Source organism: Flavobacterium endoglycinae (assembly GCF_017352115.1).
Lineage (GTDB): Bacteria > Bacteroidota > Bacteroidia > Flavobacteriales > Flavobacteriaceae > Flavobacterium > Flavobacterium endoglycinae.
Window position 1 is genome coordinate 2,190,072 of sequence record NZ_CP071448.1, and the last position, 461,373, is coordinate 2,651,444.

Below are 461,373 nucleotides of genomic sequence, written 5' to 3' on the forward strand. Positions count from 1 at the left end.
GAACGTTTTGGAAGAAAACGTAAATACGCTCTCGGAAAAACTTCTGGAAAAGCCAATATTGAAAAGAATCTTCAAGAATTAGGTTTAAAATTAAACAACGAAGATTTGAAATTGGTTACCCAAAGAATTATTGAATTGGGCGACAAAAAAGAAACCGTAACGAAGGAAGATCTTCCATATATTATTTCTGATGTTTTGGACAGTCATACTTACGAAGAAAAAATCAAAATCGAATCTTATATATTAGTCCACTCAAAAGGAATGCGCCCTTCGACTACTTTATCTTTAAATCTTAACGGAGAAATAATCGAGGAAAATGCGCAAGGAGACGGTCAGTTCGATGCTTTTATGAATGCTTTATCTAAAATTTACAAAAGCAAAAAACTAACACTTCCAAAATTGATTGACTATGCCGTGAGAATTCCGCCTGGAAGTAGTTCTGATGCCTTGTGCGAAACCATTATTACATGGGTCAACAACGGTAAAGAATTCAAAACCCGCGGATTAGATTCAGATCAAACCGTTGCAGCGATTATTGCAACGCAGAAAATGTTGAATATTATTACTTAAGGTACTAAGAGGCTAAGGTTCTGAGGCTCTAAGATTTTTCTTTGACCTCAGAACCTTAGCATAAAAAACTTAGAACCTTAGCAACTCAGAACCTTTGAACCTTTTAAAAAAATATAGAATGAAATTAAACATAGCCCTTTTAGCCGGAGACGGAATCGGACCAGAAGTAATCGATCAAGCTGTAAAAGTATCAGATGCTGTTGCGCAAAAATTTGGACATGAAATCACTTGGAAACCAGCTTTAACAGGTGCTGCCGCAATTGATGCAGTAGGTGAACCTTATCCAGATGCAACACACGAAATCTGCAAAAATGCTGACGCCGTTCTTTTTGGAGCAATTGGCCACCCTAAATACGATAATGATCCTTCTGCACCAGTACGTCCTGAACAAGGTTTGTTAAAGATGCGTAAAGCTTTAGGTTTGTTTGCAAACGTAAGACCAACTTTTACATTTCCATCTTTATTAGACAAATCGCCGCTAAAAAGAGAAAGAATCGAAGGAACTGATTTAGTTTTCTTAAGAGAATTAACTGGCGGAATTTACTTTGGTGAAAAAGGAAGAAAAGACAACGGAGATACTGCTTATGACAACTGTGTTTACACAAGGGAAGAAGTACAGCGTTTGGCTAAAAAAGGCTTCGAATTAGCAATGACTCGTTCTAAAAAATTATGCTGCGTTGATAAAGCAAACGTTTTGGAAACTTCACGTTTATGGAGAGAAACCGTTCAGGCAATGGAAAAAGATTATCCAGAAGTTGAAGTTTCATACGAATTTGTTGACGCCGTTGCTATGCGTTTGGTTCAATGGCCAAACTCTTATGACGTATTAATTACTGAAAACTTATTTGGAGACATTTTAACAGATGAGGCTTCTGTAATTTCTGGTTCAATGGGATTAATGCCTTCTGCCTCTATGGGAGCTGAAGTATCTTTATTTGAACCTATTCACGGTTCATATCCACAAGCTACAGGATTAAACATTGCGAACCCAATGGCGACTGTTTTATCTGCTGCTATGATGTTCGAAAACTTCGGATTAATGGAAGAAGGAAAAGCAATGAGAGATGCGGTAAACAAAGCCCTAGAAGCTGGAGTAGTTACTGAGGATTTAGCCAACGGAGGCAAAGCTTACGGTACTAAAGAAGTTGGTGACTGGTTAGCTGCGAATGTATAAAAGTTAATTTTGTTTCAAGTTTCAAGTTCCAACAACCTGAAACTTGAAACCTGAAACAAAAAAAGGGATCAGCTTTTCGTTGATCCCTTTTTTATTGAATTGGAACTTTATAGAAAACACCTTCAGTAAAATTAATGCTTGGTTTTTCTGTATTGGTTTGATCTTCATTAACTGCAGTAAATCGGAATGTTCCTGAAATAGTGTTGTTGGCTGTATTTAGTTCTGTTATTATAATTTGCCCGCTGCCCGAATTTGTTCCTGTTGAGAATGAAACTGCTGCTGACGGAAGTGTATTAGTATAAATTCCTTTTGACACATCATTGTTACCTAAAACATATGTTCCTTCTTCTGAAGAAGCAGTTTTTAAAATAACATTTTCATAACCTAGGGAGCCTTCTATTACAACAGTTCCATTTGTTTCTAAATGAGCTTTATACGTTTGTGCTCTCCAAAAGTCTTTGTCTTTTAAAGTTTGAAAGGCCGGATTATTAAATTTAACATCTTCTGTGCAAGAAGTAAAAAAACCTATCAGGCACAATAAAAAGATCCATTTTTTCATTTGTTGTGGTATTATCGAGAAAATTTTAGCAAAAGTATTGTTTTCTAAAGAAATAAGTAAAATAGAAACTCAGGCGAGTTGATTTTTTAACAAAAATCTAACTAAATACAATTATTATACATTTCAACGTATTATTGATAAAAAAATTATATCTTTGCGCCCTTAATTAACAGAGGTCGAGTACCTCAAAATTTAATCATAAGATTATGTCAGTAAAAATTAGATTACAAAGACACGGTAAAAAAGGAAAACCTTTTTACTGGGTAGTAGCTGCAGATGCACGCTCAAAAAGAGATGGTAAATACTTAGAGAAAATTGGTACTTACAATCCAAACACTAACCCAGCAACTGTTGAGTTAAACCTTGACAGCGCAGTTAAATGGTTACACAATGGTGCACAACCAACTGATACTGCAAGAGCTATCCTTTCTTACAAAGGTGCTTTATTGAAACACCACCTTGATGGAGGAGTTCGTAAAGGAGCTTTAACTCAAGAACAAGCTGATGCTAAATTAACTGCTTGGTTAGAAGCAAAAGCTGGAAAAGTTGACGCTAAAAAAGATGGTTTATCAAAAGCACAAGCTGATGCTAAAGCTAAAGCTTTAAAAGCTGAAAAAGAAGTAAACGCTAAACGTATCGCTGCTGCTGCTCAAGCTGAGGCTGATGCTATTGCTGCTGCTTCTGCAACAGAAGAGGCTACTGAAGAAGTTGCTGAAGCAACTGAAGAAGCTCCTGCTGCTGAAGAGAATAACGAAACAACTGAAGCATAATTTTACTTAGCGATAATGCGTAAAGAAGAATGTTTTTATTTAGGTAAAATCGCTAAAAAATTTAGTTTCAAGGGCGAAGTCTTAATCTACTTAGACACAGATGAGCCTGAGTTATACGAAAATCTGGAATCAGTGTTTGTTGAACACAACAAACACTTGGTTCCTTTTTTTATTGAATCAAGTTCTTTACACAAAAACGACTTTCTAAGGGTTCGTTTTGAAGATGTAAACACCGAAGAAGATGCTGATGCTCTTGTTGGAAACGCCATCTACCTTCCGTTAACTATGTTACCAAAACTTACAGGCAACAAATTCTATTTCCACGAAGTTATAGGTTTTGAAATCGAAGACCAGCGTTTAGGCGTTTTCGGTAAAATAACCTCAATCAATGATTCTTCTGCACAACCCCTTTTTGAAGTTTTAAATGGCGAAGTCGAAATCTTAGTGCCAATGATCGACAATTTCCTTGTAAAAATCGATCGTGAGAACAAAAAGGTAATCATGAATCTTCCCGAAGGTCTTGTGGAGATGTACCTTTAAGAAGTATTCAGTCACAGTTTTAAGTGTTCAGTTTTCCAACTGAACTTAAAAAATTTTCATCATGTTTAAATTTAAGCAATTCTCTATCAATCAAGATCGTTGCGCTATGAAAGTGGGCACAGATGGTGTTTTACTTGGTGCTTGGGCTCCTATTCATCATAATCCGTTTAGTATTTTAGATATTGGTGCAGGAACTGGAATTGTTGCTTTAATGCTGGCACAAAGAACTCATGCCGAACAAATTGACGCTTTAGAAATTGATGAAGACGCTTACGAACAAGCTGTTGAAAATTTTGAAGCTTCGCCGTGGGGAGATCGACTATTTTGTTTTCACGCTGGTTTAGATGAGTTTATCGAAGAACCAGAAGATGAATATGATTTAATTGTTTCCAATCCTCCTTTTTATGCTGAAGATTATAAAACTGAAAACGAACAACGTGATTTAGCAAGATTTCAAGATGCAATGCCTTTTGAAGAATTGGTTGAAGCCGCTGATTTACTTTTATCTGAAAATGGTATTTTCGCCCTCATAATCCCTTATAAAGAAGAAGAAAAATTTATTGCTTTAGCAAAAGAAGCAGCATTATATCCCATAAAAATTACACGAGTTAAAGGACATGCGACCTCACCTCTTAAACGTAGTCTGTTAGCTTTCAGCCGACATGAAAATACTGAAATCGAAATCGATGAATTAACAATCGAGATCGAAAGACATGTTTATACGCCAGAATATATTGAGCTTACAAAAGATTTTTACCTAAAATTTTAAACCTGTTCAAAAATACTTTTGAATTGGTATAAAACCCTTTCCAGCAGACGAAGGTCTTCGGTGACAATTTCAGCGCTTCCTTTCATTTCCTGCTGAAAAACGATTTGTTTATGGTACGAAGTCACCAGTCCGTTTGGAAGAGCGACATCCAGAAGCAGATTTCCGTCTTTATCCGGAACAAGCGAAATGTTTTTAATTTTTCCTTTTAAAACACCAAATTCTCTGTCTGGGAAATTAGCCAGACGGATATTAACTCTCTGCCCTACTTTTATTTTACCCGAATTCAATGCCGGCGCTTTTACTTTTCCGATAAAACTGTTTTTCGCATCCGGAATAATCGAAAAAACATTATCTCCTGCGTTTATAGTCTGGTTTTCTGTCCAGACCTGCAGAAAAGTAACCTTTCCGCTTATCGAAGATTTTAAGGCATATGCCAGTTCCCAGTCTCTTATAACTTTTTTTAGCTGGTAAAAGGACTGCGACACGCTGCGTCCGAGATTAACTTCTTCTTTAGTGCTGTTTATCTGCGAATTCTGGCTTGATTTTGTATTATCAATCAAAGAAGACTTTAACTGCGAAATGGAAGAAAGAAGACCTCGATAACTTTTCTGCGCCTGAAGAAAACTTAATTTTTTAGCTTCCATTTCCTGAGCTGAAATAATTCCTTTATTGAATAAGGTTTCAAAACGGGCAATTTCATTTTTCTGAAGCTCCAGCTCGCCTTCATTTATTATCTTCTGCTGCTGCAGAATTTCAAGCCTTTCCTTAATCTGGATTTTTTCCGACTGCTGTGCTCTGCTTTCCACTTCAAAAGGATGAAGGTCCTTGTTTAATTCCTGGGCCTGGTAATCTTTCTGGAAAACAGCATAAGCGCTTTCTATTTCCCCAAGCTGTTTGTTTTTAAGCAGAGTAAAAGGAAATTCTTTTCCCGGATCGTTAATATTATATCCTTCCACAATGCTTTTCAAAAGAAAAACATCTCTGTAATCGGCGGTATTTTCTATTATGGCAAGCGTACTGTTTTTAGAAACCGTGCCTTTATTTTTTACCAGAATTGCTTCAATTCGTCCTGATGATTTAGCTACAATTTTTTCGGGCGGAATATTAGTTGTAATTACAATTTCGGTATTGACAACATCGGGATATTTTACAAACCAGGAAATAAAAAACAGCATGACAATGATGACAAAAATCAAAACCGTTCCCCAGCGGATCATCCAATGCGGTACTTTGGTGAGGATGTCCTGCACTTCTTCACTTCTTAATTCAAATGTAGTAGTATCTTCTGCCATATTAATTTCCCAGCTGTAATTGGTTTTTTACCAGTTCAAAATAGTTTCCTTTCTGCTCTACAAGTGAAGTATGAGAACCTATTTCTATTATTTTTCCTTTGTCCAGAACTACTATCTGGTCTGCGTTCATGACTGTGCTTAAACGGTGCGCGATTACAATAACGGTTTTGTTTTTAAAGAAAACATCCAGTTTCTGCATAATTTCTTTTTCGTTATTGGCATCCAGAGCGGATGTTGCTTCATCAAAGAACAAGATTTCAGGATTCTTATATACTGCTCTCGCAATAAGCAGCCTTTGTTTCTGTCCGGTGCTCATTCCGGTTCCTTCGGCACCTATTTTTGTATTATATCCTAAAGGAAGTTCGCTTATATATTCTTTAATATTGGCCACATCGGCAGCATAAACCAGTCTTTCCTTATCGATTATATCAACTCCTATAGCAATATTATTGGCAATCGTATCGCTGAAGATAAATCCTTCCTGCATAACTGCTCCAATGTTTGCCCGCCATGCTCTCTGTGAAATATTTTTAAACTGTGAATTTCCAATTGTAATTTCTCCTTTTTCAGGTTCATAAAATTTTAAAAGCAGTTTCATCAAGGTTGTTTTCCCGCTTCCGCTTACCCCTACAACCGCCGTTACTTTATTAGCCGGAATAGTCAGACTTAAATTATCGAGAACAGGAATATCACTTCCCAGATAGCGGTACGATAAATCTTTGATCTCAATATCAGAATTATACGGAACATCACTGCTCTGATGGCTTTCCTGCTGGGTTTCATCTTCTTTCTCATGAATTTCTGATAATCTTGCCAGCGATATTTTAGCATCCTGAAGTTCTCTTACAAACTCAATTAACTGCGTAATCGGCCCGTTTAAACTCCCCACAATCGAGCTGATGGCAAGCATCATTCCCAGTGTAATAGAACCATCTATTACCAGTTTTGCCGATAGAAATATGATAAATATATTCTTTAATTCATTAATTACCGAAGAGCCTATAGTTTGTGTCTGTTCTAAAACCAGACCTTTTATTGAAACCCTGAAGAGTCTGGCCTGTACGTATTCCCAGCTCCAGCGTTTCTGCTTTTCGGCGTTATGAAGCTTGATTTCCTGCATTCCGTTAATAAGCTCCATCACTTTGCTCTGCTCCTGTGAAACTTCCGAAAATCGTTTGTAGTCTAATGCTTCCCTTCGTTTTAAAAACAAAACAATCCATCCGAAATAAAGAAGGCTTCCGGCAAAAAATACTAAGAATATTTTCAGATTGAAATAAGCAAGCACACCTCCTAAAACAAACATATTAATTACAGAAAACAATACATTGAGCGATGATGTCGTAAGGATTTTTTCGATTCTGCGGTGGTCATTAATACGCTGCATAATATCACCTGTCATTCTTACATCAAAAAATGAAATAGGCAGATTCATCAATTTAATGAAGAAATCCGATATCAATGAAATGTTTATACGGGTGGAAAGATGCAGCAGGATCCAACTTCTGATAAGTTCCAAACCTGTTCTTCCGGCAAAAAGGAACAGCTGCGCAAAAAGAATGAGATAAATAAAATGGATATTCTGGTTCTGGATTCCTATATCAACAATACTCTGTGTTAGAAAAGGAAAAATAAGCTGCAGTAAACTGCTGGCCAGCAGTCCAATGCTTAACTGGACCAGAAATGATTTATAACGGAGTACATACTGAGATAAAAGTCCAAAACCAAGCGCCTTTCCATCTTCTTTATCAAAATCCGACTGAAAGAATTTTGGAGTAGGCTCCATGAGCAGTGCAACACCTTCCTGAGTCTGGTCGTCGGCATTATTGCCAATCCAGAACTTCAAAAAATCTTCTTTATTATATTCGATCAAACCAAAAGCAGGATCAGAAATATAATACGTTCCTTTTTTGATTTTGTAAAGTACGACATAATGATTTTTATTCCAATGCAGAATACCCGGCAGAGGCGCTTCTTCCAGTCTTTCTAAACTCAGCTTGACACCTAAAGTCCTAAAACCGATTTTTTCAGCCGCATCGCTCAAAAAAAGCAGATTACTTCCTTCACGAGTCGTTTCACTGCTGTCTCGTAATTCCTGGATTCTGATTGTTTTGCCATAGTGTTTTGCTATAATCTTTAAACACGTTGGCCCGCAATCTTTAAAATCTGCCTGTTTATAATGCGTGAATTTTTTCAATTCTCAATTATTTCCTACCTCGAATGGTAAATTTTGGTTTTGCTAATGTAATATTTATCGGGCACTTTGAGAACTTTTTTATTTACATTATAAATCTTTTTAAACCAAAATAAATGATACATTATTCCCTCAAATTGGTTTTTGTAATAAATTCTACCATTATCAAATGTTATTCTCCCAGTTAATCCTTCAAGAAGAATAAAATCAAAATGAACTTTAATTTCATTTTTCAATTCTGCTTTTTTAATTATATGAGTAAAACTTTCAATTTCTGTATCCAGATCAAATATTGATTTCCCTGATGTCAACTCATCCCAAGCAAAGTTACATTCGTCAAAACAATAATGTTTGGAATTAGAAAGAACTTTCATATAGTCTTTACTTTTCATAAAAAAAGTATTCATTATTGGGTTGTTTTTATATAATGCAAAACATCCTGTTGTATAATCATGTCTAACACTAATGAAATCATATTTATCTAACATATCTATAGTAATAAAATCACGTATATTACCATAAATAATATCTAAATCACTTTGTCCCCAAAAATCATATTCCTCTATAATTTCTGGAAATAAAAAACCATAGGCTGGCTTAAAATCGCAGAGTTTATAAGGATAATCAATATTTACTTGAAAGCCAAGTTTTTCCGACGCATCTAATTTTAATTCTTCTAAAGTTTTAAGCACAATAATTACATTATCAGGTTTTCTCAATATAGTCTCTAAATTGTCTGTGATAATGTAAAAATCAATACTGGGATTAAATGCACAAGAATGTATAAAATAAGGGAAATACCATGGATATTCACCATACCAACAGGTTATAACTGCTATTGATTTCATTTACGAGCTAAAAATCATCTTCTATTAAATCATTTATAAAAACTCGAGGTTATCTCTACTGTATGTTTTTGGATATTCAAAACCATTGACAAAAATGGTGGGTGTGAAATTATAATCATTTTCTTCGCACCATTTGTATTGAGAGCTAAACATTTCATCAAATTCGATAGTTGCGTCTATGGGAAACAAACTAAACCATTCTCTTAAATTTTTGATCTCAAACCAATCATTTAATGCTTTGATAAAATCAGATTCGCCATTTTGTTGGTATATTTTTATCAAATTTCTAAATAGCTTTTTTCTCTCTTCGTTTTCTGTTTCAAAATTTGTTTTTAATATTATTTGTATTTGTAAATCATTATAATGTTTTTTTAAAATTGTCTCTATCAATTTGTGCGCACCTTTACAATGACTACAAAATGGACTCGAAATAACTGTAATTATAGTTTTACTTTCTTTATTGCCAACTAATAATAGGCTTTGTGGCAATCGAACTTTATTTTTTGAAAATAACGAGCTTTTGAAAATATCATAATTTCGCTCAAATCGAATAGCCTTTAATTGATATTCTTTCAATTCTTTTTGTTTGGTAAGCAATTTTTTCAAATTAGACCAAATTAGAGTTATTGACAAAAAAATAAATCCAAAAATAATTACTGCTTTGGTTAAAATTGTAAAAGTTATATTTTGAAGAAGAGCCAAATAACCCAACTCTAAAAGGATAATAGAAATAATAGACATACAAATGGGGCACCATTTTTTCTCGACAAATTTTTGATAATATACCGATAAAAATAAAATGGGAATGGATATTAAAAGCAGTATTTTTTGAATTGTAAAATAGTCTCTCACATTGTTAGAAAATAAGAACACCAGTAAGCCTAAAAATTGAGAAACAAAGAATACAATACTCAAATCACTAAAATTTACAACTTCAAAAATTTTCCATTTAGTAGAATCCACTACATTAGCACAACTAGTGGATGACGTCATATTACAAAAACTGTTGAGCAAGGTACTTTTTGTACCAAACAAATCCTTCAGGGCGGCAATAGAGAAAAAAAATACCAATAATTGGAAAAACAAGAAAAAGTTTAGTTAAAAAGTCTGTCTCGAATTGAGAAAGCAATAATGCAAACAACAATAAAGCGAAGATTTGTAAAACCTTTGATAAAGAACTTTTAGTTTGTTTTAGTGTTTCTTCATTTTCTAATTTCTCTATTAAAAGTACAATACCATTCCATCTTGATTCTAGTTCTGATTCAGTAATTGTTAACGTTTTTTTACCTTTATTCCAAAGAAAGATATTGTCTTTTCTTTCAACAAAGTAGAGTTGTGGGCTATTAGTTTCTTCATTTAAAAAAGTAACGTAATGATCTGGCAACAACTTAATATCAGAGACTTTTACTCGCATTACTCCATTCTCAATATTAAAAAAACTTAATGTGTCTGTAATTGATAGTAAAGAAGGATAATCGGGATGTGACTGATTTTGGAATAAGAATTCTTCTTTGTCGATGCCAATGTTTTCTTTGTCAAGGTATTGAAATAGGTAATTTAATTCATTTTTCATTTTTTCGAGTAAAATTTAATTGAGGCATTCATATAAGCTATTGCATTCCCATAATTTTAATTGATTCTTTTCCTAAAAGAAAAATTGTGTAAGAATCAATAGAAGGTTTTTGTTATTGATTATTTGGAAAATGACATTATAGATTAGTCCTGAAATACTTTACTAATCATGCTTTCTATTTCTGCTTTGATTTCTAGACTGCTACCTATCCACCTGCCAATGATATTGCCATCTTTATCTATTAATATTTTTACTGGAATTCCTGTTACCGCATATATATCTTCAATTGCACTTTTGTTTTCCTTAATTGAAAAATGTTTCCATTTTTCAACACTTTCTGTTTTTATTGTATTTCTCCATAAATCAAGTTTTTCGTCCCTTGAAACACTTATAATTTCTAAACCTTTGTCTTTATATTTAAAATATATTTCTTTTAAAAAAGGAAAATCTTCTCTGCACGGACCACACCAACTTGCCCAAAAATCAAGAAGCACACACTTATTATTTCTAAATGAACTTAGTTGTAATAAGTTATCATTTACATCTCTTCCTTTAAAATCAGGGGCTAGGCTTCCAATTCTACTATTCTTAGAGTATATTAATTTTTCAGCCAACTGTTTTCCCCCATAAGATTTTTTAACTTCTGGCGATAATTTATTGTATAAATTTTTAATTGTATCATATGAAATTTGTTCATCTTCCTGCATTAATATGTGATACAATAAATCAGGTGCTATAAATGAATTTGGATTCTTTTTTATAAATTCAAATTCCGATTGTTTATTTATTTTAATATTTTGATCGACCAATTGATCTAACTGTAGATCAAGCGAATCTAAACTCTTTTGGATTTGATTTTTTAAAGAATTATCACTTCTTGTAATCATTTTATCAGAATAAGATCTACTTAATTCTCTAATAGAATCAATTTTTTTATGATTTTTTTTCTTCTCCATTGTATTTTGTAAGGAATCAAACTCATCGTTAGATTTTGAATTATGTATAACTATAGTATTGAAATCATTAAAATCGAGTTTAACATCCATTTTACATGGCTCCAAATAAAATATTTTTGAATTTAAATTTGTCATGTAAAATTTAGGGTGAGTACAAATAATTGCTTGGGTTGGGAAATCAATTTCTCCTGTAAATACAAATTTATTGTTATGAATCCTTGAAGATTTGGTGATGCTTTTGCCATTAATCTTATATCTCAAATAAATGCTTTTTGTGTTAGCATTTTTTGAGCAGATGCCATTTAACATAAAGTTGTGCTGCGCTACCATTATAAATGAGAGAAAGAAAAGGGAAATTGAAAGTTTTAATTTCATATAATCAAGTTTAATCAAAAGCAAGAAATCTTAATTAAATTAAGATTCCCTGCTTTTAAGAATAATTTACTAACAAGTACTAATTATTTAAATGTAAAACAAGAACGTCCATCGCACGCATTACAACCTGATCCACAATCATACGCACTAGAACACGCACCACACCCTTTTTTATTTTCATCATATACTCCACTTCCAGCCATAATAGTCTTCATTTCTTTTCTTGATAATTTTCCTTGTGCTGTTGCAAGAGACATTTTCTGAATTTTCATAGTTTTAAAATTTTAATATTATACATTCTAAATCAAAAATAAAAATTGTCGCGATCAAGTTTTTTTAAGATTTACGCTACAAAAATGATTAAAACAAAAATTACTCAATCGTTTTATGTAGGAATTTTTTAGGCTTTTTTTGGAAAATTGAAATGTAATTGCATTTGAAATACAAATTCGGTTTAGTCAATTCTTATATTAATCTTTTTTAAACACCGAAATAGGAACTTGAGGCTGTCTGACATAATCATCAAAATATGTTTTAATTTTATAAGAATTTATTAATAACTTCTCGAGTTCTTCGGGTGCAATATTTTTTTGAATAACTTCACCTTTATTATTAAGCAGGTAATTAGTGGGAAATGAAAATATTTTTTCTTTAAAGGCAAAAACACCATTCTCATCTAAATAATTTTTCCACGGTATTTTTTTTTCAATTACTCTTTTCTGCCAATATGTCTTTACATTTTCTGTTTTATCTGTAGAAATACTGATTATATTCAGACCATTTGAATTATATCTTTCGTATAAGGCAATCCATTTTGGCATTTCTTCTAAACACGGCCGACAGCGACTAAACCAAAAATCTATTAAAGTATATTCTGTTTCGGGTATTTGTAATGTTTCAAATTTTAAATTAATGTCTTTCAAAACTATTTCAGGAAACTCGAAACCTTCTCTAATTTCTATATCTAAGAACTCTTCATTTATCTTTTTCCAAAGAATGTCATTTTTAATTTTTTGTGAAAAAGATTGCAGACTTTTATTATATAATTCTGTATACCCTTCTTTATTGAATCTTCCAATTAAAAACCAAAGTGCAACATATGAATCTGGATTCTCTTTAATATAATTGAATAATCTCTCGTCTAAACTTTCATCAAAATTGTAAAAATGAAAATTTCTTTTTTATCTTTAAAAATATAAGGGATGAATCTATTTAAAAATTCTTTATTGGTATTCCCGTTTGATTTTTTTATTCTGAAATTTGAATCCAAAGATATTAAGGTCGTCGTATTATCAATAAAACAACAATCAAATCTAAGCTTACCACTATTTTTTTCACTATTTAAACCAACTACATACATTTGAGGATAATTGATACTGAGATTCAAATGAAATTCATTTTTAATGATAGGAATACTTAAGAATTGATTTTCATAATATTTATCATCTAAAAATAGTCCTGGAATAAAAGAAATAGTATCGTTAATGTTTTCTTTTGCCTCTATGTTTCCATGTACTGTAATTTTAACCTGACTATAAATCAAGCCAGAAATAAATAAAGTAAAAATTGTAATCGTTTTATTTATCATCTTTAGTTATTTAGGAATAAGTTTCACAACAAAATGTAGTGAAACTTAAAAATGGGAAATATGATGTCTTAAAAATTAGGCATAACAACAATAACTGCAAACACCTGTTTCTCCATTATTTGTTACTGCACATCCAGAATCACAAGCACGTGTAGATACGCAAACACCTCCAGTACCGATATCGCTCCCAGCCATAATAGTCTTCATTTCTTTTCTTGATAATTTTCCTTGCGCTGTTGCAAGAGACATTTTTTGAATTTTCATAGTTTTAAAATTTTTAATTATTATGCATTCTAAATCAAAAAATAAAAATTTGCCGCGATCAAGTTTTTTTAAGATTTAAGATGCAAAAATGGTTGAAACAAAAATTACTCAATCGTTTTTTGTAGGAAATTTTTAGGTTATTTTTAGGAAATTCAAAAAAATATTTAAAATTTATTAAGAAATAACTGTATATTGGTTTTTTATTTTTGATGATAATGGAACATGAAAATTTGGTAAAAGCCAGAAAAGAAAAAGGTTTAACCCAAAAGGAAATGGCAGAAATGCTAGCTATGGAGCAGACTACTTATTCTAAAAAAGAGAGAGGTATATCTCGAATACGTGAAAACGAATGGGCTCGTTTTGCTAAAATATTAGATAAAAATATCGATGACCTTAAAAAGAATTTTTCACAAGCTAACGAAATTGATAATCATAAAATGTATTTACAGATTATTGAAATGATTATTAAATACAGCCAGAAATTAGAAGAAGAAAATTCAGTTTTGAAGCAGCTTTTAAAAAAGTGATTTAGGTATAAAAAAAATAGAGAGGAAACATTTTTCCTCTCTATATAAAAACAATCTAAATATGATATATTATTTGTAATATACATTTTCTCTAGGAGATGTCACTTGATCAGCCCTAACCAAATAAAACCAATCTAAGTGACCAATTTTCCTGAGAATCCCGACACCAATCATCAATGTTGGGATAAATTGCTCAATGTTCCACGATCGAGCGCCTACGAATTAAAAAAAACATGACTAAATTTTAAAAAGGCTTTATTGTACATTACTTATTAAATAATTTTAAAAACTAACTTACTTCTGAATAGTATAATTCAGGGTAATAATCTGCACAGTCTTCAAAAGATATAATTGAATTCCATGTTTCACATTTTGATGCCTCGACATTAGTAGTGCCTACTATTGTTTTTTGTTCGCTTGCACTTATTTCTTGTGAACCTTCTAGATTTAAAATATACTTCAACATAACACTAAATTTTATTCATTCTTTATTCAAATCTTAAGCCAAAAAACTTAAGCTATTCTTTCGAGAATTGTTTCTTTTTCGTCTACGAAATCATTTAAGAAATATTTCAATTCACTTAATTCATATTCGTTAGGAAACAATTTTTCGTTTACAATCTTCACTGGTGTATAATTAAAATCATTTTTAGAACACCACTCATATTGTTTATTGATCTCTTGGTTAATCATCATGCTGACATTTTCAATCTGCCATTTTTTTAACCATCTTTTCAGACTCATTTTTTTAATATGCCAATCTGAAATTGCCTCTACCGTTTTTCCTGGAGTTAATCTATTAATTGTTAGAAGTCTTTCGACAACTGCTTTATATGGATTATCTACATTCTCAGGATTAATATTAAATAATACTGTCAAATATATTTTATCAGGAAATTTTAAAACTAAATCAAACGCTTCTTGAAATGTTTTATGACAGTGTACACAACTTGGACTTATTACTATCGTTAATCTTACTACTGCGTTTCGGTTTCCAAAATTCAAACCTCTTAAATCTTCAAATCCGTTTGTGTGTGTGACTTTTTTAGATAAGAAGTTTAACAGACTGTAATTTCTTTTGAACTTTTTTAATTCCTTTAATGAATTCTCATTGTCAAGAACATTCTTTGCTGCTGATTTTACTACAAACCAAATTGGTATTAAAAGAGCCAAAGAGAATACATATGGGAAAATGGCACTAAAACTAAAACTTAATGTAAATAAGTCTGACGAAAACCATATAAGGCTTTGAGTAAAAATCAAAAACGAAACCATTAAACACATGACGCACCATTTTTGAAGTTCGAATTTTTGAATCCATATTGACGACACTATAACAGGGATAGCCAATAAGCTCAAGAAACCAACAAAAATAGATGAACTCAGTGGCTGTACTAAAATTGCAATAAAACTTGCGCCGAAGAACAACAATGGCAAGTCTGAAAAACTTATCCATTTATTCTCATAATTTTCGTTAAATCCAAGTACAGAATTACAAGATGAATTGGTACTTAGATTACAGAAATTTGAGATAACACTATTTTTAAAACCAAGTTTTTCCTGAACAATTAATGTACTCACGATCAATCCTAATGATGATGTCAATAAAAATATGATACTAAAAACATTGTATGTATTGTAAAAAAATGATAATCCGCCTAGAAGTAAAAAAGGAACGAAGTATTTTAACCAGCTCAATTCTACTCTTAAATTTTCTCTTGCCACCACATTATTTGGCTCAATTGCCACAATAACACCATTCCAGTCCAAAAGGAATTTATCATAAGATATTTTCTGCGATCCTTTTTTCATGGTATTGATTCGGACAAAATTCTTTGCCTTCTCAACCAAAATCAATTCATCTTTAAAATAGGCCAAAAAATTTGAAGGCAGATCTACGATTTGTTCTTTTGGAACACGCACCGCTGCATTCTCAATTGATAACAAATCGAACGAATCAGTTATCGCAAACAAGCTTGGATAATTCGGATGCGAAAGGAACAAATCTTTAAATTCGCTTTTCACTTCGGAATATCGGTTTATTTGAAGAAATTTTTGAATGAGTTTCAACATGTTCTTGGACTGTTTTAAATCGTAATTGCAGTACAAAGATTGGTGTTTTTCTTCAAAAAATAATTCCGAAAGCACACAATTTATTAATTATACTACATACAATTTATAAATTATAGCATCCTTTATATTAATTCAATTATCTGATTATCAACAAATTAAATGAAAAATTAAGATTTAAAAACACTAAAAACCCAATTCTCGATCAAGAGCATGTCATTTTCTTTAGTTTTGACATATCAGTAACCTTAATACAATTAAAGATGGCAACTATGAATTTTAAACTTGAAGATTTTGAAGTAGAAAAATTGACTAAAAATCAACAAAAAAAAGTAAGAGGGGGAGATGAAGTAACAACATCATCAGCACCAGTAGATCCTGGTAAAAAAGACACCAACGGAAACGTATAATTTCCGAATCAATTTAAGCTCCAAAAAAATATTTTTATAGCTACTAAATATTATTCGCAAACTGAGCTGGAGATACTCCAGTTCTTTTGCGAAATGATTTTGCAAAAGATACTGCATTTTTAAATCCTACACTTTCGGCGATTGCCTGCGTAGAATATTTTCTATACATATGGTTTGTAATCATCTCATTGATTACGTAATTAATTTTAAGTTCGTTCGAATACTCTCCAAAAGATTTACCAAATCGTTTATTTACCACATAAGACAAATACGTTGTATTTGTTTTGATTTTTTTTGCTACATACGGCAAGGTAAAATCAGCATTCAAATACTCTAATTTGTTTTCAAGAGCAAGAAGCTTTTCGACAATTTTGTTCTCCTTCGCTTCATCAATACTCAAATTGATATTCTCTTTTTTAAGATGAATTTCTTCCGTTTCAAAAACTTCTTCATCATGTACTTCCACAAGCGCTAACTCTGGATTATTTTTCTTCTCAATGTTTGCTTTAAATTCTTCTATTAAAGCGTTCATTTTTTTATGTGCTTTATTTTTATCCCTAATATTTTTTATAAGAAGGAATACAATTCCAACTACTAATAAAACATAAAATACTTTTAAAGCTTTGTTCAAGAAAACATCGTACCGATATTTTTCTTGAATCACAACCATTTCTTCCGTTAAATCATTTACTCCTAATTTATAATTTACTTCTAAAGCTTCATGATTTAACTTCGTTTGAAACTGCTCATAATTATCCAGATAAATTTTAGAATGTTTATAAGCAAGTTCCGGCTCTTTCATCAAATTATAAATCTTTGCCTGATAGTAATTTGACTTTAGAAAATCTATATTATTTGATTTTGTTATTTCAGCCAGTGAATCACATTTTTTAAAGAAAACAATTGCTTTATCATACTTTTTTGTAGTAAAATAAATATCTCCCAAGTTGTAATTTGCAACGCATGTAAGATCTGGCTGATTATTTTGTCTCGAATACAATAAAATATCATAGTAAGTCTTTTCGGCTGCTTTATAATCTCCTTTCCAGTTATATATATTGCCTAAGCTTAATTTTGCTGTGATTTTATTGTCTGCGAAATTTTGCGAATAATTAATGGCTCTTTTATAAAAATATTCGGCAGAATCAAGCAAGATTTTTTTATCTAAATTCTTAATAAAATAATTTTCATATGAACTTCCAAGACTTACATTAATGTTACTCTTTCTATTTAAAAAATCTTCTTTAGAAAAAAGTCCTTCATTTTGATCGACAAAATCATTTAACTGCCTTAAATTTTTGATTGCTAATTGATAATTCCCGACAGCTTCGTTTATCAAAGCTATATTTCCTTTAAATTTGACAATTTGAATTATATCACCAATTTCCAGCGAAAGTTTCATCCCTTGCTGGTATTTTTCAAGTGCAGCACTAAAGTTACCCCTTTTCCAGTCGGCTAAACCACCATAATTGTAGATGTAGGATTTAAGCTGAGTTTTATCTCGTGAGTCAGGCACTTTTTCAAGATATTTAAGTGCCAGTGTGTACTTTTCTTTAGAGAGTTTGGTATTTCCCTTAATCTGAAACAATTGTGTCATTGCACCATTTGCAAAAGCCAAGTGCTTAAAATTGTTTGATTTTGCCATCTGATTAGCGTATACAAGGGCACTATCGACATTAGCATTATAATTTAGTCGAATTTTTTCTTGCAATATCAAATACTCTTCTTCAGTCAATGCACTTTTATGTTGGGCAAATGCAGTATTAAGAACAAAAAAAAGTAGAAAAGAGATGATCAGCCTCATTCAATTTATTATTTTTTGGAATCTCAAAATTAGTCTATAAATTATCAATAAACTAAAATTAATTTATCTTATTTGTGATTATTTTTTAACTATATAATATAAATATAACAATTTTCCTTTGTTTTGTTATATTTTTATTCCTTAAATTTGTTTTGAAAAAAACTAATCAAATGAAACCAGACTTATTTCAAGCTCCAGATTATTACAACCTTGACGATTTATTAACAGAAGAACATAAATTAGTCCGCGAATCTGCTCGTGCATGGGTTAAAAGAGAAGTTTCTCCAATCATTGAAGAATATGCTCAAAAGGCAGAATTTCCTAAGCAAATTATAAAAGGACTTGGTGAAATTGGCGGATTTGGACCTTATATCCCTGTAGAATATGGTGGTGCTGGTCTGGACCAGATTTCATATGGGCTGATAATGCAGGAAATTGAAAGAGGTGATTCTGGTGTAAGATCCACTTCATCGGTGCAATCTTCACTGGTTATGTACCCGATCTGGAAATACGGAAACGAAGAACAACGAATGAAATATCTCCCAAAATTAGCAACGGGAGAATATATAGGATGTTTTGGATTAACTGAACCTGATCATGGTTCTGATCCAGGAAGCATGATTACCAATTTTAAAGATATGGGTGATCATTATTTGCTAAATGGTGCCAAAATGTGGATTTCAAATGCTCCTTTTGCAGATATTGCTGTTGTTTGGGCAAAAAATGAAGAAGGCAGAATTCACGGTTTGATTGTTGAAAGAGGAATGGAAGGTTTTACAACTCCTGAAACTCACAACAAATGGTCACTGCGTGCATCTGCAACTGGAGAATTAATATTTGATAATGTAAAAGTTCCCAAAGAAAATCTTCTACCTAATAAATCAGGATTAGGAGCACCACTTGGCTGTTTAGATTCAGCGAGATATGGAATTGCCTGGGGAGCTATTGGCGCTGCAATGGACTGCTACGATACCGCTTTACGTTATGCTAAAGAAAGAATCCAGTTTGGAAAACCAATTGGCGGAACACAACTTCAGCAAAAAAAATTAGCAGAGATGATTACCGAAATCACAAAAGCGCAATTATTAACATGGCGTCTAGGTGTTTTAAGAAATGAAGGAAAAGCAACCTCTGCGCAGATTTCAATGGCAAAACGCAACAATGTTGATATGGCCATACACATTGCCCGTGAAGCTAGACAAATGTTAGGCGGAATGGGAATCACGGGTGAATATTCTATTATGAGACACATGATGAACCTTGAAAGTGTCATTACTTACGAAGGAACTCATGATATTCATTTACTCATAACCGGAATGGATGTGACTGGAATTCCAGCATTTAAATCATAAACAACTATTAAATTATATACAAAAACAATATAAAAAGCTTCTTCTAACCGAGAAGCTTTTTATATTTGCACAAAATTTTATATAAATGAATATTGAAACTATACACAATAGCATTCAACCTCAAAAAGATCAGCTTTTAAACCATTCTTTATACAAAAAAATTCAAAGTATCGACGACTTGCATAGTTTTGTAGAAAATCATGTTTTTGCAGTTTGGGATTTTATGTCTTTATTAAAAGCTTTACAAGCTAAACTTACCTGCACTACAACACCTTGGTTTGCTACCAAAAATCCAGAAACCAGATATTTAATTAATGAAATTGTCTTAGCAGAAGAAACAGATATTAGTATCGACGGCAGAAGACAAAGCCACTACGAAATGTACATTGAAGCTATGGAAGCTTGCGGTGCAGATATAGAAGGTATTAATACATTTTTATCTCAAGTTCACTCTCTTCACAATATTTTTGTTGCAATCAAACAAAGTTCATTACATCCTGATGTAAAATCATTTTTAGATTTTACCTTCAGAGTTATCGAAGAAGGAAAACCACACGAAATCGCTGCGGCATTTACCTTTGGAAGAGAAGATTTAATTCCGAGTATGTTTACTGAAATCCTTAAAAACTTTCAAAAGAACCTTCCGGAAGTCGATTTAGCGAAATTGCTTTACTACTTCGAAAGACATATTGAATTGGATGCCGATGAACATGGACCAATGGCCATGCAGATGATTACTGATTTATGCGAAGAAGATGCCCAGAAATGGAAAGAAGTTGAAGAAGTTTCTATTTTAGCTCTTGAAAAACGTATCGGACTTTGGAATGCCATTGAAGAAGAAATCGTGCTAAAAGCCGAGATGGTGTAAAACCGAAACCGCATATTTAACGTAACTATTTGTTTAATGAGCCTAAACTAATTTTAAACAAATTATGAAACCGCAATTCAAACAAATAGTTACCGTTATACTTTCTGTATTTTTACTGAGCTGTAATACCGAAGATTCTCCCTCAGAAACTCCTGTTTCACCAGCTCCAGTAATTCCTCCTACCACACAAGTTCCCACTACACCTATCTCTAAGTCTATAAATTATCTGGCATTAGGAGACAGTTATACAATTGGTCAGAGCGTCTGCGAAACCTGCAGATATCCTGAACAGCTTAAAGCAAGTTTAAAAGCACTTTATCCCGAAACCAGTTTTTCACTAAAAGTCATCGCTACTACTGGATGGACGACTAATAATTTACTAACAGCCATAAAAGAACAAAATCCAGAATCAAATTATGATCTGGTTACGTTGCTGATTGGTGTAAATAACCAATATCAGGGCAGAGATTTTTCGGTGTATGAAAAAGAATTTCCTGAGCTGGTCAACAAAGCTGTAATGCTGGCTAAAGGTGATAAAAAAAATGTAATTGTACTTTCAATTCCAGATTATGCGTATACACCTTTTGGAAAAATGTTTGGTGCCGACGCACAAATGAAAATAACAACCGAACTCAACAATTACAATTCCTTCGCCGAAAATTATTGTATGCAGCAAGGCATTACTTTTGTATCTATAACCGATATTACACGTCAAGGATTAAACAATACAAGTTTGGTGGCATCAGATGGTCTTCATCCTTCTGAAAATGCTTATAAAATGTTTGTGGAACGAATGCTGCCAAAAGTAAAAATAGCACTTCAAGATTAATTTTATTGATTTCAGGAGCAGAAAAATCTGTTTTCAAAACAACATTTAGTCCCGCTATCCGCTGTATCTTTTATGCTAAACGCCAGCATAAAAGGATGCCGCTTCTATCGGGGCTAAAAAAGAAACCTTTCGTTTTCAGAAACCATCAAATGGTCTTTTTAGTTTTCCAAATAAAGCCATCCAATAGATAATGAGTAAACTGTGGAACGCTTAAAAGAGGCACTACTAAAAACTGCCAACCTGAAAAATCAAAACTGCTCACAGAAATATTTTCATTCCACACAAAAAATTCCCAAAAGAATTCTTCGGTAAATGCGATCAGTACTAAAATGGCGACATATATAAAAACTGCTTTATAGCCCTTTAGAAGACTTAAAATACCAGAACGGTAATTAGTTCTGTTTTTTATTTCTTTAAAGTAAATAAGAGCCATATAAGGCATTCCATGCGATATTACATTCAATAAAGTAAAAATCAAATCATCATTAAAATAAACAATGCCAAAATACCATGAAAGAGCCGTTCCTACAATAATGCCGTTTTGAGGAACATTAAAAAATTGATTCTTAACCGAAAGGATTACTGTTCGAACAGCATATAGAATCAAAATCGCAATATAAATCCAGAAAAGGATTTCCAAAACACCTTGGTTTTCAAAATGAAAAAACTCATTCTCGACGAACCAGTTAAATTTTCTATTAGACGAAAAAAACCAAAACAACATAGGATAAACTGTTACAGAATAAATGGTGAGATTATCCAGAAAAACTAAAATTCTTGTTTTTTCCTCAGTACGAGCGTACAATCTCATAAAACCATATTGCTGTCGTATAAAATGAAAAACAGCGATATAAGCGAGAAAAGACCAAAAAACCAAACTTCCAAAAGAAAACAGAATCAGACTTATTGCGAAACAAATAATGGGCAGCAGAATTAACAGCTTTTTCTTTTTCTGAAATTCATCTTTTACAAAATACGTTTTAAACAAAGTCGCATAAACGTGCGCCACATCTATAAAAACGATCAAAAAAAGCCAAGTATAAAAGGAATATTCGTTTTCGATTTTGGTTATATAATCCTGAAAAAGAAAAACAAGAGCCAATACAAAAAATGAAGGCCCAATAATAAACAACCAGTCCGTTTTGGCTTTATGTATCCAAGGTTGTTTCATGCAAAATCTGGTTTACGACATTAATTCCCTGATGAAAAGCTTCCTCAAAAATTGAAATTCCCGATAAATCGGTATGGGCGAAATAAATTTTACTTCCGATGTTTTGTGATGCTTGTTTTTTAGCGTTCCCAAATATAAAATCGGGTACAGGCGAAATCATTCCGTGTCCTAACAAAAAGACTTCCATTTCTTCTGTATATTCTTCAATATCGGGGTGTGCAATTTTTAAGTCATTAAAAACAAGCTGTTTCCAATACTCTTTGTCTTTTTTATAAATTTCTCTTCGGGTTTTCTTTAAATCTCCCGATGAAAAACTGTAATAATATGTAATAATTTTTTTCTCTTGAACCTGATTCAGCGTCTGATGTTGGGCGTATACATAACCCAATCCTTTTGCGTCATAAATAACATTATCCCACGAAAGTGGAAAACTGGAATTATCAGACAAATCGTCGACCGTTAAAGTTGCCAAAAGCCATGGCGTGTAATGAAAAGATTTGGTAAAAACTTTTCGATCCTTTATTAAATGCTGGTTTACAAACTGCGGAGTTGCCATAACCACTTTGTTGGCTATAATTTCTAACGAAATTTTTTTAACATCATCAAATGCTTTAACAAACGCTTTATTATTTTCGGTTTTTACTTCATACACCAAATGATTTTTTAAAGTTTTCTGGTCTGCATATTTTTGTAAATGATGCGCCAATCTTGCATTTCCTTCGGGCCAAGTTAAAACGCTGTCGTTTTTTTCTAAAACAGAATCTTGTTTTCGTCCTGCAAAATAATGGATTCCAGCCCAAGCAGAAACGAATTCAATTCCTAAACCAAAATCATCTTTACAGCAATAATCAATATAATTGAATAAGGGAATTGAACGAAAACCATTTTCTTCAAACCAGTTTTTCATGGTTATTGTATCCAGTTTTCGGGTATTTTCATCTTTAGAAGAAAGATAAAGCGGAATATTAAATAAGTATTTTTGGTCTGTTCCTTTCGCAGCTCTGAATCCATCCATGAGCTTAAAAAAACGCTGAAATTCTTTATCATCTTCCGTTGAATTTCCTTCTTTAGGAACTACTCCTTCCTGCCAATTGTTTTTATAAAACAAACGTTCATCTGGAGCGAAAGTCAATTGAAGTTCGTCAAAAATTGGAAGTCCGTTGGCATGATAACCTGTTATGATTTTTTCTTCTTCTAAAAAATTAAGCAGCTCTTTGTCTTCAAAATTAGGAAGCGGCAAATAATGCGCACCTAAAGGATATTTGGAATATTTATTTTGACCGTTTGAAGAATTTCCTCCCAAATGATCTGCCATTTCAATCAGCAGAAAATCTGAAATACCTTTTTTATGAAACTGTCGCGCCGCACTTAATCCGGAAATACCACCGCCAATTATGAGATACGGAATATGAATTTGTTCAACCGGTTTTGGAAAATCTTTAATCCATAAACGATGTCCCAAAATATGATTTGTTCCTGTTAAACGCATTACAAGAACCGCTATTTTATTGGTACAAAATTGTAAAAGCGGAATTAAAAGCAAAGAAGCCGCGATTCCTTTTACGAAATTTCGTCTTCCTCTATTGCAATCTTCCCCACTCTTCATCAAAATAGCGTACTAAAATCTGATTGTCTAAACGATTAATTTCTATTTGGTTAGAAATCATATCGTTTGTAAAATAATTAAATCGGTCAAACTGATAATTGTAAAACCTCAACCCTTGAGCTTTTCTTTTTACTTCGTTAAAAGTAGTTCCAAAACCATTTATTGCTATCGTATATCCCCATTCACCAAACGAAGGAACATAGGCATGATAGGCATCGACTTGTGGAAAAACTTCCATTACCGTTTTATTGATACACCAAAAGGATTTTGGTGCAAAATAAGGAGAAGTGGTTTGTATAACTACTGCTGCATCTGGTTTTAAAATCTGTTTTATGGTTTGATAAAAGTTTAAAGAATACAATTTCCCTAAGCTGTAATTAGACGGATCGGGAAAATCGATTATCGCCACATCAAACTTTTCTTTGCTGTTTTTCGCCCAGATATAGGCGTCGGTATTGATTACAGTTACTTTTGGATTGTTTAAAGAATTCTTGTTGAAATCCTTTAATACTTTATTGGTTTTAAAAAGTTTTGTCATTCCTTCGTCAAGATCGACAAGGGTTATTTTTTGAACGTCTTTGTATTTCAATATTTCACGTACTGCCAAACCATCGCCGCCGCCTAAAACCAACACATTTTTTACTTCTTTGGAAATCGACATTACCGGATGCACCAAAGCTTCGTGATAACGGTATTCATCGGCAGAACTGAACTGAAGATTGTTGTTGAGATACAATCGGTAATCACTTTTATTGTGCGTTAAAACAATACGCTGATAAGGCGTTGAATTGGTATAAATGATGTTTTCTCCGTAAAGTTTTCCTTCTGAATAAGCCAGAATATCATTCGAAAAAACAAATACTGCGAACAATAATACAAATGAAAAAATAGCTTTTGTTTTTAGTAAATAAGCGTTTTTCAATTCTCTTTTTAATAAAAAACACAAAGCAATAGCAATACTTACATTGATCATTCCGAAGAAAAGTGAAGTTCCCATTATACCTAATTTCGGAACTAGAACTAATGGAAATAAGATGGATGCCAGTAAAGCTCCAATGTAGTCAAATGTAAACACATTCGAAACTAAATCTTTAAATTCGACTCTGTCTTTTAATATATTCATTAAAAGCGGAATCTCTAATCCGACTAAAAATCCGGTTACAAAAACGAATAAATATAAGATAAGCTGAAACGAGCCAACATTTTCAAATAAAAGAAATAAAACCACCGAACTTAATCCTCCGATAAGTCCCACTAGTATTTCGATTTCGACAAAAGTATTCAGTAAGTTTTTATGAAAAAACTTTGAAAAAAAGGAGCCAATACCCATTGAAAACAGGTACACGCCAATAATAAATGAAAATTGTTTTACTGAATCGCCTAATAAATAACTGGCCAGAGTTCCTGCAACAAGCTCATAAATAAGTCCGCAGGTAGCAATTATAAATACGGCAAACAGTAAAAGAAATTCAAACCTTAGAAATTTTTTACCCATGAATTGCGGCACTAATAATCATCGAGATTCCAATGATAAATCCTGCCAAAACAATGGCAACAGCAACATTATTTTTTTCTACAACTTCTTTCCAAGTATTTTCTGGAGTAAGTTTTTCAATAATAAAATAACCAACTAGTAAAATAACGATTCCTAGAAGAGAATAAATAATTGAATTAGCGATTGGCTGAAAGTGAATAAATTTCATATGGTTGAGTATTATTTGTGGTAAAAACGATTATATGATGTACGGCTTCCCGATGATTTGTAATTTTCGGTGGTTTCGCAATCGCAGATTCTATTTCCTGCCATTGCAAAATAGAGGTAAATACCAATACTGGCAAATCCTATTAAAAGGGCTATTTTGTTATTAAATACAAAATCAGTGATTTTCTTCATAGTGATTAGTTATCGTATTGAGAATATGAACTGTCTGACCAACGTTCTTTTTCAAAGTTATAGTTAAAAAATCGGATGATTAAGTAAACGACAATCAAACCAATAATCACCAGCCAGACGTTTCGGCTTGAAGGTTCATTCCAAACCACATTAACTCGCATTTCGGCATTTGTGTGATCTTCTGGAGCTTTCATTGGTGTTATGAGCAAATGGTATTTTCCTTCTTTCACGCCGCAGATATTAAATTCTTCCGAATTATTTCCTTCACTCCAAGATTCACCATCTGAATAACCATGATAATATTCTATGTCTTTATTGGCATAAATCTCATCGTTTGTTTCTTCGTTTATTAAAGCCACATTAAGGTTTGCCCAAGAATTATCGACATCTGTTGATACTTTAATCGTCAGAGGCGCCGAGCCTCCTTTAAGCACAAAAGCATCACTTGTGATTTCTTTGTTGTCAAATTCATTAAACGACAGTGTTTTCGAAAAAACAAACTGTTCAAACTGATCTTTGTAAATATACCAGTTCGCTGTGATAATAAGCAAAGCCGCAAAACAGAAAATAATAGCCGTATCTTTTACATTAAATCGATAAGGCTGAATCATATTTACGCCAAATTGAAAAGGAAGCAGAATGTTTGGAAATGCTTTCTTTATCGCCGCTTTTTCAATGTATTCGCCATGAAAAGCAGTTTCAACCTTATTCATTCTTTCAACAGAAATTATAAAAGGCGGTTTTATATATTCAACAAGATATATAATTTGATTTACGGGAAGTTCAAAGTCAAAAAATCCTTGAGCGTTTATAATTTCTGCATTTGAAAATTCAAAAATATCATAATCTTCATCATTGTATTCAAGAGTCAAAGGATGCGATTTTACGTTGAATGTTTCTTCCATTTCGGTAAGGATCATCCAATGTCCATTTGAAAGCGACAAATAAATGAATTCATTCTCTTTATTTTGAAGTATAAACTCTGTCCATCTGTAACTTTGCTGAACATTTTTAACTAAAATCCCGGTGACTTTGTATTCGCTTCCTTTTAAAAATCCAATATCTCCAATTGCCAAAGGAAAGTCATTGTGAGTGGTTTTATATTGTGATTTTCTGCGAAATTTTCCCTCTTTATCGCGAGCATATAAACTTTGACAATTAGGACAAACGAAATTTATTACTTCAAAACCAACCTCTAATTCGGTTTCTGTATTACAATCGTAACAAGGAATTTTCATGCTTTATCGGTTAATTTCAAAATCTTTAATAATCTTTGCTTCAAAATAGCTGATATAATCTGCCGTGACACTGCGTACTTTGTGTGAGTTATCCTGAAGATAATTACACAAATAAACATCTAATGTAAGCTGATTGTATTCTGGCCAGGTATGTATACAAATATGGGATTCTTTAAGACAGAATGAAATTGTAAAGCTTTTGTTTTCAAAATCATGTACTACTACTCCAACTTTTTCTAAGCCATATTTTTCTAAAATAGAATTTGTAACAGTAACAAAATCATTACTATTCGTAAGCAGTTCCGTTTTATCGACTTGTAAAGTAACCAGTTTATGAAGTCCCGGCGAATAAGGAGGTAAATCCATTCAAATATTTATATAACAGCTGCCAAATATATAATAATTTCTCTAATAATATAATGCAGAAAAGAGAATGGTTTTGCATTCACGAACTGCAGCTATATCTTTAAGAAAAATAATGTTATTTACTGGCAAAGCAAACATTCCTGTGTTTGTTCGTACGATTTACACCAATTTGATTTCTTTACAATATAAGAACTTCTATTGATCTGTTTTCGAACAGTTTGCAGCTGATTCAAGGCTTCGGAATTTGAATTATATCCCATCAAGACGGTTCTGTAAATATTATTCTTTTTAACTATAGCCGAATTAGGATTTATTCGCACCGCTTTACTTAATTCTGTATTGGCTTCTGTAATTAAATTATCGCCTCCTGCAATTATATAATATTCAACAGGAGATTCTGTACTCGATAAAGGCGTTTCAAATAATTCTATTTTCTTTTGGCTTTCTTCAATCTGTTTTATTTGAGATTTAGAAGGATTCGTTACCGTATCAGTTTTTATGCTCTGTTGTGCTTTTAGGTAATCGTCGTATTCCTTTTTAATTTCAGTATAATAATTCGTCCAAGATTTCTTCATTTCACCGCTTGGCGCCACTATCGATAAATATCTCACGAGCTGAAGTCTTACAAGTGAATTTTTTTCATCTTTAACATCATTTACATATCGGTCAAAATATTCGAGTTCTTTAATATCCTGATCTCTTTCTTTAAACAAATCACTCACTACTAAAGTAACGGTGCTTATGGCAAGTGTTACGATAACCCATTTGAAGTAATCGATAAATTTATCGAGATTTTCTGGCGCTATTTCGGCTTTTTTTATCAACCTGTATAAAATAACAAGAGACAATAATCCGATGAAAACAAAAAATAAATAAAGCCAAAACGAAACAATTCCTGTATTTGAAAGCATGGGGCGAGGTTTTAAATGTTTTACAATGATTTTTTGCAGACAGAAACCAAGTGTTTTTTCAGAAAACAAAACAAACACAAGTCACTGAAAAGCAATGCAATATAACAACATAATCTTACAAAAAAAATGAGTAGTTATACTTTATTTTTAGTTCTAAATAAACAAAAAGCAGCGTTGGGTTTTCTATTTATACTTCTCAAAATCAACCTCAACTTTTTCAAAAAGTGCTGATTTTTCTAGAATTGAATTTATCTCGATTATACTGTTCTGACTGTCTTCTGCCATAATAAAAGCAAAACCCCAAATGTCTTTTGAAAGTGTGAATTTTCCAATTTCAGAATCGTAGGTTATTAAAACTTCATCATTCATCCATAAATCGAGAGCATCAATCAATTGTGGATTTATCTTTTCGATTGATGAAAGAAAATCAGAAACAAATGTTTCGTTTTCGACACCGTAAAAAACTTCAATTAGAAGATTTTGAGATTGATAACCAGGACGGAGATAGTATTTATACATTATTCGATTCGTTTATAATGATATCCTAAATTATAACTTGATCCTGCCCAGAATAAAAACAAAATCGCTCCGGAATTATCATAAGCGTAATTCACCAAAAGTCCGTTGTTTTTAGAAAGTCCAATTCTGGTTTTATGATTATTATAACCTCCTGCAAAGTATGGAATTCCGTTTCGTTTGAGGTATTTATTATCCAAATAAAAAAGTCCGTTTTTTAATTCTACACCAAGTTCAGTGCTGTCAATTTTAATGTTATTTTTTTGAGTGATGAATTTTATGCGGTTTTGGCTTAAAAGCTTGATTTCGACAAAATATGAATTATCGTAATCGTATGTTGATTTTTCAGATTTCACGAAATAATTCAAATTATTTCTTGTTTTATAATCCTGAGAATCTATAATTTCAGGATTTCCTTTTTCATCATATTTCAAATCTGGAAACAACTCGTATTTTCCTTCCAACTTCGAAAAATCATTTTCTGATAATGCTGTTTTGTTTTCCCGAATCATTTTATCTGAAAATGAAGCGCAGGAACACATGAGCAGAATTACGAAAAGATAAATTAGTAATCTCATAAAATTATCTGTTTACTTCATTAAAGATACTAAATACTCATTCAAAAAGCTGTACTTTTGTTTCAATATTGAAAAGCGTATCCTACAAAAACCTCCTGTATTTTACCAAACGCAATATTATTTTTAAGAATTTTAAATATCTTTGATTTATGAGCACAGCAACAAAACCATATCATATAGGGCGAAAAATAAGCCGTATTCGTGAATTGAAAGACATGAAACAAGAAGCATTGGCGCAAGCTTTGGGAACAAACCAGCAGGCAATTTCGGCTATGGAAAACAGCGAAAACATAGACGAAGAAAAACTTAAAGAAGTGGCAAAAGCGCTTGGTGTTACTGTTGAAGCAATTAAAAATTTTTCTGAAGAAAATGTGATTAATTATTTCGCAAACTTTTATGATAATAGCACTAACTCTGGAAACGTACAACCAAATCAATGCACGTTCAATCCATTAGATAAATTGGTTGAAGTTTATGAAGAAAACAAAAAACTTTACGAAAGATTACTTCAATCTGAAAAAGATAAAAATGAGTATTTAGAGACGTTATTGAAAGGAAAATAAATTCCTGTAATAAAAAAAACCTCGGAATGAAGATTCCGAGGTTTTTTGTTTTAAATTAATTCGCAGAAAGGAAGGGATTCGAACCCTCGATATAGTTACCCATATACTAGCTTTCCAGGCTAGCTCCTTCAACCACTCGGACACCTTTCTATTTTAGGACTGCAAAGAACACAAAAAAATATGACTTTACAAAAGCAATTTTGATAATCCTTAAATACTCTTTTTAAATTCTTCCATAAATATTTTTACTGCTTTTTTCTGATATCCGCCAATGGTCAGCATAAAAGCTTCACGTTTTGTTGCTACTCCTGTAATTTGTATCGCACAAAGCTGATCCCAGCCTTTCAGGGCTTTTTCGGCAACAATGGTGGACCAATCACTGTTTTCTACCATTTGCAATAAAGCATGAATGGAATGCAGTTCGATTGAAATTTTAGGTTTCATGTTAAACTTCTGAAATAATTCTTCGACAAATTCCCTTGAATTAGAACCTTTTCCGGGCAGAATCAGCGGGATCTCTTCTATTTTCTTAAAAGCAATTTTATCCAAATTTGCCAAAGCATGATTTTTAGAAACCGCCATCACCATATTCGAAGTAAACAAAGGCACTTTCTGAATAGGACGCTCAATGGCATGAGATGGAATTACCAAAACCACATCGACAGCATTATTAATGAGTTTTTGTTCCAATGATTCTGTTGTGCCGTATTCGACAATAATTTTTAGGTTTTGATATCTTTTGGCAAATGTGTTAACGATGGGCAGAATCAATAATCCAAAAATGTAGGTTACACCAATTCGCAATTCACCACCAATCATTTGGTTTAAATCTTCAATGGCTTGTTTTCCATTCTGCACATTTTCGAGAACTTTTTTGGCATGAATCAAGAAAACAGAACCGGCTTCGGTAAGCTGTACTTTTTTCCCAATTCTAACAAACAAAGGCATTTCGAGTTCTTCTTCGACTTTTTTTATTTGCTGCGAAAGTCCAGATTGTGTTACAAAACAAAGTTCTGCTGCTTTTGTAAAATGCAATACTTCAGCCGTTTTGACGAAATATTCAAGTTGATAAATTTCCATATTGATAAGTTTAAGTACTTATTATCAGTAAAATTATTAATTTTTCTAATGAAATCATAATCACGAACTTTGTATCAAATAATTAAGATTATGTTTAAAGCCTTAAAATCTAAAAATTTCAAATTGTTCTTTTACGGACAATCTGTTTCGGTGATTGGTACCTGGATGCAGAAAACCGCAGTAAGCTGGATGGTTTACAGCATAACAGGTTCTGTGTTTTTATTGGGATTAGCAACGTTTTTAAGCATGATTCCATCTTTGTTTCTGGCGCCTTTAGCCGGAAGTATTATTGGTCGTTACGATCGTCACCGCGCTATGATGGTCTTACAGTCATTGGCAATGCTTCAGGCGGGAACTTTAGCGTTACTGATTTATTTCAAAATTTACAATATCAATTTTATTCTGGCGCTGAGCCTTATTCAGGGAATCATCAATGCTTTTGATATGACCTGCCGACAAACGATGATGATTGATATTGTCGATAATAAAGAAGATTTGTCAAATGCTGTTGCACTAAACTCAACTCTAAATAATTCTGCCCGAATTGCTGGTCCAGCACTTGCCGGAATTATTTTGCATCAATATGGAGAAGATATTTGTTTTATTGGGAATTTTGTGAGTTATGTTCCGGTTTTAATTTCATTAATGATGATGAAAATTACGCCTCACATTAAAGCCGAAAACAAATTAAATATGTTAGACGATCTTATTGAAGGTCTAGATTATGTAAAAAAAGAAACCGAAATGGCCAGAATGCTTATGATGTTAACTTGCAGCAGCCTGTTTGTTATTTCTTTTAATACTTTAATGCCCGTTTTTGCCAAAGATATTTTTAGAGGAAATGCCGAAACCTTCAGCTGGTTCGAAAGTGCTGCCGGAATTGGTTCTGTTTTGTCTGCAATTTATTTAGCAAATCTAAAATCTTCAGAAAATATGAGCAAATTGATGATTGCAGCGAGTTTACTTTTGGGTTTCAGTGTGATTATTTTAGCGGTTTCAAGCAGTATTACAATTGCTTTGATTTGTATGACATTAAGCGGAATCGGGATGATGGGACAAACTTCTTCTATCAACATTTACATTCAAACGCATAGCACTGTAAATATGCGTTCTAGAAGTATTAGTTATTATATGATGGCGTATCAGGGAATGATTCCTGTGGGAAGTTTAATTATTGGTTACGTTTCTCATTCTCTTGGCGTAAGAACCACAGTTGCGATTCAGGGAATCATTTGTATTATTTCGGTACTTGTTTATTTGTATTACAAAAAACACAAAGCAATTGAGGATTTAGAGACTTGTCCGGTAACGTATACAAATTCCAAAAATTAAATTCCAATTCTAAGAAAATTCAAAAACAAGAAATCCAAATACCAATATTGGAGTGGAAATGATAAACTGAACTTTTTCAACTTTGACAAAGTTTAAAACCTTGACAAAGTTCTTACGGTAAAAATCCTTTGATTTCGCTCAGGATGATAATGGAGCAAAAAAAATCCAAATTCCAAAAGTGTTGGTATTTGGATTTTTTAATATTTGGAATTTCAATTTAAGATATTTCCCCGCGTAAAGCCGTTTCAAAAATATCTTTAAACTCATTTTGAGGAATATTGTGTCCCAGCAGATACATTAGTTTTGTAATGGCGGCTTCGGTAGTAATGTCTTTTCCAGAGATAACACCTAAAGATTTTAAGGCAGTACTGGTTTCGTATTGTCCCATATTCACACTTCCGCCAGAACATTGGGTTACGTTTACGATATGCATTCCTGATTTTATGGCTTTTTCAATTAAATGTAAAAACCAATCTTCGGTTGGTGCATTTCCTGAACCGTATGTTTCCAGAACAATTCCGCGCAAACCTTGAGTTGCCAAGATTGAAGCCAAAACAATTTCGCTCATTCCTGGAAACATTTTAATAATCGCAACGTGATTGTCCAAGTTTTTGTGAACAATCAGTTTTGCATCTTTATTTATGGGAAGAAATAAATGTTTATTTAATTTTAAATGAACGCCAGATTCTACTAATTCCGGATAATTTGGTGCTGTAAATGCTCTAAAATGTTCCGCATTTACTTTTGAAGTTCGGTTTCCGCGGTATAATTTGTATTCAAAATACAGACAAACTTCTGTAATAACCGGTTTTCCATCTTCTAAAAGTGATGCAATTTGAATCGCTGTAATTAGGTTTTCTTTAGCATCCGTACGCAAATCTCCAATTGGCAATTGCGAACCTGTAAACACAACTGGTTTGGCTAAATTTTCGAGCATAAAACTCAATGCTGAAGCCGAATACGACATCGTATCTGATCCGTGAAGAACCACAAACCCGTCATAAGAAGCGTAATTTTCCTCGATAATTGTGGCAATTTTTGTCCACATTTGAGGATTCATATTTGAAGAATCAATTGGATGTTCAAATGAAATCGATTCAATTTCACAATCCAATTGTTTGATTTCGGGTATTTTCTGAATTAATTTACCAAAATTGAAGGCTTTAAGTGCGCCAGTTTCAAAGTCTTTGCTCATACCGATGGTTCCTCCGGTATAAATCAATAGTATTTTTGCTTTAGATGACATCTTGGTATTTTAATTTATTGACAACAGGATTTGCATACATGGCCAAAAACCCTTGTCTGGTAACAGGATTATCACTTCCGATTCTCATTTCTAAACGACGCTCAAAAAGTTGTTTTTCACTTTCTTTGTATTTATCTGCAAATCGGTCAGTTTCGTTTAAAATATCATAAGCAATAAAGTTTGTCGGCCATAATTGATAGTTTTTCAAGATCACATCATCAATAGTTTGTGCCAAAGCTTGAATTTGCTTGTTTGCATTGTCATTTTCAGCTGCAATCTGGTCGATTTCGGTATCTAAAACATCGCCTACAGAAATGTGTATTCTTTTTTTAGTTCCCATGATACCGCTGATGATATTCATGAAATCTTCGTTTTTATCTTTTATATAAACTTCGTTGTTGGCTTCTGCCATTAACTGCGGCATTTTCAATACGTCTGTTGGATCGTATTCGTATGAAATAGAAACTGGAACTACTTTTAATTTCTTAAAATAACTCATCAAATCTTCATCAGAAGCCATTCCAATCATTTTTAAAACTCCCGGATTGGTTTCGTCATTTCCGTCTTTGGTTCTTCCTTCTTTTTGTGCAATCCAAACCGAACGGTTTTCGCGAAGCAATAATTTTCCCATATATTCAGAAAGCAGTTTAGAACTTTGCAGCATTTCACGAGGCGATAATCCTCTTAAAACCAAAAAGTTTCGGTTTAATTTGGCTAAAGTTGATAAGAAAGCTTTCTTCACTAAATTATCTCCAATTGCAGATGCCGTCATGACCAAACCATGTTCGAACAAGCAAACATTCAGTAAAGTGGTGTCTAGAAGAATATCTCTATGATTTGAAATAAACAAGTAAGAAGTGTTAGGTTCTAGTTTTTCAAACCCCGAAGTCGTTAAGCCTTCAGAGCTTTTTTCCAGTACTTTTTGAATGGTATTGTAAATAAAGTTACATTGAAAATCACGAATAGAATGTGTTTTCTTTAGTTGATCCTTCCAAACCTCATCATCTACCTCCGGAAAAGTAAAGTTCATCATGGTTTTCATCATAGGATGATTAACCACAGCATGAAGTGCTTCATTTATTTCGGAATCATAAAACGGTCGAATGGCATCAAATTTCTGCATTATTTATAATTGTTTAAAGTGGGCAAAAGAACAAAAAAAAAATTAAAGTTTTGTAAGGCATGCGTTAAATACCAAAAACCTCTTTTGAATTTTGCGTTGTTATTGCTGCTATTTCCTCTTCAGAAACTTTATATATATCTGCAAGTTTTGAAATTACGTTGATTAGATAACTGCTTTCATTTCGTTTTCCTCTATACGGAATTGGTGCTAAATAAGGTGAATCTGTTTCTAAAACAATGTGTTTTAAATCAATTTGATCTAAAAACTGATCGATTTTTCCGTTTTTAAAAGTCACCACTCCGCCAATTCCAAGTTTCATTTTATAAGAAATCGCACGCTTCGCTTGTTCTAAAGTTCCGGAAAAACAATGAAAAATCCCAAACAAATCTTCAGATTTTTCTTCTTCTAAAATTTCAAAAATTTCATCAAATGCTTCACGGCAATGAATTACGATAGGAAGTTTGTGTTGTTTTGCGAGCTGAATTTGTTTTTTAAAAGCGATCTGCTGTTCTTTTAAATGTGTTTTATCCCAATACAAATCGATTCCTATTTCACCCACTGCATAGAATTTTCGCTTAGACAATTCCGTTTCTACATGAGCCAGCTCGTCTAGATAATTGTCTTTTACGTACGTGGGATGCAGACCCATCATTAAGAAAACATTCTCAGGATAATTTTTCTCTAAATCGTACATTGACTGAGTGGCTGCTGCATCGATTGCTGGAATAAAAAAACGGGTAATTCCGGCATCAATAGCACGCTGAATCATCTCGTCGCGATCTTGATCAAATTCTTCAGAATATAAATGCGTATGCGTATCGGTAATAATAGGTGTTGAATTCAAAGCTGTAATTTTAAAGTCATCAAAATTACGACAATATTAAAAGAATAGCAATTTCATGTGCATGAGACACGGATTTTTTAAATTATCACTTAAAAAGCGAAACCTTTGTCAAAGTTTTGAATTTTGACAAAGGTTTAAAACGTTAATTGGTATTTGGATTTTTATTTATTGAAATTCAATTCCTGCTAATCCAGCTGATGCAAAAGTTCTTCAACTTGATCGTAATCTTCGTAATCTTCAGATATAGATTCTAAGATTTTTTTACATTCTTCGTAATCTTTTTGTTTTAGTTTAGACAAAGCCAAATACCACAGCGCTTTTTCTTTATACACCGAAGTTCCATTTTTCAGTGCGTTAAAAACGTCTTCCGCTTTTTTATAATGACTTTCTTCTAAAAGTGAAACTCCGTAAAAAAACTGGATTTCGGCTGTTTTTTGTTTCTGCAAAATGGTTTCGAAAAGCGGAATCGCTGTATTGTATCTCTTTTTATTATAAGCGGTCTCGGCTTGTTTTAAAGTCTCATCAGCTGTTGATCTTTCGGTAAATGAAGCATGTTCGGGATTATTGTAATCCGCAAAAGATGGATTTTGATTGTAATTGAAAAAGAACAATCCGAATAAAACCGCAACCGAAGCCGCAACGGCCAGATACCAAGGTTTTAACCCAATTACTTTGGTGTCTTTATCGAAATGTTGTTTAGATATTTGAGTTAGATTTTCTTTAAAAGCTTGTCTTTCCTGTTCAATTCCAAATTTGGTGTTCAGCTGTGTGTGAACGTTTTTAAAAGTCTCAAACTGCGACGCAAATTCAGGATCTTGAGTAAGTTGGTTTTCAAAATCAGTTTTTGCCCCAGGCGTTAATTCGTCTTGAAGATATTCATCAAATAATATATAGCGTTCTTCGTTCATGACTAATTGTTTTTTAAAGAGTTAAAGTTTTTTGCTTCCTGAATCCACTGCGTTAACTGACCTATGCATAACGACTTTTTCTTGCGGACATAGCCATACGTTACGTTTAGTTTTTCTGCGACTTCTTCCATCGATTTAATTTCAAAACTCAGCTTTAAAACTTCTTTGCATTTGTCTCCCAGTTTCTGGAACATGGCATCAAAAAGCTGTTGTTTTTCATCAAATTCTTCGGTATGTCCAATCAGTTCATGTGCTGATTCATTGATAGATAAAACATCTTCCAGAATTGTTACCCCTTTATTAGAAGTCTTTTTCAATTCATTAAGCCATTTTCTTTTACACAATAAAAAAAAGTAAGCATCAAACGGACAGGTTAATTGCAAAGAACCTTCTTTGGCTTGATTGAATAGCAAAATCAAAATTTCCTGTACCACATCCTGAGCATGATCTTTATCGCCAGAATTGTTCATGATAAACATTACTACTTTAGGAACAAACTTTTTATAAATAGACTTAATTATTACCGAATCGTTAGCAGCAAGTCCATCAATATATTTTTGATCAGGATGTATTTTATTTCGCCCCATAAAAAACTTTTTATCAGCTAAAGTTAAAAAAGAATATTAAATAAATTTCAAATTATAGGGTAACAATTCATTATGTGAGTGGATATAAGAGAACAAAAATCTTTTAAAACAGTTAAAATTAAGAGAAAATGGAAACGTATCAATTTACAAATGAAAAGGCACTGGACAAATTTTACGAAATGATTTCGGCTAAAAAACGAAACGGTTTTGTTGTCGTAGAACATAACGAGAAACTCCCTTATGTTGTTTTATCGAAAGAAAAAAAAGTCATCAAACACACATTACATTTATTGCTTACTTGTCTCACTTTCGGACTTTGGTCAGTTGTATGGCTGTATTTAATTGTTACGCTTTCGCGAAAGAGAAGCATTCTTGTGGCTGTAGACGAAGACGGAAATCTGTTTGAAGACAAATGCCTTTCGATTTAAATAAAAAACTTTCAAAAAGAGGGGTAACAAATTCTAAACCCCGAACATCTATCAATATAATAATCATTAAAACCAGAAATTATGAACACAAAATTTAAAACAATCGGACTTTTATTCCTTCTACTAATCTCTGTTGTAAGCTGTGATAACAGCGACGGAGACGATATCAAAATTTCTCCTCCATCTGCAGCCGCTTTCAAAAGCATCAGCGAAAAAGGAGTAAAAAGAAATACACAAAACTTTACATTAACTGCCGGAAACGGTGTTGTGACTTTAACTTCTGCAAAAGGAGTAAAATTATACATCAACGGTGATTGTTTAACCAAAAACGGAAATCCTGTAACTGGAGAAGTTAATATCGAATATATCGAACTTTTTGACAAAGGAAATATGCTGGTAACCAACAAACCAACCATGGGAATCATGCCTGACGGAAACAGAAATCTTTTAATTTCGGGAGGAGAATTCTTCATCAAAGCAACTCAGGGAGGAGTCGAATTACAAACGTCATGCAATATGAACATGATTGTACCAACGAGTTTAACTGATGGTTTTGATAACTTAATGACTTTATGGACTGGAGTTATTGATGAGGATGGTGATTTGGCTTGGAAAGATGCCAGAGGTGCTGACGGAAAAGGTGGTGTACAAGGTGAAGGAAACAATTATTATGTGACTTTTGGAAACTTCGGATGGACAAACGTTGACCGTTTTTACAGCGATCCAAGACCAAAAACAACTATTTTGGTGGATGTTCCAGAAGGATACGATAATACAAACAGCGCAGTTTATCTTTCTTATGATGGTGAAGGTACAAACGCTCTTGCTAAACTAGATACTTATACAGCCCAAGGATTGTTTAGCGAACACTACGGACAAATCCCAATTGGTCTTGCGTGCCACATTATTTTCGCAACAGAAGACAACGGAAACTGGCGATATGCCATTAAAGGAGTAACTACAACTGCAAATGCTGTGTATACTTTTAATCTTTCCGAAACAACAGTCGGTACCGAAGCGCAATTGGTGGCAGCAATCAATGCTATTCAGTAACTTACAAATGCTTTTTTAAGAAAAAGTGGTGATTTGCTCATCACTTTTTTTTACATTTAATCCCGTTTTAAAATTGATTCTGATGATTTTAAGGCTAAAAACTGTCTAGCTATGAAACCACAACTGTCTATTTTCTTGTTGCTATTCTCTATTTTCTGCATAGGTCAAACCAAAGTAAAAGACACCATAACCCGAAGAGCCAATATTGGTTTTATCCAAAACGGAAATGCCGTTTCTTATAAACCCGAAACGCCGCCTTTGATTCCGATTGCGGGTGCGCCAAAACCGAGTTATTCGTATTTATGGGAATTAGGCGACGGACATTACAGCAAAGAAGCAGAACCAAAACATGTTTACAAAAAGAAGGGTACTTATACCGCCAGACTTGCTGTAACCAATAATTACGACAACGGAAAACCTCCTGCGACTCGACCAAAAAAAGTGGCTGTAAACGACATTACAGACAATAATTATAAAGACATCGCTTCTATTGCAGACCAGAATGGTTTTGCGATTATTAAAAACTGCGATCCTATTCCAGAACAGGAAATGGTAGTCGTAGTAAGTTATCAAAATCTGGAGAATTATGTTTCAAGCGGAAAACTGTATCTTTTTTATAATGAAAAGCAATTCAAAAATAACAATTTCGAATTAAGCGATTTCAGAACCTACGCTGGCGAACGTGAGGTAAAAGAAAACCTTGTGGCTTCTGTAAATGATCTTGACGATTCGAATAATTTTGTGGCTTCTGCTGAAGGAAATTTCAAAACCAAAAAATACCGAAATACTACTACCGAAGAAGATTTAGATGCGTCACTTTTAGACGCCAATAAAATCTATCACAATGTATCGGTTTTAGAATTTGATGATGCCAATCCGGGAGAAACCCGAAATGTTTTCTATACTTTTAAAACCACTCCCGAAATGATTAAAGATACCAGCGCAACAGTTACGATGCGTGGTATTTTTGTTCCGAATCGAAGTTATAAAAACCATAAAATTAAAAACCTCGAAATGGAAATTGTGACTTCTCACGATCCTAACAAAATGGGATCTAACGGAAGTTTTATGAATTACAGATTGGTGCGTTTTAAAAGAGTAAATTTTAAAACCCGTTTTCAGAATAATGGTGAAGGTCCGGCGCGAAAAATCCGCCTAGAAACCGATGTCCCTGATATGTTTGATAAAAAGACTTTTCAGATCGAAAGCATGTACCCAGAATGTCCGATTTGCCCAAAAGGCGAAGAACCAACGGTAAGCTGTCTCGATACGATCATCAAACAAAAGCAAATCATTTTTACTTTTAAGAATATTTATCTGCCAGGAAGCGAACAGAAAAATGTGCATGAAAAAGATTCTACAAAAGGTTTTGTCAAGTATTCGATGAAGTTTGGCGAAGATTTTCATAAAGTAAAAACCAAAAGCCGAACGGCTATTATTTTCGATAAAAACGAACCTATTATTACCAATTACGCCACTACCCGATTTCTTCCAGGAATTTCAATTGGTGTAAAAGCAGGTTATAATTTCTATCCTGATTTAGACAAATCGACCAGTTATTTTGTGGGTGCAACTCTTTCGCCTTTTAAATCCTATCGTTTTTATTGGCAGGTCGAATGGGAAAATGCTTTAAATAAATACAATAGCGATGTTACCGTTGTCGATCAGTCAATAACCAATGCCAATGGAGTAAGGCAATTGCAGCGTACCACTACAGCCACCGAAAACAAAAATATCAATTGGGAAATTCCTATTCTGATTCGCTATAACATCAATAATTACATCGGAATTGGCGCTGGAATTCAGGCGAATGTCAATGTTGCATCAGAACAAAACCAGAACATACAAACTGATCTTTATGAAGGCGATAAAGAAAGCTTTTTAATTAGTTCTACTACAACTTCAAACCAAATCAAAAACACTTTTACCGATATCAAAACGGGACTTTTATTTGATTTAACGGCTGGTTTCGCCAGAATCGGTCCGAGTTTAGGAGCGCGTTATGTGATGAATTTTGAACAGAATTTCAATTATTTCCAAGTGTATGGAATATGGAAGTTTTAAAAAATAATGTTATCCTGAGCAGAGTCGAAGGCTTTATAACAAAAATGGTCTTCGACTCCGCTCAGACTGACACCTAAATACAATCGACTTTTTATATATGCACTTACATCGCTTATCTGGTTTTATTTTTCTTTTTTTGAGTCTGGCTGTTTTTGGACAGAGTCAGGAAGATAAAATATACCATGCCGTTGATGTTTTTACAGCTCATCCTTCCGCGAAAGCGCTACAAAATTTATCAAATGCTGAAGCTGATTTCTGGAAAAGTCAAAAACCAAAAACCAAAGACGAATTACTGGCCATTGTGGTTTTAAACTGCAATAAAGGCTATTATGAAAATCAGTTTGGACAGGTGCAAAATGCGGTTTCGAGTTATGAAAAAGCCTGGCAGATTTATCAGAAAAACAAACTCGGCGATTATGATATCATTGAATACTGTCTTAAACCTTTGGGCAATTTGTATACGGTTTTAGGTGATTACGATAGTGCCGAAAACACTATAAAACAGTACTATTTTATAATCAACACTTCCAAAAATTATCCAGATACCGCTGCGCAAAAATTTGCTGTGATCTTGAATTTATCAAATGTTTATCAAAGTTCAGGAAAGATCGCGTCCGCCATTGAAATATTAGAAAACACTTTAAAAACAGAGAAATTAAGCAATATTCAAAAAGGTGTTTTATTGAATAACCTGGGCAATAATTACTGGCTGGGATCACAAAAGTTTTTAATGCTTAAAAATGCTTCCGACAACGCTGAAAAAGCATTTAAATCCTCTATCAAATATCTGGAAAAAGAAAAAAATCAATCAGAAACGTTATCAAATTCTTATCGGAATCTGGCTTCCATGAACCGTCAATGGCAACGATTTGACACTGCAGATTCGTATATGGAAAAGGCTGAAAAATTGTTTCTAGAAACTCCCAATCAGCAACCTCGAAAAATTGCCAAATTGCACTATGAAAAGGCCTTACTCCTTTTTGATGAAAAAAAATACGACGAAAGCACACAGGAGATTTCGGTTGTTTTTAAAACATTAATTCCGAATTACAATTCAAAAAACATCCTTCCAAATCAAGACCAATTATATGCCGAAAGTGTTTTGGTGGATGCACTCGATTTACAAGCTGAAATTCTAAAGATAAACGAACCCAAAAAAGCACTCAAAGCTTTTGAACTTTCTTTTTATATAGAAGAAGTTTTGATGAATGCTTTGGTATATGAAAATTCGAAAATCCTAATGCAGTTACGATCACGTAACCGAACCGAAAAATGCATTTCTATTTACGATCAATTGTTTAAAAAGGAAGGCAAAAACCAATATGTGGAAGACGCTTTTCAATTATCTGAAAGAACAAAAGCAGGAATCTTAAAAAGCTATAGATCGAATATTAAAAACGCTTCCGCAGAAGAAAAACAGCTTTTACAGCAACTTCAGAATTTAAATAACCACATTTTAAAAGAACAGCAAAAAGGTGATTTAGCGAATATTTCGAAGATCAATCAGTTTATAAAAAAACAGCACGAACAGATGATTTCGCTGAAAAAAATTCAGTCTCAAAATTCGGATTATATCCCTGAAAAATGCGATATCAAAGCTTTATTTTCAAAATTAGAAAACGACAAAGCGATGATGGTATATTATTTTATGGGTTCAGAAAAACTGTATTATTTTGTTTTACAGCATAATAGAATTGCTTTAAATTACATCAACATAACGCATCTTGGCATTCCGAGAATTGCTCAATTTATTGATTATTTCAATAGTCCTGATGCCATTACAAATGATATTACGGGTTACAATCATTATGGAAAAGATGTTTATGATTTATTAAAACTTCCCTTAATTAATGATTATTCAAATCTCATTATTGTTCCAGACGGTATTTTGAATTTCCTCCCTTTTGAAGCTTTAATTACAAAAGAATCCAAAACGACAAATTTTGCCAAAATGCATTATTTTCTAAATAATTTTAAGATTGCTTATAATACTTCGGCCAATATTTATCTGAATTCAAAACCTAATTCTAAATCTGAAAAAACCGTTTTGGGCGTTTTTCCGGTTTTTGAGAAAACAGCTTATGAACTGACTTATTCCAAGAAAGAATTAGAATCTATTCGAAACAATTTTAAAGGAAAATATTTAGAAAATGCTGATGCACGTTTTGATAATTTCAAAAACAATGCTTCTCAATATTCAATTCTACATTTAAGTACACATGCTTCTTCGGGCGATATTGAAACTCCGGCGAGCATTAAATTTTACGATCAGGAAGTATTGTATTCTGAATTGTATAATCTGCATATCAATCCAGATTTAGTGGTTTTGAGCGCCTGCGAAACGGGAATTGGCAAATTATACAAGGCTGAAGGCGCTATGAGTATTGCAAGAGGTTTTCAGTTTGCGGGAGCGCAGAATTTATTGTTTTCATTATGGAAAGTAAACGACTTTACGACCTCGGTTTTTATGTCGGATTTTTATAAAAACATCAAAAACGATGCTTCTTATTTTGAAGCCAATACCAATGCAAAACGTGATTATTTGAACAACAAATCAATTCCAAACGCTAAGAAATCTCCTTATTACTGGAGTTCGTTTGTGTATTATGGTTCTATTTCTACAGAAGATAAATCAACAAATTATATCTATTACGTGATTAGTATATTGACGGTAATTGCCTTATTTTTGGTTTTCAATCATTATACAAAATGGAAAATCTTCACGAGATTCTCAAAAAGGAGAAATATAAAAAAATAAAATTCAAGGTTACCAAAACCCAGCATCTTTTAATAAAAGCCAAAATTAATGGAGTATCGGGAAATTTCATTTTAGATACCGGCGCATCAAACACTTGTATTGGTTTTGAAAGTATTGTGTATTTTGAACTAAATGCCAAAAAATCAAAAACCAAAGCTTCTGGAGCTGGAGCAACAGGAATGAAAACTCAGATTTCATCACAAAACAAATTGCAATTAGGCAGCTGGCAGAACAAAGATTTCAGCATTGTTATCTTCGATCTTTCGCATGTAAACGAAGCTTTAGAATCGTACAAAGCAAAACCAGTTCACGGTATTATTGGCGCTGACGTTTTATTGGAAGGAAAAGCAATTATTGATTATTTTAATCATTATCTGTATCTTAAGTAAGAGAAAAATTTCAATATCTAAAAATAAAAAATCCCAAACTCCTTTCGGAATCTGGGATTTTTCGTCTAAAATTAAATCAATTAATGGGTATGTTTAGGATTAAAACCGTCTTCGCTTAATTCTGTTGGTGTATAATCAGCAACCATTTCAGCTTCGTAATCGATTTTTTCTCCTTTAGAGAATTTATGAATAATTTTCTCCATGATATTATAAATTACAGGCACTACAATCAAGGTTAGGAATAATGATGAAATCAAACCTCCAATGATTACCCATGCTAATCCGTTTTTCCATTCTGCTCCTGCCCCAGATGCTAATGCAATTGGGAACATACCAAATACCATGGCAATTGTGGTCATCAAGATCGGACGTAAACGTGCGTGGTTAGCTTGAATCAAGGCTGTTCTGATAGATTCTCCAGCCGCTCTTCGCTGGTTGGTATAATCGACAAGCATGATCGCATTTTTACACACCAGACCAATCAACATAATAATACCTAAGATGGTAAAGATATTTAATGAGTTGTTTGTTAATGCCAGTGCAAGCATTGCTCCAATGAACGAAAGCGGGATAGCAAATAATACTACGAATGGGTGCACAAAACTGTCATACAAACTCACCATTACAAGGTAAACCAAAATAATAGCGGCTAATAAAGCGATTCCTAAAGTACCAAATCCTTCAGATTGGTTTTCTTGGTCACCACCCCAAATGTAGTTTACTCCGGCTGGTTTTTTCAATTTATCTAATTTTGCCTGCCATTGCTGAACGATTGTTCCTGAAGGAACCCCAACGTTTTGTCCTTTTACTGTTACAGATGCAGATTTATCTCTACGCTCTAACTGGCTAGGCCCAGAACCTTCTGTAATATCAGCAAACTGAGATAATTTAATCTGCTGTCCAGCTGAGTTAACAAAAATCAGATTACTAACGTCAGTGATACTTTTTCTGTCAAAAGCATTATATCTTATATTGATATCATACTCATATTCACCAGCTCTGAATTTACCGTCTGTATTTCCACTAAAAGCAGTCTGCATGGTTAAACCAACTGTTTGAAGTGTTAATCCTAAAGCAGCCATTTTATCACGGTCTACTTTTACGTTGATTTCTGGATTTCCGTCTTCAACTGTTAATTTGATCTCTGTTGTTCCAGGAATAGTACGTAATTCTGCTTCGGCTTGTTTTGCAAAAGCCATTGCCGCTTCTGTTGAAGGACCAGTTACAATTAATCCTAAAGTTGCATCTTCTGCAGTACCTAAGATACCTACTGGAACCGTTTTAACTTTTGCTCCAACTAATACTTTTTCTAACTTACGTTTGATTTTTGCAGCATACACATTCGCATCATCTGTACGATCTTTTTGTTCGATCATTTTTACGTCGATCTCTGCTTTGTAAGCTGTAGCTTGTGATGCTCCAAAACCTTCAGAAGTTTGTCCAACTGTTGTAATCTGACTGTGAACGTATTCTTGTTGTTTTAAGAATGCTTCAGCTTTTTGAGTCATGAAGTTAGTTTGTTCTAACGATGCGTCTTTTGGCATTTCGATTTGAACTAAGAACTCACCACTATCAGATGATGCAAAAAACTCACCTCCAATGAATCCTCCACCCATTAATCCTATTGTAGAAGCAAAGAACAAGATAACTACAACGACAATTGTTTTAATATAATGATCTAAACACCAAGTCAATAAATGAGAAACCCAGTTTGTGAAACGTGTTAGATAATCTTCGAAACCAAGAATTATTCTTCCAAATAAATTTTTTCCTTCAATGTGCTCTAATTTCCCGAAACGAGAAGACAACCAAGGAATAATAGTAAACGAAGCCAACAATGATAACATCGTAGAGATAATTACCGTAACACAGAATTGTGTAATAATGTTCGATACTAATCCAGAACTCATCGCGATAGGCAAGAACACCACCACAATTACTAAAGTAATCGAAGTTACGGTTCCACCAATTTCAGCTGTTCCGTCATATGATGCACGAATTCGGCTTTTACCCATCTCCATGTGCCTGTAAATATTTTCCAATACCACGATCGCATCATCGACCAGAATACCAACCACAAGAGATAATCCTAATAAACTCATTAAGTTTAATGTATATCCCATTAAATAAATTCCGATGAAAGTTGCAATCAACGACGCTGGAATAGAAACCATTACAATTAATGAGTTTCTAATACTGTGAAGGAAGAACAACATTACAAATGCTACCAGAATTACGGCAATCAATAAATCGTGAACTACAGAATCTGCAGCCTCAAGTGTAAAGATGGTACTATCTTTTGCTACTTCAAGTTTTAATTGATTTACTTTATAATCTTTTTCAAGCTGAGCAACCGTTTTTAATAACTGCTCACTTACCGCTACGGCATTTGCATCAGATTGTTTTACGATTTGTAAAACGATGGCACTTTTTTGATCTACACGAGATATTTTCTCGGCAATTTTTTGTGAATCCTGAACATCAGCAATTTCACCTAAACGAATTTGAATTCCGTTTTGAGAAGAAACTACTAAGTTTCTTAATTCTTCAACATTTTTATATTTACCTGCTAAACGAATTAATATTTTTTGATTACGAGTCTGGATATTTCCAGTAGGGAAATCTAAGTTTGAAGACAAAATGGTCTGTTGTACCTGAGGAACAGAAAGTCCGTAACCTTGCATTTTTACGGCATCAAGGTTTACCTGAATTTCACGCTCAGAACCACCAATAATATTTACCTGAGCAACACCTTGTACACGAGATAAAATAGGCGCGATTTTCTTGTCAATTAAGTCATAAAACGCCGCTTCATCCATTTTACCATTGGCACCAAGTGTCATAATTGGTAAATCACTCAGCGAGAATTTAGTTAATGCCGGTGTTTTAACATCATCTGGTAAATCACTAATAATGGCGTTAATTTTACGCTGCGCATCATTTAAAGAGAAATCGACTTTAGCGTTTGAGGTCAATGTAATGGAAACAATAGACAAACTTTCGTATGATTTCGAATCAATTTTCTTGACATTTTCTAAAGATGCAATCGCATCTTCTATTTTCTTGGTCACTGTATTTTCTACCTCACTTGGAGAAGCTCCAGGATAAATAGTAGAAATTGTAATAACGTTTTGTTCAAATTTTGGGATCAGCTCATAACCTAACTGGCTGTAGCTGAACAATCCACCAAGTGTTAGAATTGTATATAACACAATTACCAACGACGGACGTTTTATGGATATTTCGGCTAATTTCATATATTTTGTTTTAGGCTGTAGGCTGTAAGCAGTCGGCTTTAGGCTTTTATTAAAATGCTTAAAGCTTATTACTTACGGCTTAAAGCGGTACAATTACTTAATAATTTCTACTGTATTTCCGTCTTGTAAGTTAATCTGACCTGTAACAATTACTTTTTCTCCATCAGATAATCCTTTGATAACTTCTACTTTATCACCCAAAATTCTTCCAGCAACTACTTTTCTTAATTTTGCAACACCGTTCTCTGCAACAAAGATTTCATTACTACTCACGCTTCCTACGAATGCATTTCTAGGAACAACCATCAAGTTTTGTTTTTGTTGGTTTGATGCAAAGTTTGCCGTTCCGTACATACCTGCTTTTAGGTCATTGTTTGCATTATTTGTAATTTCAATTTCTACTGGGAAGTTTAATGATTCATCTGCTTTTGAAGCGATGAAAGTAATTTTTCCAGAGAAATTTTTATCAGGATACACACTAGCTGTTACATTAATATGGTTTCCTACTTTTAAGCTTGCCACTTGATTTTCGTTTACCGTAACTACTAATTTTAATTTAGAAACGTTTACAATATCAAATAACGCTGTAGCCGGCATTCCTGCTAAAATAGATCCTGGCTCAACATATTTTTTATTGATAAATCCGTTGATTGGAGCTTTTACTTTAGTATCTCCAACATTGATGTTAGCTTGTTTTAAGTTAGATTCTGCATTTGTTAAAGCTAATTTTGCCTGATCTAATTGTTGTTTTGTAACCCCTCCAGTTTTAAATGCATTTTCATATCTGCTGTAATCTGATTTTGCATTTTGATATACTGCTTGAGCTTGTTGCGCATTCACATTAATAACATCTCCTCTTACGGTTAATAATGTCTGTCCAACTCGTACATAGTCACCTTCTTTAGCTAAAACGCTGATCACTTTTCCAGATTTTTCTGCAGAGAAAGTTAATTCCTGAATTGGCTGAAAGTTTCCGTTTGCAACGAAATCTAATGAAACTTCTTCTGTTTTTACTGGAGATACTTTAACTGAAATCGCTGCATTTTTCTCAGCTACGATATCTGTTTTCTCCTTGTTCTTTTTCTTATTATTATTTAAGACATATCCAATTACACCCAGAGATGCAATTATGATTACGATTGTTATAATAGTTTTCTTCATTGTAATTAGTTATTTAATAAGAGATTTAAGTTCGCCTTTTGATTTGATTAGAGATATTTCGGCAATTTTATAATTTAAAACTGCTCTTGTATAATTATTTTGCGCTTCAAGAGATGCATTTTCTGCGTCCAGCAAATCGGTTAAAGAAGCTAAACCTTGAAGGTAATTGTTTTTGGTATTACTTAGAATTTCTGTTGCCAAACGCATATTTTCTCTTTGATTTTCAATGGTTACCAAGTTATTTTCGATTTGAGCCATGGCATTTCTGTAATCCAAGTCAAGAGAAAGTTTGGTGTCTTTAATATCTTCTTGAAGCGATCTAATTTCAACATCAGCCTGTCTTACTTTAGCACGAGTTCCAAAACCTGTAAAAATAGGCACGTGTAAGTTTAATCCAATGGCAGAGAAATCAGACCAGTAAACACCTTTTTCTGGTTTTGCAAACCAAGGAAATTCTGGTCCCTGACCAATATAATTGTAACCAGCGGTTAAAGAAAGTGTTGGGTAATATCCAGCTTGAACTGCTTTTTTATTGTAAACTAAAAGCTCTTCTTGTTTTTTCAAAAGCAGGTATTCGGTTCTGTTTTCAATATTTGGCTCTTGTGTTAATGCTGCAGGAACCACTTCAAATTCTTCTTTTGGCAATACGATTTGAGTTTCAATAGGCATCCCCATGTAAAACTTCAAAGCATTTTCTTGTAAAGTAATTTGATTTTTAATCTGCTGGCGTTCCGTATCGATATTTGACATTTTTACCACAATACGATCCAAGTCAATCTTTTTTGCTAAACCATTGTCAAATTGTCCTTTTACAATGTCACGTACTTTAGTAGTGTTCACATAACTGCTGTCTAACAGCAATAATCTTTCCTGTTGCACATACACTGAGTAATAGTTATTGGCAACTCTTTCAATAACTTGCTCTTCTGTTAACTGATCGTTTATTTGATAAAATTCACGAGTAGATTTTGCCGCTTTTAATCCTGTAAAAACTGACTGGTCAAAAATTGCCTGAGTTAAAGAAACCCCAGCAGTTGAAGTCCATTTTTGTCCAAACGCTGCCTGAATGGTTGTTCCCGGTGCACCAAATGCTGCTCCATCAATAACAGTAGTTTGAATAATTGGGTTGTAAGTTAAATTTCCGTTTGCAGAAATTTGCGGCAATGCTCTTGAACGTACTTCCTGAATTTTATATTCACTATTTTCAACCTGAAGTTTCGCTTTTTTAGCATCGGCTTTATTTTGAAGTGCGTAGTTAACTGCCTCTTTTAAGGTTAAAGTGGTTACCTGCGCGCTGGCCGACAGACCTATTGTGCATAAAAATATAAGAACTATTCGTTTCATATGTAGTTATTATTATTGGTTTTTATTGATGATTAAAAAATCATCTTATTTATAAAGATTGATGATTATACTTTAACTTTTTGAAGCTGTTTTTCTAATTCTGTAATACCAGTTGGAGTAGCCATTGCTCTTGTGTGGTATTCCAATGCTTCTAACTCTATTCTTTGGGCTTCACTTTCAGAAACTGTATTTTCGTTAATGTGAAAAATCAATGTGTAATAAAACTTAACATATACCTCTACGTTTAAATCACTTCTGTAAAGTCCTTCACGAATTCCTTTTTCGATATTATCTCTAAAACATTGTGTACACTGATCGATTTCATGCGACAAGATGTTTTGATAAATCTCTGGATAATGTTTTTTAAGCTGATAAATTGGAGAAGTATCAATATTGTTCTTAAACATATCACGAAACATTTCTCTGATTTCAAAATTCTCATGAATCGCATTGTAGTTTTTGGCTACAATTGTGTCCATAATTTCATGAACTTGTCTATGAACCATCGAAGTACTTTCTTCAATTAAGACTTCTTTATTACAGAAATATTTGTAGATCGTTTTTTTTGAAATACACATTTCTCCTGCAATATCATCCATCGTAACACTCTTAAAACCAAGTCTTAAAAAAAGTTCACTTGCTTTCGATATAATTTTCTCTTTCATTTTGGTGATCCCCTATTGCATCACAAATATACTTAGGAAACTAAAATTTAAAAAATAGTTTCCGCACTATTTGTAATAATTTTACATTAAATTATTCTTGATGTAAGATTTATATACTAAATTCCAAGTTGGCAATCAGTTTAATATCTTTTCCAAGTGCTTCTCCATTCTGGTGATTGAAAGAATTATAATCTAGTCCGAAATCCTGGCGTTTAATATCGCCCTTAATCTCAAAAGCTACTTTTTTCTCTCCGTTATAGTTATTCACACCAATAAATTCTGCATCGAGTTCTACTACTCTAGTTACATCTTTTATGGTTAAATCGCCTTTGAAGAAGTTAATGTTGTTGTTCACTTTTTGAAATGAAGTTGATTTAAAGCTGATGATTGGATGCTCATCTTCTTGAAAAAAATCTTGAAGCTGTAAATGAGAATCTATCTGCTGGAAACTTTCGTTTTTATTATTTATATCTAATGAAAACTCTACCGATGCATCTTCAATTTCATTATCTTCAATATTCACATAACCACCAAACTTATTTGTATTTCCTCCTAAGTAAGCAATTCTAGAATGTCTCATTTTAATTAAAACATCCGATTGGGTAGAATCTAAAGTCCATTTTGTTTTCATAAATATCTGATTTTATTGATATTATACTTTTCTTAAGTCTACAATGGAAACTTTTTGAGTGTTCCGAGTTTCCATTTGTTGCCGCAAATATAAACAGGAAACTCTGAATACCAAAAAAGTTTCCAAGTTTTTTGAAAAAAATTTTAACATATTTAAAATGAGAAGAAATTTGAAAACGTTTTAGTTCATTAATTTGCTTTTAATGATATTGCTCATAAATTATTCATATTTGAATTGTATCTTTGAGGCTCGCAAATCAGAATTTCATTATGCACGATATTAGTCAGTACCAAGATTTTTTTATTGATTATTTAAAAAAACAAGACATACACAAAGAACCCACAAATCTTTACGAACCTATTGAATACATTTTAGGACTTGGCGGAAAACGTATGCGTCCGGTTTTAACTTTAATGGCTGCAGAAGTTTTTGATACTGATTATACGGTAGCACTTCCGGCCGCCATGGCGGTTGAAGTTTTTCATAATTTTTCACTCGTACATGATGATATAATGGATGATGCGCCTTTGCGAAGAGGACAGGTGACCGTTCATGAAAAATGGAATTTAAACACCGGCATTCTTTCTGGAGACACGATGTTAATTTTGGCATATCAGTATTTTGAGCAATACGAACCCGAGATTTTTAGAGATTTAGCAAAGCTTTTCAGCAAAACCGCTCTTGAAGTGTGCGAAGGACAGCAATGGGACGTTGATTTTGAAACCAGAAAAGATGTTACAGTTCCTGAGTACTTAAAAATGATTGAATACAAAACAGCAGTTTTAGTAGCTGCTGCGATGAAAATGGGAGCAATTGTAGCCAAAACTTCAGAAAAAGAAGGTGATTTGATATACGATTTCGGATTGAATTTAGGATTGGCTTTCCAATTACAAGATGATTATCTGGATGCTTTTGGTGATCCAGAAACGTTTGGAAAACAAGTTGGAGGTGATATTATTGAAAACAAAAAAACGTATTTGTATTTAAAAGCATTAGAGTTTTCAAATCCAGAAAAAGCAAGTGAATTACAACAATTATTCAGTTTACAGCTAGAAGATAATTCTCAAAAAATAGAAACTGCCAAAGCCATTTTTAATGAATCTGGTGCTTCAAAAGCGACTCAGGAAGCTATTGAAATGTATACTTTTAAAGCTTTTGAAACTTTGGATAAAATGGATATCAGTACTGAGAAAAAAGATATTCTTAAAACATTTGGTGAAAACTTAATGGGAAGAAAAGTATAGCAAAAGGGCTTCGACTTCGCTCAGCCTGACAAACATCATTATAGAATGAGTGTTATCCTGAGAAAAGTCGAGGGGTTATGAAAAAGTAAACCCGACATGTTTTTAAAACTTGTCGGGTTTGTTTTTTTTAAACTTAAAAGAGCTTCGACTCAGCCCAGCTTGACAAACGTGATCATAGAACTGAGTGTGATCTTGAGCGAAGTCGAAGGCTTGTTTATTTGAAAAGTTCATCTGGATCAACCAAATCTGATAATTTTTGTTTTAAATCGCCTTTTAGAATTGTCAAACCAAACTGATAAGAAGCATTCATCCACCCAAAACCTTCTTCGGTTATGTAATTGAATTCGGTTCCTACATTCCCGTATTCTGCAAAAATTTTATGGGAACTGATGGATAAATCGAATTTCTCCGGAATGGTTCCGTTGTAATCGACCGCATTTCTGGTAATGAGCCAAAGCCAGCGATACACCATTTCCTGAACCTCATCGTTAAAACCGTAATTTAAAAGTCCTTCCCATAAAAGCATTTGGTGCGGCGCCCATCCAAACGGATAATCCCATTGTCTTATTGGTGAATTTTTATCGACATCTTCAATAGATTCTTTTGTACTTCCTGCAATTCCTCCTTTCATTTTAAATTTTGGCAATGTATTTTTTACCAGAATTTCGGCTTGTTCCTGCGTGCTTATTTTCGCCCAAAGCGGATAAAAAGTAGTCGCGGCTTCAAAAACGTGCTGTTTTTCATTTACAAAATCATAATCGTAGTAAATGCCGTTTTCTTGATTCCATAAAATATTGTTGATACGCTCTTTTCTAATCGCTGCTTTTTCTCTCCAATAATCACCAGAATAGGATTTGTCTTCAAAATATTGAAATTCATTTTTAAAATACTTTTCGATCAAAAAGGCAATATCAATTTCATATTTATACAGCAGACTGTTGATGGCAACGGTGTTTAAATTGGCACAAACTCCCACTAAACGGTGTGTTGTGTCGTGTCCGCTTTCGCGCATGCTTCGGTCGTGGGTAAAATATTTATCTAGTTCAGGATTAACAATTTCTCTTTCAAGATATTTTTTTTCGAACTCTCGTGTAGAGAGATTGTATTTTGGTGCGTACTGTTCGAGAATATCATCAAAATGTCCTTCTTCCACTTCAAACGGAAGCCCGATTCCTTCTGCTTTATATCGGTTTAAACCATTGGCTGTAAGTCGTTTTCCTTCTTCCATCCAAACGGTTTTATATTCTTTTATAGCCGTTTTTAAATGTCTTTCAATCCAAAAAATATCAGGATCAGACTTTTCTGAAACATCCATAATCAGCGAAGTATAAAGTGGCGGCTGTGTTCGCGTCAAGTAATAGCTTCGGTTGGCATTTAGAATTTTTCCATAATGATCGATTTGGTATTTAAAGTTTTCTGCAATGCCCAAAGCGAGATCAATTTCATCGTCTATTAAAAGTCCTTTGGCAATAAAATAACTGTCCCAACCGTACATTTCATTAAATCTTCCGCCTGGAACTACAAAAGGAACTCCAGAGATTTCATTGTTTTTTATCTGAAGTGCCAATGCCAAAATTCCTGGTTTTTTGTTGAGTGACAAAACATATTCTGGCGCGATGTTTTTTGGTAGCTGTACTACTTTTAACTTCGGAGTTACCGCTTCGAGTTTTTGGAAATAATCAAGCACTATTTCGTCGCCAAACGGAACATACAAATACGAGATTTCATTTTCAATTTTATCGTCTTCCAGTATTTTTTTTACGCCGACGGCATCAATTGTTCTGGTAAGCCCTTTCCAATATAAATCTTTTATTTTTCGAGAAATTCTTTTTACAGGATCTTCGGTAATAATGTCGAGTGTTATTTCGGCAAATTCAGCTTCCTCTTTTTTAGCTAAAGCCAATTCCTGCAATAAGTTCGAAAGCTGATAAGTTCCTTCAATTCTTGCTGAATTTCCGTTTTCATCTATCAGCAGAAATTGTTTCGGACCGTTATCGTCAATCGTTATTTTTTTATCGCCATCAGTATCTTCCTGAGCCAATAATTTTTCAATGGTTTGGGTTATATGTAATTTAAATTTCATCTTCTGCAGTTATTTTTTTAAGAATAAAAAAGGATATCAATAACAAGGACATCGGAATCAGGGTAAAATAAAATGCGTTTTCAGGTCCTTGATGTTTAAAAAGCCATCCTGTTATTCTGGAACCCAAAGTACCGCCAAGAGCCGAAAAAATCACAATTAATCCCGTCATAGAACTTTGCAGGTTTTTGGGCAAGGCGCTTAATACAATCGAATTTAACAACGGATAAATTGGCGCAATAAAAAGTCCGATTAAGGGAAATGCGAATCCAATTAAAGGAATATCCGAAAGTGTGTGAATTTCTTTAACTTCTAATCCTACGGTTTTGGGAAGTACAAAAATAACGAGCAGCATTGCCGATATTATACAGACACTTAACACCCAAATCCAGTTTACTTTTTTGGTTACAATTCCAGCAATAAATCTTCCTACTGCCAGTGAAACAGCCAGAATACTGGCCATCATAATACTGATGTTTTCCGGCAGACGAAGGACTTTTGTATTGAATGTAGGCAGCCAAGACAGAATTCCTTGCTCGATCATCACGAATAAAAAAACGCTGATGACAAAAATAATCGTCAGCAGTTTTATGATTAATTTGAACATCTGACTGAAATCATCTTTTAAGTTCGCTCCTGCTGCTTGGGTTTCTTCGAATTTTACAAAGAATAAAAACAAGAAGGATAAAAAGGATAATCCTGCCAATAGCCAATAGACATTCAGCCATGAATTGGGATCGTTTTCATTGTTAAAGGCTGGAAATAAAAAGTAAGCCAGCGCAATTCCTATCATGAAAAAGCTTTCGATACTGCTCATTAAGGCATTGTGTTCTTTTTTGGTGTCTGTAACGGTTCCTATCAAGGAATAAACGGAAACTTTAATCAGGGCAAATGAAACTCCAACGGCTGCAAATAGAATTTTAGCATTGTCAAAAGAGTTTCCAAAATACATAGAAATACACGCCAGAGTGACCAATCCTAATCCGGTAAGCATGGCTTTTCTATAGCCGATTCTGGGTAAAAAAGAGGCTATAAAAAAGGATACTATGGCTATAGGCATGTCTTTAAAAGCTTCTAAAATGCTGGCCTGCACTTCGTCGACTCCGTAGTTTTTCTGCGATTTTAAAATCACAATCCCAACGCTGTTTAATAAAATAGCGAAGACAAAATAATTGAGATAGAGTGAGATTTTAATTCCTATGTTTTTCATTTTTTTTGTTCTATGCTTTTGTGGTTGCGCAGTGTAGACGCACTGGTGTGCGCTTCTACAGCATCTATACTCTATATTTAATTTTTAACACATAGAAACATAGCTTTAGCTTAGAATTCAAAAGGCATTTCATTTGCATTAATTCACATAGCTTTATGTAGAAACTAGTTTCTTTTTTGCTCTTGTTTAATGATGAAATCTATGTTTCTATGTGTTTAATATTTTTAAAAATTACGCCACTAATCTATATAAAATTAGAAATTAATGGCAACTGAGAATCTAAACGCGCGTCCTAAAATAGGTCTTGCCATAAACACATCGCTCGCTGCTGATGTGGTTTGTCTTGGATCACCTTCTGTTAAACCAATTTCGTTGAACAAGTTCGAAGCATCAACCGCAAAACGAAGATTGTTGTAGGTATAATTTAAACCTGCTCCTACTTCTTTGTAAGCTGGTAAAACTTGTTTGTTGTCTTGATTGGTGTATTTTTTATCGTAATATGAAAACTGTACGTAAGCGGTAAAGTCTTTTGTAATATCTACTTCTGGTCTTAAGTTACAGAAAAATTTAGGAATTCTTCGTGCTGTATTTCCATTAAAATCAAACGTAGAACCATCTGCATTTGTTCCTGTAAAGTTGTCGTATTCTGGTTTTTGAACGGTAAACGTGAAGTTTAATTTAGCGAATTTGTATCTCGCATTGGTTTCGACTTCTAAACCAATATTGTTTACATCGGCAAATTTATTTTCGGATGAACCATCAGATAAAATATCAGTAAAAGCAACATTTTTCAGGTTCATGTGAAATAAGTTGGCGTTTACAGAGAAGAATGAATTCGAGTATTTGTATCCTAATTCGAATTGATTTACTTCTGTGTTTTCAAGTTTGCTTAAATTGGCTGCGTTATCATAAAATGATTCTTCGATTGGTGATCTAAATCCGTGGCTGTAACGAACGTAAGATGCCATGTTATCATTAAACTTGTAATTTCCCGCTGCTGTATATGACCATTCGCTTACATCATATCTCCAATAGGTGTATGGATTTCCTTTTACGGTTGTTACGGCATCATCGGCAGTATTGTTGTCTAAAATTCCTAAGTCTTCAGCAAAAAATCTTGCATTGTCTCGATAACCTGAATATTTGTCTTTGTTGTAACGTAATCCGGCATTAAAAGTCAATTTATCGGTTGCTTTGATTTCCGCGTCAGCGTAAACATCATTTAAAAGTCCTTTGGTTTGTGCATCTCTTTCTAACCAAGTGATTCGTTCGATACCGTTCCAAGTATGGTCTACTCCAGTTGTATTGTCTTTTACGTTTAATAATCTTGGATTGTCTGAAACGCTTACTAAATACGAATTCCAGTTCCAGTATTGGTTTGATTTCCAATTAGAATAGTAGTAACCAGCTGTTAATTTAACTGGATCTAAGTCGAAAGAGAAAGAGAAATTATTCGCAAAATTGTCCATTTTCTTTTGAATGTGCCAAAGATCAGCGCGCATGATTAATGCATTTGGGTCTAATGTTTGTCCGTTATCTACATAACTGTACGTCAAGTTAGAAGCTGTAGTATTTTGAACTCCTGTTGCGTATGCATCTTGTGTCCACGGTCCTCCGTTAGGAAAAATAGCATTGTAATTTAAATCGATCGCTGTCTTTTTGAAAGCGTTTTTGAACGTAACTTTATCTGAAATTTTCTTTTTAAACTCAGCTCCAATTGAGTTGATAATTGGGTGCGAACCATCTTCTAAATCAGCACTGAAAGTACCGCCTCCATATTGAGGAACATTTAAATGACTAAAATTTACTGAAGTCAACGTTCCGTAATTTGGATTGAAACCTGGAATTCCTTCTATTTTTCCATTGTTGCTTTTTAAAGGAATTGGCAGATAAAATGTGTTTCTGTCATCCAGATGTTTAAAGTTTACTCTTAAATAATCGTCGTCATCAAATTTATAGGTAAGGTTTCCTTTGATTTGTCCGCCTTTGTTGGCTGTAAATCCTGTGTTTCTTACTCCATTATCGGTTCTGTAAAATCCACCAACGTTAAAGAATAATTTATCCTGAACTAATGCACCAGATAAATTTAAGTCAGTTCTGAACATTCCGTAATCAGAAGTGGTGAATTTGGCTCTTCCTTGAAAATCGTTTTGTCCCGTTTTCGAAATAAAGTTGATAATTCCTCCCGGCGCATTATTAGCAAAAATTGACGCAGAACCTCCTCGTACAGCTTCCATTTTGCTTACGGTTTCGTCGAGTCTATAAAAAGTATCGGCATTAGCAAACTGAAGTGCTCCATCTTCAAAAACCGGCAGTCCATCTTCTTGAATTTGTACATATTCATACGCCCCGGCTGATGGAATACCTCTTGCAAAAAGGTTATTTCCAATTTCTCCTCCTGATGCTTCAACCACAAATCCCGGAATAGTCTGCAATAAGGCTGCAGTACTCGACGGCGCTCTGTCTTCAATAGCTTTTGCCCCCATGGTTGTAATGGCAACGCTCGATTCTAATTTGGATCTTGGCGAAGATGAACCTGTTACGACTACTTCTTTTAAACTTTGAGATTCAGTTTCCAACAGTAAATCTACGGTTACCGATTGTCCTTCTTTTACTGAAATTTCTTTTTTATAGGTTTTGTAACCCACGTTTGTGGCTTCTACATAATAGTTTCCTGCAATAACATCGGTAAAAATAAAGTTTCCGTTTTCGTCTGTTATTACATTTTTTCCTGTGTCTTTTAAAGATACATTTGCTCCCGGAATGGTTTGTCCATTCTCATCTAAAACTTTTCCCGAAACAGTATTTTTTGCCTGAGCGAATAAACTGTTTGGAACAGAAATTATACAAAATATCAAAAATAATATCTGTAAATAATAATGCTGTTTTTTCATTTTGGTTTGGTTTCGTTAGTAAAATTTTCATTTCATCTATGTAAACTTAAATACTAATTAATTTGAATTTAAGAATTAAAAATCGAAAACGTTTTCGAAATCACCTAAAACGTTTTCGAAAATTAATTTTTAGATTATGAAATTGATTTTTTAGTACATTTATTTTATGAATGATACTAAATTAATAGATATAGCTTCGGCGTTAGGAATATCGGTTACAACGGTTTCTAAAGCTCTCAAAGGATATACAGATATAAGCAAATCAACTCGTGCCAAGGTTCTCGAAATGGCCGAGACGATGAATTATATTCCAAATTCTGTTGCGGTTAACCTTCGAACGAACGAAACCAAAACTATTGGTGTCATTATTCCGGCTACGGTTCATCACTTTTTTTCGAGTGTGCTGAACGGGATTTTAGAAGAGGCTGAAAAGAGAGGTTATCTGGTTATTATTCTGCAGTCGAACGAAAAATATGAGCTGGAGAAAAAACAGCTTGCATTGTTAATTCAGAAAAGGGTTGATGGTGTTTTGATGTCGCTTTCGAATGAAACGGATGATTTCTCTCATATTAATGATGCGATCCGAAAAAATACGCCAGTAGTTTTATTTGATAAAATTGCCAAAAGAGTGAATTGTTCCAAAGTGGTAATTAATGATGCCAAAGCAGCTTTTGATGCGGTTTCATATCTTATTAATAAAGGCTACAAAAAAATTGCCCATTTTAGAGGTTCATATGTTCCTCAAAATTCTATTGATCGTTTTTTAGGCTATAAAAGGGCACTTGAAGCACACGGAATTGAATATGATTCGAAACTGGTTTATGTTTGCGACAATAATACTGATTTTGAAGATGGTTACGAAAATGCTCAGAAAATAATGAGTGAACATCCTGATGTGGACGCCATTTTTGCGATTACCGATTTAGTAGCGATCGGGATTATTAAATATTTTAATGAGGCTAGAATAAAAACGCCGGATCAGGTGGCTGTTTTTGGATTCAGCAATTGGTTTATGAGTACAGTTATTTCGCCAAAATTAACCACAATTGACCAGCCTGGATTTGAAATGGGACATACAGCGGTTTCGATTTTAATTGATGAAATAGCTGATATTAAAGAACATCGTGAGGTTACCCATCAAATTATTGAACTTCCTACAAGAATCATAGAAAGAGAATCTACCATTAAATGATTTTTAATTCTAACTTTGCATCAATTCTTAACGATTCGTAATGTTTCCGATTCCTGAAAATACTGATTTTTTATTGGCTGATGCCGAAAAAGAAAATTTATATCTAAACTTAATCGGACAGATTAATAAGGATTTTAATCTGGCTAATGAGGGAATTGATTTCCCGATGAGTATTACGCCTGAAGAATTGAAAATCCAGCTTCACGAAAAAGTCTACCGAATGATTCAGTACAAATTTGCTGAATACCTGAATCTGCTTTATATTATTGATGTTCCCGAAAATGAAATAAAAAAACTTGACGGCTCAGATTTGGTAATCCTTGCCGAACAAGTTTCTTTTTTAATTTTAAAAAGGGAATGGCAGAAGGTTTGGTTTAGAAAAAACTATTAAATTCTAACCTCTCCTGAATTCCCCTTTTTGTTACGCTATAGATTCTTCAACTTCTTTGGTTTCTTTCTTTTTTCCTGTATGAAGTTGTTTGCTGTAATATTTGTATAAGTAATCGTAAACTACCATTTCATGAATTCTGTGTTTGGTCAAGAAAATTCGGTTACAGATCATGTGTACATAACTCAACATGATATTGTCAAGATAGGTTGGCAAACGGTGTTCTTTACCCAGTTCTTTTATCTCTGCTACTATTGGCGCATTTTTTTGAGAACGTTCTTTAAGGATTTCAATTAATGGTTCGTAAATTTCATCCATCAAGTTTGGATCTAAGAAGGATTCAATCTCAGATTCGTGCTGTACAAACATTTCGTTAATTTGTTTGTTTAGTCTTCCAGAACGGTTGAATTCTTTTCCAAAACTAGTTTTAGCCGCATTGAACAATTTCACTTTTCCTTCGAGCTTAACATCAAAATCGTTTAAGAAATGGTCGATCGATAATAATGAGAACATCCATCTAATTTTTTCTCCTGTATCTCCTTCGATCATATCGGCAAATTTCAAAGTGCATTCGCTGTCGTTAAAAAACAATGATTCTGTTGCTTCTATTGCTTCATATCCGTATCGTTGTAATTCGCGCAGGTAATTGTCTGTTTGTGTTTTCCAGATAATTCTTGTCTGCTCAAATGGTTCAACGTGTTGTTTTATAATGTTGATGCAGTCTGTAAACAAATTGCTGTTTTTTAATAAAACACGGAATCTAATATGATGTCCTTGAACGTCATAATAACGAATAAAGAACCATTTGTCGATTAAACCTTTTGCTTGTAATTCTTCTACAATTGGTGTAATGCCTTTTTTAAGAAGCTCTTCTCCTGCTCTTTCTCCGCAGTAAAATTTATAATACAGCCATTTTTCTCCTATTGAAAATGAAGTTTGAACATTGTTTTTGTTTTCTTGAGAAACGAATTGATTTACCTCAGCAACTTCAACCTTTTTCTCTATGTTTTTATGTGCCGTGAAGATAATTTCATTGCAATAATCTGGTGTGATGGTATTTTCTGTAAATAAAAATTCTTTCAGCTTAATCACATTTTCTCCTTTCAGCATGTAGTAAAAAACATTTCGGCTTAATTCGTTATTGAAGTTGATTAGGACTTCATTATCTCCTTGAGAAATATATACGACATCTGGAATGTTTCTTTTTTCTTTGAAATCAGTAATAAAATCAAGATTTTTTGCTTCGGCAGCGGCAACAAGATTTTCAATTTCTGTTTTATTAAGAGTCCATGTAGCTCTGCTGAACACGGTGTCTTTGTAATTAACCCTTGGCAGGAAATCAAATTCATTCTGAAGTCCGCCCCAGTTGAATCCAAATCCAAATGAATTTTGATTCTGCAGGTCGCATAAAAAGTGATAGATTGGCAATGCATTTGAGGCAAAATTGTGTGCGTTGCTTAATCTTGGAATGATTTCTTTATTTAATCGTTTTGAGCGCAGCACTACTTTTCCTGATTTTACAGAAACGTACAAATCATCAATCATAATTTGGTGATCTCTGTCTACAGAAGCATTTCCTAAATACGGAATTTCATATTCTCTCTGGAAGTTTCTGTATAGAATATTTCCGGTTCTTGCCTGCGGTAAATGCACTACTTCGGCAATGATTTTATCTGGATTCAGCTGGTTTTCTACTGAAGCTACTTCGTTGCAAAGATCCAGAATTTTAGTATCAAGATGCCCGAATCGTCCAATTAAACCATTTGCAGATGGTCCGCTGGCTGTTTTAATATTGATTTTTTCAGTTCCGTTTTCGTGAAATACATTTACAAATGCAGAGAATGTATCAGGATACAAAGCTTCATTTTCTTCGAATTGGTTGATTTCTTCATCAGTTAATTCGATTGATTGTAAATTATTTTTAGCCGCATGAAGCAGTTTTTTAAACAGAAATGATTTTTTGGCATCCATCGCGATCTGATTTACCTGCGCTTGGTTTCCACTAATTAGCAAATCATCAACTAACGGCGATTTTGCACCTGCTGTTTTTGCATACCCAATTCCAACATCTGGATCTAAAACATTTACCAAAGGCTGTTCGTATTCTTCATATCGCTCTAGGAATTTCTTTTTGAATTCTTTTAAGTTTGCATTTTCTGAACCTGATTGCAATTTGTTTAAAGCGGTTAACGCCGGGCGCAGGTTTTTTAAGGTTTTAAAGCTAATCGAGCCATTTTCAATTTTTCTAAAACTATCTACTTGAAATAGTTTTGAAATGTCTACGTGATCTAATTCTTCGTTTATTAACTCATGAATTTGAGTATATAAAGCAGGATCGTTAATAGTATTTGTATCAAGATTATTGATTTTGGTTTTTAAATTGGTAATTAATTCTCTGATGACTTCGGCTTCATAAAAATCAAATCTTTTTTCAGAGAATGTTTTTCGAAGTTTTTCGAAGTAATCTTCGCCTGTTATTGTAAATTCTAATTCAGATACAATAAACTGACTTTTGATTAAAGTGTCGATAAATTCGTTGGCATCTTTTAGTGTAATTTCATCAGAAACAAGCAATTCTGCCAGTTCGCTTAATAAAACACCGTCTTTTGCTTTTTCGAAAATAAGTTCCAAATAATCGCTTATTTCAACTTCTGAAATTTTGTGAAAACGCACGTTGTCTTTGAAGTAATATTCGACATAACGGTATTTATCAAAAACGGTATAAATTGAATTGTTGCTGTAATATTTCAATACGTTTTTGATGGCGTCATTTTTCACAATCACCGGCAGAAAACTTCCTAAAAAGTACATGTCGAATTTTGTGAATCTTCCTAAAGTGCTTTCGGCAATATTAAGATTGGTTTCCGAATTTAATTCCACTGCAGCTACTGTGGCAAACATTCCAAAAGGCGTGCTTCGGTTTGCTAAACGTGAAGCATATTTGTATAATGATCCTTTTAAGTTTTTTAGTTCTTCTTCTGTTTGAAAACCTTCTCCAGTTTCCCACATAACAAGTGCTTTATAAATGTTTGGAGAACCAATAAACAATGCTTCTCTGTTTTCTTTTTTAGAAAAAATTTCCACGATTTTTTCCCAAGTAAGATCCATTTGTTTTTCTTCAATTGGAGTTCTCACAATAGCCGTTTTTGCAAAAGAGTAATTTTTCATTTTTGTTAAATTTCCTTATTAAACAATTATATTATTCCACATTCTATAATAGTATTCTTCTTTATTCATAAGCTCTTGGTGTGAGCCAGATTCGACGATTTCTCCTTTTTTGAAGGCATAAATAACGTCAGCATTTTTAATTGACTGTAGTTTGTGTGCAATTACAATGATCGTTTTTCCTTGTGCATGCAGTTCGTCAATTAGTTTTTTGATCACCATTTCTGATTCAGAATCCAGTGCCGATGTTGCTTCATCTAAAATCAATACTTCAGGATCTTTGTATAGCGCTCTGGCAAAAGCAATTCGCTGTTTTTCTCCTCCTGATAAATTGGCTCCAAATTCTCCTAAATAGGTATTGAATCCGTTTGGCAGAGATTCGATAAAATCATAAGCGCCAACTTTTTTACTGACTTCAATTATCTTTTCCATATCTGGATTTGATTCTCCAATAGAAATGTTGAAGGCAATTGTTCCGTCAAAAAGCTCAACGTTTTGAGGCACAGTGGTAATAAGAGCGTTTATACTGTCTTTTGAAATGTAATTTAAGTCGTATTCTCCAATTAATATTTTACCTTCTTTTGGACTGTAAATGTTTTGAATTAATGAGGCAATGGTACTTTTTCCGCTTCCACTTTCTCCAACAAAAGCGGTGAAAGCTCCTTTTTTGATCGTAATATTTAAATCTTTAAAAATGTAACGTCCTAATTCGTATGAGAAATCAATGTTTTTGAATTTAATATCATCAAAGTTGTTTCTGGTTAGATTTACTTTTGATTCCATTTCTTCTCTGTCCAAATCCATGATTCCAAATAAACGGTCTGAAGCAATCATGGCATTCTGAATCGCCTGATTTGTTCCAATTAACTGTGATGCCGGTCCTGTAAAGTATCCTATAATAGAGTAAAATGAAAACAGTTCACCCGGCGTAATATCTCCATCAATAGCATAATAGGTTCCTACCCATAAAAGAATGATGGTAAACAATCTGGAAATAAAATCAGTAGCGGTTCTTGAAAAGATTCCGTTCATTCCTGATTTGTAAATGCTTTTCAACAGATCGACAAATTTTAGTTCTGTTCTGGTTTTAGAGAAATCTTCTAAAGACAGTCTTTTTACAGTTCCAATGTTTTTTATGGATTCTACCAGCTGTGATTCGAGCATGGCATTTTTTTCCATTATAGAACGTTCTGCTGTTTTGTTCAATTTGTTTGTTATCAAATAAATAATAACATAAAACGGAATGATCAGCGAAATAATCAGTGCCAGTTTCCAATAGAATGAAAACATAAAAATAAAGGAAAAAAACACAATAAGCACGTTTACTGAAATACTTAAAGCAGTTTCATTTATCAAGGCACGAATTTTTACTGCATCGCCTATTCTAGACATGATTTCACCAATTCTCATGGTGTCAAAAAACTTTTGAGGCATGGTAAAAAGATGTTTGTAATAGCCCAGAATTAATCGTGAATCGATCTGCTGGCTTGTTTTTAGGATGAAAACATCTTTTAAAACGCTATATACAATCTGCAACAGCAAACATCCAATAACAATAACACTCATAAGGTTTAGTAAGCTTTTGTTACCGCTTACGAGTACAAAATCTGTAATCTTACCTACGTAAATCGATACCGAAAAACCTAGTAAAGTGTATAAAACGGCTCCGATTATGGCTTGTAATAAAATGTATTTATGAGGCTTTAATAAAAATAGTATTCTTTTAAAATTTGATATTTTCTCGTTTTTTTCCTTGAAAATATCATCATCCGGAACTAATATTAAGGCATAACCTGTAAACATTCCTTCAAATTCGGCTAGTGGCTTTTTTTCCAGTTTCCCGTTTGAAGGATCCATGATCTGGATGTATTTACTAGTTATTTTGTAAGCAACAACATAATGAGGAAATTCGTGTCCTTCATGTTTTATTACAACATGTAAAAGAGCCGGAATTGGCAGGTCTTTTAATCCTTCAAAATCTACTTTTACTCCTTTAGCCAGGAAACCTAATTTAACTGCTGCTTCTCGTAATCCAAGTAATGTTGTTCCTTTTTGAGTAGTATTGGCATACTGGCGGATTCTTGAAATTGGCAGGCTTAAATTATAATGTTCCGAAATTGAAGCTAAACAAGCAGCACCGCAATCTGAAAAATCATGTTGTTTTATTTCTATTTTACTCATTTTTGCTATTGTAAGGATTAAACCAATCTTCTACTTTGTCAAATATTAACTGAAATGCAGTTCGCTTAGTCAGGAAAAAACGGCTGGTTAAACTCATTCCTTTTTTGAGATTTCCTTTGGCTCCGTTTTTTAGTGTTAAACTGTCATTATGCAGATTGCTTTTTATTTTATAATAAGGAGCATTGTTTACGATTAAAACATCTTTGCTTATTTCGAAGATTCTTCCTTTTGCAAATCCCCATTGATTGGAATTGAAAGCGTCTATTTGATAAATGGCATCTCCGCCTTCTTTTAAATATCCTATTTCTGATGGATTTACATACGTTTCAACGATTATGTTTTTATCTGGAGAAATTTCTACTATCGGATTTCCGGCGGCGACTCCGCTTCCTTTATGAAAACCTTGCATATTGACCAGTTCTCCATCAATTGGGGCAATTATGATGTAATTGTTTTCCTCTTCTTTAAGCTGTTTCTGATTTGAATAAATGTTTTTATTCGACTGGCTCAGCTGTGTGTATTCTTTCTGCCAGGACAATTCTGTTTGTTTGATCAGATTGATTCGGTCGTTCTTGATTTTGTTGAGTTCCAGTTCTGCCTTTTCGAATTCTGATTTTGAAATAACTTCTTTTCGATACAGCTGTTCTTTTCGGTCAAAATCGGCTTGAGTATTTTTAACCACTATATCAAGATTGTATAATTCCTGCTGGTGTTTTAAAAGTTCTCTTTTATATTGATCTGACTGAACCTGACTGTAATTATGATTTATAAGATTCTTTAGATCGCTTAAGTAGAGAGCATTTTCTGAACTCTGAATCGTGTTTAAATTTTCTCTTTCTTTTAATATGTTGTGATCTATTATAAGTAAGGTGTCGCCCTTTTTGATTTTCTTATTTTCTTCAACATTAAAAAAAGATATTTTACCGCTTATAGGAGAATAAAGTGTTAGTTTCTTTTCCTGTGGAATGATAGTTCCTCTACTAGTTGTGTAAACATCTATATATATAAAAGGAAGCGAAATAAAAGCTATTAATAAAGCTAAAAATGTAATCACAAATAAACGGGATGTTTTTTTATTGTGTTTAATAATATGACTTTCAACAGTGTTGTTTAAAATCTCTTCTGGAAAAATTTCTTTATCGTTCATAATTATCTGTATTAATTTTCTATGGCAAATGAACCTATTATTTAAGGAAGAAAAAAATGAAAAACCCCCATTTTTATAAAAAATCGTATTCATTTTAAGCAAATAAAACACTGATAATCAATGATTTATTTTTAATTTTAGATAATTAGGCGCAAAACTTCCAGAGATCTGGTTTTTACGATTTTAGAGCATAAAAAAAGCATTATCAAATCAAATTGATAATGCTTTTTTAGAATATGCATGTTACAAAAGTTAATTCAAATGTGCTTTTTTATGAGAAGAGCATCCACCATCTTCGTCATTCATTTGAAAATTATTCAACATTGTAAACTCTTTATATAGAGACATGCTTGTTGTCTACGTTTTTGTTTTTGAGAAAAACCGGGGACTAGTTATCTGAAGCGATTGTGATAGTAAGACCGATGATTACTCCAATACATAATGGGCTTGTTCCACCGTCTACATCATGCATTTGTTTGTCGTTTAATTCTGCTACTGCTGCTTTATTGAAAGCTAATTTGTTTGGGTTCTGATTTTTCATCTTATTTATAATTTAAAGGTTAATGGATTATTTTGCTGCAATTGTAACTGTAAGACCGATGATCACTCCGATACATAACGGGCTTGTTCCGCCGTCTACGTCGTGCATTTGTTTGTCGTTTAATTCTGCTACTGCCGCTTTGTTGAAAGCTAATCTGTTTGGGTTTTGATTTTTCATCTTATTTATAATTTAAAGGGTTAGTTAATTAATTATCTGAAGCGATTGTGATGGTAAGACCGATGATTACTCCGATGCATAAAGGGCTTGTTCCGCCGTCTACGTCGTGCATTTGTTTATCGTTTAATTCTGCTACTGCTGCTTTGTTGAAAGCTAATTTGTTTGGGTTTTGATTTTTCATCTTATTTATAATTTAAAGGGTTAGTTAATTAATTATCTGAAGCGATTGTGATGGTAAGACCGATGATTACTCCGATACATAACGGGCTTGTTCCACCGTCTACGTCGTGCATTTGTTTATCGTTTAATTCTGCTACTGCTGCTTTATTGAAAGCTAATTTGTTTGGATTCTGATTTTTCATCTTATTTATAATTTAAAGGGTTAATGGATTAGTCTGCGTAGATTGTGATAGTAAGACCGATGATTACTCCGATACATAACGGGCTTGTTCCGCCGTCTACGTCGTGCATTTGTTTGTCGTTTAATTCTGCTACTGCTGCTTTGTTGAAAGCTAATTTGTTTGGGTTCTGATTTTTCATCTTATTTATAATTTAAAGGGTTAGTTAATTGATTAGTCTGCGTAGATTGTGATAGTAAGACCGATGATCACTCCGATGCATAAAGGGCTTGTTCCGCCGTCTACGTCGTGCATTTGTTTGTCGTTTAATTCTGCTACTGCTGCTTTGTTGAAAGCTAATTTGTTTGGGTTCTGATTTTTCATCTTATTTATAATTTAAAGGTTAATGGATTAGTCTGCGTAGATTGTGATGGTAAGACCGATGATCACTCCGATGCATAAAGGGCTTGTTCCGCCGTCTACGTCGTGCATTTGTTTGTCGTTTAATTCTGCTACTGCTGCTTTGTTGAAAGCTAATTTGTTTGGGTTTTGATTTTTCATCTTATTTATAATTTAAAGGGTTAGTTAATTAATTATCTGAAGCGATTGTGATGGTAAGACCGATGATTACTCCGATACATAACGGGCTTGTTCCGCCGTCTACGTCGTGCATTTGTTTGTCGTTTAATTCTGCTACTGCTGCTTTGTTGAAAGCTAATTTGTTTGGGTTCTGATTTTTCATCTTATTTATAATTTAAAAGGTTAATGGATTAGTCTGCGTAGATTGTGATAGTAAGACCGATGATTACTCCGATGCATAAAGGGCTTGTTCCGCCGTCTACGTCGTGCATCTGTTTGTCGTTTAATTCTGCTACTGCTGCTTTGTTGAAAGCTAATTTGTTTGGGTTCTGATTTTTCATCTTATTTATAATTTAAAGGGTTAATGGATTAGTCTGCGTAGATTGTGATAGTAAGACCGATGATTACTCCGATGCATAAAGGGCTTGTTCCGCCGTCTACGTCGTGCATCTGTTTATCATTTAATTCTGCTACTGCCGCTTTGTTGAAAGCTAATTTGTTTGGGTTCTGATTTTTCATCTTATTTATAATTTAAAGGTTAATTAATTAGTCTGCGTAGATTGTGATGGTAAGACCGATGATCACTCCGATACATAAAGGGCTTGTTCCGCCGTCTACGTCGTGCATTTGTTTATCGTTTAATTCTGCTACTGCCGCTTTGTTGAAAGCTAATCTGTTTGGGTTTTGATTTTTCATCTTATTTATAATTTAGGATTAGTTAATTAATTAGTCTGCGTAGATTGTGATGGTAAGACCGATGATCACTCCGATGCACAACGGGCTTGTTCCGCCGTCTACGTCGTGCATCTGTTTATCGTTTAATTCTGCTACTGCCGCTTTATTGAAAGCTAATTTGTTTGGGTTCTGATTTTTCATCTTTTTTATAATTTAAAGGGGTTAATAATTATTCTGCTGCCAGAAATATTGTTGTGAAAACTACGATACAAAGAGAGGTTGTGCCACCGTCTACATCATGCATTTGTTTATCATTAAGCTCTGTAACAGCCACTTTATTGAAAGCAAGTTTGTTTGGGTTTTGATTTTTCATACTATTTTAAATTTTTAAGGATATAGATTATTCGACAACAACAACGACAGTAATAAATATGATGGTACAAAGAAGTGTAGTTCCTCCATCGACATCCTGCATTTGTTTGTCATTCAGTTCGGTAACAGCCACTTTGTTGAAAGCAAGCTTGTTGTTTAGGTTTTGTTTTTTCATAATGATTTAAATTTTAAGATGTTATTTATTCGGCAGTAAGCACAACAGATATTGTAACTAAGCTTGTAGTACTTATAGTTGTTGTTGAAGTTCCACCATTTACAGTTTCTAATTGATTACTGTTTAGTTCTGTAACAGCTGCTTTATTAAAAGAAAGCTTGTTCATTGGGATTTGTTTTTTCATATTATTCAGATTGAAGAGTTAGGATGGTTACGATGACAAGACTTGTAGTTCCTGCTGTTGTAGATGTAGACGTTCCACCTTTAACATTTTCTAATTGATTACTGTTTAGTTCTGTAACAGCTGCTTTATTAAAAGCCAGTTTGTTCTTTGGATTTTGATTTTTCATATTATTCAGCTTGAAGAGTTATAACAGTTACGATGATAAGACTTGTGGTTGTCACCGTTATTGTTCCGCCATTTACAGTTTCTAATTGATTACTGTTTAATTCTGTAACCGCTGCTTTATTAAAAGCCAGTTTGTTCTTTGGGTTTTGATTTTTCATATTTAAATGATTTTTAGGTTATTATTTTACATTAAATCGAATGTCACTTTTAAGCAGCAGCATCCTGTACAGGTCTCGTCACCTCCAATAATTGAAGTTCCTCCGTTGATTGTGGCTAATAAATTGTCGTTTAGTTCTGTAACATCTGCTTTCTTGAAATACAGTTTGTTGTTTAGGCTTAAGTCTTTCATATTTTATAATTGATTAGGTTTAATTACAGTTATTTTCGTTAAAATTGGATCACATATTCATCCAGAATTAGGATTCGTATCGATATCATATCCAGATATTCCTCCGTTTACATTTCTTAATTGTAGAACATTTAGTTCTGTTACAGCAGATTTGCTGAAAATCAGTTTGTTTTGATTTTGTTTTTTCATCTTGTTTAATTTTTTAGTTATTGAATAGCTTGTGCAAATAATTATGTATTGAGAATCAATGATTCAAAATAGAGCATGTTGAGTTGGCTAAAAAATGATTTAGCTGGATGAAATGCATAACAATTTCAAATAGATACTAGATCTAAGTTTTGGCAATGCTTAAATAAAAAGCACAGAAATTAGTTCCGGAAAAAATCCGGACAAAGTCCTATTTGAAAAGTTTTGAAATGCGTTTTTTGAGTTTGTAAAACAACGACTTAGGCTGTTTTACAGCATCATTGTCTTCAATCTTAAAAATTGAATTTTTGCTGAGGCGTTTTGGGCCAGACTGATTACTATTAGTCATAAAATTTTCTTTTTGCCTAACAAGTAATGCCCTATAGAAGTGTACTTTTAGAAATAGTAAAAAAAAGTTTTATTAAACACATTTTTTTTTACTTTTGTAGAAGTAATTTCTGGCAACTTGTTAGTAATTACGTTTTTGTTAAATCAACTTATAAAACAGAGTCTCCACACTCTGTTTTATTTTTTTACTCTGGTTTTGTTTTTGAAGTGGCTACTCACTTTCGCTTTCGCCACCCTTCAAAACCAAAGTCGAAACTAATCTTGTTTTTCCGATTAATTTCTGAGACAAAGTAAAAAGCTTTTTTCCTGAAAAAAAAACGAAAAACCCCCATATTTATAAAATAAGGGGGTCTATTTTAAGGTTTAAAACATTTATTTCCAACAAGTTACAACAAAACTACTTGTTTTCGTTTTCCTTCATCTGATTTATCTTTTTTATATAAATTGAGGGGCTGATTCCGGTTGCAATCTTAAAATATTTGGTAAAAGATTCGGGACTTTTATACCCAATTTCTTCTGCAATTGCATTAATTGAATACGATCTTAGCTTCACATTATTCTTTAATTCGATAATAATAAAGTTAATTCTAAGCTCATTTACGTAGGAACTGAAGTTTTTATCCAGCTCACTATTCACGATTTTAGACAAATAAGCCGTATTCGTTTTTAATCGTTTGGCAACATTGTGAAGCGTAAAGTCTTGTCGTAAGAACAGTTTTTTCTCTTCCAGCTTAATTAGTTTGTCCAAAATCTCTGTTCTAGTTTCATCTTTTATAATGAAATTACTATTAGCAGTTTCTTCAATATCAATGTTTTCGCTTTCGATATCGGCATCAATATGATCTTCTTCTGTGCTTGATCCGTCAGAAGGACTATTGATTGTTACTATACTATTAGATATAAGTTCAGTCTCAAACTCTTCGTCTTTTTTATCAATAAAAGTGTCTACAGCCTCCGCATTATGGGCTGTAACTGCCGTTTCTTCGGAAGATTTCTGGTTCTCAAAATTTTGGATTTTAAGCAGCAGTTCCTCAAATTTAACTTGGTTTTGAATAGATTCTTTTCTTCTTTTAATGAAAAACCCAATAAATAAAAGAATCAGAAAACCTGTTATGCCCAGCAATATCCATTTTTGGTTCTTCTGTTCTGTTTCTCTTTCTTTACTTTCATTAATATCAATTTTGTGCAGGTGATCTATGGCTTCAATTCGCTTTTCACCTATTTTCTTGGATTTATCTATAAACTGACTGTAGTAATAATTTGATTCTGAATAATTTTCGATCGATTTATAGTTCTCTGCCAGTAAATAATAGATTTCAGAAAGCTTCTCGACCGGTATATTTGACGGCGCTTCGTTCTTAATAATCGATTTTAAAAGGTCGATAGCTTGATTATATTCTTTCTGAAGCGAATAAAGTTTAGAAATCCTGATATTAATTTCGGTAATTAGATTATTACTGTCAATTTCTTCAGCAATTTTAAGGGCATTTTCGAAGGTTATTTTTGCATTTGAAAAGTCCTTTTTATCGATATAAATTAAGCCCAATTGTTCCAAAAAATGGATTTCGTGCTCTTTTAGATGGTTTTTTCGGGATTCTTCAATACCACTTTTTATAAAAACATAGGCTGAGTCCTGTTTATTTAAATTAATATAAGTTTTAACTAAGCCTAATTTTATGTCCAGCTTGCTTACATTATTAAAACCTTTTTTAGACAGATTTTCTTTGTAAATTTTGAGTGCTTCCTGATAACGTTCTAATTCGTAAGCAATACTTCCTTTTTTTATCGAGATATAGTTGTAAGCATCGGTATCATTGAGTTTTTTGGATAAAGTGACACACTCTTCGTACAATGTAAGAGCTTCCTGGAAATCAAATTCATTGAATAAATAATTCGCTTTATTGATTTTAAAAACCATTTCTAGTTTTTGATTGTCAATTGCATCTGCTTTCTGAATGGCTTTGTCAAAATAGTAAAAAGCACTGTCTTTTTGGGTTAAAGCGCCGCTTAAATCAGCTAAAAAGCAATATGATTTTGCTTCTTCAACGACCAAATCATTGGCTTTAGCGTATTTAAGAACCTTATGACAATAATATTTCGCTTTCGTGGGATTATTGTACAATAAGCTTTTAACAGAATCCTTATAAGTTTCAATTTTATTTTGAGAAAAAGTAAAATTGATCGTAAATAATACAACCAGGGTATAAATCTTACTTATTACATTCATATTTGTTTATTTTTAAAAATAAAACATTAACAATCAGGTAGTTACTTGGATTCTAAAACAGACTATTTTTATAAATCTGGGGATTTATGACTTTTTTTTGAGGCTTTTTTGAGATAATTTCACCATATGATTTTCACAACACATTCAAAACCAATTAAAAAACCATTCAAAACCCAAAGATTATGAAAAAAAATAACTTAAAAAAATTAGTGTTAAAAAAAACTAACATTATTGAGCTTAATTCAGAAGAAGCTAAAAAAATTATAGGAGGTACTAGTACAGTTGTGGCAGCTCCAGAGCACACAGATCCTCGCAGTATGTATTCGATGTTTTGTGTATTGTAAATAAAACCTTGAAAACAAAATAAAAGCGGTCCAATTGGACCGCTTTTTTATTTGTTTTAGTTTAGAGATGCAGAAATTCAAATAACAAGGTTTTCTCTCTATTGTAACCTCTTCAACTTTACGCCTTAGTTTTACATCTTTGCATCTTTAAAAATAAACCCTCACAAAAGGCATAAATCCAGAACCGTAAAGACTTTTATTAGGATCATATAAGACGTCGTATCTAGCACCAATAGTAACATTTCCAGTTCGATAACCAGCGCCTAGATATAGGGCCGTATTCCAATAACTATCTGAAAAAGCCGGTCTGTTAACATTAGATTCATATCTCGTATCGACTCTTACCTGCTCTAACTCGGCAGATAACTGAACTTCGGGAATTGGGTTTACAAGAGTAATTAAACTTCCCCCATAAACATAGGATTCGTAATAATTTTTTGAAGACAAATAACCAAACTGTACACCAACTCCAACTGCGACAATTTCATTTACATTATAAATTGCACTTGGCATTACAGAAATGTCAGTATAACCCGACCCAATTCCTAATCCAAGCCCTCCTCCAAATTGAACTTTATCCCAAAAATCATTTTTGTTATCAATAACATAAGTTTGCTGTGCAATAGTATAACTTGAAAATAAGACTGTCAAAATCACAAAAAAAGATTTGCAATCGATTGAAAATTGAATTTTATTCATAGTTAACGTTTATTTTAACAAATTTTTACGTAAAAGTACGTAAAAAAAAGATTGAAATAGAGGCGATTGTTGTACTTTTGCCATTCTATTTAACAAAAAGTATATTCAATAAAATATTATGGATAGGTTTTCATTTTTAAATGCAGCGCATACCGAGTTTTTTGCACAATTATACGATCAATATCTAGTAAACCCAGACAGCGTTGAGCCTAGCTGGAGAAGTTTTTTTCAAGGTTTTGACTTTGGAATGACTACTTACAATGACGAAAATCCAGTGCAGACGATAGTTGAGTATGTGACTAGCCCAAACACAGATTACAGTCAGGTTTCAGAAAAATTACAGAAAGAGTTTAACGTTCTAAAATTAATCGATGGTTACCGTACACGCGGACACTTGTTTACCAAAACAAATCCAGTTCGTGACCGCAGACAATCGTCGCCAACTTTAGATATCGAAAACTTCGGATTATCTTCAGCTGATCTTTCAACTGTTTTTGATGCTGCGCAGACAATCGGAATGACTCCTTCTTCATTAGAAGCTATCGTAAATCGTCTTAAAGCAATTTACTGCCAGCATATTGGTATTGAATATATGTACATTAGAAATCCTGGCGTTGTAAAATGGATTCAGGATAAATTAGCTGTAAATACAAATCAGCCTAATTTCTCTACAGAAGAAAAGAAAACTATCTTAAATAAATTAAACGAAGCCGTATCTTTTGAAAACTTCCTTCACACTAAATATGTTGGGCAAAAACGTTTCTCATTAGAAGGTGGAGAATCGATTATTCCAGCTCTTGATGCTTTAATCGAGCAGGCTGCTGAAAAAGGTGTTGAACAATTCGTAATGGGAATGGCTCACCGTGGTCGTTTGAACGTTTTGGCAAACATCTTCGGAAAATCAACTCAAGATATTTTTGGTGAGTTTGATGGTAAAGATTACGATCAAGAATATTTTGATGGTGACGTAAAATACCACTTAGGTCTTACTGCCGACAAAAAAACAAGATCTGGTAAAAACATCAATATCAACTTAGCGCCAAACCCTTCTCACTTAGAAACTGTTGGAGCTGTTATTGAAGGTATTACAAGAGCCAAACAAGATAAATATTATGCTGACGATTTCTCTAAAGTACTGCCAATTGCGGTACACGGAGATGCTGCAATCGCAGGTCAGGGTATTTTATATGAAATTATCCAGATGGCTCAGCTTGATGGTTACAAAACTGGAGGAACAATCCATATTGTAATCAACAACCAAGTTGGATTTACAACGAACTACTTAGACGCTCGTTCTTCTACATATTGTACAGACGTTGCTAAAGTAACTCTTTCACCGGTATTACACGTAAATGCTGATGATGCTGAAGCTGTTGTACACGCTGTATCTTTTGCATTAGACTACAGAATGCAGTTTGGACGTGATGTATTTATCGATTTATTAGGATATAGAAAATACGGTCATAACGAAGGTGATGAACCTCGTTTTACGCAGCCTGTTTTATATAAAATCATTGCTAAACACAAAAACCCAAGAGACATTTATGCTGACAAATTACTATCTGAAGGCGTAATCGATGCTTCTTATGTAAATGGTTTAGAAAAAGAATATAAATCTGCTTTAGAAGAAAACTTAGAAGCTTCCCGTAAAAAAGATTTAACAATCATTACTCCATTCATGAAAAACGAATGGGACGGATTTGTTCAGGTAACAGATACACAAATGCTTCAAAAAGTAGATACTACTTTCCCTAAAGAAGGTTTAGATTCTATCATCAATACAATTTCAACATTACCAGAAGACAAAAAATTCATCAGTAAAATAACTAAAATTGTTACAGACAGAAAATCTGGATATGACAATAATACTGTTGACTGGGGAACAGCAGAAGCTTTAGCTTACGGTTCACTTTTAACAGAAGGATTTGATGTTCGTATTTCAGGTCAAGATGTTGAAAGAGGAACTTTCTCTCACCGTCATGCCGTAGTTAAAGTTGAAGATTCTGAAGAAGAAGTAATTTTATTAAACGGAATCGAAAACAAAAAAGGAAAATTTGGCGTATTCAATTCACTTTTATCGGAATACGGAGTTTTAGGTTTTGATTACGGATATGCATTAGCAAATCCAAAAGCCTTAACAATCTGGGAAGCACAATTTGGAGATTTCTCTAACGGAGCTCAAATTATGATTGACCAATACATTTCTTGTGGTGAAGACAAATGGAACAACCAAAATGGTATTGTGATGTTATTGCCACACGGATATGAAGGGCAAGGTGCAGAACACTCTTCTGCAAGAATGGAGCGTTACTTACAACTTTGTGCAAGACAAAATATGTATGTTGCAGATTGTACAACTCCAGCAAACTTCTTCCACTTGCTAAGAAGACAGATGAAAACGAATTTCCGTAAACCTTTAGTTGTTTTCTCTCCAAAAAGTTTATTACGTGATCCAAGATGCGTATCAACAGTTGAAGAATTAGCAAACGGAAGTTTCCAAGAAACAATTGATGACAATGCTGTAGATAAAAAGAAAGTAAAAACTTTAGTTTTCTGTACAGGTAAATTCTACTATGATATTGTTGCCGAAAGAGAAAATAATGGAAGAAATGACGTTGCAGTTGTTCGTATTGAGCAATTATTCCCTTTCCCTGTTGAGCAAATCAAAGAAATCATAGCAAAATATCCAAATGCAGATGATTATGTTTGGGCACAAGAAGAGCCTAAAAACATGGGTGCTTACAGCTTTATGTTAATGAACTTTGATCTTGTAAAATGGAGATTAGCTTCATTAAAAGCATACGCTGCTCCAGCATCAGGAAGTTACACACGTGCTAAACGTCGTCACGCAGATGCAATTAGAATGGTATTCGATAAAAATTTATTTAGATAATTAAAATATGTTTCAAGTTCAAGTTTTAAGTTTCAAGTTTAACAACCTGAAACTTGAAACTTGAAACCTTAAAAACCTTAAACAAAAACAAAGATGATTTTAGAAATGAAAGTCCCATCACCAGGGGAGTCAATAAAAGAAGTTGAAATTGCAACTTGGTTAGTAAAAGACGGAGATTATGTAGAAAAAGATCAGGCCATTGCTGAAGTTGATTCAGATAAAGCTACTCTTGAGTTACCTGCTGAAATGAGCGGTGTAATTACATTAAAAGCTGAAGAAGGTGATACAGTAGCAGTAGGTGCTGTGGTTTGTTTAATTGATACAGATGCAGCGAAACCTGCAGGAAGCGGATCTACAGCTCCGGCAGCAGAAGCACCAAAAGCTGAGGCTCCAAAGGCTGAAGTAAAAGCTGAAGCTCCAAAAGCAGAACCTGTTCAAGCTCCAGCAGCAACAAGTTATGCAGCAGGAACTCCATCTCCAGCAGCAAGAAAAATATTAGACGAAAAAAATATTGCTCCGGCAGCAGTTACAGGAACTGGAAAAGGTGGCAGAATTACTAAAGATGATGCAGTAAATGCAACAGCTGTAGCTTCAATGGGAACTCCAACTGGAGGAAACCGTGGAACTGAACGTACAAAATTATCGATGTTACGTCGTAAAGTAGCAGAAAGACTTGTTTCGGCTAAAAACGAAACAGCTATGCTTACTACTTTCAACGAAGTAAACATGACGCCAATTAACAATATCCGTAATGAATATAAAGATGCTTTCAAAGCAAAACACGGTGGTCTTGGTTTAGGCTTCATGTCATTCTTTACAAAAGCAGTTACAAGAGCACTTCAATTATATCCAGATGTAAACTCTATGATCGATGGAGATTACAAAGTAGGATACGATTTCTGTGATATCTCTATCGCAGTTTCTGGACCAAAAGGATTAATGGTTCCTGTTGTTCGTAATGCTGAAAACTTAACTTTCCGCGGAATTGAAGCTGAAATCAAAAGATTAGCTTTAAGAGCTCGTGATGGTCAAATTACAGTTGACGATATGACTGGAGGAACTTTCACAATTACAAATGGTGGAGTTTTTGGCAGTATGTTATCTACTCCAATCATCAACCCTCCTCAATCAGGAATCTTAGGAATGCACAACATTATCGAGCGTCCGATTGCTGTAAATGGAAAAGTTGAAATTCACCCAATGATGTATGTAGCACTTTCTTACGACCACAGAATCATCGACGGACGTGAGTCAGTTGGTTTCTTGGTTGCTGTAAAAGAAGCTCTAGAAAACCCATTAGAATTATTAATGAATGGCGATGCTAAACGAGCTTTAGAATTATAATTAGAAGATAATTTCTAAAATATATATAAAAAACCTGTTCAGTTTCTGAGCAGGTTTTTTGCTTTTAAGCCTTCTAGAAATAGAGTCTTTCTTGTTAAAAACGTAATTTTTACATTTTTTTAAATATTTTATTTAGAATAAATTAAAACAACTTGTTTTGTTGCAATTCAAAACATACATTTGCACTATCAAAATTAATTCTAAATAAAAATGAGATTAAAAAATACAATTTTGCTCTTAACTTTTTGTTTTGCTCTTTTTACTGGACCAGCAGTTTGGGCACAAGAAAGAGCATCTATCAAAGGTCAGATCAGCTTAACCAATAATGATGCTGTAGATAACGTTTCTGTAGTATTAAAAGGAACAAAAATAGGAACCACAACAGATGCGAATGGTTTTTATGAAATCAAAAACATTAAACCAGGAAATTATGTGATTCGAGTTTCTGGAATTGGTTATTCTTCTAAAGAAAAAAGTGTTTCTCTAAATAGTGGAGACGCTATTATAGAAGATTTCAAAATCAATGCTAATTCTGAACAGTTAGATGAAATTGTAGTAAACGGAAATGGGAAAAGAAATCCATTAGCACGTAAAGAAACTCAACAAGTATCAAGATTACCACTTAAAAATCTTGAAAACCCACAAGTATATACCACTATTACTGCCGAACTTTTAAAAGAACAAGTAGTTACAAACATTGATGATGCACTTAAAAATGCGCCAGGATTAACACCACTTTGGGCTTCTACAGGTCGTGGAGGTGATGGAGCAGGATATTTCTCTTTGAGAGGATTTGCTGTTCAGCCCACTATGATTAATGGATTACCGGGATTATCTAACGGAGGTTTAGATCCTGCAAATATTGACAAAATTGAAGTAATCAAAGGACCTTCAGGAACTCTATTCGGAAGTAGCTTAATTTCTTATGGAGGTTTAATTAACTTGACTACTAAAAAACCTTACGATCACTTTGGCGGAGAAGTTAGTTATACAGCTGGAAGCAATGGCTTAAACAGAGTTACTGCTGATATTAATACGCCTGTAGATGAGGAACACAGAATTAACTTCCGTGTAAACACAGCTTACCATACAGAAAATAGTTTTCAAGATGCTGGATTCAAAAAATCATTCTTTTTTGCTCCATCATTATCTTACCAAGTTAGTGACAAACTTTCGTTTTTCATTAATACAGAATTTATGAATAACAAACAGACGAATCCTACAATGTTGTTTTTAGACAGAGGCGCTCCGTTAAGAGTTCATAATATTGATGAATTAGGTTACGATAACAAACGTTCTTACACTAGCAATGAATTAGCAATCGAAACTCCATCATACAATTTACAAGGTCAAATGATGTATAAATTCAATGATCAATGGACTTCACAAACTGTAGTTTCAAGAGGTTCATCTTCATCTGAAGGATACTACTCTTATATTTATGAAGGTACACAATACGCTCCAGCTGCAATAAATCAAGGAATTGTTTTGGGACGTTTTATGAACTATCAAAATTCAACAACACTTACAACTGATATCCAACAAAACTTTATTGGAGATTTCAAAATTGGAAACATGAGAAACAGAATTGTTGCCGGTTTGGATTACTTCAATAGAGGTGTGATCGACAATAGTTCTAATTATGTATCAAATGGAAATATCTATATTGGTAATCTAGATTTAAAAACTGTAAACGAAAATCTTTACGGAATTACTGATCCTGCTAAATATATTACAAATGGAGATAATGGAAATTTAACTAAAGCAGGAACTGATGCACTTATCGCTTCTGCAGGTATGAGCAACAACAAAACAAAACAAGAAGTGTACAGCGCTTACGTTTCTGACGTATTTAACTTCACTCCTGCTTTGTCTGCAATGGCTAGTTTACGTGTAGACCGTTTCATTACTGCTGGTAATGTAACTACAAAATCTGATGATTTTAATCAAACTGCTTTTTCACCAAAATTTGGTTTAGTATACCAGCCAATTCTTGATAAAGTTTCGATTTTTGCGAACTACATGGACGGATTTGCTAATTCTGCTCCTGTTACAGAAATTTTGGCAGATGGAAGTACTCGTCCGAGAACTTTTAAACCAGAACACGCTAATCAATTTGAAGTTGGAACAAAATTAAATCTATTTAAAGATAAACTTTACGCTACATTCAGCTACTACGATATTCAAGTAAAAGATCAGGTTTACATCGTTTATGGAGCAACAACTCAAATCGCTCATCAAGATGGAGCACAAAGAAACAAAGGTTTTGAAGCAGAATTTGTGGCAAACCCAATTAATGGTTTAAACATTGTTGCAGGTTATAGCTATGTTGACGCTATCTTAAATGCTGGAGACCCTTCATTTGTAGGTCACAGACCTGAAAGCTCTGGACCAAGAAACCTGGCAAATCTTTGGGCAAGTTATAAATTCCAAGAAGGAGATTTACAAGGATTCGGTTTAGGTTTTGGAGGAAACTATGCCGATAAAAACCTAATTATGAACAGAAATGTTGTAGGTCAGTTTGCACTACCTTCTTACACTGTTTTAAATTCATCTATTTTCTACGGAACAGAAAAATACACATTGACACTAAAATTAGACAATATTGCCAATGTTGACACCTATGATGGATGGTCAACTATTCATCCAAGAAACATGAGAACTGTTGCGGCGAATTTCTCTTATAGATTCTAAAAAAAGTTAAACAAAAACACCTTTCTTTAATTGGAAAGGTGTTTTTTAAATTAAAAATTATGATAACAATAGCAAGTCTTATCGTCTTTTTAGCTTTTTACACATTGTATTACACTTCAAAAAGAGCCGCATTATCATATGATTTAGGTTTTGAAAAATGGATGCAGAAAAATCCAAAACAAACAAAAATTACAGGATTAATTCTGCTTTTAACTGCTTATATCATGTGGCTTTTTACACAATCACTTGGCTGTGGTACTTTGATGTTTTTTATTCAGCTTATGACAATTGGAAGCTTAATTATCATTCTTACTCCATTAAAAAAAGTAAATAGCAAAGTTCTTTTAGCAATTTTGATTATCGCGGCTTTATTAGAATTTTATTATAATTAAAACCATACCCAACAATGCCTGCAAATCCAAAATACTTAACACCTGCTTTTTGGCCTCGTTTTTCTAAAATTACAGCGGCTATCCTTGGTGGATACTTTGTTTCTGTAACTTTTCATCTCGCTTTGGCTTCATGGTTTAGTCGTGCAGATGTTCTAATTACAATGGCATTTAGCGGTTTTATTTTATGGGTCGTGTTGATGATTATCGCTTTTCTTGCTAAAAGCGGATGGAAAATCTGGGGTATTTACATTCTGCTTTCTTTGCTTTTTTCCTTACTTATCTATCTTGGTCAAACTTATAATCCTGCGGCATAATCTATGAATAATCGTCATTACAATATCTATTTTCATACGCATACCGTAAGCGGCATTGTTATCAGCGTAGTGCTTTTTGTAATTTTCTTTGCAGGGTCCTTTTCTTTTTTTAGAGATGAAATCATCAATTGGGAAAGAAGTGAATCTACTGCTGTAACCAGAGAAATTAAGTTAGATTACAATAGCGCTTTAGAAAATCTTGATAAAAAACACGTTTTACACGGAAGAAATATCACCATTTCTAAACCATCAATACAAAATAGAGTTGCGGTTTACATGGAAGGCACCAAAGATACTTTGGCACCAGCCAAACAAAAAGAAGGATCTTTCTTTTACCTTGATAATAAAACCTTCAAGCCTTATACATACGAAGAATCTTATTCGTTAGGAGAATTATTATATCGTTTGCATTTCCTGGCACAAATTCCTTATCCAACTGGATATTATCTTGCCGGATTTACAGCTTTGTTTTTTCTATTTGCCATCATTACTGGAGTATTACTACACTGGAAAAAAATCGTTTCTAACTTTTATGTTTTTCGTCCAAAGGAAAAATTAAAAACGTTGTGGACAGATGCCCATACAGCTTTAGGAATGATCGGACTTCCGTTTCAATTTGTTTATGCCGTAACCGGAGCTTTTTTCATGATTAAACTTTTAATTGTAGCGCCCGCAGTAATGGCTTTATATAAAGGAGATCAAGACAAACTTTATAAAGAACTAGAATACACAGATGCCGATTATAAATTTGAAAACAAAAAATTAGCCAATCCTTTTAATGTTAATGAGCTTGTTTCAAAAGCAAAAAGCAATTGGACTGATTTTGAAATTACACGTGTTATAATTCAAAATTATGGCGATATCAATATGCATCTTTTAATTGAAGGTGAATTGCCGAGCCAGAAGAAATTTACCGGAATTGGAAAAGTAATCTATCGGGTTTCTGACGGAAAAGAAATTGCCAAAAAAGATCCCATTACTCAAAATGGTTATCTTGACGTTGTAAAAAATGTATTGTATAGAATACACTTTGGTGATTATGGCGGATATGCTTTAAGAATCGTGAGTTTCATTTTGGGAATTATTTCTTGTTTTGTCATCATTTCAGGAGTAATGATCTGGCTCGTTGCCCGACAAAAAAATAACATACCTGAAAAGAAAAGACGTTTTAACGCCGCAGTGGTTAGAATTTATCTTGCCATCTGTTTAAGTATGTATCCAATTACCGCTTTAGCTTTTATAGGAAGTAAACTCTTTTATCCTCTAAGCCAATCTAATTTATACATCCTTTATTTTGGCGGATGGTTATTGCTCACAATCTTTTTTATCATTAAAAAGAATGATGCCTTTACGAATAAATTCTGTTTGATTTCAGGAAGCATATTAGGTTTCTTCATTCCAATTACTAACGGAATCGTAACTGGAAATTGGTTTTGGAATTCTTTTATGCAGCACAAAATCCAGATTTTCTTTATTGATGTTTTTTGGATTTTTCTTGCAGCAACTTCATTATATGTTGTCTATCATTTAAAACCTAAAAAGGCGGTTTCAGAAAAATTAGCTTAAAATAATTTGTGCCCTATTGATTTTGCGTATACTTTTACGCTTTTAATCAAAAATGAGCTTCAAAACAAAAATACGTTTTCTACATAAATGGCTCGGATTAATCTCCGGGCTTATTGTTTTTATAGTCTGTATTACCGGATGTATATTTTGTTTTCACGATGAGATAAAAGACATTACCCGAAAAGAATGGCGTTTTGTAGAGCCTCAGAACAAACCTTTCTTATTACCCTCTCAATTACAGAAAAAAGCTCAAGAAGCTTTTCCCGAAAATAAAGCCAGCATGGTGGCCTATTATGGTAAAAATAGATCAGCAATTGTCTATACATTTTCAGATACTGGAAATCGGTATCTCTATTTCAATCCGTATACTGGAAAATATCTTAAATCTGAAAATCCAGATACTGATTTCTTTATAATTGTAGAATACATTCATCTCTATCTGCTTCTTCCGGATTATATTGGAAAACATATCATTGGCGGAGCAACTATAATTTTTATTCTATTATTAATTTCAGGAATTATTCAATGGTGGCCCAAACGAAAAAGCGATATCAAAAGAAGTTTCAGTATAAAATGGTCTGCAAAATGGCGTCGCGTAAATTATGACTGGCATAATACTACAGGTTTTTACATTTCTCTAATCGCATTACTTTTAGCCATAACAGGACTTACTTTTACATACGAATGGGTTGGTGAAGGAATTTACAAATCCATCAATTTAGGAGGAGATAAAGCAGCTGAAACAAAAACGCCCGTAATCGACACAACGACATTCAAAACCAATTCAATTACTGCCATTGATAATGCTTTTGTGCAGACAATGAAATTACAGCCAAAAGCTGAAATGTTTTTTGTGATGATTCCGCAGCAAAAAGGCGATATTGTAAGCACAGGCGCTTATCCGCATACTTTGCGATATGATCAGCAGAGCAATTATTATTTTCATCCGTCAAGCGGAAAATTAATTCAGACCCAGACTTTCGATAAAAAATCTTTAGGCCTACAGGTTGTCGAAATGAATTATGGAATTCACACTGGACAAGTTTTAGATCTCCTTGGAAAAATCATAGCTTTTACAGTTAGTTTAACTGCTTCTGCACTGCCTGTGAGCGGATTTATAATTTGGTTTGGAAGAAGCCGAAAATCTAAAAAAAGTAAAAGCATAAAAAAACCGTCCCGTTAAAAACGGGACGGTTTTTTATAATTAGTTTGGTGAAATTACATTAATTTCTATTTGCTAAAGCATTTTTTTGTAAACTCTTAACCGAACTTACTTTATTATCTACATAAGCAACTTCGTTTAAATTGTTTTCATTAAAATAAATCCATTTTCCGGTTTTAACACCGTCTGTGTATTCTCCAACGGCTTTTTTGTTCCCTTTTTCATCATAAGATACCCAGACACCGTCTAATTTACCATCTTTAAAAAAGCCTTCTTGCTGTACTTTACCATTATCATAATAATAAGTGGCTTTTACCTTGTTTCCAACAGCTTCTAATTCAGGCTTTCCTTCTTGTGCAACTACAATTCCTGAGAACAATATTGCAGCTAAAATTACACTCTTTTTCATATCTTTAGGTATTTAATGTTAAGAAATCTTTACCAAATATAATTAATTGTTTACATTAAAAAAACTTTTGCTTAACAATTTGGTAACATTGAATAAAAACTTAACATTGGAAATTTACCAAAAACAAAAAAACCAATGCTCAAGCATTGGTTTTACTGGTATTTTATCAAAAAAGAAAATTACGATAACGTTTTCAATTTCGTAAATAAATTAGTTCAATAAGCCGTTTAACTGCTCTTGAAGCTTTGGATCAGATGGTCTTGCAGCATCAGAACTTACCACATTACCTTTTGGATCAATGATAATAAATCTTGGAATTCCAGTTACACCATATTTCATTACGAAGTCTGATTCCCAATCTTTATCGGCAAATAATTGCACTCCCCCTAAATTCTTATCATTTACAAACTTTTTCCATTTTTCATGATCTTTTGCCTTATCTATAGAAATACTCACAAACTCGATGTTTTTACCGTGGTACATCTCTTCTACTTTTTGCAAATAAGGAATTTCAGCTCGGCATGGCGCGCACCAAGTAGCCCAAAGATCTATATATACGTATTTCCCTTTTAAATCAGCAAGTTTGGTTTTCCCGCCTTTATAATTTTCATAGTCAAATTCAGGCGAAGCTTTTCCAGTCATTTTAGCAGCTTTCGATGCTCTTTCATATTCTTGAAATGCGTATTGATTAAAACTTTCAAAACTCATTTTCAAGGCCGTTTTAAACTCAGGATCAAAATCTCCTTTTTCAAGACTTTCAGAATCTGTTTTTTTCTTGGTTTCCAAAAGAGAGGTAAATTCGGCTTCTGGTTTAGAAAAAGCTTCATTTTGGAATTTCTCATCTTTTAAAGATTGTTGCGCCAAAAAGTTACTTTCGTTTACTCCTTTACCTTTATATACAATTGTTTCGTCAAACTCTTTGGCATCCATTGTCAGATTAATTTCAGAGTCTGGTTTTAAATAGATGTTTGAAGATTCTTTACCATCAGAGAAAACATAAAACCCTTTTGGAGCTTCAAAATTCGCAGCAAAAATCTCCTTATTATTAATTGGGATAACTTGTTTAAAATTATTTCTTCCTTTAATTACCAAAGTATCGCTGTTTCTGTTAGCAATTTTAGCGGTAAATTTTATTTCATTTTTGGCTTGACCAATAGCATTCAAAGTACTAAAAATCAGCAGACCTGCAGCAAAAAGATTTTTCATATAGAATATAGTTTGTTTTTAGTGATTCAAATCTAAAGAAATAACCGCTTTGAAATTTCAGAATTAACAAAATATTTAAAATTATAAGCATCAAGTTTACCACTTTACTATATTATCTTGAATTTTGTATTTACTTTTGCAGTCTAAAATTTTGATTATGTATAGAAGTCATAATTGCGGCGAATTAAATGCCTCAAATATTAATACCGAAGTTACTCTTGCAGGCTGGGTACAAAAATCACGTGATAAAGGATTTATGAATTGGGTAGATCTTCGAGATCGTTACGGAATTACGCAGCTTATTTTTGATGAAAGCCGTACTGAAAAAAACGTTTTTGAATTGGCTAAAACTCTTGGACGTGAATTTGTAATTCAAGTAAAAGGAACTGTTATTGAGCGTGAAGCTAAAAACAAAAATATTCCAACGGGAGAAATCGAAATTTTAGTTTCTGAATTAACGATTCTAAATACTGCTTTAACTCCTCCATTTACAATTGAAGATGAAACGGACGGCGGGGAAGATATCAGAATGAAATACCGTTACTTGGATATTCGTAGAAATCCGGTAAAAAACAGTTTATTATTCCGTCATAAAGTGGCAATGGAAGTTCGTAAATATTTATCTGATTTGGATTTCTGCGAAGTTGAAACGCCTTACTTAATCAAATCGACTCCAGAAGGAGCAAGAGATTTCGTGGTGCCAAGCCGTATGAATGAAGGTCAGTTTTATGCACTGCCACAATCTCCACAAACTTTCAAACAATTATTGATGGTTGGGGGAATGGATAAATACTTCCAAATCGTGAAATGTTTCCGTGACGAAGATTTACGCGCAGACCGTCAGCCAGAATTTACTCAAATTGACTGCGAAATGGCGTTTGTAGAGCAAGAAGACATTTTAAATGTCTTTGAAGGCCTAACAAGACATTTATTAAAAGAAATTAAAGGTATTGAAGTAGAAAAATTTCCAAGGATTACCTACGACTATGCCATGAAAACATATGGAAACGACAAACCGGACATTCGTTTCGGAATGAAGTTTGGCGAATTAAACGAATTTACACAGCACAAAGAATTCCCTGTCTTCAATGCAGCTGAATTAGTTGTTGGAATCGCGGTTCCTGGAGCAGGAAATTATACTCGTAAAGAAATCGACGGATTAATTGACTGGGTGAAACGTCCGCAAGTGGGTGCATCTGGAATGGTTTATGTAAAATGCAACGAAGACGGAACTTACAAATCATCTGTAGATAAATTCTATGACAATGATGATTTGGCAAACTGGGCAAAAGCAACAGAAGCAAATCCTGGCGATATGATTTTTGTACTTTCTGGTCCTGCAAACAAAACACGTGCTCAGCTTTCTGCATTACGTATGGAGTTAGCAACTCGTTTAGGATTACGTAACCCAGAAGAATTTGCACCTCTTTGGGTTGTAGATTTCCCACTATTAGAACTAGACGAAGAAAGTGGCCGTTATCACGCCATGCACCACCCGTTTACGTCTCCAAAACCAGAAGACATGGCTTTACTGGAAACAGAACCAGGAAAAGTTCGTGCAAACGCATACGATATGGTTTTAAACGGAAACGAAATTGGTGGAGGATCAATCCGTATTCACGATAAAGCGACGCAGCAATTAATGTTCAAATATTTAGGATTTACTGAGGAAGAGGCTAAAGCACAATTCGGGTTCTTAATGGACGCTTTCCAATTTGGAGCACCGCCTCACGGAGGATTAGCTTTTGGTTTGGATAGACTGGTGGCTATTTTAGGCGGACAAGAAACGATTAGAGATTTTATCGCATTCCCTAAAAACAATTCAGGGCGTGATGTTATGATCGATGCTCCTGCGGCCATTGATGATGCACAATTGAAAGAACTTCACATTAAAATTGATACGATATAATTGTAAAAATTTAATTACAAGCTTAAAAAGACGCTGAAATTTCAGCGTCTTTTTGTTTTTATCAAAATATTAAGAAAAATCCCAAGACATTCATTTTTCGAATTATCAAATTCTTACAATTCACTCATTTTTATATTCTTACAATTAATGATTCTCAAATAATGGTATTTTATAAATAAATTGATGCAATAAACTACGCAAAAACACTGTAAATCAATAATTTTTACAAAAAATTAACAGCTTGATGTCTTTTGTATGAATTTATATGTTACATTTGCTTTATTATAAATTATTATTACAATTACAATGCGTACAGGTACAGTAAAATTTTTCAATGAGTCTAAAGGTTATGGATTCATTACAGACGAAGAAACAGGAAAGGACATCTTCGTTCACGCTTCAGGAATTAACGCGGAAGAATTACGCGAAGGTGACCGTGTAAGCTACGAAGAAGAAGAAGGAAGAAAAGGGAAAGTTGCTGCTAAAGTGGCAGTAATCTAAGAAAAATATAGCAATTTATTTTTTTTGCCTCTGAATGGTTAAAACGTTCCGATTAATTTCGGAACGTTTTTTTTTGCCCATTTCTTAAAAAAATATTAAAAAAAGACAATGTTATTTATAATGAATAAAAATTACATGTAAACGCGCTTTTATAGTCTACTTATCTCCCCGTTTAGCTTGTGTGTTACAACGTTGAAAGCTATCTTTGTGGCTTATTCTTAAAGTAAAAAAACTAAGTTTATGCAATCCGATCAATACAGTTACATTCCTATCTTAATGCAGTTCGTTCTGGCTGTTGGTTTTGTGGTAGGAACAATCATTATTTCAGGAAAATTAGGCCCAAAAAGGAACTCGGAAGTTAAAGATAAAAACTTTGAGTGCGGTATCGAATCTGTTGGTAATGCCCGTATTCCATTTTCAGTAAAATACTTCTTGGTTGCCATTTTGTTTGTATTGTTTGACGTAGAGGTAATTTTCCTTTACCCATGGGCAATAAACTTTAAAGATCTTGGTGTTGAAGGAATGTTGAAAATGATTGTTTTCATGGCTTTACTTTTAGTGGGATTCTTCTACATCATCAAAAAGAAAGCATTAGAGTGGGAATAAAGAATTTTAGATTTCAGATTCTAGATTGTTTTTTGATTTAGAAATTTGAAAAATGAAATTCCTCAAAATATATAATATCGATTTTTAAAATATTGATTTCAGTTTAAGATTGATAAAATCTAAAATCAGAAATCTAAAATCTAAAATAAAATGAGCGATTCAAAAGTAAATATGGTGTCTCCTCCTGAAGGTCTTGCCGGTGAAGGTTTCTTCGCTACAAAACTAAATGATGTCGTAGGTTTGGCACGTGCGAATTCTCTTTGGCCTTTACCATTTGCAACTTCTTGCTGCGGAATTGAGTTTATGGCAACAATGGCTGCACATTACGATTTAGCCCGATTTGGTTCAGAACGTGTAAGTTTCTCTCCTCGTCAAGCCGATATGCTGCTTGTAATGGGAACTATCTCTAAAAAAATGGCGCCAATTTTAAGACAAGTTTACGAACAAATGTCTGAACCCCGCTGGGTAATCGCCGTAGGAGCCTGTGCTTCTTCAGGTGGTGTTTTCGACACATATTCAGTACTTCAGGGAATTGACAAAGTAATTCCAGTAGACGTTTACGTTCCAGGATGCCCTCCTAGACCAGAACAAATTGTCGATGGAGTAATGAGATTACAAGAATTGGTAAAAAGCGAATCTGTTAGACGCAGAAGCTCTCCAGAATACCAAGAATTATTAGCATCATATAATATCTCATAAGATGGCTTTAGAAAACACCCAAATTCAAAACAAACTTACAGAAACATTTAATAATGATGTTTTCAACTTTCACGAAGAAAGAGATATTTATACTTTAGAAGCTTCTGCAGATAAAATTACAGCATTGATTCTATTCTTAAAAAATGATCCTGAACTACAATTTCACTTTTTAACGGATTTATGCGGGATTCACTATCCTGATAATGAATTAGAACGTCAGTTTGCAGTTGTATACCACTTACACAACTGGTTCGAAAACAAACGTATTAGAATCAAAGTTTACCTAAACGGAGAAAAACCTGAGATCAAAACTATTTCAAATATATTCTTGAGTTCAAACTGGATGGAAAGAGAAACATACGATTTCTACGGAATTGACTTTATTGGTCACCCGCAATTGAAACGTATTTTAAATATGGATGAAATGGTGTCTTTCCCAATGAGAAAAGAATTTCCATTAGAAGACAGCGGAAGAACTGACAAAGACGACAGATTCTTCGGAAGAACAGTATCAAATTGCTAAATAATTCAACATTATAAAATGTCAGAACTATTACTACCACCAGAGCATCGTTATGCTAAAATAATTAAGGAGCGACACAATGAAGACGGAAGCGAGCTTTCGGTTCTTAACTTAGGTCCAACTCACCCTGCGACTCACGGTATTTTCCAAAATATCTTATTGATGGATGGTGAAAGAATTTTAGAAGCTGAACCTACTATTGGTTACATTCACAGAGCTTTTGAAAAAATCGCCGAAAATCGTCCTTTTTATCAAATTACACCTCTTACAGACCGTATGAACTATTGTTCATCTCCTATTAATAATATGGGATGGTGGATGACATTAGAAAAACTATTAGGTATTGAAGTTCCTAAAAGAGCACAATATTTAAGAGTTATCGTTATGGAGCTGGCTCGTATTACAGACCACATTATCTGTAACTCAATCTTAGGGGTAGATACTGGTGCGTATACAGGTTTCTTATACGTTTTTCAATTTAGAGAAAAAATTTACGAAATCTACGAAGAAATTTGTGGAGCTCGTTTGACTACAAATATGGGAAGAATTGGTGGTTTTGAAAGAGACTGGTCTCCAGAAGCTTTCAGAAAACTAGATAAATTCCTTGAAGAATTCCCTCCAGCTTGGAAAGAATTCGAAAACTTATTCGAAAGAAACAGAATTTTCCTTGACAGAACCGTAAACGTAGGTGGAATCACTGCCGAAAAGGCCATGGCTTACGGATTTACAGGTCCAAACTTACGTGCTGCTGGAGTTGATTATGACGTTCGTGTGGCACATCCTTATTCATCTTACGAAGATTTCGATTTTATTGTTCCTGTTGGAAAATCAGGTGATACTTATGATCGTTTCTGTGTTCGTAATGCTGAAGTTTGGGAAAGTTTAAGCATTATCCGTCAGGCTTTAGAAAAAATGCCTGCAGGAAACGAATACCACGCAGAAGTTCCGGATTATTACCTTCCTCCAAAAGAAGACGTATATAATTCAATGGAATCCTTAATCTATCACTTTAAAATTGTTATGGGTGAAGTTCCAGTTCCAGTTGCAGAGATTTACCATGCTGTAGAAGGAGGAAATGGAGAATTAGGTTTTTATTTATCAACTGACGGAAGTAGAACTCCATATAGATTACATTTTAGAAGACCTTGTTTTATTTATTATCAAGCATTCCCTGAAATGATTAAAGGTGCATTACTTTCTGATGCCATTATCATTTTATCGAGTTTAAATGTAATTGCAGGAGAATTGGATGCCTAACAAATTGCAGGTTTTTAGATTGTAGATTTTAAATTCTGATGGAGGATGCAGAATTTAAAATGTAGATTTAAAAATTATAATTAGGAATTGAAAAATTCAGATTGAAGAATCTAAAACTTAAATAATGATGGAAGAATCATAGATTATAGAACAAGATTAAAAAAATCTAAAATCTAAAATCTAAAATCTAAAATTAAAAATGGAACGTAAACATTACAAACAAGAAATAAACATGACTGAGGCATTGATGAACCGCATCAATGAATTGATCAGCCATTATCCGGAAGGCAAACAAAAATCGGCTTTACTGCCTGTTTTGCACGAAGTACAGGATGCGCATAACAACTGGCTTAGCATTGAACTGCAAGATAAAGTTGCCGAAATTCTTCAGATCAAACCAATTGAGGTTTATGAAGTGGTAACTTTTTATACAATGTTCAACCAGAAGCCAATTGGTAAGTACATGTTTGAGTTCTGCCAGACGTCTTGTTGTTGTTTAAGAGGTGCCGAGGATTTAATGGATTACACTTCTGAAAAATTAGGCATTAAAATGGGCGAAACAACTCCAGATGGAATGTTTACTATTGCTGGTGTAGAATGTTTAGGCGCTTGCGGATACGCTCCGATGATGCAGTTAGGGGATTTCTACAAAGAGAAATTGACAGAAGAAAAAATCGATCAGATCATTGCTGATTGTAGAGATGATAAAATAATATTACACGATAAATAAGATGTCACAAAAAATATTATTAGATAAAATCAATATTCCTGGAATTAAAACCTACGAAGTGTATCGCCAAAACGGTGGTTATGCATCTGTAGAAAAAGCTTTAAAAACATTAACTCCAGACGAAGTTACTGAAGAAGTAAAAAAATCAGGTCTTCGCGGACGTGGTGGTGCAGGTTTCCCTGCTGGAATGAAATGGAGCTTTATTGATAAAAAATCAGGAAGACCAAGACACTTAGTGTGTAATGCCGATGAGTCTGAGCCGGGAACATTCAAAGACCGTTATTTGATGGAATTTATTCCTCACCTATTGATCGAAGGAATGATTACATCAAGCTACGCATTAGGCGCTAACCTATCGTATATCTACATTCGAGGAGAATATATGTGGGTTTTCAAAATTTTAGAAAGAGCAATCAACGAAGCAAGAGCTGCTGGTTGGTTAGGAAAAAACATATTAGGTTCGGGTTACGATCTTGAACTTCACGTTCACTGTGGTGCTGGAGCTTATATCTGTGGAGAAGAAACTGCTCTTATTGAGTCTTTAGAAGGGAAAAGAGGAAATCCTCGTATTAAACCACCTTTCCCAGCGGTTTCTGGTCTTTGGGCAAATCCAACAGTAGTAAACAATGTTGAAACAATTGCGACTGTGCCTTGGATTGTAAACAATTCTGGTGATGATTACGCAAAAATTGGTATTGGACGTTCTACAGGTACTAAATTAATTTCTGCTTCAGGACATATTAAGAACCCTGGTGTTTACGAAATTGAATTGGGATTAAGTGTAGACGAATTTATGAATTCTGATGAATATTTAGGAGGAATGTCTTCAGATCGTCCATTAAAAGCATTTGTGCCAGGAGGTTCTTCTGTGCCAATTTTACCAGCTGATTTAATTTTCAAAACAGCAAATGGTGAAGACCGATTAATGACTTACGAATCTTTAAGTGATGGTGGTTTTGCTACCGGATCGATGTTAGGTTCTGGTGGATTTATCGTTTACAACGACACTGCTTGTATCGTAAGAAACACTTGGAACTTTGCTCGTTTCTACCACCACGAATCTTGCGGACAATGTACGCCTTGCCGTGAAGGAACTGGATGGTTAGAAAAAGTATTACACCGAATCGAAAACGGTCATGGCCGTGAAGAAGATATCGAATTATTGTGGAGCATTCAAAGTAAAATTGAAGGAAACACCATCTGTCCTCTTGGAGACGCTGCATCTTGGCCAGTAGCTGCTGCAATTCGTCACTTTAGAGATGAATTTGAATATCATGTTCGTTTCCCAGAAAAAATCAAAAATAGAGATCACTTTGTTGCCGAGCCTTTCTCACAAGTTAAGCATTTAGTAGGCAAACAAACAGTTTAAAATATAGTTTCAAGTTTCATGTTTTTTTGGTTTCAAGTTCAATAACCTGAAACTTTAAACCTGAAACTAAAAAAACAAAACAAAGAGATGAAAGTAACGATAGACGGTCAAAGTATAGACGTAGAGCCAGGAACAACAATCCTGCAGGCTGCACGTATGATTGGTGGAGATTTAGTGCCGCCAGCCATGTGCTATTACTCAAAATTAAAAGGCAGCGGTGGAAAATGTCGTTGTTGTTTAGTTGAAGTTTCGAAAGGAAGCGAAGCTGACCCAAGACCAATGCCAAAATTAATGGCATCTTGTGTAACAGGATGTATGGACGGAATGGAAGTAAACAGTAAATCTTCTGCCAGAGTTATGGATGCCCGTAAATCTGTAACAGAATTTTTATTGATCAACCACCCATTAGACTGCCCTATTTGTGATCAAGCTGGTGAATGTGATCTTCAAAATTTAAGTTTTGAGCACGGAAACCCAAAATCACGTTATATTGAAGAAAAAAGAACATTTGAACCAGAAGATATTGGTCCAAATATTCAACTACATATGAACCGTTGTATTTTATGCCAAAGATGTGTACAAGTTGCAGATCAATTAACAGACAACAGAGTTCACGGAGTATTAGATCGTGGTGACCACGCTAATATTTCTACTGGAATTTCTAAAGCAATCGACAATGAGTTCTCTGGAAACATGATTGACGTTTGTCCGGTTGGAGCTTTAACAGACAAAACTTTCCGTTTTAAATCAAGAGTTTGGTTTAACAAACCTTACAACGCACATAGAGAATGTACAACTCCAGGATGCTGCGGTAAAACTACCGTTTGGATGTTTGGTGGAGAAATTCAGCGTGTAACGGGTCGTAAAGACGAATACCATGAAGTCGAAGAGTTTATTTGCAACAGCTGTCGTTTTGACCATAAAGATGTTAATGACTGGGTGATTGAAGGTCCAAGAGAATTTGAAAAAGATTCTGTAATCAACCAAAATAATTATACTCAAAAATTAGAGAAAGTTCAAATCGATACTGAAAAGAACATTCTTTTAGGCCGTGATGTTGACCGTAAAAAAATTAGTATGGCAGCAATTCCATTAACTAATAAAGATAAAAAATAGTAAGAAATGGAAAGTGCATTTATTATAGAAAAAAGTGTTGTTATTGTTGTCGTTTTTGCGGTAACAATGATTATGGCAATGTATTCTACATGGGCAGAACGTAAAGTTGCTGCTTTCCTTCAGGATCGTGTTGGTCCAAACCGTGCCGGATGGGGAGGTTTATTACAACCACTTGCTGATGGTATGAAATTATTCTCAAAAGAGGAATTTTTCCCAAATACACCAAACCGATTTTTATTCATCGTAGGTCCGGCAATAGCCATGAGTACCGCTTTAATGACAAGTGCTGTAATTCCGTGGGGAGACAAACTTCACCTTTTTGGAAAAGATATTATTCTTCAGGCAACTGATGTTAATATCGCTTTACTATACATTTTTGGAGTACTTTCTGTTGGAGTTTACGGTATCATGATTGGTGGATGGGCTTCTAATAATAAATTCTCATTAATGGGAGCTGTTCGTGCGGCTTCTCAAATGGTTTCTTACGAAATCGCAATGGGATTATCGATGATTGCTTTATTGATGATGACTGGAACAATGAGCTTAAAAGAAATTTCATTACAACAGCCAGGAATGCACTGGAATGTTTTCTATCAGCCATTATCCTTCTTAATCTTTTTAATTTGTTCATTTGCAGAAACTAACAGAACTCCTTTCGACTTAGCAGAATGTGAAAACGAATTAATTGGAGGTTATCATACCGAATATTCATCTATGAAAATGGGATTCTATTTATTTGCTGAATATGCAAGTATGTTCATCTCTGCTACTATTATTTCTGTATTATTCTTTGGAGGTTATAACTATCCAGGAATGCAGTGGATGGTAGATAATGTTGGCGTAAATTCAGCAAACTTATTAGGAATTGCAGTATTGTTTGTAAAAATATGTTTCTTCATATTCTTTTACATGTGGGTACGTTGGACGATTCCAAGATTTAGATATGACCAGTTAATGAACTTAGGCTGGAGAATTTTAATTCCGCTTTCGATTATTAACATCATGATTACAGGTGCTGTTATATTAAGACACGATATCGCAGCAGCGTTAGGATTCTAAGAACCGTAATCAGTATCAAATAAAAACAAAATAGATTTGAATTTGATTCATCAAATTTTGAATCATAAATTATACTAATAAAATGTCAATAGAAACTATATCATTATCGGGTAGAAAAAAAGTGGTGTCAAATAAAGACATGACTTTTATTGAGCGATTGTATCTTGTGGCGATTGTAAAAGGTTTGTTTATTACATTAAAACACCTTTTTAGAAAAAAAATTACCATTCACTATCCTGAGCAGGTTCGTGAAATGAGCCCTGTGTACCGTGGACAACATATGTTGAAACGCGATGAGCAAGGTCGTGAAAACTGTACTGCATGTGGATTATGTGCTTTATCATGTCCTGCAGAAGCAATCACTATGAAAGCTGCTGAACGCAAACCAGATGAAAAACACTTATACAGAGAAGAAAAATATGCTGAAATCTATGAGATCAACATGCTTCGTTGTATTTTCTGCGGATTGTGTGAAGAAGCTTGCCCGAAAGATGCCATCTATTTGACAAAATCTAAAGTATTAGTTCCTGCTAATTATGACAGAGAAGATTTCATTTTTGGAAAAGATAAATTAGTGATGCCTTTAGAAATGGCAATTAAAAATACTCAACTTAATAACGCTAACTAAATGATACACATTCCAGATCTTGCAAACGCAACTCCTGTTGGAGTGATATTCTGTATCTTAGCGTTTATTACAGTAATCACTGCTTTCTTGACTATTTTCAGCAGAAATCCTATTCACTCAGCTATTTACTTAGTGATTTGTTTCTTCTCAATTGCTGGTCATTATTTATTATTGAATTCTCAATTTTTAGCTGTTGTACATATTATAGTTTACTCTGGAGCAATCATGATTTTGTTCCTGTTTACGATTATGTTGATGAACCTTAACGAACAAAAAGACGTTCACAGACCTAGAATTACGCGTTTGGGTGCAATTGTCTCTTTCTGTTTAATTGTTATTGTTTTAATTGCAATCTTCATCAACTCTAAACCAATTGTTGGAGAATACGACTCAACAGGAGAAGATTTCCAGTCTATTGAAGTACTAGGTAAAATATTATTAAACGAATATATGGTACCATTTGAATTTGCTTCAATCCTACTTTTAGTGGCAATGATTGGAACTGTATTATTGTCTAAAAAAGAAAAATTAAATAAGTAATGGGTAATATATTAAATCAAATAGGTATTGAAAATTACATCTTTTTAAGTGTTGTACTTTTTTGTATTGGTGTTTTTGGTGTGTTATACAGACGAAATTCTATCATCGTTTTTATGTCAATCGAAATCATGCTTAATGCAGTAAACCTTTTATTTGTGGCTTTTTCAACTTATCATCAGGATGCACAAGGACAAGTATTTGTGTTCTTTTCGATGGCCGTTGCAGCTGCCGAAGTTGCAGTTGGGTTAGCAATTCTGGTTTCTATTTTCAGAAACATTGGCTCAATTAGTATCGATAACTTAAAAAATTTAAAAGGATAAAAAGAAATGGATATTAATTTAGCTTTACTTTTAGTATTAACTCCTTTTTTAGGATTTTTAATCAATGTTTTCTTTGGAAAAAACTTAGGCAAAACAGTTTCAGGAGCAATCGGAACTGTTGCTGTAGTAATTCCTTTTATTGTTACTCTTGTACTTTTTAATCAAATTACTTCAACTGGAAAAACAATTGAAGTTACTTTGTTTGATTGGATTCAGATAAGCAACTTAAAAATTAATCTTGGATTTTTATTAGATCAATTGTCTGTTCTTTGGTTGCTTTTCGTAACCGGAATCGGATCTTTGATTCACCTATACTCTATCAGTTACATGCACGATGATGAGAATATGCACAAATTTTTTGCCTATTTAAATCTTTTCGTATTCTTTATGATTACACTTGTAACAGGAAGCAACTTATTAGTACTATTTATTGGATGGGAAGGTGTTGGACTTTGCTCTTACCTATTGATTGGATTCTGGCATAAAAACCAAGATTACAATGATGCAGCAAAGAAAGCTTTTATCATGAACAGAATTGGGGATTTAGGCCTTTTAATTGGTATGTTCATCATTGGTTCAATGTTCTCTACTTTAGATTACGCAACTTTAAAAACGGCAATTACTGGAGCTTCAAACTTAAATTTACCTTTACTTTCTTTAGCTGCTTTATGTTTGTTTATTGGAGCTTGTGGTAAATCGGCTCAAATTCCGTTATATACTTGGTTACCTGATGCGATGGCTGGACCAACTCCAGTTTCTGCATTGATACACGCAGCAACAATGGTTACTGCAGGTATCTTTATGGTAACTAGATTAAATTTTGTTTTTGATTTAGCAGTTGACGTTCAAACCGTAATTGCGATTATTGGAGCTATTACTTCATTAGTTGCTGCAACAATTGGATTAGTTCAAAACGACATCAAAAAAGTATTGGCTTACTCTACCGTTTCACAATTAGGATTAATGTTTTTAGCATTAGGATTTGGAGCTTATGAAGTAGCTGTTTTCCACGTAATCACACACGCTTTCTTCAAAGCTTGTTTATTCTTAGGTTCGGGTTCTGTTATTCACGGATTACATGGTGAGCAAGACATGCGTAATATGGGAGGTTTGCGTAAAGCGATGCCAATTACGTTCTGGACTATGATGATTTCTTCATTAGCCATTTCTGGAGTTCCTTTTTTCTCTGGATTCTTCTCTAAAGACGAAATCTTATTGACAGCTTTTCACCACAGTATTCCATTATACGTTGTTGGATCTGTTGCTTCGATTATGACAGCTTTCTATATGTTTAGATTAATGTTCTTGACTTTCTTCAAAGAGTTTAGAGGAACAGAAGAGCAGAAACATCATTTACACGAAAGTGGTTCATTAATTACTATTCCACTTATCATCTTAGCAATTTTAGCCACTTTTGGAGGATTAATCAGCTTGCCAGGAAATAGCTGGCTGAATGAGTACTTAGCACCTCTTTTCACAAAAGCAGCCGGAGAAGAACATCATTTAGGCGCAACTGAATATACTTTAATGGGAGTTGCTGTATTAGGCGGATTATTGGGTATTTTAATTGCATATGTGAAATACTTCAAACAAGATAATGTTCCTGAAAGTGATGAAAATATTACTGGTATTGCAAAAGTGTTATACAACAAATATTATGTTGATGAATTTTACGATGCAGTATTTGTGCGTTCTGTAAACGGATTGTCAAGATTCTTTAGAGATTATATCGAGACTGGTTTATCAGCACTTGTTTTCGGATTAGGAAAAGTAACGAATGAATTAGCATTTCAAGGAAAAAAATTACAAAGCGGAAGTATCGGATTATATCTTTTTGTTTTTGTTTTGGGTCTTTGTGCCATCATTTCCTATATATTTTTAGCTCAATAATTTTATAACTATGAACGTTTCTCTTATATTAATTATTCTTTTAGTTGGTGCATTTATCACCTATTTTGTTGGTGACAAACTCGCTTCAAAAGTAGCTTTGTTCTTTAGTTTGGCAGCTCTTGGCTGTTCGGTTGTATTGTTAAACCATTTTAATGCTGGAGAAAATATCAGCTTTATGAATGCATGGATCAATCAGCCTAAAATTTCATTTGCTTTAAATGCCGATGGTTTAGCAATTGCGATGCTTTTACTAACAACTGCTTTAACTCCAATTATTATATTCTCTTCTTTCGGAAATGACTATAAAAATGCTAAAGCTTTTTATGCACTAATCTTATTTATGGCGTTTGCAATGACAGGAACTTTCCTTGCTGCAGATGGTCTTTTATACTATATTTTCTGGGAATTAGCTCTTATTCCTATATATTTTATTGCTCTTATCTGGGGTAACGGAGATGCTGATGAACGTAGAAAAGCAGTAGTTAAATTCTTTATTTACACACTTGCAGGTTCGTTATTCATGTTAACAGCTTTCATTTATTTATACCAAAAAGCAGGAAGCTTCTTAATTGAGGATTTGTATAAAGTAAACTTATCAGCATTTGAACAGCTTTGGGTTTTCTTAGCTTTCTTCCTTGCTTATGCAATCAAAATTCCAATTATTCCTTTTCACACATGGCAGGCAAATGTGTACCAAAAAGCACCAACCGTTGGAACCATGCTTCTATCTGGTATTATGCTTAAAATGGGATTATACAGCGTTATCCGTTGGCAGTTACCGCTTGCACCGCTTGCTGCAAAAGAATACATGAACATTTTTATTGTATTAGGAATTGCAGGAGTTATCTACGGATCGATTGTCGCTTTAAGACAAAAAGATTTAAAGAAATTATTAGCATATTCATCTTTAGCTCACGTTGGATTAATTGCAGCCGGATCTTACACTCTAACTCTTGATGGTTTAAGAGGATCTGTTCTACAAATGATTGCTCACGGTTTTGTTGTGGTAGGTTTATTCTTTGCTGCAGAAATTATCTTTAGAAGATATGAAACGAGACAAATTGATGAGCTAGGCGGAATCCGTACGCAATCTCCAAAATTTACTTCAATGTTTTTGATTTTGGTTTTAGCATCTGTTGCGTTACCAAGTACTTTTAACTTTGTTGGAGAGTTTACCGTATTATATAGTCTTTCTCAAGTGAATATCTGGTTTGCTGTTTTAGGCGGAACAACAATTATCTTAGGAGCTTATTATATGCTTAAAATGTTTCAAAATGTAATGCTGGGAGAAACAAATTCAAAAACTTTTGCAGATGTTTCGGTTAACGAAGGAATTTCAATGGCTGTAATTATTGGAGTTTTATTGTTCTTCGGATTCTATCCAAAACCAATTACAGATTTGATTACACCAAGTTTAGAAACTATTTTAAACGTTATCAACAAAAATTAATATTTTAAATAAAAATAAAAATTAGGGCGTCATTAGTTTTAGATTTCCTAAATCAAAAAAACAAAAATGAATACATTAATAGCTATAACAGGATTGGGTATTTTCTGCCTATTGTTTGAAATTCTAAATTTTAGAAAAGGCATTGTTCCGTTTACCATTTTAGGTTTATTGGGCGTTTTAGCACTTAACTATTACGAATTTGGATCGACAGCAAGTTATTACAATAATATGATTGCAGTAAGCAAATTTTCGACTGCGTTTTCATCATTATTTATAATTCTAACTATTTTCCTGGTAGCGTTAAGCCATAATTTTTACGAAAACCATCAGACCAAAATCTCTGATTACGTAGCGATAAAAGTATTTTTATTAGCAGGTGGGGTTGCTATGGTTTCTTTTGGAAACTTAGCGATGTTTTTCCTTGGAATTGAAATCTTATCTATTGCATTGTATGTTTTGGCAGCAAGTGATCGTTTGAATATTAAGAGTAACGAAGCGGGAATGAAATATTTCTTAATGGGATCTTTCGCATCTGGAATTATCTTATTCGGAATTTGTTTGATTTACGGAGCAATGGGAACTTTTGATATTACAGAAATTCACGATAGCGCATTATCTGCCGAATTACCAATCTGGTTTCCAATTGGAATGATTTTAATGGTTATTGGAATGTTCTTTAAAATTGCTGCAGTTCCGTTTCACTTTTGGGCACCAGACGTTTACGAAGGTTCTCCTGCTTTAACAACTGCTTTAATGAGCACTTTGGCAAAAGTAATTGCCATTGCTACATTATACAAATTAGCATCTGGATTAAATTTAATCCCTTCATTAGAAAATCAAGATCTTTCGTATACCTTTATCAATGTTGTAATTACTATTTCTATTGCTTCAATGACTGTTGGAAATATTATGGCATTGCGTCAAGTAAATGTAAAACGTATGCTGGCTTTTTCAGGAATCTCACACGCAGGTTTTATGTTAATGACTTTCTTAAGTATAAGTATTTCTGCTGGTGTACTTTTATATTACACTGCGGCTTATGCCTTAGCGGGTATTGCTGCTTTTAGTGTTATTCTTTATGTATGTAAAAATCAAGATAATGAAGATGTTACCAATTTCCATGGTTTAGGAAAAACAAATCCTTTATTAGCTGCAATCCTGACAGGTTCATTATTATCTATGGCGGGTATTCCTATTTTCTCTGGATTCTTCGCAAAATTATTTTTATTCGATCAAGCAATTCAAGCTGGATATGTAATTTTAGTAATCGTAGCAGTAATCAACTCCATTATAAGTGTTGGATATTACTTCAAACTTATTTTAGCCATGTATTCTAAAGAACCAAACGAAGAGCGCACGGGAAAACCATTCCTTATTTATGCTGTTGCAGTTATTTCAATAGGATTAAATATCGCTTTAGGTTTATTTCCTTCTTTAGTATTAGATCTTTTGAAATAAATAAAATTTCATCTCATATAATTAAAGTCCGTTAAGAATTTCTCTGACGGACTTTTTATTTACAATTGATTTTTTAAAAGAAAATATCATGTTAAAAAAACGGCCAAAACAATCTAACTTCAAAAAAACTCCATATATTTGGGCTAAATCAAAGCATCAAAAACATGAACTTTAATTCAAAAAATCCATTTTTAAACAGCAAGCGTTTTTCAAATGCTGCTTCAAAAGCCGAAGAAGTACATCAAGCTCAGATTATTGATTACAATCAGGAAATGACTATTTCTGGTACCATTAATAAGACGGCTATTTTATTTTTAATACTATGCGGATCTGCAATGGTTACATGGTGGATGGCATTTAATGGTATGAACATTATGCTGCCAGCTATTGGTGGTGCAATTGTTGGATTTGTTTTAGTTTTAATTTCAGCTTTTAAACCACAAGCTTCTCCGTATTTAGCACCGGGATATGCTTTGTTTGAAGGTTTATTTATAGGAGGAATATCTGCGATATTTGAAGCTAAATTTCCAGGAATTGTAATCAATGCCGTAGGCGCAACATTAGTAACATTCTTGGTTTGTTTAGGTTTATACAAATTTAAAGTTGTAAAAGTTAACGAACAATTTAAATCAATTGTAATTGCTGCAACACTTGCCATTGCTACTTATTATTTAATTTCTTGGATTGCATCGCTTATTTTCAATTTCACTCCAGTACATTATGGAAACTCCTTAATGAGTATTGGAATTAGTGTTTTTGTCATTATCGTAGCTGCTTTAAATCTATTTTTAGACTTTGACTTAATTGAAAAAGGAGCTCAAGAAAAAATGCCAAAATTCATGGAATGGTATGGAGCAATGGGATTAATGATTACTCTTGTATGGTTATATATTGAGTTTTTAAGATTACTTGCTAAAATTTCAAGTAAAGACTAAATTTAAGTCTACAAACATATTACAAAGCCTTCTTGAAATCAAGAAGGCTTTTTTATTTTAAGTGTATATACAGAATATAGATCATAATTTATCGATAGCCATCATATTCCCAATTAAAATGATATCGTAATTTTTCAACACAATCACTCCAACTATCTGCCTCGCAAGAAAGGACAATCTTATTCAAATAAGTCCATAGTTCATTAAAATCATATTTCTCTACAATAATTAAAGGACGTGCTGCCAGTATTCCATCTTCTGCCTTCAAAAGCTTTAACCCTTCAGGAGTCGCAATTCTTATAGAAAAAAGATCCGCTCCTTTTTTATTTTTCTCTCCTATATCCATAAGTATAGACTCTATAAAAACCAAATCGTCCTCAGGTTTCCATGAAAACAAATTTTGTCCACTTCCAGAATAAATCGCATAAATTACCAATTTCACTTGAGCACTTTTTAATTAAATCTTTTAAAATATTCATTTTTAACTACGATACAAATTTAATAATTTCAAACAAAAAATAAGAAAAAACTTACTAACTAAAAAATTTAACAAAAATTGGTAAAATCCATTAAAAAATTTAAAATATAAGGTAAAAGATTTCTTAAACCGCATCAATACTAATGTGTAATTTATTACAATTTATGCAATAAATTACATTATAATCATTTAAAAGATAATTTTTTAATATATAACTATTTTACTACTAAAATTAATGAGAATATCAAAATTTTACATAATTTAGTGTAATCGATTACAATAAATCGTAGAACCACAATCACAAAAAACCACAAAAACTATTATTAATGTTTAACTTAAACTATTATGAAAAAAAACTTACTTTTTCTAGCGGTCTTTCTTTTTGTGTCACAAACTTGGGCACAGCAAATTACTGAAGCCAGCGGATGGCTTGAATCTGTTTTTGTAAAATGGCAGCCTGTTTCGAATGCTCAATCGTATAACGTTTATTTTTCCGGAGAAGGAATAGTTGACCGAAAAATTGACACACAGCTTATTAGAAGTTACGGCAGTTATTTTCGTGCAGATATTCCGGGATTAAAAGCTGGGGCTTATACTGTAAAAATTAAACCCGTAATTTCAGGAACTGAAGGAACAGGAACAACAAGCAGCTCTTTAATTGTTAAAGCACACGATCGTTCAGGATTTGCTTTTGCTAATTCACGCATTCCTGGCGCTTATAATGCCGATGGAACTCCTAAAAGCAATGCAGTGATTTTGTATATCACTGAACAAACTAAAAACACTGTTTCGTTAACCGTAACAGGAGCTACAACCAATCCTTGCGTGGGTTTACAAACAATTTTAGACGGTTATAAAAAGGGTAAAGATGCGAGACCGTTAATAATCCGAATGATTGGACAAATAACGGATTTGTCATACATGCTAAATGGTGATATTGTAATCGAAAACAATAATTATGCTTCAAGTTATATCACATTAGAAGGAATTGGAAACGATGCAGTAGCTGACGGCTGGGGAATACGAATTAAAAATGCGTCAAATGTTGAAGTCAGAAATATAGGAACAATGAATTGTGACAGCGGTGAAGGTGACAACATTGGTTTACAGCAAGACAACGATTATATTTGGGTACATAATTGCGATTTCTTTTATGGAAATGCAGGAAGCGATGCCGATCAGGTAAAAGGTGATGGTGCTTTGGACTGTAAAAAATCTACTTATATTACTTTTTCATACAATCACTTTTGGGATTCTGGAAAATCAAATCTTTTAGGTCTAAGTGAAGGAACAACGGCAGGTTTGTATATCACATATCATCATAACTGGTACGATCATTCAGATTCTCGTCATCCCCGAGTTAGGTATTATTCAGCTCATGTCTACAACAATTATTATGATGGAAATTCAAAATATGGTGTTGGCTCTACTATGGGGTCCTCAGTTTTTGTGGAAGCCAACTATTTTAGAAACTGTAAATATCCAATGCTGACTTCTATGCAAGGAACTGATGTGTATAATGGAGCAACAGGAACTTTTTCGAGCGAAGATGGAGGAACCATAAAAGCATTCAATAATACTATGAGCGGTCAGACACGTTTTGTGGCTTACAATCCTTCCACTTATCCTGTAGAATTTGACGCTTATGTTGCGACTTCAAGAAATGAAACTATCAGCAGCGGTATTACTTCTAAAAAAGGAGCTAAAACTTATAACAACTTCGACACGAATTCAAGTATTATGTATTCTTACACGCCTGATAGTCCTGAAACAGCGAGAACAAACGTAATGCAATACGCTGGACGTATTTCGGGAGGAGATTTACAATGGACATTCAATAATGCTGTTGATGATAGTGCAGACGCTGTAAATACAGGATTAAAAGCAGCATTAACAGGATACCAAACAAATCTTGTCTTTGTACAAAGTGAATCTGCAACAGGAAATCAAACATTGACTTCAACCACCAATACCAATCAAACGGTAACCAGTGGAACTGCAATTGCTTCAATCGTTTTTACTTGGGGAGGCGACGCAACAGATGCGACTGTAACAGGATTACCCGCTTCTGGATTGACATTTGTAAAAAATACTTCTGCAAAAACCATTACAATTTCAGGATCTCCAACCGCTACAGTAAATTATTCAATAGCTACGACTGGAAATTTGGGTACTTCTGCAACAGGATCAGGAACCATTACAGTTACGGCGGCGGGTGCACAAACCTTAACTTCCACAAACAATAACAGTCAAACTGTAGCCAGCGGAATTGCCATTAATTCTATTGTATTTACATGGGGCGGAACTGCAACGGATGCAACATTAACAGGACTTCCAGCTTCTGGAATTAGTTTTGTAAAAAATACATCCGCAAAAACTATTACTATTACAGGAACTCCAACAGCCAATGTTTCTTATACCGTTACTACTACCGGAACTGGAACCACAGCAATTGCATCAGGAACGATAACAGTAACAACGAGCAGTTCTGGTAATGAAATCCATAATTTTACAGCATCTGGAAAAACCAGTTCTTTCTACAATATAACTGGAAATCTTTCCACAACAAAAGGGACAGTAACTTACAATGGTTTGACATTGACGCAATGCCTGAAAATAGAATCTTCTACAAGCATTACTTTTACTACATCACAAACAAGTACTTTAACTCTTGTATTTGTAGAATCTGCAGCGACTATTAAAGTGGATGGAGTTGACAAAACAGCTTCTGGAGGAATTGTAACAGTTTCGCTTGCTGCAGGAAATCATACAATTACTAAAAAAGACACATCCAATCTGTTCTATATGAGTACTGTTTACAACACTGGTACTTTACGAATTGCAGATTCTGAAACTCTTGTTCAACCTGAAGAAAAAGTTTTATTATATCCAAATCCAGTTAATAGCACTTTGCATTTAATTGATAATGCTCAGAAAGTTGAAACTATTGAAATTTATAACCTCCTTGGTGCTTTGGTAAAAACGGTTCAAAAAAATACTGAAAGCATTGATATCAGTAATTTATCTTCCGGAACATATATTGCTAAAATTCAAACCAATACTGGTCTGATCAACCAAAAGATTATTAAAAAATAAATCCAAAAGAGAAAAGGCTTCCATTGATTGGAAGCCTTTGTTATAAATATTTACCAGTCTGTAGCAGGAAGTTTTTTAAGAACTCTTTCTGGGCTGTCATACACAAAAAACTGTTTTTCCAACTTGAATTTTTTGGTTTCATGAGTACTTGGCATACTGTCAACCATCGTATTGACTAATTCCATTTCCGCAGTTCCTGAAATCAAATCGTAATCGACAGCAATCTGCGATCCGGCTCCCATATTAAAAACATGTATTTTAGTGAAAACTAATTCATTATTAACATATTTATAGGTTGTTTCCTGAGTTCCTACTGGGCCAATTCCGTTTAGAGTAACAGTAAGCGTTTTGTCTTTTCCAATAGTAATATCTTCGTAATCATATATTTTATTTCCTTCATAAGAATATTCAGGATTTAAAGCCTGCCACGAAGTTTCTTGTAAACGATATCCACCGGAACTTTGTTTTATAAGAACCAATGTAGGTCTTACATCTGTATTATCATTTTTATTCTGCAACACCAATACAATGTCTTCCAACTCATCATCATTTAAAAACCCTTCTGCTTCATACTGCACTTTATAAGGTTCCAACAAAAAATCCTCAATCTTTTTTCCTGCTTTAGGAAAAACGGGCAGCTGACTGTTTTCTACTACCTCACCATCAGTTTGATCTTGTATTGTATCAGACAAAACCTTACTATCTTCTGTTACTAAAGCTTTTTCAGTTTCTTTTTTACAACTTACAGCTAAAATCAAAAATAATACAGTGAGTATTTTACATTTCATGGTTTTGGTTTTAATGTAAAAATAAAAAATTTAGTGTAGATGGCATTAAAAAACCGCTTTTCTCAAAGGTGAAAAAAGCGGTTTAATTTATTGTGTTTGACAATTTACAAATCAAACTTAATACCTTGTGCCAAAGGAAGATTGGTAGTATAATTGATTGTATTTGTTTGACGTCTCATATAAATTTTCCAAGCATCAGATCCAGATTCGCGTCCGCCGCCGGTTTCTTTTTCACCACCAAAAGCGCCTCCAATTTCTGCACCAGAAGTTCCAATGTTTACATTTGCAATTCCACAGTCAGAACCTGTAACCGATAAGAATCTTTCGGCTTCACGCAAATTATTTGTCATAATTGCAGATGACAATCCTTGCGCTACACCATTTTGAATCTCAATTGCATTATCAACATCACCAGAATATTTAATCAAATATAAAACTGGAGCAAACGTTTCGTGCTGTACAATTTCAAAAGAATTTTCAGCTTCTGCAATTGCTGGTTTTACATAACAACCACTTTCATAACCTTCTCCTGAAAGTACTCCGCCTTCCACTAAAATTTTTCCTCCTTCTGCTACCACTTTATTCAGTGATACTGCATACATTTCAACTGCGTGAGTATCGATTAGCGGTCCAACATGATTGTTTTCATCAAGAGGATTTCCAATTCGTAATTGTTTATACGCTGCTACTAAAGCATCTTTAACTTTATCATAAATACTTTCATGAATAATCAATCTTCGTGTAGAAGTACAACGTTGTCCAGCTGTTCCAACAGCTCCAAAAACAGCTCCAATAACAGTCATTTTTATATCAGCATCTGGAGTTACAATAATTGCGTTGTTTCCTCCTAACTCTAACAATGATTTTCCTAACCTTGCTGCAACAGCCTGAGCCACAATTTTACCCATTCTGGTAGAACCCGTTGCCGAAATTAACGGAATACGAGTGTCTTTTGTCAACAACTCACCTATTTGATAATCACCATTTACCAAACACGAAATCCCTTCTGGAAGATTATTTTCTTTAATAACCTGAGCAATTATATTTTGGCAGGCAATTCCGCAAAGAGGTGTTTTTTCAGAAGGTTTCCATACACACACATCACCCGAAATCCAAGCCAAAGCTGTATTCCATGACCAAACCGCAACTGGAAAGTTAAACGCCGAAATAATCCCCACAATTCCTAACGGATGATATTGCTCATACATACGGTGTCCAGGTCTTTCAGAATGCATGGTCAAACCGTGCAACTGACGTGATAATCCAACCGCAAAATCACAGATATCAATCATTTCCTGTACTTCTCCGTACCCTTCCTGCAATGATTTTCCCATTTCATAAGAAACCAATTTACCAAGAGCTTCTTTATTCTGACGTAATTTTTCTCCAAACTGACGCACAATTTCACCACGCTGCGGCGCAGGAATTAATCTAAAAGTTTTAAAAGCTTCAGTTGCTGAACGCATTACTTTTTCATAATCTTCAAGTGTTGAAGTTTTTACCGAAGCAATAAGTTTTCCGTCTACAGGAGAAAAACTGTCTAGAATCTCACCCGATGAAAAGTTTTCTACTCCTGTTGAAGTTCCTTCATTTACTAGTTTTATTCCTAGTTTTTCAAGTGCTTCATTCATGCCAAATTGTGATGCTATTGTTGTCATTGTAACTTTTTTAGTTAAAATTGTTATATTTTTTATGTAAAGATATTGTTTTAGAATTAATTTCAAATTGAAATGAATTCATAAATCAAAGTAAATTTAAGGTTATTTGATAGTATTAACAGAAATGAAGAGGCATTTATTGATTTATTTAATGAAATTTGCAAGACTTAATATAAAAAATATGTCCACTTTCTCTCGCTTCTTGCTTTGTGTGCTTTTAATTTCAACAACTGTTTTCTCGCAAAAAGATAAATATTCATTTCAAGTTGTACCATTAGGAATAAAAGGTGGTATTGATGAAAAAAATCTTTCGGCTTATTTATTGGCACCATCTAATACAACCGATTTTATCTGTCTTGATGCCGGAACCATAAATGCGGGAATCGAAAGAGCAATTGATAATAAAGTTTTTAAAATATCAACCAGTGATGTTTTACGAAAATATATAAAAGGATATTTCATTTCGCATGCACATTTGGATCATGTTTCGGGTTTAATAATTAATTCTCCAGCAGATTCTTCCAAAACAGTTTATGCTACAGAAAAATGCATGGAAATGATGGAGAACCATTATTTTAACGATCAAACTTGGGCTAATTTTGGCGATAAAGGTCCTGGATTTCCATTAAAAAAATATCATTTCCAAACCTTAAATGTAGCAGAAGAAACTCCTGTTTCAAATACAAAAATGACCTTGAAAGCTTTTCCATTAAGTCATGTAAACCCATTTGAAAGTACCGCATTTTTGGTTAAAAACGAAGACTCTTATGCGTTGTATTTAGGAGACACTGGTCCAGATTCGGTAGAAAAAAGCGATAAATTAAAAGCCTTGTGGACAGCTGTTGCTCCTTTAGTACAGAATAAACAATTGAAAGGTATTTTTATTGAAGTTTCATTCCCAAATGAACAGCCAGATCAGTTTTTATTCGGTCATTTAACTCCAAACTATTTAATGAAAGAACTTCATGTGCTGGAAGATTTAGCTGGAAAAGGTTCTCTAAAAAATTTCAAAATTATTATCACACATTTAAAACCGCCCGCAAAGAACATTATTAAAATCAAAGAACAGCTAAAAGCTCAAAATGATTTAGGCATACAGATTATTTATCCTGAGCAAGGGAAGAAATTTGAGTTATAACTACATTTTTTGTAAGTTATTTTTTATATTTTAGCCAAATAATGAAATTGTAAATGAAAATTATTTGGTCTAAAAAAGCAGAATACAGCTTTGAAACTATTGAGAATTATCTTAAACATTTTTGGTCACCTGCCATAGCTCAAAAGTTTATTAATGATGTTTTACACATAATAACTCTGCTTGAAAATAATCCTTCACTTGGAAAATACAACCCAAAATTACAATGCCGAAGTATAGTCATTTCAAAAAACGTTACATTATATTATGAAGTAACAGATGAATATATCGGATTGATTACTTTCTACAACAATCGACAAAAACCAATAGATATCTTTATATAAGATTTCTTTTCTTGAGTTTAGCTAACATTTCTTCATGCGTGATAAAATTTCCATTCTTTATATCCAGCTTTCCTTGTTCAATATCAGCCTTCAATTCTAACAAATAGTTTTCTTCTGGTGATAATATCTTTGCTATTAAGAGCATTTCATCTGGAGTAAAAGTCTGTGTTTTTAATTTACGATAAAATGTTGGACTTGGGATTCCGACTTGTTCAATAATATAATTTTTTTTAAAAGGTGATTTATTCATTAAATCCTCCATATTATCTACAATATTCTTATAGGCAATAATTTCTTGTATCATAATCAATTCTTTTTTATATCATATATGATACAAATATAAATCAAAATAGATAGATAAAGATTTTTTATTAAAAAATGATCATAAATAATCCCTACAGATTTTAAATTTATCGGGTCTATATTTAAGATTGAATCAATATTATTTCTTAGCCGTAAATCTCGGATCACTTTCCATTATAGTTCCGCATTTATCGCAGGTTCTTAACTCTTCTGAATTATAAAAATGCTCGAAATGAGGCAGGAAATCTTTTTCGATATTATGAAGTTCAAAATACACCTCATAAAGCTTATGATTGCAGTTATCACAATGCCAAAGCAATCCATCAGTATAACCAAGTCCGGCGCGTTTTCTCTCAATTACTAAACCAATTGAACCTTCTGAGCGAACTGGTGAATGTGGCACTTTAGCAGGATGCAGATACATATCTCCCGCATTTAATACCATTTCTTTTCGCTCTCCATCTTCTTGAATGACAACTTTTATATTTCCTTCTAATTGATAAAACAGTTCTTCTGTTTCATTATAATGATAATCTTTTCGGGCATTTGGTCCCGCTACAATCATCACAATATAATCGCCGGAATCAACATACAGATTTTTATTTCCAACAGGTGGTTTTAGTAATTGTCGGTTTTCTTCAATCCATTGAGTAAGATTGAAAGGTTTTGCTATAGCCATTTTTTTGGATTCTAAATTTATGAATAGCTAAGTTAATGAAAAGTATTCAGTCAATGGTTATTAGTTTTCAGTCGCAGTCGCAGTTTTCAGATTTGCTGAAACTGAGACCGAAAACTGCAACTGCGACTAAAAACCGAAACTAAAACTCTTTCACTAAATAAATATAAACAGGAAAATGATCACTGAATCCCGCTTCTGTTAACGTATTCCGCAATGGATATCCTTTATATTTTCCAGAAGTTTGAATGAGATAAGGTCTATTGAAAATCCCAGCTTTCCAAAATTTATAACTGGAAAAATCGGGCTGAATAAAAGACTGTGTCATGATAATCTGATCAAAAATATCCCAGGAATCTCTAAATGCTAAAGTTCCCATACCTTTCTCAGCCATTTCTTCAAAGGGATTAAAGGTTTCAAATTCTAAAGTTTCCGATTTTTTGGCTTTTGCTCCTAAAGCTATTTTTATACTTTTATTAAAAGGGCCGTCATTTAAATCGCCCATTGTAATGACTTTTGCCTGCGGATTTATTTGCTGAAGCGAATCAATAATCCTTCGATTTAGTTTTCCTGCTGCCTCTCGATACGGACTGCTGGCTTTTTCTCCACCAGATCTCGAAGGCCAATGATTGATAATGATATGAATTTCTTCATTTTCTAGAAAACCACTTACCAAAAGTTGATCTCTAGTAAAAATTCGGTTGTTATCAATTTTGATTTCAACATCTCCTAAATCTTCGTTTTGAACTTCTTCAGCAACAGGTTTATTTTTATAAATCAATAAAGGAATATTGGAGAAACTTGTTGGCCGAAAATATTTTTTCTGATATAGAAGTGCCACATCAATTCCACGCTGATCGGGCGAATCAAAATGAATGATTCCATAATCATAACCTGATAGTTTTTCCTGTTTAATTAAATCCTCAATTACACCTCTGTTTTCTACTTCAGAACAACCAATTAAAGTTGGTGCATTAGAGTTTTCAGGAGTTCCAATTTCAGAAATTACTCTTGAAAGATTTTTCAGTTTTTGTTCGTATTTTTCTTTTGTCCAATGTTGTCTTCCGGCTGGCGTCCATTCGTCATCATTTGTACTGGGATCATTAATGGTATCAAAAAGGTTTTCAAAGTTGTAAAAAGCGATCGTATGAAAGTTGTATTTTTTCGGCTGAGCAAATAATGATGCAACGGATAAAAAACTAAATAAATAAAGCTTGAAAATGGTACGCATAATTCTTCGGCATTTAAAAAGGCACAATTTAAGAAAATAAATATTTGTAAGAAATTTATATTAATTTATTTTCTGTTTTATATTTTTGTTTCTCAGAAAATGTCATGTAACTTGCTTAAAAAATCTGAAGCTTTTATCAATGAAAAAAATCCTTGTTTTTATCTTTTTTCTTAATTGTGTTCCTACTTTTTATGCACAAAAAAATAATGCATTTGCAGAGAAAGTCAGGGAACAATACAAAATTCCCGAACTGGCTTATGCAGTTGTTTCTTCAGATTCTATATTTGAAATGGAAGTTTTGGGATATCAGCGAAATAATTCATCTTCTAAAGCTAAAATTGATGACCGATTTCGTTTAGGATCAATGACAAAAACTATTACGAGTTATATTGCAACACTTTTGGTAAAAGAAGGAAAGATAAAATGGAACACTAAATTCTTTGATTTATATCCTGAATTAAAAACCAAAAGCAATCCAAACACTTATAATTTTACCTTGCAAGATTTTTTGACTTTTCGAGCAAAACTCCCAATCTGGTCATACGGAAATCAAACACCGACAAAAAAGGAAATTACTGGAAACGACCAACAACAACGATATGAATTTATAGCTTGGTTTTTCAGACAGAATTTTAATGTAGAGAAACAAGATATTTACTGGTCAAATCCTAGTTATGTGGCTGCAGGATTAATGCTTGAAAAAGCAACTGGAAAAACATACGAAACTCTAGTGAAAGAATTAGGAAAATCTTTAAATATCGATTTTGATTTTGGACAACCTAATATTAAAGATAAAAATCAACCGTGGGGTCATGATGAAAACTTAAAACCCGAAAAACCTGCTCTAAATTATGAACTAAACTGGCTTTCATCTGCAGGAAATATCAACTGTAGTTTACCTGATTATTGTAAATTTTCGCAAATGCAACTTCAAGGCTTATTAGGAAAATCGAAACTTTTGACTGCAGAAGAATTCAATAATATGCATTGCGGCTTTCCTGAATATTCGTTTGGATGGCAATCTGAAATCAAAGAAAACGGACTTAAATATTCGTTTCATAACGGAAGTCCGGGAACTTTTTTAACCAAAGTGTATCTTTGCCCTTCAATTAACAAAGCTTTCATTTTATTTGCCAATGTACAATCAGAAGAAGCAGATCAAGGCTTAATGATTCTTTTAAATAAATTGCAGGAACAATATGAAGGCCGATTTTAGCAGGATTTTAAAAAAATAATGTATAATTTTAAGCAAAAGAACGCTTATGAACTTAAATATTGGGCACATCAAGAAACGTTTTACCTTTTGTAAAATCGCATTTCTTATTTTTGCTTTACAATCATTCAACTGTCAATCTCAACAAATCATGATAACACCGCCTTATTTACAAAAAGGAGATACTGTAGCGCTTGTCGCAACTGCAAGAAAAAACATCGATGACAATTTAAAACCAACCATTGATTTACTTAAAAGCTGGGGCTTAGAAGCAGTCGTAGGAAGTTCAATTGGTCTCGATTATCACCAGCTGGCAGGAACAGACGAACAGCGTGCTGCCGATTTTCAAAAACAATTAGACAATCCAAATATCAAAGCAATCTGGTGTGTAAGAGGCGGATACGGAACTGTAAGAATGCTGGATTTATTGGATTTTACCAAATTCAAGCAACACCCAAAATGGGTTATTGGTTTTAGCGATGTAACCGTTTTGCACAATCATTTAAATACGATGGGTTACAAATCTATTCATGGTGTTATGCCTGTTACGATTCCACGTGCTACTCCTGCTGCTATCAGTTCAATGAAATCAAGTTTATTTGGCGAGCCACTTTCCTACTCTATTCCTCCTCATGCCATGAATCGTTTCGGACAGGGAACTGGAGAAATTGTTGGAGGAAACCTTTCGATATTATACAGCTTATTAGGATCACCATCTGCAATTGACTGTAAAGACAAGATTTTATTTATTGAAGATTTAGATGAGTACTTGTATCATATTGACCGTATGATGATGAATTTACGTCGAAACGGCTGTATCGAAAGTTTAAAAGGAATTATAGTTGGCGGCATGACTAAAATGAAAGACAACAAAGTGCCGTGGGGGAAAAATGCTCTGGAAATTATTGATGAAGTAACTAAGAAATACAATATTCCAGTAATTTTTAACTTTCCTGCCGGACATATTCAGGATAATAGAGCTTTGATTATGGGAAGCACTATTTCAATTGATGTAAACGCATCTGGAAGTACTGTTACGTTTCAGAAATAAAACTATACGAATCCTTTTTAAGGAAATTCAAAAATACCACCTATTACATATCGCAAAAACGCGAAGTTGCAAAGTTCAATTATACTTTGTGATTTCGCGTTTTTGCTTGCCTATAGAAAATCTCGCAATTCGACCGAAACTAAAACTGAAAACCGAGACTCAAACTAAAAAACTTTTAAAAAATGGCCGAACATAATGATTTAGGAAAATTAGGAGAAGACCTGGCAACAGAACATCTCGAAAAACAAGGGTATACCATACTAGATCGAAACTGGATTTCTCCACAAAAAGCCGAAATAGATATTATTGCCCAAAAAGATGCTGTTTTAGCCATCGTTGAAGTAAAAACAAGATCGAATTTAGATTTTGGTTCCCCGCAGGATTTTGTCAAACAGAAAAAAATTCAGCTGCTCATAAAAGCAGTAAATGCCTACATAAACGATAGGGAAAAGGATTTTAAAGATGATTTAGAAATCCGTTTTGACATAATTGCGATCCATAAAAATGAGGAATCATTTGCAATTGAGCACCTTACTGATGCTTTTTATCATTTTTAACATAATTTTTTAATGTTATAATTGTAACAATTTGTTTTTTTATTTATATTTGCAAAGATTTATAACATCAAATTAACTAAACCAACCAATTTAAGTTACAAAAAAAAAGAAAAAAAATTATGAAAACCGTTTCATCCATCGTCGAAAATTACATCAAAACAAAACCATTTCTTTTAAACGCGTTATCACTGGGAATTATCAATTTGACTTCTCTATCTCGGAACATTATGACTGAGCTGGAAAATGAATTTGGCAAAGAGGTAAAACAAGGTGCTGTAGTGATGTCTCTGAAACGATTGACTGAAGAATTAGATTTTAAATTAAACCACAAAATCAACAAAGTAATCAAGAATATTGGTGAAATTACAGTAAGATCAGAATTGACGGATTACACATTCGCAGCTTCAGAAACTGTATTGAATAAACAAGCTGATTTAATTTCTGATATAAATGCATTATCTGATATTTTCTATACCTCATCACGTGGCGTAAACGAAACGAATATTGTAGTGAGCAGCAGTGTGAATCATTTAGTTGAAAAACACTTTATGAGAGAAAAACTAATTCAGAAATTAGATAATCTTGCTTCCATTACAGTAAAATTACCAAAAGAAAATATCGTTGTTCCTGGTATCTATTACTTCATTTTCCAACGTTTGGCTTGGGAAGGAATCATCATCAATGAAGTAATTTCTACTTCAAACGAATTCACTATTTTAGTAGGTGAAGATCAGGTTGATGTTGCTTTTAAAGTAATCAAAGACCTTAAGAACTAATTTGATAAAAATTTAATTTTATATCTTAAATAGATTCAATTTTCAATTTAATCCTTTTGTCTTTCTAAGATAAAAGGATTTTTTTTATGAATATGCATTCTTAATTCTTCATTTAATTATCATCAGAATAAGAATATTCTCAAAATTAAAACCGCAAAATAGTTAATTTTTATTTTTTAAGCCAAAAATTTATCAACTTAATAATAGGCAATTTACAGCGTATTTATTGAGATTACGATAGTTTTACTGCAAAAAACCACAAATAAGTTGATTTTAGGATTTTTTTATGAGAATAATATTTTTATATATTTGCTAATCTCTCAAGGGATTAGAATGTCGATTTTTGATAGTATCGTAATATAATTAGATTAAAATACAAACTAATTAATTTAATGTTGGAAGCCAAAGACCATAGTGACAAATTGTTGGTGAGCGAACTCAAAAATGGCAGCGAAAAAGCGTTTCGTGCTCTTTTTGATTTGTATTATCAAGATATATATGGCTACAGCATTAGTCTTTTAAAATCGAAAGAAGCCGCAGAGGAGAATGTTCAGGATGTTTTTATGAAAGTCTGGCAGCATCGCGAGAACTTAAACACAGAACAATCTTTTAAAGCTTATATTTTTACAATTGCCCGAAATCAGGCTTTTAATTTATTAAACAAAGCAGCAAATGATTTAGAACTTAAGGAAGCTGTTTTTTATGAAAGCCAGAAATCACATGAATACGGAGATTACACGATTCGTGAAGAAGACTGCAAAAAACTCCGAAAGCAGGCCATGAAACAATTACCGCCAAAGCGGAAACAAATATTTAAAATGTCACGAAAGAAAGGCATGAGTTACGAAGAAATAAGTCAGGAACTCGGCATATCTATAAATACTGTCAGGAATCAAATGAGCAAAGCATTAGAATCGATGCGGGTCTTTTTTCAGGTTCATGATGAAATTATCTAACCAAAACCACATTTTAACCAATTGAATCACTCTTTGCCAAGAGTGATTTTTTTTTGCCGCATCTAAGGTCTCAATCTCGAAAAATAGGTTATTATCATTCTTTCCGTTCCCAAATTGAAACCTTAGGTTCTGTGTACCATTTATTCCTTTTTAAATCTGCCTGCAGCAAATTAATCAGCTGGAAAAAAAATATATATATCGCATTTTTAACAAAAAATCATTATCGTGCAAATGTTTAAAAATCAAATAATTAAAACACAACAATCGTTTTTAAATGTTAAAATTTAAAAATTTACAACGTTTGAGTAGTACTCAAATGCTTTTCAACTGTATACTATTAAAACCCCCAACAAAATAATTCGTAATGAATTCAAATCCTGAAATAAAAACTCTTTTACAAAAGTTTGTTTTAAACCAATGTACACCCGAAGAAACGAACGAGGTAATTGCTTATTATAAAAAAAATCAGCTTACCGATGATTTCCCAACTGTGGAAGATATCCAAAATCTGTTAGCAGAAATGCCGAAAATGGAAAAGCAGAAAGCCGATGATATTTTTGCGAATATCTTAAAGACTTCAAAAGAAGAAGAAACAGTAATCGAGCTTCCGTCAAGAAAATCAAATTACAGAAAGTATATTTCGATTGCTGCCTCTGTAATTGTTTTATTGGGCATTGGCTTTTTTTACAAACAAAATATGTCAAACAAAGCTGTTGAACCAAAATTCGATTTTAAAAGCTCTGATATTGTTTTACAACTTGAAAACGGTGAAGTTCAGGTCATTTCTGAACACAATTCGGCTCAAGTAAAAGATGCTAAAGGAAATATTGTTGGAAATCAAAACGGAGACAAATTAGTATACGAAAGTAATTCTGATTCTGAGAAATTAATTTACAACACAATTAAAATTCCGTATGGAAAAAAATTCCGTCTGCAATTATCTGATGGAACATTTGTTCACTTGAATTCAGGAACAACGCTGAAATATCCGGTGAAATTTATTTCTGGCGAAAACAGACAAGTATTTTTAGATGGTGAAGCTTTCTTTGATGTTGCTAAAGATAAAAAACATCCATTTATCGTAAATGCTGACGAATTGAATGTTCGTGTTTTAGGAACGCATTTCAACGTATCTAATTATCCTGAAGATGCACTGACAGATGTTGTTTTAGTAGAAGGTTCAGTTGGAATGTACGAATCAAGTCAAGAATTTGATGCTGCAAAAAACACTATTTTAAAACCTGGATTTAAAGGAAGTTTTAATAAAGAAAATGCTAAAATCTCAACCAAAGCGGTTATCACAGATATTTATACTTCTTGGATTGATGGAGGTTTAACGTTTAGAAATATGACTTTCAAAAATATTATTACGAAGCTTGAAAGACGTTATAATGTTGCAATTGTAAACAAAAACGAGAAACTCGCCAGCGAGAAATTCAATGCCAGCTTTAAAGAGGAATCTATAGAAAATGTGATGAGTTATTTTAACGAAATCCATGGCATTAACTACACGATAAAAAACAATCAGATACTAATTAAATAACCACTAAAACCAAATACAAATATGACGAAATAACATTACGGGAATAAAAAAATCGGAAAGAGCTGCGAACAATTTCCGATTAACTAAGTGATTGAATATAACGAATTAACTACAATCAATTAACAAAATTATGAAAAAAAAATCAAAGAATACTGGGTTTTTATACCGAGTGTTCCAAAATGACCTAAAATTGAAACTAACTACCCTACTTCTTTTGGTCGCCATGTTTAATATTAGAGGAAATACTTATGCCCAAAAAACAAAAGTCACCCTAGAATTAAACAATTCAACAATCGAAAAGGTTATTGAGACCATTGAGCAAAAAACAGACTTCAGGTTTATTTACAAATTGAATGATATCGACTTAGATCGAACAGTTTCAATTTCTGTAAAAGATCAGTCTATATATGTGGTTTTAGACAAGCTTTTTAAAGGAACTCCAACCGAATTTAAAATTCGCGATACGCAGATTATCCTGAAAAAACCAGAACTCAAAACCCAAATTATCGAATTTCAAAAACAAACTGTTTCGGGTGTAATTACAGATGAAAACGGCATGCCTTTACCGGGAGCTTCTGTTATTGAAGAAGGAACAAAAAACGGAATGGTTACAGATTTCGATGGTAAATACAAACTTACTGTCGAAAGCAGCCAGTCTGTAATTATCGTATCTTTTGTAGGATACAAGGAAAAAAGAGTAACTGCGAATCAAAATACAATCAACATTCAATTGTTTCCAGACGCAACTGATTTACAGGAAATTGTAGTAGTAGGTTATGGTCTCGCTACAAAAAGAGATGTAACAGGAGCAGTTTCTTCAATCGCTGCAAAAGACATGAATCAGGGCGCTATTGTAAATCCGCTGCAATTAATTTCTGGAAAAGCTGCGGGTGTAAATATCACGCAGGTAGGTAGCGAACCAGGTACTGGACCAAGCGTTCGTATTCGTGGAATTTCTTCTTTAATTGGAGGAAGTGACCCTTTAGTAGTAGTAGATGGAATTCAGGGCAATATGGATTTATTAAACCAAATTCCGCCCAGTGAAATCGAAAGTATCGATATCTTAAAAGATGCTTCTGCCACTGCCGTTTACGGTTCTCGTGGTGCACCTGGAGTTATTATCGTTTCTACCAAAAAGAACAAAGCCGGAAAAACTACTATGGAATATATTGGTTCTACTGCTTTAGATTTTATTCCGAAGAAATTAAACATGTTAAATGCTGATGAATGGTGGTCGGCAGCGCAAAGTGTTGGTGTTCCGGCATCGGCAAATCATGGCTCAAATACAGACTGGTACGGACTTTTAACACGAACTGGGATTACACAAACACATACTTTATCTTTTGGAGGCGGAACAGATAAATTCAATTACAGAGCTTCTTTAACGGCTATTCTTCAAGACGGAGTTGTTATCAATTCGAGTAATCAAAAATACATCGGACGCATTCAGGCAACTCAACAAGCTTTTGATGATAAACTGAAGTTGACATTTAACTTAAATACTGGTGTAAACAATACTACAAACAGTATTCAAAGCATTGGTACAGCAGCTTTTACATCAAATTTAATTACAAATGCCTATTTGATGCGTCCAACAGACCCTGTGTATAATACAGATGGAACTTACTTTACAGATCCAAACGTATTTCAATACTTAAATCCTTATGCGGCGGCACAAACTACTACTAACGAAGCGCAAAACGATAATTTATTCGGAAGTTTAAAAGCTGATTTGGATTTAGCAAAAGGTTTAACCGCAAACTGGTTTGGGAGCTGGAGAAAAACTAATGTTACCTATGGTTACTTTCAACCTGTAGAATCAACAGCTGCTTTTGCTATTGATCAAAAAGGGTTTGCGAACATCAATAATCAAAGACAAAATGAAAAGCTGACTAACTTCAGCCTTAATTATAAAAGAACATTTGGCATACACAATATAAACGTATTAGGTTTATACGAATGGCAAAGTCAGACTTATCAAGGAAATTATGCACAAGCAAGAGGTTTTATGAATGATAAAACAACTTACAATGCGCTTCAATTTGGTGACATGTCAAGCGTTCGTCCCGGAGATATGACTTCCTATAAAAATGACAGAAGTTTAGTTTCATTTTTAGGAAGAGTAAATTATTCTTTATTAGACCGTTATTTATTGACAGCGAGTATTCGTCGTGACGGCTCATCTGTTTTTGGAGCTAATAATAAATGGGGAGATTTCCCTTCTGCATCTGTAGCATGGCAGATTAACAAAGAACCATTTATGAACAACCAGACCTTAATTGATGAATTAAAACTTCGTGCAGGATATGGTGTAACAGGTAATCAGCAAGGACTTTATCCGCAGCAGTCAATTGCGTTAGTTGATCGTTCGGGTACTGTAAATTTTGGAGGACAGCTTATTACAAATTATGCTGTTGTTCAAAATTCAAATGCGGATCTCAAATGGGAAACTAAAAAACAGACAAACTTAGGTCTTGATTTTGCACTTTTAAACAATAGATTACGAGGAACTGTTGATGTATATACCTCTAAAACAGAAAACTTATTATTTAATTATGTAGTACCTCAGCCGCCATTTCCACACGATCGAATCATGGCAAATGTGGGAAGTATTTCAAACAAAGGTCTTGAAGTATCTCTTGCTTACGACGTAATTAAAACAGACAATAGTACGCTTACACTTGCAGGAAACCTTTCTTTCATGAAAAATGAAGTACTTAACCTAAGCGGCAGCATCAACGGAGTTCCTTTGAATACTGACTATGTAGGCTGGGGAGCTGAAAACTCTTATTTAGTAAAAGGAAAACCAGTTGGAGCATTTTACATCCTTCAGCATACTGGTAAAAATGAAAACAATGTTGAAACCGTTTTGGATCGTGACGGAAATGGGGTAATTGATCAGGGAACCAGAAGTCCAGACCGTTATTATGCAGGTTCGGCTCTTCCAACTTATACTTTTTCATTTAACCCTTCTTACCGTTATAAAAACTTCGACGCTTCGATGTTAGTAAGAGGTTCTGGAGGAAATAAAATTTACAACGGCTTACGTTCTAATTTAAGCCGAATGGAAAATATTGGTAAATCGAACGTTCTGGCGAGTGCTGTAGATCAAGGAATTTATACTTCTCCTTACGGTTCTGATTTATGGTTAGAAGACGGTTCATTTATCCGTTTAGAAAATCTTACAGCGGGATATAGTTTCCGTTTTTCAGATAAATATATTGATACTATTAGACTTTCGCTTACAGGAAACAACTTATTCCTGATTACAGATTACACAGGTATGGATCCTGAATTAAACGTAAGCGGCAGCGGAGATAACTTCGGAGGCGATAAAGGAATTTATCCTCGTACCAGAAGTGTTGCGTTTGGTTTGACTGTAAAATTTAAATAGTAAAAAAGATGAAAATTAAAAATATACTAATAGCAGGAAGCGCGTGTTTCCTGACACTTTTTAGCTGTACAGATATCAATGAAAATGTCTATGACAGATATCCTGCAGATGAATTTTACGGAACTCCTGAAGGAGCTAATATCGCACTTGCCAATGTATACGCACAAATTCCGGGTGAATTTGCAAGAGAAGGTGCTTCTGGAGTAGGATATGCCGGTGCCGATAACGGCTGGTACGATATGAACTGTATGTCATCTGACGAGCAGGTTATCCCTCACAGAAATACAGGTGACTGGCAGCAGGATTTTGCCCGTTTACACAAACACGAATGGCTGCCTACCGATTTCATTATCAACAATACTTGGAACTGGTTATACAAAGCTGTTTTCAATGCTAATTTAGCCGTAAGTTTATTAGAAAAATCAAATGCCGAAACTTCTAAAATTGCCGAAGCAAAAGTATTAAGAGCTTTCTTCTACTATTTATTGATTGATGATTTTGGTGATGTTCCTTTTTTTACGGATAATAACATCACAGTTGATAAAATCCCACAATCAAGCCGTAAAGAAGTGTATGATTTTATTGTGAAAGAATTAACCGAAAACGTTGATTTATTATCTGGTACAAAAGGCGGCAATTATTACGGAAGATTCAATAAATGGGCTGGTTATACTTTATTAGCAAAAGTATATCTAAATGCCCAAGTATATACAGGAACTTCTAAATGGAACGAATGTTTAGCCGCTTGTAACAAAGTTGCCGAAGGTGGTTTTTCACTTCATTCAGGTGCGGCAGATGCAGCAAATCCGCTTGGAAATAAATATTACGAACTATTTGGAGATGTACTTCCTGAAGATGAAACAATCCTATCTATTTATGCAACTTTAGACATTGTTTCTCGTAATGTGTACGCAGTCCGCAGTTTATACGGACCTCATGCTCAGGCATTATTTGGGTACAGCGGATGGAACGGTACTATTGTTCCAAAAGAATTTTTCTTGAAATATGATGAAAATGATATCCGCAGAAAACAATTTTTATTTGGAGAACAACCGGGAGGTTTCAATTACACACTTGATGTGGCTTCATTAGACAATCCGGGAGCAGCTCCTCAAGCGGGAGTTCGTAACGTAAAATTTTATCCTGCAACACCAAGAACCGGAGGCGGTGCTTCTAACGATTTCCCAATTTTCAGATATGCTGATATCATTTTAATGATCGCAGAATGCAATACTCGATTAGGAAATGCCGGAGCAGCAAAACCTTTTATTGATCAGATCAGACAACGTGCCGGATTAAATGCTTTAGACCACAATCCTACTCTTGATGACATTTACAACGAAAGAGGATTTGAGTTAAACTGGGAAGGACACAGAAGACAAGATATGATTCGTTTTGACAAATTTTTATTGGCAAACGAATTCAGACCAGCATCTCCTGCTTACAGAAAGTTATTTCCAATTCCAACTTCTGCATTAAATGCCAATTTAGGACTAAAACAAAATCCGGGTTACTAAAAACAAAACGATCATGAAAAAATATATCAATAAATTACTCTTATTAGGCAGTCTGCTCATTCTGGGTTCTTCCTGTGACAGCGGTGCCGAACTAACGACCCTGAAATCCGTTAGTTTTCCATCTGAAATTACCGTTTCATCAAGTACATTAGTTCTTACAGAAGACACAGCCGATGATCCTGTTTTACTAATTTCATGGCCTTCAGTTTCTTTTCCTATTGAAGCTCCTGTAACCTACGCTGTTCAGTTTGATTTAATTGGAGACACAAGCGGAAGCACGGCTTGGCAGAAAGCCAAACGCATCGAAGTAGGAACCGATGTTTTAAGCAAATCTTTAACTGGTCAGGAACTTAACAAAATTGCAGTCGATTTAGGACTTCCTATAGATATCCCTGGAAAATTAGTAGTTCGTGTCGAAGCTGCAATGGATCGAAAAATCTATTCAAATCCTATCACCCTTACGATAACTCCTTATGAAAAAAGTGTAGTTTTTGGTGAAATTTATATGCCGGGAAGCTATCAAGGCTGGGCAGTCGAAACCGCAGCCGCTTTAACAGCAATTCAAAAAGGAGTGTATCAAGGGTACATGACGGTTGCTGAAGGAGCAGGACCTGGATTTAAATTAAATACCGAAAGAAACTGGGCGCAATTCTATGGGGCTGGTGCTACAAATAATGATTTGAAAAACATGAGCGATACTGATTTTGTCCTTCCGGGAGCAGGATCTTATCAAATCAAAGTGAATTTAAACACCCTAAAATGGTCACAAGCGCCGTATGCATGGGGAATCATAGGAACAGCAACTTCAGGTGGCTGGGACAAAAGCACCCCAATGAGTTATGATCATCAGACAAAAACTTGGAAAGTTACTGCCGATTTAGCTGCGGGAGCTTTAAAGTTCAGACTAAACGATGCATGGACCATCAACTACGGGCCGGCAGATCCGGGTACAAACACCATTAATCTGGATAACGGAGGTGCTTACACTATTGGCGAAGCAGGAACCTATGAAGTAACCTTTACAATAAACGAAGTAGATCCTGCAACCACAGGTTATCCTGCAACTGCAACTTGTACTATCGTTAAAAAATAATCTAACATTATAATAAAGCTAGATTAGTTTGAGTGATACCTGCCTTTTTTGAGCGAAAGGCAGGCTATCTTAAACTTGTCGAATTTATTAACTAAATTGACAAACTATGAAATTTAATATAAAAATCGTTTACGGATTATTGCTTGCATTAGCCTTTATGTCATGCAGTTCTTCTGATGACGACAACAAAACTCCTGAATCTCCGTATACGCAATATGGAGCACCTTTTGAAAAAATGCCAAAGAAAGAAGATGCCATAATTTATCAGGTAAACATTCGTGCTTTTAGTCAGGCGGGAACCCTAAAAGCGGTTCAGGACAGATTAACACAAATTCAGGAATTAGGAGCAAATGTCATTTACTTAATGCCAATTTATCCAGTTGGAAAAGAAAGAGCTTCAGGAGAATTAGGATCGCCTTATGCTGTGAAAGATTATAAAGCCGTAAATCCTGATTTTGGAACTTTACAAGACCTTCAAACTTTAGTTGAAGAAGCACACAAAAAAAACATGGCTGTTATCCTCGATTGGGTTGCCAATCACACTGCTTGGGACAATGCTTGGATTACACAGCATAAAAATTGGTATCAGCAGGATGCAAATGGTAATATCATCATTCCGCCTGGAACAAATTATAACGATGTGGCACAATTAAATTTCAATAACACAGAAATGAAAGATGCGATGATTGATGCAATGTCTTACTGGGTTTACAATGCTAACATTGATGGTTTCAGATGTGATTATGCTGATTTTGTTCCGAATAATTTCTGGGCAGATGCCATAACAAAACTGAGAAAAATTAAAAAAAATCAAAACATTTTGATGTTAGCTGAAGGATCAAAATACAATCACTTTGCATCAGGTTTCGATTATACTTTTGGATTTAATTTTTTCTATACTTTAGAGCAGCTTTTCAAAAACAATAAACCTGCAACTACACTTCAGGATTCGAATGCTACAGAATATGCCAACAATTATAATCCTGAAAACAGAGTCGTAAGATACACCAGTAATCATGACGTAAACCTTTCTGAAGGAACACCTTTGGAACTTTTTGGAGGTAAAAAAGGCTCTATCGCTACATTTGTTGTCGCTACGTATTTAAAATCAGTTCCAATGATTTACAACGGACAGGAAATTGGTTATGCACAAAGGCTAAACTATTTCTCAAGAACACCAATCGATTGGTCGACAGCAGATAATGAAATGCTGGCCGAATACAAAAAAATCATTGCTTTTAGAAATACCAGTAATGCTATAAAAAAAGGAACATTTACAGGTTACAGCAGCGATGCCGTAAGCGCTTTCACTATGGTAAACGATACCGAAAAAGTATTTGTTCTTTCTAACTTAACCAATTCAGCTGTAAAACATCTTATTCCAAATACCTTAAAAGGAAACTGGAAAGATGCCTTTACTGGAGCAGCCGTAACAGTGGGTTCAGATATCACACTTCAGCCTTATCAATATATAGTGCTGAAAAATTAATACCTAAAGCAACTTTAAAACCTAAATTTGCACAAAACTAAATAACATGAATTTTCAATCCCAAAAATCATTGCTTCAAATGCGTTTGAGCAAAAAAACAGCGTTTTTATTTTTTATCCTTGCCACATTCTGGCTTCAGGCACAAGAAATAACTTCGCCAGACAAAAACCTTTCCTTAAAATTTGAATTAAAAGAAGGCGGCATTCCGTCTTACCAATTATCATACAAACAAAAACCAGTTATTAAACCCAGTTCATTAGGTTTAGAACTGCAAAACAGGGCTTCGTTTATGGATGGTTTTGCCATTACCAACACCGCTCAATCTACTTTTGATGAAAATTGGAATCCAGTTTTAGGAGAAGAAAAAACCATTCGCAATCATTACAACGAATTGGTTGTCACCTTAGCTCAGGCAAAAAATAACAATAGATTTATCCGTATTCGTTTTCGCTTATTCAACGACGGATTGGGATTTAGATATGAATTTCCAAAACAAAATGACCTGAATTATTTTGTAATTAAAGAAGAGCGCACCGAATTTCAATTGGCAGGAAATCATAAAATTTTCTGGATTCCGGGAGATTACGATACCAACGAATATGCTTATACGACTTCGAAGATTTCAGAAATTCCGTCTTTGATGAAAAAAGCAACCATTGAAATTAATGCACAGCAGCCCATCAAAGAACTTTCTGTACAAACGCCATCTATGATGAAATCTGATGATGGATTATACATCAACATTCACGAAGCAGGATTAATCAATTATCCGGCAATGTATCTTGAAGTTGATGCTAAAACCAACAAAATGACCAGTCATTTGGCACCAGATGTTCTTGGAGCAAAAGGATATATGCAGACTGATGCCCAAACACCTTGGAGAACCATTGTGGTAAGCGATAAAGCAACCGATATTTTAGCTTCAAAATTGATTTTAAACCTTAACGAACCAACGAGTTATAAAGATGTTTCATGGATTAAACCTGTAAAGTACATCGGAATTTGGTGGGAATATTTTGTTGCCGGAAGAAGTACTTGGGCTTTTGGAAAAGAAAACAACGTAAAAATGACGGATGATTTCACCAAACTGACTCCAAACGGAAAACACGGAGCTACAACAGAACGTGCAAAAGAATACATTGATTTTGCTTCTAAAAATGGTTTCGATGCAATCCTTATTGAAGGTTGGAATATTGGCTGGGAAGACTGGATTGGCAACTGGAAAGAAGACGTTTTTGATTTTGTAACCGCATATCCAGATTTTGATGTAAAAGCGGTTCACGCTTATGCCGCTTCAAAAGGTGTAAAGATCATCATGCACCACGAAACTTCTGGATCGGCAACCAATTACGAAAGACGTTTGGATCGTGCTTTTCAATTTATGAATGATAATGGTTATGATGCTGTAAAAACAGGTTACGTAGGACAGATTATCCCTCGCGGCGAACATCACGACGGACAATGGATGGTAAACCATTACATTAATGTTGCCAAACGTGCTGCAGATTATAAAATTATGATTAACAGCCACGAAGCCGTTCGACCAACAGGATTAAACAGAACTTTTCCAAACTGGATTGCTCAGGAATCAGCGCGCGGTACTGAGTTCGAATCTATGGGAGGTTTAGCTCCAGATCACACTACAATTTTACCTTTTACCCGTTTAATGGGAGGTCCAATGGATTATACGCCTGGAATTTTCCAGACTGATCTTTCGTATTACGGAACAGGAAGTTCACAACGAGTAAATACGACTTTAGTAAAACAATTGGCTTATTATGTAACCATGTACAGTCCGCTGCAAATGGCTGCTGACATTCCGGGGAACTATGAGCGTTTTCAAGATGCATTTCAGTTTATTAAAGATGTGGCTGTAGATTGGGATAACAGTTATATTCTAGAAGCTGAACCTGGAGATTATATTACAATTGCACGTAAAGCAAAAGGCAAAAACGAATGGTTTATTGGCGGAATTACAGATGAAAATGCAAGAACAGCAAACCTTTCATTTGATTATTTACCTGCAGGAAAAAATTTCGTCGCCACTATTTATGCCGATGCTAAAGAGGCAAATTGGAATCAGAATCCGCAGAAATATACTATTACTAAAGTGATCGTAAACTCAAAAAGCAAATTGAAGCAGTATTTAGCTCCCGGCGGTGGTACAGCCATCAGCATCAAAGAAGGAACTGCTTCTGATTTAAAAGGATTGAAAAAATTATAGATTACTAAGTTTTTTCCGCCACGACCCGAGCGATAGCGAATAGGCGAAGCAATTCACGAATTTTTCAAATTAAGATTTTTACATAAACACTAATTCGTGAATTCGTGGCGGAAAAACTATGCTCATTTAAGAGCAAAAAATTAAAAACTTACAACTTGAAAACTATTAACCACAAAATGTTTGTCGAATTTAAAAACCGATGCGAGTGAGAATGAATTTTAGTTAAAAAATGCCGACAAGCATGCAAAAACTACTATTATGAAAATCAACATTACCACGAGATTATTTCATATTACGAAAACACTATTTTGTTTTCTGTTATTATTAGCAAGTTCTGTTTATGCACAAGATCCTGCGCAGTACGGAACGCCATTCGCAGGAGTACCGGATACGAGAGATATCAACATGTATCAAGTGCATATTCGTCCGTTTAGTGCCAACGGAAATTTAGCCGGAGTAACTGCCCGATTAGACAATATAAAAGCACTCGGTACCAATGTTATTTATTTAATGCCGATTTTTCCCCACGGAACCGATTCCCGAAGTTCGGCTTCGCCCTATTGTATCAAAGATTTCAAAGCTGTTGGTTCTGAATATGGTTCTTTGGCTGATTTAAGAACTTTGGTTGACGGCGCTCACAGTCGTGGAATGGCAGTTATTTTAGATATTGCCATCAACGGAACTTCTTGGGATCATGGCTGGACCGTTTCTCATCCTGAATATTACAAACGAACCGGCACAACTATTCAGCAATTAGGAAATTTTGGAGATATTGCAGCTCTTGATCTTAACAATTCAGCTACACGAGCAGCAATCAAAGATGCCATGCGTTACTGGATTTTCGCTGCCAATATTGATGGTTACCGATGTGATTATGCCAATAATCCTCCTTTAGATTTTTGGTCCGAAGTAAATTCAAATCTTCGAAGCATAACGTCTCACAACTTATTAATGTTAGCCGAAGGTGACAGACAAGAAAACTTTCAGGTTGGTTTTGACATGAATTACGGCGACAGATGGTTTCATAGCGGTTTGTACGATATTGCGAATGGAGGACCCGTTTCGCAAAGACTTCAAGACCAGACTACCTATGAATATGCCAAAGCAACCGGAAATCAACAGATCGTTAGATATACGGGTAATCATGACACCTACACCAATGATGATGGCGTAAGAAGACCATTCGTTGCATTCAAAAACCATAACGGAATTGTAGCTAACTTTTTGGTTTCAGCTTACATGAGAGGAGTTCCTTTCCTAATGAGCGGACAAGAAATTGACTACGAACCCAAAACTGACTGGCCTTGGCAGAACTTCAAATTCAATTGGTCGCAAAACCCAACTGCCGCTGCCGATTTTGCTAAAATTCTAAATTTTAGAACCGCAAGCGCTGCAATTCGTCGTGGAGATTTAACTACTTATGCAAATGATGATATCAGCATTTTCACCAAAACATTAGGTTCAGAAAAAGTAATCGTAATGTCGAATTTGAGAAATGCTTCAAAATCATACGTTATTCCAGCAGCTCTAGCAGGAACATATGTTAATCCGTACAATAATAATGCTTCGGTAACTTTAACGGCAGGATCTACGCGTAATTTTGCGGCTTTCGAATATTTAGTTTTAACCAATACGAATGCTCCGGTTGTGGCGGTTACAGCCGTTTCAGTTAGTCCAACAACAGCAACTGTTGGTTTAGGAACAACGCAGCAATTAAATGCGACAATTACTCCTGCAAATGCAACCAATCAAAACGTAACTTGGTCATCAAGTAATACTTCAGTAGCAACTGTAAATAATTCGGGATTAGTTACAGCTATTTCTGCAGGAACTGCAACTATAACCGTTACTACTGCTGATGGAAATAAAACAGCATCTTCTGCCATAACAGTGGCTGCAATCCCAGTTTCATCTGTAGCAGTTTCTCCAACTTCTGCTAGTTTGTATGCCGGAAATACGCAGCAACTTACAGCAACGATTTCACCAGCAAATGCAACTAATAAAAATGTTATCTGGTCATCTAGCAATACTTCGGTCGCAACAGTAAACAGCTCTGGTTTCGTAACAGCGGTTTCGGCAGGAACAGCAACGATTACAGCTACAACGCAGGACGGAAATAAAACTTCTTCGGCAACAATTACAGTAAATCCAAATACGAATTTCACGATTTATTTTTACAAACCGTCAAATTGGGGAACTGGAATCAAAATTTATTATTGGAGCGCTTTACCATCAGGAGTTTTAGCTGATGCATCTTGGCCAGGTGTAAACATGACCAACACAGGAAACGGCTGGTACAGCTATACGTTTACAAATGTAACCTCAACGAATTTAATCTTTAACGACGGAACCAATCAAACTGCTGATTTAAGCCGAAACAAAACCGGCTGGTACATGAACAACGTTTGGTACGATTCAAACCCGGGGACTGGTGTTGCGGTTACAACTGTGAGTTTAAGTCCAACCACGGCATCGTTAAACGTTGGCGGAACGCAGCAGCTTACTCCAACAGTTCTTCCTTCGAATGCAACAAATAAATCGGTTACGTATAGTTCAAACAATACATCTGTTGCAACTGTTAATACTTCTGGTTTAATTACCGCTGTTGCGAATGGAACGGCGACCATCACCGTGACAACTGTTGACGGAAGCAAAACAAGTACTTGCACGGTTACCGTTAGTACAGCTCCATCTGGAGGTTCTTATTACACGATCAAAAACAGATGGACGGGTGCCTATTTATCTGATACAGGAACAAATACTGGTTATGGAACAACAGTTTCTGGTAACAATTACAAATGGCAGAAAATTGCAATTGATGCTACTTATTTCGTACTGAAAAATGTTGCTACAGGAGAATTAATGAATATCGAAGGACAAACTGGAAGTGTTCAATGTAATATTACTGATACTACGTTCTGGAGTGCCCAGTGGTCAAGCGATTACATAGACGGAACTTGGACTCGTTTAAGAAACAGATGGCAGACCGGAAATATTATTCATATCGAAAATCAAACAGGTTCTGCTCAATACGGAAATTCACAAGATGGCTGGTACAGCGCACAATGGCAATTAGAACCCACAACCGTTGGAACATCAAAATCAGCATTGAATATTGGAGAAGCTTCCACTGAACCCGTAATTGGTATTTATCCAAATCCTGCAACAAATAATGAATTTCATATTTTGATGCCTGAATTAACAAATGGAAATGCTGAAATTTCAGTTGCTGATATGAACGGAAGAACGGTTTTAACTGAAAGACTTTCTTCATCAGGACAGATTAACCACCATTTATCTTCAGGAATTTATATTGTAAATATTGTTTCTAAAGATTTTAACGTAACTAAAAAATTGATTGTTAAATAAGTCGATTTAATGTAAAATAGAAAAGCGCATGAAATTCATGCGCTTTTTATTTAGAAGCTTTATTTATCAATTTAAATATAAAATCATTCGTGAATTCGTGGCTATCTTTTTCTTAAAAAATAATAATTCATAATAAAACCAATTGATTCATAAACCAAAGGAAGTTTCCAATATTTTTTATTTTACATCTGCCCTAAACCAAGCAAAGCAATACATACAAATCTTACTTTGACGAATTAATATCATTATAAATGACTGTTATTTCTTTAGCATATTTTTTAGCATTTGGAATACGGACTGCTCGAACATAATTTTCAATTTCTTTGGGATTTTCTTTTAATATCCAATATTCTGCTAAGTAAATGATAAGAAAGTTTTTGTAAAATGGTAGGTTTACAATTTCATCATTTTCTTCTTCAGGTTCATATCCTTTTGGATATTCTTGTTCAATATCATCAGAGTATTTTCTGAGTTTTATTTCCACATAAGCTGATATTGAATCTGTATGTAATTCTATTAGAGACTTTAAATCATCTACTGTAACATTTGCCAAATTCAATTCTTTTATTGAGAAACCCCAAACAACATCAGGAATATTATCATCGATTTCAATGTTAATTCTTAATTTAACATTCTCTAATAATACATTATAAGATGTCGAGTTTACAAAATCTACTAAAGTTTTCATAGCATACTAATTTTATTACTAGATAATCTCTTTAAAAATCCCATTTTAATTCTCCTTAAAAGCATCATATTCGAGGTAATAATTTATTGCGAGTATTAGTTCATTTAGAGTAACATTTAGATTTTTATTTTTTGCATACTTTATAATATCATCAAATGTTTGCGATTCAATCCAAATCTCCAGACCTTCGTTTTCAAATTCTTTCGGAATAGAATCGCCTGCTTCATTTTCGACATAAAGACCTTCTTCCTCCAAATCCCAAATATATTCTTCCTCGATATAAAAGAAACGAGTTCCTTCAGGATTGTTTAACCATTCTTTTGGATTAATATATAGCCATTCATTACGTTTATTACTTTCAACATCGTTGACAAGAGACTGGAGATTATTAAATACTTTTGGCATTTTTACTTATTTTTAAATTAATGATAACCTACATCTAGAGATCTATGTCAATTGAGTAAGTTCTTTCTAAGCTTTTTTCATTTTTCTAATCAAAAAAATTTTCAATCACATCTGCAATATCTTCTTTATAAAAACCTAGCTTCATCAGATATTCAACAAACAATAAAAAAGTTTCAATATTTTTTGTCTGAACATTCCCAATTAAAATCCGTAAAGCGAGTTCTATATCATTAATCAAACTATAATTTTAAACTTCTTTATTATTTAATATTTACTGCATTCGTATTCTAAATCTCTTAAAAAATCTTTTGCTTTCAGTACCGGTGTATCTTCGCGTTCTGGAATATCGAAAACTCCAACACCAATATTATCATCATCTAAATCAGGAAGCAGATCATCCATTAAGTTATCTAGAAATATTTGTTTTGGCACACAATCTTTATTTGTTTGTTTAATATAATGTTCTACAAAATCTTTTGCAGGCCAAATTGGAAAAACCATATTTCCCTTACTGTCTTCAAACATTATCCATCCGTCATTATACAGTCCCCATGCTTCTTCCCAATCTACTATTTTCTTAATCGAAAATTCGTATCTACTTCTTCCGTCTGTTTCAAGCAAATGTTTAATTTGTTGTTCGTTTAATTCAAGCATGTTAATCTTTCTTTTAAAAATGTAAAAGTAGATTTCTTTTAAAACAAAAACTTTCCCAAAAAAGCTTTAAAACAATAAGTTAAGACAATATTCAATAAAAAAAGGCTTTTAGTTTAAAACCAAAAGCCTTTCTTATATTAATCCTATATTTTTATTCAAAAGAAAACTTTATGTTTACATGATTTTTCTTAAATAAAAGGTAAATAAAATTAATTTTTTATTTTTTCAATTCCGGATAAATATCATCTTGAGTATTCAAAATCAAATCTGGACCAAATGATTTTAGCATATAATCATTTCCAATTTTTTTATAATAAAATCGTGCAGATTTCGCTTTCTCAAAATCGAATTTATTACTGAAAAATTCATCATCCCGAAAGAATTTATTTTGAGATTTCAATTGTGCTAAACTATCAGGATATCGATCATTTTTACTTTTGTAAAACTCCAAATCTTTTACAACTTCATTCAATTGATGATTTGTGAATTGAATTAAATGTTCTTTATGAAAATCACTAGTTAAATAAAAATACCAAAACAGAGGAGTGAAAAGTATTCCTGCCAATCCTATCATTTTCATTTTTTTATCTTTTCTAACAAAGCCTTGAACAATCAGAATTGCTCCAGAAATTAATCCGAAATTTGGAATCAATCCCACAAAACCAAATTTATAAAGGCTTTTTGAAGCTATTTTCATTTCTTTTTTTATTCTTCAAACAATTCCATCAACTCCAATGCTCGTTTTATCGACTTTACATTTTCAAAAGTCAATAACAAACGTAATCCGTTTACGGTTTGTTTTTCTTTCATTTTGCACAGTGTACTATGTTTTTGAACGAAGTTTAAAACATTTCTGAATTTCACGGATTGGTAATAATCTGATTGCTGATCTGAAACGAAATAACCAATCATTTTGCCTTGTTTCAAGACTAATTTCTCGATTCCTACTCTTGTTGCAATCCATTTAATTCTGATGCTGTTTAATAAGGCAACAGCAGGTTTTGGCAATGGTCCGAAACGATCGATTAGTTTTTTCTCAAATTCCTGTAAACCAGCTTCGTCTTTTATCGCGCCTAATTCGTTGTATAAAACCAAACGTTCTGAAACGTTATTGATATATTCATCTGGGAATAGTAACTCGAAATCGGCATCGATTTGAATGTCTTTTACGTATTCTTTTGTATCGATATCATTCTCTTCAGGATACAAATCTTTGAATTCGTTTTCCTTCAATTCTTCAATCGCTTCATTCATGATTTTTTGGTACGTATCAAAACCAATTTCATTAATGAAACCGCTTTGTTCTCCTCCTAATAAATCTCCCGCACCGCGAATCTCCAAATCTTTCATCGCAATATTGAAACCGCTTCCCAATTCACTGAATTGTTCCAACGCCTGAATACGTTTTCTGGCATCTTCAGTCATTGATGAATATGGCGGACAAATGAAATAACAGAATGCTTTTTTATTGCTTCGCCCAACACGGCCGCGCATTTGATGCAAATCTGATAATCCGAAATTATTGGCGTTGTTGATGAAAATCGTGTTGGCATTTGGAACGTCCAACCCGCTTTCGATGATTGTAGTGGCGACCAAAACATCAAAATCTCCGTTCATGAAACCTAACATCAATTCTTCGAGTTTAGCTCCGTCCATTTGTCCGTGGCCAATTCCGACTCTTGCATTTGGAACCAAACGCTGAATCATTCCTGCCACTTCTTTTATATTTTCAATTCGGTTATTGATAAAGAAAACCTGTCCGTTTCGTTGAATTTCATACGAAATCGCATCACGAATAATTTCTTCATTAAAAGTAACCACATTCGTTTCAATCGGATAACGATTTGGCGGAGGTGTTGTAATTACCGATAAATCTCGTGCTGCCATTAATGAAAACTGTAAAGTTCTCGGAATTGGCGTTGCTGTCAATGTCAATGTATCAACATTCGCAGCAATCGTTTTTAATTTATCTTTTACGTTTACTCCAAACTTCTGTTCCTCATCGACAATCAATAAACCAAGGTCTTTAAAAACCACATTTTTATTGACCAATTGATGTGTTCCAATAACGATATCGAGTTTTCCTTCGGCTAAATCTTTTAAAGTCTGTGTTTTTTGTTTCGCTGTTCTAAATCGGTTTAAGTAACCAATTGAAACTGGCATATCTTTTAAACGTTCCGAAAAAGTTCTATAATGCTGATACGCCAAAATGGTTGTTGGAACCAAAACCGCTACTTGTTTGCTGTTGTCAACCGCTTTAAAAGCAGCACGAATGGCAACCTCTGTTTTTCCGAAACCAACATCACCACAAACCAAACGATCCATTGGGCGATCGCTTTCCATATCGGCTTTTACTTCCGCTGTCGATTTCATTTGGTCTGGCGTATCTTCGTAAATAAACGAACTTTCCAATTCGTTTTGAAGATAACTGTCTGGCGCAAACTGAAATCCTTTTTCTAAACGACGCTTTGCATACAGCTGAATCAAGTTGAATGCAATATGTTTGACGCGAGCTTTGGTTTTCTGTTTTAAAACCTTCCAAGCGTTCGAACCCAATTTATAGATTTTCGGAGGCGTACCGTCTTTTCCGTTGTATTTCGAGATTTTATGAAGCGAGTGAATACTCACATACACAATATCATTATCGGCATACACCAATTTTATGGCTTCCTGCGTTTTGCCTTCCACCTGAATTTTCTGCAATCCGCCAAATTTCCCAATTCCGTGATCGATATGCGTTACATAATCGCCTACAGAAAGTGCCGTTAATTCTTTTAAAGTGATATTCTGCTTTTTAGAATACCCATTTTTGATGTTGAATTTATGATAACGCTCAAAAATCTGGTGATCGGTGTAAGCCGTTATTTGATTTTCTTCATCAATAAAACCTTGATACAAAGGCAGTACAATAGTATGATATTGCTTTCTTATATTTTCTGAATTGGCTTCGTCTAAGCTTTCAAAAATATCATGGAAACGTTTTGCCTGCGTATCATTCGAACAAAACAGATAATTTACATATCCGTTAAAATGATTATCGCTCAAATTGTTCAGCAATAAATCAAATTGTTTGTTGAAAGATGGCTGCGGCTGAATATGAAATTCGAATTTTTTAATGGTTTTATAAACGGGTCTTGAAGCCAATTCTACAACTGAAAAATCCAAAGATCTTTTTATAAATGACGCCTGATTTAAAAATAATTGTTCTGGCGTGGCGTGTTTTATTTCTTTCGAAAGTTTCTCAAAAGCTTCTTCTGCTCTTGCGAATTGTTTGTCCAACTGACTAAAAAGTCCTTCAGTATTTTGGATGAAAAGAACTGTTTTTTCGGCAATATAATCTAAGAAGCTCTCACGGTTTTCCTGAAAAAGTTTGTTCTCCACATTCGGGATAATCGTGATTTTTTTATGGGTTTCTACGGACAATTGCGTTTCAACGTCAAAAGTTCTAATGCTGTCTACTTCATTTCCGAAAAATTCAATTCGGTAAGGATGATCGTTTGAAAAAGAAAATACATCGACAATACCTCCGCGGACTGAAAATTCGCCGGGTTCTGTGATGAAATCTACTCTTTTAAATTCGTATTCAAATAACACTTCGTTGATAAAATCGATCGAAATTTTATCGTTCAGCGCGACTTTTAAAGTATTTTTATCCAGTTCTCTCCTTGTAACTACTTTTTCAAAAAGTGCTTCTGGATACGTAACAATTACGGCTGGTTTTTTTCTAGAATTAATTCTATTTAGAACCTCAGCACGAAGCAAGACATTGGCATTGTCGGTTTCATCAATTTGGTACGGACGGCGAAATGAAGCGGGATAAAACAATACATCCTGCTCGCCAATCATCTGCTCCAAATCGTTTAAATAATAAGCGGCTTCTTCTTTATTGTCTAAAACAATCAGAAAAGGCAGTTCGGTTTTTCTGAAAACGGAACGGATAATAAATGAAACTGCAGATCCTAACAATCCGCTGATGTTCATTTTTGCTTGGTTTCCTTCCAGTAAACTTGTGGCAATCTGCTGTGCTTTTGGCAGATTATCGTATGTTGTATATAAGGCGTTTTTACTCAACTCTTGGCAGGTTTGGCTCTTTTAGCGGTTCTGTATTTTGAATGGCGCGTGTTGTATCTAACATTTTAAGGAAATCTTCTTCTCCTTGTTCTTTTGGAATTTTGGCTTTTTCGACAATCTTATCCATTTGTCTTTCCAGCGAAACCAGTTCTTTGTTGATTTCTCCAATCAAAAAAGCGACTTTATCATCTGGAATTTGATTTAAATGAATAAACAAATCCATCATTTTGATTTTAGTAATCAAAATAGAAATCCGGCTTTTTATTTGCGGCTGATTGAACTGCGACGGAATATTATTGTTTAAAGCCACTGCTTTTTTGGCAATTGCCGATGATTTTTTCTGAAAAGCTCCAATTGTTTTTCTCGGCTTGTCTCCTATTTCTTTTAGAAAATCACGCCATTCTGTCCATGTTACTGCATTTTTTTCAGAAACTTCATTTATGGGTTCATCAATAAAAATCCATGCTTTATTAATGTTGCTAAATATCTTTTCTTTCTTTTTGGCTTCTTTAGCATTTTCAGCCAAACGTCTTTCATTCTCATTTTGACAAGATTGAAGTCCAAGAACCAAAAGAAGAAACAGGATTATTCTATATTTCATTTTCTTAAAATGTTAGGGCGCAAAGTTACGAAGTAAATTTACAATTACGAATTCTGTTTTTTGCTGCAAATAAGCTAAAATATGTTCTTTTTTAGCCACAGATTTTTGATAGTTTAAAAGTGTAAATCACAAATTAGCTTCACGAAAAACCCAAAAAAGAAAGTTCATTGTTAGTAATCTCATAATTTAATGTTAGAAAAAACGTTGATAATTGCGAAAACGTTATATTTGCAACACTAAATCGAAACAAATGAACCCAAAAATATTAATCATTGGTGCCTGCGGCCAGATTGGAACTGAGCTGACCCAAAAACTGCGCAAAATATACGGAACCGAAAATGTAATCGCTTCTGATATTCGAAAATTAAATACAGATGTCGTGAATTCGGGTCCTTTTGAAGTCATCAATGCTTTGGATTTTAACCAAATTGAGCATCTTGTTGAAGTACATAAAATTACCGATGTGTATTTAATGGCGGCACTTTTGTCTGCAACTGCCGAAAAGAATCCTGCTTTTGCTTGGGATTTAAATATGAATTCGCTTTTTCATGTTTTGAATTTAGCTAAAGCCAAAAAAATACAGAAGATTTTCTGGCCGTCAAGTATTGCCGTTTTTGGACCAACCACTCCAAAAGAAAACACACCGCAATATACCATTATGGAACCTTCAACAGTTTACGGAATCAGTAAACAAGCAGGTGAAAGATGGTGCGAATACTATCATAATATTTATGGTGTTGATGTACGAAGCATTCGTTATCCAGGTTTAATCAGCTGGTCGACTCCTCCAGGCGGTGGAACTACAGATTATGCTGTCGATATTTTTTACAAGGCTATTGCCGATAAAAAATACGAGTGTTTCTTATCATCAGAAACAAAAATGCCAATGATGTACATGGATGATGCAATTGATGCAACAATCAGTGTCATGCAGGCTCCAGCTGAACAAATTAAAATTCATTCATCGTATAATTTAGCCGCAATGAGTTTTACACCAACAGAAATTGCTGCCGAAATAAAAAAACATATTCCGGATTTTGAAATTACTTATAATCCAGATTTCCGCCAGAAAATTGCGGACAGCTGGCCAGCAAGTATCGACGACAGTTCTGCCAGAGAAGACTGGAACTGGAATCATAAATTTGATTTGGAATCTATGACAAAGGATATGCTGGAACATTTAGCATAATCTAAAATGAAAAAATTTAAGGCGTGTTATTAAAAATAACACGCTTTTTTTTGTGAATTTTATTTTTTATAAGAAAAAACTTTGATTATATAATTTATTTACTTTTGGTTGCGTTTAGAAACATTAGGTTTATTCCAAAAATCATCAATCAAAATCACAACGAAAACATTTAATCAAATGACAAATTCTTATCATCCTGTCGAACAAAGCAAACGGACTGCAATTGTTGACATACTTCGAGGCTGGGCCATATTAGGCGTAGCAATTGGCAATTATATTGATTTCCTATACATTGGTGCAGAAAAAGAAATTAAACATGATACTTTTTCTGAAATACTTCAATACGTGAATCGCTATTTATTTGCAGCGAAATCTTGGACATTACTAACTCTTTTATTTGGCTATGGATTTGCTATTTTAATTAACAACGTAGCTTCTAAAGGAAAAAATCCCGTGACCTTTTTTGCTTGGCGAATGATTTTACTATTTATTTTAGCTTTTATTAATTCGTCTTTTTGGCTTGGCGATATTTTAAAAGATTATGCCTTTTTAGGACTCGTATTACTGCTTTTTTACAAGTGTTCTGCCAAAACCTTAGCGATCATTTCTACAGTTATTATACTTACAATTCCTTTTTTAATGGCTTATGTAAATGGTATCAAGATTGAACATCCAGCGATTGCTACCAATCCAGAGTATTTAAAACTATATCATTCTGGAAACTGGATTGAGTTTTTTAGATTTAATTTACTTGCTTCATTTTACGAACAAATTATTGTTCCAGGCTATGCTTTTACTGCCCACTATGTTATGTTAGGCTGTATGCTTTTTGGTCTTTTACTTCAAAAAATAAGCTTTTTCGATCGTTTAAAAGAATTGAAAAAATTATTAAAATATGTCTGTGGAATTAGTTTTATTTTGGCAGTTATTATAGGAATCGTATTTAATATTGCTATCATCTACAAAGCTCCTTTTCTAAAAATTTTCCATCCGCTTTACTGGTTGGTTTTAAGTACGATGGTTTTTATAGCAACTGGAATTTGCCTTTTGTACATTAATGGAAAATTGAAAACAGTTTTCAGCTATTTCAATGCAGGCGGAAAAATGACGCTGACTAATTATATGAGCCAAAATATATTGGCGGGTATTCTTTTCTCAGGAATTGGACTCGGAATTGCAGATTCAATGCCATATTGGTTTTACTTTATATTGGCCGTTTTTATTTTTATTATTCAATTATTTATTAGCAAATGGTGGCTTTCAAAATACAATTACGGCCCAATTGAATGGGTGTGGAGATCTGCAAGTTATAGAGAATGGGTGCCTTTTAAAAAAACAAAGCCAGAGGTTTCTGCAGATATAAAAATGGTATAAAATTTAACTTTGGAAATAAACTTGAACTCTAAAAGAAAAGCCCTTAAATTAGTTTTAAGGGCTTTTTTATATCTGTTTGAAAACTATAAAATCTGTTCTAGATATTCATTAAACTTCGAATCGTTTATATGATCAATCATTATTTGACAAAATTCTTCAAAGTCATTTGCCAAAACATTCACTTCTTCATGTTCAGGTTCGAATCCAAAAACAATTTTTCCTTTTTCATTTCCTTTTGTGACAATAGAGATATGCGAATATCCAGTTTTAACAGACATTAAAAAGCAAAAATGACTTTCCCAGAATTGAATAATTGGTTCTTTACTTTTCTCATCTATTGAAGCCTCAAGACTTTGCTTTTCAAATTCATTCCAAGCAAATGAATCTTCTTCATTTTTCTCAAGTAAATCCTGATTCGTAACAAACCAAGCTGTTGCATCTGAATTTTCGAGAATATTTACGGAACTCATAAGCTCTTTAAGCTCATAAGGAACATTTGATATTCTATTTCTTATCTCTTCAGATAATAAATCAACAGAAATTTCATTATTGTTTATTTCTAATTCCCAACCTGATTCTTTCAAAAAGTTTGCTACTTTCATTATTTGTTAATTTGATTGAAGATAATCTCTATCTATGTTTTTTCTCTTTAATAATTTTTTCAAAATATTAAAATGATAACAAATGTAGAGAGCAGCTTTGTTTTATTAATCCTTTAAAAAACATCTTTACAACAGAATAAGGCTAAAATAAAAAATCCAAAGTCAGTTAATGACTTTGGATTTTTTATTAAAGTTTAATATTTTACTTCACTTCAAAAACATTATTGGTTTGTTTTACGTCAGCCATTAATCCACTTGGATCGATAGTGATTTTTTTGATTGACGTTTTGTTTTTATCAATTGTAAAACTATAGTTTTGTTGTGCCCAAGCCCAGTCTTCCAAAACAGTTCTTTTTTCGTTTGGATTTGGATTTGGTTTAATGAAATTCATCATTCTTAACGGAATATAGAATGTTTCAGAAGTTCCATCAGTGTAATCCACTTTTAAATCGATTGGCATTGGCATTCTTCCTATTCTTTCTAAACTTACAGTTGTTTTTCCTGCATTATCTACCACATCTTTAATTCCGTAATCGATTGTGTTGGTTGTTTGTGCCCAATCTGTTAAATACCAATCTAACTCAGCACCAGAAACTCTTTCTGCTGATCTTTTGATATCATTTGGAGTGGGATGTTTGAATTTAAAGTCGTTGAAATATCTTTTTAAAGTCGCATCTACATTTTCTTTCCCGATTACATATTCTAATTGAGAAAGGAAAATACTTCCTTTAATATAAGATGAAATACTATACGGACGGTTTTCATCATAACGATCTCCGTGAGTAGTCTGCGGTTGTTCTTTACCAGAATTTACTAAACTGTAATACGCTTTATAATTCCCTACAAAAGGATTTACTTCTTTTTTATCTCCTTTTAACTCATTCAAAGCACTGTCTTCAATGTAGGTTGTAAAACCTTCGTCCATCCAAGGGTGTTTCGATTCGTTTGAAGCCAAAATATGCTGAAACCAAGAATGTCCTAATTCGTGTGTAGCGGTTCCAAGAATTCCTTCAAGAGTTCCGTTTCCTAACATTAAAGTACACATTGCATACTCCATTCCACCGTCTCCACCTTGAATAAATGAATATTGTTTGTACGGATATGCTCCTACTCTGTGGTTGTAATAATCCATTACTTTTACCATTAACGGTTCTAACTGTTTCCAGTTTTCAGTTGTTTTTGGATTGTTTTTGTAGAAGAAATGCAAATCAACATCGTTTGGTCCTTTTACAATATCATGCGTGTATTCTTTATCAGCAGCCCATGTAAAATCGTGAACATTTGGCGCAATAAAATGCCATGTAAGTGTTTTTGTTCTTTTAGGATATGTTACCGTTACACCAGCATCTTCATAACCATGTCCGATAGAATTTTTGTCTTGTAAATATCCAGAACCTCCAATTGTATAATCCTTATCAATTGTAATTTTCACATCAAAATTACCCCAAACACCGTGAAATTCTCTTGCGATGTATGGATCTGCGTGCCATCCTTCGAAATCAAATTCGGCTAATTTTGGATACCATTGCGACATTGAAAGTTCTACTCCTTCAGAATTGTTTCTTCCTGAACGACGAACTTGAACCGGAACCTGTCCGTCAAAGTCTAAAGTAAAAGTAGTTTTAGAATTTGGCAGAATTGGTTTTGCCAGAGTAACTTCTAAAATAGTTCCCGAAACTCTAGTTTGAGCTACAGCACCATCTTGTTTGAAGTTTGTGATTTTTAAAAAACCAATTTCGTTAGGTTTTAAAGTTTCAATGCGGCTTTGTTTTACTTCTTTTCCATCAGCTGTTTTTACTTTATTGACCATTCTTCCGTCTGGATCTTTAATAAAGTGAAGACGTGCATCCATTTCGCTTCCCGGCTGAAAAGCGTTTGGATATAAATGATAGAATACTTTTTTTAGAGTATCAGGAGAATTATTGGTATAAACCAATTCTTGTTTTCCTTTGTACTGATAGTTTTTTACATCCATCGAAACCTCCATTTTATAGTCAGCGTGCTGCTGCCAATATGGGGCGCTTTGTGCAAAAGCCGAGTTAAAGCCTAAACTTAGGAAAGAAAGTAAAATAATTTTTCGCATGTTTATATGTAATAGAAAATGGAAGAGCGCGAACTCTTCCATTGGATTAATAGTGTTTGAATCTTTATTTTTTAGACATTTTTTCTGCCATTAATAAAGCATTATAAGCGTTTACCATTTTTGCTGTTTTTGATGATTCAGCAGAAGAAACAGCAACTGGTTTTTCTTGTGGATTTGGATTTTCACCTAACACAACCATTGAAGGAAGTGCTACTCCAGAGTCCATTAAAATCTTTTTAACCTGAGCTGCTTTTAATTTTGGATAGTAAGAACGAATTAAAACTGCTACTCCAGCTGCATTTGGAGATGCCATTGAAGTTCCTTGTAAATATTTGTATTTATTATTTGGAACTGTTGCATAAATTTCTTCTCCTGGAGCAAAAACGTCTACATTGATTTTCCCGAAGTTAGAGAATCCTGCCACTACATTTTCTCCGTATTCTTTATTAATGGCTCCAATTGTAATTACGTTATCTGCAAATTCTTTTACGTTGTCTTCAGAATCATTTGGGTAATTGATGTTTTTCGTTTCATCAATATTGTAACCATCATTTCCAGCAGCGTGAACAATTAATACGTCTTTTTTAGCGGCATATTTAATCGCATCGTAAACCCATTGTTTGTGTGGAGAAAAACTTTTTCCAAAACTTCCATTGATTACTTTTGCTCCATTATCTACTGCATAACGAATAGCAAGAGCAATATCTTTATCATATTCGTCTCCATCTGGAACGGCTCTTACGGTTAAAATTTCAACATTTTCAGCTACTCCATCTCCGCCTAAATTATTGCCGCGAATTTGAGCGATGATTCCAGCAACGTGTGTACCGTGAAGCGCTTCTTCTTTATCTGGACCAAAAACAATATTATTACCGTAATGATTGTTTTTAATATCTTCCGGATTATCGCCTACCACTTTTCTTCCGTCGTATTCTTTATTTAAATTGTAGTTTAACTGATCGTAAACATATTTTCTATATTCTTCAAATTCAGCTTCAGGATCAAAAGTTGGTCCTGTATTCGTTAAAATTTGAGTCATTACTTTTTTGCTGTTTACAACATTTTCGTCTGTTGAAGTAATAGAATTTAAATCCTCAAGAGTATATTTCTCTTTATTTAAAGCTGTTTTTACAGTTTTATGCGCATTCAATAAAAAGTCAACTCTTTCTTTACCTTGTAAAGCTTCTTCATACTTTGCAGTATATTGTGCCAGAGCTTCTTTGTATTCTGCAGAACCATCATCAGCTTTTTTAACGATACGGGTCATTTCAAGATTTTCATGAACAGCATCTCCAAGGAAATTCCATCCGTGAACATCATCAATAAATCCATTTTTATCATCGTCAATTCCGTTTCCAGGAATTTCTTTAGGATTCGTCCAGATTTTTCCTTTTAAGTCTTCATGCTCGATATCGACACCAGAATCTACAATTCCTACGATAACTTTCTGACTTTTTTTGCCTTGTAGTAATTCAGCGTAAGCCCTATCAACACTCATTCCCGGAATCGAATCTTTTATTAAATCCAGATGACTCCATCTTTTCAATTCATTTTCGCTAAGAGGAGCTTTTTTTACAACTGCCGCCGGCGCTGTAATTAACTCTTTAGAAGTTGAAACCTGCGCCTGTACTGTAGCGCTGCATCCTGCTAAAACAAGCAATGCAAAAGCAGATAATTTAAGAGGTTTTATATGACTCATGTACTTATAATATAATTGTAAAGTTAAAAGATGGGTCTAAATTATACTTTTTTGTTACAAAAAACTAACTCTTAACACTGTGTTATGAAATTATCTCTAATTTAAAGGGAATTAAATTCAATAAGTAAAGCAATCTAAAGGATTTCTTCACAAGTAAAAACCTCTTTTAATCGAACTCCTTTTTCAGTTTGCTCAACTGTTATAATTTGATTGTGGGCATCATGTTCTAGAAACAAATAATAATTTTGATTGGCAGCTGAGTTTAAAAATTTTGCTTTTTCATCTAAAGATAAAAGAGGTCTTGTGTCGTAACCCATAATATAAGGAAGCGGAATATGTCCGGCTGTAGCCAATAAATCAGCACAGAAAACTATTGTTTTATCATTGTATTTAATATGTGGAATCATTTGTTTTTCGGTATGACCATCTGCGTAAAAAATATCAAAACCTAATTCTTTTGAAAAACCAAAATCGGAATTGGGTCTTTCAATAAAATTCAATTGTCCGCTTTCCTGCATTGGCAGAAGATTTTCGGATAAAAAGGACGCTTTCTCTCTTGGATTTGGCTGAGTTGCCCATTGCCAATGATTTTCGTTTGTCCAAAATTTTGCATTTTTAAATGCTGGTTCATAGCCTGTTTTATCTGCATTCCATTGTACACTTCCCCCGCAGTGATCAAAATGAAGATGTGTCATAAAAACATCTGTAATATCATCTCGGTGAAAACCATATTTTGCAAGCGATTTATCTATAGAATGCGATCCCCAAAGCGAGTAATATCCAAAAAACTTTTCAGATTGTTTGTTTCCCATTCCGGTATCAATTAAAATCAATCGGTTGCCATCTTCAATAAGCAGGCATCGAGCTGCTATATCAATTAAGTTATTTGCATCGGCTGGATTGGTTTTATTCCAAATAGTTTTAGGAACAACACCAAACATTGCACCACCGTCTAATTTAAAATTTCCAGATTCTATAGGGTAAAGTTTCATGAGTTTAAATTTCTATTATGAATAACAAATCTAGGAAATCCAATTTCCTTTTACTACAATTTCTATTTAAAACTAAAACTTTAACTTATCCTAAAGTACTAAATGAAGTGCAAATTGGTCTCGTATTTGAAGCAGATTTCATCTTCAAATAAGTAAGATTTAAAACGATTTCACCCTAAAAATAACTTCTATCTATTTTAACATTTGTTATAATAATGTGAACCGTTATGGAAAAAGGTTTTTAAGTCGTATCTTTGCGGACAATTTCATTTGAACATTGAAGTTGGCATCTATTTTTTTTGTAATAATTTGATTATTATTTAGATGCATAGTAAAATGATCTTTTAAAAACAAATACCATAAACAATGATAAAGGTTTCTGATACAGCCAAAAAGAAAATCATCGATTTGATGACTGATGATGGTTTTGACGCCGCAAGCGACTACGTAAGAGTAGGTGTTAAAAGCGGTGGATGCTCTGGTTTGTCTTATGATTTAAAGTTTGACAAAACCAAAGGAGAAGATGATAAAATATTCGTAGATAACGATATACAGATTGCTGTTGAAAAAAAATCTTTTCTGTATTTAGCCGGAACAATTTTAGAATTTTCGGGCGGATTAAACGGAAAAGGATTTGTATTCAATAATCCAAACGCCAGCAGAACTTGCGGATGCGGAGAATCATTTTCGCTATAAACAATTAAATAATTGCAAAATTTAAAGATGTAAAGATTTCAGAAGTGGTTTATTTAAATCCTTCAATTTTTAAATCTTTCAATAAAAAACCAATGAGCAAATACACCGAAGACGATTTAAAAATCGAACTGGAAACTAAAGAATATGAGTACGGATTTTATACCAATATAGAATCTGAAACTTTCCCTATTGGCTTAAACGAAGAGATTGTAAGAGCTATTTCGCTTAAAAAAGAAGAACCTGAATGGATGACCGAATGGCGTATCGAGGCTTTCCGTGCTTGGAAAGAAATGATCGAACCAGAATGGGCAAACGTAAGTTATGAAAAACCAGACTTTCAGGCTATTTCCTATTATTCAGCTCCAAAAACAGTAGATCCTAATAAAACTTTGGATGATGTAGATCCAGAATTATTAGAGATGTACAAAAAGTTAGGAATCTCTGTAGATGAACAGAAAAAAATGAACAATATCGCTATGGATATCGTTGTCGATTCTGTTTCTGTTGCTACAACTTTCAAGAAAACTTTGGCAGAAAAAGGAATTATTTTCTGTCCGATTTCTGAAGCCATTAAAGAACATCCAGAATTAGTAAAAAAATATTTAGGTACAGTTGTTCCTCAAAAAGATAACTTCTACGCGGCGCTAAACTCAGCTGTTTTCTCTGACGGAAGTTTCTGTTATATTCCAAAAGGCGTAAAATGCCCAATGGAACTTTCAACGTATTTCCGAATCAATCAAGCAGGAACTGGACAATTCGAAAGAACGCTGGTTATTGCTGACGAAGGAAGCTACGTTTCTTACCTTGAAGGATGTACAGCGCCAAGCCGTGACGAAAACCAATTACACGCTGCTGTAGTGGAACTAATCGCTTTGGATGATGCTGAAATTAAATATTCGACAGTTCAAAACTGGTTTCCTGGAAATAAAGAAGGAAAAGGCGGGGTTTACAACTTCGTAACCAAAAGAGGTTTATGCGAAACAAACGCTAAGATTTCTTGGACACAAGTTGAAACAGGTTCTGCTGTAACTTGGAAATATCCTTCTTGCGTACTTAAAGGAGATAATTCAGTAGGAGAATTTTATTCTATTGCTGTTACCAATAATTTCCAACAAGCAGATACTGGAACAAAAATGATCCATTTAGGTAAAAACACTAAATCGACTATTATTTCTAAAGGTATTTCGGCTGGAAAATCACAAAATAGCTACCGTGGTTTAGTGCAAATCTCGCCAAGGGCAGAAAATGCAAGAAACTTTTCTCAATGTGACTCTTTATTAATGGGTAACAATTGCGGTGCGCATACTTTCCCTTACATCGAAAGTAAAAATCCATCAGCAAAAATCGAGCACGAAGCAACAACAAGTAAAATTGGAGAAGATCAAGTTTTCTACTGCAACCAAAGAGGTATTCCGACTGAAAAAGCGATTGCTTTAATTGTAAACGGCTTCAGTAAAGACGTATTGAACAAACTTCCAATGGAATTTGCGGTTGAAGCTCAAAAATTATTAGAGATTTCTTTAGAAGGTTCTGTAGGATAAAATTTGTTTCAAGTTTAAAGTTTCAAGTTGTTGTTTTGAACAAAAGAAAATCTTGAACTAAAAAATAGACAATATGAATCTAACTCTGAAAAACGTAAAGAAAAAAGATTTGCCTGTTTTAAAAGCACTAGCAAAACGTTTAGGTTTTGAAATTGAAAAGATAGAAAAACCATATAATCCTGAATTTGTAAAAGAGATTTTACAAGGGCAGAAAGATATTGAAGAAGACAGAGGAATTAAAATGACGATTGAAGATATAGACAAATTATGGAAATAATTTATTTCCATTAACGCATTTAGGAATAAGTATTAATGGAAAATAAAAAAGTAATCATTTTAGGTTCTTCCAGAAAAAACGGAAACACAACAAAAATTGTAGACCTACTTTCTAAAGAACACAACATAGATGTAATTAATTTAAGTGATTATATTATATCCTATTATGATTACGAAAGCAAAAATATAGACGATGATTTTTTGCCTTTGATTAGAGGAATTATCGAAAAATACGACACGCTGATTTTTGCAACGCCTGTTTATTGGTATAATATGAGCGGAATTTTAAAGGTCTTTTTTGATCGGTTTTCAGATTTAATCCGAATTGAAAAAGAAACTGGAAGAAAACTAAGAGGAAAGAAAATTGGCGTGATATCAAATTCACACGATACTGTAATCGAAGACAGTTTTTACATTCCGTTCAAAAAAACGTCTGATTATTTGGGCATGGAATATTTAGGGCACGCGCATTTTAATGCTAATGTTCTAAACCAAACAACAAAAATAGAATTGACATTTATATAAAATAAAAAACAATGTTATCAATAAAAAACCTTCACGCCGCGATTGGTGATAAAGAAATCCTTAAGGGAATTAATATAGAAGTTAAAGCTGGAGAAGTTCACGCGATAATGGGACCAAACGGTTCTGGAAAAAGTACCCTTTCTGCTGTTATTGCAGGAAACGAAAACTATGATGTTACAGATGGAGAGGTAATTCTTGACGGAGAAGATCTTGCTGATTTAGCTCCTGAAGAAAGAGCACATAAAGGTGTTTTCCTTTCTTTTCAATATCCGGTAGAAATTCCTGGAGTTAGTGTAACTAACTTTATGAAAACGGCTATTAACGAAACTCGTAAAGCAAACGGTCAGGAAGAAATGCCTGCAAACGAAATGCTAAAAGTAATTCGTGAAAAATCGGAATTATTAGAAATCGACCGTAAATTTTTATCTCGTTCTTTAAATGAAGGTTTTTCTGGAGGAGAGAAAAAAAGAAACGAGATTTTCCAAATGGCAATGTTAGAGCCAAAATTAGCAATCCTAGACGAAACCGATTCTGGTCTTGATATCGATGCCTTAAGAATTGTGGCTAATGGTGTAAACAAATTAAAAAGCGACAAAAACGCAATTATCGTTATCACGCACTACCAACGTTTGCTAGATTATATCGTTCCAGATTTCGTTCACGTTCTTTACAACGGAAGAATCGTAAAATCAGGAGGAAAAGAATTGGCTTACGAATTAGAAGAAAAAGGATACGACTGGATTAAGGCAGAAAACTAGTTTACAGTTACAGTTTACAGTTTACCAAACTCATAACTTATAACTCATAACTTATAACTAAAGAAATGGATTTAAAAGAAAAATTAGTATCGTCTTTTATGGCTTTTGAAGAGCGTGTTGATGTGCATTCAGATTTGCATGACATCCGTACAAATGCTATAAAAAACTTCGAAAATAAAGGTTTCCCAACCAAAAGGGAAGAAGCTTGGAAATATACATCGCTAAATGCCATCTTAAAAAATGACTTTACGGTTTTTCCAAAGCAGGAAAATGCAATCGAATTCAATCAGGTAAAAAAATACTTTTTACACGAAATCGACACTTATAAATTGGTTTTTATTGATGGCGTTTTCAGTTCGCATTTGTCTTCTACAACCCACGACGGAATTGATGTTTGTTTGATGTCTTCGGCATTGACCAAACCGAAATATAAAATGGTTATTGATACTTACTTTAATCAAATTGCAAGCAAGGATGATAGTTTGACATCATTGAATACTGCTTTTGCAATCGAAGGTGCGTTTATCAATATTCCAAAGAAAAAAGTAGCTGACAAACCTATTGAAATCATGTATTTCTCAACTGGAAATGAAGCTGCTTTAATGGTACAGCCAAGAAATTTGATTATTGTAGGTGAAAATTCACATGTTCAAATTATCGAGCGTCACCAAAGTTTGAATGAAAATCCTGTATTAACGAATTCGGTTACGGAAATTTTCGCTCAAAAACGTGCTATTGTTGATTATTACAAAATTCAAAACGACAACAGCGAAGCAAATTTAGTGGACAATACTTATGTTTCACAACAGCAAGAAAGCCACGCTTCTGTTCATACTTTTTCATTCGGAGGAAACCTTACGCGTAACAACTTAAACTTTTACCATTTCGGAGAAAGATTGACAAGTACGCTTAACGGAATTTCTATCTTGAATGACAAACAACACGTTGACCATTATACATTGGTAAACCACGCACAGCCAAACTGCGAAAGTTTCCAAGATTATAAAGGAATTTTCTCTGATCGTTCGACAGGAGTTTTCAACGGAAAAGTTTTGGTAGAAAAAGAAGCCCAGAAAACAAACGCTTTCCAAAAAAGCAACAACATTTTATTGAGCGATAAAGCGACAATCAACGCAAAACCACAATTGGAAATTTTTGCTGATGACGTAAAATGTTCTCACGGATGTACAGTTGGACAGCTTGATGAAACAGCAATGTTCTACATGCAGTCTCGCGGAATCCCGAAAAAAGAAGCTAAAGCTTTATTGATGTACGCATTCTCAAATGCGGTTATCGAAAGCATTAAAATACCAGAATTAAAACAAAGAATTACTAAAATCATTGCCATGAAATTAGGTGTGAATTTAGGATTTGATTTGTAGTCGAGGTTTACCGCAAAGACACAAAGGTTACGCAAAGTTCGCAAGGTTTTTTATTAAAGCTTTGCGAACTTTTTGCTTTTACTTAATGTTCTTTACGGCTAATTTATCTTTTAAAAACATTAAAAAGAAAAGAAAAGAATCCAAACAAGATCATTCCAAGTCCTACAAATAAAAAGAATTTTCCCAAAAAAGGAATGATTCTAATCAATAAAGAAAATGAAAGAAATACAATAACAAATCCTCCAAATAAAAGTAAAATTGATTTTAAAACTGGATTCATTTATTATTTCTTAATACTATCAATAACCTCTTTCAAAAACCCATTAAAATCAAATCCAGGTTCTTCTTCCCTTACTCCCATTCTCACAATTACCATATCTTTTGATGGAATAATTGCCACCATCTGACCTTGGTAACCACTGCAATAAAACATATCACGAGGAACATCTGGGAATTTTCCGCCTGCGTTTAACCAAAACTGAGCGCCATATTTCCCTTCAGAAGTATTCGTTGGAGTTGCTGTGTATTTCACCCAGCTTTCATCCAGGATTTGTTCGCCGTTCCAATTTCCTTTATGCAGGTATAATAATCCAAATTTTGACCAGTCGCGTGGTGTTGCCCATCCGTAAGATGAACCAACGAAAGTTCCGCTCATATCTTGTTCTACAATCATCGAATTCATTCCGATTTTGTCAATTACGGCGCTGTACCAAAAATCAAGATATTCTTGCTGTGTTTTAAATTGTCTTCTTAAAATCAGAGATAATAAATTGGTAGTTCCGGATGAATAATTCCAATGTGTGTTGGGTTTAAATTCTGCTGGTTTTTCCAATTGCACTTTTCCCATATCTTCGGCCTGAAAAAGCATTTTGGTAGCATCAGAGATTTTACTGTAATTCTCTTCCCATTCTAAACCAGAATTCATGTGAAGCAAATCATTCAATGTAATATTTTTACGTTCATCATTTTTCCATTCTGCAACTGGAGCAGGTTTGTAAATATCTATTTTTCCTTGTTTTACCAAAACACCGAAAGCCGAGCTTGTGATACTTTTTGTCATTGACCACCCTAGAATTTTGCTGTCTTTATTAAATCCTGTATCGTATTTTTCAGCGATTAAATGGTCTTTATATAAAACCACAACGGCACGAGTTCTTTTGATTCTTCCTCCAGTTTTATCAAAAGCGTTATCAACTGCTTTTTTCAATTTTGAATAATCAATATTTGAAAAGGCAGTATCTTTTGGTTCATTATTTCCGTATGGAAAAGGCAGATTGTTTTCTAATTTCGTTCTTTTTGGAAGTAAATACGGTTTCGAAATATCAAATTGGTCATTAATCAAAACTGCTCCAAGACCTTCACGATAAATCGCTTTTCTTTCTTTCAATCCATAAACTGATGAAATTGCAAATTTTCCAGCGTCATCAATTGAATTTTCAGCCAGATCAATCAATTTAATATCATTGTCGGTTTTCTGAATTAAATCTAACGGACGATTATCTAAAAAATGTCCAGAAGCGACACTTTTAGCCGAAAAACCAGAAATCAAATCAAGTTTAGGATAAGTCGTAAATCCGAAATACAGAAATGCGAGAACCACTACAAGCAAAAGTACTTTAAGAAATTTTTTCATGATGATTTAAGTTATTTTTACTGCAATATAAATAATTTATGTTCACGATTTTAAGCATCAAATTAGAAAACGGCTTCAGATAATTCAGAAAACCGAAATGATTTTTGCCAAATCATCATTTAAGGCTTCAAACAATGGCATCATAAAAGGAAATTATAGAATTGCTGTATAAACAAATTTAGTTTTAGTACTTTTGTAAATAGATTTTTTCTAAATAAGACATGCTAGATATTCAAAAAATAAGAGCTGATTTCCCAATACTTTCTCAAACTGTAAACGGAAAGCCATTAGTATATTTCGACAACGGAGCTACTTCGCAAAAACCACAAGTTGTAATTGATGCTGAAGTAAAATATTATAACGAAATCAACGCTAACATTCACCGTGGCGTTCACACTTTAAGCCAGTTAGCAACTGATGCTTATGAAGTTTCTCGTGGTAAAGTAAAAGAGCATATCAACGCAAAACATGCTCACGAAGTCCTTTTTACTTCTGGAACAACGCACGGAATAAACTTAGTCTCAAACGGTTTTGCTTCTATTTTAAAACCTGGAGATGAAGTCGTTGTTTCTTCTTTAGAACATCACAGTAATATTGTGCCTTGGCAGATGTTATGCGAGAAAACTGGTGCAATTTTAAAAGTTATTCCAATCAATGATAATGGAGAATTAATCATTGAAGAATTTGATAAGTTACTTTCCGAAAAAACAAAAATCGTTACCGTAAATCATATTTCGAACGCATTGGGAATCATTAACCCAATTAAATATATCATAGACAAAGCTCATGCTGTTGGCGCTGCAGTTCTAATTGATGGCGCACAGGCTGTTCCGCATTTAAAACCAGATGTTCAAGAATTAGATTGTGATTTTTATGCTTTTTCAGGTCATAAAATGTGCGGTCCAACTGGAACTGGAATTCTTTACGGAAAAGAAGAATGGCTAAACAAACTTCCTCCTTATCAAGGCGGTGGTGAAATGATCAAAGAAGTTACTTTCGAGAAAACAACTTATGCTGACCTTCCTCATAAATTTGAAGCTGGAACTCCAAACATCGCGGGCGGAATCGTATTAGGAACAGCAATTGATTATTTAAACAGTGTTGGTTTCGAAAACATTCAGGCATACGAGCATGAACTTTTAGAACACGCTACAAAACGTTTATCTGAAATTGAAGGCATCAGAATCTATGGAACAGGAAAAAATAAAGCTTCTGTAATTTCGTTTAATATTGATGGAATCCATCCGTATGATGTTGGTTCTATTGTAGATAAATTAGGAATTGCGGTTAGAACAGGACATCATTGTGCACAACCAATCATGAATTTCTTCTGTATTCCAGGAACAATTCGTGCTTCGTTTTCTTTCTATAATACAAAAGAAGAAATTGACACAATGGTCGATGCTGTGAAAAAAGCACAAACAATGTTAAGCTAAAAAAGAAACGTATGAGAATATTATCACTATTGCTTTTAACTCTTTTTATTGCAACTGGATGCTGCAGTCAAAAAAAGACCGATATGAAATCAACACAAATTGAATATTCTGCTCATTCTAGAGGTTATTACAAAAGTATTGTTGTAGAGAACAAATCGGTTTCGGTTACAAAAGAACGTAATGCTGAAGCTGTTCAAAGTAATATTGACGAAGCAAAATGGAATAAAATCGTTGATGCTTTTTCAAAAGTGAATTTAGAAGGTCTTTCTTCTTTAAAAGCGCCAACTGATAAACGAACTTACGATGGTGCAGCGATAGGAAATTTAAAAATAACAAAAGACGGAAAAACGTATGAAACTCCAGGTTTCGACAATGGTTTTCCTCCAAAAGAAATCGAACAACTAGTGAATTTATTAGTTGATTTTTCTAAAGAATAATTATGACAATAAAAGAAATACAAGACGAGATAATAGACGAATTTTCAATGTTTGATGACTGGATGCAGCGTTATGAATACATCATTGAATTAGGAAAAAGTCTTCCGTTAATCAAAGAAGAATACAAAACCGACGAGAATTTAATCAAAGGCTGTCAGTCCAAAGTTTGGTTACAAGGTGACCAGCAAGATGATAAAATTGTTTTCACGGCAGACAGCGATGCTATTTTGACAAAAGGAATTATTGCGATTCTAATTCGTGCTTTTTCAAATCAAAAGGCAAAAGATATTCTGGAAGCAGATACTGATTTTATTGACGAAATTGGATTAAAAGAACATTTATCTGCGACGCGTGCCAACGGTTTGGTTTCGATGATTAAAAACATCAAAATGTACGCTTTGGCTTTTGATGCTAAAAACAAAAATTAAAAAATACTGAACCATATAAGCCATATAAGAAAATTTAAGTTTTGCTTTAAATGAACTTATCTACGATTAGCAAAAAGTAAGTTTTATCTTTCTTTTTATTTGTATTATTGCTAAAAAAAGTAATGATCACAAAGAAATATTTGACTGATTTAGTTTACAAGGTAAATGGAGCGGCGATTGAAGTTCATAGAAAAATTGGGGCAGGACTTTTAGAAAGCATTTATCATCAATGCATGATTAAAGAACTTTCTTTAAGAGGAATCAATTTTGAATCAGAATTGAAGATTCCTGTTGAATATAAAGGGTTGCAATTAGAATCAGATTTAAGGTGTGATCTGTTTATAGAGAATTGTTTAGTTCTTGAATTAAAAGCAGTTGATCAAATTATTCCTATTCATGTCGCCAAACTAATGTCTTATATGAAACTCCTTGAATCTCCAATAGGGTTAATGATAAATTTTAATGTAACAAATATTTATCACGAAGGTCAAAAAACATATGTCAACGATTTATATCGCTGGCTTGAAGATTAACAAAATAACTATTAAACACATTTTAGAGTAGTACAAGTCAAAACTTAAATTTTCTTATATTACTTATATGGTGGAAAAAACGAAAAAAATGGAACAAGAAATTGATACAAACGAATTAGGAGAATCAATCGTAAGAGTTTTAAAAGGCATTTACGATCCTGAAATCCCTGTAGATATTTATGAATTAGGATTAATTTACGACGTAATGGTAAACACAGATTACGAAGTAAAAATCTTAATGACCCTTACTTCTCCAAACTGTCCAGTTGCAGAAAGTTTACCAAGAGAAGTAGAAGAAAAAGTAAAAACAATCGAAAACATCAAAGATGTAGACGTTGAAATTACTTTCGATCCGCCTTGGAGCAAAGATTTAATGAGCGAAGAAGCGAAATTAGAATTAGGAATGCTTTAAATTAGTCATAAAGTTGAAAGTCATAAAGTCCAAAGTTTGATCTTTATGACTTTCGACCTTCGACTTTCAGACTAAAAAAATGGAAGAAATTATCAATAAAGTTGCCAATAGTGCTTTAGAAGTTTTTGATTTAGAAGATTATTATCCAAAAGGAATGCGTACGCAAATTGATATATCGCAATGGCTTTTGGAAGGATTTTTATTAAAAGAAAAAGACTTTAGAGAACATCTTAAAAATCATGATTGGTCACAATATCAAGATCAATATGTGGCTGTACATTGTAGTACCGATGCTATTATTCCTGCTTGGGCATTAATTTTAGTAAGCGTTCATTTAGCGCCTTTTGCCAAAAAAGTAGTGAACGGAACAATCGAAGATCTTGATGCAAGTCTTTATGAAGAAATTCTAACCACAATTGATTATTCTGCATACAAAGGCAAACCTGTCATTGTAAAAGGCTGTTCTAGAAAACCAGTTCCCATGAGAGCTTACATTTTAGCGACAACCTACTTGCAGCCATTTGCAAGAAGTATTATGTACGGCGAAGCGTGTTCCGCAGTACCATTATACAAAGAATCTAAGAAATAACCTGCAACTGCAAACAATTTATCCCCTACTTTTCCGTTGATTTTTAGTATATTTGAGAATACACTTAAACTAAACAATCATGAGAAAGCTGATAGTATTACTTTTTATCTTAGCGAATATTACTTTTGTTCAGGCACAAAATTCAGAAAAAGAATTAGTACAAAACACAGAAAAAGCAGTAAAAAAAATCAACGATACGATTGAAGAAGAAGGTTGGAAAGCAAAAGGAACTGTATCGCTTTTATTAAACCAATCAAGCTTCAACAACTGGATTGCTGGTGGTGAAGACAGTTTCTCTGGAACTTTAGGAATAAATTACGACTTTAATTATAAAAAAGACGATCTAACTTGGGATAATAAAATACTGGCTTCATACGGTCTTTTACAAACTAAAAACACGGATTTTGGAAAGAAAACCGATGATCGTTTAGAGTTTAATTCCATTCTTGGTAAAAAAGCTTTTGGTGAATGGTATTACTCTTATTTCATAAATTTTAGAACTCAGTTTACTACAGGTTATATTTATGGACAAGATGCCAACGGAAAAGAAATCAGAACTGAGCAGACTAAATTTATGTCACCTGGATATCTTACTACTGGACCTGGTATCTATTGGTCTAAAGATGAGAATTTAAAAATAAATTTTGCTCCATTAACCTCCAAATTCACTTTTGTAGACAATGCTTATACAAGTGGAATTGATAGATTTACCGGACTGCCTTATGTAGATGGTGATTATTTTGGAGTTGACGAAGGCAAAACCATGCGTTACGAATTAGGTTTTTATGCCTCAGTTTATTACAAATTGGCTATTATGACCAATGTAACAGCAGAAAACACATTGAATCTTTATTCTAATTATTTAGAAGATCCTCAAAACGTAGATATCAATTACTCGCTGAATATTATTATGAAAGTAAATAAATTCTTGTCGGCTAATTTAGCGTTTCAAGCTATTTATGATGATAATGCTTTTAAAGGACTTCAGACTAGAGAAGTATTTGGTTTGGGAATTAATTTTGGATTTTAATAAAAAACGGCTTTTGAATGATCAAAAGCCGTTTCTGTTTTATTCTTCCTCTTTATCAACTGCATCCTTATAATCAGGATATAAAAAGTTGTTGTACGGAAATCTGGTGATATGAATCTGTCGTACCGCTTCATAAACGGTTTCTCTAAATTCCTCAAAATTTTCTTTTTTAACAGCCGAAATAAATAATGCTTTATCCTCACCAACATTACTCATCCAAGTTTGTTTCCACTCATCAAGTGTGTAATGTTTTCTTGTTCTTTCGGTGATTAAGTCATCTTCATCGATTGTCAGGTGTTTGTAAGCATCGATTTTATTAAAAACCATAATCGTCGGTTTATCGTTGCTTTTAATTTCCTGTAAAATCTGATTTACAGATTCTATGTGATCTTCAAAATCAGGATGCGAAATATCTACAACGTGCAAAAGCAAATCAGCTTCACGAACCTCATCCAATGTACTTTTAAAAGAATCAACTAACTGTGTCGGCAACTTTCGAATAAATCCAACCGTATCTGAAAGCAAAAATGGCAGGTTTTTAATTACCACTTTTCTAACAGTTGTATCTAAAGTTGCAAATAGTTTATTTTCGACAAAAACTTCACTTTTACCAATCGCATTCATCAAAGTCGATTTCCCAACGTTAGTATACCCAACTAAAGCAACACGAACCATAGCTCCGCGGTTGCTACGCTGAATACTCATTTGTTTATCAATCGTTTTGATTTTCTCTTTCAATAACGAAATTCTATCGCGCACGATACGTCTGTCTGTTTCAATCTCGGTTTCACCCGGACCACGCATACCAATACCTCCTTTTTGACGCTCAAGGTGTGTCCATAATCCGGAAAGTCTTGGCAGTAAATAAATACATTGTGCCAATTCTACCTGAGTTCTTGCATACGAAGTTTCCGCTCTTTGAGCAAAAATATCCAAGATCAAATTGGTTCTGTCAAGGATTTTACAATCTATAATTCTTGAAATGTTTTTTTGCTGTGAAGGTGATAATTCATCATCAAAAATTACAGTCGATATTTTATTTTCTTTTACAAAAAGATTGATTTCATCTATTTTTCCCGTACCTACAAAAGTTTTCGGATTTGGGCGTTCCATTTTTTGCGAAAAGCGTTTAATAACTTCACCTCCAGCGGTAAAAGTTAAAAACTCCAATTCGTCTAAATATTCGTTAAGTTTTTCCTCACTTTGATTTTGAGTTACAATACCTACTACTACTGTTCTCTCAAAATTTATTATTTCTTTCTCTAGCATATCTTAAAATAAGCTGCAAATTTAATCATTTGTGCAGTACTAACAATTATAGAATTTCAATTTTAAATTCGAATTAAAAAAATAAACCATTTATAAATCAGGTATTAAAACCTAAATTATAAATGGTTTAGAATATTCTTTTAAAAATTATTTATTCGTAAATGAATGTTTTTTCTGTTTTTACAATTCCGTTCTCTTCAATCTGTGAACATGAAATCGGGAAGTTCAGTTTGTTGTATTTGTACTTTCTACTAACGGCAACCAAAGCGGTAGACGACGGACTGAAATTCATTTCATTGTTATATGAAATCGATTCGAAAGCAAACTCATCTTCATGATACGAAATCATAGGTACAATAATTTTGTAATTATCTCCAAAAAGTCCTTGAACAATTAATTGATCTACTGATTTTTTATCATCATAGGTAAATGATTTAGAGATTTTATCTCCAACTAAACCTTTGTGTTTCGATACGTTATCGTTTACATACACATATTCAATTTTACCAATAATCTGTTTGTTTTTATCGCGTGAAGTACGTCTTACAATTGTTCCGTTTTCAACAATATATTCAATATCTTCAACCAAATTTTGATGATTGGTACTCTTTTTTGTAGTTACTTTAACCCTTGCTCCTTCATATACAAATGTTACAACTTTGGTAATGTAATTAGGCCCTTCCTGATATTTTTTTACAAATTTTGTAATGTTATTATCAGCGTCATAAGTATAATTTACCACTTCTTTCCAGTCACTTCCCACTTTGTCTTTTACAGTCATGTCTAGTAAACCATTTTTGTTGTAAAAGAAATGCTGTATAACATCTGAAGTGGTTACGGTTTGAAGTTTACCATCTTTAAAAACCATCGTTTTGTTAACGATTTCTCCGTCTTTAGAATTCTGATAGTTTGTTTTTACAATATTGATCTGCTTTAATCTAACATTGTCCTGACTGTGCATCAAGAAAGGAAATACCATCATTAGGATGGCAATAAAGTAGGTTCTCATATTTGTTTTTGTATTTATTTGGGATGACCAAAGTACAAAATTCTCTCATATTTAGGGAATTCAAAATTCAAAAACTACTTATTTTTCAATAAAAAACTAAAAATCAACCAATTAATTTCATTATTATGAAACAACTTCTATTTCTCTCCAAAAATCTTTACGTCATCAACCATAAAAGCTCCGTTAAGAGTTTTATCTTTTCCTGATCCGATGTATTTAAAAGCAATATTTATCTTGCCTGAATAAGCAGATAAATCAATTCCGCCTGAGCTTATAAATTCACGGGTTGGAGTCGAAAGTGAAGCTACTTTTGCTTCTAATTTTGTCCATTTCGCTTTCGATATATTAGAGCCATCAAAGTTAGTTGAAACATACACTTCTAATGCATTCAAAGGCGAATCGACTTTCAAATCATGCTGTGCACTTCTAAAGGACAGAACCGTATTTTTATATTCTGTCAAATCAATTTTTGGAGAAACAAGCCATGCTATATTTTCGGCTGCGGTGGTACTTGTGGTATTGAACTCTGCATAACCATTTCCAGCATACAGCATACTTTTCCATAATTTAGTTGCTTTTTCTACAATATTACTCCAGCCCGGCAGCGCAAAGTTGACATTATTTTTAACCGATTGAAAGTCTTCGGCAAAGAGCGGAACATTACGTTTTCCATTCAATACAACATCACTTTCTGAACGAACCATTAATTGATAATCGGTTCCAAATTTGGTTAAAACTCCTCGTACTTTACCGCTTCCTTCTGGAACAAAATGATCGGCAAATTTGGCATAACTACTGGTTCTAAAAATAATTTGGTTTCCGGTTTTATCACGCAGATTCCAGTTTGTTGAGCCTCCTACGTTATTGGATTCTTCAAAATAATGACGCCCAATTGCTGATTCGGTGAACTGTACATCGTTAAGTTCTATAAGTGTATTTAATTTACTATCGTTAAGGGCTTTTTCTATCGACAGTGATTCAACCAATTGACTCTCATCAGCGTTCGTACACGAAGCATTTAAAACGCTTTTTACTTCATTTTGAGAAACACGTCCAATAGTAGGATCTCCTGAATTGCTTACATACAAACTTCCAATTCGTAATCCGCCGTAATACAAATCTGTAAATTGGTTTTTGAGTTTTACATACACTTTATTTCCAACTCTATACTCAATATAAGTATTTGAAGCATCTACAGGAACAGCAAATCCTATTGCGGGAATTCTTTCAGAGGCTTTTGTTTGCAGTGAAATGGTCTTAAAAAAATTGCCTTCTTCATCACTCGAAACGACATAAGCTTCAATTACATCATCATATAAATATTGTTTGGCAGTTGTTCCTGAAAGTTCGTATACTTTTTCAACAGTTTTGGTTACTTTAAAATCTGGTTGTGTACAAGCTAATTTTGGAGCATCAACCTCGTGACTGCAGCTAAAAAAAGAAAAGGATAAGGCAGAAAGTAATATTCGTTTTTTCATAAGAAATGTATTTTGGTTTTATAAACCGATAGTAAGATTTAAGAAATAAGTGCGTCCATAACCGTAGTAATATTTAGGTCCGAATGCTGGTGTTCCGCTTGAAATATCCTGATTTAAAGCTCTAAAATTGGCATTTCTTGCCTGCTCAAAACCACCTGTTTTATACATTAAGTTCAAGACATTGTTTACGCTGGCAAAAAGTCCGACATACTTTTTATAAACTCGCCAAGATTTTCCGCCGTTTATATTCAGCAACGTTACTGGATTGAATTTTTCTTGTTTTAATAATTCATTTCCGCGTTCTGAAGTTGCTTCGGGGAAAGGAAATCCATTTGCAGGATTAATATAAAACTGAGATGTTCTTGAAATTGGCGAAACATCAATGTAACTATCTGCTAAATAATTTAAATTGGTACCTATCCACCAAAATTTTGGATCACGATATTCTAATCCAACTGAATATGCTTGCTGAGGAGTTCCGGCTTGTTTGTAATTTTTAAGATAAGATCGGCCAAAATCAAAAGTAGTCTGAGCTCCGTCTTTTGCTCTATTTCCGTCATTTGTAATTACAACATCAGGATTACTGTTGTAAATGTAATTGCCATAAGCAGCCGATACAGTAGTTTTTAATGTGGGCGAAATCTGGTATTCAAAACTCAATTCGGCTCCTGTATTCTTTTTGTCTAAATGCGTTAATGTCTGCGTGACAAAAGCATCTGTAGGATCATAACCTGCACCTCTTTCAAAAATTCCTTCGGCATAAAAGAAGGAAGTTTTCGAAGTGTTTTTTATCATCGAATAATAGGCCGTAAGACGTAGTTTCAGCTTAGGCGATCGATATACATAATTCGCTTCGGCACTGGTTACCTTTTCACTTTCAATGCCATCGACAATAGAATTATTTAAGCGGGAATTTGAAAATGTATTTCGAAGAGACGGTGCTCTTGTAAGATGCGCTCCGTTAAAAAATAACCATTCTCTGCCCGAGATTTTATAAGTGAATCCGCCTTTGAAACCGAAATTTTCAAAATTTACTTTTTCGCTTTTTCCTAAAGAATTTTCAGGATAAAGTCCGTTTTGATACAATCCTTCCCTTTGATAATCAGATACGGAATAAGATTGTGCCAGATAAAACTCGGTTTTATTATACGTGAATTTAAACTGCGTGAAGGCATCTAAAGTATTCGCTAAAAAATTATAATTGTAGCCGTAAATATCGCCTTCTTTCACTTCTCGATTTGGATTTTTCAAATCCGATTGTGATAAATCGCCTTTGTAAAATGGATCAATATCCAGGAAATATTTTCCTCCTAAAAGATCTAAAAGGTATTGGAAATTATGTGATTTCAAATTTCGATAGACAAATCCAGCGTCAAAAGAAAGGTTAGAATTTATTCGGGTATTAAAAGTTGAATTCAACGCAAAAGTTTTATCATCTGTCCTGTCTTCGTATAAAATATAATGACTTTGCGCAGGTTCATAACCATTTTGATTTGGTTTTTCGTTAGCCCGATACATTGCGTTCCAATCGATTTGAGAATTAGCTAAAAATGTTGTTCTGCTTTTCTCTGCATTTTCGTAATCGGGTGTAAAATCTCCTGAAAACTCTCCGTGATCTTTTGCATAAAGCGAACTAAAATAACTGGGCATTTTACGATAATATACCGGATCAGGACTATCGGCATTTTGATAATCGATATTGCTGTTTCCCACTTTTCCAAACTGATACATCACACCTGAATTCAGCGTTGATTTATCATCAATTTTAAAATAATGATTAAGCATCAGCAAAGGTTCTTCAATATTTTTAACTCTTGCATTTCGTTTTTTACCATCTTGAAATCCCCAATATGAATTGTATTTTTCGCTCGTCAAGCCAATTACCTCACTGGTGTTTGGTGAATTTTTTCCTCTGGAATTGGGCGTGTAAAAACCAGTAAAATTGAGTGAATTTCTATTATTGAGTTTCTTCTCAACGCTAATAAAAAAAGAATCAGCATTAAAATTTGTGCCTTCAAAATACCCTTCATCTGCCCATCTTTTACCTGCCGAAACTGCATAAGCCCAACCCGAAGAAGTCATTCCAGAAGCGTAAGTTCCAATAGCGCGCCAGAGATACGTTGTGTTGCTTCCTGAAAAGGTGAGCTGAGTTCCTTTTCGATATAAGGAAGCACGAGTATCAATTTGCTGAGTTCCTAAAACACCGCCAAAAGTATAATTTGAAACTGCAGTTCCAACTGAAAATTCTTGATTTCGAAGCACATTATTTAAACCACCCCAATTGTTCCATTGTGGTCTTCCGTCGTAGATTTTGTTCATCATCATGCCGTTAAGCATCATGGTTCCGTTTTCGCTGTCTAAACCGCGAACTCTAAATCGGGCTTGTCCCCAATTAAATGCCGCCGACTGCATAAAAGCGTCTTTGGACGATTGCAATAATCCTGATGTCATTTCGGAAGAACTGTTATCGTCCGAGAAATCACTATCCAATAAAGTGATTAAAGCCGCTGGAATCTCATCTGAAAAAGTATCTTCAATTTGGAGTGCTCCAAGATTTACAGTTTTCCCAAAATTGGATTGTATTTTTAAAAGTAAGTCTTTGTATCCTTGATTTCGGATTACTAGCAGTTGTTCTCCTTCTATTGAAGAATGAAGTTCAAATTTTCCTTTTTTTGAAGTCAGAACCATAATGGAAGAATTCTGAACACTCACCACCACATTTTCAAGCGGATTTTGTGTTTTAGAATCCATTACAATTCCTGTAAAAGTGGTTTGCCGCTGTGCGAAAGCAAAACTAAAAGACGATAAAATAAAAAAGATTAGGTACTTTTTTCCCATTAAGAATTCCAATTTGTTTTGAAAATAAGTTTTGGATATTACTCCTAATATTCAAAAGAAAAAATTGGCTTCTGGAAAAAGCATTTTGTCTGCTCATTAATACAAGCGACGCAAGTTTCAAATATATAAAAAATATTTAATCCGAAATAAATTCTTACAAATTTATTTCGGATTAAAATGAGATTTTAAGGTAAAATATTGTGTTTATTTTTGATTATCAAAAGATTAAATCAATCGTTTGTTCTAATTTTAGAAACCATAAAGGCAATCAAAACGCCAAAGATTCCGATAAAGGCGAAAGAAAATTGTAAACCAAAGTTCTGAGCAATGTGTCCAATTACGGGAGGTCCCATTAAAAATCCAAGAAAGCTGACACTTGAAACAATCGTTAAAGCTTCTCCCGGCGGAACCGTTGGGTTTTTCCCTGCCATACTATAAACGGTAGGAACAATTGTAGCAACTCCCAAACCTACAGCCATAAAAGCAATAGTACAGGGGATAATATATGGAAGAAAAACGGCTGTAAAAAGTCCAGCAGAAATCATAACCCCGCTGATTTGCATTACGCGCTCACGTCCAAATTTATTGATTAATCCGTCTCCCAGAAATCTTCCGCTTGCCATCATAATCATAAAAGAAGTATATCCTAAAACAACTAGCGGTCCCGGAGCTTGTACAATATCTTTAAAATACACACCGCTCCAGTCAAACATTACACCTTCGCTGGCCATACTACAAAAGCCTATGACTCCGAGCCAAAGCAGTGCGCTATCTGGTTTTGTAAATAGTTTTTTCTTTTCGTTGGTCTTATTTTTAATTTTTTCTTTGGCTCTAATCAGGAATTTAAAATTAAAAACCACCATTAGTATTACGATTCCCCCCACAATTAGAAAATGATGTAAAGGCGATAAATGTAAAGCCAGCATTCCTAGACCCACTAAAGCGCCTGTAAAGCCAGCAAAACTCCACATTCCGTGAAACGAAGACATAATGGTTTTTTTAAATAATACTTCGGTATAAACACCTTGTGTATTTACGGCTATATTGGCTAAGTTTCCAAATAATCCAAACAGAAATAAACCCAGAGATAATTCTAATCCCGTTCCTGCAAGACCTAAATTAGCCAAGCACAAAACGTACATGATTAATGAAAAAATCAAAATGCGGTGGCTTCCGAATTTGGTTACCATTTTTCCCGAAAAAGGCATAATCAGCAATTGTCCCATTGGAAGTGCAAAAAGAATTGAACCCAGATCGCCCTCGGTTAAATGAAGTGCTGTTTTAATGTCTGGAATTCTACTTGCCCAAGTGGCAAAACTTAAACCCATTCCAAAATAAAACATTCCAACTGCAAAACGAATTCGGTTTAAATAAGAGGCTTTTGCTTCTCTAAAAACTTTCTTGATTTTCCCTTTTGTCTGAAAAAGTTGTAATGGATTGAAGTTTATCAAAATCGGAGTATTTATGAGATTATGTTATAAAATTACAAAAAAGCAGCTTATATACTTAAAAGTACGAATTGTTGATTTATTTACAACGTTATTGTTTATAAAAAAGCTGGTTTTCAGTACTGATTTTACGGACAAAACTATTGCTGGAAAATGATTTTAAGTTTCACTATAAAACAAAAAAAGACGCACAATTGTGCATCTTTTTGATCATTCTGAATTTTATTTTCTTTTATAAATCGATTACTTTTCGTTGTGTGTTACTTGCAATGGCAGCTTCGATAACCTGCATTACTTTTACGCCATCTTCGGCAGTAACTGGTTCTGCAACATCGTTCGTAATAGAATTGAAAACACCATCAAAAAATGAGAAATAATTGCCTTGCAGCGTTGGGATTTTTTCTCGGATTGTTTTTCCATCAATTTCAGTATGAAGCAATCCTTGTAAATCTTCAGATTCGGTTCCCCAAGATTCTAAATTTGGTTTTTCTCCTTCTTTCAATTTGTCTTCCTGTACGTCACCTCTTGGTTTAAGAAATGATCCTTTTTTACCCTGAACTGTAAAAGCGGGATTGGCTTCTCTCACGAAAAAACCTGCTTTTAAACGGACTCTGAAATTTTCATAAATCAACTGAAGGTCGATCCAGTCATCCACTAATGAGTTTTCTCTAGTGATCCTGATATCACCAAAAACTGATTTTGGTGAACCAAATAAACAAACGGCTTGATCTATTAAATGCGGACCTAAATCTTTTAGAATTCCTGCACCATCATTGGCAGTTTCTTTATGTGCTTTCGGACTCAATAATGGATTGTATCTGTCAAAATGAAATTCGGCTTCGACTAAATCTCCTAATACGCCATCCTCGATTACTTTTTGAACAGTTTTAAAATCGCTGTCCCATCTTCTGTTTTGAAATACGGCTAGTTTTACACCTTTTTCTTTTGCTATTTTATTCAATTCTTGGGCTTCGGCTACTGTTGTGGTAAAGGCTTTTTCAACAACAGCATGTTTTCCTGATAAAACTACTTTTTTAGCGTATTCGTAATGTGTGCCGACTGGAGTATTGACAATTACCAAATCAACATCATCTGCCAATAAATCTTCCAGTGAAGGATAGCTTTTTACTTCTGGATAATCTTCCTGAATAAGTTTTTTACTTCTTTCCCAAGATCCTAATAATTCAAATCCGGGGTGAATATCTAAAAACGGAGCGTGAAAAACTTTTCCCGACATTCCGTATGACAATAGTGCTGTTTTTATTTTTTGCATTGCTTTTTAGTTTATTAGTCACGAATTAAAAAAAACAAATTCGTGAATTCGTGGCGGAAAAAAATATTAAAGTTTAGCTCTTTCGTATTGTTTTGGCCAATGAATATCCTCGTTTAATTCTTTGGCAAAATCCAAGGGCAGGTTTGGATTTCTAAGCGATTCTCTGGCAAACAAAATCAAATCGGCTTGACCTTTATTTAAGATTTCTTCGGCTTGTTTGGCTTCGGTAATTAAACCTACAGCACCTGTTAAAATATCGGCTTCGGTTTTTACTTTTTCTGCAAAAGGAACTTGATACCCTGGACCAAGCGTAATTTTTTGATGTGAAACCAATCCGCCTGATGAAACATCGATTACATCTACTCCTTTTTCTTTTAATATTTTCGAAAGCTGTACAGACTCTTCAGGATTCCATCCGTCTTCTGCCCAATCTGTTGCTGAAATTCTAACAATTAATGGAAGATTTGAAGGCCATTCTGTTTGAACTGCTTCTACTATTTCGAGTGTAAAACGAATTCGGTTTTCAAAACTTCCTCCATATTCATCGGTTCTAACATTGGTTAGCGGAGATAAAAATTGATGCAGTAAATATCCGTGTGCCGCGTGGATTTCCAAAACTTGATATCCCGCCTCTACCACTCTTTTTGCAGCTGTTTTAAAATCCGAAATTACCTTTTGAATTCCGTTTTTGTCCAAAGCTTCTGGAAGAAAAGGTTCGTTATCATGATACGGAATTGCATTTGGCGCAACGGTCTGCCATCCGCCTTGAGCGAAATCTAATTTTTTATTGCCAAGCCACGGAGCCGAAACAGAAGCTTTTCGTCCTGCATGAGCCAGCTGGATTCCTGGAACAGAATTTTGAGAAACGATAAAAGCATTGATTTGTTTCAGTTTTTCGATATGTTCATCTTTCCATATTCCTAAATCAGAAGGAGAAATTCTGGCTTCGGGAGAAACCGCAGTTGCTTCCTGAATAATAAGTCCGGCGCCTCCTGTGGCACGACTTCCTAAATGAACCAAATGCCAGTCGTTTGCGAATCCGTCCTCGGCAGAATATTGGCACATGGGCGAAATAACGATTCTGTTTTTAAGGGTAATATTTTTTAAAGTTATGGGAGAAAATAAATTTGAAGCCATATTTGTAACTTTTAATAGATTTGGGTTACCAATTGAAAACGATAACCTTTTAAAAAAGTAAAGTTACTCTATCTTGATAAAAGGAGAAATCGAAATGTTTATTAATTAACAAACATTTAAATCAAAGTCTGCTTATTCCACAAATTATAATACTCCGTTTTTTGTTCTAGTAAATCGAAATGATTTCCTGACTCTACGATTGATCCATTTTTCATAACTAATATAGTATCGGCACTGGCTATTGTACTCAAACGATGTGCAATGACAATTATAGTTTTTCCCAATGATTTGAAGTTATCTATAACTTCTTTTACCATTTTTTCTGAATGAGTATCGAGAGATGCTGTAGCTTCATCCATTAATAAAATTTCAGGATTTTTATAAAGGAACTGAAATTCATGAAACTAAAAATTAAGATAGAATCTCTTTCTCAAAAAGTACAGGAAAGAGATTCTTCAAATTATTTAAAAAAATACCCTACAACATAGCCTAATGAATAGGTTATGAAGGCAATTAATATCACTAATCTTACTCTTTTCAAAAATTTAGTTTCTATCATAATTTCGCTTTTTTAGCAATTATAAATAAAAATAGGACAATACTTGAAGCGGATAAAATACCTAATAAAAAAGAAAGAATATGACTTTCTGGGTATTGCCGTAATACTGTCAAGCCTATAATATATATTATTATAGTGCTTAATATTATAGTTTTTTTCATAATTGAATTTCTTTTTATTAAACAATTATTTTCTTAATATAGCCGAAACACCTACAATTACACTTAATATAATTGTTATCAATAATGGTACTGAAAATAGTCCATTTTTACTACCTTCTGATATCGTCAAGCTTTTTCCTAAAATGTATGAAGCGGTATTAGTTCCTATTAGAATAGATACCAAAAAAATTGCCCCTCTTTCTGTTGATATTTTTTTCATTTTTACACAATAAGTAGATGAAGCACTAAGCTACAATTAGCTTAGTGCCTTATTAAATTATTACCAGCCTTTTGCCGCCATATCTTTTCCAATTTGATAGGCAAAGGCACATGCTCCTAAGCAACAAGTAATTACTTCAATTGCAAAACCTCCATTAATTTCCAATTGCTCAATAGATGATAATTCAATTAATTTGATTTCACTAACTAACTCGATCTTTTCCATATTTTACTTTTTTATCATTAATGTTATTATACTATCCCAAAGCGTAACCAAGACGCATAAATGCTCCAGGAATAACTCCAAAAGTCATGTCACAAATCACAAAAGCAATTTCTGCTCTAATACCTCCTCCTTCAATCTCTTGTATCTCCTGATTATCTAACTCAAAAAGGTTCAATTCTTCTAAATTCATAATGTTTAATTTTAAAAGGTTAATTAATAATTACAACAAAATTCATTTTCTCGAGAAGTATTTTGTTATAGCAAACTTATCAGAGTTCCGTCTAATAAAATTGGACGGAAATTAGATCCTCCAAAAATTTCTCTAGATTCGTCTTCTCTTATTGTTTTTAGCGAAAAATTTAATATCAATTCAAAATGAGTTTCATAATAAAATGTTTCTCGCTTTTTACAATATTTTACCGGAGCATCTAATTCTTTTATGAGTTCTAACTCATTATAAAATTGGCTTCTGCTTAGAGATAACTTTTTTGCAAATGTTAGTGGAGAGCCTGTTTTTTCTCCAGAAATTAACTTGTGCATCTTTTTTATTCTTTCAATTTGTCTAATAAAATTCATATTCTCGCTATAAAAAATTAATAAAACAAGACCGCTTTTAAGAATTTAAAAATAGTTATGTTAACTATTTAAGAATACCCTCAATTCGCTTAGAAAATGAAATTAGATTGGAAATAATGAAGTAATTACCCAAATAAGTTTTAAAAATATCACAATAAGACATTTTGTAACATTTTGGCGAAAAACAGGACTAATTATAAAGAGTAAATCAGTTTTGACTGAATTACATATATTAAGGTTATTAATTAACAAACATTTAAAACCTTAAGTAGTATCTTGCAGTGTTAAATTAAATAAGAAACGTTACTTTTGTGCGTTAAATACGAACTAAAAATATAAAATGGATATAGTTATCAAACTCTCTCAATTTCTATTGAGTTTATCTTTACTTATTATTCTTCATGAATTAGGGCACTTTATCCCTGCTAAATTGTTTAAAACTAGAGTCGAAAAATTTTACTTGTTTTTTGATGTTAAATATTCTCTACTAAAAAAGAAAATTGGTGAAACAGAATACGGAATCGGATGGCTGCCACTTGGAGGTTATGTAAAAATCTCGGGTATGATTGACGAAAGTATGGACAAGGAACAAATGGCTTTACCGCCTCAACCTTGGGAATTCCGCTCTAAACCAGCTTGGCAGCGTTTAATTATTATGCTTGGCGGTGTTACCGTAAACTTTATTCTGGCGTTTATTATTTATATAGGAATGGCATTTGCTTATGGCGATATCTATATTGCCAATTCTGACTTAAAAGATGGTGTCTCTATCGATAATCCAGTTATGCTAAAAGCAGGTTTTAAAACTGGTGATAAAATAATTTCTATTGATAATAAAAAAGTAGAAAACTTTGACAATGACATGAACATGAATGTGATCATGGCGAAAGAGATTTTAATTGAAAGAAATGGACAACAGCAAACTATTAAAATGCCAACTGATTTTGTAGATCAATTGTCAAAATATGAAAAAGGTTTGCTTATAGGAATTCGTACTCCTTTTGCTATTGGAAAAGTTGCCGACGAGTCTCCAAACCAAAATTTAAAACCAAAAGATTTGATTCTTTCTCTTAACGGAAAAAAAATCAAATATTTTGATGAAGCAAAAACCATTTTAAAAGAAAACAAAGGAAAAACAATCTCTGCTGTTGTTTTACGTGATTTAAAAGAATTACCGCTTACAGTTAAAGTTTCACCTGCTGGAACTTTAGGTGTTATGTCGGCTGGTTTGGATATTAAATCCTTAGAAAAATTAGGATACTATAAAATTAGTACCAAAGAATATAGTTTTGCAGAATCTATTCCGGTTGGTATCGAAAAAGGAAAAGATCAATTAGTAGGTTACGGAAAACAATTGAAAATGATCTTTAATCCTGAAACAAAAGCATACAAACAAGTAGGTGGTTTTGCTGCGATTTACAATATTTTCCCTAATACTTGGAGCTGGGAAACATTTTGGTCAATCACGGCTTTATTGTCAATTATGCTTGGAGTAATGAATTTATTGCCAATTCCGGCACTTGATGGCGGACATGTGATGTTTTTATTATACGAAATGATCAGCGGTAAAAAACCTAGCGATAAATTCCTTGAAAACGCCCAAATGGTTGGCTTTGTTCTACTTATAGCACTGCTTTTATTCGCAAACGGAAATGACATTTATAAGGCAATTGTCAAGTAGAAAAAAAAATTAATAAAAAGAGTGAAAATATTTTTGAGAAACTAAAAAAAGACCTATATTTGCACTCGCTAAAAAGAGCAACAACTTCCTCCTTAGCTCAGTTGGTTAGAGCATCTGACTGTTAATCAGAGGGTCCTTGGTTCGAGCCCAAGAGGGGGAGCAACTTTTTTTAGCAAACATATTTACCTTTAAGGTGATTCCTCCTTAGCTCAGTTGGTTAGAGCATCTGACTGTTAATCAGAGGGTCCTTGGTTCGAGCCCAAGAGGGGGAGCTTAAAAAATACCACTTGCAAATGTAAGTGGTATTTTTTTTATTCATAATTGTGAATCAGAGCCCCGAAAGCTTTCGGGATTGGTTAGAAGCAAAAAAAAAGACGATCAAAATTGATCGTCTTTTTTGCTTATACATGTAATCTAACCAATCTTGGCATTTCGACTAGAAATTCGGGCAACTGCGAACAATCGAAATACATCACACAAGAAACTCCACCAAGTTTATCTCCAACCTCCATCGATCAGCGAGTGTGATTTTTTTCTTATCTGTTGAAACGACAAAATCATACCGTAGAGATAAGTACAAAACTTGTACCACAAATTATTTGGCTTATAATGGTATTCGAAATAATTTCTTAAAATGAATTAACCGCAAAGGTCGCAAAGCTTGATTTTCGGCTTATCGTTCTTTGCGGTTAAAAACAAACTCTAACAAAAATTACATTATTTATTTTTCTCTTCAAACAGCTTCATCATTTCATCGGCTTTATCATTTTGTTTTATGGCTTTTAAAGACTGGGCGCATCTAAAATAATAGACCGCTTCAACATTCGAATCCAGGTTTAACAGCTCCGTATATTGTTTGACCGCGTTCTCAAAATCGTTTGCAAAATAAAATTTGTCTGCAACTCTTTTAAGCATTTCTACTGATTTGTAACCTTTATCTAATACATTGGCATAAGTATCGACTATATCTACGCTGATCATTTTTCCCGAATATGCCGGAGCTGTTACTTCTACTTTTATAGGCTGAATGGTTTGATTATTGGTCTCGGCGATGTTTTTTGATGGCAAAACAGCGCTTGTTTCTTTTACTTTTGGTCTTCCGTATATGGGAGTTACTTTTCGCGTGTTATGAGGCCCGAGATCGTAAGTGTTTACCATATCTTCTTTGGGAACTTCGTAGGTAGTCGTTCGGCTGCCAAAAGGCATGTTAATTACCTCTTCGACGCAATAGCCCACTATAACCATATCTTCTTTCGGTTTGTCTGGTTTTGCTGCCGCTTTTGCAGTTTTTGTATTTGCGACGGCATAACTCGTCTGCTGGGCTAAACTGCTCAATGAAAAAGCACTCATGGCAACTATCGAATATGCAGCAAATCTTTTCATGATAATTTAATGATTCGATTAAATTATTACTTAAAGGTACTCACTTTCTAAAGTTTATCCTCATTTTAACTACGAAGTGCTCAGAAAAACGACGAAGTGTACGTTTATGCTTTTTTAAGCAAAACCCACCCTTTTTATAATTTTAGTTTTCAGTTTTAACTGTGCGAAAAGTTGTATTTTTGTCTTGATGTAAATTCAATTACTGCTTTAAATTTTGTATCGCACCACTAAGACTTTGTATTTTACAACACCGAATAGTTTTTCAGGAATTTTAAATATCTTTGAATTATGAGCACACTAACAAAACCAAACCATATAGGACGAAAAATAAGCCGCATTCGTGAACTTCGTGACATGAAACAAGAAGCTTTGGCGTATGCTTTAGGCATGAGCCAGCAGTCTATTTCTATTATTGAAAACAGCGAAACTGTCGACGAAGAAAAACTGAAAGCAATTGCCGAAGTTTTAGGCGTTTCTGCTGAAGGAATTAAAAATTTCTCTGAAGAAGCAGTTTTGAATAATATTCAAAATAACTACGAAGGATCAGTTATTAATAGTGGACCAGTAGTAAATCATAATTGCAATTTCAACCCGCTTGATAAAGTTGTGGAACTTTATGAGCGTTTGGTTCAGGCTGAAAAGGATAAAGTGGAGTATTTGGAGAAGTTGATGAAGGGGAAGTAATTTCTCGTTTTTTTAAATATACAATTAAAAAAGAGGCGCTTTAAAAGGCGCTTTTTTTTTAACCTATTAGTTTGTCACTAAAATCTATCTCATTATTTACGGAAATCCGTAAAACAACTATAAATCAATAATTTATATTTGATTTTAGAAATAATCAGGTATTTCTACTTGTAATATAGATTAAACAAAATGTTTAATTTACACATTTTTACAAGAGCAATAAAGCCTCAAAATTTATAAAATCAAACTAAATAACCAAAATGATATTAATTCTTACCGAAAAAAATGATGCACATGCAAATTTATTAATAGACAAACTAAAAGAAAGTCAAATACCTTTTTTTAGATTAGACTTAGACACAAAATCTTTAGAAAAAACTTCTATAACCTTCAAAAATAAAAATTGGTACATCAACAATAAGAATGAAAAAATAACACTTAGCCAAATAAAATGCGTTTGGAATAGAAGGACATTTGTTCAACTCATGCTTGATGAACAAGATAAAGACTATGAATTTAATATATGGAAAAATGAATGGAATAAAACATTACTTGGAATATATTATTATTTAAAAGATGTTAAGTGGCTAAATTACTACAGAAAAAATCATAAAGCAGAAAACAAATATTTCCAATTAGATATAGCCAATGAAGTCGGTTTTGAAATTCCAGACTATTTATTGTCCAATGATCGAAATGAAATTTTAGAATTCGGAAAAAAACATGAAAAAATAGTCTTAAAGCTTTTAAATCAAGATTTTTATAAAATTGCAGACAAAGAATATGTTGGTTTTTATGTCAATATAATTCCATACGAAAAGCTCAAGGAATTTTCAAAATCAGAAGAAAATCCGATTTTTCTACAAAAATATATTGAAAAAGATTTTGAAGTAAGATATACCGTTGTAGGTAATGACCATTTCGTTTGTAAAATTGATTCACAAAAATCAGAAATTGCGAAAACAGATTGGCGAAGATACGATCTAGCAAACACTCCCCATTCAGTTATTGAACCACCCAAAAACATTAAAGAAAAAGTTACTTTATTAATGAAAAAACTTGAATTAACTTATGGAGCCTTAGATTTTATTGTTTCTAAAGAGGGTTCATGGTATTTCTTAGAGATAAATCCAAGCGGGCAATATCTGTGGATTGAAGATTTAACAGGGTTAAAAATTACAGACGCAATTAAAAACAATTTAATTAACATTAACCATTAAATAATTTTTTATGAAAGTATTTGCAACAAAGTTTTTAGAAAAACCACAAAGTGAAATTGTCAAAAATCCAAAGAAATGGAATTGGGAGCCATACAATAAAGACCTAAAAAAAATCTATGCTAGCGGCTCAAAAACAGCTACTCGCCAATCAACTTATGCGTCAGAAAAAGATAATGAGTCTGATTTCGACAGACCAAATGAGGGGGCATAAAATTTTAAAGACTATCTCTCGATAGTCTTTTTTCTATGAATTAAAAATATTAGACAAAATCTAAATTAATGACCAGAATAATTTTAAACAGAACTATACTAGGAGTCATGTTCTTCTATACAATATGTATTTTAATTGGAATATTTTTGAAATTAAAAATAAAAAACGAGGATTATTATACCGTATTTAAAGATTTATTGCCTTTTATCTTTGCTTTACCTGCTGCATACTTAGTATTTTGTTTTCAAAGACGAAACGAATATCTCAAAGCATTGCGAACTGTATATAGCTTACTTATACAAGTAAATACTGAATTCATGGAATATACTTATTATAATAAACAATGCCAAAAGAAATATATAAAATTAAAATTTTGTACAAGTAAAGCAATAGAAGAAATTCGAAGCGTTTATGAAAATATAGACGAAGTATTTGGAATTAGCGATGGTCTTTACCCTTTCGAACCATTAAAGGAAATGTATTTAGATGACATTGACGAGCTTCATAATGGAGATTTTTCAGAAGGAAATAACGAGATTATAAGAAAAAAGCATTACAGTAAATGGAAAAAAATAAGAATTAATTTCATTGTTGAATTAGAAAGAACTCAAGCTGCATTTCCAATAACTAAGTTCAAAAGAAGGAAAAAAAGTTTTAACCAAAAAATTATAAATAAAAGCAATAAACTTAAAAATAATTTTATCGGAAAAGTTGTCCATACATAATAGAAAAAGCGCCGTAATCTTTGTATTACGGCGCTTTCTTATTTTATAAAAACCTATCTAAACTTATACCCCTAATTTCTTAGCGATTTCAGAAGGAATTCCTCCTTTGTTTACCATTAAGGCAGTAGTTTTATATTTTACGAAATTTTTGGTTACGAATAAAAAACCTTTGTAATCGTTGGTTTCTCCCCAAGAGTTTTTAACGATATAGTATTCTTTTCCGGTTTGGTCTTTTGCAATACCAATAATGTGCATTCCGTGATCGTCTGTTGTTGTGTAGTTGTCAAACGCAGCCTGACGCATTTCTGGAGTAATTTCCGGTTCTGCTTTTGGTCCGTTAAACATGTCTGCTTTTTCTTCAGCCGTCATTTCGTCGAATTTCTTTGTTGGCACATACGCCACACCGTTTTTCCAGCTAAAGCTTTTCTCACTTACGTCTGTTGCCCATGCTACTGTATATCCTTTTTTCAAAGCGTTGTCGATAACGTCTGTCATATCGTTTACTTTTACGTTGTAAACCTGGTCAAATGACCAGTTGTCCGGCACCATCATCGTTGTTTTTTGGTAGTACGGAGAAGTTGTAAACGATGACATTTCGATGTAATCATCAGGGTTAATTCCAACAATTTCTTTTGCAAAAGATTGCGGTGTATAGTTTTTTCCTTTGTAATTGAAGTTATCCGGCACTTTCCCTAAATACGAATCGATAACAGCAGCGTATGCTTTCTGCCAGTTTGGAGTTAATTCTCCGTTTGGATTTTTAACTACAGCTGCCAAAACACCTTCGATAAGTGCTGACATTTCGCCGAATTTATTTTTATCAGTTCCGTAATTTAATCCTGTATAAACTTCTCTTGGTACGGCTCCGTATTTTTTGTACATATTAATTACATCGTGCAAAGCGCCGCCATCGCCTAAAGTAACGGCTCCGTGCATACGAACGTAGTTAATTCCTTTTTCTACATACACGTTTCTGGCAGAAAAAATCTGAGACAATTCTACAGGCTGTTTTCCTAAACGAATCATTTCAGATTCTAAGAAAGAGTTTGTAGAATAACTCCAGCAAGTTCCCGAAGAACCTTGATTTTTTACTGATGTTGTTCCTAAGTTAACTACTTCGGTGAATTTAAAGTTCTCTTTACTTTTATCACTTGCGTTTAACTTTAATGAGTTTACCAAGATGTCTTGTGCGAAACTGCTGCTTACTCCAACTAAAAAAGCGGAAGCCACAAAAACAGATTTCATTGTAATTTTATACATAATCAAAAGATTTAATAGTTACTTATTAGTAGCCTGTATTATATTTTTGTTACAAAACAATTAAATATTCGGTAAATAAACTATTATTTAACCGTTAATCTTTATACAATGTTTTTATTATGCAAGCAAAACTTACAAAATATGCAAAATGGAAATGTTTCATCAATCAAAAATAGTTTTTGATTTTTGTTTCTAAATAAATAGTATTTTGGTTCCTGAAATGCTATGCAATCCACCACCAAATGTACGAACTCGAAAAAGAGAAATACTTAGGAAATACTAAAAACAGTTTTAATACTTCGCAGGGAATTGCTGTGGTTGAAACTGAGTATCAAAATAAGGTTTACGAAGGCTGGCATTCTCATAATAATGCTCATATCACACTTTTCTTAAAAGGCGGAACGACAGAAAAAAGAAAAAACTTTAATGAAACAGTTGGTCCAGGATCATTATTGTTTTATCATAGCGACGAGCTTCATTTGAACCAAAATACACTTTTTCCTTCTCGAAATATCAATATCGAAATTGAAGAAAGTCTGCTTAAAGAACTACAAATCTCTGAAGCTGTTATCGAAAAATCAATTCAAAATGAAGCTTTTGCTAAGTTTTTGATTTTAAAGATTTTCAAAGAAACACTGACTGCCGACGTTTTTTCTGCAGATACTATTAAGATGTTATTTTCTCAGTTATCGGCTGCAAATAATCACTTTGACCGATTTGAAAAAAGTCCGTTCTGGGTAAAAAGTTTACAGGAATTATTAAACGACTGCTGGAATGAAAATCCAAACCTGCAGGATCTGGCTTTGGTTTTAAATCTCAGTCCTATTACCATTTCAAAACATTTCCCTAAATATTTTGGCTGTACTTTGGGCGAATACATGCGTCGTATTAAAATAAATCGTTCGCTTTCGCTGATACAATCCACGGAAAGTAATTTAACCGAAATTGCCCTTGAATGTGGATTTGCAGATCAAAGTCATTTTATCAGGACTTTTAAAACTCAAACGGGATTTTTGCCTAAACAGTTTCAAAAGCTATAAAGAGGCAAATTTCATTCTATTTTTTGTTTTAGATGCGGGATATTTTTGTCTCATCATTAATTCAAAAACAAAAATGGAAACGCTTACCCGAAAACAAAAAATATTTAATTTCCCTGTAGTTAAAATTCTTCTTGCACTGCTTACTTTTATGGCAGTTGTTATTATCAGCCAGCAGATTGCCGCAAAACTATTAGCTTTAACACCACTCGATAAAGATTACAGAAATCTTTTAAAAGGACTGTTTGTTTCCTTTTCATGTATTTTCAGTTATATCCTTTTCTTCAAAAAATACGATAAAAGAACTATAACAGAGTTTGCGACAAAAGGACTTGCCAAAAATCTTTTAATTGGGATTTCGATTGGTTTTATTTTACAATCCTGCACCATTTTAGTGATGTACCTTAACGGAAATTACAGCATTGTAAACATTAATCCTGTTTCGTTTATTCTGATTCCGTTTACCATCATGTTTACCGTAGCCATTATTGAAGAAATCTTGGTGCGTGGTATTATATTTAGAATTGTAGAAGAAAAACTGGGAAGTTATATTTCTCTTACGATTTCTTCGGTACTGTTTGGTATTCTGCATCTGGCCAATCCTCATGGAACATTAATTTCAGGAATCTGCATAACAATGGCTGGTTTTATGCTTGGAGCTGCTTTTATTTACAGCCGTAATTTATGGTTCCCTATTGCGTTACACTTTGCGTGGAATTTCACTCAATCAGGAATTTATGGAGCGATAACTTCTGGAAATGAAAAAACAAACAGTCTATTAGAAGCCAAAATACAAGGTCCCGAATTTATTACTGGAGGAGAATTTGGTCCAGAAGGATCAATTCAGGCTATCGTATTCTGTGCTTTAGGAACTATTCTATTATTGGCTTTAAGCCGAAAACAAAATAAAATCGTTAAACCTTATTGGAAAAATTAATTTACTGCCAAAAATTAGAATTAACCCAAAACCAGTGAATTCCCGATATTCTATTATCGGGAATTTTAATTTTTAATCGCAATTTTTAATTGAAGTTTACCTCAACCAATTGCTTCCAAAAACAATATAATAAGCCCAATCTTCGGGACCGCGTGCCACGTCGACACCCATTCTGAGTTTGAATTTTCGGGCTAATAAATACCTGAAACCGGTTCCGTAACTGTACACAACAGGTTTTGCAAAAGCCTGATCCCAATCGTTAAAAGCACTTGCAAGACCACCGTATCCCATCAGGCTCCATCTTCGGTACAAATCCCATCGCAATTCGGCTTCGGTAACAATACTTGTTTTTCCCTGATATCTGGCTGCCGGAATTCCTCTTAAATTGATTCCCGGCAAAAGATAAAAAGGCGGACTCCCAAACGCCTGCTCTCCTTCTACCCTAAGCCCGCCGATTAATTTTTTAGTTAATGGATAATATCCTATTGCCGATAAATTCAGTCGCCAGGCATTGTAATCACTTCCTAATATTTTATCTGACCAAAAAAAGTCAGACTGAAGCCGAATTCCTTTGTCTGGTGTAAATATATTGTCGCGTCCGTCAAACTGAATGGCTCCTCCCAGCTGGCTTATGGTACTTTTAATATCTTTTGGATCTACAAAAGGCGGCGGAAGATTAAAGTCTGGCAGGTTTATTTTTGAGTTTAAAAAAAGATATTGAGGTCCTGCGCTCCACTTTGGATTGTTAAATTGTTTGAGCCATTGTGTATATAATATGGTAGACCTGAAATTGAGTTTAAATTCCTGATCGTTTTGATTGGGCAGATTATTAGCGTAAAATGAAATGTTCATATCTCCATAACCCGCCATAACACGATACAAAATCTTAGATTTAATAAGCGTTCCCGAACGAAATGCTCCTGCCATCCAGCTTTTGTTTCCAGTGTACATTCCTATTCCGCCTGTGATATCAGGATTTATAAAACGCTTTTTACCGTTTTCATCTACAACCGGAGCGTGTTTTTTTAAGAATACAGGAACTATGGCACCGCCAATGCCGCCCAAAGCAGGTTCTGTAATTACAGTAGGAACAACAATAAATCCATGTGCATAAATAATGTAATCACTTAAATCAAAAGCTCCATCAAGAGAATCTTTTACACTTATATGCGGATGCTGTTTCTGAGCATTTACTGCCTGAAATGAAAAAAGACAAAAAGCAAATCCAAAAACTATTTTCAGGAAATATTTTCTGTTTTGTTTAAGAAAATCTGAGTGTTTATTTTTCATATAAATCCGTTTAAAATGTATTCATCCAAAAACATCAACCTCAGCTTTTGATTATTCTTTTTTTTCTTTTGCCAGACTAAATACGTGTGCCAGAGTGAGGAAGAATGTATTTCCTTGAAAACGGCTGTGGGCGCCAAATTCTGAAATCCAACGTAATCCTGCCGAAGTTTTAGAGCCAATATGAAAATAATTGGCTTCGGCACCAATACCGCCAATACGGTCTTTGTCTGGTTCTAAAACTATATTTCCAACTGGTATTTTATCGTTTGTAAGTTTGTATTGCAAATAGTAAATCAATCCTGCGTTAAGGATTCCTTTTGGTGCCGTTTTTTCGGCATTCATCATGTAGAATGTTTTTCCAAGACCACCTTCAACACTTAAAATATCTCCAGTTTTTATGTCGGTATCTTTCTTTTTACCATTGATTTCGTAAGCGGCCAAAGCAGAGAAATGAAATGTCTTTTTATCATTAAAATACAAGGTCGTTCCTGCTGAAAATTCATTCATAAACATTCCTAATCCGGCATTGTCTGAAGCTCCTGCTTTGAATCGTCCGGTTGGAATATATAATTGATAACTAAATAGAAAATCAGCTCTTTTGTTATGCCAGCCTAGTTGTACAGGTTGAACAAACATATCTGTAAAAGCAAGTGAATTTTTGGCATCAACAGAATTTCCTTGTATGGTATTTGAAGCAAAAGCGACTAAAATACTGGCTCCGTAATTGGCTCCTAAAATTTTAAAATCGCTTACATAAGCTGCTCCAGCTCCTGTTATAAACATGGTAATGTCAGGATTGGCAATCGATTCGTCTCCATTAGCATCGCGTAAGGTACAGGCATCATACAAATATCCCGGTACATACACACTTAAAGTATTGGCGGGTGCTTGGGTTCCTGACTGAAGTCCCATTGCTCCTAATATGTGTCCGCCTTTTAATTGCGCGTATCCGAAGCACGAAAAAAGTAATATTGAAAGCGTAATTATAGTTTTTGTTATTCGTCTTACTGCATTAAATTTTGTTTTCATACTGAAATGTTTTAAAATTAATTAAGACTTGTAATCACTTATAAAACTGGTTTTGCTCTATTTGAAATAATAGGCGTTTGTTTGAGCAGGATTTAACCTGATGGTTTTAAAGTATTCTGATGGTGATTTTCCGGTGTGCTTTAAAAATGCTCTGAAACAGGTTGTACGTGATTTAAATCCAGAACCCCACGCCATTCCTTCGAGTGATAAATCTTTCCATTCGGGATCGTTGATTTTATCTTTAAAATATTCGATTCTTTTTAAATTGATGTAGTCTTGAAAGTGAAGACCAAATTCTGAGTTTATTAAATTAGAAAGATGATGCACAGATATTCCGGTTTCTTCAGATAAATCGCGAATGACGAAATCTTTCTTTAGAAATAGTTTTTTTGCATTTAAAACGTAGTCTAATTTCAGCAAATACTCTTCTTTTTTCTCTACATTCAATTCGTTGATTATGGGTACATTATTTTTGGTTTCTTTTGATTTTATAACCAATGTTGCATCGCTTACAAAATCAAAAGTTTCTTCCTGATTGTAAAAAATCTGCGGTTTAAAATAAAGCCAGCCCATTGTAAAAAATAAAACCGTCAAGATTAAAAAGTAACAGGAAAGATCATCAAACTTAACTTGACGTACCAAAAAGTGATGCACAAAAAGAGTAGAAAAAAGGAACAAAATCATCAGGTTATAAACTTTAATCCAGTTTATTACTTTAATTCTTTCAAGCTGATTGCCTCTGAACTTTTTCAAATCATAGTTTAAGATCAACATGGTTTGAAAAAATACATAGATAAGCCAGATTGTGAGCATTAAAATCGAAAAAGGATTGTTTGTTTTTGCTGCCAGATAATTTGTAACCTCAGACTCTGCATATCTTCCTGCATACACCAAAAGTATTAGTCCAAAATAAATTACAAATGGAATAAAATGAAGCCAGTCGTATCTGCCTATTTTCTCATTTTCAGAAAGAACATTTCGCACATACAAAAAGGAACAGGGCGCTGCCAGAAAAATAAAAGATTTTGTAATAACCAGTAAATCTGGAAAATCTTTAAAAATGTTTGCCGACAGATAAAAATTATAGACACTCACCAAAGCGAGGCTTAGTAAGAACATGCCTAGATAGAAACTTTTAGAATAGTTTTTTCTGGAAAAGAGAACTCTAAACGAAGTTGCCAAACCTGCAAATGTTGCTATAAAAAAGAAAAGTGAAAGTAATATATCGATCATATTTTTAAGGTTAATTGTTTGTTGTATTTCTTAAAAAGAATCTTCGAAAGGGGAGACTTTCAATTTTAAATAAATGTGCCTTTTTAATGGCTGATTAGACCAGGCACATTTATTTATTTTTAGATTATTTAGGGGCTATTTTTTCACCGTTCCGGGAGGAAAATCGGCTAAAATTTTCTTGATCGAGCTGTTTATGAACTCTTCGGGATTATCGGGTTTACTGTCTATTTCGGCATTTCCTATTCCCTGCCAAACCAATTTTTGTGTTTTTGCAGATACAACATCGATTACCAATGAGCCGTCAAGATAGTTATAGGTATTGAATGTGGTATTGGCACTTCCCATCATGGCACCTCCGCCCCAATATCCGTAAGGTCTGTACATACCGCCATATCCATAAAAATCGGTATTGGCGCTAACTGAAGTTCTGTTTTTTAAAATCGAAACAGCATTTACTTTTAAATCAGGGTTTGAAGATTCTGTGAAACCTTTTGCCAGCATTTCGTTTCGAATCGCTTTGGTAACACGATCTACATTTAATTGATTTACCTGACCTTCCTGTGCTCTTAAATCGTAAACAGCAAAAGTTTTATATTCGCTGAAATTGGCAGAATGGTCATAATCTGAAGTTACTTTTACTGTTGGGGAACAGCTGTAAACTAATCCCAATAGTACCATTGGAATAATGCGAAGACTTGTTCTTTTAATATTCATCTTATAGAATTTAAATTAATGATTAATTACTTAACTCGGAAATATAATTCTGAAAAATCTTGAATGAATGAAAAAGGGAAGAAACGTGTTAATTTAACACAAACAACTAATTAACAGGCTTTTAGCAGACACTCAAAGATAATCATTTTATTTAATCAACATAATAAATTGCAAAAAATTCTTACTTTATAAATTAAAACATACTTGTTTTGTACTACAACCTGCTTTTCCTGTCAGTTTTATATAGGGGCTACTTATAGGTTTTGTCGCAAATTTTATTATTTCTAAACGCTAAATAGTTTTCTCTTCAAGCTTTTGGAAGATTCACCATTAGAGCTTTTACAGCATATTATCACCATTAAAAGCTGTTAGATTTCTGTCGCGATAGGTAGTCGTCCTTGTTTGATGGCTTCTAGCATTTTATGATAATCTTGTTCATTTTGATCAGCATATAAAACCGAGAATTCTGAAACTGCTTCAGCAAATTTATTGGTGTCGCCTATGTAACCCGATATAATAGACGGATCTCCTGATCGTGCATGTGCTCTTGAAAGCGCCCATCCGCAGGCTTTTGCATAATCTGCCATATTTTTGGGTTTCATAATTTCAAGAACTGGTTTCACTTTTGCATCGCGAAGCTGACGGATATAAAAAAACCGGTTTTTATCATCGTTTGTCCATCCTAAAAAAAGGTCTGAAGCAGACTGCATGAGTTTTTGTCCCATAACAATTCTTTCACCCTGATGATGGTATTTTGACTGGGTTTTTACATACGGCTCCAAAACGCTTTTTCTCGCTTCTTTAAATTGCAAAAAGATAGGTTCTCCAGTAGCAGACATGAGTAAACTAATGCCACAAACGGTTCCAACACTTCCTACACCTACCACTTTTACGGCTACATCATTGAGCGAATATCGGCTCAACAAAATCTGTTTATCATCTGAAAGTGATTCGATATAGCGTTTATGAACTATTTCTGCATCTTTTAAAATCTGTCTTCCTTCACTTTCTGCTGGGTGAAATATTAAAGGAGGATCGTCTTTAATTCTGGCTCTGTCTCCATCTTGATACGTCATTTTTGCAAATTCTTTTTCATGCGCTGTATATTCGGCTGCTTTTTTTATTCGTTTCTGATGAAATTCTTTGATTTCCTTGTCATGGCCTAAGTCAATTAATTCTGCCAGATCAATATCTGCATACCATATTTGCAGCGCCGATAATTTACTGTATTCCTGCATATGTCTTTTATAACTGTCGACAACATGCCAAGCGAGTTCTTTACAGATTTTGTTTGAGAATTTCCGCCATCGCCCTGCAACTACAAAACTGGCCGCTAATCTTTTTACATCCCATTCCCACGGTCCAGGAAAAGTTTCATCAAAATCGTTAATATCAAAAACCAGTTTGCGCTCGGGAGTTGCAAATCCTCCAAAATTCATTAAATGACAATCTCCGCAAAGCTGAAGATTAATTCCAGAAATTGGCGTATGTACCAGATCTGCCGCCATTATTGCCGCTGCACCTCTATAAAAGGTAAATGGTGATTCCATCATTCGGCTGTAACGTATAGGCAATAAATTTTCTACTCTCCCTACGCTGGTTTCAATTAAAATATCTACCGGATCTTTTCTATTTTTAAAAGAACGCCATTCTTTATGTGATTCCAAAGGCGTTTCTTTTCTTATTAAAGCCCCTTTGGCATAACGTTCCGCTTTTGATATTGCGGGATCAAATATATGTTCTGTGGTTTCTTTAATTTTGTCAGCCATAACTACAGTATTCAAGCATGAAAGAAACTTTTTTATCTAAACTTGCTTTACGATTCTGGAAAAACAAAAGCAACTATCGCTCTTAATCCCCAATCTGGTTTTATGCTTTGCGGGCCTGCAACTGGAATTAAAGGCTGCACTGAAAACTGAACTACTTGATTTCCCAATTTTGTAATTCCTCCAATAGACGGATTTAAGGAAATTAAAGTGGTCTTTCCTTCCCAGTTCTGGGTAATCTCTGCATTTAATCCTAAACTTGCTCCGCTTTTATAACTGTGCGAAAGGAATATCTGGGTATAAAATTGATTGAAATCAGCACGATCTTCATTTCCGGCAACTGACCAAATCTGATTGGCAATAAATCCCACTGAAAGTCCTTTAGACTGATGCATAATTAAGGCGCTGGGACCTACACCAAATTTCTCTGTTCCTAATAATTTCTCTGTTGCGGTTGGAACCAAAAATGCTGGTCCAATTCCGTAAATCAGTTTTTTACTCTTAGGAGCAAAAAAAGCGGTTACTGTGGCATCACTTAAACCAAATTCATGTGTATTCAAGCCCGTAATATTTCTTTGATCGATTACAGGAATTACATATCGGGTAATTAAATTCAAATTGTCTGTTAATTTAAAAGGAATTACCGGCTGTACGTTTATGGTATATTTGACACCATTGTAAGGACCAATTCCATAATTTAAATTATTCTGAAGTGGTAAACTGATTAAGCTTGCCACTGGATTTGCCAATTTATCGGCCAGTTCCTGTGCGCTTGCACTTGGTTTAGCTTCATCTTGTGCGTACGCATAAAAAGTTAAAATGAAACAGAAAATGCCAAACCAGAATGTGATAATATTATAAGACCTTATACTTTTCATATTTTCAGAATTTTATAGATTTTTCATTCTAAAATCAAAATGAAACAACTTAAACAATTAAAGTTGTTTCACTTCAATTCTAACTAACTCAATCTAATGGTCTGGAAAAATTTTCTTCCAGTCTTTTTTCATATCTACCACATGCCATTTGTTTTTAGCTGCGGCATTTAAGGAAGCATTGTCTTTTTCCTGATAACTGTATTCTCTAATAGAGTCATTATGGTTTACAAGCAATTGAAATGAGGGATATTTATTTCCCTGCGAATATTGCAGCATAGCTATATCACCCGCTCCGCCTTCATTACCGCAGGCGAAAACAGGTCTTTGCCCTATGTGAAGCTGTATGCTTACTGGTTTTCCTTCTTTATCATTAAAATAATTTAGAGCCGGTTCTCTAATAATAGTGTTTGCGGTTCCATCATATTTATATTTAAAAGAAGTTCCTATTACTTGGCTCTTTGGTATTCCATAAAAATCTGCCGATGCAGCACGAACTAGTTCAATTGTTCCTCCCGTTACAATAAAGGTTTTAAACCCGTTGGCACGCAGATAATTCAAGAGTTCTAATTGAGGCTGATACCGTATTTGTTTCAACGGAATATTTTTAGTGGGATATTTAGCACTGGCAATAAATTCTTTTGCACTGGTTTCAAACTCATCTTCGGTCATTCCGGTATGGGTTGCTGCCACTAATTCTATGAGCGCTTTTTCGCCTCCTTTTTCAAAAAATGATTTATCTTTTTCGATAACTGCTTTAAAAGGCTGTTTTTTTGCCAGCTCTGGTTTTGCTTCTACCATTTGTTTCACTCTGTAAAAAGCAAAAAGTTCTTGTACATACGGTTTTTCGGCCCATAGTGTGCCATCGTTGTCAAATGTGGCAATTCTGTCTTCTATAGGAATAAAATCGGGACTTCCTTTTTTGGTTACTTTCTCTACGTAGCCGATAATGTCATTCTTTAGAGTTCCATTATTCCAACTTGGCAAAGGATCTCCAATTATAGTAGATTCAGAGGTTTTGCTATCTGATGATGGAGCAATTAGGGTATCTGATTTTTTACATGACAAAAACACGGATAACGTAATGAACAAAAAAAATATTTTTCTAGACATATCATTTTGTTTATCCAAAAGATTCAAGCTTTTAACGCCTGAATCTTTTAGTGATTCTCATTCTATTTTTTCTTTTTTGAAGCTGTTTCTTCTTCTTTTATTTTAGGAAGAATATTTTTCTCAACGTATTGTTGTGTTTTAATACCTTGTAATGTTTGATTCAAAATAGTAGTAGGATTAAAACTTGGCGGGAATGAACGTGGAGGATATTCCTTAAATGATTCTGCAAAAACAAATACTTCGTTCATGGCACCGTATACAGCTCCTACGTGGTTAATAATATAATCCCAGTAGGTATTTGAAGTGATATCGGCTCTTTCGTATGGATCTTGATAAAGGTTAAATATTTTCTGCATACGAAGTTCTGTGAATGGCTCTGCCCAAACTCCCATAGTTCCTGCCAAACGTTGTTCTGCAAAAACATATTTATAATCACCTTGACGTAAACCAACTAATAAACCGTCATCATCAGAGTAGAAAAATTTATCTCTGTGGCTTTTTCCTCCTTTTAATAAATCTGTTTGGTCAAATCCATCCAAATGTACTTTATAGGTTTTTCCGTTTGCATTATATCCTTTCAAAAGCTCTTTAGTAATATTTGGATCTCCTGCAATGGAAGCAAAAGTTGGAATCCAGTCATTATGGCTCATTAATTCTGTTGTTACAGTTCCAGGTTTGATGTTGCCTGGCCAGCGTACAATACATGGCACACGAAAAGCACCTTCCCAGTTTGTATTTTTTTCTGAACGGAATGAAGTCATAGCACCATCAGGCCATGTATTCATATGAGGACCATTATCTGTTGAATACACTACAATGGTATTTTCAGCAATTCCTAAATCGTCTAATGCTTTTAGAATACTTCCAATCGTTTCGTCGTGCTCGATCATACCATCAATGTATTCACTGTCACCGTGTGTATATCTTCCTCTATGTTCTGCTCTAACGTGTGTACGAAGGTGCATACGGGTTGCATTAAACCAGCAGAAAAAGGGTTTACCAGCTGCATTTTGTCTTTTAATAAAATCAATAGCTGCTGCAGATGTTTCATCATCAACTGTTTCCATTCTTTTTTTAGTAAGAGCTCCAGTATCTTCAATTTTTTGTTTTCCGATTTTTCCAAAGCGAGGATCAACCGTTGGATCATCTACATTGGTAGCGGTACATTTTAAAACTCCTCTTGGACCATATTTTTTCAAATATTCTGGATCTTTAGGATAATCCGGCAATTCTGGTTCTTCTTCAGCATTTAAGTGGTATAGATTTCCAAAAAATTCATCGAAACCATTTACAGTCGGCAGACTTTCGTTTCGGTCACCCACGTGGTTTTTACCAAATTGTCCTGTTGCATATCCTAAGCTTTTCATGATTCCTCCTATAGAAGGATCTAACTGGCTCATACCCATAGGTGCGCCTGGGAAACCTACTTTTGTAAGACCTGTACGAATACCATGTTGTCCTGTTAGGAATGCAGCACGTCCGGCAGTACAGCTTTGTTCACCATAATAATGTAAAAATCGAAGTCCTTCATTGGCTAAACGATCAATATTTGGAGTGGTATAGCCCATCAATCCATCGCTATAGGCACTTATATTTGTAATTCCAATATCATCACCCCAAAGTACCAGGATATTTGGCTGTTTTTTACTTTGCGCTGAAATTGATAAAGATGTAAAGCATAATAATGCTAAAACTATAATCGCATTATTAAATCCGCATTTTAAGTTGATGTGTTTCATGATAAAAAAATTGGTTAATAATTCCTGTTATATGTGAGGGTAAGTTTCAAACAAAAAATAGGAGAACGAATAAATTCTAAAACCAGTTTTAAAGTCTTAAAATCATTGTTTCATTTTTATTATTATATTTTAATTGGCAAGAAAACTTCTTTAACTTTTTTTTAAGCTTCTCAAAATTAACTAATTAATAAGCGAACTATAGTGTTTAGGTGGGATGACATTGTTTCATTTTATAAAATGAAACAACAAAAATTTAGAATCTGAAACAAAATGTTTCATTTTCAAAAATGAAACATCTATACAAGACCTCTAAAACCAATTTTAAGTCGAATTGGATTTTTAAGAAATGTGATTTTTGGTTAGAAAAATTTCTAAAATGAAACATGAGAATCATTTAACTTATTTAATGAGGAGATTCTTCGTTAATAATAAACATAAAAAAAGCCATTTACTTTCGTAAATGGCTTTTTCAAAATTATTATAAATTATTATTCAATCTCAGATACTCTCATGGTGTTTACCATTCCTCTATCTTTAATAGGCATTGCTGCAAGGTTAATTAAGTAATCTCCTTTTGTTACATATCCTTTTTCAACAGCAATTTTATTTACATCAGTTACTGTATCATCTGTACTTTCTTCATTATCATAGTAGAATGATTTAACTCCCCATAAAAGGTTTAATTGAGTTAAGATTCTTTTGTTTGAAGTAAATACTAAAATGTGTGCTGTTGAAGGACGCCAAGCTGAAATTTGGAAAGCAGTGTAACCACTGTTTGTTAAAGTACAAATAGCTTTAGCTTCGATTTCATTAGCTAATAAAGCCGCTTGGTGGCAAACTGTTTTAGTAACGAAACGTTTTGTTTTAATTTGTGGTGTATTTTGTGGCACTTGGATTAACGGAGAGTTTTCTACCGCTTCGCAAATTTGTGCCATTCTTTGAATTACTTGTACCGGATAGTTTCCTGTTGCAGTTTCTCCAGATAACATTACAGCATCTGCACCGTCCATTACTGAGTTAGCAACGTCATTTACTTCTGCTCTTGTTGGAGTTAAGCTTGTAATCATTGTTTCCATCATTTGAGTGGCAACAATTACTGGAATTCTCGCGGTTTTTGCTCTACGGATTAAGTCTTTTTGCACCAATGGTACTTCATGAGCAGGAAGCTCAACACCAAGATCTCCACGAGCAACCATTAAACCATCGCAATATGCTACAATTTTATCCATGTTCTCTAGAGCTTCTGGCATTTCAATTTTAGCAACGATTGGAATTTTAACTTCTGAATGTTTCGCGATTAATTCTTGTAAATCTTGTAAATCGCGTGGCGTTTTTACGAATGAAAGTGCGATCCAGTCTACTTTTTGTTCGATTGCAAAAATCGCATCAGCAATATCTTTTTCAGTTAAAGCTGGTAAAGAGATTTTAGTGTTTGGAAGATTAACTCCTTTTTTAGATTTTAATTCTCCTCCTTGAATAACTTTAGCAACAACCTCTGATTTTTTATCTGTTGAAACTATTTCGAAAATAAGTTTACCATCATCAAGCAAGATACGCTCTCCTTCATTTACATCATTCGGGAAATTTTGATATTTCATGAATACTCTTTGAGATGTTCCAATAATATCTTCTGCAGTTGTAAACGTAATTAAGTCTCCATCGTGAACTACAGTTCCTTCTTCCATTACACCAACTCTAAGTTTTGGTCCCTGCAAATCTCCAAGAATTGCTGTAGTGTAACCAAACTCTTCATTTAGGCCTCTAATAATGTTGATTTTTTCTTTTACACCTTCGTAATCTGCATGCGAAAAATTGATTCTAAATACATTAACCCCTGCATCGATCATATCCTTGATAATCTCTCTTGTACTACATGCAGGCCCAAGTGTAGCAACAATTTTGGTTTTCTTACTTGTTAACATTTTTTTTAAAAAATTAGATTGTTTTTTGATTTTATTTTATTGGTATCTACAGCATAAATAGCAGCGATACTTTCTATTGAATTTAATCGTTGCTGTATTTCCGTGAAATTGACAGTTTCCTCACTGTTATCAATTTTCAGGAAATAATCTACTTTTTTGAATTCAGGAAGTAAATGAATTGTTGTAGAAACCTCACTTGTTTCATTAGAAAACAAATTCTGGAAATCATTTGTACTCACAGAAATGATCTCATTTTTATTCTGAATCAAATTCCATGATACAGCTTTCTCAGAATCATAATAATAAAATCTTGAAAAATTTGCCTCGCCTTCTTTAGTTTGAGCATGTATCTCGCTTTTGCTCTTACTGAGGTTTATCGGAAGGTTTTTATTGATAAAATAAGCAAGTCTGTAATCTTCTAATGAAGTATGAATTGCCATTAAATAATAATCAATTTCGTCAAATTCGTCTAAATCCAATCTATGAACAGCCATGTCATGAAAAATCAAGTTGTAAATATACTATTTCTAACGGAGCATCAATAGTTATGTGTGTCTTGTTTTTGTTAATTTATAAACGAAAACGATTTAGCATTAGGAAAATTACAGCAAATTTGTAGTTATTTCTTGTCAATTTTTTCCTGAAATGCAAAATAAGCTCTTTGCGAAGCTTTTTCTTCTGCTTTCTTTTTTGAGGTAGCCCGCGCTCGTGCTACTACTTTATCGTCTATACTTAATTTGACTCCAAACAAACGTTGTCCGTCAATTCCATTATCTTCAAAAATATCATAATGAAAGATTCTCTTTTCTTTCTGACACCATTCGATAACTAAACTTTTATAACTAATTACTTTTCCTTCCAGTCGTGCAATGTCGACATAAGGTGTAATTACTCTTTTTTGGATAAATCTCTCACAGTATGAATATCCTTTGTCTAAATAAATGGCTCCTACAAGCGATTCGAAAATATTACCATGTATATTTTCTCCAAAATGCTGTACAGGTACTTTACTCTCTACGAACCTTACTAAGTTTAGGTCTTTTCCAAGTTCGTTTAAATGTTCGCGGCTAACAATTTTAGAGCGCATTTTTGTTAAATAACCCTCATCTCCGTTGGGTGCTTTATTAAACAAATGTGCAGCAATAACAGCGCTTAACATAGCGTCTCCTAAAAATTCCAGGCGTTCGTAATTTATGGGGTGTCCATTTTCATCTAATTTATTTGATGATCTGTGGGTAAATGCTTTTCTATAAAATTCGATATTTATAGGTGGAAAACCAAGAATTTTCTGAATAGTGTCAAAAAAAATCCCGTCTTCTAGAGAACGGGATTTAGAAAATATTTTTTTGATAATATTCATATGCGAAAAACTAGTCAGCTAATTTTTTAAACAATACACAAGCATTGTGTCCGCCAAAACCAAACGTATTACTCATGGCAACGTTTACTTCTCTTTTTTGCGCTTTGTTCAAAGTTAAATTAAGAGATGGATCGATATTTTCGTCAACAACACTATGGTTAATCGTTGGAGGAACAATTCCGTTTTGCATTGCCAAGATAGAAGCAATAGCTTCGATAGCTCCGGCAGCACCAAGTAAGTGTCCTGTCATTGATTTTGTTGAATTAATATTGATGTTTTTAGCATGACTTCCAAAAACAGCGCTGATTGCTTTTAACTCAGCAACGTCTCCTAATGGAGTAGAAGTTCCGTGCGTGTTGATATGATCTACTTGATCAGGACTCATTCCAGCATCTCTTAGAGTATTTTCCATTACTGCAATAACTCCAATTCCTTCTGGATGTGGTGCTGTTAAGTGGTAAGCATCAGATGACATTCCGCCTCCGCCAATTTCGCAATAGATTTTTGCACCTCTTGCTTTAGCGTGTTCGTAATCTTCAAGAACTAAAGCTCCTGCTCCTTCTCCTAAAACGAAACCATCTCTGGTTGCATCAAAAGGTCTTGAAGCGGTTTCTGGACTTTCATTTCTTGTAGATAAAGCGTGCATCGAACTGAAACCTCCCATACCTGCAATAGTAACTGCAGCTTCAGAACCACCAGAAATAATAACATCACACATTCCTAAACGGATGTAGTTGAAAGCATCGATTAATGCATTTGCAGAAGACGCACATGCAGAAACAGTAGTGTAATTTGGTCCCATATAGCCATTACGCATCGAAATGTGTGCTGGTGCAATATCGGCAATCATTTTAGGAATAAAGAACGGATTGAACTTTGGAGTTCCATCACCTTTTGCATAATACATTACTTCATCCTGAAAAGTCTCTAAACCTCCAATTCCTGCTCCCCAGATAACACCAACTCTTTGTTTGTTAACATTATCATTAGTAATTCCAGCATCTTTAATAGCTTCATCACTGGCAGCAATTGCATATTGAGCAAATTTATCTAGTCTACGAGATTCCTTGCGATCCATGTAATCTTCAATATTGAAGTTTTTCACTTCGCAGGCAAATTTCGTTTTGTGCTTCTCTGTATCATAATACGTGATAGGAGCGGCTCCGCTTACCCCATTCACAAGTGCATTCCAATATTCCTGGATATTATTCCCGATAGGAGTAAGTGCACCTAATCCTGTTACAACAACTCGCCTTAATGCCATAAATATGTATTTTGTGTCTTTAAACAAATAAAACCCATGTTTCTTAACTGTATTGCTACTTAAGAGCCATGGGCATTACAATATAAGTATATCTTTTTGATTGAAAACCAATCGAATTTTAAATTTTAAAAAATAATAACACCCGATTCTTAAAAATTACAAAAATCAAAAAACAAATTCCAATTGGAATGTGGAATTCAAAAATTGGGATTTTTAGAAATCGGGTGTGGTATTATTATTTTTTTGCTTCCTCGATATAAGAAATAGCTTGACCAACAGTAGCAATGTTTTCTGCTTGATCGTCTGGAATTTGAATATCAAATTCTTTTTCGAATTCCATAATAAGCTCAACAGTGTCTAATGAGTCAGCTCCTAAATCATTAGTGAAGCTTGCTTCTGTTACAACTTCGTTTTCGTCAACACCTAATTTGTCTACGATAATCGCTTTTACTCTTGATGCAATGTCTGACATAATCTTTAATTTTAGAATTTAATTTGTTGGCAAAAATAAAAAACTTTATTTTAAAACAACTATTTAGTTTATAAATGTGACACTAATTTATAAAATTAATTTCAAGAAAGCCGTTTTAAAGCTATTTATTTTCGATTTTTATTCCGTTTTTTGCATTCTCAAAATAAATAATATTATGAAAAAAATTATCGTTTTTGCCTCAGGATCAGGATCTAACGCAGAAAACATTATAAAATATTTTTCAAAAACCGAATTTGCTAAGGTTGTTTCTGTTTTTACAAATAACGCTTCTGCAAAAGTGATTGAAAGAGCAAAAAATCATCAAATTCCTGTCGAAATCTTCTCAAAAAATGAACTTTTAGAGCGAAATGTATTACAAAAAATACAAAAAATCGACCCAGATTTGATTGTCCTTGCCGGTTTTCTTTTGAAATTTCCCGAAAATATAATCGAGAAATATCCTCACAAAATTATAAATATTCATCCTGCACTTTTACCTAATTACGGAGGTAAAGGAATGTACGGAATGCACATTCATAGAGCTATTGTAAATAATAAGGAAAAGGAAACTGGAATCTCTATTCATTATGTAAATGAAAACTATGATGAAGGCGGAATTATCTTTCAGGCAAACGTTGCTTTAACGGATGAAGATACACCTGAAACAGTTGCCGAGAAGATTCATGAATTAGAACAAAAACATTTTCCTGAGATCATCCATAGATTGTTAGATGCAAATTCCAATAATTAAAATCTTAATTTAAACAATCTTAAATCTTAAATCTACAATCTAAAATCTAAAATAAATTAATGTCTCACGAAGTACATATATATACAGACGGCGCCGCAAAAGGTAATCCGGGAAACGGCGGGTATGGAGTCGTAATGGAATTGGTTGGAACACCACATAAAAAAGAATTCTATGAGGGTTTTCGCCTTACTACCAATAATAGAATGGAACTTCTTGCTGTAATTGTAGGTTTAGAAAAACTGAAAAAGCCAAATATGAAAGTCCTTGTTATTTCAGATTCTAAATATGTCGTTGATTCTGTTGAAAAAAAATGGGTTTTCGGATGGGAGAAGAAAGCTTATAAAGACAAAAAAAATCCCGATTTATGGAAACGCTTTTTAATCGCCTATCGAAAACATCAAGTCGATTTTAAATGGATAAAAGGCCACAACAATCATCCTCAAAATGAACGTTGCGACCAATTAGCGGTTATGGCATCCATGCAGCCCAAACTTTCTGTAGATGTTTATTACGAAACCATTGGCTCTAAAGAATAAAAAAACGCATCAAGTATTTTGATGCGTTTTTTGTACTAACTTAATTTCTTGCCTACTCTTTATCTAAATCTTTTGCAGTTTTAAACCCTGTTAAAAGTCCAATACCGGCCATTATAAAAATAATAGAAGGATAAACCGCACCATCATTAAGTGAAGTATACGTTGTAATTAGTAACGCTAGAAAAATTCCAACACCACTCCCTATTAACAAGAAAGCCACATTTACAACAAATACTTTCCAAGCAGGAACTCCGCTTCCTTTTCCCTGTAAAAAGATACTCGCATCTACTCCTTTTTCTATAAGAGCCAATCGCTCTCTATTTCTTGTTGAATAAATTAAATAAACGATCCCGAAGACCATTAAGAAAAAGCTAATTGGAATTAAAATTTTGTCATCCATGATATTTACGTTTTTAATTGATTGATATACCCATATGACGACCGTTTTTAAAATCAGGTTACAGATTTTTTCAAAAAAATCATTTTTTTAAATTATAAAATCCAAAATCAACTGATAATCAATTCATTTTAATCTGAAATTATCTCCTTACCAAAACTTTGACAAAGTCCAACCCTATTCTTTATTATATATATAAGTTTAGAATTTATTAAAATTGGAATTTATTTTTTAAAATTATTGTAACCTAAACAAACTTCTTGTCGTCCTATATATATGAGCACATTACAAGATCAACATTATATCGATAAAATTCTGCAAGGCGAAACAAATGCTTTTGCTGTGCTGGTTGATCGTTATAAAGATCTGATCTTTACCTTGTCTCTCAAAATGATGAAAAACAGAGAAGAGGCTGAAGAAGTCTCTCAGGATACTTTTATTAAAGTATTTAATTCTTTGGGCAAGTTTAAAGGCGATTCTAAATTCTCGACATGGATTTATAAGATCTCTTATAACACATGTCTGGATCGTTTAAAGAAAAATAAAAAAGAGGAAAACAATATTTCGATAGACGATTTTTCATCGCATTTGATAAAAACAATGGATAATGCTTTAAGTGCTTTGGAAGACAAAGAACGGAAGCAGACGATTCAGAATTGTTTGAATTTGCTGCCAAGAGAAGAAAACTTCCTGCTGACCTTGTTTTATTTTGAAGATCAGAATTTGGAAGAAATTGGAAAAATCATGAATATCAACGCTAATAATGTCAAAATAAAATTATTTAGGAGCCGACAGAAATTAGCCGTAATTTTGAAAAAGCAGTTAGAACCAGAAATAATAGATTATTATGAAAGAGAGCGATAAAAACATAGAAAATCTTATTGATAAAATGATGGCCGAAGATACACTTCAGTCGCCATCTGCCGACTTTACTTCTAATATAATGTCGCAAATTCTTATTTCTGAAAAAGCAAAAATAAAACCATATAAACCTTTGATTTCAAAATCGGTATGGATTGCTATTGGCCTAGCAGTAAGTTTCTTAGCGCTTTATGTTTCTCTTTTTTCAGTTTCAGATAATGATCTTAAAATTGATGAAATTGGAAAATTATATTCAAATAAAGTTTCAACAGCCTTCAATGAAATTCATTTTTCTAAGACGATGTTATATGCTGTTTTAGTAGTTCCTTTTATGATTTTGGTTCAAATTGGAATTTTGAAAAATTATTTTGACAAGAAGTATCAGTTGTAAGTTTTAAAATAGTCTTCTCTTTTATAGATATAATCCTTTCCAATATAGCAATCTTGACTTATATCATATCTGTTTTTATAGAGGAAATAAGCTATTGTTAGATACTCATCATTTTTCAAATTAGCTTTATTAAGCTCTAGTTTTCCTTTTCTAGATGATACTTTAGAATATTTTTTTAAAAACCTATCAAATCCCAAATTCGAATATTCTTTTTCTATTTTACAATTTATTTTAAATCTACGCGGGTACTTCGGGTTTTTAAATAATTTATTATCAAAAACAAATTCGTTATTTAAAACCTCATTTAAGAAAGATTTGAATGATTTAAATTGTTTAGAATAATATTTTTTATAAAGAAAAAACAATTCGTTGCTATTTGTCAAAAAAAATTCATTACTGTTTGTTTGAAGGTATATATCAGAAAATGATGACAGAGGTGGTGGCAATCTTATAGCTCCATTTATTGTGTCGCCTCGATCAGCTAGCATTTCTATCATTTCTTTAGAAAAATTAAGATCTTTTCGTTCACAAGAAAATAAAATACAAAGCACTAATAAAAAGCTAATTTTCTTCATAGTCGAGATTTCAGATTTTAAACAAAGCTAATGAAAAACATTTCGCAAAATATAAGTTGCTTTTTAAATCCAAAAAACATATTTTAAGCTTTCAAACAAATCAATTTTAATCAATTCATTTACAATAGTTTTACTTCGAAATCGTTGTTATTTTTTTAAGAAAATTTTGCGAACCTAAACCATTGCAAGATTGTAACTTATAGAGTATCTTTGCACCCTAATTCGAAATTCATAAAATGAATAAACTATTGATTGTTGGAACAGTTGCTTTCGACGTGATTGAAACTCCTTTCGGAAAAACAGATAAAATTTTAGGTGGTGCTGCAACCTACATCGGATTATCAGCGTCATTTTTTAACTTACAATCGGCCATTGTTTCTGTAGTTGGCGACGATTTTCCTCAAGAACATTTAGATTTATTAACTTCAAAAAATATTGATATCTCTGGTATCGAAATTGTAAAAGGCGGAAAAACTTTTTTCTGGAGTGGTTTATACCATAATGATTTAAATTCAAGAGACACTTTAGTTACTGAATTGAACGTTTTAGCTGATTTTCAGCCAAAAGTTCCTCAAAACTACAAAGACGCCGATGTGGTAATGTTAGGAAACTTACACCCATTAGTACAAAGTAGTGTTTTAGATCAATTAGAAAAAAAACCAAAATTAGTGGTTTTAGACACCATGAATTTCTGGATGGACTGTGCTCTTCCTGAATTATTAAACGTTATTAAACGTGTAGATGTTATTACAATCAATGACGAAGAAGCAAGACAACTTTCTGGTGAATATTCATTAGTAAAAGCGGCTGCGAAAATCCAAGATATGGGACCAAAATATGTGGTGATCAAAAAAGGAGAACACGGAGCACTTTTATTCCACAATAGAGAAGTATTTTTTGCACCTGCTTTACCATTAGAAGACGTTTTCGATCCAACAGGAGCAGGAGATACTTTCGCAGGTGGTTTCTCAGGATTCATTGCGCAGAGCGAAAACATTTCGTTTGGAAACATGAGAAACGCAATTATTTACGGTTCAAATTTAGCTTCGTTCTGCGTAGAGAAATTTGGAACCGAAAGGATGGAAACCTTAAGCAAAGCCGAAGTAGCGATTCGATTACAGCAATTTAAGTCGTTAACTCAGTTTGATATAGAAATATAATGCCTAAGAGCCTCGATAAAACGGGGCTTTTTTATTACGTTAATACACACAACTTACAACAACACACAAAATAAAAAACAATGAGCGACGCTTTAAAACACGAATGTGGTATAGCCTTAGTTAGACTTCTTAAACCGCTTGAATACTATAAAGAAAAATACGGAACTGCTTTCTACGGAATTCAGAAAATGTATTTAATGATGGAAAAACAGCACAACCGCGGACAAGACGGTGCTGGTTTTGCAAGTATAAAATTTGATGTTGATCCAGGACAACGCTACATCAGCAGAGTTCGTTCTAATCACGCACAACCTATACAGGATGTTTTTAAACAAATCAATGAGCGTATCAGTGAAGAATTAAAAGCAAATCTGGAATTAGGCGACGACATGAAAGAACTAAAAGCGAACATTCCTTATATAGGAGAATTGTTTTTAGGTCACGTTCGTTACGGAACCTTTGGAAAAAACAGCATTGAAAGTGTTCACCCATTTTTACGTCAAAGTAACTGGATGCACCGTAACTTGATTTTGGCTGGAAACTTTAACATGACAAATGTTAAGGAACTTTTCGAAAATCTTGTAGAACTTGGACAACATCCAAAAGAAATGGCTGATACAGTTACTGTAATGGAAAAAATTGGTCACTTTTTAGATAAAGAAGTTATGCAGTTGTACCAAGACTGTAAAGCCGAAGGTTATTCTAAAAAAGATGCTTCACCAGTAATAGCAGAACGTTTGGATATTGCTAAAATATTAGCTCGTTCGGCTAAAAATTTAGACGGAGGTTACGCTATGGCTGGTTTATTAGGACATGGAGATGCTTTTGTTTTTAGAGACCCTGCAGGAATTCGTCCAGCTTATTTTTATCAAGACGATGAAGTTGTAGTAGTGGCTTCAGAAAGACCTGTTATTCAAACCGTATTCAATGTTCCATTTGACAGTGTTCAGGAAATTGATCCCGGAAATGCTTTGATTATCAAGAAAAACGGAAAAGTTTCTATGAATCAAATTTTGGAGCCAACCGTAAAAAAAGCATGTTCATTTGAAAGAATTTACTTTTCAAGAGGAAGTGACGCCGAAATTTATCAAGAGCGTAAAGATTTAGGGAAATTAATTTTACCTGCAGTTCTTAAAGCTATTGACAGCGATACTGATAATACTGTTTTCTCTTATATTCCAAACACAGCCGAAACCTCATTTTATGGTTTGGTCGAAGCTGCTCAGGATTTCTTAAACCAGAGAAAAAACAATTATATTCTAGAAAATAGAAATACACTTACTGCTGAAACGCTTCAGGAACTTTTATCTGTAAAAATACGTACAGAAAAAGTAGCCATTAAAGATGCTAAACTTAGAACTTTTATTACCGAAGACAGCAGTCGTGATGATTTAGTGGCTCACGTTTATGACGTTACTTACGGCGTAATTAAACCAGAAGACAATTTAGTTATTATTGACGACAGTATTGTTCGTGGTACAACACTGAAAATGAGTATCATTAAAATGATGGATCGTTTGAAACCAAAACGTATTGTAATTGTTTCATCGGCTCCTCAAATTCGTTATCCAGATTGTTACGGAATCGATATGGCAAAACTAGAAGGTTTAGTTGCTTTTAGAGCAGCACTTGCTTTATTAAAAGAAAGAAACTTATACCATATTGTAGATGAAGTTTACGCTAAATGTAAAGCACAAGAAAATTTCGCTGATAAAGACGTTGTAAATTACGTAACAGAAATTTACAGCCAATTTACACAAGACGAAATCTCAGATAAAATTGCAGAAATGTTAAGTTCGCCAGAAATCAACGCCGAAGTAAAAATCATTTTCCAAACTGTGGAGGATTTACACAAAGCTTGTCCTAAAAACTTAGGTGACTGGTACTTTACAGGAGACTATCCTACTCCGGGAGGAAATCGTGTGGTAAACCGTGCATTTATGAATTTTTATGAAGGAAAAGACGCGCGAGCTTATTAAAAAAGTATTAAAAAAAGGTTAATTTGTGCATTTCATCGGTTTTTTTTGCCGTTTATCCTGTTTCTTTGGTAAAGATGAAAAGCTACAATACTTTTGAGATACCATAACATTAGTAGGTTAAGTTTATGGTAGATTTGGGGCAAAAAGGGTGGAAGCAATTCCACCTTTTTTATTTATAATACACTCAAGTATTTCGATTTTAGACCCTTATAATTCACTTTGTCGGATATTTTTACCATTCATCTAGATTATTTTTTTCATTAAAATAGCTGCCATACATTTACTGAACCATAACATTAGTAGGTTAAGTTTATGGTAGATTTGGGGCAAAAAAGGTGGAAGTGATTCCGCCTTTTTTATTTTCCTTTTTTCAGAAAATAGAGAAAAGATTAAAGAAAACAGATAAATTCTTGAAATAAAAAAAAGACGAACGCCTTTCGGCACTCGTCTTTTTTCTATGTTCTTTACTCTATTTTCTTATTTATCTAAAGCAAATCTTCTTGCAACTTCAGTCCAGTTAATTACATTGAAGAAAGCTTCGATATAATCTGGTCTTCTGTTTTGGTAGTTTAGGTAGTAAGCATGTTCCCAAACATCCATTCCTAAGATTGGAGTTCCACCGTTTCCAGCAACTTCTGGCATTAATGGATTATCTTGATTTGGAGTTCCTACTACTTCTAATTTTCCACCTTTTTGAACAACTAACCAAGCCCATCCTGAACCAAATTGTCCAGCACCAGCTTTAGCGAATTTTGCTTTAAATTCTTCGAAAGATCCGAAAGAAGATTCAATAGCAGCTAATAAATCACCTGTTGGCAATCCTCCTCCATTTGGAGACATTACAGTCCAGAATAAATTGTGGTTATAGAAACCTCCACCATTGTTACGAACCGCTGCGTTTGATTTATCTAAATTGATCAAGATGTTTTCGATTGTTTTTCCTTCTAAATCTGTTCCTGCAATTGCTGCATTTAGATTTGTTGTATAAGCGTTGTGGTGCTTTGTATGATGGATTTCCATTGTACGAGCATCAATATGTGGTTCTAATGCATCGTATGCATAAGGTAATTGTGGTAATTCAAAAGCCATGATATTTCTATTTTTATGGTTTATTAATAATTTATCCCAAATTTAGACATTTAACTTTGGAATTGAAAATACTATTTCGTTATAATTGAATTAAATTAACTGATAATTTGCTTTTTTGTTATACAAAATACTGTAAATCTTTATTTTCCATTAAATGCAGTCATGGTGTTTTCTAAACCGGCAGTTCCAAAAGTTTTAATTATTTCTGCCGAAATTTCTAAACGTTCTGGTAATTTCGCTTCTTCTTCAGCATTCCATTCTCCTAAAACATAATCTACCTGCTGTCCCTTTTTAAATTGGTCACTGATACCAAATCTATAACGCGTATAATTTTGTGTGTTCAAAACCAAATTGATATTTTTAAGTCCGTTATGTCCTCCATCGCTTCCTTTTGGTTTAATTCTAATTGTTCCGAAAGACAAATTCAAGTCGTCTGTAATGACCAAAATATTTTCAAGTGGAATATTTTCTTTATCCATCCAATATTTTACGGCTTTTCCACTAAGATTCATATAAGTATTGGGCTTCAAAAGAAAAAAGGTTCTTCCTTTAAACTTATATTCGGCTAAAGCTCCCAATTTTACGGTTTCAAAAGAAAGACCTTCTTTTTTAGCTAAAAAGTCAAGCACTTTAAATCCAATGTTGTGTCGGGTATTTACATATTCAGCTCCGATATTTCCTAATCCGACGATTAAATATTTCTTCATGTTATCTATGTTCTCTTCTTTTGGTGTTGATGAAAACAGTTTTGTTATCCATTTTATCATTTGGCAAAAGTAAACTTAATTAGATAATTTGGCAATGTGTCAATTAGATAATTTCCAGCCAGCTATGATTTAACCGCAAAGTACGCAAAGAGTTTTAGCAGAGTACATGAAGTTTTTCACCTCTAATATGAGTAAATCTCAGATTAAAAGTTCACAAAGTTTGATTTAGACACAGCTTTGCGAACTTAATATTTAGTATTTATTACGCTCGAAACCAAATATCTCAGCGTGCGTTAAAAAACGCATGACTTGACCACAAAATTGGCAGAGGTTTTACAAGCTCAGCATCTTAGCCACTTAGAACCTTAAAAAAAAGCCCCAATCGTAAGATTGAGGCTTTCTTATATAGAGTTTGAAAAAAATTATTTTTTCTTTCCTTTTGCAGGAGCTTTTGCAGCTTTTGCAGCTTCTTGAGCAGCTTTCATAGCAGCACGAGAGATTCTTACCTGAGCAACAACTGTGTTGTCTGGGTGCATAACTTTGTACTCTGGTTTTCCAACTTTAGTAACATATAATTTGTTACCCATTTCAAGTGGAGTGATGTCAGCTTCAACGAAATCAGGAAGATTTGCTGGTAAAGCTTTAACTTTTAATTTACGTTGGTTTAAACGTAAAACACCTCCCGCAAGAACACCTTTAGATGTACCAACGATTTTCACAGGAACTTCCATTGTGATTTCTTTATCATCAAATAATTGGAAGAAGTCGATGTGTAAAATTTTGTCAGTTACTGGGTGAACTTGGATATCTTGCAAAATTGCATTGAATGATTTTCCTTTTCCAAGCTCAATCACAACTGTGTGTGCATTTGGAGTGTAAACCAAGTTTTTGAACGCTGCAGCGTCTGCTGAGAAGTGTACTGCTTGATTTCCTCCGTATAACACGCAAGGAACCGCTCCAGCATTACGTAAGGCTTTAGTTGACACTTTGCCCACGCTTTCTCTTTCTGATCCTTTAATTGTAATCGATTTCATTGTAAAAAAATATAGTTATTAATATAAATATTCTAATTTGCTACGCTTTTAAGCAATATGCTTTAAGCTTTTTTTCACATTATGTAATGGAGCGACTATTGCTTTTTACATGATGAATTTTCCACTAATGGAATTGTTGTGGTGTACCATATGCATAACTTCTGCAAATAGAGGCGCACAACTCACTACTCTAATTTTATCTGAATGTCTCTTTAACGGAATAGAATCGGTTACAATTAATTCTGTCAATTTTGAGTTTTCAATTTTCTCATACGCACCGCCAGATAAAATAGCATGTGTACAAATTGCTCGAACGCTTAGTGCTCCTTTTTCGATCATTAGGTCTGCCGCTTTTGCTAAAGTTCCTCCTGTATCGATCATATCATCTACTAAGATTACGTTACGACCTTTAACTTCACCAATCAATTCCATAGTGTCGATAACGTTGGCTGCTTTTCTTTGTTTGTAACAGATTACTACATCTGATTCTAAAAACTTAGAGTAAGCATAAGCTCTTTTTGAACCTCCCATATCTGGAGATGCAATGGTTAAATTTTCTAAATTTAAACTTTGCACGTAAGGCAAAAAGATGGTAGATGCAAATAAATGATCTACTGGTTTTTCAAAGAATCCTTGAATTTGGTCTGCATGCAGATCCATTGTCATGATTCTTGTTGCTCCTGCAGCAGTTAATAGGTTTGCTACTAACTTTGCCCCAATTGGAACTCTTGGTTTGTCTTTTCTATCTTGTCTTGCCCAACCAAAATAAGGCATAACAGCTGTAATATGTCTTGCAGATGCGCGCTTTGCAGCATCAATCATTAACAACAATTCCATCAGATTATCTGCACTTGGAAAAGTTGAACATACGATAAACACTCGCAAACCTCTTATTGATTCTTCGTAAGACGGCTGAAATTCTCCGTCACTATACGTTGACATCGTTACTTTTCCTAACGGAATTCCGTATTGTTCTGCAATTTTTTCTGCAAGATAAACACTTTGTGAACAAGCAAAAATTTTAGCTTCTGGTTCTAGGTGCGACATTATAATGTGTTGTTTTTACGCCGCTGCGGTTTTACAATTTTACTTTATCGTTTTAGAGAAAATAAAAGCCGTATAAATGCCTCGGGTGTAGTTAGTTGTGTGTGCGTCGTTTTAACGAGCTGCAAATTTATAAAATTTATTGAACACTGAAAGGAAATATTTAAGTATTTTATTAGAATTTTTAATTTTATTTTTTACATTTGCACCGTGTTAAAGCAATGGGCACATTATTGATCTCATTGTATTGCGTTAAAATAATTTTTATGAATTATTTTTTCGTCTGCTAAGCCCGGATGGCGGAATTGGTAGACGCGCTGGTCTCAAACACCTGTGGGAAACCGTGCCGGTTCGACTCCGGCTCCGGGTACTTAAAACCTCTTCTTAACGGAAGAGGTTTTTTCTTTTTATGTTGATTGAGATTTAAAAATTTTCTCTTCAATTTATAGTTTACAATAGGCGTTATTTAATCTATAGCGTTTTAGGTCAGTTTTATTATAAACATTCTTCTGTTTTAAAAACAAAATCTTTTTTAAGTTATGGTTTTCCATAACATTCTTGTAGTTTTTGTATTACATTTGTATTAAATGTAACATTCATTATATTCGTAATTTTTATATCCTTTATTACTTTAAAGAAAATGAGATACAGCTTTTTTTATTCTATAATGATATCTATTTTATTCTTAAATAATTTTTACTCTCAAAAACTTACAGAGAATAAAATAGATGAATTCACAAAACAATCAATTCAAAAAACTAGTTGGGAAACGCTTTTTTCTACAACGAAAGGAACATCTTATTTTAGAATATCAAAAATTGACAATATACTTTTTGTACAACTGAAATTTAGATTAAATGAAGGCTTCGAAACAAAATCTTTTTCAATTGAAAAAAATCAAGAATTAATGTTTAAAACTAAAGAAGGCGAAATTATAACTTTAAAAAATCTAAAATCTACAGTAACTTGTGTGGGTTGTGGAGCAATAAGCTTTAATGCATCTCAAGCTCTTGGGATAGAAGTTTCATATCAAATGAGTGAAGAACAGTTTAACATACTCAAAAATAGCTTTTTAGAAAAGATAAGAATATATACAGATATTGATTATAAAGAGTTCGAAATAAAGAAAAAGAATGCCCTTTTATTCACCAATTCTCTTAAACTTATTCACTAGGATTTTCTAAATATCTTTTTCTATTCTACGACACAACTCGCATTATGCAAAACCGAAAAATTGCACGAATTAGCAATAAAACACAATTGATTTGCTTTTTGATGCAATTCTAAAGCCAATTCAACTTTATCTGGATTTGTAATTGTAACTTTTGGATTTAATCGAACTTCTGTAAAACGCCCGCTTCCGTCTGGATTTACTTCTAAGGTAGCTTCAGCGTTATCTGAATAACTGATGACTTCTATTCCGTTTTGGGAGCAGACATATAAGTATGACATCATGTGGCAGGAAACCAAACTGCTCAATAATAAATCTTCTGGATTGTATAATTCTGGATCTCCTTTGAAGGCTTTGGCTGCTGAAACGTCTAAAACTGGTTTTCCTTCAATTTGAATTTGATGGCTTTTACTATAGAATCTTTTAGATGAATCTTCTTGATTTTGTTTTGAAGTCCAGTTTAATTTTGCTTTGAATAGATGTTTAAACGCCATAATTTTTTCTGCCACGAATTCACGAATTAATATAGATTGAGATAAATGAAAAAATCTAATTTCACAAATTTCATAATCTAAAATTCGTGAATTCATGGCTAAAAAACAAAAAACCTCAAAAGCAATTAACTTTCGAGGTTTCATAGAGAACTAAACTAGTAAACAAATTCTAAAACTATTTCTTTACTGAGAATTTAAAGGTAGTTTTAGTCTTATAATTTTCTCCCGGGTTTAAAACCGTTGTTGGGAAATTTTTCTGGTTTGGAGAATCTGGATAATGTTCTGTTTCTAGACATAATCCTGTTCTGTGGGCAAACGTTCCTCCATTTGGCATTGGCAATGTTCCGTCTAGGAAATTTCCAGAGTAGAACTGAATTCCAGGTTCGTCTGTTGTCATTTCCATAACTCTTCCGCTTGCTTCGTGGTATACTTTTGCAATGATTGTTTTTCCTTTTTCAGGATTGTTCAGTACCCAGCAATGATCGTAACCTTTTCCTCTTTCTAATTGCTCGTTTTTAGCATTGATGTCTTTTCCAATTAATTTTGGAGTTCTGAAATCGAAAGGCGTACCTGCAACATCATCTAATTTTCCTGTTGGAATCAAAGTCGCGTCTACTGGAACTAATTTATCTGCATTTAAAGTCAATTCGTGATCTAAGATTGTTTTGGTAAAATCTCCAGACAAGTTGAAATAGGAATGTTGTGTTAAGTTAACCACTGTTTTCTTGTCAGTTGTTGCTTCATACAAAACTTCTAGTTGATTATCGTTTGTCAAGGTATAAGTTACAAAAACTTTAAGATTTCCTGGATATCCTTCTTCCATATCCTTACTTACATAAGATAATTTTAAAGAAGCCGTATCTCCAGATTTAACCTCATCTGCTTTCCAGACTACGTTGAAAAATCCTTGCGGACCTCCGTGCAAAGCATTTGGCGCATTGTTAATGGCTAACTGATATTCTTTTCCATCTAATGAAAATTTACCTTTTGCAATTCGGTTTCCGAATCTTCCAATCAAAGCTCCAAAAAATGGGTTTTCTTTTTCGTATTGTGCCAAAGAACTGAATCCAATTACTACATTTTCAGAAACACCAGTTTTATTTGGTACTTTTAAATCTGTAATTCTTCCTCCAAAAGTGATGATGTCAACTTCCATCCCATTTTGGTTTTTCAGTTTATAACTCTCGACTTTTTGACCTTTAGCGGTTGTTCCGTACTCTGATTTTTCGATTGTAACTTGTGCTTTCTTATCTGAAGAAACTGTAGCTTCATCCATTTTTTTATCGTTTTTGCATTGAACAGAAATTGCGGACAGACTTAATAGGCTTATCCCGAAAATACAACGTTTTAATACATTCATAAATGATAGTTTTTTGGTTTGTAAAAGGTTAAATGTTAGATGTAAAATGTCAGATGCGAAATTTAATCATTTTAAAAATGTAAAATTTACCTTTTTAAGATTTTTCACATTTTACATCTTACAAATTACATTTTACTGCTTTACAGGCCGTGTTGGAATAAATGAAAATAGGCTTCGTTGGCATTAATTTTATCTTTAAACTCTCTTACTGTTGTTTTCTCATCAATTACCAATAATTCGATTCCTGCGATGTCTGCGAAATCTTCCATATATTCTGTTGTAATTGACTGGCTGTAAACGGTATGGTGCGCCCCACCAGCTAAAATCCAAGCGGTTGCTGCCACTTCTAAATTTGGTTTACAATCCCAAAGAACGCGCGCCACTGGAAGTTTTGGTAATTCTGCCATTGGTTTTACTGCTTCAACTTCGTTCACGATTAAACGGAAACGAGTTCCTATATCAACTAACGAAACATTGATCGCATCACCTGCAGGAGAGTTGAATACCAAACGAGCTGGATCTTCTTTTCCTCCAATTCCTAATGGATGCACTTCACAAGAAGGTTTTCCGTCAGCAATGGATGGACAGATTTCCAACATGTGAGAACCTAAAACATATGATTTCTGTGGTGTAAAGTGGTATGTATAATCTTCCATGAAAGAAGTTCCGCCTTCTAAACCAACACACATTACTTTTAAAGCTCTAACCATTGCAGCGGTTTTCCAGTCTCCTTCGCCGCCAAAACCATAACCATCGGCCATTAATCTTTGTGTAGCGATTCCTGGCAATTGTTTCCAAACCCCAAGGTTTTCAAATGTATCTGTAAAAGCTCCGAATCCTCCTTCTTCAAGGAAAGCTCTTAATCCTAATTCGATTTTTGCAGCTTCCACTAAAGAACTTCTTTGCGCGCCGCCTTCTTTTAAAGAATCGGTTAAGTTATAAGAAGACTCATAAACGGCTAATAAATCAGCCAATTGTTTGTCTGTTACTTTTTCGATATGTTTGGTTACATCTGAAGAATCGTATCCATTTACTGAAACTCCAAAACGAATTTGAGCTTCTACCTTATCACCTTCTGTAACGGCAACTTCACGCATATTGTCTCCAATACGAGCCACTTTTAAGTTTTGAAGTTCGTCCCATCCAAGAGCAACTCTTGACCAGATTCCTAATTGTTTTTGAACTCTTTGATCTTCCCAATGTCCAACTACAACTTTACGTTTTTTACGCAAACGAGACATGATGAAACCAAATTCACGATCTCCATGAGCCGATTGGTTTAAGTTCATGAAATCCATATCGATGCTTCCCCACGGAATTTCAGCATTGTATTGTGTATGTAAATGACATAATGGTTTTTTAAGGATATTTAATCCGCCAATCCACATTTTTGCTGGAGAAAAAGTATGCATCCAAGCAATAATTCCGATACAGTTTTTAGCGGAGTTTGCCGCCAGACATACATCTAAAATCTGCGAAGGCGATTTTACCACATCTTTATACACCACTTTTACCGGAATTGAAGATGAAGTGTCTAATCCTTTTGCTATTATTTGAGAATGTTCTGCTACTTTTCTAAGTGTTTCTTCACCGTATAATTCCTGGCTTCCTACTACAAACCATACTTCTTTTTGAGAAATGTCTATCATTGTTTTGTTTATTTGTTTCAAGTTTTCTTTGTTTCAAGTTTTACGTTCTCAAAATGCCGAAAATCTTATTGTTATATTATTATTTTTGTTTTTGTTTGTTTCACGTTTCAAGTTTCAAGTTTCACGTTCCAACAACTTGAAACAAAAAAAACCTGAAACCTGAAACTAAAAATTACTGTCCATAGTACGAATCTTTTCCGTGTTTACGGTTGTAATGTTTCTTTATTAAGGAATCTTTTAATCTTGGTGCGTTTGGATTTATTTGTAAAGTCAGGTACGCCATTTCTGCCACGACTTCTAATACTTTGCTGTTGTAAACCGCTTTTGCCGCATTTTTTCCCCAAGCAAATGGCCCGTGATTTCCAATTAAAATCATTTCTACTTCTTCATAAGAAAGATTTTTTTCTTTGAAGCAATCCAAAATCTGAATTCCGGTATTGTGTTCGTAGTTTCCTTCAATCAGATGATCTGCCATCGGGGGCGCACACGGAATATCAGCTGTTAAATGATCGGCATGTGTAGTTCCGAAAATTGGAATATCCTGCTGTGATTGTGCCCACGCCACAGAATATGTTGCGTGCGTATGTGCGACTCCACCAATATTGGGCCAGTGTTTATACAAATATGCATGTGTTTTGGTATCTGAAGATGGACGCAGATTTCCTTCGACAACATTGTTGTCAAAATCGACGATTACGATATCTTCAGGTTTTAAATCTTCGTAAGGAACGCCGCTTGGCTTAATGGCAAAAACACCATTTTTTCTGTCTACAGCGCTTACGTTTCCGAAAGTATACACCACCAAATTCAATGCATTTAACTGCATATTGGCTTCGTAACATTCTTGTTTTAAATCTTTATAAAGAGAACTCATTTTGAGAGATTTTAATAGTTGGATCTGCAAAAGCACTTAATTGTTCGTAAGCTATTAGCAGTTTATGATAAGCTGCCACTTTATCTAATTGAGGGAAATATTCTCCGTCAAAATCACTTCCGATTTTTTGGCTTGCTTCGATTACGTTTGGATAAATTCCAGCTGCAACGGCTGCATAAATTGCCGCACCTAAAGCAGGAGTCTGGTCTGAAGCTGCCACTTTAATTGGCTTGTTTAAAACGTTGGCCAAAGTCTGCATGATAAAAGGTGATTTACGAGCAACACCACCAATTCCGATAACGCTATCGATTTTTACGCCTTCTTCTTCAAAACGGTCTACAATTTTCTTTGCTCCAAAACAGATTGCGTTTACTAAAGCTTTGAAAATATGAGGCGCTTTTGTTCCTAAAGATAAATTTGAAATCGCGCTTTTCACTTCCTGATTGGCATCTGGAGTTCTTCGTCCGTTAATCCAGTCTAAAGCAATTGGAAGACTTTCTGAAACTGGGATTTTCTCTGCTTCTTTGGTTAATTCAACAATTAATTTATCGCTGAATTCCTCTCTTAATTGTTCTTTTTGAGCGTCATTTAAAGTTGATGAAGAAGCTAATAAATGTTCTGTCGGCCACATTAATAATTCCTTGTACCAAGCCAATAAATCACCAAATGCCGATTGTCCTGCTTCCAGACCAATAAATCCTGGAATTACAGATCCGTCCACTTGACCGCAGATACCGCGAACGGTTTTTGTTCCTACTTCCTCATAAGAACCAACTAGGATATCGCAAGTTGAAGTTCCCATAACACGAACTAAAGTGTTCTCTTCGATTTTAGCTCCAACTGCCCCTGAATGTGCGTCGAAAGTTCCAACAGCCACAACTGTATCTGTAGAAAGTCCTAAACGGTCTGCCCATTCTTTGCTTAATTTTCCAGCAACTAAATCTGAAGTATATGTTTCATCGTATAAATTGCCACGTAAAGTCGCTAAATACGGATGTAATTTTTCTAAAAATTCAACTGGCGGTAATCCGTTCCAGTCTTCGTGCCACATGGCTTTGTGACCTGCTGCACAACGGCTTCTTTTGAAGGTTTTTAAATCTTTATCTTCAATTAATAAATACGTCATTAAATCGCAGTGCTCCATCCAAGTGTGAGCGGCATTTCTAACCGCTTCATCTTGTCTTGCAATGTGAAGGATTTTTGCCCAAAACCATTCCGAAGAATAAATTCCTCCAACGTATTTGGTCACGTCTTCTCCGCCCCAGCTTACTGCCAGTTCGTTGATTTCGTTTGCTTCATTTATTGCGGTGTGGTCTTTCCATAAAACCATCATGGCATTTGGGTTTTCTTCAAAACCTTTTGTCAATGCTAATGGCGTTCCATCTTTTGTAACTGGAACAGGTGAAGATCCGGTTGTGTCAATACAAATTCCGCGAACCAATGACGGATCAACTTTACTTTCCTTTACAACATTTTGAATCGTAGTTTCCAGTCCTTCGATATGATCCAAAGGATGCTGGCGAAATTGGTTTATAGAGGCGTCACAATATTGCTTGTTTTTCCATCTTTTGTAATGAGAAACATTCGATGCCAGCTCCTGCCCATTTTCTGTGTCAATAAGCACCGCGCGAACAGAATCTGTTCCGTAGTCCAATCCTATTACATAATTTTTCATTCGTATTTATTTAAAATATTGACAAATATAATTATAAAAAAATTATAAGTGTTTAAAAAACACTTAATATGGTTGTGCGTCTCGATTTTTTACAAAAAATGCATTAAAACGAAGATTTTGGATCAAAACAAAAAACAAATGTTAATGTTACATTTATTATGTTGCGATTATTTCATCTTAATTTTCAAAACAGTTACAGAATAAGGAGCAAAATCGTATTGAACTTTGCTTCCATTAACTTTAAACTGGTTCTCTTTTGGACTGATTTTGGTTGGCGCTGCAAATGAATTTTCGTCATTTAATCCGTCTCCTTTCAACGTAACCGCTGTTCCTTTTGAGTCTAATTTTGCTCCTTTAAAATCAATTGATGCATTTTGAGATGAAGCCGAAGTGTTTACGATTTTCAGAATTACTTCTTTCGTATTTACATCTTTTACTGCAGAAGCAAACAAATCATTTTGTCCTGTAATGGCTTTTCCATCTTTTGTAATGCTTAATAAATCTGTTCCTTTATGGTTTGAAAACAGTTTTTGCACATAATAATTTGGTGTTCCAAATGATTGCAAATTGTTGAACCAAATCATATCAGGTGTCCATTGCCAGCCTTCTTCATGAGCTAATAATGGTGCATAAGAGGTTAAATGAACTACCTCAGCATTACGCTCCATTCCGGTCATGAAAGCGGCTTCAGAAAAAGCACATTCCCAGTTGTTTTTGTTGTCTGGACTTGCAATTGCTACACTTTGTGCCGCATATTCTCCTGCAAATATTTTGGGACCTTTACGGTCATAACTGTCATAACGGGTTGCATTTTTACGAAACCAAGCTGGGTCTTTGTAATAATGTTCGTCTACAATTTCTGCATTTAGTTTTTTAAGTTCCTTCATTCCATAATCAAAGAAATCTCCATCAGGGAAAGGTCCTGTTCCTGAAACAATTGTGATGTTTGGATATTTATTTTTAATTGCTTTTTCGAATACTTTAAAACGTTCAATATAATCTGGTCCCCACTGTTCATTTCCAACTCCAATAAATTTTAAGTTGAATGGTTTTGGGTGTCCCATATCGGCTCTTACTTTTCCCCAAGCGGTTTCTGTTCCGCCGTTTGCGAATTCAATTAAATCTAATGCGTCTTGAACGTAAGGGTCGATTTGATCCATTGGAACTAATTGTCCTGTATTAAACTGACAGGCCATTCCACAGCTTAAAATTGGAAGCGGAGAAGCGCCAATATCTTCTGAAAGCTGGAAATATTCAAAGAATCCCAATCCGAAACTTTGGAAATAATCTGGAGCTGGTCGATGTGAAAATTCCATATTCCAACGGTTTACAGCTGTTTCTCTGTCTTCTACTTTTCCAACCGATTTTTTCCATTGGTAACGTTCTGCCAAAGTTCTTCCTTCTACAATACAACCACCTGGGAAGCGTAAAAATCCTGGTTTTAAATCGTATAATAATTGCACTAAATCTTTACGAAGCCCATTTTTTCTTCCTGCCCAAGTATCTTCTGGAAACAAGGAAATATTATCTAAATCAATTACTCCATTTCCTTCGAAAGTGATTTTTAATTTTGCTTTGGCTTCTGTTGCGGTTGAAGTTAATTGAGCCGAATAATTTGACCAATCTTTTGAGGTTGGAACAACCGAAGTTTCTCCCAAGACTTTGTGGTCTTTATCAATAAATTGAAATTTAATTTTAGAAATATTACCTGAAATTTTAGCCGCTTTTAAAGTCAGATTGTATTTCAAATCTTTCTTGATTCCCATTCCTCTGAAACCTTCGTTTATCAACTGATATCCATTCGCATCGTTAATGGTAACTCGGCAATAATTATGATTGGTTCCTTGTTGGGAATATTGAATTACGTTTGCAATTCCAGATTGCTGGTTTAATTTATGGCGGTCACTGTTGGGTTCATTCCATCCCATCATCGGAAACAAAAATTCAAACGATCTGTTTTTGATCATTTCGGCATATAATCCTCCGTCGGCAGCAAAATTGATGTCTTCAAAAAACACTCCGTACATGGTTGGCTGAATTTTGGTAATCGATTTGGAAGCATCTACTTCAAGGTTGTTTTTTTGTGCCGATGTGTATATGCTTGTCAACATCGCTCCGAAAAGGGTAATTTTGGTAATAAAATTGGTATTCATATTTTTATTGTTTGTTCTGTGTATTCGATTGTAACTTTCTGTACTTTTTTGATAATTAGAAGCCCGAAAAATTAGGTAAATTAGGCTTCATTATCCTGTATTCTATTTTAAAACAGGCCACAAATCAGCATCCCATTGCATTTCTTTGACTACTAGTTTTGGCGTTCCGTTAGTTTTCTTTTCGTAAGCGTGATAAAACATATAATCTTTCCCATCAAACGTATAGGCGCTGTTATGGCCTACTCCAAAATAGTTTTCATCGCCTTGAATTACTAAACTTCCGCCACCTTGATCGAGCTGTTTTCCCTCTTTATCAACATAAGGTCCTGTTACATTTTTAGATCTTCCAACTACTACTTTATAAGTACTTTTTTCTCCGCGGCAGCATAAATCCCAAGAAAGAAATTGATAGTAATAACCATTTTTCTTAAAGATAAAAGGAGCCTCCAGTGCGCCATCACCTGGATCAGAATCTGGTAATTCGAAACTTCTTTTTCGCTTTGCGATTGTATGCCATTCTTGAGGCTGTGCAATTGATTTTAAATCTCGATTTAATTTTACCAATTTCAATCCTTCCCAAAAAGAACCGAAAGCAAGCCAAGGCGTGTTGTTTTCATCAAAGACCAAATTTGGATCGATGGCGTTCCACATATCGCGATTGGGCTGCGATTGAATGACAATTCCTTGATCGATCCATTTGTAATTTTTGTCTTTTGGATCTAAAGTCGTATTAGTCGCAACACCAATCGCCGATGTATTTTTAGCGAAAGCTGAAACCGAATAATACAGATAGTATATGTTGTTATGAAATGAAATATCTGGCGCCCAAATATGATTTTTAAAATCGGCTGCAACGCCATCTGCCCAAACTGGTTTTTCGGCGAAAACCTGTGGTTCTTTGTTCCATTTTTTTAAATCTTTCGAACTAAAAACGCTTATTCCGTTTCCTGTGCAATACAAATAATATGTGTCTTTTTGTTTGATGACTACCGGATCATGCACAACAATTTCTTGTGCCACAACCACTGAAGTTATCAGCATCAAAAAAGCTGAAAGTGTATATTTTATGTTTTTGTAAACCATATAAGTGATATAAGTAAATTTAAGTGCAAACCTCAACTGAAACTTTTATCAGAACATGTAAGCAAAGCTTTTGTAATAATTGGATTATTGAATTTTACCGATTGTGCAGTTGCTGCAATCGATAAAAGCAAAACGGAAAGGCTTGTAAATAGGTTTTTCATAATTGATATGTTTTTTGCCACAAATTCACGAATTTTTACAAATCATAATTCGTGAAATTTGTAGTTATTTTTATTCAAGCAGATTTCACAAATTTTAATCATTGTAATTCGTGAATTCGTGGCTATTTTTTTAAGCAGATTGAGCAGATTGAGCAGATTTAAAAAATCCTTTTAATCTGTACCTTTATTTTTTTAACACATAGAATCATAGCATTACGTTGTCTGAAAAAGGCATTTCATTTATTTAAATTCACATAGCAATCTATGTGTTCAAATCTAGATTTGTTTTTTCTCTTTTATTGACTAGAAAATCTATGTTTCTATGTGTTTAAATTTTCTAATTTATTTTTTTACCCCAAACGGTTAATCCTGCACTATTGATTCCGGCATAGGTTAAAGTCACTTTTCTGGTTGATGATTCCCAATCCCACGCATCGACTACATTACATTTAATTCCATTTATAGTGGCCATTTTTTTAGCCGGATCATACGACCAAGTTCCTGTTATATCACCGCTAACTTTTTTGTCGGCTGTTAGATAAATCGTAACTGATTTTTGCATGGTTTTGTATTGGTAATTCATGGTAATCTGTTCCCAAGTCCCAACCAGATTTCCTTCTGCAAAAGTAGTTGTGGGAACTCCAGCGTAACGTTCTGGTTCTACAACTGGCCAGCCGTCTTCTGTCCATTGAATTCCGTGCACATGCCCCATCATGACCGCATTTGAAACATTGATTCCTGGAACTCCTTCTGGCAAACGTGCCTGTGAAGCATAAAACCATTTTTTGGTTGTTGGGTTTTGAAAAACAGCACAATGCGAAAATCCAACCCAGCCGGTATGATTTTTAAATTGGTACGGATGTGTTAACAACGGAAAACATTCGGCTCCATTTGTTATACTGATTCCAGTATTGGTTACATAAGGTCCGAGAATATTTTTGGAACGTGCTACACGTGTGTTGTAAGCCACCGATAATTCGTCATAAGCCAAAAACAAATAATAGTATTGTGTATCTGGATTGTAGATAATTTCAGGGCCTTCAAGCGCTTGCCAACGGTTTGTATTTACATTCCCGCGGCCTGCAATTCGAACTCCGTAATCGTCGATTGTTTTTAACTTATCTGGTTTTCCTGTTGTTGGATTTAATTTTAAAGCCGCGATTCCAGAATGCCAAGAGCCGTAAATTAAATATTGTTCTCCTTCGGGGGTTTCAATAAAACTCGGATCGATGGCGTTGAATTTAAAATAGGCATCCCAATCGTTTCCTCCATTTCTAACATAACTTTTTACGCCGTCAGGTTCTGAGCAGACTACCATTCCTTTATCAACCCAATTATTGGATGCTAAATCTGTAGTTTCTGCCAAACCAATAAAAGCGCGTTCTGTCCAAGAAGTATTGGTATCTGTTCCAACAATTGGATTCGTTACCACAATGCTGTAATACATTCTAAAAACATTTCCCACTTTTCGAACGCATGGCGCCCAAAATCCGTAATTTGGATTTGTTATTGGAGGAAGTGCCGGACTCATTCTGGCTCTTTTATTATTTAGAGAATCTTTTACCCACGCTGGCGCCTCAAGCATTGAAGGTCCCATAAATTCCCAGTTGATTAAATCTTTTGATCTTCTGTAGAAAAAATGTCCGTTGCCATCGTGTGCGTTTCCATAAGAAGCATCGGTTTGATACATATAATAATATTCTCCCGATTTTTCAACTGACGGATCGTGTACGTTTGCCAGATTCCATTGCGATCGGTTTGACCAGCTTGCAAACGCCGTATAATTGTCGGCATAAGTCGGTCCATTAAATGTTGGCGTCACTACAGGCGGATCAACTACAACGGGCGGCTCTGGTGCTAACGCCGGATCATCTTTTGAACAGCTTGTCATTAAAAGTGCTGCTGCAAAAAATCCGATGAAAGAAATGGTTTTTAAAATGACGTCTTCTTTTTTCATCTTTGTTATTTTATTTTCCTTCTAAAACAACTACTGAGAAAGGAGGAATCGTAATTTCAAGTTTTCCTTTTTTGTTTTCGAAACCTTTAAAAACTGTCGCAACAATTTTATTTGGGTTTTCGAATGAATTGTAATCTTGTAACTTAGCTGATGTGATAACCGTTCCTGTAAAGTTTTTCACTCCTAAATCTTTTACATCAATTTCGATTTTGTTTTTGTTTTTTGCGTCTACGTTTACAAGTGAAATATGAACTGCTCCATTTTTATCTTTTGATGCTGATGCTGAAACTGCTGGAAGTTTTTCTCCATTAAAAGTATAGGATGGCGATTCGAAACTTACAGGCAGTAATTTAGCATCTTGGTGCACGCTGTACATTTTCATTACATGATACGTTGGTGTTACAATCATTTTAGCTTTGTCGGTAAGAATTACAGCTTGTAAAACATTTACACATTGTGCTAAATTTGCCATACGAACACGGTCTGCATGGTTGTTGAAAATATTCAATGTCGCTCCTGCTAAAACGGCATCACGCATTGTGTTTTGCTGGTATAAAAATCCTGGATTTGTTCCTTTTTCTACTTCGTACCAGCCTCCCCATTCGTCAACAATCATGGCTACTTTTTTCTCTGGATCGTATTTGTCCATAATAGCCGAATGTTTAGTAACCAATTCTTCCATTTTTAAAGCCGACTGCATGGTTTTGAAATAACCTTCTTCTGTAAAATTTCTGTCGTCTCCTTTTTTACCCCAATCAATTACAGCATAGTGGTGAACGCCAACTCCGCCTAACATATTCAACGGAATTCCTTTCATTAAAACTTCTGTCCAATTGTAATCAGAGCTGTTTGATCCTGAAGCAATTCTTGTAATTCCTCCTGTATTTTCCCAGTCTGACATGAAAGTTGCGTATTTACGATATTCGCCCGCATAATATTCTGCAGTCATATTTCCTCCGCATCCCCAAGCTTCATTTCCAATTCCCCAGTATTTTACTTTCCAAGGTTCTTTTCTTCCGTTTTTTGCACGTAAATCACTCATTGGACTTTTACCGCTAAAGTTTGTGTACTGAACCCAATCAGCCAATTCCTGAACTGTTCCGCTTCCTACGTTTCCAGATAAATACGGTTCTGCTCCAAGAAGTTCACACATATTCAAGAAATCGTGTGTTCCAAAACTGTTGTCTTCGGTTACTCCGCCCCACCATTTGTTTACAATAGTTGGTCGTTGTTCTTGTGGTCCAATTCCATCTTTCCAGTGATAGGTATCGGCAAAACAACCACCCGGCCATCTTAAATTTGGAATTTTTAAATCTTTTAAAGCAGCAATGATATCATTTCTTACTCCTTTTGTATTTGGAATTTTTGAAGTGTCTCCCACAAAAAATCCTCCGTAAATGCAACGGCCTAAATGTTCTGCAAAATGACCATAAATGTTTTTATCAATTGTGGGTGCATCAGCAGAATTTTTAATGGTTATTGTGGTCTGCGCGAAATTCAGCTGACTACAAAACGAAATTACAAATGAGATTAAAAGTGCTTTTTTCATAATGGTTTTTTGTTTTTAGAGGAAAGCCCGACAAACTTTCCTCTGAATTTTAGTTTTTAATAAGAAAGTGTTGGCCATCCAGATGACCAAGTAAAATATACAATTTCAAGTTTTGGATTTCCGTTATCCGCGCCGTCATAATAATGAACAGCTCCTTTTTGGGTTCCTGTGATTCTAGACAAATGACCTGGACCTATGTAGTTTCCTTGTGTAGCCAGAACAGTTGTTCCTCCGCCATTTTTTAAAGAAACTCCGTTTTTATCAACGAAAGGTCCAAACGGACTTGTTGAACGTCCAACTACAATATAATACGTACTGTTTACGCCATTGCAGCAAGTGCCTCTGTTTACAAATAAATAGTAATAACTTCCTTCTTTAATTAAACAAGGCGCTTCCCAAGATGCGCTGTTTCCGCCAGCAACAATGGTTCTGCTTCCTGTTGTTTTTCCTGTTGAAGGATTAATTTGGATTACTCCAATACCCGCATGCCATGAGCCATAAGCCATATAAACATTGCTTCCATCCACCAAAATAGAGGGATCGATGGCATTGACATCTGAGGAAGATGAGGAAGAAACGACAACGCCTCTATCTGTCCAAGTTGTTCCTGCGCTTTGCGAAATGGCTGGTGTTGTCACCAATCCAATTGCTGATGTCGCCGAACCAAATGTAGAACAAGAATAGTACATATTCCATCTGTTATTGAACCAGGCAACATCTGGCGCCCAGAACGTTTTTACGAATCCTGGAACATATCCTGTAATCCAGCTTGGAGTTGATGAAAAAACAGATGTTCCCCATGTCCAGCTGGTTAAATTGGTTGAATACGTCATTGGAATATTATCTCCCGTAGTAAAAACATAATAATTAACACCGCTTTTTACAATCGTACTCGGATCGTGCGATGGCACATTTCCGCTGACTGTTTTGGCTGTTAAATTAGTAACCTGTGAATCCTGAGTATTTACAGCTGTTGCTGCTTGCTCTGTTGGGACTATCTCTTCATTTTGACAACTCCCAAATAATATCGCCAATACAACCAAACTTATAATTGTTTTCATTGTTCTAATTTTAGTTACTGTTAAAAAAATTACTTTTCTTGTATTCCAAATCGTAAGGAATAATATCATGTGAAGTGTTTAGTTCTTCACATGATATTAGGTATTTAACTAACTCAAATATTTTTAGTCTCGGTTTTCAGACACAGTATACCGTTACTGCCACTGAAAACTAAGACGGTAAACTTAATAACTCTCATTTTGAACAGTTCCCGGATTATTATCCATTTCTAATTGCGGAATCGGGTAGTATTCTCTTCCTTTTGTATACGAATTGAATTCGGCATCTCTGGCTTTTAACCAAGCTAATTTCGTTGGATTATCCAACCAGCCCCAGCGGCGGATGTCATCAAAACGGTGTCCTTCAAGCGGAAATTCTAAGAATCTTTCGTGACCAATCTGTTCTCTCATTTGATCTTGAGTCATTCCGGGTTTTGTAACTGACAGGTCTGGAAGGTTTACTCGGTTTCTTACCATTTGGATATAAGTGTAAGCTCCCGGAGTATCGCCTGTTTCATTTAAGCATTCGGCATACATTAAAAGAATATCTGCATATCGTAATAAACGTTCGTTGATACCAGAACGCCAGTCGTATTCGTCTGCAAATTGACCGTCAGAGTTTTGGTATTTTCTGCAGAATAAATCATTTAAATCGGCTGGGCTTGAAGCATAAAATGTGGCAAAATCTTTTCCATACAATTGCATACCGCCCGGTTTGTTATAGAAAATAGTAGCTTCTAAACGCGGATCATCTCCTCCCGTTTTTGTTTTTTCTTCTTTAAATTCGTTGAATAATGCCCATGTTGGCTGCACGTCTGTCCATCCAAAAGCACGAGGAGCATAGGTAATTGCTCTTGCAGAAGTTTTTCCCCATCCTGATGCAGGTGCACCTCCCCAGCCTAAATCTACTCCTCCGGCATCTCTGCTGAATTGTACTTCAAAAAGAGATTCTGAATTGTTTTCATTAGCTGTGGTAAAATTGTCTCTATAATTCGCTACCAAAGAGTATACTCCTAAATCTATAACTTGTTTAAAAGTGGTTCTGGCGTTTGTAAAATCTTTAATAAACAAATAGGTTTTTCCTAAATATCCTAATGCAGCGCCTTTTGTTGCACGTCCTTTTTGTCCTCCATCTAATCCAGAAAGACCATCATAAGTGTTTGGCAGTAAATCGGCAGCGGCTTTAAAATCGGCAATAACCTGCGCCCAACCTTCTTCTTGTGTTTTCTGCGGATAATAAACGGCTAATTCTGTTGGAAGAGGCACATTTTTAAACAGATTTACGGCATGAAATAAATACAACCCTCGTAAAAAGTAAGCTTGTCCTAAGATTCTGTTTTTTAAAGCTTCATCTTTAAAATCAATTCCTGGAACGTTTGTCAATACCTGATTAGCTCTGTAAATTCCTTGATAATAGGTTTCGTAAGCCCAGCCATAAATAGAAGCGTCGGCTACATTTGAGTTAAAATGTCCTGCATTGTACATGGAACCCCAAGGACTATTTGTACGAGCATCATCTGCTCTTGCATCGAGTAACAATGGTGTACTTCTCATGTAAGTACCATCTGTTAATAAACTTCCATACACAGCATTTATTCCTTGCAAAGCGTCTTCATCTGACTTCCAGAAAGAATCAACTGCATTATTATTAGGATCAAGCTGTTCTAAGTCTTCATTGTCTACGCAGCTTGTGGTTACCAAAGCAAGCGAAAAGAAAACTGCTATATAATTGAATATTTTATATTTCATTTTAATACGTTTTTAAATGGTTAAACCTGCTTAGAATGTTACTTCTACTCCTAAAGAAATTGTTCTTGGGTTTGGGAAAGATCCTGCATCATATCCTCTCGAAATCAATCCGTCGCTGTTAAAATCTGGATCATATCCTTTGTATTTCGAAATAATCAACAGATTTTGTCCATTTAGGTAAACCTTTGCTTTTTGAATAAATTTATCTTTTATCGGAATGTTATAACCAAGTTCCATGGTTTGTAACTTCACGTAATCACCGCTTTCAATAAATCGGTTAGAATCTCTTGCATTTCCGTTTGGATCTCCAATAACGGGAGCAGGAATATTAGTATTGGTGTTTGTTGGTGTCCAATAATTTAATTCGTCTGTATGATGATTTGTATATTGTCCGATCATCAAATTGCGGTACATTGCATTGAATACTTTGTTGCCGCCAGCTCCCTGCCAAAACATTGAAAAATCAAAGTTGGAATACGAAGCGCTGAAATTTAATCCAAAACCATATTTAGGAATGGTTACTCCTTGGAAAGTTCTATCGGCATCTGTAATTTGTCCATCGCCGTTTACATCTTTAAATTTCACATCACCCGGCGCAGCACCTGTTTGTTTTGGAGAAGAAGCTACCTCAGCTGCATTTTGGAAAATTCCAATGGCTTCCCAAGCAAACATTTCTCCTACAGATCTTCCTACTTCTGTTTTAGAAACTGCTCCATAAATAGGGTTTCCGTTTACACCAATTTTGGTTACTTCATTTTTAAGTGTTCCAAAGTTGGCTGAAATATCATATTTAAATTTACGATGATGATTGCTGTACGACGCTGTAAACTCTACTCCTGAGTTTTTCATAGATCCTGCATTTGTTGTAATACTCGCCGGAAAAGCACCTGTAGAATATGGAAGCGGTACACCTAGTAGTAAATCATCTGATTTTTTAATAAAGTATTCTGCTGTAAATTGTAAATCGTTGTTTAAGAATCCTAATTCAATTCCAACATTTGAGTTTGTTGATTTTTCCCAGTGAACATTTGGATCTAACGAACTAACTACTGTTGTTCCCGGTGCCAGCTGATTATTAAAATCGTATCCTGCAAAACTGTTTACGGTTGTGGCAAAGAAATATTGAGGAATGGTATTGTTACCAATTGTTCCGTAACCTCCACGAAGTTTAATATTGCTCACCCATAATGGTAAGTGTATAAATTTTTCGTTGCTGATTTTCCATCCTCCTGAGAAAGAGTAAAAGTTTGCTGAATTATTAATTTTACTGAAAAGAGAGGTTTTATCTTGTCTAAAATTTGCCTGTACCAAATAGCGGTCATCATAAGAATAGTTTAATCTGCTGATGTATGAAATTCCAGTAATTGTAAATTTATATTCACCCGCATCTCTTGAATCTGCATATTGTACCATTGGAATTTCTCCCGGAGTAAATCCTACACCTCTTGACCAGTGGTTGTAATTCTCTCTTTTTTCCTGAATCCATCCTGCCAAAGCATCAATTTTATGTTTGCCAAGCGTCACTTCATAGGTTAGTAAATTGTTTAGGAATGTTCTTAATTCATTTCCATTTGAAATATCTAAAGATGCTTCATCATTTGTCGTAATATAATACCATCCTAGATCACTTGGCGGAATAAATTTTCGGTTCTGCCAGTCGGTTCTATCGTAACTTACATCTAATTTGTATTTAAGACCTTTTACGATTTCAACTTCTCCCCAAACGTCTCCTATGAAACGGTTTCTTTTTCCGTTATTATCAATCAGGTTGTTGTATCCAATTGGATTCATTGAAATGGCTCTTTGAGTCAAGTTGTCTGTACCGCCATAGCCTCCTAATCTATTCGGATCGTAAACTGGCATCGTTGGTACCGCTCCCAAGATATCGCTGATAACCGTTTGTCCTGCGTTGTATTCGTTGAAGATTTCTTTATCAGATTGTGTGTAGGCTATTTTAGCACCATATTTAAATCTTCCTTTTTTACCATTCAAATTTAAGTTGGTTGAAAGCCTCTCATAGTCCTGCGGCGTTTTGATATAACTTGTGTTTTTAAAGTAATCAACATTAAAGCTGTAGGCTAAATTTTCTGCACCGCCATTAAACGTTAGCGCCTGATTTTGTACCACACCAGTTTGAAAAGCTTCTTTCTGCCAATCTGTATTTACATTCGAAATATAAGACGGACTGTTCGGATCATTTCCTGGAGCAATACTCACTGGAACTCCGGCTCTGATATCACGGTTACGTTCTGCTTCGCTTGTAATTTTTTGATAGCCAACGCGGTCTGTAACATCCCATTTTTTAGCAACATTTTGAAGACCCACGATTGATTTGAATTTGATATCCATTTTTCCGGCCTTCCCTTTTTTGGTGGTAATGATTACAACTCCGTTTGCACCGCGCACTCCATAAATCGCAGCCGAAGAAGCATCTTTTAAAACCTGCATCGATTCTATTTCTCCCGGAGCAAAATCATAAGGAGAGTCAACCATGATTCCGTCAATTACAAAAAGGGGATTGTTATTACTGAAAGAAGTTATCCCTCTAATCTTCACATTTACAAATCCTCCAGGTTCACCAGATGATTGTACAGTAACACCCGGAACCTGTCCTTGAAGCATTTTTGCAGCATCATACGTTACTGTTTTTTTCGCCGATTCTAAGTTTACGACACTTACAGATCCTGTTAAGTCGGCTTTTTTCTGCGAACCGTAACCTATCACGACTACCTCATTCAGTTTGTTGGTATCTTCTCCCAAAGCGACATCTATTTTAGACTGGCTTCCTACGGTTATTTCTTTGTTTTGAAATCCTATAAATGAATACACTAAAACATCATTTGGAGATGCTTTAATCGAATACTCTCCATCAAATCCAGTTGTGGCTACTGTTTTGGTTCCTTTTATCATAATATTCACACCCGGCAGAGGAAGATTATCCTGTGCCGATGTAACAACTCCATTAATCGTTTTGCCTTGAGCCGACATTTGATTAACAGAAAATAACAGCATTAATAATGCTGTAATCCAATGTTTTTTTGACAATAAAAAATTGCCATACAAAATTAATTGCGGGTTTGTAATCATAAGTGGTTAGTTTAAGGTTGGATAGTGGTTTAATAATAAGTGTTAATTTTACATTTGTAAATTTAACTAAAAAAAAAACACGAAAACAAATTAATATCACAAAAAAACATTGCAAAAAAAACACATATCGTAAATTAAGTGTTTAAAACACATTTTAGAATTGATATATTTTTCAAAAAAATCAAGGTTTTTTATGAATTAATTGTGTAAAAAATACACTTTTAATCAAAAACTCCTTTTTTAATCAAAAAATACGATGGAGAAAAAAAATGATAAATTGACTGTTATTTAAGTATTTGAATTTAAAAATTAATTATATTTGAAGGAAAAGGACTGTTTATTTTTGTATCTTTTTACATAAACATTCGATCTTTTTTTAAAAAACTATCCTTGCCTATCCTGTTTTTATCTTAAAATAATCTTAAAAAAGAAAAATGAAAGGTATTTTTGTATAAAAAAGTCATTTTTTTAACCTTATTTTTGAGCAGTCTATTTATGTAAGTGTAAAATCTACATTAATTAATTATGAAACAAATCAGGAAGTTTATATCTTTACCAATAAAATATTAAATATGCTAAACAGTTATAGCTCTGCCGATAAGGTTTTACTAGCGGTAGATTGTATTATTTTTGGATTTGACAATGAAGGTCTAAAAATCCTTTTAATTAAAAGGGATTTCGAGCCAGAAAAGGGAAAATGGTCTTTGATTGGGGGATTCTTAAAAAAAGATGAAGTTCTAGACGATGCTGCAATTAGAATCCTAAATACTTATACAGGGTTAAACGATATTTATATGGAGCAGTTATATGCTTATAGTGAAATCGATCGTGATCCGGTGGAACGAACTATTTCGGTTTCATATTATGCATTGATTAATATTGAAAATCATAATGCCGAATTAATCAAAAATTATCATGCAGAATGGTTTCCAATTAATGATACGCCAAGTTTGATTTTTGACCATAACGAAATGCTTCAGAATGCCATAAAAAGACTTCGTTACAGAACGTCAATAAAACCAATTGGGTTTGAATTGCTTCCGGAAAAATTCACGATGCGCCAGTTATTAGAATTATATGAAGCCATTTTGAGCAAGGAATTAGACAAAAGAAATTTCATCAGTAAAATAAATTCTCTGGAGATTCTTAACAAACTGGATGAAAAAGACATGCAGTCGTCTCGAAAAGGCTCTTACCTATATACCTTTAATAAGGAAAAATATGAAGAGAAATTACTCAATGATTTTGTACTAAATCTATAAAAAACAAAACCCTGAAATCCACAACTTTCAGGGTTTTTTCTTCAATAAAACTACTATTAAAAAAAATAAACAAAATTTATTATCTTTTAACCTTTTGCTTAAACGATCATTATGAACATTAATCGTCAAAACATTTAAATAATTAATAAGTGTAAAAATTACATTTGCAAATGTAAGCAAAATAATTGGTCTAAAACAAGAATTTGTATTCTTATTTTTTTAATTAATTATTCATCATTTTTTCAAACAAAAAGCAGAATGTTTGTGATGTAAATAATACCTCGCGAAAAAGTCTTTCTATAATGAATTCCTTATGATAAGGGCCGACTTGTTTTCGATTTGTTCCTTCTTTCCTTTAAGCACCATTTCGGCCAGAATTTTTCCCATCGCTTCAAAATGGGTCGAAATAGTAGCAATACCGCTGGCAACAATTTTCTTTAAAGGAGTTTCATTATACGATATAATGCCAAAGTCGGTTCCTAGTTTTAGGTTTTGGTCTCTCGCCTTTTCAATTACTTTTACCAAATCACGGTCATTTGGAATTACATACAGATCTCCTGTCGTGATTTCTCTGTTTGTAAATTCGGTAATAATCTCCGATTTAAAATGATATTCGGAACAAAAATCTTCAAAACCCTTTTTCATTCCAAGCGGTTCTCTAAAACCCGGAAAGATCAAAATAAGTTTTTTATAGTGTTTTAATTTTTCTTTTCCTTTCAACAATCCTTCAAAAATATCTTTTTGGTGATTCTGATAAATGGCCGGATACATTTTTAAATCCGGATTAGTCTGATCTAGTATGATGACATCGGCTACTGGTAGGGTTTTTATCGACGCAACAATATTTTTCAAATTCGTGGGCATCAAAATATATTTCGTGTAATTACCGTTGCTGTCATTTATGAGTTTTTGAAAAACTTCGCTGTTAAAATGATGGAAGAAAATATCGACTTGAACATTTTTTCCAATATTGTTTAAAAACGAATTATAAATGTCTTCTTTAAAACTGTTGAGTTCATCAAAAAGCAAAAAAATCTTTTGTTTTATAGTGATTTCAACGCTTTTAACGTAATATCCTTTTCCAGGAATGGCGTAAATGATGCCTCGTTTTTTCAGTTCTTCATAAGCCAATAAAACCGTATCTCGCGATAGTGAAAATGCCAGACACACCTTGTTTACCGATGGTAATTTGTCGCCTTTTATAAGTTTTTCTTCTTCAATCGCTTTTTCAATTGAAAGAATTATCTGCTTATATTTTGGCAGACCAATATTGTTTTGAATTGAAATGATATTCATAAAAAGAAAAATTTTGGGTCAAATATACAAAACTGGTAGGTACTGGTATGTAAAAATGAAAGATGTTTTTACTTTTGGATTTCACTATTGGCAAAAATTACATGGAAATAAAACATAAATCACATTTTCAGCACACATCTAATCCGAAATCTTTTGGATTCATGTCAGATGGAAAGGAAATTTTCGTTTTTGAATTAACAAACAAAAACAAAATGAAGGTCGAAATCACCAATTATGGTGCAACGGTAACTTCTATAAAAGTTCCTGTTCAAGAAAATCTAGTTGATGTTGTATTGGGTTTTGATTCGCTGCAATTGTATTTAGAGTCTTATAGTTTACCAAGTGCTCCTTATTTTGGAACTACGGTTGGCCGTTATGCAGGAAGAATCCAGAACGGTACTTTTACATTAAATGATAAAACATACCAATTAGCCAAAAATAATAATGGTAATTCGCTTCATGGCGGTAGTAATGGTTTTGGACGAAAAGAATGGACAGTTACTAATCAGACTTCTGGAGAAAATCCTTCTATCACATTCACCTTAATAAGTGCAGATGGTGACGAAAATTATCCAGGTGAACTTCAGATTGATCTTACGTATATCTTAACTGAAGAAAATGAACTAAAACTTGAGTACAAAGCGGTTTCAACTGAAGATACGATTATTAATTTAACACATCACAGTTATTTTAATCTGGACGGTCATGAAGGCAATGTTCTGGATCAAAAGGTATTTGTTGATTCAGAAAAAATATTAGAAACAGATCCAAAGAATATTCCAACCGGAAAATTTATAGATCTACACCATCATAAATTTGATTTCAGAACACCTCAAAATTGTCCTGAATCTATTGATAATTCGTTTGCCATTGCCAAAACCGAAAAAGCGGTTGCGACTTTATTCAGTCCCAAAAACAATCTGAAAATGAATGTTTATACAGATCAGCCAAGTGTACATATATATGTAGGCGGAAATTGTTTTGATGTTTTAAAAGGAAAAAACGATACGGTTTACCACAAAACAAGCGGTATTTGTTTTGAAACACAAAATTTTCCAGATGCGCCTAATCAGGAACATTTCCCAAATGTTGTTTTAAAAAAAGGCGAAATCTACTCTCAAAACACAATTTATAAATTCGAAAATATAAGCTAACTGCTAACCACCAATTACAAAAAAATGAATGAGATTTTAATACAAAACACTACTGCTTTTTTCGAGAAGTCTTTCGGATCTGCTCCTGAAAAAGTGGTTCTTTCTCCAGGAAGGATTAATATTATTGGAGAACATATCGATTACAACGACGGTTATGTTCTACCTGCGGCTATTGATAAAGTAATTTGTTTTGCTTTCGAAAAAAATAATACCAACACCTCAAAAATCATTGCGATTGATTTAAATGAAGAATTTGAAATCGATTTGACTCAAAAAGTGGAATTGAGCGATGTGGTTTGGACAAATTACATCCGCGGTGTTATTAAACAGCTGCAAGACAACGGATTTTCGTTCAGAGGTTTTAACTGTGTTTTCAGCAGTAATATTCCAGTTGGTTCAGGATTGTCTTCTTCAGCTGCTTTAGAATGCGGTACTATTTTCGGAATTAAATCTCTTTTTGATTTGGATATTAAGAAAGTTGACATAGCATTATTAGGACAAAAAGCAGAACACTGGGTTGGTATCAACTGTGGTATCATGGATCAGTTTTCGAGCGTTCACGGTCTTGACAATAAAGTGATAAAACTGGATTGCAATACTTTGGATTTTGAATATCACAACGCAGATTTCAAAGATTATTCGCTGATTTTGTTTGATAGCAATGTAAAACATTCGCTTTTTACATCGGAATACAACACACGCAGAATCGAATGTGAACAAGGTTTAGCGATTATTAAAAGCCATTTCCCAGAAGTTAAAAGTTTTAGAGATGCTACGGAAGAACAGGTTTTAAGTCTTAAGGATAAAATGACTGAAAAAGTTTTCAGCCGTGTTCATTTTGTCGTGAAAGAAATCAATCGTGTGATAAAAGCCTGTGAAGCTTTGGACCAAGGAAATATAGAATTATTAGGACAATTGCTTTTTGACACCCATTATGGTTTATCTCAGGAATACGAAGTAAGCTGCGAAGAGCTTGATATGCTGGTAGATACGGCTAAAGCAGATGATGCTATTATTGGTTCTCGTTTGATGGGAGGCGGTTTTGGAGGCTGTACCATTAATTTAATTAAAAAAGGTCACGAAAATGAGGTAAAAAGTAAGTTTTCAAATCTTTATTTAGATACATTTGGAATTGAATTAAAATTCTATGATGTAAAAATCTCAAACGGAACAACATTACTTTAAAACCAAAGCAACACAATGAAAAATTTTGACATTAACGAAGATCCGCACAGACGCTTCAATCCTTTAATTAATGAATGGGTTTTAGTTTCACCTCATCGTGCAAAACGTCCTTGGCAGGGACAGAACGAAACTATTTCGACTGAATCTCTTCCAAAATATGACCCGACTTGTTATTTATGTCCGGGAAATGTTCGTGCAAACGGCGTAAGCAATCCTGATTACAAAAACAGTTTTGTTTTTGACAATGATTTTGCCGCCATGAAACAGGACGAAATTATTTTTGAAGAAGATATTAAACATACATTTTTTAAAGCAAAACCAGAACAGGGAATCTCTAGAGTGGTTTGTTTTTCTCCAAGACACGATCTTACACTTCCGGAAATGGAGGTTGCCGATATCGAAAACATTGTTAAAACCTGGCAGAAAGAATACACTGATCTTGGAAATATCAAATACATCAACCACGTTCAGATTTTTGAAAATAAAGGAAGTGTAATGGGCTGCAGCAACCCGCATCCACACGGGCAGATCTGGGCACAATCTTCATTGCCAACTCAGGTTGAAAAAACACACAACAGCTTAAAAGCCTATTACGATAAAAACCAAAAAACATTATTGGAAGATTACGTTCAGGCCGAATTAAAAGCAGGAAGCCGTATTGTAATCGAAAACGATCATTTTGTAGCACTAGTTCCATTCTGGGCAATCTGGCCTTATGAAACTATGATTGTGAGCAAAAGAGCAATCAGTAAAATAACAAGTTTTAATGCTGAAGAAGTGAAGGCTTTCGCCAAAATCTTAAAACAGTTAACGATTAAATACGATAACTTATTTAGTACTTCGTTTCCTTATTCTTCAGGAATTCATCAAGCTCCTACAGATGGTTTTGATCATCCTGAATGGCATTTCCACATGCATTTTTACCCACCATTGTTACGTTCGGCTACTGTAAAAAAATTCATGGTAGGATATGAAATGATGGGAGAATCACAAAGAGACATCACACCAGAAAAAAGTGCTGAGATTTTAAGACAACAATCAGAAGTACACTATAAAAGTGCCGTGAAAATCGACTAATTATAGAATAATAACAGGGCCGATTTAAAAATTTAACAGAATTACTCTTCTATAAATGTAAAAAACACATTTAAAATGATAGTTTTTTCAGTTTTTATTTTAAATTTGGCTTCTGTTCGTGTTTTCATAAAAAAATAACAGAATAAAAACACATATTTCATTTTTAACCAGATATAACCACATTAAAACCATTTTCAAAAATAAACAAACAATCACCTTATACTAATTATCTAAAATACTATTAACAATGAACCAGAACCTCTCTTTCGCAGACTATGCGGTTTTTATTATCTATTTTATAGTAGTCTCTGTGTACGGTTACACTGTTTACCGCAAGCGTAAACAAGATGAACACGACGCAAAGGCTTATTTTTTGGCCGAAGGTAACTTAACTTGGTGGGCTATTGGAGCTTCATTAATCGCCTCTAACATCTCTGCAGAGCAATTCATCGGAATGAGTGGTGAAGGTTTCTTTTTAGGAATCGCTGTTGCTGCCTATGAGTGGCTTGCCGCTGTTGCACTTATTATTGTTGCAGTTTGGTTTATACCTGTATATCTTAAAAATAAGATTTACACGATGCCTCAATTCTTAAAAACCCGTTACAATGAATCAACAGCACTTATTATGGCTGTTTTCTGGTTGTTTTTATATGTTTTTGTAAACTTGACTTCTATTTTATATTTAGGAGCTGTTGCCATTAACGGTCTTGCCGGAGGAGAATATCTTCATGTTATTATGGTTGGTTTAGCAGTTTTTGCTTTGCTAATTTCATTAGGAGGAATGAAAGTGGTTGCTTATACAGACGTTATTCAAGTTGCCGTTTTAATTATCGGAGGTTTGGTAACTTCTTATATCGCCTTAACAACAGTTGGCCAATCATTTGGTGTTGGTCAAAATGCGATCGAAGGCTTCAAAGTCTTGATGAGAGAAGCGCCAGATCATTTCAAAATGATTATTCCAAAACCAACTCCAACATCTTCTCAATTAGAGATCGACAAATATTTGACTTTCCCTGGTTTACTATCTTACGCAGCAGGTATCTGGATCATCAACCTAAACTACTGGGGATGTAACCAATACATTACCCAAAGAGCACTTGGTGCAGATTTACAAACAGCACGTACAGGTATCTTGTTTGCTGGTATGTTGAAATTATTAATGCCGCTTATTGTAATGTTACCAGGCATTGCTGCTTATGTTTTATATACAAACGGACATTTACCTCAATTAGAAGGAGGCGTAAAAGATGAGGCTTACTCTGCTGTATTAACATTCCTGCCAACAGGATTAAAAGGTCTTTCTGTTGCTGCATTAACAGCTGCGATTGTAGCTTCATTAGCTGGAAAAGTAAATAGTATTTCAACTATCTATACATTAGACGTACATAAAAAATACATCCAAAAAGACGCTGGTGAAAAACAACAAGTAAATATTGGACGTTTTGCCGTATTCGCAGCCATGCTTTTAGCCGTATTATTTACATGGAATGACATTTTAGGTATTGGTGGTGTTGGTGGTTTCACTTACATCCAAAAATATACTGGATTCATCAGCCCTGGGGTTTTTGCTATGTTCTTCCTTGGTATGTTCTGGAAAAGAACTACTGGTTCAGCTGCAATTGTAGGTGTAATTTTAGGATTCGTGTTATCTGTTTTATTCAACGAATATGCTCCGGCATTATTTGGAAACGACACACTTTTATATACAGCATATCCTAACGGAAAAGGTGGATTCGAAATTCCGTTCCACATTTGTATGGGATTATCATTCTTCTTCACTATGTTAGTAATGATTTTAATGAGTTTTGCTGGTCCAAAAGTGAACCCAAAAGCGTTCGAAACAGAACCTGGAATGTTCAAAGTAAAACCACAAACTACCGTTTTAATTGTAATTACATTACTTATTATAGTGGCACTTTATGTTAAATTCTGGTAATGTCTTAATAACAATATCTTTAAGAAAAAAGGATCTCAGAAATGGGGTCCTTTTTTAATATTATAGTTCAAGAGTGTTATAGAGTCTTTAAAAAAAGATAGCCTCAAAAAAACATCTAATTTCTTAGTCAATTTTATTTTTTTCAATATTTTACAGACTATCTTATTTTGCAGATATTGAATTATTCTACGGATATTAATTCCCCGCAAACAACAGCTGTGATAAAGGATAACCACACTTTTTCAGCAGTACATTTTCTGTATCTTAATCCTTTTATTTTTTTGAAATATTATGAATATACTTTCGTGATGTTTTAAATTAAATAATTTTTTTCTTACAATATTGAAGTGATTGAAAAAAAATCTGCAAAATGAGTAAAGACGTAAAAATTTAAATACGAAATCCTTTAGATTTGCCAGCAAATTCACATCACCAAATGAAAAAAAACTATTTACTTTTTATTCTTATCATTTTGGCACCTGTTTTTATTCAAGCGCAGGAAGCTAACACTAATTTCTTACCGAATATAACGCCTCCATCCCCTTCGGCGTTTCAATTTGTAAAATATGGAAACACTCCTATAGGAATGTCAACGGGATCGCCCAATATACAGATTCCTCTTTTTACCTATAAAACAACCAATATCAATGTTCCGTTTAGTTTAAATTATTCCAGCACCGGAATTAAAGTAGATGAAGTTAACGGAAGAACCGGGCTGGGTTGGAACCTTATTGGAGGCGGAATGATTACCCGCATCGTAAGAAATCTTGAAGATGATTTTATAGACGATTTCCCTATGAAACATTTTGATATTTCGGCAATAAATAAATCTAATGCACTAGTCAATATTTATTTTAATTTATACGGTGAAAACTTTGGAAAAGACAGTGAAAGAGATCTATTTGTATTCAATTTTTCTGGCCATTCTGGAAAATTTTACATTGATGCCAACAATGGGATTGTTTTTCTGGAAAAAACAGATTTAAGAATAGATGTAATCAATACTGTTGGACAGGATATCTTTACTTTTTCGGCTACTACTCCAGATGGCACTTCTTATTTTTTCAACGAAGTGGAATATACTTCATTAAGAACTCAAGGCGGAAGTCATGCTCCACCTACAGTAAAAGCAACCGGATGGTATTTAACTAAAATTGTCCACCCGAAAGGAGATGAAGTATATTTTAATTATGATGATTTAAGCAAAACTTATATACAATCAGAAAGCCAGCAGGCATCTAGATCGTTTCCGTATAATCAAACCTGTGCCCCTGGACAGGGTTATTCAAAACCTATTACAATAAGCGGAATTTATTCGCACCAAACCAGAATAATTGGAAAAATTTTAAAATCTATTACCAGCAACAATCTTGCAAATGGTTCTGTTACTTTTACAACTGAAGATATAATAAATGATCTTTCGGGAGAACCGGATGATGTTGTTAAAACCATTACTGTACAAGATAAAACCTCTAATACAATAGAAAAAATTGACTTTAACTATTTGGTAACTCCAAACAGAAGAATATTCTTAAGCGGGTTCCATTTTCTTGAAGACAAAAACAGTTATGCTTTCGGTTATGTAACTCCAGAAAACTTTCCTCAGCGTTTATCAAAAAGCCAGGATCACTGGGGATTTTTTAATGCAGCAAACAATAGTTCGCTTGTCCCTAAAACAGTAGGATATGGTTTTGAAAATTATAACTATACTTATGCAAACAAAGAAATTAATCAAAGTGCATCACAAATTGGCCTATTAAAAAAAATTACGTATCCAACAAAAGGATATACTGAATTCGAATATGAATCAAACACTTATTATGGCACACAAACTGTACTTCCTCCATTACTTCGTAAAACACTTGTTTTGGATAATAATGATGAAGAAAGAAGAAAGGAAATTACTACTACTGTTACTGGTCAATTTGCGTACACAGCAAAAATTACTGGCTGGACAGGTTTTGACAATTGTGATTCTTCTTTTGATACAGGAGGGAACCACCATAAAGGGCATGTAACTGTATTTTGTGTAGAAGATAATGCCTATGTTGAAATTTTTGAATATAGTGCTTATGGAACAAACTTAGGAGGAACAACAGATTTAATGCTGACTTCTGATGCAGGCAGACCTTACTATTTTACGGTTCAAAAAAACAAAAACTATATTGTTAAGTTATATAATTATTATAACTGCATACACAGTTTCATAGCAGTTGAATGTTATGATGGAAATTCCCAGATAATCAATACTAATATCCCGACAGGAGGATCAAGAGTTAAATTTACTAAAGATTATCCTAATGCATCTGCTTCTCCGGTAGTTAAAAATTACGCTTATTCTAAGTTTGACCAGCCATCAATTTCATCAGGAATCCAGTTTCAGACTCCTGACTATATCAATTTCAGCAACCACCCAGATAATTCAGATGCCAACGACTCAAGCTGTACCGTTTTTGACGTTGTAGTAAATTCAAGCAGTATAAATTCATTATACGAAATGGGTTCTAATGTTTATTACAGATATGTAACTGTTAGCGAAGGCACCAATTTTGAAAATGGTTATGAAGAAAATGAATTTACTATAAACCCTGATTACAGAGAACAAATTTACTTAGGAGAGAGAGAATTCAAAAATGTTCCATGGTCTAATATCGGTTGGGACAATGGTAATTTAGTTAATACGAAGACCTTCGAAAAACAAGGAACCGCCTATGTTTTAAGAAAAGAAGTAATCAATAATTATCAAAAAGACACCAATAATCCAACCATAACTAATTATGCTATTTTAAACACAGCTCCAGGTATTTTTGCGACTAATACTCAGGCGCAGTGCGGATGTACAACAAGCAATATCACAGAGTATTACACTGTAAAATACTGTTCTGTTCTACACATTCATCAAAAAGATGCTAATGGCATTTGTATTGCTCCAGGTGCCAATAATTTGACTACTAATATTTACCATCCCTGCTATGGCAAAACTAACGGACAGATTTTAGCTATTGCTTCAATCGCACATCTTAATATAATGCCGTATAAATACATTTCTTATTTTTCTTATTTAGCCGATACTACTACTAAAGAATACGATAAAAATGGCTTAAATCCCTATACTAACAAAGTAAGCTACAATTACAGCAGCCCCAACCATAAACAGATGACCTCACAGGTAAGCACAAGTTCTAATGCAGAAACTATAGAGAAAAAGTTTTTCTATGCCAAAGATCCTGAAATGTCTGCAAAACCATTTGTAAGCCAGCTTATAACAGCCAATATGGTGGGCACTCCTCTGGACACACAGAGTTTTAAAGCCGGAACAAAACTATCCGAACAGCTTACTATTTATGACCGAAGCACTTCGACAGGTAATTTGCTGCTGCCTAAAACGGTTTATGCCGCTAAATTCCCGAATGCACTGCCCAATATAGCCGCATCTTCAATCGGACAGCTAGAGAAAAAAATCACTTTCGACCAGTATGATGCTGCCGGGAATATTATCCAGTACACCCTTGAAAACGGCACCCCCGTTTCAGTGATCTGGGGCTACGGACAGACACAGCCTATTGCCAAAATTGAAAACGCTCTTTACAGTGCGGTTTCGTCTTACTCAGCCAATCTGCAGACCAAATCTGACAGCGGTACAGAGGCTGCTCTCATCACCGATTTAAATGCCCTGAGAGCCGCATTTCCTAATGCCATGGTGACCACTTACACCTACAAACCGCTTGTTGGCATAAGCACCGTGACAGATCCTAAAGGAGAGAAAACTACTTATACCTATGACAGTTTTAACAGACTTGAAACCGTAAAAGACAAAGACGGAAACCTGCTTACAGAAAACCAGTACAATTACAAGCCGTAAAACCAGAAGCAATATGAAAAACATACTAAAACTCCTTTTGGTTTTCTTTCCTATATTGGTAAAAAGCCAGACACAGACCGAAAATTATATTAAAACAGTTACCTATAAAACAGCCAGTGCTGTTAAAATCACTGCACCAACTATTTTACAGGCTGCACAGACTGTCACTTACTTCGACGGACTGGGAAGACCTGTGCAGAAAATTGCAGGACAGCAGTCTGCTGCAGGAAAAGACATTGTAACACATATCGAATACGACAGCTTCGGAAGACAGCCTGAAGAATACCTTCCTTTTAAAGCCGAAACAACCGGAATGGCTTTTGATGCCTCGGCTAAAACTAAACTGATGTCTTATTACAGCACTCCAAATGCTTCGCTAAACGGAAACCCTGCTCTTGAGGCCACCAATTATCCTTTCAGCCGTAAGGAGCTCGAAGCTTCCCCGCTTAACCGTGTCCTGAAGCAGGCCGCTCCGGGAAATGACTGGAGATCAGGCTTGGGACATGAAATAAAAATGGACTACCAGTCCAATACAGCCAATGAAGTAAAGAATTTTACAGCTGTTACAGCATGGAATACTTCCACGGGACTATATGAGATTTCTTTAGGAAATGCGGCCGGAAATGTTTATTATGCTCCATCACAGCTCAGCAAAACAGTCACTTATGACGAAAACACTGCTGCTGTCCCTTCTGAAGCAAATGGATCGACAGTGGAATTTAAAAACAAAGAAGGACAGATCGTTTTAAAAAGAACCTACGATGCCGGGGTGAAACACGACACTTATTATGTCTATGATCTTTACGGAAACCTTACCTATGTAATCCCGCCGAAAGCTTCAGATATTATTGGGACTTCCACTAGTCTGCAGGCTGATATAACATCTACCGCTGTTGTAACTACAGCAAGCGGTCCTTTAAACTTAACAGCTTCCAATTCTATTAGGTTACTGCCTGGCTTTAATGCAGCGGCAGGAAGCACCTTTAGTGCGGTTATCAACAATGACAATCAAACTGTTTTAGATAACTTATGCTATCAGTACAAATACGATTACCGCAACCGTCTGGCCGAGAAAAAACTGCCTGGAAAACAGTGGGAATTTATAGTATATGACAAACTTGACAGGGTTGTAGCGACAGGACCTGCCAATTCTCCATTCTCGGATTTGACTTCTGCAGGGTGGCTTATAACAAAATATGATGCTTTCAACCGTCCCGTATATACCGGATGGTCAGCAGGCACCGAAGCAACCCCGGCAGGGAGAACCGCTCAGCAGACTGCACAGAACAATGCTTCAGTTATTAACGAAAGTAAACAGACCAGCGGTACTATAGACGGCATTGCTGCTTATTATACCAATGCTGTGACCCCTACAGTCTTCAAGCTTTTAACGGTTAATTATTACGATAACTATACGTTTCCAAGCACGCCGGCTATTGCCGTACCCACAGCAGTAGAAACACAGACTGTACTGACTACAGCACAGATAAAAGGACTTGCTGCAGCTTCATGGACAAGGGTTCCCACAACAAGCACAGCTGTGCTGGGAGAAACTTCAGCTACTTTTTACGACGGAAAAGCAAGACCGGTAAGAACCTACACCACTAATTATTTAGGAGGCTATACCTTTACCGACAGTAAACTGGATTTTTCTGGGAAAACCGAATACAGTATTACCAGACATAAACGATTAAGCACCGATACTGAACTAACGACTAAAGATGTTTTCACCTACTCTGCGCAGGACCGTTTACTTACGCAGACCCATCAGATAAATGGAGGCACTGTTGAATTAATTGCGGCTAATACTTATGATGAATTAGGGCAGCTGGTTTCTAAAAAAGTAGGAAATACAGCCGCAGCACCAGCCCAGAAAGTGGATTACACGTATAACATACGAGGATGGCTGACAGCCGTAAATGATATAAACACGCTTTCTAAAACCGGAGACCCGAAAGATTTATTTGCTTTTAAGATCAATTACAATACTACCACTACAGCAGGAGTTAGTGCTTTATATAATGGAAATATTTCAGAAACGTATTGGACAAGCAGCAACTCTGAAACCATAATAAGAGGTTACGGATATGCATATGATAATTTAAATCGTTTAAGAACAGGAATTTTTAAACAGAATGGAACTATCAATAATTACTACGACGAAACCCTGACTTACGACAAAAACGGAAACATTATGACTCTGGTTCGTAATGGAGATGCGGCTTCTATCAGACAAATTGATAATTTAGTTTACAGCTACGGTTCTGCTAATAGTTTAAACCAGCTTACAAAAGTAGCCGATAACGCTGGCACTTACAAAGCAGGCGGTTTTGTAGACAGTGCAGCCAACACCGCAGATGATTACAGCTATGATGCCAATGGTAATATGACTAAAGACAATAACAAAAATATTACTTCTATAACTTACAACCACTTAAACCTGCCAGCCAAAATTACTTTTGCCACAACAGGAAACATTGTATATCTTTACAATGCAGCAGGGCAGAAAGTGCAGAAAATTGTAACGGTTACTTCACCGGCAAGTGTTACAACCACTGATTATCTGGGAGGTTACCAGTATGATAATAGTTCATTGAAATTTTTCCCAACTGCTGAGGGTTACGTTGAACCTGTTTCTGGTGCCTATAAATACATTTACCAGTACAAAGATCATCTCGGCAATGTGCGTGTAAGCTATGACAAAACCCTTGCCATTAAGGAAGAAAGTAATTTCTACCCTTTCGGGCTGAAACAGGAAGGATATAATACGGTTAAAACCGGTGTTGAGAATAAGTATAAGTACAATGGAAAGGAGCTTCAAGACGAGCTGGGGCTTAACCTTTACGATTATGGTGCAAGAAATTATGACCCTGCACTTGGCCGATGGATGAATATCGATCCATTGGCGGAAAAATCCAGAAGATTTAATCCGTATACCTACGCTCTTGATAATCCCGTATATTTTGTTGACCCAGACGGAATGTTAGCAGGTACGCCACCTAATCCAAACGATAATAGAGAAATAAGCCGAGTTGGTCAAGTCGGTTATATGAAAATGTCTTCAAGTTTTTTTGGTGGAAAAAGTGAACGAATACTTACTCAAACAGGTAATATTGCAGGTACATTAATAACGGCAAATTCAACTTCAAAAAATACAGTATTAGGTGGTTTAACTGCTCATTTTGCTAAGACTGCAGACCCAGGAGATATTAGTAATTCAGCATCAGTTGTTACCACAAACGTTTCTGGTACTTTCTACAATTCTAAGGGAGATAAAGTTTCATCAGCAAAAGATGCATCAAGTTATGTATATAACAAAAGTGAAAAAACAGAAACCGTTTCAATTGCAGATGATGGTCAAGTATCAGATAAAGTCTCAGTAACCACAGTTGATTCTTCAACTTCGTATAATGTTTCAGCAAATGAAGACGGAGATTTTGTACTAACTAACGCTAATTCGTCTGTTAATACAAGTAGAAGTGTAACAACACTTTCAGAATCATCGCAGGAAATGAAAGATTACTCTTTTGATAGGTCAAAAACAAATATTGAAACAAATAAGGAACTTTGGGGTAAAATGGAACAAATATTTAGTAAACCACTTGGGGAATAATATATAATAAAAGATGAAAAAAAATATAAAAGAAATACTAGTCTCAATTTTAGGATATTTAAGTTTAAGTTTTTTAAAAATATTAATAGTATTAATATTAATATTTTCAGATGATAATTTTTATTATCTATCGAAACAAAAAAATATTAATTATGGTGATTTAGCAATGAAACTTTTTTACATTAACGTAATTCCTCTACTCTTATACCCAATAATATGCTCATATTTTATCTATAAATACTTAAATAGCTTTATAAAAACTTTGATTGTAATTTTGGTTTCAATCTTGATTTATTATTTAATTGATTTTATTCAATTGACATTTTTTATTGAGAATCATAGATATAAAGTTTATGCCTCAATTACTTTAGTTGTAATTCTTATGATATGGATATCTTTGTTACTTCAAAGATATGGTTCTAGAAAAGTATCTGAATAGTTGGATAGTATTACAGATTAGATGTTTTGATAATTATATCCATGTAACTAACTGAAAAAGAACATTAAAATTAAATTATTGAATAAAAAAAGAGACGGCCAGCATCGTCTCTTTGTTTTTGGTTTTTTGTTTTTTAATAAGCCTTAAAATGCTTCTGCCTTACCTATCACACAGATATATCGACAGCGATAGAGCGGTTTTGTAAACCGTGCCCGCAAAGAGCATCCACTGCCTGCGCGAACGTTGCACTAATTCAAGAGGAGCACCTGAATATATAGCAGGAGATGCTGGCAGTAGTGATATCGAGCCAAATCGAAAAGCAACGGCAGGAGAAATGGCTTTTGATGACAGTGATAATACAGCTTATCGAGGCAATGAAGACGGTACATGGACTCAAGCCAGTAGTTTAGACGGAGTTGTCATAAAAGAGCCTTCAAAAAAATCTGTGAGAACAGGTGTTTTTGAACCAAGTGCGACTAACTACGCCACGGTAGTTGGAAATGTTTTGACTGTTGCAGAAACTATCAAAGATTCAAAAATTGGTGAATTTGCTCGTGCTGGAGCACCAGCATCCAAATTAATATCTAGTAGTTTAAAAAGTACAGGTGCAGTATTGGGTGGTGTTGGGCTTTTATCAACTGCTGTTCAATATGGTACTGGGCAAATCAGTGGTACTGAAGCCTTTTTTGATGGCGCATTTGGAGTTATTGGACTTCTTCCAATACCAGGTGCAGCTCTAGTCAGCTTAGGATATTCTGTCTTCAAAGCTGGCTATGAATATTATACAGGTGAAACATTATTTGAAAAACCAAAAAAATAATTATGAAAATTTATTATTACTTATTATTTAGAATTTACATGTTTTACGAAAAGTTTGAAAAAGAAAATGTAGTTATTTATACATTAGCTTTTTCTACAGTCCTTATTGGATTAAACTTAATTGCAATTTATTTGTTTTTAAATTTTTATGATATAATAACTAAAATTCCATCTAAAACATTAGGGATTACTTTAATAATTTTTCTAGGGCTTTGTAATTATTTCTTTGTAATTAAAAATAAAATATTTTTAGAGCAAAACTTTGAAAAAGATAGGAAAGGAGGATTTTATGTTGTTCTATATATAATTTTGACTTTCAGCTTTACTTTTCTTATGGCAAAGTTTAATAGAGAAAGAATATTAGGATATTAACTCGACCGCTCGGATATGTCAACAAAGATTGCATAGATTTTAATCTTTGCCTACAGAATAGACAGAATCAAAAAAAGTCACTTCATTACGGAGTGGCTTTTGCTTTTATAGCACTTTAAAGTGTACCAAAATGTTAAAATAGAACTCAAGTTCTCCTGCATCTGCTATGAAGCATCATTAGAATAGTAAAATAGCACCCAGAACATTCTCTCTCCCTGTATCGGCTGTTTCAATATCAGAAACAGAGATTTTGATTAGATACTACTAAAGTCAGTTATATATTTTTAAAAACAAGAGTTTCTAATAATATTTCGTATACAGATTCGAACCTAAAGGCGGCAAGCCTTGATTTTGCTGGATTTCTTGTTTTGGAAAATAACATGTGCCCCGATTCTGCAAAACTTAAAATGTCTATTTTCAAAATAGATTTTAGAATTTTTGATGAACTTATTGCGGACGAAGAGGTTCCGCTTTGAATTATTAAGTTGATACTAAATATTAGGCATTATATGTTATTTGAAAACAGGCGTAGAAAAAAGTGTACCTCAATTTTAAACAATTTGTTTAAGCAGGTTAGTTAGTTAGTTAGTTAGTTAGTTAGTTAGTTAGTTAGACCCGATCGCGCAGATATATCGACAACGATCGCGCGGATTTGCAATCTGTGCCCACAAAGAATATAAACTGCAACCGTAAAAAGTTGTAGTTTTGGTTTTTATAAATGGATGGAATTTTACTATTAGACTTGTTAAATTTGGGATGGGCACGGATTGCAAATCCGCGCTATCGGAAACAAACTACCATTTTAATTGTAATTACATTACTTATTATAGTAGCACTTTATGTTAAATTCTGGTAGTGTTTTAATAACAATATCTTTAAGAAAAAGGATCTCAGAAATGAGGTCCTTTTTTGTTTTTAATTAATAATTATTTTAATACGAAATAAATTATTTTATTGATCGTTTTGTTTACTTTTAGCCATTCAAAAATAAACCATAAAAAACCAATCAATGAAAAAATTAATTATTGCATGCTTCCTTATTTCAGGAGCTATGTTTGCTCAGGACATGGATGTTGTTCAGGGAAAATTCGACTTTTTAAAAGATCAGAAAGAAGTTAACGTAGAATTTGATTATAGTAATTTTACTATGATGAAAGAAAACAAATCTGAAGCTCAGTATATCCAAGAGCACAAAGCTGATTTAGACAAAAAAGCAAAAGGAAACGGAAACATCTGGGAGAAAAAATGGGCTGTAGCCAAAGATCAGATCTGGTCGCCTAAATTCTTAGAAATTGCCAACATCGTGTTGACTAAAGAGAAAAAAGATTTAAACTTTCAAGAAGGATTAAAAACACCTTACACTTTAATCGTAAAAGCAGTGTGGATTTATCCAGGATGGGATGCTGGAATCATGAAGCAGCCTGCAAAAGTAACTACCAACTTAAAATTTGTTGAAACTGCTAATAAATCAAATGTATTATTAGAAATCACCAGCGAAGAAGCTCCAGGTGACCAATGGGGAAGCAATTTCAGCAACGAGTCAAGAATTGGTGAAGGTTTTGCTAAAACAGCAAAATCTATGGCAAAACTTATAGCGAAAAAAGCATATAAATAAGATCATAAAAAAAGCCCTGATTATTCAGGGCTTTGTTCTTTTTGCATATTCAATAAATACGCCATATTTTTTATCACGTGATCGTGTTTCTTTACAAACGGATTTTCTTCATTCCAAACATACCCTGCTAATACTGAACATATTTTTTCTTTCACATCTGGATTTTCCGGCTGATGGAAAAACAACGTCTGCAGATTTCCTGTATACCATTCTTGCACATACGTTGTGAAAACCCCAATACCACGTTTCATATATTGCGTAAACTCCACTTCCCAGTCAACAGGAATTCCTTGTGATTCTTTTAAGTAAAGCTTCGCTGCTAACATTCCTGATTCGGTTGCAAAAGCTACTCCCGATGAAAAAACTGGATCTAAGAATTCAGAACTATTTCCAGTTAAAGCAAAACCATCGCCGTACATTCTTTTTACCGCTCTTGAATAGTTTTCTAATTTTACCGGTTCGAATAGAAATTCAGTTCCTTTAAACCTTTTAATATAATAATCCGATTTCTGAATGGCATTTCGCAAAGCTTCTGCATTGTCTTTATTTTCAGAAAGCGAATTAATAAAATCAGTTGGCCCTACCACTCCTAAACTCGTATTTCCGTTTGAGAAAGGAATTACCCAAAGCCAAACTTCTGTTTCTAAAATATCAAATGAAATCTGAGTTCCTTCCTCGCCTTCTTCTCTATTAATATCTTTAACATGCGTAAAAATAGACGAATGCGGATCTAGTTTTGATGGCGTATCCAAATCTAAAAGTCTTGGCAGAACACGGCCGTAACCACTTGAATCTACAATAAAATTAGCGTGGATTTCTTTTAAATTGCCATCTTTATCTTTTACAATTGTTCTCGATTTTTTACCTTCAAAAGAAACTTCTAAAACTTCTGTTTCAAATTCTAAATCAATTCCTTTACGTACAATTTCCTCGGCCATTGTGTTATCAAAATCAGCACGAGGCACCTGCCAGGTCCAATCCCAGCCTTCACCAAATTTTTTACTGAAATCAAAAACACATATCTCCTCACCTCTTATAAAGCGGGCTCCTAATTTTTTTTCGAAGTTCATTGCATTAAGTGCATCATAAAGCTCTGCTTCTGCAAAATGATCCATTACTCGCGGAATTAAACTTTCACCGACTACCAGTCTTGGAAACTTTGTTTTTTCAACAACTTTAACCTTTACATTGTTTTTATGAAGATATGATGCAGACACACATCCGGATGGTCCGGCGCCGATGACTAAAACATCTACAAACTCCTTTGTCATAATAAAAATATTATCAATTATTAACCTACATTTGCCATCATCAAAATAACTACATTTATTTTGATAAATAAAATTAAATTAGCACAATCAAAAACGATTTAATGAATACAATTAACGAATATTTAAGTTTAAGCGAATTTGAATCCATAATCTTTGGAAATCAAAAAGTTACAATTAGCGATTTAGTTTTAAACCGCGTAAATGAAAGTTTTAATTTCTTAAAAGAATTCTCTGGAAACAAGGTAATCTACGGTGTAAATACTGGTTTTGGCCCAATGGCACAATACCGAATTAAAGAGTCAGATCAGATTCAACTTCAATATAATTTAATCAGAAGCCATTCATCTGGAACAGGAAAACCATTAAACTCAGTTTGTGCAAAAGCAGCAATTTTGGCTCGTTTAAATACACTTTCATTAGGAAACTCTGGAGTTCATCCTTCCGTAATTCACTTAATGGCAGAGTTAATCAACAGAGATATCACACCGCTTATTTTCGAACATGGTGGTGTAGGTGCGAGCGGTGACCTAGTACAGCTCTCGCATTTGGCCTTAGTATTGATAGGAGAAGGCGAAGTTTTCTACAAAGGAGACCGAAGACCAACTGCTGAAGTTTTTGAAATTGAAGGCTTAAAACCTATTCAGGTAGAAATTAGAGAAGGTCTGGCGTTAATCAACGGAACTTCTGTAATGACCGGAATTGGCGTTGTAAATATTCATCTTGCTAAAAAATTATTAGACTGGTCATTAAAATCATCTTGTGCTATCAACGAATTGGTTCAAGCTTATGATGATCATTTCTCTGAAGAATTAAACCAAACAAAACGTCATAAAGGACAGCAGGAAGTGGCAGCTCAAATGAGAAAAAACCTTTCTGATAGTACTTTAATCCGTAAAAGAGAAGACCATTTATATTCTGGTGAAAATACCGAGGAAATCTTCAAAGAAAAAGTTCAGGAATATTATTCATTAAGATGTGTGCCACAAATTCTTGGACCCGTTTTAGAAACTATAAATAACGTAGCTTCTATTCTGGAAGACGAATTTAACTCGGCAAACGATAACCCAATTATAGACGTAAAAAACAAACACGTTTATCACGGAGGAAATTTCCACGGAGATTATATTTCTCTTGAAATGGATAAACTAAAAATTGTTATTACCAAATTAACAATGCTGGCAGAACGCCAATTGAATTATTTATTGAACTCCAAAATCAACGAATTACTGCCTCCATTTGTAAACTTAGGAACATTAGGTTTCAATTTTGGAATGCAGGGTGTTCAATTCACTGCTACTTCTACAACAGCAGAAAGCCAAATGCTGTCTAACCCAATGTATGTTCACAGTATCCCGAACAACAACGACAATCAAGATATTGTAAGTATGGGAACCAACTCGGCTGTTATTACCTCAAAAGTAATCGAAAACGCTTTTGAAGTTTTGGCAATCGAAATGATTACTATCGTTCAGGCAATCGATTATTTAGGACAAAAAGATAAAATTTCATCTGTTTCTAAAAAATGGTACGACGAAATTAGAAACATCATTCCAACATTTAAGGAAGATCAGGTAATGTATCCTTTTGTTCAAAAAGTTAAAGATCATTTGATCAACAATTAAGATTTCACATAGAAACACCGTTTTCTATCGATTAAAATATGCCCCAAAGAGTTTTAGCTTTAATCATTAAATATTGAATTTTAAGATCATGAAAAAGACACTTATTTTTTTGCTTCTGGCAAGTATTCAATTAGTGAATAGTCAAGAACTGGCATTAGTTAAAAAAAACTCCAAAATTGGATATATTTCCAAAGACGGAACTTTTAAAATCGAACCTCAATACAAATCAGCCAAAAGTTTTTCTGAAGGTTTAGCAGCTGTAGAAAATGGTGGAAAATGGGGATTTATAGACCCTAAAGGAAACTGGATAATTCCGGCAGAGTTTAACAATGCCAAAGATTTTAACAGCGGAATCGCAATTGTGCAAAAAGATAAGGACTGGGTGTATATTAATACCAAAGGAGAAATCCAGAAAGCACCTGCTTCTGAAAAATTATTTGATTTTAATGATGGTGTAGCCTTTATAAAACAAGGAAATAAAATTGGTTTAATCAATTCTAAAATGACTGTTGTTTTAGAGCCAAAATACGATCAGATCAAACCTTTTGAAAACGGTTATGCAAGAGTTGAACTAAACAAAAACTGGGGAATTATAAATACAGCCGGAAAGGAATTAGTAGAACCTGTTTATGCCGAAATTGGAAACTATTTTAAAGGAACAACCTGGGCGCGAAAAGACAAAACTTTCGGACTTGTAAGCGACGGGAAATTTATTCCGGTTGATGGAGCAGAAAAAATCTGGGATTTTGAAACTCAAGATTTAACTTATGCTAAAAAGAACGGTAAAATAGGATACATTGATTTAAAAGGCAATTGGGCTATTCTTCCTATTTATGATAAAGGAAAAGCCTTCTCCAAAAATCTAGCTCCGGTTTTAGTGGGAAAAAAATGGGGATACATCAATCTAAAAGGCGATTTCGTAATTGAACCTACTTACAGCGATGCAGAAGTTTTTAGTACAAATGGAATAGCTCCTGTAAAAGAAAACAACTGGGGATTCATCAATGAATCAGGAAAATTGATCATTCCAACCCAATACGGCATTACTACAAATGCCATTATTGCTATGTTTGTACAGCAAGACAAAGGATTTATTGATGGTGTGGCAAGAGTAAAAAACGAAGGAAAATGGGGATTTCTTAAACCTGACGGAACGGTATTAGGAAACCAATGGTTTGAAAATGCCGAATTATTTTCGAAATCAGAAAGAAACTATAGAAATGATGCTCCTGCCGAAAAACCAAAACAAGAAGCCAAGGCTGAAACAAAAGCAGTAAAGACGACTACCAAAACAGTAACAAAGAAAAAGAAATAAGCTTATATAATGAAATGTGTATTAGTAACAGGCGGATCAAGAGGAATTGGAAGCGCTATTTGTAAAAAACTAGCCGTTGAGTCTGATTATCATATTCTAATTAATTATCATTCCAACAAAACTGCTGCCGAAGAAACACTTCAGGAAATACAAAAATTAGGAGCAACCGGAGAAATTTTAGGCTTTGATGTCGCTAGTTTCGAAGATGTTCAAAACACCTTAACACAATGGCAGGAAGCAAATCCAGAAGCCATTGTCGAAGCGATTGTAAACAATGCCGGAATTACTAAAGATGGTCTTTTTATGTGGATGACACCAGAAGACTGGAACGGTGTATTGAATACCAGCTTAAACGGATTTTTTAATGTAACGCAGTTTTTTATTCAAAAAATGCTTCGCAATAAATATGGCCGAATCGTTAATATGGTTTCCGTTTCGGGAGTGAAAGGAACTGCCGGACAAACCAATTATTCGGCTGCAAAAGGAGCTATCGTGGCAGCTACAAAAGCGTTGGCACAAGAAGTTGCAAAACGCAATATTACAGTAAATGCCGTTGCACCAGGATTTATTAGAACTGATATGACAAGCGATCTGGACGAGAAAGAATTATTAAAACTAATTCCTGTAAATCGTTTTGGTGAAGCAGAAGAAGTTGCTGATTTGGTAAGCTTTTTGATTTCAAAAAAATCGAGTTATATTACCGGTGAAATTATCAACATAAACGGAGGAATATATTCTTAAAAATTACTTTGAAAGACCATGAATAGAAGAGTTGTAATTACTGGAATGGGAATTTATTCTTGTATCGGAACTTCTTTAGACGAAGTAAAAGATTCCTTATATCAAGGAAAATCCGGTATTCAGTTTGATCCTGAACGAAAAGAATTTGGCTTTCAGTCGGCTTTGACTGGAATAGTGCCAAAAACAGATCTAAAAAATTTACTAACCCGCAGACAACGTATGAGCATTGGTGAAGAAACCGAATATGCATATATGGCGACTGTTGAAGCATTGAAAAATGCCAATATCGACGATGCTTTTTTTGACAATCGCGAAGTAGGTATCATGTATGGAAACGACAGTGTTTCTAAAGCCATTATTGATGCGACCGATATTATCCGCGAAAAAAAAGATACTGCTTTAATAGGTTCTGGAGCGATTTTCAAATCCATGAACTCCACTGTTACCATGAATCTTTCAACAATATTTAAACTTCGTGGTATTAATTTAACCGTAAGTGCAGCCTGTGCGAGCGGTTCTCATTCTATAGGATTAGCTTATTTTTTAATTAAAAGCGGTTTTCAGGACATTATAATTACAGGAGGTGCTCAAGAAATTAACAAATATGCCATGAGTAGTTTTGATGGTTTAGGTGTTTTTTCTAACCGAGAAGGCGATCCTGAAAAAGCTTCAAGACCTTTTGACAGCGGCCGTGATGGACTAATTCCGAGTGGCGGTGGTGCTACTTTAATTCTGGAAAGTTACGAATCAGCAATTGCAAGAGGTGCCAATATAATTGCCGAAGTTTCAGGCTACGGATTCTCTTCAAACGGCGGGCATATTTCAACGCCAAACGTCGAAGGTCCAGCTACAGCCATGAAACGTGCACTTGAAGATGCACGATTAAACGCTTCAGATATTGAGTACATAAATGCACACGCAACTTCAACTCCTGTTGGTGATGCCAATGAGGCAAAAGCGATTTTTGAAGTTTTTGGCGAAAAAAATCCTTACATAAGTTCAACAAAATCTATGACAGGTCATGAATGCTGGATGGCCGGCGCAAGTGAAATTATTTACTCTATCATCATGATGCAGAACGATTTCATTGCTCCCAACATCAATTTAGAAAATCCAGATGAAGATGCTTCAAAATTAAATTTAGTTAAAACTACGTTAAACAAAAAATTTGACATATTTTTGTCCAATTCTTTCGGTTTCGGAGGAACCAACTCTGCGTTGGTGGTTAAAAAGTTTAAATTGAACGATGAATAAAGAAGATATTATAGCAAAAATTAATGGTTTTTTAGTTGATGAATTTGAAGTAGACAATGACGACATTGAACCAAATGCTAATTTAAAAGATACACTTGGGTTAGATAGTTTGGATTATGTTGACTTGGTAGTTTCAATTGAAGCAAACTTTGGTGTAAAATTAGTTGAAGCAGATTTTGTTGGAATTTCTGATTTTCAAAGCTTTTATGATCTTATCGAAGCCAAATTAAAAGCCAAATCAGCTTAATGAGTCAATGGGATGGCAAATCAAAAGGAACTGTTTTAGGATATAAGATATTTGTTTTTTTAATTAAAAAAGCAGGTGTCAAATCGGCCTATGTTCTGCTTTATTTTGTCGCTTCTTATTATTTTTTATTTTTAAGAAAAAGCAATCGTGCTATTTTTTATTACTTTAAAGAAAGACTCCAATACTCCTATTTTAAATCTAAAAAAATGGTTTTCAAAAGTTATTTTACTTTTGGACAAACCATTATCGATAAAATTTCGATTTCGGCCGGGATGCGAAACAAATTTACTTACGAATTTGACGGAATCGAAACCTTGAAAAAACTTCTTGCTGAAAAAAAAGGTGGTGTTTTAATCAGTGCCCATGTTGGAAATTTTGAAATTGCTGAACATTTTTTCGGAGAAATCGACCTTGATTTCCAAATCAATTTGGTTACCACAGACCTTGAACATTCGGCCATTAAAAATTATCTAGAATCTATTACCCAGAAACCCACTGTTAAGTTCATTATTATCAAAGAAGATTTATCTCATATTTTTGAAATAAATGCCGCTTTGGCCAATAATGAATTAATTTGTTTTACCGGCGATCGCTATTTTGAAGGCACAAAATCACTTTCTGAAAACATTTTAGACAAAGAAGCAAACTTTCCAGCAGGACCATTTTTAATTGCCTCAAGATTAAAAGTCCCAGTAGTATTTGTTTATGTAATGAAAGAGCCCAACCTGCATTATCACTTATATGCAAGAGAAGCCGAAGTAAAACACCGTGACGAAAAAGCGCTTTTGAAAGAATATGTAAAAAGCGTTGAAAGCATCTTGAATCGTTATCCGTTGCAATGGTTTAATTATTTTGATTTTTGGAACGATATAAAATCTTAATTTTTTTTGCCACGACCCGAGCGATAGCGAACTGGCGAAGCAATTCACGAATTTTCATTAATTATTTGGAGTAGAATCTTTATTTCAAATTACACTAATTTTTATTAATTCATTTTTCGTGAAATTATTGCTATTTATAATTTAGGAAAATCATTAATAACAGCAGTATTTAAACAATTCGTGAATTCGTGGCTAATAAAAAACCATTGGTCGTAATATGAAAATTCGTTTAAATAAATTTACTTACTTTTGCGAACCACCAAAGCCAAAAAACCTAATGAAAAATGTTCTCGTAATTTATTATTCTCAGTCAGGACAGTTAGAAACCATTGCACAAAACATCGCAAAACCATTTCTAAATTCTGAGAATGTAAAAGTAACATTTCACGAAATCCAATTGGAAAAACCTTTCCCGTTTCCGTGGAATAAGGATTCGTTTTTTGATGCCTTCCCGGAATCCTTTTTACAAATTCCAACAGCATTAAAACCTGTTCCTCAAGAAATTTTAAATACCAAATTCGATCTGATTTTATTTCATTATCAGGTATGGTATTTATCGCCTTCTATTCCTATTAACTCCTTTCTGAAAAGTGAAGAAGGAAAACAATTACTGAATAATACGCCAGTGGTTACCATAAGCGGCTCCAGAAATATGTGGATAATGGCGCAGGAAAAAATAAAAACGCTCCTTAAAGAAGCCAACGCACAATTGGTAGGAAATGTTGCTTTTGTAGATCGTGTTGGAAACCTTATTAGTGTTATTACAATTGTAGAGTGGATGTTCTCTGGAGTGAAGAAAAAATATCTGGGTATTTTTCCGCTTCCTGGAGTTTCAGAGAAAGACATTCAAGAATCACCAAAATTTGGCGAAGTAATACTTTCAGAATTTGATCAGAATAATTTAAATCATTTACAGCCAAAATTGGTCGCAATTGACGCTGTTAAGATCAGCCCTTATTTAGTGACTGTTGACAAAACTGCTAATAAAATTTTCAATAAATGGTCAAACATCATTTATAAAAATCAAAAAAAACGAAAAACGCTTCTAAAAGTATTTAATGTTTATTTATTCCTTGCAATTTGGTTAATATCGCCAATAGTGTATATATTGCACCTTATTTCTTACCCCTTTAAGTTAAAAACCATAAAAAAAGAAACTCAATATTATCAAGGAGTTTAGAAGACGATTAGATTATGTTTGAAGTATACATTACAAAAGCTGCAAAATATTTGCCAAATGAAGCTGTTTCAAATGACGAAATGGAAGCATATTTAGGACTTATCAACGATACTGCCTCTAAAGCAAGACGTATTATTTTGCGCAATAACAAAATTACAAGCCGATATTATGCTGTTGATAAAAACGGAAAAAGTACCCATAGTAATGCCGAATTAACACGCAATGCTATTTTACCGTTATTCGACGAAAAATTTACGCCTCAGGATTTAGAAGTACTTTCATGCGGAACCTCAACTCCAGACATATTCCTTCCTTCTCACGCCGCAATGGTTCATGGTTTATTAAAAAATAAATCCGTAGAACTTAACTCTTCAACAGGAGTATGCTGTGCCGGAATGAATTCATTGAAATTTGGTTTTCTTTCGGTAAGATCTGGAAATTCTAAAAATGCTATCTGCACAGGGTCAGAAAAAGTTTCGACCTGGCTGAATGCACAAAAATACAATCACGAAGCCGAAAATCTAAAAAGTCTTGAAGAACAGCCAATTATTGCTTTTAAGAAAGATTTTTTACGCTGGATGCTTTCTGATGGAGCTGGTGCTTTATTATTAGAAAACCAGCCTAAAGGAGACATCTCGTTACGAATAGAATGGATGGAAGCTTTTTCGTATGCCTACGAATTAGAAACCTGCATGTATGCTGGAGGAGACAAACTTGAAAATGGTGAAATTAAAGGCTGGAGTGATTATGCTCCAGAACAATGGTTAAACGAATCGGTTTTCTCGATTAAACAAGACGTAAAACTATTAGATGAATTTATCCTTAGCAAAGGTGCAGAAAGCATGAAAGAGGCTATGGATAAAAACAACATCAAATCTGAAGATATCAATTATTTCATTCCTCACGTTTCCTCAAACTTCTTTGTGGAAGGACTAAAAAAAGGGTTACACGAAAAAGGAATCGGAATGAATGATGAAAAATGGTTCATGAATCTTTCAAGAGTGGGTAACGTAGGCTCTGCTTCAATTTACTTGGCTTTAGAAGAATTAATGAATTCAGGAAACTTGAAAAAAGGAGAACACATTCTTTTATCAGTTCCTGAAAGCGGAAGATTCTCTTTCGCATATGCGTATTTAACTGTGTGCTAATGGAAGTGTTGCTTTTAGAAAAAAATGCTGTAGAAAATTTACTGCCTCAAAAGTTTCCTTTTGTAATGGTAGACAGCATGTTTTCGTATAGCGAAACCTCATTAGTTTCTGGTTTTAGTATCAAAAGCGACAATATTTTTTTTGAGGATGATACTTTTTTAGAAGCCGGTTTAATCGAGCACATGGCTCAATCTGTGGCATTACATACCGGTTATCAGTTTTTTTTAAAAAACGAAACTGCTCCAACAGGATACATAGGTTCTATAAAAGAAATTCAAATAAAAAAACTGCCAAAAATCAACGATTCGATTCAGTCAACGGTAACAATTCTTCAGGAATTTGCCGGAATCACTTTGGTAGATGTTGTGACAACATTAAATAATGAAGAAATCGCAAGCGGACAAATGAAAACTGTTTTAGCTAAATAATATAAAAATTGAATAAAGGAGTAGACATACAAAATTATCTGCCTCACAGAGCTCCTATGCTCATGGTAGACTTAATTCTAGATATAGATGCCAGTTTTGTTGAAACAACTTTTTTAATTACAGAAGACAATATTTTTGTTGAAAACCAGATTTTTAATGAAGCTGGTTTAATAGAAAATACGGCGCAGACCTGTTCGTCTATTGTTGGAAAAAAATATTTTTTTGACGAAAACGGAACAGAAAATGAGAACGTAAATGTAATAGGATTTATAAGCGCTTTAAAAAATGTAAAAATCCATTCGCTGCCAAAAGCGGGAGAAACCATAATTACCCGAGCCAATTTAGTTTCTAAATTCGCAGGCGACGATTACACTTTATGCACGATGAGCTGTCAAAGTTCTGTCGAAGACCAAATACTCTTAGAATGCGAAATAAACTTGTTTATTCAGAAAACAGTTTCAGTTGGATAATTATTTAAAACAAATCATTTTACATTTAACAATCCGCATTGGAATTTTAGTTCTTTTACTCTCATTGGTTTTCTTATTTTGGTATTTCACTTATGATCCTCATAAATATTGTGACGAAACCGGACACAAACATGTCGACGGAGGATTAGGATTATTCATTATTGGATTTCTAATAACACAGGCATTTTATGCAGGAGTGCTGATTGAAATGATTTATTTATTTATAAAAAAACAACGAAACTTAGCTTTCGCAAACCTTGGGTTTTTAATAATTAGTTTATGTATAGCATTAGTCTTTATGTTTCTAATGAATTAAATTAGCAAAATGGAAAAAGATAAAGTACCACAGGACCAAAGCAACTTAACGAAAAACAACGTAAAAGAGCTTTTGTATGCAACAGATGAAAACGGCGATTATACCACAACCTTAAGTTCAGGTTGGGAACCCAAAACAATTGCGCTTTCCAATTCTATTGACGAAATAAACGAGCGTATTGCCGATGCCAGACAACAGGTTGTAAATGGCGAAGCAAGTCCAATTGTGTACTTTATGGAAGTCAACAAAATGGATCTTACGATTTTATCAAGCTATGTTGGATTCTGGAAATGGCGTGTAAAAAGACATTTTAAACCCAGTGTTTTTGCCAAACTAAACGACAAAATCCTAAAAAAATATGCCGATACCTTTGAAGTATCAATCGAAGAATTAAAAAACAGCATTACCAAATAAATGGAATTAACTTTCACACATCATCAGTCTGCTCATTGCGAGAATGGAGTAGCGTCGAATCTGCTAAAAAACAGTGGACTAAACATCAGCGAACCGATGGTTTTTGGTATTGGCTCAGGATTATTTTTTGTGTATCTGCCTTTCATAAAAGTCAATTATGCACCCGCAATTAGTTATAGAACTTTGCCAGGACAGATTTTTAATAAAGTAGCCAACCGATTAAATTTAAAAATAAAAAGACAAAAATTTTCTTCTGTATCAAATGCCAATAAAGCTTTAGATGAAAATTTAAAAAATAATATTCCAACCGGTTTACAAGTTGGTGTGTATCATTTAAGTTATTTTCCTGATGAATACCGTTTTCATTTCAACGCTCACAATTTAGTCGTTTACGGAAAAACCGAAACCGATTATTTAGTAAGCGATCCTGTTATGGAAACTGTTACGACTTTAACACACGAAGAATTAGACAAAGTGCGTTTCGCAAAAGGCGCTTTTGCACCACGCGGACAAATGTACTATCCTATTCAAGTTCCTGCTACTGTTGATTTAAAAAGCGCCATCATAAAAGGAATCAAAAATACGTGTCGGGATATGCTCGCGCCAATGCCAATTATAGGTGTTCGCGGTATCAAATTTGTTTCTAAACAAATTAGAAAATGGCCAATAAAACACGGAACTAAAAAAGCCAATCATTATTTGGCACAAATGGTTCGTATGCAGGAAGAAATTGGAACTGGGGGCGGTGGTTTCCGTTTTATATATGCCGCATTTTTGCAGGAAGCTTCACTAATTTTAGAAAATGAAGAACTGAAAGAACTTTCAAAAGAAATGACAAAAATTGGCGATTCATGGCGTGATTTTGCTGTTGAAGCGTCACGCATTTATAAAAACAGAAGTGCCAAAGAAGATGCCTACAACACTATTGCCGATGAACTTTTGGACATTGCCAACAGAGAAGAAATCTTTTTTAAAAAACTAAAAAAAGCGATCAGCTAAAAACCTATTTTGCAGTCTATCATTCAAATAGAATCCCTTTCGAAAAAGTACAAAAATGCAGAAATGTATTCTTTGAACAACGTTTCGCTAAACATAAACGAAGGTCAGATTTTCGGTTTATTAGGTCCAAACGGCGCCGGAAAAACAACTCTCATTTCCATGCTCTGCGGATTGGTAAAACCAACATCGGGACATTTTAAAATTGATGGTTTAGACTATCAGCACAATTCCTCAAAAATTAAAAAAATAATTGGTGTTGTTCCTCAGGAATATGCCATTTACCCAACGCTAACCGCTAGAGAAAACCTGCATTATTTTGGAAGTATGTACGGTTTAAAAGGTTCTGATTTAAAAGATAAAGTAATCGAAACATTAGATCTTTTAGGTTTATTGAAATTTGCCGATAAACAAGTTCAGACTTTTTCGGGCGGAATGAAACGTCGTGTTAATCTAATTGCCGGAATTCTTCACAAACCAAAAGTATTATTTTTGGACGAACCAACTGTTGGTGTCGATGTACATTCTAAAACAGCGATTATAGATTATTTAAAAGTTTTAAACGAAAGCGGTACTACTATTATTTATACATCACATCATTTGGCTGAAGCCGAAGATCTCTGCACTAATATTGCCATTTTAGATCAAGGTCAGATTTACGCACAAGACACCCCATCGGTGTTAATTAAATCTGTAAAAGATGCCCGAAATCTCGAAGATGTTTTTATTTCATTAACCGGAAAAGCTTTGAGAGATGATGTATAAAATTTGGATGTCAGTAGTAAAAGAATTCCTTTTGCTAAAAAGAGATTTGGGCGGATTAATTATTTTATTCATCATGCCTTTGGTTTTGGTTATCACCGTGACCTTAATTCAAGACAGCACTTTTAAAGCCGTAACCGATTCTAAAATTCAAATTCTTTTAGTCGATAACGACAAAGGATCTGTTTCAAAAACAGTATTTGAAAATTTAGAAAAAAGCAATTTATTCAGCGTTGTTACACAAATTGACAACAAACCTGTTACAGAAGAAATCGCCAAAGAAAATGTTTACAAAGGTAAATTTCAATTAGCGATTATAATTCCAGAAAAATTAAGTTCTGATCTTCAGGCAAAAGTCGACCAGAATGTAGAAAAAATTGTAAGCAGTTTAGGTTTAACCGATAGCAGTGCCACAAAAGAACCTCAACGAATCATCAAAGAAAAAGAAGTAAAACTGTATTTTGATCCAGCGGTACAAATGAGTTTTAAAAATGCGGTTATGAGTTCAATTGACAAAATGATTTCGCAGATTGAGACCAAATCAATTTACACCACTTTCCAAAATCAGCTGGGAGGAACTTCTGATTTTGAACAGAAAAGCTTCATCACTTTCAAAGAAATAATTCCGAGAATCAACAACAAAGAAGTTCGTCCAAACTCGGTTCAGCATAATGTTCCTGCATGGACACTTTTTGCGATCTTTTTTATTGTCATTCCGTTATCCATTAATATTGTAAAAGAAAAATCACAAGGCACTTTTATCCGATTAAGAACCAATCCGGTTTCAAACTTGGTGGTTATAATTGGTAAAACCATTACCTACTCGATCATTTGTATGATTCAGTTTTATATGATGGTTGCCGTTGCCGTATTTTTATTTCCATCAATCGGACTGCCTTCTTTAAATATTGAAGGACATTTATTAATGATGAGTGTCGTCGCTTTATTTTCGGGTTTTGCAGCAATAGGTTTCGGAATCTTATTAGGAACAGTGGCCAATACACAAGAGCAATCTGCTCCGTTTGGTGCTACAAGTGTAATTATTTTAGCAGCAATTGGAGGCGTTTGGGTTCCTGTTTTTGCTATGCCGAAAATCATGCAGATTATTGCCAAATCGTCTCCAATGAATTGGGGATTAGAAGCATTTTACGATGTATTACTCCGCAGTGTTTCCTTTCTTGAAATTATCCCAAAAATAAGTTTGTTATTTTTGTTTTTCATTATTACAACTTCCATCGCATTATTTTATGATAAAAAGAAAAGAGCAGTTTAACGAGGCTACAGACTTAACCGTTACACACGAAATCAGAATTCGTTTTAACGAAACAGATCCGCTTGGAATCGTTTGGCACGGAAACTATATAACCTATTTCGAAGATGGACGCGAAGCATTTGGGCGTGAACATGGACTTACATATTTGGATATTGCAGCAACAGGCTATACAACGCCAATCGTAAAATCAACTTGCGAACATAAATTATCACTTCGTTATGGAGATGTGGTAACGATAGAAACAACGGTTGTTGATACACCAGCAGCCAAAATGATTTATCGTTTTAAAATTATTGATGATAAAGGAGAAATTGCCTGCACAGGTGAAACCACCCAGGTTTTTTTAGATAAAGAAGGAAATTTAATGCTGACCAATCCGCCTTTTTATGAAGAGTGGAAACGAAAAGTAGGTTTATTGACATAACATATTTTCCTGCAAGGTTTTCAAAACCTTGTAGGTATAAATTGAAACATTTAAATCTAAATTTACACATAGCTATGTTTGTTTAAACAAATGAAATACCTTTTTTAAGTAAGCAAAAACTATGTTTCTATGTGTTAAAATAAATATACCTACAAGGTTTTGAAAACCTTGCAGGAGAAAATGAAAATATAAAATGATAAGAGAAATATACATTACCGAAACGAATTGTATCACGCCTTTAGGTTTTGATGTTCAATCGAACATTGAAGCAATTCTTCGCGGCGATTCTGGAATTCAGCTTCATAATGATGTTTCTTTGATGCCTAACTCATTCTATGCTTCAATAATCAGTGATGAAAATATAAATAGTGCTTTTTCCAAAATCAGCTCTGAGGAAAAATATTCCCGTTTAGAAAAAATAATGATTTTGGCTTTAGAACCCATTATCAAAAATTCTAAAGTTGAGTTAAACTCAAAAACCGCTTTTATACTTTCTACCACGAAAGGAAATGTAACGGCTTTACAAAATCATTCTGAAGAAAGTTTTAACAACGCACATTTAGATGTTTTGGCAAAAAACGTTGCTGATTTTTTCGGATTTCAAACACAGCCAATTGTAGTTTCAAATGCTTGTGTTTCTGGAATTTTAGCAGTTTCTGTTGCGAAAAGAATGATTCAGTCCGAACTTTATGATAACATTTTTGTTGTGGCCGGCGACGAAGTTTCAGAATTTGTTTTGTCTGGTTTTAATGCTTTTCAGGCCATGAGCGAACTACCTTGCAAACCGTATTCTAAAAATAGAACCGGTGTCAGTTTAGGCGAAGCAACGGCAGCGGTTTTGGTTTCGGCGGAAGCCAAAAATGCCAAAATAAAAGTCATTGGCGACAGTTCAATAAACGATGCCAATCATATTTCTGGACCTTCAAGAACGGGCGAAGGTTTGTTTAGAAGTATTCAGAATGCTTTGAAAGAAGCTCAAATTGAAGCGGAAAAATTAGATTATATTTCAGCACACGGAACCGCAACTCCTTACAACGACGAAATGGAAGCCATTGCTTTAAATCGTTTAGATTTACAAAACGTTCCCATTAATAGTTTAAAAGGATTTTATGGTCATACCTTAGGCGCTTCTGGATTATTAGAAACCGTAATCGCGATAGAATCTGCTAATCAAAATACACTTTTTGAATCAAAAGGTTTTGACGAAATCGGCGTAAGCGAAACCATCAATGTAATTGAGAAAAGCGAAGAAAAGAATATTCAATATTTCCTAAAAACAGCTTCTGGTTTTGGAGGTTGTAATACGGCTGTGGTATTTGAGAAAGTGAATTAACATGAAACTATCAAAATTCATATTTATAACTCTAGTTCTTCTTTCATCTTTTGGATGTAAGAAGAAAGAAGTGTCTGAATCTGATTTTGAAAAAGAGGTTTTAAATAGCGTTTTTGTCGAAATAGTAGATTCTATTTATATGGATAGACGGATTATTTTGCCACCGCCACCGCCAAAATTTAATCCGAAAACTAATAAAGCGGATACAATTGGTAATTCTAAAGAACTAAAATTATTTTGGCATCGTCAAGACAGTATTAAAAAAGATACTGCTCGAATATTAATAGGCGTTCATGACTATGTAGTAAATAATAAAATCAGAAATGAAAAATTTGATTTAACCCCCTTTAAAAACAATAAAAAATTCGATTTTCAATATACATCCAAATTCCCTAATGAATTAACCTGGATTATTGATGATTATAAGAGTGGAATGCCTGTTGGCACAATTGAAATTTCCAATATTAAGTTTAATAAAGACAAAACCTCAGGAATTATTGAAGCAACTGCTTCATGCGGGGGCGGAAAATGTGGAAGAGGATTTGAAATTACAATTGAAAATAAATCGGGAGAATGGCATATCATAAAAGTTTTTCAAACTTGGGTTTCTTAAATTAAAAAAATGACTCAAAACAAAACCAACATACAATCCTACATCAAAATCGAAAACAACGAAATTGTTCTCAACGGAACTTCTGTATTCAAAATTGAACCAACAGATTTTGCAGATTTTGCCAAACAAGCCTATCGTAATTTTGAAATGCAGTATCCAAAGTTTTTCAAAATGGATGCTTTGAGCAAACTGGCTTTTTTAGGATCAGAACTGCTTTTGAGTCCTATTACCTCAACGGAACAAGAAAATAATATCGCTTTGGTTTTAGCAAATAAATCATCAAGTTTAGACACCGATGTAAAATATCAGGAATCCATTTCAGACAAAGAAAACTATTTTCCGAGTCCGGCGGTTTTTGTTTATACGCTGCCAAATATTTGTTTGGGCGAAATAAGTATACGCCATCAGCTGAAAAGTGAAAATTCTTTTTTTATATTTGATGCTTTCAATGCCGAATTTTTGTCGAACTATTCGGAGATTTTGTTAAACACAAATAAGGCAGACACCGTTTTATGCGGATGGGTAGAATTTTTTAATGACAGTTATAAAGCTTTTCTTTGCACCATAAATACCGAAGAAAATACAAAATATAAAAACGAAACAATCAATACATTATACAATAAATAATCATGGAAGCATTAAAAGAAGAATTAAAAAACAAAATCATTACTACTTTAAACCTTGAAGATATCGCAGTTGAAGACATTGCAGATAACGATCCTTTGTTTGGTGACGGTTTAGGTTTAGACTCAATTGATGCACTTGAATTGATTGTGATTTTAGATAAAGATTACGGAATTAAATTAGTTGATCCGAAAGAAGGAAAATCTATTTTCCAATCTATCGAAACTATGGCGGCTTACATAAGCGCAAATAGAACAAAATAATTGTAGATTTTAGATTGCAGATTTTAGATTTCTACTGAAACTTAAAATCTGAATTTTTAAAAATCTGTCAACTTTTTCAAAGTTTAAAACTTTGAAAAAGTTCAAGAAAATCTAAAATCATAAATCTAAAAATCTAAAATGACAAGAGGTGTTGCTATAACGGGAATGGGAATAATCTCTGCAATCGGGAATTCGGTTGAGGAGAATTACATTTCACTGATTGAAAATAAAATCGGTGTTTCTTATATTCAAAATATTTCGACTGTTCATGCAGATGTAATCAAGGTTGGCGAAATCAAAAAAACCAACGATGAACTTATCACTGAACTGCATTTAAATGAGGATAATAATTTCTCCCGAACCGCTATGATTGGCACTTTGGCAGCAAAACAAGCTGTTGAAAATGCAGGTATTACCTCTATCAATGAATTTAGAACCGGACTTATTTCGGCTACCAGCGTAGGCGGAATGGACATGACGGAGAAACATTACTACGATTATTTCGAAAAACCAGAACTAGTTAAGTACATTACCTGTCATGACGGCGGTGATGTTGCCGAAAAAATTGCCGAAGAATTAGGTTTAAAAGGAATGGTTTCTACTATTAGTACCGCTTGTTCTTCTGCAGCCAATTCAATTATGCTCGGCGCAAGATTAATCAAAACCGGGAAATTAGATCGTGTAATCGTGGGAGGTGCCGATGCCTTGGCAAAATTCACCATCAACGGATTTAAGACTTTGATGATTTTATCAGACGATTATAACAAACCTTTCGATAATAACAGAAAAGGATTAAATCTTGGAGAAGCTGCTGCATTTTTGGTTTTAGAATCAGATGAAATTGTAGCCAAACAAAACAAAAAAGTATTGGCAAGAGTTTCTGGTTACGGAAATGCAAACGATGCTTTTCACCAAACCGCTTCTTCAGAAAATGGAGACGGCGCTTATCTGGCAATGAAAAAAGCGTTTGAAGTTTCGGGATTAAAACCTTCTGAAATTGATTATATCAATGTACACGGAACAGCAACGCCAAACAATGATTTATCTGAAGGAAGAGCTTTACTCCGAATTTACGAAGACGAAAAAGTGCCTGATTTCAGTTCTACAAAACCATTTACCGGACATACTTTAGCCGCAGCAGCTGCGATTGAAGCCGTTTATAGTGTTTTGGCCATTCAAAATAATGTGGTATACCCGAATTTAAATTTCGAAACTCAAATGGAAGAATTTAATTTGACGCCGCAGACTTCTTTAAAAAATAAAAATATCGAACACGTTTTATCTAACTCTTTTGGTTTTGGAGGAAATTGTTCAACCCTTATATTTTCAAAAAGCTAATGACAAAAAAAACATATATAAATGGAGTAGGCTGTATTTCGACTCAAAAAACATTTAATACTGTTTTTTTAGAAGAAGCACATGTAAATCACGACAATAATGTATTGGCAATTGTTGCGCCTGATTATAAAGAATATATTTCTCCTGCTGCAAGCCGTAGGATGGCAAAAGGTGTAAAAAACGGAATAGTAGCTTCGGCATTGGCCATGAAAGATGCTGCAGCAGAAAACGTTGATGCCATTATTACTGGAACAGGTTTAGGATGTATCGAAGATTCTGAAAAATTCCTAAAAAGTATTTTAGATAATAAAGAAGAATTCCTTACCCCAACTTCTTTTATTCAATCAACTCACAATACTGTTGGTGCGCAGATTGCACTTTTACAGCAGTGTAAAGGCTATAACTTTACGTATGTAAATGGAGCGGTTTCTTTTGAATCGGCACTTATAGATGCTAAAATGCAGATTGAAGAAGACGAAGTCCAGTCGGTTTTAGTAGGCGGTGTCGATGAAAACGGCGATTATACCACTGCTCTTTTCAAATTAAATGGACGTATTAAACAAGACAATCATACGCCTTATGATGTTTTAACTTCTAAAACAAGCGGTGCTGTTTATGGAGAAGGTGCCAGCTTTTTTGTTTTAGAAAACGAAAGAAAAACAAATACGTATGCCGAACTTTTAGATGTTTACATCATTAATACACTAGCAGAAAACGAAGTTGAAACTGAAATGAAATCTTTTCTAAAATTAAATAATTTAGAAGTTTCAGATATTGATGCTGTGATTTTAGGTTTTGATGGAAATGTCGATTTCGAAAATTATTATAAAAATATAGCTGAAAATACTTTCGCCCAAACGCCTGTTTTGTATTACAAACATTTAAGCGGTGAATATGACACGGCTTCGGCTTTTGCTTTTTGGACAGCCTCAAAAATTTTAAAAATACAGGAAATTCCTGAAATCATAAAAGTAAATCAGATTTCAAAACCTGCTTACAAAACCATTTTGTTATACAACCAATTAAACGGAAAAAATCATAGTTTTACGCTGCTGTCAAAATGATAACGCATAAAAACATATCGATATTTTTTATCTTTATCTTACTGATTCTAAACCTTATTAATCTTTATGTAACGATACATTTTTTGTGGTTTTTAGGAATCATTTTACTTTGGATTGGCATAAATGCAGTTGGATCTTCCCTAATTTCTTCCAATTATCATGTAAAAGCCTATTGCAATAATTCATCAGAAACAGAAAAAAAAATAGCCATTACATTTGATGACGGACCCAGCGTTTATACTTTGGAAGTGTTACAGCTTCTGAAAAAATACAACGCAAAAGCCACTTTTTTCTGCATTGGAAAAAATATTGAAACACATCCTGAAATTCTAAAACAAATTATCGACGACGGTCATTTGGTTGGAAATCACTCGTACAGTCATTCCAAATTTTTTGATTTTTATAATCAAGATAAAATCCACAAGGAAATCATAAAAACAGATCAGCTTCTGGAACAGTTCACTCCGGGAAAAATAAACTTCTTTCGTCCGCCTTACGGAGTTACAACACCATCGATTAGAAGAGCGTTAAAAGTTACTGGACACAAAACAATTGGCTGGAATATTCGTTCTCTTGACGGGGGAACAAAAAATCAGGAATTAATTTTAAACCGAATAATTAAACGTGTTTCTCCTGGCGGAATTGTACTTTTGCATGATACAGGAGCACATTCTGTTTTGGTCTTGGAACAGTTTTTGCAATTTTTGCAGCAGAACAATTATCAGGTCGTTTCGATCGAAGAACTTTTGAATCTTAAAGCTTATGCAAACTAAAATATATCAATTCTTATTTTTAATTCTTTGCAGTTTCAATGTATCGGCACAAGAACAAAAAATGACAGCGGCAGAAATATCTCAATTTAAAGAAGATGTAAATGTGGTGGCGAAAAAAATCAAAACTTTAAGTACTGATTTTGTTCAGTACAAACATTTGGATTTTTTATCAAAAGATATTGAAACCTCTGGAAAAATGGTTTTTAAAGAACCTGCACTTTTGCAATGGCAGTATAAAAAACCATACAACTACAGCATTACTTTTAAAAACGGAAAAATCCTGATTAACGACGAAGGAAAGAAAAGCGCTGTTGATATTGGCGACAGTAAAATCTTCGCCCGAATCAACAAATTAATCGTAGGAAGCGTAAGCGGGAATATGTTTGATGATAAAGAATTTACGATTTCATATTTTAAATTGAAAGGTCAGAATCTTGCGAAATTTATTCCGAAAGATGCGACGCTTAAAAAATACATCAAACAAATTGAACTGACTTTTGATAAAGAAGAAGCAACTGTGGTTCAGGTAAAACTATTAGAATCATCTGAAGATTATACCCGAATTGTACTTAAAAATAAAGTGATCAATGCAAAAATCGACGATTCAGTTTTTACTAATTAATTGCTTTCTGGCAATTGTTTTAATTTCTTGCTGCTCGGTCTCAAAAAATTATACGCCTAAAAAATTAGACAAAACGTCTTATACCGTTCCTTATTTTACTGATTCAAAAACCGATTATGTTTACAAAACCAACATCAGTGTTTACGGAAATGAATTGACTGGAATTTTTATTGCCAAGAAAATAAACGACACCACACACCGAATTGTTTTTACGACGGAATTCGGAAATAAATTAATGGATTTTGAAATTTCTGAAAACGATTTTAAAGTCAACTCAATTGTTTCAGAATTAGACCGTAAAATATTAATCAATACTTTAAGAGAAGATTTTCGTCTTCTTCTAAAAAAAGAATATTTGATTCAGGAACAATTTGAAAACGAATCGGCAGATATTTATAAATCAGCAGATGGAAAACGTGATAACTTTATATTTATCTCTAAAAAAGATCAAAAATTAGAAAAGATCGTTCACGCTTCTAAAACAAAAGAAAAATTTACACTATTTTTCAACTCAGAAAACAATATTTTTGCTGAGAAAATTCAAATTATTCACCAAAATATAAAGCTTAAAATCGAGCTGAATTATTTTAAAACAGAATAGAAATTTAAACTAACCATAAAATTAAACTAATCAAAAGATGAAAAAAATAACGTTAATTGCATTCATTCTATTTATTGGAATTAAATCTCAAGCACAAGTAAAAGTGAGTCCTGGACTTAGAGGAGGTTTGAATTTTTCGACATTAACCAATATCGATGATAATAGAAGTAAAACCGATTTTTATGTGGGTGGCTTAGTAAACATTAGATTTAATAAATATTTTTCGTTACAGCCTGAAATTACATATTCAAGACAAGGTGATGAAGGAAGATATTTTGAAAACGGCCGTTATTATTCTGAAAAGTATGAATTAAATTACCTGACACTTGGTGCGGTTGCAAAATACCATTTTGGAGGAAAAGGTTTTCATATTTTAGCTGGACCATCTTTAGATATAAAAGTTAGTGATAATTACATCAATACCAATCCTGAAGGTTTTGACCTTGCAATTGTTGGAGGTGTTGGTTATACACTGCCAAATGGACTAACGTTTGAAGCTAGAATTAAACAAGGATTAATCGATATTTATGGTTACGACGGTATTGATAACGATTACTACTACGATGATGTAATCTTAAATCAAGTTTTTCAAATTGGTATTAGCTATACTTTTAAAACAAGATAATGCAGTGTAAAAAATCAGCACATATTTTATTTGTTTTTTTTGCTATTATAAAACTCCAAGCGCAGGATTTTAAACCAGGATTACGAGGCGGTTTGTCATTATCGACTATTTCAGAAATGCACGCCAATTACAAACCTGATTTTTATTTTGGAGGTTTTGGAGAAATCAATTTGACAAAAAAATATGCGCTTCAGCCCGAAATAAATTATGTAAGACAAGGATCTAATAATGTCGCAAGAAATTATACAGATCCTGATACGAATACTGAAAGAATAGAACATCTGGATTTAAAACTAGAATATCTATCGCTTTCAATGATCAACAAATTTACATTCGGACAAGGTTTTCAGGTTTTATTCGGGCCCTCTCTGGATATTCGCATAAATGATAATTTAGTACTCAGAAAAAATTATAATGATTTCGCATTTGTTGCAGGACTTGGGTATCGCATGCCTTCTGGTCTTGCTTTTGAGGCCCGTTTTAAAAAAGGATTTTTAGATATTCTCGACAGCGATTATTATCATAATGACACAAATAGTCATTATCTCTTTGGCGATTACAATACAAATATCAATTTTCAAATAGGTATTTCGTACTCATTTGATACGAAATAAAAAAACAAAATTATGGTTCTAAAAGACTTTTACGAAGTAATTTCACAAGAAAAAACTGGCGATTCTAAATTTAAAATTCGTATATTAGTTAATGCCAATCATGAGGTTTTTAAAGGTCATTTTCCTGGAAACCCAATTATGCCGGGCGTTTGCATGATTCAAATTATTAAAGAATTGACAGAAACAATTACTGAAAGTTCATTGATGATCCAGACTTTGTCTAACGTAAAATTCATGGCATTGATTAATCCGGAAATCAATCCGGAGCTTCTTTTGGAACTTGACATTATAACCACAGAAGATGATTTGGTAAAGGTGAAAAACACCACATATTTTAACGAAACCACAGCTTTGAAATTAAGCAATGTGTATAAAAAATTATAATTATGAAATTACTAGTATCATTATTCCTATGGATCAATTTTGCCGCGACTCCAGATTTGGCATCGATCCGAAAAATTTATCCTGATGTTGCAAAATCAGAAACCAATGCGAAAGAATTTACAGAAAAACTTTCGAGCATTTCTAACAACGACGAAAAAATCCTTGTCGCTTACAAAGCCGCTTCAATTTTAGTAGATTCTAAATTTGAGAAGAAACTAGGTGAAAAAATCGAGCGTTTTAAAGAAGGGGCAAAACTTCTGGAAGCAACCATCAAAAGCGACCCAAGCAATATCGAAATGAGAATGATCAGACTGAGTATTCAGGAAGATGTTCCAGGAATTACGGGTTATAAAAAAAATATTAAAGAAGATAAAAAATTCATCACAACGTATTATGCGGCGCAAAGTGGTGCTTTAAAAGAATACCTAAAAGAATTTGTTTTACAATCTAAAAGCTTCTCTGAAAAAGAGAAACATTTTGTGAAGTAAACACACGAAAATTTCCAAATGAAACCTACTTTATCAAGGCAAGAACTGCTTCATTCAATATCATTCTGCGTTATTGTTCCCACATACAATAATCAAAAAACATTGAAAAGAGTGCTGGATTCTGTTTTAGATTTCACGTCAAATATCATCATTGTCAATGACGGTTCTACTGATGAAACGGGTGACATTTTAAAACAATATTCGCAGCTGACTCAAATTCACCATCCCAAAAATATGGGAAAAGGAAGAGCGCTGCGAAATGGTTTTAGAAAAGCCATTGAACAAAATTTCGAATATGCCATCACGATAGATTCTGACGGCCAGCATTTCGCTTCTGATATCCCAGTTTTTTTAGAAGAAATTTACAATCAACCCAATTCTCTTTTAATTGGAAGCCGAAACATGACACAAGAAAATGTGCCGAGAAAAAGCAGTTTCGGAAATAAGTTTTCTAATTTTTGGTTTAAGTTCGAAACTGGAATCGCGCTTGAAGACACACAATCTGGTTTTAGATTGTATCCTTTGAAATTAATCCCAAAACGATTTTACACTAATAAATTTGAGTTTGAAATTGAAGTAATCGTGCGATCGGCATGGAAAGGAATTCCAGTTAAAAATGTTCCCATTCAAGTTTTGTACGATCCGGCAGAACGCGTTTCGCATTTTCGTCCCTTTCAAGATTTTACCCGAATCAGTATTCTTAATACCGTTTTGGTAACCAATACCTTATTATATATTAAGCCTCGCGATTTCTTTCGGCGAGCAAAAAAAAAAGGTTTTAAAAAATTCTTTTTAGAAGATATTTTAGAAAGCAACGATTCTAATTTCATAAAATCAGCTTCGATTGCTTTAGGAATTTTTATCGGAATTTCGCCTTTTTGGGGATTCCAGACTATACTCCTTTTTACTTTCGCAGCTTTATTCAGGCTTAACAAAGTAATCGCTTTCTTGTCATCAAATGTAAGCTTTCCTCCTTTTATTCCGCTTGTAATTTATGGTTCTTTAAAAACAGGAAGTCTGTTTATATCCAGCGACGCCCCATTAATATTAGATAGTTCAGCCACACTCGACGATATTCAAAAAAATGCTGCACAATATATCGTCGGAAGTCTTATTTTAGCAACCGTTTTAGCACTATCAGCTGGATTGGTAAGTTATGCACTTTTAAGCGCTTTTAGTTCTAAGAATAAACCAAATATTTAAGTTAAGTTTGCCACAGATTAAAAGGATTAAAATGATTTTTACATCCAGTTTGTCAAGCTGATCGAAGTCGAAGCCCCCGTTCAATTGGAAAGTTCTTCGACTTCGATCAGGGTAATAAACTAATGCTAATCTTTTAATCTCTGGCAAAAAATAATAAAAATCATGCATCAATACTTTTACGCCATTCATTTATTTGTAACCCGAAGAAAATCCCTTTCGGTTCTACTGGCTTTTTTGATGCTTTTGGTTTTTGGATTTTTCGCTTCGCAGATTAAATTTGAAGAAGACATCACCAAACTTATTCCCGCAAACGACAAAGCCGATGCCACAGCAAAAGTTTTAAAACAACTAAATTTTGCTGATAAAACAACCGTTATTTTTACTCTCGAAAAAAACGGATTTGCCGAGGATTTAAAAGAAATGGCTTCCATTTTTTCAGACAGCGTTTCTAAATCCTGCAAACCATATATCTCAGGAATCCAGGGAAAAATCGACGAAGAAAATATTCAGGAAACCATTGATTTTGTTTACAATAATCTGCCTTTATTTCTAGACGATAAAGATTATGCTGCTATCGAAAACAAACTCCAGAAAGACAGTATCGAAGCAACCGTTCAAGGAAATTACAAATCGATTATTTCTCCTTCAGGATTTATTACCAAAGATTTTATTTTACAAGATCCGCTTGGGATTTCTTTCATTGCTTTAAAAAAATTACAGCAATTAAACATTGGCGACGATTTTACGCTCGACAATGGTTTTGTCATGACCAAAGACAAAAAGAAATTACTTCTTTTTATCACGTCTGATATATCATCGAGTGAAACTGAAAAAAACAGCATTTTTGCCGAAAAGCTAAAATCGATTCAAGAAAATTTAAATACCCAATTTAAAGGAAAAACATCTGTAAGCTATTTTGGTTCTGCCTTAATTGCTGCTGCCAATGCGAAACAAATTAAAAGCGATATTGTTTTAACAACTTCAATCGCAATGTTTACCTTAATGCTGATCCTGATTTTGTTTTACAGAAAAGTATTGATTCCATTAATTATTTTTCTTCCAACCGTTTTTGGAGGTTTATTTGCCGTTGCATTTTTGTATTTTGTAAAAGAACAAATCTCAGCAATTTCACTCGGTATTGGATCTATTTTATTAGGAATCACAATCGATTACTCCATTCATATTCTTACGCATTACAAACATAATAGCGACGTAAAAACTTTGTATAAAGACATTACAATGCCTGTTATTATGAGCAGTTCAACAACTGCGGTTGCTTTTCTATGTCTGCTTTTTGTAAAATCTGATGCGTTAAATGATCTCGGAATTTTCGCTGCGGTCATCGTTATGGCTTCAGCAATTTTCTCTCTTTTGATTGTTCCTCATTTGTACAAACCAAAAGAAAATCCAGCCGATCATAAGAAAAATGTCATTGATAAAATGGCGCATTTTTCATTTCACAATAATAAATTCCTAATCGGTTTTTGCATAATCATTACCATCATCTGCTGTTTTACTTATAATGATGTTGGTTTCAACAACGATTTATCACAGCTGAATTTTGTCCCAAAAGACATTAAAGCTGCCGAAAAACAATTAGAAGAAAGCACTAGTTTAACTTCAAAAACCATTTATGTTGCCGCTTATGGAAAAAGCATGGAAGAAGTACTGCAAAATAACAGCCTACTTTTTATCGATTTATCTGCAGCAAAACAACAGAACAAAATTTTGAATTTCAGCTCTGTGGGAGGAATTGTGCTTTCTCAAAAAGAGCAGCAGCAAAAGATTGAAAAATGGAATTCATTCTGGAACATTCAGAAAAAACAATATCTAAAATCAGAATTAATTGCCGAAGGTTCTAAGCTAGGATTTAAACCGACAACCTACTCTCAATTTTTCGATCATTTAGATATTGATTTCAAACCTGTTTCAGCCAACAATTATTTAAAAATTCAGGCGCTTGAGTTAAAAGAATTCATAACCGAAAAAAATGGTTTTTATACCATTTCAACTTTAGTAAAAGTATCTCCTGAACAGCGCGACGCTTTTGTAAAATCGGCTTCTGCAAAAGAAAATCTCATTGCGATTGACCGCCAGCAGATGAACGAAACTTTTTTCAGCACTTTAAAAACCGATTTTAATTCACTTGTAAATTATTCTTTTGTAGCTGTAATTCTGATTTTGTTTTTCTTTTTCAGAAGAATCGAATTGGTCATTATCAGCTGTATTCCAATTGCTTTAACGGGAATTGTAACGGCAGGAATTATGGGCATTTTTGGCATTCAAATGAATATTTTCAGTATGATTGTCTGCACACTGATTTTTGGCCACGGAGTTGATTTCAGTATTTTCATGACCAGTGCGTTACAAAAAGAATATACTAACGGAAAAAATGAAATTGCCATTTACAGAACGTCAATTATTCTAGCAGTAATTACCACCATTCTGGGAATTGGCGCAATGATTTTTGCCAAACATCCGGCGCTGACTTCTATTTCATCGGTTTCATTAATCGGGGTTTTTGCTGCCTTGATTATCACTTTCATTTTTTATCCAATTCTCTTCAAATTATTTTTGTCGAATCGTCCTAAAAAAGGAAATCCTCCGTTTAAACTGCGAACTTTTATTCATGGTGTAATTTCATTTGCATATTATGGTTTGGGCGGAATTGTAATGTCGGTTTTCAGTTTTACGCTAATGCCAATTCTTCCGCTGAGCGCAAAAACAAAAATGAAGGGCTTTAGATATGTGGTTTCCAAATTGATGAAAACAGTATTGCATTCAAACCCTTTTCTTCACAAAAAAATCATCAATACTTATAATGAAACTTTTGAAAAACCAGCCGTAATTATTGCCAATCATTCTTCGTTTATCGACATTTTGGCAATTGGAATGTTAAGTCCAAAAATCATTTTTCTAGTAAGTGATTGGGTGTACAACTCTCCTATTTTTGGCGGTATTGTTAGAAAAGCGGGTTTTTATCCCGTTTCGGAAGGAATAGAAGATGGTGTTGAACATTTGCGTAAAAAAGTAAATGAAGGATATTCGTTAATGGTTTTCCCAGAAGGAACACGTTCTGAAAACAACGTTATTAAAAGATTTCATAAAGGCGCGTTCTTTTTAGCCGAAGAATTTAAACTGGATATTATTCCCATTGTCATTCATGGAGCTTCAGAAGCAATTCCTAAAGGTGATTTTGTCATTCATAAAAGCCAGCTTACACTTACTATTTTAGAAAGAATAACTCCAGAAAATCTTTCGTTTGGAAATAATTATGCCGAAAGAACCAAACAAATCAGTTCGTTCTTCAAAGCAGAATACCGCAAAATTCGTCAGGAACTCGAAGGTCCTGAATATTTCAAAAAAATGCTCATCAACAGTTACGATTATAAAGAAATTGAAATTGGCGACAGCGTCAAAAAAGATTTAAAACAAAATCTAGAAACTTATTATAATCTAAACAAATACATTAATCCGAAAGCCAAGATACTTCATTTAGGCAATGATTACGGACAATTAGATGTGTTATTAACTTTGCAGGAAGCACAGCGAAAAGTATTTTCTTTTATTGATGATGAAGAAAAAATGCTGGTGGCCAAAACAAATTATTTCTTAAAAAAGAGAAAAATCGTGTATTTGGATCAACTAGAATCTGCATTTGAAAATCAATATGAAGTACTTTTAATTTCAGACGAAATTTTTAAAGATGAGATTGAAAAAGTTATTTCAACTATTCCATCAGTAATTTTGGTGAATTCTCCAGCTTTAAAAAGTCAGTTAATCAGCGCTGGTTTTGAAATAGTTTCTGAAGAAGATAATCTAATCGTTTTGAAGAAAAAATAATGAAAGCACAATACGATGTAGTGATTATTGGCAGTGGTTTAGGCGGATTAGTTTCGTCTATCATTTTGGCTAAAGAAGGCTACAGCGTTTGTGTACTCGAAAAAAACAATCAATACGGAGGAAATCTTCAGACTTTTGTTCGCGACAAAACGATTTTCGATACGGGAATTCATTACATCGGGGGTTTAGAAAAAGGACAAAATCTCTACAAATATTTCAAATATCTGGGCATTATCGATCAGCTGCATCTTAAAAAATTAGATGAAGATCGTTTCGATATCATTTCTTTTGAAAATGATCAAAACGAATATCCACATGCTCAAGGCTATGAAAATTTTGTAAAACAGCTTGCTGATTTTTTTCCTGACGAAAAAGAAAATCTCACCAATTATTGCAAAAAATTACAGCAAACCTGTGATGCATTTCCCCTTTATAATTTAAACTGGAAAGGAAAATACGATACCGAAATTCTGGAACAAAACGCAAAAGAAATCATTGATTCCTGTACAGAAAATGAAACTCTGAAAGCTGTTCTGGCAGGTTCAAATTTTCTGTACGCCGGAATTCCAGATAAATCGCCTTTTTATGTTCATGCGCTTTCGATCAACTCTTATATTCAGAGTTCGTGGCGATGCATTAACGGCGGGAGCCAGATTACCAAGCAACTTTTAAAACAGCTGAAAAAATACGGCGGGGAATTTTATAAATACAAAGAAGCTACCCGTTTCAATGTTGAGGATAATAAAGTTGTTTCGGTTGATTTAAAAGATGGAACACAAATTTCAGGTTCACTTTTTATTTCGAATATTGAACCTAAAACAACTTTAAAAATGGCAGGAGAAGCAAACTTTCGAAAAGTCTTTTTTAATCGTATTCAAGATCTCGAAGATGTAATTTCGGCTTTTAGTTTGTACATCGTTTTTAAACCCGAAAGTTTCAAATATATCAATCATAATTTTTATCATTTCAAGAATAGTTCTGATGTCTGGACGGCTCAGGATTACGATGAAAATTCATGGCCAAAAAGTTATATGGCTTCGATGAATGCTTCTAAAAAAGAAGAAATCTGGGCAGAAGGCATGACTTTTTTAACCTACATGAAATACAAAGATGTTGAACCTTGGGCCGATACTTTTAATACAACTGCCGAAGAAAGCGACCGTGGTGAAAGTTACAGGGAATTTAAAAACCGAAAAGCTGCTAAATTTTTGGATGAAATCGAAATCAAATTTCCAGGAATCAAGAAGTGTATAAAATCGGTTCATACTTCTACTCCATTATCATATCGCGATTATATTGGCGGACACAACGGAAATATGTACGGATATGTTAAAGATTCTAATAATCCCATGAAAACGATGATTCCGTTAAAAACTAAGCTGGAAAATCTGTATCTTACGGGCCAAAGTACCAACATGCACGGCGTTCTGGGCGTTACGATTGGAGCCGTAAATACATGCTCTGAAATTATTGGAAGAGAATATCTGGTTACTAAAATCAATAAGGAATCTGAATAAACAACAATGAAAAACCGAGTTTTACTTTTCTTATTTACCGGTTTTTTAATGCTCCTTGTTTCATGCGGAACATCGAAATCGATGCACCATAAACCCGATCTTTCCCAATATAATTCTGAAAAACCAACCGTTATAAAAAAATCAGATTCGGTATTTGTTTCAGGGAAAAATTCCTTTTTAAAAAATAAACAAGGGCTTTGGGAATTGTATGTGGAAGGCGATCCGTTGGAAATTGGTTTAAACACAGGCGCTCTAACCGATTCACTTTTGAAGAAACAACAAAAGATTTTCTTCTCTAAAATAAACGATTTTATTCCATCCAGCTTTCAGCAAAAACTGCTTCGACAGTTTCTAAAATGGTACAATCGAAAATTATATTTAAATGTTCCTGAAGAATATCAAACCGAAATTTATGGTGTTTCAGAATATACTTCGGATGAATTTAACAACATCGCACCAAAATACCAACGCGGTTTGTATTTACATGGCGCTCACGATATTGGGCACGCTTTACAGGATTTAGCTTTAGTAGGCTGTTCGTCTTTTGCGGTTTGGAATGAAAAAACGGAAGATGGCAGTTTAATTCTTGGGCGAAATTTTGATTTTTATGTTAATGACGCTTTCGCGGAGAATAAAATCATTGCTTTTATAAATCCGAAAGAAGGACATAAATTCATGATGGTTACCTGGCCGGGAATGATTGGCGCCGTTTCTGGAATGAATGAAGAAGGTGTAACAGTTACGATAAATGCTTCGAAATCTAAAATTCCGTTGATTGCCAAAACGCCTATTTCAATTTTAACTCGCGAAATTTTGCAGCATGCCAAAAATATAGATGAAGCAATTGCTATTGCAAAAAAGCGAAAAGTATTTGTTTCTGAATCGATTATGGTGGGAAGTGCCAATGATAACAAAGCCATTTTGATCGAAGTTTCTCCCAATAAAATGGATGTTTATGATGTTCCAAATACAGATCAGTTAATTTGTTCCAACCATTTTCAAGGCGAAGCTTTTGCAGCGGATAAACGAAATCAAGAACAAATTGTAAACAGTCATTCGGAATATCGTTTTGAAAGAATGCAGGAACTTTTGTCTGAAAATAAAACGGTGAATCCTGAAATTGCTTCAGAAATTCTAAGAAATAAAAACGGTCTAAAGAACATTGAATTGGGTTATGGTTCCGAAAAAGCCTTGAATCAATTAATGGCGCATCATGGAATCATTTTTAAACCAAAAGAAAAACTAGTCTGGATTTCGGCAAATCCGTATCAGTTGGGTGAATTTGTATGCTACGATTTGGATTCTGTTTTTGGGAAAAGAAAAAATGATTTCAAATCTTTTCAAATTGAAAATCTAAATATTGCCAAAGATCCTTTTCTAAAAACTACTGCTTTTCAGAACTACAAAAAGTTTAAAATTGAAGACCGCAAAATGGATTCTTTTTTGGACAAAAAAGAAACGATTTCTCCAGAATTTATTCAGAACTATCAATCCTTAAACCCTGATTATTGGGTTGTGTATTATAAAGCAGGATTGTATTTTTACCAAAAAAAAGAATTCAAGCAGGCTCAGCTTAATTTTGAAAAAGCGTTGACGAAAGAAATCACCACTTTGCCTGAAAAACAACAGATTGAAAAATATTTAAAAAAGATCAAAAGAAAATTAAAATGATTCCAGCAATAGAAAAAGATTCTTTAGAAGAAATTAAAATTTTTCAAGAAAAAAAATTAGCCGAACTTTTAGCGTACATCAGCGAGAATTCTCCTTTTTATAAAAGACTTTTTGCTGGACAAAATATTGATATTTCAAAAGTAAAAACACTTGAAGATTTACAATTTTTACCTGTTACTACAAAAGAAGATTTGCAACAATATAATGATGATTTTGTATGTGTTCCACAACATAAAATTATCGATTACGCTTCAACATCTGGAACATTAGGAGATCCCGTAACTTTTGGCTTAACCGATTCTGACTTAGATCGATTGGCTTATAACGAAGCTATTTCATTTGCTTGCGCCGGAATTGTAGAAGGCGATGTGGTGCAGTTAATGACAACAATTGACAGAAAATTTATGGCCGGACTGGCTTATTTTTTGGGTCTTCGAAAATTAAAAGTGGGTGTAATTCGTGTTGGTGCTGGAATTCCAGAAATGCAGTGGGATTCGATTTTAAAATACAACCCAAGTTATTTAATTACCGTTCCTTCTTTCCTTTTGAAATTAATTGAATACGCCGAAATTCACGGAATCGATTATAATAATTCGAGCATAAAAGGTGCGATATGTATTGGAGAATCTTTGAGAGAACAGGATTTCTCCATGAATATTTTATCGAAAAAAATCACCGATAAATGGAATATTAAGTTGTTCTCAACTTATGCTTCTACCGAAATGAGCACAGCTTTTACAGAATGTGAGTATGGAAAAGGCGGACATCATCATCCGGAATTAATCATTGTTGAAGTTCTGGACGAAAATAATATGCCGGTTAAAAACGGTGAAACCGGCGAACTTACTTTTACAACTTTAGGAATTGAAGCAATGCCTTTGCTGCGTTTTAAAACCGGTGATATTGTGCAGTTTCATAACGAACCTTGTGAATGCGGCAGAAACACATTACGTGTTGGGCCAGTTGTGGGGCGTAAAAAACAAATGATTAAATACAAAGGAACAACCTTGTACCCGCCAGCGATGAATGATGTTTTAAGCAGTTTTGACAATATCGAAAATCACTTGATCGAAATTTCAACAAACGATTTAGGTACAGATGAAATCCTAATCAAAATTGCGGTGAAAAACCAGTCTCCAGAATTTCTTCAGGAAATTAAAGATCACTTTAGAGCCAAATTAAGAGTAACACCAAAATTAGAATTTGTGCCAAAAGAAATTCTAAATCCAATAGTTTTTAATCCAATGAGCCGAAAACCAATTCGATTTTTTGATTATAGAACCTAGTATTAGGTACAAAGAGGCAAAGGTTCACAGGGACAAAGACTATGTAATAGCTTGATAAAAAAACCTTTGAACCTTTGTTGCTATGAAGCTTTAAACCTCAATTTGGCACAAATTGAACTAAATGTTGTAATTTTGCAAAAAATATTGAAGATGGTCAAGATTGGCAACATAGAATTACCCGAATTTCCTTTATTACTCGCACCGATGGAAGACGTTAGTGATCCGCCGTTTCGCAGATTATGCAAAGCGCACGGAGCTGATATGATGTACTCTGAATTTATTTCATCTGAAGGATTGATTCGTGACGCTATAAAAAGCCGTATGAAGCTGGATATTTTTGATTACGAACGTCCGGTTGGAATTCAGATTTTTGGTGGTGACGAAGAAGCGATGGAAATGTCTTCTAAAATTGTTTCTACCGTAAAACCAGATTTAGTGGACATTAATTTTGGATGTCCGGTAAAAAAAGTAGTCTGTAGAGGTGCTGGTGCTGGAGTTTTAAAAGATGTGGATTTGATGGTTCGTTTAACCAAAGCCGTTATCAAAGGAACTGATTTACCGGTTACGGTAAAAACGCGTTTAGGCTGGGATGAAAATTCAATTAATATTGACGAAGTGGCAGAAAGACTTCAGGATATTGGAGTTCAGGCTTTAACGATTCACGCTAGAACTCGTGCCCAAATGTACAAAGGCCATTCTGACTGGTCGCACATTGCACGTGTCAAAAACAACCCAAGAATTACGATGCCTATTTTCGGAAACGGCGATATAGATAGTCCGGAAAAAGCATTACAATATAAAAACGAATACGGAATTGACGGTATCATGATTGGTCGTGCCGCGATTGGTTATCCGTGGATTTTTAACGAAATAAAACACTATTTTAAAACTGGAGAGCACTTACCTGCTCCAACGGTTATTGATCGTGTTGAAGCAGCCAGAAATCATTTAAAATGGTCTATGGAATGGAAAGGTGAGCGTTTAGGAATTGTTGAAATGCGTCGTCATTATACCAATTATTTCAAAGGAATTCATTCGTTTAAAGAATTCAAACAAAAATTAGTAACCACTGACGCACCCGAAGATTTATTCGCCATCATGAAAGAAATCGAGCAGGTTTACGCAGGATATGAGTTTGTTTAAAACATAAAAAAAGCCCTTCAATATTGAAGGGCTTTTACTTTATTTATACTTGTACTCTCTTCCACTTTCCTCTTTTATAGAAAAAGATTCCAGCTAAAGTGATGGCGGTTTCAGCAACTGGAATAGCAATAAAAACTCCTGTTGGTCCCATATTAAAATGTTTTGCTAATACAAATGCAAGCGGAATCTGGAATAACCAAAAACCAAAGAAATTAATTCCAGTTGGTGTCCAGGTATCTCCTGCTCCGTTAAACGTATTAATGAGAACCATTCCAATTCCGTAGAAAATAAATCCGATGCTCATGATCTGTAATGCTTCGATTGCAACGGTTTTTACCAATTCATCATTCGTGAAAAATGAAATAATATATTGTCCGAAACCTAAGGTAATAATCATGATCGAAGCCATGAAAATCACATTGTATCGTGCCGTTGTATACACTGATTTTTCGGCACGTTCTATTTGTTTGGCACCTAAATTCTGTCCAACTAAAGTCGCCGCAGCATTACTCAAGCCCCAAGCGGGAAGAATGAAAAACATCATAATTCTCAAAGCTGTTTGATATCCTGCCGAACCATGATCGCCTCCAGTTGTGGCTACTAATTGTGCCAAGAAAATCCAGCTGCAAGATGCAATTACAAATTGTAAAATTCCTGGAGCTGCAATTTTTACTAAAGCTTTTATCTGCGTGAAATCTGGAGCGAAATAAGGAATTTTGATTTTTAAAATTCCATTTCCAAAAAACAGATGATATACTTGGTAGATAACTCCAATACTTCTTCCGATTGTAGTTGCCAAAGCTGCCCCAATTAATCCGAAGGCAGGAATTGGTCCAAAACCATTAATTAAAATTGGGCATAAAATAATATTACAGATATTCGCAATCCAAAGACTTTTCATCGCGATTGCTGCATTTCCTGCTCCGCGGAAAATTCCGTTTATCAAGAATAAAAGCATAATACACAAACTAGAACCAATCATAATCTGTGTAAATCGGTAACCATGTTCAGCTGATTCTACTGAGGAACCCATTAAAATCAAAATATCTTTTGCATAAATAATTCCGAAAATGCTCAATAGACTATTAACGGCAAATGCAATAATTATGGCTTGCATTCCTGCTTTTGCGGCAGCGATAGGATCTTTTTCACCAATTCTTCTGGCTACAACTGCTGTGGCCGCCATACTCATCCCGATGGCAAGCGAATAAATAACGGTCAATACAGATTCGGTTAAACCAACCGTTTGAATGGCGAAACTACTGTGCTCTAAATGTCCAACAAAATACAAATCGACTAATGCAAAAACCGATTCCATCATCATTTCCAAAACCATTGGAATGGCCAATAGAATTACAGCTTTTTTTATACTTCCAGAAGTATAATCAAATGATTCATCGCCTTTTAAGGCTTGTTTTAAAGTAGTGAAAATTTTTGAAAATAAACTTTTCTTTATAGTTGTTTCTGTCATGGTATTTTTAGGATAAATGATAAAATGGTTCAGATATTTTTTCAATCTGAACTAAAAAAGTAAACGTAAGTATCCTAATTATTCTAAAAAATAAAATAGGATTAGGCAGAAACAATCATATACTGTAGATTTTTAAGACGGTAAATATAGGTAATATTTTTAAAGAAGAAATTAATCTAATAATTTTTTACTTACACGACTGCTTGCAATAAGCGAAGCGATAAAGCCAAGAGAAATAATTGTTGCCATCACAATCAGGACATTTTCGGTTGTAAAAACTACCGGATACGCAAGGGTTGGTGTAATCATGATTAGTTCATACTTTTGCTGAAGTGCGATTAATATTACTCCATAATAAAGTCCGATTAATCCACCAATGACACTCAATAAAGTTCCTTGAAGTATGAATATTTTACGAAGACTGCTTACTTCTGTGCCAAGACTAAAAAGGGTTTTTAGATTTCCTTTCTTTTCTAAAATCATCATAATTAATGCTCCAATCAAATTAAAAAGAGCTACAATAATTACGAGTGTAAAGATTAGGTACACCGCAATATTCTCGGTGTTAAGCATTTTATACAAAGACTCATTAAGCTGTGCTCTGTTTTTTAAGGTCACTTTATTATTGAAAATCTTTTTCAATTGCGTGTTAACGGCATTTTCATCTGCATTTTCTTTTAGATGAAATTCGATTCCCGAAATCTGATTGGGTTTGTACATCAATAATTCTTGTGTCAATCCTAAATCAGCAAACACATATTTTGAATCTAATTCTTCGCTGATCGAATAGATTCCAACCGGAAGAACATCTGTTTTATTAAAAGCTTCTTCGGGATTTTCAATGGCACCTTTTCCAGGTTTTGGTGCAAAAACCTGAAGTGGATTTTCGAAATCCAAAATTCCCATCGAGAAATCTTGTGCAATTCCATATCCAATAACTACCTGATAAGAATCTGGTTTGAGCCATTGTCCGTTAAAAAGTTTTACCTTGATATTATTTACAACTGGGTAAAGACTGTCGACGCCTTTTAAATAGGTAACATGTTGTTTGTCTTTAAATAAAAACAAAACTCGTTCTTCAATAATTTTGGTGTAAGACACTACACCGTTTATATTTTTTATCTGTTTTTCTTGTTCTGGTGAAATGAAAAATGATTTACCATAAGTACTAGTCATTTTCAAATCAGGATCAATCTCATTTGTAAACGAAAGACTAAAAACTTTTAATCCGCTAAAAACAGAAAGAACCACAAACAAAGCCATTGTACCAACAATGATTCCCAGACTGGCAATCAAATTGATGATATTGATAGCGTTATTTTTACTTAAGCTAAAAAGATAACGTTTGGCTATGTAAAGTGGGAAATTCAAATTATGATTTTCTTCTTTTTTCTAAAAGATCACGATTCTCTATTGGGTTTTCTTTTCCTGACAAGGCGTTGTCAATTTTTTCGATGTAATCTAACGAATCATCGATAAAGAAAACTAGATTTGGTACACGACGTAATTGTAAACGAACACGTTGTGACAAATCGTGTTTTATTAAGGTTGTATTGGATTTTATTGCCTCTAAAGTTTCTTTTGCTTTTTCTTGAGGAAAAATACTTAAATATACTGTTGCCACAGATAAATCTGTTGTTACGCTTACTTTGGATACCGAAATTACCAAATTACTAATTCCGTTTTTTCTCACTTCACCTTGCAGGATATCAACCAAATCTTTTTGGATTACACTGCCTATTTTTTTCTGTCTATTTGTTTCCATACTGCAAAAATACTATTTTAAATTCATTCCCTGCAATTTCAAATTAACTAAAGGATTATTCTTAAAATTACTATTTCTTTTTATCATAGATTCATTTATATATCTGTTTTTTATTTCATTTAAATGCTGATAAAGATCATATGATTTAGAGGTATTATTCTACAAATTTGATATGAATATAAAACGTATCTATTATGAAAAAAAGAGAACCAATTAGTCACATCATGACTAAAAGCGTGGTGACAGTAAATCAAAATGATGATTTAACAAAAGTAGTAGAAAAACTAAAATCCAATTCTATTCGACATCTTCCCGTGGTAAACGGAAAAAAAGTAGTGGGAATTATAAGCCGAACTGATATTAACCGACTTACTTTTGGTGCTTTGTTTGACGGACAGGAAGGTAGCGATGAAGCGGTTTTAAAAATGTTAACCATTCCTCAGGTTATGACGGCAAAACCTAAAACGGTTTCATCAAATACGATTATCAAGGATTTGGCCGAAATTTTTTCGAAAGAAGAATTTCATGCTTTACCAGTTGTAGATAACGACGAATTACAAGGAATCGTAACAACAACAGATGTGATTCGATATTTCTTAGAACAATACGATTAATAAAAAAGGGACTTTAAAGTCCCTTTTTTATTATCTATTCTGAAGCCAGTTTTCAGGATCTGTATTCGTTGTATTTTGAAGAATCAAAAATTTGATTACGGTTTTTCCTGTATCTCCGCTTGTTCTTACTTTTCCAATGTTTTGTTTGATCGTTACTTTTTCTCCTTTGCTTACAAATACTTTACTTAAGTTTTGGTAAACACTAAAGTAATCTCCATGCTGAATCATCACTACTGTATTCACTGGCGATAATACCATGACACTAAATACTTCTCCCGCAAAAACCGCTCTTGCATTTGCTCCATCTTCCGTTGTAATCTCAACACCTGAGTTGTGAACAGAAATTGAAGGATATAATGGATGCGGCTGATCTCCATATCCTAAAGAGATAAATCCTTTTTCTACGGGCCATGGAAGTCTTCCTTTATTGGCTTTAAAATCGGCGGCTAGAACTTTATCTTCCGGAGTCATTACGATTTTAGAAGATGAAACTGGTGTTTTTGGAGCTGTCGATCCTGGATTTTCTTTTGCTTTTTCGAGTGCTGCTTTTCTGTTTGCTTCAGCAATTGCTTCACGAATTAAACGATCAATTTGTCTGTCGATTCTTTTTGATTCGCTTTGTTTCGATCTAATATCAGAGGCAATTTTATTTTTGTCTTTTTTAAGCGAGTTAACCAGTTTTTGCTGTTCTTTTTTCTCTACTTCTAAAGTAGCACGTTCTTTTTGATTTTCGGCAATAATCTTTTTCTTAACCTGTCTTTGTCCGTCAAGTTTTTTATTGTAATCAACTAATTCTGCTGATTTTGACTGAATTTCCAAACCTTGGTTTTTTCTGAAATTCGTATATTGCTTAAGGTATTGTGCTCTTTTATAAGCTTGTAAAAAACTTTCAGAAGATAAAATGAACATTGCTCTACTCTGCTCTGAACGGCTTTTGTAGGATTTCAAAATCATTTTGGCATAATCTTCTTTGAGTATAGCCAGCTCTTTTTTAAGTTTATTAACCTTTACTTGATTAATATACATATCGTTGCTCAATACTTTTTCCTGCTTAGCGGTTGTATTAATCAGTTTCTCTTTAAGTTTAATTTTATTCGCCTGAATTAAATATTCGTTTACAGCTGATTTTTCTTTTTTTCTAACCGACTGTAACATTTTTTCATTGTCTTTAATTTCCTGAAGAATCTGGGCTTTACGCTGTTCCAGTTTTTCTTGCTGTGAATCCTGCGCCCACACAAATGTAGTGGCGCAAACAAAAATTAGGCTTAGGAGATATTTTGGCATCTTTCTATTTTTCTTTTTGCAAATTTACTTAATTTGAACCTTTTTATAACCGCTTGGTACGCTGTAAGGAAAAGAAAGTTCTTCGTTAAATGAAATATTATTGTAATTCAGATTAATATTGGTTGTTCCTTTTGGCTGCACTGCATTAATTGTCAATGCAGTTGGGATTGTTCCTTGACTGAATGTTTTAGCATCTGAATAATTGATTTCTAATTTTCTATTTTCAGATGGCTGTGAAATTTCTTCTTTCTGTACTAAATATTTTTCAGGATCTAAGTAAAATGCTTTTTTAATGTTTTGGTCTTTTTCATCTTCTAAACGGAAAAGATTCTCAACAATTGTCTGTGTATATTTACCTTCTCTTAAATCATCAAATGCTTCACCAATTAATAAGTTTTGAACTTTAGTATAATCTAAATCTGTACCTAGCCATTTACTTAAACTGCTAAAATCACCTTCGTAATAAGTACTGTTTATTTTTTCGTAATAACTTACTGCTGTTGGAGTTATCAGCGCTTTAGCCATCGTAATTCCCAAGAATCGAACGCTGATTAGAATTTGTTTGTCTTTCTCAATTCTAATTTCGGCAGTAACATTCTGACTTTGTTTTTCATCAACATATTTTGCGCTGGCTTTAATATATAGTGTCGAAAAATCTAACTTGTTTACGTAATGTTTTTCAATTGCTTTATTGTCTTTTTTCGTGACAACTTCTGTCGTTGTATTGTTACTGTTCTGGACAGCAACTGCCTTTGATTTGCATGAGATCACAAAAACGGACATCAATGCTATTATTATATATTTTTTCATTTTAATTTCTCCTTATTTCTTTTGTTTCAATAATTCATTTGCTTTCAAAAAGTATTCCTCTTTTTTCTTAGCGTCTCCCAATCCATTGTAAGCTTCTCCTAATTGAATATTAAAATTAGCTTCTAATTTTTTATCGTCAACTACATAATCAAGTCCCATTTCTAAAACAGTTTTTGCATTTTTAAACTGCTGTAATTGATTGCTTCCCAATCCAGCATAATAATAAAATTGTGGCTGGCTCGGATAAATTTCAATCATTGTCATTGCTCGTTTTGTCATTGGAGCAAATTGTTTTGCCTGAGTATACGCTTCTAGCAAAAGCAGATTGGTTTCGCGATCTGTATCTGAATTTGCAATTAAATCTTTTTCATAATATTTAATGGCATTCTCAAACTGACCTTTGCTATGATAAAATTTTCCAATTTCTTTGGCAACATCAACATTTTTATCATTATCAAAATAAGAAATCGCTTTTTCTAAAGCTGGTGCATACTGCGGATTTTTATTCGTATAAATCAAAAATTCATTTAAAGTACGATGTTTAATTTTAGAATCAATTTTTGAACTTGCCAAAATTATATTCATCGACTTAATCGCTTTATCAGCCTGATTGGAATCTAAATAGGTTTTGAATAAACTTACTTGTCCCCATTCAGAATCTGGAATTTCTTTTGCCAGTTGTTTGGCAACATCTAAAGCTTTATCTGATTGATCTGATTTTGAATATAAAAAAATCAGATTTACATAATTTGATTCTTCTTTTGGATTCTTTTTAATCTGGTCAATCAAAACTGAAATTTCAGCATTCTGGTATTTCCCCTGCGATAAAATCTGGCTTTTGTACATTTCACGATCTGATGATTTTCCGAATTTATCATTCATCTCGTTTATGGCAACTAATGCTTTATCGTATTGATTTGTGATCATATATAACGAAATTAAATCGTCTTTATATTCTTCATCAAAAACAATAATTTTCTGAATTGTTTCTATCGCCAGCGGATAGTTTTTGGTTTCGTAACTTACATCGTAAATTCCTAACCAGTACCATTTGTTTTTGGGATCTAATTGTGTGGCTTTTTCAAAAGAATCATTTGCATTTTGATATTGTTTTAAAGCCAGATAATTTTTCCCCAATTCGAAATAAGCAACAGCATCATTAGGTTTTAGTTTGATACATTTTTCTAATGACACGATAGCTTTATCGTAATTTTCGATTCCTTTTTGTTTTAAGGATTCATAAAAAGCATCCTGATAATCATCTGGCGCCAAAGCAATATCTTCCGGTTCTGTTTGTGAAAAAACAGAAACCGAATTACCCAAAAGCGCAAAAAATAAAAATATCAGTATGCTTTTTTTCATCTTTTATTTTATTTCATTTTTACAGAAAAAATGAATTTGTTTTTTGTATTTATTCTAAAACTGAGTAGTCACCAATGCTTATACTGGTAAATTTACCATCATAACTTACGTGGTTTCCAATCATTGCATTATCTAAGTTAGCATTTTTTATTTGAGAATAAGTCTGTATTAAGCTATTTTTAATACTACTGTCACTTACATGACATCCTTTTCCAATTGAAACATTTGGTCCAATTGTGGTGTTTTTCAACACAACATTTTCTCCAATAAAACATGGCGGGATAATCGTTGAGTTATCTAATGTAACGTTTTGGTCTATCAAATGTTCTCCGTCATTATGTAAAAAACCTAACATTCTTGAGTTGGTTTCCACTGTAACATCTTTGTTTCCGCAATCCATCCATTCATCAACGCTTCCGGTTTTGAAAACTTTTCCGTTGGCCATCATTGCTTTGATTCCATCGTTGATTTGGTATTCACCTCCGTTTTGAATGTTATTATCTAAAACACCTTGAAGCTCTTTTTTCAAATCGCCAACTTCTTTGAAATAGTAAATCCCGATAACGGCTAAATCACTCACGAATTCTTTTGGTTTTTCAACCAATTCAATAATTTCATTATTCTGATTTAGTTTTACCACTCCAAAAGCTTCCGGCTGATCTACTTGTTTTACCCAGATTACAGCATCTGCTGAAGGATCTAATTCAAAATCAGCTCTTATTAAAGTATCTGCGTAAGCAATAACTGCAGGTCCTGACAAAGAATCTTTAGCACACATAATAGCGTGTCCAGTTCCTAAAGGCAAATCTTGACGGTAAATAGAAGCCTTTGCTCCTAATCCTTTTGCTAAATCTTGAAGACTTGCAACCAAATCAGCACCAAAAAAAGCTTCATCGCCTAAAATAAAAGCAACTTCTTCAATTGGTTCTTTTAATATTTTAGCAATATCTTCTACTAAACGGTGAACTATAGATTTTCCAGCAACAGGAATTAATGGTTTTGGAACTGTTAAAGTATGAGGACGCAGTCTCGATCCGCGGCCTGCCATTGGGACGATTATTTTCATGTAATAAATATTTAATGTGTGAAGATTTAAAAATCTTCTGTTTGGTTAGTTCAAGTTTTAATTTATAAAATCAAGAGAAAATGCTACAGTAAAACTGAAAACTGTGACTGTAACTGAAAAACTTTTATTTTACTCCAGTACTGCCAAATCCTCCTGCTCCTCTTGATGTTTCAGAAAGTTCTTCTACTTCTATCCATTCCGCTCTTTCGTGTTTGGCAATAATTAATTGTGCGATTCGTTCTCCGTTTTCGATTACAAATTCCTCGTTTGATAAATTTACCAAAATCACTCCAATTTCACCTCTATAATCAGCATCGACAGTTCCTGGCGAATTTAATACTGTTACTCCTTTTTTGGCTGCCAGACCACTTCTTGGCCGTACTTGTGCTTCGTAACCAATTGGCAATTCAATAAAAAGTCCTGTTTTTACAATTGTTCTTTCTAATGGTTTTAACGTAATTGGTTCCAAAATATTGGCACGTAAATCCATTCCTGCAGAAGCAATGGTTTCGTAGTTTGGTAAATCGTGTTGTGATTTATTGATAATTTGTATTTTCATTTTGTATTATAAAGATTAAAAAAGCACATTTACTTTCTGTTCATGATTCCTTTAATTGTGTCTTTTTCGTTATGGTAAACAAAGTACATAAAGGCTAATAGTAACGGAATTCCAACAAAATAATTTTCTCTAAATCCATAAAATGAAATAGCCGAAAATAAAATGGAGATTCCTAAATAAGCCGAGATTTTATTCATGTCGTAAGGTATTGGATAATATTTATTACCCATAACATACGATATTAACATCATGCTTCCGTAAGCAGAAATAGTCGCAATTGCTGAACCGTAGTAACTGTATTTCGGAATTAAAAAATAGTTTAAAACCAAGGTAACAATTGCACCTACAATAGAAATGTAAGCTCCGATTTTGGTTTTGTCTGTCAGTTTATACCAAACCGATAAGTTGTTGTAAATTCCTAAAAAGAAGTTTGCCAGAATAATTAAAGGGACAACTTTCATAGCTTCCCAATATGATTTATTATCCAGCAATAAGAATTTTAAAACATCTGCAAAAACAATTACTCCTAATAAAATCAACGAACCAAAAATCACAAAATATTTAGTAATCACTGCATACGTTTGAGGCGCATTTTCATTTTTGGCGTGACTGAAAAAGAAAGGCTCAATTCCTAATCTGAATGCCGTTGCAAAAAGAACCATAAATAATCCTAATTTATAACAAGCTGAATAGGCTCCAACTTCAGATTTTGCAAGGTTTTCAGGAAGTAAATATCCTAATAAGATTTTATCGAAATGTTCGTTAACTGCAAAAGCAAGTCCGGCAACCAAAATTGGAAGTCCGTATTTCATCATTCTTTTCCAAAGCGCGACGTCAAATTTTCGTCCAAGCGAAAGATAATTTGGCGAAAGCACTATAAAAGTCGCTAAACTAGCTAGAAGATTTGCAATGAAGATATAGGCGATTTGGAAATTTTCGACATATAAATTATCCCAAATTGAATTTGGATTTGAAGCTGCCAGTTTTGGAAGATACATCAAAAAGAAAATGTTCAATAATAAATTAATAACGACATTTCCAATTTTGATTGCGGCATAAACCATTGGTCTCTGGTTGGCTCTTAATTTTGAAAATGGTACAAGAACCAAGGCATCCAAAACTAAAATCCAAACTGAATAGGTTATATATTGTGCATCAACTTCGGCCCAATTTGCCAAAGTATTTCTGAAAATTAAAGCTGCAAATAAAAATCCAATTGATGACCAAAATATGGATATTGTCGAAGTTGCGATAACATTTTTTTTGTCTTCTTCGGCACTGTAAAATCTAAAAAATGCAGTTTCCATTCCGTAAGAAAGTACCACATTAAAGAAAACCATCCAAGATAAAACGATTGAAACTTCGCCATACTCTGCAGTTGGTAAAATCCCTGTATATAATCTGACCAATAAGAAACTCAGCATTCTTGGTAAAACCGTTGCTAGTCCATAAATTGCGGTCTGTTTGAATAGATTTTTATATAATCCCAAAATAATTAGTAATAAAGTTCAGAAAACAAAAATAACCAATTCTTTGGTTTATTAATGCTTTTGATGGTTCAATAAAAAACTTAAATTGAATTTTATTGCGTCATTTTGTTTTCATCTAAAACTTTCACAAAATGAAATCCTTTCGGAGCATATCCTTGATTATAGTAAAAACGGTGTGCCCCAAAATTCCCTGTAAAAGCATCTAATACAATACTGCTGCAACCTAGATCTACAGCTTTTTTTTCTATAAAATCGGTAAGTATTTTTCCAATTCCTTTTGAACGATGTTCTGGATTAACTACAAAATTATCTATTTCAAGATATTTCCCAGTCCAAAGTTTTGTAGCCGACCAACATCCCGTAATTCCTATGCATTTTTCATTTTCAAAAACAGCAATCTGGGTATAATTGTGAGGAATCATCTCTAACAGAAATGATTGATATTTTTCAAGAGAAATATTAGGATATAAAAATCGAATTGTATCTATTTGAGCTACCATTTCTTCCATTGTCGTAAGCTCTCGTACCTGTAAAGTCATTTTTTAACAAAATAATATTCAAAAATACTCATTTTTTTAGCGGTATTTATATAATTAACAGATCAAAAACATGTGAAATGTGTAAGAATCTTTAAAAATTATATAAGTTTTTTCATGTACTTATCTATTAACTTTGTAATATAGGGAATGAGGAAAGCTAGAATTCAACCCTTAAAAAAGAAAGCACTGGGACTGATAAAGCTTGTTTGTTCCCATAAAAGACAAAGCATAAGGGATTGATTCTGCTGTATTGTAACCCTAATAAAAACAGAGCATTGGGACTAATAAAGCTAGTTTGTTCCCATGAAAGACAAAGCACAGGGATTGATTCTGCTGAAATGTAACCCTTAAAAAAACAGAGCATTGGGATTAATAAAGCTAGTTTGTTCCCATGAAAGACAAAGCAACAGAGTGATAAATCTGTGTCAATAATTTTATAAAATGGTATTGATTCTCGGTTTTTGGGTAAATTGAGAATCACCATTTTATAAATTTTCTTGTTTATAGATTTTCTTAAAGAAGTACTTCCAATAAAAAAATAGCCGACATAATCATGCCGGCTATTTTTTATTTATTTTGCTATGAATTTCTTATCCATTCAAAGCTTCAGCTCCTCCAACGATCTCTAAGATTTCGTTTGTAATAGCAGCTTGACGTGCTTTGTTGTAAGTTAATTTCAATTGGTTTCTTAATTCAGTAGCGTTGTCAGTTGCTTTGTGCATAGCTGTCATACGTGCTCCGTGCTCTGAAGCAAATGAATCGCGGATACCTTTGTATAATTGTGTTTTTAATGACTTAGGGATTAAAGTCAAAACAATTTCTTCTTTTGAAGGTTCGAAAATATAATCTCCTGCAGAAACTGATACATCAGATTTAATTGGCGCTAATGGCAAAAATTGTTCAGTTTGAACGATTTGAGTCGCAGCATTTTTAAACTGATTATAGATTAATTCGATTCTGTCATATTCTCCAGATAAGAATCTTTCAGTTAAATTATCTGCAATTGCAGCAACATTTTCGAAAGTTAAATGATCAAAAATTGCATTATGATGACCGTGAACTTTGTGAGTTTTGCTTAAAGCATCATTTCCTTTTTTACCAATAGCAAAAACATCAACCTGCTTTCCTGCATAAAAATCAGTACGGTTTTTAATCTCTTTAATAACGTTTGCATTAAATGCACCACATAAACCTCTATTGGAAGTTATAGCTACAAGCAATACTTTTTTTACTTCACGTTGAGTGGTGTAATCTCCTCCTACTTCACCTTCAAGTGTAGCAGAAAGATTTTGCAATAACTCCGTTAATTTCTCGGCATAAGGGCGCATAGCAGTGATTGCATCTTGTGCTTTCTTCAGCTTTGCAGCAGAAACCATTTTCATAGCCGATGTAATCTGCATCGTCGATGAAACGGAAGTAATTCTATTACGGATTTCCTTTAAATTTGCCATGTACTATAGTTGTTTGTTGTTAGTTATTGGTTGATAGTTATTTGGGAATTTCCAACAACAATCAACCAACAACCATCAACTAAAATTAGTTATATTTTGCTGAAATTTCTTTTGCTGCTTTTTCGATAACGTCAGTAATGTTGTCATCTAATTTACCAGCTTTCAAAGCGTTAAGTGTATCTTTGTGTTTACTGTTTAAGTACGCTAAGAAATCAGCTTCAAATTCTTTTACTTTATCTACAGGAACGTTTCTTAATAAGTTTTTAGAACCCGCGTAAATAATAGCTACTTGATTTTCAACAGGGTAAGGATCATTTAAACCTTGTTTCAAGATTTCAACGTTTCTTTTTCCTTTTTCAATTACGTTTAATGTAACAGAATCTAAGTCAGAACCAAATTTAGCAAAAGCTTCTAATTCACGGAATTGAGCTTGGTCTAATTTTAAAGTTCCAGAAACTTTTTTCATTGATTTAATTTGAGCATTACCTCCAACACGAGATACAGAGATACCTACGTTAATTGCAGGACGAACTCCAGAGTTGAACAAATCTCCATCAAGGAAAATCTGACCATCTGTAATAGAGATTACGTTTGTTGGGATATATGCAGAAACGTCACCAGCTTGAGTTTCGATAATTGGCAAAGCAGTTAATGAACCACCACCCTTTACGATAGATTTGATAGAATCTGGTAAGTCGTTCATGTTTTTAGCGATACCATCATCAGCGATTACTTTACAAGCACGCTCTAATAAACGAGAGTGTAAGTAGAAAACGTCTCCAGGGTAAGCCTCACGTCCCGGTGGTCTTCTTAATAAAAGAGAAACCTCACGGTAAGCAACTGCTTGTTTAGACAAGTCATCATACACGATAAGAGCTGGACGACCTGAATCTCTGAAGTATTCACCAATTGCAGCACCCGCGAATGGAGCGTAAACCTGCATTGGAGCTGGATCAGAAGCATTAGCAGCAACGATAACTGTATAAGCCATTGCTCCTTTTTCTTCTAACATTTTTGCGATTCCTGCTACAGTTGAAGCTTTTTGTCCAATTGCAACATATATACAGAATACAGGTTTTCCTGCATCGTAAAATTCTTTTTGATTTAAGATTGTATCGATACAAACAGTTGATTTACCTGTTTGACGGTCACCAATTACAAGCTCACGTTGTCCACGACCTACTGGGATCATAGCATCAACTGCTTTAACTCCAGTTTGTAATGGTTCAGTTACTGGCTGACGGAATACAACACCAGGTGCTTTTCTTTCTAATGGCATTTCGTATAAGTCTCCACCAATTGGTCCTTTTCCATCGATTGGAAAACCAAGAGTGTTAACAACACGTCCTACCATTTGTTCACCTACTTTAAGAGAAGCAATACGCTGAGTTCTTTTTGCAGTAGATCCTTCTTTAATTCCAGTTGAAGGTCCTAAAAGTACCACCCCAACATTATCCTCTTCTAGATTCAATACGATACCTTCCATACCGTTATCAAATTCTACTAACTCACCATATTGTACATTAGACAGCCCGTAAACACGAGCAATACCGTCTCCAACTTGAAGTACTGTTCCTACTTCCTCTAGCGTAGCACCAGATTCAAAACCTTCTACTTGCTTTCTTAATATTGCTGAAATTTCAGCAGGTTTGATTTCCGCCATCTTAATTTATAATTTAGACACTTTTGTGTTATAAAAACTAATTACTTAACTCTCTTTTTAATACTTGTAATCTGTTTGCAACAGAAGCGTTGTATTGCTTGTCGCCTATTCTTAAAATAAATCCACCAATAATTGAAGGATCTACTATGTTTTCGATTGTTATTTTTTTATCTGATAAAGTTGCAATTTTAGCCAGAACTTTAGCTTCTAAAGCTGCATCCATAGGAATAGCTGTAGTTACTTTAGCTACTTCAACGCCATTGCTTAAATCATATACTTTAGTATATTCTACTGCAATAGCATCTAAAATTTCAAATCTTTTATTTTCAAATAATAACTGAAATAACCCTTTAGTTACATCATTTACATTTGCAAAAACTTCTAAAAGAGCATTTTGCTTAACTTCAACAGTTGTTGTTGGGTTTTGAATAAATGTGCTCAATTCTTCATTTGTCTCAATTGCAGATGCAATTGATTTCATATCGTTATTGACAGCTTCGGCAACACCTTTAGAGTTTGCTAAGTCTAGAATTGCTTTTGCATAACGAATTGCTGCTCTCGTATTTGCCATAATCTTAGTTTAGCTTTACGTCACCTAACATTTTCTCAACTAATTTAGTTTGAGATTCTTTATTAGATAATTCTTCTTTCAATAATTTTTCAGCAATACTCAATGATAAAGTTGAAACTTGAGATTTCAATTCTGCCATTGCAGCATTTTTTTCGCTTTCGATAGCTGCTTTAGCCTGCTCGATCATTTTTTGACCTTGAGCTTGAGCTTCGTTTTTAGAATCAGCAATCATTTTCTCTTTCATTTCACGTGCTTCTTTCAGCATAGCATCACGCTCTGCACGCGCTTCGTTTAAGATTCTTTGGTTATCTGCTTGAAGATTTTCCATTTCTTTTCTTGCATTTTCTGCAGAAAGTAATGCATCTTTAATACCTTGCTCTCTATCATTTACTGCATCAAGAATTGGTTTCCATGCAAATTTTTTCAATAAAAATATTAATCCAACAAATATTAATACTTGCCAAAAGAACAAACCGAACTCGAACTGATTTATTAACTTTTCCATTATATACGATTATAAATTTTAATTTTTTTGTTTTAAACTGCCGTAAGCAATTCTAATGTTAATTTTTAAAACAATAGTTACAACCAACCGTTGCAACTATTGTTTTGTGTGTTTTTAATTAAGCAGCAAATAATGCAGCGAAACCAATTCCTTCAATAAGGGCAGCAGCGATAAGCATAGCTGTTTGGATTTTTCCTGAAGCTTCTGGCTGACGAGCGATAGCGTCCATTGCTGAACCACCAATTCTACCAATACCTAATGCAGCTCCGATTACGATTAATCCAGCTCCTACGAAATTTAAACCGTTCATATATGTATATATTAAAAATTAAACATTCAATTTTGACTGTAGATTTTTTAAATAGATTTTAGATTGAATATCTTTTAAACCTAATTTATAAATCTATCTATTAATGGTGTGCATCATCATCATGATGGTGCTCTTCAACTGCTGAACCAAAATAAAGTGCAGACAGCATTGTAAAAATATAGGCTTGTAAAAATGCTACTAAGATTTCAAGTATAGAAAGCACAAATGATAATCCGAAAGATAAACTGCTTCCAATCCAGCTTTTAAAGATAAACATTAAACCAATAATACTCATTAATACAATGTGACCCGCGAAGATGTTTGCGTACAAACGAATCATTAACGAGAATGGTTTAATAAAAACTCCTAACAATTCGATTGGAGCCAAAATAATTCTCATTGGTTTTGGCACTCCTGGCATCCAGAAAATGTGACCCCAGTAATTTTTGTTAGCTGAAAAGTTTGTGATTAAGAAAGTAAGGATCGCTAAAGAAAATGTAACTGTAAAGTTTCCTGTTGCGTTAATCCCTAGTGGAGTTAATCCGAAAATATTTAAAAACAATACAAAGAAGAAAATCGTTAATAAATAACTCATGTATCTTTTATAGTGTTTCTCTCCAATGTTTGGAATAGCTACTTCATCACGGATGAAAACAACAAGTGGTTCAAAGAATCTTCCCGCTCCTGAAGCAATTCCTCCATTTTTAGCATATGATTTTGCTAAACTTGTAAATAACCAGAACATTAATAAAGCTGCTACGAAAATAGAAAGTACCGTTTTTGTAATTGAAAAATCTAACGGACGAACGTTTGTTGGGTGTCCAGTTTTTTCGTCTTCAGTAATTTTTCCAGAAGCATCTGTTCTGTAAATTTTACCATCATGGTGATTGATCACATAATAGTTTCCATTTGACTCGGCAACTTCGTGACCGTGGTGAAATTTTGAAGAAGAAAAAATATGAAGACCATTATCCCAAATAATTACTGGTAATGGAAAACCATAATATTTACCAGTCTCATCATCTTGAGTTAAAGTAAAATCATGCGAGTCTAAAACGTGGTGGCCAATGAATGCTTTAATTTTAGATTTTACATCTGTTGGCTCAGCGTGGTGCCCTTCAGAAGCTGCTTCATGAGCTACTTCAGTTTGAACATGCGCCGAATCTTTTTCTATATTAGAAAAACTCATTAGTGGAAGACAAGCTACTAAAGCTGCAAGAATAAATCTGAGTGGTTTGTTTGAAATCACCATATCTGTGGAAATTCTTATTTTTTACGTTTCTAAAATTTGGTGCAAAGGTACATTTTTTATTAATATTCAAAAGGATATGAAAAATTATTTTTGAACCTTGTTTTAAAGAATCCTCATTTTAACGCTTTTCATTTAATAATCGGACAGTTAAAATCGTTTGAAATAACAAAAACAGAATAAATGTTATAAAAAAATTGGTTTTTTCAACAGAGACGTTGTGAATCTTGTCTGATAAAATCGGTCGCAAAATAAAATAATAAAGAAACATTTGAATAAAAGTTCCCAGCATAAAAAACATTCCGATGCTGTCAAATTTGTCTTTTCTGAATTTTACGGTTGCCGCCAGCAGTACTGTAGAGGATATTAAAAAAATTAGATACAATACTTCTAATGTATAATGAAAGTTCTGATCGTTAATTTTAAAAACGACAAAAGCTCCCTTATGAAGTATATAGGAAGCTAATGTAATACAGTATAAATGTAGAATGAGTTTGTAGTTCTTTAAAAACATTTTGATTTTTTTGCAAAGATGCAATATTTATTCAAGCTGTTTTAAAAACTTAATTTACTTTGTTTTATTGATTTCGTTTACCTGACGGATTACGTTGTATAAGGCAAGTGCAACTCCTACCATAACTAATACCTTATTATAGTATACCTTATTATTTGGATGATTTTCATCGAGCCAGGTTCCTAAATAAGCAAACAAAAAAATAATAACACCCATTTGTATCGGAATATTAATGAGTGCAATCCATTTATTTCTTTGTTTTTTATTCGGCTCCTTTTCCATCTTCTAACATTATAACCTGATTAGCATGTTCGAGCATTGTACAGGTCGCTGTAAAATCTGCTCCAGGCTCTATCGAAAGTTTTCCGACTAAAACCTCGCCATGAATTTTTGCAGTTGCCTTTATGTTCAGGACTTCAAGCACTTTTATTTTTCCATGAAATTGTCCTTCAATATCGGCGTTGTTACAAATGATTTCTCCTTTTACAACACCGCTCATTCCTATTACTAATTTTCCCTGAGAGGTAAAATTTCCAATTAATTCTCCGTCGAGCCTAAAGTCCGCTTTTGAAACTATATCGCCTACAATCGAGGTTCCTTCAACAATTCGGTTAGTTTTTCCTAAAAGTTCTGTTCCGTTTTTTTTTACTTTGTCAAACATTATATTATGGGTTTTTTGGGGTCAGATAGGCTTCGAGGTTTTTCTTAATTTGCACCACTTTGTAATTATCAACAGATATAATTACATAAGGATTGGCAATTTTATACTTTTGATCGTCTCTGAAAACTCCGGCAACATCTTGAGCATAAGCTTCAGACTTTAAACCATGAATAACCACAAAACTTTCGGTTTTATTGTATTTGTCGAAAGATGTTGTTAGTCGTTCGAAATTTTCAACTAGCAAAAATACTCTAATTGCTTCTTCAATTTTTTTGACTGATTTAGTATCGTTATTGTGAACCGGGTACAATATTTTCCAGCTTTTATTATCAGCTGTTGTAAAATCAAGTTTTTCTAAAGTCGGAATTTGTTTCTCTAAAATTTCACGCGCATTTTTACCTTCTTGGCTATTTGGGTAATTATCAGCTACTTCTTCTAAACCTTTTTTATAGGCTGCAAGTCCTTCTACTTTTCCTAAAGTACTTGCTTTTAACAATTCGTATTTAGAAACAATTTCATCTCCTGAATATTGATTTATCAAATTATCAATGTTATCTAGAACTTCATTGAATTTTTCTTCTTCGTATAATTTATACCATTTCTTGTATTCTTTATCGGCAGAAGCCAGATCTTCTGAATTGGCATTGTTTAAAATCTGGGCATATCTCGACGTTGGATAATTTACAGTTATGTCGGATTTCATTTTTTCTGCTTTTGCAGGATCTGTAATTTGATAAATTTTATACAAATTATACATCGAAGGCAGAATCAGTTTTTCTTCAGGATTATTTTTTAATAATTGTTCCAACTTACCGCTTGCCAAAGCATATTCTTTGAATTTCTCCTTATATATAAGACCTAACTGATAATACGCGAAGTTGCGTTCTTTACCAATGCTATCAATAGCGACTTGTGTTTTTGGGAGTTGTTTTTCGTAAAATTCAGTAGTATATTTTTCTATCACTACAGTATCTTTTATTGCTTTTGCAGCATTTAGATCGTTTATAGAATCATTCAACGCAGCATCATTTGCTGATTTAATAGAAGCGAGTCTCCAGTTTCCGCCCAATGTTCTGTTTCCCCAAGCTTTTTTAAACTGCAATTTTCCATAAGCAACAGTAGTGGGATTGTAAAAGTAAAAAGTACTCGAAGCATCGTTTCCAGATGGAGGTCGCATACCGCCGTCAAGTTCAGCTGGTTTACCCAAAGAATTTGGATTAACAGCAACTGGTCCGCTAGATGCATTTGTATTGCGGTCTATATTGGCTAATCTTTCTTTTTCCTTTTCTTCTAGAATTCTTTTTTCTTCGTCTTTCTTTTTAAGTTCGGCAATATAACTTTCGAAGTAAATTTTTCTTTCGGCATCTGGAAGTCCGTATACTTTAATAATACTATCATTGCGTTTTGCAATTGCTTCGTATTTAATTACGTTGTCTAGATTTTTTCTGTTTTTCTCATAAAAAGCATATTCTCTTGTTTTCGGATTTAGTTTCGTCAAAGTACTATCGTAATACTTCGCTGCCATTGTATAGTCTGTATTTTTAAAATACATATTACCAATGTTTCTATATGCCGATGCCATTAAATACGGATCTTTTGATTTTCTGGCTAACGATTTATTATAAAAAGCCAATGCGCTTTTGGTGTCTTTTCTTTTATCATAAAAAACTCCCATTTCATAAAAAAGCACATCATAATACGGACGGTTTTCACGATCTGCGACTAACTTATTGTATGTTTTTAAGAAGATCGTATCGTTGCCATTTTCATAATCATACATCTGAGCTTTTTTTGCGTAAGCGTGCATCATGTATTTACGATCTGCTTTACGATTCATGTGGATTACTCCATCATAAAAATACGCAGCGCTGTCTTTTTTCCCAGCTTCTTGATACATCTGTCCCAGAATAAAACGGTATCTGGCTTTGTCTTCGTTTACACGCGAAAATTTTTCAGCAATTTTTAATTTAGTAACCGCACTATCTTTTTCTTCTAAGTTTAAAAAAGCTTCTGCTAATAAAGCATTTGCATCCGAAAAAGTCTGTTTTTTTAAATCGGTTTTTCGTAATAAGAGATTGATATTTTTAACAACAATTGCGTCGTTGCCTAAACGCATATTGGTTTTTTCACGCCAAATTTTTGCGGTATAAATGTTACTACTGTTTGGGTATTTGTATAGAATATAATTGAATGCTTCAAGTGCCGGAATAAAGCGCTGATCGTAGTATCTGGCTTTTCCAAGCATTAGATAAGCTTCGTCTATTTGGTAGTTTCTTTCTCTTCCTCCAATATTCATGGAGTGTTTCTGAATGGCTTTTGTAGCTTTTTCTTCGGCTTTTTCAAAATCAGCATTTTTTGCTTTTTGTCCTTCAGAAAAATTTTCATCAAACTGCATTTTTTCAATCGGAAGCTGTTTCCAAAAATTATCTTGATTATTGGCTTGAATCGATTTTAAACCTTTATCAAGAGCAACTTCACCATTGTACAAAATATTGTATTTTGTACTTAAGGCGTGTGAATTTCTATTCACGAAAGTATTATTCTTGGTAGAACAGGCTATCAAAAAGAATAAAAAAAAGAGAAAAAAGCTATATTTTAGAGTATTCTTTTTCAATAGAACTAATTTTTAAAGCATTAACTTATAAAAAGCAATTTTAGTATAATGACTCGTAAAAATACGCTTCTTTTTGAAATAACAGAAAAATTAAACTGCAAAAAACGATTCCAATTCTTGTAAGGTTTCTTTTGAGGTTTGAATATCCTTTACAATTTCACCTTTATTGAGCGCTACAATTCGATCACATACTTCTACGGTATGCTGTAAATCGTGGCTTGAAACCAAAATAGTAACATTAGGATCGTCAGCTAACTCTTTAATAATTTTTTTCAAACGGCTTACAGTTGTGGGATCTAGATTGGCAAAAGGTTCATCTAAAATTACTACTTCTGGATTGCCAATAAGTGTGGCGATGATTCCCACTTTTTTCTGATTTCCTTTTGAAAGATCACGCAGGTATTTTTTATTGTTTAAAATTTCCCCGTTAAAAAATTCTTCGTGTTTTTGTAAAAGTGCATCAATATCTGCTTTATTTTGATGACGTAGATCTCCAATAAAATAAAAATATTCTTCTGGAGTTAAATAACCAATTAAGAAACTTTCATCTAAAAAAGAACCTGTAAAAGTTTTCCAGTTTTCGCTTGTATTTACCTGAATGTCATTGCTTTTAATATATCCAGTTGAAGGCTGAATAAGATCTAAAAGCAAACTGAAAAAAGTTGTTTTTCCAGCGCCATTATTTCCTACCAAACCAAAACTTTGTCCTTTTGGAATTTCAAGATTCTTAATATTTAAAACTGTTGTGCCGTTATATTTTTTTGAAAGCTCGTTTACTTGTATCATGGTAATTGCTAATTTTAGAGTGTTGATTTTAGATTAAAAAAGATAATTTCTCATTATCAAATTGACATGTTATCTAAATTTAATTCTTTTGTTTGTAAGCACTTATCGTACTGTACTTTTCTATTTTATATCTTTTTTCGATTAAAGAAAAAACTTTGTCTTTAAAAACAAATCCCAAGATTCCTGTTAAAGCTACTAATGCTAATCCGAGATTGTTGTTGTTAAAATAAATTCCGATTCCGTAAAGAAACAATGGCAGTAAAATTTTTGGCAACGTAAGCAGCATTGCGCTCACATTGAAAGCTTTTTTATCGCCAAATGCACCGCCTGCATTACTTAAATCGATTGGTGTTTTAGTAAATGCACCTCCTAATAATACCAAATGCGAATTAACTCCGATATTGTAAATTGCGGCAACCACAATCGTTATATAAATATGCAAGCCAAAGTATAAGTAAAATGAACACAAAATTGTAGACACAATGGTAGCAATAACTATCAACCACCATTTTGCCATGATGTAACCGCGATACGGAATATTTTGTGTCATCATTAATTGGTAATACGAACTATCCCAGCTTGGTACAAATTGACCAAAGACAAACAAAAATCCGCCCGAAACAAAAATCCCAGCCAAAAGATGCATTACTGGTTTATCATACGTTTCAATTCCTCCAGAAAAAAATAAGAGTCCATAAAACAAAAAGAATATACTCATGACAATAGTGGTTTTGGATCTTTTATTTCTTTTAATGAGTTTAATATCATTTTTAAGAAACGTTCCTACAGTTCCAAACTGATTGAGCCATGAAAGATTTTCTGTTGAAGCAATATCTTGTTTTATAGAAAGTCCTGCATCGAGATATAAGTTCTTTTTGAAATAATTAAAAGTAAAAACATACAATCCGATTAAGGTTAAAATCGGAATTAGAAATATTCCTTCGATGTCATAAAGACTTTGAAAAAATGGAGTTGTAATTTTTGTTACATCAAATAAGTGATAGTATTGCGCGCCTCCCAAACCGAGGATTAAAACTATAAAGGCAACAAATAGTTTATCGATATTGCTTAGAATGATATTCAGAAAGTTATTGATATAAATGAGAGCCATTGCTCCTAAATGCCAAAAAACAATTCCAACAACATCGTAACCATTTAAAATCAATACAACTGAAAACGGAACAAAAAACAACGCATGCATCCAGTTAAAAAATGACAATGCGGTTTTTCCTAATGAAAAATGAACAATTGTTGGTTTTTTAAACGGTAAAACCAATAACGGTTTGATGTTTAAAACAGGAATAGATTGCAGCAGCAAACGAATTAATAAATCAAATAAAAAATAGTAAACCAAGAATCTGTTTACGGTGACAAAAGGTTCCAATTTCATGTCTTTAAGAACATAAAATAAGCCAACACCCATTCCGATAAAAATTAATGAAAAATAAATCATCAAAAACCCGAGTAAAATTTTCATCGCCAGATTTTTATTAAACGACGCCGATCTTATAAAGGCTTTCCATTCAAGATAAATAAACTTTTTAATCATGGTTAATGTTTTTTGGTTTTTCAATAAGAGACGAAATATTTAAAAACGTTACAAAAAAAGTTAAAAAAAATAATTTCGTGCTAAACTTTTAATAGTGGTTTGCTACTTTTGCATAAAAATTCTATCATGCCTTCATTCTTAAAACTTATAATTAAAGAGGTTAAACGCGAAACTGCCAATGCTGTTTCGGTACTTTTTAATGTTCCTGAAGAACTTAAGCCAGACTATAAATTTATTGCTGGACAATATATAAATTTAAAATTAACTCTCGACAATCAAGAAATCAGACGTGCTTATTCAATTTGTTCTGCGCCAGACAGCGGTGAATTACGAATTGCTGTAAAAGCGGTAAAAAATGGTCTTTTTTCTCAGTTTGCCAATACAACTCTAAAAGCAGGAGATGTTCTTGAAGTGGGACAGCCGGAAGGAAAATTTACTTTTGAGCCGGATGCTGAAAGACAAAAAAATTATGCTGCATTTGTAGCAGGAAGCGGGATTACACCAGTTCTTTCTATTTTAAAATCAGTTTTAAAAAATGAGCCGAAAAGTTCATTTGTACTGGTTTACGGAAATAGAACTCCAGAAGAAACGATCTTTCATCAGGAACTTCATGATTTACAATTACAATACGTAGGCCGATTTTTTGTGCATTATGTATTCAGCCAGGCGAAAGTTGAAAATGCATTATTTGGGCGAATTGAGAAATCTTCTGTCAATTATGTATTGAACAACAAACACAAAGAACTGGAATTTGATAAATTCTACTTGTGTGGTCCTGAAGAAATGATTAATACGGTTTCGAATGTTTTGAAAGAGAAAAATGTAAAAGAATCAGCTATTAAGTTTGAACTTTTTACATCTTCTTCTGAAGAAAACGTGATTCAAGGTTCTCAGGAAGGACACACAAAGATTACGGTTTTAGTGGACGATGAAGAAACTACTTTTGAAATGTCAAAAAAACAAACCATTCTTGATGCTGCCCTAAAACAAGGTGTTGACGCTCCTTATTCTTGTCAAGGCGGGATTTGCAGCAGTTGTTTAGGACGTGTAACTGTAGGATCTGCTGAAATGACTAAAAACTCTATTTTAACAGACGGCGAAATTGCCGAAGGTTTAATCTTAACTTGTCAAGCGCATCCAACTTCAGAAACTATTTATGTAGATTACGACGACGTATAATTGTTGAAATTCAAAATATAAAATTCCAAATTCCAATTTATGATTAGAATTTGGAATTTTTTTTTGGAAAAAATTAGATTAAAAAATATATAAAAAGATATTACTGATTTTGAAGATTTTTTAAAAAATATGCTGAAAATTTACTAAATTAGTACAATACACAAGACTGATACATTTTTTATCGTCAAGATAGATTCTGTAAGCCTTCATTTAATTGTAAACACACTAAAAACATTAAATATCATGGCAACACATCATTATCTTCGCCTAACTTTTATTTTACTTTTTGTAGTAACTTCTTTATTCTGTATCTACTTTATAATCAAAAAAAGAAAAAACAGAAAAGCTCCTAAACTGCTTTCAAAAGAAAAATATAATTCTTCAATAGATGGAATGAAAGAAGTTTCAATTTCCAATGATAATTTTTTCAATATCTGGCCTTATGTAAGCGAATTAAAAGCGGCCAAAATTCTATCAAAAGAAATTAAAGAATCTGAATTGATACATAAGGTTTTCAGGAATTCAACTGAAGATTTGGAACACATTTTACTAACCACTGAAAAAGAAAATCATTTTGTTGAAGTCGTAGTTGACAAAAACAAAAAGAAAGTACTGGGATATCTTTTTCTTAACTTGTAAGAATAGCTTTAAAAATTAAAAAAAATGATGATCTTTGCCAAAGTTTAAAATTTTGACAAAGATGAAGTCAATTCGAGAAATATTTAAAAATAATCAATCGCTTTTGGAAGAGCCAGAAGTTATGCAGCTTGTTGATTATTGTTCAGAATTACAAGATGAGATTGTAGAACTTAAATTTCAAAAAACAGAGAATAGAGAACTTCCATTGATCGATATGATCAAAGAGGTTGTAAAAGGCTGTGAAGCTTTAGAAAAAGAACAAATGGAACACGAACGATTTGGTTATGATGCTCCAGATTATCAGGAAACAATCGCGAATCTTAAAAATTATATTTACCGCAGATGTCGCGATGAGAAGATTTGGCTTTAGGTAAAATTCCTATATCAAAAAATGAAATTCCAATATTTAAATTCCAAATTCCAACTTAAAATTGGGAGTTGGAATTTGGATTTTTTTATTGGAATTTTAAATCAATTTATTGATTTTAGAAACCACATCTTCTGGAGAAATTGTTCTCATGGCATTTTCATAACCTTCAACCATTTTATTTCCATAAACCGAAGTTGGCAGTTTTGGATATTGATTTCGGTCTGAAGTAATTGCGTTTTCTAAACTTTGATTGAATGGCAAAAATCCTGCATATGGATGTGTTGCGCCCCAAAGTGTAACCACTTTTACACCAAGCATTGCGGCAATATGTGCGTTGCCTGAATCCATAGAAAGCATGACATCGAGATTGCTGATTAATTGTAATTCCTGCTGAAATTTAATTTTTCCAGCCATATTAATTACATTATCAAAAGGCTGAGAAAGCGATTCTAAAATTTCGATTTCTTTTTTTCCGCCGCCAAAAAGTAAAATTTTATTTGATGGATTTTCGGCTAATTTTTCAATTACTTCTTTCATCAAATCTAAAGGATACACCTTAGAATCGTATTGCGCAAAAGGCGCAATTCCAATTAACTTTGAGTTTCCGTTACCGATAATTTCTAAAATATCAGTGCTTAAAACTGGTTTCTCTGGAAATATTGGATTTGATAAATCTAATGGAAAACCGAGTTCTTCGAACACTTTTGCGTGTCTTTCGAACATGGTTGGCAATTGTTTGAAAACCTTATTTTCGTCTCTTGTCAATTCCTTTTTTCCTTCACGACCTTTATCAACAGTTGCTCTTTTTTTGCCGCTTAAAGCGAAAAGTAAACTCACTATTTTAGATCGTAAAACATTATGAAGATCTGCAAAAGCATCAATTTTCAATTGTTGCACATCTTTAAACAAACGCAAAAGTCCAGGAAATCCTTTGTGTCTCTCTTTTTCATCAAAAGCAAAAAATTCTAGATTTGGAATTCCGTCGAAAAAGGGTTTAAAAAACGGACGAGAAATAACCGTCAATTTTACGGTTGGATATTGTTTTACAAAAGCTCGTAAAACAGGAACCGTCATGGCGACATCTCCCATTGCGGATAGTCTCATGACGGCTATATGCTTAATTTTGCTAGACAAGTCTGCCAAATTATTTTTTATTTTGATATAAAACTGGGTTTAACTCGTCGTCGTTGTACATTTTCATTTGTTTGTACACTTTCATGAATTTGTCACCATTTTCAATGTCAGTCAATAATTCTTCGATTGCTGTCGATAAATCTGTTCTTTGTTCTAAAAGTACATTTAACTTTTCCTGACATTTATCTCTGTGCTCTTGAGAAGCTTCTGCACGAGTTGCTTCTTCATTCATATGATAAATTTTCAATGCTAAAATTGATAATCTGTCAAATGCCCAAGCTGGACTTTCAGAGTTGATTTTTGCTCCTTCTTTTGCTTTTACATGGCTGTATTTCTGCAAAAAGTAACTGTCGATATATTCAACCATATCGGTACGCTCTTGGTTAGAAGCATCGATTCTTCTTTTTAACGTTAAAGCTGCAACCGGATCAATTTGTGGATCACGAATGATATCTTCAAAATGCCATTGAACAGTGTCAATCCAATTTTTTAGATATAATAAATGTTCAAATTTATCTTTCGGATAAGGATTGTTTATCGGCTGGTCAACATTATCAAATTGATGATAATCTTTAATGCTTTGTTCGAAAACAGAATATGCTAATTTTGAAAACATGTGTTTATTTTTTATAGTTACAAAGATACTTTTTATACTTTTATGCTGCGAAAAAAAGAATTTATTTTTCGTTTTTAAAATTTTATTCGTTAATAAATCAAAAATTCAACATGAAAATTCATTATATATCTGAAAATAACAGCATTCTAAATCATTTCCTTGGACAGATTAGAAATGTAAATGTACAAAACGACAGTATGCGTTTTAGAAGAAATATTGAACGCATTGGTGAAATTATGGCTTACGAATTAAGTAAAATTTTGCCTTATAAGAATGTTGAAATTCAAACACCCCTTGGCATTAAAAAAACTACAGAAATTAATACCGATTTGGTTTTATGCCCGATTTTAAGAGCAGGATTACCGCTTCATAATGGGTTTTTAAATTACTTTGATCACGCCGAAAACAGTTTTGTTTCTGCCTGCAGACATCATCCAAATAACGATCACGAGTTTGAAATTTTAGTTGAATATCAAGCCATTTCAGATTTAAACAATAAAACGGTTTTACTTCTTGATCCCATGCTTGCAACTGGACAATCTATTGTAGCGGTGCATAAAAAATTACTTGAAAATGCTTCTCCAGCAGAATTTCATATTGTTGTGGTTATTGCTGCACCAGAAGGAATAGCGCATCTTGAAAAAAATCTTCCTGAAAACTGTCATTTATGGGTAGCTTCACTAGATGAAAAGCTAAATGAGAAAAATTACATTGTTCCAGGTCTTGGCGATGCCGGCGATCTTGCTTACGGAAGTAAATTATAATTGAGAGAAAAAAGTAAATAAGCTGCACAAAATCAGCACATAAAATACAATTTCGTTGTTTAGTTTTTGCTGCATATATTCTACATGGCTTGCTGCCATAATAGTTAAAGGCGCAATACTAAACAATAATAAATCGTTGCTTTTATCTGGCGAAATAAGATATACGGCTGCTGCAATAAAAAAGCAGGCAACTATTTTTTTGTATGAACTATGTACAATTTGAGGTCTATTTGATAATGTTGTTAACATCGAAAATACAAAGAATAAAGCCACTGCTGTATAAATCGATAAGGCTCCGTTTTCATAATTATTTTTGAAATAATCAATTTTGAAATCGATCACCGCTCGTGTTTGAAAAAATTCAATCACATCAATATGGAACATCAATGAGATCATTAAAAAAATAATGGCTACTGCCAAAAGCGCTACAAAAGGTAAAACCCAGTTTCTATAATCTCTTGAAACGTGAAAAACTATCGATATAAATACGAGTATTAAAAAGAGAATGCTCCAGAATTGAAATAAAGAAGCTACAAAAATCCAAAATGAAGCATCAAATATTTTTTCTTTTGATGATTTTAAAGATTGAAGCGAAATCAATCTGCGAAGTGCTAATAGAAGAAAGAAATTAGCATATACAACATTTGAATTATTGAAAATTGTTGGAAAAAATAATACAAACAATAAGTAGAAAAATATCGCGAATCCGTTGTCTTTAGTGAGTCCGTTTTTCTTGACAATAAAATTTACCATGAAAAATGAAGCCATAATAAAGCACAATAAACTTACTTTTTGGAATATTGTGAAATAAGAATTTATCCAAGACGTTTCTCGAATTTGGAACATAAAAAAGAAAACCAGTATTAAAATTACAACCAATGAATAATTTAATGGCGTAGATTTTTTAAAAACACTTGTTATCATAAGGATATTTTATACTTTTGTGATTGTAAAGATAATACTTGTTTAAAATGAAAACCCGAACAAGTTGAAAAAAGATTCAATTAACTGAATTTTATCTTCAAAGCATTACACAACAATAAATAACATATAATTTTAAAGAATTATGACAGCTTTTTTTGAAGGAATACAATACTTATTCGTTAACATTTTGTTTTGGCCACTTGATCAACTACGTAAGCTAGAACTAATTACATGGTTTGGTGCTAACACTATCAACTGGCTTTTTATGATCATCTGCGCATGTGCAATCGTTTATTGGATTAAACAATTACGCATTTTTGATGATGCTGGAACAGAAAACCAAGATACAACAGCTCATTCATTTTTAAAATAAAAAACCAAACCCTTTAATTAAAAAGGGCTGGTGAATTTATTTTTAGATTAAATCGAAACCGATATCTTTTCTAAAATACATCTTATCAAAGCTTAGTTTATCTATGTTTTGGTAAGATTTTTTTATTGCCTCTTGGAAATTATCACCGTATGATGTTATAGCAATTACACGTCCTCCATTAGTAACGACATTTTCGCCATCTAATTTTGTTCCTGCGTGAAAAACTATAGAATCTGTTACATTTTCTAATCCAGAAATTACTTTTCCTTTTTCAAAATCTTCAGGATATCCGCCAGAAACTACCATTACCGTTGTGGCACTTCTTGGATCAACCTCTAAATTAAAGTATCCTAATTTTTGATCAGCAACAGATAAGAACAATTCTACTAAATCTGATTTCAATCTTGGCACAACTACTTCTGTTTCCGGATCACCCATTCTTACGTTGTACTCAATAACGATTGGTTCGTTTTTCACGTTAATTAGACCAATGAAAACAAAACCTTTATATTCGATTCCGTCTTTTTGGAAACCTTCGATAGTTGGTTTTACGATACGAGTTTCAATTTTTTCCATCAAAACGGCATCAACATAAGGAACTGGAGAAACTGCTCCCATTCCGCCTGTGTTTAAACCTGTATCTCCTTCTCCAATTCTTTTGTAATCTTTTGCTGTTGGAAGAATTTTATAGTTTTTCCCGTCGGTCAAAACGAAACAGCTTAATTCGATTCCGTCCAAAAATTCTTCGATAACCACTTTTGAACTTGCTGTTCCAAATTTTGCATGAACCAGCATGTTTCTTAATTCGGTTTTTGCTTCTTCAAGATCCTGAATAATCAAAACACCTTTTCCAGCTGCTAATCCGTCAGCTTTTAAAACGTAAGGAGGTTGTAAAGTTTCTAAAAACTCACATCCTTTTTCTACTGTTTCAGCAGTAAAGCTATCATAAGCTGCAGTTGGAATGTTGTGTTTCATCAAGAATTCTTTTGCAAATTCTTTACTTCCTTCTAATTGTGCACCTAATTTAGATGGTCCAATAACTGGAATATTTTTTAAACTTTCGTCGTTTTTAAAATAATCGTAAACCCCTTTAACCAAAGGATCTTCTGGTCCTACGACTACTAAACTTATATTTTCTTTAAGCACTAATGCTTTTACTGCTTCAAAATCAGTTGGAGATATGGCAACATTTTCGGCAATTGCAGCGGTTCCTGCATTTCCTGGTACTACAAAAAGTTTTTCGCAAAGCGGACTTTGAGTCATTTTCCATGCAAATGCATGTTCTCTTCCGCCTGATCCCAATAGTAAAATTGTCATGTGTTGTTGTATTTTAGTTGTGGTGCAAAAATACTTGCTTTTGTACGTAAAAAATAATTAAATCTTAAAAAGTTGTTGTTTCTGCTCTGTTAGTAATCCTTAAAGATTATTTTTGGTGAAAATTTTGTCCAAATGATTTCTCTATTCGACATTTCGCTTCGATTGAATGGTTTTCCTATCAAGAAAGCCAAATCTGAATTGGAAGAAATTATCAATTTATCTGAAAAAGAATTTGCTGTTTTTCTTGAGAATAAAAAAAAAGAAATTGTTGATTTTCATTTAAATAACAATTCATTTTACGCAGCATTAGTTGGCGATACAGTTGTTAAAAACTGGGGCGATCTTCCTCTTTTAAACAAACAAAATTTACAAAAACCACTGGAAGAAAGACTTTCAAAAGGGTATTCTAAAAAAAACATTTACCTCAACAAAACTTCCGGATCAAGCGGAACTCCTTTTGTTTTTGGTAAAGATAAATATTCTCACGCTTTAACTTGGTCTTCAATCATTATGCGTTTTGGATGGTTTGGAATTGATTTTAACCACTCCTATCAAGCACGTTTTTATGGAATTCCAATGGATTTTATTGGGTATCAAAAAGAACGCATCAAGGATTTTCTAACGCATCGTTTTCGTTTTCCAGTTTTTGATTTATCTGATCAAGTTCTTGAAAAATTTCTAAAAAAATTCAGAACTAAAAAATTCGATTACATTAATGGATATACGAGTTCTATTGTTTTGTTTGCTAAATATTTAGAACAAAAAAATATTGTTTTAAAAGATATTTGCCCAACTTTAAAAGCCTGTTTTGTTACTTCAGAAATGCTTTTTGAATCGGATAAAGAACTTTTGGAAAGACAATTTGGTATTCCAATTATCCGCGAATATGGTGCTTCTGAATTGGATTTAATTGCTTTTGAAAATGCAGAAGGCGAATGGCAGGTAAATTCGGAAACGCTTTTTGTCGAAATTTTAGATGAAAACAATAATCCTGTTCCACATGGAACCGAAGGTAAAATTGTGATTACTTCTTTATTCAACAAAGCACATCCTTTCATTCGATATGAAATTGGCGACATTGGAATTCTCGATGAAAAAAGCACACCTCAAAAACCAATTCTTAAAAAACTTATTGGCCGAACAAATGACGTTGCCATTTTACCAAGCGGCAAAAAATCGCCTGGATTGACGTTTTATTATGTAACCAAAAGCATTATTGAAGATGATGGAAATGTCAAAGAATTCATTATCAAACAAACTCAATTAGACACTTTTGAAATTGAATATGTTTCTGAAAAAGAATTAACTAGTGAACAAATTCATAAAATCAAACAAGCAATCAATTTATATTTGGAACCAAATTTAAGCTTCAGTTTTACCCGAAAAACGGTTTTAGAAAGAACAAATCGCGGTAAACTAAAACAGTTTCAATCTTATTTATAATATAAATAAAATCTTACATTTGTTTTTTTTAATTAAAAACTTATGGACGATCATTCTTTACTTTCTGAAGAAACAATTTCTAATAAAATATATTTCATTCGCAGACAAAAAGTGATGCTCGATTTTGATTTGGCTTTACTTTATGAAGTTGAAACCAAAAGGCTAAATGAACAAGTCAAAAGGAATTTATCTAGATTTCCCGAAGATTTTATGTTTCAATTAAGTGAAGATGAATACATTTCTTTAAGGTCGCAATTTGCGACCTTAAAGAAAGGAAGAGGAGAGCATCAAAAATACTTACCTTTTGCCTTCACTGAACATGGAGTTCTAATGTTATCAAGTGTTTTAAAAAGCGACAAAGCAATCCAAACCAATATTCAAATTATGCGGATTTTTACTAAAGTGAGACAAATGCTTTTGGATACTACTGAAATAAAAGTTGATATTCTTCAGATTCAGAAGAAGTTAGAGAATCATGATAAAAATATAGAATTAGTGTTTTCTTATTTGGACGAATTAACTGAGAAAAAAGAAAATGAAGAAGAAAGAGTAAAAATTGGATATAAAAAGTAATTCTTCAAGGTCACAAATTGTGACCTTAGAAACTTGAAGTCGCAATTTGCGACATCAAGATTAATACAAATTATTCAGTAGTTAAGTTTCTAAAAAATCCAATTTAAACTTTACTTTTGCCAAAAGAAACTTAAACAAGTTTGTCCTAATTACTGAAGTCAATCTATGAAAATTACCATAATTGCGGGCGCAAGACCTAATTTCATCAAAATAGCACCTATTATTAATGCTATTCAAAAGAAACAAAATGAAGGTTTGAATATCTCATTTCGTTTGGTCCATACGGGTCAGCATTATGATAAAAATTTAAGTGATACTTTTTTTGAAGAATTAAATATTCCGCAACCAGATGTGAATCTGGAAGTAAAAAGCGGTTCTCAAGCCGAACAAACCGCTGCAATTATGGTCGCTTTTGAAAAAGAACTAATTCAGAATCCAACTGATTTGGTTTTGGTTGTTGGCGATGTAAACTCAACAATGGCGTGTTCGATTGTTGCTAAAAAATCTCATACAAAAGTAGCTCACGTTGAAGCTGGAATCCGTTCTGGAGATTTAACAATGCCCGAAGAAATCAACAGAATGCTGACAGACAGTATTACTGATTACTTTTTTACAACCTCAACTTCGGCATCAGAAAATTTACTAAAGCTGGGTTCAGATCCTCAAAATGTTCACTTTGTGGGCAATGTCATGATTGACACTTTGTATCAAAATATAAACCGAATTTCGGCTCCTGATTTTTGGAATGACCATCAATTACACGAAAAAAATTATATCATTTTAACTCTGCATCGTCCTGCAAATGTTGATGAAGTTTCTTCATTGATCGAATTATTGCACGGAATCGATCTGCTGGTAAATGACAAAAAGATAATTTTCCCTATTCACCCGAGAACTCAGGCAATTTTAAAAGAGAGTAAAACAGATTTTAAAAATATCATTTTTGTTTCGCCTCAAGGTTATCTGAATTTCATGTATTTAATTAAAAATAGTTTTGCGGTTATTACAGACAGCGGTGGAATTTCTGAAGAAACGACAGTTCTTGGAATTCCATGTTTTACAATGCGTGATAATACGGAAAGACCTGAAACAGAAACTATTGGTTCTAATACTATTGTAGGAACTGCATTGGAAAATCTGAAAACGGTTTTTGGTTCGTTTTTACAAAATGGTGCCAGAAAAAGTGGTATTCCGGATTTATGGGATGGAAAAGCATCCGAAAGGATTATTTCAATTTTATTGGATAAAAAATAATGAAAGATATTCTTATTATATCCAATTATTATCCGCCGGAAAAAGGTGCAGCCGCCAACAGGATTGAGCAATTGGCTTTAAAACTCGATCAAAACGGATATAGTGTTTCGGTTATTTCACCACTTCCAAATTATCCTAAGGGAGAACTTTTTCCAGAATATAAAGGCAAATTTTCGGTAACTGAAAAAATTGAAAATATCACTTTAAAACGTCTTTGGATTTATCCGAGTAACAGTTCTAATATTTTTAAAAGAATTGTTTCGACGCTTTCTTTTTCGACTACTTTATTCTTTTATTTATTGTTTGCAAAAACACCTCAAAAAGTTATTGTACAATCGCCTCCTTTATTATTGTCTTTTACTGCTGTTTTCGCTCTTTGGATTAGAAGAAAAAAAATAATTCTAAATGTTTCTGATCTTTGGCCAACAGCAGCTATTGAACTTGGCGTTTTAAAGAAAAACAGTATTTCGCATAAATTTCTACGTTTTATCGAGCGTTTTATCTACAAAAAGGCAAATCATATTTTTGGTCAGTCTAATGAAATTATTAATCATATTCATTCGATATTTCCAGAGAAGAAATGCTTTTTATATCGTAATTATCCTGATCATTTTATTGACAATGTACTACAAGAAAAACACAATTCAAATGAACCTATTAAATTGTTTTATGCTGGTTTATTGGGAGTTGCGCAAGGTGTTTTTGAACTTATTCAAGAATTGGATTTGAAAAATCTAAATCTTGAATTGCATATTTTTGGTGATGGTGCCGAAAGAACAGAAATTTTAAATTATCTAAATCACAACCCAAATGCAAAAATTATTTTTCATGGAATGTTAGAGCGAAATGTATTGCATGAAACTCTGCAAAATTTAGATATTGCGTTGGTTCCTCTTAAAACAAGAATTTACGGCTCTGTTCCTTCCAAAATATTTGAATATACAGCTTTAGGATTTCCAGTTCTATATTTTGGCGGCGGTGAAGGCGAAAATATTGTGGAAGAAAATAATTTGGGATGGGTTGTTCCTGTTGAAGATTTTAAAGGTTTAAACAACGCTTTAAAACAAATTTCGGAAGTGGGAAAAGAAGAAATTCAAAATATGAAAAAGAACATTTTTCTTCATGCGAAATCTCATTTCAGTCTTGATGAACAAATGAAACAATTAATTGAAAATGATGCTTTTTAGTTCATTTTTATGAAAAGAAAAAGGGAAAATATTGTAGAATATTTTCCCTTTTTTTATTATTTGATATAACTAGAAAAATCTTTGTGTTCTTCTTTTGCAAGTTCTTCTGGAGATAATGATTTGAAATATTCATACGTAATTTTCATTCCTTCCGCACGACTTACTTTTGCTTCCCAGCCTAACAATTCCTTTGCTTTTGTTGTATCTGGCTGACGCTGCAATGGGTCGTTTATTGGCAATGGATGATACACCACTTTCTGGTTTGTTCCTGTGAGTTTTATGATTTCTTCAGCAAAATCTTTGATTGTGATTTCATCAGGATTTCCAATATTTACTGGATATACATAATCCGAATGTAGTAATCTGTAAATACCTTCAACTTGATCGTCTACATAACAGAAAGAACGTGTTTGCATTCCGTCTCCAAAAATCGTTAAATCTTCGCCACGTAAAGCCTGCCCAATGAAAGCTGGAATTACACGTCCGTCGTTTAATCGCATTCTTGGTCCATAGGTATTGAAAATACGAACGATTCTGGTTTCTACTCCATGAAAAGTATGGTACGCCATTGTAATGGATTCTTGAAAGCGTTTTGCTTCGTCATAAACTCCTCTTGGACCAATTGTGTTTACGTTTCCGTAGTATTCTTCTGTTTGTGGATGAACTAATGGATCTCCATAAACTTCAGATGTTGATGCAATCAAAATTCTGGCCTTTTTTACTCTTGCTAATCCTAATAAATTGTGTGTTCCTAAAGATCCCACTTTTAAAGTCTGAATCGGAATTTTTAAATAGTCTATTGGACTTGCTGGCGACGCAAAATGCAATATATAATCTAGATCACCTGGAATATGAACAAATTTAGTAATATCGTGATGATAGAACTCGAAGTTTTCTAATTTGAATAAATGTTCGATATTTTTAAGATCTCCAGTAATCAGATTATCCATCCCAATAACAAAGTATCCTTCTTTGATAAATCTGTCACATAAATGCGATCCTAAAAAACCTGCCGCACCTGTAATAAGTATTCTTTTCATAATAGTTATTTATACAACACAAATGTAATTCATTTGGAGATTCTGAAAACTATTCCAAAAAAAAACTGCCTAATAATTTTAGACAGTTTTACATATTTAGAATATCAATTACTTATTTATCTTTTTCTCAAGAGTTTCAATCCTTTTATTTTGTTCTATAATATAAAGGGTTAACTCTTCTATTTTTTGAAGCAACAGATTATTCATTTCTCCTAATTGCAATCCATTCTCTTTAATTTCTTGTGCTGAAGGTATATTTGGTAAATGATTATTTTCCTTAGTAAACTTTTCAATTTCAGTTAACGTTGGCATCTTATAATCCGATTTTAAATCTGATTTTCCTGTATAGTATTTTTCAAATACATAATCTGCAGGAACATTAATATCTACTCGAACTTCTTCCGCATGAATTTTTCCTTTCACTGTTAATTTTTCATCGGGATTAATTGAACCTATACCTACATATCCGTTATCTTTAATTCTCATTCTTTCAACACCTGTTGTATAAAAATTTAATCCATAATAACCCGAATGAGAAACGCCTGGTAATCCGCTTGCATTTTTAAAAATTGACATTCCAAAATGAGCAATTGTACCTGTAGAATTTGTAAAATTATCAGTTGTTGCAAAACCAATTTTTTGATTTTCACCTACACTCGAAATATCTCCATTTACCTGCAGTTTTACACTTGGAGTACTTGTCCCGATACCAACATTTCCGTCAGGAGTAATTCTCATTCTTTCTGCTCCAGCATTTGTATAAAAATATAATCCAAAGTAACCTGAATGAGCAACTATAGGCTGATTTGCAGCATTTTTAAAAATAGACATTCCATAGTTAGCAATTGATCCTAATCCATTTGAAAAATTATCATTAGCAACAAAAGCAATTCTTTGATTTTGTCCTGTGACCGAAATATCTCCATTGTTGACATGAAGTGCTGCATTTGGAGATGTGGTTCCAATACCCGCATTTCCTGTTGTCGGAAAGGTATTTTGACTGAAAGATATTGAACTAACTAATGCCGTTAGAGTTAGGAATAAATGTTTCATAATTTTTAAAGGTTATATAGTTTATGATTTTTTAAAATTTATTTTTATTGAGAGATTTTTCAGTTTCTGTTTCTTTAGAACTACTCATTATACTCAACATTGAATAAAAAATTATAAAAAAGATTATTCCTCTTTGTCTGCTCAAAAATGATTCGGTCAAAAATAAGACTATCATTGTTACGGAAAAAGCAATATGGATAAAATCTTTATTTAAAATTCCCTTTCTAATCGTAATAAATAACATACTCACTACTATCAAGAAACCAAATATTCCTAATTCTGAGAATATTTGAATATATTCGTTATGAAAATTAAATTCTCCATAATTTGGATATAAATTATGTTCTTTTACTTTTTCTTTTATTTTATTCTGTGAAGCATCTAATCCAAATCCTGTAAAAAAAATATTTTCTTCCTCAAGCATTTCTTTAAAGATCCTAATTTGAAAAAGTCGAAACGCTGCTCCCGGGAAAAAGTCATTTTGTTGAAATCGATCTTGGGTCCAAGCTTGTTTTAAGCTAATATTATAAATTGGTCCTTGATTTTCTTTTGTCGTTTTATTTAAAGAACCATCCACAAATATGGTTTCAAACTCAATCATAAATCGGTCTCTAACCGGCTTAATAAAAAGTACTGAGCTTATAGATAAAATAATTACTGACAAGAGTATTTTTCGTTTTGTTTTTCTAGAAACTGCAGAGAAAAATGAATAATACATTATTATCATTATTAAATCGACTATAATGATATTCTTGGATGATAATAAAAATATAAAAACAACGAGAATCAAAAATGCTATTTTATCTGCGATTGATTTACCTTTTACCAAGAAAAAAAACATGGCCAAAGAGGCAAAAACAGACATATAAATGGCATTAAGTTCTAAAGTAACTAATTCATGATAGAAGAAAACATCTTTGTTTCCAGAATTTATGAATCTTACAATTGCTCTTAAAAAATAGAAAACTGCAAAACCTACCATTGCAAAACTGAACCATTTGCAAACCTTATTTACATCATTTCGATTTATTTTGGGTAATCCGCAAAAAGCCAGCGGAATTAATAAAAACAATATTTCTTTTTGTAATCCTTTAATTGTCTGCTTGCTGTCTATTGTCCAAATAAGCGACATAAACATCAAAACATACAAAAGCATTGGGAGTACTAAAACTTTAGGAAATGAGAAATTTACTTTTTTTGATTTGAAAAAAGAAACAAGTAAAAAAACAATACAGGTTAGACTTCCAATACTATGTTTTAATGGAAGAGCAACTAACATTGCGGTTATGAGATAAACCACCAAAGTTTTATTGTTCCATAATTCATCTATTTTACTAAAGACTTTTTTCAAATAATCTAAGGTATGATTCATTTATTTTGTTCCAATTAAATTCTTGAAGTATTTCATCGAAGTTATGCTGTATAATCTCTTGCTGCTCTTCTCTCTTTATCGTTTTTATTAGATGTTTAATATCTGCCGCATTCGAAAAGTAAAATGCTTTTTCTTGTAAAATAGCGCGATTAAATTGGTTGTTATGAGCTACAATTAATGATTTTGCGGCCATTGCTTCAAGCAAAGATGGATTTGTTCCTCCTACAGAATGTCCATGAAAATAAAGATTAGAGAAATATCTCAGATTATCTAAATGTTCTTTGTTGTAAATTCCTCCCGTAAAGCGTATATTTTGATGATTATAAAACTTCTTTTTGAGATAGTTTCCATAACCATTATCGTTATTTCCAACAACCAATATTATTTTATCATCTTGACTATCGGCAATTCCATCTAGAATTACTTCGATATTATTTTCGGGTTCAAAACGCGCTATCAGCAAGTTATAATTGTTTTTTTTGACATTATATTGTGAAAGCAAATCTTCTTTCGGCTCAAAAAACAACTCTGCTCCATATGCAATATAAGTTGCTTCAATATGGTATTTATCTTCTAAATACTGTTTAATTCCCAACGAATCTGCTACTAGATAATCACTGTTTTTTATAGCCTTTTTTTCGGCAAATTTTAAAAATCTTTGGGTTATTTTAGAATATTTGCTTCTCTTCCATTCTAATCCATCCATATTGGTTATGATAATTGATTTTTTAGGAAGTAGAAAAGACCAAATAGAACTACTAGTATAGCCTAGTTGTAAAATGATATCAAAATTTCTTTTTCTGGAATCCAGAATACAATTCAAATCATAAATAAATTGTCCAGCAGAACTTATTTTATTTTCAGGGTCGTATTGATGAATAATATTTACTCCCTTATAATGTTTCTCCTGAAAAACATGGTTATGTGAATTATAGACATAAACATGATGTTTTTGTTGTGCCAAATAAACAGCAAAAATTTCAGCAAACTGCTCAAATCCTCCATAATTATTTGGGATTCCTCTAGTACCAAGAATGGCTATTTTCATGTAAATTTTATCAATCGGGAATCAAAAATAATGATTTTTAAATTCTTAATAATTTAATTACAAACAAATTCATTTTTAATTAATGAATAATTAATTTAATTTCTACTTTTGTTTATAAGCAGTTAAAATAGCACTTATGATTAATTTTGAATATCTGGAAAACCATTTAGATGATTTACGTTTAAAATATTTAACTGCTAGTCCATTTCCGCATTTAATTATTGATGGCTTTTGTGAAGAAGAAAAGTTGCTGAACGCCCATAAAAGTATTCCTGAACTCAACAATAAAAGCCGCGATTATTCTTTTGCTAACAATAAATTTGAAAAATCAAATTATAAGGAATTAGGCCCTGAATTACGCGAGTTATATGAAGATCTTTCGTCTGAAAGATTCAATAAAATCATATCTTATATCACTTCAAAATCAATTTTTGTTGACCCAAAAAATCACGGTGGAGGATTGCATCAGGGCAAAAAAAATAGTTTTTTGGATATGCACTTAGACTTTAATTATCATCCGATTAACAAAGATTGGTACCGAGAATTAAATTTACTTTTGTATTTAAATAAAGATTGGAAACCAGAATATAAAGGCGGTTTAAAAATACGTGATTTAAGAACAGAAGAAGAAGCTGAACTAGATGTTCCTTTTAATCGCTTAATTATTCAACAATGTGCTCCTTATACGCTTCACGGCTATGATATGACTAATTTTCCTGAGGGAAGTTTTAGAACATCTATTGCCACATACGCTTATCAAATTCATAAAAGACAAATTGAAAAACCACGAACAACCGATTGGTTTCCAAAAGAAGATGCTTCGTTTTTAAAAAAGCAATTTGCTAAAAATTATAATTTTTTAGTGCAAACGAAAAATAAATTGTTTGGAAGCAATACTGCGAAAAATCAATAAACAAAATCTTATTGATCTTGTTTTATAAGATTATATAAAGTGGCTGCTGATTTTTTCCAGCTGTACTTTTCTTTAATCTCTTGCGATATAGCTTCAAAATCTGAGTTTACGTTTTCTTTTAAAATTTTTTGGAGTTTTATATTAAATTCAGCTTGGTTATTTGGATCAAAATAAAAATCATTGAAAAAACTAAAATCAGACATTGCTGTTTTATTTGAGCAAATTGTAGGAATTTTTGATGCTACTGATTCTAATGGAGGAATTCCAAAACCTTCAGCAAAAGAAGGATAAACAGATGCCTCTGCTCCTCGCAATAATAATAACATGGTTGGAAAATCAGTGTTTTTTAAGGTAACTATTTTCTCTTTTATTTCAGAATCTAGTGTAACAAAAATTTTATCGTATTGAGGATTTCCTATCGTATCATTTCCTATAAATAGAAGCTCATATTCTTTGTATAATTCCAGATCTGAAAAAGCTTTTAAAACCATATGATGATTTTTTCTTGGCTCCCATCGGCTTACATAAATAATATAATTTTTTAATGAAAATTTTTGAGCTACTTCATTCTTAATTAGGTCTTTGTTATAATCTTCAAAAAATACATCATCAATTGCATTTGGGGTAATTTCATAATTTGATAATCCAAAATGCTGCTGGATTTTTTGTTTCGAGTATTTTGAAACTGTTAATCTTATTTCGGACGATTTAGCACTTTGTTTATACAAAAACGTATTTAGTATTCTGCTGAAAAAAGAAAAATATTGAGGAAAATCAACAAACAAGATATCGTGTGTTGTAACAATGTATTTACATCTTTTAAATGGCGAAACAATATATTGAAAATGAGCAAAATCAATTTTATTTTTTTTAATGATCTGCGGTACATCAACAAGTAATCTTAGAAATTTGTTTTGATATTTATATTTTAAATAGGTAACATTTGAATGATTGCCAAAGACCGTTTTCAAATGATCTGGATTAGAAGAAACTAAAAAAAAATGAAGATCTTTTTTTGTAATCAACTCAGAATATAAGCCTTGTATATATGTTCTTGTTCCTTGAAAGCCAGTATCAAAAACATGACAGTCAACAAAAATACTGGTTGAGTTTTTAATATTCATTTTTTATTATTTTTTGACTATTATGCTCTCTTATCATTACTTCTCTAAGTGCAATCAAGAATCCTATTATAATCGATTTGTTGTCTAATTTTAAATATAATCCTAAAAATACCCAGTTAGATACGATCAGAAAAACACTTGACCCGATTAATAAATAATTTATAGCCTGAACGTTTCCGAAATCAGATTTTCTTTGTCTGTATAAAATGATCAAAAAAATCAGAAGAAATATAACGCCTAATATTCCTGATTTTAAAAACACAGTCATATATCCGTTGTGTACAATTGGAATATATTGAACATATTCGTGATCGTTAGTCCATACTTTTCTACCCAAATTAAGCGTCGATCCTAGACCTTCTCCAAAAAATATAGCTCTATTTCCTTTGGCCGAAACTTGGTTAACGGCAATTATATTTTCAAACGATCTGTAATTGTCATTAAAATCTTTCCAGTCATCTTTGTCAATTTTAGTTTTAAAAGCTTCTTGAGGAGCAATTTTAATTTTATACAAAAAAGCCTGAATTCCTTTACCCTCCCTTTTTGGATTGATATAAACAATGGCTGTATAGCCTACAATTGTGGCTAATATGACAAACAAAATTACTTTTAAGGACTTCTTATTCAAAGTCAAATATCCTTTTAAACCCAAATAAAGAATTATAAACTGAATCAAGTTGGTACGTGCCAGATATAAAAAACTTGATAACCCTATTATTGCAATTAAGAGTATTCTTTGATGTTTTGGAATTTCTAATTTCAGGTTTTTATAAAAAATAAGGATAATGAGTATGTAGATTTCATAATCACTGAAATAACCACCATGTTCTCGTAAAAGGTTTACACTTAAAGATCTAAATTGAATTACGGCAATTAGTAACATTGCCAAGTGCATAATGGCTATCGCTAATCCTGTATAAACCAATACTTTTACTCCCAATTTACTGCTGAATCTGCACAGTTGATACCCAACCAATAATCCCAAAATGGGCTTAACTAAATACGTAAAATCTCTAATGAATAAAAAAATGGTTGTTCTGCTGAATAAAGTAGAAACAATTGCAACTAAAAGTATTAAGAGAAAAATAGCGGAATATTTTATTATAACCGCAGAGTATTTTCTTTTAATCGTTAATAGTAAAGTTAAAGACCAAATGGCAAAAGTAAGTTCATAATTAGCAAACAAGGAAACACCAATGCAAAGCAAAAATAAAATCTGATACGGGAAGCTTTTATAAATCGTGATATTCATTATTCCTTGCTTAATCTAATTATTGGTTTTAAAACTATACCATATAAAACGATCACCATTAGTTCGATACTAATTGTAGCTAAAAAAGCGCCTTGTAATCCAATATTTTTCACTAATAAAAAAAACACAAGCAAACTAAAAATAGAGGAACCAATCGTAATATTTATATATACTTTATTCTTGTCTAATGCAAAAAGTAATTGTTTTAAAGCAAAGGAAATTGCCATGAATACTGGTATAATCAAACCCAATCTGAAAAAGAATGTCATAGATTCTAATTCATTTGAAGGAATATTAAAATATAACAAAATTGGCTCTGTTAACACAAATGCAATAATTACTAAAAATAAAACAAATAGGTAATTAAACCCATTATATTTCAACCAGTTTGAAATTCCGTTTTTTAAACTCATGTGTATCTGCAAACAAACATCGGCATATATAAAGTTGAAGAACATTTGCAAATAAGATCTAAAAGTCATTACAATTTGTTCTATAATTCTATATTGTCCTGCCATGCCATTTCCTCCTACATAACTAATTATCATTATGGGCAGATATTGATAAAAGGAAAGAAACAATTGAGAAAAAGTCAGCGAAAATTCTTCTTTCAACAATCGTAAAGCATCCTGATTAACATTGTGATAGAATCGTAAATTGTATTTTTTTATCAGACTGATTAATCCAATTAAACTCGAAATTATTAATCCCAATCCCAAATAAGCATTGGCATAAATATAATCATCCTTTTTATGGATAAAAATAAAAATGCCGGCCACATAAATTGCTTTAGAAATAATATTGATAAAAGAAATCCATTTGTAATTTTCCAATCCTTGAAAAATCCAGGTTGGGTTTATTAATTGGCCAATTACATATAAAAAGCTAAAAATAAAAACCGCTTGTTCTTTATTAAAAAACGGTATAAAAGAAATAACCAAAAAAGCGGTAAATATTAAAATTACAAGCAAAAACAATTTCATTACATAAATTGAAACTATTTTCTTTTTTATTATTTCAGGGTTATTTCTGTTAATTGATATTTCTTTGGTTCCGTTGATATAAGAACCGTAATCAATTAAAACATTTAATACTAAAGCAAACGAAAATCCAACTCCAATTTTTCCTAAACCTTCTTTTTCACAAATCATTACTAAATACGGCATCACCAAAAGTGGACTTACCAGATTAACAATCTGACCAATTCCATAAATAACAAAATTTCTAATTCGGTTATTCTGTATTATATTTTGGTAATTTGTTTTAAACAAGATAGTGTGATTTGCTTACAATATTGGTATAAGTTTTAAGTCGATTTTAAAATTATGTACTTAATTATAAGAATCTTACATAATATTTTTATATCGAAACCAGATAAAAAGAGCCACAAAATTGTGGCTCTTACATATTGGTAAAGTAACTTTATTTTACAATTAACTGTATTTGATCGTAAAGTGCTTTTTCTGAATAAAACAACGGATCATATTTTCCTTCCTTTGTTTTGATATTTTGTACAACAGAATTTTTCTTGTCTATAATTTTTACACAATCATTCGGAATGAAATAGTTAAAAAATAATGAATCTTTAGCTTCAAAACTTTTACTGTAATATTTCATTCTGAAATTTTTGATTACGATTTCTTTTTGTCCTTCATTTGTTCCAAAATCAATTCTAATGTAATTTGGAATTACATCTTCAGGCAGATTAAAAACAATATCCTGCGGGTTATCATTAGCTTTTACAGCAGTCCAAACCGAATTTTCTTCTTTATAAGGAACTTCATAGGCATCTTGACTATAATATAACTGAAAATTATCGTCTGTTTTTACTGTTGCTGTCAAAGTTACCTGAAAGTTATTGTTTTTTGTTTCAACTTCAACTGGCTTAACCTCATCTTTCCCAGCTTCTTTCTTACAAGAAGTAAACGTTACAAATAAAATTAAACTTGCAAAAAATAGTTTTGTTCTCATTTTAAAATTTTTTTGGCTAATTTAGTTTTTAAACTTTAATAAAAAAGCTTTCCTTTAATTTATACTATTTAAATTTTTAGACATTTTTCTCGACAATTAATAACTTCTGTTTTCTATAAAAAGCTTTAAAAAATTGTAATAAAATGTACATAAAAACAAATAAAAAAGGAAGAAGCAATTTCTTGTTCCCGTACAGGATTCCTTGTTTTTCAATATTTAATGTTGTACTAATATCTTTTATAATTTTGTCATACCCTATTAATTCAAGTCTATGACCTCCTTGTTCACCTATTAAATCGCCTTTTGTTTTAATAACATCATTAAGCTGGCTATTCTCATTATAATAAACTAATTTGTCACTTTTTTGAGAATTGTTGTTGGTAGAAAATTCTTTTAATACACCATCAATCTGAGAAATAGTTGCCTCATTTTGCGCCATTTTTGCTTTAACATTAATCAATTGCGCTTGCTGAATTTTTTTATAAAAGTCTGATTTATTTAAAAAATTCAAAAGCGGATCTGTTATTTTTTTATTATCAACTAAGCCATCTGTCATAATTAAAATTCGGTGATATCGATAATTTTTACTTGTTAGATTATCTTCAATAATTTTTTTGATATCTCCGTTATCTGCCATCAATTTTATTAGTTCAAAATTCTCCGGTTTATTTTCAATCAATTTATAGATGTCGGTAATAGGTTTTATCTCAATAGATTTAAGGCTTTCGGGATATTTAATTCCAACAACGTTTTTTAAAAAAAGCGTATCAGATTCATCAATTTTTGAATCAATTAAATCAATTTTAGAATATAAATAATCTGTGCTCTCAAAATTAGGTGTTACAATAATTTCATGTTTATATCTTTTTTGAGTATGATCCAGAAACATTCCCAAAACAAAACCTAAAACAACTAAAACTGCAAGAATAATCCAATTGCGAATAAAAAACTGAATTGCACGGAAAATCTTGGTATTCATTCGGTCGAAAAAATTACCTATACTTTTCGAAATCTGAAAAATATCAATTTCTTGATCTTCTGTATTCTGCGGTACTTTTGTACTCATTTACAATTTTATTTTATGTTGAAAATCTGTTCCAAAATTTTGATTGTAATCAAATAAGTCGGTTTTACGCCAGTTGTCCCAAGTCCGCCTGAAGCTAATGTGCTTCCCGTTTCAAGAGGATTATCTGAAGCATAATAGGCATATCGAACTTTAATATCCTGAGGAACGCTTTTTCTGATTTTTGATGCCGACTGAATGGCTTTCTGATAATAGGATCCTTCCATTTCCAGACCAATTACACCCCAGGTAGATTCGTGGAAAAACTTCAATAAATCTCTGTTTTGTAATGATGTTCCTAAAACGGTAACCATTGCACCTTCGTAAATGTCAATATCGTTTCCTTCAAACATAGCGCCTGTTAATTCATTTTCGAAGAAATAATTATCGGCTGTTCCTTCGTTGATATGTGCCGACGGAATCATGATATCGCCTTTTCCTCCTTCTAGAATTCCGGCTTTCCCCATAATCGAAACTGATTTTACATTTAGTAAAGTTTCTTTTTTATACGGTTTTAAAAGTTCGTCGATCGTTTCGTAAGCCTGCTCCCCAAAGGCATAATCCATTACGATTATAACTGGTTTTTCTTCTCCTACATTGGCGTGCGAAAATGCGGTTTTTGACCAGTCGATTTTAGCGGTATCAAAAATCTGAACATCGATGTTCGTTCCCGAACAATCTGGTAAGGAAATCATTCCGTTTTTCAGTGCCAGTTCTTCGACTTGCCCTCTGATTTCTTTTGAACCTGAGTTGCTTAATTCTTCATAAATAAAGAAATCATTTTTGCCTTTGTATTTTGATGTTAACAACGGAGTTGCAAAAATCGAATTCATCACACTGTGCATATTGGCACTAATAACATGTATTGGACGCTTTAAAAGATTATTTTCTTTTAATACTTCTTTGATATTTGTTGCCCAGATTTCTCCGTGAATATGATGTCCAAGACGTTCACGTAAAACGGGACTAAAAGTAATCGTTCGTTTGTTATTTTCGACAATTTCTTCGATTGCTAATTTTCCTAACCAGTAAATGACATGAAGGAAACGATCTGGTGCATTTTCTGAACCAAAAGCATCATAAATATCTAAAACCTCTTCAAAAGTTCTGGCTAAAATATTGGCTACGTGAGAAATCGCTTTTTCTTTTTCAATCTGAGAAAGCTTTTTTGTCTGCATTACAGCTTGTTCTAATTTCTGCCAGTCGCGTGACACTTCTCCGCCATCATCAATTAAAACTCTGTTTTTAATTTTATGTGATTCAATGAAAATGAAAGTCAAATGCGTCAGAATATCATAAATATCCGAACGACCGCGCGTGATTTCAACATTCATTTGTTCTTCGTCGATTCTGTAGCAGTTTCTTCTTCTTTTTGGAGGAACAATCGGCTGAAAATGTGATTTTGAATAGCCTTCATCAGAAGTTAAATTGATAAATCGGCATTGTTCAATTCCTATAGGAAGACGTTCTATAACGTATAAAAGTCCGTTAAGTTCTACTTTTTCTTCGGCAATATTTCCGTAGATTTCAGGACGTAATGCCAGTAATGATTCTCTTAAACTATCACCAGAAACTCCCATTGGTTTGTAAAAACCACGGTTGAATAAATGGCGCATTGTAATGTACATTTTTTCGATAGCTGCAGATGATTCCTGCGCTCTTGATCTTGATATATGTTTGGTTTCTTTCATGTCTTTATTATTTTAGAATCTTCTTTTTAAGAAGATAATTCGAATTTTCGAGGGAACGAAAGTAGGAATTATATATGTAACTTTAATAAAACGGTATTTAACAAATTGTTAGATAGTGGTCTGAAATTTTTTATTTCAATTTATCCGCAATATCCCTGTTATTGGATAATCTCGGAATTTTATTTTGTCCGCCTAATTTTCCCTGTGATTTCATGTATTCTTGAAATCCGTTTTTTGAAACTTTAGTTATGACTACTTTCTGCAATACATTTCCAGTAATTAAATCGTCATAATAAATGTTTTGCTTTCGCATGGAGTCGTCTATAGCTTCGGCGAAAGCCTGAATATTATCCGGTTCTTTTTCAAATTCTATCAGCCATTCATGATACGGTAATCCGGTGGCTGGCGTGATCTGCGGCGCAACGGTAAATTCGTTTATTACAATATTGCTTCCGGCGGTTGCTTCTTTCATTGCATTTTCGACTTCGTTGGCAATAACGTGTTCTCCAAAAGCGGAAATATAATGTTTTATACGTCCCGAAACTATAACACGATACGGTTTTAAAGAAGTAAACTGAATCGTATCTCCAATATTATAACCCCAAAGTCCGGCATTTGTAGACACAATTAAAGCATAATTTACACCTAACGCAACTTCGCCAATAGTATATCGTTTTGGGTTTTCGGTAAAGAATTCATCGGCTTTTATGAACTCGTAGAAAATACCTGAATTCAACAATAAAAGCATTCCTTTTTCTTTCTGTGAATCTTGGTATGCAAAAAATCCTTCAGAAGCAGGAAACAATTCTATACTGTCGACTTTTTTACCAATCATTTGTTCAAATTTGGCGCGATACGGTTCGTAATTTACACCGCCGTAAATGAACAAATTGAAGTTTTTGAATATTTCGCTGATCTTTTTTCCACCACTTTTTTCTTGTAAACGCTCAAAATACATTTGAACCCATGACGGAATTCCCGAAATAATACTCATGTCTTCTTGAATCGTTTCGTCGACAATGGCATTTACCTTTGTGTCCCAATCTTCAATACAATTGGTTTCCCAAGAAGGCATACGGTTTCTTTGCAGGTATTTGGGAACAAAATGCGCTACAATTCCAGAAAGTCGTCCGAATTTAATTCCGTATTTTTCAGTCAGAATAGGACTTCCTTGCAAAAAGATCATTTTTCCATCAACGAAATCTGCATTTCCCGTTTCATGAATATAGTGCAGAATCGCATTTCTGGCTGCACTAATATGCGATGGCATTGATTCTTTGGTAAGCGGAATATATTTGGCACCGGAAGTAGTTCCAGAAGTTTTGGCAAAATAAATCGGTTTTCCTTTCCAAAGAACATTTTCTTCGCCCACTTTTACTTTTTCGATATAGGCTTTCAAATCTTCATAATCCCTAATGGGAACGTTTTTTTGAAAATCAGCAATTGTATTTATAGCGCTAAAATGATGATCTTTTCCAAACTGGGTTTCTTTGGCATTTTTAATCAAACTCTCAAAAACTTCTAATTGAGTTTCAACCGGTTTGTTAGCCCATTTTAGGGTTTGGTTGTATATATTTCGGGCAAATATTTTTGCCGCAATTGATTTAATCGACATTTTTTGTGGTATTATTTTTTGTCACTTTTCTTTTTTCCCGTTTTGCTTTGGCTCTGCTCCTTGTCAATTTTAGCGACTTCTTCTCTTAATTTGATTTCATCTTCGGTTGCTTTCATATCAACATCTGAAGATTCTTCTGTTTCTGCTATAATCGAGTCTTTGTTGAATTTTGCGTATTCTAATTCTCCTTTTAAAACTTTCTGAATTCCTTTTATATAGGCTTCGTTTTGTTTTAAAGCTTTTTCAAGCGAATCTGATTTTATGGCTAATGCTGTCGCATTCTTTTTTAATTCAGAAGAAGAATAACCCGGTATAAATTCCCGAAGCGGCGTAAAAGCAATAATATAAGTAGTAATTGAAATAAGAAAAATACCGCCTAGAGTAAAAGTCACAAAAACATTCATTAGGTTGAGTTTCAGCGAAAAAATTTCTTCAAAAGTGTTTTCATTCAAAATAACCAATCGGTTTTTTGTAAATAATTTTTTTCTAAAACTGCGTTTTTTCTTTTTCATTTTGTTCAATATACAAGCAAATATAATAATTAATCGTATTGCTGATGCCTGATAAAAATAGGCAAATCTTGTAATTTAATCATTTTATAAAATATTTAACGCACCTAAAAATAAATATTTTAATCCAAAAACTCTTGTTGTTCGTATATTCTATATACCTTTGCGGTGAAAATCAAGAAATAAATTTGCTTCGGCACTAAATATAAAACCATGGGAAGATTAGGTCTTACAGAAATCCTTGTTATAGTAGGTATTGTGATATTACTTTTTGGAGGTAAAAAAATTCCAGAATTAATGAAAGGTTTAGGAAGCGGTATTAAAGAATTTAAAAATGCTGCTAAAGATGATCAGCCTGCTGCTTCTAAAAAAGAAGAAGAAACAAAATAATAAAATTCGAACGTATTTAAATCCCAGATTACAAATTTGTAGTTTGGGATTTTTTTATGTTAGAATTTTCGCAAAATTCGAATTTATCCTTTGTAGAAGTTTTCTTTAAAAAAGGAAAAAATTAACGCAAAACGGGATTTTTTATTATAAATTTTAACAAAAAATTATAATATATTCTTCATTTTACTACTTTTATCCCAAAATTTATCCTTAAAAGTAGTGAATATGACCGATTTAACTCGTAGACGTTTTATTAAAAATGTTAGTTTCGCAGGAGCTGCAACGTTAGCCTGCGGTTCTATAACAGCACAAAATACCTTCACTAGTTTTTTAGATTTAGAAACAGAAAAAGGAGAAAATCTTTTATCTAAATTTTCTAAATCTTCTTTTTCAAATAATTTTCTTTTCGACAAATCGCTTCTAAGCTGTTATAATAAAACTATCGTAAACTGGCAGAAAATAGGTTACGAGTCTGCATCTGACTATTGTTATACTTCTCCAGACGGACGTTTGAAAATGTTTTCTATGCATCTTATCAAAAATTCGCAGAAACTAGACAACGTTTTATTGTGCTTTGGTAAAAATGAAAATGGAGAATGGAGAACCATACGATCTTTATCTGGTTTCGAACTAGAAGCTATTTCTCAAGCTAAAACAGAATTCAAAAAGTATAATGCCAATATTGATTTGTCTCAATATTTATTTCCTTCTTCAATTCAACCCGTAAATCCCTTTGGTTATATAACTCCTAGGGGAAGTGTTGAATTAAAAACTATTTTATCTGAAAAAGAAACGATTACTAAAATCGTCGTAAAAGAAGGAAACAATAAAATATTCGAAAAAAATATAATCTCTGAGCATACACTTTCTGTAGATTCTATTTTGGCTTAATAAAAAAATTAAAATAACATTTAAAAATATTTCAATATGGCTGAGCCTTTTTTAGCTGAATTAAGAATGATGTCGTTTTCTTTTGCACCACAAGGATGGGCAATGGCTAATGGACAATTATTACCTATAAATCAAAATCAGGCATTATTTTCTTTGTTAGGAACTACGTATGGTGGTAATGGGCAAGTCAATTTTGCATTACCTGACTTAAGAGGGAGAACACCAATTCATGTTGGAAGCGGATACAATTTAGGTCAAAAAGGTGGTGAAGAAAGCCATACTGTTACTATTGGAGAAATGCCGCAACACTCACATCGCTTTCAGGCAAAAGATAATGCGGTCATCACCAATATTCCGAGTAATACTAATTTTTTAGGAAATACTGCCCCTAATTTAGTTTACAGCGGTCAAAATCAAAATTTTACTGCCATGAATGCCGGCTCTATCTCCAATATTGGAGGAAGTCAACCGCATTTAAATATGCAGCCATATCTGACTATAAATTTTTGCATCGCTTTACAAGGAATCTTTCCTTCTCAAACATAATTATTAATTCGTAAAATTTAAGAAATGGCACAACCTTACGTTGGTGAAATCAGAATGTTTGGCGGAAATTTTGCTCCTGCAGGATGGATGTTTTGCGAAGGACAAATAATTCCAATTTCGGAATATGAAACTTTATTTAATTTAATTGGAACTACATACGGTGGTGATGGCCAGGAAACTTTTGGGTTACCTGATTTTCGCGGAAGACTTCCTATTCATAACGGTACAAATCCCGCTACTGGAACTAATTATCAGCTGGCTGAAACCGGCGGTGTTGAGGAGGTAACTTTATCGGTTAATCAAATTCCGTCACACAATCACAGTCTTCTCGCCACTACAAATCTGGCTGATACTGCTAGTGTTGTAAATGCGCAGTTTAGTGCCAATCCTCCGGGAAGTAAAATGTATTCAAGTGCTGCTCCCACAACAGCATTAAATAATCAAATAATTACTGCTGCCGGCGGAAGTCAGCCTCACAGTAACTTTCAACCGTATTTGTGTGTGAGTTTTATTATTTCATTGTATGGATTATACCCTCAATTCTAAATTCATTTTTAATAAAAAGAAAAATATATTATGGATCCTTTTGTAGCTGAAATACGCATATTTCCATTCAACTTTGCACCAAAAGGCTGGGCTTTTTGCAATGGCCAAATTTTACCATTATCTCAAAACACAGCACTTTTTTCACTTTTAGGAACAATGTATGGAGGTGATGGAAAAAGTAATTTTGCACTGCCTAATATGCAGGGAAATGCACCTATGCACCCAGGGCAAGGACCTGGATTATCATTACACAACCTAGCAGAACAAAGCGGAAGCGAAACAGTTACTCTTTTAGAATCTGAAATTCCTAATCACTCACATTCAGTAATGGCAGCTCCGCTTAATTCGCAATCAACTTCTCCTGCTAATAATAGTTTAGGACGAGGAAATCCTATTCGAGTTTATACAGACACTGGAGGTCAAACGGTACAAATGGGTTTAAATACCATTGCACCAACTGGAGGAACACAGCCTCATAACAATATGATGCCATACTTAACATTGAATTTTTGTATTGCCCTTCAGGGTGTTTACCCTCCAAGAACATAATTTATAGTACAGTTGAATTTAGATATACAAGATATCAAGTTTAGGGATATCAATGAAAATGATATAGCTCTACTTCGTGAAATCTACGGAAGTACACGAAAAGAGGAGCTGGAAAAAGGAACGAATTGGAATGATGAACAAAAAAGACTCTTTATTGAACATCAGTTTTCAGCCCAGCATGAATATTATCAAAAAAATTACTTAGGGGGAAAATTCTATGTAATTGAAAAGAAAAACATCCCGGTTGGAAGATTGTATATTGATTACTTTTTTGAAAATAAAGGTGTTAGAATTATAGACATCACCATATTACCTGAATGGAGAAATCAAAGTATTGGCAGTTCAATTTTAAAAGAAATACTTAAAAAAGCTGCTGATAGTAATTTAAGCGTAACCATTCATGTGGAAACTTTTAATCCTGCAATGGAATTATATAAAAGACTTGGATTTAGAAAAATTAGTGAAACAAATGGTGTTTACCATTTAATGGAATGGCGTTCCAAACAAATTGAATAACAATTAATTGTACTATATGGATATATCTTTACTCTCTGTAAACAACTTTAATCCGTTTGTAAACAAAGTATTTATCTTTAAAATTTCCGAAGAAATTCAGCTCGATGCCGAACTAATTTCGGTCACAGAATCTAATGGTTATTCTCCTTTAGAACGAACTCCCTTTTCTTTAGTTTTTCGTACAAATCAAAAAAACGAATATTACGAGCAAGGTATTTTTAACATAATACATCCCGAAGAAGGCAGCTTAGAGTTATTTCTTTCTCCACTTGGTTTTGATGAAGTGGGAATGAAATATGAAGCCGTATTTTCTTAATTAGGCCAATTTTAAAGTGAAAAAAAATGAAAAATAACAAACTCTTAGTTATAATAATACTAGTTGGATTTCTAAGTTTCGGAATGAAATACAATAGCATTATTACTAAAAAATTTGTTGCTCCTGTTATTGAGCAACTAGCTAAAGCTGAAAAAGTTTTTATAAAGCAGATTGAGCCTAATAAAAGCAAAAGGCCTATTAATAAAGAAAATACAAAAAGTACCTTGGCTGTAGCACCTGCTATTACGGTTACAAATGCTGTGGCTGTAAACGGAGGCGGAAATGCAAAACCGGGATCTCAGCTTGATTTTACCATTACTATTACCAATAATGGCACTGACGCGCTTGGAACTACCTTTCAAGATATATTGGATTCTAATTTAACATTAGTTCCAAATTCTTTCAAAACAACTCCTATTGCCAATGATGATTCCTATAGTTGTATCGGAAACGTTGGTATTAGTGTAAATGCTGCTCAAGGTCTTTTAGCAAATGACGCAAATCCGGAAGGTAGCACTATGACGGCTTCTGTTTTAACAAATCCAGCAAAGGGAACTGTTGTTATAAATGCAGATGGTTCTTTTACTTACAATTCAAATGCAGGATATTCCGGATCAGATAGTTTTACTTATACTGTAACCAATACAAGCGGAAAAACCTCAACTGCTACTGTAAATATTACTGTAACTACTCCTATCATATTTTTTAAAGGAGATGCTGCATCTGCAGGAAACGGAACTTTAGCCACACCCTATAAAAGCTTAACGGGAAATACGAGTGCTAGCAATGCAAGTCCAGTATTTATTTACAGCGGAACACTTTCTGGACTTTTAACTTTAAATAATAATCAGAAAGTTATTGGTCAGGGAGCAACATCAAGTCTGCAATCTATATTAAGTCTATCTGTACCTAGTTATAGTAATGCACTGCCTTCGACAGGAACATCAAATCCTATTATTGCTGGAATAACCTTAGGTACAAATAATGATATTCAGGCAGTAGCACTTACAGGAACTTTATCTGGAAGTAATGCTGGAAATTTAAAAATAAAAAATGCTACTATTGCTATTACAAATAATTCGCAAGCTGTAAATATTAACGGAGGTGGAGGTACACTCGATTGTATATTTACTAGTATTTCTACAAACGGAAATGTAAAAGGTATTTCAATAACAAATACTGTTGGAAGTTTTGAGGTTACGGGATCCGGAACAACGGCAGGATCTGGAGGTACAATTCAAAATATCTCGGATAGAGGTGCAGAGTTTATTACATGCGCTAATATTACACTTAGAAACATGAATTTTACAAATGCAAATACTTCATCTGTAATAGTTAGCGATCCAGAAGATGATAATTCGAATTCCAATGGAGCGCTTCATTTTAAAAACATTTCTGGTGGTGTAACCTTAGAAAATATTTCCATTTCTGGTACTACAAATTCTGTGGGTATCAATCTTAATAATGTAAATAATTTTGTTTTAAACAACAGTACTTTAAGCAATTGTGGAAGTGCCAATGGAGGTAACCCATATGTTGGAGGTATATTTGCATTAGATTTAAAAGGTACAAGTTCTATAACCAATACAACTGTTAATAATTCTTGGGGACGTGGTTTTTTTGGGTATAATGGTATAGCACAAAGTCCATCCTTAACTCTAAATGTTACAGGATCTCAGTTTAAAAACTCTTTTAATAGATCAAACGGAGATAGTAACTTTATTTTTCAAGCTAAAGGGACTTCAAACAATACTTTAGTTTTTAAGAAAAATGATTTTTCAAATTCAAAAACTACTGGTTTAGCTTTAAACTTTGATGGATTTTCTACAAATACTGTTCAAATTGGAGGAAATACACTCGCTACTGATGCCAATATCATAAATGCTGCTACTGTAAGCCCTGGAAGCAATGGTTTATCATTACAAGCTACTGGAGCTGCAACAGTAAATTACAACATTATAAATAATACTATTAAGGCTAGTTTTAATGGTACTTATGCATGTAGCGTAGGGCACCAAGGATCTGGAACAATGAAAGGCCGTATAAACAATAATACGATTGATGGTGGAGGTCTTGGTACAATTTGTAATGGAATTTATGCATCTGTAAGCGGAAATGCGAAACACATTACTGAAATAGCAAATAACACTATTAATAATGCAAGTCAATATGGAATTTTCGCTGATTCAAATGATAACAATATACAAAGTTCAGGAAGAATTGACGCTACAATAACAGGTAATACTATTAATGTGGTGACAAATGCATATGCAAATGTTGGTGTAGTTGCCTATGCAGATAATGCTTCTAGTACAATGATAAATGCATCAAAAATTAGTAATAATATAACCAATACAGCGACTGGTGTAGTGGCTACTTTTGACGTATTATCTCAAGGTACCAATAGTGAAGTAATTTTACAAGGTATCCCGGTTTATGTTGCTGGGACAGGAAATAGAACTTCTGCCTTGACAAGTTTTTGGAATGGAAATAATCCTTCAAGCACAAGAACAGCAATTGATGAAGGTGGAAATGGAAAAATAAATCCTGGAACGGTTACTCCTCCTGATAATGCCAATGCTTCAAAAATGGCTAAAAATCAAAATACTCCTGTTGAAGAAACCAGTACTGCTCCAGAAACTATTGCAGCTTCTTCAACAACACCAAGTACATCTTCAACTACAGCTAAAAAAGCATCTGTTAATGCAGTAAACTCAACATTGTCTGCAGGACCATTTATTATAGCTGCAGGAAAATCTACTATAATTACTTTTAGTGCAACAATTAATGATTCGGCAACGTTACCGCAAAATACTTGTTCGGTAACAAATCAGGCAACTGTAAGCGGTACTAATTTTGCAACAGTAAACTCTAATATTACAACAACATCAATCAAACCGGCGAGCGCTACCGTTACCACAGATACACAAAATATTCCTTGTTTAGGAAGCACAGCTGTAACTTTGAATGCCTCTTGCCCACTTGGTACGAATGCTGTTTGGTATACTTCGATGACTGGAGGAACAAGTTTTGCCACTGGAAATTCTGTATCAGCAACCCCTACTGCAAATAATACAACATATTGCGTGGCGTGCGAAACTGCTTATTGTGCAAGCGACAGAGTATTGGTAAAAACCGTTACTGGAACACCATCAACAACTTCGCCTGCCGAAAATATTTCAGTATGTGATTCTTATACATGGCCAGTTAATGGAACAACTTATACTAGTTCAGGAACTTATACAACAGTTATTGGATGTGATACCAAAACGTTAAATCTTGTTGTTACTCCTTCTACGACATCTACTCCTGAAACAGTATCAGCATGTGACAGTTACACTTGGGCTGAAGATGGCGTTACCTACACATCTTCTGGAACATACACACACAAAGTAGGATGTGATACTAGAACTTTAAATTTAACCATAACCAACTCAACAAGTTCAACTCAGACGGAAACTGCCTGCGACAGTTATACGTGGGCTGAAAACGGAACAACGTATACTTCTTCGGGAACATATACGCATACTGTAGGTTGTGATACCAAAACTTTATCACTAACCATTACAAATTCTACAAGTTCTACACAGACGGAAACTGCATGCGACAGCTACACTTGGGCTGAAGATGGCGTGACCTACACATCTTCTGGAACATACACGCATACTGTAGGTTGCGATACCAAAACTTTATCATTAACCATTACAAATTCTACAAGTTCTACACAGACGGAAACAGCCTGCGACAGTTATATCTGGGCTGAAAACGGAACAACGTATACTTCTTCGGGAACATACACACATATTGTAGGATGCGATACCAAAACTTTATCATTAACCATTACAAATTCTACAAGTTCTACGCAGACGGAAACTGCATGCGACAGCTACACTTGGGCTGAAGATGGCGTTACCTACACATCTTCTGGAACATATACGCATACTGTAGGTTGTGATACCAAAACTTTAGTATTGACAATTACAAATTCTACAAGTTCGACTCAGACCGAAACTGCCTGTGACAATTATACCTGGGCTGTAAACGGAACAACTTATACTAGTTCTGGAAATTACACAGCAGTTGTAGGATGTGAAACTAAAACTTTAGCATTAACTATTACAAATTCTACAAGTTCGACTCAGACCGAAACTGCGTGTGACAGCTACACTTGGGCTGAAAACGGAACAACGTATACATCATCTGGAACATATACGCATACTGTAGGATGTGATACTAAAACTTTAGTATTAACCATTACAAATTCTACAAATTCAACCCAGACGGAAACTGCATGCGACAGCTACACTTGGGCTGAAGATGGCGTGACCTACACATCTTCTGGAACATATACGCATACTGTAGGTTGTGATACAAAAACTTTAGCATTAACTATTACAAACTCTACAAGTTCTACACAGACGGAAACTGCATGCGACAGTTATACCTGGGCTGTAAACGGAACAACTTATACTAGTTCTGGAAATTACACAGCAGTTGTAGGATGTGAAACTAAAACTTTAGCATTAACTATTACAAATTCTACAAGTTCAACCCAGACAGAAACTGCATGTGGCAGTTATACGTGGGCTGAAAACGGAACAACGTATACATCATCTGGAACGTATACGCATACTGTTGGATGTGATACAAAAACTTTAGCATTAACTATTACAAACTCTACAAGTTCTACACAGACGGAAACTGCATGCGACAGTTATACCTGGGCTGAAAATGGAACAACATATACTTCTTCGGGAACATACACGCATACTGTTGGATGTGATACTAAAACTTTAGTATTAACCATTACAAATTCAACAAATTCAACTCAGACGGAAACTGCATGCGACAGCTACACTTGGGCTGAAAATGGAACAACGTATACTTCTTCGGGAACATATACTCACACTGTAGGTTGTGATACCAAAACGTTAGCATTAACTATTACAAACTCTACAAGTTCAACACAGAATGAAACTGCCTGCGACAGTTATACTTGGGCTGAAAACGGAACAACATATACATCATCTGGAACGTATACTCATACTGTAGGATGTAGTACAAAAACATTGATATTAACAATTAACGATTCATCTGTAATTGTAAAAACAGTTATTTTAAACTCTGGAGTATTAACTGCAGGTCAATCAGGCGCTGCTTATCAATGGTATAAATGTCCAAACACATTGCTAGCAAGTGAAACCAGCCAATCTTTTACGCCATCAGCGGCAGGAGATTATAAAGTTGAAATTACAGTTGGAGGATGCACTGTTTCTTCTAATTGTATTACAGTAACCAGTCTAGGAACGGATGAATTTAAAGTTGCCGACTTTAAAATGTATCCTATTCCAAGTAAAGGAATATTGAATATCGTAACGAAATATGATGGAAATTATATCATCATTGATTCATCTGGAAAAATTGTAAAATCAGTTGTTTTAACTGAAGGAATAATTAATAGTATTCATTTAGAAAATCTTGCTGATGGAATATATTTAATCCAGAATATAGATAACAGCAGATTTAAAGCTCAGAAATTTATCCTTAAGAAATAAAACACTTTAATAAATAAAAACTCCCAAACTACAAATTGTAATTTGGGAGTTTTTTTATCCAAAGATTCCAAAATTTTGGAATTTGGAATTTATAAAATTGGAATTTTTTACAAAATCATTGTCAGCTGAATTCTTTTTCTATCCTCATCAACCTCGGTCACTTTCACATCAACATGCTGGTGCAATTTGACAACTTCGTTTACGTCGCTTACATAACCTGATTTTAGTTGAGAAATATGCACTAAACCACTTTCTTTAATGCCGATGTCAACAAAACAACCAAAGTTGGTGATGTTATTAACAATTCCTGGTAATATCATTCCGGTTTTCAAATCTTTGATCGATTTTACGTTCGCATCAAATTCAAATACCTTAGCCGACTTTCTCGGATCTAATCCGGGCTTTTCAAGCTCTTTAATGATATCTTTTAGCGTAAGTAAACCAATTTCAGGTGTTACATACTTTTCGGGCTTAATAAGCGCGGTTTTCTCTTTATTAGCAATTAAGTCATTTAAAGAAATATTCAAATCTTTCGCCATCTTTTCAACAACCGGATAAGCCTCTGGATGCACCGCCGAATTATCCAGCGGATTTTTAGCATTTGTAATTCTAATAAACGCCGCTCCCTGCTGATAGGCTTTATCTCCTAAACGAGGCACTTTTTTCAGCTGTTTTCTATCTTCAAAAGGTCCGTTTTCAGAACGGTATTGTACAATGTTTTCCGCCAGCTTCTCCCCGATTCCGCTTACATAGCTTAATAAGTGCTTACTTGCGGTGTTGATGTTAATTCCAACCGAGTTTACGCAGCGAATAACCGTATTATCTAATTCTTCTTTTAATTTCGTTTGGTCCACATCATGCTGATACTGCCCTACTCCAATCGCTTTTGGATCGATTTTTACCAATTCAGCCAACGGATCTGAAAGTCGTCTTCCAATAGAAACCGAACCACGAACCGTTACATCATAATTAGGGAATTCTTCTCTTGCAATTTTTGAAGCCGAATACACCGAAGCTCCAGCTTCAGAAACCACAAATACTTGAATTGGTTTGTCGAACGCTATTTTTTTGATAAAAAATTCGGTTTCACGAGAAGCTGTTCCGTTTCCAATCGAAATTGCATCAATTTGATACGCGTTTACCATCGAACGAATTTTTTTTATCGCCATTGTCTCCTCGTTTTGAGGCGCATGCGGATAAATTGTTTCGTTGTATAATAAATCGCCTTTTTCATCCAGACAAACTACTTTACAGCCGCTTCTAAATCCTGGATCGATTGCTAAAATACGTTTTTCTCCCAACGGCGGCGCCAATAATAACTGACCTAAATTGTTAGCAAAAACCTGAATAGAATTCGCATCTGCCTTTGCTTTTGCTTCTTGCAGCGTTTCATTTCCAATTGCTGGATTCAACAAACGTTTATAACTATCTTCAATTGCCAGCTGTAAATGCGCTGTTGTATTGTTTTGCTTTTTAATGATGATTTCGTCAATAACATCGTAGGCATCGTCGATATCAACATCTATTTTCATTTTTATAAAACCTTCATTTTCTGCACGAAGCATTGCCAACAAACGGTGTGCTGGTGCTTTTGTCAAAGGCTCTTCCCAATCAAAATATTGACTGAATTTCTGTGCTCCTTCTTCTTCAGCTTTCTTTTTAACCACTTTGGTAGCAATCGTCGCTTTTCGCTGAAATAATCTACGAAGCTGTTTACGAACATAAATATTCTCATTAATCCATTCCGCTACAATATCTCTTGCGCCTTGAATAGCGGCTTCTTCGTTGACAACATTTTCATTAATGTATTGTGTCGAAATAAAATCGATATCAACATCACTTTCAGATATAATTAGTTTTGCTAAAGGCTCTAAACCAAATTCGCGCGCTACATCTGCTTTTGTTTTTTTCTTCTTTTTATACGGGAGGTAGAAATCTTCAATTTCTTGTAAATCAAAACTGTCTTCGATCTTTTTCTTCAATTCTGGCGTAAGTGCTTTTTGCTCCTCGATCGATTTTAAAACTGCTTCTTTACGTTTTATAAGCGTATCGTATTCTTTCTGCAATTTCGCAATCAGCTCAATAACAGTTTCATCAAGATTTCCTGTCGCATCTTTTCGGTAACGCGAAATAAACGGAATCGTACAATCTTCCTCTAATAATTTTACTGTATTTTGAATACTGACTGCGGGCGCCTGAACAGACTTGGCAATGAATTGAATGTTGGTCATGTTTTATTATTTAAAAAAGATGTAAAAAATGCGAGATTTTACGAGAATCTCGCATTTTATAATTTATAAGATTTTAAAATTTTATTAAATTGCTTAGATTTAATAAAATTGTGTTTTATTTTGTTTACCTGTATTTTTTCTAAAAAACCTAAATTTTCAAGATTATTCAAATCTGTCCTAGCTGTAAAATTTGAAATTCCAAATCTATTTTCCATTTCTTTACTACTCAAAACTCTATCTGAATCTTCGTTTAAAATTTTTAAAATTTGTGCTTGACGTTCATTTACATTTGGAATTTTTATAAATTTTGCTGCTTGGATTACTTCATTTTGTTTTCTACCAATATATTCTTTCAAAGCTGTAAATGCTTTCTCCATTGTTTTTATATGATAGGTAATAAAATAAGTTAAATCATTTTGATCAATTTCTGAATATAAAAAAGCCTTTTCATATTGAACTTTTGTATCTTTTATAATTGTTGAAATTGTTAAATATTCAGTAAGCCAATAACCATTTTTAAGCATATACCAATAAAATAATGCGCGTGCTGTTCTTCCATTACCATCAGAAAAAGGATGTATCCAACCTATCATAAAATGAATTATAATTCCCTTAATAATTGGATGAATAAACGTTTTTTGCTCTTCATTAAAAAACAAACATAAATCATTAATTAATTTTTGTAATTCTTCATTTTTTGGTGGTGTATGTATTACTTCACTATTAGAATAATTCACTACATAAATATCATTATTCTCTCTAAATCTTCCTTCATCTTCAACATCTTCTAATGTGTTATTTGATATAAGTTTATGAATGTATAAAAGATTTTCTGGTGTCAAACTATCATTTTTATGCTGAACAATATATCTCATTGTGAAATAATTATTCATAATCATTTGTTCTGACTTATTTTTTGGTTTACGTTCTTTTTGAATCATTTCTTTAGCAGCCTTTCTAGTAGTATTTGCACCTTCCATTTGACTACTTGAAATAGCTTCTTCCATTATCGAACTTATTAGAAATTTGTTTTTATCTGTATCTGTTATACCAATATTACTTCCTAAATTTCCTCCAATATGTAAATCAAAATGGTGTAAAAGCCTAAGAATATAATCTGTTACATTAAAATTAAATGAATAGGTTGCGAACGAAATATTTTGTTTATTTAACGATCTTGATAATTTAATAGCATTCCAATATTGTTCAGGTTCAACAGATTTTGTTTTATATTTAATTTTATCCCAATATAAATATTCATCATTGATTTCCTTTAGCTCTCCTGATAATGTCAGCTGAGTAAGTAAGTTAACAGTGTTATTGTCATATTTCGATATAGGAGGACTTTCTAACATATAACTTTTTTATGCTAAATTAGTAAATAATGCGAGATTTTACGAGAATCTCGCATTATTTACTAATTTAAATATTTTCTTAAATATTTCTACTAATATTCATTGAATCCAAAATAATATCTTTGTCATTATTTTTTGGCGAATGGAAATTTTATTACTGTATTTTTTATTTATAAATATCGTTCTTTTTATAATTGCTGGCTATGACAAATCTCAGGCTCGAAAAAATAACCGACGTATTCCCGAAAAAACCTTGTTTCTCATGGCCTTAACTGGTGGTTCACCAGGGTTATTAACAGCAATGTTATTATTTAAACATAAAACGAGTAAAACTTCTTTTATTGTGAAGTTTGCATTGATTATAGCAATTCAAACAGCGATTATAATTGCCTTTCTAAACTATAAAAAATAGATATTAACATTGTTGATAACTCAACAAAAAGGTATTTTATAGTATATTAAAAAACTGAATTATAAATACTTAAATAAAACACCGGACAAATTAAAAAATCGGCCCGGTGTGTTTATGAATAGGTGCGAAGCACCGAATTTTTGGATTTTTTACAAACAAGCAATTTTATTCACTCTGTTTTGATGCCTTCCGCCTTCAAAAGCGGTATCCAAGAAAGTTTCAACGATTTCAACAGCTTGATGAATAGAAGTAAATCTTGCAGGAATACTTACAATGTTTGCATCATTATGTAAACGTGTTAAATACGCGATTTCTTTAGTCCAGCATAAACCAGCTCTTACTTTCGGGTGCTTATTAACAGTCATTGCGATTCCGTTTCCGCTTCCGCAGATTACGATTCCAAAATCGGCTTTTCCTTCAGATACATCATTAGCAACTGGGTGTCCAAAATCTGGATAATCCACAGATGCATCAGTATCTGTACCGTAGTTAGTTACTTCATATCCTCTAGCTTTAAGCATTTCAACAATTGCTTTTTTATATTCGGGTCCTGCGTGATCGTTTCCTATCGAAATTTTCATTTTTATGTACTATTAAGTTGTGTACTGCAAATTTAATTAAAGAATACGGAAGTAAATCTTTTTAGAAAGGAAAATATAGATTTCAGCCACGAATTCACGAATAATCAACAATCTTAAAATTCTATAACTTTAATACCTCACGTCTTTAAAAAATTCTTGAATTAGTGACTAATTACAACTCCCTTACTTTCAAAACCTTATAGGTTATCAACAATTTTCATAACTCTATAACTATCTCAAAATCAATAAATAAAAAGCAGAATATTTGTTAAAATTTTATGGTGTTAATACGAGTTTGTAATTCGTTGATATTCAGTTAACTTTAAATTAACAGAAAATGTTAATAAGTTCGAAAAGAAAATTAGAAGTTTTTTTTGGTTGTTTCAGAAAAATACTTAATCCAAAATCGAAATTAAATATGCAAGAAAAGTTTCATGAATTTTTGGAAAAGTTATCAATATCAAAAATACCATTTTCAACAACTATGAACATATCAACTTATTTACAAAATGAATTCATTTTTGGTTGTCAACCGTTGTTAATTAAAATACAAAAAGTCTTATAAATTAATTATTTAACTAAAAATAACTATGTTGATAACTCAGAATAAATAAGTAAAACGAGATTTCAATGACTTTAAAAAAAAATTTATTCGACATATTAACAAGCTATAATAACCATCAAATTTTTTTAAATTTTTAAAAATCTTTTTTGTTGTATTTAATATATGTTGAAAACTAAAAAAGTTGAAAAGGAAAAAATTTTATTTTGAATTGAATTTTACCCATTCAAATTCGAAATTGAATTTTGAAATTGATTTCTGTTTCAGACGATTTTGAGAGGATTGTTGAGATTGTCGAGGATTTCTTGAACTTGCTCGAAATCGTTTGGATGAACTTTGAGTTTGATGCCGCCCAGCGCCGTTGAATATAGTGGAACGACTGAAAGTGTCATTTCGTTTTCAAAAAAATAAGGGATTTCTTCTTGTTCTAGTAAGTGTTTGAGAACCACTGTTTCGTGCAGATAATTGAATACGGCTATCGTTTTAAAGCTTTCCATTTTAGGTCTTTTTGTAAATGTACGAAAAGTTATAATTTTAATAATTCTAATTGTTAAAATCTGTAATCTGATTTCTTATTTGTAATTTTAAACCTTATAAGAAAAGATATATGAGTAAGAAAATTAGAAAGCCGATAAAAAAAGAGAAGGATTTCTCTGGAAAAATACTAAAGATTTTATCGCAAAATGCTAATAAACCTTTCAATTACAAACAAATAGGAGCTAAGCTTGAATTAGACGATACAAAAAGCAGAAATCAAATTATAAAAGATTTAAAAATTCTTGCCGCTCAAAAGAAAATTATAGAAACAGAACCTGGAAAATACTTAATTAAAGCAGTAAGTCAGGATTATTACGAAGGAACAATAGATATGACGAGTAGAAAAACGGCATATTTTATTTGTGATGAGTTTGAAGAAGATGTTTTTATTCCAACCAATAATTTGAATCGTGCATTAGATAAAGACAAAGTAAAAGTTTACGTTTATAACAGAAGAAAAGGAAAAAGACCTGAAGGTGAAGTAATTGAAGTTATCGAAAGAGATAAAACAGAGTTTGTTGGTGTAATTGATATGCAGCCAAACTTTGCCTTTGTTTCGACTGCCAATCCTAAAATGTATACCGATATTTTTATTCCAAAAGATAAAATTGGTGAAGCAGAAAATGGAGATGTAGTTTTAGTGAAGATTGAAGACTGGCCAAAAAGAGCCGATAGTCCGTTTGGATCTGTAATTCGTGTATTGGGTAAACCTGGTGAACATAATACTGAGATTCATGCCATTTTAGCTGAATATGGTTTACCAGCAGATTTTCCGGTAGAAGTAGAGGTGTTTGCCCAAAAACTAGATACTTCAATTCAGGAATCTGAAATTGCAAAACGTCGTGATATGCGTGATACGCTTACGTTTACGATTGACCCGAAAGATGCAAAAGACTTTGATGATGCCTTGTCTTTCAAAAAGTTAGAGAACGGAAACTACGAAATCGGAATTCACATTGCCGATGTTTCCTATTACTTAGAAGAAGGTACTATTCTGGATGATGAAGCGTATCAAAGAGCCACTTCGGTGTATTTGGTAGATAGAGTAGTGCCAATGCTTCCAGAAGTGTTATCTAATTTTGCGTGTTCCTTACGTCCAAATGAAGAGAAATATACTTTCTCTGCAGTATTTGAAGTTTCTCCAACAGCTCAAGTTATTAACCAATGGTTTGGAAGAACTGTAATTTATTCAGATCAGCGTTTTGCTTATGAGGAAGCACAGCATATTATTGAAACAAAAGGAAATAATACCATTCCAGTTGATATTTCAATTACTGGAGATTCGTATGTTGTTTCAGATGAAATAGTGGAAGCTACTTTAAAACTAGATGAATTAGCGAAGATTTTAAGAAAGAAAAGAATGCAGCAAGGCGCCATTTCTTTTGATAAAGTCGAAGTAAAATTTAATCTGGATGAACAAGGAGAACCTGAAGGTGTTTACTTCAAAGTATCAAAAGATGCCAATCATTTGATTGAAGAATTCATGCTTTTAGCCAATAGAAAAGTGGCTGAATACATTGGAAAACAAAAGAAAACCTTTGTGTATCGTATTCACGATGAGCCAAATGAAGACAAATTGATTGCGATGCAAACGGTAATTGCGAAGTTTGGTTATAAAATTGATTTCAGATCTAGAGGTGATATTTCCAAATCAATCAATGCTTTAATGGAAGAAGTAAACGGTAAAAAAGAACAAAATCTTATTGATACTCTTGCTATTAGAAGTATGAGTAAAGCCAAATATTCGACAGATAATATTGGTCACTACGGTTTAGCTTTTGATTATTACAGTCATTTTACTTCGCCAATCCGTCGTTATCCAGACGTTATGGTACACCGTTTGCTGCAATATTATCTAGATGGAGGAGCTTCTGTAGATGAAGAAACCTACGAAACCAAATGTCTGCATTGTTCAAATATGGAAAATTTAGCGACAAATGCTGAGCGAGATAGTATTAAATACATGCAGGTGAAATACATGCAGGATCATCAAGACGAAGAATTCCTTGGAGTTATTTCTGGTGTTACTGAATGGGGAATTTATGTTGAAATCGTTTCTAATAAATGCGAAGGAATGGTGAGAATCAGAGAAATAAAAGAAGATTATTATACTTTTGACGAAAGACAATACGCTTTGGTTGGAGCCACTTCAAACCGTTTATTACAATTAGGAGACGAAATTTATGTTAAAGTAAAAAATGCCGATTTAGTTAAAAAACAACTGGATTTTCATTTTTTAAGAAGAGCAGAATAAGTATTAATTTTTAAAAATAAAAGTATGAAAAAGCTAATTATAGGAGCAGCAATTTTATTTGTACAAATGTCTTTTAGTCAGGTTACTAAGCAATTAGGAGATTTTGATACCGTTAAAGTTTACGATAAGTTAACTGTAAAACTAGTACCGTCATCTGAAAATAAAATTGTTATTAAAGGAACAAGAGAAGCAGAATTAGAAGCTGTTAATAAAAATGGTATTTTAAAATTAAGAATGCCTTTTCCAAAACTTCTTTCAGGAAATGATCTTGATGTAACATTGTATTACAAACATTTAGAGCTGATTGATGTAAATGAAGGCGCTACTGTTACCAGCAATGAAACCATAAAAGCAACTTCTTTTAAAGTAAGTGCACAGGAAGGTGGAAAAATTAATGTAGATTTGAACGTTGATAAACTGAAAGTAAGTTCTGTTTCTGGTGGAGAAATTACCGCAACAGGTAAAGCAGATAACCTTGAAGCAGGATTAGGAGCTGGAGGATATTTCCTAGGAAGTAAATTAGCCACGTCTCAAACGAAAGTAAGCGTTTCTGCGGGCGGAAAAGCCGATGTGAAGGCTTCAACCCTTGTAGATGCAAAAGTGAGCGCAGGAGGCTCTATTTACATTTATGGAAATCCAAAACAAATAAATCAGAAAACAGTTTTAGGTGGAAAAATTGAACAAGTAAAATAACAATCTATTTTGATGATAAATGATATTCTGGCTGGACTGCCATGGGGACTTTTTTTAAGCTTTATGGTAGGTCCGGTATTTTTTATACTATTAGAAACCAGTATTACCAAAGGATTCAGAGCCGCATTAGTTTTTGACTGCGGTGTAGTTTTAGGTGATATTTTCTTCATTGCAATTGCTTATCTTGGAAGTTACAGATTGATTTCCAGTTTAAAAGATAAGCCGGCATTGTTTATTTTTGGCGGTATTATAATGCTTGCTTACGGAATCATTTCGTTTGTGAGATTACGAAAAGAAGAAAAAATAAATGAAGAAGAAATTGATCGAGATATTATAAAAAGAAATTACGGAAGTTTATTTGTAAAAGGCTTTCTACTGAACGTTATCAACATTGGAGTTCTTGGTTTTTGGTTAGCAGTAATTATTTCTGTAGGACCAAAATTAGAAATGCAGAATTCAAGAATGATTACTTTTTTTACTTCAGTAATTATTGCTTATTTGTTGGTTGATTGTTTTAAAATTCTATTAGCCAAACAATTAAAATCAAAAATGACACCTAATAATATTCTAAAAATCAAAAAAGCAATCAGCATTGTTTTAATGGTTTTCGGATTAGTGTTAATAACTCAAGGATGGTTTCCAAAAGAAAAAGAAATGGTTAAAAACGCTTTCGAAAGAATAGAAAATAAATAGTTGTTAAATAACCAAAATCATATAAATCCTCTGATTTTCAGAGGATTTTTTTATGTTTATAAGTGATGTTTAAAAACTTTGACAAAGTTGACTATTTGCAGATTCAGTTTGTCATTTCGACGAAGGGTATTAACAATATTGTGGATAAAATAACAAACCCGACAGGTTTTTAAAACCTGTCGGGTTTACTTATAAAATTAAACATAAAAACTTTCAAATTGCTTTGAAGGTTTTGAGGCATGGTTTGGATTCTAACCAATATTTTTAATGTTTAATTTTTTCTAAAAATTAAACATTAAAAAAACTTCAAATTGCTTTGAAGGTTTGAGGTATTGTGCGGATTCTAACCAATATCTTTAATTAATTTTTTCTAAAAATTAGCCATAAAAAAACCTTCAAAGCAATTTGAAGGTTTTGAGGCATGGTTTGGATTCGAACCAATATTTTTAATTAATTTTTTCTAAAAATTAGCCATAAAAAAACCTTCAAAGCAATTTGAAGGTTTGAGGCATGGTTTGGATTCGAACCAATATTTTTAATTAATTTTTTCTAAAAATTAAACATAAAAAAAACCTTCAAATTGCTTTGAAGGTTTTGAGGCATCGTCCGGATTCGAACCGGAGTAGGAGCTTTTGCAGAGCCCAGCCTAGCCGCTCGGCCACGACGCCATTACTTGAACGGTTGGCAAAAGTAACTAAAATCTTTAAAATTCAAAAGTTTCAAATGAACTATTTTAAAAAAATACAGATTTAATTATGGCCATTACTTTCTAAATTCTGTCATTTTTATAGTAACTGACTCAACATCACCACCAATAGGAGGATTAATTTTAGAAACCCAAACTGTTGTTTTTTCTACTGTTTCTATCTCTGCCAGCACGCGAATATTGATTCTTTTGGCTACATGCTCTAATAAATGCGAACGAATAGCCATTTCTTCGGTTACAATTTTGTTCAAATGAACGTAATCTACCGTGTCTAAAAGATGATCTGTTTCGGCTGATTTCTGTAAATTGGTTTTAATTTTTAGATCAACAGTATAATCAGATCCAATTTTTCCTTCTTCAATTAAACATCCGTGGTAAGAAAAAGTACGGATATTTTTAAGTTTTATAACTCCCATTTTAAAATTTAGTTTCAAGTTTTAAGTTTCAAGTTTAGAGTAAGTTTCCAAAGAAAACCATAAACCATAAACTATAAACTATAAACTTTTTTATCTTTGCTAAAATTACTATAAAATAATGGCATCAGAAGAGAAATCACTCAATTTTATTGAACAAATCATAGAGGAAGACGTAAAATCAGGTCTTTCAAATACTAAACTTCGCTTTCGTTTTCCACCAGAACCTAATGGTTATTTACACATTGGGCACGCTAGTTCTATTGCTTTAAATTTTGGTTTAGGAATTGATTATCAATCTCCTGTGAATTTACGTTTTGATGATACAAACCCTGAAAAAGAAGAACAGGAATTTGTTGATGCTATTAAAAAAGATGTAGAATGGTTAGGATATACTTGGGCAGAAGAATGTTATGCTTCAGATTATTTCCAGCAATTATATGATTGGGCCGTTTTCTTAATTAAAAAAGATAAAGCGTATGTTGATAGTCAATCTTCTGAAGAAATGGCGATTCAAAAAGGAACTCCAACAACTCCAGGAACTGACAGCCCGTACAGAAATCGTTCAGTTGAAGAAAACCTTGATTTATTCGAAAGAATGAAAAACGGTGAATTTGAGGCTGGTACACATATTCTTCGTGCAAAAATTGACATGAAATCAACAAACATGTTAATGCGTGATCCAATCATGTACAGAATTTTGCACAAACATCACCATAGAACTGGAGATGCTTGGAAAATATATCCAATGTACGATTGGGCACACGGACAAAGTGATTATTTGGAACAGATTTCTCATTCATTTTGTACGCTTGAATTCTTGCCTCACCGCGAATTATACGATTGGTTTTTAGATCAGATTTTTGAGGATAATAAGCTTCGTCCAAAGCAAAGAGAATTTGCCAGACGTAACTTATCACATACTGTTGTTAGTAAAAGAAAATTACAGCAACTAGTTAAGGAAAAGCATGTTAACGGTTGGGACGATCCTAGAATGTCAACTATTTCTGGATTGAGAAGACGTGGTTATACAGCTGCTTCATTGCGTAATTTTGCTAACACAATAGGTATTGCAAAACGTGATAATTTAATCAATGTTTCGGTTTTAGAGTTTTGTATTCGTGAAGATTTGAACAAAATTGCACCTCGTGTAATGGCTGTTTTAGATCCTGTAAAATTGGTAATTACCAATTATCCAGAAGGAAAAGAGGAGTGGTTAGAAGCTGAAAACAATCAAGAAGATGAAAATGCAGGTTTCAGAAAAGTGCCTTTTTCTCGTGAATTATACATTGAAAGAGAAGACTTTTTGGAAGAAGCGCCAGCTAAATATTTCCGTTTGACTTTAGGAAAAGAAGTACGTCTTAAAAATGCGTATATTATTAAAGGAGAATCAGTTATAAAAGATAGTGAAGGCAATATTACTGAAATACATGTAACGTATGATACTGATTCTTTAAGCGGAAGCGGAACAGAAGCAAGCCAAAGAAAAGTATCTGGAACCTTACATTGGGTTTCTATCAAACATGCTTTGGAAGCAGAAGTTCGTTTATACGATCGTTTGTTTACAGATGAAGCTCCAGACAGTTATAAAGAAAAAAATTTCTTAGATTTTGTGAATCCAAATTCTCTAGAAATCGTTACTGGATATGTTGAACCAAGTTTATCAACAGCTCAAAATGAAGATAAATTTCAGTTCCAGCGTTTAGGATATTTTACTGTTGATAAAGACTCAACTCCTTCAAAATTAGTATTTAACAAAACGGTTGGATTGAAAGATGCTTGGGAAGAAAAAGGTAAAAAAGAAGAAAACAGCATCAATAATTCTTTAAAAGAAATCAACAAATATTTTAAAGTTGAAACAAAAGCTGATCGTATTGCAATTGAAAGTGCAATAGGGGAGAACATCAAAAATATCTCAAGTTTCTCTTTATTGCAGAATTCATTAAAGAAAAATATCAACAATAATAAGGCTTCGCTGTTGTTTTCTCAGTTTATTTTGAAGTATTCAAATTGGAAATCTGCAGATTTTGAAGAAGAAGATATCAAAAAATTGTATTCAATGTCTTTAAAAAGTGAATCGACTTATGTAAGATCAAAGGCACTTTTGAACTTAAGAGATATTGAAAGTGAAAATTTGAGAAATCAATTTGATGATGAAATTTTGAAATTATATTCAAATCCACCAAAAAATGCTTCGGAAAGAGAAATTGAAATTCTTTCTGAAATGGTTAAGAAATAATATCAACTAAATTTATGAAAAGCGCTTTATAAGCGCTTTTTTTTATTATATAGATTTACTATCGATAATTTAAATTTTATAATTTTTATAGATTAAAATTGACTTTCATAAATTAATTTTAAGATAAAATAAAAAATAGTCGAGTAGAGAAGACCTTTTTTTGTTTTTAATTCTTTAAAACTCTTTATTTCGATTTTTTAATTTTTATAACTTCAATTTCATGTCAAAAAATTAAAATTAAAGTTTTTTCTTATTTTTAAAGTTTCTGATTTCGATTTTGTATCCATAATTTTTGATTATTATTTTTTATAAAATTTAGTTTTTAATTATTATTTATAAAAATGATTATAAATTTAAAAATAATAGTTTTTATATATTAATTTTAACCTTCATAAATTAATTTTAAGACACTTTTTTAAATGATTTAATAGATAACTCGTTTTTTGAATTATTGTTTATTTAGGGTCTTTATTTTAATTTTTGCTGTTATTTTAGTCAGTTTAACGGCTTGTTAACACACAATTGTTTATAAAACTGCTATTTTTAACTCAATACTAAAGTCAGAGATGATTTTTGTAAAAAATTAAAATTTGCCATTAAAGAATCTAAACTGAAATTTATTGTTTTTAAAAACTCGTAATTTTTATTACAGTAAATTTTCAAAATTGATTTCCCAAAAAGACAATTTTATGTTCTCATTTTTATTATGATGTAATTTTGATAATATTTCGCGTAAAAGGTATTTTTCAATTTGCATCATAATGTATAAAATTCCATAATGTTGAATTTGTGTGAAAGTTTAGTTTTTAAATTTCTAGTCTGACAATTTTTAATTTAAATCTAATAATCATGAAAATTTTATATTTTACGCTAGCGCTATTATTTGCAAATGTTGCAATATCACAAACACATCAAATTACAAAACATAATGGTGAACAACTTGATGTTAATTTCATTAAAAATGAAAATGGTTTAATTTACTATTCATTGAATGGAAGTTCAGAAGAAGTTAAAATCAGTAAACATGCTGTTTCATCTATTACAAATAAACAAACAAAGCAGACTCAGAAAATTTCTGATAAAATAGTAGTTGATTCAAAAGACGATTATAAAATGGTAACTGTTTTACCTCAAGAAAAGACAATAGGATTGAAGCAAACAGGAACATTTACAGGAGTGTTGACGAGGACAAAAGGTGAACCGCCAATTGCAAATCAAAAGCAAACTGCTATGAGAATTAAAAGTAAGTCAGCTTCAAATGGTTCGCCGTTTGTAAGTATAGCTGAGAAAGATGGTAAATACGAAGCTACAACTTATGTGTATTAATTAGATTGTTAATTTTTTGTAAATAACAATTAATCAGAAATTTATAAGTTCAAAAAAGAGTATCTTTATTAATAATTTAAAATTGTAATATCATGTCTAAGAACTTAAATACAGCAGCAGCCATTTTAGCTGCAGCAGCTGCGGGAGCGGCAATCGGAATTTTATTTGCTCCAGATAAAGGATCTAAAACTCGAGCAAAAATTAAGGAAGGTATTGATGATGCGAAACATAATATAAAAGATTCTTTTGATGCTAGTTCTGAAGTTCTTCGTGAAAAGTTTACAAGTGCAACTCAAAATCTTGATGGAACATTAACAGAATTACTGTCAAATGTTAGTTACAAAACAGAAGAAGTGATCACTTTTTTGGAATCTAAATTAGCTGATTTAAAAGCACAAAACGCTAAACTTCAAAAATAATAATAATCATAAATAGCACATTACTTGCTTATTTTTATAAGGAAGTTTTGTGCTTTTTTATTTTTTTAAATTCCAATTATGGCTTTCGAAGAATTAAAAGAAAACACCGAAAAAATTCAGGAACAAACAAAAGTCTACATAGATAGTCATTTAGCTTATTATAAATTATGGGGTTTTAAAGTAGCAATGAAGTCAACAACTTTAATATTTAAGTTTACGTTGATTTTATTATGTTTTAGTATGGTAATGATTTTTGGATCTTTTGCAGCTGCTTATGCATTTGGTTCTTTATTTGAAAGTAATGCACTTGGATTTTTAACAGTTGGAGGGATCTATTTAGTATTTACTATTTTACTTTTCTTTATAAAAGATAAGATGGTCGAAGGCCCAATTTTAGAGAAATTTTCAGAAATATTTTTTAATGATTAAGGATTATGGAGAAGAAAAAATACTCATCTTATGCGGAAATTGAAAGAGACTTAGAAATCCTGAAGTTGGAAAAAGAGATCAATTATCAGAAATTGGTTTTAAGTTTTCAGAAAACCAAAGACAGCATTACACCACAAAATTTAGTTAATGGATTTGTTTCATCTTATACAGATTATGTTAAGAAATCATATCCAGAAATTTTACAATCAATTATTCCCTTTATAATCAATTGGTTTATAAATAAAAAAAGAGGCAGTTAAGCCTCTTTTTTTATTTTGTCATTATTGCTGCACATCTGGTTGAATGTCATCTTCATATCCAGATTGAGGCTGAATAGGTTTTGGTTTTTCTATTTTTTTACTGTGCTTTTTCATCATTTCACCAACCTGGTTTGATGCTGAAAAAGAAGCTACCATATTATTCAACATATCACTTCCGGCTTGTGGAGAATTTGGAAGTAAGATTAAGTTAGAATTTGCATCGGCACCAATGGCTTGTAATGTATCATAATGCTGCGTAACTACAATTAGGGCAGAAGCTTCCTGAGAATTAATTCCAACATTGTTCAAAACTTCAACACTTTCTACAAGACCTCTTGCAATTTCACGACGCTGATCTGCAATACCTTGACCTTGTAAACGTTTACTTTCTGCTTCAGCTTTTGCTTTTGCAACAATTCTAATTCTTGAACTTTCTGCTTCAAATTCTGCTGCAGTTTTTTCTCTATCAGCAGCGTTGATTCTGTTCATTGCATTTTTTACCTGAATGTCCGGATCAATATCGGTAACCAAAGTATTGATAATATCATATCCATAAGTAGACATTGCTTCGTTCAATTCACGTTTTACTGCAACTGCGATGTCATCTTTTCTTTCAAAAACATCATCCAATTTTAGTTTTGGAACTTCGGCACGAACCACATCAAATACATAAGAAGTGATCTGATCATGAGGATATTCTAATTTATAAAAAGCTTCATATACTTTTTCCTGAATTACTTTAAACTGAACAGAAACTTTCATTTTTATAAAAACGTTGTCTCTTGTTTTGGTTTCGATGATAACATCAAGTTGTTGAATTTTAAGATTTACACGTCCTGCAATTCTGTCAACAATTGGAATTTTTAATTGTAGTCCTGAATTTCTAACACTTTGAAATTTTCCAAATCGCTCGATAATTACTGAAGATTGTTGCTTTACAGTAAAAAATGAAGACATGAAAATAAAAAATGCGAATACTAATAAGATAATAAATGCTGTACCCATGGTTGTTTTAATTTATATTTATGATTTTGGTAAATTACGAAAATTCTTCTAAATTAAAATTATCAAATATTAAAAAAACGCAAAGAACATTTTGTTGATGTTTCTTAGCGTTTCATTTTTTTTACCATTAGGCATTAAGTAAATTAAGTCAAGCTTTGTCAAGATAATTAAGCTAAGCTTATGAACCTAAAAACTTTTTTTACCATCAAGTCGAGTTTAATTTTCTTAATATCTTAATGGTAAATTATTTTATAAAGTTGATATAGCTTTTTGAATTCTAGAAATAGTTTCTGTTTTTCCAATGATTTCTACAATGTCAAATAGGTGAGGACCTTTAAGTGCTCCCACCAAACTTAAACGGAAAGGCTGCATCACTTTACCCATTCCAATTTCGTTTTTGGTTAACCAATCTTTCACCACTGCTTCAATATTTGCAGAAGTAAAATCTTCAATATTTTCTAAAACAGAAATCAATTCCTGCATTAAAGCTGGTGTTTCTTCCTTCCAATTTTTACTTGCTTTTTCATCATAAGCAGTTGGTGCCTGGAAAAAGAAATCCGTTAAATCCCAAAAATCAGAGACGAAATGTGCTCTTTCTTTAATCAAAGAAACTATACGAGTTGTCACTTCAAGCGAAGTTGAGAAGCTTTTTTCTTCTAAAATAGGAGAGAAGCTTTTTGCTAAATCTTCATCATTTTGTTTGATTAAATATTGATGATTGAACCATTTGTTCTTTTCAGGATCAAATTTTGCTCCCGCTTTATGAACTCTGTTCAAGTCAAAAGCTTCAACCAATTCTTCAAGAGAAAATAATTCTTTGTCAGTTCCGTCATTCCATCCTAATAAAGCTAGGAAATTTACAACCGCTTCTGGGAAAAATCCTTTCTCTCTGTAACCAGATGAAACACCTTCTTCTGTTTTCCATTCTAAAGGAAATACAGGAAATCCTAATTTGTCACCATCTCTTTTAGATAATTTTCCGTTTCCAATTGGTTTCAGAATTAATGGTAAGTGTGCAAATTCTGGAGCATCCCAGCCAAAAGCTCTGTATAATAAAACGTGAAGTGGCATCGATGGCAGCCATTCTTCACCACGAATTACATGTGAAGTTTCCATTAAATGATCATCCACAATATTGGCCAAATGGTACGTTGGCATTCCATCACTTTTGAACAAAACTTTATCATCAAGTAAGTTAGTTTCGAACTTAACATCACCGCGAATAATATCTTTCAAATGCAAAGTTTCATCAACCGGAGTTTTAAAACGAATCACATAATGTTCTCCATTTGCAATTCTTTTAGAAACTTCTTCAGGAGAAATTACTAAAGAAGTATCTAACTTTTCGCGATTATGATGATTGTATATAAATGTTTTTCCTTCAGCTTCGTGCTGTTTTCTATGAGCATCTAATGCTTCAGGAGTATCAAAAGCATAATAGGCCCAACCAGAATTAATCAGTTGATCGGCATATTTTTGATATAAATCTTTACGATCACTTTGTCTGTACGGACCAAATTTTTCATTTTTCCCAACAGTTTCTTCAGGAGAAATTCCTAACCATTCTAATGCTTCCATGATGTATTCTTCGGCACCTGGTACGAAACGAGTCTGATCTGTATCTTCAATTCTCAGATAAAAAACACCATTATGTTTTTTTGCAAATAGATAATTAAATAGGGCAGTACGAACACCACCAATATGTAATGGTCCTGTTGGACTTGGTGCAAAACGCACACGAACTTGCTTTGACATTTGTATAAATTTTGATGCAAAGATACAACTCTCAATTAGAAAATTCGGTAATGAGAAAATTAGATAATACGTTGTGTTAAGCTTAATTGACTAATTTTCTAATTGATCATTATCTAATTAATAATTACTACTTTTATAGGTTATAATTAAAAGAGATTTTATTTTGAAAACATCATCTGCAATATATCAGAAGTTAGAAGGATTTATAAAGAAATATTATATGAATGAACTAATAAAAGGAGCACTTCTTTTTATTGGTTTTGGTCTTTTATATTTTTTATTTACACTTTTTGTGGAATATTTTCTATGGCTGAAACCCATAGGAAGAACACTTTTATTTTGGTTATTTATTGCAGTCGAAGTTTTCTTGCTGTTCCGATTTATATTATTTCCAATTTTTAAACTATTCAAACTTCAAAAAGGAATTGATTACAATCAGGCTTCAGCCATTATTGGAAATCATTTTACAGAAGTAAGCGATAAGCTGACTAACTTTCTGCAGCTTTCTTCAAATGAAAATTCTGCTGAAAGTTCAGAATTAATGCTGGCTTCAATTGAGCAAAAAGCAAATTCTTTACAGCCAATTCCGTTTGGGAATGCGATTAATTTTAAATCAAATAAGAAGTACTTGCCATTGGCTTTGATTCCGGTTTTGTTGTTTGCTGTGTTTTTTATCTCTGGAAACAGCAATATAATTTCGCAGAGTTTTAATAGAGTAGTTCATTTTAATGCTTCATTTTTACCGCCGGCTCCTTTCAAATTTGTGGTTTTAAATGACAATTTGCAGACCGAGCAAAACAAAGATTTTATTGTAAAAGTAGAAACAGAAGGAAATATTGTTCCCGAAAATGTCATGATCCATATTGGCAATGAAAGCTATTTTATGGAATCTTCGCAAACTGGAAAGTTCGAATTCAAGATTGAAAAACCAACTTCGAATGTTGCTTTTTCTTTTGAAGGAAATTCAGTTTCATCAAATGAATACGAATTGAAAGTGATAACTGTTCCTTCAATTGCCAACTTCGAAATGATCTTAAACTTTCCATCTTACCTAAAAAAGAAATCAGAAATTATTCAGGGAACAGGAAATGCTATCGTTCCAGAAGGGACAACTGTAACCTGGAGAATGAATACACAGTCAACTCAAGAGGTAGTTTGGAAGGATCAGCACTCAACTTTTAACTTTAAAAAGGATGAAAACGAATTTAAACTGGCTAAAAATATAGTTCAAAACACAGAATATCAAATTCTTACTTCAAATAATAAGGTCAAAAACTACGAAAAATTAGATTATCAGCTGTCTGTCATCAAAGATCAGCATCCAACAATTACCGTTTCGCCAGCTCCAGATAGTTTAAAATTAGATAAGAATTATGTTTTAGGAAGACTGGGTGATGACTACGGTTTATCAAAATTACAGATAGTATATTACGAACGTAACAAACCACAAACTGCAAAACGCGGAACCATTCCTGTAAAGCAGGCGGTGTTCGATCAGTTTGTTTTTAACTTCCCAAGCAACCTTGCTGTTCAGGAAGGAGTATCTTATGAATACTATTTTGAGATTTTTGATAACGATGCTTTGCATGGATTCAAGAGTACAAAATCTTCTACATTTTCAGATCGGGTTTCTACTACAGATGAAATTCAGGATGCAGAATTGCAACAGCAAAATGCTAACATAAACAGTTTATCGAAGTCATTAAAAAATCAAGAAAAGCAATTTTCTGAAATGGATAAACTGAAAAATACAGGAAAAGAAAAAGATAATTTAGAGTTCAAAGATCAGCAGAAAGTAAATGATTTTATCAAACGTCAGAAACAACAAGACGAAATGATGAAACAGTTTGCTGAAAAAATGAATAAGAATCTAGATAAATACAGCTCTGAGAAAAAGGATAAAACGGCTGATGATTTACAAAAACGTTTAGATAATGCGGAGAAAGATTTAGAGAAAAATCAAAAACTATTAGATGAACTAAAGAACCTAAACGACAAATTGAACAGCGAAGAACTGTTTGATAAGATGGAAAAGTTCAAACAAATCAGTAAAAACCAATCTCGTAATTTAGAACAATTAGTTGAATTAACGAAACGTTTTTATGTAGAAAAGAAAGCAGAACAAGTTGCTGAGAAATTAAATAAACTGTCAGAACAACAGGAACAGTTATCTAATAAAGACAAAGAAAATACCAAAGAGAAGCAGGATGATATCAATAAATCATTCGATAAAATTCAGGAAGATCTTAAAGATTTAAAAGACGAGAACAAAAGTTTAAAAGCTCCTTTGGATATTCCATCAGATGCTTCAAAAGAAAAAGAGGTAAAAAATGATTTGAATAAAGCCTCAGAAGAGTTAAGTAAAAACAATTCTTCTTCGGCAAAACAGAAACAAAAGAGCGCTTCAAAGAAAATGAAGAGCATGTCTCGGGAAATGAGTTCGAGTATGGAAGGTGGAGAACAGGAACAATTAGAAGAAGATGTTGCGATGCTTCGTCAGATTTTGGATAACCTTTTGGCATTTTCATTGTCTCAGGAAGATGTAATGAAACAATTTAAATCGATGAAATTAGGTTCTTCGGCCTTTACTAAAAACATAAAAATACAGCAGAATTTAAAACAACAATTCAGACATGTTGATGACAGCTTGTTTGCAATGTCACTTAGAAATCCAAAAATTGCAGAAGATGTAACTAAGGAAATTGGAAACGTACAATATAATATGGACAAAGCAATTGAAGTTTTAACCGAAGTACAAATACCAAAAGGAGTTTCTCATCAGCAATATGCGGTATCATCAGCAAATAAATTAGCAGATTTTTTAAGTGATCTTTTAAATAATATGCAGATGCAAATGTCTAAACCGGGAACAGGAAAACCAAAACCAGTGGATGGACAAGGAATGCAGTTACCGGATATTATTCAAAAACAAAAAGGTCTGGCTGATAAAATGAAAGAAGGAATGAAGCCTGGCGATAAACCTGGAAGTGGACAGCAGGGAAGAAGCGGAGAAGGAAAACCAGGACAAGGTAACCAGAATGGTCAGGGTAAAGATGGAAACGGAAAAGGAGAATCTGGTAAAGAGGGTAAAGACGGACAAGGTAAAAATGGTCAGGGAAATAAAAATGGAGGTAAAGGCAATGACGGAAATGAAGATGAGGATGGAGAAGGAGATGCTGAAAAGATTATGGAGATTTACAAAGAACAGGTAAAACTTCGTGAAGCATTACAAAAGGAATTATCTAAAAAAGGATTAGATGCACAAGGCAGACCTGTTATTGAACAGATGAAAGCTTCAGAAAAACAAATTTTGAATAAAGGTTTTAAGAATGAAAACTTGCAGAGAATTTTAAATATTCAACAGGAGTTATGGAAATTAAACAATGCAGTTCAAGAACAAGGCCAAGATACGAAGCGTCAATCTGAAACAAATAAGACTGAGTTTTCTAATAAATCAAATGCGTTACCAAGCTCATTAACTGAATATTTAAATAGTGTAGAAATTTTAAATAGACAATCGCTACCTTTGCGCTCAAATTTTAATCAAAAAGTTCAAGAATATTTTAACACAAAATGATAAACTTTAATTACGAAACCGAGTTTACTTTAGAAAACGAACAAGCCTATAACGATTGGTTAAGTGCAGTAATTGTTTCTGAAAAGAAGAACGAGGGAGAAATCAATTATATATTTTGTGATGATGAATACCTGCATAAAATAAATGTAGAGTATTTAAATCACGACACACTTACTGATATTATCAGTTTTGATTATACAGTTGGTAATGAAATCAGCGGAGATATTTTTGTTTCTGTAGAAAGAGTAGAAGATAATGCTAAGGATTTTAATGTTTCTTTTGAAGAAGAATTAAAGCGAGTTCTTGCGCATGGTATATTACACTATTGTGGATATAAAGATAAATCAGATAAAGATGCAGAATTAATGCGTTCAAAAGAAGATGAAAAGATTAGCATGTTTCACGTGGAACAATAATTAAACATCTTAAATAATTAAAACAAACGTGTTCCACGTGAAACGTTTTTTAGATTAGATGAAAAATATTCATGTTCCACGTGAAACAATCTAAAGTGATTTCTTGATAGCTTGATGTAAAACGTTCCACGTGGAACGTTTGATTTTGAATCAGAAGTTCTTCGATTTTAAAAGTTTTGAGCTGTTCCACGTGAAACGATTTTATAGTAAAGAGCTTAAGTTTTGAAATTTTAATTCTTTTAAAACTGTGTTCCACGTGAAACATTTTGCATGTAAAAAGAGCTTCGTTTGATTTATTGAGATATGCTGAAAAAGTTATTTGAGAGTTGAAAAGGAAGTGAAAAGTTCCACGTGAAACATATTTGTTTTGGAATTTGGAGTTTTTAAATTGGAGTTTAGAATATTTGGTTCCACGTGGAACAGAAAAGAAAAAGTAATTCTGAAACGTTCGTAGAACGATTTTCGGAGAAAAAATAAAACAAAAATGTTTTTAGAAGAATACGATGTTATTGTTGTGGGTGCCGGTCATGCCGGTTCCGAGGCCGCGGCAGCGGCAGCAAATTTGGGTTCCAAAACTTTGATGGTTACAATGAGTTTGCAAAACATTGCACAAATGTCTTGTAATCCTGCGATGGGTGGAATTGCAAAAGGACAAATCGTTCGTGAGATTGATGCGCTTGGTGGATACTCCGGAATTGTTTCAGATCGAACTGCAATTCAGTTCAAGATGCTGAACAAATCAAAAGGACCTGCAATGTGGTCGCCAAGAGTTCAAAGTGACAGAATGCGTTTTGCAGAAGAATGGAGAATGATGTTGGAGGGAACTCCAAATTTGGATTTCTACCAAGAGATGGTAAAAGGGTTGATTATCGAAAACGGAAAAATAAAAGGAATCAGAACTTCACTTGGAGTTGAGATTCGTTCGAAATCGGTGGTCTTGACAAACGGAACTTTTTTGAATGGTTTGATCCATATTGGAGAAAAACAATTCGGTGGAGGAAGAGCAGGAGAAAGTGCTGCAACCGGAATTACCGAAGATTTGATCGCAGCAGGATTTGAAGCGGGAAGAATGAAAACAGGAACGCCTCCAAGAGTCGATGGTCGTTCTTTGGATTATTCGAAAATGAACGAAGAAAAAGGAGATGCAAAACCGGATAAGTTTTCTTATTCGGATTTAACGGTTCCGTTAACGCTTCAACGTTCTTGTCATATGACGTATACGTCATTGAATGTTCACGATATTTTGAGAGAAGGTTTTGATCGTTCGCCAATGTTCAACGGAAGGATAAAAAGTTTAGGTCCGAGATACTGCCCATCGATTGAAGATAAAATTAATCGTTTTGCTGATAAAGAACGCCACCAGCTTTTTGTTGAACCGGAAGGATGGAAAACTTGTGAAGTGTATGTAAACGGATTTTCAACTTCGCTTCCAGAGGATATTCAGTTTAAAGCTTTGCGTTCGGTTGCCGGTTTTGAAAATGTAAAATTTCTTCGTCCGGGTTATGCAATAGAATATGATTATTTTCCGCCGACACAATTGAAACATACTTTGGAAACAAAGTTAGTTGAAGGTTTATATTTTGCCGGACAGATTAATGGAACAACAGGATATGAAGAAGCAGCTTCGCAAGGTTTGATGGCCGGAATAAATGCGCATTTAAAAGTGCATGAAAAATCGCCTTTGATTTTAAAACGTGATGAAGCCTATATTGGAGTTTTGATTGACGACTTAATTACGAAGGGAACAGAAGAGCCGTATCGTATGTTTACATCAAGAGCAGAATATAGAACATTGTTGCGTCAAGATAATGCCGATTTCAGATTGACGCCAATGTCGTATGAAATTGGTTTAGCTTCTGAAGAAAGAATGCGAAGAATGGAACACAAATTAAATGAATCTGAAAAGATGGTTGCGTTCTTTAAAGAAACAAGTGTTACGGTTGCCGAAACAAATCCAATTTTAGTTGAGAAAGAATCGGCACCAATTTCACAAGGAGATAAAATGTTTAAAGTTTTCTCACGTCCACAGATCGAATTGGAGGATATGTTGAAATTTGAAAAAGTAGATGCATACATCAAAGAAAATAATCTTGACGAAGAAATTGTAGAGCAAGCCGTAATTCAAGTTAAGTATTCTGGATATATCGAAAAGGAAAGAAATAATGCTGATAAACTAAATCGTTTAGAGGAAGTAAAAATTCCAGAGAATTTCGATTACCATAAAATCAAATCAATGTCGATTGAAGCGAAACAAAAATTAAGTAAAATTCGGCCAGTTACAATTTCACAAGCATCAAGAATCAGCGGTGTATCACCAAGTGATATTTCCGTGCTTTTGATTTATATGGGAAGATAAAAGAATAGACAGTCGCAGTTTTCAATCATAGTTTTACTGTAAACTTAAAACTGCGACTGAAACTAAAAATGTTCCACGTGAAACTATTTTAAAAATTTAATAATCTCGGTTTTCAAAAATAAATTGGAAGAATAAAAAATATAGAATAGAAATCCTAAAAATGAAAATTTTCGCTTTTAGGATTTGTTATACAATTAAACCAAAAAATAACTAGAATTTAAAAATGGACGTTTTAAACAAAAAACATTTTCTTACTGTAAAAGACCATTCTGTTTCAAAAGAAATTTTCGATTTGTACTATGATGAAAATTTGGATATGCTGATTACTTCTCCGCAGCCGGAATTAGAAAATTTAGGAAGATATTACGAAAGCGAAGATTATATTTCACACACAGATAACAAACGTTCCGTTTTTGAAAAAGCATATCATTTTGTAAAAAGTATTGCTTTAAAAAATAAATTGAATTTAATTAATTCCGAACAATCTCAAAAAGGAAAAATTTTAGACATTGGAGCTGGAACAGGAGATTTTTTATTGACGGCAAAAAATGACGGTTGGGAAACTTTTGGAATTGAACCAAGCGACCGAGCAAAAAATATTGCAAAGCAAAAAGGAATTTCATTTGTGGAAGAAACCAGTGAACTTGAAAATAATTCTTTTGACGTAATTACGATGTGGCATGTTTTGGAACACGTCCCAAATTTAGAATTACAAATCCAGGAATTGAAGCGACTTTTAAAACCAACTGGAACATTAATTGTTGCGGTTCCAAATTTCAAATCGTACGACGCAAAACATTACGGAGAATTTTGGGCCGCTTTTGATGTGCCGATTCACTTTTGGCATTTTTCAAAAAAAGCCATTCAGTCGCTTTTTGAAAAAGTCGATATGAAATTAGAAAAAATACTTCCCATGAAATTTGATTCTTTTTACGTGAGTCTTTTATCTGAAAAATATAAAACCGGAAAAATGAATTTTGTCAAAGCATTTTTTGTTGGTTTAAAATCAAATATGAAAGCTTCGAGTACAAAAGAGTATTCGTCACACATTTATGTCTTAAAAAACAAATAAAACGTAAAATAAGCGCTTTTAAGGCGCTTTTTTCGTGTTATTGAGGGTTTGTATTGTCTTTTCTGAGAAAACCGCTCTAATAAAAGCTATTAAAGTCACTTTTTATAGGGTTGTTTTATAGTTAATCGAGTAGCGATAAAGAAAACTAATACTTGAAAAATGGTTCATTTTTTCTCAAATTTTTAAGGATTTATTCGTTTTTTAATTTTCAATTTTTCCAACTTCGAAAAATGAAAATTTATTTTAAGATTGAATTTTTATGTGGTAATTTTTGAAAATTTAAAATATGCTTCCCAAAATTTAAATGGCTGAATTTTTTTAAGCAATCAGATAAAATTTTCAAATTTTAGAGAGAAAATACCTTTCATCTAACTTTTGTACTTCAAAAGTAATAAAAACTCAAAATAAGCGTTTTTAAAGCATTATATTAGATAAAATGGTGAGTTTATATTCCTTTTTTGAGAAGATTGTTTTAAGAAAAGATATGAAAGCCATTTTTAATAATGATAGATTATAGAATAAATATGATCCATAAAAAAAACTAATATGCTAAAATTCCAGCATTTTTTAAACTTTATGTCGATCCTATTTATTTTTTTATATTTTTGTCTTCAATACATAAAAAAATAGAAATTTAGAAAATGAAAAAAGCATTAGTAATTATCGGACTTTCAATTTTGGCTGTTTCGTGTAATAAGACGGCAGAAGTTAAGGAAGTAAAAACAGCTTATATCGATACTTCACTTTTAATGAAAGAATACACTGAGGCAAAAGATGTTGAAGCCAAATACAAAGCTCAGGCAGAAGAAAAAGGTAGACAATTGCAAGCTGAAATTAATCGTTTTAAACAAGATGCTGCTAATTTTCAAAGTCAGGCGCAGGCAAATGGCCAGCAATGGGCACAACAAAGAGGTGCTGAATTACAAAAAAGAGAGCAGCAGTTAGGATACGCTCAACAACAATTATCACAGCAATTACAGCAGGAAAGTGGTGTTGAAATGGACTCTTTGATAAGCGGAGTTAAAAAATTCATCAAAGAATACGGTAAGAAAAACGGTTATGCATACATCTATGGTACTGGTGATGCAGCAACTGTATTGTATGCTGAAGATAAATATGACATCACAAAAGAGGTTATTAAAGCTTTGAATGACAAATACAAAGCTTCTCCAAAAGCTGAAGAAAAACCAGCAGCAAAAGAAGAGGCTAAAAAATAAAAAATGCCAAACTAACTAAAACTAAAATTGGAAAAACCTAAATCACTTGCTGATTTAGGTTTTTTTCTTTTATAAAAATGCGATATTTTTGACGTTTAATATCTGCATAATGCAAAACGTTTCTGAAGCAGCTGCTTACACCTTACAATTCATAAATCAGACGCAAAAATCGATCTTCTTGACTGGAAAAGCCGGTACAGGAAAAACTACTTTATTGCGCGAAATTATTGCCACTACACACAAAAATACAGTTGTTGTAGCACCTACAGGTATTGCGGCATTAAATGCAGGAGGTGTAACGATACATTCGATGTTTCAGCTGCCATTTTCAGCCTTTATTCCCAGTTATCAAGACAGTTCTCAGTTTACTGAAACCGTAAAATTTGAAAACAAAGAATCACTTCGCAGACATTTCAAAATGAACAATGTAAAGCGAAATGTGATTCGAAATATGGAGCTTTTGGTCATTGATGAAGTCAGTATGCTGCGCGCTGATCTGCTGGACGCTATCGATTTTATGATGCAGACCGTTCGTAGAGATACGAGAGCTTTTGGAGGTGTTCAGGTGCTTTTTATTGGAGATTTATTGCAGCTTCCGCCCGTAATTCGTGATGAAGAGTGGCGAACACTGCGAAATTATTACAAAGGAAAATTTTTTTTTCATTCGCATGTAGTACAACAGAATCCACCGTTATATATCGAATTATCAAAGATTTACCGCCAGAGTGATGATGTTTTTATTTCGGTTTTGAACAACCTTCGAAACAATCAGATCAGTAAAGAAGATATCGAGGTTTTAAACCAATATGTAAAACCAGATTTTGATTTAAAATTGAATCCGGGATACATAACTTTAACAACTCATAATGCAAAAGCAGATACTATTAACGAACAGGCAATCAATGATCTGAGCGGAAATGAATTTACTTTTCTGCCATTTGTTGTGGGTGATTTTCCTGAAAAAATTTATCCAGTTGAAGAAAACCTGAAACTCAAAGTAGGAGCACAGGTAATGTTTGTTAAGAACGATTTATCATTTGAAAAACGATATTTCAACGGAAAAATGGGCGTTATAAAATCACTTTCTGATCAAGAAATCTTTGTTCACTTTCCAGAAGAAAATAAAACCATAGAAGTTGAAAAATACGAGTGGAAAAACATCCGTTACAAAGTAAATGAACTTACAAAAGACATTGAAGAAGAGGTTTTAGGTACATTTGCGCATTATCCAATCAAATTGGCGTGGGCAATTACGGTTCATAAAAGTCAGGGATTAACTTTTGAAAAAGCTGCGCTCGATGTATCGCAAGTTTTCCTTCCGGGGCAAGCCTATGTAGCACTTTCTCGTTTAACGTCCTTAAATGGGCTTATTTTGCTTTCTGCAATGCAGATGAATGGACTTTCAAATGATCAAGATGTAATGGACTATGCTCTGAACAAGGCAAACGAAAACGATCTTAAAAATTCCCTTCACTTCGAAACCAAAAATTTTATTCATAAGTATTTGATAGACAGTTTCAACTGGACAGATCTTGCACAAGAATGGCGAAATCATCGTTTTAGTTATAATGAAAATGCGACAGGATCTGAAAAATCAAAACATTCGATCTGGGCTCATAAACGCTTAGATTCTATTGAACAGCTTGTAAATCCAGCTCAAAAATTTATTGCGCAGCTCAATAAGATTTTTAGTGGAGAAACCGTTGATTTGGTGTTTGTAAAAGAAAGGGTAGAGGCAGCCTACGATTATTTCTTTAAACCGATGGATAAATTGGTTACTGATATTTTGAATAAAATGGCTGAAATTCAGAAGTTTAAAAAAGTTAAAGAATTCTACGAAGAATTAGCATTTTTAGATGACCTGCAGACGCAGGCTGTTTTGCGGTTAATGAAAGCCAGACTTTTGATGGATATTGTGGTTTCCCGTGAAACCATTAACAAAGACAGTTTATCTTCTCCAGCCATAAAAAATTATAAATCTGATAAGATTTCGAAAATTAGAGACGAGCAAAAAAGCGCCAATACGGATATGTTTCACGTGGAAGAACCTCTCAGCAGGTATACTGCCAAAAAAGCTGATAAAACAGCCGAAAAAGGCCCAAAAAAGACTACTGTCGAAGAAACGCACGAACTCTGGTTACAGAAAAATTCAATTGATGACATTGCACGTATTAGAAAATTAACCGTGCAGACGGTGGAAACCCATTTTATAAAACTCATTCAGGCGAAGAAAGTAGATATTTCAGATGTGCTTTCGTATGATAAAATCCTTGCTCTTCGTGAAGCATTCCAGTTTTATCAGGAAGAATCTCTGGCACCTCTAAAAGAAAAATATGGTGACGAATTTACATGGGATGAACTTAAGATGTTCAAAGCCAGTATAAATTAATTTTGTTTCATTTTCATTTTTGAATTTTGTATTTTAGAATGGGATTCAAAATTTTGAATCCGTTTATAAAAACATTATGTAAAATAGAAAATTATGAAAAAGCTAGTATATATTTTATTCTTAATTCTTTGTATTCAAAATACTTTCAGCCAGGATCTGAAACCAGAATATAAAAAGTTCTTGAAAACATTTATCGACGATGTTAAAAACGATAGGAAAGAGGCTATTGCCAATAACATTTCTTATCCTTTGCATCGTGAAAACCCAATACCATCTGTCAAAAATAAAGCAGAATTTATAAAACGTTATTCTCAAATTTTTGATGCAAATTTGAAGAAAGAAATCTCATCTTCAAATATCGATAAAGATTGGTCAGAAGTGGGCTGGCGCGGTATTATGCTCAATAATGGAACCATTTGGTTTGACACCGATGGAAAACTGAAAACTATCAATTATGAATCAAAGTATGAGAAGGATTTAAAAGCAAAACTGATTTCTTCGCAAAAAAACAAATTACATTCTAGTATTGCTAAGTTTAAAGAGCCAGTTTATATTCTGGAAACGTCTAAATTTAGAATCAGGATTGATGATTTAGGAAACCAAAATTACCGTTATGCGTCATGGTCAATTAAAAAAGGAATGAGTGAAAAGCCTGATTTGATTATTACCAATGGAAAATGGACTGCTGACGGCAGCGGAGGAAACGGTAAGTTCGAATTTAAAAAAGGAGCTTATGTTTACGAATGCTATATTATCGTTTTAGGCACATCTGATGCCCCTCCTGCAACATTAACTATCTATCAGAACAAAAAGGAGATTCTTGCTCAAAATGCGAAAATTGTTCCACGTTAAACATAAAAAAAGCGATTCATTTGAATCGCTTTTTTTTATAATTTTTTTGATTTTATAGATTTTCAACCAAAATCCATGCGTCTGGATTTTCGCCTTTTTGTATTTCTTTTTGTGCTTTTTCAGCTTCAGACATTGTGGCGTAACTTCCGTATAAAACCGGGAATAATCCGTGTTTATTTTCGCCCAGCATTCTTGCCTGATAACCATCTTTTATCAATTGGTTATATGCTTTTCTGGCATTGGCTTCACTTCTAAAGGCGCCAGCCATAATGTGATACGGCATTTTTTTCTCTTCAACGGTTTCTGTTTTAGCAGAATCCACAGCCATATTTACTGCTGGAAGAGGATTTTGAATAAAAAAAGTAGCTTCCTGAATTTTGTTCTGAACTTTCTTTTGAACCGCTCCTTCTACCACAAGTGTTTGTGTAGCAATTTGATTTTGATATAATGGATATCCAATGCTTCCCGTAATTCCAAGACCTAAAACTAAAATCGCTGCATATTTCAAGAATGAACCAGATGATTTTGTTTCCTCATTTTCGTATAAAGGAACTGGTTTTTTCTCGGCAATCTGTTCTATCTTTTTCTCGAAAATTTCTTTCTTAACGAGCGGAGAAACAAACGGACTTAACCCGAATGAACTTGTCAAATAGTTGGTTTGATCGTTTGGTGTAAAGATGAAATTGTTCTCATAATTCAAACGAATATCACCAATGTTTTTAAGACTTATTACGCCATTTTCTTCCAGCGTTTTTTTCCAGTTTGTCACTTCATTTGCAATGGCATTTACAGCAGTACCGTACGATATACCTTCTGCTTGCGCAACATGATTTGCCAGCAGTCCGTCATTGTTTTTTAAACGGCTGTTAAATGAAATTAATTTTTTGGGTGGAAAAAACGAATTAGTGCTTTCATTCAGCTGAGCTGATTGAATTTCGGTTAAAAATGCTCCAAACCCTGGAACCGTTACACACTGGTAACGATATAATAACTGTGCTATGTAAGTCTCGATTTTCATATCAGCAAAGTTAGAGAATGAATATAGTTATCAAAAATTTATTCACAATTTTTATTAACAATTCACGATTTTTTATAGATAATTAATTTTCAATAATTTAAAATAAGAGTTATTCAAAATTGCACTATTCAATTTTTTAAAAATGTAATATTTATTAGGAAATTACTTTGTTTTAATGATATTTGCACCTCAAAAAGAAAATAGTTTTCGTTTCTATTTTACATAATATTTTAAAGAAATGTCAGATCAGGATTTATTTTATTTATTAGCCTTAATGAAGGTAGAAGGAGTGGGAGATATTATAGCTAAAAAGCTGATCACAAACTGCGGCAGTGCCGAATCTATTTTTAAAACCGGTTTGAATAAAATTGCTGCTATTGATGGAATTGGATCAGCACTTGTAAACAATCTGAAAGACAAAAGTATTTTTGAAAAAGCCGATAAAGAACTGAAATTCATTCAATCGAATAATATTCAAGTATCTTATTTTCAAGATGATATATATCCCGAAAGATTGAAGCATTGTATAGATTCGCCAGTCTTAATTTTTACTGCAGGAAATATCGATCTCAAAAACCGAAAAACCATCAGCATTGTTGGTACACGCCAAATTACTTCTTACGGAATTGAGTTTTGCCGAAAGTTTATTGAAGATTTAGTACCGCTTGATCCAGTTATAATCAGTGGTTTTGCTTATGGAGTAGATATAATGGCGCATCAGCTGGCTATGGAATATAATCTGCAAACGGTTGGTGTTCTCGCACATGGACTTAATCAGATATATCCCAAGAACCATAAAAAGTATATGGCAAAAATGGAAGAGAATGGTGGTTTTATAACCGAATTCTGGAGTACATCTCAGCCCGATAGAGAGAATTTCGTGCGCAGAAATCGTATTGTTGCAGGTATTAGTGAAGCCACAATTGTAATTGAATCGGCTGATAAAGGCGGTTCGCTCATAACAGCAAATCTAGCAAACGATTATAACCGAGATGTTTTTGCGGTTCCCGGAAGAGTTACCGATAAATACAGCCAAGGCTGCAACGATCTTATTAAAACTCAGAAAGCAAATGTATTAACATCTGCGGCAGATCTCGTATACGTTTTAAATTGGGATCTTGAAAAGAAATCCAAAGCAGTTCAGAAACAGTTGTTCGTGGAACTAGAACCTGATGAACAAATGGTTTATGATTTTCTTATTAAAAATGGAAAGGAATTGCTTGATAGTATTGCTCTAGAATGCAATCTTCCGATATTTAAAATCTCAGGTATTCTGTTAAACATGGAATTAAAAGGCGTAATTCGCCCTCTTCCAGGTAAAACTTTTGAAGCTATTTAACGAGTGACTTTGTTATTTATTTTTGTTTCTGAAATGCTTGAATAATCGGTACAAAACAAAAATAAACAGTATTCCGAAAGCTATATTTAAAATCTGAAACAGATAAGGCGGGATATCGTAATCTTCAATATACTTATTCATATTTTACTTCTAATATATTAATAATTATAAAGTTACGTAAAATTGATTGCAAGTTAAGTTATAAATTAATAAATATCCCGCTGAGAATGCTATTTCGACATTTCGATAGAAAAAATAACACTTGAAATTTTCCAGCGTCCATTTGCTTTTACAAGCTGCCAGTATTCTTTTCCCCAGTTGGTCATTGAATCTTCAGACCAAAAACTGTAATCGAAAGTTACACTGGCAATGGCATCATCATTTTGAATTTGAATGTTTTCGAATTTCTCCTCGCTCTTTTTATCTTTCATAATTGATTGAAAGAAAGCTTTATAACTGCTAGTAAAATAGTTTTTTGTTACGACAGGTTTCACCAATCTTTTTGTTTGCGTTTTTTCTTTCATCACGCCAATCCAGTTTACATTTTCTTCAAAAAACAAACTTTTAAAAGTAGCAGAATCTTTTGCTATAATGCTGTGCATAAAGGAATTTAAAATCTGGTGGATTTCTTCTTGATCTTTAGATAATTCTTGTGCCGAAACCAGGTTTAAGGACAAAATTGCAAAAACAGTAATAATGATTTTCATGAGTTAATGATTACGATTTAAAATATAATTTTTGATTTTAGCAGCTGGGTTTTCAATTGCATATCTAAAGATCAATCCAGTAATTAAACAAGCTGCGATACTGATTATGAACGTTAAGTTGCTTTCTTTTTCTAAAGACGTTTCCTCAATAAAAGATTGCGCGATATGTATAATTCCTTTGTGAGAAAGATAAACTGCATACGAAAATGCCGCAAGCTGCACACTCCAATTGGATTTAAAACGATACAAAAACGAAGATTCTGAAATGGCCGACATTACTATCAAACCAAAACTAATTGAAACTGCCGTAAATCCTAATACGGAAGCTAAATGTGATGTTTGATCGTTACAAATCCACATTGAAAAACCTAATAAAGCAATACCAACAAGACATAAATAATTGCCGTTTGAGTTTATAAATTTTTTAAACCAAAGTGCATTTTCATAAAAATAAGCAATGGCAATTCCTGTGAGCAGTCCGTCTAATCGGGTGTAGGTGGGATAGTAAATTTTCATGTACCAAATACGCCAAAAATCGTCGCCGTTTACATTGGGAACCACGAAAATCTGCCATGAAATTTCTCTGAGAATTATTGAAAAGAGAAATAAAAGAACCAAAAAATAGTTGAAAATTCTAAACTTTTTATAATGCAAAAAAAACGCTAATGCCAACGGAAACAAGAGATAAAACTGCTCTTCAATACATAGCGACCAGGCGTGGGAGAATGTTCCAAAATGGAAAAGATCCAATTCGATATTCTGTGTAAAAGTGATGAATTTCCAAATAGGAGGAAGGGATTCTCTTTCCCTAAAAAAAGGAAATAGAAAATAGAGAGAAAGCGTTACAACATAAGGCGGTACTATTCTAAAAAACCGTTTTGTGAAAAATGTTTGTAAGCCAATTTTTCCATTCGAATTGACTTCATGAAAAAGCTGTTTTGAAATTAAAAATCCGCTTAGAACAAAGAACAAATCTACACCCATCCAGCCAAAACGTCCGTAAGTATCGACCCATTCCGGATGAGCAAACATTCGGTAGTGGTATATTAAAACCATCGTAATGGCCAAAGCGCGTAAGTGATCTAGTCCGTGAAATTTTTCTGCAACTGTATGCATTTGTTTTTTTATACAAAGAGAACTTGATTTTTTGATCTTATTTTCTGATTTATTCAAACGGAAATAATTCTCATGTAAAAAGCAATGAATTGAATTTCAAGTGCATTTTTGGTTATCCACATTCAATTCATTGTTGTCCATCACGATTTGGCAGAATATGCTTTGTGATTGTTTATTTTTGAACCATGATTAAAAATTCAAATAATACTCAAAAACAGAAGATTATATTCCAAGTGATATTTTGGTGCGCCTTTTTTTTGATAGGCGAAGTCAAAATTTATGCAGAATATAAAAATCCTATGTTTTCCCAAATCATTCCGTATGATCTCACGCATTTGTTGTTTCAGATTCTGGCGGCCAATTTTGCATACAGTATTTTAATCAAAAAGTTGTTTTACAGAAAGCGATATTTCGTATTTATTGTTTCTTCAATCTTGGGTATTTATGGAATTTCGGTTTTAAATAGATTATTTACGATCTATATTGCTGAACCTTTTTTTATTGAAACACCACAAGACGATGTTTGGAATATTATAACAGATGTGAATTATTTATTCTGCTTTTATGTTATTCCAATTGTGACTGCATCTTTTATTTTTGTTTCGATATCATTTATGCTTGATTTAAGAAACGAAAAAGAGAATTCTGTACAATTACTCAAAGAGAAAGCAGAATTAGAATTAAAGGCCTTAAAAACGCGTTTAAATCCGCATTTCTTATTCAATACACTAAACAACATTTATTCTCTTTCGATAATCAACTCAAGCAAAACATCAGAATCCATAAGCCGACTATCAAATATGCTGGATTATATTTTATACAAAGCAGATAAAAAAATGGTTTTGATTTCGGAAGAAATGAAAGTAATCAAAGATTATATAGAATTGGAAAAGCTGAGGTATAGTGAAAGATTACAATTGGTTATTGCAGAAAACATCCAGTCTGAAAATCAGATTCCGCCTTTGCTGTTTTTATCTTTGGTTGAAAATGCTTTTAAACACGGAGCTGCCTGTAATACTGGGAAAATTTCTATTTTTATTTCCGTAGAAACTAATGTGGTCAAAACAGTTTTAAAAGTTGAAAACTCATTCATCCCGAAAGAAAATATGGATTCTAAAGGTCTTGGATTGAAAATCATTCAAGATCAGCTGAAGATTATCTACGGTGATCAAAGTCAGTTTGAAATTGAAAATAAAAACGGGTTTTTTAAAGTTCAAATACAAATTCCTGCCAATGAAAATTAATTGTATAGTAATTGATGATGAGCCGTTGGCAGTACAATTATTAGAAAATCATATTTCTAAAATTGAAGAATTGCATGTCATTGGAACTGCACAGAATGCTTTGGAAGCTTATAAACTCTTAAAAAAGAATCCTGTCGATTTGATTTTTCTAGATATCAATATGCCGGATTTAAACGGAATTGATTTTTTAAAATCTCTGCATCATAAACCTAAAACGATTTTTACAACCGCTTACCGCGAATTTGCGATTGAAGGTTTTGAACTCGAAGCTGTCGATTATATTTTGAAACCCATAACGTTCGAACGTTTCTTTAAAGCGGTTGAACGTGTTTTAAGACAAAATCCTGAAAATAAAGAGGAAGAATTCATTATATTGAAATCCAACGGACTGCAGCATAAAATTGCATTAACCGATATCTTATTTTTTGAAAGTCAGGGAAATGACATTAAGGCGGTTTTAAAAGGCAAAAAAGAAATTGCGGCAAAATATAAAATTAGTGATCTGGAAATGAATCTGTTTTCTAAAGGTTTTTTACGGATTCACCGTTCTTTCTTAATCAATCAAAAAGAAGTAAAAGCAATAGGAAACAACGAATTGATTATTGATAATTACTCAATTCCGGCTGGCCGCATCTATAAAGAAAATTACGATCAGCTGAAGCAAGATTTCAAAAGAATAGCAAATAAAAACCCGAAGGGATCATCAATCGGGTTTTTAAATTATTTAGTATCGTTATCATAATCCCAGAAGGCTTCTTTTGTCCCAGCTCCATCTAAAAGACAATAAGCAGCATACGAAATATCCATTAACCAGTTATCAATTTGTGTGACTTGTTCTTTCGAAATCAATTTATTACTCTGAAGCATTCCTTCAGGATGAACGGCCCACATTCTGCCCAAATGAGTAATTCCCATAATACTGCTGATGATTCTTCGGTCAACAAAATCCTTTTCCATTTCTGGAGCGAGTACTCTTAATGCCTGCATGATCAAATGGTAATTTTCTTCCCGAAGTTTTCCGCGAAATGGCCTCAAATGACCTAAGAAACCATTTTGCCATCGCTCACTTTCTACATTTGTATGAGCGCCGCATTGATACATTAATTCCTCAATTGCTTCTTCTGTAGTCATGATTTCAGTGCTAATTCTATATAGATATAGTCAGTTATTGTTTCTGATAAGCTAATAACAGCTCTCTGTTTTTCATCTATAAATTGAAATAATTTAGGATCTTTTACTTTTGCTTGATTATTAATAATTGCCTCCTTAACTTTTTTATTAATTTTCGTAAGTGATTTTGCTTTTTTTTCAATTACTTTCAAAATCTCCTTTTTTATTTCTGGATATTCTAAGCTTTCTTTAATTAGCTTTAAAACTGCCAAATAAAGAAGATAATTTTTCATTCTAATTTGATGTGCATTTGATAGAAGAGAAGGATTATTTAATTCCTGTTCTATTGTATTTTCAAATTTATCAAGACCATTAAAAACATTAATAATTCTAGATTGGCAAAGTTGTAAGAAATCAGGATTATCTTCCCATTCTTCTCCAATTTTTATTAAAAAAGCGGCACTATTGCTATCCAATCTGGCGTCGGGGTATTCTAATGGTGCTATCCATAAATTTACAGAAATACCTCCTGAACCATTTGCAGAAATTATAATATGACAATAGGCAATATTTTGATGTCCAATTTTTCGGGAAAGAATAATTGTATTTTTATTCCACATAGAATAAAGTGGTATAAAATTATATTCAAGAATTAATTTAGAGAACTCATTCTCAGCGGTGTAAAATGAACTCATTTTATTTAGAATTATTTTTTTAACAAGATATTTTTTATGTATTCAAAATTAAATAAAATTATTGTAATGTTTTTTGCTTAGTGATGTTTAGCAAAAAAAAAGAGCCTAAATAGGGCTCTTAAATAATTATAATATTTTAAATTTTAGTATTAAAAACCTAGTTTCTCACGAACTCTTTTTAAAACGCCATCAGCAATAACTGATGCTTTGGCAGCACCTTTTTTCAAAAGCGCATCTACTTCGTCGAGATTGTTTATGTAGTAGTTGTATTTTTCTCTTTCGGTTTTATATTTTTCACTAATCAATTCAAAAATAGCTTGTTTGGCGTGGCCGTAACCATAATTTCCACCTAAATAATTAGCTCTCATTTCGGCAATTTGACTGTCATCTGCCATTAAAGAATAAATAGCAAAGGCATTGCAGGTATCAGGATTTTTTGGAGCTTCAAGCGGAGTACTATCCGTTTCAATGCTCATAATCTGTTTGCGCAGCGCTTTATCATCCAAGAAAATATTAATGTAATTATTGGCTGATTTGCTCATTTTTCCACCGTTTGTTCCCGGAATCAGCATGCTGTCTTCCTGAATTTTAGCTTCTGGAAGCACAAAAGTTTCTCCCATTTGGTGGTTGAATCTTGCCGCAACATCACGTGTAATTTCTAAATGCTGTAATTGGTCTTTACCTACTGGAACAAACTCGGCATCATATAATAAAATATCGGCTGCCATTAACATCGGATACGTAAAAAGTCCAGCATTAACATCATCTAAACGATCTGCTTTATCTTTGAAGGAATGTGCAAGTGTCAAGCGTTGAAACGGAAAAAAACAGCTTAAATACCAAGTCAACTCAGTTGTTTGTACTACATCAGACTGTCTGTAAAATGTAACACGGTCAATATCCAATCCGAAAGCCAGCCATGTAGCAGCTACACTAAAAGTGTTTTCTCGTAATGTTTTTCCATCTTTAATTTGTGTAATCGAATGTAAATCAGCTATAAACAAAAATGATTCGTTTGCTGGATTGTTAGATAATTCGATCGCTGGAATAATTGCTCCTAATAAGTTTCCTAAGTGAGGCGTTCCTGTACTTTGAACACCAGTAAGTATTTTTGCCATTATTTTTATTTCTGAACCGCGAAGTTCGCAAAGTTTATTTCTATAAACCACAAAGTTCGTGATTTTTTTAGAAAGTTCTAATAGATGGGATTTTAATGGTTTTTTTACTGTGGTTTGTGCTTTGCTTCATATTTGAGATTTATTTACTAGATTTTTATATGTTTTTTACCGCAGAGTTTACAGAGATTTTCGCAGAGATTGCAGAGATTTTTATTTGAGTTTTTGCTTTTAGCATTGAGAACGCAGAGTTTTGTTTTGATGATGTAGATCTTACAAATTATTTATTACCCTTCTTATTCCATTTTTTAATAAAATTTCATTGAAATTTATGAGCAGACCGAGTTTATATTTTCCTAATTTTAAATAGGTTAAAGTTTGTGCAAGATGATTTACTGTCAGCGATTCAACACTTTTTATCTCGACTATAAATTTGTTTTCAATTAGTAGATCCACTCTATAACCACAATCGAGTTTGACTTCTTCGAAAACTAAAGGCATTGGTTTTTCCTTTTCAACCAGAAGACCTTGTTGTTTAATTTTATAAAATAAACATTCTTGATAGGCATTTTCTAATAAGCCAGGCCCAAGCGCTCTGTGTATTTGAATTGCCAATCCAATTACAATAGTTGAAATTTCATTTTCACTCATTTTAGTTATATCATTTTAACGCAGAATTTCGTATAAATATAGAGATTTTAAATATATCATTGGAATTTATTTAAAGAAGTTAAAATTTTGATTATAAGTAACTTACGAATCTTTGTGCACTTATTGCTTTAGCAATTTTTACAAAAACTCTTTTTCTCTGCGAAAATCTCTGTAAATTCTGCGGTAAAAAACCAATCCCAATTATTTTTTAATAGAATTCATTTCTGTTTCTTACTTTTGAAGTTATGAAAATATTAAAAATTGCTTTTTGGATTATCTGGCGCATATGGTTTTACGTTTTAATGGCGGTTCCAATACTCATTATGCTGCCGTTATTGCTTATTTCTATTATCTCTGAGAAAGGATATCCGTATTTTTTTAAAATGGCTCGCATTTGGGCTAAATTCATTCTTTTCGGAATGGGATTTTATTACAAAATCAAAAAAGAGCAGAAACTTATCAAGAATAAAAGCTACATGATTGTGGCCAATCATACGTCGATGACAGATATTATGCTGATGCTTGCCATTATCAAAAACCCGTTTGTTTTTGTGGGAAAAAAAGAATTAGTTAAGATTCCGTTGTTTGGATTTTTCTATAAAAGAACCTGTATTTTGGTGGATCGAAATTCTTCTAAAAGTAAAAATGAAGTTTTCAAAAGAGCGCAGAGTCGTCTTAATCAAGGTTTAAGTATTTGTATTTTCCCAGAAGGAGGAGTTCCTGACGATGAATCTATTTTATTGGATGAGTTTAAAGACGGCGCCTTCAGGCTGGCAATCGATCATCAAATTCCAATTGTACCAATCGTTTTTGCGGACAATAAAAAACGATTCTCCTATACTTTTTTGAGCGGAGGTCCTGGAAAAATGAGAGGTAAAATTTTACCATTTGTAGAAACTGAAGGTCTTACTTCAGAGAACAGAAAAGAACTCAAAGATAAAGTTAGACAAATCATTTACAATGGATTAATTGAATTTGAAAAGAAAACATCCAAAGTATTAGTTTAAAAAACAAACCCGGTAAACAATAAAGTCTGCCGGGTTTTCTTTTGAACTAAAAACCCCTTTTTATATTCAAAAAGCTCTTTATCTATGAATTATTTTTTCAGATATAAATCGTAATATTTTCTTAAACTTCAATTTGGTTTTTCTGCGGTTTTTATTCAGCAACGTTTCTAGTATTTCTTTCATGGCTAAAATATTATAGGTTTGGTTATTAAAGAGTTTCGTTAAAAACTCAGTTAATGGATAATATATTTAGATAACAAAAAATCAAAAAGGTTGGATTCTGAGAATAAAATTTTTGAATTATTTTTTAAAAACCCGTTAGTATATTAAACACCAACGGATTTTTACTGATAACCAACCAAATTTATTCTAAAAAAACCTTGAGAATGGGTATATGGCAATACCGCAAATCGCACGTCTTTTTATTAGATGAGGTTTTTTAAAAAAGGTTGCGCCATTTTTTTACTTTTTTTTAAAAAATAAAAAACCCGACAGCTTTACAGTGTCGGGTTTATGTGGTAAAGTATTGATTTTAAATACTTTTAGAAATATTAAGCATCTGCTAATTCTTTCATATGAGCTTTAATTTTTTCTTCAAGCTCTTCTGCTAATTCTGGATTATCTTTAATTAAGGCTTTAACGGCATCACGACCTTGTCCTAATTTTGTATCTCCATAACTGAACCATGATCCTGCTTTTTTAACGATATCAAATTCAACTGCTAAGTCAAGGATTTCACCTGTTTTAGAAACTCCTTCTCCATACATGATATCAAATTCGGCAGTTTTAAATGGTGGTGCTACTTTGTTTTTTACGATTTTCACTTTAGTTCTGTTTCCAATTACGTTTTCACCGTCTTTGATTTGAGCAGAACGACGAATATCTAAACGTACAGAAGCGTAGAATTTCAATGCATTACCTCCAGTTGTAGTTTCAGGATTTCCGAACATTACACCAATTTTTTCACGAAGCTGGTTGATGAAGAAAACCGTACAGTTTGTTTTGCTGATAGTTCCAGTAAGTTTTCGTAATGCCTGTGACATTAAACGTGCGTGAAGACCCATTTTAGAATCTCCCATTTCACCTTCGATTTCACTTTTTGGAGTCAATGCCGCAACCGAGTCAATTACCACAATATCAATTGCTCCAGAACGGATTAAGTTTTCAGCAATTTCAAGTGCCTGCTCTCCGTTGTCTGGCTGTGAAATAATTAAGTTCTCGATATCAACATTTAATTTTTCAGCATAATTTCTGTCAAAAGCATGCTCAGCATCAATAAATGCAGCAATTCCACCCGCTTTTTGAGCTTCTGCAATTGCGTGTAAAGTTAAAGTAGTTTTACCAGAAGATTCTGGTCCGTATATTTCAATAATTCTTCCTTTTGGGTAACCATTCACACCAAGAGCTAAATCTACTCCAAGAGAGCCAGAAGAAATCGTTTCTACCTCTACAATAGCTCTATCGCCCATTTTCATTACGGTTCCTTTTCCGTAGGTTTTGTCAAGTTTATCAAGTGTTAGTTGTAACGCTTTTAATTTGGCTTCTTTGTCTGCACTCATCTTTTCTTAAATTATCTAAATTGTTATTTTAAGCCCTCAAAATGAAAATCAAAAGAAGGAAATAACTTCTTGATTTTGGTTCGGCTTGGAAGTTGTAAAATTAGTCCTTTTTTTGAAGTTTGATTGTTCCAAATTGTCACAATTTTCATTACAAAAATAGCGCCTTTAATTCTGTCGCATCGGTAGGTTTTATTTTTCCTGCAAGTAATAAACTCAGCTGTTTACGACGTAAAGCGGCATCAAAACGTTGTATTTCAAGTTCGGTTTCCGGTACTATTGGCGGTACTTCAACTGGTCTTCCAGTATCGTCTACGGCAACAAATGTATAAATAGCTTCGTTGGCTTTTGTTCTGTTTCCAGATTCGCGGTCTTCTACCCAAACGTCTATAAAAACTTCCATAGAACTTTTAAATGATCTTGAAACTTTTGCTTCGACAGTCACAACACTTCCAAGAGAAATTGCTCTGTTAAAAGCAACGTGATTTACAGAAGCCGTAACTACAATTCGGCGTGAATGTCTGCGGGCAGCAATACTCGCGGCGCGATCCATTCGGGCTAATAATTCGCCTCCGAAAAGATTGTTTAAAGGATTAGTTTCGCTCGGTAAAACTAAATCTGTTAAAATAGTTAGGGACTCTGAAGGATTTTTTGGATTCATTTTTTTGAAATTTAAAATAATTGCGGCTGATAAATTAATTCAGCCAGTATACTGCTATAACGGCAGGAATAAAATATATAACAATGGTTCTCGCTCCATCGTAATCTTTGGCTAATCGTTGTCCGAAAAGCATCATTAACAAACTAATACAAGAAAATATTGCACCGTAAAAGCCATATTCGCGTCCGCTGTTTGTCAACAGCTGAATAATGCCAACGGCACTTAAAATTCCGGCAATTAATTCTACTACCAATAAGTGAAATAAGGCAAGCGGAACTTGGTTTTTTAATTTGGTTTGGGCAAAATGCTCTTTGAGCCAGGCAACATTATCTTTCCAGTAAAAAATCTTCTCATACCCTGATTGTAAAAAAGTTAAGGTTAGAAAAGCTAACATTAAAATTGAGGCAGCATTATTCATTTTAGCATTATTTTTTATGAATTAAACGAGTCAGTTTTATAGATAAATCCGTGAGGATTATTTTGGCATTTCCGTTTCTTTCAATGTGGTATAAAGCATCTGAAAGTTCTTTAAAAATCTCATGAATGTTATTTCCGTTTACGAAAGGCGCAAAATTTTCCAGTTTAAATTTGTCCACTTTTGGCTCTATGTAAACCAAACTTGGCGCTTCATAATTTAGTAAAAGTGCCTGTCTGAACATTTCGATACAAAACTGAATGAATTTTTTCTGGCTTTCGCGTCCTAATGAAGCGATTTCTTCACTCCACGAAATCAAATCTTGAATAGCGGCTGCATTTCCTTTTGCTCTAAATGCCGCACGCACCCAATTTACAAACCATTGTTCAAATGGAAATTCAGAGTCATCTTCCTTTAGGAGATGCAGTGCTTTATTGAAATTTCCCTGAGCCTGATGTGCTATTTTTTTAGCATAATTCAAATCAATGTTTTCTCTTGCCACTAAAGCCTCGGCAATTACTTTTTCGGGAAGTGCGCTAAACTGAATTACTTGACAACGAGAGCGTATGGTTTGAATAATATCTTCCTCATTTTCAGAAATCAAGATAAACATCGTTTTGTCTGAAGGTTCTTCAAGAAGTTTCAGTAATTTATTTGAGGCAGCGATATTCATTTTATCGGCCATCCAGATAATCATGATTTTATAACCGCCTTCATAGGATTTTAACGAAAGAGATTTTAAAACTTCCTGAGCATCTTCAACCCTGATTTCTCCCTGTTTGTTTTGAACGCCTAAAATTTTATACCAGTCAAATAAACCTCCATAAGGCATTTCCTGAATAAAAGTGCGCCAATCCTGAATAAAGTCTAAACTTTTGGGTTTGGTTTTTACATCTTCGGTAGTAACGGTTGGGTATATAAAATGCAGATCTGGATGCGAGATGTTTTGAAATTTCAAATTACAGGATTCGTTACCATTTTCGTTTTCGTTTCCTGTATTGCCGCACAAAATATACTGCGCATAAGCGATTGCTGTCGATAAAGTTCCGCTTCCTTCAGGTCCAATGAATAATTGTGCATGAGGAATTCGTCCGGAAGAAGCACTTTTTATTAAGTGACTTTTGATGTAATCCTGACCTAAAATTTGAGAAAATTGCATGAAGCAAAGATAACAGAAAATGATGTAGTCAAAAATTTTAGTGGGAAAGATTATTGGGGATATTTTGAGAGGAAAAATGGCAACGATTTTTCATTAAAAAAATTGTGTGTCCTGAACCAATTTTTGTTAATAAAGTACTTCGTGCTAGCAGATATCAAGACTTTTTTGTTAATATTTTTTTGCCTAAATCGACAAACGTAAGTTTTTTTTGACTATTTATTTATACCTGATTGTTGTTTTTCATAAAGAATATCTTACGTATTAGCTGTTAACAAATTTAACAAAAACCCCGTTAAAACGCACATTTTCTCGACATAACACTGATTTTTAAGGTTTTTTTAAGTTTTTTTTTGAAAAAAAAAATGAAGAAAGTTGCAATTTAAGTTAATTTCTATATTTTTGTTTGCATCAACAACCAATTATATAATAAGAATTTATGAAAGGGAAAATTATTTTATTTAGTGCATTTTTTATCATGACAACTGCAGCTGTTTCGGCTCAGGCAAAAAACGCTCCAAGAAGTATTATTAGTACAACGGCTCTTATTCGTAAATACCATGATCAAAAAGAATTGAGTGGTATGCAAAAAGGGGAACTTTTGGAATTGTACATTGAGCGAATTAAAGTATTAGTGAAAACTCTCCCTTACATTGCTTTGGTTACTAAACCAGGTGTTACTATGGCAGACTTAGGTATTCCGGACGATGGTGATCACAAGAAAATTTTAGATAACCAAGCAGTTGGTACATCAACATTCTTAGATACTACAGTAGAGTTCCAAAGAAAAATGATGCCTTACTCAGATAAAGGTAACCTTATCGCAGCTATTTTATTTTACGAAAACACATTAAAATCTTTACACGAGTTCAACGAATTGAACGAAATGTAATTTTTTTCAAAAAAATAAAACCTTTTTTAAACCAGTTACGTAAATCGGATTTGAATTTATGTAACATTTTGGAAAAGATAAAACATCAGCTCGTTCTCGATTATTCTGAAATTTTATTAGAAAATTCGAGATGAGTTTTTGCATTTACGCATACCCAAATTTATTATTAACCTAATACACACCTTTATCATGAAAAAAATTACTCAATTGATCTGCGTTCTTTTGACAGTTACGAGTATGAGTGCTCAACAAGAGAAAGGAATTATGGGCTATACTAACTGGTTAAATAACTGGACAGAATTTAAGCCAAACAAAGTAGAGTATGGAGAGCCAAACCAAATTTTGGCTGGAAACATTTCTGTAAACACAAAATTGCTTAAGAGAAATATTTATGTTCTTCAAGGGAATGTTTATGTAACAAACAATGCAGTTTTAACAATTGAGCCAGGAACTTTAATTATTGGTGATTTCGAAACAAAAGGAACATTGGTAGTTACTAAAGGTGCTCAAATCATCGCTGACGGTTTAGAAACAGACCCAATCGTATTTACATCTAACAGAAGCCAGAAAAAAGCGGGTGACTGGGGTGGACTTGTAATTCTTGGTGATGCACCACTTAACAAATTCGGTAACGTAGGATCTTACAATATGGATCTTGATCCATCTCTTACTACTTACGGTGGAGACAACGCTGCTTCTAACTCTGGTATTTTAAGATTTGTTAGAATCGAGTTTGCAGGTAAAAAAGTAAAAGGAGTTGATACTTTCAACGGTTTAACTCTTGCTGGTGTTGGTAACAAAACAATCTTAGAAAACATTATGGTAAGCTACGCTGGTGGTGATTCATTTGGTTTCTTAGGTGGAGATGTTAACGCTACAAAATTTGTATCATACAAATCAATCAACGATGACTACAAATTCTCTCAAGGAGTTCAATGTCGTTTTTTCAACTCTTTAGCAGTTAGATCTTCTTACTTCTCTAGTACAAAAGACGGATCTCGTTGTATGGAAGTTAAATCATACGAGAAAAAGAGCGAAACCGATTTTACAAAAAAACAAACTTTAGTTGTGGCTTCAAACATTACTATGGTTAATGACAGTGAAAACATCAACGCTGATATTCAAGCAGGATTAGTAAAAGAGGCTGTTTATGTAGCTGAAAATGCTTCTCTTGAAATGAAAAGAAGTGTAATCTCTGGATTTAACCCTGCAGTATTATTAGACAGCAAAACTGAAATTAACGATGCCAACCTTAAAAAAATCAAATTTGAGGAAATGTATTTCAACTTATGTAAAGGAAACATCTTTACTGAATACAATTCTAACAACGAAGATTTAGAAAGCTGGTACGGTAATAGTGTATTCTTCAACGTTTACTCACAAAGTGATAACAAAGAGACATTTATTGATATTTTCAATCCAAAAAGACCTGACTTCAGACTTCAATTAGGAAAAATTACAGCATCAAGCGGAAAATAATAGATAAAAAGATTTCGATTTTTATTTCCAAGCGTAAATTTTATTAATTAAGTCCCCAGACACAATTTATGTATCGTCTTACTAGGACCAAATAAAGATCAAAACATAATGGCTCTATCTACAAAAAAATATTTGTTACCTATAATATTTTTGGTTGCTCCTCTTTCGATTAGTCTGTACGCACAAAGCACAGAAAAACCTACTGTTTCTGGCTGCGAAATGACTTCGACTGCTGTAGTGAATCAAAACAACGAATTAGCTGTTAAAAACAGCGTCAAATTAGATAATTCTAATCAGTTTATGGTAGGGCTGTCCATCCCCAAGGACAGCCTTACTGTGGCAGCTGAAAAGAGTTCATCTACATCTGAAGAATGCGAAGAAAACACGTTTATTAGTTCTACCTCAATTCTTGCAAAAGATATTATTGAGAACTATAAATATGACTTTTCTGAAACATTCATTGATATCTTGTTTTTTGAGCGTATAGACTTAGCAAGAACTCGTACTATATGATTCGAAAAACTACTTTATCTTTTTTTAAAGTTTTATTTCTGTTTAGTATACTGTTATGTACTAAATCGAATTCTTATGCTCAAACAGCAACACTAGTTGGCCAGCAGCTTCCTTTTGACAGGATCTGTGCCGGATTAATTGTTAATGGACAGCCTTTTAATGAATATAATGCTACGTTTAGTTATTTAAATTTTCCTGCAGGAACTACTTTTGAAATAGAACTTTCAGACGAAAATGGGAGTTTTACAACTCCTACCGCAACCACTAAACTTTCTTTTGTTGACGATCCTGCTACTCAGCAGCAAACCATAAAATTTGCTATTCCAACAGATTTAAAAGGATCTGATACATACAGTATTCGTGTAAAAAGCAACACAGCAACTCCGGTATATAGCCAAAGGTTTAGAAATTTGCAAAACCAAACTACGTTTCCTGCTTTTTACAGAACATATGCCGAAAACTTTTTTATAAATGATAAAGAGTCAACAGCTACTATGTGTACTGGTGGAAATGTCAGCCTTTCTGTGTACAACCCAACGCCTGGAGATATTCCTTCATCGCCTGCAAACTATCCAAATTTAACTTATAAATGGTATAAAGATGATGTGCTAATTGCAGGACAAAGTGGTACAACGTTATTGGCAAATGCACCAGGAGTTTACTATGCACAAATTAATTACGGAGGCTGCGACGATGAGAACTTAAGTTCAAATCGTGTTACGGTTGTTTCTTCAAACGGCGGTTCTGCGGTAACTATCAATTCAAGTTTAGGAAATCCTTTTTGCTCAAATGGTACAGGAACTGTATTAACAGCAACTTCAGGAAACAGTTATAAATGGTACAAAGACGGCACGCTGATTACAGGTGCCGTTAACCGTACTTATTCAACAAATGACTCAGGTGTTTATACAGTTGAGGTAGATTTTGGAGGATGTGTTTCTTCTGGAAGTATAAATCTTCAGAGTAATGGTTTTAATGCCAGTATTGATGTGGCTGACCAATATGAGTTAAAAGAAGGTGAAACGTTAAACGTATCCGTAACCACTGATGCAACAACTCCAAAATTTGAATGGTATTTAAATAATATCCTTATTCAGGGTGCCACAACCGCAAATTATGCAGTAAGCGTAAGAGGACTTTATAAAGTAGTTATTTCACAAGAATCAGGCTGTATTGCCACGAAAGAATTTACTTTCAGAGTAACCTCTGAAGCAGATGCTACAACCACAGTAATACCAAATATCGTAAAGCTAAGCGGTAATTATCCATATTGGAATATTCCAGATGTTTATAAAACAGCGTCGACTAAACTTATAATTTTAAGTTCGAATGGAGAAGTAATGTTCGATGATGTAGGGAGCAATTACGATCCGGAACTTAATTCTTTTATTAAAGATTTTAAAAATGTCAATCCAGTTTATTACTATGTCATTCAATCCGACACAGGTGAAAAAAAAGGATCAATTACTGTAATTAAATAATATGAAGAAAATTTTACTATTCATCACTTTATTTTACAGTATTTCAAATACACTCTATTCTCAGGATAAAAATGAGAATGGAGTTGTTTCGTTTTCGTTACCTATAAGAAATTCGTTAAAGTTCAATAGATATATAATTAACCCAACGTTCAGTTTTGTTCGCGAATCAAACCCTTACGCAAGTTTCTATAACAAGAGACAATGGGTACAGTTTGAGAATGCTCCACAGACTTATTTAGCAGGTTATTCGGGTCGTTTTAGAGAAAATGAAGCTTTTGCGTTTGGCTTATTCCAGCAAAATTATGGTCTAATGACTGTTTTTGGCGGAGTAGTCAATTTTGCACATAACGTCGTTTTACAACAAGACAGCAATTTAACCTTCGGATTAAATGTTGGAGCTTATAAAAGTGGTTTAGATAAAGGAAAAATTATATCCGATGACGTAGATATTTTGAATGGAGAATATCCTTCAAATATGCTGCTTACTGTAAATCCTGGGATCAATTATGGAACCGCTTTCATGGATTTCGGATTATCGATTAACAATTTAGTTCTTTATAATTTCGGTTCTGGAGTGGTTAAAGAAGATCCTGAAAGAGCAATAGAACTTCATGCGATGTATACAGGTTATATAGACAGCTATGGATTTTTTGAGCAAAGTAAATTTTCAGGAATTGTAAAAACAGAACTTAAAAAAGACAAAACCGTTATTTCTGGTCTTGGTATGCTTTCTCTTAAACAAGGAGTTTGGGCACAAGCAGGATATAACACGCTGTATGGAGTTTCGGCAGGTTTGGGTGTGAATATTTCACCAAGTATTGCCATTGAATACAACTATGAAAGAGGAATGGGAAATTTTACCAATATGGGACCTTCTCACGAGTTTGCCATAGCATATAAATTCAAAAATAGAAATTACTATTATGGTGATGACGAAGAAGGTGCTTTAATCGATCCGTCAAAGCCTAAATCAAAAACAGTATTAGCTAAAGATGTAGCATCTGCCGAGCCGGTAAACAGAGCAGAAGTTGCTGAGAAACAAAAATTAGCTGCAGAAGCAAAAGCAAAAGCCGATGCCGAAGCAAAACAAATACGACTTGCAGCAGCAGAAAAAGCAAAGGCAGATGCAGAAGCCGCAGCAAAAGCAAAAGCTGAAGCAAAATTATTAGCAGACAATAAAGCCAAAGCAGATGCGGAAGCTAAAGCAAAAGCAAAACTTGATGCAGATAATAAAGCTAAAGCAGATGCCGAAGCTAAAGCACTAGCTAAATTAGAAGCAGACAATAAAGCCAAAGCTGATGCTGAAGCAAACAAAATACGATTAGCAGCAGAAGCGAAAACAAAAGCAGATGCAGCCGCAGCAGCAAGAGCTCAGTTAGCAGAAGCAAACAAAGCACAAGCAGCGGCACAAAAAACACAAGCGCAGTTAGCTGCTGATAAAGCAAGAGCTGATGCAGAAGAAAGAAGATTGAAATTAGCCGCTGATAACAGAGCCAAAGTTGATGCAGCGGCAGCAGCAAGAGCACAGGCAGCAGCACAAAAAACAAAAGAACAATTAGCAGCAGACAAATCTGAAGCTGATGCAGAAGCATTAAAATTAAAATTAGCAGCTGATGCAAAAGCTAAGGCCGATGCCGAAACGTTACAAGCAAAATTAGCTGCAGCTGAAAAAGCAAAAACAGATGCAGAAGCGGCAAAAGCAAAAGCAGCAGCAACTAATGCAGCAGCGCCAACACAACAAAAAACAGCAGCACAACTTGCCATAGAAAAAGCAAGGGCAAATGCTGAAGCAGCAGCTAAAGTGAGATTGGCAGCAGCAGAAAAAGCAAAAGCCGATGCTGAAGCAGCAAGACAAGCAAGAGTAGCAGCAGCCGAAAAAGTAAAAGCAAATGCAGAAGCAGCACGCGCAAAATTAATAGCTGATACACAAGCAAAAGCCGAAGCAGCAGAAGCTAAACGTAAAGCCGATGCAAAAGCAAAAGCTGAAGCAGCTGATTTAGAATCAATACTTGCAGCTGATGCAAAAGCAAAAGCAGATTCAGACGCACTTCAGGCAAGGCTAGCAGCAGAAGCGAAGGCCAAAGCAGCATCTGAAGCTAAAACCAAAACGGCTATTGATGCGGCAAATAAAGCCAAAGCAGCAGCAGATCTAAAAGCAAAAGCGGCTGAAGAAGCAGCACTAAAAGAAAAATTAGCAGCTGATGCAAAAGCGAAAGCAGATGCAGAAGCAAGACAAGCAATAATAGCAGCTGAAGCAAAAGCAAAAGCAGATGCAGAAGCACAGAAAATAAAACAAGCTGAAGAAGCGAAAGCCAAAGCCGCAGCGGAAGCTCAGGCTAAACTTGACGCAGAAGCTAAAGCTAAGGCTGATGCAGAAGCACTTCAAGCAAAATTAGCAGCGGATGCAAAAGCGAAAGCAGACGCAGAAGCACTTCAGGCAAAACAAGCAGCAGAAGCTAAAACTAAAGCAGATGAAGAAGCACGTCAGGCGAAATTAGCAGCCGATGCAAAAGCGAAAGCAGATGCAGAAGCACTTCAAGCAAAATTAGCGGCGGATGCAAAAGCTAAGGCTGATGCAGAAGCACTTCAGGCAAAACAAGCAGCAGAAGCTAAAACTAAAGCAGATGAAGAAGCACGTCAGGCGAAATTAGCAGCCGATGCAAAAGCAAAAGCCGATGCAGAAGCATTACAAGCTAAGTTGGCAGCGGACGCAAAAGCTATGGCAGACGCAGAAGCACTTCAGGCAAAACAAGCAGCGGAAGCTAAATTGAAAGCCGATGAAGAAGCACGTCAGGCGAAATTAGCAGCCGATGCAAAAGCAAAAGCCGATGCAGAAGCATTACAAGCTAAGTTGGCAGCGGACGCAAAAGCTAAGGCAGACGCAGAAGCACTTCAGGCAAAACAAGCAGCGGAAGCAAAAGCAAAAGCAGATGCAGAAGCATTACAAGCTAAGTTGGCAGCCGATGCAAAAGCAAAAGCCGATATGGAAGCATTACAAGCAAAATTACTTGCTGATGCTAAAGTTAAGGCCGATGCAGAAGCTACTGCAAAAGCGCAAGCAGAAGCTGAAGCTCAAAAGTTAAGAGAAGCAGAAGAAGCACGTCAAGCGAAATTAGCAGCCGATGCAAAAGCAAAAGCAGATGCAGAAGCACTTCAAGCTAAGTTGGCAGCAGATGCAAAAGCTAAGGCCGATGCAGAAGCACTTCAGGCAAAACAAGCAGCGGAAGCTAAAGCAAAAGCAGATGAAGAAGCTCGTCAAGCGAAATTAGCAGCTGACGCAAAAGCGAAAGCGGATGCAGAAGCATTACAAGCTAAGTTGGCGGCAGATGCAAAAGCTAAGGCCGACGCAGAAGCTCTTCAGGCAAAACAAGCAGCGGAAGCTAAAGCAAAAGCAGATGCAGAAGCATTACAAGCTAAGTTGGCAGCAGATGCAAAAGCTAAGGCCGATGCAGAAGCACTTCAAGCGAAACAAGCAGCAGAAGCTAAAGCAAAAGCCGACGAAGAAGCTCGTCAAGCGAAATTAGCAGCTGATGCAAAAGCAAAAGCAGATGCTGAAGCACTTCAAGCTAAGTTGGCAGCAGATGCAAAAGCTAAGGCAGACGCAGAAGCGCTTCAAGCGAAACAAGCTGCTGAAGCAAAAGCAAAAGCCGATGAAGAGGCTCGTCAAGCGAAATTAGCCGCAGATGCAAAAGCGAAGGCAGATGCTGAAGCAAAAGCCAAAGCAGCCGAAGAAGCTCGTTTAGCTAAGTTAGCAGCTGATGCAAAAGCTAAGGCAGACGCAGAGGCAAAAGCAGAAGAAGCACGTCAGGCGAAATTAGCAGCTGATGCGAAAGCGAAAGCAGATATGGAAGCCGCTCAAGCTAAATTATTAGCCGATGCAAAAGCGAAAGCCGATGCAGAAGCAACAGAAAAATTAAGAGCAGAAGAAGAGTCTAGAAAACTAAGAGAAGCAGAAGAAGCACGTCAGGCAAAATTAGCAGCGGATGCAAAAGCTAAGGCCGATGCAGAAGCGGCAGCAGCAAGAGCAGCGGCGGCAGCGAAAGACGAAACTGCTAAAGCAATCGAAAGTTTAACTCAGTCTATAGAAAGTTCAAGTAAAACGCAAAGTGATTTATTAGCACAATTCAATGCCACTGTAGCGAATAAACAAAAAGACTTGAACGACTTAAAAGAAGAGAACGATTTAAGTGAAAAAGGTATTTACAGAGAGCCAAAACCGTTCAAGAGTGTAGCGGCTGAAAATAGCCAGATCGAAGCTTTAAAATTACAATTGGCAGATGCCAGCAGAGCACAAAAAGAAGAGATTGCGAAGCTGACAAATTTATATAATGAAAGGCTTAAAAAGGTTCCAAATAAAAACGACGCTTTAAACAAAACGTATCTTGAAAAGATCAATCAGTTAAAAGCAGCTCAATTGAAAATGGAGCAGGATGGTGCAGCTTTATTAGCAGATTTAGAACGTATCAAAGCTGAAACTGAAATCGAGAAAAAACGTAGAATTAAACGTGCGGCTTATGAAAATGATCAAGGAAGATATGCACAGGATCTAGCAGCTCTTAAGCGTATTAAGGAAACAACAAAAGTCAGCAGTACGCCATTAACAGCAAGCGACTTTGATTTTGGAGAAGATCAGTCAAATATGCAGATCATTAAGAATATTAAAAATTCTGAAAATGGTTATTATATGATTCTTGCAGTACACAATAGTGTTGAGAAGAGGGATCAATTCCTAACCAAAGCGGTACAAGCCGGATTGACAGATATTAATTTCTTCTATAATGTGACGACAAGTAAATATTACATCTATTATGAAAAATTTGATGGTTTACAAGAAGCAACGAAAGCATTAGAATCGAAAGGGACTAAGCCATATAACGGGAAAATGGCTATCGTAAAAGTTGAAAATTAGTAAAGAATTATATAGATCTAGACTTCTTTGAAAAAAGAATAGGAACAATAAAGTAAATTTTAAATAAAGATTATATGCTGTTTCTTAAATGCCCCTTTAAGAAACAGCCGTTAAACCGAAACCATAGAAACATGAAGAAACCTACTACTTTAAAATTAGTTTTAGCTGTATTACTTTGTATTCAAAGTTTTGTTATGTTCTCTCAGAAAAATTTCACCCCTCGTTTCGATACGAGTTTAAAAGGTGATATGCTTTTGATTGGTAATAATATTTTGAATAGAGATGTTAGGAATAATGAGCGCCCAAATAACGCTTTTAATTCTACGAGCCAGAATAACAACGATCTTAATATGCAATATATTGATATCGATAATGATAATACTACATTCAGCTCAAGCTCGGCTAATTTAGCTGTTCCTCAAACAAGCAGGGAGTGTTATAAAATTGTTTATGCGGGACTTTATTGGGCGGGTATTTACAGCCAGGGAGCCGTAAATAACGGAACAGTAAATCGAAACAATTTAGGTTCTATTAAAATTAAATTACCTAATCAGACTGCTTATACTGATATTACCGGACAATTAATTTATGATTATTACCCGTCTACTTCAAATGGGGATCAAATGCCGTATGCTTATTATTATGATGCTACAGCATTAGTTCAAGCATTGGCAAATCCAGAAGGTACTTATACTGTTGCGAATATTATTTCAGGTAGAGGACAGATAAATGGTGGTTTCTCAGCAGGATGGAATTTATTTGTGGTTTATGAAGATCCAAAATCTTCTGCTAAATATATTACTTCTTTTGATGGTTTCAGATGGATTCAGGCTTCAAGCGGACCAGTAACGTATGATATCTCGGGATTTAAAACGATTCCAACCGGTTCTGTAAAAGCAAAGTTAGCTTTTGCGGCTCTAGAGGGTGACGTTAACTTAACGGGTGATAAATATTCTATTAATAATACTGATATTTCTACAGCAGAACGTCCAGTTAACAACTTTTTCAATAGTACTATTAACGATACAAACGGTCCATACACTGCCCGAAATCCTGCCAGTGGTAACACGCTTGGCTTTGAAGCCGGTATTCTAAATGTACCCAATCCAGCGACTGCAGCATACCCCGGTGGTAGTGTTATAAAGAATAACGATACTTCGGCACAATTAAAACTTACCACAAGTGGTGACGGTTACGGATTATTTTTCAATGCATTCAACGTTGAGATTATTGAGCCTAAAATTGTTTTAACGAAAATTGTAAAAAATGCGGCTGGAGCAAACATTGGCGGACAGAACGTAACAATGGGCCAGACGCTTAATTATGAAATTGGTTTCAGAAACACAGGTAATGATAACGCTACTTCATTTACAATTAGAGATCAGCTGCCTATTAATATTATTTTTAATTATCCTGCTGATATTGTTTCACTTCCATCAGGTGTAACGGTTCAGAGTTATAATGCTACTACAAGAAATATTGTTTTTGCAGTAAATAACAATGTTGTTAAAGTGGGTGACCCTGAAAAAGTAATCAGTTTCAAAGTTCAGGTAGTTCCGGATTGTCATATGTTAAGCGAAGCTTGTTCTAACAGTATTGACAACTCGGCTTATGCTACTTATAAAGGAACACAGAATACTACTTTTACAATTTCTGATGACCCGAGTGTTAACACGAATACAGGATGTATCTTAGTTCCTAAGGCAACAAACTTTTTGGTTGGAATTGACGGCTGTAAATTTTCTGAAAACGTTACGTTATGTGGTGAAACTATCAATTTAACGGCAGCTAACGGATATACTAATTATACTTGGTATAGCGATGAGGCACGTACACAGCAAATAGGAAGCGGACAAACCATTACAGTTAAAGATCCTGGTACTTATTATGTGTATAACCTTGCGGCAGCACCTTGTAGATCAATTTCTCAGGAGTTCGTTGTATCTCGATTTGGAGCAACAACACAAAACCCTGTAATACCTTTTGCAGATCAAGTAGTAACTTGTCCTAATGATGGTAAAAAACTGCCGAATATTTTCTTATGCGGCGGTAATGCATCAAGACAAATTACAACTAGTATTTCTGACGCTTCAAGTATTATCTGGGAAAAATTAAACGAGGGTAGTTGTGCTGCGGTTACAAATCAAAATTGTGCCAATGAAAATACATCTTGTACTTGGACTCAGGTAGCAAGCGGACCTAGTTACAATGCCAATATTGCAGGGCAGTTCCGTTTGACATTAAATTATACGGGAGGATGTTTCAACCGTTTTTACTTTAATGTGTATACAAACGCATTAACTCCAACCGAAACACATAAAGATATTACTTGCGGTACTCCGGGAAGTATTACCATTGGAGGTGTTCCTGCTGGATATGAATATGCGATCAGTACAGATCCAAACGGAACGATTGGTGCTTACCAGTCTAGTAATACTTTTACGATCAATACTCCAAATTCGTATACAGTTCATATCAGACAAGTGGGTGTAACTACTAATCCTTGTATTTTTACTGTTCCTAGTATTTTAATTAGAGATAGAAGTTTAAATATCAGTACTGTAGTAACTCAGCCTTTATGTAATGGACAAAAAGGAACGATTAAAGTTGGAGCAGAAAATATTGATCCACAATACTACTATTATATCTACAACAGCGGTGGTACTTTAGTGAACAGCTTTGGACCAACTGCTAATGCAGATTATACATTTGCAAATTTAGATCCGGGAACTTACCGAGTAAGAGTTACGAATGGCGCTGTAGGTGGAGCACCTGCACCTACTTGTGACAAATCTGTAAATGTTACTATTAACCCAGTTCCAGCAGCATTGAATGCTACGGCTGCTTTAACAGTACCGTTAACATCATGCAGCAATGGAAAAATTGTTGTTACAACAACAGGAGGAACTGCACCATATTATCATTTCATAAACGGATCAACAACATTCCAATTATCAAATGAAATTGAGGTAACGGCTCCAGGTACATTTAATATTTTAGTTGTAGATGCGAACAACTGTAGCACAACTACATCTATTACAGTTACAGCTAATCCAAAACCAGTTTACACGATTTCAAAAACAGAAATCAACTGTAATGGTGAAACGGCTCAAATTAGTGTTAACGTTACTAATGCTAACGGATACACTTTACAATACAGTATAGATAATGGCGCAACATTTAGCAGTAATCCTGTATTCCCTAACCTTACAGGAGGTACTTATAATGTTGTGGTGCGCTATACACTTTCAGGAACAACTTGTACTGATCCTGCTGTTGCACTTGTAATCGATGCTCCTGCAAATGCTTTATCGGCATCAGCGGGTGTTTCTGAATTAGCAGGTTGCGACCCTTCAGGAAACGGATATGGTAAAGTTCGTATTACAAATCCTCAAGGAGGAACACCTCCTTATACTTATAGCTTCAATGGAGGTACATCTTATGGAACTTCAAATGAAGCTTATGTTGCTCCAGGAACTTACACGCTTTATGTAAGAGACTCTAAAGGTTGTACATTTGCAATGCCAGGTGTGGTTTTAGATCCAAAACCAGCAGATCCTACAATTGCAGTGGGTGCACCAGTTTACAACTGTAACGGTACTGCAACAAGTACTGTAACAGTAACCAATAACGGAGGAGCAAATTATACTTATGAGTATTACCTTGATAATGTATTAAATACAAATACACCTCCTAACGTTTTTCTAAATGTTCCTTCTGGATCTCATACAGTAAGCGTAAAATATAATTTAGTTTCTGTTCCAACATACAGTAATTTATTAATTGAAGATTTCGGGTCAGGAGGAACTACAACAACTCCTGGTATTGCGTCTGCATACTGTTTCAATGATCAAAGAGTTAACCCTCCTTATACTTGTTCTTTAAATGGAACACCAACTCGTTCTGTAGAGGATAACCAATATTCAGTAACAAGTTTCTTCTGGAGAGGTGATGATCCTAATAGTAATAACTCAGGAGCATGGTTTCATTTTAAAGACCACACTACAAATCCTAACAATTTAGCAGGTGTTGGGGATGCAAATGGAAGATATTTATTAGTAAATATTGGAGCTGCGGCAGGACCTTACGGAGTTTTATACAGTAAACCAATTATCGATGTTATTCCAAATCAACCGGTAATGGTTTCTTTATACGTAGGTAACTTATTAAATACTGGTGTAAATGGAGCAGCTCCTATCGTACGATTTGAGTTAGTGAATAGCGCTGGTACTGTAGTGGCTACAGAAGATACTGGTAAAATTGCTGAAGCAGCAAATGATCCAAACAGAACAAAATGGGTTCCAATTAATATTTCATTAAACCCAGGAAACAATACGAATTTAACCTTTAGAATTCGTTCTGGAAGTGTTCAATATGGTGGAAATGATATCGTAATTGATGATATCTGGGTACGTCAGATTCCAAAATCATGTATCAGCCAAAAAGATTTCCCAATTGTTATTGACAGCAATAAAGCATTTTCAGCTTCTATAACAGGAGTTAAAAATGTTACTTGTAATGGTGGAAATAATGGAGAAATTACTATTGCGGCACAAAACTTTAATCTTCCATACGGATTTGATTATTCTATCAACAATGGAACTACTTGGATAAACTCTAAAGTATCTCCTGTAACAATAACAGGATTAACAAGCCAAACATACGCAATTCAAATCCGTTATAACAATAGCGTATCGACTTGTAGCTTCCCATTCTCTCAACCTATTACAGCACCAGCTGCTTTAGCGGTTACAGCTCAGGTTACATCTCAGCCAACTTGTACAAATGGAGCTTCTATTACGGCGACAGTAACAGGAGGAACGCCTAGTTATCAATATGAGTTAAGACAAAATAATGGAACTACAGTTGTAGTACCATTCCAAACGTCGAATGTATTTACCAATATTCCTTCTGGAACGTATAGAATAGTAGTTAGAGATGCTAACTCTTGTTCATCTCCAGCTTCAGCAACGGTTAATATTACCTCTCCAAATGCTCCAACAGCTTCGTTAGCTGCAAGCTCTGATTTATGTTACGATACCGTAAATCAAGCAACACTTGTAGTAACGGCTACTGGAACTGGAACTTTAACTTATAGTTTAGATGGTGCTGCAGCTCAGACTTCTAACACATTTACAAATGTTGGTCCTGGTACGCATAACATCTTAGTAACAGATAGTAATAACTGTACGGCTGCTATCAGTAATATTGTTATTGCACCACAGTTGCAAGGAAGTGCCACTATCTCTAAAACATTAGATTGTACAACATCTCCAAATGCTACTATTACAGTTTCTATTACAGGAGGCACAAGTGCTTTCACTTATAAGGTGAGAAGAAATAGTGCTGCTTATGGTTCTTCAATCAATGTAACGGGTAATTCATTTGTGTACACTGCAACAACAGCAGCAACTTATACTTTTGAAATTACAGATTCTAAAGGATGTATTACCACAACAAGTGCTATAATCAGCCCTCTTACAAACCCTACTGTAACGGCAACTAAGGTTGATGCAACTTGTAACGGTGCTTCAACAGGTTCTGTACAATTAGTAGGAGCTGGTGGATCAGGTTCTTATACTTACTTGTTCTACAGAAGTACAACAACTCCTGTTCCAACGACTTATACAACACAATCAAATTATACAGGTTTAGCAGCAGGAACGTATAACTTCCGAGTTATGGATAGTAATGGTTGTACCTCTGCTGTTGGAAGCATTACTATTGCTGAACCAACAACTTTAACAGCCACTGCATCTGCGACAGCATTTTCTTGTAATGCATCAAATGTAAAACAAGCAGCGACTGTAACAATTGCCGTTCCAACAACAGGAACAGCTCCATATCAATATAGTTTTGATGGTGGTACAACTTTCTCAAGCACACGTACATTATCTGTTACAGATAACGGCACAAATCAAACTATTTCTTATGTAGTAAGTGATGCTCAAGGTTGTAAAACTCCTGTTCAAACTATTACAATAAACAGATTAAATCCTCCTACTGATATTTCATTCAGTTCAAATGCAGTAACTTGTACAGCAACAACTACTACAGTTACAGCAACTGCAACAAATGGAGTAGGAACATTAACATATTCAATTACATCACCAGCTGCATCTGCTGCTTCTAATACAACAGGAGTATTCCCAGGATTAGCTGCAGGAACTTATAACTTTAGAGTTACTGATGCAAACGGATGTTATTTTGACAAACCTTACACTATTACTCCAGTAACTCCAATCGCTGTTGTTGGAAACAAAACAAGCGATGCTCTTTGTAAAGGAGGAGCTACAGGATCTGGTACTTACACAGTTTCTGGAAATGCTACTGTAGGTGCTTATACATTTACATTAACAGCAGGAACATTAGGTTCAGGTACACTTACTAAATCAGGAAACACATTAACCTTATCAAATGTGGTTGCTGGTACATATACAGTTCGTGTAACCGATAATGCAACAGGTTGTACTGCTAATGCAAGCATTGTAATCGCAGAACCTGCAAATGCTTTAACATTTACAGCTGCTGCAAGCAATGTAAATTGTAACAATGATAATTCACAAATTACCGTTACGGCTGCGGGTGGAACACCAAATTATACTTACGCAGCAGTAAGATCAGGTGCTGCAGTTCCAACTGTTTATGCAGCAAGTAATGTAGTTACAGTTGATACTAATTCTGGTGCAGATTTAGTTTGGGACGTATATGTAAAAGACACTAACGGATGTATTACAAGAAATGCCGTTACTGTTGCAGCAGATAACCTTCCAACGGTAACAGCAACAAACGGAAATCAGTGTACAGCTTCTGGAAACTCATTTACAATTACTGCAACAGGAACTGGATTAGCGCCATTAACATACAGTATTGATGGTACTTCTTTCCAAACCGGAAATACATTTAACGTTGCGGCTGGTACTTATACAGTAACAGTAAAAGACAGAAATGGTTGTACAGCTACTACAGCAACAGCACTTACTATTTATCCACAATTAACTACTGTAGGTGTAGTTACTAAAGAATTAGATTGTACCGCTACACCAAATGCAACTATTACAGTTACTATTGGGGGAGGAAGATCTCAATTTACATACACAGTACAAAAAGGATCAGGAACTCCAAGTGCATCAAGCGCCCCAATTTCAGGTCCAACATTTACATATTCAGTTACTCCTGCAAATGCAGATACTTATACTTTCGTAGTTAGAGATGCTAACGGATGTCAAAGTACAGTAGTAACAAAAGTTGATCCTATTTCAAATCCTACTGTTACAGCAGTTCAAACAAACGCAAGCTGTAATGGTGCTTCTGACGGATCTGTTACTTTAACAGGTGCAGGCGGATCAGGCGGATTTACATACAGCAACAATGCCTCAACAGGATTCACAACTAATCCAACATTTACAGGATTAGCAGCAGGTTCTTATACTTTCTATGTAAGAGACAGTAAAGGATGCCAGGGATCAGTAGCAGTTACCATTACACAGCCAAGTACTTTAGCAGCTACCATTACAACAGTTCCATTCTCTTGTAATGCTGCAAACGGTAAAGTAGCAGGAACAGTTACAATCAACGTAACTGCTGGAACTGGTACAGCACCATACGAATACAGCTTCAACGGAAGCGCATTCAGCTCAAACAATGTATTAACATTAAACGATAACGGAGCTGACCAGCCATTTACATACTCAGTTAGAGATGCTAAAGGATGTCCTGTAACAGGTTCAGGAACTTTATTAAGATTGAACCCTCCAACAGACTTAACTTTTGCTTCTCCAGCGGTTACTTGTACCGCTACAACAACTACTGTTACTTTAACAGCAACAAATGGAGTGGGAACATTGAGATATGAAACAATTGCTCCATCTCCAGTTATTATTGCAAAACAAACTTCTAATTCATTTGCAGGTCTTGCTCCTGGATCGTATACTTTCAGAGTAACAGATGCAAACGGATGTTATTATACAGAAGCTTATGTAGTAAGCCCAGTAACTCCTATTTCTGTTACAGGTAATAAAACAAGTGACGTTCTTTGTAGAGGAGGTTCTACAGGATCTGGAACGTATACAGTTTCTGGAAATGCTACTGTAGGTGCTTATACATTTACATTAACAGCAGGAACATTAGGTTCAGGTACACTTACTAAATCAGGAAATACATTAACATTATCTAATGTTGCAGCAGGAACATACACGGTTCAGGTAACAGATACAGCAACAGGTTGTACTAATTCTGCGAGTATCGTTATTGGTCAGCCAGCGGCTAACTTAGCCATTACATCTGCTGTCGCAACTAATGCTAACTGTAACAACGACAATTCACAGATAACGGTTACTGCAACAGGCGGTACACCTAACTATACTTATGCTTATGCTATAAGCCCGTCAACAGTTCCATCATCTCCTTACACAAATAGTGCTATTTTAACAGTAGATACTAATTCTGGAGCTAATATGGTTTGGGATGTATATGTTAAAGATGCTAACGGATGTACAGTAAAATCTACAGTTACAGTAATTATGGATGCTATGCCAGCAGTTACAAACGTAACCGTAAACAATCAGTGTACAGCTTCTGGAAGCGGATTTACAATCACGGCAACAGCAACAGGTCTAGCTCCATTAACATACGGAATCGCTGGTCCAACTGGAGCATTCCAGACAAGCAATACATTTACAGTTCCAGCAGGATCATATACAGTATACGTTAAAGACGCAAATGGTTGTATTGCATCTGCTCCAGCAGCAACAACTGTTTACCCTCAATTAACAGTAACTGGTACAGTTACTAAAGAGTTAGATTGTACTGCTACACCAAATGCAACTATTACAGTTACAATTGGCGGAGGAAGATCTCAATTCACATATACAGTACAAAAAGGATCAGGAACTCCAAGTACAGCAAGTGCTCCAATTTCAGGTCCAACATTTACATACTCAGTTACTCCTGCAAATGCAGATACTTATACGTTTGTAGTTACAGATGCTAACGGATGTCAAAAAACAGCTGTTGTTACAGTTGATCCAATTACAAATCCTACTGTTACAGCAGTTCAAACAAACGCAAGCTGTAATGGTGCTTCTGACGGATCTGTTACTTTAACAGGTGCAGGCGGATCAGGCGGATTTACATACAGCAATAATGCCTCAACAGGATTCACAACTAATCCAACATTTACAGGATTAGCAGCAGGTTCTTATACTTTCTATGTAAGAGACAGTAAAGGATGCCAGGGATCTGTAGCAGTTACCATTACACAGCCAGTTACTTTAGCAGCTACCATTACAACAGTTCCATTCTCTTGTAATGCAGCAAACGGTAAAGTAGCAGGAACAGTTACAATCAATGTGACTGCTGGAACAGGTACTGCACCTTATCAATACAGCTTCAACGGAAGCGCATTCAGCTCAAATAATGTATTAACATTAAACGATAACGCAGCTGACCAGCCATTTACATACTCAGTTAGAGATGCTAAAGGATGTCCTGTAACAGGTTCAGGAACTTTATTAAGATTGAACCCTCCAACAGACTTAACTTTTGCTTCTCCTGCCGTTACTTGTACCGCTACAACAACTACTGTTACTTTAACAGCAACAAATGGAGTTGGAGCATTACAATATGAAACAATTGCACCATCACCAGTAATTGTACCTAAACAAACCTCTAATGCTTTCGCTGGTTTAGCGCCGGGAACTTATATGTTTAGAGTTACAGATGCTAATGGATGTTATTATACAGAAGCTTATACCGTTAATCCGGTTACACCAATTACAGTTACAGCTAGCAAATTAAGTGATGTATTATGTAATGGAGGAAATACAGGTTCTATCAGATTAAATGTTTCTGGTTTTGGATCTACTTATTCATATACAGTTAACGGAGGAACAGCTGTTACAGGAGTGAATACTGCTACAGTTACATTATCTAATTTAACAGCAAATACCTATGCAATTGTTATTACTGATGAAGTAACAGGATGTACAGCGAATGCTTCTATTACAATTGGCCAGCCAGCAGCTGCCCTATCGGCAACTTACACAGCAGTTAATGCTAACTGTTTCGTAAGCACTTCTGAAGTAACGGTTACAGCAGCAGGAGGAACACCAGTTTACAGATATTCATTTGTACAAGATGGTGCACCAGCGGGAACGTATACAAATAACAACAAAGCAAACTTAGATCCAGCAGTTAACTTAAACTGGGATGTTTACGTAATCGATGCAAATGGTTGTACATTCAAACTTGATGTAACCATTACAAGAGATCCAGTTCCAACAGTTACAGCTTCAGCTACTGGTCAATGTTTTGGTGTAGGTTCTTACACTATTACAGCAACACCAGGTGCTGGTTTAGTAGCGCCATTAAGCTATAGTATTAACGGAGGAGCTTCTTACCAAGCAGGTAATACTTTTGTAATTACGACTCCTGGAAGTTATACAGTTAGAATTAAAGATGGTAACGGATGTACAGCAAACAGTAACGTTGTTATTGTAAACAATGCATTAACATTAAATGCCGTTTTAGATAAAGATATTACATGTTCTGCTCCAGTTAATGCACAAATTACGTTAACACCAGCAGGAGGAATCGGACCATTTACGTATACAAGTTCTCCAAATACAGGAACATTTGCTGGAAATGTATTCACAACTGGCACAGCTGGTTCATATACTTTCACAGTAACAGATTCAAGAGGATGTACAGCTACATCATCTGCAGTTATCGTTACTACACCAGTATTACCTGAAATTACTGGAGTTACACAAACTCAAAACATAAACTGTAATGGTGATGCTACTGCAGCAATCGCTATTACTATTGACAATACAAAAGGTCAGGCACCATTCGTATACACGGTATTAAACACCACTACAGGAGTTAATTACGGTTCTCAAACATCTGGTTTGGCAGCTGGTGATTATGTAGTTACAGTTACAGATGCGAAAGGATGTACAGATACATTCAACATTACTATTTTACAGCCTACACCAATTGTAGTAAGCAGAACAGTTACTCCAATTACTTGTGGTGCAGGTGGTGTATCTTTAGGATCTATCACAATTAACTCTGTTACTGGAGGTACTCCAAATTACACGTACCACGTAACAGGTGTTAATGGTTATAACAAACAAATCACAAACCAAACAGGTTCTACTGCTGTTTTTGAAGTAGTTGACTTTGGTTTATACCAAATCATCATTACAGACGCGAACGGATGTACAAATATTGAACAAAATGTATTTGTTGCTTCTCCGCCAGATGATTTAGATATAACAGTAACACCGCCGCCAGCTGATTGTTCTTCATTAGGTTCAGCAGTTGTGGCTATTGGTGCTGCTTCAACAAACATTACAGGTCCTGGTCCATTCCACTTTGCAGTTTACACAGGTCCTGGAATGGTTTATTCTGCACCAACAACACTTCCATGGTATGACGAAGATGCAGTGGGAAGTAAGAAAACATCTATTCCTAACTTATTACCAGGAGTTAAATACACTTTCATTGTACATGATGGTGGAACAGGATGTTACTACTATGAAACAGCTGAATTCCCTATCCCAACTAACTCTACATTAACAGTAACAGGATTAACAGCTAATAATATTACTTGTAGAGGAAGTAATAATGGAAATGTTTCATTCACAGTAAATAGTACATACCCAACGGCAACACCAATTAGTTATGAAATCTATGATGCTTTCACTTTAGTTAGCACTGGTATTACAGGAACAGGTACTGTTCCGGCTAATGGTAATCTTGCAATCAACAACCTTGGTGCATTAAGTTTCGGAAATTACGTAGTAGTAATTAGAGAAACTGCAGGAGCAACAAATGCAGGATGTAGTGTTGCTACTAATTCATTTAATATTACAGAATCTGCTATTGATTTATCAGTTACAGCTTCGGTTTCTAAAAATGCAAACTGTAATCCAAACTCTGGTATTATTACAGCTATTGGAAAAGATGGAACAGCTCCATATACATATTTATTATTACCTGATACAGATCCTGTACCTACAGCAACAACTGCTGGATGGGCTTCTGCTAATACATTTAACAGAAATGCAGGAAACTACGTGGCTTATGTAAAAGATGCTTACGGTTGTATTAAAGCGGCTCCTGTTACATTAGACAGAGATGCAGATCCTACAATTACAGCACCAGCAGAAATTTGTTACGATGGTACTCCATTTACAATTACAATTACAGGAACAGTAGATCCTGCAGTTGCGGGAGCACCTACTTACAGTGTTAACGGTAGTACATTCCAAACAAGCCCTAACTTTACATTTAATGCTTCTGGAATATATACTTTAGTTATAAAAGATGGTAATGGCTGTACAGCTACTACTACTTATGAAGTTAAACCACAATTATTATTAAACGTGGCATTAACGAAAGAACTTGATTGTACAGCAACTCCAAATGCCCAAATTACTTTAACGGCTACTGGTGGTTACAATACTGCATATACGTATGAGTACTCTACAAATGGTGGAGGAAGCTATACTACTATGGCTACAAACGTACTTTCAACAAGCGTTCTAGGAAATTACATTTTCAGAGTAAGCGATGCTAAGCTGCCAACAGCTTGTCAAGCTACTGAAACATTTACATTAGATCCTCTTCCAAACACTGTTTTCACAACTACGCAAACTGACGTAAGCTGTAATGGTGGTTCAGATGGAACAATTACGGTAAATGTTACTTCAGGAGTTGGTCCTTACGAATACCAATTAGACGGAGGAACATTCCAAACATCAAATGTATTCACTGGATTATCTGCTGGTAACTCATATATTATTACCGTAAGAGATGCTAAATCTTGTATTTTCCCAAGTTCAGCAATTACAATATTACAACCAACCGCTTTAACAGCTACTTCAGCAATTACAGCTAATTTAGTTTGTGCGACTGGAAACCTTCCAACTAAAGCAGTTGTTACTGTAACTGCTGCAGATGGAACAGCTCCATACTTATACAGTTTTGATGGAGGAGCAACATATACCAGCACAAATACGTATGAAACGTTTGCTGGTATTACATTTGACGTTTTCGTTAAGGATGCTAAAGAATGTATCTTCATTTTACCAAATGGAGTAGATGTACCAGCCTTGAATCCTCCAACGAACATGGATATCACAGGTACGCCAATTTACTGTGCACCTGCTGCAAACACGACAAGTACAGTTACGATCAGCAATGTGATCAACGGAGTTGGAACACTTCAATATGAGATTTTATCTCCGGTTGCAGTTCCAAAACAGACTTCAGCTGTATTTGCAGGATTAGCGCCTGACACTTACTTATTCCAGGTAACAGATGCTAACGGATGTACGTTCCAGAAATCATACACAGTTGTTCCTGTAACGAACATCAGCATTGCAGGCCAGTTAGTGAGCAATGTGGTTTGTAACGGACAGGCAAACGGAGCTGTAAGATTTACAGTTGCTGATTACGGAACAGCATATACAGCAGTTCTTACAGCAGGTACAGGCACACTGACACAGACAGGAAACACAGTGAATGTTACAGGTTTAGTTCCTGGAACTTACACAGTACAGGTAACAGATAACACAACAAGCTGTACAGCTACAGCTTCAGTGGTGGTTACCCAGCCAGCAGCACTTGGCTTAACTATTGTGAGCAACGTAAACGCAAACTGTAATTTTGGAGCAAAAGTTGAAGTTGCTGCCGCAGGCGGTACACCAAACTACAGATACCAGTTTGTTCAGGACGGAGCAGCACCAAATCCTCTGGATTACGATACAGCAGCAAATGCAGTATTAGATCCGGCAGTAAATACACAATGGGATGCTTACGCAATTGATGCCAACGGATGTGTAACTATGGTTGATATTACAATCGCTACCGATGCGCTTCCAACAATCAATTCATCAGCAGGATTATACTGCTACACAGGAACTCCGGTGCCTATCACAATTACAGGGACTTATGTCGGCACACCTACATACAGTATTGGTAACGGCTACCAGTCAAGCCCTAACTTTGTATTGAATGCTCCGGGCAACTACGTATTCTATATTAAAGACGGAAACGGCTGTATTGTTTCAAGTCCGTATACCTTACGCCAGGAATTGTTACTGCAGGCTACACTTACACAGGATTTAACCTGTGCAGGATCAGCAAGCATTACATTATTAGCCACTCAGGGAACATTAACATACACAGGATTTGAAGTTGACTTTAACGGAGGCGGATATGTGGCTGCAACATCACCATATACAGCTGCTGCACCTGGAACGTACACTTTCAGAGTAACAGACAGCCAGGGATGCCAGGCATTATCGATTCCGGTAATAGTTACGCCAACAACGACTCCTACAGCAACATTCACACAGACTAATGTAAGCTGTATAGGAGGAAACGACGGAAGCATCATCGTTACGGCTGCTAATGGTATCCTTCCATACCAGTACAGAATCAACGGCGGAACTTACCAGAGTTCAAACATCTTTACAGGATTAACAGCAGGAACCTACAACATTGAAGTACAGGATGCTAAACAATGTACCTCAGTAATTGTAACAGCTACTATTACTGAACCTACGGCTCTTGCAGCTACAGCTGTACTGACACAGAGTTTAACATGCGGAACAGGAAATGCCACCCAGCCTGCAGTAGTTACAGTAAATGTAACAGCAGGAACAGGAACAGCTCCTTACCAATACAGTTTCAATGGAGGAACAAATTACAGTGCAACAAATACGTTCACTACTTACAGTTCAGGAACAGTTACAGCATACGTAAAAGATGCTAACAACTGTATCATTGCTGTACCGGTTAGTGTAACTATTCCAGCCTTGAACCCTCCAACGAACATGGATATCACAGGTACGCCAATTTATTGTGCGCCTGCTGCAAACACGACAAGTACAGTTACGATCAGCAATGTGATCAACGGAGTTGGAACACTTCAATATGAGATTTTATCTCCGGTTGCAGTTCCAAAACAGACTTCAGCTGTATTTGCAGGATTAGCGCCTGACACTTACTTATTCCAGGTAACAGATGCTAACGGATGTACGTTCCAGAAATCATACACAGTTGTTCCTGTAACGAACATCAGCATTGCAGGCCAGTTAGTGAGCAATGTGGTTTGTAACGGACAGGCAAACGGAGCTGTAAGATTTACAGTTGCTGATTACGGAACAGCATATACAGCAGTTCTTACAGCAGGTACAGGCACACTGACACAGACAGGAAACACAGTGAATGTTACAGGTTTAGTTCCTGGAACTTACACAGTACAGGTAACAGATAACACAACAAGCTGTACAGCTACAGCTTCAGTGGTGGTTACCCAGCCAGCAGCACTTGGCTTAACTATTGTGAGCAACGTAAACGCAAACTGTAATTTTGGAGCAAAAGTTGAAGTTGCTGCCGCAGGCGGTACACCAAACTACAGATACCAGTTTGTTCAGGACGGAGCAGCACCAAATCCTCTGGATTACGATACAGCAGCAAATGCAGTATTAGATCCGGCAGTAAATACACAATGGGATGCTTACGCAATTGATGCCAACGGATGTGTAACTATGGTTGATATTACAATCGCTACCGATGCGCTTCCAACAATCAATTCATCAGCAGGATTATACTGCTACACAGGAACTCCGGTGCCTATCACAATTACAGGGACTTATGTCGGCACACCTACATACAGTATTGGTAACGGCTACCAGTCAAGCCCTAACTTTGTATTGAATGCTCCGGGCAACTACGTATTCTATATTAAAGACGGAAACGGCTGTATTGTTTCAAGTCCGTATACCTTACGCCAGGAATTGTTACTGCAGGCTACACTTACACAGGATTTAACCTGTGCAGGATCAGCAAGCATTACATTATTAGCCACTCAGGGAACATTAACATACACAGGATTTGAAGTTGACTTTAACGGAGGCGGATATGTGGCTGCAACATCACCATATACAGCTGCTGCACCTGGAACGTACACTTTCAGAGTAACAGACAGCCAGGGATGCCAGGCATTATCGATTCCGGTAATAGTTACGCCAACAACGACTCCTACAGCAACATTCACACAGACTAATGTAAGCTGTATAGGAGGAAACGACGGAAGCATCATCGTTACGGCTGCTAATGGTATCCTTCCATACCAGTACAGAATCAACGGCGGAACTTACCAGAGTTCAAACATCTTTACAGGATTAACAGCAGGAACCTACAACATTGAAGTACAGGATGCTAAACAATGTACCTCAGTAATTGTAACAGCTACTATTACTGAACCTACGGCTCTTGCAGCTACAGCTGTACTGACACAGAGTTTAACATGCGGAACAGGAAATGCCACCCAGCCTGCAGTAGTTACAGTAAATGTAACAGCAGGAACAGGAACAGCTCCTTACCAATATAGTTTCAATGGAGGAACAAATTACAGTGCAACAAATACGTTCACTACTTACAGTTCAGGAACAGTTACAGCATACGTAAAAGATGCTAACAACTGTATCATTGCTGTACCGGTTAGTGTAACTATTCCAGCCTTGAACCCTCCAACGATTAACACAATTACTGGAACACCTATTTACTGTGCTCCAACAGCTAGCACAACTAGTACAGTAACAGTAACTGTTACAAATGGAGTTGGTGCATTACATTATGAAATTCTTTCTCCTGCAAGTGCAGTAACAAATACTTCGGGAGCTACTAGTGGTGTCTTTACATTACTTGATGCAGGTACTTACTTGTTCCAAGTTACAGACGCTAACGGTTGTAAAGATGAAGAATACTACACTGTTGATCCTTTAGTGAACATTACTATTGCTGGTCAATTAGTAAATGATGTGAGCTGTAATGGAGGTGCGAATGGTTCTGTGAAATTTGACGTCGATAACTTTACTGGAACATACACTGTTGCATTAATCGGAGGTCCAACTACAGGAACTATTACACAAACAGGTAAAGTGGTAACTTTAACTAACTTACCAATTGGTACATACACAGTTGAAGTAACAGATCAAACAACAAACTGTACAGCTAGTGCTTCAGTAACTGTTGGTGAACCATCAGTATTGACATTAACTGAAACAACAAACATAAATGCAAACTGTAATTCTGGTGCACAGGTTAGCGTAACTGCTGCAGGTGGAACTCCAAATTACCAATACGCATTCATCGCAGGAACAGGGACTCCAACAGCTGCTGATTATTCAAACAGTAATAATGCAGTTCTTGATCCAGCAGTAAGCTTAAATTGGAGAGCATACGTGATCGATTCTAATAATTGTGAAACGTTTATCCCAATTACCATTGCAGTTGATCCATTGCCAAGCGCAATTACTGCAAATGTTACAAGCCAATGTCCAACAGCAGCTGGTGAATATACATTTACCGTTAATGTTGGTTCAGGTGTTGCACCATACGAGTATAGCATTGGAAACGGATTCCAATCTAGCCCAACATTTACTGTAAATGCAGCAGGAACTTACGATATTACAGTAAGAGACGCTAATGCATGTACTGCAACTGCCACAGCAGCGGTGACTATTTCACCAGCATTACAGCTTGACACTACAGTTAATGCGCTTCCAAGCTGTACATTAAATAATGGTGTTATTACAGCAACTGCAACAGGTGGTTCTGGAACAGCAAATTATAGATATACATTAGACGGAGGTGTGATTGTAAACACGACTCCGGCAGTATTCAACAATGTTGCTCCAGGTACACATATTGTACGAGTAAGAGACGTCGTTACAGGATGTGCATTCCAAGTAACAATTGAAATCGCTCCAGCAACAGTTATCACAGGACTTGCATTACAAGGAAGAAACGTTTCTTGTAAAGGTGGATCTGATGGATCAATCATTACTAGCCTAACTCCAAGTGGTGCAGGCGTAAATGATAACCCAGTTTATACATACACCTTAACAGGAACAACTGCTTTAGGAGTTGCTGTTAACAGACCAGCACAAACTGACAATGTATTTGAAAACCTTGAAGCTGGAGATTACACCGTAACGGTTACTTCAGGAAGAGGTTGTCAAGATTCTGAAGATATCAGAATCAGTGAACCAAACGTAATAACTGTAGGTGCGCCAGTAATTGCACAGTACGGTTGTGCTGCTGGAACAAATGCTTCAGGATATGCTACAATCACTGTTAATTCAGTAACAGGTGGATCAGGAAACTACGTAATCTACGAGTTCTTGAAAAACGGAGTAGTAGTTCAAAAAGGTGCTGATAACGTATACAGCGAAGCTGATTTCTTAGGAGGAAGCTATACTGTAAATGTTTATGACGATAATGGATGTATGGGATCTACTACTGGAACAGCTGTTGTTAATCCGTTTATTAGCTTAGACGATATCAACGTTACTGTAAATACAGCTGTAACATGTACTTCAAACGAAGACATTACAGTTACAGTATCAACAACAGGAGGTACACCAGTATTATTAAACTATACAGTTACAGGTACGAATGGTAATACATTCAGCCAGACAAATACAAACGGAGTATTCACAGGATTAACAATTGGTGATTATCTAATCACAGTTCAAAACCCTGCGACAGGATGTACTATTGAAGAAGTTCATTATGTAAACGATCCTAATACTTTCGAAATCCAAGCAGTAACAGTTAACGGAAAAATCTGTTTCGGTGCTGCTAACGGAAGTGTTGACTTAACTTTTGTAGATAACCAATTGAACCCAACAGACGATGCCGGAGTATTCAACTACGTAATCACTGGTCCGGTTCCAAGCAACGGAACTTCTACAAATGCAGGTCCAGTTAGAATTTCTAACTTAACGGCTGGTCAATATACAGTTGTAGCAACATTAGTAAACAACCCATTCTGTACAGTAAGCACATTGTTCACAATCGAACAGCCTGCAGCAGAATTAACGTTGACTACTACAAAAGCAGATATTACATGTGCTGCTGGTAACAATGATGGACAAATTACTGCTACAGCAATTGGCGGATGGGATAACGGATATGAGTATCAGTTACTATTAAACGGAACCGTTTTAGTTGATTACTCTGCTCAAGCTGTATTCCCAGGATTATCAGCAGGTAACTATACAATTAACGTAAGAGACAACGCAGGTTGTATCGATACAGCAACTGAAGTATTAGTAGTACCAGCGCCAATCGTTATCAATGCAACAGCAAATGCAACTATGTTAACTTGTTTCGGAGATAAATCTGGAGTAATTACAGTAGATCCGCCAACAGGAGGACAAGGAAGCAACTACATGTACACATTGAACATTGTATCAGCAAATCCTGTTGTATCATCTGGACCTCAATCAAGCCCAGTATTCAGCGGATTAGGTGCAGGAACCTATACAATAACGGTTACAGACGGATTCAACTGTTCTGCAACATCAACAAATATTGTAATTAATGAGCCTACAGAAGTAGTTCCAACATTAGTTGAAGAAACTTCACAAACCTGTTTAACTCAGGCAACATTAACATTAAGCGCAGTAGGAGGAACAGCTCCATATACGTATAGTGATGATGCTAGTTTCACAACAACATTAGGCACATTTACATCATCAGTAACTTTCGCAGTTCCAGTTGGTAAACACAGCTACTATGTGAAAGATGCAATTGGATGTGTTGGATTTGTTTCTAACGAAATTGCAATCGATCCATTAGAACCGCTTGATATTGATGTTGACGTTACTAATGCAGTTGTAAAATGTACAGGTGAAGCTACAGGAGTTATCGTAGCAGAAGCTAAAGGCGGATTAGGAAACTATGTGTATACTTTAGAAAATGCTGGAGGTACAGTAGTTCAAGGACCACAATCTACCGGAATCTTCGAAGACTTAGTAATTGGAGATTACATTGTGAAAGTAGTAAGCGGCGATTGTGAAGATGCATCTGCTCTTATTACAATCAACGAACCGCCAGTTGCTTTACAAGCTACATTTGACGCAACAAATGTTTCTTGTTTCGGTGAAAACAATGGTAAAATTGTTGTAACTGCAACAGGAGGTACAGGACAAATTAAATATGCTATATCACCAGACTTAAACCAGTTTGATTCGATTAACATTTTTGATAAACTTACATTCGGTACATATACTGTAATCGCGCAGGATGAAAACGGATGTTATGTAATGACAGATGTAGTGATCACGCAGCCAGCGTTACCACTTTCAGCAGCTGTAACACCTAATTCAATTCTTGGTGAGCAGTGCGTTGGAGATCTAAATGGTGAATTTACAATTGACATTGCTGGAGGAACAGCTCCTTACACAGTAAGTCTTGATAACATCAATGGTCCATTTGTTGCGGTAACAGGAACACAGCATACATTTGATGGTCTTGCTGGTGGAAACCACACAGCATTCGTTAAAGATGCTAACGGTTGTGATTATGAAATCGAAGTTCTTGTACCAACGGCTGTAGATCTTGATCCATTAAGAGAAGTAGTTTACGGATGTGAGACAAATACGGTTACAGTAACCATTAATGGAACAGTTGATCCTTCTGAAGTTGATTATGCTCTTGATAACCAAGCAGGTCCATATCAGTTAGACAATGTATTTAAAGATGTAGCTCCTGGAACACACGTAATTTATGCTAGACATACTAACGGATGTATCCAGCCAACAGCAAGCTTCAACATTGTAGCATTCGATAAATTAACTATCAAATTATCTGATGGTCAGCCAGAAATGAACGTGATTTCTGTAACAGGTGTAGGAGGAGCTCCAAGCTATGAATACAGCTTCAACGGAGAACCATTCACAACATCTAACAAATACAAAATCTACAAATCTGGAGATTATGAAGTAATTGTAAGAGACCAAAATGGATGTACCGCGACAATGATTGTTCCAATGACTTACGTAGATGTTTGTATTGACAATTACTTTACGCCTAATGGTGACGGAATCTCTGACACTTGGGGTCCTGGTTGTACAAATATTTACAACAACCTTGTGTTCGAAATCTTTGACAGATACGGACGTGTAATTGCGAAATACCACTATGGTGAGAAATGGGATGGTAAATATCAAGGTTCAGAATTACCAACAGGAGACTACTGGTACGTTCTTAAACTGAATGACGAGAAAGACTCACGTGAGTTTGTTGGACATTTCACTTTATACAGATAACAAAATAAAGCCCCTATGATGTTATCTAAAAAAATTATTACAATGAAAAATTTTATTTTATCCTTAGTACTCATGGCTGTAACAACAAGTTACAGCCAAGAGTTAAACCTACCGGTATTTACTCAGTATTTGGCCGATAACCCTTTTATTCTTTCTCCAGCATACGCAGGTATCGGAGATAACCTTAGAATTAGAGCAAACGGTCTTACTCAATGGGTAGGTATTAAGGATGCGCCAGATAATCAATCTCTTTATGCTGACTTTAGGGTTTTAGATCGTTCAGGAGTTGGAATTTCTCTTTACAATGATAAAAACGGAAATACCAGACAAACAGGAGCAAAAGTCTCTTTTGCACACCACTTGATTTTAGATTATTACTCTCAGCAGTATTTATCTTTTGGTATCTCGTATAACTTCAACAGCTTCCGTATTGATACAGGTAATTTTACCAGTACTGATCCAGGAGTTACAGACAATCGCTATAGCGGTAACAATAACTTTGATATTAGTGCTTTGTATCGTAACAAAGGATTTTATTTTAGTTTCAATGCCAATAACGTGTTGAAGAAAAACATTAATGTTGAAAGAGCCAACGAACCAGATTTACTTTCGAACTTTCAAGTATACAGTGGTTTCACTTTCAAAGATGGAGAAAACAACCGTATCGAATATGAACCATCTGTATTTTACCAATACTTTGCTAGTGACGGTCGTTCTACAACCGACTTAAACTTCAAATACAGAAAATACAATCGTTACGAAGATTACTACTGGATTGGAGTATCGTATCGTTTCTTAAACGATCAATTCCCAAAACCACTATCTGTAGCGCCAATGGCCGGTTTTATGAAATCGAAATTCTATTTTGCGTATTCATATCAGTTTATGTTTAACGGACTAAGCAGTTATAACAGCGGTACGCACTCTATAACAATCGGATTCGATTTCTTACAATCAGTTAGTAACTGTCCTTGTACGCAGAGCCCGGTTCACGATTAAACTCTTAACATTAAAACTTACTGTTTATATTGAAAACAGTAAGTTTTAGTGTTTTATAGAAATAAATTTTCTTTTTATTTCTACGATTTTTGTTTTTTTTCACTGTTTACATCGTTTTCGTTGTAATAGCGCATTATTTTTCGTTTTTTTCGAATTTAATACAAGCTTAAATATCCTATATTTGTTTTTCTTTCAAAAAAACTAAAAAATTATCAAATGAAAACTTTAAGCGATTTCGATTTTAAAAATAAAAAGGCAATTATCCGTGTTGATTTCAATGTGCCGTTAGACGAAAACTTTAATGTAACGGATACAACACGTATTGAAGCTGCAAAACCAACTATCGATGCTATTTTAGCACAAGGTGGAAGTGTAATTTTAATGTCACACTTAGGAAGACCAAAAGGTGCAGAAGAAAAATACTCTTTAAAACACATCCTTAAAACAGCTTCTGAAATTTTAGGAGTACAGGTTAAATTTGCTGAAAACTGTGTAGGCGAACCAGCTCAAACTGCAGCAAAAGATTTAAAACCGGGAGAAGTTTTATTACTTGAAAATTTACGTTTTCATGCTGAAGAAGAAGCAGGAGATGTGGCTTTTGCAAAAGAATTAGCATCACTTGGAGATATCTACGTAAACGATGCATTCGGAACAGCACACAGAGCTCACGCTTCGACAACTATTATTGCACAATTCTTTCCAAACGATAAATGTTTCGGAACCTTATTGGCAAAAGAAATTGACAGTTTAAACAAAGTACTTAAAAATAGCGAAAAACCAGTAACAGCAGTTTTAGGAGGATCGAAAGTTTCTTCAAAAATTACCGTTATTGAAAACATTCTTGACAAAGTAGATCACATGATCATCGGAGGAGGAATGACATTTACGTTTATTAAAGCTCAAGGAGGAAAAATCGGTGAATCAATCTGCGAAGATGATAAACTTGATTTAGCACTTGAAATTTTGAGATTGGCAAAAGAAAAAGGAGTACAAGTTCACATTCCTGTTGATGTAGTAGCTGCTGATGATTTCTCGAATACAGCAAATACTCAGGTTGTAGATGTTACTGCAATTCCTGATGGATGGCAGGGTCTTGATGCAGGGCCTAAATCTTTAGAGAACTTCAAAAAAGTAATTTTAGAGTCAAAAACTATTTTATGGAATGGACCTTTGGGCGTTTTCGAGATGGAAACTTTCTCAAAAGGAACTATTGCTTTAGGTGATTTTATAGCAGAATCAACTAAAAACGGTGCCTTTTCTCTAGTAGGAGGAGGTGATTCTGTTGCAGCAGTAAAACAGTTTGGTTTTGAAGATAAAATGAGCTACGTTTCCACTGGTGGCGGGGCTATGCTTGAAATGTTAGAAGGAAGAATTTTACCTGGAATCGCTGCGATTTTAGACTAAAATATCACAATTAACATTTTTTTGCGTGTTTTTTATCGATAAACTGTTTAAGTTTGCAAAAATAGGACTTCTATAATTAATTGATTTATAGAATTTTAAAAAAATGTTATATGATTGTAAAGAAAATCTCCTTAGTGGTTACGGCTTTATTTTCAATGTCGATGTTCGCGCAGGAAACTGCAGAAGTCACAAAAGAAATAAAACCAGAAGTTAGGTTATCGTATTTAGATTCAATTAAAAGCACATTCAAAAAAGATAATCTGGCCACACGTGTCGATAGTCTTTGGATGAATGAGTTAGTGAGCCTGGATATTTATGACGATCTAACCAAAGACATTCAAACTATCAACAAAGATGTAACTGTTGATGAAGAACTGCCAACAGAATTGCTCAAACAACGTTTGGCAGTAATGAATGAGAAATCACCATTTGAGATTGAATACAATCAAGGATTAGAAAATGTAATAAAGTCATTCCTTAAGAACCGTAAAAAATCGTTTTCTCGATTAATGGCTTTATCAGAATACTACTTTCCAATATTCGAGGAATCATTTGCAAAAGAAAAAATTCCGTTGGAAATAAAATATTTAGCCGTTGTAGAATCTGCTTTAAACCCTAAAGCAGTTTCTAAAATGGGCGCTACCGGACTTTGGCAGTTTATGTACGGAACCGGAAAACAATACGCTTTAAAAATCGACTCTTACATTGATGAAAGAAGCGATCCTCTTAGAGCTACTGCAGCATGCTCAGATTATATGACCCGAATGTTCAATATTTTTAACGATTGGGAATTAGTTTTAGCATCGTATAACTCAGGTCCAGGAAACGTTACAAAAGCAATCCGTCGTTCTGGAGGAAAAACAGGATATTGGGATATTCGTAACTACCTTCCAAAAGAAACACAAGGATACGTTCCTGCATTCTACGCGACAATGTATCTTTTTGAATACCATAAAGAACACGGAATCAATCCGGAAAGAGCGGTAGTAAAACAATTTGAAACAGATACGGTTTGTATCAAAAATCAAATGACCTTCAAGCAGATTGCCGATTTATTAGACATGCCGCAATCACAAATCCAGCTTTTAAATCCTTCATACAAACTAAATGTAGTACCTTACTATCAAGGTGAACAGCATTTCCTTCGTCTGCCAAAAGATAAGATTGCTACTTTTGTTTCAAATGAAGATAAGATTTACGCATACGTAAACCATGATTCTCAAATCAGAACCATTCCAACAAGACTGGCTCAAAAAATTACTCCAAAAGTAAAAGCAGTTAAAGAGGTTGAGACAGCAAAAGATATTCAGTTCTATAAAGTTAGAAAAGGAGACAACTTAGGAGCCATTGCCGATAAGTATAATGTAAACATTTCAGATTTAAAGAAATGGAACAACCTGAAATCGAATGCTGTTGCATTTGGTAAAACGTTAAAAATTAAATCAGAAATTGATGCTGCTCCTAAAGCAGTTAAAGAAGCAAAAGTAACGCCAGCGGTTGAGAAAAATACAGAAGAAGCAATCGCTTCTGTAGAAGAAAAAGACAAAGTTTCGATACAAACTGTTGAGTACACTGTAGCCTCTGGAGACAATTTAGGAAGTATCGCTAAAAAATTCGGTACGACTATTGCGGACTTAAAAGAACTAAATAATCTTACTTCTAACAATATCGGTTTAGGAAAAACATTAGTAGTTTCTAAAATAGTAACCGAAATTGCAGAACCAGAAACACGTGCCGTAGCTGCTAACAACATTGATTCATTCAAGAAAAAACCAGCTTCAGCTAAAAGTATCAGTCAAGATTATTATGTGAAAAAAGGAGATTCTTTATACAGCATTTCAAAAAAATATCCTGGAGTAACCATTTCAGATATCAAAAAATGGAATGACATTAAAGATGAAGATATTAAACCGGGAATGAAACTTAAAATCAACGGATAGTTCAAAAATCTTATTTAAATTTGGGTTTTATTTCATTAAACTAAAAAAATGAATAAAACCCATTTTTTATTTCTACTACTTCCGTTTCTACTGATATCATGCTTAAAGGCAGATAAACAGGCTCCCGTTTCCGGAAAAACAAATACCATTTCGATCATTATTGACGATCAATTGTGGTATGGAGAAGTAGGAGACAGCATTCGAAATAAATTTGCCTCGCCTGTTTTAGGACTTACACAGGAAGAGCCTCTCTTTACCATTAATCAATACCCAGCCAAATTACTCGAAGGTTTTGTAACCGACAGCCGCAGTATTATAGTCGTTAAAAAATCGGCTGTTGAGAAATTCGAAATTACCCACAGTACTACTTTACCGCACAATACATTTCGTATTTACGGAAAATCTGTCGATGATATTATTTGCAGTATCGAACTCAATTCCGCTCAAATCATCAAAATGATTCGGGACGAAGAGATTAAAAAGATTCAGGAAGACAACAGGAAATCACTTTTAAATCCTACTGTAATTAAAAACAAATTCCATATCGACCTTCAAATTCCAACAGGTTATGAATACATGCTCCATAAAAAGAATTTTATGTGGCTTAAAAAAGACATTATCAGTGGAAATACAAGTCTGCTCATTTACCAGATACCACTTCATAACTTAAAAAGAAAAGACAATGTAGTAGGCAGTATCATTAAAATGAGAGATTCCATTGGCTATTACATCAAAGGCCGTGAACCCAACACCCGAATGATTACCGGAGAAGCCTATGCACCATATTTCTCAAGTGCTATTGTAGACGGAAAAGACGCCTATGAAACCAAAGGAACATGGGAACTTAAAAATGATTTTATGGCCGGACCTTTTATCAATTACGCAATTGTCGATCCAGTCTATAACCGAATTTTAGTGATCGAAGGATTCTGTTATTCCCCTTCCAACCAAGAACGAGATTTAATGCTCGATCTTGAAGCCATTATCAAATCTGTGAAAATCGATAAGAGGTAGTTTTTTTAGTTATGAGTTATGGATTATGAGTTATGAGTTATGAGTTATGGGTTATAAGTTATGTGTTATGAATTATGGGGTTATGGTTATGAGTTATTGATTTGTTTAATTGATTCCATTCAAGTGTTTACATCTAACATTTAACTCCTAACGTCTAACTCCTAACATCGAACTTTCTAACTCTTAACGTCTAACCTTCAAACTTTTAACTTCTTTTTTGTACTTTTATTTGTAACAAACATAAAAACAAATACTTATGAAAAAGTTAATGACCACATTAGTTCTAGTAGGAATGTTTTTTATTTCCTGTAAAAAAGAAACCAAAACAGCAGATCCAGAAACAGCAAAAACTCCTGATACTGTAAAAGTGGAAGAGACCGCGGCTGAACCTGTATTAGATTCGGCGGCACAAATGAAAGCATGGCAAGACTATGCAACACCTGGAAATCCGCATAAATTAATGGCTGATGAAGTGGGAACTTGGAACTGCGATATGACATTTTGGTCTGAGCCAAATGGAAAACCCGAAAAAGCAACATCAACCGCTAATATAAAAATGATTTTAGGCGGACGTTATCAAGAAGCCAATTATCAAGGAACCATGATGGGCCAGCCATTTGAAGGCAAAAGCACTTTGGCCTATAACAATGCCAGCAAAGAATACACCACAACATTTATTGACAATATGGGAACCGGGATGATGGTCGCTGTGGGTACATACGATGAAAAAACCAAAAGTATGGAACTAAAAGGCGACATGGTAAATCCCTTGAACGGAAAGAAAACACCTTATAGAGAAGTGTATACCATTGTCGATCCGAAAACCAGAAAAATGGAAATGTACGATGTTAAAAACGGAAGTGAATATAAAAGCATGGAAATCGTTATGAAGAAAAAGTAATTTTCCATTATTTAAAACGTATAGAATCCCAATTGCAGTTGTAATTGGGATTTTTGTTGTGGTAAAGTTAAAAATTTAATTAAACCAGTTTTAAAAGTAATATAAAACTTACATTTGAATTCTCGTAATTTAAATAAGTATCAAAGTGGCAAAATATGTAATACACAAAATTAGTTTTTTCTTTACAGATGAATCGCTCATTAAGCTTCCAGAAGAAGAAGTAAAAGGAAGTGTGGTAAAAATATTCAGTGATTTAGAAGAAGCAAAAATAGAAAAACAAGAAATGGATTTGCGTTCCATGCAAAGTTTGGCCGGAAACAGCCTTAGTGATTTTTTAGATAGAGATGAAGGCAATAGTGAGATATTAGAAAAGCTGCAACTTTTTTATAAATCAGAATTCAATTTGAATATTGACCCTAATAGATATTTTGAATTTCCAAGTGTAATTACAGAGCAGCAAGCAAAACAATTTCTGGATATTCTTCATATAACCTTTCATAATATTGTGGAATACGATGATGATGAAGATCCTAATGATTTTGAAAAGTTTGAAGACCTCTTGGAGTTTTAAAATGAATTCAGTTATACATTCTCAAATATCAGTAAGAAAGCGAGGCGGAGTTATCGAAGACTATCTTCCTATACATGATTTTATAGACAGCACTAAAGAACTCTGCAGTGATAACAGACATAGAATTCTGCATACCATGTGGGGAATCAAAAGAGTTATTGTTCCTATTTTCGGTCATACTATAACTAACAGCGACAACAAAGCAGTAAATGTAAAAGATCTTTGCGAGCAAGATCATATTTTACCCGATTATCAACAGCGTTTTATTCCTACTTTATCAGATTTTGTAAATGCTATTGATGACGAATCTGTGCGTGAATATAATTTTAAAGAATTTGCCAAAAGCTATGAAAGTGATAAACCCCTAATGGAATTGCTTTTATCACCATTAAGTGTTACTGGACTTGAGAAATCACTTTTACTCACACATAACTCTTGGTTTATTAATGAAATCGTGCCAAAAGTTTTAAAGCGAGAAGTAGAAATTAAAAACTTCGATATCAATCCAAGTGACTTATTCAATAATATGAAATTTAAGCTCTGGATGGATAACGGAAGTACTTATCCAGATAGCTGTAAACACACACTAGGAAAAATAGTAGGGTAAATTGCATGCGTCTTTGTTTTCGTTTAATTTTGTTCTCCGCAATTAAAACCACAAACCCAAAACAAACTTAAAAATGTTAGAATGGAAAATAAAGCCGTTTGAAGCTTTAACGGTAAACGAACTATACGATTTACTCAAACTAAGAAGTGAAATCTTTGTAGTCGAACAAAACTGCGTTTATTTAGATATGGACGGCAAAGATCAGAAAGCATTACATTTGTTTGGAACATTTGAAGGGAAGATAGTCGCTTATTCAAGATTGTTTGATGCTGGAATAAGTTTCGATAACGCTTCAATTGGAAGAGTTACCGTAGATGCCCATTATCGCGATCGAAAATGGGGGCATGATTTAATGCGTGAAGCCATTGCGGGAATTAAAACCCATTTTGGAAAAGACAAAATTACCATAGCAGCACAATTGTATTTGAAAAAGTTTTACGAAAGCCACGGTTTTGTCCAAATAAGTGAAATGTACTTAGAAGATGATATCGAACATATTGACATGACTCGAGGATAATTCATTAAAAGAACGTCAAATGGTATAGATAATACCCCGAACTTTCTGCTATATAAACCTTATTTGCCCTGTGGTAGATAGGGTTTTTTTTATTCAGTTCCATTTGTGTTTTTGGGCTAACTAATATTCCATTATAAAAAAAAGCAAACTATTTCTTATAAAAATGTTGTAAAACATTGAAATTCAATTCTTTTATTTGTTACATTTATTTAAGATTAATGAATACTAAAACAATACAAGTTTAATTTTAAAATCAAGATGTATGAAATATTTAGACTTTTGTAAAGGATTAAGTATAATGTTAGTGATACTTTTTACCACTAATGGTGTTGAGGCGCAAAACAAAAAACAGCCAAACATACTTGTTATCTGGGGAGATGACATTGGCTGGGAAAATGTAAGTGCTTACGGTATGGGCGTGATGGGATATACTACCCCTAATCTTGACCGTATTGGTTATGAAGGAATCCGATTTACGGATCATTACGCGCAGCCTTCGTGTACTGCTGGACGCGCCTCATTCATTACAGGACAATACCCAATTCGTTCCGGAATGGTAACTGTTGGAATTCCGGGTGATAAACTTGGCCTACAGGCAGCATCCCCTAGTTTGGCAGAAGTTCTCAAAAAGGCAGGTTATGCAACAGGCCAATTTGGTAAAAATCATTTAGGCGATCGTAACGAACACCTGCCTACAGTTCATGGATTTGACGAATTCTACGGGAATTTATATCATCTAAACACCCAAGAACAATCTGAATATCCCGATTACCAGAATTATGCTAAAAATTATCCGGGTGGTACAGAAGCATTTGCAAAAAAATTTGGTACAAGAGGGGTGTTGCATTCTTTTGCAACTACTAAAGATGACCCAACGGTTGATCCTAGATTTGGAAAAGTGGGAAAACAAAAAATTGAAGATACAGGTCAACTAACTATTGAACGTATGAAAGATTTTGATGCTGCAGAAGTAATTCCAAGAGCAGAAGGTTTTATGAAAAAAGCGAAAGAAGATAATAAACCATTTTTTGTGTGGCTTAATACAAGCAGAATGCACCTATATACTCATTTAAATGACAAATGGCGTCACGCAGCAGATACTCTTACCCATGATCAAGATATGCACGGAGGCGGCATGATGCAGCACGATCATGACATAGGATTAGTATTGGATTGGTTAAAAGAAAATGGTTTAGAAGAAAATACAATTGTTTGGTATTCTACAGATAATGGCCCAGAACACTCTTCTTGGCCATATGGCGCCACTACACCTTTCCGAGGTGAAAAAATGACCACCTACGAAGGAGGAGTTCGAGCTATTTCTATGTTAAGATGGCCGGGCGTCATTAAACCGAATCAAATATTAAACGGAATTCAGGCGCATATGGATATGTTTACTACTTTTTCTGCAATTGCGGGTGTAACAAATGTAAATGAAGAAATAAAAAAAGAAAAGAATCAGTATATAGACGGAAAGAATAATTTAGAGTATTGGCTTGGAAAATCAAGAAAAAGCAATAGAAATGACTTTTTATATTATCACGAAAGTAGATTAATGGCGGTTAGACAAGGTCCATGGAAAATTCATTTCAGTACAAGGGAAAATTATTATGCCGAAATTCATCCTAGCGGATATCTGACATTTAATCTTAGAAGTGATCCTTTTGAAAGTTATGACAGTGTTGATTCGTATGGTCATTTGGGACAGCGAATTTCATGGGTCGTCGCGCCTATGATGGAACTTGTACAAGAGCATTTAAAAACACTGGCTGAATATCCTCCAGTTCAAAAAGGAACAACTTTCGACATGTCAAATTTGGTACAGGACTTTTTATCAACCCAGAATGCCAAATCAAAATAGTAACGTAAATTATTATAATAATAGGCTGTCGGAGTTTAAACTCCGACGGTTTATTTTTGAATTTTTCGTAAACTTTCTTATCAGCAACAATGTTGCAATAGGTAATTTTTCGGATTTTTAAAAAGCTAATTTTTTAATTTGTAAAATGCTTATAAATAACCAAGTAATAACTATTTTTTAAAGCTTTGATAGAAGTAAATTCAAAAAATTGAATTAGGAATTTTCTAGAGTTGAAGGCTAAATTTTGGTGATTAAAAATTCTACCCTTCTGTCGAAATGATCTCCTTTTTTGAGAGGAAATTTATTACCGCAGCCCTGATAAGTCATTCTGTTTTTAGAAACTTTTTTCGAACTTAAATAATCAAAAACCGTTTTAGCTCGGTTCCAAGAAAGCTTACGATCTTTCGTTGCTTTGTCAATTCCGTCGCTGTAAATTTCCGGAGTGCAGCACACATGTCCGCGAATTTCAAATCGTATGTTTTTGTGTTTTAAAAGTGCGATCGCCATTTTGTCAAGTTCCTTTTTGGCCGAGTAAGTGAGTTTTGCACTTCCTAAATCAAATAAAATACTTTCAACACAAATTTTATCACCAACCTTCAGTTTGTCTTTAAAAGACGAATGAACTTCTTTTCCGAAACGATTCTTTTTAACAACAATAATGTCAACCCGCCGATTGCGCATGCGGGTTTCATAAAGATTTTCAACCGTATCTGAGCGGAGAATGATTCGGCCTTTGCCTTCTATAATGACAATTTTGCTTTGCTTTAGTCCGTGCAGAACCAAGAGATTCTGAATCGTATTAACCCGATCCTGAGAAAGTTTGATATTATAATCATCTGTACCGCGATCGTCGCAATATCCATAAATCTGTATCGATTCAACTTGAGTAGTGTCTATTGTTTTTATAAAAGTATTTACAACCTGAGCCTGCGCACTCGTGAGAGTATATTTGTCGAAATCAAAATAAATCGTTTCGAAGGGTTTCTGCTGCGCCGATGAATTGTAAATGATAAACAATAATAAGACCCGACCAAGTTTCATTTTCTCTACATTTTTAAAATCGTTTTATATTCAGTTGGATTATTTAATACACTTACTGCTCTTTTGATTTCTGAATTGTTCTTAATGTAAAACTGATACAATCCTTCTTGATACTGGTATCTTTTGATCAATTCTTCTTGAATCAGGTTTCTGATTTGTTTTTGATTTTTATCCAGTAAAATAGTTTCGCTTTTTTCCAATGCGGCTAACAACTGCTGGTATTCAGGCGCAATGGTTTCATCAATTTTTTCATTTTTGGCTGCGTTCAATGTATTCTTCAACGCAATTTCGGTTTCAGTGTCAAAAGTGATTTTATTGGCTTTTAGATATTGTTTAAAGGCAGTATAATCCGTATCGGTTACCACTGGTATTTTATCACCTAAATTTGGGTTTTTATAATAGTAAGTAGTAGCATAATCAAAAATTCCGTCGTTTTTCAATAGAGCGGTTGTAATTGGGCTCATTTTGGCTTCTTCCAATTCAATGTCTGGTAAAACTCCGCCGCCGTCATAAACTGTTCTTCCTTTTCGGGTTTTAAAAGCATTGTAGTTCTTCGCATCCGTTTTAGTGGCCACACCGTTTTTATCTTTATGAGCATAATCCAAAGCCTGAATACAACGTCCAGATGGAGTATAATAACGAGAAATGGTAACTTTAAGCTGTGTTCCGTAAGTCAGGTCAACAGAACGCTGTACTAACCCTTTACCAAAACTACGGCTTCCTAAAATTACAGCACGATCTAAATCCTGCAAAGCGCCCGAAACAATTTCAGATGCCGAAGCACTTCTTCCGTTTACCAAAATAGCCAGCGGAATTTCAGTATCTATCGGTTCTTTAGTCGTTTTATACGTATTGTTGTGTTTTTCTATTCTCGATTTTGTCGTTACGATTACTTCATTCTTCGGAACAAACAAATTACAAATATCAATTGCTTCATTTAGCAAACCACCCGGATTTCCTCTTAAATCCAAAACTATCTGGGTGGAACCCTGTGCTTTTAGTTTTTCCAAAGCATCTTTTACTTCTGCTGAAGCTTTTCTGCTAAAATGTGCCAAAACGATATAACCCGTTTTATCATCAATTTTCCCATAAAACGGAACCGATTTAATATCAACTTCATCCAAAACCAGTTCTGTAGTATAGGTTTTTCCCTGACGAAGGTATTTTATACTGATTTTAGTGTTTTTAGTTCCTTTCAATAACTGCGAAGCATCATCTTTAAAATCCGCAATTAAAACATCCCCAATCTGAATAATTTCATCGCCTGCTTTTAAACCTGCTTTATCAGCTGGATAGTTTTTGTACGGTTCGCGAACAATCAAGCGGTCTTTTTTACGTGCAATCATAGCACCAATTCCAGTGTATTCTCCAGTATTGTTGATTTTAAAATTCACAACATCCTGTTCGTTAAAATAAACCGTGTAAGGATCTAGACTTCCAAGCATGCTTTTAATGGCCTTGTCCATCAAATCACCTGGGTTTGTTTCGTCTACATAATTCGTATTAACGGCTTTGAATAAAGTGGTGAAAATTTCAATTTGCTTGGCAATCTCAAAAAAGTCTTCTTTGAAACTGGTTCCAATAAATAAAAATCCTGCGGCAACGGTTGGTATAATGAATTTCTTCTTGAAATAGCGATTCATGATTATTCTTTTTTCTTTTAAATCTTTTTAATAAAATGGGCAGATACGAAGTGTAAAAACACTAAAGTGATTTATAGAAGCTAAAACTACGATTTTTTTATCGAATCTGGTTAATAATCTTACCTTTTGGGATTTAAGGCTCGATTTTCGGTTCCGTTTCTTCAGATTTGTTTATCTGATTGGTAAATTTCTCAAACAGCTGAATGGTTTTGGTATTGATTTCCTCATACGTCAAACGGTCCTTGCTTTGGTAAAAAAGCATGATCGAGTAGTTCTGGTTCAGTTGATCCAAAAGCAGATGTTTGTTCAAACGGTACGTTTCTCTTAAAACTCTTTTGAAATAATTGCGGTCAACGGCTTTCTTGAAGTATTTTTTTGAAACCGAAACCCCAATCTTAGTTGCTTCTTCTGAATTTTCATCCACTTGACGGTACACCAAACGAAGCGGATATTTCGACACTGATTTCCCTTCAGAAAACAGTAATCCAATCGTCGTTCTGCTTTTTAAGCGTTCATTTTTAGGATAAGTGAAGTTCATTTAATTCAGAAAACATTTGCAATTTGAGCAGCAAAGGTACAATTAAACCATAAAAACGGTTATTGTTTTCAATTTTTATACCGCTAAAAATATATTTACTACTTTTGACCTCAAATTTTTTCAAGCATGCAAAAGATCATTTCATATCCAATTTCTGTAATTTATTATTTGTGTTTTGGATTGTGTCTGGCGATTTTTCACCCGATACAATGGATCTGCCTTAATCTTTTTGGTTATCAGGCACATAAAAAAAGTGTGGACTATTTGAATTTCTGTCTTTTAAAATGCACCAACCTTGTGGGAACAACCTATACGGTAAAGGGCGTAGACGGTATTCCGAAAGGCGCGCCGATCATTTTTGTAGCCAATCATCAAAGTATGTACGATATCGTGGCAATGATTTGGTACTTTAGACGTTTTCATTGTAAATTTGTAAGTAAGAAAGAGTTAGGCAGCGGGATTCCAAGTGTTTCTTTTAATTTGAGACATGGCGGATCTGTGCTTATTGACCGTAAAGACCCTAAACAAGCGATTCCAGTAATCAAAGGCTTGTCTGAATATATAGAAAAAAACACTAGATCAGCAGTAATTTTCCCGGAAGGCACACGTAGTAAAACGGGAGTACCTAAAGAATTTGCCCAAAGCGGTTTAAAAATCTTATGTAAATATGCGCCTTCGGCGTATGTGGTACCAGTGAGTATCAATAATTCATGGAAAATGGTCCGTTACGGAATGTTTCCAGTTGGTTTAGGAAACCATATTACTTTAACCGCACACCAGCCAATGGCTGTAAAGGACTATAAGTTTGAAGAATTGATGGAGATTACTGAAAAGACAGTGAAAGAAGGAATTAACGAGTATAAATAGATTTAAGCGCCTCAAAGCTTAAATCCCAATCTAGAATTAGTAATGTCTATAAAAAACATTAGATTAGAAGTGATGCAGTTTTTGGAAAAAAACGTGGACAGCTTCGTTGAACAGTATTTAATCCCAGTTGAAAAAATTTGGCAGCCGTCCGATTTTTTACCAGATTCTCAAGGAGAAAATTTCTTTGAAGAAGTAAAAGAATTACGCGAAATCGCCAAAGAATTGCCATACGATTTTTGGGTAACGCTTGTAGGTGACACGATTACCGAAGAAGCATTGCCAACATACGAATCATGGCTGATGGATGTTGAAGGTGTTGATCAAGTGGATCAGGTTGAAAACGGCGGAAACGGCTGGGCCAGATGGGTAAAGCAGTGGACAGGGGAAGAAAACCGACACGGTGATCTTTTAAATAAATACTTGTATTTGTCTGGTCGTGTAAACATGCGTGAAATCGAAATGACAACACAGCATTTAATCAACGACGGTTTTGATATTGGAACAGGAACTGATCCGTACAAAAACTTTGTATACACCAGTTTTCAGGAATTGGCAACATATGTTTCGCACAATAGAGTAGCACAAATGGCTAAGAAATTTGGCGATAACAAGTTGTCTAAAATGTGTAAAATGATTGCAGGCGACGAAATGCGCCACCACCATGCATACAGTGAATTTGTTACTAGAATTTTCCAAGTTGACCCAAGCGAAATGATATTAGCGTTTCAATACATGATGAAACAAAAAATCGTAATGCCGGCACATTTCTTGAGAGAATCAGGACAAAAAATCAGCTCGGCTTTTGAACATTTCTCTGATTCTGCGCAGCGTATTGGCGTTTACACCGCAAATGATTACGTAGACATCATGCAGAAATTAATCAATAAATGGGAAATTGACAAACTAACTAGTTTGACAGACGAAGCCGAAAAAGCACGTGATTATTTAATGAAACTGCCAGCTCGTATGGCAAAAATCTCTGAAAGACTCGTAATACCACAAGAATCGCACATCTTTAAATGGGTGGAACCTGCGAGACTATAGAGGATTTCAGATTGTTGATTTTAGATTTTAGATTGTTGATTTCAGATTTTAGATCTAGGACTACTACGCTCAGGAAGACATACAATGAGCATTTAAACTTGAATCTAAAAACTAGAAGATTTTAAATTGTTGATTTCGGACTACTAAGCGTGTCCTCCTGAGCGAAGTCGAAGGATCTCATGCTAAATCCGTACTGTATGTCCTTCGACTACGTTCAGGAAGACATACAATGAGCATTTAAACATGAATCTAAAAACTAGAAGATTTTAAATTGTTGATTTCGGACTACTACGCGTGTCCTCCAGAGCGAAGTCGAAAATCTCATGCTAATCCGTACTGTATGTCCTTCGACTACGCTCAGGAAGACATACAATGAGCATTTAAACTTGAATCTAAAAAACTAGAAGATTTTAAATTGTTGATTTCGGACTACTACGCGTGTCCTCCAGAGCGAAGTCGAAAATCTCATGCTAATCCGTACTGTATGTCCTTCGACTACGCTCAGGAAGACATACAATGAGCATTTAAACTTGAATCTAAAAAACTAGAAAATTTTAAATTGTTGATTTCGGACTACTAAGCGTGTCCTCCTGAGCGAAGTCGAAGGAAATACAATGAAAATTTAAACTGAATCTAAAACTAGAATTTTAAAATTTCCAAAACACTGTTGATTGCTGAAGATTTTTAATCTTTGGCAGTCAACATTTTTTATAAATTGTACTTAAAAAACGTGTATGAATACATCTGAACTTATTCCTAAAACCATTGCTTTTGTAAAAGAGAAACTAAACGATGCCGAAGGCGGACACGATTGGTTTCACATAGAGCGTGTTTATAAAAATGCTCTTTTAATTGCAAAAGACACAGATTGTGATCATACAATAGTAGAATTGGGCGCCTTATTGCACGACATTGCCGATAGTAAATTTCATAACGGTGATGAAACTATCGGGCCAAAAACAGCAAGAGCGTTTTTAGAAGCTCAAAATGTTTCAGAGGATATAATCCTTCATGTGGTCAATATCATTGAAAATATCTCGTATAAAGGCGGAAATTTCGAAAAGAAATTCTCGTCGGTCGAATTGGATGTTGTTCAAGATGCAGATCGATTGGATGCCATTGGAGCTATCGGAATTGCAAGAGCTTTTAATTATGGCGGTTTTAAGAACAGAGCCCTTTACAATCCTGAAATCGCCCCAGTGACCAATATGACCAAAGAGGAGTACAAAAAGAACAACGCTCCCACAATCAACCATTTCTATGAAAAGCTTCTGCTGTTAAAAGACAAAATGAACACTACAAAAGGAAAACAAATCGCAGAAGAGAGACACCGCTACATGGAAACATTTCTAGCGCAGTTTTATGCAGAATGGGAAGGGGTGAAGTGAGGTTTTTTTTTAGTTATGAGTTATGGGTTATGGGTTATGAGTTATGAGTTATAAGTTATGAGTTATAAGTTATGAGTTATAAGTTATGAGTTATGGGTTATGGGTTGAGTCTCAGATAGTGAAATATGATGATGCCCTATCGGGGTGAAATGTTTATAGAATTTAATTCATACGAAAAAATAAACGTTCCATCGGAGCGGTATATATATAGAAAATGGAATATCATAAAACAGATATAGCCCCATCGGGACGACATATTTATAGAAATTCCCAATTTTGTAATGTAGAATAGCCCCCATCGGGGTTTCATATCTATAGATTCGAGAATGCGTGAAATAGAAAAAGCCCCATCGGGGCGACATATTTGATGGCAATGCGTTATGCAATTGTTTTATTAGACATGTCGCCCCGCTGGGGCTTTATAAATGATGATGAATTTTTTCTATAAATATTTCACCCCGCTGGGGCATCTGCATTTACATATGTAGGTCTTTCCTCTTGCTTCTTTCTTCTTAAGAACGTCCCCAAAAAATCTTTCCTCTTGCTTCTTTCTTCTAAAAAGTCTTAACCACATGTCAAATCACAAAATACATAATAAGCGTAGCTAGAAAAAAGCCAATAGCAAACCACAGCAGTCTTGCCACTCTAAGGTCTTTTATGATTTCGATTTTATCTTCTTCAGTTATCATGGTGATTTGATTTAAAAATTCTATCAAAATTAAAAGCTGTGAAACCGAAAAATAGGCGCAATACGTTTTTAAAATAATAATTAAAGCCAAATCGTACTATTTTGAAATAGTAGTATTTTTCCTGACAAGATTTGCAATATATTTGTGCCCGAACCAAAAACAAAATTAAAATGAGAAAAATATACCTCATTACGCTACTCGTATTCAGTGTATTGTGTACGGCGCAAACCACTATTAAGGATGAAGTGTCTGTGAAAGACGGCGATTCCATTCGTACTACAAAAATCAGATTGGGGAATGACCTTGTGACCGTAACCAGTACTCCCGAGTGGAGATTTGCTTTAGTAGGTGGCGTTCCTGTTGCTTCTTCCAGCGGAGTGGTTTTAAAAATTACTGCGGTAGTGGATAATATCGATTACAGTAACGATGTTTGCGAGTATTACATTCAAACCCAGTGTAATCCCGCGATCGACAAGTGTTTTTATGAAACAATCGACAATCGTACGACGTTGTTTCACAGACGTTATAATGTCGATGATCCGCGTTATTATTACCGAATTACAAATGTCTTGCCCAAACGTGTGGTGCTTTTAGAATGGTATGCGGATATTCCCGTAGATGGAAATGAAAACGATATCAAACTAAAACTGGATTATTATGCCGAATATCTGGAAAAAAACAACATTGAAATTTCTCCTAATTATTACGCTAAAGCAGCGCCGGCGAAAAAGAAATAAACCGCTAAAAACTCGAAAACTCCACCCGGAAATAATTTCCTGATGGAGTTTCACTATTAAGAATTAGTAAGTAAACGATTCTTATTATTGATTATATAAAGTTCCCACTAAGGTTGACGGAATTTGAACATCATCTAAGCTGTAAGTTCCAACAGAGTTCCAACGCCGCCACTGCTTAGCTTTTCTACAGTTCGGGCTTGTACCGAAATAACATACGTTTGTCCTTTTGTTACTGGAATTTGGACATTAATATTAGAGGTTTCTGGCAACATCGTTCCTCCATTCTGATAATCTGCACTGTTTGCGCCTGTGTTTGTCGCGATTAGCTCTGTATTGTCAATATCCATTCCGTTTACAAATATTTTCATTTGCGTTTTGGCCATAACTGGAGTTGTCGTTATCGTTACAGGACCCGTTATCATACTGTATAATATACTTTGAAGCATTAAAATTCCATCTGAAGGCGCTACATACGTATAATTCGATAATCCCGGTACATCGGTATAGGTATCTGAATTATCAGCAGAAAGTCCCGTACTTTGTAAATTAAATTGCAATCTCACTGCTCCTGTAGTCTCGCTTACCGGTTTCCAGATAACATTACCATTTGTATCTGCTGCAGCCGCAATATAATCTGCGACTGGTGCATTTCCGTCTGTACCTTGTGTTATTTGTAGCCTAAGTACATTCGTTTTAGAAGTTGTTTCATTAATTGTTAATAAAGGCGTTGCATAATCTTGACCAATAGAAAAATTACCATTGTTTTTATTTACAACAAAAGGATTTGGAAATGATGTATTTGAATCATAAATTCTAAGATCGCTTTTTAAAGAAAGATTTTTGACATTCGTAATGTCATTATTGCTCATGTCTAAGGTCTTGCTTGCCGTATGATTTCCTAGATTATCAGCTGCGATATTTCGGGCTAGTGTTTTTAAAACACCTGTATTATCTACCAATACAATGTCATCAGTTGCGGTTCCTGCTTGAAGTCCGTTTAATTTTAGCGGACTTGGTGTAACACCATTACTAGAAATTTCCAGTGCTGTGGTTGGATTTATAGTTCCTATACCAATATGGTTGTTTTTACCATCAACATACAAATGGGTTTTAACATTTGTATTCGTAGCTTGTGCATAAGAGTAATTCAGGTTGTCTGTTAATCCAGAAGTCAGCATAAAGTTATCATTTCCTCCTGTACCTTCAGGAAGATACCCTTTACCCATAAACCATTGTCGGCGCGATCCATTATTCTGTCCGTCTAGAACATACATACCCACTCCTAAGTCTGTGCTTCCAGCGACTGTGTTTTGATTTTCCATAATCAGTCTGGCAGAAGTATTCTCTATTCGGCTGCTGCTAATATGAACATCGTCTACTACATCGAGCATATAATTTGGAGTGGTACCGTATGCAGTATTATTAGGCAAACCAATACCTGTAAATCCATTGGTGTTGCTAATACGAATTCTTTCAACCGAATTGGTTTTAAAAACTTGATCTTGTGCATCGATAGTTCCTATAAAATTAGTTCCCGCGGTGGTTCCTGTGTTACCTGTAGTTTTCCATACAGGATTAAGAAGGACATCAGGAGTCAGGGTTGTTTTTAAAATTCCCGTATTATCTGTCACCACAATATTATCAGTTGCTGTGTTTCCAGCTTGTAAACCGTTTAATTTTAAAGGATTTGTGGCAGCCGTAATTTCAAGCGCTGTAGTTGGCGCGGCAGTTCCTATACCCACAAGACCCGTACTAGGCATACGCAATCTTTCAACCAAGTTGGTTTGAAAAACAAGATCGTTGGCATCTGGAGTTCCCAGAAACTGAATCAACGGATCTATTCCTGCATTACCCGTAATTCTCCAAGCATTTGCGATCAAAGCGGCTGTTGTTGTTTTTTTTAGTATGCCTGTAGCAGGATCGTTTACCAAAATATTGTCTGAAGCAGTACCAGATGGAATACCCAATAAGGCTAGTGTATACACATCTGTCGTTAATACCGATGGTTGTGTTAATGCTCCTCCTAACTGAATATAGCCATTTACAGCTGTTAAACCATTGTTTACAAAAGGGTTAATATTTACGATTTCGCCAAACTTTGTCACGACTGGTTTGGTCTGTGCCATCATAAACGTACTGCTAATCAATAGTATAATTGTTATTTTTTTCATGATCAAAAAAATATATTTTAGATGAAAATCAATAGTAATCACAAAAGCACTTTATATAGTGCTTAGTGCCAATATCGATTAGTTTATAACCAACGTTCCAACCAAACTCGAGGAAACACCATAACCACTGTTGTTATAAGTTCCAGCGTACGTTCCAAAGGTAGTAGCACCTTTAAGTCTTTCAACCGTTCTGGCTCTTATAGAAATAGTATATTTAGTTCCTTTAGTTACAGGAATTACGACATATATTTTAGATGATGTTGCCCACTCTTTTCCTCCATTAGCATAATCTGTTGGGTTTCCTGGGGCAATATTTGTAGCTATAGCAAATGGACTGTTATTACCACCAGGAGAGACTCCATTTATATAAAGTACCATCCAAGTTTTAGCCATGATAGGACCAGGACCTGCATACGTTCCTCCAGTAATTATACTATATAATGAAGCATCAAGAATTAAAGTTCCGCTTGCAGTAGGGATATAGTCATAATTAGATAATCCAGGAATATCAGAATAAACATCTGAATTATAAGCGGATGTTCCAGTACTTCTTAATATAAATTGTGGTACCATAGCGCCTTTAATTTGATTTAAAGATTTCCAAATGACATTACCGCTGGCATCTAGAGCGGTAGCGACTTGATCTGCAGCAACTCCAGTTCCATCTGTACCTTTTGTTATTTGGGCTGCGGTTATCGTCGTTTTAGAAGTGGTTTCATCTATCGATAAAGGAGTGGTTCCGTTAGAGTTGGTAATATTAAAAATACCGTTGTTTTTATTTAAAGTAATCGTGTTGAGGTTTGATGTCGTTTTATCAGCAAACTGAAGATCGCTTTTTAAATAAATAGTTTTGGCATTATTAATATCATTATTGTTCATGTTTAAGTTCATCGTTGCGGTGTGATTTCCTAAATTATCGGCTACCGAGTTTCGAGGTATTGTTTTTAAGATACCAGTGTTATCTGCTACCACAATATTGTCTGATGCTCCTCCTGCTTGCAAACCGTTTAGTTTAAGTGGATTTGCGGCTGATGTAATTTCAAGCGCGGTTGCTGGATTTATTGTTCCAATACCGATACGGTTGTTTTTACCATCAATGTACATGTGTGATGTACCCGTACCATCTTGTGCAAGCTGATAATTAAGCGCATCTGTTTGCATCGATTTTAAAACAAATGAATTTAATCCACCAGAACCCATTGGTAAATACGGTTTCCCGAAAAACCATTCTCTCCTAGATCCATTATCTTGACCATCTAGCATATACATTCCGCTTCCTTGATTTCCTCCCCAGTCTACCTGCTGATTTTCTAATATAAATCGTCCCGAAGTGTAGTTCATTCTACCACTAATAATGTGAATATCATCTACCACATCAAGCATGTATTTTGGAGTAGTGCCGTATGTAGGATTGGTTGTTAAACCAATACCCGTAAATGAATTGGCGCCATTCACACGAATCCTTTCGGCTGAGTTGGTTTTGAACACCAAATCTTTGTTATCAATAGTTCCCAAAAAATTGGTTCCTGCTGTAGTTCCTGAGTTACCAGTAATTTTCCAAGTTGGGGCAATAAGAGCATCAGGAGTTAAGGTTGTTTTTAAAACTCCTGTATTATCGGCCAATATAATTTTATCGGTTGCTGTGTTTCCGGTTTGCAACCCGTTTAGTTTAAGCGGGTCTGCAGCTGCCGTAACTTCGAGAGCGGTGGTTGGCGTAGCGGTTCCAATACCAATAAAACCAGTGCTTAACATACGCATTCTTTCAACTCCATTGGTTTTGAACACAATTGGGTTGGCATCTGTAGTACCTAAGAAATTGGTCGTAGCACTAATTCCTGCATTACCCGTAATTCTCCAAGCATTGGCAATTAAACTGGCAGTTGTTGTTTTTTTCAAAACCCCTGTTGTAGGATCGTTTACCAAGATATTGTCTGAGGAACTCCCATCCTGAAGTCCTAATATCGCTAAAGTAAAAGCACTTGTTGTAGTTAAAACCGAAGGTTGTGTTAAAGAACCTCCAAGCTGGATATATCCATTTGTGGCGGTTAAACCATTATTTACGTAGGGATTAATATTTACAATTTCTCCAAACTTAGTTACGACAGGTTTAGTTTGTGCCATCATAAACCCGCTGCTTATTAGTAGCAGAAGTGTAATTTTCTTCATAACATGAAATTATTTAAGATTAAAATCAACATTTTGGCGCAAAAGTACCTCTGTTTCATTGCTATAATATCCTCAATACGGTTTTTAAATAATAATAAAAGACAAGATTTATAAAGCGAAAGCCCCATATAAAAAATATGAGGCTTTCTGAGTTTGAGTAAGTAAAGTATTGGTTTATTGTTTTCTTTTTGAAGAATTGGTGTTTAATAAATAACTAAATAGTTAACCCAATACGTGTTTGAAGGTCCAGGCATGATACCTACAAACTTTATTGAAAAACTGCTGCCTGGAACTCGTGCTCCTTCCATTACAGAAAAAACGAAAGGGGCTGTTCCAGTAGGGTCTTGAATGGTTAACATTACAGAAGAAGTAGCGGTTATGTTGGGATCATTTACCGTAAGTGTACCCGTACCATCACATTGAACACGTCCACTACTCATAGCCATACTTTTATGAACGACTCCATTAGTGTCTACGGTTAATATCTTATCGGTTTTCGCACCGGTTTGTAAACCGTTTAACCTAAGCGGGTCTGTGGTTGCGTTTATTTCTAATGTATTTCTAGGATTGATGGTATTAACACCTATACGATTGTTTTTGGCATCAACATAAAAATGCGGACTAACACCAGCACTAAGCGCTCCGGCATAACCAGAGTTTACAACATCTGTTAATCCAGAACTTATGATAAAGTTATCATTTCCACCTGAACCTTGAGACAGATAAGCTTTACCCATGTACCATTGTCTGCGTGACCCAGTAGACTGTCCGTCTAGCATAAATATACCAAGTGCATTATTTGGAGTATTACCTTGATTTTCTAAAATTAATCTGGTAGAAGCACCTGATCGTTGGCTTGAAATATGAATATCATCTATTACATCTAACATATAATTGGGTGTAGTTCCTGTAGTGTTATTACCTGTTGCAAGCCCAATACCCATAAATCCATTAGTTCCTACACGTACTCTTTCGTTATTTGATGTTTTAAAAATAAGGTCATTATTATCCGTTGTGCCTAAGAAATTAGTCGAAGCGTTAGTTCCCGCATTACCTGTTAAGCTCCAGTCTGGACTGGTTGTTGGCAGCCATTGTGTACCATTGTACATCAATCTTGCTCCTGTAACGGCTCCTGTTGTAGTACCTAGTGGCGAACCGTTTATTTTAGCTACTGTAGAAGCGGCTAATGTTCCTGTAACATCTCCCGCAATAGGTAAGGTAGATAAATTAACCGTTGGCGCAATGCCATTTACAGTACTCGTTAATGTACTTCCCGAAAGATCTAAAGTATGTGTAGTACCCGCTGCCACCATACTGCTAACAGTTTGCTGGCGCACAACGCCGCTTGCATTAACGGTTAGCAATTGGTCTGAGGTTGCGCCTGTTTGCAAACCGTTTAATTTTAAAGGATTTGCAGAAGCGGTAACTTCAAGTGCTGTAGTTGGAGTAGTAGTTCCAATACCAATAAATCCAGTACTCAGCATACGCATTCTTTCTACTGAGTTGGTTTTAAAAATAAGATTCTGTGCGTCAGTAGTTCCAATAAAATTGGCAGCAGAGATTCCTGTGTTACCCTTAAGCGTCCAAGCATTGGCGATGAGATCGTTTGATGCTACTTTTTTTAAGATTCCCGTCGCAGCATCGTTTACCAAAATACTATCTAAGGCAGTACCTGTTTGAAGTCCAAGTATTTTTAAGGTATTACTAGGCGAAGTTTTTAAAGCAGAAGGATGCGTTAAAGGACCTCCAAGCTGTATATAACCATTGTTGGCTTCCAAACCATTGTTTACAAAAGGATTAATATTTACAATTTCCCCAAATTTGGTTACCACTTGTTTGGTCTGCGCCATTATAAACCCGCTGCTCAGTAAGAGCAGTAGTGTAATTTTCTTCATGATATAAAAATTATTTTAGTTTAAAAATTAGCATTTCGGGCAAATGTATTTTGGCGTTTTGGGGTTGATGTCCTCAATACGGTTTTTAAATATCAATAAAAGACAATATCAACAAGTAAAGCCCCATAAACCTAATTATGGAGCTTTTGAGAATTAATTAATTACAGTAAGGTTTTGGTTTATTGTAGATTTTGCAATAATGTTGCAAAAAATGAAATTTATCTTTAGTCGAGAATTAAAGTACCTGTTATAGACGATGGAGCAGAAAAACCATTGGTCTCATATGTTCCTGTATAACCTCCATAGACTCCAGATGATTTTGGTTCCATGTTTCTGGCTTGCACCGTAATCTTGTATGTTGTCCCTTTTGTTACTTTAAATTTGGTTGTAATGTTGGTTGGGGTGGTCCACATCAACGCCGAAGAGGTAAACAAGTTAGAGTTTGGTGTTGTAATACTAGCGGCTCCGTATGAAACAGGCGTACCGTCTATAAGAACTACCATCAGGCTTCGGGTAGCAGCAGCACTCGAAGAGGAAGGTGCAAGAAGCATGCTGTATAATTCTGTTTGAAGTAGTAATGTACCGTCATCAGTAGCAGTATACGAATAATTGGCTAATCCCGGAACATCATTAAAAGTAGTCGAATTAGCAATTGACTGTCCTGTACTTTCAATATAAAACTGGTGCAGCATTACGCCCTTAATATTTACGATTTCACCAAATTTGGTTACCACAGATTTATCTTGCTGCGCCATCATAGCCACACTGCTAAAAAACAGCATTAGTATAATTTTTTTCATGATCTAAAACTATTATAGATTAAAATTGAATTTCGATGCAAAATTATTTCTGTCTTATCTGCGATACAGCCTGTAGAAGGTTTTATTTTGTTAGAATAGGGTTTTTTTAGTTTTTTAGTATCAGTTTTTAGTCACAGTTTTCAGTCTCAGTTTTCAGTTTTCAGTCTCGGTTTTCAGTCACAGTTTTCAGTCTCAGTTTTCAATCTTGCTTCTTTCTTCTTTTTTCTTTAAAGCCGCAGTATTCAGTCTTTCTTCTTTCTTCTTTTCTCTTTTTAAAGTCACAGAAAGCCCTAGAAGGGCGACATATGTATAGAAACAAAACGCCAAATACAAAAAAGCCCCATCGGGGCGATATATTTCGATATTTATGAATGCATGTGTAAGAACATGTCGCCCCTACGGGGCTTATTTTGATTTACGTTATTATTTTCTATAGATATGCCGCCCTTCTAGGGCTTTCTGCGACTGACTACTGGGACTTTAAAAAGAGGAAAGAAGCAAGAAGAAAGACTGAGCACTGAGACTGAGACTGACCACTGAGACTGACCACTGCGACTGAAAACTGAAAACTGCGACTAAAAAAACTACGGCAGAATAGTATAGTTTACATATGAATTAGTAGGAGGTGCTGTGCTATACAGAACGGTAAAACCAGAACCAGCAGTGCGTGTTCCCAGCGCCACGCTGATTACGCTTCCATTTGATGGTGTTTCGTAAGTCAGACTTATGGTAGCAGTTGAGGTTACGTTGGCATCATTAATTACCTGCGATACGGCATTGGCACAAGAAACACGACCTTTTATAATTGGCATTTTACGGACAACGCCATTGTTATCGACGGTTAACATTTGATCTGTTGAAGCTCCAGTTTGTAGTCCGTTTAATTTTAGCGGGTTTAGTGAAGTTGTAGTAGAAGAAACTTCCAGAGATGTCGATGGGTTTACGGTTCCAATACCAATTCTATTGTTAATTCCATCTACATACAAATGATAGGCTCCAACACCATTTTGTGCCAGCGAATAATTTAAGGCATCCGTTTGCATGGATTTCAATACAAAAGAACTTTTTGCGCCAGTACCAACATTATCGTATGGTTTTCCAAAAAACCATTCTCTTCTGGAACCATTGTCTTGTCCGTCTAGCAGATACGTTCCGCTTCCTTGCGCACCACCCCAGTCAATTTGTTGGTTTTCGAATATAAGTCGGCCAGAAGTATAATTGACTCTGTTACTATAAATGTGAATATCATTGGCTACGTCGAGTGCGTATTTTGGCGTTGTGCCATATGTGGTTACCTGAGATAATCCAACTCCTAAAAAGCCATTAGCGGCTAAGCGTAATCGTTCTGCTCCAGAGGTTTTGAAAATCAAGTCTCTTGAATCGGTCGTTCCAATAAAATTGTTGTCGGGATCAGTTCCGGAATTTCCTTTTACACCCCAATAATAAGGCGTAAATGCCGAAGCGGAAATCATTTTCAGTACGCCAGAAGAAGCGTCGGTAACCAGAACGTTGTCAGTTCCCAAACCAGTTTGCAGACCTGATGCTAAAGTAAAACTGGATGTTGTAGTGAGGACAGAAGGTTTTGTTAAAGCACCTCCTAATTGAATATATCCGTTTGTAGCGGTTAAACCATTATTGACAAAAGGATGAATGTTGACGATTTCTCCAAATTTAGTTACTACGGATTTGGTTTGCGCCATCATAAATCCGCTGCTAAGAAGCAGGGCTATTATAATCTTTTTCATGATACAAAATGTTTTGGTGGTATTAATTTTCATTGCAAAATTATTTCATTATCAGATGTTTAAGGTTCCGTAGAAGTTTTTTTTCTATTAAAATAGGTTTTTTTTGGTTTTTAGTTTTTTAGTCTCGGTTTTCAGTCTCAGTTTTCAGTTTTCAGTCTCAGTTTTCAGTCTCGGTTTTAGTCTCGGTTTTCAGTATTCAGTCTTTCTTCTTGCTTCTTTCCTCTTTAAAGTCGCAGTATTCAGTCACAGTATTCAGTCTTTCTTCTTGTTTCTTTCCTCTTTTAAAATCGCAGAAAGCCCTAGAAGGGCGACATATCTATAGAAACAAAACGCCAAAAACAAAAAAGCCCCAGCGGGGCGACATATTTTAAACAATTACATAATGCATTGTGATCAAATGTGTCGCCCCGCTGGGGCTTTTGTGTGGATAAACGTATTTTCTATAGATATTTTACCCCACTGGGGCATTCTGCGACTGAATACTGAATACTGAGACTGCGACAGAAAACTGCGATTGAATACTCAATACTAAAAACCTACCCGCAGCCGCAATCCGTGCCGCCGCAATCCTTTTTCTTTTTGGATTTGAAAAAGAACTTTTTGACTAGATAAGCAACGGCTAGTCCTAATATCGTAAAGGCAATAATTTCTTGAAACATAACTTTTTATTTTAAAAGCTGATACGCAATTAATGCGGCAAAATAAGCCAATCCGCTCATGAACACTAACTGCATAGCAGGCCATTTCCACGAGTTTGTTTCTTTTTTGGTAATCGCCAATGTACTCGCGCACTGCATGGCAAAAGCATAAAACAGCAGTAAGGAAATTCCCGTTGGAAAATCAAAAACTTTCTTTCCGGTATCTGGACGAATTTCTGCCTGCATTTTGCTTTTTATGGTCGATTCGTTGTCGGTATCACCAACGCTGTAAATGGTTGCTAAAGTTCCAACGAAAACTTCACGCGCTGCAAACGAACTGATTAGGGCAATACCAATTTTCCAATCGTAACCCAAAGGTTGAATAACGGGTTCGATGGCGCGTCCCATTAATCCGATATAAGAGTTCTCTAGTTTTTGAGAATTGACTTCGTTTTCAAACTGCGTTTCATCTAGAGTGACATTGGCAAATCTTTCTTTTACAATGTTTTCGGCATCATTAAATTCTTTTCCCGGACCGTAAGAAGCCAAGAACCATAAAATGATCGAAATCGCCAAAATGATTTTTCCAGCTCCGGCAATAAAGGCTTTTGTTTTTTCTACTACATTGATACCGACGTTTTTGAAAAGCGGCATTTTGTAACTTGGCATTTCAACCACGAAATAGGTTTTCGATTCTAATTTTAAAACCTTATTTAGAATATAAGCAGACAAAATCGCGGCAGAGAATCCTAAAACGTACAACGCCATTAAGGTTAATCCTTGAACATTTAGAAATCCGAAAACGCGTTTGCTCGGTACCACAAGCGAGATGATAATGGCATACACGGGTAATCGTGCCGAACAGGTCGTAAACGGTGTTACCAAAATTGTAATCAACCGTTCTTTCCAGTTTTCGATATTTCGGGTTGCCATAATTGCCGGAATGGCACAGGCCGTTCCCGAAATCAAAGGCACAACGCTTTTTCCAGAAAGTCCGAATCGGCGCATGATTTTATCCATTAAAAATACCACACGGCTCATATAACCACTTTCTTCCAAAATTGAAATGAACAAGAACAACACGGCAATCTGCGGAATGAAAATAACCACACCGCCAATTCCCGGAATAATTCCCTGCGAAAGTAAATCGGTTAAAATACCGCTTGGCAATGTTTCGGCTGCCCAGCTGCTTAAAGAAGCAAAAGTGCCATCAATAAAATCCATTGGAATGGTTGACCAGCTGAAGATTGATTGAAAGATCAGGAATAAAATCGCAAAGAAAATAACATAACCCCAAACTTTGTGCGTAAGAATACGGTCTAATTTGGCGCGGACATCTTTTGCCATCGAGGCATCGACTTTTAATCCTTCTTTTAAAACATCATTGATAAATTGGTACCGTTTGATGGTTTCCTTTTGCTGAAGGCGTTTTAGTTCAGAATGTGATTTGGTTAAAGTGCTTCGGATTTCATTTCGGTCTAAGTTAGAGAAATTGACATCCTGCGTGATTACCAGCCACAATTTATACATTAATTGATTTGGAAAAGCATGCTGTAGTTTTTGAAAATACTCAGGATCAATTACCGAAGCATTTAAACAGGGTTCGTGTGGAATGGTTTTATAAGAAACGATGAGTTCTTTTAATTTTTCAATTCCGTGTCCTTTTCGTGAACTCACTAAAGCAATTTTGGTTTTTAGTTTTTCTTCTAAATACGGAATGTCCAGTGAAATTCCTTTACGTTCCATACGATCCGACATGTTGATGACTAAAATCGTGGGAATTTCAAGGTCTTTTATCTGGGTGTAAATCAGTAAATTTCTTTTTAGATTCTCCACATCGGTAACCACTACGGCAACGTCTGGATATAATTTGTCGTTTTTATTTAGTAAAAGTTCAATAACTACACTTTCGTCCATCGAGCTGGCGTTCAAACTGTAGGTTCCGGGTAAGTCTAGAATATTGGCTTTTACATTATTAGGTAACTTGCAGAAACCCATTTTTTTCTCTACCGTAATTCCTGGGTAATTTCCCACTTGCTGGTTAAGACCTGTTAACTGGTTGAAGACAGATGTTTTTCCGGTATTTGGATTTCCAATAAGGGCAACATTGATATTCTGAACGCTCATTATAAATTGTTTTGGATAAGTTCAACTTCAATTTCGCGAGCGGTTTCAATACGAATCGCAACATGCGATCCGTTTATGTCCAGATATAAAGGATCTCCAAAAGGAGCAACTTGCAGCAATTCGACTACGCTGCCCGGCAGACAACCCATTTCTAATAATTTTAATGGAATAAGATCTATATCAAAATCTTTGATAATGGCTTTGTCGCCTTTTTTCAGAGTGTGTATAGTATTTTGCAAGCTTATTTAGATTGAGTTTAGATTGCAAAAATAGGTAATTATTATCTATTAAAAGATAATTAACACTTGGACAAATGCTAAATGTTTCTAAAAAGAAGACTTTTTTACTCTTTTGATAAGAAATCTATGTCATCTAAAAGACGTTTGATTTCTTCTGGATTGGTTCCGTCGTAAAATCCGCGGACACGTCTTTTTTGGTCAACCAGCACAAAATTCTCGGTATGAACCATATCATATAATTGATCTGGTCTTCCTAATTTTACGGCCAGATAGGACTGGCGCGCCATTTTGTAAATTTCTTTTTTATCGCCCGTTACCAAATTCCACTTGCTGTCGACCACACCATATTTTACCGCATAGGCTTTTAAAACCGAAACACTATCCACTTCTGGGAAAACGGTGTGAGAAAGCAGCATTACTTTTGGGTTATTCAAAACTGCTTTTTGAACACCTGCCAGATTGGTAGACATTTTTGGGCAGATAGATCCGCAGGTCGTAAAGAAGAAATCAGCAACATAAATTTTGCCTTCGTAATTTTTCTGGGTTATGGTATCGCCGTTTTGGTTTACAAACGAAAAATCGGCAATCGTATGGTATTTACTTTTATACTGAACCGTACTGTCGACCAATTCTGGATTTACATCGGCTGGATTGTAAATAGGTAAGTCTTTCTTTGGCTTTAAAGCCGAATAAAATAAAGATATCGTGATGGCAGAAAATACAATTAATACAATGAAGAATTTGCGGTATTTATAAAGAAGCGATTTCATAAAAGTAATTTGGCGCAAAAGTACAAAAAGAGCGTTTTAAAAGCGGTAACTATAACGGCTTTTTAACAGAATGTATTTTAAGGCAGGTTGTTATACAATTTTATGATGAGGTAAATTATTCAAAAAATTTTAACACGCACTTCCAAATATTCACAATATGTTTGTATAAACACTCGAAACGTATAAATAAATGAAAAAACAACTAAGTAACCCATTGTTTTGTGCTTTTTCGCTAATGCTGTCACTATCAGCTGCAAATGCACAAAATACTCCGGCAAAAGAGCCGGGCATCAACGTATCGTACATGAATACGGCGATTAGTCCAAGTCAAGATTTCTTTAAATATGTAAACGGAACGTGGCTGGACAAAACTGAAATTCCAAGTGATCGTACCACTTGGGGAAGTTTTAACGAGTTAATCAAAAGAACTGACAAAGACGTAATGACAGTTTTAAAAGATGCTTCGAAAAATCCTCAATACAAATCAAACACCGATCAAGGAAAAGCAATCAACTTATTTAATACCTATTTAGATTCTATCGGAAGAAATAAAAAAGGAATTGAACCTTTAAAACTGTATTTGAAAAAAATCGATGCGATTAAAAATGTAGCTGATGTTCAGAAATATTTAATCGAAATGGAAAAAGAAGGCGGTTCGGGATTTTTCGGGATTTACATTGGTGCCGATGATAAAAACAGTTCTAAAAACTCGGTAACTCTTGCCCCAAGCGGACTTGGACTTCCAGATAAGGATTATTACATTTCTGAAGATAAAGATTCTAAAGAAAAACGTGCAAAATACGAATCGCATGTTGCTCGAATGCTTCAGTTTATTGGCGAATCTCCAGAAAAAGCAAAACAAAGCGCTGCCGAAATTTTAGCTTTAGAAACAGAATTGTCTAAGCCAAGGTTAAACCGAGTGGAAAGAAGAGACAGCCGTTTGCAATACAACCCAATGACGATTGCTGATGTTCAAAAAGTAACACCAGCCATTAAATGGAATGAGTATTTTACAGGTTTAGGAATTGCTAAATTAGATACTGTAATTGTAAGCGAGCCAAAATACATGACTGCTCTGCAAACTGTTTTCAAAGAAAATAAAGTAGCACAGTGGAAAGAATATTTAAAATGGGATTTGCTGAATAGTAATGCCAGTAAATTAACTACTGAAATTGATAAAGCTAATTTCGATTTTTACAGCAAAACTCTTAGAGGCGCAATTAAACAGCTTCCTGCCGAAGAAAGAGCACTTAATTTAGTAAACGGAACAGTTGGTGAAGCACTTGGAAAACTGTATGTAGAAAAATTATTTCCTGCTGAAGCAAAAGAGAAAGCGCAGAAAATGATCCAGAATGTGATTTTGGCTTACAAAAACAGAATCAACGCTTTGGCTTGGATGTCTCCAGAAACAAAAGTAAAAGCGATTGAAAAACTGAACAAAATCACCATCAAAATTGGATATCCTGATAAGTGGAAAGATTATTCGGCATTAACGATTAAAAGTGTTGCTGAAGGCGGAACGTATTTCGATAACATGAAAAATGTTTCAAAATGGAATTTCCAAAAAGGAATTGAGAAACTAAACAAACCAGTTGATAAAACAGAATGGGGAATGTCTCCTCAAACGGTAAATGCATATTATAATCCATCGTATAACGAAATTGTATTCCCAGCAGCGATTTTACAACCGCCTTTCTACAATTACCAAGCTGACGAAGCGGTTAATTATGGCGGAATTGGTGCTGTAATTGGTCATGAAATCTCTCACGGATTTGACGATTCGGGTGCGCGTTACAACGCTGAAGGAAATTTAGTAGACTGGTGGACAGAACAAGACTTGAAACAATTTACAGAACTAGGAACTAAACTGGCTGATCAATACAGTGCTTTGGAACCGCTTCCGGGAATTCACGTTGATGGTAAATTTACATTGGGTGAAAACATTGGAGATTTAGGTGGAATCAACGCAGCTTACGACGGTTTACAATTGTATTTGAAAGCAAACGGAAATCCAGGTTTAATTGACGGATTTACGCCAGAGCAGCGTTTCTTTATTTCTTGGGCTACGGTTTGGAGAACGAAAACCAGAGACGAAGCGATTAAAAATCAAGTAAAAACCGATCCGCACTCTCCAGGAATGTACAGAGCGTATGTGCCAATTCAGAACGTGGATGCTTTTTATGATGCTTTTGGAATCAAAAAAGGAGATAAAATGTATGTTGAACCAGAAAAACGAGTTAAAATCTGGTAATCAAATAAGTATAAATAAAAACGGCGCTTTCATTAAGCGTCGTTTTTTATTCTTCAAAAGTTTCAATTAACAAATAAAATCTAATTTGATCTGCTATAATCTGCAAAATCTGCGTGAAATACTTTTGTGCATCGTTTTTTTCACGCAGATTTTACAGATTTGCACAGATTTGAATTTAAGCTTATGCCTAAAATTGATAAATAATAATTTCAGTTACAGGCTGTAATTTAAATAGTATTCTTACAAATCAATTATTTTAAAATTTTAACATTGAAATCAAAATAATAACAATATGTTTGTAATTGTACCAAAAAATGAAATAAAAATGATTAAAAAGCTTTCTAAACCGATGTTTTGTGTGGTTTCTGTAATGTTTTCATTAACTGCAGTTCAGGCGCAAGATGCAAAACCAAAAGAACCCGGAATTGATGTTTCTAACATGGATCCTAAAGTAAGTGCCAAACAGGATTTTTTCCGTTATGTAAACGGTGCCTGGCTTGATAAAACCGAAATTCCAAGCGATAGAAATTCTTGGGGAGGTTTTAATGAACTTCGTCAAAAGACAGACAATAATGCTTTAGCTATTTTAAAAGAAGCTTCAAAAGATCCCAAGTATAAATCGAATACAGATCAAGGAAAAGCGATTGCCTTGTATAATACGATTTTAGATACTATTGGCAGAAACAAAAGGGGAATTACACCGCTTAAACCGTATTTGAAAAAAATCGATGCCATTAAAAATGTAGCCGATCTTCAAAACTACATAACAGAAATGCAGCTTGCAGGAGGTTCAGGTTTTTTTGGCGTGTATGTGGGAGCTGATGCTAAAAATAGTAATAAAAATGCTGTTACGCTAAGTCCGGGAACTTTAGGATTATCAGATAAAGATTACTACAATTCTGATGATAAAGATTCTAAAGAAAAACGTGAGAAATACGAAGTTCACGTAGCCAGAATGATGCAGTTTATTGGAGAATCTCCAGCGAAAGCAAAAGAAAGTGCCAAACAAATCGTGGCTTTAGAAGTGGAAATGTCTACACCAAGATTAGATCGTGTAGAGAGAAGAGATAGAAGAAAACAATACAATCCAACAGCAGTTGCCGATTTGAAAAAGAATACACCTTCTATTCAATGGGAAAAGTATTTCACAGGAATTGGAATGACAAAACTAGATACGGTAAATGTTGCGCAGCCTCGTTATATGATCGCTTTGGAAAAAACATTTACTGAAAAGAAAATAGAAGCTTGGAAAGAATATTTGAAATGGTCTTTATTAAACAAATCTGCTTCAACTTTAACGACAGAGATTGAAAATGCAAATTTTGATTTCTACGGAAAAACATTAACAGGAGCTTTAAAACAACGTCCGCGCGAAGAAGTTGCTTTGCAGGTAATCAACGGAGCAACGGGAGAAGCTTTAGGAAAGTTGTATGTAGAAAAATTATTTCCTGCTGAAGCAAAAGCAAAAGCGAAAGACATGATCGCTAATGTCATGTTAGCTTATGAAAATAGAATCAATGCTTTGCCTTGGATGTCTAAAGAAACTAAAGCGAAAGCCATTGAGAAACTGAACAAATTGACGGTTAAGATTGGATATCCAGATAAATGGAAAGATTATTCAAAATTAGAACTTAAAAATGTAGACGAAGGCGGGACTTATTTTGATAATATGAAAAGTTTAGCAAAATGGGCTTATGCTGAAAATCTTGCAAAACTTGGAAAACCAGTTGATAAAACAGAGTGGGGAATGTCTCCGCAAACGGTTAATGCTTACTTTAATCCTTCGTATAACGAAATTGTATTTCCAGCAGCAATCTTACAGCCGCCTTTCTACAATTACCAAGCTGATGAGGCAGTTAATTATGGTGGAATTGGAGCTGTAATTGGCCACGAAATCTCTCATGGGTTTGATGATTCTGGAGCACGTTACAATGCTGACGGAAATCTTGTAGACTGGTGGACTCCAGAAGATCTAAAACAATTTACAGCTCTTGGCGGTCAATTGGCAGCGCAGTACAGCGCATTAGAACCGCTTCCTGGAATTTTTGTAGATGGTAAATTTACGTTAGGCGAAAATATCGGAGATTTAGGTGGAACTAATGCTGCTTACGATGGTTTACAATTGTATTTGAAAAAGCATGGAAATCCAGGTTTAATTGACGGATTTACTCCGGAGCAGCGTTTCTTTATTTCGTGGGCGACAGTCTGGAGAACTAAATCTCGTGACGAAGCCATTAAAAGTCAGGTGAAAACAGATCCGCACTCTCCAGGAATGTACAGAGCGGTTGTACCTATTAAAAACTTAGATGCTTTTTATGAAGCATTCGGAATTACAAAAGGAGATCCAATGTTTTTAGAACCTGAAAAACGAGTTAAAATCTGGTAACATATTGAAATTGAAAACGGCGCTTATTGAGCGCCGTTTTTTTTATAAGAATGTGTCAAATTATTTTAAATGACTGTAAATGTATGTTTCAATTGCTTTTAATTCTTCATCAGACATTTCCTGAGTAACCGCAAAATTGGTTTTCATAACCGCAAACTGACTCGGATCGACAATGGGTTCTGCTTTTCCTTTTAAGAAAGTAACAATATCGCCTTTTTTGTCTTTGTAGGTTTTTGCAATTTCCTGAATACTCGGGCCAATAATTTTTTGATCCGGCTGATGGCAGGAAGTACAATTTCCTCTTCCTTCAAATAGTTCTTTTCCTAAAGCTTCAGGTGTTGCCACTTTTGATGGTTCAGCTTCTGTATACGATTCGTTGGTTTGAGTATTGTTTTCAGCAGAAACTTCTTTTTTACAAGAGACAAAAGCTAAAACGGCAGCTAAAAATAAAACCTTTTTCATTTTATTTCTTTAAAAGGATGGCTGCTTCTTTAGCAAAATAAGTCGAAATAAGATTAGCACCGGCACGTTTAATGCACATTAACTGCTCCATCATAATTTTATCGTTATCAAGCCAGCCTCTTTCGGCAGCGGCTTTAATCATGGCATATTCTCCAGAAACCTGATAAACGGTTACAGGAACATGTACGGTATTTTTAATTTCGCGAACAATATCCAAATAAGCAATTCCAGGTTTTACCATAACCATATCGGCACCTTCTTCAACGTCAGATAACGCTTCTTTAATAGCTTCAATGCGGTTGGCATAATCCATTTGGTACGTTTTTTTATCTTTTGGAACAGCAACATCGGCTTCTTTTGGAGCAGAATCTAAAGCATCTCTAAACGGACCATAAAAAGCTGAAGCATATTTGGCAGCATAACTCATGATTCCAACATTCTGAAATCCTGCGGCATCTAAACCTTCGCGAAGGCGTAAAACACGTCCGTCCATCATATCGCTTGGCGCCACAAAATCGGCACCAGCTTCTGCGTGAGAAACTGCCATTTTTACTAAAGCGTCAACCGTACTGTCGTTTTCTACATCGCCATTTGTTATAATTCCGTCATGTCCATAAATAGAATATGGATCTAAAGCTACGTCTGGCATCACGATCATTTCTGGACAAGCTGCTTTTATGGCGCGGATAGCTTGCTGCATTAATCCATTTGGATTCCAAGCTTCTTTTCCAGTATTGTCTTTTAGGTTTTCGCTCACCTTTACATAAATATTTACGGCGCGAATTCCTAAATCAAATAGTTCTTTTACTTCTTCAACCGTTAAATCTATAGATCTTCTAAAAATTCCCGGCATGGATGGAATTTCTACTTTTACATTTTCGCCTTCAGCAATAAACATAGGAAACATGAAATCCGAAGGACTTAAACTGGTTTCGCGAACTAAAGAACGAATTGATTCATTTACTCTTAATCTTCTGCCTCTTTGTAATGGGAACATATAATTTTAGATTTTAGATTTTAGATTTTAGATTTTTATCTGATTCAGTGAAAAAGATTGATACATCTTTGTTTCTAAAACGGTAATTGTTTTTTTATTTTTTTGAAGTTGTGCTGCTTTTTACAAGCGTTGCAAAGTTATGGAAAAAGGAACAGAATTAAGCCTTTAGCTTATTATAGAATCCGTTAATATTATCTAAAAAATTAGATTTTTTGCAGTTTGATTTTAGTTTAAGCCGAAGAAATGGCTTCTAAATAAAAGGAAACAAAAATCCCTGAAACATTTCAGGGATTTTATGATTTTATTGAATGGAAGCTTGGTAAATCTCTTTAATCGAATTGCCAAGCTGGGTATTAAATTCGTCATCAGATTGGCCAGCGCTGAGTCCTTCCGATAATGCTCTTGAAAAACTCGCAATCAATCCGTGATTCTCGCTAAGTTTTTGGTTGGCATCTTCTCGAGAATAACCGCCAGAAAGTGCCACAACTCGTACCACATGAGGATCTGATAGTAAATCGCTGTAAAAATTATTTACCGTTGGAATGGAAAGTTTCAGCATTACTTTTACATCTTTATCCAACGAGTTAAGCTGTTTTTGGATTTCATCTTTCAAAATTTGTTCTGACTTTTCTTTATCGGCACTGTAAATATCAACTTCGGGTTCGATTATCGGTACAAGTCCTTTTTCAAAAATCTGCAATCCAACTTCAAATTGCTGTTTTACCACTTCTTGAATTCCTTTCGGATTTGCTTCTTTGATAACAGAACGCATTTTGGTTCCGAAAATCTTTCGTTCTACTGCTCGATCCAGCAATTCATTTAAGTTAGAAATAGGTTTCATCAGTTGGACGCCGTCGGCAGGTTCGGCTAATCCTTTGTCCACTTTTAAAAAAGGGACGATGTGTTTTTTCTCCCATAAATATTCTGCAGTCCATTGTCCGTCGATTTTACGGTCCATCGTATTTTCAAACAAAATAGCACCCAGAATATATTGGCTGTCGAAAGCCGGACTTTTGATAATTCGGGTTCTCATTTCATGTACAAGAGTGTACATTTCTTCTTCATTTGTATATTCGTTTTCTTGTACACCGTATTGTAGTAATGCTTTTGGTGTGCTTCCGCCGCTTTGATCTAATGCTGCAATAAATCCTTTTCCAGAATGCATAAGACGTAACTGCTCATCGTTTATATTTTTCATAACCATGAATTTTAGTTTGTATAAATCTCTGTAATTTAAGCATTTTAATTGGGCTTGATGCTTATTTTTAAGTTAAGATTTCTTACAGACCTATTTTTTCATTGACTTTGTCATAGACTTCTTTTACCTTTTTTGGAGGATCGAATCGGTAACCAACAGAGAGTTTTACAGTAGCAATGTTGTCATTTAATCTTGGATCGACTTTGTCATCTTGCGCAAAACTTACGGTATTCAAACTTGCAAAACCAAAGAATCGGTATTTGTTGTATGCCAATTTTAAATTGAAATCGGCTTGATACAAAGCTGAGGTGTCGCCATCAATATCGTTAATTCCTGCTCCTAAAGCAATTCCCGCTCCAATTAAAACGCGATCACTAATTACGAAATTATAAAAGTAGGCAGGAGCCAATGTAAAGACATACATGTCTCCAGGAGAAGAATCGGGAGTATTTAAATCTAAATTGGTATAATAAAAAGAAAATGACGGAATGAAACTTCCAGAACTTTTTGTCTGCCACTCATTTTGACTAACCAAGGTCTTAAACGAGAATTTGTCATTGAAAACATATGAAGTCGATCCGCCAATTTTGGTGGTGCGCATTTTAGGCAGTTGTGCCGTTGAATTATTGTCGCTTATATAAAATCCTTTTTGATTGATAAAGGTGAAGGACTGCATCCATTTTTTATAATAAAATCGAGTGTTGAAATTAAAGTGTTTGGAATTGGAATCGCCCTTATTTGCTCCAAGAAATTTCGGGGCAAACGCTATACTAATGTCAATAATTCTATAATTCAGGTTGAAACCAATCTGTTCTCTTCGATTCGGAATAAGACTAACGTATATTTTCGGATCCTGCGTATCTGAGGCGATCTGAAAACTATTGGAAGTATCTAGATAATAAGAGCTGATGGTAACTTTATCACTATATGATTTAAAATACGGATTCTGTAAAGTGTCGTTTTGAGCGAAACAGCTAAAAGCATTCACAAATAACAATATACCGAGTAATTTTAAATTCATTTATACAAGTTAAGTTTTTAAATTGCTTCAGCAAAACAAAATATCTATAGAATCGAATTGTCCAACTAAGACAGCTCCAGCGGAGCGACATAAAATTAAATTTCTTCAAAAATATATTCATTTTTAAAATCGATACAAAATAGTTTTAAAAAGCTAATATACTCTTCTTTGAATGTTCTTATTTTATGATGTTCTTCTTGATTTTCAATGTATTTTATAACATTGCCCAATTGTGAATGGCTATATGAAAATGCCCCAAAACCAGTCTGCCACTCAAATTTTCCATTAATCCATTTTTGTTCATTTATGAATTTTGAAGAACTTGATTTAATGTCTCTTACTAAAACTGATAATGAAATATCTGGCTTTATTCCAACTAAGATATGAATATGATCTGGCATTCCGTTAATTGCAATCAGTTTTTGTTTTTGATTTGTGATAATTCCAGTGATGTATTTGTAAATTTCATCTTTCCATTTTGTTGAAATTAAGTTTTGCCTTCCCTTAACCGCAAAAACAATTTGAATGTACAATTGAGAATAAGTATTTGCCATGTTTTAAATTATTAATTGGCAAAGCTAATTAATAATTTTAATTTGTAAGATAAATATTTCTTTTTGTCATTAAAATATGTCGCCCCGCTGGGGCTTCTGTCTAGGCGGTATCGTTTGTTCTATAAATATTTCGCTCCTCTGGAGCTTTCTTAAAATAGCGCCTAAGTCCCAGAGGGATGAAATATTTATAGAATTAAAAAGACCGACCAAACAAGAGCTCCAGCGGAGCGAAATATATTTGTTGACAACCTTAAAAATAAGCATAAAAAAATGCTCCAGTGGAGCATAATATTTATTAGAAATTGAATTGACAACTAAAAAAGAAGCCCCAGTGGGGCGACATATAATTATTTAAATTCAATAAATTTTTAGATTAAGAAATCCACTCACGCAGATTTTCTAATACATTAATTAATTTTTCTTCTTCGCTTCCTGCTTCCGGATGATGATCGTAAACCCATTGCACATGCGGAGGGAGACTCATTAAAATACTTTCAATTCTTCCGTTGGTTTTTAATCCGAATAAAGTTCCTTTGTCGTGAACCAAATTGAACTCCACATAACGGCCGCGACGGATTTCCTGCCACGTTCTTTGTTCTGGAGTATATGGAAGCGTTTTTCTTCTTTCTACAATTGGCACATAAGCTTCAAGGAAACTATTGCCCACTTCGGTTACAAAATTGTACCAGTTTTCCATTGACATAGATTCGGTTGCTTTGCAATAATCAAAGAATAAACCGCCAAGTCCGCGGGCTTCATGACGATGTGCATTCCAAAAATACGAATCGCATTGTTTTTTATATTTTGGATAAAACTCTGGATTGTGTTTATCGCAAGCTGTTTTGCAGGTTTGGTGAAAGTGAATGGCATCTTCCTCAAACAAATAATAAGGCGTTAAATCTTGTCCGCCACCAAACCATTGTTCGATTACATTTCCATTTTCGTCATACATTTCAAAATAGCGCCAATTGGCGTGAACTGTAGGAACCATTGGGTTTTTCGGGTGAATCACCAAACTTAATCCGCAGGCAAAGAAATCTGCTTCGCCAACACCAAACATTTTCTGCATGGTTTCAGGAAGTTTTCCGTGAACAGCTGAAATGTTAACACCGCCTTTTTCGAAAACTGTACCGTTTTCAATAACGCGTGTTCTTCCGCCTCCACCTTCAGGACGTTTCCATAAGTCCTCGCGGAATTTTGTAGTTCCATCAACCGCTTCTAATCCAGCGCAGATCTGGTCTTGTAAATTTTGTATGTATGCGTAAAATTTATCTTTCATGATTTTATGTATTCTGATTTAAGAAGTCCGAAATAAACAGAGTTCTGCAAAGTGCCATCTCCGTTTCTAAATTCGTCTCTTAAAATCCCTTCTTGTTTAAAATTATGTTTTAATGCAATTCGCTGACTAGCGATATTAATTTCTGAAGTGCAAATAAAAACCTTGTTAAGCATTAATTCGTTGAAGCAAAACTTAAGTGCATCGGCAACCATTTTTGATGTAATTCCCTTTCCTTGATAATCTTCATCAATAAAATATCCAAATTCACATTTAGAAATGCGATAATCAATTGTTTTTACACATAAATAACCAATCAAATTGTTTGTTTGAATATCACGGGCGTAAAAATGAAAACCTTCTTTGTTTTTCTCTTTCTCAAGACTGACAGAAATGAAGTTTTGCGCTTTTTCTAAAGAATCAGAATTTGCGAGCGTTACAGGGAAAGTTTTTCCAATGTGCGATTTATTCTTTTCAATTAGTTTATAAAACTCTTCGGGAAGAATATTTTCAATTCGATCTGTTTTCCAATTTATAACACTCATTTTTTATTTGTTTTTAAGAGATGAAATTTTTGAATTTATCCCAAAAGAAAATACTTTGCTTTCTGTTTGAATATATTGGTAAACAGCCAAAGCTTTATCTTCAAAATTGTAGTTTTCATCTTTAGAAAACTCAATTAAAATATCTGCAAATTGTTCTAATTGATCCCAATCAAAATGAAGACGAGTTAATAAAGTGATTAAATCTTCATTTGAATAATCAATTAAACTTTCAAGGTTTAATCCGAATTCTTTTAGTTGGTTTTCAATATCTGTTTTTTGTATTTGACTCAAGGGATAAGGCACAAAAACAAGAGTTCGTAACGTTTTGAGAACGTTATCAATTCTGATTTTTTCTTCATCTCTTAAACCTTTATTTAACATTTTTAGAATTTATTAGATTTGACAGTAGTTCGGCTGAAAACTAATTTTCCTTTTTGAGGAGTTTCTTCTTTGCCAAAATTCTTTATTGTTCGATACACAAAATACAAAACAGGCAGCGAATAATAAATAAATCCCATACAAATTGGCACATAAGGTTTTTCTATAAATAACCCGCTTGATTTGACTATTTGAAAATAATGAGATTTTTCTAAAAATTCATTTGTGAGTCCAAACGGCGGAACGTATTCATTTCCAATCGCAAGAATCATAATCAAGAAGAAATAGAAAATGACTTTTACAACCGATTTTCCAATCTGTTTCATTCTCACATCTGGAGTTACATTTGAAAAGGCAAAACGCATTCGGTTTAAAACCGTTAGCAGATAAATAATTAAAATATTGGTATTAATAACCGATTCATTAAACGAATAGGCAAATGTGCCATATAAAGGGAAAAATACAAAAAGAGACCATTTTTTTGGCATAATCGCCATAAAAACTCCCGAATGCACCATTATAAACTCAAAGGTCATTAAAATGGCCAGATCATTTATAAGACTTACCGGATAAAGTTCTGGATGTGTCCAGACCATAAAAAATACATAAGCGTAATAAGCCTGAAATCCATATTCGATAAATGAAAATGGCGAGTATTTATTGAGGTTTATATTTAGCATTTATGTCTTTTTCATTTCCTGCAAGGTTTTCAAAACCTTGTAGGTCTTCTTCATAAATAATCCAACTTCGCAATTTATACCTACAAGGTTTTGAAAACCTTGCAGGAAAGTCAATCAGCTGCGACTGAACACTGAAAACTAGTATTGCCCGTATTCCTTCACCGCGTCGATAAACGCTTTTGCGTGGTCTACAGGGATGTTTGGTAAAATTCCGTGACCTAAATTTACCACATATTTGTCTTTTCCAAACTCGTCGATCATTTCATGAACCATTTTCTTGATAGTTGGAATTGGAGAAAGTAATCGTGATGGATCGAAATTTCCTTGTAAAGTAATGTTTCCGCCAGATAAGTAACGTGCGTTTCTTGCAGAACAAGTCCAGTCAACTCCTAATGCAGAAGCACGGCTTTTCCCCATTTCGTTAAGCGCAAACCAACATCCTTTTCCGAAAACAATAACTGGAGTAAGATCTGCTAAAGCCTCAACAATCTGATTGATGTATTTCCATGAAAATTCTTGATAATCAACAGGAGAAAGCATTCCTCCCCAAGAATCAAAAATCTGAACAGCATTAACACCCGCTTTTACTTTTTCTTTTAAATATAAAATGGTGGTATCTGTAATTTTTTGCAATAGACTGTGTGCAGCAACGGGATTTGAAAAACAGAATCCTTTTGCCATATCAAAACTTTTAGAACCTCTTCCTTCAACCGCGTAACAGAAAATTGTCCATGGCGAACCAGCGAAACCAATCAATGGCACTTCGTCGTTCAGCATTTCCTTCGTTAATTTAATAGCATCCATTACATAACCAAGACTTTCTTGAATGTCTGGAACATACACACGTTGAACATCTGCCATCGAGCGAATCGGATTCGGTATAAACGGACCGATATTTTCTTTCATTAAAACTTCAATTCCCATTGCCTGCGGCACTACCAGAATATCCGAAAATAAAATAGCAGCATCTGGAGCGATTCGACGAATTGGCTGAACAGTAATTTCGGCAGCTAATTCTGGGGTCTGACAACGTGTGAAGAAATCGTATTTATCGCGTAATTCGATAAATTCCGGTAAATATCTTCCGGCTTGACGCATCATCCATACCGGCGGACGCTGAACTGTTTCTCCTTTTAATGCTTTTAAAAATAGGTCGTTTTTTAACATTTTTTATTTCTTTATCCTGTAAGGTTTCCAAAACCTTTCAGGTGTTATTGTTGATTAATATAGATACCTCAAGGTTTTGGAAACCTTGCAGGAAATCTTTTTTGTTACTTATATTCGTGAATTACATCCTCGATTACATCCTCAATTGTAGGTTGATCTGCTACGATAATGTTTTTGGTAATTTTTGATAAAGCTTCAGCAGTGGTTTCGCCAATGCAGAAACAGATTTCTTTCTTAATTGTATTATCTTTCAAATAACTTTTCACTCCAGACGGACTAAAAAACAAAATGGCTTCTGGATTTGCTTTTATTTTTTGAGGCTGTAAAGAAGTTTCGTAAACCTCAATTTCATTGAATTTAATGCCATTTTCTTTTAAAGCTTCTGGCAGAATATCTCTTCTTAAATTTCCACTAAAAAAAGTATAGCTTTCCTTTGCGTAAATTAAAGTGATAATTTCGGCTAAATCTGAGGCATAACCTGTGTAAGCAACAACATTAAACCCATTATCGCTTAAAAGGATTTTGGTTTTAAGTCCAACGCAATATACGTTTTTCTTTTTCAGTTCTTCAGATTTTGGATGAGACAAAACACTATGAACAGCATTCTGACTTGTAAAAATCAGATTTTCGTTGAGGTCTTTTAATTCAAAAGATTTGTTTGTGGTTTTGATGAAATCGGCTTCGATTAATTCAATTCCATATTTCTTTAGCTCTTGTTTATGAAGAGGAGATAATATTTTAGTAGATAGTATTTGAACTGGGTTACTCATTAATTATATTTTCAGTTTTATGTGAAATTATCTTGAAAGTATCTGTTAAATGTTGTTTAAAAAAGATCTCTATTCTTCGTAATTTTTATTTATTGTTTTCGAAAGTTTACCAGAGAAAGTATAATAAATCCAATAAAAAGAAGATAAGATTGCAGGAGCTATAAAACTACTTGCTGTTATTTCTACTTTTTTAATATCAGATTTACATAAATTGCCAATTATTTCAATTGTAAGAATTAAAGAAAAGTATATAAATAAATATAAAACATGCATTATATAAAGATTTAATTTTCTTGAAACCTTCATTTTAAATAGTTATTTATTTAAACTTTCTTTGATTTTCTGCATTAATTCTGTTCCGCCGTTATTCAAAATTTCTTGTGCAGAGTTGAAACCTAGTTTCTTCCATTCTGAAATATCAACCGTTTTGTTGATTTCCAGTTTTTGTTTTCCGTCAATAGAAAGTAAAACACCTTGAAAATGTAAGGTGTCTTCGTCTTCATTATACGTAACCAAAGCTCCAATTGGCGCTGTACATCCGCCTTCAAGCGTTCTTAAAAACTGACGTTCTATATGTGTGCAAATTTCAGTTTCGATATCATTTAACTGAGAAAGTGCATCCAGTGTATAATTGTCATTTTCCATTCCCACAACCAACATAGCTCCTTGTGCCGGCGCCGGAATCATCCAGTCTAAATTAATGAAATTTTCTGGTTTTAGGTTAATACGCTCCAAACCAGCAGCTGCAAAAACGGCTCCATCCCAGTCATTGTCTTGCAACTTCTGCATACGTGTGTTTACATTTCCGCGTAAATCAACTACGGTATGATTAGGATATTTATTGAACCATTGTGCCTGACGACGCAGACTTCCAGTTGCAATGGTACTTGGATTTGAAAAATCAGGATTTCCTTTATGAACCAAAATATCTAAAACATTTGCTCTTGGTAAAACTGCACCTTGAACAATACCTTTTGGTAAAGCTGTTGGAACGTCTTTCATAGAATGCACCGCAATATCTATATCACCATTAATCATGGCAATGTCTAACGTTTTGGTAAAAATTCCTGTAATACCAAGTTCGTAAAGAGGTTTGTCCAGAATAATATCACCTTGGGATTTTACGGCCACAATAGAAGTTTTATAACCTAAATCATTTAGTTTTTTCTCTACAGTATGTGCCTGCCAAAGTGCTAATTCGCTGTCACGCGTTCCTATTCTGATTGTTTTTTCAGCCATTTTTTATTTTTTGAACCATATAAGTTATATAAGTAAATTTAAGCAGTTTGGGTAAAACATAAATGTAAATCAAACTTAACATAACTTGTTTTTATTTTTGAACCATATAAGTTATATAAGTAATTTAAAGTGGGTTGGGTAAAACACAGTTTTTAAATGAACTTATATAACTTATATGGTTTAAATCTTAAATTAAGATGCTTTTATTTTGAAGACTTTTTCGATCCATTCGATGCTTTCATCAACCATGGTGTCGTCGTCTTTTAAATGATTTGCGAAATGAGTAGTGATTTTTTGAATGATTCGGTTACTGATGATTTCAGCTTGCTCTTCATTAAAATCGGCAATTTTTTTACTTTGAAAATCCAATTCCGAAACTTTAATGGCATTAAGTTTTTCTTTTAAAGCATTAATAGTTGGAGCGAACTTTCTGCCTTTCATCCAAGTCACAAATTCTTCTTTGATTTCCTCGATGATCGCTTCAGCTGCTGGAATATGCAGTTTTCTGTTTTCCAAAGTTTCGTCTGTCAATTGAGACAAATAATCCATATGGATCAAAGTTACGCCTTCTAATTCCTCAACATTTTCATTTACATTTTTCGGAATTGATAAATCTAAAATCAATAACGGTTTTTTCAGATTTAAAATCGCTTTGTCAACTGTGGGGTTTTGAGCGCCTGTGGCTACAACCACAACATCGGCTTTTTGAAGTTCTAAATGCAATTCAGAATAATCTTTAACAATCAAATTCAGTTTTCCTGCTAATTTCTCTGCTTTGTCTTTAGTACGATTTATTAAAGTAATGTGTTCGTTTTTAGTATGTTTTACTAAATTCTCACATGTATTTCTTCCAATTTTTCCAGTTCCGAAAAGCAAAATGTTTTTATTACTGATGTCTTCTACATTTTTAAGAATGTATTGTACCGATGCGAAAGAAACCGAAGTAGCTCCAGAACTGATTTCAGTTTCTGTTTTAATTCTCTTGCTCGCCTGAATAACTGCATTTATGAGTCTTTCCATAAAAGCATTTGCTAAACCTAAAGACTTTGAGTGAATAAAACTGGTTTTAATTTGAGATATAATTTCAAAATCGCCTAAGATCTGACTATCTAAACCAGTTCCTACGCGAAATAAATGATTGATTGCTTCTTGATTTTTATAAACGAAACCCACTTTTTGAAAAGCGTCGACCGAACCATTGCTGTTGTCACAAATCAATTTGATTAATTGAAATGGGTGTTCTGCAAAACCATAAATTTCGGTTCTGTTGCAGGTTGAAGTAACTATTAAACTTTCTATTCCTTCGTTTTTAGCTTGCTCTAGTAAGCGAGTCTTCGCAACAGCATCCAAACTAAATTGACCTCTGACCTCAGCATCAGCTTTTTTATAACTCAGACCAACTGAGTAAAAATAAAGGTGTTTCGGTACGTTATTGTTTTCCATAAATTCACTTTCATAAAAGTGCAACAAAATTATCACTATAGCATTGATAAAAATAACGCTAAAAGTACTTTTTATGTCGCTATATGTTTTTTTGAACCTAAATAGGTGTTTTTGAGTAAAAAGGACTACTTTTGTAGCAAAATCAACTCATTAGAAGTGATTAGTTTAGAGTGATTCTAAATAACATTTGAAGTTTGTCTTGATTTTCGTTTCAAAAAAATATCGCTATGGGTTCTCAAGAAATTATAAAAATTGAAGACGACTTTACGCTGATTCGTTTTCAAAATGACAGTCTGGAGCCATTTTATGCACAACATGAAATTGGTACTGGCTTGATACAGTTTCACTTCGGGATAAAAGGAAATGCCAAATTCTTGTTCAATCAAGGTAATTATGCTTTAGAATTGAAAGAAGAAAAATCACTGCTTTTATACAATCCGCAGAAAGAATTACCGCTTAATTTAGAACTCGCCCCAAATTCGTGGGTGATTTCGGTAATTGTTTCCATCAAGAAATTTCACGCGTTATTTTCTGCCGAAGCGGACTATATTACTTTTTTAAGTCCTGATAATAAGGATAAAAAGTATTATAACGAAGGAAACATCAGTCCGTCGATGGCAATTGTGTTGAGTCAGCTGTTTCATTACAATCTTCACCCTTCGATCAAAAACCTGTATTATAAAGGAAAAGGATACGAATTGTTGAGTTTGTATTTCAACAGAACCGAAGATCCAAATGCAGAACAATGTCCGTTTTTAATTGATGAAGATAATGTACTGAAAATCCGAAAAGCCAAAGAAATCGTAATTGCTAATATGGCCGAACCGCCGGGACTACAAGAACTGGCAGATGAGATTGGTTTGAATTTGAAAAAACTCAAAATGGGCTTCAAACAAATTTACGGCGACACGGTTTACGGTTTTCTATTCGATTACAAAATGGATTTCGCTAGAAAACTATTAGACAGCGGTTCTTATAATGTAAATGAAGTGGGATTGAAAATTGGTTACAGCACCGGAAGTCATTTTATTGCTGCTTTCAAAAAGAAATTCGGAACAACACCTAAAAAGTATTTGATGTCGATTAATGCGAATGTTAGTTAGCCACAAATTCACGAATTAGCACAGAATAGAATCTGCTAAATCTCCCGAATCTGCGAGAGAAAATTTCACAAATGCGATAAAATAAATTTTGAATATTCAACAATAATTAAAAAGTAATAATTATCATATTTCGAAAAAGTTCCAAGTTCTACTTTTGCCGAAATTTTTAAAAACAAATAAAAAGCTTAAAGCCTAGAGCTTAAAACCTAAAAACAGAAAAAACATGAAAGGCGTATTATTAGTAAACTTAGGTTCTCCAGACAGCCCAACTCCAAAAGATGTAAAACCGTATTTAGATGAATTTTTAATGGATAAATATGTAATTGACGTTCCATATTTATTAAGAGCATTATTAGTTCGCGGTATTATTTTAAGAAAAAGACCTGAAGAATCGGCGCACGCTTACGCAAAAATTTGGTGGGAAGAAGGTTCTCCATTAATCGTTCTTTCAGAAAGAATGCAGCATAAAGTACAGCCTTTAGTAAATGTGCCAGTTTCGCTGGCAATGCGTTATGGAAGCATGACTATTGAAAAAGGACTTCAGGAATTAAGCGATAAAGGAGTTACAGATGTTCTTCTTTTTCCATTATATCCGCAGTATGCAATGGCATCGACTTTGACCATTTTGGTTAAGGCAGAAGAAATTCGCAAAAAGAAATTTCCTCATATGAAATTTACCGATGTTCCTGCATTTTATAACAAGCCAGATTACATCAAAAACTTGGCAGATTCTATCCAGAAACACTTAGTTGGGTTTGAATACGATCATTTATTGTTTTCATATCATGGAATTCCAGAGCGTCATATTCGTAAAACCGATGTGACGAAATCACATTGTAAAATTGACGGTTCATGCTGTAATACGCCATCGCCGGCGCACGAATTCTGTTATCGTCACCAATGTTATGAAACAACTAGACAGGTTGTTAAACTACTAGGACTTCCAGAAGACAAATACAGTTTAACTTTCCAATCTCGTTTAGCAGGTGATAAATGGTTAGAACCATACACGGATGTTGAAATTGACAATATGCCGTCAAAAGGAATTAAAAAGTTGGCGGTTGTAACACCAGCTTTCGTTTCAGACTGTCTTGAAACTTTGGAGGAAATCGCAATGCGTGCCAAAGAAGATTTTGAAGCAAATGGAGGAGAAGATTTCTTAGCAGTTCCATGTTTAAATGACGATGATGAATGGTGTCAGACAGTTGCAAATTGGATTAACGATTGGGCGAAATAAAGAAAATAGAAGAAAGAGTAAAGAAAAAAGACTTTCATAATGGAGTATTATAATTACTTAAAATCACTGCATCTTATTTTTGTCATAACTTGGTTTGCAGGTTTATTTTATATTGTGCGTTTGTTTGTGTATCAAATTGAAGCCAGTGAAAAACCTTCTCCTGAAAAGGAAATTTTGCAGGCGCAATATAAAATTATGGCCTACCGTTTGTGGTACATTATTACATGGCCATCGGCAGTTTTGGCGAGTATTTTTGCTTTTTGGATGTTGTTTTTTACAGATGCCGGTCATGTTTGGATCACAATGCCTTGGATGCATGTAAAACTGTGTTTTGTTTTCCTTTTGTATTTGTACCACGCAAAATGCCATCAGATTTTTAAGCAACTGCAAAACGATGAGGTAAAATATTCGAACAACTTCATGCGTTTATGGAACGAAGGCGCTACGATTATTTTGTTTGCCGTTGTTTTTTTAGTAGTTTTAAAAAGTGCGATCAACTGGATCTTCGGCGTAATCGGAATTATTGTATTCTCGGTTTTAATTATGCTGGGTTTTAGATTTTACAAACGAATAAGAGAGAAGAAATAGTTTTCAGTCGCAGTGACAGTTTTCAGTTTTGCTGAGACTGAGACTGAGACTGAGACTGAGACTGAACACTAAAAACATGCTAAACAACTTCAAAATGTCAATGCTTTCGCTTCGTACCAGGATTTTCCTGTCGATGATTGTATTGATTGTCGTGGCATCTTTTTTATTAGCTTCGATTTCGATTATTCAGTTTAAAACTGAGGCCAAAGAATACCACCAAGAACGTTTAGAGCGAAAAGAAAACGCCGTCAAAGAACACATCAATTATGTTCTGGCAACTACAACTTATCCGCTGAAAACCCAAAATTTGGATTTGATTTTTAAAGACAAAATCCATGAATTGGCTCAGATTCACAAAATTGAAATCAATATTTACAGCCTTGACGGAAAACTTTTAAAATCATCCAAAGAATCTTTTGCTGTTGATAAAATTGCACCGCCAATTCCTGAATACATTCTAAAACTGGTTCGTTCTTCTATCGAAAAACGTTTTGTAGATATTAAAACGATTGACGGAGTTAAAAACCGATCTTCGTACAGTTTGATAAAAGACGAAAAATTCAAACCACTAGGAATCCTAAATCTTCCGTATTTAGAAGACGACGGATATTACGACAACGAATTGAATACATTCCTAATTCGTTTAAGCCAGGTCTATTCTTTCATGCTGATTGTGGCTTTTGCGTTGGCATATTTCCTTTCTACCTATATTACCAAATCACTAAAGACCATTTCAGATCGTTTGGAGGAAACCAATCTGGATCAGAAAAATGAGAAGATTGTTTTGGAGGCAAACAGCAAAGAAGTCAATTTCTTAATAAGAGCTTATAATGGAATGGTGGACAAATTGGAAACCAGCGCGATTAAACTAGCACAAAGCGAACGTGAAGAAGCGTGGCGTGAGATGGCGAAACAAGTAGCACATGAAATTAAAAATCCGCTGACGCCGATGCGTTTGACGGTTCAGAGTTTCCAAAGAAAATTTGATCCAAATGATCCTGATGTTAAGCAGAAGATGAATGATTACTCCGAAACCTTAATTCAGCAGATTGATACCATGACAGCGGTTGCATCGGCATTTTCGAATTTTGCTTCGATGCCGGCTCAGCAAAATGAAACCTTGAATGTTGTTGAAGTCGTAGAACTGGCTTTGGATATTTTCAACGAAGATTATATTTCTTTTGAAAAAGAAGAGGAGGAAATCATCTCCAAAATGGACCGTACGCAATTAATTCGTGTAATTACCAATTTGGTTAAAAATGCCACTCAAGCAATTTCTGAAAGCCAATTTCAAAAATCAATTGTGGTTTCGGTAAAAAGAAGAAATAACAATGTCGAAATTGCCGTAAAAGACAACGGTATCGGAATCCAAAAACAAGATATAGGCCGAATCTTCGAACCAAAATTTACCACTAAAACCA

Annotated in this window: 406 protein-coding genes and 5 tRNA genes (2 of these 411 running past the window's edge); 201 read left to right on the forward strand and 210 right to left on the reverse strand. The window is 34.0% G+C overall.

Annotated features, from left to right (window positions below; genetic code table 11):
- Together J0383_RS09505 and leuB are read left to right on the forward strand one after the other, a co-directional pair.
- Positions 1-570 carry the end of an alpha-isopropylmalate synthase regulatory domain-containing protein gene (locus J0383_RS09505; RefSeq protein ID WP_207298158.1) on the forward strand. 951 nt of this gene lie to the left of the window's left edge, so the window shows 570 of its 1,521 coding nt (coding positions 952-1,521); its start codon lies off the left edge, out of view; its stop codon occupies positions 568-570.
- A gap of 118 nt (positions 571-688) precedes the next feature.
- Entirely contained in the window at positions 689-1,744 is a 1,056-nt protein-coding gene (leuB, locus tag J0383_RS09510; RefSeq protein ID WP_207298159.1) for a 3-isopropylmalate dehydrogenase, read from the forward strand.
- A 91-nt stretch (positions 1,745-1,835) separates the two neighbouring features.
- Here the strand turns inward: leuB and J0383_RS09515 are convergent, their stop codons facing one another.
- Positions 1,836-2,303 carry a DUF6252 family protein gene (locus J0383_RS09515; protein ID WP_207298160.1) on the reverse strand — a complete coding sequence of 156 codons (468 nt, stop codon included), beginning with the start codon at positions 2,301-2,303 and terminating at the stop codon, positions 1,836-1,838.
- A 206-nt stretch (positions 2,304-2,509) separates the two neighbouring features.
- Between J0383_RS09515 and J0383_RS09520 the strand changes: the two genes are divergently transcribed.
- From J0383_RS09520 to J0383_RS09530, 3 genes are all read left to right on the forward strand, one after another.
- Positions 2,510-3,073 (forward strand): 30S ribosomal protein S16, encoded by a 564-nt coding sequence (locus tag J0383_RS09520; RefSeq protein ID WP_207298161.1) that lies wholly within the window; start codon positions 2,510-2,512, stop codon positions 3,071-3,073.
- Positions 3,074-3,088: 15 nt separating this feature from the next.
- Positions 3,089-3,613, forward strand: a complete 525-nt coding sequence (rimM, locus tag J0383_RS09525; protein ID WP_207298162.1) for a ribosome maturation factor RimM — start codon at positions 3,089-3,091, stop codon at positions 3,611-3,613.
- Between the two features lie 61 nt (positions 3,614-3,674).
- Positions 3,675-4,382 (forward strand): tRNA1(Val) (adenine(37)-N6)-methyltransferase, encoded by a 708-nt coding sequence (locus J0383_RS09530; RefSeq protein WP_207298163.1) that lies wholly within the window; start codon positions 3,675-3,677, stop codon positions 4,380-4,382.
- On the opposite strand, the gene J0383_RS09535 is transcribed toward J0383_RS09530, so the two are convergent.
- The 10 genes from J0383_RS09535 to J0383_RS09580 form a co-directional block, all read right to left on the reverse strand.
- The gene (locus J0383_RS09535; RefSeq protein WP_207298164.1) at positions 4,379-5,674 is read right to left on the reverse strand and encodes an HlyD family secretion protein; all 1,296 of its coding nucleotides are present in this window, start codon (positions 5,672-5,674) and stop codon (positions 4,379-4,381) included. The two genes, J0383_RS09530 and J0383_RS09535, sit on opposite strands and share 4 nt — an antisense overlap.
- 1 nt (position 5,675) lies before the next feature.
- Complete coding sequence (locus tag J0383_RS09540) at positions 5,676-7,868, reverse strand: peptidase domain-containing ABC transporter (RefSeq protein ID WP_207298165.1); 2,193 nt, start codon at positions 7,866-7,868, stop codon at positions 5,676-5,678.
- Positions 7,869-7,882: 14 nt separating this feature from the next.
- Positions 7,883-8,713: a DUF6625 family protein gene (locus tag J0383_RS09545; protein WP_207298166.1), complete on the reverse strand. Its 831-nt coding sequence runs from the start codon at positions 8,711-8,713 to the stop codon at positions 7,883-7,885.
- 33 nt (positions 8,714-8,746) lie between these two features.
- Positions 8,747-9,799 carry a vitamin K epoxide reductase family protein gene (locus J0383_RS09550; protein ID WP_207298167.1) on the reverse strand — a complete coding sequence of 351 codons (1,053 nt, stop codon included), beginning with the start codon at positions 9,797-9,799 and terminating at the stop codon, positions 8,747-8,749.
- Positions 9,708-10,286 carry a hypothetical protein gene (locus J0383_RS09555; protein ID WP_207298168.1) on the reverse strand — a complete coding sequence of 193 codons (579 nt, stop codon included), beginning with the start codon at positions 10,284-10,286 and terminating at the stop codon, positions 9,708-9,710. Before J0383_RS09555 ends, J0383_RS09550 begins: the two co-directional genes overlap by 92 nt.
- 143 nt (positions 10,287-10,429) lie before the next feature.
- The gene (locus J0383_RS09560) at positions 10,430-11,617 is read right to left on the reverse strand and encodes a TlpA disulfide reductase family protein (RefSeq protein WP_207298169.1); all 1,188 of its coding nucleotides are present in this window, start codon (positions 11,615-11,617) and stop codon (positions 10,430-10,432) included.
- 83 nt (positions 11,618-11,700) lie between these two features.
- Positions 11,701-11,889, reverse strand: coding sequence for a hypothetical protein (locus tag J0383_RS09565; protein ID WP_207298170.1), 189 nt, complete (start codon positions 11,887-11,889; stop codon positions 11,701-11,703).
- A gap of 198 nt (positions 11,890-12,087) precedes the next feature.
- The gene (locus J0383_RS09570) at positions 12,088-12,540 is read right to left on the reverse strand and encodes a TlpA family protein disulfide reductase (protein WP_207298171.1); all 453 of its coding nucleotides are present in this window, start codon (positions 12,538-12,540) and stop codon (positions 12,088-12,090) included.
- Positions 12,541-12,758: 218 nt separating this feature from the next.
- Entirely contained in the window at positions 12,759-13,205 is a 447-nt protein-coding gene (locus tag J0383_RS09575; RefSeq protein ID WP_207298172.1) for a hypothetical protein, read from the reverse strand.
- Positions 13,206-13,280: 75 nt separating this feature from the next.
- A complete protein-coding gene (locus J0383_RS09580; protein ID WP_207298173.1) occupies positions 13,281-13,469 on the reverse strand; it encodes a hypothetical protein in 189 nt (62 codons plus the stop codon).
- Between the two features lie 215 nt (positions 13,470-13,684).
- Between J0383_RS09580 and J0383_RS09585 the strand changes: the two genes are divergently transcribed.
- A complete protein-coding gene (locus J0383_RS09585) occupies positions 13,685-13,996 on the forward strand; it encodes a helix-turn-helix domain-containing protein (protein WP_207298174.1) in 312 nt (103 codons plus the stop codon).
- A gap of 513 nt (positions 13,997-14,509) precedes the next feature.
- Here the strand turns inward: J0383_RS09585 and J0383_RS09590 are convergent.
- Complete coding sequence (locus tag J0383_RS09590; protein WP_207298175.1) at positions 14,510-16,069, reverse strand: vitamin K epoxide reductase family protein; 1,560 nt, start codon at positions 16,067-16,069, stop codon at positions 14,510-14,512.
- A gap of 260 nt (positions 16,070-16,329) precedes the next feature.
- Here J0383_RS09590 and J0383_RS09595 point away from each other — a divergent pair, with 260 nt between their 5' ends.
- Complete coding sequence (locus J0383_RS09595; RefSeq protein WP_207298176.1) at positions 16,330-16,476, forward strand: rSAM-modified peptide; 147 nt, start codon at positions 16,330-16,332, stop codon at positions 16,474-16,476.
- 43 nt (positions 16,477-16,519) lie between these two features.
- Here J0383_RS09595 and J0383_RS09600 read toward each other — a convergent pair whose 3' ends face one another.
- Positions 16,520-18,280: an AraC family transcriptional regulator gene (locus J0383_RS09600; protein WP_207298177.1), complete on the reverse strand. Its 1,761-nt coding sequence runs from the start codon at positions 18,278-18,280 to the stop codon at positions 16,520-16,522.
- A gap of 170 nt (positions 18,281-18,450) precedes the next feature.
- On the opposite strand from J0383_RS09600, the gene J0383_RS09605 reads away from it, so the two are divergent.
- From J0383_RS09605 to J0383_RS09615, 3 genes are all read left to right on the forward strand, one after another.
- On the forward strand, positions 18,451-19,632 hold the full coding sequence (locus J0383_RS09605; protein ID WP_207298178.1) for an acyl-CoA dehydrogenase family protein: 1,182 nt from the start codon (positions 18,451-18,453) through the stop codon (positions 19,630-19,632).
- An 85-nt stretch (positions 19,633-19,717) separates the two neighbouring features.
- Positions 19,718-20,500 (forward strand): DUF3050 domain-containing protein, encoded by a 783-nt coding sequence (locus tag J0383_RS09610; RefSeq protein ID WP_207298179.1) that lies wholly within the window; start codon positions 19,718-19,720, stop codon positions 20,498-20,500.
- A gap of 64 nt (positions 20,501-20,564) precedes the next feature.
- The gene (locus J0383_RS09615; RefSeq protein WP_207298180.1) at positions 20,565-21,329 is read left to right on the forward strand and encodes an SGNH/GDSL hydrolase family protein; all 765 of its coding nucleotides are present in this window, start codon (positions 20,565-20,567) and stop codon (positions 21,327-21,329) included.
- A gap of 145 nt (positions 21,330-21,474) precedes the next feature.
- Here J0383_RS09615 and J0383_RS09620 read toward each other — a convergent pair whose 3' ends face one another.
- The 10 genes from J0383_RS09620 to J0383_RS09665 all read right to left on the reverse strand — a co-directional run bounded on the left by J0383_RS09620 (position 21,475) and on the right by J0383_RS09665 (position 29,609).
- A complete protein-coding gene (locus tag J0383_RS09620) occupies positions 21,475-22,500 on the reverse strand; it encodes a hypothetical protein (RefSeq protein ID WP_207298181.1) in 1,026 nt (341 codons plus the stop codon).
- A complete protein-coding gene (locus J0383_RS09625) occupies positions 22,478-24,106 on the reverse strand; it encodes an NAD(P)/FAD-dependent oxidoreductase (protein WP_207298182.1) in 1,629 nt (542 codons plus the stop codon). Before J0383_RS09625 ends, J0383_RS09620 begins: the two co-directional genes overlap by 23 nt.
- Positions 24,081-25,601, reverse strand: coding sequence for a polyamine aminopropyltransferase (locus J0383_RS09630; protein WP_207298183.1), 1,521 nt, complete (start codon positions 25,599-25,601; stop codon positions 24,081-24,083). Before J0383_RS09630 ends, J0383_RS09625 begins: the two co-directional genes overlap by 26 nt.
- Positions 25,594-25,809, reverse strand: coding sequence for a DUF350 domain-containing protein (locus tag J0383_RS09635; protein WP_207298184.1), 216 nt, complete (start codon positions 25,807-25,809; stop codon positions 25,594-25,596). Before J0383_RS09635 ends, J0383_RS09630 begins: the two co-directional genes overlap by 8 nt.
- A gap of 11 nt (positions 25,810-25,820) precedes the next feature.
- Positions 25,821-26,000, reverse strand: a complete 180-nt coding sequence (locus J0383_RS09640) for a hypothetical protein (RefSeq protein WP_207298185.1) — start codon at positions 25,998-26,000, stop codon at positions 25,821-25,823.
- A gap of 5 nt (positions 26,001-26,005) precedes the next feature.
- Positions 26,006-27,238 carry a DUF4178 domain-containing protein gene (locus J0383_RS09645; RefSeq protein ID WP_207298186.1) on the reverse strand — a complete coding sequence of 411 codons (1,233 nt, stop codon included), beginning with the start codon at positions 27,236-27,238 and terminating at the stop codon, positions 26,006-26,008.
- A 3-nt stretch (positions 27,239-27,241) separates the two neighbouring features.
- The gene (locus J0383_RS09650; protein WP_207298187.1) at positions 27,242-27,604 is read right to left on the reverse strand and encodes an S-adenosylmethionine decarboxylase family protein; all 363 of its coding nucleotides are present in this window, start codon (positions 27,602-27,604) and stop codon (positions 27,242-27,244) included.
- 119 nt (positions 27,605-27,723) lie between these two features.
- Positions 27,724-28,515, reverse strand: a complete 792-nt coding sequence (locus tag J0383_RS09655; protein ID WP_207298188.1) for a hypothetical protein — start codon at positions 28,513-28,515, stop codon at positions 27,724-27,726.
- Positions 28,516-28,698: 183 nt separating this feature from the next.
- Positions 28,699-29,034 carry a hypothetical protein gene (locus tag J0383_RS09660; RefSeq protein ID WP_207298189.1) on the reverse strand — a complete coding sequence of 112 codons (336 nt, stop codon included), beginning with the start codon at positions 29,032-29,034 and terminating at the stop codon, positions 28,699-28,701.
- Positions 29,034-29,609, reverse strand: a complete 576-nt coding sequence (locus J0383_RS09665; RefSeq protein WP_207298190.1) for a hypothetical protein — start codon at positions 29,607-29,609, stop codon at positions 29,034-29,036. Before J0383_RS09665 ends, J0383_RS09660 begins: the two co-directional genes overlap by 1 nt.
- Before the next feature lie 149 nt (positions 29,610-29,758).
- Between J0383_RS09665 and J0383_RS09670 the strand changes: the two genes are divergently transcribed.
- Entirely contained in the window at positions 29,759-30,172 is a 414-nt protein-coding gene (locus J0383_RS09670) for a helix-turn-helix domain-containing protein (protein ID WP_207298191.1), read from the forward strand.
- 63 nt (positions 30,173-30,235) lie between these two features.
- Here J0383_RS09670 and J0383_RS09675 read toward each other — a convergent pair.
- Positions 30,236-30,322, reverse strand: a tRNA-Ser gene (locus J0383_RS09675).
- A 60-nt stretch (positions 30,323-30,382) separates the two neighbouring features.
- Entirely contained in the window at positions 30,383-31,252 is an 870-nt protein-coding gene (locus J0383_RS09680; protein WP_207298192.1) for a LysR substrate-binding domain-containing protein, read from the reverse strand.
- A gap of 90 nt (positions 31,253-31,342) precedes the next feature.
- Here J0383_RS09680 and J0383_RS09685 point away from each other — a divergent pair, with 90 nt between their 5' ends.
- Complete coding sequence (locus tag J0383_RS09685) at positions 31,343-32,584, forward strand: MFS transporter (protein ID WP_207298193.1); 1,242 nt, start codon at positions 31,343-31,345, stop codon at positions 32,582-32,584.
- A 217-nt stretch (positions 32,585-32,801) separates the two neighbouring features.
- On the opposite strand, the gene J0383_RS09690 is transcribed toward J0383_RS09685, so the two are convergent.
- From J0383_RS09690 to J0383_RS09710, 5 genes are all read right to left on the reverse strand, one after another.
- A complete protein-coding gene (locus J0383_RS09690) occupies positions 32,802-33,830 on the reverse strand; it encodes an asparaginase (RefSeq protein ID WP_207298194.1) in 1,029 nt (342 codons plus the stop codon).
- Positions 33,820-34,953, reverse strand: coding sequence for a 1-acyl-sn-glycerol-3-phosphate acyltransferase (locus J0383_RS09695; RefSeq protein ID WP_207298195.1), 1,134 nt, complete (start codon positions 34,951-34,953; stop codon positions 33,820-33,822). Before J0383_RS09695 ends, J0383_RS09690 begins: the two co-directional genes overlap by 11 nt.
- 64 nt (positions 34,954-35,017) lie before the next feature.
- Entirely contained in the window at positions 35,018-35,797 is a 780-nt protein-coding gene (locus J0383_RS09700) for a TatD family hydrolase (protein ID WP_207298196.1), read from the reverse strand.
- Positions 35,798-35,982: 185 nt separating this feature from the next.
- Entirely contained in the window at positions 35,983-36,705 is a 723-nt protein-coding gene (locus tag J0383_RS09705; protein WP_207298197.1) for a tetratricopeptide repeat protein, read from the reverse strand.
- Between the two features lie 2 nt (positions 36,706-36,707).
- Positions 36,708-37,292: an RNA polymerase sigma factor gene (locus J0383_RS09710; RefSeq protein WP_207298198.1), complete on the reverse strand. Its 585-nt coding sequence runs from the start codon at positions 37,290-37,292 to the stop codon at positions 36,708-36,710.
- Between the two features lie 128 nt (positions 37,293-37,420).
- Between J0383_RS09710 and J0383_RS09715 the strand changes: the two genes are divergently transcribed.
- From J0383_RS09715 to J0383_RS09735, 5 genes are all read left to right on the forward strand, one after another.
- Complete coding sequence (locus J0383_RS09715) at positions 37,421-37,720, forward strand: hypothetical protein (protein WP_207298199.1); 300 nt, start codon at positions 37,421-37,423, stop codon at positions 37,718-37,720.
- An 81-nt stretch (positions 37,721-37,801) separates the two neighbouring features.
- Complete coding sequence (locus J0383_RS09720; RefSeq protein ID WP_207298200.1) at positions 37,802-38,773, forward strand: hypothetical protein; 972 nt, start codon at positions 37,802-37,804, stop codon at positions 38,771-38,773.
- Between the two features lie 111 nt (positions 38,774-38,884).
- Positions 38,885-40,837 carry a PKD domain-containing protein gene (locus J0383_RS09725; RefSeq protein WP_207298201.1) on the forward strand — a complete coding sequence of 651 codons (1,953 nt, stop codon included), beginning with the start codon at positions 38,885-38,887 and terminating at the stop codon, positions 40,835-40,837.
- Between the two features lie 97 nt (positions 40,838-40,934).
- A complete protein-coding gene (locus J0383_RS09730) occupies positions 40,935-43,595 on the forward strand; it encodes a CHAT domain-containing protein (RefSeq protein WP_207298202.1) in 2,661 nt (886 codons plus the stop codon).
- Positions 43,547-43,984: a retropepsin-like aspartic protease gene (locus tag J0383_RS09735; RefSeq protein WP_207298203.1), complete on the forward strand. Its 438-nt coding sequence runs from the start codon at positions 43,547-43,549 to the stop codon at positions 43,982-43,984. The genes J0383_RS09730 and J0383_RS09735 overlap by 49 nt, the downstream gene beginning before the upstream one ends.
- 80 nt (positions 43,985-44,064) lie before the next feature.
- On the opposite strand, the gene J0383_RS09740 is transcribed toward J0383_RS09735, so the two are convergent.
- From J0383_RS09740 to J0383_RS09760, 5 genes are all read right to left on the reverse strand, one after another.
- The gene (locus J0383_RS09740) at positions 44,065-47,241 is read right to left on the reverse strand and encodes an efflux RND transporter permease subunit (RefSeq protein ID WP_207298204.1); all 3,177 of its coding nucleotides are present in this window, start codon (positions 47,239-47,241) and stop codon (positions 44,065-44,067) included.
- A 93-nt stretch (positions 47,242-47,334) separates the two neighbouring features.
- Complete coding sequence (locus J0383_RS09745; RefSeq protein WP_207298205.1) at positions 47,335-48,402, reverse strand: efflux RND transporter periplasmic adaptor subunit; 1,068 nt, start codon at positions 48,400-48,402, stop codon at positions 47,335-47,337.
- Between the two features lie 9 nt (positions 48,403-48,411).
- On the reverse strand, positions 48,412-49,746 hold the full coding sequence (locus J0383_RS09750) for a TolC family protein (protein ID WP_207298206.1): 1,335 nt from the start codon (positions 49,744-49,746) through the stop codon (positions 48,412-48,414).
- Between the two features lie 65 nt (positions 49,747-49,811).
- On the reverse strand, positions 49,812-50,411 hold the full coding sequence (locus J0383_RS09755; RefSeq protein ID WP_207298207.1) for a TetR/AcrR family transcriptional regulator: 600 nt from the start codon (positions 50,409-50,411) through the stop codon (positions 49,812-49,814).
- Positions 50,412-50,520: 109 nt separating this feature from the next.
- Positions 50,521-51,042 (reverse strand): YceI family protein, encoded by a 522-nt coding sequence (locus tag J0383_RS09760; protein ID WP_207298208.1) that lies wholly within the window; start codon positions 51,040-51,042, stop codon positions 50,521-50,523.
- 269 nt (positions 51,043-51,311) lie between these two features.
- On the opposite strand from J0383_RS09760, the gene J0383_RS09765 reads away from it, so the two are divergent.
- Positions 51,312-52,286: a polyprenyl synthetase family protein gene (locus J0383_RS09765; protein WP_207298209.1), complete on the forward strand. Its 975-nt coding sequence runs from the start codon at positions 51,312-51,314 to the stop codon at positions 52,284-52,286.
- A gap of 214 nt (positions 52,287-52,500) precedes the next feature.
- On the opposite strand, the gene J0383_RS09770 is transcribed toward J0383_RS09765, so the two are convergent.
- The 3 genes from J0383_RS09770 to J0383_RS09780 all read right to left on the reverse strand — a co-directional run bounded on the left by J0383_RS09770 (position 52,501) and on the right by J0383_RS09780 (position 58,470).
- Positions 52,501-54,369 carry a trehalase family glycosidase gene (locus J0383_RS09770; RefSeq protein WP_207298210.1) on the reverse strand — a complete coding sequence of 623 codons (1,869 nt, stop codon included), beginning with the start codon at positions 54,367-54,369 and terminating at the stop codon, positions 52,501-52,503.
- On the reverse strand, positions 54,359-55,576 hold the full coding sequence (locus J0383_RS09775; protein WP_207298211.1) for an MFS transporter: 1,218 nt from the start codon (positions 55,574-55,576) through the stop codon (positions 54,359-54,361). Before J0383_RS09775 ends, J0383_RS09770 begins: the two co-directional genes overlap by 11 nt.
- A 254-nt stretch (positions 55,577-55,830) precedes the next feature.
- Positions 55,831-58,470: a TonB-dependent receptor gene (locus tag J0383_RS09780; RefSeq protein ID WP_207298212.1), complete on the reverse strand. Its 2,640-nt coding sequence runs from the start codon at positions 58,468-58,470 to the stop codon at positions 55,831-55,833.
- A 166-nt stretch (positions 58,471-58,636) separates the two neighbouring features.
- On the opposite strand from J0383_RS09780, the gene J0383_RS09785 reads away from it, so the two are divergent.
- Positions 58,637-59,662, forward strand: a complete 1,026-nt coding sequence (locus J0383_RS09785; RefSeq protein ID WP_207298213.1) for a LacI family DNA-binding transcriptional regulator — start codon at positions 58,637-58,639, stop codon at positions 59,660-59,662.
- Between the two features lie 40 nt (positions 59,663-59,702).
- Positions 59,703-60,053, forward strand: a complete 351-nt coding sequence (locus tag J0383_RS09790) for a hypothetical protein (RefSeq protein WP_207298214.1) — start codon at positions 59,703-59,705, stop codon at positions 60,051-60,053.
- Positions 60,054-60,083: 30 nt separating this feature from the next.
- On the opposite strand, the gene J0383_RS09795 is transcribed toward J0383_RS09790, so the two are convergent.
- The 23 genes from J0383_RS09795 to J0383_RS09905 all read right to left on the reverse strand — a co-directional run bounded on the left by J0383_RS09795 (position 60,084) and on the right by J0383_RS09905 (position 72,859).
- A complete protein-coding gene (locus tag J0383_RS09795) occupies positions 60,084-63,218 on the reverse strand; it encodes a lantibiotic dehydratase (RefSeq protein ID WP_207298215.1) in 3,135 nt (1,044 codons plus the stop codon).
- Between the two features lie 18 nt (positions 63,219-63,236).
- Positions 63,237-65,396, reverse strand: coding sequence for a peptidase domain-containing ABC transporter (locus J0383_RS09800; protein WP_207298216.1), 2,160 nt, complete (start codon positions 65,394-65,396; stop codon positions 63,237-63,239).
- On the reverse strand, positions 65,389-66,543 hold the full coding sequence (locus J0383_RS09805) for an HlyD family secretion protein (RefSeq protein WP_207298217.1): 1,155 nt from the start codon (positions 66,541-66,543) through the stop codon (positions 65,389-65,391). Before J0383_RS09805 ends, J0383_RS09800 begins: the two co-directional genes overlap by 8 nt.
- Before the next feature lie 388 nt (positions 66,544-66,931).
- Entirely contained in the window at positions 66,932-67,084 is a 153-nt protein-coding gene (locus tag J0383_RS09810) for a class I lanthipeptide (RefSeq protein ID WP_207298218.1), read from the reverse strand.
- Between the two features lie 27 nt (positions 67,085-67,111).
- Positions 67,112-67,261 carry a class IIb bacteriocin, lactobin A/cerein 7B family gene (locus J0383_RS09815; RefSeq protein WP_207298219.1) on the reverse strand — a complete coding sequence of 50 codons (150 nt, stop codon included), beginning with the start codon at positions 67,259-67,261 and terminating at the stop codon, positions 67,112-67,114.
- 28 nt (positions 67,262-67,289) lie between these two features.
- Positions 67,290-67,442, reverse strand: a complete 153-nt coding sequence (locus J0383_RS09820) for a class I lanthipeptide (protein WP_207298218.1) — start codon at positions 67,440-67,442, stop codon at positions 67,290-67,292.
- Positions 67,443-67,470: 28 nt separating this feature from the next.
- Positions 67,471-67,623 carry a class I lanthipeptide gene (locus tag J0383_RS09825; protein WP_207298218.1) on the reverse strand — a complete coding sequence of 51 codons (153 nt, stop codon included), beginning with the start codon at positions 67,621-67,623 and terminating at the stop codon, positions 67,471-67,473.
- Positions 67,624-67,651: 28 nt separating this feature from the next.
- Positions 67,652-67,801: a class IIb bacteriocin, lactobin A/cerein 7B family gene (locus J0383_RS09830; RefSeq protein WP_207298220.1), complete on the reverse strand. Its 150-nt coding sequence runs from the start codon at positions 67,799-67,801 to the stop codon at positions 67,652-67,654.
- Positions 67,802-67,833: 32 nt separating this feature from the next.
- The gene (locus J0383_RS09835; protein ID WP_207298220.1) at positions 67,834-67,983 is read right to left on the reverse strand and encodes a class IIb bacteriocin, lactobin A/cerein 7B family; all 150 of its coding nucleotides are present in this window, start codon (positions 67,981-67,983) and stop codon (positions 67,834-67,836) included.
- Between the two features lie 27 nt (positions 67,984-68,010).
- Positions 68,011-68,160 (reverse strand): class IIb bacteriocin, lactobin A/cerein 7B family, encoded by a 150-nt coding sequence (locus J0383_RS09840; protein ID WP_207298220.1) that lies wholly within the window; start codon positions 68,158-68,160, stop codon positions 68,011-68,013.
- 28 nt (positions 68,161-68,188) lie between these two features.
- On the reverse strand, positions 68,189-68,341 hold the full coding sequence (locus J0383_RS09845; protein WP_207298218.1) for a class I lanthipeptide: 153 nt from the start codon (positions 68,339-68,341) through the stop codon (positions 68,189-68,191).
- Between the two features lie 28 nt (positions 68,342-68,369).
- The gene (locus J0383_RS09850) at positions 68,370-68,519 is read right to left on the reverse strand and encodes a class IIb bacteriocin, lactobin A/cerein 7B family (RefSeq protein ID WP_207298220.1); all 150 of its coding nucleotides are present in this window, start codon (positions 68,517-68,519) and stop codon (positions 68,370-68,372) included.
- Positions 68,520-68,547: 28 nt separating this feature from the next.
- A complete protein-coding gene (locus tag J0383_RS09855; protein WP_207298220.1) occupies positions 68,548-68,697 on the reverse strand; it encodes a class IIb bacteriocin, lactobin A/cerein 7B family in 150 nt (49 codons plus the stop codon).
- A 27-nt stretch (positions 68,698-68,724) separates the two neighbouring features.
- On the reverse strand, positions 68,725-68,874 hold the full coding sequence (locus J0383_RS09860; protein ID WP_207298221.1) for a class IIb bacteriocin, lactobin A/cerein 7B family: 150 nt from the start codon (positions 68,872-68,874) through the stop codon (positions 68,725-68,727).
- A 30-nt stretch (positions 68,875-68,904) separates the two neighbouring features.
- Positions 68,905-69,054, reverse strand: a complete 150-nt coding sequence (locus J0383_RS09865; protein WP_207298220.1) for a class IIb bacteriocin, lactobin A/cerein 7B family — start codon at positions 69,052-69,054, stop codon at positions 68,905-68,907.
- A gap of 28 nt (positions 69,055-69,082) precedes the next feature.
- Positions 69,083-69,226: a class I lanthipeptide gene (locus tag J0383_RS09870; RefSeq protein WP_207298222.1), complete on the reverse strand. Its 144-nt coding sequence runs from the start codon at positions 69,224-69,226 to the stop codon at positions 69,083-69,085.
- A gap of 27 nt (positions 69,227-69,253) precedes the next feature.
- Positions 69,254-69,400: a class I lanthipeptide gene (locus J0383_RS09875; protein ID WP_207298223.1), complete on the reverse strand. Its 147-nt coding sequence runs from the start codon at positions 69,398-69,400 to the stop codon at positions 69,254-69,256.
- Between the two features lie 25 nt (positions 69,401-69,425).
- Positions 69,426-69,584 (reverse strand): class I lanthipeptide, encoded by a 159-nt coding sequence (locus tag J0383_RS09880; RefSeq protein WP_207298224.1) that lies wholly within the window; start codon positions 69,582-69,584, stop codon positions 69,426-69,428.
- Between the two features lies 1 nt (position 69,585).
- Complete coding sequence (locus J0383_RS09885) at positions 69,586-69,750, reverse strand: class I lanthipeptide (protein WP_207298225.1); 165 nt, start codon at positions 69,748-69,750, stop codon at positions 69,586-69,588.
- A gap of 1 nt (position 69,751) precedes the next feature.
- Positions 69,752-69,907 carry a class I lanthipeptide gene (locus tag J0383_RS09890; protein WP_207298226.1) on the reverse strand — a complete coding sequence of 52 codons (156 nt, stop codon included), beginning with the start codon at positions 69,905-69,907 and terminating at the stop codon, positions 69,752-69,754.
- 26 nt (positions 69,908-69,933) lie between these two features.
- On the reverse strand, positions 69,934-70,098 hold the full coding sequence (locus J0383_RS09895) for a class I lanthipeptide (protein WP_207298227.1): 165 nt from the start codon (positions 70,096-70,098) through the stop codon (positions 69,934-69,936).
- Positions 70,099-70,155: 57 nt separating this feature from the next.
- Positions 70,156-70,287: a class I lanthipeptide gene (locus J0383_RS09900; RefSeq protein ID WP_207298228.1), complete on the reverse strand. Its 132-nt coding sequence runs from the start codon at positions 70,285-70,287 to the stop codon at positions 70,156-70,158.
- Positions 70,288-71,029: 742 nt separating this feature from the next.
- Positions 71,030-72,859 carry a helix-turn-helix domain-containing protein gene (locus tag J0383_RS09905; RefSeq protein WP_207298229.1) on the reverse strand — a complete coding sequence of 610 codons (1,830 nt, stop codon included), beginning with the start codon at positions 72,857-72,859 and terminating at the stop codon, positions 71,030-71,032.
- Positions 72,860-73,041: 182 nt separating this feature from the next.
- On the opposite strand from J0383_RS09905, the gene J0383_RS09910 reads away from it, so the two are divergent.
- The gene (locus J0383_RS09910; RefSeq protein WP_207298230.1) at positions 73,042-73,203 is read left to right on the forward strand and encodes a hypothetical protein; all 162 of its coding nucleotides are present in this window, start codon (positions 73,042-73,044) and stop codon (positions 73,201-73,203) included.
- A gap of 147 nt (positions 73,204-73,350) precedes the next feature.
- Here J0383_RS09910 and J0383_RS09915 read toward each other — a convergent pair whose 3' ends face one another.
- Positions 73,351-73,902, reverse strand: a complete 552-nt coding sequence (locus J0383_RS09915; RefSeq protein WP_207298231.1) for a hypothetical protein — start codon at positions 73,900-73,902, stop codon at positions 73,351-73,353.
- Between the two features lie 118 nt (positions 73,903-74,020).
- Here J0383_RS09915 and J0383_RS09920 point away from each other — a divergent pair, with 118 nt between their 5' ends.
- The 7 genes from J0383_RS09920 to J0383_RS09950 all read left to right on the forward strand — a co-directional run bounded on the left by J0383_RS09920 (position 74,021) and on the right by J0383_RS09950 (position 84,288).
- Positions 74,021-76,795: a 2-oxoglutarate dehydrogenase E1 component gene (locus tag J0383_RS09920; protein ID WP_207298232.1), complete on the forward strand. Its 2,775-nt coding sequence runs from the start codon at positions 74,021-74,023 to the stop codon at positions 76,793-76,795.
- Between the two features lie 93 nt (positions 76,796-76,888).
- On the forward strand, positions 76,889-78,139 hold the full coding sequence (odhB, locus tag J0383_RS09925; RefSeq protein WP_207298233.1) for a 2-oxoglutarate dehydrogenase complex dihydrolipoyllysine-residue succinyltransferase: 1,251 nt from the start codon (positions 76,889-76,891) through the stop codon (positions 78,137-78,139).
- Positions 78,140-78,349: 210 nt separating this feature from the next.
- Positions 78,350-80,833, forward strand: coding sequence for a TonB-dependent receptor (locus tag J0383_RS09930; protein ID WP_207298234.1), 2,484 nt, complete (start codon positions 78,350-78,352; stop codon positions 80,831-80,833).
- 59 nt (positions 80,834-80,892) lie between these two features.
- Complete coding sequence (locus J0383_RS09935; RefSeq protein ID WP_207298235.1) at positions 80,893-81,225, forward strand: hypothetical protein; 333 nt, start codon at positions 80,893-80,895, stop codon at positions 81,223-81,225.
- Positions 81,226-81,239: 14 nt separating this feature from the next.
- Complete coding sequence (locus J0383_RS09940; RefSeq protein WP_207298236.1) at positions 81,240-81,539, forward strand: hypothetical protein; 300 nt, start codon at positions 81,240-81,242, stop codon at positions 81,537-81,539.
- Between the two features lie 3 nt (positions 81,540-81,542).
- On the forward strand, positions 81,543-83,105 hold the full coding sequence (locus J0383_RS09945; RefSeq protein ID WP_207298237.1) for a PepSY-associated TM helix domain-containing protein: 1,563 nt from the start codon (positions 81,543-81,545) through the stop codon (positions 83,103-83,105).
- Between the two features lie 52 nt (positions 83,106-83,157).
- On the forward strand, positions 83,158-84,288 hold the full coding sequence (locus tag J0383_RS09950) for a PepSY-associated TM helix domain-containing protein (protein WP_207298238.1): 1,131 nt from the start codon (positions 83,158-83,160) through the stop codon (positions 84,286-84,288).
- 40 nt (positions 84,289-84,328) lie between these two features.
- On the opposite strand, the gene J0383_RS09955 is transcribed toward J0383_RS09950, so the two are convergent.
- Together J0383_RS09955 and J0383_RS09960 are read right to left on the reverse strand one after the other, a co-directional pair.
- Entirely contained in the window at positions 84,329-84,676 is a 348-nt protein-coding gene (locus tag J0383_RS09955) for a toxin-antitoxin system YwqK family antitoxin (RefSeq protein WP_207298239.1), read from the reverse strand.
- Between the two features lie 210 nt (positions 84,677-84,886).
- Positions 84,887-85,882 carry a TlpA family protein disulfide reductase gene (locus J0383_RS09960; protein ID WP_207298240.1) on the reverse strand — a complete coding sequence of 332 codons (996 nt, stop codon included), beginning with the start codon at positions 85,880-85,882 and terminating at the stop codon, positions 84,887-84,889.
- Positions 85,883-86,039: 157 nt separating this feature from the next.
- Here J0383_RS09960 and aspS point away from each other — a divergent pair, with 157 nt between their 5' ends.
- The 17 genes from aspS to J0383_RS10045 all read left to right on the forward strand — a co-directional run bounded on the left by aspS (position 86,040) and on the right by J0383_RS10045 (position 102,872).
- On the forward strand, positions 86,040-87,791 hold the full coding sequence (aspS, locus tag J0383_RS09965; RefSeq protein ID WP_207298241.1) for an aspartate--tRNA ligase: 1,752 nt from the start codon (positions 86,040-86,042) through the stop codon (positions 87,789-87,791).
- A 306-nt stretch (positions 87,792-88,097) separates the two neighbouring features.
- Complete coding sequence (locus J0383_RS09970; protein WP_007137066.1) at positions 88,098-88,292, forward strand: cold-shock protein; 195 nt, start codon at positions 88,098-88,100, stop codon at positions 88,290-88,292.
- Between the two features lie 240 nt (positions 88,293-88,532).
- Complete coding sequence (locus J0383_RS09975) at positions 88,533-88,898, forward strand: NADH-quinone oxidoreductase subunit A (protein WP_207298242.1); 366 nt, start codon at positions 88,533-88,535, stop codon at positions 88,896-88,898.
- 150 nt (positions 88,899-89,048) lie between these two features.
- A complete protein-coding gene (locus tag J0383_RS09980; protein ID WP_207298243.1) occupies positions 89,049-89,597 on the forward strand; it encodes an NADH-quinone oxidoreductase subunit B in 549 nt (182 codons plus the stop codon).
- Between the two features lies 1 nt (position 89,598).
- Positions 89,599-90,120 carry an NADH-quinone oxidoreductase subunit C gene (locus J0383_RS09985; protein WP_207298244.1) on the forward strand — a complete coding sequence of 174 codons (522 nt, stop codon included), beginning with the start codon at positions 89,599-89,601 and terminating at the stop codon, positions 90,118-90,120.
- An 18-nt stretch (positions 90,121-90,138) separates the two neighbouring features.
- A complete protein-coding gene (locus J0383_RS09990) occupies positions 90,139-91,377 on the forward strand; it encodes an NADH-quinone oxidoreductase subunit D (protein WP_207298245.1) in 1,239 nt (412 codons plus the stop codon).
- Positions 91,378-91,576: 199 nt separating this feature from the next.
- Positions 91,577-92,107 (forward strand): complex I 24 kDa subunit family protein, encoded by a 531-nt coding sequence (locus tag J0383_RS09995; protein WP_057115709.1) that lies wholly within the window; start codon positions 91,577-91,579, stop codon positions 92,105-92,107.
- Position 92,108: 1 nt separating this feature from the next.
- Positions 92,109-93,476 (forward strand): NADH-quinone oxidoreductase subunit NuoF, encoded by a 1,368-nt coding sequence (gene nuoF, locus J0383_RS10000; RefSeq protein ID WP_207298246.1) that lies wholly within the window; start codon positions 92,109-92,111, stop codon positions 93,474-93,476.
- A gap of 87 nt (positions 93,477-93,563) precedes the next feature.
- On the forward strand, positions 93,564-94,592 hold the full coding sequence (locus J0383_RS10005) for a 2Fe-2S iron-sulfur cluster-binding protein (RefSeq protein WP_207298247.1): 1,029 nt from the start codon (positions 93,564-93,566) through the stop codon (positions 94,590-94,592).
- Between the two features lie 6 nt (positions 94,593-94,598).
- Positions 94,599-95,651, forward strand: a complete 1,053-nt coding sequence (gene nuoH / locus J0383_RS10010; protein ID WP_207298248.1) for an NADH-quinone oxidoreductase subunit NuoH — start codon at positions 94,599-94,601, stop codon at positions 95,649-95,651.
- A gap of 82 nt (positions 95,652-95,733) precedes the next feature.
- The gene (locus J0383_RS10015) at positions 95,734-96,279 is read left to right on the forward strand and encodes a NuoI/complex I 23 kDa subunit family protein (RefSeq protein ID WP_207298249.1); all 546 of its coding nucleotides are present in this window, start codon (positions 95,734-95,736) and stop codon (positions 96,277-96,279) included.
- On the forward strand, positions 96,280-96,819 hold the full coding sequence (locus J0383_RS10020) for an NADH-quinone oxidoreductase subunit J family protein (RefSeq protein WP_207298250.1): 540 nt from the start codon (positions 96,280-96,282) through the stop codon (positions 96,817-96,819).
- Positions 96,819-97,139, forward strand: a complete 321-nt coding sequence (gene nuoK / locus J0383_RS10025; RefSeq protein ID WP_012023318.1) for an NADH-quinone oxidoreductase subunit NuoK — start codon at positions 96,819-96,821, stop codon at positions 97,137-97,139. The genes J0383_RS10020 and nuoK overlap by 1 nt, the downstream gene beginning before the upstream one ends.
- Before the next feature lie 6 nt (positions 97,140-97,145).
- The gene (nuoL, locus tag J0383_RS10030) at positions 97,146-99,029 is read left to right on the forward strand and encodes an NADH-quinone oxidoreductase subunit L (RefSeq protein ID WP_207298251.1); all 1,884 of its coding nucleotides are present in this window, start codon (positions 97,146-97,148) and stop codon (positions 99,027-99,029) included.
- A 10-nt stretch (positions 99,030-99,039) separates the two neighbouring features.
- Positions 99,040-100,479, forward strand: coding sequence for a complex I subunit 4 family protein (locus J0383_RS10035; RefSeq protein ID WP_207298252.1), 1,440 nt, complete (start codon positions 99,040-99,042; stop codon positions 100,477-100,479).
- 66 nt (positions 100,480-100,545) lie between these two features.
- Positions 100,546-101,937 carry an NADH-quinone oxidoreductase subunit N gene (locus tag J0383_RS10040; protein WP_207298253.1) on the forward strand — a complete coding sequence of 464 codons (1,392 nt, stop codon included), beginning with the start codon at positions 100,546-100,548 and terminating at the stop codon, positions 101,935-101,937.
- Positions 101,938-102,101: 164 nt separating this feature from the next.
- Positions 102,102-102,872, forward strand: coding sequence for a Bax inhibitor-1/YccA family protein (locus tag J0383_RS10045; RefSeq protein WP_207298254.1), 771 nt, complete (start codon positions 102,102-102,104; stop codon positions 102,870-102,872).
- 88 nt (positions 102,873-102,960) lie between these two features.
- On the opposite strand, the gene J0383_RS10050 is transcribed toward J0383_RS10045, so the two are convergent.
- Positions 102,961-103,314: an Imm8 family immunity protein gene (locus J0383_RS10050; RefSeq protein ID WP_207298255.1), complete on the reverse strand. Its 354-nt coding sequence runs from the start codon at positions 103,312-103,314 to the stop codon at positions 102,961-102,963.
- A gap of 381 nt (positions 103,315-103,695) precedes the next feature.
- On the opposite strand from J0383_RS10050, the gene J0383_RS10055 reads away from it, so the two are divergent.
- On the forward strand, positions 103,696-106,446 hold the full coding sequence (locus tag J0383_RS10055; protein ID WP_207298256.1) for a pectate lyase family protein: 2,751 nt from the start codon (positions 103,696-103,698) through the stop codon (positions 106,444-106,446).
- Between the two features lie 50 nt (positions 106,447-106,496).
- Here J0383_RS10055 and J0383_RS10060 read toward each other — a convergent pair whose 3' ends face one another.
- Both J0383_RS10060 and amaB read right to left on the reverse strand, forming a co-directional pair.
- A complete protein-coding gene (locus J0383_RS10060; RefSeq protein ID WP_207298257.1) occupies positions 106,497-107,234 on the reverse strand; it encodes a hypothetical protein in 738 nt (245 codons plus the stop codon).
- A gap of 104 nt (positions 107,235-107,338) precedes the next feature.
- Positions 107,339-108,892 (reverse strand): L-piperidine-6-carboxylate dehydrogenase, encoded by a 1,554-nt coding sequence (amaB, locus tag J0383_RS10065; protein WP_207298258.1) that lies wholly within the window; start codon positions 108,890-108,892, stop codon positions 107,339-107,341.
- A 181-nt stretch (positions 108,893-109,073) separates the two neighbouring features.
- Here amaB and J0383_RS10070 point away from each other — a divergent pair, with 181 nt between their 5' ends.
- On the forward strand, positions 109,074-110,030 hold the full coding sequence (locus J0383_RS10070) for an MBL fold metallo-hydrolase (protein ID WP_207298259.1): 957 nt from the start codon (positions 109,074-109,076) through the stop codon (positions 110,028-110,030).
- A 53-nt stretch (positions 110,031-110,083) separates the two neighbouring features.
- Positions 110,084-110,371 carry a type II toxin-antitoxin system RelE/ParE family toxin gene (locus tag J0383_RS10075; protein ID WP_207298260.1) on the forward strand — a complete coding sequence of 96 codons (288 nt, stop codon included), beginning with the start codon at positions 110,084-110,086 and terminating at the stop codon, positions 110,369-110,371.
- On the opposite strand, the gene J0383_RS10080 is transcribed toward J0383_RS10075, so the two are convergent.
- The 3 genes from J0383_RS10080 to J0383_RS10090 all read right to left on the reverse strand — a co-directional run bounded on the left by J0383_RS10080 (position 110,364) and on the right by J0383_RS10090 (position 112,581).
- Positions 110,364-110,675, reverse strand: coding sequence for a hypothetical protein (locus tag J0383_RS10080; RefSeq protein ID WP_207298261.1), 312 nt, complete (start codon positions 110,673-110,675; stop codon positions 110,364-110,366). The two genes, J0383_RS10075 and J0383_RS10080, sit on opposite strands and share 8 nt — an antisense overlap.
- Before the next feature lie 138 nt (positions 110,676-110,813).
- A complete protein-coding gene (locus J0383_RS10085; RefSeq protein ID WP_207298262.1) occupies positions 110,814-111,353 on the reverse strand; it encodes a 3-hydroxyanthranilate 3,4-dioxygenase in 540 nt (179 codons plus the stop codon).
- Between the two features lie 139 nt (positions 111,354-111,492).
- Positions 111,493-112,581 (reverse strand): endonuclease/exonuclease/phosphatase family protein, encoded by a 1,089-nt coding sequence (locus tag J0383_RS10090; RefSeq protein WP_207298263.1) that lies wholly within the window; start codon positions 112,579-112,581, stop codon positions 111,493-111,495.
- Between the two features lie 139 nt (positions 112,582-112,720).
- Here J0383_RS10090 and J0383_RS10095 point away from each other — a divergent pair, with 139 nt between their 5' ends.
- The 12 genes from J0383_RS10095 (at position 112,721) to J0383_RS23680 (ending at position 131,763) form a co-directional block, all read left to right on the forward strand.
- Positions 112,721-113,797: a serine hydrolase domain-containing protein gene (locus J0383_RS10095; RefSeq protein WP_207298264.1), complete on the forward strand. Its 1,077-nt coding sequence runs from the start codon at positions 112,721-112,723 to the stop codon at positions 113,795-113,797.
- Between the two features lie 148 nt (positions 113,798-113,945).
- Positions 113,946-114,845 carry a S66 peptidase family protein gene (locus tag J0383_RS10100; RefSeq protein WP_207298677.1) on the forward strand — a complete coding sequence of 300 codons (900 nt, stop codon included), beginning with the start codon at positions 113,946-113,948 and terminating at the stop codon, positions 114,843-114,845.
- 182 nt (positions 114,846-115,027) lie between these two features.
- Complete coding sequence (locus J0383_RS10105) at positions 115,028-115,402, forward strand: YraN family protein (protein WP_207298265.1); 375 nt, start codon at positions 115,028-115,030, stop codon at positions 115,400-115,402.
- Positions 115,403-115,521: 119 nt separating this feature from the next.
- Positions 115,522-116,178 (forward strand): hypothetical protein, encoded by a 657-nt coding sequence (locus tag J0383_RS10110; protein WP_012023298.1) that lies wholly within the window; start codon positions 115,522-115,524, stop codon positions 116,176-116,178.
- A 392-nt stretch (positions 116,179-116,570) separates the two neighbouring features.
- Positions 116,571-117,134 carry an RNA polymerase sigma factor gene (locus tag J0383_RS10115; RefSeq protein WP_207298266.1) on the forward strand — a complete coding sequence of 188 codons (564 nt, stop codon included), beginning with the start codon at positions 116,571-116,573 and terminating at the stop codon, positions 117,132-117,134.
- A gap of 364 nt (positions 117,135-117,498) precedes the next feature.
- Positions 117,499-118,677 carry a FecR family protein gene (locus J0383_RS10120; protein WP_207298267.1) on the forward strand — a complete coding sequence of 393 codons (1,179 nt, stop codon included), beginning with the start codon at positions 117,499-117,501 and terminating at the stop codon, positions 118,675-118,677.
- A 190-nt stretch (positions 118,678-118,867) separates the two neighbouring features.
- The gene (locus tag J0383_RS10125; RefSeq protein WP_239023299.1) at positions 118,868-122,071 is read left to right on the forward strand and encodes a TonB-dependent receptor; all 3,204 of its coding nucleotides are present in this window, start codon (positions 118,868-118,870) and stop codon (positions 122,069-122,071) included.
- A gap of 8 nt (positions 122,072-122,079) precedes the next feature.
- A complete protein-coding gene (locus J0383_RS10130; protein WP_207298269.1) occupies positions 122,080-123,588 on the forward strand; it encodes a RagB/SusD family nutrient uptake outer membrane protein in 1,509 nt (502 codons plus the stop codon).
- A 13-nt stretch (positions 123,589-123,601) separates the two neighbouring features.
- Complete coding sequence (locus J0383_RS10135; protein ID WP_207298270.1) at positions 123,602-124,681, forward strand: SusE domain-containing protein; 1,080 nt, start codon at positions 123,602-123,604, stop codon at positions 124,679-124,681.
- A gap of 106 nt (positions 124,682-124,787) precedes the next feature.
- A complete protein-coding gene (locus J0383_RS10140; RefSeq protein ID WP_207298271.1) occupies positions 124,788-126,170 on the forward strand; it encodes an alpha-amylase family glycosyl hydrolase in 1,383 nt (460 codons plus the stop codon).
- A 79-nt stretch (positions 126,171-126,249) separates the two neighbouring features.
- Positions 126,250-128,394: a glycoside hydrolase family 97 protein gene (locus J0383_RS10145; RefSeq protein WP_207298678.1), complete on the forward strand. Its 2,145-nt coding sequence runs from the start codon at positions 126,250-126,252 to the stop codon at positions 128,392-128,394.
- Between the two features lie 258 nt (positions 128,395-128,652).
- Positions 128,653-131,763: an Ig-like domain-containing protein gene (locus J0383_RS23680; protein ID WP_239023302.1), complete on the forward strand. Its 3,111-nt coding sequence runs from the start codon at positions 128,653-128,655 to the stop codon at positions 131,761-131,763.
- Positions 131,764-131,986: 223 nt separating this feature from the next.
- On the opposite strand, the gene J0383_RS10165 is transcribed toward J0383_RS23680, so the two are convergent.
- The 6 genes from J0383_RS10165 to J0383_RS10190 all read right to left on the reverse strand — a co-directional run bounded on the left by J0383_RS10165 (position 131,987) and on the right by J0383_RS10190 (position 138,182).
- The gene (locus tag J0383_RS10165; protein WP_207298272.1) at positions 131,987-132,451 is read right to left on the reverse strand and encodes a hypothetical protein; all 465 of its coding nucleotides are present in this window, start codon (positions 132,449-132,451) and stop codon (positions 131,987-131,989) included.
- Positions 132,452-132,496: 45 nt separating this feature from the next.
- Positions 132,497-132,856 (reverse strand): DUF7716 domain-containing protein, encoded by a 360-nt coding sequence (locus J0383_RS10170; protein ID WP_207298273.1) that lies wholly within the window; start codon positions 132,854-132,856, stop codon positions 132,497-132,499.
- Between the two features lie 264 nt (positions 132,857-133,120).
- Positions 133,121-133,510: a DUF2750 domain-containing protein gene (locus tag J0383_RS10175; protein WP_207298274.1), complete on the reverse strand. Its 390-nt coding sequence runs from the start codon at positions 133,508-133,510 to the stop codon at positions 133,121-133,123.
- 217 nt (positions 133,511-133,727) lie between these two features.
- Positions 133,728-134,207 carry a hypothetical protein gene (locus tag J0383_RS10180; protein WP_207298275.1) on the reverse strand — a complete coding sequence of 160 codons (480 nt, stop codon included), beginning with the start codon at positions 134,205-134,207 and terminating at the stop codon, positions 133,728-133,730.
- A gap of 8 nt (positions 134,208-134,215) precedes the next feature.
- Positions 134,216-137,581 carry a transcription-repair coupling factor gene (gene mfd, locus J0383_RS10185; protein ID WP_207298276.1) on the reverse strand — a complete coding sequence of 1,122 codons (3,366 nt, stop codon included), beginning with the start codon at positions 137,579-137,581 and terminating at the stop codon, positions 134,216-134,218.
- On the reverse strand, positions 137,574-138,182 hold the full coding sequence (locus J0383_RS10190; protein WP_207298277.1) for a hypothetical protein: 609 nt from the start codon (positions 138,180-138,182) through the stop codon (positions 137,574-137,576). Before J0383_RS10190 ends, mfd begins: the two co-directional genes overlap by 8 nt.
- A gap of 250 nt (positions 138,183-138,432) precedes the next feature.
- Between J0383_RS10190 and J0383_RS10195 the strand changes: the two genes are divergently transcribed.
- Together J0383_RS10195 and J0383_RS10200 are read left to right on the forward strand one after the other, a co-directional pair.
- Positions 138,433-139,371: an L-threonine 3-dehydrogenase gene (locus J0383_RS10195; RefSeq protein ID WP_207298278.1), complete on the forward strand. Its 939-nt coding sequence runs from the start codon at positions 138,433-138,435 to the stop codon at positions 139,369-139,371.
- Between the two features lie 177 nt (positions 139,372-139,548).
- Complete coding sequence (locus tag J0383_RS10200; protein WP_207298279.1) at positions 139,549-140,745, forward strand: DUF418 domain-containing protein; 1,197 nt, start codon at positions 139,549-139,551, stop codon at positions 140,743-140,745.
- Between the two features lie 83 nt (positions 140,746-140,828).
- Here the strand turns inward: J0383_RS10200 and J0383_RS10205 are convergent, their stop codons facing one another.
- From J0383_RS10205 to J0383_RS10220, 4 genes are all read right to left on the reverse strand, one after another.
- A complete protein-coding gene (locus J0383_RS10205; protein ID WP_207298280.1) occupies positions 140,829-141,347 on the reverse strand; it encodes an SMI1/KNR4 family protein in 519 nt (172 codons plus the stop codon).
- Between the two features lie 202 nt (positions 141,348-141,549).
- A complete protein-coding gene (locus tag J0383_RS10210; RefSeq protein WP_207298281.1) occupies positions 141,550-143,430 on the reverse strand; it encodes a M1 family metallopeptidase in 1,881 nt (626 codons plus the stop codon).
- A 64-nt stretch (positions 143,431-143,494) separates the two neighbouring features.
- Positions 143,495-145,129: a S8 family peptidase gene (locus J0383_RS10215; protein ID WP_207298282.1), complete on the reverse strand. Its 1,635-nt coding sequence runs from the start codon at positions 145,127-145,129 to the stop codon at positions 143,495-143,497.
- 134 nt (positions 145,130-145,263) lie between these two features.
- The gene (locus tag J0383_RS10220; RefSeq protein ID WP_207298283.1) at positions 145,264-146,121 is read right to left on the reverse strand and encodes an MBL fold metallo-hydrolase; all 858 of its coding nucleotides are present in this window, start codon (positions 146,119-146,121) and stop codon (positions 145,264-145,266) included.
- Between the two features lie 366 nt (positions 146,122-146,487).
- Here J0383_RS10220 and J0383_RS10225 point away from each other — a divergent pair, with 366 nt between their 5' ends.
- From J0383_RS10225 to sufD, 6 genes are all read left to right on the forward strand, one after another.
- Positions 146,488-146,817: a HesB/IscA family protein gene (locus J0383_RS10225; RefSeq protein WP_012023267.1), complete on the forward strand. Its 330-nt coding sequence runs from the start codon at positions 146,488-146,490 to the stop codon at positions 146,815-146,817.
- A 92-nt stretch (positions 146,818-146,909) separates the two neighbouring features.
- Complete coding sequence (sufB, locus tag J0383_RS10230; protein WP_207298284.1) at positions 146,910-148,358, forward strand: Fe-S cluster assembly protein SufB; 1,449 nt, start codon at positions 146,910-146,912, stop codon at positions 148,356-148,358.
- A 73-nt stretch (positions 148,359-148,431) separates the two neighbouring features.
- Positions 148,432-148,635, forward strand: coding sequence for a DUF2683 family protein (locus J0383_RS10235; protein WP_207298285.1), 204 nt, complete (start codon positions 148,432-148,434; stop codon positions 148,633-148,635).
- Between the two features lie 35 nt (positions 148,636-148,670).
- Entirely contained in the window at positions 148,671-149,159 is a 489-nt protein-coding gene (locus tag J0383_RS10240; RefSeq protein WP_207298286.1) for a flavodoxin family protein, read from the forward strand.
- Positions 149,160-149,170: 11 nt separating this feature from the next.
- Positions 149,171-149,917, forward strand: coding sequence for a Fe-S cluster assembly ATPase SufC (gene sufC, locus J0383_RS10245; RefSeq protein ID WP_207298287.1), 747 nt, complete (start codon positions 149,171-149,173; stop codon positions 149,915-149,917).
- A 65-nt stretch (positions 149,918-149,982) separates the two neighbouring features.
- Entirely contained in the window at positions 149,983-151,299 is a 1,317-nt protein-coding gene (gene sufD / locus J0383_RS10250) for a Fe-S cluster assembly protein SufD (protein WP_207298288.1), read from the forward strand.
- 283 nt (positions 151,300-151,582) lie between these two features.
- Here sufD and J0383_RS10255 read toward each other — a convergent pair whose 3' ends face one another.
- Positions 151,583-152,932, reverse strand: coding sequence for a serine hydrolase domain-containing protein (locus J0383_RS10255; RefSeq protein ID WP_207298289.1), 1,350 nt, complete (start codon positions 152,930-152,932; stop codon positions 151,583-151,585).
- 221 nt (positions 152,933-153,153) lie between these two features.
- On the opposite strand from J0383_RS10255, the gene J0383_RS10260 reads away from it, so the two are divergent.
- From J0383_RS10260 to J0383_RS10290, 7 genes are all read left to right on the forward strand, one after another.
- Positions 153,154-154,368 (forward strand): aminotransferase class V-fold PLP-dependent enzyme, encoded by a 1,215-nt coding sequence (locus J0383_RS10260; protein WP_207298290.1) that lies wholly within the window; start codon positions 153,154-153,156, stop codon positions 154,366-154,368.
- An 11-nt stretch (positions 154,369-154,379) separates the two neighbouring features.
- Positions 154,380-154,805: a hypothetical protein gene (locus J0383_RS10265; RefSeq protein WP_207298291.1), complete on the forward strand. Its 426-nt coding sequence runs from the start codon at positions 154,380-154,382 to the stop codon at positions 154,803-154,805.
- Between the two features lie 2 nt (positions 154,806-154,807).
- Positions 154,808-155,233, forward strand: a complete 426-nt coding sequence (locus J0383_RS10270; protein WP_207298292.1) for a SufE family protein — start codon at positions 154,808-154,810, stop codon at positions 155,231-155,233.
- A gap of 122 nt (positions 155,234-155,355) precedes the next feature.
- On the forward strand, positions 155,356-155,766 hold the full coding sequence (locus tag J0383_RS10275) for a GxxExxY protein (protein ID WP_207298293.1): 411 nt from the start codon (positions 155,356-155,358) through the stop codon (positions 155,764-155,766).
- 88 nt (positions 155,767-155,854) lie between these two features.
- On the forward strand, positions 155,855-156,178 hold the full coding sequence (locus tag J0383_RS10280; RefSeq protein WP_012023258.1) for an SUF system Fe-S cluster assembly protein: 324 nt from the start codon (positions 155,855-155,857) through the stop codon (positions 156,176-156,178).
- Positions 156,179-156,257: 79 nt separating this feature from the next.
- Entirely contained in the window at positions 156,258-156,767 is a 510-nt protein-coding gene (locus tag J0383_RS10285; protein ID WP_207298294.1) for a DUF2480 family protein, read from the forward strand.
- A gap of 79 nt (positions 156,768-156,846) precedes the next feature.
- On the forward strand, positions 156,847-157,797 hold the full coding sequence (locus J0383_RS10290; protein WP_207298295.1) for a DUF3078 domain-containing protein: 951 nt from the start codon (positions 156,847-156,849) through the stop codon (positions 157,795-157,797).
- Between the two features lie 39 nt (positions 157,798-157,836).
- Here the strand turns inward: J0383_RS10290 and hflX are convergent, their stop codons facing one another.
- The 12 genes from hflX to J0383_RS10350 form a co-directional block, all read right to left on the reverse strand.
- Positions 157,837-159,066, reverse strand: coding sequence for a GTPase HflX (gene hflX / locus J0383_RS10295; protein ID WP_207298296.1), 1,230 nt, complete (start codon positions 159,064-159,066; stop codon positions 157,837-157,839).
- A 151-nt stretch (positions 159,067-159,217) separates the two neighbouring features.
- Positions 159,218-160,075 (reverse strand): hypothetical protein, encoded by an 858-nt coding sequence (locus J0383_RS10300; protein ID WP_207298297.1) that lies wholly within the window; start codon positions 160,073-160,075, stop codon positions 159,218-159,220.
- A gap of 137 nt (positions 160,076-160,212) precedes the next feature.
- Positions 160,213-161,553 carry a DUF5689 domain-containing protein gene (locus J0383_RS10305; protein WP_207298298.1) on the reverse strand — a complete coding sequence of 447 codons (1,341 nt, stop codon included), beginning with the start codon at positions 161,551-161,553 and terminating at the stop codon, positions 160,213-160,215.
- Between the two features lie 18 nt (positions 161,554-161,571).
- A complete protein-coding gene (locus tag J0383_RS10310) occupies positions 161,572-164,391 on the reverse strand; it encodes a carboxypeptidase-like regulatory domain-containing protein (RefSeq protein WP_207298299.1) in 2,820 nt (939 codons plus the stop codon).
- A 230-nt stretch (positions 164,392-164,621) separates the two neighbouring features.
- On the reverse strand, positions 164,622-165,842 hold the full coding sequence (locus tag J0383_RS10315) for an MFS transporter (RefSeq protein ID WP_207298300.1): 1,221 nt from the start codon (positions 165,840-165,842) through the stop codon (positions 164,622-164,624).
- Between the two features lie 229 nt (positions 165,843-166,071).
- A complete protein-coding gene (locus J0383_RS10320) occupies positions 166,072-167,112 on the reverse strand; it encodes a Gfo/Idh/MocA family oxidoreductase (protein ID WP_207298301.1) in 1,041 nt (346 codons plus the stop codon).
- A gap of 66 nt (positions 167,113-167,178) precedes the next feature.
- Positions 167,179-168,249: an NADH:flavin oxidoreductase/NADH oxidase gene (locus tag J0383_RS10325; RefSeq protein ID WP_207298302.1), complete on the reverse strand. Its 1,071-nt coding sequence runs from the start codon at positions 168,247-168,249 to the stop codon at positions 167,179-167,181.
- Between the two features lie 116 nt (positions 168,250-168,365).
- Positions 168,366-168,608 carry a P-loop NTPase family protein gene (locus J0383_RS10330; protein WP_239023307.1) on the reverse strand — a complete coding sequence of 81 codons (243 nt, stop codon included), beginning with the start codon at positions 168,606-168,608 and terminating at the stop codon, positions 168,366-168,368.
- Between the two features lie 386 nt (positions 168,609-168,994).
- Positions 168,995-169,189 carry a hypothetical protein gene (locus J0383_RS10335; RefSeq protein ID WP_207298303.1) on the reverse strand — a complete coding sequence of 65 codons (195 nt, stop codon included), beginning with the start codon at positions 169,187-169,189 and terminating at the stop codon, positions 168,995-168,997.
- Between the two features lie 60 nt (positions 169,190-169,249).
- Positions 169,250-169,414: a hypothetical protein gene (locus J0383_RS10340; RefSeq protein ID WP_207298304.1), complete on the reverse strand. Its 165-nt coding sequence runs from the start codon at positions 169,412-169,414 to the stop codon at positions 169,250-169,252.
- Between the two features lie 31 nt (positions 169,415-169,445).
- Positions 169,446-169,604 (reverse strand): class IIb bacteriocin, lactobin A/cerein 7B family, encoded by a 159-nt coding sequence (locus J0383_RS10345; protein WP_207298305.1) that lies wholly within the window; start codon positions 169,602-169,604, stop codon positions 169,446-169,448.
- A gap of 65 nt (positions 169,605-169,669) precedes the next feature.
- Positions 169,670-169,990, reverse strand: a complete 321-nt coding sequence (locus J0383_RS10350) for a hypothetical protein (protein ID WP_239023310.1) — start codon at positions 169,988-169,990, stop codon at positions 169,670-169,672.
- A gap of 340 nt (positions 169,991-170,330) precedes the next feature.
- Here J0383_RS10350 and rseP point away from each other — a divergent pair, with 340 nt between their 5' ends.
- The 3 genes from rseP (at position 170,331) to J0383_RS10365 (ending at position 171,943) form a co-directional block, all read left to right on the forward strand.
- Positions 170,331-171,671: an RIP metalloprotease RseP gene (gene rseP, locus J0383_RS10355; protein WP_207298306.1), complete on the forward strand. Its 1,341-nt coding sequence runs from the start codon at positions 170,331-170,333 to the stop codon at positions 171,669-171,671.
- Between the two features lie 86 nt (positions 171,672-171,757).
- Positions 171,758-171,831 (forward strand) — tRNA-Asn (locus tag J0383_RS10360).
- A gap of 38 nt (positions 171,832-171,869) precedes the next feature.
- Positions 171,870-171,943: transfer RNA gene (locus J0383_RS10365), tRNA-Asn, on the forward strand.
- Positions 171,944-172,388: 445 nt separating this feature from the next.
- Here J0383_RS10365 and J0383_RS10370 read toward each other — a convergent pair.
- Positions 172,389-173,054: a tetratricopeptide repeat protein gene (locus J0383_RS10370; protein ID WP_207298307.1), complete on the reverse strand. Its 666-nt coding sequence runs from the start codon at positions 173,052-173,054 to the stop codon at positions 172,389-172,391.
- A 288-nt stretch (positions 173,055-173,342) separates the two neighbouring features.
- Here J0383_RS10370 and J0383_RS10375 point away from each other — a divergent pair, with 288 nt between their 5' ends.
- The 4 genes from J0383_RS10375 to J0383_RS10390 all read left to right on the forward strand — a co-directional run bounded on the left by J0383_RS10375 (position 173,343) and on the right by J0383_RS10390 (position 175,894).
- Positions 173,343-173,738, forward strand: coding sequence for a helix-turn-helix domain-containing protein (locus J0383_RS10375; RefSeq protein WP_207298308.1), 396 nt, complete (start codon positions 173,343-173,345; stop codon positions 173,736-173,738).
- Between the two features lie 260 nt (positions 173,739-173,998).
- A complete protein-coding gene (locus tag J0383_RS10380; protein WP_207298309.1) occupies positions 173,999-174,958 on the forward strand; it encodes an MvdC/MvdD family ATP grasp protein in 960 nt (319 codons plus the stop codon).
- A 10-nt stretch (positions 174,959-174,968) separates the two neighbouring features.
- Complete coding sequence (locus J0383_RS10385; protein ID WP_207298310.1) at positions 174,969-175,169, forward strand: hypothetical protein; 201 nt, start codon at positions 174,969-174,971, stop codon at positions 175,167-175,169.
- Positions 175,170-175,237: 68 nt separating this feature from the next.
- A complete protein-coding gene (locus J0383_RS10390) occupies positions 175,238-175,894 on the forward strand; it encodes a hypothetical protein (RefSeq protein ID WP_207298311.1) in 657 nt (218 codons plus the stop codon).
- A 63-nt stretch (positions 175,895-175,957) separates the two neighbouring features.
- Here the strand turns inward: J0383_RS10390 and J0383_RS10395 are convergent, their stop codons facing one another.
- Positions 175,958-177,154, reverse strand: coding sequence for a C1 family peptidase (locus tag J0383_RS10395; RefSeq protein WP_207298312.1), 1,197 nt, complete (start codon positions 177,152-177,154; stop codon positions 175,958-175,960).
- Positions 177,155-177,396: 242 nt separating this feature from the next.
- Between J0383_RS10395 and J0383_RS10400 the strand changes: the two genes are divergently transcribed.
- Both J0383_RS10400 and J0383_RS10405 read left to right on the forward strand, forming a co-directional pair.
- Positions 177,397-178,194: an AraC family transcriptional regulator gene (locus J0383_RS10400; protein ID WP_207298313.1), complete on the forward strand. Its 798-nt coding sequence runs from the start codon at positions 177,397-177,399 to the stop codon at positions 178,192-178,194.
- 73 nt (positions 178,195-178,267) lie between these two features.
- Positions 178,268-179,128, forward strand: coding sequence for a CPBP family intramembrane glutamic endopeptidase (locus tag J0383_RS10405; RefSeq protein WP_207298314.1), 861 nt, complete (start codon positions 178,268-178,270; stop codon positions 179,126-179,128).
- 96 nt (positions 179,129-179,224) lie between these two features.
- On the opposite strand, the gene J0383_RS10410 is transcribed toward J0383_RS10405, so the two are convergent.
- The 13 genes from J0383_RS10410 to J0383_RS10470 all read right to left on the reverse strand — a co-directional run bounded on the left by J0383_RS10410 (position 179,225) and on the right by J0383_RS10470 (position 193,905).
- Positions 179,225-180,418: a BamA/TamA family outer membrane protein gene (locus J0383_RS10410; protein WP_207298315.1), complete on the reverse strand. Its 1,194-nt coding sequence runs from the start codon at positions 180,416-180,418 to the stop codon at positions 179,225-179,227.
- 51 nt (positions 180,419-180,469) lie between these two features.
- On the reverse strand, positions 180,470-181,447 hold the full coding sequence (locus J0383_RS10415; protein WP_207298316.1) for a SphA family protein: 978 nt from the start codon (positions 181,445-181,447) through the stop codon (positions 180,470-180,472).
- A gap of 57 nt (positions 181,448-181,504) precedes the next feature.
- The gene (locus tag J0383_RS10420) at positions 181,505-182,680 is read right to left on the reverse strand and encodes a helix-turn-helix domain-containing protein (protein ID WP_207298317.1); all 1,176 of its coding nucleotides are present in this window, start codon (positions 182,678-182,680) and stop codon (positions 181,505-181,507) included.
- A 135-nt stretch (positions 182,681-182,815) separates the two neighbouring features.
- Positions 182,816-183,394, reverse strand: coding sequence for a DUF4136 domain-containing protein (locus tag J0383_RS10425; protein WP_207298318.1), 579 nt, complete (start codon positions 183,392-183,394; stop codon positions 182,816-182,818).
- A 368-nt stretch (positions 183,395-183,762) separates the two neighbouring features.
- Positions 183,763-185,163 carry a DUF2252 domain-containing protein gene (locus J0383_RS10430; RefSeq protein ID WP_207298319.1) on the reverse strand — a complete coding sequence of 467 codons (1,401 nt, stop codon included), beginning with the start codon at positions 185,161-185,163 and terminating at the stop codon, positions 183,763-183,765.
- 47 nt (positions 185,164-185,210) lie between these two features.
- On the reverse strand, positions 185,211-186,038 hold the full coding sequence (locus J0383_RS10435) for a hypothetical protein (RefSeq protein WP_207298320.1): 828 nt from the start codon (positions 186,036-186,038) through the stop codon (positions 185,211-185,213).
- 93 nt (positions 186,039-186,131) lie between these two features.
- Positions 186,132-187,148, reverse strand: a complete 1,017-nt coding sequence (locus J0383_RS10440; protein WP_207298321.1) for an HAD family hydrolase — start codon at positions 187,146-187,148, stop codon at positions 186,132-186,134.
- A gap of 62 nt (positions 187,149-187,210) precedes the next feature.
- A complete protein-coding gene (locus tag J0383_RS10445) occupies positions 187,211-188,887 on the reverse strand; it encodes an arylsulfatase (protein ID WP_207298322.1) in 1,677 nt (558 codons plus the stop codon).
- Between the two features lie 488 nt (positions 188,888-189,375).
- Positions 189,376-190,809, reverse strand: a complete 1,434-nt coding sequence (gene pyk, locus J0383_RS10450; RefSeq protein WP_207298323.1) for a pyruvate kinase — start codon at positions 190,807-190,809, stop codon at positions 189,376-189,378.
- A gap of 5 nt (positions 190,810-190,814) precedes the next feature.
- Positions 190,815-191,303, reverse strand: a complete 489-nt coding sequence (locus J0383_RS10455) for an IPExxxVDY family protein (RefSeq protein WP_207298324.1) — start codon at positions 191,301-191,303, stop codon at positions 190,815-190,817.
- A gap of 125 nt (positions 191,304-191,428) precedes the next feature.
- Entirely contained in the window at positions 191,429-192,169 is a 741-nt protein-coding gene (gene rnc / locus J0383_RS10460; protein WP_207298325.1) for a ribonuclease III, read from the reverse strand.
- Positions 192,170-192,179: 10 nt separating this feature from the next.
- Positions 192,180-193,433, reverse strand: coding sequence for a beta-ketoacyl-ACP synthase II (fabF, locus tag J0383_RS10465; protein ID WP_207298326.1), 1,254 nt, complete (start codon positions 193,431-193,433; stop codon positions 192,180-192,182).
- A gap of 235 nt (positions 193,434-193,668) precedes the next feature.
- Positions 193,669-193,905, reverse strand: coding sequence for an acyl carrier protein (locus tag J0383_RS10470; protein WP_007137004.1), 237 nt, complete (start codon positions 193,903-193,905; stop codon positions 193,669-193,671).
- A gap of 175 nt (positions 193,906-194,080) precedes the next feature.
- Here J0383_RS10470 and purN point away from each other — a divergent pair, with 175 nt between their 5' ends.
- Complete coding sequence (purN, locus tag J0383_RS10475; RefSeq protein ID WP_207298327.1) at positions 194,081-194,656, forward strand: phosphoribosylglycinamide formyltransferase; 576 nt, start codon at positions 194,081-194,083, stop codon at positions 194,654-194,656.
- Between the two features lie 59 nt (positions 194,657-194,715).
- Positions 194,716-195,192: a ribonuclease HI gene (gene rnhA / locus J0383_RS10480; protein WP_207298328.1), complete on the forward strand. Its 477-nt coding sequence runs from the start codon at positions 194,716-194,718 to the stop codon at positions 195,190-195,192.
- Positions 195,193-195,244: 52 nt separating this feature from the next.
- Here rnhA and J0383_RS10485 read toward each other — a convergent pair whose 3' ends face one another.
- The gene (locus tag J0383_RS10485) at positions 195,245-195,592 is read right to left on the reverse strand and encodes a DUF6249 domain-containing protein (RefSeq protein ID WP_207298329.1); all 348 of its coding nucleotides are present in this window, start codon (positions 195,590-195,592) and stop codon (positions 195,245-195,247) included.
- A 273-nt stretch (positions 195,593-195,865) separates the two neighbouring features.
- Here J0383_RS10485 and J0383_RS10490 point away from each other — a divergent pair, with 273 nt between their 5' ends.
- Both J0383_RS10490 and J0383_RS10495 read left to right on the forward strand, forming a co-directional pair.
- A complete protein-coding gene (locus tag J0383_RS10490) occupies positions 195,866-196,453 on the forward strand; it encodes an RNA polymerase sigma factor (RefSeq protein WP_207298330.1) in 588 nt (195 codons plus the stop codon).
- A complete protein-coding gene (locus tag J0383_RS10495) occupies positions 196,437-196,841 on the forward strand; it encodes a hypothetical protein (protein WP_207298331.1) in 405 nt (134 codons plus the stop codon). Before J0383_RS10490 ends, J0383_RS10495 begins: the two co-directional genes overlap by 17 nt.
- On the opposite strand, the gene J0383_RS10500 is transcribed toward J0383_RS10495, so the two are convergent.
- Positions 196,832-197,416 carry a hypothetical protein gene (locus J0383_RS10500; RefSeq protein ID WP_207298332.1) on the reverse strand — a complete coding sequence of 195 codons (585 nt, stop codon included), beginning with the start codon at positions 197,414-197,416 and terminating at the stop codon, positions 196,832-196,834. The genes J0383_RS10495 and J0383_RS10500 overlap by 10 nt on opposite strands.
- A 236-nt stretch (positions 197,417-197,652) precedes the next feature.
- Between J0383_RS10500 and J0383_RS10505 the strand changes: the two genes are divergently transcribed.
- Both J0383_RS10505 and J0383_RS10510 read left to right on the forward strand, forming a co-directional pair.
- Positions 197,653-198,576: a PfkB family carbohydrate kinase gene (locus J0383_RS10505; protein WP_207298333.1), complete on the forward strand. Its 924-nt coding sequence runs from the start codon at positions 197,653-197,655 to the stop codon at positions 198,574-198,576.
- Positions 198,577-198,656: 80 nt separating this feature from the next.
- The gene (locus tag J0383_RS10510; protein ID WP_207298334.1) at positions 198,657-200,555 is read left to right on the forward strand and encodes an amidophosphoribosyltransferase; all 1,899 of its coding nucleotides are present in this window, start codon (positions 198,657-198,659) and stop codon (positions 200,553-200,555) included.
- Between the two features lie 477 nt (positions 200,556-201,032).
- Here J0383_RS10510 and J0383_RS10515 read toward each other — a convergent pair whose 3' ends face one another.
- The 4 genes from J0383_RS10515 to J0383_RS10530 all read right to left on the reverse strand — a co-directional run bounded on the left by J0383_RS10515 (position 201,033) and on the right by J0383_RS10530 (position 204,432).
- On the reverse strand, positions 201,033-201,644 hold the full coding sequence (locus J0383_RS10515; RefSeq protein WP_207298335.1) for a superoxide dismutase: 612 nt from the start codon (positions 201,642-201,644) through the stop codon (positions 201,033-201,035).
- 140 nt (positions 201,645-201,784) lie between these two features.
- Positions 201,785-202,411 (reverse strand): aminoacyl-tRNA hydrolase, encoded by a 627-nt coding sequence (gene pth, locus J0383_RS10520; protein WP_207298336.1) that lies wholly within the window; start codon positions 202,409-202,411, stop codon positions 201,785-201,787.
- Between the two features lie 362 nt (positions 202,412-202,773).
- Complete coding sequence (locus J0383_RS10525) at positions 202,774-203,385, reverse strand: 50S ribosomal protein L25/general stress protein Ctc (RefSeq protein ID WP_207298337.1); 612 nt, start codon at positions 203,383-203,385, stop codon at positions 202,774-202,776.
- Positions 203,386-203,490: 105 nt separating this feature from the next.
- Positions 203,491-204,432: a ribose-phosphate pyrophosphokinase gene (locus J0383_RS10530; protein WP_207298338.1), complete on the reverse strand. Its 942-nt coding sequence runs from the start codon at positions 204,430-204,432 to the stop codon at positions 203,491-203,493.
- A 287-nt stretch (positions 204,433-204,719) separates the two neighbouring features.
- On the opposite strand from J0383_RS10530, the gene J0383_RS10535 reads away from it, so the two are divergent.
- A tRNA-Leu gene (locus J0383_RS10535) sits at positions 204,720-204,799 on the forward strand.
- Between the two features lie 270 nt (positions 204,800-205,069).
- Positions 205,070-205,603 carry a hypothetical protein gene (locus tag J0383_RS10540; RefSeq protein WP_207298339.1) on the forward strand — a complete coding sequence of 178 codons (534 nt, stop codon included), beginning with the start codon at positions 205,070-205,072 and terminating at the stop codon, positions 205,601-205,603.
- Between the two features lie 20 nt (positions 205,604-205,623).
- Here the strand turns inward: J0383_RS10540 and J0383_RS10545 are convergent, their stop codons facing one another.
- The 13 genes from J0383_RS10545 to J0383_RS10600 all read right to left on the reverse strand — a co-directional run bounded on the left by J0383_RS10545 (position 205,624) and on the right by J0383_RS10600 (position 224,449).
- Positions 205,624-206,094, reverse strand: a complete 471-nt coding sequence (locus J0383_RS10545; RefSeq protein ID WP_207298681.1) for an OsmC family protein — start codon at positions 206,092-206,094, stop codon at positions 205,624-205,626.
- Between the two features lie 175 nt (positions 206,095-206,269).
- Positions 206,270-207,454: an aldose epimerase family protein gene (locus J0383_RS10550; RefSeq protein WP_207298340.1), complete on the reverse strand. Its 1,185-nt coding sequence runs from the start codon at positions 207,452-207,454 to the stop codon at positions 206,270-206,272.
- A 140-nt stretch (positions 207,455-207,594) separates the two neighbouring features.
- The gene (gene araA / locus J0383_RS10555) at positions 207,595-209,103 is read right to left on the reverse strand and encodes an L-arabinose isomerase (protein ID WP_207298341.1); all 1,509 of its coding nucleotides are present in this window, start codon (positions 209,101-209,103) and stop codon (positions 207,595-207,597) included.
- Between the two features lie 172 nt (positions 209,104-209,275).
- The gene (locus tag J0383_RS10560) at positions 209,276-209,977 is read right to left on the reverse strand and encodes an L-ribulose-5-phosphate 4-epimerase (RefSeq protein ID WP_207298342.1); all 702 of its coding nucleotides are present in this window, start codon (positions 209,975-209,977) and stop codon (positions 209,276-209,278) included.
- Complete coding sequence (locus J0383_RS10565) at positions 209,961-211,652, reverse strand: ribulokinase (protein ID WP_207298343.1); 1,692 nt, start codon at positions 211,650-211,652, stop codon at positions 209,961-209,963. Before J0383_RS10565 ends, J0383_RS10560 begins: the two co-directional genes overlap by 17 nt.
- 167 nt (positions 211,653-211,819) lie before the next feature.
- Positions 211,820-213,805 (reverse strand): alpha-L-arabinofuranosidase C-terminal domain-containing protein, encoded by a 1,986-nt coding sequence (locus J0383_RS10570; RefSeq protein WP_207298344.1) that lies wholly within the window; start codon positions 213,803-213,805, stop codon positions 211,820-211,822.
- Between the two features lie 102 nt (positions 213,806-213,907).
- Complete coding sequence (locus J0383_RS10575; protein WP_239023311.1) at positions 213,908-214,888, reverse strand: arabinan endo-1,5-alpha-L-arabinosidase; 981 nt, start codon at positions 214,886-214,888, stop codon at positions 213,908-213,910.
- 32 nt (positions 214,889-214,920) lie between these two features.
- Positions 214,921-215,049, reverse strand: coding sequence for a lysozyme inhibitor LprI family protein (locus J0383_RS23765; RefSeq protein WP_262898899.1), 129 nt, complete (start codon positions 215,047-215,049; stop codon positions 214,921-214,923).
- Positions 215,050-215,386: 337 nt separating this feature from the next.
- Positions 215,387-217,006 carry an arabinan endo-1,5-alpha-L-arabinosidase gene (locus J0383_RS10580; RefSeq protein ID WP_207298345.1) on the reverse strand — a complete coding sequence of 540 codons (1,620 nt, stop codon included), beginning with the start codon at positions 217,004-217,006 and terminating at the stop codon, positions 215,387-215,389.
- 10 nt (positions 217,007-217,016) lie between these two features.
- Complete coding sequence (locus tag J0383_RS10585; protein WP_207298346.1) at positions 217,017-218,555, reverse strand: alpha-N-arabinofuranosidase; 1,539 nt, start codon at positions 218,553-218,555, stop codon at positions 217,017-217,019.
- A gap of 56 nt (positions 218,556-218,611) precedes the next feature.
- On the reverse strand, positions 218,612-219,616 hold the full coding sequence (locus J0383_RS10590; RefSeq protein ID WP_207298347.1) for an arabinan endo-1,5-alpha-L-arabinosidase: 1,005 nt from the start codon (positions 219,614-219,616) through the stop codon (positions 218,612-218,614).
- A gap of 183 nt (positions 219,617-219,799) precedes the next feature.
- Entirely contained in the window at positions 219,800-221,362 is a 1,563-nt protein-coding gene (locus J0383_RS10595) for a RagB/SusD family nutrient uptake outer membrane protein (RefSeq protein ID WP_207298348.1), read from the reverse strand.
- Positions 221,363-221,392: 30 nt separating this feature from the next.
- The gene (locus J0383_RS10600) at positions 221,393-224,449 is read right to left on the reverse strand and encodes a SusC/RagA family TonB-linked outer membrane protein (protein WP_207298349.1); all 3,057 of its coding nucleotides are present in this window, start codon (positions 224,447-224,449) and stop codon (positions 221,393-221,395) included.
- 572 nt (positions 224,450-225,021) lie between these two features.
- On the opposite strand from J0383_RS10600, the gene J0383_RS10605 reads away from it, so the two are divergent.
- Positions 225,022-225,711 carry an NUDIX hydrolase gene (locus J0383_RS10605; RefSeq protein ID WP_207298350.1) on the forward strand — a complete coding sequence of 230 codons (690 nt, stop codon included), beginning with the start codon at positions 225,022-225,024 and terminating at the stop codon, positions 225,709-225,711.
- Positions 225,712-226,008: 297 nt separating this feature from the next.
- On the opposite strand, the gene J0383_RS10610 is transcribed toward J0383_RS10605, so the two are convergent.
- A complete protein-coding gene (locus J0383_RS10610; RefSeq protein WP_207298351.1) occupies positions 226,009-227,007 on the reverse strand; it encodes a GntR family transcriptional regulator in 999 nt (332 codons plus the stop codon).
- Between the two features lie 101 nt (positions 227,008-227,108).
- Here J0383_RS10610 and J0383_RS10615 point away from each other — a divergent pair, with 101 nt between their 5' ends.
- From J0383_RS10615 to J0383_RS10655, 9 genes are all read left to right on the forward strand, one after another.
- The gene (locus tag J0383_RS10615; protein WP_207298352.1) at positions 227,109-228,161 is read left to right on the forward strand and encodes an aldose epimerase family protein; all 1,053 of its coding nucleotides are present in this window, start codon (positions 227,109-227,111) and stop codon (positions 228,159-228,161) included.
- A gap of 24 nt (positions 228,162-228,185) precedes the next feature.
- Positions 228,186-229,346 carry a galactokinase gene (gene galK / locus J0383_RS10620; protein WP_207298353.1) on the forward strand — a complete coding sequence of 387 codons (1,161 nt, stop codon included), beginning with the start codon at positions 228,186-228,188 and terminating at the stop codon, positions 229,344-229,346.
- Positions 229,347-229,361: 15 nt separating this feature from the next.
- Positions 229,362-230,423, forward strand: a complete 1,062-nt coding sequence (locus tag J0383_RS10625) for a UDP-glucose--hexose-1-phosphate uridylyltransferase (RefSeq protein WP_207298354.1) — start codon at positions 229,362-229,364, stop codon at positions 230,421-230,423.
- Between the two features lie 247 nt (positions 230,424-230,670).
- Positions 230,671-232,359, forward strand: a complete 1,689-nt coding sequence (locus tag J0383_RS10630) for a sodium/sugar symporter (protein ID WP_207298355.1) — start codon at positions 230,671-230,673, stop codon at positions 232,357-232,359.
- Between the two features lie 436 nt (positions 232,360-232,795).
- Positions 232,796-236,221 carry an RHS repeat domain-containing protein gene (locus tag J0383_RS10635; RefSeq protein WP_207298356.1) on the forward strand — a complete coding sequence of 1,142 codons (3,426 nt, stop codon included), beginning with the start codon at positions 232,796-232,798 and terminating at the stop codon, positions 236,219-236,221.
- A 13-nt stretch (positions 236,222-236,234) separates the two neighbouring features.
- The gene (locus tag J0383_RS10640; RefSeq protein ID WP_239023316.1) at positions 236,235-239,834 is read left to right on the forward strand and encodes a DUF6443 domain-containing protein; all 3,600 of its coding nucleotides are present in this window, start codon (positions 236,235-236,237) and stop codon (positions 239,832-239,834) included.
- A gap of 647 nt (positions 239,835-240,481) precedes the next feature.
- Complete coding sequence (locus tag J0383_RS10645; protein WP_207298357.1) at positions 240,482-241,093, forward strand: hypothetical protein; 612 nt, start codon at positions 240,482-240,484, stop codon at positions 241,091-241,093.
- A gap of 2 nt (positions 241,094-241,095) precedes the next feature.
- Positions 241,096-241,464 carry a hypothetical protein gene (locus tag J0383_RS10650; RefSeq protein WP_207298358.1) on the forward strand — a complete coding sequence of 123 codons (369 nt, stop codon included), beginning with the start codon at positions 241,096-241,098 and terminating at the stop codon, positions 241,462-241,464.
- 1,009 nt (positions 241,465-242,473) lie between these two features.
- Entirely contained in the window at positions 242,474-243,079 is a 606-nt protein-coding gene (locus tag J0383_RS10655; RefSeq protein ID WP_207298359.1) for a hypothetical protein, read from the forward strand.
- Positions 243,080-243,099: 20 nt separating this feature from the next.
- Here the strand turns inward: J0383_RS10655 and J0383_RS10660 are convergent, their stop codons facing one another.
- The gene (locus J0383_RS10660; protein WP_207298360.1) at positions 243,100-244,350 is read right to left on the reverse strand and encodes an NAD(P)/FAD-dependent oxidoreductase; all 1,251 of its coding nucleotides are present in this window, start codon (positions 244,348-244,350) and stop codon (positions 243,100-243,102) included.
- 101 nt (positions 244,351-244,451) lie between these two features.
- On the opposite strand from J0383_RS10660, the gene J0383_RS10665 reads away from it, so the two are divergent.
- From J0383_RS10665 to dusB, 34 genes are all read left to right on the forward strand, one after another.
- Positions 244,452-245,972: an HAL/PAL/TAL family ammonia-lyase gene (locus J0383_RS10665; RefSeq protein ID WP_207298361.1), complete on the forward strand. Its 1,521-nt coding sequence runs from the start codon at positions 244,452-244,454 to the stop codon at positions 245,970-245,972.
- 88 nt (positions 245,973-246,060) lie between these two features.
- Positions 246,061-247,287 (forward strand): WG repeat-containing protein, encoded by a 1,227-nt coding sequence (locus J0383_RS10670; protein ID WP_207298362.1) that lies wholly within the window; start codon positions 246,061-246,063, stop codon positions 247,285-247,287.
- Positions 247,288-247,296: 9 nt separating this feature from the next.
- Complete coding sequence (gene fabG, locus J0383_RS10675) at positions 247,297-248,028, forward strand: 3-oxoacyl-ACP reductase FabG (RefSeq protein ID WP_207298363.1); 732 nt, start codon at positions 247,297-247,299, stop codon at positions 248,026-248,028.
- 18 nt (positions 248,029-248,046) lie between these two features.
- Positions 248,047-249,282: a beta-ketoacyl-[acyl-carrier-protein] synthase family protein gene (locus J0383_RS10680; RefSeq protein WP_207298364.1), complete on the forward strand. Its 1,236-nt coding sequence runs from the start codon at positions 248,047-248,049 to the stop codon at positions 249,280-249,282.
- Positions 249,275-249,529, forward strand: a complete 255-nt coding sequence (locus J0383_RS10685) for an acyl carrier protein (RefSeq protein ID WP_207298365.1) — start codon at positions 249,275-249,277, stop codon at positions 249,527-249,529. The genes J0383_RS10680 and J0383_RS10685 overlap by 8 nt, the downstream gene beginning before the upstream one ends.
- Positions 249,529-250,410, forward strand: coding sequence for an LpxL/LpxP family acyltransferase (locus tag J0383_RS10690; RefSeq protein ID WP_207298366.1), 882 nt, complete (start codon positions 249,529-249,531; stop codon positions 250,408-250,410). The genes J0383_RS10685 and J0383_RS10690 overlap by 1 nt, the downstream gene beginning before the upstream one ends.
- A 277-nt stretch (positions 250,411-250,687) precedes the next feature.
- Positions 250,688-251,590, forward strand: a complete 903-nt coding sequence (locus J0383_RS10695; RefSeq protein WP_207298367.1) for an NADPH-dependent FMN reductase family protein — start codon at positions 250,688-250,690, stop codon at positions 251,588-251,590.
- Positions 251,591-251,604: 14 nt separating this feature from the next.
- Complete coding sequence (locus tag J0383_RS10700) at positions 251,605-252,738, forward strand: beta-ketoacyl-ACP synthase III (RefSeq protein WP_207298368.1); 1,134 nt, start codon at positions 251,605-251,607, stop codon at positions 252,736-252,738.
- Complete coding sequence (locus J0383_RS10705; protein ID WP_207298369.1) at positions 252,738-253,166, forward strand: hypothetical protein; 429 nt, start codon at positions 252,738-252,740, stop codon at positions 253,164-253,166. Before J0383_RS10700 ends, J0383_RS10705 begins: the two co-directional genes overlap by 1 nt.
- Positions 253,167-253,228: 62 nt before the next feature.
- On the forward strand, positions 253,229-253,636 hold the full coding sequence (locus J0383_RS10710; protein ID WP_207298684.1) for an ABC transporter permease: 408 nt from the start codon (positions 253,229-253,231) through the stop codon (positions 253,634-253,636).
- Between the two features lie 325 nt (positions 253,637-253,961).
- Positions 253,962-254,366 carry a hypothetical protein gene (locus J0383_RS10715; RefSeq protein ID WP_207298370.1) on the forward strand — a complete coding sequence of 135 codons (405 nt, stop codon included), beginning with the start codon at positions 253,962-253,964 and terminating at the stop codon, positions 254,364-254,366.
- Positions 254,367-255,365, forward strand: a complete 999-nt coding sequence (locus tag J0383_RS10720; protein ID WP_207298371.1) for a BtrH N-terminal domain-containing protein — start codon at positions 254,367-254,369, stop codon at positions 255,363-255,365.
- Between the two features lie 63 nt (positions 255,366-255,428).
- Positions 255,429-256,127, forward strand: a complete 699-nt coding sequence (locus tag J0383_RS10725) for an ABC transporter ATP-binding protein (protein WP_207298685.1) — start codon at positions 255,429-255,431, stop codon at positions 256,125-256,127.
- Positions 256,128-256,134: 7 nt separating this feature from the next.
- Entirely contained in the window at positions 256,135-257,397 is a 1,263-nt protein-coding gene (locus J0383_RS10730) for an ABC transporter permease (protein ID WP_239023319.1), read from the forward strand.
- Entirely contained in the window at positions 257,372-257,821 is a 450-nt protein-coding gene (locus J0383_RS10735; protein WP_207298373.1) for an acyl-CoA thioesterase, read from the forward strand. The genes J0383_RS10730 and J0383_RS10735 overlap by 26 nt, the downstream gene beginning before the upstream one ends.
- A 193-nt stretch (positions 257,822-258,014) precedes the next feature.
- The gene (locus J0383_RS10740) at positions 258,015-259,154 is read left to right on the forward strand and encodes a beta-ketoacyl synthase N-terminal-like domain-containing protein (RefSeq protein WP_207298374.1); all 1,140 of its coding nucleotides are present in this window, start codon (positions 258,015-258,017) and stop codon (positions 259,152-259,154) included.
- 1 nt (position 259,155) lies between these two features.
- A complete protein-coding gene (locus J0383_RS10745; RefSeq protein WP_207298375.1) occupies positions 259,156-259,767 on the forward strand; it encodes a hypothetical protein in 612 nt (203 codons plus the stop codon).
- A 9-nt stretch (positions 259,768-259,776) separates the two neighbouring features.
- Positions 259,777-260,394 (forward strand): beta-ketoacyl-[acyl-carrier-protein] synthase family protein, encoded by a 618-nt coding sequence (locus tag J0383_RS10750; protein WP_207298376.1) that lies wholly within the window; start codon positions 259,777-259,779, stop codon positions 260,392-260,394.
- A 2-nt stretch (positions 260,395-260,396) separates the two neighbouring features.
- Positions 260,397-260,654, forward strand: a complete 258-nt coding sequence (locus J0383_RS10755; protein WP_111378796.1) for a phosphopantetheine-binding protein — start codon at positions 260,397-260,399, stop codon at positions 260,652-260,654.
- Between the two features lie 138 nt (positions 260,655-260,792).
- Positions 260,793-261,992: a beta-ketoacyl-[acyl-carrier-protein] synthase family protein gene (locus tag J0383_RS10760; protein WP_207298377.1), complete on the forward strand. Its 1,200-nt coding sequence runs from the start codon at positions 260,793-260,795 to the stop codon at positions 261,990-261,992.
- On the forward strand, positions 261,992-263,056 hold the full coding sequence (locus J0383_RS10765; protein ID WP_207298378.1) for a beta-ketoacyl synthase N-terminal-like domain-containing protein: 1,065 nt from the start codon (positions 261,992-261,994) through the stop codon (positions 263,054-263,056). Before J0383_RS10760 ends, J0383_RS10765 begins: the two co-directional genes overlap by 1 nt.
- Before the next feature lie 83 nt (positions 263,057-263,139).
- Positions 263,140-263,829 (forward strand): polysaccharide deacetylase family protein, encoded by a 690-nt coding sequence (locus J0383_RS10770; RefSeq protein ID WP_239023320.1) that lies wholly within the window; start codon positions 263,140-263,142, stop codon positions 263,827-263,829.
- Positions 263,819-264,451 (forward strand): outer membrane lipoprotein carrier protein LolA, encoded by a 633-nt coding sequence (locus J0383_RS10775; RefSeq protein WP_207298380.1) that lies wholly within the window; start codon positions 263,819-263,821, stop codon positions 264,449-264,451. Before J0383_RS10770 ends, J0383_RS10775 begins: the two co-directional genes overlap by 11 nt.
- Entirely contained in the window at positions 264,417-265,052 is a 636-nt protein-coding gene (locus J0383_RS10780) for a hypothetical protein (RefSeq protein ID WP_207298381.1), read from the forward strand. The genes J0383_RS10775 and J0383_RS10780 overlap by 35 nt, the downstream gene beginning before the upstream one ends.
- 37 nt (positions 265,053-265,089) lie before the next feature.
- Positions 265,090-265,677 carry a porin family protein gene (locus tag J0383_RS10785; RefSeq protein WP_207298382.1) on the forward strand — a complete coding sequence of 196 codons (588 nt, stop codon included), beginning with the start codon at positions 265,090-265,092 and terminating at the stop codon, positions 265,675-265,677.
- Positions 265,677-266,291: an outer membrane beta-barrel protein gene (locus tag J0383_RS10790; RefSeq protein ID WP_207298383.1), complete on the forward strand. Its 615-nt coding sequence runs from the start codon at positions 265,677-265,679 to the stop codon at positions 266,289-266,291. Before J0383_RS10785 ends, J0383_RS10790 begins: the two co-directional genes overlap by 1 nt.
- A gap of 12 nt (positions 266,292-266,303) precedes the next feature.
- Positions 266,304-266,675 carry a 3-hydroxyacyl-ACP dehydratase gene (locus J0383_RS10795; protein ID WP_207298384.1) on the forward strand — a complete coding sequence of 124 codons (372 nt, stop codon included), beginning with the start codon at positions 266,304-266,306 and terminating at the stop codon, positions 266,673-266,675.
- Between the two features lie 2 nt (positions 266,676-266,677).
- On the forward strand, positions 266,678-267,163 hold the full coding sequence (locus J0383_RS10800) for a hypothetical protein (RefSeq protein ID WP_207298385.1): 486 nt from the start codon (positions 266,678-266,680) through the stop codon (positions 267,161-267,163).
- Between the two features lie 18 nt (positions 267,164-267,181).
- Positions 267,182-268,366 (forward strand): DUF2062 domain-containing protein, encoded by a 1,185-nt coding sequence (locus J0383_RS10805; protein WP_207298386.1) that lies wholly within the window; start codon positions 267,182-267,184, stop codon positions 268,364-268,366.
- A gap of 162 nt (positions 268,367-268,528) precedes the next feature.
- Complete coding sequence (locus J0383_RS10810; RefSeq protein ID WP_207298387.1) at positions 268,529-272,209, forward strand: 1-acyl-sn-glycerol-3-phosphate acyltransferase; 3,681 nt, start codon at positions 268,529-268,531, stop codon at positions 272,207-272,209.
- Entirely contained in the window at positions 272,209-273,726 is a 1,518-nt protein-coding gene (locus tag J0383_RS10815) for a phytoene desaturase family protein (protein WP_207298388.1), read from the forward strand. The genes J0383_RS10810 and J0383_RS10815 overlap by 1 nt, the downstream gene beginning before the upstream one ends.
- Before the next feature lie 6 nt (positions 273,727-273,732).
- Positions 273,733-275,397, forward strand: coding sequence for a C45 family autoproteolytic acyltransferase/hydolase (locus tag J0383_RS10820; RefSeq protein ID WP_207298389.1), 1,665 nt, complete (start codon positions 273,733-273,735; stop codon positions 275,395-275,397).
- On the forward strand, positions 275,394-276,683 hold the full coding sequence (locus J0383_RS10825; RefSeq protein ID WP_207298390.1) for a phenylacetate--CoA ligase family protein: 1,290 nt from the start codon (positions 275,394-275,396) through the stop codon (positions 276,681-276,683). Before J0383_RS10820 ends, J0383_RS10825 begins: the two co-directional genes overlap by 4 nt.
- A gap of 150 nt (positions 276,684-276,833) precedes the next feature.
- Positions 276,834-277,826 carry a tRNA dihydrouridine synthase DusB gene (gene dusB / locus J0383_RS10830; RefSeq protein ID WP_207298391.1) on the forward strand — a complete coding sequence of 331 codons (993 nt, stop codon included), beginning with the start codon at positions 276,834-276,836 and terminating at the stop codon, positions 277,824-277,826.
- A 43-nt stretch (positions 277,827-277,869) separates the two neighbouring features.
- Here dusB and J0383_RS10835 read toward each other — a convergent pair whose 3' ends face one another.
- The 3 genes from J0383_RS10835 to rbfA all read right to left on the reverse strand — a co-directional run bounded on the left by J0383_RS10835 (position 277,870) and on the right by rbfA (position 281,062).
- On the reverse strand, positions 277,870-279,297 hold the full coding sequence (locus J0383_RS10835) for an MATE family efflux transporter (RefSeq protein WP_207298392.1): 1,428 nt from the start codon (positions 279,295-279,297) through the stop codon (positions 277,870-277,872).
- A 171-nt stretch (positions 279,298-279,468) separates the two neighbouring features.
- Positions 279,469-280,668, reverse strand: coding sequence for an ABC transporter permease (locus tag J0383_RS10840; protein ID WP_207298393.1), 1,200 nt, complete (start codon positions 280,666-280,668; stop codon positions 279,469-279,471).
- A 1-nt stretch (position 280,669) separates the two neighbouring features.
- Positions 280,670-281,062, reverse strand: coding sequence for a 30S ribosome-binding factor RbfA (gene rbfA, locus J0383_RS10845; protein ID WP_207298394.1), 393 nt, complete (start codon positions 281,060-281,062; stop codon positions 280,670-280,672).
- Positions 281,063-281,256: 194 nt separating this feature from the next.
- Between rbfA and J0383_RS10850 the strand changes: the two genes are divergently transcribed.
- The gene (locus J0383_RS10850) at positions 281,257-281,676 is read left to right on the forward strand and encodes a CBS domain-containing protein (protein WP_207298395.1); all 420 of its coding nucleotides are present in this window, start codon (positions 281,257-281,259) and stop codon (positions 281,674-281,676) included.
- Between the two features lie 30 nt (positions 281,677-281,706).
- Here J0383_RS10850 and J0383_RS10855 read toward each other — a convergent pair whose 3' ends face one another.
- The 18 genes from J0383_RS10855 to J0383_RS10940 form a co-directional block, all read right to left on the reverse strand.
- Positions 281,707-282,960 carry a murein hydrolase activator EnvC family protein gene (locus J0383_RS10855; RefSeq protein WP_207298396.1) on the reverse strand — a complete coding sequence of 418 codons (1,254 nt, stop codon included), beginning with the start codon at positions 282,958-282,960 and terminating at the stop codon, positions 281,707-281,709.
- Positions 282,961-282,984: 24 nt separating this feature from the next.
- Positions 282,985-283,770 carry a DUF4292 domain-containing protein gene (locus tag J0383_RS10860; protein ID WP_207298397.1) on the reverse strand — a complete coding sequence of 262 codons (786 nt, stop codon included), beginning with the start codon at positions 283,768-283,770 and terminating at the stop codon, positions 282,985-282,987.
- Between the two features lie 12 nt (positions 283,771-283,782).
- The gene (locus tag J0383_RS10865; RefSeq protein ID WP_207298398.1) at positions 283,783-285,132 is read right to left on the reverse strand and encodes a tetratricopeptide repeat protein; all 1,350 of its coding nucleotides are present in this window, start codon (positions 285,130-285,132) and stop codon (positions 283,783-283,785) included.
- Positions 285,133-285,181: 49 nt separating this feature from the next.
- Complete coding sequence (locus J0383_RS10870; RefSeq protein ID WP_207298399.1) at positions 285,182-286,198, reverse strand: sugar phosphate nucleotidyltransferase; 1,017 nt, start codon at positions 286,196-286,198, stop codon at positions 285,182-285,184.
- A 124-nt stretch (positions 286,199-286,322) separates the two neighbouring features.
- Positions 286,323-286,757: a dUTP diphosphatase gene (dut, locus tag J0383_RS10875; RefSeq protein ID WP_207298400.1), complete on the reverse strand. Its 435-nt coding sequence runs from the start codon at positions 286,755-286,757 to the stop codon at positions 286,323-286,325.
- A gap of 29 nt (positions 286,758-286,786) precedes the next feature.
- Positions 286,787-288,247: a lipopolysaccharide biosynthesis protein gene (locus J0383_RS10880; RefSeq protein ID WP_207298401.1), complete on the reverse strand. Its 1,461-nt coding sequence runs from the start codon at positions 288,245-288,247 to the stop codon at positions 286,787-286,789.
- Positions 288,248-288,339: 92 nt separating this feature from the next.
- Complete coding sequence (locus J0383_RS10885) at positions 288,340-288,786, reverse strand: GNAT family N-acetyltransferase (RefSeq protein ID WP_207298402.1); 447 nt, start codon at positions 288,784-288,786, stop codon at positions 288,340-288,342.
- 590 nt (positions 288,787-289,376) lie between these two features.
- Entirely contained in the window at positions 289,377-290,237 is an 861-nt protein-coding gene (gene atpG / locus J0383_RS10890) for an ATP synthase F1 subunit gamma (protein ID WP_207298403.1), read from the reverse strand.
- Positions 290,238-290,322: 85 nt separating this feature from the next.
- Positions 290,323-291,900: a F0F1 ATP synthase subunit alpha gene (atpA, locus tag J0383_RS10895; protein WP_207298404.1), complete on the reverse strand. Its 1,578-nt coding sequence runs from the start codon at positions 291,898-291,900 to the stop codon at positions 290,323-290,325.
- A gap of 37 nt (positions 291,901-291,937) precedes the next feature.
- A complete protein-coding gene (atpH, locus tag J0383_RS10900) occupies positions 291,938-292,471 on the reverse strand; it encodes an ATP synthase F1 subunit delta (protein ID WP_207298405.1) in 534 nt (177 codons plus the stop codon).
- A gap of 4 nt (positions 292,472-292,475) precedes the next feature.
- On the reverse strand, positions 292,476-292,976 hold the full coding sequence (locus J0383_RS10905; protein WP_207298406.1) for a F0F1 ATP synthase subunit B: 501 nt from the start codon (positions 292,974-292,976) through the stop codon (positions 292,476-292,478).
- 118 nt (positions 292,977-293,094) lie between these two features.
- On the reverse strand, positions 293,095-293,286 hold the full coding sequence (gene atpE / locus J0383_RS10910; RefSeq protein ID WP_207298407.1) for an ATP synthase F0 subunit C: 192 nt from the start codon (positions 293,284-293,286) through the stop codon (positions 293,095-293,097).
- Positions 293,287-293,386: 100 nt separating this feature from the next.
- Positions 293,387-294,538, reverse strand: a complete 1,152-nt coding sequence (gene atpB / locus J0383_RS10915; protein WP_207298408.1) for a F0F1 ATP synthase subunit A — start codon at positions 294,536-294,538, stop codon at positions 293,387-293,389.
- A gap of 565 nt (positions 294,539-295,103) precedes the next feature.
- Positions 295,104-295,331 (reverse strand): AtpZ/AtpI family protein, encoded by a 228-nt coding sequence (locus J0383_RS10920; RefSeq protein WP_207298409.1) that lies wholly within the window; start codon positions 295,329-295,331, stop codon positions 295,104-295,106.
- Complete coding sequence (locus J0383_RS10925; RefSeq protein WP_207298410.1) at positions 295,312-295,710, reverse strand: bactofilin family protein; 399 nt, start codon at positions 295,708-295,710, stop codon at positions 295,312-295,314. Before J0383_RS10925 ends, J0383_RS10920 begins: the two co-directional genes overlap by 20 nt.
- Before the next feature lie 4 nt (positions 295,711-295,714).
- Positions 295,715-298,324 carry a type IX secretion system periplasmic lipoprotein PorW/SprE gene (porW, locus tag J0383_RS10930; RefSeq protein ID WP_207298411.1) on the reverse strand — a complete coding sequence of 870 codons (2,610 nt, stop codon included), beginning with the start codon at positions 298,322-298,324 and terminating at the stop codon, positions 295,715-295,717.
- 90 nt (positions 298,325-298,414) lie between these two features.
- Positions 298,415-299,110: an ABC transporter ATP-binding protein gene (locus tag J0383_RS10935; protein ID WP_207298412.1), complete on the reverse strand. Its 696-nt coding sequence runs from the start codon at positions 299,108-299,110 to the stop codon at positions 298,415-298,417.
- Positions 299,111-299,189: 79 nt separating this feature from the next.
- Positions 299,190-300,659, reverse strand: coding sequence for a DUF5687 family protein (locus J0383_RS10940; RefSeq protein ID WP_207298413.1), 1,470 nt, complete (start codon positions 300,657-300,659; stop codon positions 299,190-299,192).
- A 126-nt stretch (positions 300,660-300,785) separates the two neighbouring features.
- On the opposite strand from J0383_RS10940, the gene J0383_RS10945 reads away from it, so the two are divergent.
- The 3 genes from J0383_RS10945 (at position 300,786) to J0383_RS10955 (ending at position 302,847) form a co-directional block, all read left to right on the forward strand.
- Complete coding sequence (locus J0383_RS10945) at positions 300,786-301,838, forward strand: 2Fe-2S iron-sulfur cluster-binding protein (RefSeq protein ID WP_207298414.1); 1,053 nt, start codon at positions 300,786-300,788, stop codon at positions 301,836-301,838.
- Positions 301,839-302,081: 243 nt separating this feature from the next.
- Positions 302,082-302,477 (forward strand): hypothetical protein, encoded by a 396-nt coding sequence (locus J0383_RS10950; RefSeq protein WP_207298415.1) that lies wholly within the window; start codon positions 302,082-302,084, stop codon positions 302,475-302,477.
- Between the two features lie 61 nt (positions 302,478-302,538).
- A complete protein-coding gene (locus tag J0383_RS10955) occupies positions 302,539-302,847 on the forward strand; it encodes a hypothetical protein (protein WP_207298416.1) in 309 nt (102 codons plus the stop codon).
- Between the two features lie 96 nt (positions 302,848-302,943).
- Here the strand turns inward: J0383_RS10955 and J0383_RS10960 are convergent, their stop codons facing one another.
- The gene (locus J0383_RS10960; RefSeq protein ID WP_207298417.1) at positions 302,944-303,951 is read right to left on the reverse strand and encodes a glycosyltransferase family 9 protein; all 1,008 of its coding nucleotides are present in this window, start codon (positions 303,949-303,951) and stop codon (positions 302,944-302,946) included.
- A gap of 40 nt (positions 303,952-303,991) precedes the next feature.
- Positions 303,992-304,597 carry a DUF4254 domain-containing protein gene (locus J0383_RS10965; RefSeq protein ID WP_207298418.1) on the reverse strand — a complete coding sequence of 202 codons (606 nt, stop codon included), beginning with the start codon at positions 304,595-304,597 and terminating at the stop codon, positions 303,992-303,994.
- A 110-nt stretch (positions 304,598-304,707) separates the two neighbouring features.
- Between J0383_RS10965 and upp the strand changes: the two genes are divergently transcribed.
- Positions 304,708-305,361: a uracil phosphoribosyltransferase gene (gene upp, locus J0383_RS10970; RefSeq protein WP_207298419.1), complete on the forward strand. Its 654-nt coding sequence runs from the start codon at positions 304,708-304,710 to the stop codon at positions 305,359-305,361.
- Here the strand turns inward: upp and J0383_RS10975 are convergent.
- Positions 305,356-306,285 carry a DUF6427 family protein gene (locus J0383_RS10975; protein ID WP_207298420.1) on the reverse strand — a complete coding sequence of 310 codons (930 nt, stop codon included), beginning with the start codon at positions 306,283-306,285 and terminating at the stop codon, positions 305,356-305,358. The genes upp and J0383_RS10975 overlap by 6 nt on opposite strands.
- Before the next feature lie 142 nt (positions 306,286-306,427).
- On the opposite strand from J0383_RS10975, the gene J0383_RS10980 reads away from it, so the two are divergent.
- Positions 306,428-306,658 carry a DUF6341 family protein gene (locus J0383_RS10980; RefSeq protein ID WP_207298421.1) on the forward strand — a complete coding sequence of 77 codons (231 nt, stop codon included), beginning with the start codon at positions 306,428-306,430 and terminating at the stop codon, positions 306,656-306,658.
- Positions 306,659-306,700: 42 nt separating this feature from the next.
- Here the strand turns inward: J0383_RS10980 and purD are convergent, their stop codons facing one another.
- Complete coding sequence (purD, locus tag J0383_RS10985; RefSeq protein WP_207298422.1) at positions 306,701-307,975, reverse strand: phosphoribosylamine--glycine ligase; 1,275 nt, start codon at positions 307,973-307,975, stop codon at positions 306,701-306,703.
- Positions 307,976-308,107: 132 nt separating this feature from the next.
- Here purD and J0383_RS10990 point away from each other — a divergent pair, with 132 nt between their 5' ends.
- From J0383_RS10990 to J0383_RS11005, 4 genes are all read left to right on the forward strand, one after another.
- The gene (locus tag J0383_RS10990; RefSeq protein ID WP_207298423.1) at positions 308,108-309,418 is read left to right on the forward strand and encodes a phenylacetate--CoA ligase family protein; all 1,311 of its coding nucleotides are present in this window, start codon (positions 308,108-308,110) and stop codon (positions 309,416-309,418) included.
- 42 nt (positions 309,419-309,460) lie between these two features.
- On the forward strand, positions 309,461-309,991 hold the full coding sequence (locus J0383_RS10995) for an ORF6N domain-containing protein (RefSeq protein ID WP_207298424.1): 531 nt from the start codon (positions 309,461-309,463) through the stop codon (positions 309,989-309,991).
- Positions 309,992-310,156: 165 nt separating this feature from the next.
- Positions 310,157-311,245, forward strand: a complete 1,089-nt coding sequence (gene wecB, locus J0383_RS11000) for a non-hydrolyzing UDP-N-acetylglucosamine 2-epimerase (protein ID WP_207298426.1) — start codon at positions 310,157-310,159, stop codon at positions 311,243-311,245.
- Entirely contained in the window at positions 311,245-312,432 is a 1,188-nt protein-coding gene (locus tag J0383_RS11005; protein WP_207298427.1) for a glycosyltransferase family 4 protein, read from the forward strand. Before wecB ends, J0383_RS11005 begins: the two co-directional genes overlap by 1 nt.
- Positions 312,433-312,488: 56 nt before the next feature.
- On the opposite strand, the gene J0383_RS11010 is transcribed toward J0383_RS11005, so the two are convergent.
- The 4 genes from J0383_RS11010 to J0383_RS11025 form a co-directional block, all read right to left on the reverse strand.
- Entirely contained in the window at positions 312,489-313,472 is a 984-nt protein-coding gene (locus tag J0383_RS11010; protein ID WP_012023123.1) for a UDP-glucuronic acid decarboxylase family protein, read from the reverse strand.
- A 108-nt stretch (positions 313,473-313,580) separates the two neighbouring features.
- Positions 313,581-314,525 (reverse strand): hypothetical protein, encoded by a 945-nt coding sequence (locus tag J0383_RS11015; RefSeq protein ID WP_239023321.1) that lies wholly within the window; start codon positions 314,523-314,525, stop codon positions 313,581-313,583.
- Positions 314,526-314,556: 31 nt separating this feature from the next.
- The gene (locus J0383_RS11020; RefSeq protein WP_207298428.1) at positions 314,557-315,876 is read right to left on the reverse strand and encodes an O-antigen ligase family protein; all 1,320 of its coding nucleotides are present in this window, start codon (positions 315,874-315,876) and stop codon (positions 314,557-314,559) included.
- Entirely contained in the window at positions 315,860-316,945 is a 1,086-nt protein-coding gene (locus tag J0383_RS11025) for a DUF1972 domain-containing protein (RefSeq protein WP_207298429.1), read from the reverse strand. Before J0383_RS11025 ends, J0383_RS11020 begins: the two co-directional genes overlap by 17 nt.
- A gap of 136 nt (positions 316,946-317,081) precedes the next feature.
- Here J0383_RS11025 and J0383_RS11030 point away from each other — a divergent pair, with 136 nt between their 5' ends.
- Positions 317,082-317,858, forward strand: a complete 777-nt coding sequence (locus J0383_RS11030; RefSeq protein ID WP_207298430.1) for a 2OG-Fe(II) oxygenase — start codon at positions 317,082-317,084, stop codon at positions 317,856-317,858.
- A gap of 8 nt (positions 317,859-317,866) precedes the next feature.
- Here the strand turns inward: J0383_RS11030 and J0383_RS11035 are convergent, their stop codons facing one another.
- From J0383_RS11035 to J0383_RS11070, 8 genes are all read right to left on the reverse strand, one after another.
- Positions 317,867-318,982, reverse strand: coding sequence for a glycosyltransferase family 4 protein (locus J0383_RS11035; protein ID WP_207298431.1), 1,116 nt, complete (start codon positions 318,980-318,982; stop codon positions 317,867-317,869).
- Entirely contained in the window at positions 318,972-320,234 is a 1,263-nt protein-coding gene (locus J0383_RS11040) for a hypothetical protein (RefSeq protein WP_207298432.1), read from the reverse strand. Before J0383_RS11040 ends, J0383_RS11035 begins: the two co-directional genes overlap by 11 nt.
- Positions 320,234-321,505 (reverse strand): oligosaccharide flippase family protein, encoded by a 1,272-nt coding sequence (locus J0383_RS11045; protein WP_207298433.1) that lies wholly within the window; start codon positions 321,503-321,505, stop codon positions 320,234-320,236. Before J0383_RS11045 ends, J0383_RS11040 begins: the two co-directional genes overlap by 1 nt.
- A 151-nt stretch (positions 321,506-321,656) precedes the next feature.
- Positions 321,657-322,205: a hypothetical protein gene (locus J0383_RS11050; RefSeq protein ID WP_207298434.1), complete on the reverse strand. Its 549-nt coding sequence runs from the start codon at positions 322,203-322,205 to the stop codon at positions 321,657-321,659.
- A 76-nt stretch (positions 322,206-322,281) separates the two neighbouring features.
- Positions 322,282-323,271 carry a toprim domain-containing protein gene (locus J0383_RS11055; protein WP_207298435.1) on the reverse strand — a complete coding sequence of 330 codons (990 nt, stop codon included), beginning with the start codon at positions 323,269-323,271 and terminating at the stop codon, positions 322,282-322,284.
- Between the two features lie 8 nt (positions 323,272-323,279).
- On the reverse strand, positions 323,280-324,959 hold the full coding sequence (locus J0383_RS11060) for a DUF6909 family protein (protein WP_207298436.1): 1,680 nt from the start codon (positions 324,957-324,959) through the stop codon (positions 323,280-323,282).
- 130 nt (positions 324,960-325,089) lie between these two features.
- On the reverse strand, positions 325,090-326,574 hold the full coding sequence (locus J0383_RS11065) for a GH3 auxin-responsive promoter family protein (protein ID WP_207298437.1): 1,485 nt from the start codon (positions 326,572-326,574) through the stop codon (positions 325,090-325,092).
- Positions 326,575-326,585: 11 nt separating this feature from the next.
- On the reverse strand, positions 326,586-327,086 hold the full coding sequence (locus J0383_RS11070; RefSeq protein ID WP_207298438.1) for a peptidase: 501 nt from the start codon (positions 327,084-327,086) through the stop codon (positions 326,586-326,588).
- Between the two features lie 210 nt (positions 327,087-327,296).
- Between J0383_RS11070 and J0383_RS11075 the strand changes: the two genes are divergently transcribed.
- The 8 genes from J0383_RS11075 (at position 327,297) to J0383_RS11110 (ending at position 336,392) form a co-directional block, all read left to right on the forward strand.
- Positions 327,297-327,473 carry a Sec-independent protein translocase subunit TatA/TatB gene (locus tag J0383_RS11075; protein WP_035646675.1) on the forward strand — a complete coding sequence of 59 codons (177 nt, stop codon included), beginning with the start codon at positions 327,297-327,299 and terminating at the stop codon, positions 327,471-327,473.
- Positions 327,474-327,698: 225 nt separating this feature from the next.
- A complete protein-coding gene (locus tag J0383_RS11080) occupies positions 327,699-328,364 on the forward strand; it encodes a hypothetical protein (RefSeq protein WP_207298439.1) in 666 nt (221 codons plus the stop codon).
- A gap of 36 nt (positions 328,365-328,400) precedes the next feature.
- Positions 328,401-328,910 carry a phage tail protein gene (locus J0383_RS11085; protein ID WP_207298440.1) on the forward strand — a complete coding sequence of 170 codons (510 nt, stop codon included), beginning with the start codon at positions 328,401-328,403 and terminating at the stop codon, positions 328,908-328,910.
- A 24-nt stretch (positions 328,911-328,934) separates the two neighbouring features.
- Positions 328,935-329,456: a phage tail protein gene (locus J0383_RS11090; protein ID WP_239023327.1), complete on the forward strand. Its 522-nt coding sequence runs from the start codon at positions 328,935-328,937 to the stop codon at positions 329,454-329,456.
- Between the two features lie 30 nt (positions 329,457-329,486).
- Positions 329,487-330,005, forward strand: a complete 519-nt coding sequence (locus J0383_RS11095; protein WP_207298441.1) for a phage tail protein — start codon at positions 329,487-329,489, stop codon at positions 330,003-330,005.
- A gap of 12 nt (positions 330,006-330,017) precedes the next feature.
- Positions 330,018-330,521 carry a GNAT family N-acetyltransferase gene (locus J0383_RS11100; protein ID WP_207298442.1) on the forward strand — a complete coding sequence of 168 codons (504 nt, stop codon included), beginning with the start codon at positions 330,018-330,020 and terminating at the stop codon, positions 330,519-330,521.
- A gap of 16 nt (positions 330,522-330,537) precedes the next feature.
- Positions 330,538-330,837 carry a DUF6916 family protein gene (locus tag J0383_RS11105; RefSeq protein ID WP_207298443.1) on the forward strand — a complete coding sequence of 100 codons (300 nt, stop codon included), beginning with the start codon at positions 330,538-330,540 and terminating at the stop codon, positions 330,835-330,837.
- A 26-nt stretch (positions 330,838-330,863) separates the two neighbouring features.
- Positions 330,864-336,392 (forward strand): Ig-like domain-containing protein, encoded by a 5,529-nt coding sequence (locus J0383_RS11110; protein WP_207298444.1) that lies wholly within the window; start codon positions 330,864-330,866, stop codon positions 336,390-336,392.
- 107 nt (positions 336,393-336,499) lie between these two features.
- Here J0383_RS11110 and J0383_RS11115 read toward each other — a convergent pair whose 3' ends face one another.
- Together J0383_RS11115 and J0383_RS11120 are read right to left on the reverse strand one after the other, a co-directional pair.
- Entirely contained in the window at positions 336,500-338,623 is a 2,124-nt protein-coding gene (locus tag J0383_RS11115) for a Tex family protein (RefSeq protein WP_207298445.1), read from the reverse strand.
- A gap of 56 nt (positions 338,624-338,679) precedes the next feature.
- Positions 338,680-339,978, reverse strand: a complete 1,299-nt coding sequence (locus J0383_RS11120; RefSeq protein WP_207298446.1) for a Fic family protein — start codon at positions 339,976-339,978, stop codon at positions 338,680-338,682.
- Between the two features lie 142 nt (positions 339,979-340,120).
- Between J0383_RS11120 and J0383_RS11125 the strand changes: the two genes are divergently transcribed.
- Entirely contained in the window at positions 340,121-340,390 is a 270-nt protein-coding gene (locus tag J0383_RS11125; RefSeq protein WP_207298447.1) for a DUF1294 domain-containing protein, read from the forward strand.
- A gap of 149 nt (positions 340,391-340,539) precedes the next feature.
- Here the strand turns inward: J0383_RS11125 and rpiB are convergent, their stop codons facing one another.
- On the reverse strand, positions 340,540-340,971 hold the full coding sequence (rpiB, locus tag J0383_RS11130; protein WP_207298448.1) for a ribose 5-phosphate isomerase B: 432 nt from the start codon (positions 340,969-340,971) through the stop codon (positions 340,540-340,542).
- A gap of 825 nt (positions 340,972-341,796) precedes the next feature.
- Positions 341,797-342,030, reverse strand: coding sequence for a putative signal transducing protein (locus J0383_RS11135; RefSeq protein WP_207298449.1), 234 nt, complete (start codon positions 342,028-342,030; stop codon positions 341,797-341,799).
- A 110-nt stretch (positions 342,031-342,140) separates the two neighbouring features.
- Between J0383_RS11135 and rnr the strand changes: the two genes are divergently transcribed.
- Genes rnr through J0383_RS11150 form a run of 3 tightly spaced genes read left to right on the forward strand, consistent with a single transcriptional unit; the run spans position 342,141 to position 345,710 of the window.
- A complete protein-coding gene (gene rnr, locus J0383_RS11140) occupies positions 342,141-344,324 on the forward strand; it encodes a ribonuclease R (RefSeq protein ID WP_207298450.1) in 2,184 nt (727 codons plus the stop codon).
- 24 nt (positions 344,325-344,348) lie between these two features.
- Positions 344,349-345,017, forward strand: a complete 669-nt coding sequence (locus J0383_RS11145) for a head GIN domain-containing protein (RefSeq protein WP_207298451.1) — start codon at positions 344,349-344,351, stop codon at positions 345,015-345,017.
- 12 nt (positions 345,018-345,029) lie between these two features.
- A complete protein-coding gene (locus tag J0383_RS11150; protein ID WP_207298452.1) occupies positions 345,030-345,710 on the forward strand; it encodes a LysE family translocator in 681 nt (226 codons plus the stop codon).
- 597 nt (positions 345,711-346,307) lie between these two features.
- Here the strand turns inward: J0383_RS11150 and J0383_RS11155 are convergent.
- Positions 346,308-346,378: transfer RNA gene (locus J0383_RS11155), tRNA-Cys, on the reverse strand.
- 94 nt (positions 346,379-346,472) lie between these two features.
- A complete protein-coding gene (folB, locus tag J0383_RS11160; protein ID WP_207298453.1) occupies positions 346,473-346,832 on the reverse strand; it encodes a dihydroneopterin aldolase in 360 nt (119 codons plus the stop codon).
- A 118-nt stretch (positions 346,833-346,950) separates the two neighbouring features.
- Here folB and J0383_RS11165 point away from each other — a divergent pair, with 118 nt between their 5' ends.
- The 5 genes from J0383_RS11165 (at position 346,951) to J0383_RS11185 (ending at position 351,502) form a co-directional block, all read left to right on the forward strand.
- Positions 346,951-349,068 (forward strand): glutamine--tRNA ligase/YqeY domain fusion protein, encoded by a 2,118-nt coding sequence (locus J0383_RS11165; RefSeq protein WP_207298454.1) that lies wholly within the window; start codon positions 346,951-346,953, stop codon positions 349,066-349,068.
- A gap of 849 nt (positions 349,069-349,917) precedes the next feature.
- A complete protein-coding gene (locus J0383_RS11170; RefSeq protein ID WP_207298455.1) occupies positions 349,918-350,394 on the forward strand; it encodes a hypothetical protein in 477 nt (158 codons plus the stop codon).
- Between the two features lie 92 nt (positions 350,395-350,486).
- Positions 350,487-350,813: a YtxH domain-containing protein gene (locus J0383_RS11175; RefSeq protein ID WP_207298456.1), complete on the forward strand. Its 327-nt coding sequence runs from the start codon at positions 350,487-350,489 to the stop codon at positions 350,811-350,813.
- A gap of 78 nt (positions 350,814-350,891) precedes the next feature.
- Complete coding sequence (locus tag J0383_RS11180) at positions 350,892-351,242, forward strand: competence protein (protein WP_207298457.1); 351 nt, start codon at positions 350,892-350,894, stop codon at positions 351,240-351,242.
- 5 nt (positions 351,243-351,247) lie between these two features.
- Positions 351,248-351,502 carry a DUF6327 family protein gene (locus tag J0383_RS11185; RefSeq protein ID WP_207298458.1) on the forward strand — a complete coding sequence of 85 codons (255 nt, stop codon included), beginning with the start codon at positions 351,248-351,250 and terminating at the stop codon, positions 351,500-351,502.
- Between the two features lie 21 nt (positions 351,503-351,523).
- Here the strand turns inward: J0383_RS11185 and J0383_RS11190 are convergent, their stop codons facing one another.
- Positions 351,524-352,507, reverse strand: a complete 984-nt coding sequence (locus tag J0383_RS11190) for an SPFH domain-containing protein (RefSeq protein ID WP_207298459.1) — start codon at positions 352,505-352,507, stop codon at positions 351,524-351,526.
- Positions 352,508-352,756: 249 nt separating this feature from the next.
- The gene (gltX, locus tag J0383_RS11195) at positions 352,757-354,262 is read right to left on the reverse strand and encodes a glutamate--tRNA ligase (RefSeq protein WP_207298460.1); all 1,506 of its coding nucleotides are present in this window, start codon (positions 354,260-354,262) and stop codon (positions 352,757-352,759) included.
- Positions 354,263-354,482: 220 nt separating this feature from the next.
- On the opposite strand from gltX, the gene J0383_RS11200 reads away from it, so the two are divergent.
- The 7 genes from J0383_RS11200 to J0383_RS11230 all read left to right on the forward strand — a co-directional run bounded on the left by J0383_RS11200 (position 354,483) and on the right by J0383_RS11230 (position 366,141).
- Entirely contained in the window at positions 354,483-357,839 is a 3,357-nt protein-coding gene (locus tag J0383_RS11200; RefSeq protein ID WP_239023330.1) for a coiled-coil domain-containing protein, read from the forward strand.
- Complete coding sequence (ybeY, locus tag J0383_RS11205; RefSeq protein ID WP_207298462.1) at positions 357,836-358,255, forward strand: rRNA maturation RNase YbeY; 420 nt, start codon at positions 357,836-357,838, stop codon at positions 358,253-358,255. The genes J0383_RS11200 and ybeY overlap by 4 nt, the downstream gene beginning before the upstream one ends.
- A 484-nt stretch (positions 358,256-358,739) precedes the next feature.
- Positions 358,740-360,611, forward strand: coding sequence for a tRNA uridine-5-carboxymethylaminomethyl(34) synthesis enzyme MnmG (gene mnmG / locus J0383_RS11210; protein WP_207298463.1), 1,872 nt, complete (start codon positions 358,740-358,742; stop codon positions 360,609-360,611).
- A gap of 223 nt (positions 360,612-360,834) precedes the next feature.
- Entirely contained in the window at positions 360,835-361,683 is an 849-nt protein-coding gene (locus J0383_RS11215) for a class I SAM-dependent methyltransferase (RefSeq protein ID WP_207298464.1), read from the forward strand.
- A gap of 641 nt (positions 361,684-362,324) precedes the next feature.
- Complete coding sequence (locus tag J0383_RS11220; RefSeq protein ID WP_207298465.1) at positions 362,325-362,900, forward strand: OmpH family outer membrane protein; 576 nt, start codon at positions 362,325-362,327, stop codon at positions 362,898-362,900.
- A 109-nt stretch (positions 362,901-363,009) separates the two neighbouring features.
- Entirely contained in the window at positions 363,010-365,289 is a 2,280-nt protein-coding gene (locus J0383_RS11225) for a helix-turn-helix domain-containing protein (protein ID WP_207298466.1), read from the forward strand.
- A 93-nt stretch (positions 365,290-365,382) separates the two neighbouring features.
- The gene (locus J0383_RS11230; RefSeq protein WP_207298467.1) at positions 365,383-366,141 is read left to right on the forward strand and encodes a hypothetical protein; all 759 of its coding nucleotides are present in this window, start codon (positions 365,383-365,385) and stop codon (positions 366,139-366,141) included.
- 52 nt (positions 366,142-366,193) lie between these two features.
- Here the strand turns inward: J0383_RS11230 and J0383_RS11235 are convergent, their stop codons facing one another.
- Positions 366,194-367,159 carry an HU domain-containing protein gene (locus J0383_RS11235; protein WP_207298468.1) on the reverse strand — a complete coding sequence of 322 codons (966 nt, stop codon included), beginning with the start codon at positions 367,157-367,159 and terminating at the stop codon, positions 366,194-366,196.
- 238 nt (positions 367,160-367,397) lie between these two features.
- Here J0383_RS11235 and dprA point away from each other — a divergent pair, with 238 nt between their 5' ends.
- Positions 367,398-368,498: a DNA-processing protein DprA gene (gene dprA / locus J0383_RS11240; RefSeq protein ID WP_207298469.1), complete on the forward strand. Its 1,101-nt coding sequence runs from the start codon at positions 367,398-367,400 to the stop codon at positions 368,496-368,498.
- A 230-nt stretch (positions 368,499-368,728) separates the two neighbouring features.
- Here dprA and J0383_RS11245 read toward each other — a convergent pair whose 3' ends face one another.
- Both J0383_RS11245 and J0383_RS11250 read right to left on the reverse strand, forming a co-directional pair.
- Positions 368,729-369,205 (reverse strand): Cif family virulence factor, encoded by a 477-nt coding sequence (locus J0383_RS11245; protein WP_207298470.1) that lies wholly within the window; start codon positions 369,203-369,205, stop codon positions 368,729-368,731.
- A 3-nt stretch (positions 369,206-369,208) separates the two neighbouring features.
- On the reverse strand, positions 369,209-370,321 hold the full coding sequence (locus J0383_RS11250) for an acyltransferase family protein (protein WP_207298471.1): 1,113 nt from the start codon (positions 370,319-370,321) through the stop codon (positions 369,209-369,211).
- Between the two features lie 299 nt (positions 370,322-370,620).
- Between J0383_RS11250 and J0383_RS11255 the strand changes: the two genes are divergently transcribed.
- Entirely contained in the window at positions 370,621-371,565 is a 945-nt protein-coding gene (locus J0383_RS11255) for a sensor histidine kinase (protein ID WP_239023332.1), read from the forward strand.
- A complete protein-coding gene (locus J0383_RS11260) occupies positions 371,555-372,307 on the forward strand; it encodes a LytR/AlgR family response regulator transcription factor (RefSeq protein WP_207298473.1) in 753 nt (250 codons plus the stop codon). The genes J0383_RS11255 and J0383_RS11260 overlap by 11 nt, the downstream gene beginning before the upstream one ends.
- On the opposite strand, the gene J0383_RS11265 is transcribed toward J0383_RS11260, so the two are convergent.
- The 4 genes from J0383_RS11265 to J0383_RS11280 all read right to left on the reverse strand — a co-directional run bounded on the left by J0383_RS11265 (position 372,286) and on the right by J0383_RS11280 (position 375,136).
- The gene (locus tag J0383_RS11265) at positions 372,286-372,696 is read right to left on the reverse strand and encodes a hypothetical protein (RefSeq protein ID WP_207298474.1); all 411 of its coding nucleotides are present in this window, start codon (positions 372,694-372,696) and stop codon (positions 372,286-372,288) included. The two genes, J0383_RS11260 and J0383_RS11265, sit on opposite strands and share 22 nt — an antisense overlap.
- Positions 372,693-373,370: an Imm25 family immunity protein gene (locus J0383_RS11270; protein WP_207298475.1), complete on the reverse strand. Its 678-nt coding sequence runs from the start codon at positions 373,368-373,370 to the stop codon at positions 372,693-372,695. Before J0383_RS11270 ends, J0383_RS11265 begins: the two co-directional genes overlap by 4 nt.
- Before the next feature lie 149 nt (positions 373,371-373,519).
- Positions 373,520-374,488, reverse strand: a complete 969-nt coding sequence (trpS, locus tag J0383_RS11275) for a tryptophan--tRNA ligase (RefSeq protein WP_207298476.1) — start codon at positions 374,486-374,488, stop codon at positions 373,520-373,522.
- 270 nt (positions 374,489-374,758) lie between these two features.
- Positions 374,759-375,136: a GxxExxY protein gene (locus J0383_RS11280; protein WP_207298477.1), complete on the reverse strand. Its 378-nt coding sequence runs from the start codon at positions 375,134-375,136 to the stop codon at positions 374,759-374,761.
- Positions 375,137-375,381: 245 nt separating this feature from the next.
- On the opposite strand from J0383_RS11280, the gene J0383_RS11285 reads away from it, so the two are divergent.
- On the forward strand, positions 375,382-376,143 hold the full coding sequence (locus J0383_RS11285; RefSeq protein WP_207298478.1) for a lysophospholipid acyltransferase family protein: 762 nt from the start codon (positions 375,382-375,384) through the stop codon (positions 376,141-376,143).
- A 551-nt stretch (positions 376,144-376,694) separates the two neighbouring features.
- Here J0383_RS11285 and recA read toward each other — a convergent pair.
- The 4 genes from recA to J0383_RS11305 form a co-directional block, all read right to left on the reverse strand.
- Positions 376,695-377,702 carry a recombinase RecA gene (gene recA, locus J0383_RS11290; protein ID WP_207298479.1) on the reverse strand — a complete coding sequence of 336 codons (1,008 nt, stop codon included), beginning with the start codon at positions 377,700-377,702 and terminating at the stop codon, positions 376,695-376,697.
- Positions 377,703-377,850: 148 nt separating this feature from the next.
- Positions 377,851-378,360, reverse strand: a complete 510-nt coding sequence (locus J0383_RS11295; RefSeq protein ID WP_207298480.1) for an acyl-CoA thioesterase — start codon at positions 378,358-378,360, stop codon at positions 377,851-377,853.
- Positions 378,361-378,394: 34 nt separating this feature from the next.
- A complete protein-coding gene (locus J0383_RS11300) occupies positions 378,395-378,778 on the reverse strand; it encodes a DoxX family protein (protein ID WP_207298481.1) in 384 nt (127 codons plus the stop codon).
- Between the two features lie 7 nt (positions 378,779-378,785).
- Entirely contained in the window at positions 378,786-379,934 is a 1,149-nt protein-coding gene (locus J0383_RS11305) for a DNA polymerase III subunit (protein ID WP_207298482.1), read from the reverse strand.
- A gap of 436 nt (positions 379,935-380,370) precedes the next feature.
- Between J0383_RS11305 and J0383_RS11310 the strand changes: the two genes are divergently transcribed.
- The 15 genes from J0383_RS11310 to J0383_RS11380 all read left to right on the forward strand — a co-directional run bounded on the left by J0383_RS11310 (position 380,371) and on the right by J0383_RS11380 (position 420,159).
- A complete protein-coding gene (locus tag J0383_RS11310; protein WP_207298483.1) occupies positions 380,371-380,823 on the forward strand; it encodes a hypothetical protein in 453 nt (150 codons plus the stop codon).
- Positions 380,824-381,012: 189 nt separating this feature from the next.
- The gene (locus J0383_RS11315) at positions 381,013-382,302 is read left to right on the forward strand and encodes a hypothetical protein (protein WP_207298484.1); all 1,290 of its coding nucleotides are present in this window, start codon (positions 381,013-381,015) and stop codon (positions 382,300-382,302) included.
- Between the two features lie 108 nt (positions 382,303-382,410).
- Positions 382,411-382,815 (forward strand): hypothetical protein, encoded by a 405-nt coding sequence (locus J0383_RS11320; protein WP_207298485.1) that lies wholly within the window; start codon positions 382,411-382,413, stop codon positions 382,813-382,815.
- The gene (gene sprC / locus J0383_RS11325; protein WP_207298486.1) at positions 382,812-384,296 is read left to right on the forward strand and encodes a gliding motility protein SprC; all 1,485 of its coding nucleotides are present in this window, start codon (positions 382,812-382,814) and stop codon (positions 384,294-384,296) included. The genes J0383_RS11320 and sprC overlap by 4 nt, the downstream gene beginning before the upstream one ends.
- A gap of 1 nt (position 384,297) precedes the next feature.
- On the forward strand, positions 384,298-389,205 hold the full coding sequence (locus J0383_RS11330; RefSeq protein ID WP_207298487.1) for a PorP/SprF family type IX secretion system membrane protein: 4,908 nt from the start codon (positions 384,298-384,300) through the stop codon (positions 389,203-389,205).
- A 131-nt stretch (positions 389,206-389,336) separates the two neighbouring features.
- Positions 389,337-410,345: a T9SS type B sorting domain-containing protein gene (locus tag J0383_RS11335; RefSeq protein WP_207298488.1), complete on the forward strand. Its 21,009-nt coding sequence runs from the start codon at positions 389,337-389,339 to the stop codon at positions 410,343-410,345.
- A gap of 42 nt (positions 410,346-410,387) precedes the next feature.
- Positions 410,388-411,344 (forward strand): PorP/SprF family type IX secretion system membrane protein, encoded by a 957-nt coding sequence (locus tag J0383_RS11340; RefSeq protein WP_239023334.1) that lies wholly within the window; start codon positions 410,388-410,390, stop codon positions 411,342-411,344.
- A gap of 216 nt (positions 411,345-411,560) precedes the next feature.
- Complete coding sequence (locus tag J0383_RS11345; RefSeq protein WP_207298490.1) at positions 411,561-412,748, forward strand: phosphoglycerate kinase; 1,188 nt, start codon at positions 411,561-411,563, stop codon at positions 412,746-412,748.
- A 110-nt stretch (positions 412,749-412,858) separates the two neighbouring features.
- Positions 412,859-414,688, forward strand: a complete 1,830-nt coding sequence (locus tag J0383_RS11350; protein ID WP_207298491.1) for a lytic transglycosylase — start codon at positions 412,859-412,861, stop codon at positions 414,686-414,688.
- A gap of 48 nt (positions 414,689-414,736) precedes the next feature.
- On the forward strand, positions 414,737-415,702 hold the full coding sequence (locus J0383_RS11355) for a DUF4837 family protein (RefSeq protein ID WP_207298492.1): 966 nt from the start codon (positions 414,737-414,739) through the stop codon (positions 415,700-415,702).
- Between the two features lie 256 nt (positions 415,703-415,958).
- Entirely contained in the window at positions 415,959-416,603 is a 645-nt protein-coding gene (locus J0383_RS11360; protein WP_207298493.1) for a DUF1579 domain-containing protein, read from the forward strand.
- A gap of 145 nt (positions 416,604-416,748) precedes the next feature.
- Positions 416,749-417,174, forward strand: a complete 426-nt coding sequence (locus J0383_RS11365; protein WP_207298494.1) for a hypothetical protein — start codon at positions 416,749-416,751, stop codon at positions 417,172-417,174.
- Between the two features lies 1 nt (position 417,175).
- Complete coding sequence (locus tag J0383_RS11370) at positions 417,176-417,781, forward strand: DUF6915 family protein (protein WP_207298495.1); 606 nt, start codon at positions 417,176-417,178, stop codon at positions 417,779-417,781.
- Between the two features lie 73 nt (positions 417,782-417,854).
- The gene (locus J0383_RS11375; protein WP_207298496.1) at positions 417,855-418,298 is read left to right on the forward strand and encodes a GNAT family N-acetyltransferase; all 444 of its coding nucleotides are present in this window, start codon (positions 417,855-417,857) and stop codon (positions 418,296-418,298) included.
- A gap of 262 nt (positions 418,299-418,560) precedes the next feature.
- The gene (locus J0383_RS11380) at positions 418,561-420,159 is read left to right on the forward strand and encodes an arylsulfatase (RefSeq protein ID WP_207298497.1); all 1,599 of its coding nucleotides are present in this window, start codon (positions 418,561-418,563) and stop codon (positions 420,157-420,159) included.
- A gap of 237 nt (positions 420,160-420,396) precedes the next feature.
- Here J0383_RS11380 and J0383_RS11385 read toward each other — a convergent pair whose 3' ends face one another.
- The 3 genes from J0383_RS11385 to rnpA all read right to left on the reverse strand — a co-directional run bounded on the left by J0383_RS11385 (position 420,397) and on the right by rnpA (position 423,381).
- The gene (locus J0383_RS11385; protein WP_207298498.1) at positions 420,397-421,200 is read right to left on the reverse strand and encodes an OmpA family protein; all 804 of its coding nucleotides are present in this window, start codon (positions 421,198-421,200) and stop codon (positions 420,397-420,399) included.
- Positions 421,201-421,205: 5 nt separating this feature from the next.
- Complete coding sequence (locus tag J0383_RS11390; protein WP_207298499.1) at positions 421,206-422,843, reverse strand: S41 family peptidase; 1,638 nt, start codon at positions 422,841-422,843, stop codon at positions 421,206-421,208.
- Positions 422,844-422,976: 133 nt separating this feature from the next.
- Positions 422,977-423,381, reverse strand: a complete 405-nt coding sequence (gene rnpA / locus J0383_RS11395; RefSeq protein ID WP_207298500.1) for a ribonuclease P protein component — start codon at positions 423,379-423,381, stop codon at positions 422,977-422,979.
- Between the two features lie 126 nt (positions 423,382-423,507).
- On the opposite strand from rnpA, the gene J0383_RS11400 reads away from it, so the two are divergent.
- From J0383_RS11400 to J0383_RS11410, 3 genes are all read left to right on the forward strand, one after another.
- Entirely contained in the window at positions 423,508-424,248 is a 741-nt protein-coding gene (locus tag J0383_RS11400; protein WP_207298501.1) for a lysophospholipid acyltransferase family protein, read from the forward strand.
- Positions 424,249-424,290: 42 nt separating this feature from the next.
- Positions 424,291-425,292 carry an acyl-ACP desaturase gene (locus J0383_RS11405; protein WP_207298502.1) on the forward strand — a complete coding sequence of 334 codons (1,002 nt, stop codon included), beginning with the start codon at positions 424,291-424,293 and terminating at the stop codon, positions 425,290-425,292.
- A gap of 734 nt (positions 425,293-426,026) precedes the next feature.
- Positions 426,027-426,680: an HD domain-containing protein gene (locus J0383_RS11410; protein WP_207298503.1), complete on the forward strand. Its 654-nt coding sequence runs from the start codon at positions 426,027-426,029 to the stop codon at positions 426,678-426,680.
- A 575-nt stretch (positions 426,681-427,255) separates the two neighbouring features.
- On the opposite strand, the gene J0383_RS11415 is transcribed toward J0383_RS11410, so the two are convergent.
- Positions 427,256-427,459 (reverse strand): hypothetical protein, encoded by a 204-nt coding sequence (locus J0383_RS11415; protein ID WP_207298504.1) that lies wholly within the window; start codon positions 427,457-427,459, stop codon positions 427,256-427,258.
- Positions 427,460-427,539: 80 nt separating this feature from the next.
- On the opposite strand from J0383_RS11415, the gene J0383_RS11420 reads away from it, so the two are divergent.
- The gene (locus J0383_RS11420) at positions 427,540-428,106 is read left to right on the forward strand and encodes a hypothetical protein (protein WP_207298505.1); all 567 of its coding nucleotides are present in this window, start codon (positions 427,540-427,542) and stop codon (positions 428,104-428,106) included.
- A gap of 134 nt (positions 428,107-428,240) precedes the next feature.
- On the opposite strand, the gene J0383_RS11425 is transcribed toward J0383_RS11420, so the two are convergent.
- The 8 genes from J0383_RS11425 to J0383_RS11460 all read right to left on the reverse strand — a co-directional run bounded on the left by J0383_RS11425 (position 428,241) and on the right by J0383_RS11460 (position 440,657).
- Positions 428,241-430,277: a hypothetical protein gene (locus J0383_RS11425; protein WP_207298506.1), complete on the reverse strand. Its 2,037-nt coding sequence runs from the start codon at positions 430,275-430,277 to the stop codon at positions 428,241-428,243.
- A gap of 78 nt (positions 430,278-430,355) precedes the next feature.
- The gene (locus J0383_RS11430; protein ID WP_207298507.1) at positions 430,356-432,443 is read right to left on the reverse strand and encodes a hypothetical protein; all 2,088 of its coding nucleotides are present in this window, start codon (positions 432,441-432,443) and stop codon (positions 430,356-430,358) included.
- A gap of 203 nt (positions 432,444-432,646) precedes the next feature.
- Positions 432,647-434,338, reverse strand: a complete 1,692-nt coding sequence (locus J0383_RS11435) for a hypothetical protein (protein ID WP_207298508.1) — start codon at positions 434,336-434,338, stop codon at positions 432,647-432,649.
- A 224-nt stretch (positions 434,339-434,562) separates the two neighbouring features.
- The gene (locus tag J0383_RS11440; RefSeq protein WP_207298509.1) at positions 434,563-435,138 is read right to left on the reverse strand and encodes a hypothetical protein; all 576 of its coding nucleotides are present in this window, start codon (positions 435,136-435,138) and stop codon (positions 434,563-434,565) included.
- 584 nt (positions 435,139-435,722) lie between these two features.
- Entirely contained in the window at positions 435,723-436,883 is a 1,161-nt protein-coding gene (locus J0383_RS11445; RefSeq protein ID WP_207298510.1) for a hypothetical protein, read from the reverse strand.
- 665 nt (positions 436,884-437,548) lie between these two features.
- On the reverse strand, positions 437,549-439,648 hold the full coding sequence (gene feoB / locus J0383_RS11450; RefSeq protein WP_207298511.1) for a ferrous iron transport protein B: 2,100 nt from the start codon (positions 439,646-439,648) through the stop codon (positions 437,549-437,551).
- Complete coding sequence (locus tag J0383_RS11455; RefSeq protein ID WP_207298512.1) at positions 439,648-439,887, reverse strand: FeoA family protein; 240 nt, start codon at positions 439,885-439,887, stop codon at positions 439,648-439,650. The genes feoB and J0383_RS11455 overlap by 1 nt, the downstream gene beginning before the upstream one ends.
- A 104-nt stretch (positions 439,888-439,991) precedes the next feature.
- Positions 439,992-440,657, reverse strand: a complete 666-nt coding sequence (locus tag J0383_RS11460) for an SCO family protein (RefSeq protein WP_207298513.1) — start codon at positions 440,655-440,657, stop codon at positions 439,992-439,994.
- Positions 440,658-440,847: 190 nt separating this feature from the next.
- Between J0383_RS11460 and J0383_RS11465 the strand changes: the two genes are divergently transcribed.
- Positions 440,848-442,908: a M13 family metallopeptidase gene (locus tag J0383_RS11465; RefSeq protein ID WP_207298514.1), complete on the forward strand. Its 2,061-nt coding sequence runs from the start codon at positions 440,848-440,850 to the stop codon at positions 442,906-442,908.
- A gap of 325 nt (positions 442,909-443,233) precedes the next feature.
- Positions 443,234-445,294: a M13 family metallopeptidase gene (locus J0383_RS11470; protein WP_207298688.1), complete on the forward strand. Its 2,061-nt coding sequence runs from the start codon at positions 443,234-443,236 to the stop codon at positions 445,292-445,294.
- Positions 445,295-445,354: 60 nt separating this feature from the next.
- Here the strand turns inward: J0383_RS11470 and J0383_RS11475 are convergent, their stop codons facing one another.
- The 13 genes from J0383_RS11475 to hemA all read right to left on the reverse strand — a co-directional run bounded on the left by J0383_RS11475 (position 445,355) and on the right by hemA (position 457,024).
- On the reverse strand, positions 445,355-445,756 hold the full coding sequence (locus tag J0383_RS11475) for a c-type cytochrome (protein WP_207298515.1): 402 nt from the start codon (positions 445,754-445,756) through the stop codon (positions 445,355-445,357).
- A 1-nt stretch (position 445,757) separates the two neighbouring features.
- Positions 445,758-446,753, reverse strand: coding sequence for a porphobilinogen synthase (hemB, locus tag J0383_RS11480; protein WP_207298516.1), 996 nt, complete (start codon positions 446,751-446,753; stop codon positions 445,758-445,760).
- 301 nt (positions 446,754-447,054) lie between these two features.
- Positions 447,055-447,942 (reverse strand): fructose bisphosphate aldolase, encoded by an 888-nt coding sequence (locus tag J0383_RS11485; protein WP_207298689.1) that lies wholly within the window; start codon positions 447,940-447,942, stop codon positions 447,055-447,057.
- Between the two features lie 91 nt (positions 447,943-448,033).
- Entirely contained in the window at positions 448,034-448,972 is a 939-nt protein-coding gene (locus J0383_RS11490) for a DUF4421 family protein (protein ID WP_207298517.1), read from the reverse strand.
- A 95-nt stretch (positions 448,973-449,067) separates the two neighbouring features.
- Positions 449,068-449,526, reverse strand: a complete 459-nt coding sequence (tnpA, locus tag J0383_RS11495) for an IS200/IS605 family transposase (protein ID WP_207298518.1) — start codon at positions 449,524-449,526, stop codon at positions 449,068-449,070.
- A gap of 373 nt (positions 449,527-449,899) precedes the next feature.
- On the reverse strand, positions 449,900-450,805 hold the full coding sequence (gene hemF, locus J0383_RS11500) for an oxygen-dependent coproporphyrinogen oxidase (RefSeq protein WP_207298519.1): 906 nt from the start codon (positions 450,803-450,805) through the stop codon (positions 449,900-449,902).
- Positions 450,802-451,347: a GNAT family N-acetyltransferase gene (locus J0383_RS11505; RefSeq protein WP_207298520.1), complete on the reverse strand. Its 546-nt coding sequence runs from the start codon at positions 451,345-451,347 to the stop codon at positions 450,802-450,804. Before J0383_RS11505 ends, hemF begins: the two co-directional genes overlap by 4 nt.
- A gap of 3 nt (positions 451,348-451,350) precedes the next feature.
- On the reverse strand, positions 451,351-451,728 hold the full coding sequence (locus J0383_RS11510) for a hypothetical protein (protein WP_207298521.1): 378 nt from the start codon (positions 451,726-451,728) through the stop codon (positions 451,351-451,353).
- Between the two features lie 2 nt (positions 451,729-451,730).
- Positions 451,731-452,405: a hypothetical protein gene (locus J0383_RS11515; RefSeq protein WP_207298522.1), complete on the reverse strand. Its 675-nt coding sequence runs from the start codon at positions 452,403-452,405 to the stop codon at positions 451,731-451,733.
- Between the two features lie 138 nt (positions 452,406-452,543).
- Complete coding sequence (hemE, locus tag J0383_RS11520) at positions 452,544-453,572, reverse strand: uroporphyrinogen decarboxylase (protein ID WP_207298523.1); 1,029 nt, start codon at positions 453,570-453,572, stop codon at positions 452,544-452,546.
- A 104-nt stretch (positions 453,573-453,676) separates the two neighbouring features.
- Positions 453,677-454,342, reverse strand: a complete 666-nt coding sequence (locus J0383_RS11525) for a uroporphyrinogen-III synthase (RefSeq protein WP_207298524.1) — start codon at positions 454,340-454,342, stop codon at positions 453,677-453,679.
- A gap of 315 nt (positions 454,343-454,657) precedes the next feature.
- Positions 454,658-455,581: a hydroxymethylbilane synthase gene (gene hemC, locus J0383_RS11530; RefSeq protein WP_207298525.1), complete on the reverse strand. Its 924-nt coding sequence runs from the start codon at positions 455,579-455,581 to the stop codon at positions 454,658-454,660.
- A 192-nt stretch (positions 455,582-455,773) separates the two neighbouring features.
- On the reverse strand, positions 455,774-457,024 hold the full coding sequence (hemA, locus tag J0383_RS11535; protein ID WP_207298526.1) for a glutamyl-tRNA reductase: 1,251 nt from the start codon (positions 457,022-457,024) through the stop codon (positions 455,774-455,776).
- Between the two features lie 227 nt (positions 457,025-457,251).
- Between hemA and J0383_RS11540 the strand changes: the two genes are divergently transcribed.
- The 5 genes from J0383_RS11540 to J0383_RS11555 form a co-directional block, all read left to right on the forward strand.
- On the forward strand, positions 457,252-458,127 hold the full coding sequence (locus J0383_RS11540; RefSeq protein ID WP_207298527.1) for an AraC family transcriptional regulator: 876 nt from the start codon (positions 457,252-457,254) through the stop codon (positions 458,125-458,127).
- 223 nt (positions 458,128-458,350) lie between these two features.
- Positions 458,351-459,364 carry a ferrochelatase gene (gene hemH / locus J0383_RS11545; RefSeq protein WP_207298528.1) on the forward strand — a complete coding sequence of 338 codons (1,014 nt, stop codon included), beginning with the start codon at positions 458,351-458,353 and terminating at the stop codon, positions 459,362-459,364.
- A 39-nt stretch (positions 459,365-459,403) separates the two neighbouring features.
- On the forward strand, positions 459,404-459,952 hold the full coding sequence (locus tag J0383_RS11550) for a CopD family protein (protein ID WP_207298529.1): 549 nt from the start codon (positions 459,404-459,406) through the stop codon (positions 459,950-459,952).
- A 141-nt stretch (positions 459,953-460,093) separates the two neighbouring features.
- On the forward strand, positions 460,094-460,147 hold the full coding sequence (locus tag J0383_RS23845) for a hypothetical protein (protein ID WP_373921625.1): 54 nt from the start codon (positions 460,094-460,096) through the stop codon (positions 460,145-460,147).
- Positions 460,137-461,373: the 5' portion of a sensor histidine kinase gene (locus tag J0383_RS11555; RefSeq protein ID WP_373921626.1), read on the forward strand. It continues 128 nt past the right edge of the window; 1,237 of the gene's 1,365 nt are visible here — the first part of the coding sequence; its start codon is at positions 460,137-460,139; the stop codon falls past the right edge of the window. Before J0383_RS23845 ends, J0383_RS11555 begins: the two co-directional genes overlap by 11 nt.

Bases quoted from the DNA above. Each gene is read 5' to 3' on its own strand.
- J0383_RS10175 (WP_207298274.1), bottom strand. From the start codon at position 133,510: ATGCTTGAATTAAACGAACAACAAATTAAACATTTGCTTGAAACAGAC.
- J0383_RS09775 (WP_207298211.1), bottom strand. From the start codon at position 55,576: ATGAAAAACATAGGAATTAAAATCTCACTCTATCTCAATTATTTTGTC.
- upp (WP_207298419.1), top strand. From the start codon at position 304,708: ATGAAAATTCATTATATATCTGAAAATAACAGCATTCTAAATCATTTC.
- J0383_RS10905 (WP_207298406.1), bottom strand. From the start codon at position 292,976: ATGGAAAAGTTAATAAATCAGTTCGAGTTCGGTTTGTTCTTTTGGCAA.
- J0383_RS10300 (WP_207298297.1), bottom strand. From the start codon at position 160,075: ATGAGAACCTACTTTATTGCCATCCTAATGATGGTATTTCCTTTCTTG.
- J0383_RS09630 (WP_207298183.1), bottom strand. From the start codon at position 25,601: ATGGGTAAAAAATTTCTAAGGTTTGAATTTCTTTTACTGTTTGCCGTA.
- J0383_RS10165 (WP_207298272.1), bottom strand. From the start codon at position 132,451: ATGAAAACTTTAGTAGATTTTGTAAACTCGACATCTTATAATGTATTA.
- J0383_RS10700 (WP_207298368.1), top strand. From the start codon at position 251,605: ATGTTTGAAGTATACATTACAAAAGCTGCAAAATATTTGCCAAATGAA.
- J0383_RS09990 (WP_207298245.1), top strand. From the start codon at position 90,139: ATGTCAGAACTATTACTACCACCAGAGCATCGTTATGCTAAAATAATT.
- J0383_RS10280 (WP_012023258.1), top strand. From the start codon at position 155,855: ATGGAACAAGAAATTGATACAAACGAATTAGGAGAATCAATCGTAAGA.
- J0383_RS10765 (WP_207298378.1), top strand. From the start codon at position 261,992: ATGACAAAAAAAACATATATAAATGGAGTAGGCTGTATTTCGACTCAA.
- trpS (WP_207298476.1), bottom strand. From the start codon at position 374,488: ATGGCAAAAATACTTACTGGTGTTCAAAGTACAGGAACGCCTCACTTA.
- J0383_RS11460 (WP_207298513.1), bottom strand. From the start codon at position 440,657: ATGAAATCGCTTCTTTATAAATACCGCAAATTCTTCATTGTATTAATT.
- J0383_RS09725 (WP_207298201.1), top strand. From the start codon at position 38,885: ATGAAACCACAACTGTCTATTTTCTTGTTGCTATTCTCTATTTTCTGC.
- J0383_RS10865 (WP_207298398.1), bottom strand. From the start codon at position 285,132: ATGAAAAAAAGCATACTGATATTTTTATTTTTTGCGCTTTTGGGTAAT.
- J0383_RS10115 (WP_207298266.1), top strand. From the start codon at position 116,571: ATGTTGGAAGCCAAAGACCATAGTGACAAATTGTTGGTGAGCGAACTC.
- feoB (WP_207298511.1), bottom strand. From the start codon at position 439,648: ATGAGCGTTCAGAATATCAATGTTGCCCTTATTGGAAATCCAAATACC.
- J0383_RS09685 (WP_207298193.1), top strand. From the start codon at position 31,343: ATGTTTAAAGCCTTAAAATCTAAAAATTTCAAATTGTTCTTTTACGGA.
- J0383_RS09815 (WP_207298219.1), bottom strand. From the start codon at position 67,261: ATGAAAAATCAAAACCCAAACAGATTAGCTTTCAACAAAGCGGCAGTA.
- J0383_RS10560 (WP_207298342.1), bottom strand. From the start codon at position 209,977: ATGAGTTCTCTTTATAAAGATTTAAAACAAGAATGTTACGAAGCCAAT.
- sprC (WP_207298486.1), top strand. From the start codon at position 382,812: ATGATTCGAAAAACTACTTTATCTTTTTTTAAAGTTTTATTTCTGTTT.
- J0383_RS09950 (WP_207298238.1), top strand. From the start codon at position 83,158: ATGAGCTTCAAAACAAAAATACGTTTTCTACATAAATGGCTCGGATTA.
- J0383_RS10760 (WP_207298377.1), top strand. From the start codon at position 260,793: ATGACAAGAGGTGTTGCTATAACGGGAATGGGAATAATCTCTGCAATC.
- recA (WP_207298479.1), bottom strand. From the start codon at position 377,702: ATGAGTGCAGACAAAGAAGCCAAATTAAAAGCGTTACAACTAACACTT.
- J0383_RS11430 (WP_207298507.1), bottom strand. From the start codon at position 432,443: ATGAAGAAAATTACACTTCTGCTACTAATAAGCAGCGGGTTTATGATG.
- J0383_RS11525 (WP_207298524.1), bottom strand. From the start codon at position 454,342: ATGAGTAACCCAGTTCAAATACTATCTACTAAAATATTATCTCCTCTT.
- J0383_RS10950 (WP_207298415.1), top strand. From the start codon at position 302,082: ATGGCAACACATCATTATCTTCGCCTAACTTTTATTTTACTTTTTGTA.
- fabF (WP_207298326.1), bottom strand. From the start codon at position 193,433: ATGGCATTAAGGCGAGTTGTTGTAACAGGATTAGGTGCACTTACTCCT.
- J0383_RS10510 (WP_207298334.1), top strand. From the start codon at position 198,657: ATGAGCGACGCTTTAAAACACGAATGTGGTATAGCCTTAGTTAGACTT.
- J0383_RS09745 (WP_207298205.1), bottom strand. From the start codon at position 48,402: ATGAAGAAAACTATTATAACAATCGTAATCATAATTGCATCTCTGGGT.
- J0383_RS10585 (WP_207298346.1), bottom strand. From the start codon at position 218,555: ATGAAAAAAGCACTTTTAATCTCATTTGTAATTTCGTTTTGTAGTCAG.
- J0383_RS09805 (WP_207298217.1), bottom strand. From the start codon at position 66,543: ATGAACGATAAAGAAATTTTTCCAGAAGAGATTTTAAACAACACTGTT.
- J0383_RS10545 (WP_207298681.1), bottom strand. From the start codon at position 206,094: ATGGCGTTTAAACATCTATTCAAAGCAAAATTAAACTGGACTTCAAAA.
- J0383_RS10445 (WP_207298322.1), bottom strand. From the start codon at position 188,887: ATGAAACACATCAACTTAAAATGCGGATTTAATAATGCGATTATAGTT.
- J0383_RS11360 (WP_207298493.1), top strand. From the start codon at position 415,959: ATGAAAAAGTTAATGACCACATTAGTTCTAGTAGGAATGTTTTTTATT.
- J0383_RS10130 (WP_207298269.1), top strand. From the start codon at position 122,080: ATGAAAATTAAAAATATACTAATAGCAGGAAGCGCGTGTTTCCTGACA.
- J0383_RS10015 (WP_207298249.1), top strand. From the start codon at position 95,734: ATGTCAATAGAAACTATATCATTATCGGGTAGAAAAAAAGTGGTGTCA.
- J0383_RS10685 (WP_207298365.1), top strand. From the start codon at position 249,275: ATGAATAAAGAAGATATTATAGCAAAAATTAATGGTTTTTTAGTTGAT.
- J0383_RS09690 (WP_207298194.1), bottom strand. From the start codon at position 33,830: ATGTCATCTAAAGCAAAAATACTATTGATTTATACCGGAGGAACCATC.
- J0383_RS10240 (WP_207298286.1), top strand. From the start codon at position 148,671: ATGGAAAATAAAAAAGTAATCATTTTAGGTTCTTCCAGAAAAAACGGA.
- hemA (WP_207298526.1), bottom strand. From the start codon at position 457,024: ATGGAAAACAATAACGTACCGAAACACCTTTATTTTTACTCAGTTGGT.
- J0383_RS11015 (WP_239023321.1), bottom strand. From the start codon at position 314,525: ATGAAACATTTATTCCTAACTCTAACGGCATTAGTTAGTTCAATATCT.
- J0383_RS10665 (WP_207298361.1), top strand. From the start codon at position 244,452: ATGAATACAATTAACGAATATTTAAGTTTAAGCGAATTTGAATCCATA.
- nuoF (WP_207298246.1), top strand. From the start codon at position 92,109: ATGTCACAAAAAATATTATTAGATAAAATCAATATTCCTGGAATTAAA.
- J0383_RS10945 (WP_207298414.1), top strand. From the start codon at position 300,786: ATGCCTTCATTCTTAAAACTTATAATTAAAGAGGTTAAACGCGAAACT.
- J0383_RS09960 (WP_207298240.1), bottom strand. From the start codon at position 85,882: ATGAAAAATCTTTTTGCTGCAGGTCTGCTGATTTTTAGTACTTTGAAT.
- J0383_RS10500 (WP_207298332.1), bottom strand. From the start codon at position 197,416: ATGAAGAAAATTAGCTTTTTATTAGTGCTTTGTATTTTATTTTCTTGT.
- J0383_RS11285 (WP_207298478.1), top strand. From the start codon at position 375,382: ATGAAAATATTAAAAATTGCTTTTTGGATTATCTGGCGCATATGGTTT.
- pyk (WP_207298323.1), bottom strand. From the start codon at position 190,809: ATGTTAACAAGTAAGAAAACCAAAATTGTTGCTACACTTGGGCCTGCA.
- J0383_RS10610 (WP_207298351.1), bottom strand. From the start codon at position 227,007: ATGAATATCATTTCAATTCAAAACAATATTGGTCTGCCAAAATATAAG.
- J0383_RS10955 (WP_207298416.1), top strand. From the start codon at position 302,539: ATGAAGTCAATTCGAGAAATATTTAAAAATAATCAATCGCTTTTGGAA.
- J0383_RS10695 (WP_207298367.1), top strand. From the start codon at position 250,688: ATGAAAAATGTTCTCGTAATTTATTATTCTCAGTCAGGACAGTTAGAA.
- J0383_RS09885 (WP_207298225.1), bottom strand. From the start codon at position 69,750: ATGAAAAATCAAAATCCAAAGAACAAACTGGCTTTTAATAAAGCAGCT.
- tnpA (WP_207298518.1), bottom strand. From the start codon at position 449,526: ATGGCAAATACTTATTCTCAATTGTACATTCAAATTGTTTTTGCGGTT.
- J0383_RS11280 (WP_207298477.1), bottom strand. From the start codon at position 375,136: ATGAGTGAAAATGAAATTTCAACTATTGTAATTGGATTGGCAATTCAA.
- J0383_RS09645 (WP_207298186.1), bottom strand. From the start codon at position 27,238: ATGAAAATTCCTTGTTACGATTGTAATACAGAAACCGAATTAGAGGTT.
- J0383_RS09980 (WP_207298243.1), top strand. From the start codon at position 89,049: ATGAGCGATTCAAAAGTAAATATGGTGTCTCCTCCTGAAGGTCTTGCC.
- J0383_RS09895 (WP_207298227.1), bottom strand. From the start codon at position 70,098: ATGAAAGACTTAAGCCTAAACAACAAACTGTATTTCAAGAAAGCAGAT.
- J0383_RS10740 (WP_207298374.1), top strand. From the start codon at position 258,015: ATGATAAGAGAAATATACATTACCGAAACGAATTGTATCACGCCTTTA.
- J0383_RS11105 (WP_207298443.1), top strand. From the start codon at position 330,538: ATGGATATATCTTTACTCTCTGTAAACAACTTTAATCCGTTTGTAAAC.
- J0383_RS10575 (WP_239023311.1), bottom strand. From the start codon at position 214,888: ATGGTTTACAAAAACATAAAATATACACTTTCAGCTTTTTTGATGCTG.
- J0383_RS11165 (WP_207298454.1), top strand. From the start codon at position 346,951: ATGGCATCAGAAGAGAAATCACTCAATTTTATTGAACAAATCATAGAG.
- J0383_RS11540 (WP_207298527.1), top strand. From the start codon at position 457,252: ATGGGTTCTCAAGAAATTATAAAAATTGAAGACGACTTTACGCTGATT.
- J0383_RS10885 (WP_207298402.1), bottom strand. From the start codon at position 288,786: ATGACTTTACAGGTACGAGAGCTTACGACAATGGAAGAAATGGTAGCT.
- J0383_RS11465 (WP_207298514.1), top strand. From the start codon at position 440,848: ATGAAAAAACAACTAAGTAACCCATTGTTTTGTGCTTTTTCGCTAATG.
- J0383_RS11055 (WP_207298435.1), bottom strand. From the start codon at position 323,271: ATGAGTACAAAAGTACCGCAGAATACAGAAGATCAAGAAATTGATATT.
- J0383_RS09735 (WP_207298203.1), top strand. From the start codon at position 43,547: ATGGAAAATCTTCACGAGATTCTCAAAAAGGAGAAATATAAAAAAATA.
- J0383_RS11080 (WP_207298439.1), top strand. From the start codon at position 327,699: ATGACCGATTTAACTCGTAGACGTTTTATTAAAAATGTTAGTTTCGCA.
- J0383_RS10380 (WP_207298309.1), top strand. From the start codon at position 173,999: ATGATATTAATTCTTACCGAAAAAAATGATGCACATGCAAATTTATTA.
- J0383_RS10495 (WP_207298331.1), top strand. From the start codon at position 196,437: ATGAAAGAGAGCGATAAAAACATAGAAAATCTTATTGATAAAATGATG.
- J0383_RS10305 (WP_207298298.1), bottom strand. From the start codon at position 161,553: ATGAAAAAACGAATATTACTTTCTGCCTTATCCTTTTCTTTTTTTAGC.
- J0383_RS23765 (WP_262898899.1), bottom strand. From the start codon at position 215,049: ATGAAAAACCTATTTACAAGCCTTTCCGTTTTGCTTTTATCGATTGCA.
- J0383_RS11335 (WP_207298488.1), top strand. From the start codon at position 389,337: ATGAAGAAACCTACTACTTTAAAATTAGTTTTAGCTGTATTACTTTGT.
- J0383_RS10335 (WP_207298303.1), bottom strand. From the start codon at position 169,189: ATGAAAAAAATATCAACAGAAAGAGGGGCAATTTTTTTGGTATCTATT.
- J0383_RS11310 (WP_207298483.1), top strand. From the start codon at position 380,371: ATGAAAGGGAAAATTATTTTATTTAGTGCATTTTTTATCATGACAACT.
- J0383_RS10140 (WP_207298271.1), top strand. From the start codon at position 124,788: ATGAAATTTAATATAAAAATCGTTTACGGATTATTGCTTGCATTAGCC.
- J0383_RS11410 (WP_207298503.1), top strand. From the start codon at position 426,027: ATGAATACATCTGAACTTATTCCTAAAACCATTGCTTTTGTAAAAGAG.
- atpE (WP_207298407.1), bottom strand. From the start codon at position 293,286: ATGAACGGTTTAAATTTCGTAGGAGCTGGATTAATCGTAATCGGAGCT.
- J0383_RS11120 (WP_207298446.1), bottom strand. From the start codon at position 339,978: ATGTTAGAAAGTCCTCCTATATCGAAATATGACAATAACACTGTTAAC.
- J0383_RS11420 (WP_207298505.1), top strand. From the start codon at position 427,540: ATGAGAAAAATATACCTCATTACGCTACTCGTATTCAGTGTATTGTGT.
- J0383_RS11035 (WP_207298431.1), bottom strand. From the start codon at position 318,982: ATGAATATTAAAAACTCAACCAGTATTTTTGTTGACTGTCATGTTTTT.
- J0383_RS10960 (WP_207298417.1), bottom strand. From the start codon at position 303,951: ATGAGACTATCCGCAATGGGAGATGTCGCCATGACGGTTCCTGTTTTA.
- J0383_RS09650 (WP_207298187.1), bottom strand. From the start codon at position 27,604: ATGGATTTACCTCCTTATTCGCCGGGACTTCATAAACTGGTTACTTTA.
- J0383_RS10725 (WP_207298685.1), top strand. From the start codon at position 255,429: ATGTATTCTTTGAACAACGTTTCGCTAAACATAAACGAAGGTCAGATT.
- J0383_RS09750 (WP_207298206.1), bottom strand. From the start codon at position 49,746: ATGAAACGAATAGTTCTTATATTTTTATGCACAATAGGTCTGTCGGCC.
- J0383_RS09870 (WP_207298222.1), bottom strand. From the start codon at position 69,226: ATGAAAAATCAAAACCCAAACAAACTTGCTTTCAATAAAGTGGCTGTT.
- mnmG (WP_207298463.1), top strand. From the start codon at position 358,740: ATGTTTTTAGAAGAATACGATGTTATTGTTGTGGGTGCCGGTCATGCC.
- J0383_RS10410 (WP_207298315.1), bottom strand. From the start codon at position 180,418: ATGAAAAATAAACACTCAGATTTTCTTAAACAAAACAGAAAATATTTC.
- J0383_RS11025 (WP_207298429.1), bottom strand. From the start codon at position 316,945: ATGAAAATAGCCATTCTTGGTACTAGAGGAATCCCAAATAATTATGGA.
- J0383_RS11085 (WP_207298440.1), top strand. From the start codon at position 328,401: ATGGCTGAGCCTTTTTTAGCTGAATTAAGAATGATGTCGTTTTCTTTT.
- J0383_RS11340 (WP_239023334.1), top strand. From the start codon at position 410,388: ATGAAAAATTTTATTTTATCCTTAGTACTCATGGCTGTAACAACAAGT.
- J0383_RS11030 (WP_207298430.1), top strand. From the start codon at position 317,082: ATGATTAATTTTGAATATCTGGAAAACCATTTAGATGATTTACGTTTA.
- J0383_RS10690 (WP_207298366.1), top strand. From the start codon at position 249,529: ATGAGTCAATGGGATGGCAAATCAAAAGGAACTGTTTTAGGATATAAG.
- J0383_RS10730 (WP_239023319.1), top strand. From the start codon at position 256,135: ATGTCAGTAGTAAAAGAATTCCTTTTGCTAAAAAGAGATTTGGGCGGA.
- J0383_RS10795 (WP_207298384.1), top strand. From the start codon at position 266,304: ATGGTTCTAAAAGACTTTTACGAAGTAATTTCACAAGAAAAAACTGGC.
- nuoK (WP_012023318.1), top strand. From the start codon at position 96,819: ATGGGTAATATATTAAATCAAATAGGTATTGAAAATTACATCTTTTTA.
- J0383_RS10420 (WP_207298317.1), bottom strand. From the start codon at position 182,680: ATGATCGATATATTACTTTCACTTTTCTTTTTTATAGCAACATTTGCA.
- J0383_RS10965 (WP_207298418.1), bottom strand. From the start codon at position 304,597: ATGTTTTCAAAATTAGCATATTCTGTTTTCGAACAAAGCATTAAAGAT.
- J0383_RS10805 (WP_207298386.1), top strand. From the start codon at position 267,182: ATGAAACCTACTTTATCAAGGCAAGAACTGCTTCATTCAATATCATTC.
- J0383_RS10055 (WP_207298256.1), top strand. From the start codon at position 103,696: ATGAAAAAAAACTTACTTTTTCTAGCGGTCTTTCTTTTTGTGTCACAA.
- J0383_RS11150 (WP_207298452.1), top strand. From the start codon at position 345,030: ATGATAAATGATATTCTGGCTGGACTGCCATGGGGACTTTTTTTAAGC.
- J0383_RS09765 (WP_207298209.1), top strand. From the start codon at position 51,312: ATGCACGATATTAGTCAGTACCAAGATTTTTTTATTGATTATTTAAAA.
- J0383_RS09720 (WP_207298200.1), top strand. From the start codon at position 37,802: ATGAACACAAAATTTAAAACAATCGGACTTTTATTCCTTCTACTAATC.
- J0383_RS09620 (WP_207298181.1), bottom strand. From the start codon at position 22,500: ATGAAACAACCTTGGATACATAAAGCCAAAACGGACTGGTTGTTTATT.
- rnr (WP_207298450.1), top strand. From the start codon at position 342,141: ATGAGTAAGAAAATTAGAAAGCCGATAAAAAAAGAGAAGGATTTCTCT.
- J0383_RS11490 (WP_207298517.1), bottom strand. From the start codon at position 448,972: ATGAATTTAAAATTACTCGGTATATTGTTATTTGTGAATGCTTTTAGC.
- J0383_RS10800 (WP_207298385.1), top strand. From the start codon at position 266,678: ATGAAATTACTAGTATCATTATTCCTATGGATCAATTTTGCCGCGACT.
- J0383_RS10045 (WP_207298254.1), top strand. From the start codon at position 102,102: ATGAACTTTAATTCAAAAAATCCATTTTTAAACAGCAAGCGTTTTTCA.
- J0383_RS11230 (WP_207298467.1), top strand. From the start codon at position 365,383: ATGAAAAAGCTAGTATATATTTTATTCTTAATTCTTTGTATTCAAAAT.
- leuB (WP_207298159.1), top strand. From the start codon at position 689: ATGAAATTAAACATAGCCCTTTTAGCCGGAGACGGAATCGGACCAGAA.
- J0383_RS09865 (WP_207298220.1), bottom strand. From the start codon at position 69,054: ATGAAAAATCAGAACCCAAACAAATTAGCTTTCAATAAAGCGGCAGTA.
- rbfA (WP_207298394.1), bottom strand. From the start codon at position 281,062: ATGGAAACAAATAGACAGAAAAAAATAGGCAGTGTAATCCAAAAAGAT.
- J0383_RS10325 (WP_207298302.1), bottom strand. From the start codon at position 168,249: ATGGCTTCAAATTTATTTTCTCCCATAACTTTAAAAAATATTACCCTT.
- J0383_RS10640 (WP_239023316.1), top strand. From the start codon at position 236,235: ATGAAAAACATACTAAAACTCCTTTTGGTTTTCTTTCCTATATTGGTA.
- J0383_RS09635 (WP_207298184.1), bottom strand. From the start codon at position 25,809: ATGAAATTTATTCACTTTCAGCCAATCGCTAATTCAATTATTTATTCT.
- J0383_RS10550 (WP_207298340.1), bottom strand. From the start codon at position 207,454: ATGAATGTATTAAAACGTTGTATTTTCGGGATAAGCCTATTAAGTCTG.
- J0383_RS11125 (WP_207298447.1), top strand. From the start codon at position 340,121: ATGGAAATTTTATTACTGTATTTTTTATTTATAAATATCGTTCTTTTT.
- J0383_RS10615 (WP_207298352.1), top strand. From the start codon at position 227,109: ATGGAAATAAAACATAAATCACATTTTCAGCACACATCTAATCCGAAA.
- J0383_RS10595 (WP_207298348.1), bottom strand. From the start codon at position 221,362: ATGAAATATAAAATATTCAATTATATAGCAGTTTTCTTTTCGCTTGCT.
- hemF (WP_207298519.1), bottom strand. From the start codon at position 450,805: ATGAAAGATAAATTTTACGCATACATACAAAATTTACAAGACCAGATC.
- sufC (WP_207298287.1), top strand. From the start codon at position 149,171: ATGTTATCAATAAAAAACCTTCACGCCGCGATTGGTGATAAAGAAATC.
- J0383_RS09680 (WP_207298192.1), bottom strand. From the start codon at position 31,252: ATGGAAATTTATCAACTTGAATATTTCGTCAAAACGGCTGAAGTATTG.
- J0383_RS09760 (WP_207298208.1), bottom strand. From the start codon at position 51,042: ATGAAAACAAAATGGACTTTAGATTCTACCCAATCGGATGTTTTAATT.
- purD (WP_207298422.1), bottom strand. From the start codon at position 307,975: ATGACAATTTTACTATTGGGATCAGGCGGAAGAGAACATGCATTTGCA.
- J0383_RS09605 (WP_207298178.1), top strand. From the start codon at position 18,451: ATGAAACCAGACTTATTTCAAGCTCCAGATTATTACAACCTTGACGAT.
- J0383_RS11040 (WP_207298432.1), bottom strand. From the start codon at position 320,234: ATGAATATCACGATTTATAAAAGCTTCCCGTATCAGATTTTATTTTTG.
- J0383_RS09860 (WP_207298221.1), bottom strand. From the start codon at position 68,874: ATGAAAAATCAAAACCCAAACAGATTAGCTTTCAACAAAGCGGCAGTA.
- J0383_RS09825 (WP_207298218.1), bottom strand. From the start codon at position 67,623: ATGAAAAATCAGAATCCAAACAAATTAGCTTTCAATAAAGCAGCAGTA.
- odhB (WP_207298233.1), top strand. From the start codon at position 76,889: ATGATTTTAGAAATGAAAGTCCCATCACCAGGGGAGTCAATAAAAGAA.
- J0383_RS09575 (WP_207298172.1), bottom strand. From the start codon at position 13,205: ATGATAAATAAAACGATTACAATTTTTACTTTATTTATTTCTGGCTTG.
- J0383_RS23680 (WP_239023302.1), top strand. From the start codon at position 128,653: ATGAAAATCAACATTACCACGAGATTATTTCATATTACGAAAACACTA.
- J0383_RS09560 (WP_207298169.1), bottom strand. From the start codon at position 11,617: ATGAAATTAAAACTTTCAATTTCCCTTTTCTTTCTCTCATTTATAATG.
- J0383_RS11170 (WP_207298455.1), top strand. From the start codon at position 349,918: ATGAAAATTTTATATTTTACGCTAGCGCTATTATTTGCAAATGTTGCA.
- rnc (WP_207298325.1), bottom strand. From the start codon at position 192,169: ATGAATATTATCAAAAAAATATTTTCTAAATCCCGTTCTCTAGAAGAC.
- J0383_RS09915 (WP_207298231.1), bottom strand. From the start codon at position 73,902: ATGAATAAAATTCAATTTTCAATCGATTGCAAATCTTTTTTTGTGATT.
- sufB (WP_207298284.1), top strand. From the start codon at position 146,910: ATGAGCAAATACACCGAAGACGATTTAAAAATCGAACTGGAAACTAAA.
- J0383_RS09755 (WP_207298207.1), bottom strand. From the start codon at position 50,411: ATGAAAGAGAAAATTATATCGAAAGCAAGTGAACTTTTTTTAAGACTT.
- J0383_RS09845 (WP_207298218.1), bottom strand. From the start codon at position 68,341: ATGAAAAATCAGAACCCAAACAAATTAGCTTTCAACAAAGCAGCAGTA.
- J0383_RS10390 (WP_207298311.1), top strand. From the start codon at position 175,238: ATGACCAGAATAATTTTAAACAGAACTATACTAGGAGTCATGTTCTTC.
- J0383_RS09890 (WP_207298226.1), bottom strand. From the start codon at position 69,907: ATGAAAAATCAAAACCCAAAGAACAAACTGGCTTTTAATAAAGCAGCG.
- J0383_RS10255 (WP_207298289.1), bottom strand. From the start codon at position 152,932: ATGAAAAAATTTCTTAAAGTACTTTTGCTTGTAGTGGTTCTCGCATTT.
- J0383_RS10235 (WP_207298285.1), top strand. From the start codon at position 148,432: ATGAATCTAACTCTGAAAAACGTAAAGAAAAAAGATTTGCCTGTTTTA.
- J0383_RS10275 (WP_207298293.1), top strand. From the start codon at position 155,356: ATGATCACAAAGAAATATTTGACTGATTTAGTTTACAAGGTAAATGGA.
- J0383_RS09900 (WP_207298228.1), bottom strand. From the start codon at position 70,287: ATGAAAAAACAAAATCAAAACAAACTGATTTTCAGCAAATCTGCTGTA.
- gltX (WP_207298460.1), bottom strand. From the start codon at position 354,262: ATGTCAAAGCAAGTTCGTGTGCGTTTTGCACCAAGTCCAACAGGACCA.
- J0383_RS10225 (WP_012023267.1), top strand. From the start codon at position 146,488: ATGATAAAGGTTTCTGATACAGCCAAAAAGAAAATCATCGATTTGATG.
- J0383_RS11190 (WP_207298459.1), bottom strand. From the start codon at position 352,507: ATGGGTACAGCATTTATTATCTTATTAGTATTCGCATTTTTTATTTTC.
- J0383_RS10170 (WP_207298273.1), bottom strand. From the start codon at position 132,856: ATGCCAAAAGTATTTAATAATCTCCAGTCTCTTGTCAACGATGTTGAA.
- J0383_RS09595 (WP_207298176.1), top strand. From the start codon at position 16,330: ATGGCAACTATGAATTTTAAACTTGAAGATTTTGAAGTAGAAAAATTG.
- J0383_RS11005 (WP_207298427.1), top strand. From the start codon at position 311,245: ATGAAAGATATTCTTATTATATCCAATTATTATCCGCCGGAAAAAGGT.
- J0383_RS10075 (WP_207298260.1), top strand. From the start codon at position 110,084: ATGAAAATTATTTGGTCTAAAAAAGCAGAATACAGCTTTGAAACTATT.
- J0383_RS11050 (WP_207298434.1), bottom strand. From the start codon at position 322,205: ATGAGAACAAAACTATTTTTTGCAAGTTTAATTTTATTTGTAACGTTT.
- J0383_RS09985 (WP_207298244.1), top strand. From the start codon at position 89,599: ATGGCTTTAGAAAACACCCAAATTCAAAACAAACTTACAGAAACATTT.
- J0383_RS11390 (WP_207298499.1), bottom strand. From the start codon at position 422,843: ATGAATCGCTATTTCAAGAAGAAATTCATTATACCAACCGTTGCCGCA.
- J0383_RS11225 (WP_207298466.1), top strand. From the start codon at position 363,010: ATGCAAAACGTTTCTGAAGCAGCTGCTTACACCTTACAATTCATAAAT.
- hflX (WP_207298296.1), bottom strand. From the start codon at position 159,066: ATGCTAGAGAAAGAAATAATAAATTTTGAGAGAACAGTAGTAGTAGGT.
- J0383_RS09800 (WP_207298216.1), bottom strand. From the start codon at position 65,396: ATGAGTAAAATAGAAATAAAACAACATGATTTTTCAGATTGCGGTGCT.
- J0383_RS09875 (WP_207298223.1), bottom strand. From the start codon at position 69,400: ATGAAAAAACAAAACCTAAACAACAAGCTTGCTTTCAACAAAGTGGCT.
- J0383_RS10940 (WP_207298413.1), bottom strand. From the start codon at position 300,659: ATGATTAAAAAGTTTATTTATCTTGAATGGAAAGCCTTTATAAGATCG.
- J0383_RS10570 (WP_207298344.1), bottom strand. From the start codon at position 213,805: ATGAATACCAATTTTATTACCAAAATTACCCTTTTCGGAGCGATGTTG.
- rnhA (WP_207298328.1), top strand. From the start codon at position 194,716: ATGTCTCACGAAGTACATATATATACAGACGGCGCCGCAAAAGGTAAT.
- J0383_RS10400 (WP_207298313.1), top strand. From the start codon at position 177,397: ATGTACGAACTCGAAAAAGAGAAATACTTAGGAAATACTAAAAACAGT.
- J0383_RS11470 (WP_207298688.1), top strand. From the start codon at position 443,234: ATGATTAAAAAGCTTTCTAAACCGATGTTTTGTGTGGTTTCTGTAATG.
- J0383_RS10270 (WP_207298292.1), top strand. From the start codon at position 154,808: ATGACAATAAAAGAAATACAAGACGAGATAATAGACGAATTTTCAATG.
- J0383_RS10655 (WP_207298359.1), top strand. From the start codon at position 242,474: ATGAAAAAATTAATTATTGCATGCTTCCTTATTTCAGGAGCTATGTTT.
- J0383_RS09880 (WP_207298224.1), bottom strand. From the start codon at position 69,584: ATGAAAAAACAAATCCCAATGAACAAGCTTTCTTTTAATAAAGCAGCT.
- J0383_RS09910 (WP_207298230.1), top strand. From the start codon at position 73,042: ATGAAAAAAAATAACTTAAAAAAATTAGTGTTAAAAAAAACTAACATT.
- J0383_RS11475 (WP_207298515.1), bottom strand. From the start codon at position 445,756: ATGAAAAAGGTTTTATTTTTAGCTGCCGTTTTAGCTTTTGTCTCTTGT.
- J0383_RS09715 (WP_207298199.1), top strand. From the start codon at position 37,421: ATGGAAACGTATCAATTTACAAATGAAAAGGCACTGGACAAATTTTAC.
- J0383_RS10720 (WP_207298371.1), top strand. From the start codon at position 254,367: ATGGAATTAACTTTCACACATCATCAGTCTGCTCATTGCGAGAATGGA.
- J0383_RS09610 (WP_207298179.1), top strand. From the start codon at position 19,718: ATGAATATTGAAACTATACACAATAGCATTCAACCTCAAAAAGATCAG.
- J0383_RS11265 (WP_207298474.1), bottom strand. From the start codon at position 372,696: ATGACTACAGAAGAAGCAATTGAGGAATTAATGTATCAATGCGGCGCT.
- J0383_RS09565 (WP_207298170.1), bottom strand. From the start codon at position 11,889: ATGAAAATTCAGAAAATGTCTCTTGCAACAGCACAAGGAAAATTATCA.
- J0383_RS10210 (WP_207298281.1), bottom strand. From the start codon at position 143,430: ATGCGAAAAATTATTTTACTTTCTTTCCTAAGTTTAGGCTTTAACTCG.
- J0383_RS11220 (WP_207298465.1), top strand. From the start codon at position 362,325: ATGAAAAAAGCATTAGTAATTATCGGACTTTCAATTTTGGCTGTTTCG.
- sufD (WP_207298288.1), top strand. From the start codon at position 149,983: ATGGATTTAAAAGAAAAATTAGTATCGTCTTTTATGGCTTTTGAAGAG.
- J0383_RS10415 (WP_207298316.1), bottom strand. From the start codon at position 181,447: ATGAAAACAAAATTTAATGCAGTAAGACGAATAACAAAAACTATAATT.
- J0383_RS11400 (WP_207298501.1), top strand. From the start codon at position 423,508: ATGCAAAAGATCATTTCATATCCAATTTCTGTAATTTATTATTTGTGT.
- J0383_RS10340 (WP_207298304.1), bottom strand. From the start codon at position 169,414: ATGGAAAAGATCGAGTTAGTTAGTGAAATCAAATTAATTGAATTATCA.
- J0383_RS09590 (WP_207298175.1), bottom strand. From the start codon at position 16,069: ATGTTGAAACTCATTCAAAAATTTCTTCAAATAAACCGATATTCCGAA.
- J0383_RS09855 (WP_207298220.1), bottom strand. From the start codon at position 68,697: ATGAAAAATCAGAACCCAAACAAATTAGCTTTCAACAAAGCGGCAGTA.
- nuoH (WP_207298248.1), top strand. From the start codon at position 94,599: ATGGAAAGTGCATTTATTATAGAAAAAAGTGTTGTTATTGTTGTCGTT.
- J0383_RS10290 (WP_207298295.1), top strand. From the start codon at position 156,847: ATGAGAAAGCTGATAGTATTACTTTTTATCTTAGCGAATATTACTTTT.
- atpB (WP_207298408.1), bottom strand. From the start codon at position 294,538: ATGGTGATTTCAAACAAACCACTCAGATTTATTCTTGCAGCTTTAGTA.
- rseP (WP_207298306.1), top strand. From the start codon at position 170,331: ATGGATATAGTTATCAAACTCTCTCAATTTCTATTGAGTTTATCTTTA.
- J0383_RS10635 (WP_207298356.1), top strand. From the start codon at position 232,796: ATGAAAAAAAACTATTTACTTTTTATTCTTATCATTTTGGCACCTGTT.
- J0383_RS10040 (WP_207298253.1), top strand. From the start codon at position 100,546: ATGAATACATTAATAGCTATAACAGGATTGGGTATTTTCTGCCTATTG.
- J0383_RS10220 (WP_207298283.1), bottom strand. From the start codon at position 146,121: ATGAAACTTTACCCTATAGAATCTGGAAATTTTAAATTAGACGGTGGT.
- J0383_RS09770 (WP_207298210.1), bottom strand. From the start codon at position 54,369: ATGAAATTTAAATTACATATAACCCAAACCATTGAAAAATTATTGGCT.
- nuoL (WP_207298251.1), top strand. From the start codon at position 97,146: ATGGATATTAATTTAGCTTTACTTTTAGTATTAACTCCTTTTTTAGGA.
- J0383_RS10110 (WP_012023298.1), top strand. From the start codon at position 115,522: ATGAAAACCGTTTCATCCATCGTCGAAAATTACATCAAAACAAAACCA.
- J0383_RS09615 (WP_207298180.1), top strand. From the start codon at position 20,565: ATGAAACCGCAATTCAAACAAATAGTTACCGTTATACTTTCTGTATTT.
- J0383_RS11245 (WP_207298470.1), bottom strand. From the start codon at position 369,205: ATGAAAATCATTATTACTGTTTTTGCAATTTTGTCCTTAAACCTGGTT.
- J0383_RS10670 (WP_207298362.1), top strand. From the start codon at position 246,061: ATGAAAAAGACACTTATTTTTTTGCTTCTGGCAAGTATTCAATTAGTG.
- J0383_RS10385 (WP_207298310.1), top strand. From the start codon at position 174,969: ATGAAAGTATTTGCAACAAAGTTTTTAGAAAAACCACAAAGTGAAATT.
- hemE (WP_207298523.1), bottom strand. From the start codon at position 453,572: ATGTTAAAAAACGACCTATTTTTAAAAGCATTAAAAGGAGAAACAGTT.
- J0383_RS09520 (WP_207298161.1), top strand. From the start codon at position 2,510: ATGTCAGTAAAAATTAGATTACAAAGACACGGTAAAAAAGGAAAACCT.
- J0383_RS09970 (WP_007137066.1), top strand. From the start codon at position 88,098: ATGCGTACAGGTACAGTAAAATTTTTCAATGAGTCTAAAGGTTATGGA.
- dprA (WP_207298469.1), top strand. From the start codon at position 367,398: ATGTCAGATCAGGATTTATTTTATTTATTAGCCTTAATGAAGGTAGAA.
- J0383_RS09930 (WP_207298234.1), top strand. From the start codon at position 78,350: ATGAGATTAAAAAATACAATTTTGCTCTTAACTTTTTGTTTTGCTCTT.
- J0383_RS09920 (WP_207298232.1), top strand. From the start codon at position 74,021: ATGGATAGGTTTTCATTTTTAAATGCAGCGCATACCGAGTTTTTTGCA.
- pth (WP_207298336.1), bottom strand. From the start codon at position 202,411: ATGATAAAATGGATAACAAAACTGTTTTCATCAACACCAAAAGAAGAG.
- J0383_RS11090 (WP_239023327.1), top strand. From the start codon at position 328,935: ATGGCACAACCTTACGTTGGTGAAATCAGAATGTTTGGCGGAAATTTT.
- purN (WP_207298327.1), top strand. From the start codon at position 194,081: ATGAAAAAAATTATCGTTTTTGCCTCAGGATCAGGATCTAACGCAGAA.
- hemH (WP_207298528.1), top strand. From the start codon at position 458,351: ATGAAAGGCGTATTATTAGTAAACTTAGGTTCTCCAGACAGCCCAACT.
- J0383_RS09545 (WP_207298166.1), bottom strand. From the start codon at position 8,713: ATGAAATCAATAGCAGTTATAACCTGTTGGTATGGTGAATATCCATGG.
- dut (WP_207298400.1), bottom strand. From the start codon at position 286,757: ATGAAAATACAAATTATCAATAAATCACAACACGATTTACCAAACTAC.
- J0383_RS09710 (WP_207298198.1), bottom strand. From the start codon at position 37,292: ATGGGGCGAAATAAAATACATCCTGATCAAAAATATATTGATGGACTT.
- amaB (WP_207298258.1), bottom strand. From the start codon at position 108,892: ATGACAACAATAGCATCACAATTTGGCATGAATGAAGCACTTGAAAAA.
- J0383_RS11295 (WP_207298480.1), bottom strand. From the start codon at position 378,360: ATGAATCCAAAAAATCCTTCAGAGTCCCTAACTATTTTAACAGATTTA.
- J0383_RS10975 (WP_207298420.1), bottom strand. From the start codon at position 306,285: ATGATAACAAGTGTTTTTAAAAAATCTACGCCATTAAATTATTCATTG.
- J0383_RS11425 (WP_207298506.1), bottom strand. From the start codon at position 430,277: ATGAAAAAAATAACAATTATACTATTGATTAGCAGTACGTTTATGATG.
- J0383_RS10755 (WP_111378796.1), top strand. From the start codon at position 260,397: ATGGAAGCATTAAAAGAAGAATTAAAAAACAAAATCATTACTACTTTA.
- J0383_RS09945 (WP_207298237.1), top strand. From the start codon at position 81,543: ATGAATAATCGTCATTACAATATCTATTTTCATACGCATACCGTAAGC.
- atpA (WP_207298404.1), bottom strand. From the start codon at position 291,900: ATGGCGGAAATCAAACCTGCTGAAATTTCAGCAATATTAAGAAAGCAA.
- J0383_RS10660 (WP_207298360.1), bottom strand. From the start codon at position 244,350: ATGACAAAGGAGTTTGTAGATGTTTTAGTCATCGGCGCCGGACCATCC.
- J0383_RS10530 (WP_207298338.1), bottom strand. From the start codon at position 204,432: ATGTCGCACCTAGAACCAGAAGCTAAAATTTTTGCTTGTTCACAAAGT.
- atpH (WP_207298405.1), bottom strand. From the start codon at position 292,471: ATGGCAAATACGAGAGCAGCAATTCGTTATGCAAAAGCAATTCTAGAC.
- J0383_RS10505 (WP_207298333.1), top strand. From the start codon at position 197,653: ATGAATAAACTATTGATTGTTGGAACAGTTGCTTTCGACGTGATTGAA.
- J0383_RS10120 (WP_207298267.1), top strand. From the start codon at position 117,499: ATGAATTCAAATCCTGAAATAAAAACTCTTTTACAAAAGTTTGTTTTA.
- J0383_RS11175 (WP_207298456.1), top strand. From the start codon at position 350,487: ATGTCTAAGAACTTAAATACAGCAGCAGCCATTTTAGCTGCAGCAGCT.
- J0383_RS10440 (WP_207298321.1), bottom strand. From the start codon at position 187,148: ATGTCTAGAAAAATATTTTTTTTGTTCATTACGTTATCCGTGTTTTTG.
- rimM (WP_207298162.1), top strand. From the start codon at position 3,089: ATGCGTAAAGAAGAATGTTTTTATTTAGGTAAAATCGCTAAAAAATTT.
- J0383_RS09995 (WP_057115709.1), top strand. From the start codon at position 91,577: ATGGAACGTAAACATTACAAACAAGAAATAAACATGACTGAGGCATTG.
- J0383_RS10350 (WP_239023310.1), bottom strand. From the start codon at position 169,990: ATGAATTTTATTAGACAAATTGAAAGAATAAAAAAGATGCACAAGTTA.
- J0383_RS11070 (WP_207298438.1), bottom strand. From the start codon at position 327,086: ATGAAAAAGAAAAAACGCAGTTTTAGAAAAAAATTATTTACAAAAAAC.
- J0383_RS09585 (WP_207298174.1), top strand. From the start codon at position 13,685: ATGGAACATGAAAATTTGGTAAAAGCCAGAAAAGAAAAAGGTTTAACC.
- J0383_RS11505 (WP_207298520.1), bottom strand. From the start codon at position 451,347: ATGAGTGTTATAAATTGGAAAACAGATCGAATTGAAAATATTCTTCCC.
- J0383_RS09835 (WP_207298220.1), bottom strand. From the start codon at position 67,983: ATGAAAAATCAGAACCCAAACAAATTAGCTTTCAACAAAGCAGCAGTA.
- J0383_RS10820 (WP_207298389.1), top strand. From the start codon at position 273,733: ATGAAAAACCGAGTTTTACTTTTCTTATTTACCGGTTTTTTAATGCTC.
- J0383_RS10605 (WP_207298350.1), top strand. From the start codon at position 225,022: ATGCTAAACAGTTATAGCTCTGCCGATAAGGTTTTACTAGCGGTAGAT.
- J0383_RS11180 (WP_207298457.1), top strand. From the start codon at position 350,892: ATGGCTTTCGAAGAATTAAAAGAAAACACCGAAAAAATTCAGGAACAA.
- J0383_RS10260 (WP_207298290.1), top strand. From the start codon at position 153,154: ATGCTAGATATTCAAAAAATAAGAGCTGATTTCCCAATACTTTCTCAA.
- J0383_RS09790 (WP_207298214.1), top strand. From the start codon at position 59,703: ATGTTTCCGATTCCTGAAAATACTGATTTTTTATTGGCTGATGCCGAA.
- J0383_RS10565 (WP_207298343.1), bottom strand. From the start codon at position 211,652: ATGAAAAATTATGTAATAGGATTGGACTACGGAACAGATTCTGTTCGC.
- J0383_RS10035 (WP_207298252.1), top strand. From the start codon at position 99,040: ATGAACGTTTCTCTTATATTAATTATTCTTTTAGTTGGTGCATTTATC.
- J0383_RS10920 (WP_207298409.1), bottom strand. From the start codon at position 295,331: ATGGAAAAGGAGCCGAATAAAAAACAAAGAAATAAATGGATTGCACTC.
- J0383_RS09810 (WP_207298218.1), bottom strand. From the start codon at position 67,084: ATGAAAAATCAGAACCCAAACAAATTAGCTTTCAATAAAGCAGCAGTA.
- J0383_RS10525 (WP_207298337.1), bottom strand. From the start codon at position 203,385: ATGAAATCGATTACAATTAAAGGATCAGAAAGAGAAAGCGTGGGCAAA.
- J0383_RS10485 (WP_207298329.1), bottom strand. From the start codon at position 195,592: ATGGATGACAAAATTTTAATTCCAATTAGCTTTTTCTTAATGGTCTTC.
- araA (WP_207298341.1), bottom strand. From the start codon at position 209,103: ATGATAGACATTTCTCAAAAAGAAGTATGGTTTGTAGTAGGAAGCCAG.
- atpG (WP_207298403.1), bottom strand. From the start codon at position 290,237: ATGGCAAATTTAAAGGAAATCCGTAATAGAATTACTTCCGTTTCATCG.
- J0383_RS09640 (WP_207298185.1), bottom strand. From the start codon at position 26,000: ATGAAGAAAATCACTGATTTTGTATTTAATAACAAAATAGCCCTTTTA.
- J0383_RS09695 (WP_207298195.1), bottom strand. From the start codon at position 34,953: ATGCAGAAATTTGATGCCATTCGACCGTTTTATGATTCCGAAATAAAT.
- J0383_RS10745 (WP_207298375.1), top strand. From the start codon at position 259,156: ATGAAACTATCAAAATTCATATTTATAACTCTAGTTCTTCTTTCATCT.
- J0383_RS09530 (WP_207298163.1), top strand. From the start codon at position 3,675: ATGTTTAAATTTAAGCAATTCTCTATCAATCAAGATCGTTGCGCTATG.
- J0383_RS10370 (WP_207298307.1), bottom strand. From the start codon at position 173,054: ATGAAAAGATTTGCTGCATATTCGATAGTTGCCATGAGTGCTTTTTCA.
- J0383_RS11305 (WP_207298482.1), bottom strand. From the start codon at position 379,934: ATGCAATTTTCTCAAATTTTAGGTCAGGATTACATCAAAAGTCACTTA.
- J0383_RS09740 (WP_207298204.1), bottom strand. From the start codon at position 47,241: ATGAAATTAGCCGAAATATCCATAAAACGTCCGTCGTTGGTAATTGTG.
- J0383_RS09705 (WP_207298197.1), bottom strand. From the start codon at position 36,705: ATGAACGAAGAACGCTATATATTATTTGATGAATATCTTCAAGACGAA.
- J0383_RS09840 (WP_207298220.1), bottom strand. From the start codon at position 68,160: ATGAAAAATCAAAACCCAAACAAATTAGCTTTCAACAAAGCAGCAGTA.
- wecB (WP_207298426.1), top strand. From the start codon at position 310,157: ATGAAAATTACCATAATTGCGGGCGCAAGACCTAATTTCATCAAAATA.
- J0383_RS10190 (WP_207298277.1), bottom strand. From the start codon at position 138,182: ATGAAATATAGAATAATCCTGTTTCTTCTTTTGGTTCTTGGACTTCAA.
- J0383_RS10785 (WP_207298382.1), top strand. From the start codon at position 265,090: ATGAAAAAAATAACGTTAATTGCATTCATTCTATTTATTGGAATTAAA.
- J0383_RS10995 (WP_207298424.1), top strand. From the start codon at position 309,461: ATGGACGATCATTCTTTACTTTCTGAAGAAACAATTTCTAATAAAATA.
- J0383_RS11435 (WP_207298508.1), bottom strand. From the start codon at position 434,338: ATGAAGAAAATTACACTACTGCTCTTACTGAGCAGCGGGTTTATAATG.
- dusB (WP_207298391.1), top strand. From the start codon at position 276,834: ATGGTCAAGATTGGCAACATAGAATTACCCGAATTTCCTTTATTACTC.
- J0383_RS09850 (WP_207298220.1), bottom strand. From the start codon at position 68,519: ATGAAAAATCAGAACCCAAACAAATTAGCTTTCAACAAAGCAGCAGTA.
- J0383_RS11200 (WP_239023330.1), top strand. From the start codon at position 354,483: ATGAATGAACTAATAAAAGGAGCACTTCTTTTTATTGGTTTTGGTCTT.
- J0383_RS11215 (WP_207298464.1), top strand. From the start codon at position 360,835: ATGGACGTTTTAAACAAAAAACATTTTCTTACTGTAAAAGACCATTCT.
- J0383_RS10060 (WP_207298257.1), bottom strand. From the start codon at position 107,234: ATGAAATGTAAAATACTCACTGTATTATTTTTGATTTTAGCTGTAAGT.
- J0383_RS10345 (WP_207298305.1), bottom strand. From the start codon at position 169,604: ATGAATTTAGAAGAATTGAACCTTTTTGAGTTAGATAATCAGGAGATA.
- J0383_RS10285 (WP_207298294.1), top strand. From the start codon at position 156,258: ATGGAAGAAATTATCAATAAAGTTGCCAATAGTGCTTTAGAAGTTTTT.
- J0383_RS10990 (WP_207298423.1), top strand. From the start codon at position 308,108: ATGATTTCTCTATTCGACATTTCGCTTCGATTGAATGGTTTTCCTATC.
- J0383_RS09905 (WP_207298229.1), bottom strand. From the start codon at position 72,859: ATGAATGTAATAAGTAAGATTTATACCCTGGTTGTATTATTTACGATC.
- J0383_RS11510 (WP_207298521.1), bottom strand. From the start codon at position 451,728: ATGTTAAATAAAGGTTTAAGAGATGAAGAAAAAATCAGAATTGATAAC.
- J0383_RS10815 (WP_207298388.1), top strand. From the start codon at position 272,209: ATGAAAGCACAATACGATGTAGTGATTATTGGCAGTGGTTTAGGCGGA.
- J0383_RS10135 (WP_207298270.1), top strand. From the start codon at position 123,602: ATGAAAAAATATATCAATAAATTACTCTTATTAGGCAGTCTGCTCATT.
- J0383_RS09665 (WP_207298190.1), bottom strand. From the start codon at position 29,609: ATGAGATTACTAATTTATCTTTTCGTAATTCTGCTCATGTGTTCCTGC.
- folB (WP_207298453.1), bottom strand. From the start codon at position 346,832: ATGGGAGTTATAAAACTTAAAAATATCCGTACTTTTTCTTACCACGGA.
- J0383_RS09660 (WP_207298189.1), bottom strand. From the start codon at position 29,034: ATGTATAAATACTATCTCCGTCCTGGTTATCAATCTCAAAATCTTCTA.
- J0383_RS11235 (WP_207298468.1), bottom strand. From the start codon at position 367,159: ATGAAAATCGAGACTTACATAGCACAGTTATTATATCGTTACCAGTGT.
- J0383_RS11065 (WP_207298437.1), bottom strand. From the start codon at position 326,574: ATGTCGATTAAATCAATTGCGGCAAAAATATTTGCCCGAAATATATAC.
- J0383_RS09940 (WP_207298236.1), top strand. From the start codon at position 81,240: ATGCCTGCAAATCCAAAATACTTAACACCTGCTTTTTGGCCTCGTTTT.
- J0383_RS10320 (WP_207298301.1), bottom strand. From the start codon at position 167,112: ATGCAAAAAATAAAAACAGCACTATTGTCATACGGAATGTCGGGAAAA.
- rpiB (WP_207298448.1), bottom strand. From the start codon at position 340,971: ATGAAAATTTCGATAGGAAACGATCACGCAGGACCCGAATATAAAAAA.
- J0383_RS10515 (WP_207298335.1), bottom strand. From the start codon at position 201,644: ATGGCTTTTGAATTACCACAATTACCTTATGCATACGATGCATTAGAA.
- J0383_RS10650 (WP_207298358.1), top strand. From the start codon at position 241,096: ATGAAAATTTATTATTACTTATTATTTAGAATTTACATGTTTTACGAA.
- J0383_RS11135 (WP_207298449.1), bottom strand. From the start codon at position 342,030: ATGGAAAGCTTTAAAACGATAGCCGTATTCAATTATCTGCACGAAACA.
- J0383_RS09935 (WP_207298235.1), top strand. From the start codon at position 80,893: ATGATAACAATAGCAAGTCTTATCGTCTTTTTAGCTTTTTACACATTG.
- J0383_RS10835 (WP_207298392.1), bottom strand. From the start codon at position 279,297: ATGACAGAAACAACTATAAAGAAAAGTTTATTTTCAAAAATTTTCACT.
- J0383_RS10020 (WP_207298250.1), top strand. From the start codon at position 96,280: ATGATACACATTCCAGATCTTGCAAACGCAACTCCTGTTGGAGTGATA.
- J0383_RS10215 (WP_207298282.1), bottom strand. From the start codon at position 145,129: ATGAGTCATATAAAACCTCTTAAATTATCTGCTTTTGCATTGCTTGTT.
- J0383_RS09975 (WP_207298242.1), top strand. From the start codon at position 88,533: ATGCAATCCGATCAATACAGTTACATTCCTATCTTAATGCAGTTCGTT.
- J0383_RS10395 (WP_207298312.1), bottom strand. From the start codon at position 177,154: ATGTATAAAATTACAATGAAATCTGTTTTTGTGGCTTCCGCTTTTTTA.
- J0383_RS10780 (WP_207298381.1), top strand. From the start codon at position 264,417: ATGCAAAAATCGACGATTCAGTTTTTACTAATTAATTGCTTTCTGGCA.
- J0383_RS10180 (WP_207298275.1), bottom strand. From the start codon at position 134,207: ATGAAAATAGCTTCAAAAAGCCTTTATAAATTTGGTTTTGTGGGATTG.
- J0383_RS10105 (WP_207298265.1), top strand. From the start codon at position 115,028: ATGGCCGAACATAATGATTTAGGAAAATTAGGAGAAGACCTGGCAACA.
- J0383_RS09730 (WP_207298202.1), top strand. From the start codon at position 40,935: ATGCACTTACATCGCTTATCTGGTTTTATTTTTCTTTTTTTGAGTCTG.
- J0383_RS11270 (WP_207298475.1), bottom strand. From the start codon at position 373,370: ATGAGTTCATTTTACACCGCTGAGAATGAGTTCTCTAAATTAATTCTT.
- J0383_RS11320 (WP_207298485.1), top strand. From the start codon at position 382,411: ATGGCTCTATCTACAAAAAAATATTTGTTACCTATAATATTTTTGGTT.
- J0383_RS09830 (WP_207298220.1), bottom strand. From the start codon at position 67,801: ATGAAAAATCAGAACCCAAACAAATTAGCTTTCAACAAAGCAGCAGTA.
- J0383_RS11110 (WP_207298444.1), top strand. From the start codon at position 330,864: ATGAAAAATAACAAACTCTTAGTTATAATAATACTAGTTGGATTTCTA.
- J0383_RS11515 (WP_207298522.1), bottom strand. From the start codon at position 452,405: ATGCTAAATATAAACCTCAATAAATACTCGCCATTTTCATTTATCGAA.
- J0383_RS10145 (WP_207298678.1), top strand. From the start codon at position 126,250: ATGCGTTTGAGCAAAAAAACAGCGTTTTTATTTTTTATCCTTGCCACA.
- J0383_RS11315 (WP_207298484.1), top strand. From the start codon at position 381,013: ATGAAAAAAATTACTCAATTGATCTGCGTTCTTTTGACAGTTACGAGT.
- J0383_RS10100 (WP_207298677.1), top strand. From the start codon at position 113,946: ATGATAACACCGCCTTATTTACAAAAAGGAGATACTGTAGCGCTTGTC.
- J0383_RS10405 (WP_207298314.1), top strand. From the start codon at position 178,268: ATGGAAACGCTTACCCGAAAACAAAAAATATTTAATTTCCCTGTAGTT.
- J0383_RS10455 (WP_207298324.1), bottom strand. From the start codon at position 191,303: ATGGCTGTTCATAGATTGGATTTAGACGAATTTGACGAAATTGATTAT.
- J0383_RS11375 (WP_207298496.1), top strand. From the start codon at position 417,855: ATGTTAGAATGGAAAATAAAGCCGTTTGAAGCTTTAACGGTAAACGAA.
- J0383_RS10490 (WP_207298330.1), top strand. From the start codon at position 195,866: ATGAGCACATTACAAGATCAACATTATATCGATAAAATTCTGCAAGGC.
- J0383_RS10980 (WP_207298421.1), top strand. From the start codon at position 306,428: ATGACAGCTTTTTTTGAAGGAATACAATACTTATTCGTTAACATTTTG.
- J0383_RS10925 (WP_207298410.1), bottom strand. From the start codon at position 295,710: ATGTTTGACAAAGTAAAAAAAAACGGAACAGAACTTTTAGGAAAAACT.
- J0383_RS09625 (WP_207298182.1), bottom strand. From the start codon at position 24,106: ATGAAGAGTGGGGAAGATTGCAATAGAGGAAGACGAAATTTCGTAAAA.
- J0383_RS10860 (WP_207298397.1), bottom strand. From the start codon at position 283,770: ATGAAAAAATATATAATAATAGCATTGATGTCCGTTTTTGTGATCTCA.
- J0383_RS10200 (WP_207298279.1), top strand. From the start codon at position 139,549: ATGACAAATTCTTATCATCCTGTCGAACAAAGCAAACGGACTGCAATT.
- J0383_RS09670 (WP_207298191.1), top strand. From the start codon at position 29,759: ATGAGCACAGCAACAAAACCATATCATATAGGGCGAAAAATAAGCCGT.
- J0383_RS10600 (WP_207298349.1), bottom strand. From the start codon at position 224,449: ATGATTACAAACCCGCAATTAATTTTGTATGGCAATTTTTTATTGTCA.
- J0383_RS11370 (WP_207298495.1), top strand. From the start codon at position 417,176: ATGAATTCAGTTATACATTCTCAAATATCAGTAAGAAAGCGAGGCGGA.
- J0383_RS11385 (WP_207298498.1), bottom strand. From the start codon at position 421,200: ATGAAACTTGGTCGGGTCTTATTATTGTTTATCATTTACAATTCATCG.
- J0383_RS09780 (WP_207298212.1), bottom strand. From the start codon at position 58,470: ATGAAAAAACAGCATTATTATTTACAGATATTATTTTTGATATTTTGT.
- hemB (WP_207298516.1), bottom strand. From the start codon at position 446,753: ATGTTCCCATTACAAAGAGGCAGAAGATTAAGAGTAAATGAATCAATT.
- J0383_RS10630 (WP_207298355.1), top strand. From the start codon at position 230,671: ATGAACCAGAACCTCTCTTTCGCAGACTATGCGGTTTTTATTATCTAT.
- J0383_RS09515 (WP_207298160.1), bottom strand. From the start codon at position 2,303: ATGAAAAAATGGATCTTTTTATTGTGCCTGATAGGTTTTTTTACTTCT.
- J0383_RS11095 (WP_207298441.1), top strand. From the start codon at position 329,487: ATGGATCCTTTTGTAGCTGAAATACGCATATTTCCATTCAACTTTGCA.
- J0383_RS10540 (WP_207298339.1), top strand. From the start codon at position 205,070: ATGAGATACAGCTTTTTTTATTCTATAATGATATCTATTTTATTCTTA.
- J0383_RS09655 (WP_207298188.1), bottom strand. From the start codon at position 28,515: ATGCTTTCAAATACAGGAATTGTTTCGTTTTGGCTTTATTTATTTTTT.
- J0383_RS10850 (WP_207298395.1), top strand. From the start codon at position 281,257: ATGAAAAAAAGAGAACCAATTAGTCACATCATGACTAAAAGCGTGGTG.
- J0383_RS11145 (WP_207298451.1), top strand. From the start codon at position 344,349: ATGAAAAAGCTAATTATAGGAGCAGCAATTTTATTTGTACAAATGTCT.
- J0383_RS11185 (WP_207298458.1), top strand. From the start codon at position 351,248: ATGGAGAAGAAAAAATACTCATCTTATGCGGAAATTGAAAGAGACTTA.
- J0383_RS10810 (WP_207298387.1), top strand. From the start codon at position 268,529: ATGCATCAATACTTTTACGCCATTCATTTATTTGTAACCCGAAGAAAA.
- J0383_RS11255 (WP_239023332.1), top strand. From the start codon at position 370,621: ATGTTTTCCCAAATCATTCCGTATGATCTCACGCATTTGTTGTTTCAG.
- J0383_RS10435 (WP_207298320.1), bottom strand. From the start codon at position 186,038: ATGAAAAGTATAAGGTCTTATAATATTATCACATTCTGGTTTGGCATT.
- J0383_RS11115 (WP_207298445.1), bottom strand. From the start codon at position 338,623: ATGACCAACATTCAATTCATTGCCAAGTCTGTTCAGGCGCCCGCAGTC.
- J0383_RS10735 (WP_207298373.1), top strand. From the start codon at position 257,372: ATGATAAAAAGAAAAGAGCAGTTTAACGAGGCTACAGACTTAACCGTT.
- J0383_RS11440 (WP_207298509.1), bottom strand. From the start codon at position 435,138: ATGAAAAAAATTATACTAATGCTGTTTTTTAGCAGTGTGGCTATGATG.
- galK (WP_207298353.1), top strand. From the start codon at position 228,186: ATGAATGAGATTTTAATACAAAACACTACTGCTTTTTTCGAGAAGTCT.
- J0383_RS11330 (WP_207298487.1), top strand. From the start codon at position 384,298: ATGAAGAAAATTTTACTATTCATCACTTTATTTTACAGTATTTCAAAT.
- J0383_RS10590 (WP_207298347.1), bottom strand. From the start codon at position 219,616: ATGAAAACAATTATAAGTTTGGTTGTATTGGCGATATTATTTGGGAGT.
- J0383_RS09535 (WP_207298164.1), bottom strand. From the start codon at position 5,674: ATGGCAGAAGATACTACTACATTTGAATTAAGAAGTGAAGAAGTGCAG.
- J0383_RS09785 (WP_207298213.1), top strand. From the start codon at position 58,637: ATGAATGATACTAAATTAATAGATATAGCTTCGGCGTTAGGAATATCG.
- J0383_RS11250 (WP_207298471.1), bottom strand. From the start codon at position 370,321: ATGCATACAGTTGCAGAAAAATTTCACGGACTAGATCACTTACGCGCT.
- J0383_RS09600 (WP_207298177.1), bottom strand. From the start codon at position 18,280: ATGAGGCTGATCATCTCTTTTCTACTTTTTTTTGTTCTTAATACTGCA.
- J0383_RS10580 (WP_207298345.1), bottom strand. From the start codon at position 217,006: ATGAAAAAAGAAGACGTCATTTTAAAAACCATTTCTTTCATCGGATTT.
- J0383_RS10070 (WP_207298259.1), top strand. From the start codon at position 109,074: ATGTCCACTTTCTCTCGCTTCTTGCTTTGTGTGCTTTTAATTTCAACA.
- J0383_RS10005 (WP_207298247.1), top strand. From the start codon at position 93,564: ATGAAAGTAACGATAGACGGTCAAAGTATAGACGTAGAGCCAGGAACA.
- J0383_RS10935 (WP_207298412.1), bottom strand. From the start codon at position 299,110: ATGATACAAGTAAACGAGCTTTCAAAAAAATATAACGGCACAACAGTT.
- J0383_RS10750 (WP_207298376.1), top strand. From the start codon at position 259,777: ATGACTCAAAACAAAACCAACATACAATCCTACATCAAAATCGAAAAC.
- J0383_RS10870 (WP_207298399.1), bottom strand. From the start codon at position 286,198: ATGAAAATAATCGTCCCAATGGCAGGCCGCGGATCGAGACTGCGTCCT.
- J0383_RS11075 (WP_035646675.1), top strand. From the start codon at position 327,297: ATGGGAAGATTAGGTCTTACAGAAATCCTTGTTATAGTAGGTATTGTG.
- J0383_RS10825 (WP_207298390.1), top strand. From the start codon at position 275,394: ATGATTCCAGCAATAGAAAAAGATTCTTTAGAAGAAATTAAAATTTTT.
- J0383_RS11380 (WP_207298497.1), top strand. From the start codon at position 418,561: ATGAAATATTTAGACTTTTGTAAAGGATTAAGTATAATGTTAGTGATA.
- J0383_RS10625 (WP_207298354.1), top strand. From the start codon at position 229,362: ATGAAAAATTTTGACATTAACGAAGATCCGCACAGACGCTTCAATCCT.
- J0383_RS10470 (WP_007137004.1), bottom strand. From the start codon at position 193,905: ATGTCAGACATTGCATCAAGAGTAAAAGCGATTATCGTAGACAAATTA.
- rnpA (WP_207298500.1), bottom strand. From the start codon at position 423,381: ATGAACTTCACTTATCCTAAAAATGAACGCTTAAAAAGCAGAACGACG.
- ybeY (WP_207298462.1), top strand. From the start codon at position 357,836: ATGATAAACTTTAATTACGAAACCGAGTTTACTTTAGAAAACGAACAA.
- J0383_RS10205 (WP_207298280.1), bottom strand. From the start codon at position 141,347: ATGAAAGTAGCAAACTTTTTGAAAGAATCAGGTTGGGAATTAGAAATA.
- J0383_RS11550 (WP_207298529.1), top strand. From the start codon at position 459,404: ATGGAGTATTATAATTACTTAAAATCACTGCATCTTATTTTTGTCATA.
- J0383_RS10195 (WP_207298278.1), top strand. From the start codon at position 138,433: ATGAACCCAAAAATATTAATCATTGGTGCCTGCGGCCAGATTGGAACT.
- J0383_RS11350 (WP_207298491.1), top strand. From the start codon at position 412,859: ATGATTGTAAAGAAAATCTCCTTAGTGGTTACGGCTTTATTTTCAATG.
- J0383_RS11260 (WP_207298473.1), top strand. From the start codon at position 371,555: ATGAAAATTAATTGTATAGTAATTGATGATGAGCCGTTGGCAGTACAA.
- J0383_RS10680 (WP_207298364.1), top strand. From the start codon at position 248,047: ATGAATAGAAGAGTTGTAATTACTGGAATGGGAATTTATTCTTGTATC.
- J0383_RS11405 (WP_207298502.1), top strand. From the start codon at position 424,291: ATGTCTATAAAAAACATTAGATTAGAAGTGATGCAGTTTTTGGAAAAA.
- J0383_RS10855 (WP_207298396.1), bottom strand. From the start codon at position 282,960: ATGCCAAAATATCTCCTAAGCCTAATTTTTGTTTGCGCCACTACATTT.
- J0383_RS10330 (WP_239023307.1), bottom strand. From the start codon at position 168,608: ATGGATGAAGCTACAGCATCTCTCGATACTCATTCAGAAAAAATGGTA.
- J0383_RS09555 (WP_207298168.1), bottom strand. From the start codon at position 10,286: ATGAAAAATGAATTAAATTACCTATTTCAATACCTTGACAAAGAAAAC.
- J0383_RS10375 (WP_207298308.1), top strand. From the start codon at position 173,343: ATGAGCACACTAACAAAACCAAACCATATAGGACGAAAAATAAGCCGC.
- fabG (WP_207298363.1), top strand. From the start codon at position 247,297: ATGAAATGTGTATTAGTAACAGGCGGATCAAGAGGAATTGGAAGCGCT.
- J0383_RS11345 (WP_207298490.1), top strand. From the start codon at position 411,561: ATGAAAACTTTAAGCGATTTCGATTTTAAAAATAAAAAGGCAATTATC.
- J0383_RS10265 (WP_207298291.1), top strand. From the start codon at position 154,380: ATGAGAATATTATCACTATTGCTTTTAACTCTTTTTATTGCAACTGGA.
- J0383_RS10430 (WP_207298319.1), bottom strand. From the start codon at position 185,163: ATGGCTGACAAAATTAAAGAAACCACAGAACATATATTTGATCCCGCA.
- J0383_RS11355 (WP_207298492.1), top strand. From the start codon at position 414,737: ATGAATAAAACCCATTTTTTATTTCTACTACTTCCGTTTCTACTGATA.
- J0383_RS10095 (WP_207298264.1), top strand. From the start codon at position 112,721: ATGAAAAAAATCCTTGTTTTTATCTTTTTTCTTAATTGTGTTCCTACT.
- J0383_RS10085 (WP_207298262.1), bottom strand. From the start codon at position 111,353: ATGGCTATAGCAAAACCTTTCAATCTTACTCAATGGATTGAAGAAAAC.
- J0383_RS10705 (WP_207298369.1), top strand. From the start codon at position 252,738: ATGGAAGTGTTGCTTTTAGAAAAAAATGCTGTAGAAAATTTACTGCCT.
- J0383_RS11445 (WP_207298510.1), bottom strand. From the start codon at position 436,883: ATGAAAAAGATTATAATAGCCCTGCTTCTTAGCAGCGGATTTATGATG.
- hemC (WP_207298525.1), bottom strand. From the start codon at position 455,581: ATGGCTGAAAAAACAATCAGAATAGGAACGCGTGACAGCGAATTAGCA.
- J0383_RS10310 (WP_207298299.1), bottom strand. From the start codon at position 164,391: ATGGGAAAAAAGTACCTAATCTTTTTTATTTTATCGTCTTTTAGTTTT.
- J0383_RS10715 (WP_207298370.1), top strand. From the start codon at position 253,962: ATGGAAAAAGATAAAGTACCACAGGACCAAAGCAACTTAACGAAAAAC.
- J0383_RS10080 (WP_207298261.1), bottom strand. From the start codon at position 110,675: ATGATACAAGAAATTATTGCCTATAAGAATATTGTAGATAATATGGAG.
- J0383_RS10090 (WP_207298263.1), bottom strand. From the start codon at position 112,581: ATGCGTACCATTTTCAAGCTTTATTTATTTAGTTTTTTATCCGTTGCA.
- J0383_RS10425 (WP_207298318.1), bottom strand. From the start codon at position 183,394: ATGAATATTAAAAGAACAAGTCTTCGCATTATTCCAATGGTACTATTG.
- J0383_RS10710 (WP_207298684.1), top strand. From the start codon at position 253,229: ATGGTAGACTTAATTCTAGATATAGATGCCAGTTTTGTTGAAACAACT.
- J0383_RS09820 (WP_207298218.1), bottom strand. From the start codon at position 67,442: ATGAAAAATCAAAACCCAAACAAATTAGCTTTCAACAAAGCAGCAGTA.
- aspS (WP_207298241.1), top strand. From the start codon at position 86,040: ATGTATAGAAGTCATAATTGCGGCGAATTAAATGCCTCAAATATTAAT.
- J0383_RS09580 (WP_207298173.1), bottom strand. From the start codon at position 13,469: ATGAAAATTCAAAAAATGTCTCTTGCAACAGCGCAAGGAAAATTATCA.
- J0383_RS09795 (WP_207298215.1), bottom strand. From the start codon at position 63,218: ATGAAAAATTACTCTTTTGCAAAAACGGCTATTGTGAGAACTCCAATT.
- J0383_RS11060 (WP_207298436.1), bottom strand. From the start codon at position 324,959: ATGAAAGAAACCAAACATATATCAAGATCAAGAGCGCAGGAATCATCT.
- J0383_RS11300 (WP_207298481.1), bottom strand. From the start codon at position 378,778: ATGAATAATGCTGCCTCAATTTTAATGTTAGCTTTTCTAACCTTAACT.
- J0383_RS09955 (WP_207298239.1), bottom strand. From the start codon at position 84,676: ATGAAAAAGAGTGTAATTTTAGCTGCAATATTGTTCTCAGGAATTGTA.
- J0383_RS10775 (WP_207298380.1), top strand. From the start codon at position 263,819: ATGCAAACTAAAATATATCAATTCTTATTTTTAATTCTTTGCAGTTTC.
- J0383_RS10790 (WP_207298383.1), top strand. From the start codon at position 265,677: ATGCAGTGTAAAAAATCAGCACATATTTTATTTGTTTTTTTTGCTATT.
- J0383_RS11010 (WP_012023123.1), bottom strand. From the start codon at position 313,472: ATGAAAAGAATACTTATTACAGGTGCGGCAGGTTTTTTAGGATCGCAT.